This is a genomic window from Micromonospora sp. CNZ286, from assembly GCF_014207755.1.
Genome location: NZ_JACHIZ010000001.1, coordinates 5,939,352 through 6,383,926 on the forward strand (window position 1 = coordinate 5,939,352; position 444,575 = coordinate 6,383,926).

A 444,575-nucleotide genomic window follows, 5' to 3' on the forward strand; every position below is an offset into this window, starting at 1 on the left:
GGATGTTCGGGGGATTCAAGGTGATCGGCCGCCCCGGCGCCGGGGTACCTTCCCCGTTGCGCCGGGACGGCCGGATCGTCAAACCTGGTGCCCGCCGGCCCCCGCTGCCGATGATCGCACCGCGGCGGCCGGCGGGACCGTCACTTGGTCGGCTGGGCCTTCGAGGTGACGGTGATGGTGCCGGCGGCGATGTCCGCCTTGATCTTGTCGACCTCGGCCTTCAGGTCCGCGGGGACCTTGCTCTCGAAGTCGTGGTACGGGGCGATCGAGACGCCGGTGTTGGCCAGCGTGCCGACGAAGCCCGGGGTGGACTGGAGCTTCTCGCCACCGGCGGCCTTCACCACGGCCTCCTTGACGGCCTCGGGGATGTTCTTGACGACGGTGGTCAGGATCACCCCGCAGTCCGGGGTACTCTCGCAGCCGTCGATGTCCACCCAGACGACCGAGTACTTGCCGCCCGCGGCCTTGGCCGCGGAGGTGGTGCCGAGACCGGCGCCACCGGCGACCGGCATCACGACGTCGGCGCCCTGGGCGACCAGCGCGTCGGAGACCTTCTTGCCCTCGTCCTGCTTCTCGAACGAGTTCGCGAAGGAGCCCTTCTGGGCGGCCTTGTCCCAGCCCAGAACCTGGACGTTCTTGCTCTTGGCCTTGTTGTAGTACGCCACGCCGTCGGCGAAGCCGTCCATGAAGATGGTGACCGGCGGGATCGGCAGGCCACCGTAGGTGCCGACCTTGCCGGACTTGCTCATCCCGGCGGCCAGGTAACCGGCCTGGAACGCGGCCTGCGCGGTGTCGAACTGCATCGGGTAGACGTTCGACACACCCGGGTTGGCGTCGACGATGCCGAACTGCTGGTTCGGGTTCTTCTCAGCCGCCGCCTTGGTGGCGTCCGACATCAGGCCACCGACGGCCAGGATGAAGTCGCACTTCTGGTTGACGAACCCGGTCAGGTTGACCTCGTAGTCCGCCTCGGCCTTCGACTGGACGTTCTTGATCTCGATCTTGTCGTTCTCCTTCTGCGCCTCCTGGAGGCCCTTCCAGGCCGAGGCGTTGAAGGACTTGTCGTCGATGCCGCCGACGTCGGTCACCATGCAGGCGCTGAACTTCTTGCCACCGTCGCCGCCGGCGTTCTTGTCGTCGTCCGGAGCCTCACCACACGCGGCAGCGCCCAGCACGAGTCCACCCGCCACGATGGCGGAGGCGATCCGCATCCCACGCACAGAGCGCAAGACGTCTCCTTCCCCTTGCACACCGCGTCGTGCGCGGTGCACAGCCCTTCGCCGGCCTGCGGTGTGCCGCCGGCGTCCCACGTTACGGACGGGAGCGTACGCCCGCGCCCACCCACCGGCCGACAATCGTGCACGACTGTTGAGCGTCTGTTACCCCGGTGTAACCCTTGGGTGGGGCACGTCACTTCTCATGCCGGTAGGCGCGCGCGGTGGTGTCGCGAACGTCCGTTTTCCCGAGCTTCCCCGACTCCTGGCGAACTAACGCCAGAACACCGCGACGGCAGCGTTGACCAGCGTCAACCCGACGATCGCGAGGAAGTGGCCACGGTTGACGGTCTCCCGCTTACGGGAGAAGAAGACCATGACGAAGATGAGCAGCGCGAGCACCAACTTGGTAACAAGTTTCGCCGGGGCCGGCTCGTCCCCGTCCCGCAGCGGAGCGGACAGCCCGATGCCGGTGAGGATCTGGATGATCGCGCCCCAGAGCATGGCGGCGTTGATCCGCAGCCGGCCGGTGACGTACTGGGCGATCGCGCCACCGAGCAGCAGCGCGAAGCCGATCAGATGGACGTAGAGAAGAATCAGTCGAAGAGCTTCCACGCGGCCCATCCTCCCTCATCAACGACGCTTCGTAGTAGTCACCCCGCCGACCTGCCGTCATACCGTGACCCGCCCTCCCGCCCCCTCCCGCCCCCTCCCCCGCGATCTTGCAGTTACCGCCCCGGCATCCGGGACGAATGCCGCGCGCCACGGGCCGGAACCGCAAGATCGCGGGGGGGGGCGGGAGAGTGGGTGGGTGGGGCGAGGGCTAGCTGTAATGCCCATGAGGGTTGTTGACGGCGTGGCGGCTTGAGACGAGGCGAGACCTCCGGCGAGGTGTGAGGTGCTGACGCCCACACGGAACCGGAGGTCTCCATGGCCCACCGTAATGCCCGGCTGACCATCCACGGCCGGCGGCTGCTCATCACGCGTGTCGTTGACCAGGGTCGGCCGGTGGCCCACGTCGTGAAGGAACTGGGCTGTTCTCGGGCCACCGGCTACAAGTGGCTGCAGCGGTGGCGGGCCGAGGGCGACGCTGGTCTGCGGGATCGATCCAGCCGGGCTCACCACCAGCCACACAAGACGCCCGCCCAGTTGGAGGCGCGGGTCTGCCAACTGCGCCAGGAACGCAAACTCGGGGCTCGCCGGCTCGGACCGTTGCTCGGGATGCCGGCCTCGACGGTGCACGCCGTTCTGACGCGGCACGGTCTACACCGCCTGGCCTGGCTCGACCGGCCCACCGGTCAGCTCATCCGCCGCTACGAGCGCGACCGGCCCGGCGAGCTGATCCACGTCGACGTCAAGAAACTCGGCCGGGTTCGCGACGGCGGCGGCTGGCGCATCTTGGGCCGCGACAGCCTGGAACACCGCCGTGCCCGCACCGCCGGCCGTGTCGGCTTCGACTACGTGCACTGCGCCATCGACGACCACACCCGTCTCGCCTACGCCGAGATCCACCCCGACGAGAAGACCGACACCTGTGCCGGCTTCCTCCGCCGCGCCGCCGAGCACTTCGCCACCCACGGAATCACCCGCGTCGAACGCGTCATGACCGACAACGCATTGGCCTACCGCCGCGGCCGAGCCTGGCACCAGACCCTGACCGACCTCGGTGCCACCGCCCGCTTCACCCGCCGCTACCGACCACAGACCAACGGCAAAGCCGAACGCTTCAACCGCACCCTGTGCGACGAATGGGCCTACGCCCAACCCTTCACCAACAACCAGCAACGCGCTGACGCTCTACCCGCCTGGCTGCACACCTACAACCACCACCGCAACCACACCTCGCTCGGCGGCAAACCACCCATCAGCCGCGTCAACAACGCTGCTGGGCATTACAGCTAGCGCAGGCGCCAGACCTGGAACGTGGGGCCGTCCGCGGGGAGGGTCACCGTGTTGTCGGCGTCGGGGTGGAGGGCGGGGGCGTCGCCGTAGACGTTGTCTCCGGCTCCCACGCCGGTCAGGCGGACCGGGGTGCCGGGGGCGCGGCGGGCCAGCACCAGCACCGTCGACGAGGGCGCCTCGCGCAGGAAGACCAGGGTGTCCGCGTCCGCGTGCACCCACCGCAGGCCGCCGTGCCGCAGCGCCGGCTCGTCGCGGCGCAGCGTCAGCAACGACCGGTACGCGTCGAACGTGCGCCGGTCCCAGCTCTGGCGCCGGTGCCACGGCATCGGGGTACGCGAGCCCTCCCCGTTCGTGCCGGTCAGGCCCAGCTCGTCCCCGGCGAAGACCACAGGCGTGCCGGGCATGGTGGCGAGCAGTCCGGCCGCGACCTCCTGCCGGGCCGCGTCGCCGACCACGGTGCGGATCCGGGCCGAGTCGTGCGAGCCGAGCAGCTGCCACGAGTGCGTGTACGACCGCCAGGACACCAGCGACCGGTAGGTGTTCATGGTGGCGAGCACCGCGCCCGCGTCGCGCCGCCGTACCCCGCCCGGGGTGCCGAGGAAGTTCGGCACCGGCTCGTCGCCGTGGCGCAGCCAGGACCAGACCGGGTCGGTGAAGCCGACGTAGTTCATCGTCCCGTGCCAGCCGTCGCGGTCCAGGTCACCTGTGTGGTCGTGGCCGTGCTCGGCGAGCAGCAGCCCGTCCGGCCGGGTCTCGGCGACCACCTCGCGCAGCAGCCGCGCCACCTCGTGGGTGTACGCGTCCGCGCCGCGCCGCCCGGTCATGTTCGCCACGTCGACCCGCCAGCCGTCCAGCCCGTACGGCGGGCGCAGCCAGCGGCGCAGCAGCGAGTCCTCGGCGGTGGCGAACCGGCGGCGCAGTTCGGCGCTGCCCCAGTTCAGCTTCGGCAGCGACTTCACCCCGTTCCACGACTCGTAGTCCGAGCCGGGCAGGTCGAAGTAGTACAGCTCGCGTTCCGGAGCGTTCACGTCGGAGACGGCGGCGGTGAACCAGTCGTGGGCGTCGCCGGTGTGGTTGCTGGTGATGTCGCCGAGCAGCCGCCAGCCCCGGGCGTGCACCGCGTCGGCGAGCCGGGCCAGCGCCGCGTCGCCGCCGAGCAGCGGGTCGACGGTGTCGAAGCTCGACGCGTCGTACCTGTGGTTGGACCGCGCCGGGAAGACCGGCGTGAGGTAGACGGTGTTGACGCCGAGCCGGTCCAGGTGGTCCAGGTGCTCGGTGACGCCGTCGAGGTCGCCGCCGTAGAACTGGCGGGGCGTCTCCGGGCCGCGGCCGACGACCGGGGTGTCCCAGTCGCATGGAATCGCCCAGTCCGGCGTGGTCCGGCCGTCGGCGGCGGCCGAGCGGGCGAACCGGTCCGGGAAGATCTGGTAGATCACCGCGTCCCGCGCCCAGGCCGGCGGCGGGGCGTAGCTGACCAGCTTGAAGTCGCCGTTGTCCGGCACGTCGTGTCCGGCCAGGCCGGCGGCGTTGAGCCAGCGGGTGCCGCGTTCGCCGTCGAGCAGGAAGCGGTAGTTGCTGACCGGGTTGCGGACCTCGACGTCGGCCCGCCACCACACGTCGCCGTTCTCGGTGCGGTCGATCCGCGCCTCGGCGAAGCGCGGCTCGCCGTCACCGGTGGTGCGCACGTGTACCTGGGAGACGCCGGTTCCGGCCGGCACCCGGACGAAGACCGGCACGGTCTGCCCGAGCGCGGGCTCCTGCTCCGGGACGTAGGTTGCGGAGCCGTCGTGGTGCGGCTGAAGGGACATGGTGCTGCCTTTCGCGTCGTACCGACAGGGAGAGGGGGCGGGCACCCGCCGCGGTCGGTTCACCCGACCGCGGCGGTCCGCCCGAGAACCGCTCCGGTGTACGCCGACACGACGCCCTTGCCGCAGCGTGAGCCGAGGAGGCTCAGCCCTTGACCGCTCCGGAGGTGAGTCCGGAGACGATGTAGCGCTGGAGCAGTTGGAACACCAGCACCGTCGGGATCGCGGTGAGCAGCGTGCCCGCCGCGAACATCCCGAAGTTGTTGTTGCGCTCGCCCGCGACCAGGCCGAACATGCCGACCGCGAGGGTCTTCGACTCGGGTTCGGTGAGGAACACGTTGGCGATGATGAACTCGTTGATCGACCCGATGAACGCGAGCAGGCCGGTCACCGCCAGGATCGGCGCCACCAGCGGCAGCATGATCCGGAAGAAGACCTGCACGTGCGACGCGCCGTCCATGGTCGCCGACTCGTCCAGCTCCTTCGGCAGCGTGTCGAAGAAGCCCTTCATCAGCCAGGTGTTCGCGCCGAGCGCCCCACCCATGTAGAGCAGGAACAGGCCCCACGGGGTGTTGAACCCGATCACCGGGTAGAGGTCGGTGAGCGTGGTGAAGATCAGGAAGATCGCCACGATCGCCAGGAACTGCGGGAACATCTGGATCAGCAGCAGCGCGAGCAGGCCGACCCGGCGCCCGGCGAAGCGCATCCGGGAGAACGCGTACGCCGCGAGCGACGACAGGAAGATCGACGCGAAGCTGGCCACGCCCGCGAGCAGCAGCGAGTTGAGGAACCAGTGGCCGAACGCGGTCTTGTCGAACAGGTTCGTGAAGTTCTCCAGCGACGCCCCGGTCGGCAGCAGCTCGGTGGAGGAGAGCGTGCCGAGCGGGTTGAACGCCGCCGAGATCACGAACAGGATCGGGAAGAGGCTGAACGCCACCGCCAGCACTCCGACCAGGTGCCGCCAGCCCACCTGCGCGAACCAGCGGCCGCGCGAGCGGCGGGCCGGCCGGCGGGTGGTCGTGGGCGTCTCCGCGATGGTGGTCACGAGTACACCTCCTCCTGCTTGCGGGTCCGCCGGAAGCTGATCGCCGACACCGTCGCCACGATCGCGAAGATGAAGATCGAGACGGTGGCGGCCAGGCCGAACTCGGCGCCCTGTGCGCCGAACGCGAGCCGGTACGTGTAGGTGATCAGCAGGTCGGTGGCGCCGTTGGTCGGGTTGTCCGGCGCGAACGGGCCGCCCTCGGTGGTGAACAGGATCGCGTTGACGTTGTTGAAGTTGTACGCGAACGACGCGATCAGCAGCGGCGACAGCGCCACCAGCAGCAGCGGCAGGGTGACCGCCCGGAACGACTGCCAGGGCGACGCGCCGTCGACCGAGGTCGCCTCGGTCAGCTCCCGCGGAATGGCCTGCAAGGCGCCGGTGGCCACCAGGAACATGTACGGGTAGCCGAGCCAGAGCTGCACCAGCAGCACCGCGATCCGGGCCGACCAGTTGCCTCCGAACCAGTCGACGTCCAGCCCGAACAGGTTGTTGAGCAGGCCGAAGTCGGTGTTGAACATGTCCCGCCAGATCAGCAGCATGGCGAACGACGGCATGGCGTACGGCAGGATCAGCACCATCCGGTACAGGTTGGTGCCGCGCATCCGGGGTGAGTGCAGCGCGAGCGCGATGGCCATGCCGAGCAGGAACGTCAGCCCGGTGGAGCCGATCGCGAACGCGAAGTTCCAGGCGAGCGTGCCGAAGAACGGGCCGGAGATGTTCGGGTTGGTGAGCACGGTGCTGAAGTTCTTCAGCCCGACGTCGACCTTCCAGCCCTGGGCGAGGCGCTCGCCGTCGGCGGCGACGAAGGAGCCGGACTTCTCGTCGGCGGTCCACGTCCTGCCGGTCTCGCTGTCCTTGACGCAGTCGCATCCGGCGTCGTACGCCCGGATGGCCTTGCCCTCGTACGCCCGGGTCAGGCCGTTGGAGCGGATGGCGCCCTCGTCGGTGGGCACGATGAGCGCGGTGACGGCGTCGCTGCGGTTGCTGGCCTGCCCGATGTTCAGCAGGGTGTAGCCGTCCGCCGCGGTGATCTTGCCGCTGAGGCTGCTCACCTCGACGTCGGCGGCGTCGAGCTTGCGCAGCCCGTCCGCGTCGCCGGCGAAGACGTCCTTGGTCTTCGGGTCGCTGAGCAGGAAGGTCAGGGCGCCGGTCGCCGGGTCGCCCTTGGTGGCGATGGTGAGGTTGTACTCGGTCGAGCCGGGCACCTGCTTCACCGAGGCGGTCTGCACGGCGACGATCGCGTCGTCCTTGCTGCCGCGGTGGCCGTCGCCGAAGTTCGTGAACGCGGTGCTCGCGGTGTAGAGCACCGGGAAGACCTGGAACGCGATCAGGAAGAGCGTGCCGGGGACCAGGTACTTGGCCGGGATGTGCCGGCGGCTCAGGTAGAGGTAGAACAGGCCGGCGGTGGTGACCGCCAGGACGCCCAGCGCGAGCCAGTGCTCGGCCTCGATGAGCGGGAAGGCCGCCCAGATCGCGATCCCGGCCACCAGGCCGAGCAGGACCACCTTGACGACGAGGCCGGTCGCGGTGATCGGCGCGTGTTGCCGCGCGGTACGGGACGTGCGCGGGAGCCCACGGCGTACGGGCTCCCGGCCCGGGGCCTGCGGTGCAGACCCCGGGCCGGACAGCGGCGCGCTCATTACTTGATCTGACCCTGGATGGTCTTGCCGGCGGCCGTGATCGTCTTGGCCGGGTCGGCGCCACCGATGATGGCGGCCTCCGCCTTGCCGAACGGGTCCCAGATCGCGGCCATGGCCGGGATCGCCGGGAGCACCTGGCCGTTCTTGCCGGCCTCGGAGAACTTGGCCAGGTCCGGGTCCTCGCCCTTGACCTGGTCGAAGGCGGCGGTCAGCGCCGGCGGGCGCGGCTCGGCCTTGTACAGCGCGACGGCCAGCTCGGGCTTGGTCACGTAGTTGGTGACGAACTCCTGGGCCAGGGCCTTGTTCTTGCCCTTGGCGGCCACGTAGAACGCCTGGACGCCCACGAACGGCTGGGCCTCCTTGCCACCGGCGAAGCCGGGGACCGGGGAGATGTCGTACGCGATGTTGGCCTTCTTGGCGTCGGCCACGGCCCACGGGCCGGAGACCAGGAACGCGCACTTCTTGCCGGTGAAGGTGGCGATGGAGTTCTCGCCGGTGATGGAGCGCTTCAGCGCACCCTCGCCCTTCTCACCCAGCTTGGCGATCTTCTGGAAGGCAGCGATCGACTCCGGCTTGCCCACGCCCAGGTCCTTCGGGTCGTAGTCGCCGTTCGCCGCGGTGCCGAACAGGTAGCCGCCGCCCGAGGTGTAGAGCGGGTAGATGTGGTAGGCGTCGCCGTTCTGGCCGGACTGCAGGCACAGGATCTCGCTGGCCTTCTTCTCCGCCTTGAGCTTCTTGCCGGCGGCGACCAGGTCCTCGATCGTCTTCGGCGCCTCGGGGGCCAGCTCGGTGTTGCGGATCAGCGCGACGTTCTCGGTGGCGTAGGGCACGCCGTAGAGCTGGCCGTTGAACGTGACGGCCTTGATGGCGGTCTCGTTGAAGCCGGACTTCTGCTCGGCCGGGAGCTGCACCGGGTCGATGGCGCCGTTCTGGACCAGGTTGCCGATCCAGTCGTGCGCGCCGACCACGACGTCCGGGCCGCTGCCCTGCTGCGAGGCGGTGACGAAGTTGGTCTGCAGGTCCTTGGAGACGGCCTGGACCTCGACGGTCACGCCGTTCTCCTTGCCGAACTCCTCGGCGAACGGCTTGAGGGCGGCCGTGCGCTTGTCGTCGGCCCAGATGACCAGCTTGCCGCCGGTCGCCTTGGCGGACTCGCCGGCGGCCGGCTTGTCGTCGCTGCCGCTGTCACCACAGCCGGAGGCGGCGAGCGCCAGGCCGAGGACGGCGACCACACCCGCGGTACGGATGCGCATCGGTACTCCTGTCGTCATGGCGGCCCGCCGGGGGAAGGGCGGCCCGCCAGTGGAAACCTCTGAAAGTTCTTGCTGACCGGCGCCGGGGTGCTGCGCCGCTGCTCTCGCATGTTGCGGGGACGTTAGCAAGAGGTTGCAGAGAATGGAAGGGCTTGCAGAAGTGTACGCAAGACTTTGCCGTTGGGCTAAAGTGCCGCACATGCGCGCTCGACTGTCCGACATCGCCCAACAGGCTGAAGTCAGCGAGGCCACGGTGTCGCGGGTGCTCAACGACCGCCCCGGTGTGGCCCCCGAGACCCGGCAGGCCGTCCTCACCGCCCTCGATGTGCTCGGCTACGAACGACCGGCCCGGCTGCGCAAGCGCAGCGCCGGGCTGGTCGGCCTGGTCGTGCCGGAGCTGGACAACCCGATCTTCCCGGCGTTCGCCCAGATCATCGAGTCCGCGCTCGCCCCCACCGGCTACACGCCGGTGCTCTGCACGCAGACGCCTGGTGGCGTCCGCGAGGACGAGTACGTGGAGATGCTGCTCGACCGGCAGGTCTCCGGCATCGTCTTCGTCTCCGGCCTGCACGCCGACACCGCCGCGGACCACGACCGCTACCGCACGCTGCTGGCCCGGCCGCTGCCGATCGTCATGATCAACGGGTACGCCCCCGGCATCCCCGCGCCGTTCGTCTCCTGCGACGACCGCGAGTCGGCGGAACTCGCCGTCGCCCACCTGGTCGCGCTCGGGCACCGCCGGATCGGCCTGATCACCGGCCCGGACCGGTTCGTGCCGGTGCAGCGCAAGGTCGCCGGCTACAAGGCCGCGATGGGGCGCCTGACCGACATCAGCGAGGACGAGCTGGCCGAGCTGACGGAGCTGTCGCTGTTCGGCGTGGAGGGCGGCGAGGCGGCCGCGGGCCGGCTCATCGAGCGCGGCGCGACCGGGCTGGTCTGCGGCTCGGACCTGATGGCGCTCGGCGCGATCCGGGCCGCCCGCCAGCGCGGGCTGTCGGTGCCGGGCGACATCTCCGTGGTCGGGTACGACGACTCCCCGCTGATGGCGTTCACCGACCCGCCGCTGACCACCGTGCGCCAGCCGGTCGCCGCCATGGCCGTGGCCGCGGTGCGGGCCCTGGTCGACGAGATCAACGGCCACCCCTCCCCGAACTCGGAGTACCTGTTCCGGCCCGAGCTGGTGGTACGCGGCTCCACAGCGGTGGCCCGCCCCGCCGACCCTCCGAAGCGCCAGCGCTCCGCCACCCCCACCCCGTCCCTCCCCATCCCCGCCTGACCCCACCCGCCCTTGAGCGGGGGCGATCATGAGGTTGGCGGGGACAAATCGGGCGACGAAGGCCGTCACCTCATGATCGACGGGAGTCGGCGGGCGGTGAGGGTGGGTTGGTGTCCCGGGATTCGGGAGAGGGTGCCGGAGTAGCGGCGGGTGATGGCCGTCATTTCTTGCGCAAGGAATGCTTGACTCTTGCAGTGCGATGGCGGCATTCTGCTCAGACACCCTGCGCCGCACCAGAAGCCGCCACAGAACGGGATCGACACCGATGACCTCCGTCCCCAGCACCACCCCACGCACCGCCGACGACGACTGGTGGCGGTCCGCGGTCGTCTACCAGGTGTACGTCCGCAGCTTCGCTGATGCGAACGCCGATGGTGTGGGTGACCTCCAGGGCATCCGGCAGCGCCTGCCGTACCTGCGCGACCTCGGCGTGGACGCGCTCTGGCTGACGCCGTTCTACACCTCGCCGCAGGTCGACGCCGGCTACGACGTGGCCGACTACCGCGACGTCGACCCGCTGTTCGGCAACCTGACCGACTTCGACGAGATGATCACCGACGCGCACGCGCTCGGCCTGCGGATCATCGTGGACATGGTGCCGAACCACACCTCCAGCGCGCACCCGTGGTTCGCCGCCGCGCTGGCCGCCGGACCGGGTTCGCCGGAGCGTGAGCGCTACCTGTTCGCCGACGGCAAGGGCGAGCAGGGCGAGCTGCCGCCGAACGACTGGGAGAGCATCTTCGGCGGTCCGGCGTGGACGCGCGTGGTCGACGGCCAGTGGTACCTGCACCTGTTCGACCCGGCCCAGCCCGACCTGAACTGGCGCCACCCGGAGGTGCGGGCCGAGTTCGAGGACGTGCTGCGCTTCTGGCTGGACCGTGGCGTGGACGGCTTCCGGATCGACGTGGCGCACGGGATGATCAAGGCCGAGGGCCTGCCGGACGTGGGCTTCAACTCGATGACCACCGGCCAGCGCCAGTCCGAGCTGCTGGGCAAGGGCCGGCTGCCGTACTTCGACCAGGACGAGGTGCACGACATCTACCGCGCCTGGCGGCCGATCCTGGACAGCTACCCGGGCGGCCGGATGGCGGTCGCCGAGGCGTGGGCCGAGACGCCGCAGCGGCTGGCCCGCTACATCGGCCCGGACGAGCTGCACCAGGCGTTCAGCTTCGACTTCCTCGACGCCACCTGGTCGGCCGACTCGTTCCGCAAGGTGATCGACACGGCGCTGGCCGAGTCCACGATCGTGGGCGCGCCGACCACCTGGGTGCTCTCCAACCACGACCGGCAGCGGCACGTCACCCGGTACGGCGACGGCGAGGTCGGTCTGCGCCGTGCCCGTGCCGCCGCGCTGCTGATGTTCGCGCTGCCCGGCTGCGCGTACGTCTACCAGGGCGAGGAACTGGGCCTGCCGGAGGTGCTCGACCTTCCCGACGAGCTGCGTCAGGACCCGGCGTTCCGGCGCACCGGGGAGAGCCGGGACGGCTGCCGCGTGCCGATCCCGTGGGGCGGCGAGCTGCCCCCGTACGGCTTCGGGCCGGACGGCAGCGAGCTGAGCTGGCTGCCGGCGCCGGCGACCTGGCGGTCGCTGTCGGTGGCCGCCCAGACCGGGGTGCCCGGCTCGACGCTGGAGCTGTACCGGACCGCGCTGCGCACCCGGCACGAGCACCCGGCGCTGGCCGGCCTGGACGCCATCACCTGGCTGGAGACCGAGCCCGGCGTCCTGGCGTTCCGCCGCACCGCCGGGGACTCCGAGGTGACCTGCGTGGTGAACATCAGCGGCGCCGAGGTGACTGTGAGCGGCTACGGCCGCCCGCTCGTCGCCAGCGCCGAACTCACCGAGCGGGGCGACGGACACGTCCTGCCGGTGGACGCGGCTGCGTGGTTCGAACGGCGCTGAGCCGGGTAACCCGCCAACGACCTGGCCGTCCGTTGTGCCCCGCGCCGACGGGCGGCTGGGCTGCCGACCCCTTGTGGTGGGGGGTGAGGTGGCCCCGGCCCCTCGGGAGTCCGCTCCCGGGGGGCCGGCGTCCATCGGGGAGCGCGCGCGTCCTCAGCCGCCCTTGGCGGTGAGCAGCGCGGCGATCCGGGCGAACCCGGCCCGGATCTCCTCCCGGTCGGGCGCCTCCGCCGGCTCGGGCTCCGGCTCGCGTTCGGCGGCCCGTTCCAGTTCCTCGTCGATGACGTCCTCGAAGTCGCCGTAGAGGTCCGCCTGGTCGATCTCGGCCGCCTCGTCCTCGGCGGCGATCTGCGCGGCCGCGATCTCGCCGCGGATCTCCTCCGGTGTGAGCGCCGGCAGCAGCGGCTCCACCACCGCCATCAACTGCTCGTCGGCCACCACCGCCTCGGCCAGCGCCAGCGCGTGCGGTCGCTCGTACGGGCCGCAGACCACCGGCTCCCAGTCGTCCTCGGCACCGAGCGGGCCGAACGTGATGATCCACGGCAGACTCCGGATCGGGGAGTCGTCCGGCAGGTCCAGTGTCACGAGTGCGCCCACCGGCCCATCATGGTCGCCGCACATCGGCCCGGGGAACGCATTCATCGGACTCTCCCCGCTTCGGGGACCACGCTCAGCCACGCGTACCGGCGTCCAGCGCCGCACGGACCAGCGCGACCGCCCGCTCCGGCGCGACACCCAGGCGCCGCGCCTCGGCGGCGTACTCGGCGGCGGCCCGGTGCAGCCGGTCGGTGGCGTCGTCCCGGCCGGGGGCCACCACCGTGCCGTGCCGGCCGCGCGTCTCCACCAGCCCGGCGCCCTCCAGTTCCCGGTACGCCCGCGCCACGGTGTTCACCGCCAGCCCCAGGTCGGCGGCGAGCTGCCGCACGGCCGGAAGCCGGGTGCCCACCGGCAGCCGCCCGTCGCCGATGCGCGCGGCGAACTGCGCCCGCACCTGCTCGTACGGCGGCACCGCCGACTCGGCGTCGATCCGGATCCGCGCGCTCATCCCGCTCCCCCCGGTGTCCCCGGTTCCGTCTCCTCGTCGAGCACGTCCGCCTCCACGTCCACCTCCCGGGCACCGCCCTCGGCCAGGTCCACCACCCGGCCGTACCGGCTGGTGGCGGCGAGCGCGGCGCCGAAGAGCACCAGCTGGTTGAGCAGGTAGAGGTAGAGCAGCAGGCCCACGGCGGTGGCGACCACCGTGTACGCGGGGTTCCGCTCGGTGCGTACCACGTAGTAACGCCCCACGGTGTTCAGCAGGGTGATACCGACGGCGATGGTCAGGATCGCCGGGCGCAGCCGGCGCCGGCTCATCCGCAGCCGGGGCACTGCGAGCAGCAGCGCGGCGGCGAGCACGGCGTTGACGAGCACGCTCAGCAGCGCGCTGATCGTGGTCAGGCCCACCGAGCCGGTGCTGCGCAGCAGGAAGCGCAGCAGCGACTCCAGCGCGTCCACGGCGGCGACCGAGACGAACAGCAGCACGAAGACCGCCACCAGCACGCCCAGGTCGACAAGCCGCCGCACCACGAGGTTGCCGGGCTGCTGGTTGAAGCCGTACATCAGCCGCTGCGAGGAGCGGATCGCCTCCACCCAGCCGATGCCGGTGAAGACCAGGATGACCAGGCCGACCACGCCGACGGTGCTGCTGCTCTCGGCGATCTGCACCGGGTCGAGGAAGGGCAGGTTCTCCTCCAGGAAGTGGGCCGCGCCGCGGCTGACCTCCTCGTTGTCGCGCAGCACCGCGCCGAAGATCCAGTACGCGACGAGCGCGAGCGCGAACACGGCGAAGAAGCCGTAGTACGCGATGGCGGCGGCGAGCCGCCCGGCGAGCAGGTCGGCGTAGAGCGTCCCGGCCCGCCAGACGTGGTCGAAGACCGACGAGCGGCCCCGGGCCGCGTCGATGCGGCGCCCCACCGCCGCCTCGATCCGGCCGAAGACGTTCACCCCGTCATCCTCGCCGATCTCCGCCCGTGGCGGAGGGGCCCCGGCCGGTCGGATGTTCAGCTCCGGCCGCCGAGCCGGAAGTCGCGGCGGGGCTGCCACCGGGTCGCCCCGCTGTGCGAGAACAGCGTGAACGCGTCCACCTGGAACAACGCGGAGAAGTCGGCCAGGTCCTCGTACGCCCTGTCGAGCACCTCGGGCGGCACGTCCTGCGCCACAGTGACGTGCGGGTGGTACGGGAAGCGCAGCTCGCGCCGCAGCTCGGGGGCCGAGTTGATCGCGGCCGCCAGCAGTTCGCACTCGCTGATCCCGGCCGCCACCGCCACGAACACCACCTGGGTGACCGGGCGGAACGTGCCGGTGCCGCGCAGGTGCAGCGTGAACGGCAGGTGCGCGGCGGCGACCCGGTCCAGGTGCTCCTCGACGGCGGGCAGCGCGCGTACCGGAATCTCGGTGGGCCCGAGGAGGGTGACGTGCGCGGGGACGGCGAGCGGGTCGCCGGCCTCGACCCGGCGGCGGGTGAGCAGCCCGCCCCAGGGCTCGGGGACGTCGACCGCGATCCCGATCTGGATCGTGTCCGCGCCGCCCGGCGCCGTGTCACTGCCCGCCACGTCGCGCGCCACCCCTCCGGCCACCGGCTGCGTCACCCGTTCCCGCCCGTCCGGGCCGTTACTCGAACCGCACCGGCGGGAAGAAGCCGACCCGCTCGTACGCGTCCCGCAGCGTCCCGGCGGCCACCGACCGGGCCTTCTCCGCGCCCCGCGCCAGCAGCTTGTCGAGCTGGGCCGGGTCGTTCAGGTAGGCGTTCGTGCGTTCCTGGATCGGCGTGACGAACTCCCGCACCACCTCGGCGAGGTCCTTCTTCAGGTCGCCGTAGCCCTTGCCGTCGTACGCGGCGACCAGGTCGTCGACGGACCGGCCGGACAGCGCGGAGTAGATCGTCAGCAGGTTGGTGATGCCCGGCTTGCCCTCGGCGTCGAAGACGATCTCGCGGCCGGTGTCGGTGACCGCCGAGCGGATCTTCTTGGCCGACCGGGCCGGGTCCTCCAGCAGGTCGATGATGCCGGCCGGCGAGGACGACGACTTCGACATCTTGGCCGTCGGGTCCTGGAGGTCGGTGATCTTCGCGGTGTCCTTCACGATGTGTGGGGAGGGCACTGTGAAGGTGCGTCCGAACAGCGAGTTGAACCGCTGCGCCAGGTCGCGGGAGAGCTCCAGGTGCTGCCGCTGGTCCTCGCCGACCGGCACCGCGTTCGCCTGGTAGAGCAGGATGTCCGCGGCCTGGAGGATCGGGTACGTGAACAGGCCGACGCTGGCCCGCTCGCTGCCCTGCTTCTGCGACTTGTCCTTGAACTGGGTCATCCGGCCGGCCTCGCCGAAGCCGGTGATGCAGCCGAGCACCCAGGCCAGCTGCGAGTGCTCGGGCACCTGCGACTGCACGAACAGCGTGCTGCGCTCCGGGTCCAGGCCGAGCGCGAACAGCTGCGCGGCGGCGAGCCGGCTGCGGCGCTTGAGCACCAACGGGTCGTGCCCCGCGGTGATCGCGTGCAGGTCGACGACGCAGTAGTAGGCGTCGTGGCTGTCCTGCAACGCCACCCAGTGCCGCAGCGCGCCCAGGTAGTTGCCGAGGTGGAACGAGTCGGCCGTCGGCTGGATGCCGGAGAAGACGCGCGGGCGGGCGGGTACGTCGGACATGGCGGCAATTCTGTCAGCAAGCCCCGGCGTCCGTCATGACGGGCCGGTGGATCGGGCGGGTACGGGCGGAAGCGGACCGTTCACCTCACGCCGGGGCTCGGGCAGCCGCGCGGCGGAGACCGCCAGGCGGGACACCCGCCGGCCGTCGAGCGTGAGCACCCGCAGCAGCCAGCCCGCCGGATCGGCGGGGACCGATCCGGTGGCCGGGTCGACCGCCACCGGCACCTCGTCGCCCGCCACGGGCAGCCGGCCCAGAGCGGCCATCACGTACCCGCCCACCGTCTCGTACGGCCCGGCGGGCAGCGGCACCCCGGTGCGCTCGGCGAAGTCGGTCAGGTTGAGCCGGCCGTCGACGACCGCGGGCAGACCGGCGGGTTCCGGTTCGAGCGGGCCGTGCTCGTCGTCGCGGATCTCCCCGACCAGTTCCTCGACCAGGTCCTCGCAGGTGACGATGCCGGCGGTGCCGCCGTACTCGTCGACGACGACGGCCAGGTGGTGGCCCTCCCGGCGCATCTCGGTGAGCGCCGCCAGCACGCGCTTGCTGTCCGGCAGGCGCTTCACCTCCCGGATCAGGTCGCCGACCAGGAGCAGCCGGTCCGCGTCCGGGCGCAGCAGCACGTCCCGCAGGTGCACCAGGCCGACCACGTCGTCGTGGGTGCCGTCGACCACCGGGTAGCGGGTGTGCGGCTCGGCCCGGACCAGCCGCTGGGCCTGCGCCAGCGGGAGCGCCGCGCTGAGGAAGACCACCTCGGTGCGGGGCACCATCACCTCGCGGACGAGCCGGGCGCCGGCCACCAGCACCTCGTCGATGATCCGCCGCTCGTCCGGGTCGAGCAGCGTGTTCGCCGCGACCAGGTCACGCAGCTCGGCCTCGCTGATCCGTTCCCGCCCGGCGGTGGGGCTGGCCCCGAGCAGGGCGGTGACCAGGCGGGTGGCGCCGTCGGCGCCGCGCACCACGAGACGGGCCACGGTGCGGGCCAGCGGGCCGGGTTCGCGTCGGGGCCGCCCCGACAGTCGCCGCCGGGGCCCGGGACCACCACCCTCCCGCATGAGAAGGATGGTAGACAGCGGCCACCGTACGCTCGGCCCAATGTGCGGATCTGTTCAATCATGAAGGATTATGATGGAATAGAGGCGGACTCAACTCGACAGCCGCGACACAGCCCTCGGCCGTAGGGTGATCGCGGGACGGCCGCCGCGGGACGCGGCCCAGGCAGGAGGACCGACGTGAAACTGCTCGTCACCGGCGGCGCCGGCTACATCGGCAGCGTGGTGACCCGGATGCTGCTCGACCACGGCCACCAGGTGACCGTGCTGGACGACCTGCGCACCGGTCACCGGGAGGCCCTCGCCCCCGACGCCACCCACGTCGAGCTGCCGGTGCACGAGGTCGCCCGGGTGCTCACCCCCGACGCCGGGTTCGACGGCGTGCTGCACTTCGCCGCCCTCATCGCCGCCGGCGAGTCGATGATCCGCCCCGAGCTGTACTGGCACACCAACACGGTCGGCTCGATCGCGCTCATCGACGCGGTCCGCGCCGCCCGGGTGCCCCGGATGGTCTTCTCCTCCACCGCCGCCGTCTACGGCAACCCCACCGAGCTGCCCATCCCGGAGACCGCCGTCAAGGCGCCCACCAGCACCTACGGCGCCACCAAGCTGGCCGTCGACATGGCGCTCACCTCCGAGGCGATCGCGCACGACCTGGCCGCCGTCTCGCTGCGCTACTTCAACGTCGCCGGGGCGTACCTGCGCGACGGGCTGGCCATCGGCGAGCGGCACGACCCGGAGACGCACCTCATCCCGATCGCGCTCGACGTGGCCGCCGGACGGCGGGAGAAGCTCCAGCTCTTCGGCGACGACTACCCCACAGTCGACGGCACCTGCGTCCGCGACTACATCCACGTCGAAGACCTGGCCCGCGCCCACCTGCTCGCGCTGGACGCGGCCACCCCGGGCCGGCACCGCATCTACAACCTCGGCAACGGCAACGGCTTCACCAACCGGCAGGTGGTCGACGTGGTCCGCGAGGTCACCGGGCACCCGGTGCCGGTCGAGGTGGCCCCCCGCCGCGAGGGCGACCCGGCCGAGCTGGTCGCATCCTCCGCGCTGGCCCGCGACGAGCTGGGCTGGACGCCGGCCAAGCCCACCCTGCACGACATGGTCGGCGACGCCTGGGCGTTCTACCGGGCGCACGTCGCGGGACAGCCCTCATGAATGTCGCCGACCGCGCCACGGCCGGCTTCCGGCAGCGGTACGGCACCGAACCGGCGGGCCGCTGGGCGGCTCCCGGCCGGGTCAACCTGATCGGCGAGCACACCGACTACAACGACGGCTTCGTGCTGCCCTTCGCGCTGCCGCTGCGTACCGTGGTCGCCGCCGCGCCCGCCCTCGACGGACGCTGTACCGTCTGGTCGGAGCTGGATGGCGAACCGGTCGAGTTCGGCGCGGCGGAGGCCGACGAGCCCGGCCGGGTCGACGGCTGGGCCGCCTACGTGGCCGGGGTGGTGTGGGCGCTGCGCGCCGACGGCCACGACGTGCCGGGCGCGCGGCTCGCCGTCGCCTCCGACGTGCCGGTCGGCTCCGGGCTCTCCTCGTCGGCGGCGATCGAGTCGGCGGTGCTGGCCGCGCTGGTCGACCTCGGCGGGCTCGACCTGCCCGCCGGGCGGTGGCCGCGGCTCGCCCAGCGGGCCGAGAACGATTACGTCGGCGCACCCACCGGGATCATGGACCAGTCCGCGGTGATCCGCGGCCGGGCCGGGCACGCGCTGTTCCTCGACTGCCGCACCGAGGAGGTCGAGCAGATCCCGTTCGACCTGGACGGCGCCGGGCTGGCCGTGCTGGTGATCGACAGCCGGGCGCCGCACCGGCACGCGGACGGCGAGTACGCCGCTCGGCGCAAGAGCTGCGAGCAGGCCGCCGCGACGCTCGGGGTGACAGCGCTGCGCGACGTCGACGTGACCGGCCTCGACGCCGCGCTCGCACGCCTCGACGACGACGAGACCCGCCGCCGGGTCCGGCACGTGGTGACCGAGAACCAGCGGGTGCTCGACACCGTCGCGCTGCTGCGCGCCGGCCGGGTCCGCGACACCGGTCCGCTGCTGACCGCCTCGCACGCCTCCATGCGCGACGACTTCGAGATCACCGTGCCGGAGATCGACACCGCGGTCGAGGCGGCACTGTCCGCCGGGGCGTACGGCGCGCGGATGACCGGCGGCGGCTTCGGCGGCTGCGTGCTCGCCCTGGTCGACGCCGACGCCGCCGACGCGGTGGCGGCCGCCGTGACCGAGGCGTACGCGGAGCGCGGCTTCACCGCCCCCGGCACGCTCACGGTGCTCCCGGCCGGTGGCGTCACCCGCCTGGGCTGAGGTGTAAGGAAGGGCCCCTTATTAACGCCTGCGGTAGAGGAAGGGCCCCTTGTTAACAGCGCACTGTTAACAAGGGGCCCTTCCTTGCAACCCAGGGTCAGCCGGCCTCGACGATCATGCCGGCGCCGACCGTACGGTTCGTCGACTCGTCGATGATCACGAAGCCGCCGGTGGTGCGGTTACGGCGGTACTCGTCGGCCAGCAGCGGAACCGTGGTGCGCAGCCGGACCCGGCCGATCTCGTTGAGCTTCAGCTCACCGGCCGTCTCGTCGCGGTGCAGCGAGTTGATGTCCAGCCGGTAGTGCAGCCCGCGCACGATCGCCCGCGCCGAACGGGTCGTGTGCTTGATCGCGTACTTGCCGCCGACCTGCAACGGCCGCGTCTCGTCCATCCAGCAGATCATCGCCTCGATGTCCTGCACGGCCATCGGGGCGTTGTTCGGCCGGCAGATCATGTCGCCGCGGGAGATGTCCAACTCGTCGGTCAGCCGGACCGTCACCGACATCGGCGGGAACGCCTCGTCCACCGGGCCGTCCGCGGTCTCCACCGCGGCGATCCGGCTGGTGAAGCCCGACGGCAGCACCATGACCTCGTCGCCCGGCTTGAGCACGCCGGAGGCCACCTGACCGGCGTAACCCCGGTAGTCGGTGACGGTGGTGGACTGCGGCCGGATCACGTACTGCACCGGGAACCGCACGTCGACCAGGTTGCGGTCCGACGCGATGTGCACCCGCTCCAGGTGGTGCAGCAGCGACGGGCCCTCGTACCAGGGCATGTTCTCCGAGCGGGTGACGATGTTGTCGCCCTGCAGCGCAGACACCGGCACCACAGTCAGGTCCGGCACGTCGAGCTTCGCGGCGAACGCGGTGAACTCGTCCGCGATCCGCTCGTAGACCTCCTGCGACCAGTCCACCAGGTCCATCTTGTTCACGCACAGGACCAGGTGCGGCACCCGCAGCAGCGAGCAGAGGAACGCGTGCCGGCGGGACTGCTCCACCAGGCCCTTGCGCGCGTCCACCAGGATCAGCGCCAGGTCGGCGGTGGAGGCACCGGTGACCATGTTCCGGGTGTACTGGATGTGCCCCGGGGTGTCGGCGATGATGAACTTCCGCCGCGGCGTGGCGAAGTAGCGGTACGCCACGTCGATGGTGATGCCCTGCTCCCGCTCGGCGCGCAGGCCGTCGGTGAGCAGCGCCAGGTTCGTGTACTCGTCGCCCCGGGCCGCGCTGACCGCCTCGACGGCGGCGAGCTGGTCACTGAACAGCGACTTGGTGTCGTAGAGCAGACGGCCGATCAGCGTCGACTTGCCGTCGTCGACGCTGCCCGCGGTGGCGAACCGCAGCAGGTCCATCGGCCGCGCGGTCTCGCTCTCGGCCGGGGCCAGGGTCTCGACGCTCATCAGAAGTAGCCCTCTCGCTTGCGGTCCTCCATGGCGGCCTCGCTGACCCGGTCGTCGCCGCGGGTCGCGCCGCGCTCGGTGATCCGCGTGGCGGCCACCTCCTCGATCACCTTCTCCACCGTGTCGGCGTCCGAGCGGACCGCCGCGGTGCAGGAGGCGTCACCCACGGTCCGGTACCGCACCTGGGCCTTGAACGGCTGCTCACCGGCGCGCGCCCGGAAGAACTCGTTCACCGCGTAGAGCATGCCGTCGCGCTCGATCACCTCGCGCTCGTGCGCGTAGTAGATCGACGGCAGCGGGATCCGCTCCCGCTCGATGTAGTGCCAGACGTCCAGCTCGGTCCAGTTCGACAGCGGGAACACCCGGATCGACTCGCCCGGGTGGTGCCGGCCGTTGTAGAGCGCCCACAGCTCCGGACGCTGGTTCTTCGGATCCCACTGGCCGAACTCGTCGCGGAAGCTGAACACCCGCTCCTTGGCCCGCGCCTTCTCCTCGTCGCGCCGGGCGCCGCCGAACAGCGCGTCGAAGCGGTGCTTCTCCACCGCCTCCAGCAGCACCGGCGTCTGGATCCGGTTGCGCATGCCGTCGGCCGACTCGCGGACCAGGCCCTTGTTCAGCGCCTCCGGCACGCTCGCCACGATGAGCTGCAGGCCCAGCTCGGCCACCCGCTGATCGCGGTAGTCGAGCACCTCGGGGAAGTTGTGCCCGGTGTCCACGTGCATCACCGGGAAGGGGATGTTGGCCGGCGCGAACGCCTTCTGGGCCAACCGGAGCATCACGATCGAGTCCTTGCCGCCGGAGAACAGCAGCACCGGCCGTTCCATCTCGGCGACGACCTCGCGCATCACGAAGATGCTCTCCGCCTCGAGCGCGTCGAGGTGCGACACCTGGTACGCGGCGGGGGACGTCATGACACGAACTCGATTCGCACGGATCCGTACATCGGATTCCAGACCTTTCAGGTCGGACTCGTGAAGAAGAACGCTCAGGTTACCCGGAATGCCGCTGCAACGCTGCAAGCAACCGACTCGCGAGATCCTTGCGGCAGACCAGCAGATCCGGTAGGCGCGGGTCGGCCCCGTTGTATTTCAGCGCAGAACCGTCGATCCGGGAAGCATGCAGACCGGTGGCCGTCGCCACAGCGACCGGAGCGGCCGAATCCCACTCGTACTGACCGCCCGCGTGGATGTACGCGTCGACCTCACCCGTGACCACGGCGGCGATCTTCGCGCCCGCCGAGCCCATCGGAACCAGATGAGCGCCGACGTCCTCTGCCAGGTCGGTCAGGAAAACCGGCGGACGGCTACGGCTGGCCGCCAAGCGGATGACCCGCGCGCCGCCCCCGGTGGCCGCCTCCACTGTCATCGGCGGGTACGCCGGCGGGTGGTCCGTGCCGAGCACCCGGTGCTGGGCCGGCAGCGCCACCGCGCCCGCCACCAGACCGTGCGGCCGCGACGCGTTACGCGACCAGAGCGCCACGTGCACCGCCCAGTCCGCGCGCCCCTCCTCCGCGTACTCCCGGGTGCCGTCCAGCGGGTCGACGATCCAGACCCGGTCCGCGGTCAGGCGCGACAGCGCCGCGTCTGTCACCTCCGCCGTCCAGGCCAGCCGCGAGCCCTCGTCCTCCTCCGACAGCACCGCGTCCGCCGGCCGCCACTTCGCCAGCTCGGTGCGGATCAGATCGTGCGAGACCTTGTCGCCGGCCGACCGGAGCGCGCCCGCGTCGGCGAAGCCCATCTCCGCGCGCAGGGCCGTCAGCGCCTGACCGGCCCGGGACGCCAGCCACCGGGCGAACCCGCCGTCGATCATCGGAGGACTGCCCATGCTGCTCCCGTCACCCGCCTTCGCTCCCGTCGCCCGAGGCTACCGGCCGGGCTCCGCCCCGCCGCTCAACCCCCGTGGTACAGGTTCTGCGTCGGCTCCACGCCCTTCAGAACCACGGACTCCACCACGTCCGCCGCGCGGTCCACCAGGAACTCCAGCTCCTTGCGCTCCGACGAAGAGAAATCCGAGAGTACGTAGTCAGCCGGGTCCTGCCGGCCCGGCGGCCGGCCGATGCCGAACCGCACCCGCACGTAGTCCTTGGTGCCGAGCGACTTCGACATCGAGCGCAGGCCGTTGTGCCCGCCCTCGCCGCCGCCGCACTTCACCCGCACCTGCCCGTACGGGATGTCCAGCTCGTCGTGCACCGCGATCACGTGCGCCGGCGGGATCTTGTGGAACTGCGCCAGCCCGGCCACCGGACCGCCGGAGAGGTTCATGTACGTCAACGGCTTCAGCAGCACCAGCTTCGGACCGCCGAACCCCAGCCGCCCCTCCGCAGCCTCGGCCATCGCACGCTTGTGCCGCCCGAACTTCGCGCCCACCCGGGCCGCCAGCAGGTCGGCCACCATGAAGCCGACGTTGTGCCGGTTGCCCGCGTACTCCCGGCCGGGGTTGCCCAGGCCGACCACCAGCCACGGTCCCGCCTCGTCCATCACCCGACGCCCCTTCCCGCTCGCTCGCCCGACCAGCCGTCCCGATACGCCGACAGGCGCCCCCGGGAACCGGGGACGCCTGTCGCACAGCCTTGCGGACCGGTCAGGCCTCGGTCTTCGCCTCGGCCGGGGCCTCCTCGCCCTCGGCGGCCGGAGCGCCCTCGGCACCCTCGGCGGTCTCCTCGCCGACCTCGGCCTCGGCCTCCTCGGTGGCCTCCTCGACCTCGGGGAGGGTGGCCTCGAGCTGCTCGGCGGTCGGAGCGGCGGTCACCGAGGCGACAGCGGTCTCCTCGTCGGTGGCCAGCTCGACGCCGGCCGGCAGCTCGACGTCGGCGGCGGTGATCGTGGTGCCCGGCTCGGCGCCCTCGATCGACGCCTCCAGGTGGTCCGGCACCTTGGTCGCGTCGGCGGTCACCGACAGCGTGTCGTGGTCGTGCACGATCAGGGTGTCCTTCGCGGCCTCACCGGTCAGCTGGACCGGGACCTCGACGGTGACCTTCTCGCCACGGCGGACCAGCAGCAGGTCCACGTGCTCGAAGGTGTCCTTGATCGGGTCACGCTGGATCGCCTTCGGCAGCGCCAGCACCTGGGTGCCGTCGCTGACCTCGATCGCGAAGAGCTGGTTCGCGCCGCCCTTACGGATCGCGGCGGCGAACTCCCGCGCCGGAAGCGCGATGTGCTTGGGCTTCTCGCCGTGGCCGTACAGCACGGCGGGCACCTTGCCGGCCCGGCGGGTACGACGGGCACCACCCTTGCCGAACTCGGTACGGGGCTCGGCGCTGATCTTTACCTCGGACACGGGGAAACTCCTGATGCTTCGCTGCGGCGGCTTGTCGTCTGGCGGTGCTGGGGCGAGGGGCTCGCTGGGGCTAGGGTCATGAACGACCGCCCGGAGCACCGCGTCGATGACGGCGCCTCCGTGCGGTGCTTGTCAGCAGCCCGCCGGGCACCCTCGCCGTGGCAACCGCACCAGTCTACCCGAGGGAATTCCCGGCTCTCCGGCAGTCCCCCATATCACCGGCGGGGCGGTTCCGCAGGGCATCGGCCCGGTCGCCGGAGACTCCCCGGCGACCGGACCGGCGCGCTCAGCTCAGGCCACCGAACAGGGTGGTCACCGACCCGTCGTCGAAGACCTCCCGGATCGCCCGCGCCAGCAGCGGGGCGATCGACAGCACGGTCAGCTTGTCCAGCTGCTTCTCCGACGGCAGCGGCAGCGTGTTCGTCACGACGACCTCGCTGATCGGGCTGTTCTTCAGCCGCTCCGTCGCCGGGTCGGACAGCAGCGCGTGGGTCGAGGCGACCACGATCTCCGCCGCGCCCTGCTCCTTGAGGATGTCCGCCGCCTTGGTGATCGTGCCACCGGTGTCGATCATGTCGTCCACGATCAGGCACACCCGGCCCTCGACCTCACCGACCACCCGGTTCGCCACCACCTGGTTCGGCTTGAGCGGATCGCGGGTCTTGTGGATGAACGCCAGCGGGCAGCCGCCCAGCCGGTCGGTCCAGCGCTCGGCCACGCGCACCCGGCCCGAGTCCGGCGCGACCACAGTCATCGGCCGGCCCGCGTACTTGTGCTCCACGTACTCGGCCAGCACGTCCATCGCGAACAGGTGGTCCACCGGGCCGTCGAAGAAGCCCTGGATCTGCGCGGTGTGCAGGTCCACGGTCAGGATCCGGTTCGCGCCGGCGGTCTTCAGCAGATCGGCGATCAGGCGTGCCGAGATCGGCTCCCGGCCGCGGTGCTTCTTGTCCTGCCGCGAGTACGGGTAGAACGGCAGCACCACTGTGATCCGCTTGGCCGAGCCGCGCTTCAGCGCGTCGACCATGATCAGGGTCTCCATGACCCAGGTGTTCACGCCGTGCGTCACGGACTGCACCACGAAGGCGTCCGAACCACGGACCGAGTCCTTGTACCGTACGAAGATCTCGCCGTTGGCGAAGTCGTACGCGTCGGCCGGCGTCGGCGCGACGCCGAGCACCTCACCGATCTCCTTGGCCAGCTCCGGAAAACCCCTCCCGGAGAAGAGCATCAGGCTCTTGCGGTTTTCGGCGACGATGCTGCCCATGGGCCCGTCTGCTCCCGTATGTCGGTGGTACCCGGCGGCGGTGGGGCCGGGGACTGTTCGGTTGCAGTATGCCCCCGGTTCAGCGATCCACCCACGGCCCGGCGATCGCCGTGGAGTCAGTCACCTTCGCTTGCGGCGCCGCCCGTGTCCGACGCACCCTCACCGGCCCGCCGCGCCGCCTCCGCGGCATCCGTACCGGACCGCTTGCGCAGCACCCAGCCCTCCACGTTGCGCTGCTGACCGCGCGCCACCGCCATCGCGCCCGGCGGCACGTCCCCGGTGATCACCGAACCCGCAGCGGTGTACGCGCCGTCGCCGACCCGCACCGGCGCCACGAACATGTTGTCCGCTCCGGTACGGGCGTGACTGCCGATGGTCGTGTGGTGCTTGCGTACCCCGTCGTAGTTGACGAAGACGGTCGCCGCGCCGATGTTGCTGTGCTCGCCGATCGTCGCGTCGCCCACGTACGACAGGTGCGGCACCTTCGACCCGTCACCGATCGACGCCTTCTTGGTCTCCACGAACGTGCCGACCTTCGCCTTGCGGCCCAGCCGCGACTCCGGCCGCAGGTACGCATACGGGCCGACGCTCGCCTGCGGGCCCACCTCGGCGCCGAGCGCGTGGCTGCGCACGATGCTCGCGCCAGCGCCCACCACCGTGTCGACGAGCGTGGTGTCCGGGCCGACGAGCGCGCCCTCGCCGACCGTCGTGGCGCCCTGGAGCTGGGTGTTCTGGTCGATCACCGCGTCCCGCTCGACGGTCACGGTCACGTCGATCCAGGTGGTGTGCGGGTCGAGGATGCTGACCCCGGTCCGCATCCAGCCCTCGTTCACCCGGTCCCGCAGCAGCCGGCGCAGCGCGGCCAGCTCGACCCGGTCGTTGCAGCCGAGCGTCTCCACGTGGTCGGCGGCGCAGTGCACAGCCACCGGCTCCCCCGCGTCGCGCAGCAGCGCGAAGACGTCGGTCAGGTACTCCTCGCCCTGGTCGTTGTCGGTGGAGAGCTTGCCCAGCGCCTCCCGCAGCCGGGCCGCGTCGAACGCGTAGATGCCCGCGTTGATCTCCCGCAGCGCGCGCTGCTGGGGCGTGGCGTCGCGCTCCTCGACGATCTGCTCCAGCTGACCCTGCACGTCCCGCACGATCCGGCCCAGGCCGGTCGGGTCGGGCACCTCGGCGGCGAGCACGGTCGCCGCGGCGGCGGCGTCCTCGTGCGCCTCGACGAGCGCCTGGACCGTCTCCGGCCGCAGCAGCGGCACATCCCCGTTGATCACCACGACGGTGCCGGTGGCGTCCGGCACCGCGTCCAGCGCGATGCGGACCGCGTGCCCGGTGCCGAGCTGGCGCTCCTGGAGCACGGGCGTGGCGCCGGGGGCGACCTCGGACAGGTGCTCCCGGACCTGGTCGGCGCCGTGGCCGACCACGACCACGGTGCGGTCCGCGCCCAGCGGACCGGCCGCGGCGAGGACGTGACCGAGCAGGGTACGGCCGAGCAGCGGGTGCAGCACCTTGGGCAGGGACGACTTCATCCGCTTGCCCTCACCGGCGGCGAGCACGACAACGGTGCGGAGGTGGGGCTGGGACACGACGTGGCTCCCGTCGGGACGGCGACAGTCTCGCGGTCATGCTAACCAGACCAGCTGGCAGGTTGCCGCGTACCCCAAGAAGGGCGCCTATACCTGGAACTGCTCGGCCGCCAGGATTCGAACCTGAAACACAAGAACCAAAATCTTGGGTGTTGCCAGTTACACCACGGCCGAAGGGACGCAGACAGCTTAGCGGGTGTCGTCCACCTCGGGAGGTCTCGGATCGGGGGCAGAGGCCGCGACCATGCCCTCGACCACGCCGCTCATCCACAGGTACAGGTCGCGCGACCGCGGCACTCTCACGACGAGACATCCCCGGTAATCCGCCCCGACATTGGTTCGCGTGGTCCGGGGATGGTGTCTCTTCAACGTCGGCCGCTGGAAGCACCCGAAGTCCACGCCCAGCTCAGCCGCCCACCATCGACCGGCTGCCTCGGCGTCGGCGTTCTCGTGGATGGCCACGCGATATCTCAGCGCATGACGGCTGCGCCCTGTCGTCTCGACGAAGCGGACGAACAGTTCCACCAGGCGGATGTCGCTGTTGGTGAACGTCAGGTCGTATCGGGGGTTGCCCGGTTTACTCTTCGTGCCCTCGCACAGGTAGAGCACAGCGCCGACGAGTAGCAGTTCCCGCGACGCGAGCATCCCGACCCACTCGGCCGCCCGCCTCTGCGCCTCGCACTCGGCCGCCTCGCGCAGCGTTCGCTTCTCCGCCCAACTGAGCGCACGCCGCTCGCCGGCCACACGACGGCGTTGCGCCGCGGCCTCGGAGGAGACGTCGAGCGGGATGTGCCCCACCCAGCGATAGGCGGTCGACTTGGCGACGCCGAGCCGATCCGCGATCTCATCGACGGTGCAGCCCTCGTCGCGAAGCCGGTGCGCCGCGCCCGTCAGCGCCGCACGCCGGCCGCGGCCACCGGTGGAGTCCGACTGGTCACTCATCCCGCGCCTGCTCCACCGCGTGCCCGACTCCGGCCATCACGCCCTCGATGCGCCAGTAGAGCCGCCGGCTGCGAGGAACGGTGATCACCAGGCAGCCGTGGTAGTCCGCGCCGTTGTTCCGCCGCATCGTCGCCGGGTTGTGCCGTTTGAGGGTCGCCCGGCCGAACCGCTCCGGCGGAAGGGCCAGCCGTTCCACCCACCAGCGTTCCACCGCCGCGACATCGGCGGACTCGTGGATCAGGAGCCGATAGGCAGGCACGTCGCGTCCGATCCCACAGCAGGCCAGGAACGCGAGGAACAGGGCGAGCAGCCCGGGATCACTGTTGACGAACTCCAACCGGCCCTGGGGCCGCCAGGGCTTGGACTTGGCTCCCTCGCACCAGTAGATCGCCGCGCCCAGCATCAGCAGATCCCGCTCACCGAGACCGCCGACCACATCGGCGGCGCGCGCGTGCTCCGCGACCTGGGCGGCGTCCCGCGCCTCCCGGTACGCGCTCCAGCGTGCCTCCGTCATCGCCTTCGAGTGCTCGCGGCGCCGCTCCGCGGCCGCGTCGTCCGGGTCCAGCGGCAGGTGGCGCACCCACTGGTACGCGGTCGACTTCGCCACCCCGAGCTGCGCCGCGATCTGGTTGACCGACCGGCCCGCCGCGCGCAGCCGCAGGGCCTCGGCACGGGTGTCGTCCCGGGCTCGCGGCCGGCGGGTCCACTCCGGCGGCGGGACGCCGCGCAGCAGCGCGTACACCCGGTCGCGGCCGATGCCCAGGCGGGCCCGGATCTCGGCGACGGAGAGCTGCTCGTCTACGCGCAGGCGCCGCGCCTCGGCGGCGAGGGGGTCGGTCACCGGAGCATATTAGAACACCCGTACGACAGCAGCCGGTCTGACCAAGAGCGTCGCGCCTGGCAGGATGGACGGGTGACCGACGTATCCGGCAGCGACCGCGCCCGGCGGCGGCCCGTGCCGGCGGCGAAGCCCTCCCGGGTGCGGATGTCCGCGACGCAGCGGCGCGAGCAGTTGATCTCGATCGCCCGGCAGATCTTCGCCGAGAAGGGCTTCGACGCGACCTCGATCGAGGAGGTGGCGGCGCGCGCCAAGGTCTCCAAGCCGGTGGTCTACGAGCACTTCGGCGGCAAGGAGGGGCTCTACGCGGTGGTGGTGGACCGGGAGGTCCGCGCCCTGCTTGACCGGATCACCACGGCGTTGACAGCGGGCAACCCGCGGGAGCTGCTGGAGCAGGCCGCGCTGACGCTGCTGACCTACATCGAGGAGGAGACCAGCGGGTTCCGGGTGCTGGTCCGGGAGTCGCCGCTGATGTCGGCGACAGGCAACTTCAGCAGCGTGATGAACGACGTGGCGCACCAGGTGGAGCACATCCTGGCGGGCGAGTTCTCCATCCGGGGGTACGACCCGAAGCTGGCGGAGCTCTACTCCCAGGCGCTGGTGGGCATGGTGGCGCTGACCGGCCGCTGGTGGCTGGAGGTACGCAAGCCGCGCAAGGAGACGGTGGCGGCGCACCTGGTGAACCTGGCCTGGAACGGGTTGTCGCACCTGGAGTCGAAACCCGGGCCGATCCCCCGGGGCTGACGCCACGTCGGCGCAACAGCCGCTTCAGCGCTCACCGATGGGGTGGTAGCGGCGCTGCCGCTCCTCCTCGGCGTGCTCGGCGGTGCCGACCTTGTCGTAGAGGCCGGTGGCGAGCAGGACCAGCCCGAACAGCAGCGACACGATGACTGTCGACATCGAGAAGTTCAGGAAGTTCGCCGGGGTCTGGAGCACCGACATCATCAGGATGCCGGTGACCAGGAAGACCACGCCGGCGGTGAGGTTCATGTAGTGGCCGAGGTTGTCGCGGCGGGACGCCCCGATCAGCAGGACCGCGCCGAAGACCACGGAGACCAGCGAGAAGGCCAGGTTGGTACGCAGGCCGAGCGCCCAGTCGCTGTCCCGGCCGAACAGTCCTTCGCCCCAGGTCTGGAAGACGCCGAAGACGCCGAAGACCAGGATGTAGAGGCCGATGAGCCCGGACAGCACCCGGTAGAGCGGCCGCGCGGGGTGGTTCACCGGGAAGTGCGCCATGATGCCCTCCAGCCGTGTGACTGATTCGGGGCAATTGTCACCTGCGTTGTCCGGTCGCGTCCGGAAAACACCGAAGGCCCGGCGCAGCGCGCCGGGCCTTCGGTGAGAGACGGGATCAGAGCACCAGGCGGGCCTTCTGCCAGGCCTCGTGCTCGTCGTCGGAGCCGACCTTGCCGTACATGCCGACCATCAGGAGCACCAGCGCCAGGGTCAGGACCACGACGTCGGTCATGATCGAGAAGTTGAAGATGTTGGCGTCGGTCTGCAGGAACGCCAGCGCGGCCAGGCCGATCACCATCAGCGTGTAGGCCAGCCACTGGTTGATCGCCACGTCGAGGTTGCGGCCGATCGCCGTGCCGACCAGGATCACGACGCCGACCAGCACCGACAGCAGCGAGAACGCCATGTTGGTGCCCTGGCCGAGGATCTTGGTGTCGTCCTGGGCGAGGAAGTCGTTGCCGGCGCTGGCGATGATGCCGAGGCCGCCGAAGACGACGAAGTACAGACCAACGAGCCCGCCGATCGCCCGGTAGATCGGCCGCGCGGGGTGGTTGACGGGGGTGTGGGCCATCTCTGCGTCTCCAAAAGACCGTTCGGACGAGGGTTCCACAGGTGATTGTCCCGTACGCCGGTCAGTGACGCCGCACACCCCCCACCCCGGGCGGCAGGTCAGCCGCCCGGGAGCTCCTCGGCGAGGGACAGCCAGGTCTCCTCGGTGCGGTCCCGCTCGGCCCGTACCTCCTTGAGCTGGGCGTCCAGCTCGGCGACCCGGGCGTAGTCGGTGGCGTTCGCGGCGAGCTGCTCGTGCAGGCCCGCCTCCTTCTGTTCGAGCTTGGCGATCTGCCGTTCCAGCCGGTTGAGTTCCTTCTTCGCGACGCGTACCTCGGCCGCTGACATGCCCTCGCGCGCCGACGCCGCCGTGGCCGGGGTGAGATCGGCGGGTGCCGGGCCGCCGGCCGCGGCGGCGCGCGCGAGGTACTCGTCGACGCCGCCGGGCAGGTGCACCAGCCGGCCGTCGCCGAACATGCCGTACGCGACGTCGGTGACCCGCTCGATCAGGTAGCGGTCGTGGCTGGCTACCACGATGCTGCCGGGCCACGAGTCGAGCAGGTCCTCCAGCGCGGCGAGCGTGTCGGTGTCCAGGTCGTTCGTGGGCTCGTCGAGCAGGAGCACGTTCGGCTCCCCGGCGAGCAGCCGCAGCATCTGCAGGCGGCGGCGCTCGCCGCCGGACAGGTCGCTCACCGGGGTCCAGAGCCGCTTGTCGTCGAAGCCGAAGATCTCGGCGAGCTGGGCGGCGCTGATCTCCCGGTCGCCGAACTGCACACGCCGGGCCACCTCCTCGACGGCTTCCAGCACGCGCAGGTGGCCGGGGAGTTCGGCGAGTTCCTGGGACAGGAACGCGGGCCGGACGGTCTGCCCGGCGGCGAAGCGCCCGCCGTCGGGGCCGGTCACCCCGGCGAGCATCCGCAGCAGGGTGGTCTTGCCGGCGCCGTTGCGGCCGAGGATCGCGACCCGGTCGCCGGGCCCGACCTGCCAGGTGGTGTCGTGCAGGATCTCCTTCGGGCCGGCGTGCAGCCGGACGTGTTCGAGGTCGTACACCTGCTTGCCGAGCCGGGCGGTGGCGAGCCGCTGCAGCGACATGGTGTCGCGGGGTTCCGGCACGTCGGCGATGAGCGCGTTCGCCGCGTCGATGCGGAACTTGGGCTTCGAGGTGCGTGCGGGGGCGCCCCGGCGCAGCCAGGCGATCTCCTTGCGGAGCAGATTCTGGCGGCGGGCCTCGGTGGCGGCGGCGACGCGTTGCCGCTCGACGCGGGCCAGCGTCCATGCGGCGAAGCCGCCCTCGTACGCCCGGACGGTCTGGTCGGCGACCTCCCAGGTGGTGGTGCAGACGGCGTCGAGGAACCAGCGGTCGTGGGTGACCACGACGAGCGCGCCCTTGCGGGTGACGAGGTGCCGGGCCAGCCAGTCGACGCCGCCGACGTCGAGGTGGTTGGTGGGCTCGTCGAGGACGAGCAGGTCGGCGTCGCGGACCAGCAGCGCGGCGAGTGCGACGCGGCGGCGTTCCCCGCCGGACATCGGGCCGACCGGCGTGTCCAGGCCGAGGTGGGGCATGCCGAGGCCGTCGAGGATGGCGCGGACACCCGCGTCGCCGGCCCACTCGTGCTCGGCGCCCATGCTCTCGCCGAGCCAGGCGGTGCCGAGCACCACGTCCCGCACGGTCAGTTCGGGGGCGAGGTCCAGGCGCTGCGGCAGCCAGGCCACCCGCAGGTCGCGGCGGTGGGTGACGCGGCCGTCGTCGGGTTCCTCGGTGCGGGTGAGCAGGCGCAGCAGCGTCGACTTGCCGGCGCCGTTGAGGCCGACCACACCGACCCGGTCGGCGTCGTCGAGGCCGAGCGAGACGTCGGTGAGCAGCGGCCCCGCGGCGCCGTACCCCTTGGACACCCGGTCCAGGTTGACGATGTTGGCCACTGACCCACCCTTCACGACTCAGGCGTCCCGGGGGCCCGGGACGCCTGAGTCAAGGGTACGGGTCGTCAGACCACGCGGGCGCCGGCGACCGGACCGTGCGCGACGCGGGCCTCCCGGCACACCCCGGCGGCGGTGATCTCGGCGGCGATCCGGACGGCGTCGGCCTCGCCGGTGGCGAGGAAGACGCAGGTGGGTCCGGAGCCGGAGACGATGCCGGCGAGCGCCCCCGCGGCCTCGCCGGCCTTGAGCGTCTCGGCCAGCGAGGGGCGCATGGTCAGCGCGGCGTCCTGGAGGTCGTTGCCGAGCGTGGCGGCGAGCACCCGCGGATCGCGCTGGCGCAGCGCGGCGAGCAGCGCGTCGGTGCTGCCCAGCGGCGTGCCGGCGGCTCCGGCGTCACGCAGCCGGTCCAGTTCTCGGTACGCGGCCGGGGTGGACAGGCCGGCGTCGGCGATCGCCACCACCCAGTGCCAGGAGGTGGGGCGGGCCAGCACCGGGCTGACCGCCTCGCCGCGGCCGGTGCCGAGCGCGGTGCCGCCGTGGATGAGGAACGGCACGTCCGAGCCGAGGTCGGCGGCGATGCCGGCGAGTTCGTCGCGGGACAGCCCGGTGCCCCAGAGCGTGTCGCAGGCGACGAGCGCGGCGGCGGCGTCGGCGCTGCCACCGGCCAGCCCGCCGGCGAGCGGGATCTGCTTGCGCAGGTGCAGCCGGGCGTGCGGGGCGACGCCCGCGTAACCGGCCAGCGCGTGCGCGGCGCGCAGCGCCAGGTTGGTGTCGTCCAGCGCCAGCTCGCCGGCGCCCTCGCCCTCCATGGTGAGGGTGAGCGTGTCGCCGCGACGGGCGGTCAGCTCGTCGTAGATCGAGATCGCGTGGTAGACGGTGTTCAGCTCGTGGTAGCCGTCACGCCGCAGCGGTCCGACCCCGAGATGCAGGTTGACCTTGGCGGGCACCCGCACCTTGACCGGGCCGCTGGCCCCGCGCCGCTGCCCGTCCTCGTCCCCCGGTCGCCATGCCTCGGTCACCGGGTGGACTCCACCGGACGTGGGCGGATGTCGAACGGCTTCGGCACTGTCAGCTCCTCGGCGAGGGGTCGGGCAACGGCGCCAGCCTACTGCTCGCCGCCGGGGGCGTCCGGGGCCGACGCGGCGATGGCGGCGAACTGCTCGACGGTGAGCGATTCGCCCCGCGCGGACGGGTCCACGCCGGCGGCGGTGAGCGCGGCGGCGGCCCGGTCCGCGCCACCGGCCCAGCCGGCCAGGGCGGCGCGCAGCGTCTTGCGGCGCTGGGCGAACGCGGCGTCGACGACGGCGAAGACGGCCTTCCGGGGTACGTCCGGCCGGGGCGGCTCACGCCGGGTGAACGCGACCAGGCCGGAGTCGACGTTCGGCACCGGCCAGAACACGTTCGGCGGGACCTTGCCGGCTGCGCGGGAGCGGGCGTACCAGGCGAGTTTGACCGACGGGATGCCGTACACCTTGGAGCCGGGACCGGCGACGAGCCGGTCGGCGACCTCCTTCTGCACCATCACCAGGCCGTGGCGCAGTGTGGGCAGCTCGGCGAGCAGGTGCAGCACGACCGGCACGGCGACGTTGTAGGGCAGGTTCGCCACCAGCGCTGTGGGCGCCGGGCCGGCCAGGTCGTCGGCGGTGACCCGCAGCGCGTCGGCCGGATGGACGGTGAGCCGCTCGGCGGCCGTCCCGGCGAAGCGGGCGGCGGTCTCCGGCAGCGCGGCGGCGAGCGCCGGGTCGAGTTCCACAGCGTGCACGTGCGCGGCGACGGGGAGCAGGGCGAGCGTGAGCGAGCCGAGCCCGGGGCCGACCTCCAGCGCTACGTCGTCGGGGGTCAGCCCGGCGGTGGTGACGATCCGGCGCACGGTGTTGGGGTCGTGCACGAAGTTCTGGCCGAGTTTCTTGGTCGGCGTGACGCCGAGGCGCGCGGCGAGTTCCCGGATCTCCGCCGGGCCGAGGAGTCCGGTCACGCCCCGTAGCGTAAGCGCCCCCGCCCGCGGGGAAGGAAGGGCCCCTTCTTAACGCCTCGCGATATGGAGGGGCCCCTTCTTAACGCCACGGACCGAACGCGCTCAACGCCACGGGCCGAACGCTCGCTCACCGTTCGAGGAGAGGGCGGCGCAGAGGGCGTCCACGTCGGTGCCGGTGGTTTCGGCGAGGAAACGGACCGTGAGCGGGATCAGGTACGACGCGTTGGGCCGTCCCCGGTACGGCATCGGGGTCAGGTAGGGCGCGTCGGTCTCCACGAGCATCTGCGCGGGCGGGGTGACGGCTGCGGCCTCGCGCAGCGCGGCGGCGCTGCCGAACGTGACGGTGCCGGCGAAGCTGAGCAGGAAGCCGCGCCGGACGCACTCGCGGGCGAAGTCGGCGTCGCCGGAGAAGCAGTGCATGACCACGGTTTCCGGGGCGCCCTCGTCGTCGACGATGCGCAGCACGTCGGCGTGCGCGTCCCGGTCGTGGATGACGAGCGCCTTGCCGTGCCGCTTGGCGATGGCGATGTGCGCCCGGAAGCTCTCCTCCTGCGCGGCCCGCCCGTCGTCGCCGGTACGGAAGAAGTCCATCCCGGTCTCGCCGACGCCCCGGACCCGGTCCCGGCCGGCGAGGGTCTCGATCTCGCGCAGCGCCTCGTCCAGGTCGGCCAGCCGGGGCGCCTCGTTCGGGTGCAGCGCGACGGTGGCGAGCACCGGGGCGTACCGGTCGGCGACGTCGGCGCTCCACCGGGACGAGTCGACGTCCACCCCGACCTGGACGAGCCGGTCCACGCCGGCCCGGGCGGCGACGTCGATCGCGGCGGCCACCGGGTCGTCGCCGGTGGTGCCGCCGGGAGGCGTGCCGAACTCGCCGACGGTGATGTCGAGGTGGGTGTGGCTGTCCGGCACGGGTACGGGCAGCGGCTCGGGGGCGGGCGGGAACTCCCCGGCCCGGCGGGCGGCGCGCTGCTTGCGGGTCTCGGTCTGCTCGGTCATCGCGGCCAGCATCACACACCCGCCCGGGGCGGCGTTCCCGGACCGCCACCGGCTGTTCACATGCCTCACATCTGGCGGGCTTAGCGTCCTGGAGTGACAGTCACCGACCAGGCCGGCGGGCCCGCCTCCGACCGGGCCGGGTTGCGCGTGACGTACGGCGGCCGGGTGCATCCGGCGGAGGAGATCGCCCGGGGCGCGGCGTACGAGTTGTTCAGCGCCGACGAGGCGCCCGGTTTCGAGTGGTGTCCCCGGCCCGGCAACGGCTATCCGTGGCGCCGGTTCGTGCACGCGACCGAGGTGGACGCGGTGCACGGGGGCGCCGGTTCGGCCGACGACACGGACGCGCCGCTGCTGATGCCGGTGCACCGGGACCGGGGCTGGGCGTACGTACACCAGCTCAGCCAGCAGCCGGGCGCGGCGGCGGATCCGACGCTCGCCGCGGTGCGGGCGTCGGCGGTGATCCGGCCGGGTACCCGGATGGTGAAGGTGCTCTCCGCCCGGCAGCTCGCCGGGTACGTGCGGGGCGTGCTGCCGCACGGCTTCTGCTACCGGGAGCACGACGTCGCGCACCTGCGGACACCGGCCGGGATGGCGGTGCTGCGGGGCGACTCCGAGGGCGGCGACGTGGCGTACGCGGTGCGCTGGCGGGCCGCCGACCCGGCCGACTACGACGTGCCCGTGGGCCCGGCGCACCGGGGGCTCATGGCGTTGCCGCCCCGGGACCGGCTCGGGCCGCCGGTGCTGGGTACCGGGTTCGTGCCGAGCAGCGCGCAGCTCGTACCGGAGTTCGTCACCCGGGAGTTCGCCGACCTGCCGATGCCGGCGAACGCCACCCTGCTCGCCTACCCGGCCGACGGGGTGGAGGTGGTCCTCTACACCTACCAGGCGGAGCAGCGGGGCTGGCTGCGCCTGGCTGGCCCGCAGTGGCGGCACCTGCTCGCCGCGGTGCCGGGTCTCTCCGCCGACCAGGAGTACGTGCCGACCGGTGAGGCGCCGCGCTCCACCCGGCTGGTCGGCGCGTACGCGGGGTCGGAGTACGAGGCGGTGGCCGACCAGCCGGGCGGGTTCCGGGTGCTGGCGATGACCCGGGCGGCCCGGTACCCGGTGGACGCGGCGGCCCGGCGGGTGCGCACGGCGGCCTGGCGCGGGGTGCCGTGCCTGGTGCTGCGGGAGGAGGGCGGCTGGCTGCGGTTGCGGCTGCGCCGCCCGGATCCGGACGGGGTGGCCGCGACCGGCGCGCAGTGTCTGGAACGCGGCGTGTACGAGGTCTGGGCGCCCGGCGCCGAGCTGGCCGACGACCGGGTGGTGGACCTGCCCTATCCGGCCCGACACGAATAGACGAGGGCAGGTTGGGAAGGCGTGGGGTGTCCGAGAAACCCGCGCGAGGGGGAATCCCGACATGCCTTTCGTCACCGTCGGTACGGAGAACTCCGCACCCATCGACCTGTACTACGAGGATCACGGTTCCGGTCAGCCGATCGTGCTGATCCACGGTTTCCCGTTCAACGGGGCGACCTGGGAGAAGGTGAGCGGTCCGCTGCTGGACGCCGGATACCGGGTGATCACGTACGACAGGCGTGGATTCGGCAACTCCGCGCAGCCGGCCATGGGCTACGACTACGACACGTTCTCCGCCGACCTCGACGTGCTGATGACCGAACTGGACCTGCGGAACGCGATCCTGGTCGGGCACTCCATGGGCACCGGTGAGGTGACCCGCTATCTGGGCGCGTACGGGTCGGACCGGGTGGACCGGGCGGTCCTGATGGCCCCGTTGGCGCCGTACCTGCTCAAGGCGCCCGACGACCCGGAGGGCGTCGACAAGAGCATGTTCGACGGGTTCCAGAAGGCGATCATCCAGGACCGGTTCGCCTACCTGACCCAGTTCTGCGACGCGTTCTTCAACGCCAGCGAGAACCGGGGGACGCTGGTCAGCGACGAGGCGTACCACGCGCACTGGCAGATCGGCGCGCAGGCGTCGGCCAAGGGCACCCACGACTCGGTGGACGCCTGGCAGACCGACTTCCGCGGTGACCTGCCGAACATCAACGTGCCGGTGCTGATCATCCAGGGCGACAAGGACAACGTGCTGCCGTACCCGGTGACGGGCCAGCGGCTGGTGAACATGCTGTCCGACGCCAAGCTGGTCACGCTGAAGGGTGCGCCGCACGGCACGCCGTGGACCCATCCCACCGAGGTCAACAAGGCCATCATGGAGTTCATCGGCAAGCCGAGCATGGCCCGCGCCTGACCGGCGCGCACGACCGCGGCCCGGGGAGAGATCCCCGGGCCGCGGTTCGCGCGCGTGTTCAGCCGGCCAGGCGGGCCAGCTCCTCCTCGACGATGGACGGGTCGAGCTTGCGGAACACCGGCTTCGGCGCCGCGAGCGGCCGGCCCACTTCCAGGGGTACGGACTCCCAGCGCGCCCCGACCGTGTAGTCACCGGTCAGCACCGGGTACGACGGCCCGCCGTCGAGGTCGTCGACCTCCTCGATGACGGGCATCGGCGCGTGCACGCCGGTGCCGCCGAGCAGCTCGTGGATCTTCTGGGCGGAGTGCGGCAGGAACGGGGTGAGCAGCGTGTTGGCGTCGCTGACCACCTGGAGCGCGACGTGCAGGACGGTGCCCATGCGGGGCTTCTCGTCCTCGCCCTTGAGCTTCCAGGGCGCCTGCTCGGAGAGGTACTTGTTGGCCTCGGCGACGACCTTCATGGCCTCGCCGATGGCCTGCTTCTGCCGGTGCCGGGCGATCAGGTCGCCGACGGTGGCGAAGCCGGCCTTCGCGATGTCCAGCAGCGCCTGGTCGGCCTCGGTGAGCCCGGCCGGGTCGACCGGCGGGATCGCGCCGAAGTTCTTCGCCGCCATGGACACGGACCGGTTGACCAGGTTGCCCCAGCCGGCGACCAGTTCGTCGTTGTTGCGGCGCAGGAACTCGGCCCAGGTGAAGTCGGTGTCGTTGCTCTCCGGGCCGGCCACCGCGATGAAGTACCGCAGCGCGTCGGCGTCGTAGCGCTCCAGGAAGTCCCGGACGTAGATGACCACCTTGCGGGAGGAGGAGAACTTCCGGCCCTCCATGGTCAGGTACTCGCTGGAGACGACCTCGGTGGGCAGGTTGAGCCGGCCCAGCTCGCCCGGTTCGCCGTCGCGGGCGCCCTCACCGGAGTAGCCGCCGAGCAGCGCCGGCCAGATCACCGAGTGGAAGACGATGTTGTCCTTGCCCATGAAGTAGTAGGAGCGGGCGTCCTTCCCCTCCCCGTCCGCCGACCACCACTTGCGCCAGGCCTCCGGGTCGCCGGTGCGCCGGGCCCACTCGATGGACGCGGACAGGTAGCCGATGACCGCGTCGAACCAGACGTAGATCCGCTTGTCCGGGCGGTCACGCCAGTCGTCGAGCGGGATCGGCACGCCCCACTCCAGGTCGCGGGTGATGGCCCGGGGCTGGAGGTCGTCGAGCAGGTTGCGGGAGAACCGCAGTACGTTCGGGCGCCAGCCGTCGCGGGTGTCCAGCCACTGCCGCAACGCGTCGGCCAGGGCGGGCAGGTCGAGGAAGAAGTGCTCGGTCTCGACGAACTCCGGGGTCTCCCCGTTGATCTTCGACTTGGGGTCGATCAGGTCGATCGGGTCGAGCTGGTTGCCGCAGTTGTCGCACTGGTCGCCGCGCGCGCTGTCGTAGCCGCAGATCGGGCAGGTGCCCTCGATGTAGCGGTCGGGCAGCGTCCGGCCGGTGGACGGGGAGATCGCCCCGATGGTGACCTTCGGGACGATGTAGCCGTTGCGGTGCAGCCCGGTGAACAGCTCCTGCACCACCGCGTAGTGGTTGCGCGTGGTGGTGCGGGTGAACAGGTCGTACGACAGGCCCAGCGCCCGCAGGTCCTCGGCGATCACCCGGTTGTAGCGGTCGGCCAGCTCGCGCGGGGTGACCCCCTCGGCGTCGGCCTGCACCTGGATCGGGGTGCCGTGTTCGTCGGTGCCGGAGACCATGAGCACGTCGTGACCGGCCATCCGCATGTACCGGGAGAAGACGTCGGAGGGAACGCCGAATCCGGATACGTGGCCGATGTGGCGCGGGCCGTTGGCGTAGGGCCAGGCGACCGCGGCGAGAACGTGACTCATGAGCAGCAAGCCTAGTGATTGCCGTGGGCGTGCCGCGAACCAATGGGGTGCGCGCTCCGACCGTACGTCCGATTTGTCGCCGACACGCGGCGTGAGCTGCCCGACAAGCCAGACGTACCGGTGTGAAATGAACATCGTGACCAGCAGACCAGCGGCGCCCGAGCCGTCGGCGGCCGCCACGCGGCGGGCGGCGCGGCCCACGCCGCCCGGCGGGCCCGTCGCTCCCCAGCCACGGCTCGACCCGGCGGACCCGCCGGTGGAGGTGGAGCCGACCACCGGAGCGCCGGTGGACGCGGTGCCGAGCCGGGTGCCGGTACGCCAGCCGCGCTGGCAGCGCGAGGCCGCCCCGTCCGGCGGCTGGGCGCCGATCGAGGAGGTGCACTGGGACGGCACGCCGCTGCGCGACGAGCCGCGCCCACGTCCGGGCCGGCCCCCGGCGCGACGGGAACGCGCCCGCCCGGCCGCGCCGCCGAGCCCGCCCGCCGGGCTGGCCGTGCTGCTGACGCTGAGCCTGCTCGCCGCGTTCTTCGCCTGGGTGAGCGCCGGGCCGTTCTGGCTGGCGGTGGGGCACTCGACCGGCGGCACCGTGATGATCACCGAGTGCGCGGGCGGCGGGCTCACCCAGCGCTGCCGGGGCATCTTCTCCGCCGACGGCGACCGGTTCCAGGCCCACGGGGTACGGGTCAGCGGCGTACCGGCCGGGCGCACCGACACCGGCAGCTCGCTGCGGGCGCGGATGACCGGGCCGGACGGGTCCACCGCCTACGCGGACACCGGCGTCGGAAGGCACCTGCGCTGGCTGCTGGGACTGGCCCTGGTGGCCGGCTGCGCCGCCGGGATCGCCAGGTGGACCGGGGCGACCCGGCTCGCGGACGAACGGCAGCGGCGCTGGGCGGTCGGCCTGGCGCTGGCCGGGCCGGCGTTGATCACCGTCGGCTTCCTGGCCGCCGCCTGGTGAGGTGAGGCGTTAAGAGGGGGCCCTTCCTCTACCGCAGGCGTTAAGAAGGGGCCCTTCCTTTCAGCTGTGCACGACGGCGTACACCTCGCGCCGCCGCAGCCCGTACGCGGTGGCGACCTCGGTGATCGCGTCCCGGCGGGACAGCCCGGCCGCCTCGCGCTCGGCCACCGCCGCGCGCAACGTCTCGTCGTCCGGCCGGACCGCGGGCGTGGCCGGTGCGCCCGCAACGACGAGCGTGATCTCGCCCCGCGGATCGCCCTCGGCGGCCCACTCGGCCAGTTCGCCGAGCGGCCGGCGGACGACCTCCTCGTAGGTCTTGGTCAACTCGCGGCAGAGCGCGGCGGGCCGGTCCCTGCCGAACGCCTCGGCCAGGTCGGCGAGCGCACCGGCGATGCGGTGCGGCGCCTCGAAGAACACCAGCGTGCGGTCCTCGGCGGCGAGCGCGCGCAGCCGGGAGCGGCGGGCGCCGGGGGTACGCGGCAGGAAGCCCTCGAAGCAGAACCTGTCGCAGGGCAGCCCGGACAGTGCCAGCGCGGTGGTCACCGCGCTCGGCCCGGGCGCGGCGGTGACCGGCACACCGGCGTCCAGTGCGGCCCGGACCAGCCGGTAGCCGGGATCGGAGACGCTCGGCATGCCGCCGTCGGTGACCAGCGCGACCGTGTAGCCGGCGGTGAGCACCTCGGCCAGCTCGGGGGTACGCCGCTCCTCGTTGCCCTCGAAGTACGAGACGATCCGGCCGGGCACAGTCACGTCCAGGTCGCGGGCCAGCCGGGTGAGCCGCCGGGTGTCCTCGGCGGCGACCACGTCGGCGGCGGCCAGCACCTCGCGGAACCGGGCGGACGCGTCGGCCGGGTTGCCGAGCGGCGCGCCGAGCAACACGAGCCGCCCTACCTCGGACATTTCCCCCACGGCGTGCGCTCCCTCATCGACGGTCGTACCAATTTCGGAGACGAGAGACGCCACCGGGCACCCTCGCAGCCTACGATCGCCGGGTGACGAGTGCGTCGACAGCACAGAGCGCGAACCCGGACCCTTCCACCACCGACCGGGGCGACGGCGCCGGGCGCGGGCTTCCCGCCGCCGTGCGGCGCCGGCTCGCCACCGTCGATGATCGCATCGGTCGAGGTCAGGCGTGGCTGGCGACAGCGGTGGTGGTGGGCGTCGCGGCGATCCTGCGCTTCGTGGGGCTCAGTTTCCCGCCCGGGAAGATCTTCGACGAGACCTACTACGCCAAGGACGCGTACGGGCTGATCGACCGCGGCTTCGAGTGGAACTACAAGGACAACGGCCCCTCGTACGTGGTGCATCCACCGCTGGGCAAGTGGATGATCGGCATCGGCGAGTGGGCCTTCGGCTACCAGGACGCGGACAGCGGCGTCTCGGTGCCGGGCCACCTGATCACCACCTCGCCGGAGTTCGGCTGGCGGTTCGGAGCGGCGGTGGCGGGCACGCTGTCGGTGCTGCTGCTGGTCCGTATCGGGCGGCGGATGTTCCGCTCCACGGTGCTCGGCTGCGCGGCCGGCCTGCTGCTCGCGCTCGACGGCTACCACCTGGTGCTGTCCCGCACGGCCATCCTCGACATCTTCCTGCTGCTGTTCGTGCTCGCCGCGTTCGGCGCGCTCGTGCTCGACCGGGACGCCCGGAGGCGGCGCTGGGCGCGGGCGCTGGAGGGCGGGCTCGACCCGACACAGCCGGGCCGGGCCGGCCGTCCGTCGTCGGGCTGGCGGGACTGGCCGTGGTGGCGGCTGGCAGCAGGTGTGCTGCTCGGCTGCGCCTGCTCGGTGAAGTGGAGCGCGCTCTACTTCGTACCGGCGTTCGCGTTGCTGGTGCTGCTCTGGGAGGTGGGCGTCCGCCGCTCGTCCGGGGTACGCCGGCCGTGGCGCGACGCCGTGCTCGACGAACTGCCGTGGCTGCTCGCCGCGGGCGTGCTGATGCTCGTGACCTACGTGGCGACCTGGTCGGGCTGGCTGCTCGGCCAGGACGGCTACTACCGCCTGGCGGAGCGCTACCCGAACAACCCGGAGCTGAGCGACACCCCGATCATCGGCGCGCTGATCAACCTGTGGGAGTACCACAAGGCGGCGTACGGCTTCCACACCCAGCTCGACGACCCGCACAAGTACCAGTCCTGGCCCTGGCAGTGGCTGCTGCTCGGCCGCCCGGTGGCGTTCCACTGGTCCGGGGACGGCAGTTGCGGCGCACCGAGCTGCGCCTCGGAGGTGCTGCTGCTGGGTACGCCGCTGCTGTGGTGGTCGTTCCTGCCGGCGCTGGCCGCGACCGCCTGGCTCGGGCTGGCCCGGCGTGACTGGCGGGCGGGCGCGATCCTGCTCAGCGCCGCCGCCGGCCTGCTGCCCTGGTTCTGGTTCGCCCTCGACGGCCGGACGATGTTCTCCTTCTACGCCGCGCCGGCGGTGCCGTTCCTGGTGCTCGCGGTGGTCTACGTGCTCGGCGCGATCGCCACCCCCGCGCCGGTGTCGAACACGGCCGCGCCACCGGACCCGCAACAGGTCCACGACCGCCGGCTGGTGGGCGGGATCATCGCGGGCGCGTACGTGTTGCTCGTGGCGCTCTGTTTCGCCTACTTCTACCCGATCTTCGTGGGCCGGGTGCTGCCGTACGCGGACTGGTCGGCGCGGATGTGGCTGGACGGCCGCTGGATCTGACGCGGGGCGCCGGGCACTGCGCGGCGCCGGGGCACAAAGAAGCGCGCCCCGATCGCCTGCCACGGGGGAAGCGGGCGATTGGGGCGCGCAAGACAGAGCTTAACCACACTCCGGCAACGGCACAACGGGTGCGGGCCGGTCAGATTTCCGACGAGTGCACCACCGGCCGAAAGGTTTACATGGTGCAGCTAACGGTGGGTGGCCGAGCGCGACCGTGACGGCCCCGGCGGACGCCGGAGACGGGCCTCCGGCGGGCACCTCCGACCCGGATGATCTTCCAAAGTGGATCTCACTACACTTCGCCCGGTGATCAACAAGAGACGATCGACGGCCGTCCTCATCGGACTGCTGGCGGCGGCCGCGCTGATCGGGCCGAGCCCCGCCGGGGCCGACGACGAGACCACCGAGCCCGTCGCCGAACCACCCAAGGTCGAGCTGGTCCTCGACGTCAGCGGATCGATGCGGGCCCGCGACATCGACGGGCGCAGCCGGATCTCCGTCGCCCAGCAGGCGTTCAACGAGGTGGTCGACGCCCTGCCGGACGAGACACAGCTCGGCATCCGGGTGCTCGGCGCCACCTACCGGGGCAAGGACAAGAAGCAGGGCTGCCTGGACACCCAGCAGATCGTGCCCGTCGGCCCGGTGGACCGTACCCAGGCCAAGGCCGCCGTGGCCGGGCTGCGGCCGACCGGTTTCACACCGGTCGGGCTGGCCCTGCGCTCCGCCGCGCAGGACCTGGGAACCGGCAGCACCGCCCGCCGGATCGTGCTGATCACCGACGGTGAGGACACCTGCGCGCCGCCCGACCCGTGCGAGGTGGCCCGCGAGCTGGCCGCCCAGGGCACCCGCCTGGTGGTCGACACGCTCGGCCTGGCGCCGGACGAGAAGGTACGCAAGCAGTTGCTCTGCATCGCCGGCGCGACCGGGGGCACCTACACCGCCGCGCAGAGCGCCGACGAGCTGACCGGCCGGATCAAGCAGCTCGTCGACCGCGCCCGGGACACGTACACCGCCGCTCCGGCTGTGGTCGGCGGCGGCACGGCGTGCGAGGGCGCGCCGCTGCTCGCCCCCGGCGTCTACAGCGACCGGGAGGCGTTCTCCGAGCACCGCTGGTACCGGGTGCCGGTGCGTCCCGGGCAGGAACTGCGCGCCTCGGTGAGCGTCGCGCTGGACCGGCCGGTCAACCCGGACTACGGCGTGCTGCTGCGCGCCACCGCGCCGGACGGGCGGGAACTGGTCCGGGGCGTCGACGCCGGCAGCGGGCGTACCGACGTGGTCTCCGCCGGGCTGCGCTGGTCGGCCGCCGAAGAGGAGGAGGACGGGCCGAGCCCGGAGCCGAGCGCCGGCGCGGAGCAGCCCGTACGGACCGTCTGCCTGGTGGTCAGCAACTCGTTCGCGGCCAAGCCCGGCACCCAGGCCCGGCCCGGCATGCCGGTGGAGCTGACAGTCGACGTGGTGGCCGCCTCCCCCGCGCCGGACGGGCCGGATCTGGGCCGCGGCTGGGTGCTGCTGCTCCTGCTCGCGCTCGCCGGACTGCTCACCGGGCTGGTCGCCGGACTGCTCACCCGCTGGTGGGTGCACACGTGGAGGGTGAACTGAGCATGCGTACGCTGATCCGCTCCGCGGCGGCGATCACCGCCGCCGGACTCGCCCTCACCCCGGCGGCGGCCCTGGCCGCGCCCAGCCCGTCACCGGGCGCGACCACGGTGACCAAGGCCGGCACCTCGTTCCTCACCGCCACCACAGTCACCGCCGGCCAGCCGGTGCAGGTGGGCGCGTCGACAGGCGACCACCTGTACTGGTCGTTCCGCGCCGACGCCGGGCAGGTGCACGAGGTCACCGCCACCGTCACGTTCCCGAAGCCACGCAGCGGCGCGTCCACCTGGACCGTCGACGTCTTCGACGGGCTGCGCCGCCGGCAGGCGTGCACAGCGGGCGCGCAGACCCCGACCGCCGGCGCGTCGGCGACGAGCGTCGCGCTGGGCTGCACGCTGCGCCGGGTACGGCCGTGGGCCGAACCCTGGTCGGGCGACCCGCTGCCCGGCACCTACTACATCCGGCTCTCCGTCACCGATCTGCCGGAACCCGACCTCGGTCTGCCGATCGACGTGGAGATGCTCGTCGGCGCGACCGACGAGGGCGGCGCGTCCGGCGACGACGGCGAACTGGCCGCGCCGCTGGTGCCGAACACCAGGGCCGGCACCGTGCTCAGCGCCGAGCCGACGCCCGAGCCGGTGGCCGACGAGGAGACCGACCTGACCGGGTGGCTCCCCGAGGCCGGATCGCGCTGGGTGTGGACCACTGTGGGCGGCGTGCTCGCCGCCGTGGCCGGCGTGGTCGGCTTCGGGCTCACCCGGCGGCCGCGCCGCCCCTGAGGACCGCAGCCGGTGGCCGCCGCGAACCCGACGCGGCGGCCACCGGACGCGCTCATGCCTCGGCGATACGCGGGCCGCGCGGCACCCAGCCGATGAACCGGTCCTGGAGCGCGGTGACCGGCACGGAGCGCAGATCCTGCGTCGCCGCGGCGAGGCAGGACCCGAGATAGACGCTCAACGACGCCCGGTCCACCTGGTACTCGCGCAGCAGGTGATGACGTTTCGTGGCGCAGGGCCAGTCGTCACCGCACGAGCCGCAGGTCCAGTCGGGGGTCACCGGCACGTGCTCGCCGCCGGTACTTCCCGAAACCTCCGCGCCAGGCGTCATCGGCCGCTCCTTCCGAGTCAGGAATGGTGGTGATGGACCGGTTGCCTCCCCGCAACATTCCTTCAGCGCAGCGGCACGCCCAAGCGTTACGGTACGTTCACCGCGTGTCCCCGTCATCCACCTCTCGTGCGTGATCTGCTTCCGGCCGAGGTCGCCGTCGCGGTGGCCACCCCCGCCGACTGGGCCGGTGACCTGCTCCCGGCCGAGCTGGCCGCCCTGGGTGAGCGCGCGGTGCCCGGCCGCCGCCGTGACTTCACCGCCGGGCGCGTCTGCGCCCGCCGGGCGCTCGGCGCGCTCGGCCTGCCCGCCACGCCGGTACCGGCCGGCGCCGACCGGGCCCCGATCTGGCCGCCCGGCGTGGTCGGCGCGATCACCCACACCCGCGACTACTGCGCGGCGGCCGCCGCCCGCGCCGCCGACGTGCGCGCCGTCGGTATCGACGCCGAGCGCTACCGGCCGCTCTCTGCCGGGGTACGGCGGAAGGTGTGCCGCCCCGACGAGGAGGCGGACCTGGCCCGGCTGCCGGTCGGCACGCCCTGGCCGACGGTGCTGTTCAGCGCGAAGGAGACCGTCTACAAGGTCTGGCACCCGCTGGTCGGGACGTGGCTGGGTTTCGCCGACGCGCGCGTCGTGCTCGACCCGGAGGCGGGCACCTTCCACGCGGTGATCGCGCCGGCCCGGATCGCCGCCGCCCCGGTGCCCGATCCGCCGTCAGCGGTGACCGGACGGTTCGCCGTGGACGACGACCTGGTCCGCACCGCGGCCGTCCTGCCACATCGATGAGGCCCTGTCGGGCGGGTTGTGCCCGGCTTGTACCGTCGTTCCGACTGAAAATTCCGAAGGCGCCCAAGGAGTACGGTGAGCCACCCTCAGCCTCCGTCCGGGTCACCGGACCCGAACCAGCAGCCGCAGGAACCGCCGACGCAGGCGTTCCCCACCGCCCCGATGCCGCCGGTGCCGGGCAGCCCGTACGCGCCGCCGCCCGCTCCGACCTCGGGCGCGCCCTATCCGCCGCCCTCGGACGCGCCGCAGCCGCCCGTCTCGGGCGCGCCGTACCCGCCGCCGGGCAGCGAGTACCAGCCGCCGGGTGCCGCGTACCCGCCGCCGGGCGGTGCGTACCCGCCGCCGGGGTCCGAGTACCAGCCGCCGGGTGCGGCGTACCAGCCCCCGGGCGGCGAGTACCAGCAGCCGGGTGGCTACCCGCCCCCGGGTGGTTACCCGCCGCCGGGTGGTGGCGCGTACCCGCCGCCGCCCGGAGCGCCCTTCGGACCGCCGGCGAAGAAGTCGAACAAGAACGTCTGGATCACTGTCGGCATCATCGCGGTGATCCTGCTGCTGCTGTGCTGCGGTGGCGGCATCTTCGCCATCTACAGCGGCGCGAAGAAGACCCAGGAGGCGATCGACTCGCTGCCCACCCCGGGCGTCACCTACGGCCAGCCCACAGGTGACACCCCGACGGGCGCTCCCACCGGCACGCCGCAGCCGGGCAACACCGACGACAAGACGTTCAACATGCCGGCCGGCGACAAGCTGGTCGTCAACGACGACCGGGGCACCATCGAGATCACCGTCGGCAACTTCCGGACCAGGAACGCCGCCTGCAGCGAGGTCATGCCCGGCCCGAAGAACGGCATGTTCCTGATCGCCGACGTGACCGCCGAGATCACCAAGGGCACCGGCTCGATCAACCCGTTCTACTTCACCTGGGTCGCTGCGGACGGCACCGAGGAGAGCGGCATCGGCGGCGCCTTCTCGGGTTGCGGCAAGCTGATGACCTCGGGCAACAACCTGCCCGAGGGTTCCAAGCGCAGCGGCCAGCTCATCTTCGACGTGAAGGACCAGAACGGCGTCGTGGAATACAAGCACCGCTTCCGTTCCGCCGGGTCCTGGAAGCCCTGACCCGAACGAAACCCCGCACGGGGGCCGGTCCACTACGGACCGGCCCCCGTGTCCGTTCGGACGGCGCCAGAAGCCGAACGGACATTTCCATGTGCACGAGCCGGCCCTCGGTCGCCAGGCTCGGAGCATGGCTAACGAGACGACGATCCCGCTGCTGCCGTGCCGCTCCCTGGACGATGTGGCGCCCTTCTACCAGGCCCTCGGCTTCGAGATCACGTACCGGCAGGAGCGCCCGAACCCGTACCTGACACTGCGGCGGGAGGATCTCCATCTGCACTTCTTCGGGATGCCGCAGTTCGATCCCGCCGACTCGTACGGCTCCTGCCTGGTGGTGGTGGACGACCTGGTCGACATCCACCGGGCCTTCACCGACGGCCTGCGTGCCACGTACGGCAAGGTGCTCGTCTCCGGCGTGCCCCGGATGACCCGGCCCCGGCCCCGCCGCAACCAGGAGGGCCACTTCGGGTTCAGCATCGTCGACCCCGGCGGCAACTGGATCCGGTTCGTCGGCCGGAGCGATACCGCGGAGACCGACGACAGGGGCGGGCTGGCCCGTACGCTGCAGAACGCGGTGGTGCAGGCGGACTCTCGCGGCAATCCCCAGCAGGCCGCGCGGATCCTCGACGGCGCGCTTGCCCGCCCGGATGCCGCCGACGACCCGGCCGTCCAGGTGGAGGCGCTGGTCTACCGGGCGGAGCTGGCGCTGCAACTCGACGAGCCGGAGTCCGCGCGGGAGCTGGTGCGGCAGGCCCGCTCGATCCCGCTGGACGACGGATCGCGCGACGCGCTGGCCGACACGCTGCGGCACGCCGAGGACCTGATCACCGCACTGCCGCCCGCATGACCGCACGGCGGGCGGGCGCCCGGCCGGTGGCGGCGGTTTGCCGGCCGGGTCAGCGGGGACGCGCCTCGGCAGGCGGCGAGGGCCGCCACGCGACGATCCGGGGAGGCGGCAATGAGCGTCGAGCGCGCGAAGAACGACCTGGAGGACCTGGCCGGTCCGGCCCGGGCGCGGCTCGGTGACCTGAACCAGGACGAACACGCCGAAGCGGACCGGGTACGCGAACAGGATGAGATCCGGGGCAAGCGCCCCGGCGAGCACATCCAGGCGGACGCCCGCGACGCCGACGACGACTTCTCCGCCTGACCCCGTCCTGCCGGAGATCCGAGGTCGGGCCGCGCCGCACGCGCGGCGGGCGTGCGCTGTCGGGGTTGGCTCCTATCCTGGGACGATGGTTCTCACCGACGTCACCGGGTCCTGGGCAGGCACCAACGGCTTCCGGCTGATGCCCGCCGATCCGCTCGCCGAGTCGCCGGCCGCGCTCACAGTCGCCACCGCGGCCGGCGGGCACCTGACCACCGTGTCGTACTCGTGGGTACATCCCGACGACGGCCCGCAGGACGGCCTGCTGGTGGTCGGCGCCGGCGACCGGCCGGGCTCGCTCGTCGCCTGGTGGGGCGACTCGTGGCACCAGCAGCCGACCCCGATGACGCTCACCGGTGCGGCGGGCGGGGCGGCGGTCGAGCTGACCGCCGAGTACGGCGGCGGCTGGGGGTGGCGGATCGTCCTCGACACCGCCGACCCGGCCCTCCTGCGGCTACGGATGGAGAACGTCGTCCCCGCCGACCAGGCCGGGCCCGGCACACCGGCCGGGCCCTACCCGGCGATGGTCACCGACGTGCGCCGCGCCTGACCGTCGCGGGCATCCGCGACGCGGCGACGCCGCGGTCAGGCGTCGAGGATCTCCCGCAGCCGGCGCGCGAACGCCTCCGGCTGCCCGGCGTGGCCCATCCCCTCGCCGAGGAACCCGCCGTGGTGGCTCGGGAAGACCGCGGCCTGTCCGCCGAGCAGCTCGGCGGTGGCCACCGACGTCCGCGCGGTGAGGGTGTCCGCCGACTCCTCGCCCACCGCCACCACGACCCGGGTGGGCGCGGCGCGCAGCGCGTCGGCGTCCGGCCGGAAGACGGTGACCGCCGCGGACCGGTCGGAGAGCAACGGGTCGTCGCGGCTGCCGTCGTCCTCGGCCGGCATTCCGAACGCGGCGGGATCGGGCGCGGGCTGCGCGAAGTAGTCGTCTGTGAACTCGCCGCGCCACGACGTCATGGCGATGAACGCCGCCATGCCGGCACCCCAGCCGTTCTTCCGGTACGCCTCCTGGCAGGCGGCCATGGCCCGGCCGGCCGCCTCGGCGTCGGGGAGCAGCGTGACCAGCGGCGGCTCGTGCGCCACGAGCGTGGTCACCACGTCCGGGTAGGCGGCCACCAGCGCGAGCGCGGTCACCGCGCCGCCGCTGCTGGCGAACATGTCAACCGGGCCCACGCCGAGGGCGTCGACGATGTCGCGGACGTCCCGGGCCTGCACCTCGGGCAGCGAGTCGTTCCGGCCGTCCTTGCGGACGCTCCGGCCGAGCCCGCGCGGGTCGTACGTGATGACTGTGCGGTCCGGGAAGTACGACGCGAGCGTGGTGAAGCCGTCGGCGCACATCGGCTGGCCGATCATGAACAAGGGGCGGAGCCCGGCCTCGGCCGCCTCGGGGGCGTGGACGTCGTAGACCAGGTCGACCTCGGGCGTCTGGAGAGTGAGCGTCTTCATGCCTCTGTCGACCGGCGCCGACCTCGGAAATCATCGGTCCGGCGGAAACTCGTGCCGGGCACGGCTCGCGGCGGTGTCGACGCCCACCGCCGCGAGCCGTGCCGTAGCGGTCAGCTCACCGTGCCGGTGACGGTGCTGCCGGACTTGGTCACGTAGTAGGTCAGCTTCGTGCCGCTCCAGAAGTGGAACGTCAGCGTGACCCGCTGGCCGTCGTTGACTTCGGCGAAGAACTCCGGCTTCAGCGCGATCGTGTTGCCGGTGTAGTTCGGCGCGAACGTCACGTCGAACTCCTTGTACGAGGTCCAGTTGTGCGGTCCGGCGTTGCTGCCGTCGGCGTACTTCGCCTCCATCGTGGCGAGCTGGTCGCCGCGGAACTGCGCCGGGAGCGTGAACGCGGCGGTGGTTCCTGTCGCGTTGGAGAGCACCGGCGGGTCGTACGTGATGATGCTGATCCGCCACGGCACACCGGCGGAGAAGCGGGCCGTCAGGTTGGCGTTCACCCCGTACGCGCGGGAGCCGACCAGCCGGGTCAGCGCCGACGCGGTGAGCGTCAGGGTGCTGCCGGAGACCGTGTAGTCGGTACCGTTCACCAGGTCGGTGGTGCCCTGGCGCAGCCCCTGGAACGTGGTGCCGTTCAGGTTGAGCGTCAGGCTCTTGGCGGTGATCGTGCCGGTGCGCGGCACGTACACCTGGTCGCTGGACGCGGTGCCGGAGCGGGTCGTCCAGCTCGACTTGATCTGCGCGAACAGCTCGGGGTCCTTCCACACGAACGACGTCCGGTCGAAGTGCTGGCCGTTGTCCCAGAGCTGGGTGGTCAGCTTGCGGCTGCGCGCGTAGTGGCCGAGGAACTCGAAGAACTTCAGCTTCTCGCCCTGCTCGATGGTGCCGGTGTGCCGGTCGAAGCCGAGCAGCCCGTACTCACCGATGATCACCGGGATGTTGCGGGTGACGAAGGCGTTGTAGACGCGGTCGAACTGGTCGGTCAGATCCTGCTGGACCGTCGCGTCGAACCGGGTGCCGCCGGCGACGTTCACGCTGAACGGCCAGTACCCGTAGAAGTGCACGGTGGCGATCAGGTTCGGGTCGTTGAGCGTGTTGAACGTGCTGACCAGCTCGTCCACCCGGGCCTGCTCGGCGGAGGTGTGCAGGGTCGGCAGGACCAGCAGCCGGGTGGCGTTGCCGCCGCCGGACTGACGGACGATGCGGTGGAACGAGGTGTTCAGCTCGTTGAGCAGCGTGGCGTTCTGGGCGTCGCCGGAGCTGCCGGTGAACTGCGGCTCGTTGACGCTCTCGAAGGTCAGCTTCGGCGAGGAGTCCTTGAACGCGGCGGCGATCTGGGTCCAGAGCGCGTTGTAGCGGTTCAGCACGCCTGTGCGGTCGGTGGGCATCGTGTTGATCCACTGCCACGAGTCGTGGTGGATGTTGAGCACCACGTAGAAGCCGTCGGCGAGCGCCCAGCCGACCACCTCGCGTACCCGGTTCAGCCAGGCCGCGTCGATGGTGTAGTTCGGCGCGGCGCCGTGGTGGTTGCTCCAGGTCACCGGGATGCGGATGCTGTTGAAGCCCTGCGCCCGGACGTTGTCGAGCAGCGCCTCGGTGACCCGCGGGTTGCCCCACGCGGTCTCGTCCGCGCCGACCGCGTCGAAGGAGTTGCCGAGGTTCCAGCCGGGCTGCATGGCGGCGACGGCGGCCATCGCGTTGCCTGCGGGCGGCGGGGTCGTGGGCGGTGGCGTGGTGGGCGGCGGGGTGGTCGGGGGCGGGGTGGTCGGCGGTGGCGTGGTGCTCGGCGGCGGAGTGGTTCCGCCGACGCCGCCGGTGCAGGCCACACCGTTGAGCGAGAACGCGGTGGGCGCGGTGTTCGCGCCGGACCAGGAGCCGTTGAAGCCGAACGAGACGCTGCCGTTCGTGGCGATGGCGCCGTTGTAGCCGACGTTCGTGGCGGTGACGTCGGCGCCGGAGGAGGTGACCGTGGCGCTCCACGCCTGGGTGACCCGCTGGCCGGACGGGAACGTCCAGCGCAGGTTCCAGCCGCTTATCGGGTCACCGAGGTTGGTCACGTCGACGTTCGCGGTGAAGCCGCCGGGCCACTGGCTGGCGGTCGTGTAGGTGACGCGGCAGCCGGCCGCCGCCTGGGCGTTCGTCGCCATCACGGCGGTGCCTGTCACGAGTGCCGCGGCGGTCGCGGCGACCAGGCCGACCCGCAATCGGGCGGTACGGGGAGAGCGGAACATGGTGGTTCCTTCGTGGTGGGGTGGGGCGCGTGGACGGGGAAGGCGGGGCGCGCACCCGCCCAGCGCGAGAGTAAGTTTGGAATCCAAACATTGTCAATCGGCAGACGTGGATACGGGAGTACATGAGGCGGTCGGCAGCGCCTCGACAGTGAGGTGCGCCGACAGCGCGCCCAGGAAGTCCGGCGCGTCGAAGATCCGCCCGGCCGACGCGACACCGGTCGCCCGCGTCCGCCCGGTCAGGATCCGGTGGACCGCCTCGACCGCGAGCGGCGCGCTGATCGCGTAGATGTCCTGCCCGTGGGCCACCACCCGCCGGCGGACGTCGCCCGACCGCACCACCACGTCGACGGTGAACGTCTGCGCCGACCGGCCACGCTCGTCCACAGCGGCCGGCGCCTCCCCGGCTGCCAGGCCCCCCGCCGCGTTCACGGTCATGTACGTGCACACCTCCGGGATGTCCAGGTGACTCGGCACGGTCACCACGTCGGCCATGGTGAACTCGCCCAGCACCGGCCGCACACCCAGCGGTGCCGGGAACTCCCAGTCCCGCCGGGGCAGGTCGCCGTCGGCGTACACCAGGCGCCCGTCGGTGAAGCGGACCCGCCGGCCGTCGCGGCGCTCGCGCGAGACGACGCCGGAGGCGACCGTCCCGGCCGTCGGGTGCCAGCTGCTCAGCCCGTACGCGACGTGCGCCTCGTCGGCCGCCGCCCAGTCCCCCGTCGCGGCGGTGACCAGCAGGTCGCCGAGCCCGCCGAAGAACGCCATGGCGGGCACCACCGCGACTCCGGCGGCCTCGGCACGCTCGGCGTAGTGGGCGAACGTGTCCCGGTTCGCCTCGATCTCGGCCGCCACGTCGACGTAGGGGATTCCGGCCCGCAACGCGGCCTCGATCAACGGGCCGGCGGTCGAGGCGAACGGCCCGGCGCAGTTGACCACCGCCGCCGCCCCGGCCAGCGCCCGGTCCAGCGAGCCCGGGTCGTCGACCGACGCCACCCGCTGCGCCACCCCCGGGAAAGCGGCCGCGAGCTTCCCGGCGTCGCGTCCCACCGGCAGCGGCTCGTAGCCCCGCTCGCGCAGCTCCGCCACCACGAACCGTCCGGTGTGCCCGTACGCCCCGAACACCGCCACCTGCATGACGTTCCCCCTCGAAGATCGACTGGAATGATCCTCGCCGGAATCCGAGAGCCGGGACAGTGGCGCAAACGCCAATGCCCGTACAGTTTCGGACATGACCCTGATCGCGCTCGCCGCCACCGACGGGATGCTGCACTTCGAGCTGGCGGCGGCGTGCGAGATCTTCGTGCGCGACCCGACCGGCCTGGCCGATCCCTGGTACGACCTGGTGGTCTGCGGTCCCGGCCCGGTCGGCGTCGGCCGGTTCGCGGTCACACCCGACCACGGGCTGGACCACCTCGCCCGCGCCCACACGGTGATCGTCCCGGCGATCGAGGACACCGACGCCGAGCCGCCGTCCGACCTGGTCGACGCGGTCCGCGCCGCGCACGAGGCGGGCGCCCGGATCGTCTCGTTCTGCACCGGCGCGTTCGTGCTCGCCGCCGCCGGCATCCTCGACGGGCTGCGCGCCACCACCCACTGGGCGCACACCGACGCGCTCGCCGCCCGCTACCCGCGCGTCCAGGTCGACCCGGACGTGCTCTACGTGGACAACGGCGACGTACTCGCCTCCGCCGGCAAGGCCGCCGCGATCGACCTGTGCCTGCACCTGATCCGCCGCGACCACGGCTCGACAGTCGCCAACGCCGTCGCCCGCCGCCTGGTGGTGCCGCCGCACCGCGCGGGCGGCCAGGCCCAGTACGTCACCACCCCGGTCCCGGCCCGCGAGGACCACCCGCTCGCCGCGCTGCTCCCCTGGGCGATGGCGCGGCTGGACCGCCCGCTGACGGTCGCCGACCTCGCCCGCCAGGCCGCCATGAGCACCCGCAACCTGGTCCGGCACTTCACCGCCGCGACCGGCGCCACCCCGTCGCAGTGGCTGGCCACGCAGCGCATCCGGCGGGCGCAGGAGCTGCTGGAGAACACCGACGACGGCATCGACGCCGTCGCCGAGGCATCAGGCATGGGTACGGCGACGACGCTGCGCCGCCACTTCCAGCGCACCGTCGGCGTACCCCCGGACACCTACCGCCGGACGTTCCGCCGCGGCTGACCGGGTTGCCCGGCGGTTGTAGCGTCGGCCACCCGACCACCGGGAGCAGACCATGGCTGAGCAGGTACGGGTGCCCGAGGACGGCGCCGGCGGCAGCGAGTTCATCGAGGCCCGCGCCTTCCGGCACGGCGGCTATGGTCGATTCGACCACCAGCCGATCGTCGCTGCGCTCGTGGCACGCATCCGCGCCCTCTCCGGCGGCTTCGTGCCGCCGAAGGGGACGGTCGCCTGACACTCGGCACGGGGGAAGATGTGTTCGACGTGATCGTGGTCGGCGGTGGGCCGACCGGCATGATGCTGGCGAGCGAGTTGCGCCTTCAGGGCGTCGGCGTGCTCGTCCTGGAACGCGACGCCGAGCCGCCGCCGTACGTGCGCTCGCTCGGCCTGCACGTCCGCAGCATCGAGGTGATGGACCAGCGCGGGCTGCTGGAGCGGTTCCTCGAACAGGGCGGCACGCATCCGATCCGGGGGTTCTTCGCCGGCATCGACAAGCCCGCGCCCGCCGACCTGGACACCGCACACCCGTACGTCCTCGGCATCCCGCAGACGCTCACCGACCGGCTGCTCGCCGACCACGCCGCCGAGGTCGGCGCCGAGATCCGGCGCGGCAGTGCGGTGACCGGGCTGGAGCAGGACGACGACGGCGTGACAGTCCACCTCGACGACGCGAGCGCGTCACCGCTGCGGGCGCGGTCCGCCGTCGGCTGCGACGGCGGGCGCAGCACCGTCCGCAAGCTGCTCGGCGTCGGCTTTCCCGGCGAGCCGTCGACGATCGACACGCTGCTCGGCGAGATGGAGGTGACCGCGTCCGCGGACGAGATCACCGCGATCATGACCGAGGTACGCCGCACCGAGAAACGGTTCGGGCTCGGGCCGTCCGGCAGGCCCGGCGTGTTCCGGGTGGTCGTACCGGCGGCCGACGTGGCCTCGGCGCCGCCGACGCTCGATGACTTCAAGCGGCAACTTCACGCGTACGCGGGCACCGACTTCGGCGTGCACTCCCCCCGCTGGCTGTCGAGGTTCGGCGACGCGACCCGCCTGGCCGAGCACTACCGGGTCGGGCGGGTGTTCCTGGCCGGCGACGCCGCGCACGTCCACCCGCCGCTGGGCGGGCAGGGGCTCAACCTGGGCATCCAGGACGCGTTCAACCTGGGCTGGAAGCTGGCGGCGACGGTGAACGGCTGGGCGCCGGACGGCCTGCTGGACACCTACGAGACCGAGCGGCGCCCGGTCGCCGCCGACGTGCTGACGAACACCCGCGCGCAGATGCTGCTGACCACGAACGAGCCCGGACCGCAGGCCGTGCGTCAGATGCTGGCGCAGCTCATGGACTTCGACGAGGTCAACCGCTTCCTGATCGAGAAGGTCACAGCGATCAGCGTCCGGTACGACGTCGGCGAGGGGCATGCGCTGCTCGGGCGGCGGCTGCGCGACGTACCGCTGCGGGAGGGACGCCTGTACGAGCTGATGCGTACCGGCGGCGGGTTGTTGCTCGACGGGACCGGAAAGCTGTCGGTGGACGCCTGGGCCGACCGGGTCGGGCTCGTCGTCGGCACCGGCGACGAGCTGGACGTGCCGGCGGTGTTGCTGCGGCCGGACGGGCACGTGGTCTGGGTGGGTGACGATCAGCAGACGCTGGAGGATGCGCTGACCAGGTGGTTCGGTGGCGCGACGAGGTGAGCTGCCGCCGACCGCCCGAGGGCGTTCAGGGTCCGGTCGTCTGGTAGCTGCGGAGCGCGGCTTCGGCGAGCCGGGGGAGGTGATCGTCGCCGCCGGGCTCGTTGCCCTGCTCATGAACGACCACCAGGGTGGCGCCGATCCGGACGAGGATGCTGTCCCATTCCAGCGTGATCGATCCGGAAGTCGTGCTGGCGTCGACGCGCATGCTCTCGTCGCCCAGTCGCGGCCCCGGTACCACCGCGAAACGGTAGCTGTCTCCGTCCTGGCCCGGTGACGCGACGGCAGGGCATCGGCCGATGAACGTCCGCAGGTCCGCCATCGCCTCTCGGGCGCCGTCGTCGGCGTACGTCCTGAGCACTTCGCTCGCCACCCACGGGTAATCGGGGCCCTCGCCAGAGCTGACGGTGGCGGCGGCCATCGCCGACGGAGCACCGGTCAGCCGGTTGGCCGACAACAGCGGAATCATGTCCGCACAGGGCACCTCGGGGCCGGGGCGCTGCCGGCCCGCATCCGGAGCCATGACCGTCGCGATGTCCTCAGTGAAACCTGGTGGTAGCGCGTCCGTGGTCACCAGCCGCGCCGACAGTGCCGCGGAGTAGCCGGCGCCGCCGGTCGCCGGAATCGCGGACGGCTTCCGGGCGGTGGCCGTGCCGGTCGCCTGGGCCGTGGAGGGGACAGCTTCGCCCGCCGAACGATCCGCTGGATCAGCAGTCGAGGGTCCGCACGCGGCCACCAGGCAGACCGCGCCCGCCGCGCCCAGCCTCCGCAGCACCGTCCTGAGCACCGGGCAGACTCCATCTGTCGTACGGACGCGTCAGGCTACCAACGGACGTGACTCCGATCGGCCGCCCGGCTGCGGGCCGGGTGCCGGACGGACCCGGGCACATCCGAGCGCTGCGAGAGATCGTCAACTCCCCTACGCTGCGCCGCGTGACGATTCTGATGATCTACAACGGTGACACGGCACCAGACGCTCCCGGCACGCGTACCGGCGGTGTTCCGCTCGTGCCTGCGGGCTTCGACTGGCCGGTGTGCGACGAGTGCGACGGACCGATGCAGTTCCTGGCCCAGGTCCGACTCGACGACATCGACGCGGACGACGCCGCGCTCTTGTCGATCTTCATGTGCCAGAACGATCCGGGCCTGTGCGACGAGTGGGATGCGACAGCCGGCGGCAACCGCGCGTTCGTCTTCCCTTCCGGGGCGCTGGCTCCGTCTGCCGTGCCCCCGGGCGACACCGTCCTGGCGGCCGAGACGTCCGCCGTCACGTACGTGCCGATGCACGACTCCGACGGCTACGACGAGGCGCGCGAACGCTGGCGCAGTGAGTCCGGCCGACCGCTGCGAGACGTCCTCGGGCAACTCGGCGGACTGCCGGCGTGGCTCCAGTTCGACCAGACGCCCACCTGTCCCGCCTGCGCCCTGCCCATGTCGTTCGTCGTCCAGCTCGAGGAAGGCCACGATCACCGCACCGGCTTCAACTTCGGTGGCGGTGGCTGCGGGTACGGATTCCGCTGCCGGCCATGCTCGACGGCCGCGTTCCTGTGGCAACAGTGACCTGCTTTTCAGAGCGAGATCACTGCCGACGGTGACTGGTGGTCGGCCACCGTCTACTTCCACGAGCCGTCGCCGTAACGCATCCGGCCGGCCGCTCGACCGCGTCGCCGCCGACGGGCGGCAGCCTTCCCGTAGTCCGGCCACGAGTGGGCCAACACTCGTCGGGGTGTAGGCAGGCGGGATGGCGGGTACGTCGCGCCCTACCCCTTACCCCTGCTCAGGAGGACGCTATGACCGTCGTACTCGCCGTTGTCTGCAAAGACGGGGTGGTGATCGGCGCCGACTCCCAGATCACCGAGAGCGACCGCGGTCTGAGCTTCCCCGCACAGAAGCTGCACCCGCTGGGCGACTGCGCCGCCTGGGGCGGCAGCGGTGCGCGAGGGGTACTCAACGACCTGCGCCCCCTCCTCCAGGACTCGGCCACCGCCATCCTCGAAGCACCCGACATCGGCGACGAGTTGCAGGAGCGCGTCCTGCCCGTCTTCAAGAAGCACTACGAGAACTACATCCCGGACGTACCAGGCGAGGGCGCCGGCGGCGGGGTGTCGGCGTACCTGCTCGCGGCCGGCTTCAGCCAGGGCGGCCCGTGGATCGTGGAGATCAACCCCAACGGGCTGATCGGCCGCTACGAGGACGTGGGCTTCCACGCCATCGGCTCCGGCGCGCCGATGGCCCAGCAGGCCGGCGCGCTGCTGTCCCACTTCCGGATGACCACGCGCACCGTCGAGTACGGCGTGGTGGGCGTGGTACGGGTGCTGGAGGCGCTGGAGCGGACCTCGCCGTCGGTCGGCGGGCCGTTCAGCGTCGCGTGCATCCGCGAGGAGGGCGCCCACCACCTCGACGAGAAGGAGATCGCCAAGGCGCTGAAGGACGCCGAGCGCTGGCGCGATCTCGAACAGAAGGCGCTCGACGGCCTGTTCGACTGACGCCGGCGCGTGCGAGCAAACCGTCATCCGCGCGGAGGAGCCCGGACAACACGGGCTCCTCCGGTCAATGCGGTGTCGTCAGGCAGGGATCGCGGTGAGGTACCAGAGCTGCCCGGTCACGTTCTGGCACTTGTCGGTGAACGCCGCACCCTTCAGGACGGACGTCGGCGCGAATCGGTTACCTTCCAGGCATTCGCCTTCCTTCTCCCGGAACTTCGTCTGCAGCCGGAAGAGGTTGTCTCCGGCCTTGACCAGCTTCCACTGCTGTCCGGTGACCTCGCGGCACGTGTCCAGGAACGCGGCGCCGCCGAGGACCTTCCCGGCGATCTGGTTGCCTTCGAGGCACTTCTGCTCGCCGAGGAACTTCGTCCGCAGCGTGTAGTAGCCGTCGGGGCGCTTGGTGAGACTCCAGTCCTGCCCGTCAACGTCCTTGCAGGTGTTCTGGAAGGCGGCGCCGGCGAGGGTTGAGTTGCCGTCGACGCGGTTGCCTTCCAGGCACTCGTTCTCACCGCGGAACACGGTATTGAGCTTGTAGTATCCCCCCGCCGAGGCTGGGGCCTGGGCCGCCGGCTGCGCCGCGACATCCACCGTCTTCACGGCAGCGGCGTCTGAACCGTCCACCGGCTTCTCGTTGATGGACGTGTCGACCGCCACCGCGGGCGCGGACGCGGCGGCGGATGCAGAGGCGGATGCCACGCTCGTCGGCGTGGCCGACTCGGACGCAGACGGGCTTGACTCACTGGCCTGCTCGCATCCCGCCGCGGCCATGGCCAGAACCGCCAAGACCACCACAGACTTTCGCATGTTTTTCACTGTCGTTCCCATCAAAGACGATTTTCGATACAATCAGCACGCCTGCAATTGCCGCAATTCATCTGGCCAATCACACGGAACGCTGGTGCCGCAACGGTACGGGTGCTCCTGGCAGCCACAACAGGTCGAGCGGGTGGCAAAATCGCGCCTGTTCGGGGCGGCCCGACTGGTGTGTCGGCTCATTGTGGGGCGCTGGCCGACGACGCCCGGATCCCCCGGTCGGCCGGAACTCTAAACGCGATTAACAATAAGGAAGTCAGGAGTGCCGATCGAATCCCGGGGGCCATCGCCGACAAACTGGATATCCCAAGCATCGGCAACAAGTCACAACATTTTCTTGAATGGCGAAGACTTCCGGTTGTCGCCGTCTCGGACGCTAATGCTCGGCAACAAACGCCCTCATGAACACCGCAAAGGGCGAGCGGCGACGCCGCCGAGCAGGTGGCCCAACCGACCTGGAAGACGGCTCGAGACGGCGCCGGTCACCCGACATCCGGCGCGCTGTTCGCCTGCTGGTCGGTGGCGGGACACAGCAGGTTTCGGGTCCTTCACCCTCGCGGTCGCCCTTGACCCGCCCGACTACTGTCGCAGCGGCTGTTCCTGTCGTCTCGGCGTTGACCACTCGGACGTCTATCTCAACAGCTTCATGAGTGTGTCAGGGACTCGTGACGGGTCTTCTCGTAGGTGTCGGGGCTGACGTTACCCCGACGGCCGTGCCGGCGCCGTGGGCCGCAGAAGCCTTCGACGGATGAGAAGACGACCGTTTCCAGTTCGTGCCGTGACGGCCAGGCGCGGGTGTGGACCAGTTCGGTCGTGAGGGTGGCGAAGACCGTCTCGGCCATGGCGTGTCGCGCCACCGCGGGGTGAGCGCCCACCTCACGATGCGCCCAAGCCACTTGCTGCAGAAGATCAGAAAAAGGCCGTCCCCCACCACGGGAGACGGCCTTTGAACTGGGTGGAGCTGAGGGGATTTGAACCCCTGACCCCCTCGATGCGAACGAGGTGCGCTACCGGTCTGCGCCACAGCCCCTCCGCCGGCGAACCAGCGTCGGTCCCACCCGGCTTTCACCGGGCGGGCCGACGACAAGGCTAACAGGTCGCGCCCCCACGACGCGAACCGCCCCGCCGCCCCGTAGATCTTGGAAGGAAAAGGCCCTCGGAGGGGCCGAAACCTTCCAAGATCGCCACCAGCAAAGCGCCGGCACGAGGTCAGGCGCCTCGGCCGGACTGGTAGGGGCGTCCGCGCAGGCCGCCCGCCCGCCGGTAGGACACCGAGCCGCCGCTTGCCGCCGGTGGCAGGTCCGCGGGACGGTCCAGCCCCATCGCCGTACGCCGGACCGCCTCGCGCTGGGCGGCCAGCCGGCGCTGCGCCTCCCGTCGGGCCGCCGCGCGCCGGGCCTGCTCGCGGCGCACCTCGGCCTGGCGGGCGGCCAGCCAGGCCGCCTCGCGGGCGTCCGCGCGCCGCCGTCGGCGCTCGGCCAGGGCACGCTGCCGCAGGTGTACGACGTACGCGACGAGCAGCGCGCCGGTGACCGAGACGCTGATCCAGAACCCGGGTCCGACGAGCACCACGCCGCCCAATTCGACCAGGTTGAGCAGCAGCAGCGCGGCCAGCACCCGGCGCCGGCGGTAGATCGCCGGGGTGTGCCGTCGCCGGGGCGGGTGCCGTCGGCGGGACTGGGCCGGCACCGCGGAGACGGGCCGGAGCCGCCCGGAGCGCCGGCGCAGTGGCGGTGCGGAGACCGGACGGGCAAGACTGCCCGTGTCGGAGTCTTCACTGAGGGTCACGACGAGGGAGCGCGGCGGGTGCAGCGGTCGCCGCCCGGGCACGGTGCGCCGTCGACGCCGGCGCTGGAGCACCCGCGCCGTCGACTGCGCCCGCTCCGCCACCAGCCGCTCGGTGGCGTCGTACCGGCGGACCAGCGCCGGAGCGAGGGCGAGCAGACCGGCGGCGGCGAGGACGGCGAGGAGCACCGACGTGGGCACCCTCACCCCTCCCGTCACCAAAGTTCTCCGGCGAGCGCCGCCGCCGCAACTTCTTCCGTCTACCGTCGTTTACGGCGCACTTCGTGCGGGCGGGCAGCGCTTGCCACAGCTTGCAGTTACTTGAGGTTACGGGCCGCCGACCCGGTTCACAGTGCGCCGCGCCGGGCGTTCGCCTCAGCGGCGGTTGTCACGTACGCGGTGCCACCGCGCCAGCAAGCCGCCCTCGGCTACTACTTCCTCGCCCGTCATCGCGTATCCGATGTGGTCCCGCCACGCGCCGTCGATGTGCATGTAGCGCACGTGATAGGCCTCCTCGCGGAAGCCGAGTTTCTCCACCACCCGCCGGGAGGGCATGTTCTCCGGCCGGATGTTCACCTCGATCCGGTGCAGACCGCCCGGTCCGAACGCGTGGTCCACGGCGAGCGCCACAGCGGTCGGGATCACGCCGCGACCGGCCACCCTGGAGTCCACCCAGTAGCCCACGTACCCGGAGCAGAACGCCCGCCGCACGATGCTGCCCACGTTCACGTGGCCGACCAGCCGCTCCTGCCCGTTCTCGCGGAGGCAGACGGCGAACGGCATGCCCTCACCGGTACGCGCGGACTTGCGCTGGTCGGCGTGCACCAGGCGGAACGCGGCGGGCGAGTTCGTCTCGTACCAGCCGCCGGGCACATGGGACTCCCACGGCGCCAGCCACTCGCGGTTCGCGCGCCGGATCTCCGACCAGGCGGCGGCGTCCGAACGCCGGTACGGCCGCAGTACCACCGGACCATCCACCAGCACCGCCGGCCACCCCGGCGCCCGCCGGAACCTCACCGAGCCGGCCCTTCGCTCGCGACTGCGGGGCTCGCAAGCTCACTCCTCGCGCTCACCGAGCTTGCCTTTCGCTCACGACTGCGGGGCTCGCAAGCTCACTCCTCGCGCTCACCGGCGCCGGTCCAGCAGGAGCACGTCCACCGTAGACCCGGCAGCCGCAGTGGTGACCCGCTCGCCGAGCACCAGCAGGCCGTTGGCCTCGGCCAGGCCGGAGAGCGTGTACGGGCCACCGGCGAGCGGCTGCACGGTGTACCCGCCGCCGCGCCGCTCGGCCACGTGCGCGGGCCGGAACTCGCGCAGCCCCACCGGGGACGAGACCGTCTCCAGCAGGTGCGCGCGGACGCTCGGCCGGAACACCGGCTCGGCCCCGGCCAGCAGCTGGATGGCCGGGCGGGCCAGCACCTCGAAGCCGATCAGCGCCGCGCCGGGCTCACCGGGAAGACACACCACCGGCACCTCCTCGGCGCCGACCGTACCGAACCCGAGAGCCGTTCCGGGATAGAGGGCCACCTCTGTGAAGGCGACCGGCCCGGCGCGCCCGCCGTCGCGGCGGGACAGGATGCGGCGGACCATGTCGCCGGGACCGGTGCCGGTGCCGCCGGTGGTGATGATCAGGTCGGCGCGCAGCGTCTGGTCCTCCAGCAGGCCGCGCAGCGCCTCCGGGTCGTCGTCGCAGATCCCCACCCGGTACGCGAGCGCGCCCGCCTCCGCCGCCGCCGCGGTCAGCGCGTGCGAGTTGGTGTCCACCACCTGGCCGGGCTGGCTGCCCCGGCCCACGTCCACCAGCTCGTCGCCGGTGGCCACGATGACCACGCGCGGGCTGGGCCGCACCACCACGTGCCCGATGCCGGTGGCGGCGAACACCGCGACCAGGGCCGGTGAGACGTACGCCCCGGCGCGGGCGAGCAGCGTGCCGGCGACGAGTTCATCCCCGGCGCGGCGCAGGCCGTACCCCCGTTTGGGGGCGCGGAAGATCTCGACGGCGGCCATGCCCTGGTCGGTCCACTCCACCGGGACGACCACGTCCGCGCCGATCGGCAGCGGCGCGCCCGCCGCGACCGAGAAGCAGGCGCCGGGGGTGAGCCGTACCGGTCGCCAGCTCGCCGCGCCCAGGTCACCCACCACGTTGAGGCGGATGCTGCGGCCGCCGGGCATACCGGAGGGGGCCGGGACGTAGCCCGGCCCCCGACTCCCACCGGAGATGTCCTCCCAGCGTGCGGCGTACCCGTCCACCGCCGCCTGGTCGAAGGCGGGGTACGAGTGCGGGGCGACCACGTCCTCGGCGAGCACGTTGCCGTACGCCTGGGTCAGGTCGAGGTCGAGTGGAGGCAGCGCGCGTAACCTGCGCAGCACACTGCCCAGGTAGTCGGCGAGCGGCGTCAACTCGTTCGCGGCCGCCTCGGCGTCGGCCGTCGCTGTCATGTATCGGCACCGCCGGACGCGTCGCGGATGCCGTTGAGGACCGCGGCGGTGACCGTCTCGTCGCCGTTGTTGACGAACTCGGTCAGCCACTTGCGGAACTCGGCGCCCAGGTCCTCCCGCTCGGCGGCGATCTGTACCACGGTCTGGAGGTAGCCGAGCGGCATGCCGGTGTCGTAGCGGGTGCCCCGGTAGACGATGGCGTGCACCGGCACCCCCTCGGTACGCAGCAGCTCCATCGCGTCGGTCAGCTGGATCTCGCCGCCGCTGCCCGGTCGGGTACGCCGGATCGCGTCGAAGATCTTCCCGGGGAGCACGTACCGGCCGAGGACGGCGAGGTTGCTGGGGGCGTCCTCCGGGCTGGGCTTCTCCACCATGCCGGTGACCTTGACGACCTCGGCGATGTCGGAGTATTCCGACTCGGCCGGCTCGACCGACGCGATGCCGTAGCGGCTGGTCTCGGCCGGGTCGACCTCGAAGAACGCGAGCACCACGCCGCCGGTGCGGGCCTGGAGTTCCAGCATGGCCGGCAGCAGCGGCTCGGAGGGCTTGACGAACTCGTCGCCGAGCAGCACCGCGAAGGGCGCGTCGCCGACGTGCGACTCGGCGTACCCGACAGCGTGACCGAGGCCGAGCTGTTCCGGCTGGCGGACCGTGTAGATCGCGGCGAGTTCCTCGGTGCGCTTGACCTCGGCCAGCAGCTCGGGCTTCTTGGCGAGCCGTTCCTCCAGGTCCGGCCGGCGGTCGAAGTGGTCCACCATCGAGGTCTTGCCGCGACCGGTGATCAGCAGGATGTCGTCGATGCCGGCCTGGGCGGCCTCCTCGACGATGTACTGCAGCACCGGCCGGTCGACGACCGGCAGCAGTTCCTTGGGAACCGCCTTGGTGGCCGGCAGGAACCGGGTGGCCAGGCCGGCGGCCGGGATCACGGCCTTGACCGCGCGGGAGCGACCGGGGGCCGCTGAGGGGTTCGCTGAGTGCTCCGACATGTCGCGAGACTATCGGCCACGGCTCTGCCGCGGCGGGTGAGGACCGGAAGACGCGCCGCCCTGGACGGTGCCCGCCGGGTCCGCCGCGCCGGCCCGGGGCAGCCCGTCCGGCGGGCTGACACCGGCGGCCACCACCGGGATCTCCTGGGTGGGGACCGGATCGGGTGCCGGGGCGAGCCGGTAGCCGTCGCGTCCGGCGGCCTTCGCCGCGTACAACGCGTCGTCGGCGGCGTCGAGCACCTGCTGGCCGCCGGCCGCGTGGTCCGGGTAGACGGCGATGCCGATGGAGACGGTCACCGGCACCCGCACCGGCTCGTCGCCGTTCCCGTCGACCGCCACCGGCTGGTCGCGTACCACAGCGCCGAGCCGCTCGGCGACGATCGTGGCGCCCCGGGCGTCGGTCTCCGGCAGCAGCACCACGAACTCCTCGCCGCCCTGCCGGAACGCCAGGTCCACCTCGCGGATCACGCCGCGTACCCGGCGGGCGAACTCGACCAGCACGGCGTCCCCGGCGGCGTGCCCCCAGGTGTCGTTGACGTTCTTGAAGCGGTCCAGGTCGAGCGCGAGGACGCTGAGCATCCGGCCGAACCGGTTCGCCCGCTCCACCTCGCGGCGGATCGACTCGCGCAGGTAGCGGTAGTTCCACAGCCCGGTCAGCGGGTCGGTGAGGGAGAGCCGTTGCGCCTCCTCGTGCACCCGGACGTTCTCCACGGCGACCGCGGCGTGCCCGGCGAACGTCCGCAGCGTCACCACGTCGTCGTCGTGGAACTCGTGCCCGCCGAGCCGGTCGTAGAGCACGAGCACGCCGAGCGCCGCGCAGGCCGAGCCGGGCGGGTCGCCGTCGGCGGGCGGATGGCCGGGCCGGTCCGGGCCGCGCGGTTCGGCACCGCCGGGGGTGGCGAACGGCACCGCCACGTACGTCTCGCAGGACGGCTCCCCGGTCGGCGTGTCCGGCGGCGCCCACCGTCCGCGCAGCGGTTCGCCGGTGGCGGCCACCGCGCCGAGCACCCCGGCGCCGACCGGCACCCGCAGCGTCGCCGGGTCGGCCGGGTCGCCAGTCGGCCGGCGTCCGGTCAGACCTTCCACGCACCGGCCGACGAGTACGCCGTCGCCGTCGACCAGCAGCACCGCGCCGGCCCGGGCGCCGGTGGCGGCGATCGCGCTGTCCAGGATCACCCGCAGGATGCGTTGCAGGTCGTGCGTGCTGGCGAGCGTGTCGCCGAGCACTGCGAGGTGGTTGCGGAGCTGGTCACGGCTGCTGGTCAGCGCCGTCACGTAGGTGCCGGTCTCCCGGGTCATCCGGTTGAACGCGCTGGCCAGCCGTCCGATCTCGTCGCGGCTGCGCACCGGCACCCGGGCGCTCAGGTCGCCGCGCGCCACCCGGTCCACCGCGCCGGCCAGCTCACCGAGCGGCCGGGTGGTCACCCGGGCCAGTCGCCAGGCCGCGAGCACTGCGAGCAGGGCGGCGAGCGCGACCGCGGCGATCAGCGCCCCGTACAGGCCGGGCGCGCGCTCCCCCGGCACCGACAGCACCAGCGGCAGCGGCTGACCGGGAGACGGGCCGACCCGGCGCACGTACCGGCCGTCGCCGGTCCCGGTCACCCGGTTCCCGTCCGCCTTGCCGGCGGCGGCCAGCACCGCTGCGCGTACCCCCTGGTCCTCGGTCGTGTGGGTGATGCCGCCGGGGTCGTCGAGGAGGGTGATCCCGACGCCGGTCACGGCGGCGAGCCGCGCCACGAAGGCCCGGTCGACGGGCTGGGCGGCGGCGACCGCGCCCAGGTCGGTGCCGGCCGGGTCGCGGAGCCGGACCTGGGCGGCCAGCGCGGCGACACCGGTGGCGGGCGCGCCGGCGCAGTCCTGCCAGCGCCCGGCCGGCCCGCCGGGCGTGGTGTAGGTGGTGCGGCCGGCGGCGTCGGCGATCAGCACGGCGGCGGCCAGGCCCCGGGCGACCACCTGGTCGGCCGCGCGCGACCGGACGACCGGGTCGCCGACCAGCGCGACCGCGTCGGCCGCCGCGCGGAGTTGCTGGCAGAGTGCGTCGATCGAGGTACGGACACCGGCCGCGGCCAGGCCCAGCCGCTCGGTGGCGCGGCTGTGGTCGACCGCGCTGAGCGTCGCCCCGACGAAGAACGCGCCGAGCAGGACGGGGCCGAGGACCACCGCGAGGAAAGCCGCCGTCAACCGCCCGCGTAGCGTCAATCTTCCCCCCGGAAGTTCCGCTCCCTTGGTGCGATGCTGACACAGAGCGACCATTAGGCAAGCGTTGCGTCAGGAGTGTTGCGTGCCGGAATTTTCGGATGAAGCGCACGATGCGAAGCGGGAGATGCGCATCGCGCTACTCGCCGCGCGCCGGTCGCTGTCCGCGGCCGACCGCGCGGTGGCGGCGGCCGCCGTCCAGGCCGAGCTGGTGACGTTGGTACGACGGCTGCGGCCGGCCAGGATGAGCGCGTACGTGCCGGTCGCCTCGGAGCCCGGCGGGGACGACCTGCCGGACGTGCTGCGGGCCGCGCTGCCGCCCGACGCCGAGTTGCTGCTGCCGGTGCTGCGCGAGGACCTGGACCTGGACTGGGCCCCGTACACCGGCCCGGAGTCGTTGCGCGCCGCCGGCCGGGGCCTGCGCGAGCCGACCGCACCGCCCCGGGGGCGTGCCGCGGTGGCCGGAGCCGCCCTGGTCGTGGTGCCGGCGGTCGCGGTGGACCGCCGCGGCATCCGGCTGGGCCGGGGCGGCGGCTCGTACGACCGCGCGCTGGCCCGGGTGCCCGCCACAGTGCCGACAGTGGCGCTGCTGCACGACGGCGAGCTGGTCGCGGCGGTGCCCGCCCTGCCGCACGACCGCCCGGTGCACTGTGTGATCACTCCGGCGGACGGGCTGGTGGCGGTCCCGGGTGTGGGCCCGGGCGCTTCCGCTGGACGAACCCGGGGGTCATGACGCACCATTGGCACTCGAAGTCCACGAGTGCCAGAAGGCCGTGCCGAAGATCCGGAGGAGAACGTGCCCACGTACCAGTACGCCTGCACCGCGTGCGGCCACCAGCTCGAGGCGGTGCAGTCCTTCTCGGACGAGCCGCTGACCGAGTGCCCGGCGTGTGAGGGGCGGCTGCGAAAGCTCTTCAACTCGGTAGGCATCGTGTTCAAGGGCTCCGGCTTCTACCGTACGGACTCCCGTCCGTCCGGCTCCGACAACGGCGCCTCGACGACGAGCAAGCCGGCCAAGTCCGAGTCGTCCTCGTCGTCGTCGGACTCCTCGTCCTCGTCGTCCTCCTCGTCCGGGTCGTCTTCCTCATCCGGTTCGTCTTCTTCGTCCGGATCCGGGTCGACGGCGAGCAAGGCACCGGCGGCGTCCAGCTCGTCCTGACCCGCTGCTCGCACGCGACACGTGGCCGTTCCCGCTCGGGGGCGGCCACGTTCCGTTCGCGGCGGATGCTCGCCGGCTCGGGGAGGTTGCTGCTCGGCCGGTGGCGGATGCTCGCCACCTCGGCGAGGTTGCTGCTCGGCCGGCGGCGGAAGCTCGCCACCTCGGGAAGTTGCTGCTCGGCCGGCGGCGGAAGCTCGCCACCTCGGCGAGATTGCTGCTCGGCCGGCGGCGGATGCTCGCCACCTCGGCGAGGCTGCTGCATCCGCCAGCCCGGAAGCAGCAACCTCCCCGAGCTGGCGGTCCCAGCCGTACCGGACGTCCGCTGGTGACGGCGGGCCTCCCCCGGGGGAACGGTTTTCCACAGGGCGGCGGGTTATCCACAGGGGCGGGCGATGGGGCGGCGCGCGCCGGGAGGCCGGGCCTAGCCTGCGGGTCGGACGGTTGACCGGCGGCGGGAGGCAGCGGTGGCGGATGGCGAGGCGACGTTGCGTCCGGTCCGCTGGCGCGGGCTGCCCCGGCGCCGGACGCTGCTGCGGGTGACGCTCGTCGCGGTGCTGCTCGGCCTGGCCGCTGCGGTGCTCCGGACGCCGCCGTCCTGCCCACCACCCCGCGTCCTGCCGGCCGCCTCGGCGACGGCGTCGCCGTCCGGCGGCACCCCCGCCCTGCCGGCCGGTGCGGTCGGCGTGCCGATCCGGCTGGCCGAGCCGGCCGCGCTCGCGGTGCTGCGCCCGGGTGCCCGCGTCGACCTGCTCGTCGTGCCGGCCGGCGGTTCGCCCGACCCGACGCTGCTAGCTCCGCGCGCGCTGGTGCTCGACGTGGTCGGCGCCACCGGGGCGGTCGACGGCTCCTCTGCGCTCTACCTGGCGCTGCCGCCGGAGCAGGCCCGGCGGGCGGTCGGGTTGCCGGAGGGCAGCCGCTTCGCCGTGGTGGTACGCGGCTGACGCGATCAGCCCCAGTGCGGGGGGCGTTCGGCGAGCAGCCAGTCGTCGTTGCCGCCGGGGCGCTCGCCCCAGCCCCGGTCGGTGTCGTCGCTGGTCTGCTCGGGCAGCACCACGAAGTCGTCGCTGAGGTCGACCACGCGGTCGTCGTCGTCGCGCGGTGTCCGGATGGCGGGGTCGGTCACGAGCAGCAACGATACCGCCGAACAGGGCGCCGGCTCGATCCCCGGGACCGGCCGGATCGTCCCGAGCCCGGCCGTACCGGGCCGGGAGCCGTCGGAACGCCACACACCGGCGCGACGGGCCGGGGTGGCGGGGATCGACGCGTCGGGCGGCCGACCGGCCCGGGGCGTTGGTAGCGTCGGACGGCGTGACGACGCCGAGCGGTGGCAGCCCCGACGACGAGACCTGGCGACGCCCGGACCAACCGGCACCCGCCGGGGAGAACGCCCCCGGGGCGGTCCCCCGGGACGGCGCGGACAGCGCGGACGCCCACCCGGCCGGTCCCGGATCTCGGCCGGGTGACGCCGGCGGAGACCGTGAACCGGACCGCACCGCCGAACCGGCCGGGACCGCCAGCCCGTGGTCACGCGAGGCGGCCACCGACAGCCCGTGGGCCCGGCCGGAGGCGGCGGGCGGCTGGACGGTGGCCGGCGGCGCGTGGCCGGGGTCGCCCGGTGGTGGCCCGCTTCCCTCGGGGTACGCGGGACCGCCGCCGAGCACGCCTCCGCCGCCCGGCTGGCGGCCACCGGTACACGTGCAGCCGTCACCGCCCCGACGGCTCCCGCCGCAGGACATGGCCGCGATGGACCAGGCGGAGCAGCGCGCGCAGCGGCTCACCTACGGCATCGGGGCAGCCGTCGCAGTGGTGCTGGTGCTGCTCACCTGCCTGCTCTGCTCGCGGGTGCTGTTCTGAGCCGTACCGGTCAGACGACGCCGTCCCAGACCATCTTGGCGCCGCTGTCCCCGGTCAGGTAGACGTACACGATCGCGAAGACCGCGAGCACCGCCACCACGACGGTGAGCACGATCGGGAGCCAGCGGGGCAGGTTCCGGCCCGCGACGAGGCGGCTCGTCGACAGCACGAGCAGCAGCGCCACGACGCCGAGCCCGAGCGCGAACCAGAACAGCGTGTCGCCGTACTCGGCGTGCTCGTGGATCTGCTGGAGCCGGTCCGGCGGGTAGCCCTTCGCGCGCAGGGCCTCCTCCAGCTCCTCGCCGGACTCGGTCGCCACCCAGGCGACGATCGGGGTGGCCACGGCGAGCGCCGCGACCGCCCAGCCGAGGCGGGGCCGCCAGCGGGGCAGCACCCCGTACGCGACGGCGAGCAGTGCCAGCAGCGGCACCAGCACCACCGCCGCGTGGATGACGAGCACGTGGACGGGCAGACCGTTGATTTCCCTGAACACCGACACCTCCGGCGAGTGGGTGGTTTGGCGCGCTCAGCGTACGGCGTGACACCGTCTTCTTCGATACACGCGGGCGCGGCGGTGCCGGTTCACCTGTGGCCCCGGCCACGGGTGAACAACGCTCGCTTGTCGGCCCGCCTGAGCCGTGCTGTCATGGATCCATGTCCACAGGTGAGGAGCTGCTCCGGTCGAAGGGCCTACGGGTCACCCGGCCGCGTCTCGCCGTGCTGGACGTGCTCTCCGCCGGCGGTCACCTGGAGGTCGACGAGATCACCAGGCGGGTCCGCCGGCGGATCGACTCGGTCTCCACCCAGGCCGTCTACGACGTCCTCGGCGCCCTGTCCCGGGCCGGGCTGTCCCGCCGGATCGAGCCGGCCGGCAGTCCCGCGCGGTACGAGGCCCGGGTCGGCGACAACCACCACCACGTGGTGTGCCGGGGCTGCGGGGAGATCGCCGACGTGGACTGCGCGGTCGGCAGCGCCCCCTGCCTGGACCCGAACGTGGCGCACGGCTTCGAGCTGGACGAGGCGGAAGTGACCTTCTGGGGCCTCTGCCCTACCTGCCAGTCCCGCCGCTCCGCCGACGACTGACCGCCGCACCGACGACCGCCGCACGTCGACTGACCGCCGCACCGACGACCACCGCACGTCGACTGGCCGCCGCACCGAGGACGGCCGACGACGGCGCGTGGCACTCTTGATCGGTGGACACCGAAGACCTCGGCCTCTTCGGTCCGGGATCGGTCACGTGGAAGGTGCACGAGGAACCGATCCTGATCGTCGCCGGCCTGCGCTCGCTCTACCTCCAGGCGCTGCACCCCCGCGCGATGGCCGGCGTCGCCCAGAACAGCAACTACCGCACCGACGCCTGGGGGCGGCTCGTCCGCACGGCGACGTACGTGGGAACGACGATCTACGGCACCACCGCCGAGGCGGAGGCGGCCGGGCGACGGCTGCGTACGCGGCACGCCCGGATGCGCGCCACCGACCCGTTCACCGGTGAGGAGTTCCGCGTCGACGATCCGGAGCTGCTGCGCTGGGTGCACGTCACCGAGGTCGAGTCGTTCGTGAGCACCGCCCGGCGGTCCGGGCTGGCGCTCACCGACGACGAGGTGGACGGCTACTACACCGAGCAGCGCCGGTCGGCGGCCCTGGTCGGGCTGGACCCGGACGACGTGCCGGGTACCGCCGCCGAGGTGGCCGACTACTACCGGGACGTACGCCCGCAGTTGCGGATGACCCGGGAGGCGGCCGAGACCGCGGTGTTCCTGACCGCGCCGCCGATCCCGTGGAAGCTCAGCCTGCCGGCGCGGGTCGGCCTGAACCTGGGTCCGCCGCGCTGGGCGTACTTCGGGATCGCCGCCACCGCGCTGGGGATGCTGCCGCCGTGGGCGTTGCGGCTCTACGGCGGGCTGGGCCTGCCCACCACCGCTCTGTCGGCGGACCTGAGCGCGCGGGCGCTGCGGCTGGCGCTGGCCGCGGTGCCCCGGCGCTACCGGGAGGGCCCGTTGCAGCAGGCCGCCAAGGAACGCGCCGCCCGCCTGACCGCGGCCTGACGGCGTCGCGCACTCACTCGGGGTCGGCGAAACGCTCGACTGCGGACTAGGGCTCCTTGCCCGGGGTCTGCGCGCCGGTCGGGCACGTACGCCGGTAGTCGCACCAGCCGCACCGCGGGCCCGGCTCGGTGGGGAACGCCGCGTCGGGGTCGGCGCCGTCGGCCACCGCGCGCTCGGCGGCCATGATGTCGCGGGCGGTGTCCTCGGCGCGGGTGAGCTGCCGGTTCAGGGACTCCGGCGTGTGCTCGTACGCGGCGACGGTGCCGGTCGGCAGGTGGTGCAGCTCGACCCGGCGGCACGGCTTGCGGAACACCCGCTCGGCCGCGTACGCGTAGAGCGCGAGCGCCTGCGAGCCGCGCGCGTCGTCGGCGTCGAGCCCGGTGCGGCCGGTCTTGTAGTCGACGATGACCAGCTCGGGCCGCCCGTCCGGGCCGGGACGCGAGTCGATCCGGTCGGTGCGGCCATTGAACGCGAGCACCGCGGTCTTGACCGCGACCACCCGTTCCACGCCGAGCGGCTCGTCGGCCGGGTCGAGGCCCGCCACGTAGCTCTCCAGCCAGGTCAGCGCCCGCCGGAAGGCGTCGCGCTCCTGCTCGTCGTCGCGGTAGCCCTCGCGGACCCAGGTGCCCTTGAGCAGCGTGCCGAGCACCTCGGGGCGGCGGCGGTCGGGGGCCAGCGCGTACCAGTTCTTCAGCGCGGTGTGGACGCTCGCGCCGAGCGAGTTGTGCGCCCACGGCGGGCCCTTGGGCGGCGCGGGCCGGTCCACGTAGGCGTAGCGGTAGCGGCGGGGACAGTCCGCGTACGCGCCGAGCTTGCTCGGTGTGCAGACGAACAGGCGTTCCGGCATGCCCTCGAAGCCGAGCTGCTCGGACTGCTCGGCGCGGGGTCGGGGAGCCTTGGAGCCGCTGGCTGCTGACTGTCGTCGCACGCGGAGAATCCTGCCATCCGCATACGACAGCGGACGGACCCGCTCAGGCGTTGTTGAGGTACTGGGTCACGAACGCGGCGATCGCGTCGGCGATGAGCTGCACCGCGATGGCGGCCAGCAGCAGACCGGCGATCCGGGTCAGCACCTCGATTCCGCCGGGGCGCAGCACCTTGACGATCCCGCCGGAGAAGCGCAGCACCACCCAGACGGTGACCATCACCGCGACGATGGCGAGCCCGATGGCGAGGTAGTCGACGGCGCCGCCGGCCTGCTGCACGAACAGCATGGTCGCCACGATGGCGCCCGGCCCGGCCAGCAGCGGGGTGCCGAGCGGCACCAGCGCGATGTTGGAGGTGACCTGGTTGCTCGGGTCGTCCGCCTTGCCGGTCAGCAACTCCAGCGCGACCAGGATCAGCAGCAGGCCGCCCGCCGCCTGGAGGGCGGGCAGGTCGACGTGCAGGTACGCCAGGATCGTCTGCCCCGCCACCGCGAAGATCACGATGACCCCGAGCGCCAGCGCCACGGCCTGCCAGGCGGCCCGGTTCCGGTCGCGCGCGGGCAGCGGCCCGGTCAGCGCGAGGAAGATGGGCATCATTCCGGGCGGGTCGACGATCACCAGCAGGGTCACGAAGACCTCGCCGAAGAGCTTGAGATCCACGCGGACACGGTAGCCGTGCCGTCGGATCGCTTCAGCTCGAAGCGACAGGGGTCACCCCGCGGGCCTGCGCGACGATCCGCTCGTACGCCTCGGGGTCGGTGGTGTGCGCGCCGAGCCGGACCGTCTTGTGCGTGCCGTGGAAGTCGGACGAGCCGGTGACCAGCAGTCCCAGGTCGGCGGCGAGCCCGCGGACGTGCGAGCGCTCGACCGGGTCGTGGTCCTCGTGGTCGGCCTCCAGCCCGGCCAGGCCGGCCGCCGCCAGGTCCGCGATCAGCTCGTCCGGCACGATCCGGCCGCGCCTGCTGGCCCTCGGGTGGGCGAAGACGGGCACGCCACCGGCCGCCCGCACCAGCGCCACCGCCTGGAACACCTCGATGTCGTCCTTCGGCAGCCGGTATCGCTCGCCGAGCCAGTCCGGCCCGAACGCCTCGGTGGTGGTGGTGACCAGACCGGCCCGGATCAGCGCCTGCGCGATGTGCGGGCGGCCTACGGTGCCGCCGCCCGCGCCGACCAGGATCTCCGTCCAGCTCACCGGGATGCCGTCGGCCTGGAGCAGCCGGACGATGCGCTCGCCGCGTTCCTCGCGGGCCCGGCGGACCCGGGCCAGTTCCGCGGCCAGGTGCGGCTCGGCCGGGTCGAACAGGTACGCGAGGAGGTGCAGCGGGATCGCCGGTTCGGCGCCGAACCACCGGCAGGAGATCTCCGCGCCGCGGATCAGGGTGAGTCCGGGCGGCAGGGCGGCGACGGCGGGCGCCCAGCCGGCGGTGGTGTCGTGGTCGGTGAGTGCCACCACGTCGAGCCCGGCGTCGGCGGCGGCCCGGACCAGTTCGGCGGGCGTCAGGGTGCCGTCGCTGGCGGTGGAGTGGGTGTGCAGGTCGATGCGGGCGGGGACGCTCACCCGCCCGACGCTACGCCCCGTCCGGCACCGTGGGGACGTCGGCCACCACCACCGGGCGGTCCTCCGGCGCCAGCCCTTCGACCTTCGCGGCCGTGGGCCGGTCACCGGCCAGCACCCGCTCGGGCTTGACCCGGACCAGCCCGCCGCTCGCGTCCACGTGCAGCGCCACGCCGCCCCGGGTCCAGGCCACGCCGCCGGCCAGCACCGGGCCGGCCGGGTGGGTGACCGGGCTGGCCGGGTCGGCCAGGTCCACCAGGAGGGCGGTGCGCGACGTGCCGTTCGCGAGCAGCCACCGGCCGTCGAAGGAGACGGCGCCGAGTCCGTCGGTGGCCAGCTTCAGGCCGCATCCGGTACGCACCGGGGCGAGGTCGCGGGCCGGGTCGAGCAGGGCCAGGCAGAGCTGCTGATCCCGGCCGGCGGCGACCAGGCCGACCACCCGGCCGTCGGGCCGGGTGCCGTAGACGGTGCGGACGGCCGGGTTCACCGGGCCCGGCTGTCCGCCCAGCGCGCGGTCCCAGACGCTCATCCCGCCGTCGCCGGGCTGCCGGATCAGCACGGTGTCGCCGGCGAAGCCGACCGGCACGGCGCCCTCCGGCGCGGCGATCCGGACCGGCGCGATGAGCTGGCCGGCGACCACACCGGCGGCGATCACGTCCGTGCCGTCCCGCCAGGCGACCTGGCGGCCGTCCGGGGAGATCGCCACCGCGTCCGCGGCGGCGAGCATGACCTGCGGCGCGGCGCCACCGACCGGCGCCCACCAGAGGGTACGGCCGGCGACGGTGGCCGCCGAGGTGAGCAGCCAGCCCTCCTGCTCGTGGATCCGCTGCGCCCGTTCGACGCCGCTCACACCGGTCAGCTGCCGCCGTTCACCGCCGCTGGTGTCCAGCCGGTCACCGACGAGCAGGTCGAGTTCGGCGCGGACCGGCCCGAAGCGGGTGACCGAGGACGGCCCGGAGGGCGACGGGGACGGGAAGAGGACGGGCGGGTCGCCGAGCACCACTGTGGGCGTGCCGCCGTCGCCGCCCGGTGCGCTGAACTGGGCCACCCCGGTGGTGACGACAACGGTGGCGACCCCGGCCAGGGCCAGGCCGGTGAGCGTGCGCCGCCGGCCCGTGCGCCGCGCCCGGCGCAGGATCTCCCCGGCCGGGTCGGCGGGCAGCGGGCGGGACGTCGCGACGCGGCGGGTCAGGGTCTCCCGCAGCGCCCGCTCCAGCTCGTCGTCGCTCACGGGGAATGGACGCTCCGGGCTGCCCGTCCGGTTGTCACAGTGGTGCCGGGTGCCGCTCATCGGCTCTTCGCCGGGATCGGGACGGCGGGGCGGACCGGAGTCGCGGGTGGGAGCGGTCGGGGCACCCGGGCGGCGGGCCGTCGCGCCGGGGCACGGGTCGGCTCGGCGCCCCGGGCCGGCGGGACGGACCGGCCGGCTGCGGCGGGCGAGGCAGGCGGGGTCGCGGCGGGCGCGTCGGCCGGCGTGGGCAGGCTCAGGGCCGCCTCGGAGCCGAGCCGGCGGCGCAGCGTGTTCAGCGCACGGGAGGTCTGGCTCTTCACAGTGCCCGGGGAGATCTCCAGCAGCGCGGCTGTCTGCGCCTCGGACATGTCCTCGTAGAAGCGCAGCACCAGCACGGCGCGCTGCCGGGCCGGCAGCGCCTGGAGGTGCCGCCAGAGCGCGTCCCGGTCGAGTTGCTGCTCGATCTCGTCGACGCCGGCGCGCTCCGGCAGCACCTCGGTGGGGCGCTCGCCGTGCCAGCGGCGCCGCCACCAGCTGGTGGACGTGTTGACCATGACCCGGCGGGCGTACGGCTCGATGGCGTCGATACCGCCGAGCCGCTTCCAGGCGAGGTAGGTCTTGGTCAGCGCGGTCTGGAGCAGATCCTCGGCGGTGGCCCAGTCACCGGCGAGCAGGTACGCGGTGCGCAGCAGTGCGCCGGACCGGGCCGCGACGAACTCGCGGAACTCCTCCTCCAGCGGATCTCTGCTCACCACCACACTCATCTCCCCCCGTCCTGCCTGGCAGAATGCCACGGCCTGCCCGGTCGGGTCGATGGCGGAAGGTGTGCAGTTCATCCGATGTTCGGACGAAAAGTTTCAGGCTCCGTCGTCGGCCTTGGCCTCGTCGGCTTCCTTGCCCAGCCGCGCCTCGACCGCCTGCGGCTCGTACATCTCCTCGACCACGCGCAGGTAGAGCTCGTTCGGGTTGGGCAGGTTCTTGATCACTCGGAGTGCCTGTTCCTGACCGGCGGACTCCAGCACGAACGTGCCGTAGTTGAGGGCGCGGCCGGTCGGGCTCTGCTCGTACTTCATGTCGGTGACCCGGGTGAGCGGCATCATCGCGACCTGCCGGGTGATGATCCCGTTGACCACCATCACCCGCTTGTTGGTCAGGATGAACCGGTCGTACCACCAGTCGGCGACCTTCCAGGCCACCCAGCCCATCACGGCGAACCAGAGCAGCACGGCGACGGTGGTCAACGCGCCGACGTCCCGCCCGGCGAGGAAGCCGGAGAGGTAGCCGAGCACGAACGTGGCCGCCACGCCGACGATGATCGGGGTGGTGAGGTGGATCCAGTGCCGCTTCCACTCGCCCCGGTAGCGCTCGGTGGGGAAGAGGTAACGCGCCACGAGCGAGCTGGGCTCGTCCTCCAGCGGCAGCACCCGGCGGGGTGCCATGCCGGAGGCGTCGGACCGCAGCCCGGCCAGCTCGTCCTCGGAGATCGGCTGGTCCGGGAAGCCGTCCGGGTCACGCGTCCAGGCCCGGCCGGACCGCCCCTCACCGGTGTAGGCGCTGCCGTAACCGGCGTCGTCCGCGTCCGCGTACGGGCCGGGGCCGTAACCGGCCGGGTCGTCCGGGTCGATCCGGGGGATCGGCTCGGTGTCGCGCTCCCGGCGTGCCCGGTCGGGGTCGTCCGGGTCGAAGGGTGGACCGGAGGGGCTTCCCATGGGCGGCTAGGCGACGAGGTTGGTGAAGAAGTCGCCGAAGCCCTGCGCGATGTCCATGATGCCGCCGCCGAGAGACTTGAAGACGTCGGCGGCGGAGTTGGGCCGGTACGCAACAAAGAAGATCAAGAATGCGATGCCGGCCCAGGTGAGGACCTTCTTGACCATAGCGGGCCATCCTCTCGCGCGGCGCCGGGTCCGTTTACCGCAGCGGCACCCAGAGTATCAGCATGGTGTCTTACCGTGAATATCTGCGTCCGCTCTCCGACTAGCCGTGGCGAGCCGGTCAGGCCCGCCCGTGCAGGTACGGAGATGGTGCGCCGTACACGAGTTCGGGCGGTGTCCACTCGGTGAGGTCGTGCAGCACGACTTCTTCCGCGAGGAGGTGACCCGCACTCGCCGGCCAGGCTATCGCATGGAGCCACATTCCCCGAGCCTCGCCGGCGTACGCGCTTCGATCCGTTTCGGAGCGGACGAGCCACAGTGGAGTCGGATGGCCGCCCACCCGGATCTTCGCGTGCGGCAGGCGCTCGGGATGACCAGGGCCGGGATCGGTGAGCGCCTCCTCCACCTGTGGGCCGGGGTCGGGTCCGGGCAGTCCCGCGAAGCGGGAACCGAGACCGACGCCGGGTTCCTCGGCGACGAAGATCAGGTCGGCCGGGCCACCGTCCAGGGGGGCCGGACCGGCGCAGGCGACGAGCGTGGCCCGTACGCCCGCGCGGTCGTCGCCCGCCCACGCCACGCCGGTGAGCGTCCAGCCCGGCGGGAGCGGCCACGGGCACCACAGCGGCATCCGGAGCCGGCCTGCCGGGTCGGGGTCGGCGGCCATCCGCTCCACCACGCTGGCCATGATCTCGGCACTGATGTGCTCCGGCACGTGCAGCGGCGCGACCGGGCCGCAGCGCACGCACCGGTGCTCGGCGTGCATCAGATCCGGCTCGCGCACCGGGCCCGCGCACTTCGGACAACTCACCGCGACAGTCACACCCTCACCGTCACCCCGGACCCGCGAGGCGTCAAGCGGGGCGGGCCGACGAACGTGGGATTTCCGTCCGGCGGTGGACCCACGCGGCGTTCAGTCCGGCGGCGGCCCGGCGTACGACCGGATCCAGGCGTGCATGGCGATGCCGCTGGCCACGCCCGCGTTGATGGACCGGGTCGAGCCGTACTGGGCGATCGAGAACAGCGCGTCGCACGCCGACCGGGCCACCGCCGACAGACCGGGCCCTTCCTGGCCGAACAGGAGCACGCAGCGGCGCGGCAGCACCGCGGTCTCCATCGGCCGGGAGCCGGGCAGGTTGTCGATCCCGACCACCGGCAACCGCTCGTCGCGCGCCCACGCGACGAACTCCTCGATCGTCGGGTGGTGCCGGACGTGCTGATAGCGGTCGGTCACCATGGCGCCCCGCCGGTTCCACCGCCGCCGCCCGACGATGTGCACCTCGGCGGCGAGGAAGGCGTTGGCGTTGCGGACCACGGTGCCGATGTTGAAGTCGTGCTGCCAGTTCTCGATCGCCACGTGGAAGTCGTGCCGGCGCCGGTCCAGGTCGGCCACCACCGCCTCGCGCCGCCAGTAGCGGTAGCGGTCCACCACGTTGCGCCGGTCCCCGGCGGTGAGCAGCTCCGGGTCGTAGCGCGGGTCCTCCGGCGGGTCACCGGGCCACGGCCCCACACCCACGTCGAGCTGGTCGTCGGTCACGGTTGCCGAGGGTACGGCCCGGCGGCGTCCCCGGTCAGCGCAGGTCGAGCGCGCCGCCCAGCCGGTCGAGGAAGCGTGTGTCGGCGGGGCTCGACGCGGTCTGCCCGGCCCGGCACACCCGGGCGGCGACCGACTCCACCCACTGCCGGTACGCCGCCGAGTCGGCCGGGTCGGCACGGCGGCGCAGCACCCGTACCGCGGCCCGGGCGGCGGCCAGCAGGTCGACCAGGTCGGTGAGGCGCTCGTCCCGCTCGGTGGTCCCGTCGTGGCGGGCGTAGATGGCGGCCACCACGGCGCGGACGAGATCGCTGTCGAAGGCCCGGCCGGCGGCCACCGCGTCCAGGCCGGCCAGACCGGCGGCGACGCCGCGCGGCGGGCGCCCGGGTCCGGGTGAGGCGGCGGCGACGAGGACGCGGCCCGGCAGGTCGGTCAGCAGGTCCCACTCCGCCGCCGAGTAGGCGGCGGTGGTGAGCGGTGCGGCACGGCGACCGGCGGAAGGCGGCTCTCCGGCTACGGAGTGGCTCATGGGAACCTCCAGCCCGAGCATATGCCCCCGGACGAGGTCCGGGCCCCGTCCCCGCCGAACGGAGAACGAGGCCCGGTGGCCGGACGGACGCGAGGTCAGCGCGGCTCGGGGAAGCTGGGACGCTCCGGGTCGACGCCGTCCGGGACGGCGGCGGCCGCGTACTCCTTCTTGGGGACCATGACCTTGCGGCGGAACACACAGACGAGCGTGCCGTCCTGGTTGTAGCCGCGGGTCTCGACCGCGACCACGCCGCGGTCGGGCTTCGAGGCCGACTCCCGCTTGTCCAGCACCGTCGTCTCGCCGTAGATGGTGTCGCCGTGGAACGTCGGTGCGACGTGCCGCAGCGACTCGATCTCCAGGTTGGCGATCGCCTTGCCGCTGACGTCCGGCACGGACATGCCCAGCAGCAGCGAGTAGATGTAGTTGCCGACCACCACGTTGCGCTTGAACTGCGAGGCGGACTCGGCGTAGTGCGCGTCCATGTGCAGCGGGTGGTGGTTCATGGTGAGCAGGCAGAAGAGGTGGTCGTCGTACTCGGTGACCGTCTTGCCCGGCCAGTGCCGGTAGACCGCGCCGACCTCGAACTCCTCGTAGTAGCGGCCGAACTGCATCCTTGTCCCCTTCACGGGCGGCGATGGAGTTCGGCACAGCATGCCTTATCGCTTGTTAAGGCGAGGGGCGGGGCGCTCGCCCGGCGGAAATGTCACACCGGGGGCCACCGAGGTCCGGACGCAATGAGCGGCGGGGCCCTCCCCGGCACCCGCCGCCCACGCTCTGATGCGAAGAATTCTGCCGTACGACCACCCGTCGCCGACAGAGACGGAGGTCACATTTACCTTTTCGTAACACTACTCAAAGTAACCGACACGAGGTCGATAAGCGATCTCCGCAGGCCGGATAGATGCTCGTCAAGCCCGAAGTTACCGAGACGTAGCGGAAACTGAGAGTGATCTCCTTGGAAACGCTCCCATCACGTCCCGTCACGCAAGTGCGGCGTGCATTTGCGTTCCGCACGAACGGAGCCAACAGATGGTGTTCGATGTGCTCAGGGTCACCGTCCCGGCGCTCAGCGTTTCGTCACCCCCGCGGCGGGAATTCGGACGGACTGACCCTGGTTCCACCGGACGTACGACAATCCGCGGTGATCGGAGAGAGCAAATGGCAACGGTTGAGCTGACCACGGCCAACTTTGACGAGGTGACCGGGCGCGACGGGATCGTCCTGCTCGACTTCTGGGCGGACTGGTGCGGCCCGTGCAAGCGCTTCGCCCCGGTCTACGAGCGCTCCTCGGAGAAGCACCCGGACATCGCCTTCGGCAAGGTCGACACCGAGGCGCAGCAGGAGCTGGCGGCGAAGTTCAACATCAGCTCCATCCCGACGATCATGGCGATCCGTGACGGTGTGATCGTCTTCGCCCAGCCGGGCGCGCTGCCGGAGTCGGCGCTGGAGAACCTCATCGAGCAGGTCCAGGCGCTGGACATGGACGACGTCCGCAAGAAGCTGGCCGAGCACAACCACTGACGTTCCACACGCCGCCGGCCGGTGCCCCGCTTCGGGCGCCGGCCGGCGGCGTTTCCGTACCGCGGCGGACTCGCTTGCACTTTGTTCGAACACGTGTTCGAATGAACTCCATGCGCTGGGACAACCTCTCCGCTCCCCCGGACGAGGGGACTCCCGATCGGGCGGCGCCGGCGGCTCCACCCCTGCCGCTGGCGCTGCCCGGCGCCGTCGCCCGCACGTTCGACACCCCGGGCTTCGCCGGCATGACCTTCTACGAGGTCCACGCCAAGTCGATCATCAACCGGGTGCCCGGCCAGTCACGCGTGCCGTTCGAGTGGACGATCAACCCCTACCGGGGCTGCTCGCACGCCTGCGTCTACTGCCTGGGCGGCGACACACCGATCCTGATGGCCGACGGCCGCACCAGGGCGATCAGCGAGCTGGAGCCCGGCGACCGCATCTACGGCACCCGGCGGCGCGGCGCCTACCGCCACTACGTCGTCACCACGGTGCTCGACAAGTGGTCAACGGTGAAGCGGGCCTACCGGATCACACTGGCCGACGGCACCACGCTCGTCGCCAGCGGCGACCACCGGTTCCTCACCGAACGCGGCTGGAAGCACGTCACCGGGACCATGCGCGGCGGCGGACGCCGTCCGCACCTGACCACCCGTAACCGCCTGCTCGGCACCGGCGGGTTCGTGGTGGCGCCGAAGCGCTCGGCCGACTACCGCCGCGGCTACCTGCACGCCCTGGTCCGCGACGACGGCCACTCCGGTCACCGGCGCGACACCCGGTTCCGGCTGGCCACCGCCGAGGCGGAGGCGCTCGACCGGGCCGAGCGCTACCTGACCGACGCGGGCGTCACCGTCGAGCGGGCCACCGTCGTCCGGGTCGGCCGCCGGGCGACGACCACTGTGGTACGCACTTCCGGCCCGGCCGACGTCGTCACCGGGCTGTTCGAGCCGATCGACGAGACGACTGACGACTGGGCGCTGGGCTACCTGGCCGGCATGTTCGACGCCGCCGGCACCTGCCACCGGGGCGTGTTCCGGATCAGCGTCGCCGACGACGAGAGCCGGGACCGCGCGGCCGGCGCGCTGGACCGGTTCGGCTTCCGGTGGGCGCTCGACGTGCCCGGCGCACCGGGAGCGGCGCGTCAGCTCCGGCTGACCGGCGGGCTGCCGGAGCGGCTGCGCTTCTTCCACCTCACCGACCCGGCCGTCACGGCCCGGCGCTCGATCGAGGGCATGGCGCTCAAGTGCGCGGCGCGACTCCAGGTGACAGCCGTCGAGGATCTCGGCCTGGAGCTTCCCCTGTGGGACATCACCACCGGCACCGGCGACTTCATCGCCAACGGCGTGGTCAGCCACAACTGCTTCGCCCGCAACACCCACACCTACCTCGACCTGGACCCGGGCGCCGACTTCGACCGCAAGGTGATCGTCAAGGTCAACGCCGGTGAGCTGGTCCGCCGCGAACTGGCCGCGCCTCGCTGGCGCGGCGCGCACGTCGCCATGGGCACCAACGTGGACTGTTACCAGCGGGCCGAGGGCCGCTACGGCCTGATGCCGCCGATCATCGAGGCGCTGCGGGACTTCGCGAACCCGTTCTCCATCCTGACGAAGGGCACGCTGCTGCTGCGCGACCTGCCCCTGTTGCGCCAGGCGGCCGAGGTGACACGGGTCGGGCTGTCGTACTCGGTGGGGTTCGTCGACGAGGCGCTCTGGCGGGCGGCCGAGCCTGGTACGCCGAGCCCGCGCCGCCGCCTCGACGCGGTCCGCACCCTCACCGACGCCGGTTTCTCCGTCGGCGTGCTGATGGCGCCGATCCTGCCCGGCCTCAGCGACGACGAGGAGTCCATCGACGCCACTGTCGCGGCAGTCGCCGCCTCCGGGGCGGCGAGCGTGACGCCGCTGCCGCTGCACCTGCGGCCCGGTGCCCGGGAGTGGTACGCCCGCTGGCTGGCCCGGGAGTTCCCCCACCTGGTGCCCCGCTACCGGCAGCTCTACCAGGCCGGCTCGTACGCGCCGCAGGCGTACCAGCGGGAGGTGACAGCGCGGGTGCGGATGGCGGCACGCCGACACGGGCTGAACCGCGGCGAGACCGGCGACAACAGACGGCTGCCCGAGACCCCGCCGCCCGCACCGGCCGCCGAACAGCTCTCCCTGCTCTAGCGACCGGGGGAAACCCGCACCGGCGGGGCTAGTCTCGGGGAATGCGTTCCGCTCAGCAGATCCTCGCCGACTCCGCCGTGATCGCCGTCGTGGGCGCCTCCCGTGATCCGGGCAAGGCCGCGCACCGCGTACCGCTGGAGATGCAGCGGCACGGGTGGCGGATCATCCCGGTCAACCCGACTGTGGACGAGCTGTTCGGCGAGAAGGCGTACCCGACGCTCGCCGACATCCCGCACCCGGTCGACCTGGTCGACGTGTTCCGCCCGGCCCGCGACGCGGTCGACGTGGTGCGGCAGGCGGTGGCGATCGGCGCCCCGGCGGTGTGGTTGCAGCTCGGGATCTTCTCGGACGAGGCGCGCCGGATCGCCGAGGAGGCCGGCCTCGACTACGTCGAGGACAAGTGCCTCATCGTCGAGCGGGCCGCCGCCGGCCTGACCCGTCGCGACTGACGGCTCCGGGCGGGGGTTCGGGCCCGAAGATCAGGTCGAGCTGGGCGTCGAGCGCGGCCAACGCGGTCTCCGGGGGGTAGTGACCGCCGAGCACGTAGATGCCGAGACCCTCCATCACCGCGAGCAGCCCGACCGCGGCCCGTTCCGGGTCCACCCGGCCGTCCGCGACGAACGGTGAGCCGGTGGCGATCTGCCCGGCCACGAAGGCCAGCAGCGCGGCCGTCTCGTCGTGCAGCGCGGCGGCCACGGCCGGCCGGACGGCGGTGTACGCGAGGAACGCCAGGGCCACCCGCCCGTCCGCCCGCCGGTCCTCGTCCAGCGGCAGCAGCTCGGCCAGCATGGCCCGCAGCAGCGCCCGGGGCGCCGGAGTCGCGCCGAGCGGCTCGACCGCCTTCCGGACCCGGGCCTCGTTGCGCTCGCGCACCACGGCGAGCGCGAAGACCATCATCTCGTCCCGGGTGCGGAAGTAGTGCTGCACCATCCCGGTGCTGACCTCGGCGGCGGCGGCCACGTGGCGCAGGCTGACCGCCTCCAGGCCCTGTTCGGCAGCGACCCGCATCAGCGCGTCGGCGATCAGCGCGCGACGCTCCCGGTGGTCGACCCGCTTCGGCATGCCCCCATGGTTTCACAATACGACTGCATTGACACCCCGCCGACACGCGTTTTACATTGCAGTTGTATTGAAAAAGAGGGGGTGCGGTCATGGGACGGGCGATCCGGCTGGCGCGGCGTGCGGTGGCGTACGAGTGGGGCATGTGGCGCAGCCTCACCCGGTGGATCCTGCGCCGCCCGTATCCGGTCGCCCCGGGCGCGGGGACGTACGCCTACGTCGGCGGCGTGCAGCCGATCCTGCTGGCCTTCATCGCCCTGTCCACGATCGAGATCCCGATCCTCGACGTGATCCTGCGGCACACGGTCGACCAGCCGACAGTGCGGCACGCGGCGATCGCGCTCGGCGTCTGGGGTGTGCTGTGGATGATCGGGCTGCTGGCCGCCCTCCGGATCCATCCGCACGTCGTCGACGACGCCGGCCTGCGGGTGCGCAACGGCACCTCGGTCGACGTCACGATCCCGTGGAGCGCGGTCGCCCGGGTGGCGGTCCGCCGCCGGTCGCTGCCGTCCAGCCGGGCCGTCCAGTACGACGCGGACGACCCGGCGGTGCTCAACCTCGGCGTCGGCAGCCAGACGGCGGTCGACGTGGTGCTGCGCGAGCCGCTGTCGGTACGGCTGCCGAAGGGGCCGAGCGAGCCGGTACGGGAGATCCGGCTGTACGCTGACGACCCGACGGCGCTGGCCGAGCACGCGCGGCGGCACCTGCCCGCCGCCGAGCAGGCAGCGCGCCGGCCCGAGCGGTGAGCCGGGCCCCTACTGCTTGTACTGCTTGAGCAGACCGCGCGAGATGATCGTCTTCTGGATCTCCGAGGTGCCCTCGCCGATCAGCAGGAACGGCGCCTCGCGCATCAGGCGCTCGATCTCGTACTCCTTGGAGTAGCCGTAGCCGCCGTGGATCCGGAACGCCTCCTGGACCACCTCGGCGCAGTACTCGGACGCGAGCAGCTTCGCCATGCCCGCCTCGACGTCGTTGCGCTGGCCGGCGTCCTTGAGCCGGGCCGCGTTGACCATGAGCGCGTGCGCGGCCTCGATCTTCGTACCCATCTCGGCGAGCTTGAACGCGACGGCCTGGTGCCTGGCGAGCGGCTGGCCGAAGGTGTGGCGCTGCTGGGCGTACGCGACCGCCAGCTCGAACGCCCGGATCGAGATGCCGCAGGCGCGGGCCGCGACGTTGACGCGGCCGACCTCGATGCCGTCCATCATCTGGTAGAAGCCGCGGCCGACCTTCTCCTCGCCGCCGAGCACGGCGGAGGCGGGCACCGTGACGCCGTCGAGCACCATCTCGGTGGTCTCGACGCCCTTGTAGCCCATCTTGTCGATCTTGCCGGGGATGGTGAGGCCGGGCGCGGTCTCGCCGAAGCCGGGCTCCTTCTCCAGCAGGAAGGTGCTCATGTTGCCGTAGACCGAGTCGGCCCCGGTGTCGGTCTTGACCAGGGTGGCCACCACCGACGAGTACGCCCCGTTGGTCAGCCACATCTTCTGGCCGTTGAGGACGTAGTTGTCGCCGTCGCGGACGGCCTTCGACTTGATCGCCGAGACGTCCGAGCCGCACTCGGGCTCCGACATCGAGAACGCGCCCCGCACCTCGCCGGTGGCCATCCGGGGCAGCAGCCGGGCCTTCTGGTCGGCCGAGCCGTGCTGCGAGATCAGGTACGCCACGATGAAGTGGGTGTTGACGATGCCGGAGATCGACATCCAGCCCCGGGACAGCTCCTCGACCACGAGCGCGTAGGTCAGCAGGGACTCGCCCAGGCCGCCGTACTCCTCGTCGATGGTGAGGCCGAACAGCCCCATCTCGCGCATCCCGTCGAGGATGTCGCTCGGGTACTCGTCGGCGTGCTCCAGCCGCTGCGCGTGCGGGATGATCTCCTTGTCGGCGAACTCCCGGACGGTTTCCAGGATCGACCGCTGCACGTCGGTCAGTCCGGGTGTCTGGGCGAGTCGGGCCATCTCAGCCTCCGGGGTCGGCGCCTTACTCATGGGTAACTGAACGCTCGGTCAGTATCGGTCCCGCGACCGGCCGCGCCAAGGTGACCAGTCCACACAACCGCTGTGAAAAGGTTCACCGCTGCGGGTAGCGTCCGCAAGAGAAAGGGCCGTCGACCTGGGGAAAGGGGCGCCCGTGACCGACGAGCAGCCACCGTCGCCGTACGAGCCGCCGTCGCACGGCCAGCCGTACGGGCAGCCGCAGTACGGCCAGCAGCACCCGCAGTGGGGCCAGCAACCGCCGTACGCACCGCAGCCGCCCTACGGCCAGTACGGCCCGCCCGGCCAGGGGCCGGGACCAGGCCCCCGTGGCACGAACGTGCTCGCCATCCTGTCGCTCGTCTTCGCGTTCGTCTTCGCGCCCGCCGGCATCGTCTGCGGCCACCTGGCCAAGCGGCAGATCCGGCAGACCGGCGAGGACGGCGACCAGCTCGCCAACTGGGGACTGATCCTCAGCTACATCTTCACCGCGATCGGCCTGCTGGTCTGCTGCGGCTGGATCGGGCTGGCGATCTGGGCCAACTCCGACAACGGCACCTACTGACAGTCAGCGGAACTGCGCCTCCCGGACGCTGTTGCCGCCGTCGACCACGAGCATCTGCCCGGTGATGTACGACGCGGCCGGTGAGCAGAGGAACGCGATGGCCGCGGCCACCTCGTCCGGCGTGCCGGGACGCCCGACCGGCGTACCCAGGCCCTGCTTGATCTCGGCCATGGTGGACGCCGCGGTGTGGATGATTCCGGGCGCCACCGCGTTCACCGTCACCCCGTCGGCGATCATCTCCATCGCCAGCGCCCGGGTCAGCCCGACCACACCGGCCTTGGCCGCCGCGTAGGCCGCCTCGGTGGGCAGCGCGTTGACCGGCCCGGCGGTGGCGGCCAGGTTGACGATCCGGCCCCAGCCCCGCTCGGCCATGCCGCCGATGAACGCACGGCTGCACAGGAATGCGGTGGTCAGGTTGCGGTCGATCTCGCCGCGCCACTCGTCGTACGTCAGCTGGGCCACCGGCCGCAGCACCTCCGGGCTGGCCCGGCTCGCCAGGCCCGCGTTGTTCACCAGCACCTCGACGTCGCCGAGCTGCTCGGCCACCGCGTCGGCGAGCGCGCCCACCTCCGACTCGTCGGTGAGGTCGGCGACGAAACCGGTGACGCCCAGCTCGCCCGCGCGTTCGTGGATGCGCCTCGTGGTGGACACGATCGCCACCCGGGCGCCCAGGTCGGACAGCCGGCGCGCGGTCGCGTACCCGATGCCGTCCGGACTGCCCGCGCCGGTCACCAGCGCGACCCGGCCGTCCAGGCGCATGGTGGCCGGTTCCGGCAGCGGCGCCGGCCGTTCGGAGTCGGCGGCGCCGACCGGCTCGCCGGCGCGCGGGCGCCGCACCGACCCCGGCCGGCTCATGTCCCGTCGCGACCGACCCCCACGCGCGTCAAGTGCCATGCCGAGGATCCTGCCCCGTGCCGACCCCACGGGCAACGCGGTGGCCGGAAAGGGGACGTCCGTGTCGCGCGCAAGGTGGCTACCCTGAGCGCGACCACGTACCTGGAGATGATCAGATGACCTATCCCCCACCGTCCGGTGGCTGGCAGGACCCCTCGGCGGCCGGGCCGCAGTCGAGCCCACCGGCCGACCCGATGCTGCCGATGGCCGGCAATCCCATCCCGGCCCAGCCCACCTCGGCGGACCCGTACGCGTCCGCCGACCCGTACGCCGGCATGAAGTCCGCCGACCCGTACGCGGCGGCCGGTTACCCGCCGGGCGCCTATCCGCAGCCGGGCGCGTACCCGCCCCCGGGTGGTTATCCCGGATACGGGTACCCCTCCGGACCGAAGCAGAACGGCCTGGCCATCGCCGCGATGGTCATTTCGATCGTCGGCGCGCTCGGCCTCTGCGGTTACGGCCTCGGCGGCTACATCGGCGTGGTGGGCGCGATCCTCGGCCACGTGTCCCGTAAGCAGATCAGGGAACGCGGCGAGGGCGGCGAGGGCTTCGCCACCGCAGGCATCATCGTCGGCTGGATCGCCACCGTGCTGGCCGTGCTGGCCACCGCCGCCATCGTGATCTTCATTGTCTGGGCGGCCAACCAGGACTCGTCCGGCTACGACAGCACGACCTACTGAACTCGGCGGGCCGCCCCGCGAACTCGGGGCGGCCCGGGCCGGTCACTCCGAGGGCGGGGTGAACGAGGAGGTACGGGACATGCCGGCGGCGCGGCCCTTCGCGGCGATCACCAGCGCCATCTTGCGGGACGCTTCGTCGATCATCTCGTCGCCGAGCATCACCGCGCCGAGCTTCCCGCCCGCCTCCGAGGTGTAGTAGTCGTACGCGTCGAGGATCAGCTCGGCGTGGTCGTAGTCGGCCTGCGCCGGGGAGTAGACCTCGTTCGCGGCGTCGATCTGGCCGGGGTGCAGCACCCACTTGCCGTCGAAGCCCAGCGCCGCCGAGCGCTTCGCCACCTCGCGGAACGCGTCCACGTCCCGGATCTGCAGGAACGGGCCGTCGATGGCCTGCTTGTCGTGCATCCGCGCGGCCATCAGGATGCGCATGAGGATGTAGTGGTACGGGTCGCCCGGGTAGTCCGGGATCAGCGCGCCGACCACCAGCGACTTCATGTTGATCGAGGCCATGAAGTCGGCCGGGCCGAAGATGATCGTCTCGACCCGGGGCGAGGCGCCGGCGATGGCGTCCACGTTCACCAGCCCGGCCGCGTTCTCGATCTGCGCCTCGATGCCGATCCGGCCCACCTCCAGGCCGAGCGTCTTCTCGATCTGGGTGAGCAGCAGGTCCAGCCAGTGCACCTGCTCGGCGTTCTGCACCTTCGGCAGCATGATGCAGTCCAGGTTCGCCCCGGCGCCCTCTACCACCTCGATGACGTCCCGGTAGGTCCACGGCGTGGTCAGGTCGTTGACCCGGACCACGCGGGTCTTGCCCGCCCAGTCGCCCTCGTTCAGCGCGGCCACGATGTTCTTGCGCGCGTCCGGCTTGGCCAGCGGGGCGACCGCGTCCTCCAGGTCCAGGAAGACCTGGTCGGCGGGGAGGCCCTGGGCCTTGCCGAGCATTTTGACGCTGGAGCCGGGTACCGCCAGGCAGGATCGGCGGGGACGACCGACAGCGGTCATGGATGCGCTCCTTCCAGCGTCCGGCGCGAGTGCCGGCGCAGCGGTGGATTTCGAGAACTTAACGATCCCAAAGGGCGTGGTGACGCCACGGTAACCTCGTGCCGTGACCGGGGTGAATGGACCTGTGGAAGATCTCACTGAGCGTCGGATCGTGGTGCTGACCGGGGCCAGCTCCGGCATCGGGCTGGCCGCCGCGGAGGAACTGGCGCGCCGCGGTGACCAGGTGGTGCTGGTCGGCCGCGACCCGGCCCGGCTGCGCGCCGCGGGCGAACGGGTCCGCGAGTGCTGCGGCGAGCAGCCGGAGCTGTTCCGCGCCGACTTCGCGGTGCTCGACGACGTACGCGGGCTCGCCGAGCGGTTGCGCGAGCGGTACGACCGGATCGACGTGCTCGCCAACAACGCCGGCGCGATCGTGCTGGAACCGATCACCACGGTCGACGGGTTCGAGCTGAGCATGCAGGCCAACCACCTCGCCCCGTTCCTGCTCAGCAACCTGCTGCGGGACCGGATCGGGCGGATGGTGGTCACCGGATCGGACGCGCACCGCAGCGGTGTGCTGGACCCGGACGACCTCAACTCCGCGTTGCGCTCCTACCGGCCGTTCCGCGCGTACGGCACCAGCAAGCAGGCGAACATCCTGTTCACCGCCGAGGCGGCGCGACGCTGGCCGGAGGTGCCGGCGCACGTGTTCCACCCCGGCGTGGTGCGTACCCGCTTCGGCAACGAGAGCCGGATCGTGGCGCTCGGCATGCGGCTGCTGCCGTTCCGCAGCCCGGAGAAGGGCGCGGAGACGCTCGTCTGGCTCGCCTGCCAGGATCCGGCCCGGCTGATCGACGGCGGCTACTACGCCGACCGCAAGCCGCACCGGCCCCGGCCCAAGGCCGCCGACCCGGCGCTGGCCGCCCGGCTCTGGACGGCCAGCGCGAAGGCGCTCGGGCTGGACGCCTGACGGAACCGAGAGGAACACATGACCACGGAGCAAGCGGTCCTGCTGGTCGCGCTCGTCGACCTGAGCGCCGACGTGAACGCCGGGCGGCGGTACGAGGACGCGGTGCTGGCGCTGCTCGACCGGCACGGCGGCGAGTTGGAACGGCGGCTGCGCACCGGGGACGGGGAGACCGAGGTGCACGTCATCCGGTTCGCCGCCCGCGCCGGGCTCGACGCGTTCCTGGTCGACCCGGAGCGCGTCGCGCTGCGCGCCGAGCTGGGCGACGCGGCCCCCGCCACCCGGGTGCTGGAGGTCCACGACGTCTGAGGTCACGACACGTGCACCGGGACGCTCGTGACCACCACGCCGGGCAGCGCGCGCAACGCGACCCGTAGCCGCTGCTCGGCGCGGCTGTGCAGCAGCCGGTACCGCCGCCGGCGCAGCACCACCTCCGGCACGATCACGGTGAGCGTCAGGTCCGGGCTCGCGGCGTGCAACGCCTCCAGGTAGTGCGCCAGCGGCCCGATCACCGACCGGTACGGCGACACGATCGTCTCCAGCCGCAGGTGGTCGCCCCAGGCCCGCCACTGTTCCCGGAACCGGTCTGCCTCGGCCTCCTCGGGAGCGAGGTGCACCGCGAGCGTCGGCCGCCCGAGTGACGTCGCGTACGCCAGCGCGCGCAGCGAGGCCCGGTTCAGCCGGGCCACCGGCACGACCACCAGGTGGCGTACCTGCTGGGGCAGTTCGTCGCCCTCGGCGGGCGGCGCGGACGGCGGCGGATGCAGAGCCAGCGCGTGGTGCAGCCGGGCGTAGTGCCTGTGGATCCGGCGGAACAGCAGCACGAGCAGCGGCACGGCGAGCACCACCACCCAGGCGCCCTCGGTGAACTTGGCGACCGCCGCGGTCAGCAGCACCAGCCCGGACAGCGCCGCCCCGGCCGCGTTGACGGCGAGCCGGCGGCGCCATCCCGGCCCCCGGTGGCGCCGCCAGTGCACCACCATCCCGGTCTGGGACAGCGTGAAGGCGAGGAACACGCCCACCGCGTACAGCGGGATCAGCCGCTCGGTGTGCCCGCCGAACGCGACGAACACCGCCGCTGCGGTCAGCGCCAGCGCCACCAGCCCGTTGCTGAACGCCAGCCGGTCACCCATGTGCAGGAACCGGCGCGGCGCGTGCCCGTCGCGGGCCATGAAGAACAGCAGCCGGGGGAAGTCGTTGAACGCCGTGTTCGCGGCGAGCAGCAGGATCAGCGCGGTGGTGGCCTGGAGGATCGCGTACCCGGGCCCGCTCGGGAACGTCACCCGGCCGAGTTGGGACAGCAGCGTCTCGTCCGCCCGGGGCACCAGGCCGTCGAGGTGGATCAGCCCGACCAGGCCGGCGAACAGCGTGACGAGCATGGCGACCATCCAGCCGAGCGTGGTGCGGGCGTTGCGCCACTCGGTCGGGCGGAACGCGGGCACCGCGTTGGAGACCGCCTCGATGCCGGTCATCGACACCGCGCCGGAGGAGAACGCCCGCAGCACCAGCAGCAGGCCCAGGCCCTCGGCGGCGGGCACCGACGGCGGCGGCACCGGTGCGAAACCCCGCGCCGCGGCCTTCGCGTAACCCACAGCCAGCACCGCGAGCAGCACCACCACGAACGCGTACGTGGGCAGCACGAAGATGTTCCCCGCGGTGCGTACGCCGCGCAGGTTGCCGGCGAGCAGCACCGCGATCACCAGCACCCCGAGCGGCACCGCCCACGAGCTGAGCCCGGGTAGCGCCGAGGTGACCGCGTGCACCCCGGCCGCCACCGACACGGACACGGTCAGCACGTAGTCGAGCATCAGCCCGGCCGCGGCGGCGAGTCCCGGCGTGCGCCCGAGGTTGTCCCCCGCGACGATGTAGGAGCCGGCGCCGTGCGGATAGGCCGGGATGGTCTGGCGGTAGGAGAGGCCGACGGCGACCATCAGCACCACGAGCACGGCGGCGAGCGGCAGGGCCAGCCCGAGCGCGGCGCTCCCGGCCAGCACCAGCACGGCGAGCATCGCCTCCGGCCCGTACGCCACGGAGCTGAGCAGGTCCGACGAGAGCACCGGCAGCGCGACGAGTTTGCGCATCCGCTCGTAAAGCACCGACGCGCTGGACAGCGGCGGCCCGAGCAGGGCCCGGCGGACCCGGGCGGCGGTCCGGCCGGCCCGGTCACCGGGCAGGTCGGCCGCACCGGTGGCGACCAGTTCGTCCGGCTGCGCCACCGTGAACATGTCGATCGGCGCCAGCCGGCCGAACCGGGTGGGCGCCGGGTGCCGGTCGTGCCGCCCGAGCGTCGGGTCGACCGGCAGGTCGTCGGCGCGGCGCGGGCCGCGCCAGCGCTCACCGATCCGGCCGAGCGCCGCCCGTTCCTCGTCGCCGAGCGGCGGGAACTCGGCCGAGGGCGTGACGACGGTGCCCGCCTCCGCCGCGTCGTCCCGGTCCGCCCCCACCCTGAGCACTTTCGTGCAAACCGGACGGCCCGGTGGCCGGAACGGCGCGACTTCGCCCCGACCGGCTCAGTCGCCGAGCGGCGTCGGGTCGGCGGGGGCCGCGACCGGCGCGACGCGACGGCCGGCGCGCGCCGCCGAGCACCACCACCGCAACGCCGGCCAGCAGCAGCGCCAGGCCCGGCAGGGCCAGCGGCCGGGGCAACTGCCCCAGCCACACCCAGCCGATCAGCGCCGCGCCGGGCGCCTCCAGCAGGATCAGCACGCTGACTGTGGTCGCGGAGACCCGGTGCAGGGCGTAGTTGAACATCGAGTGGCCGAGCAGCTGGGCGCCCGCCACCAGGCCGAGGATCGCCAGCCAGGTCGGGCCGTCGAAGCCGTGCAGGCGTACGCCGCCGACCAGGCACACCACGAGCAGGATCGCCGCGCAGACGCCGTAGCAGACGGTGGTGTAGGTGGTGGTGCTGATGCTGGCCCGGGCCCGCTCGCCGAACGCGGTGTAGACGGCCGCGAACAGTCCGCCGACCACCGCGAGCAGGTCGCCGGCGAACGCCCGGCCGGAGACGCCGAAGTCGGCGCCGGTGGCGAGCACCGCGCCGAGCACCGCCACCGCGATTCCGGCCCACACCGCCGTCGGCAGCCGCCGCCCCTGCCCGCGGGCGATCAGCCCCTGCCACACCGGCTGCGTCGCCCCGAGCGCGGTCGCGGCCGCCACCGAGGTGAGCTGCGCGCTCGGCATCCAGGTGGCGAAGTGGGCGGCGAGGGCGACCCCGGAGAGTACGCAGTAGAGCCCCTCGCGCCGGCCCGGCCCGACTGTCAGCGCCCGGAGTTCGGCGCGCCTCCTGGTCAACGCGACAGGGCCCAGGACCGCCACCGACAACGCGGTACGCCAGAACGCCACTGCCAGCGCCGACGCGGCGGCGAACGCCACGAGCGGCGCCGAGGACGAGACCGAGGCGACGGCCAGGGCGAGCGCGCCCACCGTCAGCGCGTCGAGCGGCGGGCGATGCGGAACGGTCGGCACGAACGGTAATCCTCACACGGACACCCGACCGACACGGAAAGTCAGCACTCCGTTACGATCATGCGCGTCCCGGCGATCCCCCCTCGACGTCCGGAGGCGTTCCCTCATGCCCGGATTCCAGGCGGTGCTGTTCGACTTCTTCGGCACCCTGACCCATGGCGTGCGGCGCGGAGCCGCCCACCGCGCCACCGCCGACATGCTCGGCTGCTCCACCGAGGCCCTGGTGGAGGTGCTGGACAGCAGCTTCTACGAACGGGCCAGCGGCTCCTTCGGGAACGCCGAGTCGACGATGCGCTGGGTGTGCGCCCGGCTCGGCGTCCACCCGTCCGACGCGACCGTGCGCGCCGCCGTCGCCACCCGGCACCGGGCAGTACGCGCGGACACCCGGCTACGCGCCGAGGCGGTGCCGGTGCTGGCCGCGTTGCGCCACCGGGGCGTCCGTACCGGGCTGGTCAGCGACTGCACGCACGAACTACCGGCGTTCCTGCCGCAGCTCGCCGTCGCGCCGCTGCTCGACGCCCAGGTCTTCTCGGTACGCCTCGGACGCTGCAAGCCGGACCCGGCGCTCTACCTGGCCGCGTGTTACCGGCTCGGCCAGGCCCCGGCCGACTGCCTCTACGTCGGGGACGGCGACAGCCAGGAACTGACCGGCGCGGAGCGGGCGGGGCTGAGCGCCGCCCGGTTGGCGGCACCGGATCTTGCCGACCACGTGGTCCTCAACGCCGACCACGGTTTCGACGGGCCGTCGCTGACCTCACTGAGGGGCGTGCTCGACCTGCTCGACCCGGTCCCCGTCGCCTGACCCGGCCCGCCGACGGTTCGCACGGTCAGCGGCGGCGGACGCGGTGCAGGCGGAACGGCTTGCGGACGGCCCGTACCACAGGGGTCGGTCGGGGCTGCTCGCTCAGCGAGCCGGCCGGCAGGTCGGCGCCGGACACCGCGGTGCCGGCGGGCGCGAGCCGGTTCAGCGCGCACCCCTGTGCCGCCCACCGCTCCACCAACTCGGCGGCGGAGCCGGAAGCGTTGAGCCGCTTCGCCGCGACCAGCGGCGCGACGGTGTCCCACTCCTCGGTGCCCGGTTGCAGCCGGGTCACCCGCGCCGGCCAGCTGACGATCCGCCCGCCGTGGTCGCCGCGCAGCGTCACGTCGGCCGTGTCGCTGTCGGCCAGCCCGGGTGCGGCCTGCTCGCCGGGACCGGTGACCACCAGCAGGGTGCCCTCCAGCGGCAGGCACCACAGCGCGTACGCCGGGCCGCCGGCGGTGCTCACCCAGCAGACCGCGGCCTTCTTCACCGCCTCGTCCATGAGCGGCGGCGTCACCCGCTCGTCCACCTCGTCACTCACCCCGCCATCCTGCCCCATCCACCGCCCACCCCACCCCGGAGAGAGCCACGGGCGGGGCGGTCAGCCGATGAACGGGGGGACGGTGATCTCGCCTCGGGCCACCGGCATGACCTGGCCGGAGACGGTGGCGCCCACCGCCAGCCCGCCGGACGCGGTCACCGTGCAGGCGAGCGTCGACGGACGGTTGATCTCGATGCCCTGCCGGACGGTGTACTCCGCGCGGCCCTCGCCGGGCAGCAGGCCGCTGGCGACCAGCCACACGCCCAGTCCCAGGGCGGCCGAGCCGGTCGCCGGGTCCTCCGGTACGCCGAGCCCCGGCACGAAGACCCGGGCGTGTGCGGTTTGCGAACCGGGCTCCCAGGAGAAGAGGCTGACGTGCTCCACTCCGTACCGCTGCGCCGCCGTCGTGTTCAACCGTGCCCGGGCCACCGCGTCCGGGCGTACCGGAAGATAGGGGAATTCGAGGCCGCACCCGGCGACCCGCGGTGGCGGGCCGACGTGGTCGGGGCCGGTGAGGCCGACCATCTCCAGCAGCGGCTCCGGGTCGAGTTCCGGGCCGAGCGTGGGCGTGCCGCCGGTGAGCGTCGCGCCGGTGGCTGTCACCTCGATCGGCAGGACGCCGGCGCCGCACTCCTGGGTGACCCGGCCCGCGCCGAAGACGCCACGCCGGCTCGCGGTCACCGCGGCGCCGACGCTCGGGTGCCCGGCGAAGGGCAGCTCGTCGGCCGGGGTGAAGATCCGGGCCCGGTAGGTGGCGCCCACCTGCGTCGGCGGCAGCACGAAGACCGTCTCGGACAGGTTGAACTCCAGCGCGAGCGCCTGCATCTGCTCGGTGGCCAGCCCTTCCGCGCCGAACACCACGGCCAGCGGGTTGCCGGCGAACGGGCGGTCGGTGAAGACGTCCACGATCTCGTAGCCCAAGGTCGACATGTTGTTAGAGAGTAGGCCCTTAGGCTGGTGCCCGTGAGCACGCCGAACCGGGTCTACCTCGCTCGACTCGCCGGAGTCGCCGTTTTCGACCCGAACGGCGACCAGGTCGGCCGCGTCCGCGACGCGGTGGCCCGGATGCGGGCGACCCAGCGACCGCCGGAGGTGGTCGGTCTGGTCGCCGAGATGCCGATGCGGCGGCGCATCTTCCTGTCCATCAACCGGATCACCTCCATCGACACAGACGCGGTGGTGCTCGGCAGCGGCACGCTCAACCTGCGCCGGTTCGAGAAGCGCCCGAACGAACTGCTGGTGCTCCAGGAACTGCTGGACCGCCGGGTCCAGCTCGACAGCGGGCAGGCCGGCTCGGTGGTGGACGTGGCGATGGAGTCCAGCCGCGGCGGCGAGTGGGCGCTGAGCCGCGTCGCCGTGCGCGAGCACACCGGCCGGCTCACCCGCCGCGGCCACCTCCACCAGGTCGACTGGGACCGGGTCCGCGGGCTGGGCGCAGTCGGCGACAACCGGGGTACGGCGAACCTGCTCGCCGTCCTGGAGGACATGCGCCCGGCCGACCTGGCGAACGCCCTCCAGGATCTGCCCGACGCCCGGCGCAACGAGGTGGCCGCCGCGCTCGACGACGAACGCCTGGCCGACGTGCTGAGCGAGCTGCCCGAGCGCGACCAGGTGGAGATCCTGGCCGCGCTGGACCGCCAGCGCGCCGCCGACGTGCTGGAGGAGATGGAGCCGGACGACGCGGCCGACCTGCTCAACGAGCTGCCCCCGCCGGAGCAGGACGTGCTGCTGGACCTCATGGAGCCGGACGAGGCCGACCCGGTACGCCAGCTGCTGCGCTACGCCTCCGGCACTGCCGGCAGCGTGATGACCTCGGAGCCGGTGATCCTGCCGCCGGACGCCACGGTGGCCGAGGCGCTGGCCCGGATCCGGGAGGCGCAGCTGTCCCCCGCGGTGGCGGCCCAGGTCTTCGTGGCCCGTGCCCCGCTGACCACGCCGACCGGCCGCTACCTGGGTATGGTGCACTTCCAGCGGTTGCTCCGCGAACCGCCGGCCGACCTGCTCGGCGGCATCGTGGTGAACGACATCGACCCGCTGCGCACGTCGACCCCGCTGCCCGAGATCACCCGCCGGATGGCCACGTACGACATGGTCGGCATGCCGGTGGTGGACCGGAACAACCGGCTGGTCGGCGCGGTGACAGTGGACGACGTGCTGGACCACTCCCTGCCGCGGGACTGGCGGGACCGGGACGCGGCCCCCACCTCGTCCGCCACCGACGACGGCACCCTGGACGGCGACGATGAGTGACCAGCGACGCGGCGACCGGCTCGACCAGCCGCGCGCCCCGCGGAGCCTGCACCTGCCGCGGATCGACGCGGAGACGTTCGGCCGCTGGGCCGAGGGCATCGCCCGGGGCATGGGTACGGCGAACTTCCTCGTCTACATGACGCTGATCCTGGTGGCCTGGTTCCTGTGGAACACGCTGGCGCCGGCGAGTCTGCGCTTCGACCCGTACACCTTCACGTTCTTGACCTTGATCCTCTCCCTGCAGGCGTCGTACGCGGCGCCGTTGATCCTGCTCGCGCAGAACCGGCAGGCGGACCGGGACCGGATCGCGATGGACGAGGACCGGCGGCGGGCCACGCTCCAGAAGGCCGACACGGAGTACCTGGCCCGGGAGATCGCCGCGCTGCGAATCGCGATGGGTGACGTGGCGACCCGGGACTTCCTGCGCTCGGAGCTGACCCGGCTGGGTGAGGAGCTGGACGAGGCGGCCGAGCGGCGGCGCAGGCGGGAGCGGCGGCAGCAGGAGCGGGAGGGCCGGCGGACGGGCGGCGGCGAGCCGCCGGACGAGCCCCGGGACGAGCTGGACAGCGACTACGCGCGGGACGGCCGGCGCGACGGCTGAGCGGTCATCGAATCGCTCACACCGCCCCCGCCAGCGGCGGGGGCCGATGACCCGCGACGTAGCATTGCGGGCATGTCAGCACCCGTCAGCACCGTCTCCGACGCGATCCAGGCCGCCCTGGCCACCGTCAACGACCCGGAGATCCGCCGGCCGATCACCGAACTCGGCATGGTCCAGTCCGCCGAGCGTGGTGAGGACGGCGTGGTCCGGGTGGAGCTGCTGCTCACCGTGGCCGGCTGCCCGCTGAAGGACAAGCTGCGCAGTGACATCACCGCCGCCGTCGGCGCGGTACCGGGCGTGAGCGGTGTCGAGATCATCTTCGGTGTGATGAGCCCGGAGCAGCGTCAGGAGCTCCAGTCGAAGCTGCGCGGTGGCGGTGCCACCGCCGAGCCGGTGATCCCGTTCGCCCAGCCGGGCTCGCGGACCCGCGTCTACGCGGTCGCCAGCGGCAAGGGCGGTGTCGGCAAGTCCAGCGTCACAGTCAACCTGGCCGCCGCGCTGGCCTCGCGAGGCCTGTCGGTGGGCGTGGTGGACGCGGACATCTACGGCCACTCGGTGCCCCGGATGCTCGGCGCCGACGGCGCGCCGACCCGCGTCGAGGACATGATCATGCCGCCGCAGTCGCACGGCGTGAAGGTCATCTCGATCGGCATGTTCACCCCCGGCAACGCCGCTGTGGTCTGGCGCGGGCCGATGCTGCACCGGGCGCTTCAGCAGTTCCTCGCCGACGTCTACTGGGGTGACCTGGACGTCCTCCTGCTCGACCTGCCGCCGGGCACCGGCGACATCGCGATCTCGGTGGCCCAGTTGCTGCCGAACGCGGAGATCCTGGTCGTCACCACGCCGCAGGCTGCGGCCGCCGAGGTGGCCGAGCGGGCCGGTGCGATCTCGCTGCAGACCCACCAGCGGGTGGTCGGCGTGATCGAGAACATGTCCTGGCTGGAGATGCCGGACGGCTCCCGGATGGAGGTCTTCGGGGCCGGTGGCGGCGCGGCGGTGGCCGAGTCGCTGACCCGCACGATCGGCGCGCAGGTGCCGGTGCTGGGGCAGATCCCGCTGGACACCCGGGTACGTGAGGGCGGCGACGCCGGTCAGCCGATCGTGCTGGCGCAGCCGGACGCCCCTGCCGCGAAGGCGCTGTTCGAGGTCGCCGACCGCTTGGCCGTCCGCCGCGAGTCCCTGCTCGGCAAGCCCCTGGGCCTCAAGCCGGCCGGCCGCTGACCCTCACCCACCGCTCCCTTCCCACCGCCCCTTCCCGCCGCACGCGGGAGGGGGCGCGGTCAGGTGGCGTCGTCGTAGGACGGGCGGGGGGCCGGGGGCGCGGGGGTCGGGGTGCTGGTCGCGACCCTCGGGGTACGCAGGTCGGCGGCCTTTGCCACGTCCTTCAGCTCGTCGTGCACGCCTGTGACGTCCGAGCGCAGGTTGTCGTACATGCTCTGGAGCGGCTTGCGGATCGCCTGCTCGTCGTCCTCGCTGAGCAGGTGCTTGCGGATGAACGCCTTGGGGTGCAGATCCTCCAGCTGGATGTCCGTACCCAGCTCGCGGCTCAGGTCACCGGTCGCGTTGCGCGCCATGTTGCGCAGGTTGCGGACCATCCGGAGGCCGTCGTTGATCACGTTGGGCAGCCGATCGCCGAAGATCAACAGCGCCAGGAGCAGCAGGACGCCGATCTCCCACCAGTTCAGGTTCTCGAACACCGCGGCCTCCTCGTCCGTGTGAGGGCAAGACTACGCACGTCAGGTGACCATCGGGGAGGGGGTGACGGGTCCTCACTTCGCATCCGCGGCGAGCGTCACCGACGCGTTCTGCCGCGACGACCCGCGCCGGTACTCGACTGTCACCACGGAACCGGGCGCGTACTTGCGCACGAGGGCCACCAGGTCGGTCGGATCGGTCATCGGATGGCCGTCCAGCCGGAGCACCACGTCCCCGGTACGCAGTCCGGCCGCCGCCGCCGGGCCGGCCGGCTCGACCGCGTTGAGGCGTACGCCGCCGCCGGTGGCGCCGGTGCCGCCGACCTGGGCGCCGATCACCGTACGCCGGGCCTTGCCGGTGCCGATGATGTCCTCGGTGATCCGCTTCGCCTGGTTGATCGGGATGGCGAAGGCGAGGCCGATGTTGCCGGCCTCCTGCCCGTCGGCCACCAGCGACTTGATCGTCGAGTTCACGCCGACCACCCGCCCGGCGCCGTCCACCAGCGGGCCGCCGGAGTTGCCGTGGTTGACGGCGGCGTCGGTCTGGATCGCCGCGTAGTAGCGGGTCGGCCCGCCCGGCTCGCCGGCCTGCATCGTCCGGTCCAGCGCGCTCACGATGCCGGCGGTGACGGTGTTGGCGAGCGACAACGGCGACCCGATGGCGAGCACCGGGTCACCGACGGCGAGCGCGTCGGAGTCGCCGAACTGCACCGGGGTCAGCCCACTGCGCGAGACCTTGATCACGGCGAGGTCCGACTCCGGATCCTGCCCGACCACGGTGCCGGCGGCGGTGCTGCCGTCGTTGAACACGACAGTGGCCTTGCCGGGGCCGTCGGCGACCACGTGGTCGTTGGTGACGATGTGACCCTCGCTGGTCACCACGAAGCCGGAGCCCTCGCTGGTGCCGCCGAGGCTGACCACCCGGATCGTGACCACGCTGGGCAGGACCCGCTCGGCCACCCCGGCCAGCGACTCGGGCTTGCGCTGGGCCAGCGCCGGGGCCTGCCCGGTCTGCGCACCGATCGTCGGCACGTCACCGCCGCGCAGGAAGGCGTACGTGAGGGCGCTGCCGAGAGAACCGGCCAGCAGCGCCGTGACCAGGGAGATCAGCACCACCTGGCGCAGCCCCGGCCGGGTCGGCAGGTCCGGGTCGGTGACCGGCTCCGGCTCCCCCGCACCGGACGCCGGGGCCGCCGGGATCACCACGGCGGCGGGCGCGTACGGATCCCGCCACGGGTCGGCCAGCGCGTCGGACCACCACGGCGACGTCGCCTGACCCGGGGCGTCCTGCGGCGGTCGTCCGGACGCCGGCCCACCCGGTGCCGGCGATCCGCCGGGCCGCCGCCAGTCCCAGCCGTCGGTCACGTCGGTGCCTCCCACTCCGTCCCGCTGGCCCCGCGCCGACGGCCGGCGGAGCCGGACGACAGTGACGCGCGGGACGCATCCAGGATTACACGGATGACGCGAACGGAGTCAGGGGTTGCCGTCCGTGAGCACTCCGCGGCGGACTCGCGGCTGCGCCGGTACCGGCCCGCCTCTACGCTCACAGTGCATACCGCCCCTCGCACCAGTCCGCCCCTCGGAGGTGTCCCATCGCCACGGTCGCCGGTCACGGCAGTTCGACGGCCCAGGCGCTCCACTTCGCCGAGTCTTTCGTCACCGAGGATCTCGTGCTGCGCACGGCCCGCGCCCTCGCCCACGAGGTGGGGGTGGAGGCGGTCACGCCCGGGTCGGGTGCCGCCCTGCGGCTGCTCGCCGCCGCCGGCAACGCCCGGGCCGTGGTGGAGATCGGCACCGGCACCGGGGTGAGCGGCGTGTGGCTGCTGCGCGGCATGCGCCCCGACGGCGTGCTCACCACGATCGACGTCGAGGTCGAATACCAGCGCATCGCCCGGCGGCTGTTCCAGGAGGCGGGCTTCCCGTCGGGGCGTACCCGGATCATCACCGGCCGGGCGCTCGACGTGCTGCCGCGGCTCGCGGACGGTGCCTACGACCTGGTCTTCGTGGACGCGGTGGCGACCGGCTTCGCCGCGTACGTGGACGCGGCGCTGCGGCTGCTGCGCCCCGGCGGCGTGCTCGCGCTCAACGGCGCGCTGGCGGCCGGCCGGATCGGCGACCCGGCCGCGCGGGACGTCGAGACGGTCACCGTACGGGAGACGATCAAGGCGATCCGCGAGTCGGAGCACTGGGTGCCCGCGCTGCTGCCGGTCGGCCACGGTCTGCTCGCCGCCGTCAAGGCCTGACCAGGCTGATCAGGCGTGCCCTGCACGCCTGGTCAGCCCAGCGTCGCCAGCCAGCGCAGCAGCCCACGCACACCCCAGCCGGTGGCGCCCTTGACCAGTTCGCCGTGCGTGTCGTCGGACCACGACGGCGCGGACATGTCCAGGTGCGCCCACCGGTCCCGCAGGTCGCCGGTGAACTCCCGCAGGAACAGCGCGGCGACCACCGAACCGGCGCCCTGCGCCGGGGAGCTGTGCAGGTCGGCGATCTCGCTGGCCAGGTACTCCACGTAGTCGTCGGCCAGCGGCATCCGCCAGGCCCGCTCGCCGGCCGCGGTGATCGCGTCGAGCAGGCCGGCCGCGAGCGCGTCGTTCTCGCTGTAGAGCGCGGCGTGCCGCTTGCCCAGGGCGACGGCGTTCGCGCCGGTCAGCGTCGCCAGGTCGATCAGCAGGTCGGGCTTCAGCTCGCGGACCGCGTACGCCAGCGCGTCGGCGAGCACCAGCCGGCCCTCGGCGTCGGAGTTGGTGCTCTCGCTCGTCAGCCCGCCGTAGTGCCGGATCACGTCGCCGGGGCGGAACGCCGAGCCGCTGACCATGTTCTCGGCGAGCGGGGCGAGCGTGGTGACCCGGACCGGCAGGCGCAGTTCGGCGGCGCCGAGCGTCGCGGCGATCACGGCGGCGGCACCGGCCATGTCCTTGCGCATGAGCTTCATGGCTGGCACCGGCTTGATCGAGATGCCGCCGGTGTCGAACGTGATGCCCTTGCCGACGAGCACCACGTGGGTACGCGCGCCGTCGGGCCGCCAGTCCAGCTCCACCAGGCGCGGGCCGCTCGCTGAGCCGCCGCCGACGGCGAGGAGACCGCCGAAGCCCTCGGCCGCCAGCTCCTCCGGGCCGCGTACCCGCAGGTGCAGGCCGGGGCGCCCGGACGCGGCCTCGGCCACCTGCGCGGCGAACCACTCCGGGTTCTTGGTGGACGAGGGCATGTTGGTCAGGTCCCGGGCGAGCCGGGTCGTCTCGGCGGTGGCCCGGGCGGCGTCGAGCGTGCCGGCAAGAGCGTCCGGGTCGTCGACGAGCACCGACACCTCGGCCAGGGCGGGACGCTTGCCGGCCTGGGTGAGACGGAATCGGTACGAGCCGAGCAGCAGCCCTTCGGCGAGGCCACGCAGCGCCGCCGTCGCCTCGCCGGGAAGCGCGATGGTGATCTGCGTCTCATCCTTCGCCGCGCGGGCCAGCGCCGCTCCGGCGGTGCGCCAGTCGCGCTCGGCGCCCTCGCCGACGCCCAGAAGCCACAGCCGCGCCGGTGAGCCACCGGGACGCAGGTGCTCGCGTACCTCGCCGGCCGCGCCGGTGAGCCGGGTGGCGGGCAGGACGGCTGCGGCCTCGGCAGGGACGTCGTCGCCGAGCGGCACGGCGGTCGGGACCAGGCGGGCCGTGGAGGCCGGCGAGACCGTGGGGTCCGGCGAGGCCAGGGAGTCCGGGGAGTCCGGCCCTCCGGGACGGACGGGCAGGACGAGAGCGTCGGGCCCTGCGGGCCCACTCACCAGACGAATGACCAGCACGCTGGACCGTACCTCCGAAATGGGTTGAACGGGCACATTCCCCCACGCAGCCGTCGAGGAAAGACCCTGAGCCACCGGGCATGCCGGTGGCTCAGGGTAGGACGAACCGCCCGCACGGCGGACGCCGTGCGGGACACTCCTCGAATCAGCCCGCGGCCGCCTTCAGCGCGTCACCGAGCGCGGTGGCCTCGTCGGGAGTCATCTCGACGACGAGCCGGCCACCACCCTCCAGCGGGACTCGCATGACGATGCCCCGGCCCTCCTTGGTGACTTCCAGCGGACCGTCGCCCGTCCGCGGCTTCATCGCCGCCATGTTGTCTCCCCTCAGACCTACACCAGGGTCGGTGAGTTGCCCCACAGCCACTTCGCCATCGCCATCCGCAACCATCGCGGAAGGCTCGACCAACGATTTTCCCTGATGAACACCGCCGGACCCAAACCGAAGCAGCATTGATGTAACAGCATCTAGCTTATCTTGGATAGGCCTGTCACAATGTGCGGTCATGCAGGCACGGTCGGCACTCTTCGACCTGTACGGCGACCACCTCCGGGCCCGGGGTGGCCGCGCACCGGTTGCCGCCCTGGTCAAGCTGCTCGCCCCGCTCGGGATCGCCCCGCCGGCGGTACGCACCGCGGTCTCCCGGATGGTCCGTCAGGGCTGGCTGGAACCGCTCCGTCTGGCGTCCGGACCGGGATATTCGATCACCCCGAAGGCGGCACGTCGACTCGACGAGGCGGCGTCCCGGATCTACCGGACCGGACGGCACAGCTGGGACGGACGGTTCGATCTCCTGGTGCTCACCGCGCCCTCGTCCCGCCGGGACCGGCAGCGGCTCGCCGCGAACCTCGCCTTCCTCGGCTACGGCACGCTCGACGACTGCACCTGGGTGGCCACCCGCCCGGGTGAGGACGTCGACCTGCTGCTCGACGAGGCGGGCGTGCGCTACGAGCGGTTCACCGCAGCGCACGCGGCCGGCACCCCCGGCGCGATGGGCGTGGTCCGCCGCGCCTGGGACCTGGCCGAGATCGGGCGGGCGTACGAGCGGTTCGTCGCCGAGCAGAAGCCGCTGCTCTCCGGCGTCACCGTGCGCAGCAGCGACGAGGACGCGTACGCGGCCCGATTCCGGCTCGTGCACGCATGGCGTACGTTCCTGTTCCGGGATCCGCAACTGCCCCCGGCACTGCTGCCCGAGCGCTGGCCGGGCACCAGCGCGGCCAGCTTCTTCGACCGGCACGCGGCCCGGCTCCGGCCGGCCGCCGACCGGTACGTCGAGCAGTGCCTCGACACCGGCAACCGCCTCGCCCGACAGAAGGGTCGTTAGAACGTGACCGAGCCGCTGCTCGTCGACCGCACCGACGCCGTCGTCACCCTGACGCTGAACCGCCCGACGGCGATGAACTCGCTCGACGTGGCGCTCAAGGAGGCGCTCCGGGACACGCTGGCCGAGCTGGAGACCGACCGGTCCTGCCGGGCGGTCGTGCTCGCCGGCGCGGGCGGCTCGTTCAGCGCCGGGCAGGACCTGCGCGAGCACGTACGGACGCTGGAGACCTCGGACGCCGACCCGCTGGCCACGGTCCGGGCGCACTACAACCCGATCGCCGCCCGGCTGGCCAACCTGCCCAAGCCGGTGGTCGCCGCGGTGCGCGGGATGGCCGCCGGGGCCGGCGCCTCGCTGGCGTTCCTGGCCGACTTCCGCATCGGCGGCCCGAAGACCCGGTTCCTGATGGCGTTCGCCGGGGTGGGCCTCGCCGCCGACACCGGCGCCTCCTGGACGCTGCCCCGCCTGGTCGGTCACGCCAAGGCCGTCGAGCTGCTGATGCTCGCCGAGCCGGTCGGCGCCGAGGACGCCTGCCGGCTGGGCCTGCTGACCAAGCTGGTGGACGACGACGAGCAGGTGCTCCCGACCGCGCAGGAACTGGCCGCCCGGCTCGCCGCCGGCCCGACCGTCGCGTACGGGGCGATCAAGCGTCAGCTCTCCATCGCCGACGCGGGCACGCTCGCCGACGCGCTGGCCGCCGAGGCGCAGGCCCAGGCGATCTGCGGCGCCACCGCCGACCACCGGGCCGCCACGACGGCGTTCGTCGCCAAGCAGAAGCCGGTCTTCGAGGGACGCTGACCGCCCCGGTCGGCCCCGGAGGTCAGTCGTCCTCTTCCGGATCCTGGTTGGCCTCGACGCCGAGCACGAATGCCTGCATGGCCAGCTCGTCGCCGTACGGCGAGACGAACGCCGGCAGTTCCCGCGGGCCCAGCTCCTGCACGTAGGACCAGAAGATCCGCACCGCCTCGGCGCGCGACGCGGCCTCGATCGGCAGGTCCAGGCTGACCAGCCAGGTGCTGCGGGCGGGCGGCGGGCCGAGCCGGTCGGCCAACGACCGCCAGCGGGCCGGGTCGAGCGCCACGACCGGTCCGTCCGGCGCCGGGCCGTCGACCGGCACCGGCTCGTCGAGCACCCGCCGGGTGTACGTGACCACGAGCGACCCGGCCACCGCGTCGGACTGCGGATCGTCCGGGTCCTCCCGGGTCTCGGACGATGCGAGCGCGACCCGGCCGAGCGCGACCAGGCGCAGCGGCTCGTCGACGAGCACTGCCACCCGGTCACCGGGCCGGGGGCGGGCCGCCTCGGACAGCCCGGTCAGCTCCAGCGCGTCGTGGTGCACGAGCCGCTCGGCCTCGAAGCGCTCGGCGGGCAGCAGCACCGCCCAGGCTCCGGTCGTGGTCGCACCGTCTGTCGTCCCGCTCGTACGCGGCTCGGTGTCGGTCATGCCCCAATCCCATCACGCCGGAGGTGGCGCGCTCCGTCACACCCCGGCCCGGTCACCGCTCACGTGGCAGTCGGCCAGGTGGTCGTCGACCATGCCGGTGGCCTGCATCAGCGCGTAGGCGGTCGTGGGGCCGACGAACCGGAAGCCCCGCTTCTTGAGCGCCTTGGCCATCGCGACGGACTGCGGGCTGGTGGCCGGCACCTCGGCGAAGGACCGGGGACGCGCGGCCCGGGGCGGGGGCGCGAAGGACCAGAGCAGCGCGGAGAGGCCCTCGGGCAGCTCCGACGCGGCCCGGGCGTTCGCGATCGCCGCCTCGATCTTGGCCCGGTTGCGGACGATCCCCGCGTCGGCCATCAGCCGGGTCACGTCGGCCTCGCCGTAGCGGGCCACCGACTCGATCCGGAAGCCGGCGAAGGCGTCCCGGAACGCCTGCCGCTTGCGCAGGATGGTCAGCCAGGACAGGCCGGACTGGAACGCCTCCAGCGTCAGCCGCTCGTAGAGCGCGTCGTCGCCGCGCAGCGGCCGGCCCCACTCGTCGTCGTGGTAGACGGCGTAGTCGGGGGTGCTCGCCCCCCACGCGCAGCGCGGCAGCCCGTCGGCGCCGGTCACCAGGTCAGTCACGGCGTCCACGATAGGCCGGGCCACCGACAGCCCCGCCGCGCCAACGACCGCCCGTCAGGGCAGGCGGCCCTGCTCGACCAGCCGGGCGAACTTCTTCAGCGCCTGGGTGAGGCTGAACTTCGAGCCGGGCCAGAGCACCGGCCACGCCACCCGGCCGGCCGCCCCGCCCGGCAGGTGGAACCACTCGTGCCAGACCACCTGCGTGCGGTCGCGGTCCATCGGGGTGCAGCGCAGCACGCCGGGGCCGCGCAGCAGTTTGCCGCAGTGCACCACGCCGACCTCGTACGGCGCGTCGACCCGGACCACACGCATCTTGTCGCGGAGCACGGCCGGACCGAGCGCGGTGACCGCCTCGACCAGGCTCCCCTCGCCGCCGTCGCCCTCGACCACCCGGACCCGGGTCAGCGGGATCCAGTCCGACTGCCGCTCCCACGCGGTGAGCGCGGCGAACACCCGGTCGGCCGGGGCCTCGACGATCACCGTGGCGGTGACCTCGGCGGCGCCCCGGCGGGACGCCTCGGTGAAGTCGTCGGCCGGCCGGCCGGCGCCGGTCACGCCGACTCCGAGCGGACGACCGAACCGCGCTCCCGGTCGTCGTCGGCCGGGCCGGCCGCGATCCCGTTCGCCGGGGAGACGGTGTCCTCGGTCGCCGCGGCGGCGGGGGCCTCCGCCACGCCCGCCTCGGCCGGGGCGCGTCCGGCCCGGCCGTCGGCGTCGGTGCGGCCCGGCTGCCCGTCGGTGTCGGTCCGGGCCGGCGGCTCGGGCGCGGACAGGTCGATCACCACCGGCTCGGGGGTGGACGGGTCGGGTGCCTGCTCGGTCTCGGGACGGGTCGCGGCGGCCTCCTCGCGCGCCCGGCGCAGCGCGTCGGCGTCCTCGGTACGCCCGTCCCGCAGGGCCGCGTTCTCCGCCTCCAGGACGCCGATCAGCTCGGTCTTGTAGCCGATGTCGTACGCCGCCCGGCGCAGCGCCGCGTCGACCTGGCTCATCCGGTAGCCGCGCAGCGCCGTGTCGAAGCGGACGTCGGACACGTCCGACTCGTCGAGCGGACGGCTGCCAGGCAGGGGCACGGCCCGCCCGTCCGGCTCGGCCGGCGTGAGGCCCGGATCCTTGCCGGAGACGAGCACCGTCACCCCGAACACCACAGCCGCGACGGTCAGCGCGACGACCAAGAGGAGCAGAACCTCACCCATGCACAGATCGTGGCATGCGGGCCGGGATCGGGCGAGCCCTCCGGGACGTCCGGTCGGTAAATGCGTCCGGCGCACGGGACCGGCACGGGCGGCGCGGGCGGGACCGGATAGCGTCGGACCGGCCGGTGCGGTCCGGCGGCGAGGAGGCGGGCATGACCGGGGCGTTGCGGCTGGGCGGACGGGCGTTCGGCCCCGGTGAGCTGGTGGTGATGGCGATCGTCAACCGCACCCCGGACTCGTTCTTCGACCGCGGCGCCACCTTCGCCCAGGACAGCGCGCTGCGCGCGGTGGAACGCGCGGTGGACGAGGGCGCCGAGATCATCGACATCGGCGGGGTGAAGGCCGGGCCGGGCGACGAGGTGGACGTGGCCGAGGAGATCCGCCGGACGGTGGACACCATCGCGGCGGTCCGGTCCGCCTTCCCCGACGTGGTCGTCTCCATCGACACCTGGCGTGCCGAGGTGGCCGTGGAGGCGGTGGCGGCCGGCGCGGACCTGCTCAACGACACCTGGTCGGGGGCGGACCCGGCGCTGGCCCGGGTCGCCGCGGCGACCGGCGCCGGGCTGGTCTGCTCGCACGCGGGAGGGCTCGCCCCGCGTACCCGGCCGCACCGGGCCGCCTTCGACGACGTGGTGGCCGACGTGGTCGGCACAGTGACCGGGCTGGCCGAGCGCGCGGTCGGGCTGGGTGTGCGCCGGGACGGCATCCTGATCGACCCGGCGCACGACTTCGGCAAGAACACCCGGCACTCGCTGGAGATCACCAGGCGGCTGGCAGAGCTGACCGACACCGGCTGGCCGCTGCTGGTGGCCCTGTCGAACAAGGACTTCATCGGCGAGACGCTCGACCTGCCGGTGCCCGAGCGGCTGGAGGGGACGCTCGCCGCCACGGCGGTCTCGGCCTGGCTCGGCGCCCGGGTGTTCCGCGCCCACCAGGTCCGCGAGACCCGCCGGGTGCTGGACATGGTGGCGTCGATCCGGGGCGACCGGCCGCCGGCGGTGACCCGCCGCGGGCTGGCCTGACGGGCCGGTCCGGGCGCGTCAGGTCCAGCGCAGGACGCCGCGCCGCCACGCGTAGAGGATGCCGAGCGCGACGATCGCCACGAAGACGCCCATCTCCACGACTGTGGTGGCGCCGAAGCCGGGCCGGTCGAAGACCAGGGCCCACGGGAACAGGAACACCGCCTCGACCGCGAAGAGCACGTAGAGATACGCGTAGACGTAGTACCGGATCTGCATCTGGGCCCAGTCGCCGCCGACCGGGTCGAGACCGCACTCGTACGTGGCCCGCTTGCCCCACGGCTCGGCCGGTCGGCTCGGACGTAACACCCGGTTCGCCGAGAACGCCGTCACGAAGAAGAGCACGGCGGCGAGCAGCAGCAGACCGAGCGTGGCGTACGAGCCGAGATATCCGGTCACGACCGGAGCGTACCGGTCCCGTCCAGATGTCCCGGACACGTTACGAATTCGTTTCCTCGCAGGACTAGTGCTTGATGGCAAGTATCACCGAATAATGGGATCTCATTGATCGTCCCGGAGGACAGATGGCCCGCCCCCGCGTTGCGCCCGTTCGGCGGGTCGCGCTCCGCCGTACCCTCGCGCTCCTGGTGCCCGCGCTCGTCGCGGCGCTGGTGGCGGTGGCGCCGGCCGGGGCCGACGCCCACCCGGGGCCGGCCGCCGCGCTCCGGCTGATCGAGCCGGTGGAGCCGGGCGGCGAGCCCGGCGGTGAGCCCGGCGGCGAGCCGACCGAGCCCGCGCCCACCGGCGAGCCGACGGCCACGGCGACGGCCCCGCCGCCCACCGAGCCGCCGCCGCCGGCCACCACGCCCCCGGCGCCGGTCACCACCTCGCCGGCCCCGCCGACGAGCGCGCCCGCCGAGCCGGCGCCGACCACCGCCGCGCCGGCCACCACGGCACCGGCACCTCCGCCGGTCGTGCCGCCGGTCAAGACCCCGCCGCCACCGCCGGCGCAGCCGGCCGGCGGGCCCCTGGGGGTACGCGTGAACACCGACGACGTGGTCCTCCCGCCGGCCTACTGGAACGCCGACGCCACGGTGGCCACGCTGCGGGTGACGGTGACCAACACCGGCGGGCGAGCGGAGCGGATCAGCCTGGGCTACACGCTGCCGCCCGGCCTGACCGACGCGGGCACCCCGGGCTGCGAGCCCTCCGGCGGCGGCAACCACCGCTGCGTCGGGTGGGACGCGGAGCCGGGCGCCCGGTTCAGCGCGACCATCCGGGTCCGGGTCGACGGCGACGCCTGGCGGACCATGCCGCTGGCCGGGTCGGTCCAGGTCACCGCCGTCGCGCCCGGTGTGACCGGCGCGGCGTACGACGACGAGGGCTTCGCGGTGCTGTTCCCGCCCGGGCCGCCGGTGCCCGGCATCTCGCTGCGCGCCGACGAGGTGCTGTTCGACATCAGCGGCGCGCCCAGCACGCTCACCGTCCGGCTGGGCAACACCGGCAAGGTCGACGCGGCGGGCCGGATCGAGGTGCTCCTGCCCGAAGGGGTGACAGTGGCCGGCACCGAGAGCGGCTGCGCCCCGGTGTCGGCCGACCGGACCCGCTGCGAACTGGGCACGCTGGCGGCCGGGCGGACCACGACTGTACGGCTGACGCTGGCGGCCTCGGCGGAGGCGCAGCGACGGGCGCCCCTGTCCGGCGCGGTGATCGGCCGGCTCGACCCGCGTAGCGGGCGCGACCGGCAGGTGCAGATGAGCTTCCGGATCAGCGCGGCGGCGGCGGACGCCGTCCCGCCCGGCGGGGCGCCGGCCCCGACCGGCTCGCAGGGCGTGCTCGTCGCCGCCGGCGAACGGGACGGCGACGACACCTCGGTCCGGGGGACCGTCGTCGCGTTGATCGCCGTGTCCGGTCTCCTGGTCGTGCTCGCACTGACTCTGGCGACCCGTTCGCTGCGCCGCCGCAGTGACATCACCGTGCCGGAGCGTCCGATCACCGACCGGTGATCATGGATATGTGGTGATCTGGGTTACGGGCCCAGGTACTAAACGCTGCAAAGCAGGGCATACAGCGGCCCGATCCAGTCCCATACGTCGGACCTCGACCAAGGTGGCCCTAACGTGGCGACGTAGGCTCTGACGTGAGAATCGGAGCGGGCCGGGCCGGCGAGGGCGACGGCGCTCAGTTAAGCGAGGTGCGGGTGTGACCAAGCAGATCCGTCAGCTGGACCGGGTGGTCATCCGGTTCGCCGGTGACTCCGGCGACGGCATGCAGCTCACCGGCGACCGGTTCACCTCGGAGACGGCGCAACTGGGCAACGACATCTCCACGTTGCCCAACTTCCCCGCCGAGATCCGCGCTCCCGCCGGGACTCTGCCCGGCGTGTCGAGCTTCCAGGTGCACTTCGCCGACTACGACATCCTGACCCCGGGTGACGCGCCGAACGTGCTGGTGGCGATGAACCCGGCCGCGCTGAAGGCCAACCTGGCCGACCTGCCGCGCGGGGCCGACATCATCGTCAACACCGACGAGTTCACCCGGCGCAACCTGGCGAAGGTCGGCTACGCGGCCAGCCCGCTCGACGACGACTCGCTCGCCGGGTACGCGGTGCACCCGGTGGCGCTCACCTCGATGACGATCGGCGCGCTGGCCGAGCACGACGTGTCCAAGAAGGACGCCGAGCGGGCCAAGAACATGTTCGCGCTCGGGCTGCTGAGCTGGATGTACTCCCGCCCGTACGAGTCCACGCTGCGCTTCCTGGAGCGCAAGTTCGCGGCCCGCCCCGAGCTGGTGGCGGCGAACGTGGCCGCGTTCCGGGCCGGCTGGAACTTCGGCGAGACCACCGAGGACTTCTCCGTCCGGTACGAGGTCAAGCCGGCCAAGATGCTGCCGGGCACGTACCGGAACATCACCGGCAACGCGGCGCTGTCGCTGGGCCTGGTGGCCGCCGGGGTGCGCTCCGGGCTGCCGGTGTTCCTCGGCGCGTACCCGATCACGCCGGCCTCGGACATCCTGCACGAGCTGAGCAAGCACAAGAAGTTCGGCGTGGTCACCATGCAGGCCGAGGACGAGATCGCCGCGGTCGGTGCGGCGCTCGGCGCGTCGTACGGCGGCTCACTCGGCGTGACCACCACGAGCGGTCCGGGTGTGGCGCTCAAGAGCGAGACGATCTCCCTGGCGGTGGCGCTGGAACTGCCGCTGGTCATCGTCGACGTGCAGCGGGCCGGGCCGTCCACCGGCATGCCCACCAAGACCGAGCAGGCCGACCTGAACATGGCCCTGTACGGCCGGCACGGCGAGGCGCCGGTCGCGGTGATCGCGCCGAAGTCGCCGTCGGACTGCTTCCACGCGGCGCTGGAGGCGGCCCGGATCGCGCTGACCTACCGCACCCCGGTGATCCTGCTGTCGGACAACTACGTCGCCAACGGCTCCGAGCCGTGGCTGCTGCCCGACGTGGAGTCGCTGCCCGACCTGCGGGTCGAGTTCGCCACCGAGCCCAACGGCGAGGACGGCACCACGTTCCTGCCGTACCTGCGGGATCCGCAGACGCTGGCCCGCCCGTGGGCGGTACCCGGCACGGCCGGTCTGGAGCACCGGATCGGCGGCCTGGAGAAGGCCGACAAGACCGGCGACATCTCGTACGACCCGGCGAACCACGACTTCATGGTGCGGACCCGGGCGGCCCGCATCGAGACCATCCCGGTGCCGGACGTCGAGGTGGAGGACCCGGACGGCGACGCCCGGGTGCTGGTGCTGGGCTGGGGCTCGACGTACGGGCCGATCGGCGCCGCCTGCCGTGGCCTGCGCCAGCGCGGGCTCTCGGTGGCCCAGGCCCACCTGCGGCACCTGGCCCCGATGCCGGCGAACCTCGGCGAGGTGCTGGGCCGCTACGACAAGGTGGTCGTACCGGAGATGAACCTCGGCCAGCTCGCCCACGTGATCCGGGCGAAGTACCTGGTCGACGCGATCGGCTACAACCAGGTCCGCGGCCTGCCGTTCACGGCCGCCGAGCTGGAGACGATGCTGGAAGAGGTCCTGAAGAATGCCTGAGCCCGTCGCCCTCAAGCTCACCGCCAAGGACTTCAAGTCCGACCAGGAGGTGCGCTGGTGCCCCGGTTGCGGTGACTACGCCATCCTGGCGGCCGTACAGGGCTTCATGCCGGAGCTGAACATCCCCCGGGAGAACATCGTCTTCGTCTCGGGCATCGGCTGCTCGTCGCGCTTCCCGTACTACATGAACACGTACGGGATGCACTCGATCCACGGCCGCGCCCCGGCGATCGCCACCGGCCTGTCGGTGTCCCGGCCGGACCTGTCGGTCTGGGTGGTCACCGGTGACGGCGACGCGCTCTCCATCGGCGGCAACCACCTGATCCACGCGCTGCGCCGCAACGTGAACCTCAAGATCCTGCTGTTCAACAACCGGATCTACGGGCTGACCAAGGGCCAGTACTCGCCCACCTCCGAGGTCGGCAAGATCACCAAGTCGACGCCGGTCGGCTCGGCGGACGCCCCGTTCAACCCGCTGTCCCTGGCGCTCGGCGCCGAGGCGACGTTCGTGGCCCGGACGATCGACTCGGACCGCAAGCACCTCCAGTCGGTGCTGCGGGCCGCCGCCCAGCACGAGGGTTCGGCGTTCGTGGAGATCTACCAGAACTGCAACATCTTCAACGACGGCGCGTTCGACCCGCTGAAGGAGCCGGCCACCCGGGACGACTTCCTGATCCGGCTGGAGCACGGGCAGCCGATCACGTTCGGCAAGGACGGGCAGTTCTGCGTCGTCCACCCGCCCGGTGGCTTCGGGCTGGAGGTCCGGGAGACCGCGAACACCCCGGCCGAGGAGATCGTCGTGCACGACGCGGGCGTGGCCGACCCCGCGTACGCGTTCGCGCTGTCCCGCCTGCCCGGCCTGGACCTGAGCAACACCCCGATCGGGGTGTTCCGGTCGGTGGACCGTCCCTCCTACGACAGCGTGGTGCAGGAGCAGGTCGCGGCCGCCAAGGCCACCGTCGACCAGACTCCGGAGCAGCAGCTCTCCGCGCTGCTCGGCAGCGGCGACACCTGGACGATCCTCTGATCCGCCGCTGACCCGTCACGCCGAAGGGCGGGCCGTTCCCCCGCGGAACGGCCCGCCCTTCACGTGTGACGCGGCCCGGTCAGGCGGCCGCCGAGGCGGGCACCCACAGCTCGTCGACGGCCCGCTCGGCCGCGGCGAGGCTCTGCTCGAACAGCGGGATCAGCTCGGCCATCGCCGGGTTGACCGGGGCCAGGGTCAGCTCGGCGCAGATGAACCGCGGCTCCAGGCCGGTCAGGGACAGGCCGTGCGGCAGCCACGGCTCGGCGTGGTCCCAGCCCTCCCGCGGGGTGCCCGCGCCGTACCCGCCGCCGCGGCTGACCAGGACGACGAACTGGCGGTCGCCGAGCAGCCCGGCGTTCGTGACCGGGTCGTACGCGATGCCGGGGGCGATCAGGTGGTCGACCCAGGACTTCACGCTGCTGGGCGGGCCGTAGTTGTAGAGCGGGAGCCCGAGCAGGACCGTGTCGGCCCGCTTCACCTCGGCCACGACCTCCTCGGTCAGCCGCCAGGACGCCTGCTGCTCGGGCGTGTGCTGATCCGGCGGCACCATGCGCGCGAGGCCGCTCGCCGTGTCGAGGTGCGGAAGCGGGTTCTGACCCAGGTCGCGGTAGGTGACGGTGCCGTCCGGATGGGCGGCGCGCCACGCGGCGGCGGCGCGGGCGGTGAGCCGCCGGCTGACCGAACGCTCCCCGGTGATGCTCGAGTCGATGTGCAACAGGTGAGCCATTTCTTCCTCCTCCATCGATCGTTCGTGTAGGACCAACTATTTATAGCAGGTCGATGTTCCCCGGGCCGCGTAAACTGGGTCACATGTCCGCCGCACCGGTCGAGGAGTCCGAGCGCCGCTCCGGGCCTTTGCTCGACCACCTGGCCCGGCGGATGCGGCTGCGCTCGGAGTCGGTGCTCGCCCCGCTGGGCCTGCGCCCCCGCCACCTGGTGGCGCTCACCGTGCTGCGCGACGCCGGCGGAATCAGCCAGCAGGCGCTCGCCGGCACGCTCCAGATCGACAGCACGAACGTGGTCGGCCTGCTCAACGACCTGGAGGCGGACGGCCTGGCCGAGCGCCGCCGCTCCCCGGAGGACCGCCGCCGGCACGAGGTACGCCTCACCGAGGCGGGCACGAAGCGACTGCGCGAGGCGGAGTGCGCGCTCGCCGGGGCGGAGGAGGAGGTCCTCGGCGCGCTGGCTCCGGGCGAGCGGGACCTGCTCTACGACCTGCTGCGACGGGCCACCCAGGGCCGGTCGTCGACCTGCGGCGAAGTGATCGCGGAGGGCGGCCCGGGCGCCTGCTGACCGCTGGCGCTCCAGCGGGGCGAGGGTCAGATCGCGGTGGTGGCCTGCGGCCGGTCGTCCCGGACGTGGACGAGCATGTCACCGGTCTCGATCACCGCGCCGGCGCGGTCGTTGAGCGTGACCACCTTGCCCCGGCGGACCAGCGCGATGACCAGCGACTCCAGCTCACGCGGGGAGCGCCCCACCTCGTCGCGCTCGGCCGACCGCATCGCCAGCGCCATGCCCTGACCCGGGGTGAGCAGGTCCTCCACGACGTCGATCAGGGGCGGGGCCGAGGTGGACAGGCCGAGCAGCCGCCCGGCCGTGGCCGACGAGACGATCACGTGGTGCGCGCCGCTCTGCTTGAGCAGCGGCGCGTTCTCCGCCTCCCGGACCGCCGCGATGATGCGTACCTGACCGGCGGTGAGCTGCCGGACCGTGAGCGCCACCAGCACCGACGCGTCGTCGCTGTCCGTCGCGATGATGACCGACTTCGCGGTACGCACGTGCGCCTGCTCCAGCACCGACGAGCGGGTCGCCGAACCCTCGATCGTCACCAGCCCGTTGGAGGTGGCCTGCCGCAGCGCCGGCCCGCTCCGCTCGACCACCACGATCTTGGACTTGTCCGTGCCGTTCTCCAGCAGGGCGGAGACCGCGCTGCGGCCCTTGGTGCCGTAGCCGCAGATGATGACGTGGTCCTTCACGGTTCTCCTCCACCGCGACAGGCGACGGCCGGTGCGGTACTGCTCGGTCAGGACTTCCAGGGTGGTGCCGACCAGGATGATCAGGAACAGCACCCGGGCGGGGGTGATGAACAGGACGTTCGCCAGCCGCGCCGACGAACTGACCGGGGTGATGTCGCCGTACCCGGTGGTGGAGAGCGAGACCACCACGTAGTAGAAGCAGTCGAGCAGGCTCAGGCCGCTCTCGTCCACGTCGCGGTAGCCGTCGCGGTCGAGCCAGACCACCGCCACCGTGGCGAAGACCAGGCCGAGGGCGGCGAGCAGGCGCAGACTCAGCGCGCTCAGCGGCCCCCGCCGTTGCGCGGGAAAATGGATCACCGTCGGCCCTGCTCCGCCACCGTCGCCTGCACGCCCACAAGATAACGGGTACGTGGGGATTCGGCCCGCCGGGTGCCGAACGGAACGGCCGGGGCGCTTCCGGGGGCGTGGACGGGGCATGATGGGGACGTCCGGGACGGCGACCGCGAGGAGGCCGGCATGTCGTTGCTGCGACGCGTGATCGGCGGGGTGCTCCGGCGCATCCGCCTGCGCCAGGGCCGCACGCTGCGCGAGGTGGCCCTGGCCGCCGGCGTCTCCCTGCCCTACCTCTCCGAGGTCGAACGCGGCCGCAAGGAGGCCTCCTCCGAGGTGCTGGCCGCGATCTGCCGCGCGCTCGGCATCCACCTCGCCGACCTGCTCGAAGAGGCCCGCGACGAGCTGCGCCGGGAGCGTCCGGCCCCGGTCGGCCCCGGGGTCACGGCGGCCCGCTTCGACCGGGTGCCGACCGCCCGCACCGGGCCGCAGCTGCGGGTCGGCCCGCCGCGGCTGTCCGTCACGCGCCGCCCGGCCGTGTCGCCCCGCCCACCAGTGACCCGCCGGCCCGCCGTCTCGCTCCGGCCGCACGTCGGCCGCCGCCCGGTCACCGCCACGCCGCTGCTGGGCGGCGCGCTGCGGCCCTTCGGCCTGGTGCCGGCGCCGCTCGGTGCGCCCCTCGACGCCGCCACGCCGATCGGGTTCGCCGGCGGCATCCGGATCTGGCCGGCTCCCTCCGCCCCGGCCGTCCGCCCCCGTCCGCGTACCTCCGTCACTGTCGCCCGGCGGCGAGCCCGCGCGGGCCGGCGGCGGCCGGTCGCCGCGTAGCTTCTGCCCAGGGCGAATCTGCCGCCGGCAGAAAGCCTGGGCCGCACGGGTGCGCCCGGCGGACGCTGGAGACCGCCGGGTTCCCGGGCGGTCCCCCGCCCACCGGCGTACGGAGGTGGGCGGCGATGGGTGGCATCTGGATGCTCGACGAGGGGCAGCCGGCGTTCGGCGACCGGGTCTTCGAGCGGCTGCTGAAGGAGCGGATCATCTTCCTCGGCACCGAGGTCACCGACGCGTCGGCCAACCAGATCTGCGCGCAGATCCTGCTCCTCGCGGCCGAGGACGCGGAGCGCGACATCTTCCTCTACATCAACTCGCCGGGTGGTTCGGTCAGCGCCGGCATGGCCGTCTACGACACCATGCGGTACGTCAAGAACGACGTGGCGACGCTGGCGCTCGGGATGGCCGGCTCGATGGGCCAGTTCCTGCTCTGCGCCGGGGCGCCGGGCAAGCGGTTCGCGCTGCCGCACTCGCGGATCATGATGCACCAGCCGTCCGGCGGGATGGGCGGCACCGCCGCGGACATCACCATCCAGGCCGAGAACATGCTGCACGTGAAGCGCACCATGCAGGAGCTGATCGCCCAGCACAGCGGGCGGACGCTGGAGGAGATCCAGCGCGACTGGGACCGCGACCGCTGGTTCACCGCCGAGCAGGCCCGCGAGTACGGCCTCGTCGACCAGGTGCTCACCCGCGTCGACCAGCTCGCGGCGTGAGCGGGCGCGGCCCGGCCGGTCCCGCACCGGCCGGGCCGCCCTCGCGGTCAGGGGTAGGTGACCACCGTGCTGGTGCCGTACGACCCGACGACCGGCGTGCCGATCTCGTTGATCGTGCGCTCGATGCCGCCGCTGCCGTCCAGGAACACGGTGATCGCGTCGTGGAACCGCACCCCGGCCCGGCGCGGCGCCTCGATCCCCCGGTCGCAGCGGATGTCCACGCCCTGGTTGAAGTACGAGTACACGCCCAGTCCCCACGCCTCGTGCGTGCGGACGTGGTCGGCCACCTTGTACGACGCCCAGCCGTTGCCGGTCGGGCTGCGCCAGGCCGCCTGGCTCGGCGGGTCGTAGGGCAGTTCGCTCTGGTAGAACACGGTCCGGCCGCGCTCGCCGTTCCAGATCGTCTGCCAGCGCTGGTAGTGCTCGACGAACAGCCCGTACGCGGTCACGTCGTCGCCGTTGACGATCACGCCGGTGGCAGCGGTGTTCACGGTCCAGCCGATCGTGCCGGCCCGGCCGTGGTCGCCGCGCCAGGCCCAGATGTTGTCGATGAGCGTGTGCCGGCTGTGCACCACCAGACTCGTCACCGCCCGCCCGGCGTACGGGCCGCCGATGCGGAAGAAGACGTCCTGCAGCGAGATCGGGTTCGTGGCGTGCGACCGGTGGCAGTGCCGCGTGCCGACCTCGACCAGCACCGGCGACTCGACCGGCCCGGCGTCCACGAGCACCCCGGCGATGCGGACCCCGTCCACGTCCTCGATCCGCAGCGCCGCGTCCCCGCGGTCCGGCACCAGGCTCGGCATGCCGAGGCCGAGCACGACGGTGTCCGGGCGGCGTACCCGCAGGGCCCGGTCCAGGTGGTAGATGCCGGGGGTGAGCAGCAGGTGCCGGCCCCGGGCCAGTTCGGCGTTGATGCGCTTGGCCGAGTCGGTGGGCCGGGCCAGGAAGAACGCGGACAGCGGCAGCGACGGCACGGGCGCGCCGCCGGTGGCCCAGGTGGTGCCGGCGGTGTCGCGGCGCAGGCGCGGTACGGCGACCCGCCAGGCCCCGCGGGCGTCGACGAACAGGTACGGCTTCTCCCGGGTGACCGGGCTGGTCGGCAGCGTGGTGTACGGCGGGTCGGGGAAGCCCTGCGCGGGCGCGCCGATGACGCCGGAGAAGACCTGGTTCCACACGCCGTTGGTCCACTCGCCGCCGAGTTCGCTGTCCCGGGTGAGCCACTGCTGCTGGGAACCGTTGATGGTGATGCCGTCCACCTTGGAGTCGGCGATGTAGCCGCCGCTGGAGTAACCGCCGTTGCCGGGTTCCAGCCACAGCACGCCCTTGACGTGCACCCGGCGCATCGGTGACGCCTGCGAGACGGCCCATTGGTTCGACCAGTCGGTCGGGGTGACAGCGAGGTTCTCCGCCGAGCGCCAGAAGTTGGTGAGCGCGGAGATGCCGGCGGGCGAGTTCGGGTCCGGCTGCCCGACCACCCGGACCGCGCCGTGGATCTCCACGTCGTCCGGATGGGCGCCGAGACCGGCCACAGTCGTGTAGTAGCCGAGCCGGGCGTCCACCTCGTAGCGGCCGGGCTTGAACAGCACGGCGTACCTGTCGAAGCCCATCTCGTTGCGTTCCTGGGCGGTGAACAGCCGGTCCAGCGTGGACTGGATCTCCTCGACCGGCGTGCTGGGGTCGTACACGAAGACGTTCGGGCCGAAGTCGGGCTCGCGACCGGGGCGCGCGGCCGGCGATGCGGCCGGGGACGCAGCCGCGGCGCCGGCCGGGAGGCCGAGAGCGGTGAGCGAGGCCGCGGAGGCGGTGAGCGTGAGGAAACGGCGGCGGGAGGGGTCGGGTGATCGCATCTGCCTGCCTGTTCGGTGATGGGACGGGAGAGCGCTCTCTCGGCTGTTCCTACCTCATCACCGTCGATACCGCCAGAGCCCGCCGGTTCCGGAACCGGCGGGCTCTGCTGCGGGCTGCGCTCAGGCGCGCTCGGCGCGCTGCTGCACCAGGTCGTCGACGAGCTTCTCGACGTAGTCGGCGGTCTCCTCCCAGCGGGTGACCGCGACGCAGCGGATGCCCATCGCCTTGACCGGGTAGTCGTTGCCACCCACGTCCAGGCGGTCACCCACGAAGAGCACGTTGTCGATCTTCAGGTCCAGGTGTTCCAGCAGCTTCCGCATGCCGTACGCCTTGTCCACGCCCTTGCGGGTGACGTCGATCGAGGTCGAGCCGCCGCCACGCACCTCCAGGTCGGGCAGCTTCGCCGCGACCGCGTCCCGCAGCCGCCGCTTCTTGTCGCCGTCCGGATCCCAGCCGTACTTCTCGGCCGGCGGGGCGGACTGCCCCAGCGCGGAGAACGTGATCTGGCTGCCCCGGTCCTCGATGATGTCGCCCCAGGTCTTCGCCTCCCACAAGCCCAGCGCCTGCGCCGACTCGGTCAGCGCGGCGACGACACGGGCCTTGTCGGCCTCGGTCAGATCCTCCGCGTAGACCTGCCGCCAGTCCCCGTCGGACCAGCGGTAGTAGCGGGTGCCGCAGGTCGGCATCAGGTGCAGCCGGTCGCGCTGCTCCTCGGTGAGGTCGAGGTGGGCGAGCACCTGCGACTGGAACTGCTCGAACCGGCCACCGGAGATGACCAGCACGTCCACCTCGGTGAGCAGGTGGCCGAGCAACTCCGCCATCCGACGATCGATCTGGGACTTGGAAATCGCCAGGGTGTCGTCGAGATCGAACGCCACCACTCGAAGATCGTTCACGAATACCTCATGTCGTCGCGGACAGGCCAGGACCTGCCAGGGTACCGACGGGTCCTGGCACCGGCCTGAGGGCCCGGCGGGTGACACGTCCCCTCGACGGAGCGTAACCCGGCAGGTCTCCGGGCAGCCCCGCTTCCCGCTCCCGGCGTCAGCGCTCCCCCGTTGACGGGATCGTCGGCCGTCGACAGCGTTCGGCTGATACTTACCTTCATCGACGGAGGGGTGCCGGCCGCCGCCGCGCCCGCCGACGACATGTCCACGCCGGCGGGTTCGTCCACCTTTCCGCTGGCCGACCCGGACACCCTGCCGGCGAAGGACGGCTCCTACGTCACGTACGGCACCACAGTCGGCGCCGGGACCGGCGCGCGCTGCGGCGCGACCGGCAGGCTGTACGTACTGGTCCTCACCCAGGGCTCCGGCAACAGCGTCGGCATGGTCGACTGTGCCTCGCACGACGCCCTGCCGTCCGGCCCGGGCGCCTGGGCCGTGGCGTGGCACTGGTGGAACGGCTCCACCCGCTTCTCGATGACCGGCGTCCTGACCCGCCCCTCCACCAGCTTCCTCGTCTCGTAGCCGGCGCGCCGCGGGTCGGGCCCGCGGCCCGGCGCGCCTGACGACACCGCTGCTCACCATGCGCTTTTGCGTGGTCACGCTGGGTTGAACTGCTTCACGGAAAATTGCATTTGGCAAGAGATGGCACCGAAATTTTCTCGATGCGATGCATCTGCTTGTCAGGTACCCGACAGTGAATTGCCCACTCTTGTGCTAGCTGTCGGCCGGGAGGATGCTCGAACGGTCGAACGGCACTGCGTCGCCTCACACAGAGGGCGGCGCCCGGCTGCCACCGGACGCCGCATTCGACTCCACCGCTGCAACGGAAGGAGTCACGTTGACTGTAATCCCTCACGGGTCAGACTTCGAGACACCAGAGGACGAGGACGAAACCGTTGCCGAGCCGACCGACCGGCACCGGCTCATCCTGGCGTACATCAAGACGCTCAGTCCGATCATCGCCGCCGTCGTCGCCTGCATCGGGACGCTGGTGGCAGCGCTGGTCCGCTGACCCGCCGGCCCCGCGCTCCGGCTCCGGCCGGACGCGGGGCCGTCCCGCACTGAAAGCTCTGGCACACTGCGGCGATGCCGACGTTTGATCGACTCTTCGCCGAACATGTCGGCACCGGCCTGGCCCGCCAGATGGCGCTGGCCGACCTGCTCGGCGAGCGCGACTGGCAGCTCGACGTGCCCGACGGCATCGCGACGTTCGGGACCGACCTGCGGTACCGCGTCCAGCTCCTCGGCACCGAGAGCCACGACAACGGCACCTGGCTGTGGGCCTGGGCCAACGAGGCCAGCAACCTCCCGCCGGCGCTACTGCATCTGGCCGGCTGGCTTCGCGAGTACGGGAACCGCCAAGGGGTCGCCGAACTCACCGAACCCACGTTCCCGCTCCAGCGCGCCGACGGACACCGCCTCGCCCTGCTGGCGTCCGGCCTGACCGGCCGCTGCTACTACCGCGGGCCGTACGACCGCGGCGCCGTCTTCTTCCACCTCGACGACGCCCCACCGCAGATCACCGCGCCGGTCCGGCCCGAGCGGGCGCTGACCGTCCTGACGCAGGTCCTTCAGTCCTTCCCGGTGGAGCACCGCGTCGCCGTCGAGTCGTTCCTGCACCAGCAGGGGTGGCGGCTGGATCGGGCGCCGATGTCGGTGACGGCGCAGGATCGGGGCGGGTCGGTCCTGCGTGTCGAGTTCGACGCGATGGGTCGGGTCAGCAACCTGTCGGGAACGGTCAGCCCGTAGGCGGAATGTGGTGCCCCCGGCAGGATTCGAACCTGCGACACACGGTTTAGGAAACCGATGCTCTATCCCCTGAGCTACGGGGGCGCGAGGGCACAGTCTAGCGACCTGGGGGTTCACCTGGGGTGGCAGGGAGTGGCCCACGTCCACCCACGTTCCCCGGACCGCCGTTGTCGCAGCCAGGACCACACGCCGAGCACACGAACCCCGGTTTGCGACCGTCGGTCGCTCCGCGCGACCCACGTTGGCACCGGTTCACCCCGGTTGGCATCCGCTGGAGAGCACACACCGCGCACATCATCGAAGATCATGTGGGGCTACCCGCTCCCCCGGCTGGGCGCCGCCTCCCACGGGGGATCACGGCCAGATCGCGATCAGCCGCGCGGCGGCCGGGTCGTCGTTGTCCCGAGTCAGGTCCGCCGGGTCGAAGAAGACGACACCGACGTCACCCAGGGACGACGGGTCGAAGCCGCGTCGTTCGTCAGCGGGTCACCCGCGCTCGGCTGGCTCATGGAGTGATGAGGTCGTTTATGCCGTAGTGGCTCCACCAGGTAGGCCGGTGTTTGCGGATTTCGCCCCCGGTGCGGGTCAGCAGGAGCCAGTTGCCGTTCTGGACCAGCGCCGCGTCCTCCTGCCGGGCGGCCAACACCCGGGCCACGGCCTTCATCATGTTTGGGATCCCCTTGTCGACCAGGTCGTCTGCCCGCATGGAGAAGTCGATGTCGACGTACGTCTCCGGCTCCCACTCCCAGCGGGCACCGTCGTCGCCCTCGGCATCAAAGTGGCCTTGGTTCCCCGAGTAGACGCTCAGCGCGTACCCGCGCGTCTCGTAGTGGCGAGCACTGAACAGCCGCCGGTTGGTGGCGCTCGGTCTCGGCCTCTCGGCGGGTTCCGCCGCCACGAGGTCAACCACGTGTTCCGGAGGGAGGTCACCCGCCAGGGTCAACCTGAACTCGACAGCCACCCTGACGCCTCTCCTCAGCCTCGACAAAAGATCTGCATGGTCGCGCTCACTCAGCGTTACCGTTCTGAGTTCCTTCGCGGTTACGCGCGATGCTGCTGCAGACGACGCCTCTCACAGTGGCGAGCCAGAACACGCCCTCGCCGAATCGATTTATTGGCGCGTCAGAGGTGGAAAATTCTGTCGTAATCTTCGTCGTACCACCCGTCGGTGTTGTGCTTCTGAAGGGTGCCCGCGACGCGCGTCAGCATCAGCACGTCGCCGTTCAGGGTTAGGGCCGCGTCCTCGGCCCTGCCGGCGAGGATCCTGGCCACGGTCGCCAGCATGTGGGGCTTGCCCTTCTCGACCAGGGTGTCCTTGCGCATGTAGAAGCTGACGTCGACGTAGGTCTCCGGCTCCCATTGCCACAGGGAACCCCCGTCATCCTCGGCGCAGTAGTAGCCGTGCCTGCCGCCGGTGATGTCCACGACGTACCCGTGCTCGTCGTTCAGGTCGGCGCTGAGCCTCCGGCCGCCGGACGCCGTTACCGTCTCGACCGCTTCGGGAGCAGCCAGCTCCGCCACCTGCTCGAGTGGGATGTCGCCCGCCAGCGTCAGCCGGTACTCGACAGCCATCTGCACCCCTTCATCGGTCTCGCCGGATGATCTGAATGATCGCACCGTCGCGCGTTACCGCCGCCAGTTCATTCAGCCCTGTGATGGGCCAGTCGTGGAACTGCTTGTGCAGGGCGGCGAGGTCTCCTCGCCAGTCGTGGAGGTTCAACATCACGCGTTGGGTTTGCTCCGTGTCAACCTTCCTGGACACCGCGCTCCAGACGGCGCGGGCCGGCACAGGAGGAGTAGGCGCGTAGCAGTCGAAGACATGCCCCTCGATGAGGAAGTCGGGGGCCTTCTCCGGCCTCCCAGAATCCCCGGTCTCGCATCGAGCGCCCGAAACGCAGGTCAGCGCAGACGGACATAGATAGAGCAGCGGGTTAGGAGTCTCCATGTGACTCCGGTTGATCTTGGCGTGCAGGGCGGATCGGCCGGCGGGACCTGGTCGTGTCGACGGAGACCGGTTTGGTTCAGGCTGCGGCGCGCACCGTGGGTGCAGGTCGGGTGAAGGTCTTGCGGTCGCGGATAGGCGGCCAAAGGCAGTCGACGCGTCGTCGGGCGAGGGCGAGTATGGCTTGGCGGTGGTTCTTTCCTTCGGCTCGTTTCTTCTCGTAGTAGGCGCGGGAGATGGGGCATTCTCTGGCGGCGATGAACGCGGCCATCCACAGGATGTGCCGCAGTCTTCGGTGGTATCGGCGGGCAGGCCGATGGTTCCCGGAAACAGTGCCGGAGTCGCGGGAAACCGGCGCCAGGCCGGCATGAGCCGCGAGTTTGGTGGGGCTGTCGTACTCGGGCATGCCAGCGGTGTGCACCAGCAGTTCCGCGGTGAGCAGGGGCCCCATGCTGGGCAGGCTCCCGATGATCGGCGCCAGTGGATGCTGGTCGAGTTGCTCGGCGATGAGGTCGTCGAGAGCGGCGATGCGCTGCTCCAGGGCGAGGATCTCGGTGGCCATCTGCCCGACCACCACGGCGGCGGCGCGCGCCCGGGCAGGTTCACGGTCTGCTGCCGGGCAGCAGCCACCATCGCCTCGGCCACCTGGACGGCCTTCTTGACGTGGCCGCGCCGCAGCAGGGCGGTGATCCGATCGTCATCCGGGCCGGCAGAGTCGCCACCGTGCTACCCACACCCACCGCCCTCCCGGTCACGATGGGGGACTTCCGCCCGCCGGTGGTCGTGGAGGAGGCACTGGAGCCCGGCAATCACGTCCTGCTCCACACCGACGGCGTCACCGACGCCCGATCCAGCCGGGGTGAGCCGTTCGGCGTCGACCGGCTGACCGACTTCACCCTTCGGGCGCTGGCCGACAATCGTCCCCTGCCCGAGACCGCACGCCGGCTCGTGCACGCCATCCTCGCCGGGCAGGACGACACCCTCACCGACGACGCCACCCTGATCATGCTCCGCTGGAACGGCCCCGCACACTGACGACCCCGACGCAACGGCAACATGGTCGAGGCGCCCCACGCCATCCTGCCGCCGTCACCGGCCGCGCCTCCGACACGATGTGCGAGACAGCCCCGGCGGCGGAGTGGCGCGGGCAGCGTATTCGGGTTGTACGCCGTACCTGTCCACCGCGACGATGGTTACTCCGTGGCGAGTTGACCTTCGGAGGACACGTGGGAGTGCTGGACGACAAGGACCCAACCGGCGCTGCACGGCTGAAGGAATGGGCCGACGGCCTGCGCGAGCTCCCGCCGGGCACGCCACCTACCTTTGAGTGCCAGCGGATGATCCACCCCGGGATGGTGCCCGCAAACGGGGACGGGCTGCTCGCCACGGAGGGCCAGGGCCTGCTGGAGGTTCCGGGTGAGCACATCCAGTCGGTGACAATCCTGCACTACATGCGCGCGGGTTCGCCGTCGGAGCAGTTCGACACGGTCGGCCGGGACGCGATGATCGGCGCCCTGCTGACCCTGGTGACCGACCGTCGCTGCCAGGTCGTTCCCGAGGTCATGGCCAGGGTCGAGGGGCAGGAGCATGCCTTCGCGCTGCCCCTGGCCGGGGCGGTGGACACCCATCTCGGTGCGCCCATGCCCGACTGGCCGCAGGTCGACGCGGCGTTCCGCGACGCGGTAGCCCGACTCACCAGCCTCGGCGACGACGACATGCGGGCCCTCAGCGCGGCGATCCACATGCACTACTGCGCCTCGCTGCTGACCACCCGTGATCTGGTCGGGGCGTATGCGCTGATGGTCGGGGGCATCGAGTGCCTTGCGCAGCAATTCGGCAGTCCCCCGACCGAGTGGGCCGACTGGGACGAGTCGGCGAGTTGGGAGAAGTTCATCGCCCGCCAGGACTTCACCCAGGCCCAGGCCGCAGCCCTGCGTGGCCGCCTGATGAAGGACAAGCACATCAAGCTCGCCGAGACCTTCGCAACGTACGCCATGACGCGGCTGCCGGCCGGCTTCTGGCGAGAGCCGGTGCGCTCCTACATCTGGGGTGTGGACGCGATGAGCGCCCGACCGCGGGAGGGCTCCTGGTCTGATCCGCAGCCGCGTGGCACCGTGTTCGCCGACGATCCGGCGGTCCTGAAGGCGGCGTTCAAGACCGCGTACAAGCTCCGGTCCCAGTTCCTGCACGCGGGCAAGCGGGCGATCTCGTTCGCCGGTGACGTGTTCGCGACCGCTGTGGCCGCGGACCGTCCCGCTGGTGAGAGTCCACGTCTGAGCGCCGCCCAGCTGCGCGCCGTCCTGCGGAGCCTGATCCTGCAGGAGTTGAACGACCGTGGCAGGACCGATCCGCGGGGCTTGGACGAAATCACGGTCGTTACGGACTCGACGCCACCGTCCTGAGCTGACCGCCCCAAATGTCCGGTCGTCGGGTCGAGACTGCCCCGTGAACCGTGGCAGGCGGATACCACGCGCTCACTGCCAGCAGCGCCAAGGCGCGCCGGCGATGAGCGGGTCCGAGAATGTCGGACGCGAGGTAGACCATCGGGTTAGCGGCCAACGCGTCGCGGCGAGACGTGTGGTGAGAAGGGCGGGATGGTCGGCGAGAACGGGCGGGATGACAAGCCGTGGCGGTGCTGGGTCGACGACATCATCGACTCGGATCCGAGCATCCTCGACGAGATCCAGCAGTGGTGGGACACGACCTCGCCGGTGCCGATGGTCGGCAGCCGGCACCACACCGTCCCGCGCCGCTATCTCGAGCGCTTCTCCGCGTCAGGTCAAATCCGTGTCCGCGACCGAGTCACAGGACGGGCGAGCCTGCGCAACATCAAGGACGTTGGCGCGATCCGCGACTTCTACACCTTCATAAACCTCGACGGTGAGCGCGACGGTCGGCTCGAACGGATCCTCGGCGTGATCGAGGACGGGGCGACCGCGGTCATCGACCGCATTCTCGACCCCTTTCGGACACCGCGACCGCTCACGCCGGAGGAATCACTGCACCTGAGCATCTTCATCGGCTTCCAGCTGCTGCGCACGCCCCGGCACCGTCGCGAGGTCGAGTTGATGGGCGACTACCTCATTCGCTCGTCGCGGCCGGACATCCGCGGGATCACCGAGGTGCGGGTGGTTCCGGACCCGAATCTGCACCTCGACTACCTGGCCAAAAACGCCCCCAAAGTCGCCCAGACGTTCTTCGGCCGCCCGGCGACGCTCATCACGATCGACCAACCGCTGTTCATCACCTGCGACGAGCCGGTAATCCTGCGTACTCGTGGCGACGTCAGTCACGTCCAGCACCTGCCGAACTGCGCGAAGCCCCAACGTCGGCGGAAGAAGGCCGCGCGCAAGCCCAGCAGAAGCCGGGCGCGCGACGCTGACACGGTCCACGTGTATCCCAGCCGACCCGGTGTGGCCCAAGCGCACGAGGTAGCCCTGCCGCTGACGCCAAGAGCGTTGCTCGTCATCGGTCCGCACGGCGTCGTCGACGTGGCACCCCACCGCCGCCTGCGCGGTGAAGCGGCCGTCGCCCTCGCGAACGACGTGAACTCCCGGCTCCTCGCCCACGCCTACCAATGGGTCGCTGCTCACCCCGCCCATACCACGTTCACCGACATGGAGCTTCCCGAACCCGGGCCCATCGTCCACGCCTGCGACGGCGGCACCACCTTCGCCCGGGAGCTGCAACAGCCACCCGCACCTCGACAACCCGAGTTGTTAGGCCGCCGCGGTCGTTGAGGAGGGCGACGATGTGCGTGTCGTTCTCAGACGGGCAGGCGAACGTCGCTCCACGGTCTTTCCAGCGCCTAGCTGATCTTCGGCAGGCGACCACAGCACCACCGCTGTGCGACTGGCCACCGCAGGAAGAAAAAGGAAAAGCCGCAGGTCACCTGCGTGCGGCTACGCGCGGAGCGTCGGGTTAGGAAACCGATGCTCTATCCCCTGAGCTACGAGGGCGCGCGGACACAGTCCAGCGACCTGGGGGTTCACCTGGGGTGGCAGGGAGTGGCAGGCGTTCACCCACTTCCCCGGACCCCTGTTCGCCCAGCCCACGACCACACGCCGAGCACACGACCACACGCCGAGCACACGAACCCCTGTTTGCGACCGGCGGTCGGCCGGGATGACCCCCGCTGGCACCGGTTCGCCCGGGCCGTCACGGCGAAGATCCGGCTACGCGATCTCGTCCAAGATCCACGAGACACGGCAGTACACCTAGCTGCGGGCGTCGTAGCGGGCGCGGGCGGCCTCGACCTCGACGAGGTGGGTGGTCGCCCACGCCTCCAGTGCGGCGACCAGCTCCAGCAGGCTGCGGCCGAGGTCGGTGAGCGCGTAGTCCACCCGGGGCGGCACACTCGCGTGCACGGTGCGAGTGACGATGCCGTCCCGCTCCAGGCCGCGCAGGGTCTGGGTGAGCATCTTCTGGCTGATCCCGTCGATCCGCTCGGCCAGCTCGCCGTAGCGCTTGTCGCCGGCGGCGAGGGTGAGCACGACCAGCACGCTCCAGCGGTCACCGATCCGGTCGAGGACCTTCCGGCTGCCGCAGTTCCGGTTGAACGGGTCGGCCTGCATGTTGTCACTCTCTTTCAGTGCGTACCGAACTCGAAGGTGCCCACTCTCCAACAGGAAGTAATGACACGTTGTTCCCGTTGGCGTGGGAAGACAGTTGATACGCAACCAACAGGAGTGCTCATGTCCATCGTCGTCACCGGCGCCACCGGTCCCCTCGGTCACCTGATCGTCGAAGCGCTGCTCGACCGGGGCGTACCCGCCGACCAGATCGTGGCGCTCGGCCGGAACGTCGACCGGCTCGCCGGCCTCGCCGCGCTGGGAGTGGTCACCCAGCGGGCCGACTACGACGACCCCGCGTCGCTCCAGGCGGCCTTCGCGGGCGCCGAGAAGCTGATGTTCGTCTCCGGCAGCGAGGTCGGCAAGCGGATCGTGCAGCACGGCAACGTGGTCACCGCCGCCAAGGAGGCCGGGATCGGGCTGGTCGCCTACACCAGCATCGCGCACGCCGACACCTCCAGCCTCGTGCTCGCCGCCGAGCACAAGGCGACCGAGCAGCTGATCCGCGACTCCGGCCTGCCGCACGTGTTCCTGCGCAACAGCTGGTACCTGGAGAACTACACGGGCCAGCTTCCCACGTACCTCCAGCACGGGGTGGCGGGCGCGGCGGGTGACGGGCGGGTGAGCGCCGCCACCCGCGCGGACTACGCCGAGGCCGCCGCCACGGTGCTCACCGCAGCGGGCCAGGCCGGAAAGGTGTACGAGCTGGGCGGTGTGCCCTTCACGCTGACCGAACTGGCCGCCGAGATCTCCCGGCAGACCGGTCGCACGATCTCCTACCTCGACCTGCCCGTGGACAAGTACACCGAACTGCTGGTCGCGGCCGGCCTGCCCGAGGGGTACGCGGCAGTGCTCGCCGACGGCGACCGGGGCCTCGCCCAGGGCGAGCTGGAGGTCGGCGACGACCTGGCCGGCCTGCTCGGCCGCACCCCCACAACGCTCGCCGAGGCGATCCGCGCCGCACTCTGACGCCCGGCCCTGGCCGCCGCCCCTCGCTGCGGGTAGGCGGTCAGGCCGGGCTCGGCCCGCTGCTTCACCAGGTTGTCGACGAGGGCCTCCACGTCGTCGGCCATGACTTTTGCGATGGCGTGGTTAGCGCATGAAACGCCGAACGGCGGCCCGCTGAACCAGTCGGGCCGCCGTTCAGAGAATGTGGATCAGAGCGGGCGGATGTTCTCCGCCTGCGGGCCCTTCTGGCCCTGGGTGATGTCGAACTCCACCTTCTGGTTCTCGTCGAGGCTGCGGAAGCCGCTCGCCGAGATCGCGGAGAAGTGGGCGAAGACGTCGGCGCCGCCGCCGTCCGGGCTGATGAAGCCGAAGCCCTTGTCGGCGTTGAACCACTTCACGGTACCTGTAGTCATGTCTGCTCCTTCGCAGGCTGTTAGAGACCGCACTGTGCGGACCCTTACGCCGCCGCGTTGATCACCCGCGTCGAAACGACACGAAAAACGAAAAGCGCCTGGATGGGTTTCAGATGCCCCATCAGGCGCCGGAAAACGTCTACGGAAATCAAAACTGCAACTCGGCTACCGTAGCACACCATCCGTCGATCCGATGGCGATGAGTGGATCCGGCCACTGAGCGTGCTTCCCTGCGCAGGCGCGCCCGGATCCACGCCGCGCTCGGCGACCCGGCGCGCCTGACGATCGTGGATGCGCTCACCCTGGGTGGCGCCGTTCCCCTCGACGAAATGCGCGACCTCCTCACCGTCCTCGACCCAACACCGCGACCGGTACCGACCGCGCCGATCTGCTTGACCGGCTTGCCACGTTCCACACCCGCCGCCACTGCCCTACGCGACCAACTCGCCACGGCCGAGGGCTTCGCCAACACCCGCCGCACCGAACTCGACGGTCATGGCCGTGGCGCACCAGCGCGTGATGGGTGGAGCGCCCGCGTACTCTGACCGCTCGGGCAGCCCCGCGTGGGCGGGGGCGAAGGTCGGTGGGTATGAGCGAGCGGGACGCACTGCGAGGTCTGCTGTGGCAGTCGCACCACGCCCGGCCTGAGGACCTGCCGGGGATGGCACGGCGGGCCGCCCGGCAGCTCGGCGCCGACGACATGATCCTCTATGTGGTCGACCACGAGCAGCGTCAGCTGCTTGCGCTGCCCGGTCCGGACGCACCGCGTCGAGTCTCGCTGGCCATCGAGGGAACCCTGGCCGGCCGGGCGTTCAGCATGTTGCGCCCGTTCGGCGGCCCGGTGGACGACGGTGCGCGGTTGTGGTTGCCGCTGCTCAACGGTCTGGAGCGCGTGGGCGTCGCGGAGGTGGTCGCCGCAGCTGCCGTGCCTGACTCCGCGGTGGCCGCGTTCGAGGCGGTGGCCTCCCTGCTCGCCGAGCTGGTGATCACCCGATCGCACCACAGCGACACGATCGAGTCGGTCCGCCGCCGCGAGCCGATGCGCCTGCCCGCCGAGATGCTGCGCGCCCAACTTCCGCCGCTCACCTTCTCCACCGGCGGCGTGATCATCAGTGGGATCCTGGAGCCCTGCTACGACGTGGGTGGCGACGCCTTCGACTATGCGGTCAACGGCGACATCGCCCACCTCGCCCTGTTCGACGCCGTCGGGCACGGCTCCGGTGGCGGGATGCGCGCCGTGATGCTCGCCAGCCTGGCCCTGGCCGCGTACCGCAATGCCCGTCGGGCCGGGTTCGACCTGGTCGAGACCTACCATCACATCGACACCGCGGCGCGTGACCACGACCGGCGCGGACTGATCACCGGCGTGCTGGCCGAACTCGACCAGCGCACCGGCCGGCTGCGGGTCATCTCCGCCGGACACCCGGGCGGGCTGGTGCTCCGTCGCGGCAGGGTCGCCGCCGTCCTGCCCACGCCCACCGCCCTGCCGGTGGCCCTGGGCGACCGGCGTCCTCCGATGGTGGTCGAGGAAGCCCTCGAACCCGGCGACGACGTGCTCTTCTACACCGACGGCATCATCGAGGCCCGCTCGGCCGACGGGGAACGGTTCGGCACCGAGCGGCTGGTCGACTTCACCGTCCGAGCACTGGCCGACGGGCTGCCGCTACCAGAGACAGCGCGGCGTCTCGTTCACGCGATCCTCGCCTACCAGGATGACCGGCTGCAGGACGACGCCACCGTACTCATGGTCCGCTTCCGTGAGCCCACGGCAGGCAGGGCCTGACCGCCCCGCAGTCCCAGCGTCGCAACGGCTGTTCCGCCGCCCGCCGCGAGATTCCCCGCCTCGCGCACTCAGACCGCGGTGGGTGGCGGATCTGCCACCCGGCCGAACAGCTGCATGATGCCGGTCAGGTCGAGGATCCGGCGGACCTGCCCGGTGGCGTTGAGCAGGGTGAGATCCACTCCCCGGTCGACCGCGTGGTGGTGCGCTCCGACCAGGATGCTGAGTACGGTCGAATCGATGAAGGTCAACCCTGCCAGGTCGATCTCCACCGTCCCGGCCTGGGCGACCGTCTCGTGCAGCAGGTCATCGAGCCGATCGGCGCCCGACATGTCGATCTCACCGGACAGCGCCAGGACACGACGATCAGCACCGACGTCGACATGCCAGTGCCAGGTCTGCTCCGTGGCCACTGTCACCCTTCCTCGTGCACGGTCGATCGGGGGCGCAGCTGCGCTGTCACCGAGGCGGTCGTTCCCTGTCCGGAGTTGTCGATCATCAGTCCTTCGGTGAGCTGCTGTGCCAGCCACAGTCCCCGGTGGCCGACCTCCCCGGGCGACGGCAGGGCGACGGCAATCTCACCCAGCCCGGGCCCGTTGTCACTGACCTGGCAGGTCAGCAGGTCGTGGTGCTGCCACAGACGCACCTCGCCGCTGCCCCCGCCGTGGCGCACCACGTTGGTGACCAACTCGTGCACCGCCAATACGAAGTCCTCCAGCCCGTGGCCGACCAGACCCGCCGAACGGGCTGCCGCGGCGACCGCGTGACGCAGCGCCGTAACCCGCGCAGCGGTGATCTCTTCCGACAACAACGCCACGTCGCCGGCGCCGCGAGCGGTGCTCCACCCGGCACCCACGTCGTCCGTTCCGCCGCTGCCCATGATCGGACGCTACACGCAGCCGATCCGCCGCGCCCGGGCACGCCGGCCAGGCGTAAGACGGCGACCCCTCGGACCGCCGGTCACGCACAGCATTGCGGTCGCCGGCCGGATGTGAAGAGGTGCGACGAGCGGGGCTGACCGTCCGAGGCGGGAACCCGGGCGTTCGCCTGGTGGGCCGGCCGGCTCATCGCCCGCCGACGACCTCGCACGAAGGGTGGGCTGGTCAGTCCTGTCGCCGCAGCCCCCGCTACTGCTTCTCGTTCTGCCGGAGGGCTTCCTCGAGTTGGTCTTCCAGAATGATGATCCGGCACGCGGCCTCCAGGGCGGTGCCGTCGTCGACCATTTCCCGGGCCCGGGCAGCCAGGCGCAGCTGGTAGCGGGAGTAGCGGCGGTGCCCGCCGCTGGAGCGCTGCGGATTGATCAATTTTGTCTCGTCCAGGCGACGCAGGAAGTCCTGAGTGGTGCCGAGCATCTCCGCGGCCTGCCCGATGGTGTAGGCCGGGTAGTTCTCATCGCCGAACATGTCTTCGGGGTTTTGCCCCATGTCACCTCCACGTCGAGGGCCCCGGCGCACAAGCGCCGGGGCCCAGGGTTACGGGTCAGAACACCATCTACCGACCGGAACGTCGGCTTGTCGTATCCGCACCAGCCGTCATTGACGGCTTCGGGTGCGAGGATCGCATATGCGTGACCGGAGACCACCTCTCGTTCGATGGAAACTGCGGTGTCCGCCCGGCCTGACATGACGACCGACGGCGGGCGATCCAACGGTGTAAGGCCCTCCCTTTCCTCTGCGTACACGTTTCCCTTGCTGTCGTACGGTCCGCCGGCGCCGGAGCCCACGCGACTTCACAGCCCCGACACGTGCAGCGAACATCAGCCGGAGCCCTGAAAGAACCTTGGCCCCGCCTGCACCCCGGCGTGTGTCACGCCGGAACTGACGTGCTCTTACTGCCTCTCAAGAGGAACGGTGAAGCATGTTCCTCTCCTATCCGCCCGTCGTGTCCTCACGGCCGGACGGCCCGTCTGCGTCTTGACGGATCTTTCCTCTCGACTCGAAGAAGAGTATGCCGTACCGCAGAAGATGTCTAGTCTTTCCAACCCAGATTTCCTGGTCGACGGTCATCAGGATGACTGGCCCGCCGAGCAAGCAGGGCGCGCGCCATGGCGACACGACCCGACGCCGATGCCACCTACCGGCGATGAAGACCGCCGCGCGGTCGACGACGTACCAGAGTCGGCCGCGTTGGTCGCGTTCACCGCCCAAGACGCAGCCCTCCGGAGGCCCTCGCCGGCGGGTACGCGCTCGTCGCGGACCTGCGCGCGGCAGGCGGCCGGCATCCGGCCGACGAACGGCTCCGCGGCTGGTCGCGGAACCGCAGGCGACCAGTGACCGCTTCGCCGAGCTGTGGGAGTCCGGCGCCGTCGGCCGGCACGAGGCCGCCCGCAAGACAATCGATCATCCGTACGTGGGTCCGCTGACCCTGGACTGCGACGCGCTCACCCGTGGCGGGCAGCGACCTGCGCATCATGATCTACACGGCCGAGCCGGCACCGAGGATGCCGACCGCCTGGCCCTGCTCACTGTCGTCGGCACCCAGGCGCTCGCCGGTGGAGACCAGCTCGGTGTGGATCGCGGTGACACCACACCAGCCGGAGCCGACGTCCGGCGGCCCGGAGAGGTCTCCGGGCCGCCGGACGGTGGGCTACTTGATGCCGGTCAGGGCGGCCAGGGCGTTGGCGGTCCGGAAGTACGGGTTACGGCCCAGGTCGCCGACGGCGGTGATGGTGGAAGGCATCCGTGAGGAGGAGTGGTTCACGCCTCCTCGTCGCCGCCCTCGTCGTCGCCGAAGGAGTCGAAGACCTCGTCGGCGACCATGCCGCCGGCGAAGCCGAGAGCGGCGCCGCCGACCACGCCCGCGGCGACCGCGCCCATGCCGGGACCACCGTGACGCTCCTGGTGGTGCTCCTCCTTGTAGTGCCCGCCGGGGTGGCCGTACGCGGCGTGCCCGTAGCCGGGCGCGCCGTAGCCCTGGGCGGGCGGGGCGTAGCCGTGGCCGGTGTGCAGGCTCTGGTAGCCGTCGAGGGCCTGGCGGACCCAGGTGTCGACCTGCGCGGCCCAGTCGACGCGGTCGGCGTCGGCGTGCGCGGCGTGGTAGCGGCCGTACGAGTCGTGGCCGCCGGTGAACAGGCCACCGCGCTTGTCGAACTCCAGCACCACGTCGACGCCGTGCTCGTTCGCGACGAAGGTCAGCTCGACCTCGTTGACGCCGTGGGCGTACTGCGCGGCGGCGTAGTACTCGATCTCCTGGTAGAACGGCAGGCTCTGGTGCAGCCCGGAGATGTGCCCGCGTTCCAGGTCGGCGCCCTTGAACCCGAAGCCGAGCCGGCCGAACGCCTCGAGGATGCGTTCCTGCACCGGCAGCGGGTGCACGTACACCGGGTCCAGGTCGCCCTTGTCGATCGCGCCACGGATCGCCACCTCGGTGCGCAGGCCCATGGTCATACCGTGCAGATGCTGCCCGTACAGGTCGGTCACCGGGGTCTCCCACGGCATCGCCACCTGGAACGGCAGCGACAACTGCTGACCCTCGCGCAGGTGCAGACCACCCGCGACCTGTACGCGGTGGAACTCGACGAGGGCGTCGTACTCCTCCTCCGCGCCGTCGATCTCCACCCGGGTGACCAGCCCGACGGTGATGTGGTCGATCTCCACGTCGTGACTGCCGCCGGTCAGGTTCACCTGCCCGGCCAGCATCAGTCCCGGGCGGGTGCTCGGATTGGACAGGACCGTATCGACGTTGGGGCCGCCCACCCCGAACGCGCCCAGCATCTTCTTGAACACCACGAACCTCTCCCTCGACGACCGCCGTACGCGCGACACGAGGACCGTGAAACTTTCACGTGAAACCCTTGTGCCACAACGAGATCAACGGCGTCCATAATGGAAGCCGTCGAGCGGGGAAGCTACCAACGCCACCTGAGAAGTAGCTGAGTGAATCCAGGCGGTTACCCTCCGACACCGGGGTGTAGTGCCGCGACGGCTCGCATGGCGACGTCGACGGAGGCCTGAAGGTCCTCGCGGCTCGCGCCGGCGTGGATCCGCCACGCGTACCAGAACCGCGAGGAGCTGGCCCGCAACCTGAGGCGGGCACGGCGGTTCGTGAATCCGTTGCGGACAGCAGCGGCGAAGTGAGAGGCCCGGCGCGGAGAACGATCCTCCGCGCCGGGCCCCGGGGTCGGTTCCGGTCAGGCGGCGCAGGTGGCGGTGGCGCCCTGGCCGGTGCCGGTGCCCTGGAAGCCGAAGTTGGTGGTCTGGCCGGCGCCGACCTGCCCGTTGTAGCCCACGTTCGTGAACCGGACGGTACCGCTGGTGCCGCTGGCCTGGGCGTTCCAGGTGCCGGTGATCGCGGCGCCGCCGGGCAGCGCGACGGTCACGGTCCAGCCGTTGATGGCCGCGGAGCCCGCAGTGACGTTCACGCTCGCGGTGAAGCCGCCGTTCCACTGGTTGATCGCGACCGCCGCGGAGCAGCCGTTACCGGCCGGCGGCGGGGTGGTCGGCGGCGCCGTGGTGGGCGGCGCGGTCGTCGGCGGAGCCGTGGTCGGCGGCGCGGTCGTCGGCGGAGCCGTGGTCGGCGGCGCGGTCGTCGGCGGGTTGGTCGTCGGCGGCGCGGTGGTGGGCGGGTTGGGCGCGCCGTTGGCCAGGCTGAAGGCCAGGTCCGGCTGGAACGAACCGGCCGTGTAGCGGCAGCCGTCCGCCTCACCCGGCGGCTTCACCCAGAGGTACGCGTCGATGTTGGCGTCGCCGGTGTTCGTCGTCGGGTACTGCCCGATGCGCCGGTCGGTGTTGTCGTCGGCGCACCAGTCCCCGGCGGCTCCCCCGTTGCGGCTGGTGTCGATGACCTGCCGCTTGCCGGAGATGCCCATGCCGTTGAGCGCGGAGATGACGGCCCGGCCGAAGTTCGCCTCACTGGAGGTGGGGTTGAAGTTCGACACGTTGGTGAAGAAGCCGTCGGCGTACTGCACGCCGGCCGCGCGGAGCCGGTTGGCAGTGTCGTTGGCGCTGTTCCAGGTCGAGTGGCCGCCGTCGAGGTACACCTTGGCGTTGGGGTTGGCCGACTTGATGGTCTGGGTCGCCGTGGTGAGCGCCTGGTTGCGGGCGTTCAGCTCGCCGGTGCTCAGGCAGGTCTGGAGCGCGAGCGAGTCGGTCTCCAGGATGATCAGGACGGTCTGGTTGCCGAGTCCGCGAGCGAAGTTGGACACCCAGGTCTGGTACTGGTTGAGGTCCGGCGCCCCGCCGGCGCTGGCGCCGCCGCAGTCCCGGTTGGTGATCTCGTACACCGACAGCACCGGGATCTGCTGTGCCGCGTTGGCGGCGCCGATGAAGCTGGAAACCTCGGACTGGATGGTCGACGGGTTGAAGTTGGCGTACCAGCGCGCCTGCGGCTGGCTGGCGATCTTGTCGCGGATGACGGCGGCGCGCGAGTCGCCGGGGTTGGCGGCGACCCAGCGAACGACCGCCGAGGACGGGTCGCGGTAGAGCGATCCGGACACCGTGCCGGCGGATGCGCCACCGACGGCGAAACCGACGCCGGCCGCGGCGAGGCCCGCGACGGCGGCCACGCTGATGGCCGCTGATCTGCGGCGGGACGAGAGGATAGCCACGTCGTGTTTCCTCCTGATCACATAGACGTATCTAAGTTCATGGGAGCGTTCCCACGACGGTAACGGAGGCGGGCGTCGATGCCAAGATGTGAACGTCGGCCACTGCCCCGTAATCTGGCGACGGTCGACGAAGCGGGCGTGGGAGGAAGACCAGGCATGACGGCGCTACCAGGCCAGCATCTGCCCACGGCGGATCCGTCGGTCACCGGGCGGCCCGCGGACGAGGATCTGCGGACGCTGTTCGGCAAGTCCATCGCCGTCTTCGCGGCGCTCGCCGGGCCGACACACGTGGTGGAGGCGGCGAACCCGGCGTTCTTCACCGCCATCGGCGAGGAACGCGCCCGCACCGGGGTCGCGCTCGCCGAGCTGATGCCGGAACTGGACGGCCAGGGCTTCATCGCCCTGCTGGACGAGGTCTACCGCACGGGCGAGTCCTACACCGGCCACGACGCCCGGATCATGCTCGGCACCGGGTCGCAGGCGCGGGAGGCGTTCTTCGACTTCACCTACGAGGCGCGCCGCGACGCCGACGGCACGGTGACCGGGATCCGCGTGATCGGGGTGGAGACCACGCAGGTCAAGCACGCGCAACGGCTGATGGCCGAACACCGCGCGATGCTGGAGCAGATCGCCCGGCAGGCGCCGCTGGCCGAGGTGCTCGACGGGATGGCCCGCTGCATCGAGAACCTCGCGCCGCAGGAGGTGCTCGTCTCCGTCCTGCTCGCCGACGCCGACGGCCTGCACCTGCGCCACGGCGCCGCGCCCAGCCTGCCCGACTTCTACAACCAGGCCATCGACGGGATCGCCACCGGCGAGGGTGTCGGCTCGTGCGGCACCGCCGCGCACCGGCGCGAGCCGGTCATCGTCACCGACATCGCCACCGACCCGTTCTGGGCCGACTTCCGCGACCTGGCCGAGCGGGCCGGGCTCGCCGCCTGCTGGTCCACGCCGATCCTCGCCCGCGACGGCAGCCTGCTCGGCACCTTCGCCATGTACCACCGCACCCCGCGCGTCCCGCGCGACGCCGACCTGGCGCTCGCCCGGGTCTTCACCGGCACCGCCGCCCTGGCCATCGAACGCCACCACATCGAACAGGCGAAGGCCGAAGCGGACGCCCGCGCCCGGGCCGCCCACGACGAGCTGGCACGGGTGGTGCGGGCGGAACGGGAACTACGGGCCGAGGCGGAACAGCGTGCCGCCGCGGCGGCGGAACTCACCGCCCGGCTGCGCGCCGCCGCAGCCGCGCAGGCCGCCACTCCCCGCCCCGAACGGTGTCAGCTCGGCGGCGGCGACGGCTGCACGGCACCCGCCGAGATCAAGATCGCTGACTCGTGGGGTGACTCGGCGTGGGGCTGCCCGCTCCACGTCGAGGAGGCAATCATCAACGTGCGTTCGGTCTTCATCGCCAACGAGGAACTCGGCGGCCTGGCCGCCTACCTGAACCGCTGACCACTCGACCGCGCCCGGCGACACCATCAAGGGGACCGGTGCGCACGGCCGGGGCCGTCACGCCCGGCTGACGGCCTAGCGCCCGTCGGGCGCGCCGGCCGGCTCGCGAGCGGGTTGCGCCGCGGCGAACGGGCTCCGCAGACGGGTCATGGATTCGGCGCTGACGTCCGCGATCGGACTGCGCTCGTCGTCGGTGGCTCCGACCCCCTCCACACGGAAGGGGTTCAGGGCGAACGTGTTGTCGGGCACGAAGTGCTCCAAGGGAATCTGCACGGCAGCGCTCGACTCAGTCGTCGCGGCTGGGAAACCGTGGGAGAAGCAGGGGGTGGCGATCAGTCATCGGTACCCCGCGTCGTCAGCCTAGCGCGCATCGGCCGGGCGGGCGCGCCACGGCCGGAATCGGCGACGGGCTCAGAGCTGGACGACGTGGCCCACCCGGGGTGGCGTACGGCCCGCGAGGACCTCGAGCCACGCGTCCCGCAGCGCCTCCGGACCGGCGCCGACCCGCACGTCGAGCCATCCGCTCACCACCCGGGAGAACCGCTGCCAGGCGTCGGCGAACCGCTCGTCGAGCCCGTCGCGACCCCAGTCCTGGCTCCGCTTGCGGATGCGCACCGGCGCGAAGAAGACCTCCCCGGCGGCACCCGCGTTGGGCGTCTGCTGGGTGAGTCCGACTGCGATGTCCCGGACCAGCAGGTCGCCGAGGTGCGCGCGCAGGGCGGCGCGGGTGGCGGGTGAACCGGACAGGTCGAGATAGACGGTCGGTACGGCGTCGAGCACGCCGATCTCGTCGTAGGAGAGGACCTCGTCGTAGCACCCCAGCGACCTGGTGAAGGCGAGGTTGCCCCGCGAGGTGAGCCCGATCAGGCGCGGGCCGCGGCCGTGCAGTTCGAACGCGGTGGCGTACGCCGTCTTGCTCGACGCGGACGACAGCACCAGCGACCGCGCGCCGTAGGCGTCCTCGTCGATCACCTGGTCGGCGAGCATGAACGAGGTGAAGAACAGCGGCCGGAACAGGATCAGCAGGTCCTCCTGCTCCGCCCGGTAGGCGGGGTCGCCGGTGGTCGACCGGTAGGAGTTGTACGGCGAGGGCAGGCCGGCCCGGTGCGCGCTGGCGTCGCGGAACCCGGACGCGTCCACCCGGTCCGGGCGTACCACCAGGTGGCCGGCAGGCGGCAGGTAGCCGTAGACCCGGTGTCCCGGCTCGACGCCGGACACTGTGGACGCGACCACCTCGGCGAAGCCCCACAGCGGTGGGAGGCCCCACCGGTCGTCGAGTCCTCGGGGCTGCGGCGGGAAGAACTCCCAGTAGCGCATCGCCTCACCGAGCACCGCATACGTCACGTTGTTGGCGGTCAGGCCGACGCGGTCCACGCGCAGAAGCGCCTCCCCGTCGACGAGGTCGGGCACAGCGCCGTCGACGAGTGTGGTGCGAACGAGGTCGTCACGGGCCACAGCGAACGTCCACGAGTCAGCCATGGCCTGACGCTAGGCAGCCGGGAAACCGGAGACAAGTGCACTGGGAGTGCAAAATCCCACTCGACCGCATCGTTGCGCGCGGCCGGTTCAGAGGTAACGAACACCCGTCAGCTCCGCCGCCGCAGCCCAGAGGCGCTCACCCACGGCCGGGTCGGCGGCCTGCCGGTTCAGCCGCGCCTTGGCCACCGGACCCCAGGTCTCGAAGAGCCGGGACGGGCCGAAGAACTGGCTGCCGCGTACCTCCGGGTCGGTCGCCGCCCGCAACTGCGGCAGGGCGCCCTGCTCGACCGGCTGGGTGGCGAGCAGGCCCAGCCGCCCGATCATTCGTCCCAGCCGGCCCCGGTGTTCCCAGGCCCGCGGCGTGAGGTTGCTGCGGGTGAGACCGGGATGCGCCAGCGCGCTGACGATCGGCAATCCGGCCGCGCGCACGCGACGGTCCAGCTCGACGCCGAAGACGGTGGTGGCGAGCTTCGAGCGGCCGTACGCGGCGGAGGCCCGGTAGTCGCGCTCGGACATCAGGTCCCCGAAGTCGAGCCGCGCGTTGCGGTGGGTGAGCGAGCTGAGGCTCACCACCCGCGCCGCCCGTGCCCCGGCGAGGGCGTCCAGCAGCAGGCCGGTCAGCGCATACGGGCCCAGCATGTTGGTGGCGAACTGGAGCTCGAAGCCGTCGGCGGAGGTACGGCGCGGGCCGAGCAGCACCACACCGGCGTTGTTCACCAGCAGGTCGATCGTCGGGTGGTCGGCGGTCAGCTTCGCGGCGAACGCGCGTACCGATTCGAGGCGGGCCAGGTCCAGCTCGCGTACCTCGGTGTCGCCGCCGATGCGGCCGGCGGCCTGCCGGCCGGCGGCGGTGTTCCGCACGGCCAGCACGACGTGGGCGCCGCGGCGGGCCAGTTCGGTGGCGGTGACCAGGCCGAGGCCCGAGTTCGCTCCGGTCACGACGGCGACCCGGCCGCGCTGGTCGGGGATGCGGTCGGCGGTCCATCCGGTCATCTGCTGCTCCTCGGGTACGGCGGTTCGTGTCGAGCGATGACGCTAGGAGCGTTCCGGCCCGGCTCGGTCGTTCACGGTTGCCTAGGTCCGCGGGACCTACCCTGGGCGGGCGGCGTCGCGGCAGACTGGCGGCATGAGCAGCCCGCATCCGTACGCACGCGAGCTGGGCGCCTTCCTGCGCGCCCGGCGCGGCCGACTGCGCCCGCGCGACGTCGGCCTGGAGCCGGGCGGCCGGCGCAAGGTGACCGGCCTGCGGCGGGAGGAACTGGCCCTGCTGGCCGGGCTGAGCACCGACTACTACCAGCGGATGGAGCAGGGCCGGGAGGTACGCCCCTCGGACGACGTCCTGGACGCGCTCGCCGGCGCCCTCGGCTTGGACGACACCGAACGCCGGCACCTGTTCACGCTGGCCCGGGCCGCCCGGCGGCCGGTGCCCGCCCGCGTCGACCGGGAGCCGGAGCGGGTGCCGGACGGCACCCGGCGGCTGCTGCGGGTGATGGACACGCCGGCTGTCGTCCTCGGCCGGCATCTGGACCTGCTCGACTGGAACCCGATGGCGCAGGCGCTGCTCGGCGACCCGGCGGACCATCCGCCCGGCCGGCTCAACATGCTCCTGCTGCTGTTCGACGACGCGCTGACCGGGGGACGGAGCTGCCCGGACTGGGAGCGGCAGGCGCTCGACTACATCGGCATGCTCCGCGCCGCCGTCGCCGACGACCCGACCCATCCCCGCGCCACCGCGATCGTCGGCGAGCTGAGCATCCGCAGCGCGGAGTTCCGGCGGCTGTGGGCACGGCACGACGTCCGCGCCTCGGTGAGCGGCACGAAGACGTTCCGGGTACCAGGACTGGGCGACATCGTCCTGGACTGGGACACCTATCCGCTGCCGGGCAGTCCCGGCCCGGTCATGCTCGTCTTCACCGCCGAGCCGGGCAGCCCGGACGCGGATCGGCTGCGGCTCCTGGCGTCATGGCGCGCGACCCGCCCGGCGTCCGCCGACGGCCGACCTTGATCAGCGGAACGCCGGTCACCGTCCCCGGTTGAGGCCGACGATCGCGCCGTTGAGCGCGGTGGCGAAGAGGGTCCACGCGACGTACGGGGCGAGCGCCGCCCCGGCGGGACGGTCGGTGCGCGCCGCGCGGCGCAGCAGCACCAGGTTGGACGCGTTGAGCGCGGCGATCTCGGCCAGCGCGGCGCCGGGCCTGCGGGCGCCGAAGAACAGGGCGGTCCAGCCGGCGTTGAGCGCCAGGTTGAGCGCGTAGCCGCGGGCGAACGCGGCGCGCTCGGGCCCCTCGGAGCGGTCCAGCGCCCGCGCACCGGCGACCGCGATCAGCCCGTACAGCGGGGTCCAGACCAGGGGGGACGCGGCCGACGGCGGCTGCCAGGCGGGCTTGCGCAGACGGCGGTACCAGCGCGACGAGGTGCCGGTGGAGGTGGCGGCGGCGCCCGCGGCGGCGGTCGCGGTGACTGCTGCCGCGGTCTTGACCAGGGTCGGTACTCGCATACCGCTCAGCTACCCGGCCAGCCGCGAATCAACCCGACGCACAGATCCTTCACCGGAGCATGCGGAACTCGTAGACAACTTTCATGCCCTTCGATAGCCTCGCCATTCAGTGATGCTTGTCGATAGGAGGCCCCATGCGACGGCTCGTGCTCTCCTTCACGCTGGCGGCGATCGGCGCCTGGGCCGTGGTGCCGGCCCCGGCCTCGGCCGCGCCCCGCCCGGCACCCGCGCCCGTCACCGACGCGGTGACCGCGAAACTCCTCGGCCAGGCCGACGCCGCGACCCGGGCCGCCGGGCCGCAGCGGACCCGGGTCACCGTCACCCGGGCGAGCGGCGGATGGGCCTTCGGCACCGCGGTGCTGCTGGCGGACCGGTCCCGGGACGCGCACCCCACCGGGTCGGTCTTCCTCGCGCGGGCCGACGGCAAGGGCTGGACCGTCGCCTTCGACGGCGAGGCGTCGTTCGGTGACCTGGCCGCCGCGTCACCGCTGGTGAACACGGACGAGAAGGCGGTGTTCACCACGCCAGTCGCACCGATGTACGCGGGGAGCGACTTCCGGACCGGCATGGCGCTGCCGTTCGCGGTCGGGCAGACGTGGACGCTCACCGGCGGGCCGCACGGCTGGGGCGGCGGCGCGCCGTGGAGTTCCGTCGACCTCGCCGGCGGCGACCAGGTGGTCCGGGCCGCGCGGGCCGGAACCGCGTACACGATGTGCACCGGGTGGATCCGGGTCATCCACGACCGGGGCTACTCGACCGACTACTACCACCTGTGGAGCAGCATCTCGGTGAACGGCGCCGCCGTCGGGCAGGGCGCGTACCTCGGCTACACCGGCACCGACGTCACCTGCGGCGGCTCCGCCACCGGCCGGCACGTGCACTTCGGGCTGAGGCAGAACTCGGTCTACGTCCCGATCGCCGGGCACGGCATCGGCAAGTGGGACTTCGTCAACGGCGCCGGCGAGTACCAGGGTGGCGCCCGGCACGGATCCGCCTTCGCGGGCGTGGGCGGCGCCGTCTACAACTACGGCGCGCTCGGCTTCAACCAGGGGGTCGTCGACGCCAACGGCGGCGGCACGCTGACCCGGCGCTCCGGTCCCGGAACCGGGTACGGCGTCCTCGGATCGCTCGCGGACGGCGCCACGGTCACCGTCTCCTGCTCCGCCAACGGCACCTCGCACACCGGCCGGTACGGCACCACCGCGTTGTGGGACCGGCTCAGCGACGGCAGCTGGGTGTCCGACGCCTACCTGTCCACCGGCGTCAACGGGCCGATAAACGGCTGGTGCTGACCCCGGACTCCCGTCGTCCGGCGCGCGCCGGTGCCGAGCACGGCGCCGGCGCGCGCGGCGTATGACACAGACGGGATGCCCACATCCATTGCAATCCATCGATGAACGTCCATAAGCTCCTGCCACCTCGAGTGCGGCCTGGCCGGGCGGCACACAGTCGATGTCGGGAGGGACCATGGTCCGTTGGCGTAGATTTGTCGGCCGGATGGCGGCCGTGTTGGCAGTGGTCACCGCGGGAGCGGTCGCCGTGACCGCGCCGGCCACGGCGGCCCCGGCCGGGGACATGACGCCGTACGTCGTCGGCGGCACCCGGGCCGCGCAGGGCGAGTTCCCGTTCATGGTCCGGCTCTCGATGGGCTGCGGCGGAGCGCTCTACAGCCCGCGACTGGTCCTCACCGCCGCGCACTGCGTCGGCCGCACCGGCGCCAACACCAGCATCACCGCCACCCTGGGCGTGGTGGACCTCCAGTCCTCCAGCCGGATCCAGGTCCGCTCCAACTACGTCTACCGCGCCCCCGGTTACAACGGCAACGGCGACGACTGGGCGCTGATCCGGCTCGCCTCCCCGGTCACCTCGCTCGCCACGCTCAAGATCGCGACCAGCACGGCGTACGACAACGGCACCTTCACGGTGGCCGGCTGGGGCGCCGCGCGGGAGGGCGGCGCACAGCAGCGCTACCTGCTCAAGGCCAGCGTGCCGTTCGTCGACGACACCACCTGCAACCGCTACTACGGCGGTGACGTCATTCCCGGCGAGGAGATCTGCGCCGGGTACGCCAGCGGCGGTGTCGACACCTGCCAGGGTGACTCGGGTGGCCCGATGTTCCGCCGGGACGCCGCCAACGCCTGGATTCAGGTGGGCATCGTGAGCTGGGGCAACGGCTGCGCCCGCCCCAACTACCCCGGCGTCTACACCCAGGTCAGCACGTTCGCCTCGGCGATCCAGTCCGCCGCCGCGAGTCTGGGCGGCTGACAGCGCGGGGCGCGGTGGCCCGGTCGCGGCGCAGCGGCCGGGTCACCGCCACGTCCGTACGGCCGGGCCGCGGCACCGTCGCCTGTGCACGTGGATGAGGGTGACTGCTACCTTCCGGACGCATGGACGACTCCCCTCGCTGGTACCGCCCCGCCCCCGACGCGCTGCTCCTGGTCGGCAGCGCCACCGCGCTGCTCGGCTACCTGATCCCCTGGTTCCGCGCCAGCCGCCTCCATCAGTGGTCGTACTCGGGCTGGACCTACCTGGAGGCCGAGGGCGGTTGGACCTGGCTGGTCGTGGTGTCCCTGGTGATCGCCGTCCTCGCCGGTCTCTGGGCCGGGCGGAGCGTGGCGTGCGCCAAGCTCGCGGTCGGCGCAGCGGTGGCCGGGATGTTCCTCGCCGGTGCGGTGGTCGCGGTGAGCCTGGGCGCGCTGCCGGAGCGCGACAGCATCAACTGGGTCGGTGAGCTGCCCTTCGGGATGGGGATGCCGCTCATGGCCGTCGGATTCGGGGCCGTCGTCGCCGGGGCGCTGGGCGTCGTACGCCGCCCGGTGCAGGAGTGACGCGACGTCACGCCGCCGGCAGGTCCACCACCCGGTTGGCCCAGCGGGCCATCAGCGCCGGGTCGTGGGTGATGACCAGGACCCCGGCTCCCTGCCGGCGCTGGTAGTCGGTGACGACGGCGGCGACGTGCGCCTGGGTGGAGGCGTCGAGCATCGCGGTCGCCTCGTCGCAGAGCAGGTAGTCCGGCCGATGCACCAGGGCGCGGGCCAGGCAGGCGCGTTGCAGTTGCCCGTCGCTCACCGCGTGCGGTCGGCGGGTCAGCAGGTCGGCGGTGAGGCCGACCAGGTCGGCCAGTTCCGCCGTACGGGCGGCCGCCTGCTCGCGTGATGTGCCGGTGGCGCATAGCGGCTCGGCGATGATGTCGGCGAGGCTGAGCCGCGGGTCGGTGGCGGCGCGCGGGCTCTGGAACAGGATCGCGACGCGGGTGCGCAGGTGCGCCGGCAGGCGGTGGCGGACGCCGCCGAGCGGTTGACCGTCGATCGTGACGTGACCGCCGTCCGGGGCGTGCAGCAGGGCGAGGACGCGGGCCAGAGTGGACTTGCCGCTGCCCGAGGGGCCGCGCAGTCCGACCGTCTCGCCCGGGGCGACGTGCAGGTCGACCCGGTCGAGGACGCGCTGCCCCCCGTACGCGACGCAGACCTGGTGCGCGGCGAGCCCGGCGGCCGGCGCGGCGCCCGGGGCGGCGGCGTCGGTGGCGCCGGGAACCGTGAGCGTCATGCCGGTACCTCCTCGCGCAGCGGGTGGTGGCAGGCGACCCGGCCCTCGCCGTCGGCGGCGAGGCGGGGCAGGGCGTCGCAGGTGTCGGTGGCGCGGGCGCAGCGCGGGGCGAAGGCGCAGCCGCCGGGCAGGTCGGTGAGCGCAGGCGGGTGGCCGGGTACCGGAACGAAGGCGCGGTCGGGCAGCGCGTCGAGCAGACCGGCGGTGTACGGGTGGGCCGGGTCGTCGAACAGCGCCTCGGTGGGGCGGTGTTCGACGATGCGGCTGGCGTACATCACGGCGACGGTGTCCGCGACGCGGCGCGCGGCGGTCAGGTCGTGCGTGATGAGCAGGACGGCGGCGCCGGTGTCGCAGCGGCGGCGCAGCAGGTCCAGCGTGTGGTCGACGAGCGGCCGGTCGAGGCCGGTGGTGGGTTCGTCGGCGAGCAGCACCGGCGGGTCGGGCGCGAGGGCGAGCGCGGTGGCGAGCCGCTGGGCCATGCCGCCGGACAGCTCGTGCGGGTACCGGTTCAGGTCGGCCGGGTCGAGACCGACGTCGGCGGCGATCCGGTCGGCGGCGGCCGGCGCGTCGCGGCGGCTGTGTCCGTGGGCGCGCAGCGTCTCCTCCAGCAGCTTCCGCCCGGTACGCACCGGGGTGAGCGCGGTGGCGGGGCTCTGCGGGACGAGGCCCACGCCCCGGCCGCGTACGTGCCGGGCGAGGTGCCGCTCCCCCGCGCCGATCAGGTCGGCCTCCTCGCGTCCCGGCGCGTGCAGGCGGGCCTGCCCGGTGACGGTGGCGTTGCGCGGCAGCAGGCCGAGCAGGGCGTGCGCGAGGACGGACTTGCCGCACCCGGACTCACCGACCACTGCGAGCAGCTCGCCGGGCCGCAGCGTGAGGCTCAGGTCGGTGACGGCGTGCACGACCGCGTCGCGCAGCCGGAAACGGACGGTCAGCCCGTCGACGGTCAGCAGCGCCGGGGCGGTCACAGGTGCAGCTCCGCTCGTACGCGCGGGTCGAGGCGGTCACGCCAGCGGCCGGTGAGCACGGCGAGCGCCAGCGTGGCCGCCACCAGCAGGAGGCCGGGGACGATGCTGGCCCACCAGGCGCCGGTGAGCAGTGACCGCTGCCCGTCGTTGATCATGTTGCCGATCGAGGCCAGGTGCGGCGGCAGGCCGAGGCCGAGGAACGACAGCGCGGTCTCGTGCCAGACGGCGTGCGGCACCATGAGCGTGGTCGCCAGCGCCAGGCGCGGCAGCACGTGCGGCAGCAGGTGCCGGGTGAGCACCCGGACGCGCCCCGCGCCGCCGGAGATCGCGGCGTCCACGAACGGCCGGTTGCGCAGGCTGAGCAGCTCGGAGCGGACGATCCGGGCGGTGGACAGCCAGTGCGTCAGCGCGATGGACGCGATCACCGCGCCGAGGCTGGGACGCAGCATCGCCACGATGAAGATGCCCAGCAGCAGGTGCGGCAGCGCGGCGACGGTGTCCACGACGCGCATGAGCGCCCGGTCGACCCAGCCGCCGACGCTGCCGGCGACGGCGCCGACCAGGCCGCCGATGACCGCCGCGACGAGCGCGGCGACCGCGCCGACGAGCAGCGAGACGCGCAGGCCGTAGAGGCTGCGCAGAGCCACGTCGCGGCCGAGGTCGTCGGTGCCGGCCAGGTTCTCCGGCGAGGGCGCGAGCCGGGTACGGGAGAGGTCGACGGCGCTCTGGTCGAGCGGCCACAGGACCGGGGCGAGAAGCGCGGCGGCGACGACACCGGCGAGCACGATGACGGCGACGGTCGTGCCGACGCCGCCGGGGAGGCGCAGGCGCCGGACGCGCGCAGGGAGGGCGAGGTCAGTCATCGAGGCGTACCCGGGGGTCGGCGGCGGCGTAGGCGAGGTCGGTGACCAGGTTCGCGGTCAGCACCACGACGGTGGTGGCCAGCGTCGTGGCCGCGAGCAGCGGGAAGTCGGCACCCAGCGCGGCCTCGACGGTGACCGCGCCGAGGCCGGGCAGGGAGAACACGGTCTCCACCAGGACCGCGCCGCCGACGAGTTCGGGCAGGTGCGTGCCGACCAGGGTGAGGAACGGCAGCAGCGCGGTCCGCAGCGCGTGTCCGAACAGGACGACCCGGCCGGGGAGCCCTCGGGCGCGGGCGGCCAGGACGTGGTCGTCGCGCAGGCTCTCGGCGACCGCGTCGCGGACGAACAGCACGAACCACGGCGCCTGGGAGATCGCCAGCACCGTCACGGGGAGCACCAGGTGCCGGGCCACGTCGGCCGGGTCGGTGCTCGTGGCGGTGATGTCGGTGAGCCCGCCGGCGGGCAGCCAGCCGAGGCTGAGGGCGAACACGGCGATCGCCGCGAGGCCGATCCAGAACACCGGCATGGACTGCACGGCGTACGCGACGGCGCGCAGCGCCCTGTCGAACCAGCCACCCCTGCGGTACGCGGCCAGCGTGCCCAGCAGCACGCTCGCCACCAGCACCAGGGCCAGCGCGGTGGCGACGAGCAGCAGCGTCCAGCCGGCCCGGGCCGCGAGCACCGAGGTGACCGGCTCGTGCCGGCTCGTCGACCAGCCCAGGTCGCCGCGCAGCAGGTTGCCGATCCAGCGGGCGTACTGCACCGGCAGCGGATCGTCGACGCCCCAGTTGGCGCGGATCTGCGCCAGGTTCTCCTCGCTCGTGGTGAACGCCGCCGCGCCCGCGTACTGCTGGGCCGGGTCGATCGGGGAGGCGGCGCCCAGGGCGAACATGCCCATGCTGGTGGCGGCCAGCACCGGTACCGCCACCAGCAGCCGCCGGCGGACCACGACGCCCGCCCCGGCCGGCCGCCGCCGGCCGGTCACGGCTGCCGTCACGACTTCTTCGTCCAGGTGTGCACGTTCCACCAGATGCTGTTGGCGACGTCGTGCTCATGCGGCTCGACCCGCGGCGTCACCCCGGTCACGGCGTCCTTCAGCACGTAGGTGTGCCGGAGATAGGTGAGGAACACCCACGGCACGTCGGCGGCGAGCTGCTTCTGGAACGTGGCGTACGCGGCCTTACGGGCGGCCGGGTCGGCGTTGTCCCGGCCCTCCTGCAACGCGGCGTCGGTGACAGCCGAGCGGTACGAACCGGGGTTGAAGAAGCCCTGCCCGGCGAAGGCCGAGCTGAACAGCTTGTACGAGACGAAGTCCGGGTCGTACGGCGTGCCGTAGCCCATCATCAGCGCGTCGTCACCCATCCGCGGGGTGATCGCGTCCCAGGTCAGGCCCTCCGGCGTGACAGTGATCCCGACCTTCTTCGCGTCGGCGGTGACGGCCAGGGCCAGTTCCTTGCGCAGGCTGTCGGTGGCCGGGTACATGAGCGCGAACGCGGCCGGCCGCCCGTCCTTCACCCGGATGCCGTCCGGGCCGGGCTTCCACCCGGCGGCGTCCAGCGCGGCGGTCGCCGCGGCGGTGTCGGCGGCGGGCCTGCCGGCGATCGACGGCTCGGCGTATTCCGACGTGGGCGGCACCGGGCCGAACGCGGGTTCGCCCGCGCCGCCGAGCACGCCTGTCACCATGGCCTGCCGGTCCACCGCGACGTTCAGCGCCTTCCGGATCGCGAGGTCGCCGGTGACCGGGTTGCCCATCGGCAGCATGACGCCTCGGTAGTCGGCGGTCGGCACCTTCTGCACCCGGTAGCCGTCCCGGCCCTCGAACCCGGACGCGAGCTTCGGTGCCAGCTCCGCCGCGTCGAACTCGCCGGCCCGCATCCGCTGGGCCCGGACGTTGTCGTCGGCGACGAACGCCACCACCACGCCGGAGTTCGCCGGCTTGCCACCCCAGTACGTCTCGTTGGCCGCGAGCACGAGCCGGTCACCGGGTGTCCAGGAGGTGAACCGGTACGGGCCGGTGCCGACCGGCTTACGGTTGAACGCGGCCTTGTTGACGTCCTGCCCGGCGAACGCCTTCGCCGGGACGATCCCCAGCGCCAGCCGTTGCAGGAACGGCGCGTACGCGTACTTGAGGGTGAACACGACCGTCGCCGGGTCGGGCGCGGTGACGGAGGCGAGCATGTCCAGATCGGACCGCAGCGTGGAGTCGACTCCCGGGTCGAGCACCGCCTGGTAGGTGAACACCACGTCCTGGGCGGTCAGCGGGCTGCCGTCGTGGAACAGCACGCCCTCGCGCAGCTTCGCGGTGACTGTCTTCCCCTCCGCCGAGACGGCAGGCAGTTCACGGGCCAGGGCGGGCACCAGCTCGTTGCGGGCGTCCCGGGCGACCAGCCCGTCGAAGATCAGCGATGCGCCGTCGACGCCGTAGTTGAGCACCGGGTTGAGCGTGTCCGGCTCGCCGGCGGTGGCGACCACGAGCGTGTCCGCGCCCTTCGGGCCGCCTGTCGACGCCGTGGGCGACGAGCAACCGGCGGCGGCGAGCAGGGCGGCGGCGAGCACCGCGGCCACGCGTACGGGCTTGGGTCTGATCGCCACGGCAACCCCTCGAACACTCGTCTGCGGGTGGCTGCGGGCGGGCGCTCCGGCGAGGATCGATCATCGCGTGCCGGAGCGCCCGCTACCGCCACTATTCGGTAGTTGCCAACTATATGCAATAACCTCTGGTCGATGACGGCGACCCGCCGCCCCCGGTGTCGCTCGCCAGGCGGACGTCCGGCGCGCTGAATATGCTCGGGGGATGAAGGACAGCGAGCAGGCGGTGCTGGCCGGGATGTTGCAGTCGGCCGAGGACGCCGCCCCGGTGCAGGCGGTCGAGGCCGTCACCGGCGTCATCGCCACGGCGCTGAACGCGCGCGGCGTCTCGCTGCTGATCGCCGACCTCAGCGGCCGTGCGCTGGTCCGGCTGACGCACCAGCCGGCCGGCGGCGGTACCGGCCGGCGTCACGGCGAGGAGGACGCCGAGGTCCTCCCCTTCGACGGCGGGCCCTACGAGCAGGCGCTCCGTCAGCAGGCCCCGGTGGTCGTCCCCGGCGACGGCGCCTGGACCGTGCTGGCGCCGGTCACCGACCGCGGTGAGGCGATCGGCCTGCTGGAGATCGACCTGCCCGACGACCCGGACGGCGACGTGGTGAACTGGGTCGCCCGTACCGCGCACGCGCTGGCGTTCGTGGTCATCGCCAACCGCAGGCACACCGACCTGTTCGAGTGGGGACAGCGCACCACCCCGTTCAGCCTCTCCGCCGAGATCCAGCGTCGCCTGCTGCCCGCCTCGTTCACCTGCGAGGCCGGCGCCTTCGCTCTCTCCGGCTGGCTGGAACCCGCCGCGAGCGTCGGCGGCGACACCTTCGACTACAGCCTGGCCCGGGACCTGCTGCACCTCAGCGTCACCGACGCGATGGGCCACGGCGTGGCGAGCGCGCTCACCGCCACCCTCGGCGTGGGCAGCCTGCGCAACAGCCGCCGCCGTGGCGCCGGCCTGGTCGCCCAGGCCGAGGAGGCCAACCGGGCCGTCGCGGAGAACGCGAACGTACGCGGCGCGTACGTCACCGCCGTGCTGGGCCGCATCGACCTGACCACGGGACGCTGCGAACTGGTGAACGCCGGGCACGTCCCACCGATACTGGTCCGGGACGGCCGGGTCGTACCGGTGGACCTGCCGGGGAACTTCCCGTTCGGGATGTTCCCCGGCGAGAGCTACCGCAGCGGGGAGCTGCCACTGCTACCCGGCGACCGGCTGGTGGTGGTCACCGACGGCATGCGCGACCGCAACGCCGCCGACCTCGACCTGCCCGCCGCCCTGCTCCGCCTCTCCCACCTGCATCCCCGCGAGGCGGTCCGGGCGCTGTCCGACGCGGTGCTGGAGATCGCCGGGCCGGCGCTGACCGACGACGCCACGCTGCTCGTCGTCGACTGGTACGGCGACCACGGGCCGCGGCGCAGCACCGCCGGTGCCGACACCGCCCGCGTCAGCCCGGACGAGGAGCGCTCAGCGCACCGCGGCCGGTGAGCCGTCCTCGGCGTCACGCACCGTGCCGAAGAGCGGGATGACGCGGTCCACCGAGGTGATCGAGAAGACGTTGCGGATCGACTGGCGGACGACGGCCAGACCGAGCCAGCCGTCGCGCTCCCGCAGGTTCTTGTAGACGAGCACGAGCGCACCCAGGCCGCTGGAGTCCACGAATCCGACCTGGGTCAGGTCGACGACCACCGTCCGGGCGCCGGTCTCCACCACCTCGAGCAACCGGTCACGCAACGTCGGTGCGCTGGCCATGTCCAGGTCGCCGGCGACCTCGATCACCGGGCCGACACGCCCCTGCCTGGTCGTCACCGAGAACTCCACCACTCCCCCTCCACCGCACACCCGTCGCTACCCGACACCGTGCCAGAAATCCGCCCTGATCGCCTCCCGTAGGTGCGCGGCGGTTCAGCGGCCTACCCGCGAAGTGGTGGAGGACACCTCAGTGCGCGCCACCGCGTATCCGCTCTGCGGCAGCCCCGCCGCGGGCGCGCCTGAACTACCCTCGCCGCCGTGGACACTGTGGAGATCGATGCGCCCGTCGTCGGCGTGACCGTCTACCCGGACCGCGCCCGGGTCACCCGCCGCGGCGGCGTCCGGCTGGCCGCGGGCGACCACCGGGTACGCGTCGCCCCGCTCCCGCTGGGCCTGCGCCGGGACTCGATCCGGGTGGGTGGCCGGGGCGCGGTGACCGTACTCGGGGTGGACGTGACCGCGTGGCGGCAACCCCGCAGCACCGACGCCCAGGTGGTCGAGCTGGAACGGCGGCGGCGGGAACTGGCGGACGAGCTGGCCGAGGTCGGTGACACCGACGCGGTCGAGGAACAGCGCGGCGAGTTCCTCACCCGGCTCGCCGAGCGGGCCGGTGGCACGTACGCCCGGGCGCTGGCCGCGGGCGACGCGGCCCCGGCCGACGTCGCGGCCTTCACCGACTCGGTGTCCGGTCAGCTCACCGAGTCGCGGGCCCGGCGGCGCGGGCTGGCCCGGCGGCGCACCGAGCTGGCCGAGGAGCTGGCCGCCGTCGACCGGGAACTGGACGCGGCGCGCGGCAAGCGGGAGCCGGACCGGCTGGCCGCCGAGGTGTCCGTCTCGGTGGACGCCGACGACACCGAGGTGGAGCTGGAGCTGACATATCTGGTGGACGGCGCCCGCTGGACGCCCTCCTACGACCTGCGGCTGGTCGAGGACACCATGACTGTCACCTGGTTCGGGCTGGTCAGCCAGGGCACCGGGGAGGACTGGCCGGAGTGCGAACTCCAGCTCTCCACGGCCCGTCCGGCGGCGGCGAGCGGCGTACCCGAATTGTCGCCCTGGTATCTCGACCGGCTCCGGCCGGAGCCGCCGATGGCCGTGTCGGCCGCGTCGTTCGGCGGCGTGGTGCCGCCCCCGGCGCCCGGCGCGGCACCGGCGGGCCGTCCCCGCGCGGCACGGGCCGCGGCGCCGGCGGTGCGGGAGAGCGTCGCCGAGGTGGAGCAGGGCGTGACGGCGGCTACCTACCGTCCCGCGCGGCCGGTGGCGGTGCCCGCGGACGGCAGCGCGCACCGGGTGACGATCGCGGTGCTGGAGCTGCCGGCCCGGCTGGACCACGTGAGCGTGCCGGTGCGTGCCGCCGAGGCGCACCTGCGGGCCACGGTCCGCAACACGTCGGACCACACGCTGCTGCCCGGCCCGGCGTCGGTCTTCCACGGCGCCGATTTCGTGGCGGCGACGCGGCTGAAGACGTGGGCGCCGGGCGAGGAGACCGAGCTGGCGCTCGGGGTGGACGACCGGCTGCGGGTGGAGCGGAAGCTGTCCCGGCGCACCGAGAGCAAGGCCACGCTCGGGTCGACGCGGCGGCGGGAGGTGGAGTACCGGATCACTGTGGCGAACCACACGCCCCGGCCGGCCACTGTGGAGGTCCAGGATCAGCTGCCGGTGTCCCGGGACGAGGCGGTGGTGGTACGCGAGACCGCGCTGACGCCGCCGCCGGCCGAGCGTACGGAGCTGGGTGAGCTGACCTGGCGGCTGTCACTGGCGCCGGGTGAGAGCGGCGAGATCGCCCTCGGCTTCCGGGTGGAGCTGGCCAAGGGCGTCGAGCTGACCGGCTGGCGGGAGTAGCCGGCACACACGTTAAGAAGGGCCCCTTCTCATGCGCGATGCGTTAAGAAGGGGCCCTTCCTTCGGTCCTCAGATGCGGCGGCGGCCGTAGAGGCCGGCGAAGACGGCGACGCCGATGGCGGCGAAGCCGACCTGGAGCGCCAGCTCGATCCAGTCGATGCCGGGGGTGTCGTCGACGCCGAACGCGCCGGCCACCAGCGTGCCGACGAACGCGGCGACCACACCGATGAGCAGGGTCAGCCAGATCGGGATGTTCTGCTTGCCCGGCACCACCAGGCGCCCGAGCGCGCCGATGACGAGGCCGATGATGAGCGCGGTGAAGAAGCCCGTGATCTCCACGAGAGGCGTCCCTTCCCTCAGATGTGTTGGCGTCTGGCTGGTTGCCCCGATCAACCAGCCGGCCAAACCCGGGAGCCGCGTTCGTCACGGAACTGTCATGACCGTCCCTGATCAGTGGTCCGAGGGCTGGCGGCGGCGCGGCGCGCCGGGCGGCTCCTCCCTGTCGATGCGCAGTTCCCGCTCCAACTCGGCGATCACCATCCGCAGGTCGTCCAGTCGCTGGCTGATCGCGATCCGGTCCACCTCGTCCGGTATCCCGTCCCCGTCGGAGTCGTAGTCGGAGGCCAGCCCTTCGGTCATCTCCAGCCGGCGCGCCTCCTCCATCGAGTTGACGATGACGGCGATGAGGATGTTCAGCAGGAGGTTGACCGCGATCATCACGAAGCTGACGTAGTAGAGCAGCGTCCACGGCGACACCTCCAGGCCCTGTTCCAGCAGGTCCGGCAGCGTCTCCAGGGACAGCAGCACGAACAGCGTGACGAGCGAGCGGCCGATGTCGCCGTACTGCTCGGGGTAGCGGTCGCCGAAGATCAGCCAGCCCGCCATGCCGTACACGTAGAGCGTGACGGCGGCGAGCGCGAGGAAACCCGCGACGCCTGGGAGGCTGCGCCACAGCGCCGCGACGATGGTCCGCAGGCCGGGTGAGAAGCGCACGAGGCGCAGCACCCGGGCGACCCGGATGAACCGCAGCACAGCCGAGTCGCCGTGCAGGCCCGGGACGAATATGGCTGCTGTCACCAGCAGGTCGAAGACGTTCCAGCCGTGCCGGAAGAAGTCCTGCGGGCGGCGGCCGTACGCGAGCACCCGGATGGTGATCTCCACGACGAAGACCGCCCGGAACATCCACTCCGTCCACCGCAGCACCGGCCCGGCGGCCCCGAGGTTCGGGTACGTCTCGATGCCCAGCACCACGCCGTTGGCCATGATGAGCACCACGATGGCCACCTCGAACGGCCGGGACGCGACGATCCGTGCACAGTGGCCGGCCAGCCCGCGCTTTCCGTCACTGGTCCGGCGCCCGCCGCGCGGTGCCGGAACCGTGTCCCCGATCAGCGTTCCCCTCCGGGGCGCCGGAGCCGGACCACGCGCGAGCAACGGGGGGTAGCCACCCGGACACTCTAGTGGATCACCACGGGCGGGCGGCCCGGGCCGAGGTGCGCAGGGCCCGGATCACAGCCAGCCGCGGCGTTTGAACAGCAGGTAGAGCGCGCCGCAGACGGCGAGCATCAGGGTGACCGCGAACAGGTAGCCGTACCGCCAGTCCAGCTCCGGCATGTGGGTGAAGTTCATCCCGTAGACGGTGCCGATCAGGGTGGGTGCGAACAGGATGGCCGCCCACGCGGAGACCCGTTTGATCTCCTCGTTCTGCTCGAAGCTGGCAGCGGTCAGGCTGCGCATCTCCTCGTTCTGCGCCTGCGACACCAGTGTGGCGTTGACTGTGAGGATGTTCTGGAGCAGGTGCCGGAACCCGTCCACCCGCTCCACCACCTGGGTCAGGTGGTCGGCCACGTCGCGCAGCCGGCGGCGTAGTTCCTCGTCCGTGCCGTACCTGTCGAAGCCGTGCGTGAGCGCGTCGACCACCTTCAGCAGCGGCCGGGCGGCCCGCTGGAACTGGATCACCTCGCGGCTCAGCTCGTAGATGCGGCGGCTGGCGTTCGGGTCGCCGCCGAACACCTCGGTCTCGATCTCGTCGATGTCGTTCTCCAGCCCGGCCACCACCGGCGCGTAGCCGTCCACCACCCGGTCGAGCACGGCGTAGAGCACCGCCTCCGGGCCGAGCGCGAGCACCTCGGGTTCGGCCTCCAGCCGCCGCCGTACCCCGGCCAGGTCCGGCGTGCCGCCGTGCCGCACGGTGATCACGAAACCGGGACCGAGGAACAGGTGCAGCTCGGCGAACTCGACCGCCTCCCGGGCGTCCAGGTAGCGGGCGGCGCGCAGCACCACGAACAGGGTGTCGCCGTAGCGTTCCAGCTTGGGGCGCTGGTGGGCGTTGATCGCGTCCTCGACGGCCAGGTCGGGGAGCTGGAACTCGGCGGCGAGCGAGGCGACCTCCTCCCGGCCCGGGCGGCGCAGCCCGATCCAGGCCATCGCGTCGTCGAGGTGTTGCAGGCAGCGGAACGTGTCGGCGAGGGTGACCGGCGACGCCCGGCGTACGCCGCCGACGTAGACGCCGCTGTCGACCAGCCCGTCGGGTCGCTCCGGCTCGGCCGCGCCCGCGTCGATGGCGTGCTCGTCCAGGCGGCGGCCGAACCCCTCCGAGGACCGGTTGTCCGCCATGCCCCTCCCCCGCTGCTCGGCCGGGTCGCCGAGTCCCCCGCCCGCGCTCGCGCAAACGTCAGGGGCGGTAGCGGTAGCCCATGCCCGGTTCGGTGATCAGGTGGCGGGGCCGGGCCGGGTCGTCCTCCAGCTTGCGGCGCAACTGGGCCATGTACTGCCGCAGGTAGTTCGTCTCGTGGTGGTACTCCGGCCCCCACACGTCGTGCAGCAACTGGCGCTGGCTGACCAGCTTGCCCGGGTTGCGCAGCAGCTTCTCCAGCATGGCCCACTGGGTGGGGGTGAGCTTGACCTCGACGCCGTCGTCCCGGGTGACGGTCCGGTCGGCCAGGTCGACGGTGTTGCGGCCGATCCGCAGCGCGGGCACGGCGGGCGTGGCCGGGGCGAGCCGCCGGGTCACCGCGCGGATGCGGGCCAGCAGCTCGTCCACCCCGAACGGCTTGGTCACGTAGTCGTCGGCGCCCGCGTCGAGCGCGGCCACCTTGTCCTCGCTGCCGGCCCGTCCGGACAGCACGATGATCGGCACGGCGGTCCAGCCGCGCAGGCCCCGGATGACGTCGGTGCCGTCCAGGTCGGGCAGGCCGAGGTCGAGCACCACCAGGTCCGGCGGGTGCCCGGCGGCGGCCTTGAGCGCGGCGGCGCCGCTGTCCGCCACCTCGACGTCGTAGCCCCGGGCGCGCAGGTTGATCCGCAGCGCGCGCAGGATCTGCGGCTCGTCGTCGACGACCAGGATCCGGGTCATTCCTGCGGCTCCTCCGGCTGGGTGGCGGCCGGCAGCCGCAGCACCATGGTGAGACCGCCACCGGGCGTGGTCTCCGGGGTGATGCTGCCACCCATCGCCTCGGCGAGTCCCCGGGACAGCGCCAGCCCCAGGCCCACCCCGGTCTGGTTGTCCCGGTCGCCGAGGCGCTGGAACGGCAGGAAGACGTGCTCCCACTGGTCCTCCGGGATGCCCGGGCCGGTGTCGATCACCCGCAGCTCGACCTGTCCGGCGTGCGCGCTGCCGGTGATCGCCGGCGGCCGGCCGGGCGGGCTGTGCCGCAGTGCGTTCGCCACGATGTTGACCAGCACCCGCTCCAGCAGGCCCGGGTCGGCGAGCGCCGCCGGCAGGTCGGCCGGGATGTCGGTGGTCACCTCGGCCGCCGCCGGGCCCAGTTCGTCAAGCGCCAGGGGTACGGCGTCCTCCAGCCCGATCGCGGTGGCGCTCACTCCCAGCGCGCCGGCCTGCAACCGGCTCATGTCGAGCAGGTTCGCCACCAGCCGGCCCAGCCGGTCCAGCGACTCGTCGGCGGTGGCGAGCAGTTCCTCCCGGTCGTCCGCGTCGAACTCGACGTCGTGGCTGCGCAGGCTGCTCACCGCCGCCTTGGCCGACGCCAGCGGCGTACGCAGATCGTGGCTGACCGCCGCGAGCAGCGCGGTCCGCATCCGGTCGGCGGCGGCGAGCGGACGGGCGGTGGCGGCCTCCTCGGCCAGCCGTTCCTGGCGCAGCGCGACGGCGGCCTGCGCGGCGAACGCCTCGACCACCCGCCGGTCGGCCGCCTCCAGCCGCCGGCCGGCGAGCACCACGCTGAGCCGGTCGTCGACCGGCACCACCGTCTCGCCCGCGCCCGGGCTGCCGGGCGGCCGCTCGCCGACGCTCGCCACCACCCGCCAGGCGTCCGCCCCCCGGGCGCGCGCCGGGCGTCCGCCGGCCTCGTCGCTCAGCTCCAGCACGCTCACCGCGCGCAGCCCGAACGTCTCCCGCAGCCGGTCCAGCAGCGCGGGCAGCGGCCGCTCGCCGCGCAGCACGCTGCCCGCCACGGTGGCCAGGGTCTGCGCGTCGGCGGAGGCCCGGGCCGCCTCCCGGGTACGCCGGGCCGCCACGTCGACCACCCAGCTCACCGCGATGGCGACGCCGACGAACACGCCCAGGGCGAGCAGGTTGTCCGCCTCGGCGATGGTGAGCGTCCGGTACGGCGGGGTGAAGAACCAGTTGAGCAGCAGCGAACCGCCGAGCGCGGCGACCAGCGCGGGCCACAGCCCGCCGACGAGCGCCACGCCCACCACACCGGCGAGGAACAGCAGGATGTCGTTCGTCAGGGTGAGGTCGGGCAGCGTCCGCAGCACGAGCGTGAGCAGCGGCATGCCGAGCACCGCGAGCGCGTACCCGATCAGTCGCCGGCGTCGGGACAGCGCGGCGGGCACCGACGTGCCCCGGCGCCCGCGCCCCGCCTCCGGGTGGGTGACCAGGTGCACGTCGATCGGGCCGGACAGCGCGGTGGTGGTCACCCCGACGCCCCGGGAGAACACCTGCGCGAACCGGCCCCGGCGGCTCGCGCCGAGCACGAGCTGGGTGGCGTTGACGCCCCGGGCGAAGTCCAGCAGCGCCGCCGGGATGTCGGTGCCGAGCACCTGGTGGTACGTGCCGCCGAGGCTCTCCACCAGCACCCGCTGCCGGGCGAGCTGGGCCGGGTCGGCGCCGGCGAGCCCGTCGCTGCGGGCCACGTGCACGGCGAGCAGGTCGGCGCCCTTGCTGCGGGCGGCGATCCGGGCCGCCCGGCGGATCAGCGTCTCGCCCTCGGGGCCGCCGGTCAGCGCGACCACCACCCGTTCCCGCGCCTCCCAGGTGTCGGAGATGCCCTGCTGGGCGCGGTACGCGTCGAGCTGCTCGTCGACCTTGTCGGCCAGCCAGAGCAGCGCCAGTTCGCGCAGCGCGGTGAGGTTGCCGACCCGGAAGTAGTTGCCGAGCGCGGCGTCGATCTTGTCGGGCCGGTAGATGTTGCCGTGCGCCATCCGGCGGCGCAGCGCCTCCGGCGTCATGTCCACCAGCTCGACCTGCTCGGCGGCCCGGACCACCTGGTCCGGCACGGTCTCCCGCTGGGTGGTGCCGGTGATCTGCGCGACCACGTCGTTCAGCGACTCCAGGTGCTGCACGTTGACAGTGGAAAGCACGCTGATCCCGGCGTCGAGCAGCTCCTGCACGTCCTGCCAGCGCTTCTCGTGGCGGGAGCCGGGCACGTTCGTGTGGGCCAGCTCGTCCACCACGACGACCTCGGGCCGCCGGGCCAGCACCGCGTCCAGGTCCATCTCGGTGAACTCGACACCCCGGTACGTCATCGACCGGCGCGGCACCACCTCCAGGTCGCCGATCATCTCGGCGGTGTGCCGGCGGCCGTGCGTCTCGACCAGGCCGATCACCACGTCGGTGCCGCGCTCGGCCCGGCGCTGGGCCTCCTCGAGCACGGCGTACGTCTTCCCGACGCCCGGAGCGGCACCGAGATAGATCCGCAGTTCACCCCTGCCCACGCCCCCATCCTCCCCGAGTGGAAGGAAGGGCCCCCTGTTAACGCCTCGCGAGGTGAAGGGGGCCCTTCTTAACACTTCCGTCAGCGCGCCGGGAACGCCTCGTCCAGCGCCAGGTTGAGTTCCAGCACGTTCACACCGGGCTCGCCCATGAAGCCCAGCGCCCGGCCGGTGGTGTGCTCGGCGACCAGCCGCCGTACCGCCGCCGGGTCCGCGCCGCGCTCCCGCGCCACCCGGGCCACCTGGATCCGGGCGTACGCCGGGGAGATGTGCGGGTCGAGGCCGCTGCCGCTGGCGGTGACCGCGTCGGCCGGTACGGCCGGGCGCGCCGGGGCGTCCCCGCGTACCGGGGTGACGATGCCGCCCTCGGCCACGTAGTCGTGGCCGGGCTGCGCCGCCTCCACCGGCACGCCCTGCCAGGTGGCGACGAACGGCGTCGCGGGCGCGGCCTGGTTGACGCTCACCACGCGGGTGACCCGGCCGGTGAGGCCGTCGGCGCGGAACACGGCGAGCACCGCGCCCACCCCGTCCGGCGTGCAGTACGGACGCTGCCCGTCCACGCCGTCGAGTTCCCCGACCGCCTTGCTGCGGGCGCAGACCTGGGTGAGCAGGCTCTGCGCCGACGTCTCCTCGTCGCCGGTGAGCGTGTCCACCACGCTCTCCGGGCCGAGGTTGCCCGCCGCGGTGGCGGTCGGGTCGTAGCCGTCCCCGGCGGCCGACGGGCGGGACTGGAAGTAGCGCGGGACCGGGTTGCCGTCCGCGTCGATGAACGACTGGCCGATCAGCGAGCTGCCGACGGTCCGGCCGCCGACGGTGAGCAGTGAACCGTCGGCCTTGCCGTCGAGGCCTGGGAGCCGGCCGACGGCGACCAGGGCGAGCGGGTAGACCAGGCCGAGCAGCACGGTGAAGACGAGCACCGCGCGCAGGGCGGCCAGGTGCTGGGAGAGCCAACTGGGAAGGCGCATCACGAGATCCCCGGGACGAACTGGACGAGCAGGTCGATGAGCTTGATGCCGACGAACGGCACCACGATGCCGCCGAGGCCGTAGAGCCACAGGTTGCGGCGCAGCAGCGTCGAGGCGCTGGCCGGGCGGTAGCGCACGCCGCGCAGGGCCAGCGGGATCAACGCCACGATGACCATCGCGTTGAAGACGACGGCGGAGAGGATCGCCGACTCTGGGCTGGCCAGGCGCATGATGTTGAGCCGGTCCAGCGACGGGTAGATGCCGGCGAACATGGCCGGGATGATCGCGAAGTACTTCGCGATGTCGTTGGCGATGCTGAACGTCGTCAGCGCACCCCGGGTGATCAGCAACTGCTTGCCGATCTCCACGATCTCGATCAGCTTGGTCGGGTCGGAGTCGAGGTCGACCATGTTGCCGGCCTCCTTCGCGGCCGACGTGCCGGTGTTCATGGCGACGCCGACGTCCGCCTGGGCCAGCGCGGGCGCGTCGTTGGTGCCGTCGCCGGTCATGGCGACGAGCCGGCCGCCCTCCTGCTCCTTCTTGATCAGCGCGAGCTTGTCCTCCGGCGTGGCCTCGGCGAGGAAGTCGTCCACGCCCGCCTCGTCGGCGATGGCCTTCGCGGTACGCGGGTTGTCACCGGTGATCATCACGGTGCGGATGCCCATCCGGCGCATCTCGTCGAAGCGCTCCCGCATCCCGGCCTTCACCACGTCCTTGAGGTGGATGACGCCGAGCGCCCGGGCCGGTTCCCCGGCCACGTGCTCGGCCACCACGAGCGGCGTGCCGCCGGTGCCGCTGATCCCGTCGACCAGTTCACCGACCTGTTCGGTCGGGTGGCCGCCGTTGTCGCGTACCCACTTCATCACCGCGGCGGCCGCGCCCTTGCGGACGTGCCGGACGCCCCCGTCGGCGTCGAGGTCGACGCCGCTCATCCGGGTCTGCGCGGTGAACGGCACGAACGTGGCGTGCGGGATGAGACCGGGCTCGCGCTCGCGCAGCCCGTACTCGTTCTTCGCGAGCACCACCACCGAGCGGCCCTCGGGGGTCTCGTCGGCCAGGCTGGACAGCTGCGCCGCGTCGGCGAGCGTGGCCGCGTCCACGCCGGTCACCGGCAGGAACTCGGCGGCCTGCCGGTTGCCGAGCGTGATCGTGCCGGTCTTGTCCAGCAGCAGCGTGTTGACGTCGCCCGCCGCCTCGACCGCCCGGCCGCTCATCGCCAGCACGTTGCGCTGCACGAGCCGGTCCATGCCGGCGATGCCGATCGCGGACAGCAGCGCGCCGATCGTGGTCGGGATGAGACAGACCAGCAGGGACACGAGGACGACGCCGGTGACGCCGGAGTCGGTGATCGCCGCGGTGTCGGGCGCGGCGGCCTGGTAACCCTTGGCGAAGATCGCCATGGGCTGGAGCGTGACGACGGCGAGCAGGAAGATGATCGTCAGCGCGGCCAGCAGGATGTTCAACGCGATCTCGTTCGGCGTCTTCTGCCGGTTGGCGCCCTCGACCAGCGCGATCATCCGCTCGATGAAGCTCTCGCCCGGCTTCTGGGTGATCCGGACGACGATCCGGTCGGAGAGGACCCGGGTGCCGCCGGTGACCGCGCTGCGGTCGCCGCCGGACTCCCGGATCACCGGGGCGGACTCGCCGGTGATCGCCGACTCGTCGACGCTGGCGATTCCCTCCACCACGTCGCCGTCACCGGGGATGACCTGCCCGGCCTCGACCAGGACGACGTCACCCTGCCGCAGTTGCGGGGCGGGCACCGCCTCGTCCCGGTACGCGTTCGCGGCGGCACCGGGCGTCCAGCCGACCAGGCGGGTGGCGATGGTGTCCTGCTTGGCCCGGCGCAGCGTGTCAGCCTGCGCCTTGCCGCGTCCCTCGGCGACCGCCTCGGCCAGGTTCGCGAAGATCACGGTCAGCCAGAGCCAGACGGTGATCGCGACCGCGAAGACCGACGGGTCGGCGACCGCGAGCACAGTGGTGAACAGCGCGCCGATCTCCACGATCAGCATCACCGGGTTGCGCCACAGGGTGCGCGGGTCGAGCTTGCGCAGCGCGTCCGGCAACGACCGGAGCAACTGGCGAGGGTCGAGCAGTCCGCCGCCGACCCGGTCCCGGCGGCCCGGCGTGCCCGGAGCCGGCGCGTCGGCAGTCTGCACAGGCGCGGTCATGTCCTTGTCTCTCATGGTTGTCACAGCCCTTCGGCCAGCGGGCCGAGCGCGAGTGCGGGAAGGAAGGTGAGCGCGACGAGGACGACTGTGACGCCGACGACCATGCCGACGAACAGCGGCCGGTGGGTCGGCAGGGTGCCCTCGGAGGCGGGTGTGGGTTGCTGGCGGGCCAGCGAGCCGGCCAGCGCGAGCACGAAGATGATCGGCAGGAACCGGCCGAGCAGCATGCAGAGCCCGAGCGCGGTGTTCCACCACTGTGTGTTCACGGTGATGCCGGCGAACGCGGAGCCGTTGTTGTTGCTGGCCGAGGTGAACGCGTAGAGCACTTCGGACAGTCCGTGCGGCCCGACGTTCAGCGCCGTCGAGGCGTTGCCGGTGGCGAACGCGGCGGCGGTGCCGGTGAGCACCAGGGCCGGGGTGATCAGGAAGTACATCGAGGCGAACTTGATCTCGCGCGAGCCGATCTTCTTGCCCAGGTACTCCGGGGTGCGCCCGACCATCAGCCCGGCCACGAACACCGTGATCACCGCGAGGATCAGCAGCCCGTACAGGCCGGCGCCGACCCCACCGGGAGCGACCTCGCCGAGCATCATGTTGCCCAGCGTCATCATGCCGCCCAGCGCGGTGTACGAGTCGTGGAACGAGTTGACGGCGCCGGTCGAGGTGAGCGTGGTGGCCGCCGCGAACGTGGCCGAGTTCGACACGTCGAAGCGCACCTCCTTGCCCTCCAGCGCCGCGCCGACCGCCTGCGGCACCGTGCCGTCGCCGGTCAGCTCGAAGACGTTCGTCAGCGTGATGCCGGCGAGCGCCAGGATCGCCATGACGGCGACGATCGCGTAGCCCTGCCGCTTCTGCCCCACCATCCGGCCGAAGACCCGGGGCAGGCTGAACGGGATCACCAGGATCAGGAAGATCTCCAGCCAGTTCGTCCACGCGGTCGGGTTCTCGAACGGTTGGGCGCTGTTGACGTTGTAGAAGCCGCCGCCGTTGGTGCCCAGCTCCTTGATGACCTCCTGGCTCGCCACCGGCCCGCCGGTGACGGTCTGGGTGCCGCCGGTCAGCGTGGTCACGTCGGTGCCGCCGGACAGGTTCTGCACCACGCCGCCGAGCATCAGCGCGAGCGCGCCGAGCACCGCGATCGGCAGCAGGATCCGCAGCGTGACCCGGGTCAGGTCGACCCAGAAGTTGCCCAGCTCGCCGGTGCGGCTGCGGGCGAAGCCCCGGACCAGCGCCACCGCCACGGCGATGCCGACGGCGGCCGAGACGAAGTTCTGCACCGCCAGGCCGGCCATCTGCACCAGGTGGCCCATCGTCGACTCGCCCGAGTACCACTGCCAGTTCGTGTTGGTCACGAACGACACAGCGGTGTTCCAGGCGCCGTGCGGCACCACCGGGTCGAGTCCCAGCGAGAGCCACAGGTGGTTCTGCAGGCGCTGGAACGCGTACAGGAACAGCAGGGAGACGGCCGAGAAGGCCAGCACCGAGCGGGCGTACACGCCCCAGGTCTGCTCGGCGGCCGGATTGACCCCGACCAGGCGGTAGATCCCCCGCTCGACCCGGGACGACCGGGTTCCGGCGACCACGCGGTGCATGTAGTCGCCGAACGGCCGGTGCACGGCGACGAGCGCCACCACCAGGGACAGGACGAAGAGCACGCTGGCTGTCGTCATGCTCATCAGAAGCGCTCCGGGAACAGCAGGGCGGCGACCAGGAACACGCCCAGGCCGATCGCCAGCACCAGGCCGACGGCGTTGACGGCGTTCACAGCTTCTCCACGCCCCTCACCACGAGGGCGAGAGCCGCGAACAGCCCCACCGTCAGCAACACGAACAGCACGTCAGACACGGCTGATCTCTCCTAGCGGAAGATGTCCTCGCGACCGCCTCCCGGCCGCGCCGGGCAATCACAGCGCCGTATCCGCCGGACGGACAGGGGTCTTGACGCGACCATCACGCGCGGCCGCGGTTTCTTGACGCGCTTTTCACGCCGCCTCCGCGGCCGGTGATCCGGGTCACCGGACGGGCCTCGACGCCGATCGACCGGAGGTGCCGGTAGCCGGCGCCGAGCACCGCGGCGAACCCGATCGGCACGGCCCGGGACCAGGCGTCACCCGGGCCGGTCAGCTCGCCGTAGCGGTGCGCGAGGAACCCGACGAAGACCGCCGCACCCAGCGCGGCCACCGCCGCGACCGCGCGCAGGTCGGCCATCGCGAGCGGCGAGGCGCGGACCTCAGCGGGCGGCGGCGCGGGAGACGAGCGCCTCGGCCACCTCGCGCAGCTTGCGGTTGGAGTCCTGGGAGAGCTTGGCGAGCAGCGTGAACGCCTCCTCGGCCGAGCAGCGCCGCTGGCCCATGATGATGCCCTTGGCCTGCTCGATCACCGCCCGGCTGCGCATCGCCTCCTGCATCTGCCGGGCCAGCGTCGCGGTGCTCTCGTAGAGGTGCGCGTTGGCGAGCGCCACCGCCGCGTACGCCGCGAACTCCTCCGCCAGCTCGATCGACGACTTGTCGAACGCGCGCGGCACGCCGCCGTGGATGTTCAGTGCCCCGGTGACCGCCTCCTGGATCGGCAACCCGATCGACAGCGAGCTCTGGACTCCCGCCGCCCGGGCCCGTGCGGCCCAGCCCGGCCAGCGCGGCTCGTCGGCCAGATCGGGCAGGCAGATGCTCACCGCGCTCATCGAGGCGTCCAGGCAGGGGCCGTCGTCGTGCGCGTACTGCCACTCGTCGAGGCTGCGGGCCAGGTCGCTGGTGTAGGCGATGGCCCGGTTCGCGCCCGCCTGCACCAGGGAGACGGACACGTGCGCGCTGCCCGGGACCGCCCGGTTCGCCAGTTCGGCGACACGTGCCAGGACGTCGTCGAGCGCCACCTCGTCGAGCCGGATCCGGCTCAGCTCCGCGAGGGCGTCGGCGGGTTCCATGCTGGCGGATTCCATCCTCGTGTCCTGTCCTGGCGGGGTCATCGGCGTCTGTCGTTCCGCTGACGGTACCCGGCACGGGCGGGTCCGAACGCCTCCCACGCTGCGATGTCCACCCGGTCGACGTATCGTCGGGTACGGGTCAAGACATGTGCCCTCCCTGCTCGCGGCGTGCTCGCCGCGGGCTTCCTCAATCGGTGAGGTCGGAGGTGACATGTCGGACGAACGGCCGGTCTTCGGCTGTCATGACGTCCCCACGGCGTCCGGGGCGTTCCGCCGGGACGAGCCGATCATGTGGCTGAGCTGCGACGCAGGCGTGGACATGACATGGATCTCGGTGGCCGGCGAGGTGGACCTCAGCAACGCGCACCTGCTCACAGAACTCGTGGAGACCGCCGTCGCGGCGTCCGCCCCGCTCGTGGTGATCGACCTGTCGGAGGTCAGCTTCTTCGGCGCGTACGGCACGAGCGCGCTGGTGCTGGCGCAGCGGATGCTCACCCGGCACGGGCGGCGGCTGGTCCTGCACCGGCCCTCCCCGGTGGTCCGGCGCGTCCTCGGCGTCACCGGCACGCTCACCGCGTTCGAGGTCGTCGATCGGCCCGCGTTGCCGGCCGCCGGCGACGGGTCGGCACGTCCCGTCGTACCCACCCGCTCCGGGTCGTAGAGTTGTCCCGGTAGTCGACGTCCCGTCGGGGGCGTCACGAACGAGCGTCAAGAAGCGGCGCAGGTCCCGATCCATGCCGGAATCGGGATGCTGGTCCGTCACCACGGGCCGATCCCCGTCACCAGCCGTCCCGGCCTACCGGGCCGACGGCGTCGCTTCGCACAAGGACGTCACAGCTCATGCCGCAGGCCCACCCCGACCTCGCCGCTGCCTTGATCAGACTCGGCCGGATCAAGTACGACGAAGTCGACCTCGACGTGGTGTTGTCGACCATCGCCCAGGTCGCCAAGGACACCCTGCCCGGTACCGCCGAGGTGTCGGTCACCCTGGTGCAGGGCACGGAGGCGCACACCGCCGCGTACACCGGTGAGCTGGCGCTGACGCTCGACGAGTGGCAGTACGCGCAGGGCCGCGGCCCGTGCCTGGACGCCGCCACCACCGGCACCGCCATGCTGGTGCCGGACATGGCGGCGGAGAGCCGCTGGCCGGAGTGGGCGGCCCGGGCGCACGCGGCGGGCGCGGCCAGTTCGCTGTCGATCGGCCTGCCCATCCAGGAGGCGATGGTCGGCGCGCTGAACATCTACGGCGCATCGCCCGGCGTCCTGGACCGCCAGGTCGAGCTGGCGCAGACGCTGGCCGGGTACGCCGCCATCGCGCTCGCCAACGTCCACCTCTACGAGAGCACGGCGACGCTGGCGCAGCAGATGCAGGAGGCGATGCAGAGCCGGGCCGTGATCGAGCAGGCGAAGGGCATCATCATGGGGCAGCGGCGCTGCTCGGCCGACGAGGCGTTCGCCATCCTGGCCCGGGTGTCCCAGGACTCCAACCGCAAGCTGCGTGAGGTCGCCGAGTCACTCGTCGATCGCGCGGTGCACGGGCCTCGTGACTGAGCGTGAGGTCAGCGCGGCATCTCGCGCCAGCCGGAACCGCTCGCGCGCCACGCCCCGGCCAGGATCGTCGCCGAGCCGCGGCTCGGGCACTGCTGGATCCGGGACCGGCCGCTCGCCCCGCCGATCTGCGCCTGGACCTGCCACTGGCTTCCGTCGGTACGGATGTAGACGTCGCGCCGTCCGCGAGGGTTGCTGACGCCGTTCCACCAGTGTTCCTCGACCACCATGCGGTGACCGTACCTCAGGAGACCCGGACCGGCCCAGACCGGAATTCCGTTGCTCCGCGTGACCGGGCGGCGCACCCTCCACGAATGACCTCACCGGACCTGCCGCGCCAGTTCACCATTCGCGAAGGCGAGCTGCGCATCCTCAACCCGTTCGACGACGTCAAGCTGGCCACGCTGGGCCGGGCGATCCGGCTGCGGCCCGGCGACGAGCTGCTCGACCTGTGCAGCGGAAAGGGCGAATTGCTCTGCACCTGGGCCCGTGACCACGGGATCACCGGCACCGGGGTCGACATCAGCACCGCCTTCACCGCCGCCGCCCGGCAGCGCGCCGCCGAACTCGGCATGGCCGGCCGGGTACGTTTCGTGCACGGCGACGCCGCGGCGTACACCCCGGAGCGGCCGGTCGACGTGGCCGCCTGCGTCGGCGCGACCTGGATCGGCGGCGGGGTGCCCGGGACGCTGGAACTGCTCGACCGGGCGCTGCGGCCGGGCGGCATGGCGATCGTCGGCGAGCCCTACTGGCGGCGTGACCCGCCCGACGACGAGGCAGTCACCGGCTCGCACGCCCGGTCCCGCGCCGAGTTCAAGGATCTGCCCGGCCTGGTCGAGTCGTTCGGAGAGTGCGGCTGGGACCTGGTCGAGATGGTCCTCGCCGACCAGGACAGCTGGGACCGGTACACCGCCTCGCACTGGCTGAACCTGCGCCGCTGGCTGGACGCCAATCCGGACGACGAACTGGCCCCGGAGCTGCGGCGGGAGCTGACCGAGGACCCGGTGCGGTACGTCCGTTTCCAGCGCGAGTATCTGGGGTGGGGCGTGTTCGCACTGCTGCGGCGCTGACCTGCTTAGCGAACGGCTACGCAGGGTAAAGACAGATCATGGGACAGTTGCGCACCTCGCCGCCGCCGCCGCAGGCCACAGAGCTGGAGCAGTGGGTGCTGGACAGTCCCGAGGATCTGCGCGGCCTGCGCGCCTCCCTACGCGACGCGCTGAACCGGCACGGCCTGGTGCAGGGTGCGGACCTCGACGAGGTGCCGCACCTGGTCGTGCTGGTCGCCACCGAGCTGGCCAGCAACGCGCTGCGGCACGGTCGCCCGCCCACCATCATCACGCTGCTCGCCACCGACGACCGGTTCCTGCTCGACGTGGCCGACCACGACGTCAGTTCGGTGCCGGAGCTGACCGACATCCACCCGATGGACTCGGGCGGGCGAGGGCTGTTCCTGGCCCAGTCGGTCTCGCTCGACGTCGGCTGGTACGGCACCGAGAAGACCAAGAACATCTGGGCCTCGTTCTCCCGGTGACGACCCGGCCGACCGGCCGCTCAGCGGTCCCCGGCCGGGATCGGGTCGTCGTACTGGCCGGACGGCCCGGCCAGCGGTTCGCCGCCCACCAGCGGCCACGGGTTCGGGGTGCAGCCGTGCAGGCCGAGCGTCTGCTGCACCATGACCGGCGCCGGGCCGCCGGCCCGGGGGCAGCGCTCGTGCCCGCGGCCCAGCCGGTGGCCGACCTCGTGGTTGAGCAGGTACTGCCGGTAGCGAGAGAGATCGGTCACGTGCGGCACCCCGTACACCCAGCGGGCCACGTTGATCACCACCTGGTCGCCGTTGCGGCAGGACGTGTAGCGGTCGCTCGGGTCGCCGCAGAGCCGCCCCCGGGTGACAGGCGTGGTGAGCAGCACTGTGAAGTCGGCCGGGTCGTCGCGGCCCACCCGTTGCAGCCGCCACCGGCCGTCGCCGGTCCAGCCGCGCCGGTCGGCGAGGGTGGCGGCGACGTCCCGGGCGAACCGCTCCACGTCCACGTTGCGGATGCCGTCCTCCACCGCGACCCGGTAGCGCAGCAGCTCACCGGAGCGGCCGGCGACCGCGCCGACCGTGTCGGCGGTGCGGAACGTGCCGTCACCCCGGGCCGGGTAGCCGATGCCGGGCGCCACCCGGCCGGCCGCCGGGACCGGCGTCGGCGTGGCGCGGGCGCCCGCTGGGGGCGCGCTCGGTGCCGCCGCCGGCACGGTCCCGCGCACCTCGATGCGGTCCAGCAGGTCCGGGTGCCGCGCGGCGTACCCGCCGGCGGCGAGCACGGCCCCGACCAGGACCACCGCCAGGAACCGCCCTGATCGCGATCTCCGCCGCCGGTGCAGCCCCCGCTCGTGCCCGCCCACGTCGATCTCCGTCCGTCGCGCCGCCCCGCTCCGGGCAGGAGTACGGACGCCGGGCCCGGACGGTTGAACGGGCGGGCCGGGTACCGTCGGTGCCGGGGTGGGCGACCTGCCGCCTGTCGGAGTCCAGGGAGAGCCACCCGTGTCACCAGCCGAGCGACTGCTCGACGCCGCCGTCGCGACCGCGCGCGGCACCGACGTACGCGAAGCCGAGCGAGCCCTCGACGGGCTCGTCGTGGCCGACGGCGCGGCGGTGGACGCGGCGCTGCTCGCCCGGCTCACGCGCGACGTGGGCCGGCTCTGGCCGCGGGGCTGGCAGCCCGCCGACCTGGACCGGCTCGCCACCCGGCGGCTCACGCCGCGCGGCGCCCGGCTGCTGCGCGACGTCATGGCCGCGCAGCGGCGCACCCTGCCCGCGCCGGTACCGGCCTGGTTCGACGACCAGCTCACCGACACGGGCGCCCGCTGGGACGACGACGCGGGCTGGCTGGACCGGCGCGCCGACGGGGACCGGATCACCGCGCTGCGGGACGCGGTCGACGCGGCCGTCCTGGTGGCGGGGCTTCCGCCGGTCGCGGCGCTCCGGCCGCCGCCCGGCTCGGCCGGTACCGCCCTGGCCGCCGCGACACCGAGCGGTTCCCGGATGCTCGACCGGGTACGCGCACTGCTGGCGAAGGCCGAGTCGACCGGCTACCCGGCCGAGGCGGAGGCGTTCACCGCGAAGGCGCAGGAGCTGATGGCCCGGCACAGCATCGACGCGGCGCTGCTCGACGCCGGGGCCGAGCGGTCCGGCGGCCCGGGCGGCGTGCGGATCGGCGTCGACGCCCCGTACGCGGCCGCGAAGGCACTGCTGATCCAGGAGGTGGCGGCGGCGAACCGGTGCGAGTCGGTCTGGTCCGACGACCTGGGCTTCGCCACAGTGCTCGGTTTCCCGGCCGACCTGGCGGCTGTCGAGCTGCTGCACACCTCGCTGCTCGTGCAGGCCACCGCCGCGATGCTGCGCGGCCGGGGCGAGCGCGGCAGGGCCGGCGGGCGGCGCACCAAGGGCTACGACGAGTCGTTCCTCAACGCGTTCGCGCTGCGCATCGGCGACCGGCTGCGGGAGGCGAGCGCGGCGGCGGCCGAGGAACTCGACGACGACCGGCTGCTGCCGGTGCTCGCGGCCCGCTCGGATGCCGTCCGGGAACGCGTCGACCAGCTCTTTCCGGGCACCACCCGGCACCGCCTCCAGGTGCGTGACGAGCAGGGCTGGGTCTCCGGCACCAGCGCCGCCGACCGGGCCTCGCTCGACCCGGGCCGCCCGGCACGCCGTCCGCTGCGCGGGGGCCGCTGACCTCTCCCGGGGGATGATGTCGGATCGGGCGGACCGGCTCCGACCCGTCTGCGAGGCGCCACCGCCGGTGGCCCGCACCCGAGGAGTGCACCGTGAAGTACATGCTGCTGATCTGGAACCGGCCCGGCTTCGTGGAGGAGCTGTCCGAGGCGGAACGCACAGCCGTCTTCGGTGAGGTCGACGAGATCATGAAGGAGCTGACCGAGTCCGGCGAGCTGGTCGGCGGCGAGGCGCTCGCTCACCCCTCGCAGACCCGTACGGCCCGTCCGGCCGCCGGTGGCGGCGTCGAGGTCACCGACGGGCCGTTCATGGAGAGCAAGGAGCAGTTCGCCGGCTACCTGACTGTCGACTGCGAGACCCCGGAGCGGGCCGCCGAGATCGCCGCGCGCTGGCCTGACGTACGGCACGGTTTCGGCGTACTGGAGGTGCGCGCGGTGATGGAACAGGCCGGGACGGAGATGTGACAGCAACTGTGGTCGAGGACCTGCTGCGTACGCTCGCGCCGCAGGTCCTCGGCGTGCTCGTCCGCCGCCACGGCCAGTTCTACGCCTGCGAGGACGCCGTGCAGGAGGCGCTGCTCGCCGCCGCCGTGCAGTGGCCGGAACAGGGCTTGCCGGACCGTCCCCGCTCCTGGCTGGTCACAGTCGCCACCCGGCGGCTCACCGACGAGTGGCGCAGCGAGCACGCCCGCCGGGAACGCGAGGTGGCGGTGGCGGTCCGGCAGCCCGCGTACGCGACTGTCGCCCCGCCCGCCGACGAGGATCCGCCCAGCGGGGACGACACGCTGCGGCTGCTGCTCCTCTGCTGCCATCCGGCGTTGCCGGTCAGCGGGCAGGTGGCGCTCACGCTGCGTGCCGTGGGCGGGTTGAGCACCGCCGAGATCGCCCGCGCGTACCTGGTGCCGGAGGCGACGATGAGCCAGCGGATCCGCAGGGCGAAGCAGCGGATCGAGGCGTCCGGCGCGCGTTTCACGCTGCCGTCCCCGGCGGACCGGGACGAACGGCTCGCTGCCGTGCTGCGGGTGCTCTACCTGGTCTTCAACGAGGGTTACACCGCGTCCAGCGGCGAGGCGCTGCACCGGGCCGAGCTGACCGGAGAGGCGATCCGGCTGACCCGGGAGCTGCGCCGGCTGCTCCCGGACGACGGCGAGGTGGCCGGGTTGCTGGCGCTGATGCTGCTCACCGACGCGCACCGGGCCGCCCGTACCGGGCCGGACGGTGAGCTGGTGCCGCTGGCGGAGCAGGACCGCAGCCGATGGGACCGGGACGCCGTCGCGGAGGGGGTGGCGCTGGTGACCGAGGCGCTCACCTGGTCGGCGCCGGGACCGTACCAGGTGCAGGCGGCCATCGCCGCGGTCCACGCGGAGGCGCCCGCCGCCGAGGACACCGACTGGCGGCAGATCGTCGCGCTCTACCGGGTGCTCGCGCGGGTCGCGCCGAACCCGATGGTCACGCTCAACCAGGCCGTCGCCGTGGCCATGGTGGACGGCCCGCGTGCCGGGCTGTCGCTGCTGGCCACGCTCGACGCCGACGACCGGACCGCGGGCCACCACCGGCTCGCCGCCGTCCGCGCGCATCTGCTCGACATGGCCGGTGACCGTACGGAGGCCCGGGCCGCGTACCTGGCAGCCGCACGGGCCACCACGAGCCTGCCGGAGCGGCGTTATCTGGAGGTACGCGCCGCGCGCCTGGCCGGCGACAGCGGAGACCGGCCGGGCTGACCGGCGCGGATCAGAACAACCGTCCCCGGTACGGATGCGGCCGGCCCCACCGCTCCTCCCACTGGAGCAGTTCCGCCTGCCATCGCGGCAGGTCGGGCCGGTATTCGCGGATCAGTTCGCGATTCTCCGGGCGGCCGGCCAGGAACCGCCAGTAGGACTCGACCGCCTCGCGGGTCTCGTCCAGCGAGTAGCGGCCCCGCTCGTCCGCGACCCACTCGTTGACGAACTCGACGCCGGTGGGGGCGAAACTGACCTCGTACTTGTCGCTGTCCCACCCCTCGTCGAGCGGACGGCCGTTCGCCACGTCGTCGATCATCTGCAGGGCGTCCAGGCAGGCCGAGTAGGAGACGGAGACGTCGGTGATCAGCCACGCGCCGAGAGCCCGATAGCGCTGATCGGTCACGTTGAACAGCGGGAGCCGGTACTCATCGACGGAGAAACTGATGAACGCCAACGGAAGTCCTCTGGATCATGGGATGACGACCGGCCATCCGTGGGTGAAGCCGCCCGAGCCATTGTAGAAACCCTCGATCACCAAGCCCTTGTGAGTGCCACGCCACATGCTGGTGCCGGGCACCGGCTTCGCATTCTGGAAGGCGCCGGTGATGGCGTTGTCGACCTGGGCCGGCGTCCAGTCGTCGGGGAAGAACGAGCTTTCCCCGCCGTTGCCCTTCTTCGGCTTCCAGGCCCCGTGCGGCGGGTTCAGCGTCGGATCGAAGAACTCCGGTTTGGCGGTGTAGGCCCCGGTCTTGGGATCCTTGACGACACTGCCGGGCTGAAGCCGGCGACCGGGGAAGTCCTCACCGCCGGGCCGGTAGTGGTAGCCCGACCCCTTGGGCATGCCCGGCTTCACGTGGCCGCCCATCACGTGCTCGGTGAAGTGCGGGTTCATCCGGTCGGGCCGGTTACGCGTCTTCGTCCGCTTGAGAAAGCGCAAGGCGGCGCGCATCAACCGGCCGCCTGCTCTACCCCCGCCCATGTCACCTCACCCGTCGACGAGTTTCCAGAGGGCTTCCTGGACGAGGTTGCCGACGATGGTCCGGGCCAGCGCATGGAAGATCGGTATCTCCAGCAGCGAGGCACCGAAGGTGACAGCCGCGGTGGCGATCGCCTGGGCGATCTGGATGGCCAGGACGACCAGTTGCACGATGACGGCGACCTTGAGGGCGAGCACGATCGCGCCGCAGATGATCAGGCCGGTCCCGGTCAGGACGGCGGCGGTGACACCGTCGCGCAGGCTGTCGGCCGGGCTGTCCTCCTTGTTCCACCAGCTCTGGAACGCGGTGATGTCCTGGCCGGTGTGCTGGGTCCAGACCGTCGCGGCGCCGGTGTTCGCCTCGGTGACCACGCCGGAGAGGGTGCCGGAGAACCCGATCCAGGCGTTGCCCATCTCGAAGAGTTTGGTCTCGTCCGCCTCGGGCCAGGTGTAGCCGAGGACGCCGAGCAGCGACCGCAGCTCGCCGGGTAGCTCCATGCCCATGCTCAGCCTCCCAGCTTCCGCCGCAGGCCGTCGAGGTTGCGGGTGATGGCCGCCTCGGTCTCGGCGTAGCGGACGGCCATCCTGCCGAGGTCGGCGCCGGCGGCGGCGATCTCGTCGAGCGCGCTGTCGAAGCACTCGAACGCGAACGCGGAGACCTCGTCGTGGGCGGCGCCGATCAGTGAGCCGATGTCGTCGGCCCCCCAGGGACGGCCGAAGCCGGCCAGCTCGGCCCGGAAGGCGGTCAACGCCGCACCGAACCGGGTGGCGACGCCGTCCAGCGCCGACCCGGAGGCACCCAGCCGCTCCGGATCGACCTCGACCGGCATCAGCGCCCGTCCTGGCGGGCGAGCCGGTCCTGGGCCTGCATCAGAGCGTCGGTGAACATGGTGAACTGGCGCCCCGCGTCGGCCTGGATGCGGCGCAGTTGCTCACCGAGCGAGCCCAGGTCGACCTCGCCGGGGGCGGTGGCGGCCTGCTCCCGCAGGTCGGCGAGCGCGGCGTTGACCGCAGCTTCGATCTCCTCGGCGAGGGCCTCGCTGGCCATCCGCATCACACGGGGGTCGAGCGTCAGCCCGGTGACCTGTCCGGGTGGGCCGGCGGTGACCCGGATCAGGCCGTCTGCGGCCTCACCGACGCCTTCCGGCGGTGCCACCTGCTCGCCCGCATCGGTCTGCCGCTGGAGCGCGGCCATGGTTTCGGACAGCACCCGGCCGAAGCCGGACGGGTCGGCGGGATCGGCCATCGAGGAGCTCCTCCGCATTCGAGGTCGCCTCGCATCCTATGCACCGGAGCCGATCCCGGTGGTCCCGCCGGATCGATGTGGACGGTGGCATCCGCCACTCGGGATCGTCACCGTCCGTACACAGCACTCCGGGTCGGCCCGCGGGCCGACCCGGTGGTGTGTGTGCGTCGCGTACTCAGCTCTTGAAGGCGTCCTTGATCTTCTCGCCGGCCTGCTTGAGCTTGGCGCCCGCCTGGTCGTTGCGGCCCTCGGCCTCGAGGCGCTCGTTGTCGGTCGCCCGGCCGACGCCCTCCTTGACCTTGCCCGCGGTGTCCTGGGAAGCGTTGTCGATCTTGTCGTCCAGACCCATGATGACCTCCACTGATGCGGTTGCCTGACGACAACTGGTTACCCCGTCGGCCGTCGGCTCAATCCCCTCACCCGATCGGGCGGAAGCTCCGCAGCCGCAGGCTGTTGCCCACCACGAACACCGACGAGAACGCCATGGCCGCCCCGGCGAGCATCGGGTTGAGCAGTCCGGCCGCCGCCAGCGGCAGCGCCGCGACGTTGTAGGCGAACGCCCAGAACAGGTTGCCCTTGATGATCGCCAGCGTCCGCCGGGAGAGCCGGATGGCGTCCGCGGCGGCCATCAGGTCGCCCCGGACCAGCGTCAGGTCGGCCGCCTCGATGGCCGCGTCCGTGCCGGTGCCCATGGCCAGCCCGAGATCGGCCCGGGCCAGCGCGGCGGCGTCGTTCACCCCGTCGCCGACCATGGCGACCACGCGGCCCTCCCGCTGGAGCCGCTCGACCACGTCGACCTTGTCGGCGGGCAGCACCTCCGCGATCACCTCGTCGATGCCGACCTCGGCCGCCACCGCCTTCGCCACAGTGGTGTTGTCGCCGGTGAGCAGCACCGGCTTCAGGCCCAGCTCACGCAGCCGCGCGACAGCAGCCCGGCTGGTCGGCTTCACCGCGTCGGCCACCGCGAGCACGCCCCGGGCCCGCCCGTCCCAGCCGGCCAGGATCGCCGTCCGCCCGGCGGCCTCCGCGCCGGTCGCGGCCCGCTCGACCTCCTCGGGTACGTCGAGACCCCGCTCCCGCAGCAGCCGGGCCCGGCCGACCACCACGGTCCGGCCGTCGACGGTGCCGGTCACGCCCAGCCCTTCGGCGTTGGCGAACTCGCCGACCGGAGGCAGCGGTCCGGCCTCGGCCGCGGCCTCGGCGACGGCCCGCGCGATCGGGTGCTCGGAGGCGGCCTCCAGCGCGCCGGCCACCCGGAGCAGTTCGTCGGCGTCCTCGCCGTCGGCGGGCAGCACCTCGGCCAGCGCCATCCGGCCGGTGGTGACGGTGCCGGTCTTGTCCAGCACCACTGTGTCGACCCGGCGGGTGGACTCCAGCACCTCCGGCCCCTTGATCAGCACGCCGAGCTGCGCGCCGCGCCCGGTGCCGACGAGCAGCGCGGTCGGGGTGGCCAGGCCGAGCGCGCACGGGCAGGCGATGATCAGGACGGCCACCGCGGCGGTGAACGCGGCGGTCGGCCCGGAGCCGGTGCCGAGCCACCAGCCGAGCGTGCCGGCGGCCAGCGCGATCACGATCGGCACGAAGACGCCGGAGATCCGGTCGGCGAGCCGCTGCACCGCCGCCTTGCCGGTCTGTGCCTGCTCCACGAGTCGCGCCATCTGGGCGAGCTGGGTGTCCCCGCCGACCCGGGTGGCACGGACCACCAGCCGGCCGCCCGCGTTCACCGTGGCACCGACCACGGCGTCGCCCTGGCCCACCTCGACCGGCACCGACTCGCCGGTGAGCATGCTGGCGTCGACTGCGGACGTACCCTCCTCGACCACACCGTCCGTGGCGATCTTCTCGCCGGGCCGGACCACGAACCGGTCCCCGACCGCGAGCCGGCCGACCGGGATCCGGGTCTCCTGCCCGTCGCGCAGCACCGCCACGTCCTTGGCGCCGAGTTCGAGCAGGGCGCGCAGCGCCGACCCGGCGGTGCGCTTGGAGCGCGCCTCGAAGTACCGCCCGGCCAGGATGAACACGGTCACCCCGGCGGCGGCCTCCAGGTAGATGTTGCCGGCACCGTCGCCGCGGGTGATGTCGAGGCTGAACGGGTGCTTCATCCCGGGCATGCCGGCGTCGCCGAGGAACAGCGCCCAGAGCGACCAGCCGAACGCGGCCAGCGTGCCGAGCGAGACGAGCGTGTCCATGGTCGCCGCGCCGTGCCGCAGGTTGATCAGCGCGGCGCGGTGGAACGGCAGCCCGCCCCAGACCACCACCGGGGCGGCCAGGGTGAGCGAGGCCCACTGCCAGTAGTCGAACTGCCAGGCCGGAACCATGGCGAGCACGATCACCGGCAGGGTGAGCACGGCGGAGACCCAGAGCCGGGTACGCGCGGTGCGCAGTTCGTCCACCGGCTCCCCGGCCGCTGCCGCCTCCGCCTGCTCGGGCGGCGGCGGCACCACAGCGGTGTAGCCGGTCTTCTCGACGGTGGCGATCAGGTCGGCCGGCGCGATGTCGTCGGCGTACCGGACGGTGGCCTTCTCGGTGGCGTAGTTCACAGTCGCCTCGACGCCGTCCATCCGGTTGAGCTTCTTCTCGATCCGGGCGGCGCAGGACGCGCAGGTCATCCCGCCGATCGCCAGTTCGATCAGGTTCGGCGCGGTGGGCAGCGCCTTTCCCGTGGCAGTCATCGCGGCACCTCCGGCGCTCAACTGTGCCCGTGACCCGGGGTGCCGTGTCCGGCGTCCGGGGTCGGTGCGGTGGTGGGGGCCGGCGCGGTGGGCACCGGCGCGGTCCGGTCGCCGGCCAGGACGGTGAACTCGGCGGTGTGCACCGCGTCGCCGTGCCGGAAGTCCAGGTAGAGACGGTACGCCCCGGCCGAGGGCACCTCGGCGGCGAACGTGATCGCCGGACCGGCAGGTGTCCGCCCGTCGCCGGGCGTGCCCTCCGGGTGCACGTGCAGGTACGCCAGGTCGCCCTGCCGCAGCGCCACCAGGTGCCCGTACGCACCGAGGTAGGGCGCGAGGTCGGTGACCGGCCGCCCGTCACGGCTGACGGAGAGCGTGAGCCGGCTGGTGCGGCCCGGCTCCGGCGTGCCGGTCAGGGTGACCGTGTAGCCGTCGACGGTGGTGCTGGTCGCCGGCGCCGGCAGCGGCCGGGCGGTCAGCTCGCCGGGGACCGTGACGTCCAGGCCGAGCGTCAGCGGCTCGCCGCCTTCGGGGGTGAAGTCGGCGAACGCCCGCCAGACGCCGGGGCCGCCGAGCGGTGAGGGCACCCGCCAGGTGCCGTCGCCGGCCATCTCCGGGTGGACGTGCCGGAACCCGGAGAGGTCCCGGCGGGCGACGATCAGGTGCATGCGCTTGTCGTGGGCCACCTCGAAGCGGGTGACCGGCGCGCCGTCCGGGCCGGTGATCCGGAAGGCGAACTGCCCGGCCGGGGCGCCGGCGGGCTGGAACGTGTAGCCGCGCTCGGAGACGAGCAGCCCGCCGGGCAGGTGCGCGGAGGCGCCGCCCGCCTGGCTCTCGTCACCGTGGCCGGTGTCGCCGGCCCCGTGGTCGCTGTCGGTGTCGTCGTGTCGGGTCTCGGCGGCCGGGGCGACGGGATCGGCCAGGTTGCCGATCCCGTACGCCGCGCCGAACACCGCCACGAGGCCGAGCGCGAAGCCGCTGAGCTTCGTCGCCGTGTTCATGGTGTCTCCTCGGTTGTCGCGGGTCCGCCGGACCCGTCACGCACCGACGAGGTCGTAACCGGCCTCGTCGACCGCCGCGCGGACCGCGTCCACGTCCAGCGGGTTCTGACTGGTGACGGTGACCCGGCCGCCGGCCAGGTCGACCTGGACGTCGGTGACGCCCGGAAGTGCGCTCAGCTCGGTGCTCACCGAGTTGACGCAGTGCCCGCAGGTCATGCCGTTCACCTGGTAGGTGGTCTCCATCTCGCCCTCCGATCTGATACCCCCCAGGGGTACGTCCCGAACGTTAGCATACCCCCGAGGGGTACGCTATCCTCGGTTTCATGACCGCGCCGTCCAGCCCGACCCGGGGCTACACCGCCAGCAAGGACCAACTCCTCGCCCGGCTCCGCCGGATCGAGGGCCAGGTCCGTGGCATCGAGAAGATGGTCGAGGACGACCGTTACTGCATCGACGTGCTGACCCAGATCTCGGCCATCCAGGCGGCGCTGGACAAGGTCGGCCTGGGCCTGCTCGACGGCCACGCCCGGCACTGCATGCACGAGGGCGCCGCCGAGGGCCGGGCCGACGAGATGGCGACCGAGATGATGGCCGCCGTCGGGCGCCTGATGAAGCGCGGCTGAGCGGGGACCTCCGGCCCTCGGGACCAGGGCACATCGACCCGTGCCGACGCGCCCGGGCGGACGTACCGTCGAAGTGGCGGGCAGGCCGGACCGGCGGACCCGCGGCGACGGACGGAGGGCGGCCCGATGATGTGGCAGAGCCCGATGATGGGCTGGATGTGGATCTGGTCTCTGCTGGTGCTCGGGGTGCTGGCGGGGCTCGTCTGGGCGGCCGTGCGGTGGACCGACCCGCAGTACCTGGGCCCGACGACGGCCCGGCGCATCCTGGACGAGCGGTACGCCCGCGGCGAGATCGACGAGGACGAGTACCGGCGGCGCCGGGCGGGCCTGGCCTGACCCGAGCGGGGCGCGCGTCACCGGTCGCGCCGCCCGGGAGCGGCCGGCCGGGCTGCCTACCATGGCCGGGCGACGACCCGGACGTGGTCGACACGTCCGCGCCGGCCGGTGACCAGACCGGTCCGGCGGACCAGGCGTCGCCGCGACCGTTGGGAGAGACGCCATGGGTGCCGACCACACCCGCCCCGCACCCGCCGCGCCGCCGGGCGTACGACGGCTGCTCGTCGCCGTGGTGGTGCCGCTGTTCGCGCTCACAGTGATCGCGGCGCTGGTGCTCTGGCCCGGGCAGGACCGGGAGCCGGTCGGCGGCGCTGACGTCCCCCGCTACCACGGCACCGTGACCCGGGTGGTCACCGAGCCCTGCCCACCGACCCCGGAGGCCCCGGAGGGCGGGGGTGGCCCCTGCGGCACGGTGACGGTCACCGCCGAGCAGGGCCCGGACGCGGGCCGGCAGGTCGAGACGCCGATCCCGGCCGGGCCGGGCGCACCCCGGGTCGCGGTCGGCGACGAGGTCGTCCTGGTCGAGCTGACCGACCCGGCCGACCCGGCGGTGAAGTCCTACAACATCGCCGAGCACCAGCGCGGCACGCCGCTGATCTGGCTGATGGTGCTGTTCGCCGCCGCGATCGTGGCGTTCGGCCGGTGGCGCGGGCTCGCCGCGCTCGGCGGCCTGGTGGCCAGCTTCGCCATCCTCCTCGGCTTCGTGCTGCCGGGCATCGGCGCCGGCCAGCCGCCGCTGCTGGTCGCGATCGTGGGCGCCGCGTTGATCATGTTCGTGGTGCTCTACCTGACCCACGGGATCACCGCGCAGACGTCGGTCGCGGTGCTCGGCACGCTCGGCAGCCTGGTGGTCACCGGCGTGCTCGGCCTGCTCGCCACGTCCGCCACCCACCTGACCGGCTTCGGCAGCGAGGACGCCACCACGCTGTCCATGTTCCAGGGCGACGTGGACCTGCACGGGCTGCTGCTGGCCGGCATCATCATCGGCTCGCTGGGCGTGCTGGACGACGTCACAGTCACCCAGGCGGCCACCGTCACCGAACTGGCGCACGCCAACCCCGGACTGTCCCGGCGGCAGCTCTACCGGGCGGCGACCCGGGTCGGCCGGGCCCACATCGCATCCACCGTCAACACCATCGTGCTGGCGTACGCGGGCGCCTCGCTGCCGCTGCTGCTCCTCCTGGTTGCCGACTCCCGCCCGGTGAGTGAGATCCTCACCAGCGAGTTCCTCGCCCAGGAGATCGTCCGCAGCGCGGTGGCGACGCTCGGCCTGATCGCCGCCGTACCGCTGACGACCGGACTGGCCGCGATCGTGACCACCGCCGGGCGGCGCTCGCGCGGCGCGGAGCCGGCGCCACCCGCGGCCCGGCCGCCGGCCGGACGCGACGACGCGCTGGAGGCCCTGGGCGGCGGGAAGAGTACGGAGGCCGCATGGTGACACTCCGCAGCGTGACCATCGATTTCAAACGCGACGCTGGTCACGGTGCGCCACGGCGAAATCTCGCTAATGGTCGGCTTCCGGACGTAGATCCTCAGGAGTGCTGTCAGGTAACCTCGCTGCCGGTCACCGCCGAAGGCGCGCACCGGCGCCAGCGGTGCCGCCGCCCAATCGCCTGCGGGCGAACCGGGGAACCAGGTACATGGGGTGAATCCGCGACAGCGGTAGGGGCCACTTCCGTCCCGAACCCGTCAGCTAACCCGGTCGGCGGCCGACGGAAGGGAACACTGTGACGGCACCCCTGCGCCGCTGGCTGACACCCGTGGTGGCCGTGCTGGCCTCGCTGGCCGTGCTGGCCGGGCCGACCCCGGCGACCGCGGCCCCCACCGCGGCGGCCCCCGGCAACCCCTCGGGACACGAGGAGGACGGCGAACCGCCGCTCATCACCGAGGCGATCGACGCCGCCAACCGGGCCTTCCTCCAGGCCAAGGCGAAGCTCGCCAAGTCCCAGGACCGCCAGCGGCGGCTGGCGGCCGAGGTGAAGACGGCACAGGCCGAGCTCGAAGCGCTCAGCCCGCAGGTCAACCAGCTCGCTGCCCAGTCCTACCGGACCGGCCGGATGGGCGCGATGGCGATGCTGCTGGAGAGCAACTCACCCGACTCGTTCGTCCGCCGGGTCAACGCCCTGGACGAGCTGAACCTCCTCAACGCGCAGCGCCTGGCAGCCATCAACGCGGTCAAGACCCGCGCCGAGCAGGCCAAGATCGCGCTCGACGCCGAGGTGCGCGAGCAGGAGAAGCAGAAGAACGCGATGGAGCGCGAGAAGGTGCAGGCCGAGCGCGCGCTGAAGCTCGTCGGCGGTCTCGGCTTCACCGGCGGCCTGGTCTCCGCCACCTCACCGGTCGCCAAGATCGGCCCCGGCCGCACCGCCGACGGCGGGTGGAAGGCGGAGTCGTGCAGCGAGGACGACCCGACCACCTCGGGCTGCGTCACGCCGCGCACGCTGCACGCGTACAAGGAGGTCCGGCGCGCGGGCTTCAAGCGCTTCGTGGGCTGCTACCGGCCCGGCGGGCCGTGGGAGCACCCCAAGGGCAAGGCGTGCGACTGGTCGCTCCAGAACAGCGGCTTCGCGCCCTGGCACAACAACGACACCCGCCGGTACGGCAACGAGGTGGCCGCCTTCCTCATCCGCAACGCCGACCGGCTGGGCATCTACTACGTCATCTGGAACCGGCAGATCTGGTTCCCGGCCACCGGCTGGAGTTCGTACAGCGGACCCTCGAACCACACCGACCACGTCCACATGTCGATGCTCTGACCCGGACACCACGAAAAGGGGCCGCCCTCGGGCGGCCCCTTTTCTCGTCCGTACGGGTCAGCTCGCCAGCGCCGGGTCGGCGGGCGCGGCCGGGGCGGGCAGCGGGGCCGGGGCCTGCGCCACGGTCCGCACCTCGCCACCGGCGAGCCGGTACGACATGCCCACCACCGTGCACCGCCCGGCGGCCACCCGCTCGGCCAGCACGGCGGACCGGGCCAGCAGCGTCTCCACGGTCTGCGCGATGTGGACGTCGATGATGCCGTCGAGGTCCTCGACCCCCTGGCGGGCGGCGCGCAGCAGGCTCGGCGAGACCGCGTCCACCACAGCGCCCAGGTGCCCGGCCGGGGCGGCGCCGGTCCGGACCCCCTCCCGGGCGGCCTGGACCGCGCCGCAGGAGTCGTGCCCGAGCACCACCACGAGCGGGGTGCCGAGCACGGTGACGGCGTACTCGACGCTGCCGAGCACCTCCGGCCCGGCGGTGTGCCCGGCGGTACGTACCACGAAGAGGTCACCGAGACCGCGGTCGAAGATGATCTCGGCGGCGAGCCGCGAGTCGGAGCAGCCGACGATCACCGCGAACGGGTGCTGGCCGTCGGCCACAGCCGCCCGGTGCCCGGCGTCCTGATTCGGATGCTGCGGGGCGCCCGTGACGAACCGGTGATTACCGGCACGCAGTTCGGTCAGTGCCTGCTCCGGGGTGCTCGGCGTCATGTCCCTCACCTCGTCTACCTGGGGAACCACCAGGCCGAACGGCCTCGCGACCCACGGTCACACGCACCTGGGGGCACGTCAAGATTCGTGATACGCATTTCATACTTTCCCGTCGGCGCCCCGCCCCGGACCGCGCCGATTCGGCAGGTGGCGGACGTGGCCATAGCATGACCACCATGGCGACCACACCAGTTGAGGACGGGAGCCGCCGTAACTGGACCTTCCTCACCAACCACGGCCACGTGCTGCTGGCGATCGCGCGCAACCCCACCGCCCGGCTGCGGGACGTGGCCGACGAGGTGGGCGTGACCGAGCGGGCGGCCCAGGCCATCGTCGCCGACCTGGAGGCCGGGGGCTACCTGCGTCGTACGCGGGTGGGACGGCGCAACGAGTACACGATCAACCCGAAGGGCCGCTTCCGGCACCCGGCCGAGGCCGACCAGCAGGTCGGCGCGCTACTGGCCCTGTTCGCCGCCGAGTCGGCCGGGGACGCTGCCGCCGACAGGTGACCCGGGCCGGCACCACGTGTGCCCGCGCGGGCGGGCGAGGCGGGTAATCTCACCGCGTGCGCGACAGCTTGCGGCCGGGCGCGACCACGGGACGCGTCCGGGCCGGACACCGGATCAGGTCCGTCCTCTCCGGAGCGGCGGTGACCGCCCTGCTCGGCGGCGCGCTGGCGGTGCCCGCGCCCGCGCAGGCCGCCCCGAAGTGCGGCCCGGCCGGCGGCCCCGCGCCCACCGAGGTGCCGTGGGCGCTGAGCCGCCTCGACCCGGCCGCCGCGTGGCGGATCGGCAAGGGCGCGGGGGTCACCGTCGCGGTGATCGACTCCGGGGTCTCGCCCGCCCATCCCCTGCTGCGCGGGCGGGTGCTGCCGGGTGAGGACTTCAACCAGCTCGTCCGCCTCAAGGGGCAGTGCGACCTGGTCGGCCACGGCACCATGGTCGCGGGCATCATCGCCGGCCGGGAGGGCACCGGCTCGCCCTACACCGGCATTGCCCCGGAGGCGAAGATCCTGCCGCTGCGGGTGCTGGCCGAGAACAAGGAGAACTTCGACCCGGACGTGCCGGCCGAGATCGGCAAGGCGATCCGCTGGGCTGTCGACCACGACGCCGACGTGATCAACCTGTCCCTGGTCACGCTCGACGACCCGGCGCTGAAGTCCGCGGTGCAGTACGCGCTCGGCAAGGACGTGGTAGTCGTCGCCTCCGCCGGCAACCGGCAGGAGAACCGGGAGGACCGGCCGGCCTATCCGGCGGCGTACGACGGTGTCGTCGCCGTCGCCGGGATCGACGAGCAGGGCGGGCACGTCGGCAGCTCGGTCAGCGGGGACTATGTGGACATCGCCGGCCCCGGCCTGAACATCGTCGGGCCCGCTCCGCAGGGATCGGGCTACCGGGCCGAGCCGCAGGGCGGGACGAGCTTCGCCACCGCGTACGTCTCCGGGGTGGCCGCGCTGGTGCGGGCCGCACACCCGGACATCAGTGCCGACGAGGTCGCCTACCGGCTGACCCGTACCGCCGACAACCCGCCCGACGGGCACAACGCCGAGGTCGGCTTCGGGATGGTCAACCCGTACCGGGCGGTCACCAGCCTGCTGGGCACCCGGGAGGACCCGCCGCTGGGCGCGATGCCGCCACCGGCGCCGCCGGCCGACCCGCTGGCCTGGCAGCGCACCGTCGCGATCTGGGTCGCTGTCGTCGGCGCGCTGCTGGCCGGCGTCCTGCTGACGTTGCGCCCCATCCTGGTACGCGGACGGCGGCGCGGGTGGCGTCCCGGCCGCCGCGACGTCCCGCAGGACGCCTGACAACACACGACGGCTCCGCCCGGCACGAGCCGGAGCGGAGCCGCTGTGGACCGGTCGGGGGTCAGTTGCCCCAGACCTTGGAGTTGCTCATCTCCGTGGTCATGTAGTTCTCGCGCGCGATGCCCACGGCACCGCCGATCTCGTTCAGGACCTTGTTGATGTCCCGCACGGCGGCATCCCACTGGGCCTGGTGCTGCTGGTAGGCGGCCCGGTCCTGGCCCTCCCACTCGAGCTTGGTCAGCATCGCCCGCAGCGTGTCGAGCTTCTCGTCGATGGTCCGCGAGATGGCCTGCATCTGCTGGTTGCTGCTCTCCAGAACAGCGTAATCAACCTTGATGCTCATCGATTCCTCCTCTGCCTGTCTTCGCGGATCACGGGTTGAGAGCAGCGTGGAACTTGTCCAGCATCTGCTGCTGCTCTTCGTCGTTGACCTGGTGCGTGGTGCCGGACTTGTCGAGCAGGTCCGCGATGTTGTCCATCGCGGTCAGCAGCTTCGTAGTGTCCTCGTTCCAGCGAGTCATCAGGCTCTGGAAGCCCGTGGACGCCTGGCCCTTCCAGGCCATCGCCAGGTCGTCGACCACGTTCCACAGCTTCTTGAGCTCGCCGTCGACGTCGCTGCGCGTGGACCGCACGTCACTCGCGGCGGTGTGCAGAGTCGCTGCACTGACCTCGAACGCCATGCTTCACACCCTTCCGTCATCTTGTGGCGGCGGTTCCGCCGCGCCCTCCCCCGCGGCAAGGCGTACACACCCCACCGACGGACACTTCATCCGAACCGTAGCGGACGATGTCCAACCCGCGCAGCCCTGCTGTCCCATGGTCGTATTCCGACATCCCACTGTCGACAGACGCGATACGCGGCCCTCAGTACGAGGTGGACGGTCGAGGCCGAGGTCACGACCGCTCGCGCGAGGATTTGACGATCGTCGACACGCCGAAGACCAGCACCGCGACCAGCAGCACCACCACGGCCCACAGCATCGGCTTCTCGAAAGCGCGCTGGAACGACAGCACCAGCAGTGCCGCGCAGGTGCTCAGTGACACCACCTCGGCGGCCCGCCGCAGCCGCGCCGAGCGGGTCAGCGCGGCGAACAGCATCAGGACCACGAAGACCGGGATGGTCAGCAGGACGTACAGCAACAACGAGAAGAGCAGGGTTTCCATGCGTCGCTCCCGTCACCCGTAGAACTTGGCGTCCCGCACCCAGTCGATCTTGATGTCCTTGATGTCCGGGTCCGAGCCGGTCGGCGCCCAGCCGGGGCGGGAGTCCGCAGTGAAGGTGAACCGGTTGTCGGTGTGGAAGGCGGCCAGCAGCGCGTGCAGCAGCGCGCTGATCTCACCGAAGACCAGGACCAGGACGGCGGCGGTGGCGGTCAGACCGACGATGCCGATGGCCTGCGCCAGCGCGGTGGTGGCGGGGAAGAACTGGAGCGCGATCGAGGCGATCACCGCGACCAGGATCGGCATGAGCGCCTGGGCCAGGCCGGAGATCGCGTCGTTGTACGCGTCCCGGGCCGCGGTGAGCGTGTCCCGGTTGGCGGCGAACGCCTCGGCCAACGAGTTGATCTCCGCCCCGAGCTTGCGGAGGAACAGGTCGAACGCGTCCCGGTCGTCGAAGTCCCACTCCGCCGCGTCCGGCGGAACCGCCGCCATGGCCGCGCCGAACTGGTCCGCGCCGAGCAGGCGGGCCGCCTCGTCCCACTTCTTGATCGACTCGTTGACCTGCTGGTTGTCGAACGACTCCAGGTAGAGGATCGCGCCGATCAACGCCGCCGAGGCGACGATCCAGACCAGGTTGCCCTTGGCGACGGCCGCCGCCGACCGGACCGGAGCCGTGGTCTCGGCGACCGTCACGGTGCCGGTCACCGTCCCCGAGGCGTTGGCGATGAGGATCTCCGGCGGCATCAGGCGTCCTTCCCGTGGCGGGCCCGGCCGGTCACTTGACCACCCAGGGCTGATCCGACCTCTCCCAGTTCTTCGCGCTCTGTTCGAGCTGCGCGGCGGCCTTGCGCAGATGCTCCACGCCGGTGCGGACGTTGTCCAGGTGCCCGTCCACAGCCGCGTTGTGCCGCTCGACCGCGCCGGTGCCGAACCAGCTCAGCGCGCCGCTGGGCAGCTTCACCTCGCCCAGCAACGTCTCGACGTTGCGGAGGTATTGGATCGGGCCGTCCGGGGCGTCGAGCATCCGGCCCGCCTTCCGGATCGCGTCGACGTCGACAGTGTTCGGCATCGTCGGCCTTCCTCTCGCTCAGCGCCGCAGGTTGCGGGTCGGGTCGGACACGTCCACCCCGAACTGACGGAACCAGTCCTCCGGGGTCAGCGTGCCGTCCTGCGCACGGCGGACCATCTCGGAGTCGCCGAGCATCTCGCTCAGCATCTCGCGCTGCCGCTCCTCGAAGGCCGCGTAGGCCGCGTCGATCGCCGCCTGCATCGCCTCGGACAGGGAGAAGCTGTCCAGCCGCATCGCCCGCGCGTTCAGCTCGATGCCGCCGACCTTCATGCCGCCGTCGACAGTCACCCGCACCAGCCCGTCCGGGCTCTCCCCGCTCACCCGCAGCTCGGCGCGCTGCCGCTGGAGATCGGCCAGCCGGCGCTGCTGTTCCTGCGCCTGCCGCAGCAGGCCCTCCATGGCCGCACCGAAACCCGACGGGCTGCTCACGTGCGCGCCCCTCTCCACTCGCGACGATCGATCGGGCCGACGCTACCGGACCGGGGCGCCCGGCGTCCGTCCCGTCAGGCCGGCTCCGTCCACGCGGTCTGGATCAGCTGCTGGCCGTCGCGGCGACGGACGAGCGTGCCCCGGCCCGGCGGCTGCGGCGTCGGCCGCAGGTTGCCGAAGACCGCACCCTCCTCCCGGCTGCCGGACATCAGCAGGCCGGGCGAGTCCAGCTCGCGCAGCCGTTGCAGCACCGGCTCGTACAGCGCACGGGCCACACCGCCGACCCGGCGCGTGATGATCAGGTGCAGGCCGATGTCCCGCGCCTGCGGCAGCAGCTCGTGCAGCGCGCTCAGCGGGTTGCTGCCACCGGAGGCGACCAGGTCGTAGTCGTCCACCAGGATGTACAGGTCCGGACCCTTCCACCAGCTCCGGTCACGCAGCTGGGCGGTGGTCACGTCCGGGCCGGGCAGCCGGTTCTGCAACGCGCTGCGGATCGAGCCGAGGCCCTGGCTGAACACCTGGTTCGACGGCGCGTAGTCGAGCAGGTGGTCACCCTCGACCGCGCCCAGCAGACCACGCCGGTAGTCGGCGATGACCAGCCGCGCCTGGGCCGGGGTGTACCGCTCGGCGATCCCCCGGGCGATCAGCCGCAGCAGGTTCGTCTTGCCGCACTCGGCGTCGCCGAACACGGTCAGGTGCGGCTCGCCCGCCAGGTCCAGGTAGACCGGGGCGAGCGCCGACTCGTTGACGCCGATCGGGATGCCCGGGGCGGACCGGTCGACCACCTTCGCCAGCTCGGTGACCGCCAGCTTGCGCGGCAGCAGCCGGACCTTCGGCGCCGGCTGTCCCGGCCAGTTCGCCGCGACGTGACCGGCGAGCGCCACCGACGCCTCGGTCAGGTCCTCGATGCCGCGCTTGCCGTCGATCCGGGAGATCGCGGTCAGGAAGTGCAGCTTGTCCCGGGTCAGACCGCGACCGGGCGCGCCCACCGGCACGTTCTGCGCGGCCCGCCTGTCGATCTCCGACTCCGACGGGTCACCGAGCCGCAGCTCCAGCTTGGTGCCGAGCAGGTCCCGCATGTTGATCCGGATCTCCGCCCAGCGCACCGCCGTGATCACCACGTGGACGCCGAAGCCGAGGCCCCGGTTCGCCAGGTTGGTGATCGTCTGCTCCAGCTCCTCGTACTCCTGGCGCAGCGTGTTCCAGCCGTCCACGACGAGGAAGACGTCACCGAACGGGTCGTCGGCGAACTCACCGGCCGCCCGGCGGCGCCGGTAGCTCGCCACCGAGTCGATGCCGTGCTGGGTGAACCGGTTCTCCCGCTCGTCGATCACGGCGACCACCTCGGCCACCGTCCGCCGGACCGCCTCGACGTCCCGCCGGCCCGCCACACCCGAGGTGTGCGGCAGCCCGTCCAGGCTGCGCAACGCGCCACCGCCGAAGTCGAGGCAGAAGAACTGCACCTCGCGCGGCGTGTGGGTGAGCGCCAGCGAGGCCAGCATCGAGCGCAGCATGGTGCTCTTGCCGCTCAGCGACGCCCCGACGATCACCACGTTGCCGCCGGCCCCGGCCAGGTCGACCATCATCGGGTCGCGGCGCTGCTCGTACGGGCGGTCCACGATGCCGACCGGCACGGCGAGCCGGCCGCGGCCCGGCCAGTCGGCGGTGGTCAGGCCGTACGTCGGGTGCACGCTCAGCTTGGGCAGCAGCTCGGCCAGCCCGGACGGCTCGGCCAGGGGCGGCAGCCACACCTGGTGCGCCGGCTTGCCGCGGCCCTTGAGCTGGTCGATCAGCACGTCCAGCATCGCCACGGCCTTGCCGTCGCCGCTCTGCTCCGGCTCCGGGGCGGCCTCCGCCGGGCTCGGCGCCGCCGGCACCGGCACGTAGTCGATGCCGTACGGGACGATCCGGCGTTGCACCTGCGCCCGGGTGGAGCGCTGCACCTGCCCCGGCGCCCGGTACGGGCCGGACACGTACGCGGCGCGGAACCGCAGCATGGTCGCGGTGTCGGTCTTCAGGTAGCCGTGACCGGGCGCGCTGGGCAGCTCGTACGCGTCCGGCACGCCGAGCACGATCCGGCTCTCCACAGCCGAGAACGTGCGCAGACCGATCCGGTACGACAGGTGCGTGTCCAGGCCGCGCAGCTTGCCCTCCTCCAGCCGCTGCGAGGCGAGCAGCAGGTGCACGCCGAGCGACCGGCCGAGGCGGCCGATCATCACGAACAGGTCGATGAAGTCCGGCTTGGCGGCGAGCAGCTCGGAGAACTCGTCACAGATGATCAGCAGGCTGGGCATCGGCTCCAGCGGCTCACCGGCGGCCCGCGCCTTCTCGTAGTCGTACCGCGAGACGTAGTTGCCCGCCGCCCGCAGCACCTCCTGCCGGCGGTTCATCTCACCGGCCAGCGCGTCCCGCATGCGGTCCACCAGCGGCAGCTCGTCGGAGAGGTTGGTGATCACCGCGCTGGTGTGCGGCAACGCGTCCAGCGACGCGAAGGTGGCGCCGCCCTTGAAGTCGACGAGGACGAAGTTCAGTTCCTCCGACGAGTGCGTCACCGCGAGCGCCGCGACCACCGTCCGCAGCAGCTCGCTCTTGCCGGAACCGGTCGCGCCGATGACCAGGCCGTGCGGGCCCATGCCCTCGTGCGCGGACTCCTTGAAGTCCAGCTCCACCACGTTGCCGTCCGGTCCCAGGCCGAGCGGGATGCGCAGCCGGTCGCGGTGGCTGCGCGGACGCCAGGTCTGCCGGGTGTCCACCGTGGCCGCGTCGCCGACGCCGAGCAGGTCGGGCAGCTCCATGCTGCGGGCCAGCGGCTCCTCGGTGCTCGCGCCCTGCTGCTGGGAGAGCCGGAACGGGGCGATCTGCCGGGCCAGCCCCTCGGCCGCGCTCAGGGAGAGCCGGTCCGGGCGGCCGAGCCGCGACGTGGCGGTGCCGCGGACCAGGTCGAGGCCGGTGCCGTCCCCGGCGTCCAGGCAGAGCAGCCAGCGCCCGGCGTCACGCGGGACCGCGCCGGACAGGTCGAACACGGTCGTGCCGAGCAGGCCCGGCCCGGTCAGCGCGCAGGTCGCCGAGACCTCGCCGCCGTCGAGCACCACCACCACGTGCGGCGCGGTGGTCAGCGGCTTCGCCTCGGGCGAGAACCGGGGCCGCCCGCCCAGGTCCTGGGCCAGCGCGGTCTCCGCCTCGTCCAGCGCGGCGAACACCATCCGGCGCGCGCCGGCCGCGTCCGTACGCCCCGGGTGCTGGGCGTGCGGCAGCCACTTCACCCAGTCCCAGGCCGCCTGCCGGTCCGGCGCGGCGACCACGACCACCAGGAGGTCCTCCGGGGCGTGGAACGTGACGAGCTGGCCCAGCGCGGCCCGGGTCAGGTCGAGCACCGGCTCCCGGTCGCCGCGCAGCGCGATCCGGCTGAACGCGCGCAGCGACAGCGCGGTCGGCAGGTCCGGCACGCTGGAGTGGGCCCGGACGAACCGGCGCAGCGCGATCGCGCTCATCGGTTCCAGGTCCTCCACCGGCTTGGTCTCCGGCGGCACGATCTCCACCGCCAGCCGCTGCGGGCCGAGCGCGATCCGTACCTCGCCGAAGTCGTCCTCGGTGATCCGCCGCTCCCAGAGCCGGCGCGAGGCGGCGATCGACCAGAGCGCGTCCGGCTCCGGGTGCCGCCAGGTCATCGCGGCGCGCTGCTGCTCGGCCGCCCTCCGGGTGCGCTTGCGCATCTGCGCGAGGTAGCGCATGTAGTCGCGCCGCTGGGCGTTCAGCTCGGCCTTGTCGTTGCCGCCGTTGCCGAGCGTGCCGATCGCCATGCCCAACATGGACACACCGAACAGGCCACCGGCGACGTACGTCATCATGCCGCCGCCCCGGCCGGCGTAGAGGAACGCCATCGCGCCGACGCCGCAGAGCATCGGCAGGATCATCAGCACCTGACCCATGCCCTTGGCCTGCGGCTCCGGCAGCTCGGGCGGGGACTCCAGCAGCACCTCGCCGCGCGGCAGCGCGGGCCCCGGTTGACGCGGAAGTCGGCGGAACACCACCGTACTCACGGCTCTCCCCTCCCCAGAAGCGGCCCTGATCGTGGTCTGCCACCGCCGGTGAGCGTCGGGTGGGCAACCTGTGCGACCGCCATCGTAGGTAATCTCCCGGTGGCGTCGTGGACCCGTGGGGGCGGCGCCGACGGCCCAGCGGATCGTATGCGAGCACGAGGAGGCCACTGTGGCGACGAAGACGGCGACCGGTGGGCTGAGCCGGATCACCATCGTGGCGCCGCGTACCAGGATGGATCTGGCGCTGCCGTCCGACGTGCCGCTCGCCGACCTGCTGCCCACGCTGCTGCGGTACGCGGGCGAGGACCTGGCCGACGAGGGCGTGCGGCACGGCGGCTGGGCCCTGTCCCGGCTCGGTGGTCAGCCGTTCGACGGCGGCCGGACCGCCGCGCAGCTCGGCGTCCGCGACGGCGAGGTGCTCTACTTCAACCCGCGTGCCGCGACCGCCCCCGAGATCGTCTTCGACGACGTGGTGGACGCGGTCGCCACCTCCACCACCCAGCGGGCGGGCGCCTGGCAGGTCGGCACCACACGGGTGTTCGCGGTCCTGCTGGCCGCCTCGGCGCTCGCCGCGGGCGCGGTGGCGACGCTGCTCACCGGCCCACCGCAGCTACCCGGCGCGGCGGCCGCGTTCGTGGTCGCGGTGGCGCTGCTGGTCGGCGCCGCGGTGCTGTCCCGCGCCGCCGGCGACAGCCGCACCGGCGCGGTGCTGGCCCTGGTCGGGATCGGGTACGCGGGCGTCGGCGGCCTGCTGGTGCTCGCCGGTGAGCGGACGCTCGGCGAGCTGGCCGGTCCGCACGTCCTGCTCGCCGGCACCGCTGTGGTGGTCTTCGGCGCGATCGCCGCGCTCGCCGTCGGCGACCGCCTGCCGCTCTTCCTCGGCGCGGTGGGCGTGGGCACGGCGGTCGGCCTCGGCGCGGTGCTCAGCCTGGCCTTCGACATCGGCGCGGCGGCGTCTGCGGCGGTGGTGTCGACAGTCGCGTTCGGCGCGCTGCCCGCCCTGCCGATGCTCGCCTACCGCCTGGCCCGGCTGCCGGTGCCGTCCATCCCCACCGGCCCGGACGACCTCAAGACCGACACCGAGTCGGTGGACGGGCCGTCGGTGCTGCGCAACAGCGAGCGCGCCGACGCGTTCCTCACCGGTCTGCTCTGGACCGTCTCGCTGCTGGTGCTCGGCGGCGAGGTGGTGCTGGCCGAGAACGGCCGGCTCCCGGCGGTCCTGCTCTGCCTGGTGCTGGCGCTGCTGTCGCTGCTGCGGGCACGCCCGTTCCTCAGCCGCGCCCAGCGCACGCCGGTGCTGCTGTCCGGCACCGTCGGCCTGGGGCTGGTCGCCGCCGCGACGTTCGCCGCCGGCTCGCTGGCGGTACGCCTCGGGCTGATCCTGGGCGGCCTGGCCGTGCTGGCCGTGATCAGCCTGGTCTACGGCCTGACCGTGGCCGGCAAGCGGATCTCCCCGGTCTGGGGCCGGACCCTGGACATCGTCGAGATCCTGCTCATCATCGCGCTGGTGCCGCTGGCCGTCTGGGTCTGCGGCGCGTACGGCTGGATCGTCAACCTTCGACCGTGACGGTCCCCATCGCGGTGCCGACCGGCGCGGTGGCGTAGACGCCGGGGCCGTGCTGGCCGTCCAGCGGGCGGGCCGGCACGCCCGCGCGCCGCGCCATCTCGCGGACCGCCTTCACCAGCGCCTCGGCGTGCCCGTCCATGGCTGCCACCCGCAGCAGCGGCGGCACCCGCCGGCCGCCCGGGAGCACCACGGCGGCGACCGTGTGCGAGGGCGCGGAGGTGGCGGTGACCGCGTCGACCAGCGCGCCGAGTGAGCCGTTTGGGCGTACCCGCAGGGCCAGGCAGCGCTGCGTCCAGCCGCCCCCGCGCAGGCTGGTCCACGTCTCCACCGGGGACTCCGGTGCCAGGTCGAGCCCGGCCCCGGACACCACCGCCGCGTGCAGCTCGTTCCGGTCGAGCACCCGGTGACCGAGGCCGGCGGCGTTGAGCGCCTTGCCGAGCCGGCCCACCCCGGCCGCCACCGTGCGGTGCACGCCGCGCAGGCCGCCGCCCCGGCTCACCGCCTCGGCCCGCGCGTCGGACACCGACAGGCGCAGCGCCACCCACACGGTCCGGTACGCGGACGGCGGCGCGCCGGGCGCCGGGTACCAGACCAGGGTGTGCGAGACGACCTGGGTCTGGGTGACCGGGCCGGAGAAGTCGGCGAGCACCGCGAGCGCGCGGTCCACCACCGCCGCCTCGATCGAGCCGGCGGGCGCGCCGGGCCGGCCGGTCAGCGCCAGCGCGGCGAACCAGCCCCGGTCGTCCTGCCCGATGCCGAGCCGGGTGCCGCGCTCGGTCAGCTCCACCACTGTCAGCTCCGGGGCGAGCGCGGCCAGCCTCGGGTCACCACCGGGCGCCGCGCCCCGGGCGCGGTCGCGGCGCCGGCGCAGCCGGCGGCGGAGCATCAGATCCTCGTACCACCAGCGGCCGCCCCGGCGCGCGAACGCCGCGGCCACCGCCAGCAGCGCCAGGACGGCGACCACCGCGAGCAGCCACGCCGGGCCGGCGGTGGCGAACCAGACCGCGAGCGCCGCGCACTCCACCACCACGAGCTGCCCGACCACGACCGGGCCGAGGCGTCCCCGGCGGCGCTTGTCGGCCGGGGTGACCGGCCGGTCCGGCGGTACGGCGGGAGTGGTGGCGGTACGACCGGGTGGCGCCTGGAGCTGCGTCATCGGTGTGCGTCCCTTCTGGACATCCTGGGCATCCGCCGGGCGGGTGCGGTCGTTCGGTCGGCGGACGGGGTCCGGCGCACCCCCGACGGCCCCTTATCGTAGGGAAGCCCGCGGCGCTGTTCGGACCTGTCGCCGCGGACCCACCCCCGCCGGAGGTTAGTCATGCGGACCCGCCGCGATCAGGTGCAGGCGTACCGCTTCGTCACCCGCCGCATCGTCTCGGCGCTGCTCTCCGGTGATCCGGAGACAAACGACCTGCCGATGCGCCGCCTCGGCATGGCGGTGTTCGGCAGCGTCATCGCGGCCGCAGTGGTGCTCGGCGGCGTGGGCGCGTACGGCCAGCTCACCAGCAACTCCGCGCCGCTGGAGCCGAACACGCTGGTGATCGAGCGGGAGACCGGCGCGACGTACTACTTCGGCGAGGACAAGGTGCTGCGCCCGACGCTCAACTACGCCTCGGCGCGGCTGATCGTCAACGACGCCGCGGCGCAGCCGCGCACCATGTCCCAGGCGTCGATCAAGGACCGTCCACGCGGGCGGCTGGTCGGCATCGTCGGCGCCCCGGACGACCTGCCGGATCGCAAATCGCTGGTCGGGCTCCCCTGGTCGGTGTGCGACGTGCCGGATCCGAACGACCCGCAGCGCTCCACCACCCACCTGGTGATCGACCGCGCGCTGCCCGGCGGCACGGCGCTCACCGACCGGGCCGTGGTGGTGCGGACCGGCGACGCGCGTTACCTGCTCACCGGTGGTTCCCGGCTGCGGGTGGCCGGCGACGAGCAGGCGCTGGTGGCGTTGAAGATGGCCGGCGCGACGAACCTGACCGTCGGGCAGCAACTGCTGAACGCGGTGCCGGCCGGGCCGGTGCTGCGCAAGCCGGCGATCGCCGGGGACGGCGGCGCGAGCGGGCTCACAGTGGCCGACCGGCCGGCCCGGATCGGCCAGGTCTACCAGGCCGCCGGCCAGTACTACGTGCTCACCCGGCAGGGCCTGGCGACAGTCCGCGAGGTCACCGCGCTGCTGCTGCTCGGCGGGGGTGGCGAGGTGACGCAGATCACTCCGGATGAAGCGGGCCGGCTCCTCACCGACCAGCGCCTCGACGCGGACGGCCTGCCTGCCCGGCTGCCGACGCTGCACGAGGTCCGTCCGGGACGGACGGTGCTCTGCGCCACCTACCGGCCCGGCCCGGCCGGTCAGCCGCCGACCACCACGCTGGAGGTCTTCGACTCCCCGCCGGCCGAGCTGACCTCGGCGACCGCGATGCCCGCGCGGCAGGGCGCCCGGGACGCGGTACGCACCGCCGAGAGCGTGCTGCTGCCCGGTGGCAAGGGCGTACTGGTGCAGGCCACGGCCGGGGAGAGCGGCAAGGCGGCGGCCGGTTCGACTGTCTACCTGATCACCGCGCAGGGCATCCGCTATCCGCTCGGCACCGCCGGGGGCGACGCGAAGAGCGCGCTCGGGTACGGCGACGTGACGCCGCTCGCCGTACCCGCCTCGCTGCTGGCGCTGGTGCCGACCGGACCGACGCTGTCCCGCGAGGATGCGATGACCTACTTCGATGCGTCGACGCCTCCGGGGGCCACCGCGACACCGTCGGCCGGTGGCGCGGAGGCGCAGGTCCAGGGCGGTTGACAGGCCCTGCGGCGATCCGAAGTGGAGGATCTCCGTCACGGGTCGCCCGGGTTGGCTCGCTTCGACTAACCTGAGTACGGCGAACGGTTATCGACGATGACTACGGGGATGCAGCCATGACGGGGCGCACGACAGTAGACGTACTGTCCTTGGAGGACTTTCACCAGCGGCTCGAGCGGCGTCTGCACGAGGCGGAGTCGGTGTTGCGCAAGCTCAACACCCAGATGCAGTGCCGCCCGCCGGCCCTCGGCACGTTCACCGACGCGACCGACAACGCACGTCGCTACTCCGAGACCCACCAGAGCTACGTCAACCACGTCGACCGGCTGCGCCGTGCGATCCTGGCCGCCCGCGAGGCGACCCACAAGATCATGACGAACTACAAGACCGCCGAGGCCCGCAACGCCGCCGCCGCGGCCGACATCGCCGCCGCCCTCTCCGGGCTGAACGAGGCGATGAAGCAGCCGAAGGAGGACCCGCGTGTCTGAGTACACCCGGCGCTACGAGCACGTCAGTCACGAGGAGCTCTACCAGGGCGTCAACGCCGGCGACCCGAAGCAGATCGAGGCGCTCAGCGCCCAGTGGACCTCCCTCAAGGGCACGCTCGACGATCTCGGCCGCGACCTGACCGCCGACCTGGAGGCGCTGGCGAAGACCTGGACCGGCGACGCCGCGCGGGAGTTCCACCGCCGGCTGGACATGGTCGTCCGCTACTCCGGCAACCTCGCCGAGGGCATGACGGGTATCCGACAGGGCCTCGACATGATGTCCAGCGAGCTGCGGGCCGCGCAGTCCAAGGCGGAGAGCCCGGAGAAGACCGACGACAACGACAAGCTGCTCTCCGGCGCCGGCAAGGGCTTCCTGATCGGCGGCGCACCCGGCGCGGTGATCGGCGGGATCGTCGGCCACCAGCAGGACAAGGCCGAGCAGGAGAAGGCGCACCAGCGGATGGTGCAGGTCGTGGCCAAGCTCGCCGAGGGCTACGACTTCTCGGCGTACGGCCGGATCGTCGTACCGGACCCGCCGGAGACCGAGATGCCCGGCCACACCGGCAACGGTGACCCGACGCTGCAGAACGGCCCGTCGGTGAAGACGCCGTCGTCCGGCCCGAGCCTGGGCAGCTTCGGCCCGGGCGCCAACGCCACCGCCACCACGTCGGGCGTGCACCACACGGCCCCGACGGGCGGCACGCCGGGCGAGGGCACACCGGGTCCGGGCACTCCGGGCGGCCAGCCGGGCGCGGGCGCTCCGGGTTCGGTGCCGACCGGCGGCACCGTCGATCCGACCGGCACCTCGCTGGCCGGCGCCGCGCCGCTGACCAGCACCGCGGGCGGTCCGACGATCGGCGGCGGCCCGGGCTTCGGTCCCGGCGGCGCCGGACCGACGACGATGAGCGCCGGCGGACCGGGTGGCGGGCTCTACGGCGCCCCCGGTGTGCTGAGCACCGGCTCGCTCGCGGGCACCGGCGCCAACTCGGCGTCCTCGGCCCGCTTCGGCGGCATGTCCGGCGCGGAGAACCGCTCGGCGGCCGGCACGGGCCGGCTCACCTCCGGCCGTGGCCTCGTGGTCGACGCCGGGAGCAAGTCCGCCGAGCGCACCGGCGGCGCCACCGGGCGGCCCGCGATGGCCGGCCGCAGCGGCGTGCTGGGTGGGCGCGGCGGCCACGGCGACGACGAGTCCGACGGCCGGCTGACCTGGCTCACCGAGGACGAGATGGTCTGGGGCGACGGAGACGCCGCTCCGCCGCCGGTGCTCGGCGGCAACTGACCCCGGCATCCACTGGACGGCGCGGCACCTCGGCAGGGGCGCCGCGCCGTCGCACGTCCGGCCCGCGTGGGTCTCCGTCCACACCGACCCGTGGGGTGGCTCACGTAAACCGCAAGATCCTTGAGCTGCGGGATCGTCCGTCGACCGATAGGTTGAACAGGTGCTGCCCGTAGCGTTCGCCTCGTCCACCTGGACGGCGACGCTGCGCCGGATCGCCCGCACGGCTGTGGCCGGCCTGGTGCTGATCGCCGGCCTCCAGGGCATCACCGCCGCACCCGCCCACGCCGCCGCGGCCTCGCACGCCACAGTCGCCTCGCACGCCGTCGCCTCGCACGTCGCGGCGATCGAGCACGTCGCGGCGATCGAGCACGTCGCGACGCGGCAGGCGGTCACGGCCGGCGCCGCGGAACTCACGGCGGCCGACGCCACGACCGCCGCCCTGCGGACCACCGGCCCCGGCACCCGCCCGGCCGGCACCGAAGGCCTTTCCGCCGACTCCGCCGGGCGCGTTCCCGGCGTCGAGGTCGTCGCCGCCGCCGACCCAGGCCGGGCGCACATCGCCCGTCGCGGTCCGCCGCGCGCCTGACCGGGCAACCCTTCCGGTACGCCCCGGCGCGGTCCCACGGGCCGCACGCCTCGCGCCCTGCCGCGCGTCCCGTCGCGTCCGAGTCACGACGCGCACCCGCCCGGATGTCCGGGCCACAACCGTCGATCGTCCTACGTTCCACCCACGAGGTGCTGGTAATGCAGACCGTCTTCTCCTCCGTCCTGCCCGACATGCCCGCGGCCGCCGTGATCTGGCTGGTCCTGCTCGCCGTGGCCGCGACAGTGGTCGCCGCGCTGATCGTCCGCCCGTCCCGGTTCCGTTCGGAGCTGGTCGACCGGATCAGTGACGCCGCCCGCCCGAGCAGCATCGAACGCGCCGAGCGCGCCCGCGTACGGGACCAGGAGCGGATCCGCTACGCCGACGAGGTGGCAGTGGCCGCCTCCCGTGCGACGGCGACCGCCGAGCGGAGCCGCGCCGAGTGGCTGACCGCCCAGGAGGAGGCCGAGGCTGCCTGGCAGGCGTACCAGGCGGCCGAGGAGGACGTCCGGCGCCTGACCGCCGCCGCGGCGCTGCCGCTGCCCCGGACCGCCCGGACCCCGGCCGAGTACGCGGACCGGGAGCGCTGGCTGCACCGGGCCGCGATGGACGCCCAGTGGCGCGACGAGATCACGGTGCGGCAGCTCAGCGACATCCTCGGCGGCAACGGCTGGGATCCGAGCCGGCACCCGGTGGAGCAGGAACTGCTGCTGCGCCGGCTGGTCCGGGACAACATGGCGGCACGGCACCGGGCCGCCGCGCAGCGGGAGCAGGCCGCCTGGCAGACCGCCGAGTTGGCCGCGGCGGCGGCGCAGAGCCTGCGCGACGAGGCGTTCGCGGCGCTGCACCCGGTCGCCGAGCCGCAGACGGAACTCTCCATCGTCGGGTTCGCCGGGCCCGAGGCCACCCGGGAACTGCCGACCGGAACGGCGAGCCCCGAGGTCACCCGCGAACTGCCGCCGGTGGCTCGCGGCCGGGCGGCCGTCGCGGCCTGAAAACCCGTCGCCCGGCAGCGGCCCGACAGGCCGTCGTCCGGCAGCGGCCCGACGGGTCGTCGCCCGGCAGCGGCCCGACAGGCCGTCGTCCGGTGCGGGTGCCGAAGGCGAGCGCCCCCGCGGCGGGGACGACCGCCGCGCGTGGCGGGCTCGGCTCGGCTAGCGTGGTGGCGTGTCCCGTGAAGCCTGGGTGCTGGTCGTCCTCGCCGCCGTCCTCGCGGCGGCCATGCTGGCCGGGGCGGTGCTGCTCGCCATCCGGGTGGTCCGCACCCGCCGCATGCTCGGCGCGCTCGGCGCCGGTGGCAAGGTCGCGTTCTACGGCGCGCTGATCTACACGATCCTGCCGGTGGACCTGCTTCCCGACCCGATCTACCTGGACGACATGGGCGTGCTGGCCGGCGCACTGTTCTACCTGGGCCGGCTGGTCGCCAAGCACCGCGCCGAGCAGCGGGCCGCCGGGGAATCCCCGGTGGCGACGTTGCCGCCCGGCGCGGCGCCCCGCCGCTGAGACGTCACCGGCACGGAACGAGGAGACGACATGGCGGCACGGCATCGGTTGGATCCGAGCGACGAACGGGTGGCCCGCTTCTTCGCGGATCGGCACCTCGCCACGCTCACCACACCGCGTGCCGACGGCACCCCGCACGTCGTACCCGTGGGGGTGACCTTCGACCCCGCGGCCGGGCTGGCCCGGGTGATCACCTCAGCCGGGTCGGCCAAGGCCCGGCACGTCGCGGCGGGCGGGCCGGACGGCGTCCCGGTCGCGGTGTGCCAGGTCGACGGCCGCTGGTGGCTGACCGTGGAGGGCCGGGCGGTGCTGCGCCGCGACCCGGAGTCGGTGGCCGAGGCCGAGCGCCGGTACGCCGAGCGCTATCGCACGCCGCGTCCGAATCCGGAGCGGGTGGTCATCGAGATCGCGGTGACAGGGCTGCTGGGAAGCCTGCCCGGCTGAGGCGTCTGTCCGGTTCCGCGGTGGCCCCGGTCACGCCCGGAAATGGGCTGCCGAGGCAGAGCGGTTGAACTCTCCGTACGCCGAGCGCCACTCCTGGTGCCGCGTCTCCCGCACGGAGCCGTCGACCCCCGAATGGAGCCTCGACCATGAACCCGATCATCCGTAAGTGTGTGCTGTCCGTCGCCGGTCTGGCCGCGGCCGGCGGTGCCGTCGCCGGTCCGGCCGCCGCCGCCCACGCCGCCCCGGTCAAGGGCAAGGGTGACCGCGCCGCCGACTACGAGTACCAGGCGCAGCCGAACTTCTTCTACTGCGGTCCCGCCTCGACCCGGATCGCGCTGTCGGCCGAGGGCAAGGACGTGAGCCAGGACGAGCTGGCCGCCAAGCTCGGTACCACCGAGAACGGCACCGACTCGGCCATCGACATCACCCGGGTCCTGAACGAGTACACAGGTGGCAAGTACCGGACCACCGAGATCCGCGACGACGTGGCCACCCGGGAGCAGGTCGACCGCCTGCGCGCGGACATCCGTACCGCTGTGGACGACGACCGGCCCGTGGTGGCGAACATCCTGGGCGGCGCCCGGGACGTCGACGGGGTGGAGCACAGCTACCCCGGCCACTACGTGACAGTCGTGCGGTACGAGGGCGACGGCGACCGGGTGCTGATCGCGGACCCGGCCCGGCCGGACGTGCCGACGTACTGGATGGACGTGACCGAGCTGGCCAACTGGATCGCCGGCCGCGGTTACAGCTCCTGACGGACGGGCCGGTCTCCCCTGTGGAGGCCGGCCCGACACGACGGCGGCCACGCTCCCCACCCGGGGGCGTGGCCGCCGTCGTGTCCGAAGCGGGTGTACGTCAGCGACCGGTGTCGCCTTCGCCGGTGCGCTGCTGCGCCATGTCGACGCCCTTGTCGATCTGGTTGTCGTACTTGCCGCCGGTGCGCTTGTCCGCAGCGTCACCCGCCTTCTCGATGCCCTGGTCGACCTGCTTGTCGTGCTTGTCCGCGAAGTCCTTGGCCTTGTCCATGAAGTCGCTCATGTCGGATCTCCCTTCGATACGTTGAATGCCTTCCCTAAGGCCGGGGGCACAAACGCCGGGTGGGCGGTTGCGGCCTTGGTGTCGGATCGGCTCGCGTCGGGTACCAACGGCCTCGATCGAGGAGGGCGACGTGGACGACGACGCTGGTATACCCGGGCGGGCACCGACCGCCGGACCGCGGCAGACCTGGGCCGGACTGCCCTGGCCGGTACGGACGGCGGTCACCTGGAGCGCCTGCCTGCTGGTGGTGACGGCCGGGCTGTGGCTGCTGGGGCAGATCGCCGTGCTGCTCGCGCCGCTTGCGGTGGCGCTGGCCGGCACGCTCTTCCTCGCCGCGCTGCTCGACCCGGTCCTGGTACGGCTGCGCCGGCTGCGGGTGCCGGCCGGGCTCGCCGCGCTGCTGAGCATCCTGCTGCTGCTCGGCATCCTGGGCGGTGCCGGCGTCCTGGTCTGGAACCTCACGGCGAGCCAGTTCGGCGAGCTGAGCCAGCAGCTCGACGAGGGGTTGCAGCGCACCCGCGACTTCGTCACGTCCAGCCTGCCGGTCACCGACCAGCAGCTCGACCGGCTCGTGGAGCAGATCCGGCAGGGCCTGAGCAGCGGTGCGCCCGACCCGGTCGCCGGGGCACGCAAGGTCGCTGAGGTCGCGGGCGCGGTGCTGCTCGCCCTGGTGCTGCTGTTCTTCCTGCTCAAGGACGGCCGCTCGATGTGGCGCTGGGTGCTGCGCCGGCTGACCGGCCCGCGCCGGGAGCTGACCGCCGAGGCGGGACGGGCGGGCTGGCGGACGCTCGGCGCGTACAGCCGGGGCACGATGATCATCGCGGCCATCGACGCCATCGGCATCGGGCTGGCCCTGGTCGTGTTGCGTGTCCCGCTGGCCCTGCCGCTCGCCCTGATCACGTTCCTCGGCGGGTTCGTACCCATCATCGGCGCCACGGTGGCCGGTGCGGTGGCGGTACTCGTCGCGCTCGCCGCGAACGGCCCCACCACCGCGCTGCTGACGCTGGCCGCGGTGATCGCCGTGCAGCAGATCGAGGGCAACCTGCTGGAACCACTGGTCATGCGGCGGCAGGTGCAGCTGCACCCGGCGGTCATCCTGGTCGTGGTCACCGCCGGCACGCTGGTGGCCGGGGTCGCCGGGGCGTTCGTGTCGGTGCCGATCGCGGCGGTGCTGTGGCGGGTGCTGGACACCGTGCAGCGGCACCGCGCCGCCGAGCGGAGCGGCTCCGACGTTCCCGTACCGACCGCCGACCCGGGCCGCGCCGCCGAGGCAGCGGGCTGATTCCGCCGCCGGTCAGGCGGGGTGCGGCTGGCGCAGGTGCGTGGTGAACCACGTACCTGCCTGGTCGGCCACCTGCTCCAGCGTGCCGGGCTCCTCGAACAGGTGCGTGGCGCCGGGCACGATCCGCAGCTCGGCGACCTCGCCCAGCGCGTCCCGGGCCTGCTCGTTGAGTGCGATCACCTGCTCGTCCAGGCCGCCGACGAGCAGGAGCGTCGGTGCGCGTACCGCAGTCAGTGAGCTGCCGGCCAGATCGGGCCGGCCGCCGCGGGAGACCACAGCGCCCACCCGGTCCGGCCGGGCCGCGGCGGCGACCAGCGCGGCGGCGGCGCCGGTGCTGGCGCCGAACAGCCCGATCGGGAGCCTCCCCAGCTCCGGGTCGGAGCCCATCCAGTCGACGATCCCGGCGAGGCGCTCGGCCAGCATGCCGATGTCGAAGCGCAGCTCGGCGGTGATCTCGTCCCGGGCCTCCTCGTCGGCGGTCAGCAGGTCGACGAGCATCGTGCCGAGCCCGCGCTCGTTGAGTGCACGCCCGACGGCCATGTTGCGCGGGCTGTGCCGCGAGCTGCCGCTCCCGTGCGCGAACAGCACCACCCCACCGGCTCCCGCCGGCACCACCACGTCCCCGACGAGCCCGCCGTCCACCACAGGCACCGAAACCTCACGCATTCCCCTCACCGCCCCTCCCGCTCTCTCCCCCTCCCCCCACGCATACCCCCCACCCCGACGATCATGAAGTTGACGGCCCAGAAAGCGCTCCCCCACCCCGCCAACTTCATGATCAATCCCACCGGGGAAGGCCCCGGGGCAGATCTTGGTACGGAACGGCCCCTGAAGGGGCCATTTCGTACCAAGATCCACGAGGGCGGCACCCCAACCCCGCACCCCGCCCCAGACAGGGTTGATCATGAAGTTGGCGGCGGATTCCGAGATCGAAAACGCCGCCAACTTCATGATCGACGGGGACAGCGGGGACGCCCGGGGGACAGCCCGGGGGGGAAAGCGCACGCGTGCGGGTTGCGTTGACGTCGGCGGCAAGGTTTAGCGTCAACCTGGCAGTGAGGGACGGGGGCGGCGGATGCGGATCGGGGAGCTGGCGCAGCGGGCCGGTACGAGCACCCGCACCCTGCGCTACTACGAGGCCCACGGCCTGGTCCGGCCGAACCGGTCCGCCAACGGGTACCGGGTCTACGACGAGGCGGAACTACGCGTCGTCCGTGAGATCCGCTCCCTGCTGGCGATCGGCTTCGGCCTGGACGACATCCGCCCGTTCGTCGCCTGCCTGCGCGCCGGAAACGACTCCGGTGACGTCTGCCCCGATTCGGTGGCGGTGCTGCGGCGCAAGCTCGCCGAGGTGGACGACTACCTCGACCGGCTGGGCGACGTCCGCCGCCGGCTGCACGACCAGCTCGCCCACGCGATCGCCCAACGGGAGGAAACATGCCTCAGGACACGGGGACCGGTCGGCTGAACCCGGTCACCGACGACACCTTCGCGGCCACAGTGCTGGCCGCCGACCGGCCGGTGGTGGTGGACTTCTGGGCCGAGTGGTGCCCGCCGTGCCGGGTGGTGTCGAAGCACCTGGCCGAGCTGGCCGAGGAGTTCGGCGACGCGCTGCGCTTCGTCACCCTGAACACCGACGAGAACCCGGCCACCGCGCGCGCCCACCGGATCATGTCCGCGCCGACCATGCTGGTGTTCCGGGGCGGTGAGGTGGTCGGCTCGATCGTCGGCTCCCGCCCCAAGGACCACCTGCGGCGCAGCTTCGCCCAGCACGTGGACGGTTGAGCCCTCGCCTGGACGGCTGAGCCCTCGCCTGGACGGTTGAGCCGCCGCCGGGCGGGAACGCGCCGGGTGACCACGGACCCCGACCGATCGCGAGGATCGTCATGGCGAAACAGGACAGGTCCCGGGAACAGGAACTCACCGACCAGGAACGCCGCAAGCAGGAGCTGAAGCGCTCACCGGACTGGGCCGACCGCGCCTCGACGGCGCGGACGTCCGACGATCCGCGGGCCACGGCGCCGCGCGACGCCGGTGGGCGTCCGTCCAACGGCCGCCAGTTCTGAGGTACGCGTACCGAGCGGTCCCGCCCTTCGTGGCGGGGCCGCTCACTCCATGCGTTCGGGCAGGTGCATCAGCGGCGCGCGGCCCTGCGGCTGCTCCGGTTGCGGCCCCCTCGGGTGTGTCGGCGGCACCGCCACGGTGACCGGCTGCGCGGAGGTGACCTGCAGCGGCTCGCCGTGGTGCCGCAGCTCCACGACGGTGTCCGGGCCGCCGTTGCGCAGCGAGTACGTCGTCTGGTGCGGCCGGACGTCGACCCGCAGCCGCATCCCGTGCCACTGGAGCGAGAACTCCAGGCGGCTGAGGCGGCTGGAGAGCCGGGGCGCGAAGGAGAGCATCCCGTCGTGGTCCCGCAGCCCGCCGAATCCGGCGACGAGCGCGATCCAGGCGCCTGCGAGTGATGCCATGTGCACGCCGTCGCGGGTGTTCTCGTTGAGGTCGTGCAGGTCCATCAGCGCGGCCTCGCGCAGGTAGCGGTGGGCCAGTTCGAGGTAGCCGACCTCGGCCGCCAGCACCGCCTGGGTGCAGGCGCTCAGCGACGAGTCGCGTACGGTGCGCCGCTCGTAGTAGACGAAGTTGCGCAGTTTCTCGGCGGCGCTGAACGCGTCGCCCCGCCAGTGCATGGCGAGCACCAGGTCGGCCTGCTTGACGACCTGCTTGCGATAGAGGTCGAAGTACGGGTAGTGCAGCAGCAGCGGGTACTTCTCCGGCGGCGTGTGCTCGAAGTCCCACTCCTGGAAGCGGGTGAACCCCTCCACCTGCTCGTGCACCTCGGTCTCCGCGTCGTACGGGACGTGCATGTCGTTCGCGGCGTCCCGCCAGGCGGCGGCCTCCTCCTCGGTGACGCCGAGGTCGAGCGCCTGGTCCCGGTAGCGCATCGCGCAGTCCGCGGCGGTACGCAGGTTCCGCTGAGCCATCAGGTTGGTGTAGACGTTGTCGTTCTTCACCGCCGTGTACTCGTCCGGGCCGGTCACGCCGTCGATGTGGAGCCGTCCGGCGCGGTCGTGGTGGCCGAGCGAACGCCACAGCCGGGCGGTCTCGATCAGCAGTTCCAGCCCGATCTCCCGCTCCAGCGCCTCGTCGCCGGTGACCAGCACGTAGCGGCGCAGCGCGTCGGCGACGTCGGCGGCGATGTGGAACGCGGCGGTGCCGGCGGGCCAGTACGCCGACGACTCAGGCCCTTCGATGGTGCGCCACGGGAAGGCGGCGCCTTCGAGGTTCAGCGTGCGGGCGCGTTCCTGCGCCTGGGCCAGCGTGTCGTACCGCCACTGCAACGCGTCCCGCACCGCGCCGGGCTGCGTGTACGTGAGCACCGGCAGCACGAACATCTCGGTGTCCCAGAACGCGTGGCCGTCGTACCCCGGGCCGGTGAGGCCCTTGGCCGAGATCGGCCGTCGTTCCGCGCGGGCGCCGGCCTGGAGGACGTGGAAGAGGCCGAACCGGACGGCCTGCTGCACCTCGGGGTCGCCTTCGACGCGCACGTCGGCGGCGTCCCAGAACGCGTCCAGGTATTCGCGCTGGGCCCGGCGCAGCCCGTCCCAGCCGTCGAGCCGGGCCGCGGCGAGCGCCGCGCCGACCTGGTCGCGCAGCGCCGGGAGGGAGCGGCGGCTGGACCAGCCGTACGTGAGGTACTTGACCACCCGCAGCGTCTGGCCGGGCTTGAGCACGCAGCCGATGGTGGTGCGGACCCAGTCCTCGTACCCCTCGCTCTCGATCGTGGTGCGTTCGGGCCCGTCCACGTCGTGGCCCATCGCGGCGGCGACCCGCAGGCCGCTGACCTTGGTGCGGTGGATGAGCTGGCCGCCGTCGTCGGTGGTCAGCTCCTCCTCGGCCTGCAACGGCGACTCCAGGACGGCGGCGACCCGGGGGTCGCGGCTCTGCGGCGGCAGCGACTCGTTGGCGACCAGCTCGGACTGGAGAATCAGCCGCAGCGGCCCGTCGACCGGCTCGACCTCGTAGTGGATGGCCGCCACCGAGCGCTGGGTGAACGACACGAGCCGGGTGGTACGGACCTTGACCTCGCGGCCGGCCGGGGAGCGCCAGTGCAGTTCCCGCTGGAGCGTGCCGGCGCGCATGTCGAGGACCCGCTCGTGGGCGAGCAGTTCGCCGTAGCGCACGTCGAGCGGCTCGTCGTCCACGAGCAGCCGGATCAGCTTGCCGTTCGTGACGTTGACGATGGTCTGCCCGGATTCGGGGAATCCGAAGCCGGCTTCCGCGTAGGGCAGCGGGCGCAGCTCGTAGAACGAGTTCAGGTAGGTGCCGGGCAGCCCGTGCGGCTCGCCCTCGTCGAGGTTGCCGCGCAGCCCGATGTGTCCGTTGGACAGCGCGAACACCGACTCGGACTGGGCCAGCACGTCCATGTCGAGCTGCATCTCCCGGACGTGCCAGGGCTCGACCGGGTACGCCCGTTCCCGGATCACGCGGCCGGCTCCGGGGCGAGCAGGTCGGCGAGGTCGGTGACCACCACGTCGGCGCCGTGCGCCAGCAGCTCGTCGGCCTGGCCGACCCGGTCGACGCCCACCACGTACCCGAATCCGCCGGCCCGCCCGGCGGCGACACCGGCGAGGGCGTCCTCGAAGACGGCGGCCTGCGCGGGTTCGACGCCGAGCAGCCGCGCGCCTTCCAGGAACGTGTCCGGGGCCGGTTTGCCGCGTAGCCCGTTCGCGCGGGCGACCACGCCGTCCACCCGTGCCTCCAGCCAGCGGTCCAGTCCGGCGGCGTGCACCACGGCGGCGCAGTTGGCGCTGGCCGAGACGACAGCGCGGCGCAGTCCGGCCGTGGTGGCCGCCTCCAGGTAGCGCACCGAGCCCTCGTACACCTCGACGCCGTCGTGCTCGATCCGCTGGAGCAGGACGACGTTCTTGCGGTTGCCGAGGCCGTTGACGGTGTCCGCCTCGGGCGGGTCGTCCGGCGATCCCTCGGGCAGCGTGATGCCGCGCGAGGCCAGGAATGTGCGCACCCCGTCGGCGCGCGGTCTGCCGTCCACGTACCGGTTGTAGTCCGGTCCGCTGTCGAACGGGTGGAACGGCTCGCCGGTTTCGGCCGACCGGCGTCGCAGGTACGCGTCGAACGTCTCCGCCCAGGCGGCGTTGTGCACCTTGGCGGTCTGCGTCAGCACACCGTCCAGATCGAAGAGACAAGCGTTCACGTGCGCGGGGAGGCCCAGCATCGCTTGAATCTATCCAGCCCTCGCCCCGGGCAAACCCCGTTCGGGGCTCAGCGGTTCGGGCGGAGCGTCCAGATCACTGTGAGCGAGGAGGTGAGCGTGCCGTCCTCGGTGTGGACCTCCACCTCGACCGGGAACTCCGGCCGCCGCCCGGCGTCCAGCTCCGCAAGCACCTCGGCGGGTACGCCGCCGAGCCGCGCGGTCGCCAGCACCGGCCCCACCGCCACCTTGAGGTAGCGGATGGTCGCGGTCACGGCCAGGGGTACGGCCCGGTCGAGCGCCTGCCCGAACGCGGCCAGAACAACCGCGCCCGAGGCGGTCTCCCCCAGCGTGAACATGGCTCCGGCGTGCGGGCCGCCCACGTGGTTGTGGTGCGCCGGGTCGTCGGGGAGCCGGACCACGGCCCGGACCCCGCCCTCGGCCTCGGGCGCCACCTCGACGAACTCGATTCCGAGCGTGCGGGCGAACGGCACGGCGTCGAGGAGACCGGCCGCCACCTGGCGAGAGTCGATGCTCATGCCCGAACGCTACTCGCCAGTAACAACACCGGCAAGGCCGATCCCTGGTCAGCCCGCGCTCAGGTCGGTACGGCGGACGATCCACCAGACGACGAGGAGTGCCAGCGCGGTCAGGCCCAGATAGCCGCCGGCGACGATCAGGTGGAACTCGGGGATCCGGCTGCCCGGCTGGTACTGGAGGTGCTGCTGCAGGTTGTGCTCGACGAAGCAGGCGAGCGTCCGGCCGGTGCCGTTGTCGGGCGGGCAGAGGCGTTGCAGCTCGACCCCGGTGAGCTCACGCCCGGAGGCGTCGAACGCGCCGGACGGCCCGTCGATCCCGTAGTCGATCATGCCGCCCTTGACGACCAGGGCGTTGTCGCGCAGCACACCCACGCCCGGCCCGCCGATGACGCGGTGCGCGGTCAGCGGCTCCATCAGCGTGGGGTAGCGCCACCGGACGAGATAGGTCAGGCCGACGAAGCCGACGATCACGCCGAACACGGCCGGGAGCGTGCGCTTGATCGCGGCGCCGAGCGCGACACCGACCGCGAACCAGCAGAGGCTGATCACCGCCGGAAGCATCGCGGTGTTGAGGAACGGCCCGTACTCGAACAGGCTCACCGGTGCGACCCGGGCCTGGAGTCGCTCCAGGTGGTCGCTGACACCGGCGACGGCCGAGGTCACCGCCGCCACGAACAGGCCGAGCAGGGCCAGCCGGGTCCAGAGCCACCGCTGCGGGGAGACGTCCTGGCTCCAGGCCAGCAGCAGGGTGCGCTGCTCGTGTTCCCTGGTCAGCACCGGGACGCCGACGAACACACCGATCAGCAGCGGCATCCACTGCACCACCTGCGACAGCACGGCCAGCGTCAGGACCAGGCCGGATGAGCCACCGAGCCGCCGGCCCTGCGGCGACTCCTCCGCGCAGAACGTCTCGTGACACTGGTGCCACAGGCTCGTCAGCTCCACCGACAGGTAGGTCATCCAGCCCACCAGGACCGCGGCCAGGACCAGCGTGCCGATCACCGTCCAGCGGTGCTGACGCCAGGTCAGCCAGAGCAGACCGCGTACGCCCCCGGCGTACCCGGGGTCGCTCCGGCGGTTCGTGGGTGCGGACAGCTGGCCGACCGGGCTCATGCGGCTGCCTCCCGCTCGTGCGGCGCGGCGGCCGACGCTCTGAGGTGGGTCAGGATCAGCTCGTCCAGGGTGATGGGCTGGGCGGTCCAGCCGGGTGCCACGACGGCGTGGGCCGCCGGTGTCGCCGGCCGCCGGAGGACGAAGGTGGACTGGCGGCCGGTGTGCTGGGCCTGGACGACCGTGCCCGGCCCGGGTGGCTGGTCGGCGCGGGGCCCGGTCAGCCGGACGTGGCTGTCGAGGAGTTCCTCGACGTCGCCGGCGAGGACGGGCCGACCGGCGTCGAGCAGCAGCAGGTGGTCACCGACGCCGCTCAGCTCGGCGACGATGTGGGTCGACAGCATGACAGTCATGTCGTCGTCGGCGACCTCCGCCAGCAGCTCGCCTGTCACCTCGACGCGGGCCAGCGGATCCAGGTTCGCGAGGGGTTCGTCCAGCAGCAGCACCGCCGGGCGGGAGCCGAGCGCGACCGCCAGCGCGACCTGCGCCCGCTGCCCGCCGGACAGCTTGCCGCAGCGGCGGTCCAGCGGGACGGCGAAGCGGTCGAGCCACGACAGCGCACGCCGCTGGTCCCACACACGGTTCGTCGAGCGGCCGAAGCGGAGCATGTCCGACACGGTGAAGTCGCGGTAGAGCGGCTTGTCCTGGGCCAGGATCGCCACCCGGCTGCCACCGTCGGCGGACCCGCCCCGCACCACCTGCCGGCCGTGCACCGACACCGTGCCGCCGGTGGCCGCCAGGGTGCCGGCGATGATGCTCAGCAGCGTCGACTTGCCCGCGCCGTTCGCGCCGACCAGCGCGACGACGCGGTTGGCGGGCAGCGCGAACGAGCACTCCCGGAGCGCCCACACGGCGCCGTAGCGCCGGCTCAGGTCACGCGCCTCGACGGCGACCGGCTCGCCGCTCACGCCGCGCCCTCCGCGTTGTCTCTCCTCGCGGGTGCCGCGTTCGCCGCGATCACCGAGGCGAGCAGCGCCTGGACGTCCTCGTCCTCCAGACCGGCCTCCCGGGCCTGGCCGAGCCACCGGGCCAGGCTGCCGCGCAGGCGGGCCATGACGTGGGGATCGGCGTGCCCGAGCGTCCCGCTGACGAACGTGCCCGCGCCCTGCCTCGCCTCCACCAGGCCGGACAGCTCCAGCTCCCGGTAGGCCTTGAGCACAGTGGTCGGGTTGACGGTGCACGCGGTCACCACGCTGCGCACGGTGGGGAGCTGGTCCCCGGGCCGCAGCGTCCCGATCCGCAGCGCCTCACGGACCTGCCGCACGAGCTGGGCGTACGCGGGGACGCTGCTGGACCGGTCGACATGAAAGTTGATCACCCTGGTGACCCTCCGTCGGATTGTTATGGTTAAGTAGAACACCAGTTAAGCGACATGGCAACGACCGGACGGCGTTTCGGAGGCTGCCGACTCCGGGTAGCGAGTGGCCATGAACCGCGATCTCGCGCGCGGGCTGACGGTGGCGTGGGCGCTGCCGGAGTTCCGCGACGGGCTGCGTCACCTCGTCGACCTCGACGAGGTGACGGTGCTGCTGGCCGCGCTGTCCCTTCCGGACCGCGACCGCGAGGTCGAGCGCAGCGCGCTGGGCCTGCTGCGGTCCGGGCTCGACAGCACCGAGGTCCGGGAGGCGGTGTTGCTGCTGCTGGAGCGGGACACCGTACGCCGGCCGCTCGTCGCCGCGGCGGTGGAGCCGCTCGCCGACCGGCCCGGCCTGGTCACCGCCGTCACGTCCGCGACCGAGGACCCCGGGGTACGCCACGAGGTACGGGCGATGCTGGACAGCGCCGGCGTACGCGAGCTGATCTGGCGGGCGGTCGACGATCAGGTGAGCGACAACCGGTTCGGGCTGATCCGCCGGGCGGCGGTGCTGTTCGTCAGGCACCCCAGCGCACGGCGCCTGGGGTGGGCGCTCCGCCGGCACGGCGTGCTCCGCGAACTGCGCCACAGGGCGTGACCCCTGATCTGCGGTTGCCCGGTCGTGTCACCTCCGAGACCTTCGGGCTCTACTGTGCCGGCTCCTGCTGAGGTCGCTCGGCCGTCACTCGTATCCCATCGCGGGGATGATCTCGCCCAGTTCCCGCTCGACGTACGCGCGGGTGCCGGCGTCGAACTGGTCGTCGCGGTGCGCGAGCTTGTCCGCCTGGAACGTCGACGCGGTGACGGCGTCCTCGACGCCGAGCCGCTCGAACAGGGCGCGTCGCTGCCCGGGCCAGTCGGCCGCCAGGTCCTCCGCCTTCACCTCGACGTATCGCCGGCTCGTCAGGTCGGCCGCGTTCCTCCAGGCCAGCCACCTGTCGTAGACCGGCAGCAGGTAGGCCAGCACACCGTCGACTGTGGACGGCGCCCACGGCTGGGCCAGGTGGGAGGCGAGAACCGAGATCGGGTGACGCTTGATGTGCACGATCGTCGCCTCGGTCACCAGTTCCCAGAGGAAGTCCAGGTAGAAGAGGTTGAACGGCGTCTTCTCGCACCAGGTCGGCTTGCCCGCGTCGGCCGCCGCCCCGCCGAACAGGGTGTCGACCAGGCCCCGCAGGACGCCGATCAGTTCGCTCCGGTCACGGAAGTACCTCGGGACGACCCGCCGTCGGCTGGCCGGCCCGAACGGCCCGGAGGGCCGGTCGCCGTCGCCGAAGCCCTCCGCGGGCGCGGGCTCCTCGAAGGCGTGCACGATCACCTGCGGCCAGAGCCGGTGTACGGCGTCCCGATAGCGCCGCTCGCCAACCAGCTCGGGCACTGTCTTGCCACGGTCGTCACGCCGGCCGGGCACGCGTACGGTGAGGAAGTCGCTCAGCCGGTGCAGCGCGTCCTCACCGACGATGGGGTCGTACCGGTCGGTGAGCGCGTCGGCCAGGTCCCGCAGGCCGCCCGGTTCGACGAGGAACTTGGTCTCCATCGGGATCCGGTGGATCAGCGGATGCTGGCCGATGACGTCGGCGATCCGCGACGTGCCCGAACGGCCCGTACCCGCGACGAAGACCGGTGAGGGGGACGACATGGACGGCAGTCAAACTCCCGGCCCGGCGCAGGGGCAATCCAATTATCCCCGCCGCGATCAGCTGATCGCCCTCCTGGCCGACGCGGTCGGGTCCGTCACAGTGGCGCACCCGACGCGGGTCGCCGTCGACGGGCCGCCCGCAGCCGGAAAGACCACGCTCGCCGTCGAGCTGGCCGCCGTCCTGCGCGCCCGCGGCCGGTACGTCATCCGGGCGACAGTCGACGACTTCCTCTTCCCCCGGCATCGGCGCTACCGACGGGGTGAGTTCTCGGCGCAGGGCTGCTACGTCGACACCCACGACCACGGGACGCTGAAGCGGGTGCTGCTCGATCCGCTCGGCCCGGGCGGCGACCGGCGCTTCCGGCACACGGTCTACGACCACGCCACCGACGCGGTGCTGTCCCCGCCGCTCACCACCGCTCCCGCCGACGCCGTGCTGGTGTTCGACGGCGTCTTCCTCCTGCGCCCGGAACTGCTCGACCGGTGGGAGCTGCGGGTGCTCGTGTCGGCCGCGCCGGACCGTACCGTGGAGCGTGCGGTGGTCCGGGAGAGCCCGGTGTCGTCCCGGGCCGACGTCGAACGGCGCTGGCGGGAGCGTTACCTTCCCGCCCAGCGGCTCTACTTCGCCACGGCCCGCCCGGCCGAGCACGCCCACGTCGTCGTGCACAACGACGATCCCCGGCAGCCGATCTGGGAGACCCGGACACACCCGGATGGCAGGCTGGCGACCATGGACAGGAATCGGGTGGCCGCCTGGATCGCGGCGTACGAGCAGGCGTGGCGCACACCGGGAACGGCGGCGCTCGGCACGATGTTCACCTCCGACGCGAGCTACCGGCAGGGGCCGTACCGGGATCCGGTCGTCGGCCTGCCCGCCATCACCCGCATGTGGGACAGCGAGCGCGACGGACCCGACGAGGTCTTCGAGATGACATCGGAGATCGTTGCGGTCGACGGCGACACCGCTGTGGCACGGGTGCAGGTCCGGTACGGCGACCCCGTCCACCAGGAGTGGCGCGATCTCTGGATCATGCGGTTCGCCGGGGACGGCAGGTGCCTGTCGTTCGAGGAGTGGCCGTTCGCGCCGGAGAAGCGGGCCGCCGCCGGGTGAGAGACGGGCCGTCTAGTCGGCGCATATCTCCCCGAGAACGCGTTGCGCCTCGGCCGATTCCTCCGCGTCCTCGGGGTCGTCGACGGTGCGGGAGTACGTGGACAGCGTCTTCCAGAGCGCCCAGCCACGTCCGCGCGCCCAGGTCGCGTCGTCCACCGACAGCCGCTCGCGGAATGCCGCCCGGCCCTCGACGCTCAGCAACGTCCAGGCGATCGCCAGGTCGCAGGCCGGGTCACCGACGCCGCATGTCCCGAAGTCGATGACGGCCGCCAGCCGGCCGTGCGCGAGCAGCAGGTTTCCCGAGGCGATGTCGCCGTGGAACCAGCGGTCCACCCCGTCCCAGCGGGCGCCGACCGCCCGCGCCCAGATCTCGCGTACCAGCGCGGCATCGACGCGGCCGTCCAGCGCCAGGAGCGCATGCTCGACCTTCTTGTCGTACGTGCGCAGCGTGCCGCCCCGGAACCAGTTGTGGACGCCCGGCTGCGGACCACCGGCGGCGTCGACGTCCTGCAGGGCCGAGAGGAATCCGGCCAGGTCGAGGGCGAACCGCACCGGGTCGGCGATCCGGTCCACGGCCGCGGTCTCGCCGTCGAGCCAGCGGTAGATCGACCACGGATACGGGTAGCCCGCACCCGGCTCGCCCTTCGCCAGCGGCGCGGGGATGGGCAGTGGCAGCCGATCGGCGAGGGCCGGGAGCCACAGGTGTTCCTTGTCGACGGCCAGGGCGTACTCGGCAGCGCTGGGCAGGCGCACCAGCAGCTCGGGGCCGAGGTGGAAGGTCCAGTTGTCCCAGCCGCCCTTGGCGACCGGTTCGATCCGGAGGTCGGCCAGGTGCGGGAACTGGTCGGCGACCAGGCGACGCACCTGCTCCACGCCGACGGCGGTGCGTCGTGGCGGGGGACCGAGATCCGGTACGTCACTCACGCCCGTTTGGTGTACGCGACGAACGCCGCCCAGCTCGACGGCGTGAACGTCAGCGCCGGCCCCTGCCGGTCCTTGCTGTCCCGCACCCCCACCACACCGGGCAGGTTGTCCGCCACCTCGACGCAGTCGCCGGAGTTGCCGCTGCTGCGGGTGCTCTTGCGCCAGGTCGCGCCGGTCAACTCCATCGTTTCGCCGCCTCCGTGATCGCCGCCAGAGTCGCCCCGTGCGGCATAGCTTCCGCGCGCACCGACTCCCAGGTTTGCCGAAGTGATTTTACGTCCGCGTGCCGCTCCACAATCGTGCCGTGCAACTGGTTGTCCAGGTAGCCCACGTCGTCACCGTCAGCGGGGGTCGCGAGCACGAAAGCACCGTTGAGCCCTGGATAGGCACCGACCGTTTCCGGCACCAGGTGCAGGTGCACGCGAGGCCGCCGACCCACCTCGACCAGATGCGCCAGCTGCTCCCGCATCACCTTGGGGCCGCCGACGGCGCGAGTGAGCACCGAATGGTCGAGCACTGCCACGAACTGCGGCGGAGCCGGGCGGTCCAGCACCACCTGCCGCGCCATCCGTGCGGCCACCTGCTGCTCCATAGCATCACCGACAAGTGGGCTAGCGCCCTCGTGCAGCGCGCGGGCGTACTCCTCGGTCTGCAACAGGCCGGGCACCACCAGCGGTTGGAAGCTACGCAGTGAGGCAGCTTCCTGCTCGATGCTCACCCACTCGCGGAACCACGGCATCAGCGCCTCCTGCATCAGCGCGTCCCGGATCCGCACCAGCAGGCCGCCGCCGTTCAGCACCTCGTCGCAGCGCTCGGTGAACTCGGCGCGCGGCGCCCGGCGGCACTGCTCGACGGCCGCCACCAGCGACGCCGAATAGCTCACCCGCTCGCCCAGCGCCTCCTGGGTCAGCCCGGCATCGGTACGTAACCGGCGCAGCTCACCGGCGAACAGTTCCCACAACGGCACACGGATCATCTGCACACCTCTGCACGCGGCTGCACACGGAAATCGGCCGGTCGGACGGCCAGGAAGGTGGGGGTGGAACGCCTTCCGACCCTAGCGGCGCGGTGACGAGACTGTCACGCAGTGGAGCCGAATTCGTCCGGTTCCCGCTACCGAGAGGAGTTGCGCCGTGCGACTGCGCTGGTTCCGCTGCCGGGGTGCGTCGGCACCGACACTGCCCCACCGGGTACGGGGCGACAACCTGCCGGAGTGGATGCGGCAGCCGACGCGTCCACTGCCGACGATGGGCCCCGGCCGGGTCGGCAACCTCACCCCGGCCCAGCAGTGGCGGGCGAACGGCGGTCGCTGGTCCGTACCGGAGCAGCGCGGGAACGGCGGCGGCCATCGGTCCGCCCCGGAGCAGCGCCCGGGAGACGGCCACCACGAGGAGCGCCGGTGATCAGCCACCAGCTCGGGCAGCCGCCGGACGGGCCCAGGCCGGATCGCCCCCGGCCGTACCCGTTGCACGCCACCCCGCACACGCCGCTGCGTCCGATGTGGTGTTGCCGGGCCTGCGGCCAGCCGTGGCCGTGCCCGATGGCCCGCCTGCTGCTGCGCAGCGAGTACGAGGACAACCGGATCGGGCTGTCCATCTACCTGTGCGGGCTGCTGTACGAGGCCACGCGCGACCTCTACCGGCTGAACCCGAACGACGCGCCGGCCCCGGCCGACATGTTCGCCCGCTTCGTCGGCTGGGGCCCGTACCGCCGTCACCGGCCCGTCCCACCGGGCGGCGACTGTTAATAAGGGGCCCTTCCTCTACCGGAGGCGTTAATAGGGTGCCCCTCCTTTCACCGCCAGCCGACGTCGATGCGGTCGCCTCGCTCGTCGAAGAAGTGCAGCGCGTCCATCCGTACCTGCACGGCGAGCGGGTGCCCGGGCGACACCTGCGGGTACGGCGCGAGCCGTACCGCCAGTTCCGCCGGACGACGGTGGTGGCGGCCCGGGTCGGGCAGCACGCTCGTGCGGTTGCCGCCGCCCCCGCCAGCCTCCGGGGCCGGGGCCGACGACTCCGTCGCGCGGCCGGTGAGCCGCTGCATCACCTGGTTGAACCGGCGCAGGCCGCGCTGGCCCGGTGCGGCCTGCTCGACCGGCGTGCCCATCTCGTCGACGACGATCGCGGTGGCGCCGATGTCGAGGAAGGCGAGCGACTCGTGGCCGTGGTGCTCCAGGTAGCGGATACGCCCGTGCAGCACGTCACCGGCGGTGTCCGGGGCGACCGGGGTGAGCGCCTCGGCGCGCATGCCGACCACGATCCGCTCACCGTGGTAGTGCGCCACCGCACGGCTGCGGATGTCGTCCCAGGGCAGGTAGAGCGACTGCTCACCGAGGTTCAGCGCGACGTACCGGTCGAGGTGGACGTAGACCGACGCCTCCAGCAGGTTCATCCGGGGGCTGCCCAGGAACGCGGCGACGTAGAGCGTCGCGGGACGGCCGTACACCTGGGTGGGGGTGCCCACGTCCTGGAGCACGCCCTTGCGCATGATGGCGACGCGGTCGGCCATGGTGAGCGCCTCGGCCTGGTCGTGGGTGACGTAGATGGTGGTGACGCCCAGCTCGCGGGTGAGGCCGGAGATCTCCGCCCGCAGCTCGGCGCGCAACCCGCTGTCCAGGTTGGAGAGTGGCTCGTCCATGAGGAACAGGCCGGGCCGGCGCACTATCGCCCGCCCCATGGCGACCCGCTGCCGCTGGCCGCCGGAGAGCTGGCTGGGCTTGCGCCCGAGCACGTCGCCGATGCCGAGCGCGCTCGCCACGTCCTGGATCCGCTCGCCGCGCGGGCCGGGCTCGACGCCGCTCAGGCGCAGCGGGAAGCCGATGTTGTCGCCGACCGTCATGTGCGGATAGAGCGCGAAGTCCTGGAAGACCATGGCGATCTTCCGGTCGCGCGGTGGCAGGTCGTTCGCCAGCTCACCACCGAGCATGATGGCGCCGGAGGACGGATCCTCCAGTCCGGCCACCATGCGCAGCACTGTCGATTTCCCGCAGCCCGACGGGCCGAGCAGCACCATGAACTCGCCGTCGTTGACGTCCAGATTGATGGTGTCGACCGCGACTGTTCCGTCCGGGAACACCTTGGTGACATCCTTGAGCGCGACGGTCGCCACCGCCACCTCCCCAGCTACTCGCCCCAAACCCGGGAATGACTGTGACCAGGATCATCTGATTCGCACATCGGGTAAACGTGCCATGTTCAGCTCGTGACAGTCCTATTAACCGGTATTCGCCGGGCTCCGCAGTTAAGTGACCTGCCGGTAACCACTTTTACGGCGTTTCGCCGAGGAACACGCGGCGCACCACGCGCTCGGCGGCGTGCCCGTCGTCGAGCGCGCAGAACCGCGACCGGAACGCCGTCCGGGCCCGCTCGGCCGCCTCGTCGTCGACCGCGCCGGAACGGAACACGTCGAGCAGGCCGGGGAAGTCCAGCGCCACCGCGCCCGGCGGCTCGGCCAGGAGGTCGAAGTAGACGCCCCGGGCGACCCGGTAGGCGTCCCAGTCCGGCGCGTAGACCACTATCGGCCGGTCCAGCACCGCGTAGTCGAACATCGCCGAGGAATAGTCGGTGACCAGCACGTCCGCCGCCAGGTAGAGGTCCTCCACCCGGTCGTACGCGCTCACGTCCAGCACGCCGTCCGCGGCCGGTCCCCGGGGGTGCCGCTCCCGGTCGTGGAAGTAGTGGCTGCGCATCAGCAGCCGGCCCCGGGGCCCGAGCACGTCGAGCATCCGGTCCGGGTCGAACGGCGGCCGCCACCCGGGCAGGTGCTCCCGGTGCGTCGGCGCGTAGAGCACCACGTACTCGTCGGGTGCGATGCCCAGCGCGGCGCGGACCTGGCCGCGGTCCTCAGCGGTGGCCAGCGCCAGCCGGTCGTTTCGTGGGTAGCCGACCTCCAGCGTGGTGTAGTCCGCCGGGTACGCCCGCTCCCACATCTGGGTGGAGAAGCTGTTCGAGGTGATGCTGTAGTCCCAGCGGTCGACGCGGCGCAGCAGGCCGGCGAAGTTCATCCCCATCGCGCCCACCGGGTAGCGCTGCTGGTCCAGGCCCATCACCTTCACGGGCGTGCCGTGGTGGGTCTGCACGTGCACCGAGCCGGGGCGCTTGCGGACGAAGTCCGGGAAGTTGACGTTGTTGACGAGCCAGCGGGCGCGGGCCAGCACGCGGTGGTACTCGCGGCTGCCGGCCACCACGTACTCGACGCCCGGCGGCAACGTGGCCACCCGGTCGCGGCGGACGATCCACACGCCGCGCACCTGCGGCGCGAGCCGTCGGGCCGCCTCGTAGATCGCCGCCGGATTGCACGAGTAGCCCCGGTACCAGTAGGCCGCGTACACGGCGAGCGTCGGGTCGATCGGCCGGTGCAGCTCGGCCCGGTAGTACTCGCCCAGTGCCAGGTCACGGGCCCGCCGGGCGGTACGCCGCACCACCGGCGTCACTCGCCGCCGCGCCCGCCGCGCGGTACGCCGGGCCGTCTCCCCCGCCTGGTGCGCCTCGCGCAACGCGCTGAACGTCCGCCAGCGCCCGGCCGCCACCAGCCGGTGCTTGAGCCCTTCCGGGCCGGGCGGGACCGGGTAGCCCTCGGGCGGCAGGAACCGCACGTAGTCGGCGTGCATCTGGGCGAAGAACGGTGCCCGCAGCTCGGGCGCGATCCGGGCGCCGTTGCCGAGCACCGTGAGGTAGTGCCAGATCATCCGCTCGAAGACGGCCGGTCGCAGCCCGGTCACGTGCCAGCGGTCCATCAGCCCGAACACGCGGTGCCACTGGGCGAAGACCTCGAAGTGCCGGTCCCCCCGGGTCTTCGTGATCGCGCCGGTGCGGCGCTGCCGGTAGTTCAGGCAGATCCGGTCGAGTACGCCGATCCGCCCGGCCGCCATCAGCGCCGGATAGCTGAACGACACGTCCTCGTACCAGCCCGGCTCGAAGCGCAGCCCGCGTTCGAGCAGGAACTCCCGGCGTACCACCCGGTTCCACGCGGTGTGCAGCAGCTTCAGCGTCTCCGGCCGGTCCCGCAGCGTGAACGTCGTCGCGCCGGGCGGGTCGGGGAACACGTCCCGCATCGCGCTGCGGGTGCCGATGTTGTTCCAGTGCGCCCGGACGTGATCGACGATCAGCACGTCCGGCGCGGTGTCGCGGAGCCGGTCCGCGACGTGCGGCAGGCAGCCGGGCACCAGCCAGTCGTCCCCGTCGACGAACCACACGTACTCGCCGACGGCCCGGTCCAGCCCGATGTTGCGGGCCGGACCGAGCCCGACGTTCTCGGCGAGGCGTACCGGGCGGACCCGGGGGTCGCGCAGCGCGTACTCGGCCAGGATCTCGCCGCTGTCGTCCGGCGAGGCGTCGTCGACACCGATCACCTCGATGTCGCCGAACGGCTGGCCGAGGATCGAGTCGAGACATTCCCGCAGGTAGCCCTGCACCTTGAAGGCCGGCACGACGAAGCTGATCAAGGTCACCCCGGCCCGCCCTCCGTCAGCCCGGCGAGCGCACACCCCCACGGGCGCGGGCCGGCAGGACCACCCAGGCGAGGACCACGCTCGCGACAAAAACCACGAGAAGGTACGCACCGATTGTAGCTAGAGCGATACTCGCATATCCGGCGATCAGCCCGATTGCCAGCAGCAGCGAACGCCCCGGCCAGCCCAGCGTGGCCGCGTGCAGCGGCGGCGCCGACTGCCGCTTCTCCAGCCGCGCGGTCAGGTCGTAGTGCAGCAGCGTGAGCACCAGGACGTACCCGAAGATCAGCCAGGCCGAGGCCCGGCCCGCCACCCCGACCGCGATGGCGAACAGGTACTCGGCGGCCCGCAACGCGGCCGGCACCAGCCAGTCCAGCGACCCGTCGTGCGGCGCCCGCGACGCCTGCGCGGCCCCCAGCAGCAGCACCAGCGCGAGCACCGGCACGAAGACCGGCAGGTCCCCGCCGCCGTGCACCGCCAGCAGCGCCCACACCAGCGTCCCCGCCGCGCCGAGCGCGCCGAGCACCGCCAGCAGCAGCGGCCGTCGCGCGGTCGGCAGCGTCCGCACCAGCAGGCCGTCGTCACGGTGCAGACCCGCGTCCACAGTGGTCAGCACCGGCACCCGCATCCACCGCGCCCGCAAGGTCCGCAACCCCCCGGTGTACGCGAACGCCAGCGTCCCCCAGACCAGCACCGCGACCAGCGCCACCAGCGGCCCGAACAGCGCGGCGGCGATCGCGATGAGCGCCCACCGTTCACCGATCGGGAACACCACTGTGCGCTTCAGCCAGTACGACACCGATCCGGTGTCCGCCTGCACCCGCGTCGACGCGGCGTTCAGCTTCCCGCCGATGCCGCCCGCGTCCGCGGTCACCACCTTCGGCCGCCGGGCCGCCTCGTCGTGCAACGCGCCGTACCACGTGTCCGTCATGTGCCGCACTGTCTGCAACGTCATCGCGGCGAGCGCCAGCGCCCAGCCGTACCGGAACCCGGCGTGCGTGGCGCCGAAGCCGAGACCGGCGTAGACCACGTACTCCTTGAACCGGTCGGCCATCGTGTCCAGCCAGCCGCCCCAGGCGCTGAAGTGCCGGGTGTAGCGGGCGAGCTGCCCGTCCACGCAGTCGAGCACGAAACCCAGGTAGAGCAGGACCGCGCCGGCCACCAGCGCGGGCCGCCCACCGGCGCCGAACAGCACCGCCGCGGCCACCGCGAACGCCACCGAGACCATGGTGACCCCGGTCGGGTCGATCCCGATCCGGGCCGCCGCCTTCGTGACGTACGGGGACCAGGTGCTGACGAAGAACGTGGTGAAGAAGTCGTCCCGCTCCTTCACCGACAGCTTCAACTCGGCGCGGTCCTCGTCGACGGCGGCCACCGCCGACTCGGCCGCCACCCGCTGCGCCTCGTCGCCGACCCGGTGCGCCACGAGCAGACGTACCCGATGGGCGAAGATCAGCGTGCCGCGGGCGGCGAGGTCGGCCACGAGCCGGTCCACCGCGCCCAGCGGCCCACCGCCCGCGGCGCGGCGGGCTGCCTCGGCGAGCGCCGGCAGGTCCGCCGCGCCCACCCGCAGCGCGCCGCCGAACACGCCGCTCGCCTCGGCGGCGCCGACCTCGACCACCTGCCCGCGCTCCTCACGCACAGTGGCCTGACCGGGAGCGGGCGGATCGGTGAGCACCAGCGCCACCGTCGGCCCCACCGGGCTGGTCGCGAGATGCTTGAGTACGGCGGTGTGCGCCACCAGGTCAGCGCCGCTGACCAGCACCGGGCCGGACGCGGCGGCCACCAGATCGGCCAGCTCGGTCAGGTCGGCGGCGATGCGCACGTCGTCCGCCCCGGCCCGCCGCCACTGCGCGGCCAGCCGTTCGGTGAGGTGGCCCGCCGCCGGTTCGGCGGCGAGCACGATCGCGAGCGTCACCGCTTCGCCGCGTCGGCGTAGGCGGCCAGCGCCTCGTCAATCGTCCCGTCGACGATCAGCCGTCCGGCGTCGAGGTAGAGCCCCCGACGGCAGAACCGGGTGAGGTCCTTGTCGTTGTGTGACACCAGCACCAGCGTGCGCCCTTCCGCGAGAAGTCGCTCGATGGTCGCATAGCACTTCGCGCGGAACTCCGCGTCCCCGACCGCTGTCACCTCGTCCACAAGCAGCACCGGGTGCGGCAGGTGCGCGATCACCGCGAAACCCAGCCGCACCTTCATCCCCGACGAGTAGTGCCGCACCGACGTGTCGATGGCGCGTTCCACCTGCTCACCGGCGAACGAGACGATCTCGTCGAAGTGCTCCCGCAGGTACGCCGACGACAGCCCGTGCAGCCCGCCCACCAGGTAGAGGTTCTCCCGGCCGGTCAGGTCGCCGGAGAACCCGGCGGACAGTTCGAGCAGCGGCGCCACCCGGCCGTGCACCCGGATCGAGCCCTCGTCCGGGATGAGCACACCGGCGATCAGCCGCAGAAGCGTGCTCTTGCCGGTGCCGTTGCGGCCCACCACGCCCACCGTCTCGCCCGGCTCGACCCGGAACGACAGGTCACGCAGCGGCCAGAACCGGCCCGCGTCCGGGTCGCGGGCGCCCCGGTGCACGATCAGCTCCCGCAGCCGTAGCTGACGGCGCCGGTTGCGGACGAACCGGATGCCGAGCCCGTCCGCCTCGATGATCGGGGCCATTCAGAGTTCCTTCAGCACTGCCGGTTCGAGGCGGTGGAACGCCCACCAGCCCAGCGCCAGCATCAGCACGCTGCCGGTCACCGTGATCGTGAGCAGGCGGGCATCAGGGAACTCGTCCGGATACCAGACCGCGTGGTGCAGCTGGAAGATCCCGACCAGCGGGTTCAGCTCGTACCCGATCTTGAGCCAGCCCGGCATGCCCGACTCCCGCACCAGGTCGAGCGGGTAGATGATCGGCGTCGCGTAGAACAGCAGCCGGATGACCAGCCGCATCGTGCGTTCGATGTCGCGCATCAGCACGTTGCCCGCCGACAGCAGCAGCGCCAGGCCCACCAGCAGCACGAACTGCACCGCCACCGCCAGCGGCAGCGCGAGCAGGCTCCAGCCGGGGCGGATCTTCCCCTGGCTCGCGTAGATCGCCGCGACGGCGGCCAGGATCGGCAACCCGGCCAGGTACTCGGCGAACCGTCCGGCGACCCGCCCGATCGGGAAGATCGGCCGGGGCAGGTTCATCGTGGTGATCAGCCGCGACTGCCCGGTGAGCGCGTTCGCGGCCTCGGTCAGCGCCGAACTCGCCCACATCCAGGCGAAGATCCCGGTGATCAGGAAAAGCGGGTACGACCCGGCCGCCTCGCCCAGGTGCCGCCGGGTCGCGCCGGAATAGAGCACGCCGAAGACGAACCAGTAGATCAGGCCCATGCCGAGCGGCTCGATCAACGACCAGAAGTAGCCCAGCACCGACTGCTGGTACTTCACCGCGAGATCCCGGCGGACCAGGATGCGCAGCGAGGTGCGGGCGGACCAGAGCGCCGCGACGCCTGACGTCACAGCGTCATGGTCGCTTTGTCAGTCGCGCTCCCGGGCCGGGTGCGGGCCGGGGTCACCCCAACGAGGTCAGCACTCGATCACGTTGACGGCGAGGCCGCCCCGCGCGGTCTCCTTGTACTTGACCTTCATGTCCGCGCCGGTCTCCCGCATGGTCTTGATGACCTTGTCCAGCGACACGTGGTGCACCCCGTCGCCGCGCAACGCCAGCCGGGCCGCGGTGATCGCCTTGATGCTCGCCACCGCGTTGCGCTCGATGCACGGAATCTGCACCAGGCCACCCACCGGATCGCAGGTCAGCCCCAGGTTGTGCTCCATGCCGATCTCGGCGGCGTTCTCCACCTGCTCCGGCGTACCGCCCAGCGCCTCGGCCAGCCCGGCCGCGGCCATCGAGCACGCCGAACCCACCTCACCCTGACAGCCCACCTCGGCCCCGGAGATCGACGCGTTCTCCTTGAACAACACACCGATCGCGCCCGCCGCCAGCAGGAACCGGACCACGCCCTCCTCGGAGGCACCCGGCACGAACCGGGTGTAGTAGTGCAGCACAGCCGGGATGATCCCGGCGGCACCATTAGTCGGCGCGGTGACCACCCGCCCGCCGGCCGCGTTCTCCTCGTTGACCGCCAGCGCGAACAACGTCACCCAGTCCATCGCGCGCAGCGGATCCTGGCTGCCGGTCTCCGCCTCCAGGCTGCGCCGCATCTCCGCCGCGCGCCGCCGGACCTTCAACCCACCCGGGAGTACGCCGTCACGGGTGCAGCCGTTCTCCACGCACTCGCGCATCACCCGCCAGATCTCCAGCAGCCCGGCGCGCACGTCCGCCTCGCTGCGCCAGGACACCTCGTTGGCGAGCATCACCTCACTGATCGACAGCCCGGTCTCCGAGGTGACGGTCAGCAGCTCCGCGCCGGTGAGGAAGGGGTGCTTCACCCGGGTGGTGTCCGCCTTGATCCGGTCCGCCCCGGCCGCCGCCTCGTCCACCACGAACCCGCCACCGACCGAGTAGTACGTGCGCGTCCGCACCTCGCCCCCGGCCGCGTCGTACGCCGCGAACGTCATCCCGTTCGGGTGATACGGCAACGACCGCCGACGATGCAGCACCAGATCCGTGTCCGGATCGAAGTCGACCCCCTGACTGCCGAACAGGTCGAGCCGCCGCTGCGTGCGGATCCGTTCCACCCGCGGGCCGACCGAGTCCGTGTCGACGGTCTCCGGGACCTCACCCTCCAGCCCCAGCAGCACCGCCCGGTCACTGCCGTGCCCGTGGCCGGTCGCGCCGAGCGAGCCGAACAGCTCCGCCCGTACCCGCGCCACATCCGCTAGCATCCCGTCGGCCTTCAGACCCGCCACGAACGTACGGGCGGCCCGCATCGGCCCGACGGTGTGCGAGCTGGACGGCCCGATACCGACGCTGAAAAGATCGAAAACACTGATCATTTGCTGCTTTCCTCGCCGTCGTCCCCGTTGTGCGGATCCGAGCCGGTGCGTGGGTGCCGCGCCCGCCGGGCGGGTAGACGGCCGGCGCCCGGGGTGGGGGCGCCCGACCGGCGAGCCTACCTCGCCCCCGTGAATACCCGCCCCCACTCCGCCACATACCCGACCCGGCGCACACGCCCACCCCTCCCCGTTCCACTCCCGCCGTCGCCCACCCGCTCCCTCCCGCCCGCTCAGGCCCGCGCCCGCCCCGCCCGCCCTCGCGCTACTGCCGCCGACTCCCGCCCCGCTCCTCCCCGTCGATCTTGGAGTTATGGCGCCCAGGATGCCCGATTAACGCCATTCGCGAGGTGCCACAACTCCAAGATCGACGCGCCGTGGCCTGCCCCCGGGGAGATCTTGGTACCGAATGGCCCTCATAGGGGCACTTTCCTACCAAGATCTCCACTGATCCCAGTCGACGGAACATCCGTCCCGCGAGGCGGAAAGTGCTCGACGCAGCACCCCTCGCCGAGCAGGGCTCCCGCCCCACGCCACCCCACCACTCCCGCGATCTTGCAGTTGCGGCCCTGAACAACTGCGCGAATCGGGCACAACGGGGGCCGCAACTGCAAGATCGCGAGGGTTGCGCGGGGCAGCGCGAGGGCTGCGCGGGGTGGCACGACGGCGGCACGGGGCAGCGCGAGGGCGGCGCGAGGGTGAGGCGAGGAGCGGGGGCGTTGGTGAGGAAGCGCCGGGGTAAGCACCTACGGGTGCCCGGGTCGCCGATCCTCCTCGGGGCTGAGGGCGCGGCGCGTACCCCTTTCTACCGTGGAATCAGCGCGGCGGATCGCCGCAGAAGTGGGAGACGACGATGAGTCGCAAACTGGTCCGGCCCCGCCAGGGGCGCATGATCGCCGGTGTCTGCGCCGGCCTGGGGCAGCGGTTCGGCATGTCGGCCGGCATGGTCCGGCTGCTGTTCCTGCTGTCGCTGCTGCTGCCCGGCACGCAGGTGATCGTCTACCTGATCCTGTGGATCCTGATGCCGAACGAGGACCGCTACCTCGCCACCCGCTGACGCGACACGAGCCGGGACGCCGGCACACACGCGACGCGCCCGCCCCGGATCATCGGGGCGGGCGCGTGGCGTCAGAGCGGTCAGGGAGCGGTGTACGTGACCGTCACCTTCTCGTACCCGAGGGAGCGCAGCAGCCCTTCGAGCATCTTGCGGGTGTTCTCCTGGGCCCGGGCGGTGAGCCCGCTGTCCCGGGCGGCAGCGGTGATGCGGTCCTCGGCGAGCTTGTAGACCTGCTGCTGCCGGTTCGGGTCGCCCGCGACCAGGTCGTTGAGCCGGTTGATCAGGCCGCGCTGCTCGGCGAACACGTAGCTCTTGTCCATGTCCAGGTCGGTCTCGCCGAGCTGCGGCGCGGGCAGCTTGATCTCGGCGGACTTGCCGTCCTCGGAGACCACCACGGCACCGTCGGCGATCTTCCCGAAGTCGACGTACGCCTCGACCCGGCCCGCCCCGACGAACAGCGTGCGCTCGTTGAGCAGGAAGTCGGGCACGTTGCGCCTGTCGTTCTGCACGTCGACCACGACCTGGAAGTTGCCCTCGGCGGCGACGTAGCGGCTCAGGTCACGGATCGACTTGAGCAGCGGCGGCTGGCTGCGGTCGGTCTGCTCCTTGGCGAACGGGTTGCGGAAGTCGGGCAGCAGACCGGTGGCCTGCACGCCGAGCAGCACCACGACCGCCAGCGCCGCCGCGCCGAGCACACAGAGCAGGCCGCGCGCCGGGCCGCCGCCCGACGCCGGGGCACCGGGGGCGTACTCGCGGTCGTGGTCGGGCGAGCCCTCCGCCCGGTCGCGAAGGGACTCGCTGGTGGGGTAGTCCGGGAACTCCCGGGTGGGCTCGTTGATGTCACCGTCGCGGGCCATCGCCCTCACCGTCCTCGTCCGACTCTTCCTCGTCCGACACATCGATCCTCAGCCGACACATCGACTGACAATGACGGTACGGCCACCGTGCGACAGTCGCTCGCCGAGCGCCCCGATCGGGTGAAACCGCAGGTCAGGCGAACGCGGACAGGCCGGTGAGCCGCTGGCCGATGACGAGCTGGTGGATCTCGGAGGTGCCCTCGTAGGTGAGCACGCTCTCCAGGTTGTTGGCGTGCCGCATCACCGGGTACTCCCCCGAGACGCCGTTGGCGCCGAGGATCGTGCGGCACTGCCGGGCGATGGCGAGCGCCTCGCGGACGTTGTTCAGCTTGCCCACGCTCACCTGGTCGGGCCGCAGCGTCCCCGCGTCGGCGAGGCGGCCCAGGTGCAGCGCGAGCAGCATGCCCTTGTTCCACTCCACCGCCATGTCGGCGAGCTTGGCCTGGGTGAGCTGGAATCCGGCGAGCGGGCGGCCGAACTGGGTGCGCGTGGTCGCGTACTCCAGTGCGGTTTCCAGGCAGTCGCGGGCCGCGCCGAGCGCGCCCCAGACGATGCCGTGCCGGGCCTCGGTCAAGCATCCCAGCGGCGCTTTGAGCCCGATCGCCTCGGGCAGTCGCGCATCGGCCGGCAGCCGGACGTCGTCGAGGGCGATCTCGCCGGTCAGGGACGCGCGCAGCGACATCTTGTGCCGGATCTCGCGCGCCGTCACCCCCGGCGTGTCCATGGGTACGGCGAAGCCGCGCACCCCGTCGTCGGTACGCGCCCAGATCACGCCCACGTCCGCGATCGGCGCGTTGGTGATCCACAGTTTGCTGCCGTTGAGGATCCAGTCGTCGCCGTCGCGGCGGGCGCGGGTGGCCATCGAGGCGGGGTCGGAGCCGTGGTCGGGTTCGGTGAGCCCGAAGCAGCCGATCGCCTCGCCGGCCGCCATGGCGGGCAGCCAGCGCTGCTTCTGCTCCTCGCTGCCGTAGCGCCAGATGGCGTACATGGCGAGCGATCCCTGCACCGACACCAGCGAGCGGACGCCGGAGTCGCCGGCCTCCAGTTCCAGGCAGGCCAGCCCGTACGCGACGGCCGAGGAGCCGGCGCAGCCGTACCCGGTCAGGTGCATGCCGAGCAGGCCGAGCTTGCCGAACTCGCGGGCCAGTTCCCGGGCCGGCACCTGGCCGTCCTCGTACCAGCCGGCGACGTGCGGGCGTACCCGATCGGTCACGAGCCGGCGCACGACGGCGCGGATCTGCCGCTCCTCGTCGCTGAGCGACGCATCGATGTCGAGCAGGTCGAGAGGAGTCATGGCGTCACCTTAACCAAGACTCAGGGAGGCGTCACTCGCCCTGGTCACCGAGCACGAGCACCCGTGCGTGGATCTGGTTGCGCTGCTGGAGCGCCGCGCGCAGCGCCCGGTGCAGGCCGTCCTCCAGGTAGAGGCCGCCGTTCCACTGGACGACGTGCGGGAAGAGGTCGCCGTAGAAGGTGGAGTCCTCCGCGAGCAGCTTGTCCAGCGCGAGTTCGCGCTTGGTGGTGATGAGCTGGTCAAGCCGCAGCGGGCGCGGCGGAATCTCGGCCCACTGCTTCAGCGTGAGGTTGTGCTCCGGGTAGGGACGCCCGTCCCGGACCGCCCTGAAGATCACGGCGTGCTCTCCTCCCCAGGCCAGGCTGACAATGTGGATGTCAGCCTAACCGCTCAGGTCCACCGTCCCCGCCGCACCACATCCTGCACCGGACGACGCCCTCGGCGCAGCGACGGTGACCGGTGGTCGACAGCTCGGTAACCTACTGTGATCGCACCGATCGGGTGCAGTTCCGGCGGTACCCCGAACGCGTCCCGGTACGCCCCGATGCGCTGCGGCGGGATGCCGAAGAAGCAGGCGCCCAGCCCTTCGTCGACGGCGGTGAGCAGCATCAGCAGCGCCGCGAAGCCGGTGTCCACGTACCAGTAGGGCACCGGCCAGCGGTCCTCGGCGCGGTCCGACCAGCCCTTGTCCGCCTCGGCGTAGCGGTCCAGGTAGGCGTCGCGGTTGGCGTGCGGCACCACGATCAGCGGAGCCCGGCGCATCCCGGCCAGCCAGCGTTCCCGGCCGCCGCCACCAGGCGTGGTCGCGGCCCAGAACCGTTCCCGGTCCTCGGGTTCCTCCAGCACCAGGAAGCCCCAGCCCTGCGAGAACCCGGCCGACGGGGCCCGGACGGCGTGGTCGAGCAGCCGGTCCACCACCTCCGGCGGCACCGGCCTGTCGGGGTCGTAGTTGCGCACCATCCGGCGGCGCCGGACGACGTCGGCGAACTCCACGCTCAGACCTCCGGGCGGACGCCCCAGGCGCCCCGCCAGGTCTGCCCCGGCTCCAGCATGATCAGGTCCTTCCCGGAGCGGAACGCGTCGGGCGGGCACGTCATCGGCTCCACCGCCACGGACCGGCGGTGCCGTTCCCCGCCGAGCGTGTCGCCGGTGAACACCTGCCACCAGCCGAACTCGCGGTCCGCCCAGATCCGCAGCCCGGACGAGCCGTCCGGCGCGCTCAGCACCACCGCCGAGCCGCCGTCGGCGTCCCGCTCGACGTCACCGAACGCGGTGTCGAGCACCAGGTCGCCGATCGGGCGCGGGCTGGTGAAGTCGAACTCGGAGCCGGTCACCTCGGCGGCGGCGACCGGCAGCAGGCGGCTGTCCACCAGCACCCGCCGCCGGGCCGGTACGTGCAACCGCAACTCGTCCACGCCGACCTTCGGCAGTTGCAGGTAGGGGTGCACGGAGAAGCCGAACGGCGCGGGCTCGTCGGAGACGTTCGTCGCCTCGTGCTCGGCCCGCAGGCCGTCCGGGCCGACGCTCCACCGGGCCCGCAGCCGCAGTGCCCACGGGTAGCCGGGGCTCGGCGGCAGGTCGTAGCCGATGGTCACGCTGCCCGCCGACTGCTCGATCGGCTGCCACCGCACCCAGTTCACCAGGCCGTGCAGGGCGTTGTGCCGCTCCGGTTCGGTGAGGTCGAGCTGAAACGACCGTTCCCCGACCGTGTAGACGCCGTCCCGGACGCGGTTCGGCCACGGCGCCAGCACCTGCCCGGCCGAGCCGGGGCAGACCTCGTCCTCTGCGTACCCGTCGAGGTGGTCCACGCCGTCGTAGCGGTAGGCCCGCAGGCCGCCGCCCACCTCGACCACGACGGCCTCGTGGCCGTCGGCCGCGATGGTCCACTGTGTACCGGACGGAGGCTGCACGTCGATCCCCATGTCGGCGACCCTACCGTCAGTGCCGGTCCTCGGCGGGAGTGGTCGAGCGATAGCGCAGCAGCGCCGGGAACGCCACCACCAGCAGCACCGCGAGTACGGCGGCGGCCAGGCCGCCACCGACCATGGCGAAGCCGGTGCCGAAACCGGCGGCCATCGCACCGGCCCGCAGGTCGCCCAGACGCGGGCCACCGGCCACCACGACCGTGTTCACGCCCTGGAGGCGGCCACGCATCCGGTCCGGCGCGTAGACCAGCAGCATCGACTGGCGCAGCGTGGCGCTTACCAGGTCGGCGGCGCCGGCGACGCCCAGCAGCACCACCGCCACCCACAGCTGCCCGGCCAGCCCGGCGAGCGCGATGGCCACGCCCCAGCCGACCACCGCCACTGTGAGCGCGAGGCCCTGCCGTCGTACCCGGCCGATCCACCCCGAGGTCAGGCCGCCCAGCATCGCGCCGATGGCGATGGAGCTGTAGAGCCAGCCCACCGCCGAGGCACCGCCGAAGCGTTCCTGCGCCAGCTCCGGGAACAGCGCCCGCGGCATGGCCAGGATCATCGCGATCAGGTCGATGGCGAAGGAGAGCAGCAGCACCCGCGTGGTCGCCAGGTAGCGGAAGCCGTCGACGATGCTGGCGAACCCGGCCTTGCGGACACCGCCGTCCGGGTCCGGCGCGGGCGGCATCGCGGGCAGCCGCAGCGTGGCCCAGAGCGACGCGGTGAACAGCAGCGCGTCCGCCGCGTACGCGATGGGCAGCGCCACCCCGACCTGCCAGGCGGCGAAGATCAGACCGGCGGCGAGCGGGCCGAAGACGGCGGCGGCGGTGAACGTGGTGAAGTTCAGCGTGGTGGCCGCAGGGACCAGCTCCGCGGGCACCAGCCGGGGCAGGATCGCGCTGCGGGCCGGCGAGGTGATCGCGAAGGCGGTCGACTGGAGGCCGACGAGCAGCAGGAGCAGCAGCGGGCTGCGCGCACCGGCCAGCGACTGCACCAGAAGCCCGAGCGTCGAGACCCAGAGCACGCAGCCGCCGACGAGCAGCACACGGCGGCGGTCCCGGGCGTCGGCGACCGCGCCGCCCCACAACCCGAAGATCAGCAGCGGTACGAAGCCCGCGATGCCGAGCAGACCGACCCAGAGCGAGCCGCCGGTCAGGTCGAACATCTCCACCGGCACCGCCACGGCGGTGAACTGGAACCCGAACATGGCGATCGCGTTGCCGGTCCAGACCCGCCGGTACGCGGGCACGCGCAGCGGACGCAGGTCGATCGCCCAGCGGCGCGCGCCCCGCCGCCGGGCCTGCGTGACGTCGGTCACGGCGCGAGCCGCTCGACGACGAAGAACCCGTCCCCGGTACGCCGGAAGCGCAGCCGGTCGTGCAGCCGGCTGGCCCGGCCCTGCCAGAACTCGACAGTCTCCGGACGGACCCGGAACCCGCCCCAGTACGGCGGCGCGGGGATCGGGTCCACGTCGGCGAACCGCTCGGCCGCCGCCCGGTACGCCGCGTCGAGCGCGGTCCGGTCCGGCACCACCGCCGACTGGGCGCTGGCCCACGCCCCGAGCTGCGAGCCGCGCGGCCGAGTGGCGAAGTACGCCTCGGTCTCGGCCCGGTCCACCTGCTCGACCCGGCCGGTCACGATCACCTGCCGCTGCATCGGGAACCAGGGGAACACCAGGCTGGCCCACGGGTTCCCGATCACCTCGGCGCCCTTGCGCGAGCCGTGGTTGGTGTAGAAGACGAAGCCCTCCGGGCCGTATCCCTTGAGCAGCACGGTGCGCCCGCTGGGCCGGCCCCGGTCGTCGGCCGTGCCGAGCACCATCGCGTTCGGCTCGGGCAGCTGATGGGCCACCGCGTCGGCGAACCAGCGGGCGAACTGGGTGTGCCAGTCCGGCGCCAGGTCCGTCTCGGTCAGGCCCAGGCCGGCCGCGTACTCGTTACGCATGCCGGCCGGGGCGGGTGTGTCGCCTGTCACTGTGGTAGTCCCTCTCCCGGGCGTGCCGGCGTCCCCCGACGCTGGCCAGGCCCCGGTACCCAGTCTTCTCCTCCCCGAACGGGCGTCCACCGGCGGGGATGTCGCGTGGCGCACAGTGGCTGTGGGTCGCGCAGCGCGTTACCCACCGGGCAAGATGTCACGAACCACATCCCTGAAGGGTCGCCTGAGCTGCGGGGCTCGATCAGCCCGCCCGGGCGCGCCGAGCCGAAGCCAGGAGACGACATGTCCGATTTCAAACCGGGCCTGGAGGGCGTCGTAGCCTTCGAGACCGAGATCGCCGAACCCGACCGCGCGGGGGGATCACTGCGCTACCGGGGCGTGGACATCGAGGACCTGATCGGCCAGGTCTCGTTCGGCAACGTCTGGGCACTGCTGGTGGACGGCCGGTTCGGCCCGGGCCTGCCGCCGGCCGAGCCGTTCCCGGTGCCGGTTCACTCCGGTGACATCCGCGTCGACGTGCAGTCCGCGGTCGCCATGCTGGCCCCGTACTGGGGGCTCAACCAGCTTCTCGACATCTCCGACGAGCAGGCCCGCGAGGACCTGGCCCGGGTGTCGGTCACCGCGCTGTCCTTCGTCGCCCAGTCGGCGCGCGGCCTGGGCCTGCCGGCCGTGCCGCAGAAGGAGATCGACAAGGCGGAGACCATCGTCGAGCGGTTCATGAAGCGCTGGCGCGGTGAGCCCGACCCGCGGCACGTCAAGGCCGTCGACGCGTACTTCATCTCGGCCGCCGAGCACGGCCTGAACGCCTCCACCTTCACCGCCCGGATCGTCGCCTCCACCGGCGCGGACGCCGCGGCCTGCATCTCCTCCGGCATCGGCGCGCTCTCCGGCCCGCTGCACGGCGGCGCCCCGTCCCGGGTGCTCAGCATGCTGGAGGCGGTCGAGCGCAGTGGCGACGCCGACGGGTACGTCAAGGGCGTCCTGGACCGGGGCGAGCGCCTGATGGGCTTCGGCCACCGGGTCTACCGGGCCGAGGACCCGCGCGCCCGTGTGCTGCGGCGTACCGCCAAGGAGCTGGGCGCGCCCCGCTTCGAGGTCGCCGAGGCGCTGGAGAAGGCCGCGCTGGCCGAGCTGCAGGCCCGCCGCCCGGACCGCGTCCTCGCCACCAACGTCGAGTTCTGGTCCGCGGTGGTGCTGGACTTCGCCGAGGTGCCGGCGCACATGTTCACCTCGATGTTCACCTGCGCCCGGATGGGCGGCTGGTCGGCGCACATCCTGGAGCAGAAGAAGCTCCAGCGGCTGGTCCGGCCGTCGGCCACGTACGTCGGCCACGGCCCGCGCAAGCCGCAGCAGGTCGAGGGCTGGGACGCCATCCCGCACGGCGTCTGACGTGTAAGGAAGGGGCCCCGCTTAACGCCTCCGGTAGAGGCGGGGCCCCTTCTTAACGCCCGCCTCCGTGCCCACGAGGCGCTGCGCCGCTGTGGCGCACGACTCAGCGCCGACAGTGGGACCAGCCGCCGGTCCGGGCCGCCCGGGTGGGAGGATGAAGGCCGGCAGCGCTGCCGGCCGGGTTCGGACCCCGGCCGCCTCGTGCGCCCGGCGCACGCCCGGCCATCGGTCCGCGCCCGCACCAAGGGCCCGTCCCGCCCACGCGGAAGGATCAAGACAACCGTGGCTGACGCACCGACCATCCGGATTCCCGACGAGATCAGGCCCGCCGACGGACGATTCGGCTGCGGCCCGTCCAAGGTCCGTCCGGCCGCGGTCTCCGCCCTCTCCGACGTCGCCACCAGCTACCTGGGCACGTCGCACCGGCAGAAGACGGTCCGCGACCAGGTGTCCCGGCTGCGCCGCGGCCTGGCCGAGTTCTTCTCCCTGCCCGAGGGGTACGAGGTGGTGCTCGGCAACGGCGGCACCACCGCGTTCTGGGAGGTCGCCACGTTCGGCCTGATCCGCGACCGGGCCCAGTTCGCCAGCTTCGGCGAGTTCGGCGCCAAGTTCGCCAAGTCGGTCAAGGACGCGCCGTTCCTCGGTGAGCCGACCGTGCGCAAGTCCGACGCGGGCAGCGCCCCGTCGCTCGTGGCCGAGGCCGGCGTGGACGTCTACGCCACCCCGCACAACGAGACCTCCACCGGCGTCGCGGTGCCGATCAGCCGGGTCGCGGGCGCCGACGAGGGCTCGCTGCTGCTGGTCGACGCCACCTCCGGCGCGGGCGGGCTGGACGTTGATGTCGCCCAGACCGACGTCTACTACTTCGCGCCGCAGAAGTGCTTCGGCTCCGACGGCGGGCTCTGGCTGGCCCTGATGTCGCCGGCCGCGCTGGCCCGGGCCACCGAGGTCAAGGAGTCGGGCCGGTACATCCCGGCCTTCCTCGACCTGGTCACCGCGATCGACAACTCGCGGCTGGAGCAGACGTACAACACCCCGGCGCTGGCGACCATCTTCCTGGCCGCGGAGCAGACCGACTGGATGAACTCCCAGGGCGGGCTGGCCTGGGCGGCCAAGCGCACCGCCGAGAGCGCCGGCATCGTGTACGGCTGGGCCGAGCGCTCGTCGTTCGCCACGCCGTTCGTGTCGGACCCGGCGCTGCGGTCCAACGTGGTCGCCACCATCGACTTCGCCGACGAGGTGGACGCCACGGCGATCGCCAAGGCGCTGCGCGCCAACGGCATCGTCGACACCGAGCCGTACCGCAAGCTGGGCCGCAACCAGCTGCGGGTGGCGCTGTTCCCGGCCGTCGAGCCGGCCGACGTCGAGGCGCTCACCGCGTCCATCGACTACGTGGTGGAGCGACTCTGATCACGTCGTGACGGTGCGTGGCCGTCGGGGCCCCGGCGGCCACCCACCGTGATCGTTACCGCAGCTCAGTCACGACATGCCGGGGTGTCGCAGTCCCCATCGGCGGGTAGATGAGCGTACGGTGGTGCGAGACGCCCGGGTGGCCGGCTCCCGTGGCGTGACGGCCAGCGAAGCGGGACGGAGGCAAGCCCATGCGCCCAGTACGCTTCGTCGCCCTCTCCGAGGACGGCCAGGCCCTGGTGCTCGCCGACGAGGTGGGGCGCCTGCTGGCGCTGCCCATCGACGAGCGGATCGCGTCGGCGCTGCACGCCGAGCCGGGCGCCCCGCCGCTCGCTGTGGTGCCGAGCGCCACCGACCCGACGCCGTCGCTGTCCCCACGCGACATCCAGGCCCGGATCCGGTCCGGCGAGTCCGCGGAGGACGTCGCCCGCATCGCCGGCGTACCAGTCGACCGGGTGCTGCGTTACGCCGGTCCGGTGCTCCAGGAGCGGGCCATGCTCGCCCAGCACGCCCGCCGCACCCGGCTCAAGGGCGCGGAGAAGCCGACCCCGCTGGCCGAGGTCGTCAACGGCCGGCTGGCCCAGCACGGCATCGACACCGAGAAGATCTCGTGGGACGCCTACCGCCGCGACGACGGCACCTGGCGGATCATCGCGACCTGGCCGTCCGGCAAGGCCACCGCCCAGGCGGTGTGGGACCTGGACAAGACCCGGCAGAACGTCGCGCCGCACGACGACATGGCGCAGTACCTGTGCGCCGAGCGGCCCACGCCGATCCTCGGCCAGGAGCCGGCGCCGGAGCGGGGCGGTCACGCGCTGCCCGGTCCGTCGCGTGGCGAGCCGAGCCGGGGTGGGCACGGCCTGCCGGCTGCCTCCGAGCACGCCCGTCCGGGGCGTGACCCGATCCGCGCCGGCCGGGACGCGCTGCTCGCCTCGCTGGACCGGCCGCTCGGCGGCACGTCCGGGCGTGGTCTCGACACCCGCTCCCCGGCTGCGCTGGCCGGGCAGGAGGCGCCCCGTCAGCGGGCCGTCGCCGGTGGTGCCGCCGCGCTGCTCGGTGGTGGGCAGGGTTCGGCCTTCGACGACGACTCGGACGCGCCGAAGGAGATCCCGGCCGTACCCTCGCTGGCCGTGCTGCGGCCCCGCCGCACCGGCCCCGCGGCGGCGACCGGCGGTGCGGCAGCCGAGTCCACCGATGCCGGTGGCAAGCCGCGCAAGCGGTTGCCGAGCTGGGACGACGTGCTGTTCGGCACCGGCCCGGCGGCCCGCGAATCATCCTGATCCACCGCTCCACCCTGGCTCGTTGAGAGGGCACTCTAAGTGCCGGCGTGCCAGGGTGGAGTCATGGAGTACACGAACCTGGGACGCACCGGTCTGTCCGTGAGCCGACTCTGCCTCGGCACGATGAACTTCGGTCCGCAGACCGACGAGCCGGACAGTTTCGCCATCATGGACCGGGCGCTCGAACACGGGATCAACTTCTTCGACACCGCGAACGTCTACGGCTGGAAGCTCGGTGAGGGCGTCACCGAGCAGATCGTCGGCCGCTGGTTCGCGCAGGGCGGCGGGCGCCGCGACAAGGTCGTCCTCGCCACCAAGGTGTACGGCAAGATGGGCGAGTGGCCCAACGAGCAGGGCCTGAGCGCCCGGCACATCATCCGGGCCTGCGAGGACTCGCTGCGTCGGCTCCAGACCGACACGATCGACCTCTACCAGATGCACCACATCTCCCGGACCACGCCGTGGGAGGAGATCTGGCAGGCGATGGAGACGCTCGTCGCCCAGGGCAAGGTGCTCTACGTCGGATCGTCCAACTTCGCCGGCTGGCACATCGCGCAGGCGCAGGCCGCGGCCGGCAAGCGCAACTTCCTCGGGCTCGTCTCCGAGCAGTGCATCTACAACCTGCTGACCCGGTACGTCGAACTGGAGGTCGTCCCGGCCGCGCAGCACTACGGGCTGGGCATCATCCCCTGGTCGCCGCTGCACGGCGGGCTGCTCTCCGGCATCATCCGCAAGATGGCCGAGGGCAGCGCGGCGCGCGGCACCACCGGCCGCTCGGCCGACGCGCTGGCCGAGCACCGGAACACCATCGAGGCGTACGAGAAGCTCTGCGCCGACCTGGGCCACGACCCGGCGGATGTGGCGCTGGCGTGGCTGCTGTCCCGGCCGGGGGTGACCGCCCCGATCGTCGGTCCGCGCACCATGGACCAGCTCGACCGCAACCTGGGCGCCCTCGACGTCCAGCTGGACGAGTCGACGCTGACCCGCCTCGACGAGCTGTTCCCGCCGGTCGGCAACGGCGGTCCCGGCCCCGAGGCCTGGGCCTGGTAGGAAAGGAAGGGCCCCTTCTTAACGCCTCCGGTAGAGGAGGGGCCCCTTTTTAACGCCCCGCCCGAATCAAGCCCCCGCCGCCAGCGCCCACGCGGCGACGGGGGTGTAGCGCGGCGTACGGCCCAGGTGGCTGCGGATCAGGAGCACCTCGCCGGCCGTCCACTGCGGCCCGGCGTAGTCGTGCAGCGTGTGCACGTCCGAGCGGACGTCGGCCTCGGGCACCCGGTCGCCGGGGCGGGCGATGGTCAGGTGCGCCCGGAACGGTTTGTCGTCACACGGCAGCCCGGCCTCGCGCAGCCCGTCGCGAATCGACAGGGCGAGCGCGTCGAGCACCTCGACGTCGCCGCGCACGTCGACCCAGAGCACTGTGGACCGGCCCTCACCGAAACAGCCGCCACCGGCCAGGCACAGCCGCGGGGAGCGAGCCGTCCGGGCGGCCGAGGCGAGCGCGTGCTTCACGTCGGCCAGCCGGTCGTCCGGCACCTCGCCGAGGAAGGCGAGCGTGAGGTGCAGATTCGCCGGGTCGGCGAGGCGGGCGTGGCGGGCGGCCGCGACCCGCAGGCCCTTCATCCGGGCGGTCAGGTCCGCGACGACCACGGCAGGTGGATAGATCGCCGCGAAGAGACGCACCCGGTCAGCGGTGCCGCTGGTGGTGCGCGGCGCGCGCGGCCGGCAGGGTCAGCCCGGCGGCGTGCAGCAGCCCTTCGACGCGTACCCGTTCGATCTCCCGGTCGACGCCGTCCAGCTCGGCCAGGTGTTCGGCGATGCCGAGCGCGTGGCAGGCGGCGCGCAGCCGTTCGTCGTACGCCTCGATGACCGCGCCGTGCCACACCACGCTGCGGTCGGCGGCGGCGAGCCGGTGGCCGCCGAGACGGCGCAGGTCGGTGGCGAGTTGTTCCAGCGGACGGCGGCCGTCCTTGTCGAACTCGGTGAGGTCGATGTCGCGGGTCAGCGCCTCGGCCTCGATGGCCCGGTCGAGCCGCGCGATGGTACGGCGTTCCCGGCGCTGCTCCCGCCACTCAGCCCATCCGCAGGCGACCCGATCGATGATCTCGTCGGCGCAGAACAGCAACGCGAACAGGGCAGGCAGGCAGCAGACGGCGAGGATCGCCAGCGCCAGCAGCAGTCCCTGCCCCACTTCCACACATCGACGCTAAGCCCTGCCGCACCGGCCCGCCACCCGTTTGGGTAATCGGGCCGGTACGACCGGCTATCAGGGCTACTTGGCGCCGGGCGAAACCACGTAGAAGCGGGGCATCGGCAGCACCCGCATCCGCAGCCGGGCGCCGGAGCGGCGCAGCTGCCAGGTGAGCGCCAGCAGCGCGGCGGTCAGCGAGATCAGGCCACCGGCCCAGATGCTCGCGCCCGCGCCGTACGTCTCGGCGACCCAGCCGATCAGCGGCGCGCCGACCGGGTTGGTGCCCAGGAACACCAGCACCCACAGCGCCATCACCCGTCCCCGGAAGGACGCGTCGACACCGAGCTGTACACGCTGGTTGGCGGCCTGGGCAAAGTAGATCATGAAGAACCCGGCGGGCAGCAGCAGCGTCACGACCATCCAGTACGCCGGGGCGAGCCCGACGAGCGTGCCGAAGACCGCGCAGCCGATCGCGGCGCCGAGCACGAGCCAGACCGAGGGCCGGCTGCGCCGTCCGGTGCCGGCCAGCGCCCCGACCAGCGCGCCGGCCGCGAGGGCGGTGCTGAACAGGCCGAACGAGGCGGCACCGGTGTTGAACACGGTCTTCGCGAGCGCGGCGAGGGTGAGCTGGAAGTTGAACAGGCTCATCCCGATCACCGACATGAGGACCATCGGCAGCAGGATGTCCGGGCGGCGTGCCACGTACCGGAGGCCGTCGACCACCCGGGCCTGGTCCCGCTCGCCGACCGGCGGCAGGTCCTTGCGGTGCAGCTCGTCGGTACGCATCCGGACCACGTTGACCAGCGGGGCGATCGAGCTGAGCGCGGTGACCAGGAAGACCGGGCCGACGTCGACGACGGCGATGGCCAGGCCGGCGACGGCCGGGCCGACGATCCGGGCGGAGTTGAACACTGCTGCGTTGAGCGAGAGCGCGTTCGGCAGCAGCGGCATGCCGACCAGCTCGGAGACGAACGCCTGGCGGACCGGCGTCTCGACCGCGTTGGCGACGCCGAGCAGGGCGGCGAACGTGAAGACGTGCCAGAGCTGCACCAGGCCGGTGAGGACCAGGATGCTCATGGCGAGCGACAGCACGGTCCAGAAGGCGTTGGCGACGAAGAGCAGCATCCGCTTGTCGTAGCGGTCGGCGAGCCGGCCGGACAGCAGCGTGAGCAGGAGTACGGGGGTGAACTGCAACGCGGTGACCACGCCGAGCGCGGTCGCGGAGTTGTCGCTGAGCTCGAGGACGAGCCAGTCCTGGGCGATGAACATCATCCAGACGCCGATCAGTTTGATCAGCTGCCCGGTGGCGAAGAGTCGATAGTTGCGGACTCGTAGGGACTGGAACATCGTGCTCAGCTTGGCCTGCACTCTAGGTGCGCCTCCTCGCGTCGGTACGCTTCATCCACAGCTGACGAAGCGAACCGCGGGCGGCGGTGTCAGGCGCGAGCGATGCCCTGGAGGATGTCCGCTGCTCGCCGTAGCGTCTCGCGTTCGTCCTCGGTCAGCGCGGCCAGCCGGGTGGCCAGCCACTCGTTGCGGGCCCGCTCGAACTGGTCGAGTACGGCCCTTCCCCCTTCGGTCGCCGCCAGGATGACCTGCCGTCCGTCGGTCGGATGGGGGGTGCGCTGCACGAGGCCGCGCTCCTCCAACTTCGCGACGATCTTCGTCATCGTGGGCGGCTGCACCCGTTCGACATCAGCCAGTTCCCGTGGCGTGAGGGCGCCCGCCAGATTGAGGCTGGTGAGCGCCGACAGCTGGGTGACCGTGAGGTCGCCGACCGGCCGGGCTTGTCGTACCCGCCGGTTGAGCCGGGTGATCGCATCTCGCAGCTGAGGAGCCAGCTGCGCCGGTGGCACGCGTTTCGCCGTCACCGTCCGCTCCGTCACACTAGTTAGCCTAACTAATGAGCCTGGCTAACGACATGCGTTATGACCAGGCTCACCAGCGTCAGAGCAGCACGGACTCGACCGGCCCGCGCAGGAAGTACACGATGAACAGCACGGCGACCCCGTACAGGAGCGGGTGGACCTCCCGGGCCTTACCCTTGGCCACCTTCAGCAGCACGAAGCTGATCACGCCGGCCCCGATGCCGTTCGAGATCGAATAGGTGAACGGCATCAGCGCGATGGTGAGGAACGCCGGGATGGCGATCTCGTAGTCGGTCCAGTCGATCGTGCGGACCGCCGTCATCATCAGGAAGCCGACCACCACCAGCGCCGTCGACGCGGCCTCGAACGGCACGATCAGCGACAGCGGCGCGAGGAACATCGCGAGCAGGAACAACGCGCCGGTGACCAGGTTGGCCACGCCCGTCCGGGCACCCTCCGCAACACCTGCGGCGCTCTCGATGTACGACGTGTTGCTGGACACCGAGGCCGCGCCACCCGCGGCGGCGGCGATCGAGTCGACCAGCAGGATCTCCTTGGCCTTCGGCGGGGTGCCCGTCTCGTCGAGCATGTCCCCTTCCTGGCCGATCGCGACCATCGTGCCCATGGTGTCGAAGAAGTCCGTGATCAGCAGCGTGAAGATGAACATCAGCGGCACCAGCCAGCCGACCCGGCTCCACGAGTTCAGCACGTTGAACTGGCCCAGCAGCGACAGGTCGGGCAGGTCCACGATCTGTTTGGGCAGCTCGGGCACGTTCAGCGCCCAGCCCTTCGGGTTCGGCTTGCCATCGACGAAGGACGGGCCGACGTTGGCGATCGCCTCGACCACGATGGCCAGCACGGTGGAGGCCAGGATGCCGATCAGGATCGCGCCGCGGACCCGGCGTACCACCAGGACCAGCGTGATCAGCAGGCCGACCACGAAGACGAGCATCGGCCAGCTGACGATCTTGCCGTTGATGCCCAGCCCGACCGGCACCGTGGAGTTCGCGGCGTCCGGCACGCGCCGCACGAAGCCGGCGTCGACCAGGCCGATGATGGTCAGGAACAGACCGATGCCGACGCCGATCGCGGTCTTGAGCTGCGTGGGCACCGAGCGGAACACCGCGGTACGCAGTCCGGTGAGCACCAGGATGCCGATCAGCACACCCTCGATGACCACCAGGCCCATCGCGTCCGCCCAGGTCATCTGGGGCGCGATCTCATAGGCGACGAGCGCGTTCACGCCCAGGCCGGCCGCGAGCGCGATCGGGAACCGGGCCACCACGCCCATCAGGATGGTCATCAGGCCGGCGACCAGCGCGGTCGCCGCGGCGAGCGCCGGGATGGCCAGCGAACGGCCGTCGCCGTCCTTACCGCTGCCCAGGATCAGCGGGTTCAACACCACGATGTACGCCATCGTGAAGAACGTGGCGAAGCCGCCTCGCAACTCCCGGCTCAGCGTCGACCCGCGCGCCGAGATCAGGAAGTAGCGGTCGAAGGCGTTTCGTGGATGCGCGGGATCGGGCGGTGTGCCGTGATCCGGCGGCGGGGCAATGGACATGGTTCCTCATCTAGGTCATCGGCCGGGTTTTGTCGCGCGCATCGTCCCAGATCACCTGGCAGGCAGGGAAGAACGATCACGTAGGCTGGGCCGGTGTCACAGGAGCAACAGCCGCGGCCGGAGCCGCTCGACCCGCCGATGGTGCCGTTCGCCGTCGCCGGGCTGATCGCCTGGGCGGTGGCCGGCCTGGTGCTGCTGATCTTCTTCCGGGACTGGCTCACCGAATCCGGGCGTCAGAACTGGCTCTGGACCTGTCTGGCCGGTTTCCTGTGGGGCTTTCCCGGCTTGGCGGTGATGATGCGGCACGACGCCAACCGGCGTCGCCGACGCGCTGCCGACGCGCAGCGAGCGCGCTGACCCGTCAGGGGTGGCCGTACGGCTCCGCCGGCTCGGCCGCCTCCACCGAGCCCGGGGCCCGGCTGACGGTCATGGCCTCGACCGCGCTGTCGTCGTAGACGGTGGGCAGCTCGTCCACGGACGTCTCGGCCGCTTCGATCATCGTCTCCGAGTGCGCGCCGCAACCGTGGTCGGCGCTCACCACCCGGCCGTCGTCAGGGGCGTAGAAGTTGCCGCAGGCACCGAACGCCAGGCGCAGCGCACCGGCGAGCGGCAGGTAGAACCCGCAGGTGCCGCAGCGTGCGGCGGCCGGCGCGGCAGCCGAGATCGCGGCGTCCGGGCCGTGGTCCCCGTCGTACCACCGCTGGGCGGCCTCGGCGCGGCCCTCCCGGGACAGCACCCGGGCCCGGCCCAGGCCCAGCTCCCAGGCGGTCTCCTCCACTGCGGGGTCGTCGGAGAGCAGGTAGCCGGGGGCGAGCCGCTCGTCGTCGGCCGGGGTGGGCAGCAGGTCGCCCGGACCCAGGTCGCCCGGCTTGAGCCGCTCCTGCCAGGGCAGCCAGCCCGGAGCGAGAAGCGCGTCCGGGCCGGGCAGCAGCACCGTCTCGCAGATGGTGACGTGCCGGCTGCGCGGCACCCGGGTCACAGTGACGGCCCAGCGCCAGCCGCGGTAACCGGCCATCCGGCATTCGAAGTAGTGGGTGACGACCCGGTCGCCCTCGGCGACCGCCTGGAGATGATCGCCGATGTCGGTGGGCTCCACCTCGGTGATCGCGTCGCGGGCCACCTCGACGGCGGCGGCGCAGACCTGGTCGAGCCGGGGAGCGCGGGCGGAGGCGGGCCTGGTCACCTGACCATTGTTCCCCATGCCCGTCCACGGGCGACAGGCACTCCCCGGAGTCATTCTCTCCGGGTGATGCGGCACACGCGGAGCGGATGGGCGAGGATGGGACGCATGGCGCTGTCCTCCCGCTCCGGCCGCTCCTTTCTCGGGCGGACCGTCGGCACCGGCATCCGCGCCACCCGGCTGCTGCTGCGGGGCTCGCTGCACGGCGGACGCTGGATGACCCGGCGTGCCGGCACGGCCCGGGCCCGCAGCGCCGGCAACGAGGTGGGCATGGTCCGCCTGTTCGACCTGCACGCGCTCTCCTGCGCCGGTGACACGCTCATCGCGATCGGCCTGGCCGGGACGATCTTCTTCGACGTGCCGCTGGGCGAGGCGCGCAACAAGGTGGCCCTCTACCTGCTGGTGACCATGGTCCCGTTCGCCATGCTCGCCCCGGTGGTCGGCCCGCTGCTCGACCACTTCCGCCACGGCCGGCGGTACGCGTTGGCCACCACCATGCTGGGCCGGGCGTTCCTGGCCTGGTTGATCTCCGACTACATCGGCGGCTTCGGGCTCTACCCGGCGGCGTTCGGCGTGCTCGCGCTCTCCCGGGCGTACGGGGTGGCCCGCTCGGCGGCGGTCCCCCGGCTGCTCCCGGAAGGGTTGGGGCTGTCCCAGGTCGGGGCGCGCGCGAGCGTCTACGGCACTGTGGCCGGCGCACTCGTCGCACCGATCGGCCTGGCCGCGTTCTGGTTCGGGCCGCAGTGGCCGCTGCGGGTCGCCTCGGTGATCTTCCTGATCGGCATGGTGATCTCGCTCCGGCTGCCGCCGAAGGCCGACTCCGAGCCGCCGGAGCGGATGCCGCACCCGCTGCGCGCGCTGCGCCGCCGCGACGGCGAGCGCCCGCTGGGCCGGGGTCGCCCCAGTGGCCGGCTGGTGATCGCCACGCTGATCGGCGCGGCGGCGCTACGCGGGCTCTACGGCTTCCTGCTGCTGTTCCTGGCCTTCGCGATCAAGGCCGGTGACCTGACCACCGACTTCTTCGGCCGCGACCTCGGCGCCCAGGGCGCGCTGGGCCTGGTCGGCGGCGCGCTGGCGGTCGGCACGTTCCTGGCCACCGCGCTCGGCACCCGTCTGCGCATCCACCGGCCGACAGCGCTCCAGTCCAGCGGCACGATCGTGGTGGCCGGTGTGGCCGTGCTCGCCGCGCTGAAGTTCTCGCTGCCCATGGTGGCGCTGCTCTGCCTGGTCGCGGCGATGATGAGCGGGATCGCCAAGCTGGCGGTGGACGCCTCGATCCAGGAACGCATCCCGGAGCGGCTGCGCGCCAGCTCGTTCGCGCACTCGGAGACCGCGCTGATGCTCGCGTTCGTGGCCGGGGGCGGGCTCGGGCTGGTGCCGTTCACCGGCCTGATCGGGGTGACCGTCGCCGCCGCGGTGGCCGCGCTGGTGGCCGTACGCGGCGTGCTCGTCGCCGGCAAGCTGCGCGGTGAGCACCTGGCCGGCCGGCCGCTCGGCGACGAGGAACTGGCGGCGGAGCAGGCGACCCGCGCCGAGAAACCGGCCACCACCTCGTTCGACGACCCGGCGCCCACGTCACCGGCGCCCCAGCGCTCCGGCCCACCGCCGGACGACGACGGGCTGGCCCCGCCCGGCTTCCACATCTACCGGCCGTCCTCCTCGGTGGGCGGGCCGGGCGGCGTCGAGGACACCGAGCGGCGCGACCCCCGGGGGCCGGTGGCGTGACCGGTCTGCTCGTGGTCACGGCCGTGCCGGCCGAGGCCGAGGCGATCCGTGCCGGCCTCACCGCACCGGCAGCGCCGAACGGGACGGCAGCGCCCGACGGGACTGCACCGCCGGACGCGACTGCACCGCCGGACGTGACGGTGCTGCCGGTCGGGGTCGGTCCGGCCGTCGCCGGGGCCGCCACGGCACGGCTGCTGGCGCTGGCCGAGGCGGCCGGGCGGCCGTACCGGGCGGTGGTCAGCGCCGGCATCGCCGGAGGGTTCGTCGGCCGGGTCGCGGTGGGCGGCACTGTGCTCGCCGACCGCAGCGTCGCCGCCGACCTCGGCGCCGAGTCGCCCGCCGGGTTCATCCCGGTCGAGGACCTGGGCATGCCTCCCGAACTGCTGGGCGGCGGCCGGATCGTGCTCGCCGATCCGGGCCTGCTGGCCCGTCTGCGCGCCGCGCTGCCCGCAGCCACCGTCGGCACCGTGCTCACCGTCAGCACGGTGACCGGCACCGCCGCGAGCACGGCGGCCCTCGCCGAACGGCACCCGGACGCGGTGGCCGAGGCGATGGAGGGGTACGGCGTGGCGGTCGCCGCCGCCCAGGCCGGTGTGCCCTTCGCCGAGCTGCGGACGGTCTCCAACCCGATCGGACCGCGTGACCGGAGCGCGTGGCGGATGCGGGAGGCGTTCGCCGCGCTCACCGCCGCGGCGGCCGCCCTTCAGTGATCCATCCACCTGTGGACAACCCTGTGGATAAGTCGCCGGGCTGGGGACGGCGGGCTCAGATCGTGATGACGACCTTGGCGCGCGCGTGCTCGGTTTCGAGGTAGCGGACGGCCTCGGGCACCTCGCGCAGCGGATGCGTCCGGTCGACCACAGGCGTGAGCCGGCCCGCCTCGGCGTGCTCGCGCAGCACGTCGAGGTGCGCCCGGCCGGGTGACGTGGCGAGGACGACGACGCGCTGCCTGACGACCGGCGCGAGCAGCCGTCCGCGCGCCAGCAGCCCGATCGGGCCGAGCAGGCTGCCGCCCCGGTAGACGCCGCCACCGGAGAGCACGAGCGTCCCGTCCGGCGTGAGCGCCCGCCGCAACGCGGTCAGGGAGCGGTTGCCGACCAGGTCGAACACCACGTCGTGGCGGCGCCCGTCGCGGGTGAAGTCGTCGCGGGTGTAGTCGACCACGTGGTCGGCGCCCAGGGAACGGACCAGCGCGACGTTGCGGGTGCGGCACACGCCTGTCACAGTCGCGCCGAGTGCCTTCGCCAACTGGACGGCGAGCGTCCCGACGCCGCCGGAGGCTCCGTTGATCAGGACGCGGTGGCCGGGCCGGACCTGCCCGGCGTCGCGCAGGCCCTGGAGCGCGGTGACCCCCGCCAGCGGCAGTGCCGCCGCCTGCGCCGCCGTCAGGTTCGCCGGCCGCGGCGCGACCAGGTGCTCGGGCACGCACACGTACTCGGCGAACGCGCCGTCGGCCTCGCCGAGGTCGCCGAAGACGGCGTCGCCGGGGCGTACCTGCCGCACCTGGGCGCCGACGGCCTCGACCCGGCCGGCGAAGTCGCGGCCACGGATACGGGCGCGGGGCCGCGCGAGGCCGAGCGCCAGCCGCGACAGCCGGGGGTCGCCGCGCATGACGTGCCAGTCGTACGCGTTCAGCGCGGCGGCCTCGACCCGGACGAGGACGTCGCCGGGGCCGGGCGCGGGCGTCTCGACGTCGGCGAGCACGAGTGTCTCCGGGGGGCCGTACCGCTCCTGGACGATCGCCTTCATGTCGCCACTCCCTCCCAGGTGTACGGCGTACACCATGATGGGACAAGGCTAGGTGTACGCCGTACACCAGTCAAGACGGTTACTGTGTCAACGGCCTTCGGGAGGACTGGGGACGACATGGCGGAGCAGACGGAGACGGTGCGCCGGACACCCCTGACCAGGGATCGCGTCCTGCGTACCGCAGTCGTGCTCGCCGACCGGACCGGCATCGAGTCGCTGAGCATGCGCAACCTCGCGCAGGACCTGGGCGTCGTGCCGATGGCCCTCTACAAGCACGTGGCGAACAAGGACGAACTGCTCGACGGCATGATCGACATCGTCGTCGCGGAGATCGACCCGCCGGCACCCGGCGACTGGAAGCAGTCGATCCGCCGGCGCATCCTGTCGGCGCGGCAGATGCTGCTCCGCCACCCGTGGGCGTCGCTGGCGATCGAGTCCCGGACCACGCCCACGCCGGCCGTCCTCGCGTACCTCGACTCGACAGTGGGCGCGCTGCGGGCGGGCGGGTTCTCCACCGACCTGGCCCACCACGTCATGCACGCGCTGGGCAGCCGGGTGCTGGGCTTCAGCCAGGAGCTGTTCGACACCTCCCGGCAGGCGGGCCGGTCCGGCGCGACGAGCGCCGACCCGCCGGCGGACCTGCCGCCGGAGGCGGCCGCCCGGTTCCCGCACCTCGCGGCCATCGCCACCGCCGCGTCCCACGACGACGACTCGGTGGTCGGGCCGGGCTGCGACGACCAGTTCGAGTTCGAATTCGCGCTGGACCTGCTGCTCGACGGCATCGAGCGGCTGCACCGGACCGGCTGGACGTCACACCGGACGGGGTGACGGGCCGCCCGGCCACCGGGGTTACGGTGGGACCGTGGCGCTCTCCCTGGCGATCTCCCCCTGCCCCAACGACACGTTCGTCTTCGACGCCCTGGTGCACAGCCGGGTGCCGGGCGCGCCGGCGGTCGAGGTGACCTACGCGGACGTCGACGTCACGAACACCGCCGCCGAGCGGGGCGCGTTCGACCTGGTGAAGGTCAGCTACGCGGCGCTGCCCTGGCTGCTCGACGACTACCACCTGCTGCCCTGCGGCGGCGCGCTGGGCCGGGGCTGCGGCCCGCTGGTGCTGACCCGTGGCGACCGGACCGACCTGTCCGGCGCGACGGTGGCGGTGCCCGGCGAGCGGACCACCGCGTACCTGCTGTTCCGCCTCTGGGCGGCCGACCAGGCACCGGCGCGCATCGAGGTGGTGCCGTTCCACGAGATCATGCCGGGCGTGGCCGCCGGCCGGTACGACGCGGGCCTGGTCATCCACGAGGCGCGCTTCACCTACCCGCGGCACGGGCTGACCGCCCTGGTCGACCTGGGCGAGTGGTGGGAGGGCGACACCGGGCTGCCGATCCCGCTCGGCGCGATCCTGGCCCGCCGGGGCGCCGTCGACCCGGTCGAGGCCGCCGCCTGGATCCGCGAGTCGGTACGCCAGGCGTGGGCCGACCCGGAGGCCAGCCGCGAGTACGTCCTTACGCACGCGCAGGAGATGGAGCCCGACGTGGTGGACCGGCACATCGGCCTCTACGTCAACGAGTTCACCGCCGACCTGGGAGAGGCCGGCTTCGCCGCCGTGGAGGCGCTGCTGGGCCGGGCCGCCGACGCCGGGCTCGTCCCTCAGACCTCCAGCTCGCGCGCCACCGCGTGGACCAGCTGAGCGATCTTCTGCGCGGTCTTCCGATCCGGGAAGCGACCCCGGCGCAGGTCCGGCTGGACCTTCGCCTCCAGCACCTTGATCATGTCTTCGACCAGGCCGTGGAGTTCCTCGGCCGGCCGGCGGCGCAGCTCCGCCACGGACGGCGGCGCCTCCAGCAGCTTGACCCCCATCGCCTGGGCGCCCCGCCGGCTGTCGACCACGCTGAAATCGACCCGCTGGCCACCCTTCAGGTCGGCGACACCCGCCGGTAGCGCGCCCTTCGGCAGGAACACGTCGCCACCCTCGTCACTGGTGACGAACCCGTACCCCTTGGCGGCGTCGTACCACTTCACTCGACCCGTCGGCACCTGTTGAACCCCGCTCCACTCGAACCGTCTACCCCTCCAAGGCTAGCCCGATGATCCGGTCCAGCGCCCTCGGGAATTCGACGAGATCATCAAGCACCAGGTACGCCCCGGCCTCGGTCAGTTCGTCGGCCGAGCACGGGCCGGTCGCCACTGCCACGCCCGGGATTCCCGCGGCTCGCGCGGCGGCCATGTCGGCCACGTGGTCGCCCACGTAGAGCGTCGCGCCGTGCTCGCGCAACGCGACCGCCTTCTGCTCGGCGAACACGTCCCCGGCCAGCTCGTCCACCGGTAGCCCGAGGTGGTCCAGGTGCAGCTTCGCCAGCCGGCCCATCTTCGCGGTCACCACCATCGTCCGCCCGCCGCGCGCCTGCACCGCGCGCAGCGCGGCCTCCGCACCCGGCATCGGCACGGTCGGCGTGATCGCGTACGCCGGATACAGCTCCCGGTAGAGCGTCACCGCCTCCTCGACGCGCTCCGGCGGGAACCAGTGCGCCAGCTCGGTACGCAGCGGCGGGCCCAGCCGGGAGACGGCCAGTTCCCCGTCCACGTGCACGCCCGTGCGCGCGGTGAGCGCCCGGAACGCGGCGGCGATCCCGGGCCGGGAGTCGACCAGGGTCATGTCGAGGTCGAAGCCGACCATCAGCGGAGACATGCCGAGAACCTACCCAGCGGGCTAGCGTGGTACGACGATGACCACCTCACTCGCCGACCACCTGCGGGCCCTCCCCGACGAGTCGCTTGCCGCCCTGCTCCAGCTGCGGCCGGACCTCGTCGTGCCGGTGCCGGCCGACGTGTCCGCCCTCGCCCTGCGCGCCCAGTCCCGGGTCTCCGTGGCCCGGGCGCTCGACGGGCTGGACCAGTTCGCCCTCCAGATCCTCGACGCCGCCCGGCTCACCCGCGGCCACGAGGGCGCCACCTCCACCGACCAGATCCTCGCCATGGCCACCGCCGGGCCGCAGCCGCCCGCCCCGACAGCGGTCCGCGCCGCCGTCGACCGGCTCCGGGCCCGGTTCCTGCTGTACGGCCCCGAGCACGACCTGTGCGTGGCCGGCGGCATCGACGAGGTGTCCCCGTACCCGGCGGGGCTGGGCCGGCCGGCGGCGGAGCTGGACCCGCGCGCGGCGGCGCTCTGCGCGGACCCGGCGAAACTGCGGCGGACGCTGCTGTCCGCGCCGCCCTCGGCCCGCGCGGTCCTGGACCGGCTCGCCGCCGGGCCGCCGGTCGGGACCGTGGCCCCCGGTGCGCTGGAGGCCCCCGCCACCGGCGCCGAGGACGTGCTCCCGCCCGACCTGGTGAACGGCGGCGCGCCGACCGGCTCGCCGATCCGCTGGCTGGTCGAGCACCGGCTCCTGGTCCGGATGTCCGGCGGCCGCAACGGCACCGTCGAGCTGCCCCGCGAGGTGGGGCTGGTGCTGCGCCGCGACGCCGGTCCGCTCGGCCCGCTGCGCACCAGCCCGCCGGTGGTGTCCGGCCCGCCGCGCGAGGTGAAGTCCGTCGACTCGGCCGGCGCCGGGCAGACCATGGAGGTGGTCCGGCACACCGAGGCGATGCTGGAGGCGCTGACCGCCGAACCGGCACCGGTCCTGCGCTCCGGCGGCGTCGGCGTACGCGACCTGCGGCGGCTCGCCCGTGGCCTCGGGCTGGACGAGCCGACCACCGCGCTGCTGTTCGAGGTGGCGTACGCGGCCGGGCTGACCGGCGAGATGGAGCTGACCGGCGCGGCCACCACCCGGTACGGCGGCGACCAGCAGATCCTGCCCACCGGCGGATACGAGGTGTGGCGCGCGGTGTCGCTGGCCCAGCGCTGGGAGCAGCTCGCCCGCGCCTGGATGTCGATGTCCCGCCAGGCCGGCCTGATCGGGCAGCGCGACGACCGGGACCGGCCCATCTCGGTGCTCTCCGCCGAGGCGGAACGAGCAGGGGCGCCGGCCGCCCGGCGTGCGGTGCTCGCCGTGCTGGCCGACCTGCCACCCGGCACCGCCCCGACCACCGACGAGGTGCTGGAACTGCTGGACTGGCGCGCGCCGCGGCGGGCCCGGGGGCGGGAGACGGCGCACCGGGAGGTGCTCGCCGAGGCCGCCACGCTGGGCGTGACCGGGCTCAATGCGCTCACCTCGTACGGGCGGCTGCTGCTCGCCGAGCTGACCGAGGCCGACGAGCGCGGTGACGACCCGCTCGGGCTGCGCTCCGACGCCGAGTCGGGCGACGCGTCGACGACGGTACGGGCGCTGGACGGGCTGCTGCCCGCCCCGGTCGACCACGTGCTGGTGCAGGCCGACCTGACAGTGGTGGTGCCCGGCCCGCCCGACCCGGCGCTCGCCGCCGAACTGGACGTGGTGGCCGAGCACGAGTCGGCGGGCGGAGCCAGCGTGCACCGGGTCACCACGGCGAGCATCAGGCGGGCGCTCGACGCCGGCTACACCGCCGACGACCTGCACGCGCTGTTCCGCCGCCGCTCGCGTACCCCGGTGCCGCAGGGCCTGACCTATCTGGTCGACGACGCGGCCCGCAAGCACGGCGGGCTGCGCGTCGGGTCGGCCGGCGCGTACGTGCGCAGCGACGACGAGACGCTGCTCAGCGAGGTGCAGGCGGACCGGCGACTGGAGCCGCTGGCGTTCCGCCGGCTCGCGCCCACGGTGCTGGTCACCCCGTACCAGGTCAACCGGATGCTCACCGCGCTGCGCGACGCCGGGTACGCCCCGGTGCCGGAGGACGCCAGCGGAGCGACTGTGCTGGCGCGGCCGAAGACCCGGCGGGCGCCGGCGCGTACCGCGATCGGCCGTGCGGTCGACCCGCTCGCCACGCCGAAGCTGCCGATGCCCCGCCTGCTCGGCGTGGTGGAGCAGATCCGCCGGGGCGAGGCGGCGGCCCGGGCGGCGCGGCGGGCCCCGGCGGTGGTCCGCGGCGCCCCGGCGGCCGGCGGTCCCGCGCCCGTGTCCGGGCACGGCGACGCGCTGGCGGTGCTCCAGCAGGCGGTACGGGACAAGGCGCTGGTCTGGGTCGGCTACGTCGACGCGCACGGGGCGACCGCGTCCCGGCTGGTCCGGCCGGTGTCGATCGGCGCCGGCTACCTGCGCGCCGAGGACGACCGGACGGAGATGCTGCACACGTTCGCGCTGCACCGGATCACTGCGGCGGTGCTGGAGGAGTGAGCTACTCCCCGTTGCGGCGCAGCGTGCCGATCACCGACACGGCCAGCAGCAACGCGAACGCGGCACCGGCCGACTCGCCCACCGAGTCGACGAAGCCCTGCTGCTGCACCAGCAGCCCGAACAGGAACCAGCCGAACACCCCCGCCGCGGCGGCCGCGTAGGCGAGCACGACCGCCGTGGGCACCTCCTGCTGCCGCGTCCGTTCGTCCTCGGGAAGCACGTCCTGGTCAACGGTCATGGCAGTCCCTCCCCGTCCCGGCATGGACCCGGCTTCCAGGGTTACACCAACCGGACCGCGCGGACAGGGGTTAAAACCCTGATCCGGGCGGTCCGGTCACGGGTGGGACGAGTTCCGGGCCGGTTCAGGTGCCGGGCGGCGCGCTCAGGTGCCGGGGCGGCGGCCGATCACGACCACGCGGGTGCCGACCGAGCCCAGCTCCCACAGGCGTACCGCGTCACGGTGCAGCAGGTTGACGCAGCCGTGCGAGCCGATCGCGCCGTTGTGCAGGTAGGTGGTGGTCTCGTGGAAGCCGATCCCGCCGTTGAACTGCTGCCAGTACGGCAGCCACACCTCGTACGGGTTGGACCACTCGCGCGGGTTCTTCCGGCCCACCGAGTACGTGCCGGCCGGGGTGGCGTAGCCGGACATGCCGGTGCGGGTGACTGTCGGGCCCATCACCACAGTGCCGCCGCGCATCGCCCAGACCGTCTGCCGGGTCAGGTCGACGCAGAAGGTGAGCCGGGAACCGGCCCTGCACCGCGCGGTGTCCGTGGCGGCGAGCCGCTTCGCCACGTCGTAGGTGGTGGGGCCGGCGCGACCGGAGGACGGGCTGATCCCGTACCGGATCTGGAACTTCTTGATCGCCGCGCAGTCGGCGGCGGACTGCTCGCCGTCCACGGTCAGCGTCCCGAAGCCGCCCAGCCTGGTCAGGTACGTCTCCACGGCCCGCTGGTGCTCCCCCTGCGGGCACCCGGCGGACGCGCTCGGCTTCGGCTTGGGCTTCGTCGTCCTCGTCGCCTCCGGCGACCGGGAGGGTTTCGGCGAGGCCGTCCGGCTCGGCTGCGCCGACGGGGACGTGACCGGCTGATCCGGCGTGGGCGACGCGCTCGCCCCCGATGCTCCCTCCGTCAGCCCGACCGGGCCGGGGGTGCTCCCCCCGGCGCCTTCCGCCTGCGGATCGAGCGCACAGGCGCCGACACCGACCAGCACGACCACCGCCAGGGCGGTGACCCGGGCGAGAAACCGGACACGCTGCATGGGCCCTCCCTGGACAGTTGTCCCGCTTGCTAGACGTGTGGGACGAGTATGACGTTGCCTGTCCAGCGAGACTTTTTTGCGGCGCCCTCCGGCGTGCAACACTGGATGGTCGGCCTGCGGCAGGTCAGCCGGGGTGCGGACGGGATGCCGGGCGACCGGGTTCCGGGCGACGAGTTTCCGGGCAGCGGGTTCCGGGCGATGCGAGAGGACGCTGGCGTGAGCGGTGGACCACTGATCGTGCAGTCGGACAAGACGCTGCTGCTGGAGGTGGATCACCCCGACGCGCAGGCGTGCCGGATGGCGATCGCGCCGTTCGCCGAGCTGGAACGCTCCCCCGAGCACGTGCACACCTACCGGCTCACGCCGCTTGGCCTGTGGAACGCCCGGGCCGCCGGCCACGACGCCGAGGGCGTGGTCGACTCGCTGATCAAGTATTCGCGCTACCCGGTGCCGCACGGACTGCTCGTCGACGTGGCCGAGACGATGGACCGGTACGGCCGGCTCCAGCTCGCCAACGACCCGGTGCACGGCCTGGTGCTGCGCGCGCTCGACCGGGTGGTGCTGATCGAGGTCGCCAAGAGCAAGAAGCTCGCCGGCATGCTCGGCGCCAAGCTCGACGACGACACCGTCGCGGTGCACCCGTCCGAGCGGGGGCGGCTCAAGCAGGCGCTGCTCAAGCTGGGCTGGCCGGCCGAGGACCTCGCCGGGTACGTGAACGGCGAGGCGCACCCGATCGAGCTGGCCGAGTCCGGCAAGGACGGCGGCAAGCCGTGGACGCTGCGGTCGTACCAGCGGGAGGCGGTCGAGGCGTTCTGGGCCGGCGGGTCCGGCGTGGTGGTGCTGCCCTGCGGCGCCGGCAAGACGCTCGTCGGGGCGGCGGCGATGGCCGAGGCGAAGGCGACCACGCTGATCCTGGTCACCAACACGGTGGCGGGACGGCAGTGGAAGCGGGAGCTGATCGCCCGCACGTCGCTGACCGAGGAGGAGATCGGCGAGTACTCGGGCGAGCGCAAGGAGATCCGCCCGGTCACCATCGCCACGTACCAGGTGCTCACCTCACGGCGCGGCGGCGCGTTCACCCACCTGGACCTGTTCGGCGCCCGCGACTGGGGCCTGGTCGTCTACGACGAGGTGCACCTGCTGCCCGCGCCGATCTTCCGCTTCACGGCGGACCTCCAGGCCCGTCGCCGGCTCGGCCTCACCGCGACTCTGGTACGCGAGGACGGCCGCGAGGGCGACGTGTTCAGCCTGATCGGCCCGAAGCGGTACGACGCGCCGTGGAAGGACATCGAGCAGCAGGGCTGGATCGCCCCGGCGGAGTGCACCGAGGTACGGGTGACGCTCACCGACGCCGAGCGGCTGGCGTACGCGACGGCGGAGGCCGAGGAGCGCTACCGGATGGCGGCGACCGCCCGCACGAAGCTGCCCGTGGTGCGGGCCCTGGTGGACCGGCACCCGTCCGAGCAGGTCCTCGTCATCGGTGGGTTCCTCGACCAGCTGCACCAGCTCGGCGAATACCTGGACGCGCCGATCGTGCAGGGCTCCACCACGAACAAGGAGCGCGAGCGGCTGTTCGACGCGTTCCGCTCCGGCGAGATCCGCACCCTGGTCATCTCCAAGGTCGGGAACTTCTCCATCGACCTGCCGGAGGCGGCGGTGGCGATCCAGGTGTCAGGCACGTTCGGCTCCCGGCAGGAGGAGGCGCAACGGCTGGGCCGGGTGCTGCGCCCGAAGGCCGACGGCCGGCAGGCGCACTTCTACACGGTGGTCTCCCGGGACACCATCGACACCGAGTACGCCGCGCACCGGCAGCGGTTCCTGGCCGAGCAGGGGTACGCGTACACCATCGTGGACGCCGACGACGTGCTCGGGCCGTCGCTGCCCACAGTCGACTGAGCGACCGGTGGGCCGCCCCTTCCGGGCGGCCCACCGTCACGACCGGGTCAGGAGTAGTTGACCAGGAAGTAGTAGCTCGTCGTGTCGGTCCACACCCCGTCGGCGGTCCGGCCGCGCACCCGCATGGTGTACGAGCCGGCCGAGGTCGGGGTGAAGGTCGCCGTGGCGACTCCGGCGGCGTTCGCGGCCACTGTCACCGGCTGCCCGTCGTCGACCGTGTACTCGAACTCGGTCACACCCGGGCTGCCCTGCGTGAAGGTGAACTCACCGGCCACCCCCACACCGCCGGACCACTGACCGGCCGGGTAGGTGCCCGACGCGACGAGCGGCGCCGTGCCGACCAGGAACGGGTAGTCGGTCTGCGGCGTCTGGTCGCCCGAGGCGGTACGGCCCCGCACCGAGATGAGGTTCGCGCCGTTGCGGTCCATCGTCACGGTGATGTCCGTGACAAACGCATCAGGCTTCTTCGGCACGCTCTGCCAGGCGCCGCCGTTGAGCTGGTACTCGAAGGTCGTCACCTCGCTGATCTCGGTGTACACCCCGAACGTGCCGACCGACCCGACCCCGCCACGCGGGCTGTACTCGTCGTACGCGCTGCTGACGTTGACCCGCGGCTCACGGACCCGGAAGTAGTACCGGCGCTCCGGGCTGACCGTGCCGTCGGCCGTCCGGCTGGTGACCGTCAGCAGCGTGTAGCCGGAGTGCGTCGGCGTGATCTCGATGGTCGCCCGGCCGTCCGCGCCGGCGGCAACCACCTGCTCCTCGCCGCTGTACTCCAGGACGTAGCGGTACTCCGTCACGCCGGGACGGCCGGGGTTGAAGGTGAACCGGCCGGTCTGGCCGGGCTGACCCGCCGAGTCGTTCTCCGGGTAGTCGCTCGACGTCACCACAGGCGCGTCGCTGACCTCGAAGGTGTACGTCCGCGTCGGCGAGAAGGAGCCGTCCAGGAACCGGGTACGCACCGTCAGCGTGTTGCTGCCGGAGCGGTCCGGCGTGAGCATCACCCGGGTCCAGCTGGAATCCGTGTCCACGACCTGCTCGGGCCCGTCGTTGAGGCGGTAGACGTAGGCGTCGACGTCGGGCATCACGGTGTCGAACTGGAACTCACCCGGCATGCCGACACCGCCCCAGGCGCCGTACTCGTAGTAGGTGCTGGAGTAGACGGACGGCTTGGTGTCGATGACGTTGAACTGGTGCTCCTGCGTCTCCGAGACCGTGCCGTCGGCGCTGACGCTCCGCACGGTCAGCGCGTACCAGCCCGGCTCGGTGGGCGTCCAGTGCAGCACCGCGGTGCCGTCCGCGGCCGCGTCGACGCGCAGCAGATTGCCGTCACCGAACGAGTACTCGTACGCCACGACAGCGGTCCGGCCGGGCCGGAACGTGAAGCTGCCGGGCCGGTCCACCACGCCGTCGTGCTCGGGGAAGGAGAAGTCGGCCGACTCCACGGTCGGCAGGTCGCGGACCGACACGTTCTCGGTGTACCCGCCGACGAACTCGCTGCCGACGTAGCTGCGTACCTCGACCTTGACGAGGCCCGCCTCGGCGAACGTCACCGGGATCTCGGTCGGGCCGTCGGGGTTCACCGGCACCCTGGTCTCACCGCCGGCACCGATCCGGTAGCCGAACTCGGTGACCCCCTCCACATTCGTCGACACGGCCAGCTTGCTGGGCAGCCCGATGCCGGCCATCGTCACCTGCACCTCCGGCGCGGTCGACTTCACCCAGAACTCGTAGCGGACCGTCTCGGACGAGTTCGACGCGCTGTCCACACTGCGCACGCTCAGCGAGTCGGAGAACGAAGTCGGGGTGTATTCGAGGGTCACGTCCGCACCGGGCGCGGGCGCGGGGATGTAGTTGTACGCGTCGCCGAAGCGCCCCCAGTAGTAGCCGACCACGTCCGGCGAGCCGTTGGCCTTGAACGTGAACGTCCCCGGCACTCCCGCCCCGCCGTGCGGCAGGCCGTCGTTCGGGTACTTCTCCGAGGTCACCACGGGGGCGGCGGGTCGCTGCGCGTCCACCTTGACGTAGCACGGCTCGGCCCACGGCGAGAAGTCGTGATCGTCGTAGGCGCGGGCGGTCCAGGCCACCACGGTCCCGTGCGGGTACTGCGACATGTCCCAGTCGAGCTTCGAGAGGGCGCCGCCGTAGCTGTAGCCGAACTGCTCGGCGCGCTGGTCCTCGTGGCCGACCGGCCATGCCGCGAACTGCCCCCGGTAGTTGGCGTCGTTGCTGTCCGCGTCCGCGCCCTTGACCATCAGGCCGTGGTTGCGCGGCCCCACCGGCTGCGGCTCGGTCTTGGTCCCGCAGGCCCAGGCCGGGAAGTCGATCCCGATCTGCCCGACCGTCGGCGCGTGGTTCGCCTCGCTGTTGATCACCGGGAACGGGCGGAGCTTACGGCCGTGGGAGAGCTTGCCCTCGGAGCCGTGCGGCACCCGGATCTCGACGGTGAGCGTCTGCTTGCCCTGATCCGCGAGCTTCTGGAGGGCGGGCATGATGTCCCACGCCAGATAGCCGGGGCAGGCCGCCTCCCCGCCGGCCTGCACCGTGCCGAGCAGCTCGCGACGACGCGGGCTCGACGCCCAGCTCGTGGTCGCGGTGATCGGGTCGGTACGCCACAGCTCGACCGGCTGGGCGGTCGCGCAGTCCGCCGCGGAGCGCTCCGCGACGACCAGGTCCGCCTTGTGGACGACGGTTCCGCGGAAACGCGAGATGTCGAAGGTGAAGTAGGACCGGGACTTGTGCTTCGTGCCGGTCGCGTCCGTCCAGGCGCCGACCGGCGCGTCCCCGTCCGTGTTGACGAACGACTTCCTCGGCTGTTGCGAATCCGTGTAGGCCCAGCCGGACTTGCCGGTGGTCCGGTGCTCGTAGGCCTGCGCCGGAGCAGTGTCGACACTGATCAGGCCGGCACCGAGCACAGTGCCCAGTGACGCGGCGAGCATTCTTCGTGCGCGCACGACGATGCCCCTCCCCCCGTTGGACAACGGCGTGCATCGCCGTCGAGTCGCATGAGGGTATCGAGAAGGGACGACATCTGAGTACGCCGATTCGGGTGGGCTCCGGTCGACCGGGCGGACCGCGTCGTCACGCCCCGCCCGGTCTCGCGGTCAGCCTCGTCCGCCGGCGCGGAACGCGACCCAGGCGTCGCTCATCCGGTCGGCCTGGCCCGGGGTGAACATGTTCATGCAGGAGTCCTGCGTGTAGTCCATGAAGTTGTGGATCGGGTCGAGGCCCGGCGCGGTGCAGGTGTCCGCCCCGATCGGGCAGTTGAACTGCGGCGCCGCCTCACGCGGGGTGTCGGCCACGAAGTCGCCGGACGCGGAGCAGCCGTGCGCGAACGTGTGCTCCAGCATCAGCCAGTGCCCGACCTCGTGCGTGAGCGTGTCACCGAGCGCGTACTTGCCGGCCGTGCCGCCCGGCATCGACTCGTCGAGCATCACCACGCCGTCGATGTAGTCGCGGCCGTTGTTGTAGCCCTTCGGGAAGTACGCCCAGCCGAGCAGCCCGTCACCGATGTTCGCCGCGTAGACGTTCAGCGTGCGGGAGTCGCCGGTGTAGAGCGCCTTCTTCATGTCCCGCTCGCTCTTGCCCGGCACCACCGTGTACCAGGAGCTGTTGACGGTCCACGTGGTGTCCACGAGCGAGAAGCGGAACGGCGTGTCCGACGCGTCGGCCGCGGTACGACCCGCGAACGAGTCGTTCAGCACAGTCATCTGCGCCGAGATGAGCGTGTTCCAACGGGCCTTCTCGGCCGCGCTCAGCTCGTGGTCCGAGATCATGTGGAAGATCGTCGGCACTGTGACGCTGCCGTTCGCCAGGCGCGGCGAGTCCTTGATGACGCCGTACGCCTTGGCCTCGTTCGTCGAGTAGAGCTCGGGCTCCTTGACGGTGGCGCCCTCGCGTACCCGGGCGGCGCTGTGGTTGTCGGCGCCCGGCTCGCACTCGGCGACCGCGGGAGAGGCGGCCACGGGTGCGGTCGTGGCGGAGGCTCCTCCGGCGGTCAGGAAGGTGGCGGCGGCAGCGACGAGCACTGCCAGGTGGATCGTCGGTTTCCTGTGCATCGTTGCACCTTTCGAGAGGCATGAAAGGAGTACCGACGCGGGGTTGTCAAAGCTGCGGATCGATGACGTCGTCGTTCCGCCATGAGACCACGTCACCGGGCGTCCGCAACAGCCCCCGGCGGCTCGGTCGATGTCACGGCGTCGGCGATGGCGCGCGCCACGCACTCGTAGTCGCGCACCAGCGGCCCGACCAGCTTGGGGTCCGGCTCGAACGCGGCGACCAGTCCGCGTACCAGATCTCTGAGCCGGTCGTCCGGGCCGAGCCGCCGCCCCCGGTGCCGGCGGGCGACGCTGCGCCACCGGCGCAGACCGACGTCGGCTAGCCGTTCGTGGAGTTCGGGCGCGGGCACCGGGCAGCCGTTCGCCCACAGGTCGGCGAGGGCCCGCAGAATCGCCTCCCGCGTCGGGTCAGCCATGCAGATAGCGGGCGCGGCGGCCGAAGTCGCGGAAGCCGAGCCGCCGGTACAGCCCGGCGGCCGGGTTGTCGTCGTTGACGCAGAGCCACGCGGCGTCCGCGCCCGCGTCGGCGAGGCCGCGCAGCACGCGCGCCACCAGGTACGCGCCGACCCGCCGCCCGCGCCACCCGGGTACCACGCCAACCTGGTCGATCCAGTTGTCGAGCACGGTCACGAAGCCGGCCGGCCCACCGTCCGGGCCGCGTGCGAGCAGCGTCAGCTCCGGGCGGAAGTCCTCGTCGTCACGCAGGTCGCCCAGCCACTCGGCGGCCTCCGGCTCGACGAATCCGGGCCGGTCGGCGAACGACGCGCGGTAGGTGGCGAACAACTCCCGCCCCAGCGTCGCAGGCTCCACAGTCACGCCGTCCGGCGCGGCGACCTCGGGCAGCGCGTCGAGGTCGTGCCGCAGCACCCACTCCAGGAACGTCCGCGTGTAACCACGCGCCGCGAACAACTCCTCCGCGCCAGCGGTCCACGTCTCCGTGGTGACCAGCAGGCCCGCACCTTCCGCCTGGTTCTCCGCCCGGTCCAGCAGCGCGCCGCCGAGCCCGCGCCCGCGCCACGCCGGGTGCACGAGGCCGGTGGCGGTGGCGGGCGTCCGTCCGGTGCCGACCCCGACGGCCGCGACCAGGTCGTCGCCGGACCAGGCGCCGTGGGTACGCGTCTGGAGCAGCCGCGCCCGCGCCAACGGGGTACGCCCGAACAGCGGCAACCCGCCGTCAGTGGCGAGGCACGCCTGCGCCAGGCCGGTCAACGCGGGCAGGTCGTCCTCGCCGAACTCCCGCCAGACCAACGCATCCGTCCCGTCCACGCCCGCTCCCGCCACCCCGCCCGACCCCCACGGTCCAGCACACCGACGCAGTAGGCCCCACCCCTCCCCCCGAGGTCAACCACTTTCCCCACCCACCCCGACCCTCCGGGCCACCCACCTTGAGACAGACGCCCCACGGACTGGGATCGTTCGAGATCTCGGAAGCACCCTCCGCGATCTTGGAGTTGTGGCACCTCACGAATACCGCTAATCCGACCATCTGGGCGCCACAGCTCCAGGACCGACGGAAGCGCCCCCACCACCCCGTTGATCATGCAGTTGCCGCCCTGACAAAAGTCGCAACCCGGGCATCAGGAGGGCCGAAACCGCAAGATCGACGAGAGCGAGGGCGGTAGGCGCGGCGCGGGCGGGGAGGGAGGGCGGGGCTAGGGGGTGGGGGTGGCGTGGATCAGGACCGTGGCGCCTGCCGAGAGGGGGGCCAGCAGCCACTTCAGGGGCTGCTCGTCCTCGGTCGGGTCGATCACGAGGCGATCACCTTGGTGCAGGTTCATCTGGGTGGCGATCTCGGCGGCCAGGCGGCGCCACGCGCCGAAGCTGGTGCCGTCCGGCGTGGCCGGGTCGGACGGGTCGACGGCGGTGTAGTCCGGCGGGTCGGTCGGGTGCCGCAGCACCTCGGCCGACCAGTCCAGCCAGCCCGGCGGCACCTCGGCCAGCTGCCCCGGCCCGGTGCCCACCAGGTAGCGGTGCGTCCCCTCGGGCACGTCCTCCAGCCAGTCGTCGAGGCGTTCCGGGGTCACGAACACCGCGTCGTAGGGCCGGTCCGCGCCGGGTTCGAGCACCGGCAGCCCGGCCAGCGCGCGGGGACGGAACGACACGGTCAGTCCGATCGACCAGGCGCCGATCAGCACCGCCGCGGTACGCCAGTGCGGCGGCAGCAGCACCGCCACCCGGTCACCGGGGCGCAGCCCGCACCCGTCGCGCAGCAGCCCGGCACTACGGGCCGCCCACCGGCCCAACTGCGGCCCGGTCAGCTCGGTTCGCTCGCCGGTGGCGTCGTCGAGGTAGGTCAGCAGTGGCTCGTCGGTCGCGACGGCGGCGGGTGCGCGGGTGGCCATCGGATGTACTCCTCCCTGGCGGTCAGCTCACCCTAGCCGGGCGAACCGGTCGACCAGGAGGGCCAACCGCCGCTCGTGTTCGTCCCGCCGCAGACGGCCGCCGCGCATCAGCGTGACCTGGCCGTGCAGCGCGCTCCAGAACGTCTCGGTGAACGTCTCCAGGTCGTCGTCGCCGGTGAACGGGCGCAGCGTCTCGGCCAGTTCGGCGAAGGCCCGGACCAGCTCGACGGGTGTGTCCTGGCTGGCGAAGGAGAGGGCGACGGGGAGGGTGAAGATCGCGTCGTAGAGCGCGGGCCGGCGTTCGGCGAACGCGGCGTACGCCGTGGCGATGCCGGCCACCGCGGCCCGCGGGTCGGTGGCGGCGGCCCGGGCGGCGGCGAGTTCGACTGCCAGTTCGGCGCAGCCCTCCAGGGCGACGGCCGCCATGATGGCGTCCTTGCCCTTGAAGTGGCTGTAGAGGACGGGCTGGCTGTACTCGATCTCGGCGGCGAGGCGGCGGGTGGTGACCGCGTCCCAGCCCTCCGACTCGGCGAGGTCCCGGGCGGCGGTGATGATCGCCCGTTCGCGTTCCGCCCGCTCCCGCTCCCGGCGCGCCTGAATCGACATGACCGGCACTCTAGCACCGCTAGCCAATCTATCGGCGCTCTGCTAGCTTCGCTCTCATCCCTAGCAGCGCTAGAATCTTGGAGTCGGCATGCTCACCCCCGTCGCCTACGGGCTCGCCATCGTCCTCAGCCTCTTCATCGTCCTGATCGGCGCGCGCTTCCTCCTCGTTCCCCGAGCCGCCGCCGCCGGCTACGGCGTCCCGGCCGCGGAGGGCACGGGAGATCCCGCGTACCTCACGATCAAAGGGCTGCGTGACCTCACCTACGGCCTGGTCGGCCTCGCCCTGATCGCCTTCACCAGCGCCGACGCCGTCGCCTGGTTCATGCTGGTCGTCGCACTCGCCCCGCTGGGCGACACCCTCATCGTGCTGCGGCACGGCGGCTCCCGGGCGACCGCCTTCGGCATCCACTTCGCCACCGCCATGGTCGTCCTCCTCGACGCCGCGCTGCTGTTCGCGCTCTAGCCGGGCCCACCGGTCCGCGACCGTCGACTTTGGTCGCGGGTCCGGTCGTCCGACGGCCGTATCGAGGGGCCGGGTGGCTGCGGGACCGTGCGGGCATGACGACCGAACCCCCGCGCCGGCGGCTGGTGCCGGCGATCGCGCTGCTGCTCCTCGCCCCGTGGACCGCCGAGTGCTCCTGGGGCGGCTTCACCCTCACCGGCATGCCGTTCGTGGTGCTGGTGCTCGCCCCGATGTACGGCGGGGCCGCGCTGCTGATCCGCGAGACGGCCCGGCGGTTCGGGCTCGGCTGGCCGGGGATCGCGCTGCTCGCTGCCGCGTTCGGCGTGATCCAGGCCGGCCTGGTCGACCAGTCGTTGTTCAATCCGGGGTTCCTGGACGACACCGAGTTCGCCGACACCCGGGCCGCGGCGGAGGCCACGCTGGTGCCCGGTCTCGGGTTCAGCGCGAGGCAGGCAGTCGACTACGTGGGCAACCATGTGGTGCTGACCGTCTGCGCGCCGATCGCGCTCGTCGAGTCGTACCTCGGTGCGGGCAGTCGGGCGCGGCCCTGGCTGGGCCGACCGGGGCTGACCGCGGCGGCGCTGCTCTGGCTCGGCGGCAGCCTGCTGGTGTTCGCCGACGACGGTGGCCGCAAGAACTTCCTGGCCTCGCCGGTCCAGTTGGCGGTCGCCACCGGCGTGGCACTGGCCCTCATCACCGCCGCCCTGCTCCGCCACCGGCACGCCGGGCCACCGCCCGACGCGCCGACGCCCGCCGGGCCGACGCCCGCAGGCCGACCGCAAACCGAAGCCGGCCCGCCCCGGCCGCTCCGGCCCGCGCTGGTCGTGGCGGCGGCGTACGTGGGTTCCACGATCGCCCCGGGATGGCCGGGAGTGGTGCTCGCCCTCGCACTCGCCGGGATCGCCGCCGCCCTGCTGACGCGCTGGTCCCGGCGACCCGGCTGGGGGCAGCGGCACGTGCTCGCCACCGGTACGGCAGGCCTGGTCGTCGCCGCGGCGCTCGCGTACACCGTGCCGACCTATGCCCCGGCGAGCCCGACGGCGGCGCTGGTGGGTGACGTGGCGATCAGCGTGATCGTGCTGCTGCTGGTGGGCGGCGCGTGGTGGCGGGTCACGGCAGTTCGGGACCGCCGTCGAGCAGCGGCGCCAGCAGGTCGCCCTGCTTCTCCACCCGCTTGCGCACCTCACCAGCGGTGTACGGCCGCGTCGACGGCCGCTTCCCCGCCGCCCCGGCCTCCACCTCGTCCCAGGTCAGCGGCGTGGACACCGAGGGCACCGGCTGGGCCCGCAGCGAGTACGGCGCCACTGTCGTCTTCGCCGCGTTGTTCTGACTCCAGTCGATGAAGACCTTGCCGGGGCGCAGGTTCTTCGCCATCTTCGACACGATCAGCTTCGGGTGCTCCTGCTCCAGCTCCTGCGCGATGCGCTTGGCGTAGTCGGAGACGATCTCGGCGTCCTGCGTACCGGCGATCGGGCAGCAGAGCTGCATGCCCTTCTTCCCCGACGTCTTCGGGTACGCCTCGACGCCGTCGTCGGCCAGCCGGTCGCGCATCAGCAGCGCCACCCGGCAGCACTGCTTGAGCGCGGCCGGGGCGCCCGGGTCCAGGTCGACCACCATCATGTCCGGGTGGGCGCCGATCTTCCACTGCGGAGTGTGCAGCTCCAGCGCGGCCAGGTTGGCCAGCCACACGAGTGTGGGCAGCTCGTCGCAGACCACGTAGTCGATGGTCTCCCGCCCCTTCGTCGACCCGGGGGCGGGCAGGTTCTCGGTACGTACCCAACCGGGGGTCGCGGCGGGTGCGTTCTTCTCGAAGAACGAGCCGCCGTCGACGCCGTTGGGGAACCGGATCCGGGTCAGCGCGCGGTCGTGCAGGTGCGGCAGCAGCACCGGGGCGACCCGGGTGTAGTAGTCGATCACCTCGCCCTTGGTGAAGCCGGCCTTCGGGAACAGCACCTTGTCCAGGTTGGACAACTCCAGCGAGCGCCCCTCGACCTCGACCTTGAACCGGTCAGACGGCATCGTCGACCTCCTCGGGCGGCTTGTCCGGGCGCAGGCGCAGGATGCGCGGGAAGCGCAGCCGGCCGTCCGGCGTGCGCTGGCCGTACTTGACCTCCACCACGATCCGGGGAGTTACCCAGATCGCGCCCCGGGCATCCTCGCGCGGCACACCGGCGGCGAACGGCGAGTCGGTGGCGCGCAGCGGTTCCAGCTCGCGCAGCAGTTCCCGTTCGATCGCCGCGCCGATCCCGCCGCCGACCCGCCCCCGGTAGATCAGCCGACCGTCCGGGCCGGGCACGCCGACCAGCAGGCCGCCGACGCGCCGCGCGCCGGGCCGCCAGCCGCCGACCACGAAGTCGGCGGTGACCTCCAGCTTGACCTTCACCCAGTCCGGCGAGCGCACGCCGGGCCGGTAGAGCGAGTCGACCCGTTTGGCCATCACCCCCTCCAGCCCGTGCTCGCCGGCCGCCGCGTAGGTGGCCGGGCCGTCGCCGAAGACCGGCGGCACCGCCCACCGGGCGGCGCCGAGCCCGAGCGACTCCAGCGCCGCCCGCCGCTCCCGCCAGGGCCGGGCGGTCAGGTCGACGCCGTCGAGCCGCAACACGTCGAAGATCATGTACGTGACGGGTACCGTCGCCGCCAGCCGCGCCGCCTTGGCCGGGTTGCGCACGTGCATCCGCTCGGCGAGCGCGGTGAACGAGGGCTGCCCGTCGGTGAAGAGGACCACCTCGCCGTCGAGCAGCGCGTCGTCGACCTGCTCGGCCAGGTTGAGCAGTTCCGGGTACGCGGTGGTGATCTCGACGCCGGAGCGGGCGTAGAAGTGCCTGTCGCCGCGGGAGATGTCGGCGAGCGCGCGTACGCCGTCCCACTTGAACTCGTACGACCAGGCGGCGCCGGCCGGGAGCTGCCCGGTCGTCGCGAGCATCGGCTTCAACGGCGCGCCGGGCACCTCCTGACTGTAGTTGCGCACGGAAGCGCGTGCGTCCCGTTCGATCGTTTGCGATTCTGGTTGTCAACCGGGGAGAGGAGCGCGGGGATGCGGGCGATCTGGAAAGGAGCGGTGTCGTTCGGCCTGGTGTCGATCGGGGTGAAGGTCTACTCGGCCACCGAGGAGAAGGACATCCGTTTCCACCAGGTGCACCGTGAGGACGGCGGCCGGATCCGCTACAAGCGCACCTGCTCGGTCTGCGGCGAGGAGGTCACCTACGACGACATCGCCAAGGGATACGACATCGGCGGCGGCGAGATGGTCATCCTCACCGACGAGGACTTCGCCGACCTGCCGTTGAGCACGTCGCACGCGATCGACGTGCTGGAGTTCGTACCGGCCGAGCAGGTCGACCCGATCCTCTACAACAAGGCGTACTTCCTGGAGCCGGAGGGCTCGGCGACGAAGCCGTACGTGCTGCTGCGCGACGCGCTGTCCGACTCGGAGCGGGTGGCGATCGTCAAGGTGGCGCTGCGCCAGCGCGAGCAGCTGGCCACGCTGCGGGTCCGTGAGGGCGTGCTGCTGCTCAACACGATGCTGTGGCCGGACGAGATCCGCCGGCCGGACTTCGGTTTCCTGGACGAGGATCTGAAGGTACGCCCGCCGGAGCTGGCGATGGCCAGTTCGCTGATCGACTCGATGGCCGGGGAGTTCGAGCCGGACGCGTTCACCGACGACTACCGGGCGGCGTTGCAGGAGGTCATCGACGCGAAGGTCGAGGGCCGCGAGGTGGTGCAGCCGGAGGAGGAAGAGGCCGCGCCGGCCGCCGCGGTGGACCTGATGGCGGCGCTGAAGGCGTCGGTCGAGCGGGCCCGGGCGGCCCGGGGCGAGGCGCCGTCCGGTGGCGGCGCCGAGCCGACGCCGATCTCGTCGGCCCGCTCGGCGAAGAAGGCCGCGAAGAAGGCGCCGGCGAAGAAGGCCGAACCTGCGAAGAAGACCACTGCCAAGAAGGCGCCCGCGAAGAAGACGGCGGCGAAGAAGGCCGAACCGGCCAAGAAGACCGCCGCCAAGAAGGCGCCCGCGAAGAAGAAGACCGCCTGACGCGTACGGCGATCGCCCCGCCCCCGGTGGCGGGCGGGGCTCCGCCGTTCAGCCGCGGCCGAGCTTCTCGGTGGGGGTGACGCGGACGATGACGCGCTCCTCGCCGGGGCGGCGCCAGGGGTAGGTGTCCTGGCCGAGGTACTTCTTCGCCATCCGGTCGATGTGCTCGTCGGCGCCTTCGGTGACGAACTCGACGGTGCCCTTGATCCAGAGCGTGCGGAAGTCGTCGGCCTTGTCCGCCACCGACACCGCGACCACCGGGTTGCGGGACATGTTCAGGTACTTCTGCCGGCCCTTGGCCGTGTTGAACACGATGTGCTCGCCGTCGGTGTCTACCCAAACCGGGGTGACATGCGGGGTGCCGTCGGCCTCGATCGTCGCCACGTGCGCGAGCTGCGGCTCGCCGAGCAGGGCCAGGTCTTCTTCGCTGAGGATCGCCATGGTCGGAACGTACCCCGTGCGGTGCCCCCGTATCGGGCATCGTGTCCGGATCGTGGCGGCCGTATGGGCACGCTGGGGCTCCGGGCGGGTACCGTGTGCGCTGGCCTCGGCGGCGGCCCGCCGGGGGCGCACCCACCCACCCTGCAGGGAGTCGACGTGAGCGAGCGTGTGGAGAACCGGTCGGCGGGCCAGGCCCCGGCCACCAAGGCACAGCGGCGGCTGGCCGCCCAGCTGGCCGAGAAGAAGGCAGCCGAGGCGCGTCGCCGCCGGCAGTCGATCCTCGGCGCGGCGGTCGGCGTGCTCGCGGTGGTGGCCCTGGTCGGCGGTCTGGTCTGGCTGAACAGCGGGGACGACGACAAGACGTCCACCGCCGGCTCCTCGGCCAGCCCCACCGCGCCGGCCGAGCCCACCGCGGCGCCCGCTCCGGAGCTGCCCGCCGGTTTCGACCCGGCGCTGAAGACCAAGCCGACAGTGCAGGCCGGTACCGGCGAGCTGAAGAAGCTCACCGTCACCACCCTGGTCAAGGGCACCGGCCCGGCGGTGAAGGCCGGGCAGAACATCACCACGAACTACGTGGGCGTGTTCTACAAGGACGGCAAGCAGTTCGACGCGTCCTGGGACAGCGGCCAGCCGGCCACCTTCCAGATCGGCGTGGGCCAGGTCATCAAGGGCTGGGACCAGGGCCTGGTCGGCGTGCCGGTGGGCAGCCGGGTCCAGCTGGACCTCCCGGCCGAGCTGGCGTACGGCAACGACGCCGCGGGCGGCCGTCCGGCCGGGCCGCTGCGCTTCGTCGTCGACGTGCTGGCTGCGCAGTAGATCACTCCGGGCTTCCGTCCGGTCACCCAGCGGCAGTAGGTTCATGGTCACCACGGGCGGCACGTTCGCCCGTGGTGATCTGCCCACCGACGCGGAGGTGCACGTGGCGGCGCTGGACGAGTCCGGGGTGACCCGGCAGATGTGGACGCTCTACGAGCCGGTCCACGCGGTGACCTACTTCCACCCCCGGGCCCGGGCCGCGTTCGAGGCGGTCGGGCTGCGGGGCTACTGGCGCGGCTACTTCGCCGGCCGGGCCGCGCCGCTCGGGCCGGTCGACGCGCCGACCGTCACGGCCTCCTTCTTCAGCTTCGCGCCGGCCATGGTGGCTCGCGCGCTGCCCTCGGTGTGGCGCCTGGCCACCCCGGAGGAGACGCTGCGGGCCCGGCTCACCGGTGGCGTGCAGGCGCTCGCCGAGTTCACCTACGAGCTGCCCGAGTCGCACCTGGTCGAGGCCGCCGACCTGCTGGAGGAGGCGGCCGGCCGGGTGGACGTCGCGGGCCGGGTGCTCGGCGCGGTCAACGCCGCGCTGCCCCGGGGCGAGTACCCGCTGGCCCGGCTCTGGCAGGCCGCCACCACGCTGCGCGAGCACCGCGGCGACGGCCACGTGGCGGCGCTGGTGACGACCGGGCTGGAACCGGCCGAGGTGGTGGCCTGGCGGTGCCGGGTCGACCAGTCCCGCGAGTTCCACCAGCCGGCCCGGGGCTGGACCGACGAGCAGTGGACCGCCGCCGAGCAGCGCCTGGTGGACAAGGGCTGGCTGACCGCCGACCTGAACCCCACGCCGTACGCCACGGAGACGTTCCGCGTGGTCGAGGAGGCCACCGACCGGGCCGCCGCTGGTCCGTGGCGGGCGCTGGGCGCGGAGCGTACCGGCCGGCTGCGGGAGCTGCTGGAGCCGATCGCGACGCGCTGCCGCACGATCATCCCGGCCAAGGCCCCGATCGGCCTTCCGGCTCAGCGTTCGGCCGGAGCGGCGCTGCCACGGTGAGTCCGGCCGCCGGCTGGGGCAGGATGGTCGGCGTGGTGGACGCGGTGCTCTTCGACCTGGACGGCGTGATCGTGGACTCCGAGCCGGTGTGGGAGGAGGTCCGGCGGGCGTACGTGGCCGAGCACGGCGGCGTCTGGCAGCCGGACACCCAGCGCCGGCTGATGGGCATGAGCACCGCCGAGTGGGCCGAATACCTGAGCGGTGAGCTGGGCGTCGACAGGTCGGCCGAGCAGGTCGCCACCGAGGTGGTGACCGAGATGGCCCGGCGGTACGCGCAGCACGTACCGCTGATCGACGGCGCCGACGCGGTCGTGCGCCGCATCGCCGCGCGGTGGCCGCTGGGGCTGGCCAGTTCCTCACCGACCCGGCTGATCGCGGCGGCGCTGGACGCGACGGGCCTGGCCGGCGCGTTCGGCGCGACGCTGTCGACCGAGGAGACCGCCCGGGGCAAGCCCGCGCCCGACGTGTGGCTCGCGGTGGCGCAGCGGCTGGGCGTCGACCCGGCCCGGTGCGTGGCTGTGGAGGACTCGTCGAACGGGGTCCGCTCGGCGGCCGCCGCCGGGTGCCGCGTGGTGGCGGTGCCGCACGCGTCGTACCCGCTCGACCCGGACGCCGAGGCGCTCGCGGCCGTGCTGCTCCCCTCGATCGGCGCGCTCACGCCCGAGGTGGTGGCGGGGATCGACTGAACCACCCACCCGCCGCCGCCACCCGGCCTACGGTCGGTGACATGAGGGCTGTGGTGTACGAGGGGCCGCACGAGGTGGCCGTCAACGAGGTCGACGACCCCCGGATCGAGGATCCGAACGACGTGGTCGTCCAGGTCACGACGACCGCGATCTGCGGTTCGGACCTGCACATGTACGAGGGACGGACGGCCGCCGAGCCGGGCATCGTGTTCGGCCACGAGAACATGGGCGTGATCGTCGAGACCGGGCCGGGCGTGACGAGCCTGCGCGTGGGCGACCGGGTCTCGATGCCGTTCAACGTGGCGTGCGGGTTCTGCCGCAACTGCCGGGAGCAGCGCACCGGTTTCTGCCTGACGGTGAACCCGGGCTTCGCCGGCGGCGCGTACGGCTACGTGTCGATGGGGCCGTACCGGGGTGGGCAGGCCGAGTACCTGCGGGTGCCGTTCGCCGACTTCAACTGCCTGAAGCTGCCGCCGGGCACCGAACACGAGAACGACTACGCGATGCTCGCCGACATCTTCCCGACCGGCTACCACGGTGTGGCGATGACCGGGCTGCGGCCGGGCGAGAACCTGACAGTGATGGGCGGCGGGCCGGTCGGGCTGATGGCCGCGTACTCGGCGGTGCTGATCGGGGCGTCCGAGGTGTTCGTGGTGGACCGGGTGCCGGACCGGCTGCGGCTGGCCGAGTCGATCGGCGCCACAGCGATCGACTTCAGCGCGGGCGACCCGGTCGAGCAGATCCGGGACCGGACCGACGGGGTGGGGACCGATCACGGCGTGGACGCGGTGGGATACCAGGCGTCCGCGCCCAGCGGCGAGGAGCAGCCGGCGCTGGTGCTGAACACGCTCGTGGAGGTGGTGCGCGCGACCGGGGCGATCGGCGTGGTCGGGCTCTACCTCTCGGCGGACCCGGGCGCCCCGGACGAGCACTCCGCCCGGGGTGAGTTGCTGTTCAAGGTGGGCAAGCTGTTCGAGAAGGGCCTGCGGATCGGCACCGGGCAGGCGAACGTGAAGACGTACAACGCGTATCTGCGGAACCTGATCACGGCGGGGCGGGCGACGCCGAGCTTCGTGGTGAGCAAGGAACTGCCGCTGGACGCGGCGCCGGAGGCGTACCAGCGCTTCGACCGCCGCGAACCGGGCTACTCGAAGGTCGTGCTCAAGCCGGCCGCCTGACGAGCCGTCGTACGGTGGCCGGGTGCGCCCGGGCCGAATGTTCGGGCGGCTGCCGGGTAGCGCACCCGGGAGGACGGCGGAGGGACGGCGATGAAGGCGATCGTGTACGAGCGCAGCGGGGACACCTCGGTGCTCCAGGTGGTCGAGCGGCCGGTGCCGGAACCCGGACCGGGCGAGGTGCTGGTCCGGATGGCCGTGTCGGGGGTGAACCCGACCGACTGGAAGGCCCGCCAGGCATGGCCGCTGCCGGCCGGCTGGCAGATCCCGCACCAGGACGGCGCCGGGGTGGTCGAGGCGGTCGGCGAGGGCGTGGACCGGACGCTCATCGGTGAGCGGGTCTGGGTGTGGGAGGCGGCCTGGCAGCGGCCGTGGGGCACCGCCGCCGAGTACACGCTGGTCCCGGTCCGGCACGCGGTGCCGCTCGGTCCGGCCTCGTTCGACCTGGGCGCGGCGCTCGGCATCCCGTTCATGACCGCGCACCGCTGCCTGACCGCCGGCGAGTTCATGCCGGACAAGCTGCACGCCGGCGCGTTGAGCGACCACGTGGTGCTGGTGCAGGGCGGCGCGGGGGCGGTGGGCAACGCGGCGATCCAGCTCGCCCGGTGGGCCGACGCGTGCGTGATCACCACGGTGAGCAGCCCGGAGAAGGCGCAGCTCGCGGCGGCGGCGGGTGCCAGCTTCGTGATCAACTATCGTGAGCAGGACGTGGTCGAGGAGGTCCGCAAGGTCGCGCCCGACGGGGTCCACACGATCGTGGAGGTGTCCGCCGCCCGCAACGCCGCCGCCGACGTACGGATGCTGCGCACCGGCGGGGCGGTCTGCGTGTACGCCGACGACGGCGGTGGCGAGGTGACGTTGCCGATCCGGCCGCTGATGGGCCCGAACGCCCGCTGGCAGTTCGTGCTGATCTACACCGCGCCGAAGGTGGCGAAGGCGCAGGCGGTCACGGACATCGCGGCGGCGGTGGCGCAGGGCGCGATCCGGGTCGGTGAGGAGGCCGGGCTGCCGCTGCACCGGTATCCGCTGGCGGAGGCCGCCGCCGCACAGCAGGCGGTGCAGGACAGCGTGGTGGGAAAGGTGCTGGTGAGCACCGCCGACGAGTAGACGACCGGATTTCCCCGACAGCCGGACAGACGCGAACAAGTTTCGCAACAATGACGGTGCGGGTCACCCCGTAACGGACGGGCGGCCCCGGCGCGGTGCGAACGCCGGGGCCGCCCTCTGGGAGGAATGTCCGTTGGGAACGCGTTCCTACCCGTGTAGGCGACGGTACGCCGCGAAACGTTACGACGCGGTCAGTTCCCGCACGTCGAGCCCGCCGTCGGCGTACCGCGAGCGCACCACCTTCTTGTCGAACTTGCCGACGCTCGTCTTCGGCACCGCGTCGATGAACGCCCAGCGCTCCGGCAACTGCCAGCGGGCCACCGAGCTGGCGAGGAAGTCCCGCAGTTCCTCCGCGGTCACCGAGGCGCCCTCGCGGACCACCACAGTGGCCAGCGGCCGCTCGTCCCACCGCTCGTCCGGTACGCCCACCACGCACGCCTCCAGCACCGCCGGATGCGCCATCAGGGCGTTCTCCAGCTCGACCGAGGAGATCCACTCCCCGCCCGACTTGATCACGTCCTTGGCGCGGTCGGTGAGTGTGATGTAGCCGTCCGGCGAGAGCGTGCCGACGTCACCGGTCCGCAGCCAGCCGTCCCGGAACTTCTCCTCCTCCGGGGCGTCGTCGCCGATGTACCGCGCGGTCACCCACGGCCCGCGTACCTCCAGCTCGCCCACGGACGTCCCGTCGGCGGGCAGCGGCTCGCCGGCCGGCCCGACGATCCGCGCGGTCACACCCGCCGGGACGCGCCCCTGCGTGTAGCGGTAGCGCCAGGCGTCGTCGCCGGTGGCGCCGGCCGGCGCCCGGGAGACCGAGCCCAGCGGCGACATCTCGGTCATGCCCCAGGCGTGGATGACGTCGATGCCGTACCGGTCGTGGAACGCGTGCATCAGCGCCGGAGGGCAGGCCGATCCGCCGACGATGACCTCCTTCAGCGAGGAGAGATCCACCTCGTGCGCGTCCAGGTAGGCCAGCAGGTCGGTCCAGATGGTCGGCACCGCCCCGGCGAGCGTGGGGCGCTCGGCGGCGATCATCGCGGCGATCGGCTCGGCCTGGAGGAACCGGTCCGGCATGATCAGCGAGGCGCCGGAGAGGAACGCCGCGTACGGCAGGCCCCACGACATCGCGTGGAACATCGGCACGATCGCCAGTTCCCTGTCGTTCGGGCCGAGCCCGAAGCCCTCCGGCATGCAGACCTGGAGCGAGTGCAGGTAGATCGAGCGGTGCGAGTAGGCGACGCCCTTGGGGTTGCCGGTGGTCCCGGAGGTGTAGCAGAGGGCGGCGGCGTCACGCTCGTCCACCTCCGGCCAGTCGAAGTGGTCCGGGCGGCCGGCCAGCAGCGCGTCCCAGTGGTGCACTGTGATCCGGTCACCGGCCGCGGCCAGCAGCGGCGCCGGGTCACCGCCGCCCACCACCACCACGTGCGCCACGGTGGTCATCTCGCCGATCACCCGGGCGAGAAGCGGGATGAGCGTGCTGTCGACGAGCACCACCCGGTCCTGCGCGTGGTTGGCGATGTAGGCGACCTGGTCGGGGAAGAGGCGGATGTTGAGCGTGTGCAGCACCGCGCCCATGCTCGGGACGGCGAAGTAGGCCACCAGGTGCTCGTTGTTGTTCCACATGAACGTGCCGACCCGCTCGTCGCCGGTCACCCCGCACTCGTCGCGCAGCGCGTGGGCCAGCCGGGCGGCGGCGCGGCCGACCTCCGCGTACGTCATCCGGCGGGGTTCGGCGCCGGTCCAGGTGACCACCTCCGCCGCGCCGTGCACGGTGGAGCCGTGTTCGAGGATCCGGGCGACCTGGAGAGGGGCATCCATCATCGTGCTACGCATGGGTAACAACGTAGTGGCGGCGGTCACATCTGCGGAACCCCCCGGAATCGCCGAGGTGATCACGGATGATGCGTAGATTGTCCGGGTGAGCATCTCGTGGGCCGACTCGTACGTGGGGCAGCTCCGCGCCCTGGCCGGTGACCGCACCCTGATGTTCGTCGGCGCCCGCGCCGTGGTGCGCGACAACGCCGCCCGGGTGCTGCTGATCCAGCGTTCCGACAACGGCCAGTGGGCCCTGCCGGCCGGCGCCATGGAACTCGGCGAGTCGATCGCCGACTGCGCGGTCCGGGAGGTCCGGGAGGAGACCGGGCTGCGGGCGCTGCGGGTCAGCGCGTTCGCGCTCTACACCGGCCCGGACCGCACCCACACCAACATGTACGGCCACACGTACCAGGTCTTCACCACGGCGTTCCGGGTCGACGAGTGGGACGGCGAGCTGGCCCGGTTCACCGACGAGACCACCGACTCGGGCTTCTTCCGCCCGGCGGACTTCCCGCACCCGCTGTCGTCGAGCGTGCACGAGACGCTCGCCGACCTCGACGTGTTCGAGCAGACCAACCGGCTGATCCTCAAGTAGCCGCCGGTCACAGCATCGTCTGCGACTTCGCCTCCATGTCGGCGGCGGCCTCGTCCTTCGACTCCTTCGTCAGCGGCTTGCCGCCGGGCGCGGGCGCCTTCCCGCCGAGCGGGTCGGCGCCGCCGGTGGCACCCTGCGGGCCGGTGCCGCGCAACTGAAGGTTCGGCATGGCCAGCGTGACCAGCACGGCGATCACGGCGATCAGCCCGGTGGTCAGGAAGACCAGGTGCAGCGACTCGACGAACGCGGCCTGGACGGCGGCGCGTACCGGGGCGGGCAGCGCGAGGATCGCCGCCGGGTCGTTGATCGAGAAGTCCCCGCCGGCCGTCACCGCGGCCCGCTGGTCCGGCGGGAGCTGCGCCAGCGCACCGGGCAGCCGCGCGGACATCTCGGCGGTGAGCCGGGACGACAGCACCGCGCCGAGGATGGCCACGCCGAACGATCCGCCGAGCGACCGGAAGAACGTCGCAGACGAGGTGCCCGCGCCCAGGTCGCGCACGCTCACCGCGTTCTGCACGGCCAGGATCAGCGACTGCATGCACAGGCCCAGCCCGACGCCGATCACCACCATGTAGCCGAACGCGAGCCAGAGCGAGGTGGCCACCTGAAGCTGCTGGAAGAGCAGCATGCCGACCACCAGCACGGCCGCGCCCGCCACCGGGAACCACTTGTACCTGCCGATCCGGCTCATCGCCCGGCCGGTCAGCACCGAGGTGACGATGACGCCGGCCATCATCGGCAGCATCAGCAGACCGCTGCGGGTCGGCGAGGCGCCCTTGACGATCTGGAGGTAGAGCGGGATGAAGATGATCGACCCGAACATCACCAGACCGAGCACGAAACCCGCGCCGTTGGCGAGCGCGAACGTGGCGCTGCGGAACAGCCGCAGCGGCAGGATCGGCTCCTTGGTCCGGGCCTCCTGGACGACGAACAGCACGCCCAGCACCGCGCCCGCGGCGAACAGCCCGACGATCACGCCGGAGCCCCAGGCGTACTCGGCGCCGCCCCAGCTCAGCGCCAGCAGCAGGCAGCTCACGCCGGCCACCAGCAGCGCCGCGCCGATCCAGTCGACTGTGTGCTCGCGCCGCTCGAACGGCACCAGCCGCATCACGTGCCAGCAGACCACGATGGCGAGGATCGCCAGCGGCACGTTGATGTAGAAGATCCACCGCCAGTTGTTCTCCGCGAAGTAGCCGCCGACCAGCGGTCCGGCCACCGACGACACACCGAACACGGCGCCGAACAACCCCTGGTAGCGGCCGCGCTCCCGGGGCGACACCACGTCCGAGATGATGGTGAACGCCAGCGTCATCAGGCCACCGGCGCCCAGGCCCTGCACGCCCCGCGTGACGATCAGCTGGGTCATGTCCTGCGACAGCCCGGCCAGCAGCGAGCCGAGCAGGAACATCCCGATCGAGAACAGGAAGACCGGCCGGCGTCCGTACAGGTCGGCCATCTTGCCGTACAGCGGCGTCGAGGCGGTCGAGGCCAGCAGGTACGCGGTGACCACCCACGAGTAGTGGTTGATGCCGCCCAGCTCACCCACGATCGTCGGCAGCGCGGTGCCGACGATCGTCTGATCCAGCGCCGCCAGCAGCATGCCGGTCATCAGGCCGAACATCAGCAGGCGGATCTGGCGGGCGGGCAACGCGGGACGGGCGGCCTGGGCGGTCATCCCGCTTCCTATCCCACCGGGGGCGGATCATGCCCCCGGTGGGCGTACGAGTTTCATCGGGCGGCGTGCCGCCCCTCGGCGAACTCCTCGACGATCTTGGCGCAGAACGCCGGCAGGTCGTCCGGCTTGCGGCTGCTGACCAGCCCGTTGTCGGTGACGACCTCCTGGTCGACCCACTTGGCGCCGGCATTGGTGAGGTCGGTGCGCAGGCTCGGCCAGGAGGTGATGGTGCGGCCCCGCACCACGTCCGCCTCGACGAGCGTCCACGGGCCGTGGCAGATCACGCCGACCGGCTTGCCCGCGTCGAAGAACGCCTTGACGAACCGGACCGCCTCCGGGTCCGTCCGCAGGAAGTCGGGGTTCGCCACGCCACCGGGCAGGACCAGGCCGTCGTACGCCCCGGCGTCCGCCTCCTCGGTGGTGACGTCGACCTGGTACTGCTTGCCGTGGTCGAGGTGGTTGAAGGCCTGGATCGTGCCGGACTCGATGGAGACCAGCTCGACCTGGGCGCCGGCGTTCTCCACCGCCTCCCGGGGCTTGGTGTACTCGACCTCCTCGACGCCGTCGGCGGCCAGGAAGGCGATGCGCTTGCCCTGAAGTGTCGCTGCCATGCTGTTCTCTCCTCTCCGGGGTACGTCTGAGACGGTTCCCCCGCCCGATGCCGCGAAACCGGACGCATCGGGTGGCCCGCGTCGCACCAAGGTTTGGCCCGACGGCCCGGGGGGATCCGCAGAGGCATGGCAGGAGCAGCAGCGGAAGAGCGCCGGCTGGCCACCGTCGTGGCGAGCTGGCAGCAGCGTCCCGTGCTGGTCGTCGGGGACGCCATGCTGGACGAGTGGCGGTTCGCCGAGTCGGAGCGGCTCTGCCGCGAGGCGCCCGCGCCGGTCCTCACCCTGCGGCGGCGGATCTCCGCTGCGGGGGGCGCCGCCAACACGGCGGTGAACGTGGCGGCGCTCGGCGGCCGGGCCGCGCTGGTCGCCCCGGTCGGCGCCGACGTAGCCGGCGACGAGCTGCACGACTGCCTGGACCGGGCAGCGGTCTGGGACCGCACGGTGAGCCAGCCCGGCCGGCCCACCCCGGTCAAGCGGCGGATGCTCGCCGGCAACCAGATCCTGCTCCGCGAGGACTCCGGCGGTCCGGAGGACGGGCTGGACGCCGACGGCGTGGCCCGCCTGCTGACCGCGCTGCACTGCGCCACCGAGGAGCTGCGGGCGGTGGCCGCCGGGCAGCCGCTCACGCTTGTGGTCTGCGACTACGGCCTGGGCGCGCTGCCGTCGGCGGTACGCGCCTGGCTGGTCGCCAACCGCGACCGGTACGGCACCGTGGCGCTCGACGCGCACGACCTGGCCGACTGGCGCGGGCTGAACCCGACAGTGGTGACGCCGAGCTTCGCCGAGGCGACCCGGCTGCTGGCCCGCGCCGCCGCCGGGTTCGCGCACGCCGAGCGGGGCGCCGTCCCCAGCGGTGACGTGCACCTGAACCACCCGGCGGAGGCCGACGGCCCGTCCGAGCTGATGGTGGGCGCCGCGCCCGGCGGGTCCGGTGAGCGCGTACCCGGCAGCCCGCACCCGACCTCCGGTACGCCCGCAGCCGAGGTCCCCGCCGGCCCGACCGGCGAACCGGTGCCGGGCGAGGAGCGGGTGGCGCTGACCGGCGACGGGCTGAGCGTCACCGGGACCGGCGTGACTGTGAGCGCGGCGGCCGGCGCCGGCGTGGACCGGGCCGTGCTGGCCGAGTCACGCCTGCCCGAGCTGCGCGAGCACACCGGCGCCGACGTGGTGGCGGTGACCCTGGACACCGAGGGCGCGGTGGTCGGCGGCGCCGAGGGCGAGCCCCGGCGCAGCCACAGCACCCCGGTTCCGGCCAGTCACGCGGTGGGTGCCGGGGACGCGTACCTGGCGGCCATGACGCTGGCGCTCGCCGCCGACGCGGGCCTGCCCACCGCCGCCCAGCTCGCCCAGCTCGCCGCCACCATCACTGTGGCCGACACCGGCACCTGCGTGTGCCGCCGGCAGGACCTGCTGGCCGCGCTCGGCACCGGCGCGGACGAGGGCGGGCATCCGGCGCTGGTCGGCGCCGACGAGCTGGCCGCCCTGGTGGACGAGCACCGGCAGGCCGGGCGGTCGGTGGTGTTCACGAACGGCTGCTTCGACGTGCTGCACCCGGGGCACGTCCGCTACCTGACCCAGGCCCGCGCGCTCGGCGACCTGCTCATCGTGGCGGTCAACTCGGACGGCAGCGTACGGCGACTCAAGGGCCCGGATCGGCCGGTCAACCCGGTCGAGGACCGGATCGCCCTGCTGGCGGCGCTGGCCTGCGTCGACCACGTGGTGGTCTTCGAGGAGGACTCGCCGGCCCGGCTGATCGAGGCGGTCCGGCCCGACGTCTACGTCAAGGGCGGCGACTACCCGCCGGAGATGGTGCCGGAGGCGCCGCTGGTACGGCGGCTGGGCGGGCAGGTGCGCACGCTCGGGTACGTACCGGACCGCTCCACCTCGGCGATCATCGACCGGATCCGCGCCCACCCGGTCGGCGACACGGTCGGCGAGGGCAGGCCGGCGTGACCCGTCCGCTCGACCCGGGCACGCCCGGACGGTTCCGGCACCACCGGCGGCTCGACGTGCTGATCCCCACCCGCAACCGGCCCGCCGAGCTGGCGGTCACGCTGTCCGGGCTGGCCGCTCAGGAGGGCGTACCCGGGTTCGGGGTGGTGGTCAGCGACCAGTCCGACGGCGATCCCGCGTACGCCCACCCGGCCGCCGCCACGATGGTGCGGGCGCTGCGGCACCGGGGGCATCCGGTGCTGCTGACCCGGCGGCTGCCCCGTCGCGGCCTGGCCGAGCACCGGTCGTACCTGCTGGCCCAGTCGGCGGCCGACGCGGTGCTCTGCCTCGACGACGACGTGTGGCTGGAGCCGGGCGCGCTGTCCCGCCTGGTCACCGCGCTCGACGAGTTGGGCTGCGGGTTCGTCGGCAACGCGGTGCACGGCCTCTCCTACGCCGACGACGTCCGCCCGGAGACGCACCAGCACTACGAGGAGTGGACCGGGCCACCGGTGCCGGAACGCATCCAGCCCGGCACGCCGGAGTGGCACCGGGCGTCCATCCACCCGGCGGCGAACCTGCTGCACGTCACCGAGAAGCTCGACCTGGCGGCGGACGAGTGGCGGGCGTACAAGATCTCCTGGATCGGCGGGTGCGTACTCTACGACCGGGCCAAGCTCGTCGAGGCCGGCGGCTTCGACTTCTGGGAGCGGCTGCCCGAGCGGCACCAGGGCGAGGACGTCGCCGCGCAGCTCGCGGTGCTGGAGCGCCACGGCGGCGCCGGGGTGCTGCCCAGCGGGGCCTATCACCTGGAGTCGCCGACCACAGTCACCGAACGCGACGTGGAGGCGTGGGAGGTCGTGCTCAGCGAGTCGCCCGCGGAGGTGTGAGCAGCTCGCGGGCCGCCTCGACCACCTCGGCGACTGGTACGTCGGCCACGAACGACACCCGGTGCGGGCACTCGCCGTCGCCCGGCCGGTGCGGGTAGATCCCGGGTGTGCAGTCGACGCCGCAGACCGGGCAGTGGGTGGTCCAGGCGGCGATCGGGCGGTGCCGCCCGCGCAACGGCGACGCCCCGTTGATCAGGTTGCCGACCCAGAAGACACCCACTGTCGGCGCTCCCACGGCGGCGGCCAGGTGCAGCGGGCCGGTGTCGTTGGAGACCACGAGCGCGCAGTCCGCGTACGCGGCGGCGAGCGCGCCCAGGCTGAGCGTGCCGACCTGGGGACGCACCGGCACCCCGGCCGCCGCCACCACCGCGTCGACCGTCTCCTGCTCGGCCGGGGTGCCGGTGACCAGCACCTCGTACCCGTCTCCGGTCAGCTCGCGGGCGACCTCGGCGAAGCGTTCCGGCGGCCAGCGTCGCCGCGTGTCGGTGGCGCCCGGGTGCAGCGCGACCCGCGGCCGGGTGGGTTCGCCGAGCACGGCGGCGGCCTCCGCCCGGTCGGCGGCGGTGACCGCGAGCGACGGGGTGATCGTGGTGGCGGGCGCGCCGACCAGGGCGACCACCTCCAGGTAGCGGATCACCTCGTGCTGGTAGTAGACGTAGCGCAGCCACCGGTCCAGCGGCGGCGCGCCCTCGGCCCGCAGGCCGGCGGTGACCCGGGCGCCCAGCCCGGCCACGAACGGGTTCGAGTTGCCGCCGCCGCCGTGCACCTGCAACGCCAGGTCGAACCGTTCGGCGCGGGCGGCGGCCAGGAACGCCGGGACGTCACCCGGCGACTCGCCGGGCCCCGGGTCGCGGATGCCGGGCGCCGCCGGCACCACCAGCACCCGGTCCACCGGGCCGGGCCGGTCGCGCCAGAGCGCCGCGTGCCACGGCGCGCCGAGCAGCACGATCTCGGCCGACGGGTACGCGGACCGCAGCGCGTCCAGCGCGGGCAGCACGAAGATGAAGTCACCGAGCGCGTTGGCGCGCAGCACGGCGATCCGTTCGACGTCAGGGACGCGCTCGCCCACCGGCCCGAGCGCCGACGGCTCCAGGTCGCGGCGCGGCGAGCGGGAGTCAGGCGGGCTGGTCACGCGGCCCCTACGGCCTGTCGATCTCGTCGAGCGCGGTGTCCGGGTGGTGCAGCTCCCGATCCGCGGCCGGGTCGGCGGGCATCGGCGTACGGTCGGCGCCCGGTCGCGGGCCGGTCCGGCCGACGGTGATGGTGCGCGGCGCGGGCCGGGTCGCCCGGGGCAGGCGGACCCGGAGCAGGCCGTGGTCCATCACCGCGTCGATCCGGTCCGGGTCCACGCGGGACGGCAGGTCCACGCGGTACTCGAAGCCCCGGGTGGTGAAACCGCCCGGGATGCCGTGGTCGGCGTTCACCTCGGCCTCCGACCGGGCGCGTACGCACAGCTCCCGGTCGTCCAGCTCGACGGCGACCTCCTCCGGCGCCACGCCGGGAAGCCGGACGACTACCTCCCAGCCGTCGGCCGTCTCGGCCAGATCCACGTCCTGGCTGCCGGAGCGTCCGCCGACCAGCCGGCTCAGCTCGGAGCGCAGCGACTGGAGTTCGCCCATCGGATCCCAGCCCTGCTGGCGACCACGCCAGCCCCGTCCGCTGCCCTGTTCCGTCATCGCGCGTCTCCGATCCGCTGTGTCGCCGAGGAGGGTCGCAGCGAGCTGGGCGCGTTGAGATCGTGCTCCGGGTCGACGCCGACACCGAGCCGGTCCACCAGTTCGCCGCCGAGCCACGCGCTCACGCCGAGGATCGCCAGGGCGACCACCTCGATGGCGACGAGCGCGCCCCCGGCCGCCCGGGAGTCGGCGTTGAGCCGGACCGCCCAGACCGCGGCGAACAGCAGGATGACCGCCACGTTGGCGGCGGCGTGGGTGACACCGACCCGCTTGGCGCGGGTGCCGGCCGGCAGGGCGAGCAGGTCGAACGCCCCCGCCGCCGCGGCCAGCAGGCCGCCGATCAGACCGACGGTGATGTTCCAGTACGCGACCTCGGCCAGGAAGCCGGGCCCGCCCACGGTGTCCACCACGTCGAAGATCACCGCGGTCACGAAGAGCGCCACCGGGAACATCACGAGCATCGGATGCACGGGATGGCCGAGCACCTTGAGTCGGCTCTCCATCTCGGCCTCCATCCGTCGCGTCCGGACGCACGCTGCGAACCGGTCCCTACCCGCCGGCTCCGGGGGCAAACCCGGCACTCGACGCGCTCTCCTAGGCTGACAGTGGCGGATCACGGCCCGTCGCGGGCCGGAACCGTCGTCGAGGTCAACGGACGGGGGAGGAAGACGTGACGACCCGGGAGATCACCAGCGAGGCCGAACTACGCGAGCTGATCGGCACACCGATGCCGCGAGCGGCCGCCAAGGACCGCCGTACGCTGCACGAACGCGACCGGGAGTGGCTCGCCGCCTCGCCGTTCTGCCTGATCGCCACCGCCGGCGCGGACGGCACCTGCGACGTCTCCCCCAAGGGTGACCCGCCCGGTTTCGCGCTGGTGCTCGACGACACCACGATCGCGATCCCGGAGCGGCCCGGCAACCGGCGGGCCGACGGCTACCGCAACGTCCTGGCCAACCCGCACGTCGGGTTGATCTTCCTGATCCCCGGCCGCACCGACACGCTGCGGATCAACGGCCGGGCCCGGCTGATCTCCGACGCGCCGTGGTTCGCCGACATGGAGGTGAAGGGCCACCGGCCGCTGCTCGCCGTCGAGGTCGCGATCGAGCAGATCTTCTACCACTGCGCGAAGGCGTTCCTGCGCTCCGAGCTGTGGCAGCCGGAGACCTGGCAACCGGACGTGCTGCCGACGCGGGCCCGGCTGATCAAGGAGGTGGAGGCCCCGGCGGAGAGCCTGGCCGACCTGGAACGCCACTACGGCCCGGCCTACCTGGAGACGCTCTACCGCTGACCCCGTCGCCGGCGGCCGGCACCGAGCGTTGCGCTTGCGTCAGCGCCCGGCGTTGCGCTTGCGTTTGCCCCGGCCGGTGTAGCCGCGACCGTCTCCGACCGGCGTCGGCGCCGCCCGGCGCGGCCGGTCGCGGCGCGCCGCGTCGTGGCTCGCCCGGCCGGCGCGGTCGCCTGGTCGGGCGCGCCGGATGCGGGACAGCGTCAGCACCACCCCGGCGCCCAGGGCGAACAGCCCGACCACGCCGAGTACGCCCTGCACCCGCCCGCGATGCCCGCTGAGCTGCCCGAAGTCGGTGACGAAGTCGTTCGGGTCCGCCGGGTTGACCCAGATCGGCACCTCGGTGCCCGCGGCCCGGCACACCTCGAAGCAGGGCACCTCCTGCGAGTGCGTCCGGCCGTCGACCGCGTAACTGAAGTACATGGTGCGCGACGAGGAACTCCGGTTGCCACCGCTCTCCGTCACCTGGTCGACCACCGTCGCCTGTGCGGGCGTACCCCGCTCGCGCAGCGTCACCCCCCAGTCGTCGAGCGCCATCTGGGTGTGGAACGGCAGCCAGAGCAGGGCGCCACCGGCGACCGCCAGCAGCACGTACACGAGGCTGAGCCAGAGCGGCCGACGCATGATCACGCCGCCATCGTGGCCGGGCGCCGCAACCCCGGCGACCTACCCGGCCGGGGTGAAGCGCGCGGGCACGCCGACGTCGGACAGGGCACGGGCGAGGTGCGGCGCGGTCGTCTTCACGTACGCCGCGCCGATGTGCGAGCCACCCCGGTAGATGAGCACGTTGCCGAACACCACAGGGCACCTGTCGGTCGGGCAGACGGCGTCGAACAGGTCGATCATCTTGACCTTCGGCGCGCCCGCGACCGCCTGCCGCTGCATCCGGTAGGCCGGGTCCTGGTCGTGCTTCTCCCTGTCGAACGCGCAGGCGGACAGGCGCTTGCGGTTCTTGTCGGCGCACGCCACCGCCGCGCCCGGATGCGGGTTGTTGGCGAGGACGACGACCTTGGTCCCCACCGAGTCGAGCTTCTTCCACGAGGCCCGTACGCCGGACACCATCGCCGCGACGGTGGCGCGCTCACCCCCGCTGTCCAGGGCCGTCGACGCCGACTGCGAGGTGACCACGTAGTCGGGGCGCTCCTGCACCAGGCGGTCCAGCAGCGCACGGTTCCACTCGATGCAGTCGGTGTACGGCTTGCCGGACCCGTCGCCCTTGAGCACCTGGGCGCTGGTGAAGGCGCATCCCGCCTTCGCCATGATCAGCAGCTTCCAGTCGTTCTGGGCGGCGAGCACCTGGAACGCGGGCAGCCACTGGTCCATCTTCGAGTCGCCGACGAGCGCGACGGTGGTGGACCCGTTCGGAACGCCGTACGTGCAGGACAGCACCTCGGCGCCCTCGACCTGCTGGAAACACTTGTCCCGGTTGGTGTCCGGCACGTCCATGAAGCCCTGCCGGATCTGCAGCGGGTCCGGCGTGATCGCGTCGAACCGCTCCGGGACCGGGCCGATCGGCGCCGTGCCGGGCGCTGTCGACAGCAGCGCCGCGCCCGGGGCGTACCGGCCCTTGGTCGTGGTCGCGGCGGCGGCCCACGCGCCCATCAGCACCAGGACCAGACCGGCGCAGATGCCGGCGAGCGTGAAGTTGCCGCCCAGGCTCAACGCCAGACGCGGCGACGTGGAGATCTTCCGCGAGTACCGCAGCGGGTTCTCGACCAGCCGGAAGGTGAGCCAGGCCGGGATCACCGAGGCGAGCGCCACCACCAGGCCCTCGGTCACCGACAGGTCACCGAAGTGCGCGGCGGCCACCACGAGCATCGGCCAGTGCCACAGGTACAGCGAGTACGACAGGTCACCGATCCACTGGAACGGACGCATGCCGAGCACCAGCACCGGCCCTCGGGAGCCGGCCGCGGCACCGGCCGCGATCACCGCCGCCGCGCCGAGCGTGGGCAGCGCCGCCGCGTACCCCGGCCATGCGGTCTTCCCGCTGACCAGCAGCGCCGCCGCCACGATCGCGGCGAGGCCGAGCCACCCGAGGACGACAGCCACCGACCGGGGCATCCGCGCGGCGCGGACCGCCAGCAGCGCGACCGCCGCGCCGACCGCGAGCTCCCACAGCCGCGTGGTGGAGACGAAGAACGCGCGCTCGGGCGAGTTCGCCGTCTCGACGATCGACCAGACGAACGACGGCACCGCCAGCACCGCGAGACCGACCCACAGGACCGGCCGTACGTTCGCCCGCCGGAGCCTGCGCGCGGCGAGGATGGCCAGCACGATCAGCAGCGGCCAGAGGAGGTAGAACTGCTCCTCCACGGCGAGCGACCAGAAGTGCTGGACCGGCGACGGCGCGACGTCCTCGGCCAGGTAGTCGACCGCGCGGTCGGCGAACCGCCAGTTGACGACGTAGGTCGCCGCGGCGGCGATGTCGCCGCCGATGACCTGCCACTCACCCCGGGGTACGAACAGCCGGACCGCGACGGCGGTGGCCGCCAGCACCACAGTGGCCGCGGGCAGGATCCGCTTGGCCCGGCGCGCGTAGAAACCGGTGAGCGAGACCCGTCCGCTGCGCTCGATCTCCGAGATGAGCTGCCCGGTGATGAGGAAGCCGGAGATCACGAAGAAGACGTCGACGCCGACGAAGCCACCGGGGATGAACGGCAACCCGGCGTGGTAGAGCAGCACCAGCCCCACGGCGACAGCCCGGAGCCCGGCGACGTCGGCCCGGAACCGGCTCGGCGGCGCCTCCCTGCCCGGCTCGCGTCCGGTCGCCGTGCCGGCCGGTTCCTCGGCGGGCGAACCTTCCCGATCGGCAACTTTCGTCAACGGCGGGGAAGTCATCGCGATCCTCAAACTCTGCGGGCTGGGGGCGAGGGAACGATAGCGGCTGGTCACTCGGCGGGACAATCGCGCCGCGTCACCACCTCACCGGCGCGTGACCTCGAACCCGGATGCGGTTGAATCGGCTGCGTGGCGAAGACCCTGACGATCACCACCCGCAACGCGAGCTTCCAGCAGTGGCAGGCGCTGCTGACCAACCGCACCAAGCGGCAGCGTTCCGGGGAGTTCCTGGTCCAGGGGGTGCGCCCGATCACGGTGGCCCTGGAACAGGGCTGGGAGATCCGTGCCCTCCTCCACCCGGACCGGCAGCCCCTGTCCCGCTGGTGCCGCGACCTGCTCGACCGCGCCGGCGCCAGGCGGGTGGCCCTCGCGCCGGAGCTGATGCGGGAACTGAGCGGCAAGGAGGAGGAGTCACCCGAACTGCTCGCAGTCGTGGCGCAGCCCGCTGACGACCTGGCCCGCATCCCGGTCGGGCCGGCCATGCTCGTGGTGGTCTTCGACCGCCCCAAGACCCCGGGCAACATCGGCACGCTGATCCGCTCCGCTGACGCCTTCGGCGCCTCCGGCGTGATCATCACGGGCCACGCCGCCGACCCGTACGACCCGAAGGCGGTCCGGGCCACCACCGGGTCGCTGTTCGCCCTACCCGTGGTGCGCGTCCCCAGTCACCGCGACGTCCTGGACTGGGTCGCCGCGGTGCGCGCGGACGGCCTTCCGCAGGTCCAGATCATCGGTACGGACGAGCACGGGGACGTGGACGTCGCCGAGCACGACCTGACCGGCCCCACTCTCCTGCTCATCGGCAACGAGACGCACGGGCTCAGCAAGGGCTGGCAGGAGGCCAGCGACCGGATGGTGCGCATCCCGATCGTGGGGGCGGCGAGTTCCCTGAACGCGGCGGCGGCCGGGACCGTGGCGCTGTACGAGGCGGCCCGGCAGCGCGCCGAGCGCCGGTAGCGGTTGCGCCGCCACCGGACGCCCGACGCTCCCCTGTCCGTCGGCGTTCTCCCCTACCCGGACGGGCGGGTGGACGCCCGCCCCGCGACCGCCTGCCGGTGGGCCGCACTGCCCTCCCGATAGAACAGGTAGCCGCCGTGGTGCAGGACGTCGCCGTCGAACCGGCCGTCGGCGGTGAACCCGCTGTCGTCCCGGTAGTCGATGTGCTCGCCGGTCACCTCGTACCGGCCGGTGTAGGCGCTCGCCCGGTCGCCGCGCGCCTCGTCGTACCGGCCGTCGGGCAACAACTCCTGCCGGATGTGGCCGTCGGCGGTGACCCACATCCCGACGTACGGATGAAGGGCCTCGGAGACCGAGGGCCGCGCCGGCGTCGCGGACGGGGCGGCCTGCGGTACGGGCGGTGTCTCCGTGCCGCAGGCGGTGAGCGCCGCCGTCAGGAGGACGGTGGCGGCCTTGCGGTGGCTGGTGCCGGACATCTGTGTGGATTCCATGAGTCCACGGTGCGAAGTACGGCCGGTCGCAACCAGGGTGCGTCACACCCCGGCTGAGCCTCCTGGCGGCCGACCGCCCGCGGTTATGTTGGGGTGGTGGACGGCAGCAATCCGCTCGGCGAGTTCCTGCGCGCCCGGCGTGAGACGACCAGCCCGGCGGAGGCCGGCATCGTCTCCTCGGGCCGGCGCCGGACGCCAGGTCTGCGGCGCGAGGAGGTCGCCCAACTGTCCGGGGTCAGCGCCGACTACTACGCCCGCCTGGAGCAGGGGCGGGAACAGCACCCGTCGGAACAGATGCTGAACGCCCTGGCCCGCACCCTCGGACTCGACACCGAGGAGGCGGCGCACCTGCACCTGCTGGCCAGGAGCGGCCGCAAGCCCGCCCGCAGGGGTACGCGGGAGACCGTCCGGCCGAGCCTGCTGCGCCTGATGGACGGCTGGCTGCACACACCCGCGCTGATCGTCGACCGCAGGATGGACGTGCTGGCCGCCAACCGGCTCGGACGCGCCCTGTTCGCCAAGCTGTTCGAGGCCGATGAGCCCAACCTCGTCCGGTTCGTCTTCCTCGACTCGGCGGCCCGTTCCTTCCATCCCCACTGGGACCGGGTCGCGCAGTCCAGCCTGGGCGCGCTGCGGGCCGCCGCAGCCGACATGCTCGACGACGCGCGGCTCACCGAACTGGTCGGGGAACTCTCGCTGAAGAGTCCGGAGTTCCGCCGGCTGTGGGCCCGCCACGACGTACGGGGAAAGACGCACGAGGCGAAGCTGTTCCACCATCACGACGTCGGCGAGCTGACCCTCACGTACGACTCCTTGACCGTCGCCGGGGCGACGGGCCAGCAGCTGGTCGTCTACCAGGCCGAGCCCGGCAGCCGGTCGGCGCAGGCGCTGGCGCTGCTGGGCACGGTGGCCGCCGACCTGCCCGCTCCGGGCAGAAGAACTCGGGCGGCCTCGTAACGGCGTCTACAGCCGACACGCTAGCGATGATCCCGACTGTTCTCCTGATGGGATTTCCCAGCGACGCTAGGACGATCATCCGATGCGACAGGAGCATCCGCAGCGCGTACCCGACCGCACCGACCGGCCCGGTGTCGAGGGCAGGTGGGCGGTCGCCCGCTGGCGGCGCGCCCTTGCGGTTCTCGCGCCGCTGGTCGCAGCGGTGCTCGGCGCCGCGATGGCCACGCAGTGGGAGGTCGGCGGCGGCCGAGCCGTCAGCTCTCTCCCCGCTCCGGCGCGATGGATGGCCGAGAACCTGCCGTTGTTCGACGGTGGGGAGCCGGCCTGGATCTGGCGTGGTCCCTTCTTCGTGTCGATGCTGCTGACGCTGCCGCTCGTCTGGACGGTGACGGGCCACGCCACCGCGACGCCTCGGCGCCTCACGAGATACGGGCTCCTCGCCGCGGCCATCGCGATCGGCCTGGAATACAACAGCCCCGGATACGGGTGGATGTTCGACCTCGTGGCCCTGCTGACGGCGCTGGCGGGCACCGTCTGGTGCGGGCTGCAGGGGCTGCGTCGCGGTGTGCTGCCACGCCGCGTCGCGTGGGCGCTCATCGCGGCACTGCCGTTGACGCCACCGGCCGGCTTCCTCACGTTCTGGTACCTGCCGCCTGGCCTGACCATGGGCGTACTGCTGGCCTGGGCGGCTGCCGCCGGCTGGCCCGGCCGGTCGAAGCAGCCGCGGCGCGGACGATTTACGGACCGGCACCCGTCGGCGGAGGGGCGATCGCCCTCGGGAAACGGCGAAGCCCAGGTCGATGACCTGGGCTTCTGTACCGAGCCGCCTGACGGAATCGAACCGTCGACCTACGCATTACGAGTGCGTCGCTCTAGCCGACTGAGCTAAGGCGGCAACGACCGCCAAGTGTACGGCACGCCCGACCGGAAGCCGAACCGGATCCCCCGACTCCGAAGCCGGACACCCGACCACATCCGCCCCGGTACGGGAGAGACTTCGCGCCCGGTCCGGACTACCCTGCGGCGGGTGACCGACGAACCGCCGCGACCACCGGCTCCCGAGGCGCGTCCCGGCGAGCGTGCCACCCGCCGCCCCCGCAGCATCGACCCCCGGGAGCTGGGTTTCACCCCCCGCCGGCCGGTGCCCTGGCTCGCGCCGCTGCTCCTGATCAGCACCGGCCTGCGTACGTTGCTGGCCATGCTGTTCGGGGCGTACCTGGACAAGCGCGAGTTGCAGAACGCGTTCAGCGACGGCACGTTCCGGCAGGTCGGGCCGGACGGTGGGCTCTGGCTCGACTACGTGGCCGACCTGGGTGACGGCTTCGACGCCACGTACTCGGTGGCGTACCTGCTCGCCCAGCCGGAGCTGACAGTGGACGGGCACACCCTTCCCCGCGCACAGACGCTGGTAATGGGCGGCGACCAGGTCTATCCCGCGGCGGGCTACGAGGCGTACGAGGACCGGTGCAAGGGTCCGTACCAGGCGGCGCTGCCTGTTGCCCCGCCGGAGCAGCCGAAGCTGTTCGCAGTGCCCGGCAACCACGACTGGTACGACGGCCTGACCGCGTTCCTGCGCCTGTTCGTGCGTACCCGGGACCGGCACTTCGCCGGCTGGGGCACCGGCCAGTCCCGCTCGTACTTCGCCGTCGAGCTGCCGGCCGGCTGGTGGCTGCTCGGCCTCGACGACCAGTCCGGCTCGTACCTGGACGACCCGCAGCTCACCTACTTCGACGAGGTGGCCCGCAAGCTCACCCCGGAATCCAAGGTGATCCTGGCGGTGCCGGCGCCGACGTGGGTCAAGGCCGTCGACCACCCCAACGCGTACGACTCGATCGACTACTTCATCCGTACCCTCGTCGCGCCGACCGGGGCGCAGGTACGGGTGCTGGTCTCCGGCGACCTGCACCACTACGCCCGCTATGCCGGGACGGACCGGCAGCTCATCACGTGCGGCGGCGGCGGCGCCTACCTCTACCCCACGCACCGGCTGCCGGAGAAGCTGGAGGTGCCGCCGCGTGACACGCTGACCCGGCGGGCCAGCAACACCCGGGAGTACGACCTGGCTGCGCGCTATCCGGACAAGGCGCGCTCCCGCCGGTACGGCTGGGGGATCTTCGCCCGGCTGCCGTTCCGCAACCCGGGCTTCACGACGCTGCTCGGCACGCTGCACACGCTGCTGATGCTGGCCATGGCCGGGGTGGCGGTGCAGCAGGTGGGCACCACCGAGCAGCGGCTGTTCAGCGTGCCGCTGGCGATCATGCTGGTGGTGGCGATGATGGGCGCGGTGTTCTTCGCCAAGCCGCCCACGGCGGGCGGGAAACGGCACGCCCGGCACTGGATCCTCGGGGTGGCGCACGGGCTGGCCCAGGTGGCGCTCGCCGCCGGCGGCACGTGGGTCTGGTTGCAGCTGCCGTTCTACGACTGGCCGTGGCCGCTGCCGGCGGTCGCCGCGGTGGTGCTCTACGGGCCGCTGAGCGGGCTGGTCGCCAGCCAGCTCGTGGCGCTCTACCTGCTGGTGGCGGGCGCGTTCGGGGTCAACCTGAACGAGTTGTTCGCGGCGCAGGGCATCGAGGACTCGAAGGCGTTCCTGCGGTTCCGGATCGACCCGGACGGCACGCTGACGATCTACCCGATCGCCGTGGACAAGGTGTCGCACGACTGGCAGCTGAACCCCGACCAGTCCCCCACCGCCTCCTGGCTGACCCCGAAGACCCCGCTGACCCCCCGCCTGGCCGAACCCCCCATCGTCATCCGCTGACCCCGGCCCCCACCCCGTCGATCATGAAGTTAACGGCGAATTCGATCACCATTTCGACCGCTAACTTCATGATCAACGGGGAAACGGTGGGGAGGGGGACGGTCAGGGCTGGGGGTAGTGCTGGTCGTGGGCCTGCCTCGGGCCGCACACCGACGCGCGGGAGCACATCGAGCGGGAGCCGTCGGCGTCCAGCCGGACCGTGACCGCGTCGCGCGGAACACTGTGGCCGACCACCTTGCCCTCGCCCTGCGGAGTGGACACCCGGCTGCCGACCGCCGGGGCCGACTCCTGGAACTTCTGGTACAGCGGGTGCTCGTACTTCAGGCAGCACATCAGCCGCCCGCACGCCCCGGAGATGCGCAGCGGGTTGAGCGGCAGGTCCTGGTCCTTCGCCATCCGGATGGTCACCGGCTCGAAGTCGGTGAGGAACGTGGCGCAGCACAGGTCGCGCCCGCAGGAACCGATGCCGCCCTGCACCCGGGCGGAGTCGCGGGCGGACAGCTGCCGCAGCTCGACTCGGCAGTGCAGCGTGGCGCCCAGGTCGCGGACCAGCGAGCGGAAGTCGACGCGGTGCGGCGCGGTGAAGTAGATGGTGGTGCGGTCACTGCCGTTCTCCGGCGTGGCCAGGACGTGGTCCACGGCGACCACCTTCATCGGCAGGCCGTGTTCGCGGATCAGCCGCTTGGCGGCGACCTTCGCCTCGGCCTTGCGCCGGCGCAGCATCTCGTCGCGGCGCAGGTCGTCGTCGCCGGCGATCCCTGCGAGCTTCGGGAAGCTGTCGGTGTCCTCGCTGACCCACTGCGCGGCCCACACGCACTCGGCCACCTCGGGCCCCTCCTCGGTGGGCACCAGCACCCGGTCGCCCACCTGCGGGCGCAGCTCGCCCGGGTCGAGGTAGTAGAGGCGCCCGTACCGGTTGAAGCTGACCGCGCAGAGCATGCCCATACGCCACACCCTACGCGGATCGACGACCGCCGCACGGCGCACCTGTCGCCGCCCGGTCACCCACCGCAGCGATCATCGACCTCGACCCGGCCGAACCGGCCCCATCGCCTCGCCCGGACGGCTGAATCTCCGGCGGGCCCCTGACAAACACCGCCCGGGCGCGTTGAGTGAAGGCATACCTGCGGGGGGTGCAGGGGAAGGCCACGGCGCCGCCGCCGTCACCCGGCCACGGCCGGTCCGGTGCGCGGCGCCGTGGACCGTCAGTAGCCGATCCGGGTGGTGCCGCCGTAGCGCGGAGCGGTGGTGGCGCGGTCCCGCCACGGCGTCTCGGCCAGGCTCGGCCCCCACTGGCGCAGCAGCGTCTCCGCGCCGTCGTAGGCCACCCCGAGCACACCCAGGACCCTCGTCGCGATCTCGGCCGCCGCCGACGCCCCGGCCCGTCCGGCCTCGGCGCCGGGCCGCGTCGCCGCGTGCACCGCGACCGCCTCGGCCGAGCCCAGCACCTCGGCCAGCGCCCGGGCCAGCGCCGCCCGGCTGCCCTCCACCCAGCCGGCCAGCGCGTCGGCGTAGCCCGCTGTCGACTCCAGCCGCCCGACCAGGCTGTCCGGCCCCTCGTCCAGGTGCCGCATCAGGGCGGCACGTGCCTCGTCGTACGCCGACGCGGCAGCGCCGGACCAGGCGACCTGGTCGGCCAGCAGCGCGCAGGTGTCGTCGTACCCCCGGACGAGCCGGCGCACCGCGTGGCCGGCGCCGGTCAGCGGCGCGGGATGCAGGTCGAGGAACTCGCGCACGGCCGCGCCGGGAAGCACCTGCATGCGGCGCAGCAGCGGCCAGAGCCGGTGCCCCTCGGGCGCGCCGGCGGCCAGCAGCGTGTCGACGCGGCCGAGCAGGTCGAGCCCCGGCTCGGCGAGGCGGTCGAGCGCGTCCATCAGGCCTCCCGGGCCAGCCGCCGGGCGACCGCGTCGTCGGCGGCGGCGTAACGGTCGGCGGCGCTGCGCAGCGCCGCCGCTGCGGCGGCCAGCCGGACGGCGGCGGCCTGCGCCTCGCGCGCCCGGTCGGCAGTGGCCACTGTCCACTGGCGGTGCAGCGCACGGCCCACCTCACCGGGGCGGCCGGCGGCGTGCGCGCCGAACGCGGGATGCGGCGGGTCGGTGGCGGTCACCGTGCGGGACAGGGTGGCGAGGGTCGCGCCGGCCTCGTCGAGACGGGCGGCCAGGGCACGCAGCGTCTCCATGTCAGGCCCCCGCCAGCGGCCGGTACGCCGCGAAGGTCTCGTTGTGCAGCTTCTCCCGCGCCCACTGCGCCGCGTCGGCGGCGGCGGTGACGGCGGCCTGCACCGAACCGGCCACGTCGCGCGGGCTGCGGTGGTGCAGCGGGCCGAGGAAACGCACGTCGGTGATGCGCCCGCCGGCGGTCACCACCACCTCGACGAGCCCGTCGGGTGAGCGGACGGTGACCTCGACCGTCGCGACCGCCTGGTCGAACTCGGCCTGCAGGTTCTCGATCCGGCGGTAGCGCCGCACCGCCTCCTCGATCCAGGCCTCGTCGATCTCGCCCCGCGGCATCGGCGGACTCCTCCCGGCCGGTCGGCCCGACCCTCACTGAGCGTGCCGCCTCGGTCACCGCGGCATCACCGGACCGTACCGCACGCCAATCGCGCGTGTCGATGCCCTGTGGACAGTGCGGAAAGTGCCCGGCTCAGCCGCGCCAGAGGGCCAGCATCATCGCCTCCACCGCGATCCGCGGCTTGACGTTGGCCTCGATCGCCGCGCGGCACTCCAGCACCGCCTCCAGGCGGCGCAGCGAGCCCTCGGCGTCCCACTTCTGCGCGCCCGCACCGGCGAGCGACGCCGTGTCGGTGTGCACCGGGGCGACCGGCGCCCGCCACGCCATGGTGAGCGCGTCCCGGTAGAACCCGGCCAGGTCGACCAGGGCGCGGTCGAGCGCGTCCCGCTGGGCACGGGTGGCACGCGACTTCTGCCGCTTCTCCAGATCCTTGAGCTGACCGGCCGCGCCGCGCATGGCGCCGGCCGCGCCCCGGCCGGTGCCGCCCGCGCCGAGCGCGGTCTGCAACGCCGTACGCTCCGCCTCGTCGATCTCCGCGACGGACGCGGCGGCCTCCGCCTCGGCGGCCTCGATGAGCGCCGAGGCCGCGTCGAACGCCGCGCCCACGCCGGTCAGCCGACGCGGTACGGCCAGCACCGCGTCACGCCGCTGCCGGGCCTCCGGGTCGCGGGCCAGCCGCCGGGCCCGGCCCACGTGCCCCTGCGCCGCCGCGGCGGCCCACTCGGCCACGTCCGGCGCGACGCCGTCGCGGCGGACCAGCACCTCGGCCACCGCTGCCGGCGGCGGCTGCCGCAGGGGTACGACGCGGCAGCGCGACCGGATGGTCACGGAGATGTCGTCCGGGTGGGTGGACGGGGCGCAGAGCAGGAAGACGGTACGCGGCGGCGGCTCCTCGATCGCCTTGAGCAGCGCGTTGCCGGCGGCCTCGGTGAGCCGGTCGGCGTCCTCGATGATCACGATCTGCCACCGGCCGCCGGACGGCGCGCTGGCCGCCCGCAGCACCAGCGCGCGCATCTCGCCGACGCCGATGGACAGGCCCTCGGGCACCACGAGGCGGACGTCCGCGTGGGTGCCGGCGAGCGTGGTGTGGCACCCGGGGCAGGTGCCGCACCCGGTGCCGTGCACGCACTCCAGCGCGGCGGCGAACGCGCGGGCGGCCACCGAGCGGCCCGATCCGGGCGGCCCGGTGAAGATCCAGGCGTGGGTCATGCCGCCGCCCAGGTCGGCCGGCGCAGCCGGGCCCGGGTCGCCGTCGTGCTCCTCGGCGAGCGCGTCGAGGTCGTCGTGCCCGCCCGCGGGGGACGTCACCGGCGCGCGCAGCAGGGCGGCGGCCGAGGCGGCGGCCCGCCGCAGCATGGCCACCGCCTCGTCCTGCCCGACCAGATCGCCGAAGACGTCGGTCATCGTCGGGGTTGCTCCATCGTCACCAGCTCCGCGTCGGATAACTCGGGCTGGACCGAGGTGTCCGGGCCCTGCGCCGGACGGGGGTGCACGATGCCGGCCGGATCGGTGAGCAGCTCGCCCACCCGGCGGGCGACCGCGTCGGCGGTCTCGTCGATCGGGCGGGACGCGTCGAGCACCAGGTATCGCTTCGGGTCACCGGCGGCGAGGTCGAGGAAGGCGTACCGGACCCGCTCGTGGAACGTCAGCGACTCGGCCTCCAGCCGGTCGGTGCCCTCGTTGCGGTCCTCGACCCGGCTCAGGCCGGTCCGCGGCTCGACGTCGAGCAGCACCACCAGGTCGGGCTTGAGGCCGCCGGTGGCCCAGGAGGAGAGCCAGGAGACCTCGTCCACCGGCAGCGTCCGGCCGGCGCCCTGGTAGGCGAGCGACGAGTCGACGTACCGGTCGCTGATCACCACAGCGCCGCGCACGAGCGCCGGGCGGACGACGGTGGCCACGTGGTGCGCCCGGTCGGCGGCGTAGAGCAGCGCCTCGGCGCGCGGCGACGGCGCCTCGCCGGGGTTGGTGCCGAGCACCAGGGAGCGGATCCGCTCGCCGACCGGTGTGGCGCCCGGCTCGCGGGTGACCACCACGTCGCGGCCCTGCGCGCGCAGCCGCTCGGCCAGCTCGGCGAGCTGGGTGGACTTGCCGGCGCCCTCGCCGCCCTCGAAGACCACGAACAGGCCGCTGGAGACGAACGGCTCGGCCGGCATCAGCGGGCGGCCCCGGATCGATCCCCAGAGGTCGGCGAGGACCGGTACGCCCTTCTTGTCGTCCATCTGCCCGAACGCGCTGATGCCGGCGATGATGCCGGCCGCGCCGGCGGCGAGCAGCAGCAAGCGGGTGGAGGAGATGGAGATGCCCAGGTCGGCGATGGTGAGCTGGCGGGAGCCGCCGACGCCGACCAGGAGGCTGCTGAGCGCGATGGCCAGGATCAGCACCAGCCGGGTGCCGATCTGCACCACCGCGAACACCCGGCCGCGCACCTCGTCGGCCACCTCGCCGCCGAGCAGCGTGGTGCCGGCCAGGAACGCCATGCCGGCGCCCGCGCCGACCAGGATCGCGCCGAGGATGGCCATGGACAGGTGGATGGCGAAGGCGAGCACCAGCACCGAGGCGCTGGCGAGCACGATGCTCATGCCGAACCAGCGGCGGCGGGACATGTCCCGCACGATCATCGGCCCGAGCCCGATGCCGAGCGCCAGACCGACGAAGATCGCGCCGAAGAGCAGCGAGAACGCGGCGTCACCGGCGCCGAGCGAGTTGGCGAAGAACTTGCCCGTGCCGACCACGATCCCGCCGCCGGCGAACGCGCCGAAGATGCCCAGCACCAGGCCGCGGACGAGCGGGGTCTGGCCGATGTATTTCCAGCCCTCGGAGAACTGCCGGAACATGCTCTGCTCGGTGCGCTCCGCCTCGCCGCGCTGGGCCTCGCTGATCTCCTTGATCCCGAACGCCACCACGAGCGCGGTGGCCAGCCGGGAGAAGGCGTTGAACCAGAGCGCGAGCTGGGCCGGTTCGGCCCAGTTCGGCAGGTCGCCGCCGAACGCGCCGGGCAGGCCGCGGGTCAGCACGGCCAGGGCGACGGCCGCCGCGACCGGCGTCAGGCCGTACGTGGTGATCAGCGTGAGCTGGTTCGCCGCCTCCAGCCGGGTACGCGGGATGAGGTTGGGGACCGCCGCCTCCTTGGCCGGGATCCACAGCAGGGTGATCGACTCGATCAGGAACGTGGCGATCAGCGCCCAGCCGACCACCAGCCCGCCCGCGGCGCCGGTGAGCGCGTACAGCGGGATCGAGGCGAACAGCACGAAGCGCAGCAGGTCGCAGATGACCATGGTCCACCGGCGGTCGAACCGGTCGGCGAGCACGCCCGCCACCGGGCCGAGCACCAGCGCCGGGAGCAGCCGGATCGCGGTCACGCCACCGAACGCGGCGCCCTGGGCGGTGCTGCCGGAGACCTGGGAGGCGGCGAACAGCGCGGTGGCGAGCAGGCCGAGCCAGTCGCCGAAGGAGGCGGCGCTGAGCACGATCCACAGCCTGCGGAACGGCCGGATGCGCAGCACCGACCGGATGGCGGCGACGCCCGAGTGGTCGGCGGCTGTCCCGGACGACACGCCGGGCGACTCGCCGTTGTTCTGGCTTTCGATGGCCGTACCTCCACGTGCCGGCCCAGGTCTGGGCATCCCCGGTGGAACACTCTAGTCGCGCAGGAGGGGTCGTCCCCCGCGACATTCACCTGCTCGCCGAGCCTAGGCCGCCGGGACCACCGCCCGCAGCCCGGACAGACGCGAGGGTATTTCGCATTGCCGTCCAGACAGTTAGCGTGCAGACGTGGCCATCGACCGTGACAAACTTCGCGATCGTCTCGACCGGGCGACCGCTCACCTCGACCCGCCGTACGCGGTGGTCGACCTCACCGCGTTCGACGCCAACGCCGAGGCGCTCGTCGGCCGGTCCGGCGGCAAGCCGCTGCGCGTGGCGAGCAAGTCGGTACGCGTCCGCGAGCTGCTGACCCGGGCGCTCAAGCGGCCCGGCTGGCACGGCGTGATGGCCTTCACGCTGCCCGAGGCGCTGTGGCTGGTCCGCTCCGGGGTCAGCGACGACGTGCTCGTGGCGTACCCGACGGCCCACCGGGGCGGCCTCGCCGACCTGGCCGCCGACCCGGCGCTCGCCGACGCGGTGACGCTGATGGTCGACGACACCGCACAGCTCGACCTGATCGACCGGGTGTGCCCGCCCGCGGGCCGCCCCGCGCTGCGGATCTGCCTCGACCTGGACGCCTCCTGGCGCCCGCTGGGAGGCCGGGTGCACGTCGGCGTGCGCCGCTCCCCGGTACACAGCGCGACGGCGGCCGGCGCGCTCGCCGCCGCCGTCGCCGGCCGGCCGGGCTTCCGGCTGGTCGGCCTGATGTCGTACGAGGCACAGATCGCCGGCCTCGGCGACGCGCCACCCGGACAGGCGATGCTCGGCTCGGCGATCCGGGTCGCGCAGCGCGGGTCGTACCGGGAACTGCTGGCCCGCCGCTCGGCCGCGGTCGATGCGGTACGCGAGCACGCCGACCTGGAGTTCGTCAACGGCGGCGGCACCGGCAGCGTGGCCGCCACCAGCGCGGACCCCGCCGTCACCGAGGTCACCGCGGGCTCCGGCCTGTACGGGCCGACGCTGTTCGACGCGTACCGTGCCTGGCGGCCGGCCCCGGCGGCGTTCTTCGCCTGCGCGGTGGTCCGCCGCCCGGCGCCCGGGCTGGCGACGGTGCTCGGCGGCGGCTGGATCGCCTCCGGCCCGGCGGCGGACAGCCGGCTGCCGCGGCCGTGGCTGCCGGACGGGTTGAAGCTGCTCGGCGCGGAGGGCGCCGGCGAGGTGCAGACCCCGCTGGCCGGAAAGGCCGCCGACGGCCTGCGCGTCGGCGACCGGGTGTGGTTCCGCCACGCCAAGGCGGGCGAGCTGTGCGAGCACGTCAACGAGGTGCACCTGGTCGAGGGGGACGCGGTGGTCGCCACCGTGCCGACCTACCGGGGCGAGGGGCACGCCTTCCTCTGAGCCGCCCCGCGGCTCTGCCCCACCGCGTGACGACGGCGGGCCCCGGCGCACTCTCAGAACCCGCCGTTCAACGTGCCGCTCAACCCTGGTGGACGACCTCCGTGGGGGCGTTCACCTGCCGGTGCAGGTACTCCCGGATGAGCGCCTTCGCCTCGACCAGCACCCGCTCGTCGCCGTCGGTGCGGCGACGGAAGGCCAGCTTGATCAGGGCATCAGCGGCCTCCACCGCGACCTCCAGGTGGAACCGCAGGTCGGGCACCCCGGCCAGGCCGAAACGCTCGGTGAGTACGCGGGCGAGCTGCTCCGCGATGACTCCGTTGTTGTCCCGCTGGTCGTCCAGCAGGTGCAGGTCGACCACGTCGCCGAAGTGCAGGGTACGGAAGCCGGGAACGGTGCGGTGCATCGAGATGTACTCGTCGATCGCCGCGTCGACGCCGTCCCACCAGTGGGTCAGGTCGTCCGAGGAGAACCGCTCGTCGAGCCGCTGGAGGTAGGACTCCATGGTGCGCAGGGTCAGCGCCTGCACGATCGCCCGTTTGTCCGGAAAGAACTGGTAGACCGACCCGATCGCCACCTCGGCACGCTCGGCGAGCAGGGTCGTGGTCAGCCCTTCGTACCCCACCTCGTCGACGAGCTCGGCGCAGGCGTCCAGCATCCGCTGGACCCGCGCGACACTTCGACCCTGCACCGGTACCCGACGCAGCGGCCCGGTCGTGGCGGCTGGTGTGGACACTCGGCGCCACCCCCCTTCGACGGATGAACATATCTGCACGTCACGAGTCTGTGACTACCGGTACAACGAGCCGGGCTCGATTGCGGTATTTACCAGGCACAACGTTCCTGATATGAATTCAGTTCATATTCATGTCGAGGAGTGGCCGCGATGACCGGTACCACCGCCACCTGGTCCAACTGGGCCGGCAACCAGCACAGCACCGCGCTCCTCACCGTGCGCCCGCACAGCGTCTCCGACGTGGCCGAGGCGGTGCGCCAGGCCGCCGCGGCGGGCCGGACCGTCCGGGCCACCGGCAGCGGCCACTCCTTCACCGCCACCGCCGTCGCCGACGGGCACCGGATCGACCTCGCCGCGCTGGAGACGGACGTCACAGTCGATGTGGCGCGCCGCCTGGTCACCGTACCGGCCGGGATGACGTTGCACACGCTCAACGAACTGCTCGCCGGGCACGGCCTCGCCATGCCGAACCTGGGCGACATCGACGCCCAGACCATCGCCGGTGCGCTGTCGACAGGCACCCACGGCACCGGGGCGAAACTGGGCTGCCTGTCCACCTTCGTGGCCGGGCTGACGCTCGTCACCGGCACCGGCGAGGTGCTGCGCTGCTCGGCCGAGGAGAACCGCGACGTCTTCGACGCCGCCCGGGTCGGGCTCGGCGCGGTCGGCGTGCTGGTCGAGGTCACGCTGCGCTGCGTGGACGCCTTCGTGCTGCGCGCGCACGAACGCCCGGCCCCGCTCGCCGAGGTACTCGACGACCTGCCCGGCCTGTACGACGCGCACGACCACGCCGAGTTCTACTGGTTCCCCTACACCGACCGGGTGCAGGTCAAGACAAACGACCGGGTACCCGCCGACGACCGGCCGCTGCCCCGCTGGCGCGGCTGGCTGGACGACGAGTTCCTCTCCAACACCGTCTTCGCCGGCGCCTGCCGCCTCGGCCGCGCCGTACCCGCCCTCGCACCCCGGATCAGCGCCGTCTCCGCCCGCGCGCTCACCGAACGCACCTACACCGGCCGCTCCGACCGGGTGTTCTGCACACCGCGCCGGGTCCGCTTCGTGGAGATGGAGTACGGCCTGCCACGCGAGGCGCTGCCCACCGCGCTGGCCGAGCTGCGCCGGATCGTGGACCGGCTGCCGTTCAAGGTGCTGTTCCCGGTCGAGGTGCGGTTCACGGCTGCCGACGACATCTGGCTGTCCCACTCGTACGGGCGGGACTCGGCGTACATCGCCGTGCACCAGTACGTGGGCATGCCGTACGAGCCGTACTTCCGCGCGTTCGAGCAGGTGGCGACCGAGTTGGGCGGTCGGCCGCACTGGGGCAAGCTGCACTGGCGCACCGCCGAGTCCCTCGCGAGCGCCTACCCGAGATTCGCCGACTTCCAGTCCGTCCGCGCCCGCCTCGACCCCCACAACCTTTTCCAGAACCCCTACCTGACGCAGGTCCTGGGCGCTTGAGGATCTTGGAAGGAAAGGGCCCTTATCGGGGCCGTTTTCTTCCAAGATCTCGGCTGGCGGTCACCCCGGCCAGCCGGCCGCCCGCAGGGCGGCGCGGAGTTGGGCGATCACCTCTTCGGGACGGGCGCGCAGGACCCAGGCGGGGAACCGGAGAACACGGTCGCCCTCGACCCACAGGTCGTTCTGCCGCCGCATGTCCGCCCAGGCGTGTGCCGGATCGAGATGCTGCCCGCCGTCCACCTCGACGTGCACCCGCCACTGCTCGAAGTACGCGTCGAGGTAGCGCCGCCGGCCGGCGGAGTCCCGGCGGACCACCTGACGGCTCGGTTCGGGCAGGCCGGCACGGCGGACGAGACCGAGCAGGTCGAGTTCGCCCAGGGAGTGCGCACCCCCGGCCGCATCCGTGGCGGTGGACAGGATCAGCCGTCGTCGGCGGACCCGGGGCATCCGCTCCACCACCTCGTGCACGTCGTCGCCACCCACCAGACGCTGCTGGAAGGCAGCCGCGACGATCGCACGGGCCCTGGTGTCGGTCGGTGCCCACTGCGCGGCGTCGACGATCGACCGGGCCGCCGCCGTCCGGGGCGGCGCCGCGACCGGCACCACGTCGGAATCGGGCAGGTGGGTCGTCCGGTGCGCCAGCACACCGGCCGGCAGCGGTGATCGACGGGTCGTGGCTGGCAGAAGCAGGTGGACCACCCGTTCCGGGAAGCCACGCAGCCCGCCCGCCTGAGCCGCAGTCATGCCGCCCAGCAGCGCGGTGGGCCCGGCCGCCAGCACCGCGATCCACCGGAGTTGCGCGGGACCGACCGGGCCGTTGTGCGCGACGAGAACCGCGCGATGCGCCTGTCGCCACCGGCCGGTCGTCACCCGGTGGCGGATCGCCCTACGCGTGAGATGCGCTCGTGCCTGCTGAAGGCTGAGCACGTCCTCCTGCCGGAAGAGCAGCCAGGTCAGTTCGTCCGCGTCATCCGACGGCAGCGCCCGCTGCATCCCCGCCCAGGAGTTCCCCACCCACCCACGGTGCCCCCGACGCGGCCCTTCCGCCGCCCCTGTGGACAACCACCAGATCTTGGAAGGAAACGGCCTCCATGAGGGCCTTTTCCTTCCAAGATCACTCGTTCGGGGTTGAGGTCGCCTTCTTGGGGGCGGCCTTCTTCGCGGGGGCCTTCTTGGCGGCCGTGGTCTTCTTCGCCGCCGTCGTCTTCTTCGCCGGAGCGGCCTTCTTCGCTGCCTTCTTCTTCGGCGCCGGGCCCTTCGCGCGCTTCTCCGCCAGCATCTCCGACGCCTGCTCCAGCGTCAGCTCCTCCGGCGTCTGCCCGCGCCGCAGCGACGCGTTGAACTCGCCGTCGGTCACGTACGGTCCGAAGCGCCCGTCCTTGATCACCAGCGGCTTCTCGGTGAGCGGGTCGTTGCCCATCTCCCGCAGCGGCGGCGCGGCTGCCCGGCGCTGACGCGTCTTCGGGGCGGCGAGCAACGCCAGCGCCTCGTCCAGCGTGACTGTGAACATCTTGTCTTCCGAGTCCAGCGAGCGGAACTCGTCACCGCGCTTGACGTACGGGCCGTAGCGGCCGTTGTTGGCGAACACCTCGACGCCGTCCGGGGCCACGCCGATCAGCCGGGGCAGGCGCAGCAGCTGCAACGCCTGCTCCAAGGTCAGGCTGTCCGGCGTCTGCGAGCGCAGCAGCGAGGACTTGCGCTCGCCGCTGGCCACGTACGGGCCGAACCGGCCGGACTTGAGCACGATCGGCTCGCCGGTCGACGGGTCGTCGCCGAGCTTGCGCTCACCGCCGCCGCCGAGGAACAGCTCGTGCACCTTCTCCGGGGTCAGCTCGTCGGGGGCCAGTCCCTCCGGGATCGGCGCCCGGTCGCCCTGCGAGCCGCCCTCCTCGCCCTCACCCTCACCCGAGGCCGGGGCCGGGGCCGGGCCCGAAACCGCGCCGGGCAGCGCCCGCTGGAGGTACGGCCCGTACCGGCCGACCCGGACGACGACCTCGCGGCCCTCGTCGTCGGTGAACAGCGGGATGGAGTTGACGCTGCGCGCGTCGATCTCGCTGAGGTTCTCGGTGACCAGCTTCTTCAGGCCACCGGCGTGCGCGATGGCCTGGTCGCCGGTGCCGTTGGTGCTGCCGAAGTAGAAGGAGGTGAGGAAGTCGACGGCGGCGTGGTCACCACCGGCGATCTCGTCCAGCTCGTTCTCCATGCTGGCGGTGAAGTCGTAGTCGATCAGGCGCGGGTAGTGCCGCTCCATCAGCCCGATCACCGCGAACGCCAGGAACGACGGGATCATGGCCTGGCCGCGCTTCACCACGTACCCGCGGTCCTGGATCGTCTGCATGATCGACGCGTACGTGGAGGGCCGGCCGATGCCCAGCTCTTCGAGGGCCTTGACCAGCGACGCCTCGGTGTAGCGGGCGGGCGGCTGGGTGTGGTGGCCCTGCGCGGCCAGCTCGTCGGCGGTCAGCGGCTGGTCCTTGACCAGCGTGGGCAGCCGCCGCTCGGCGTCCTCGGCCTCGGCGTTCTCGTCGTCGCTGGACTCGACGTACGCGCGCAGGAAGCCCGGGTCGGTGATGGTCTTGCCGGTCGCGCCGAAGTCGGCCTCCTCCTGGGCGGAGGAGACGGCGCGGATGCGCACCGACACGCTGGAGCCGACCGCGTCGGTCATCTGCGAGGCGATGGTGCGCCGCCAGATCAGCTCGTAGAGCTTGAACTCCTCGGCGGACAGCTCCTTGGCCACCTCGCCCGGGGTGCGGAAGTTGTCGCCGGCGGGGCGGATCGCCTCGTGCGCCTCCTGGGCGTTCTTCACCTTGCCGGTGTAGCGGCGCGGCTCCGGCGGCACGCTGCGCTCGCCGTACAGCTCGACGATCTGCCGGCGGGCCGCCGTGATGGCCGTCTCGGACAGGTTCACCGAGTCGGTACGCATGTAGGTGATGTAGCCGTTCTCGTACAGGCGCTGCGCGGTGCGCATCGTCTGCTGCGACGAGAACCGCATCTTGCGGGCCGCCTCCTGCTGGAGCGTGGAGGTGATGAACGGCGCGTACGGGCGGCGGCGGTAGGGCTTCTCCTCGACCCGGGTGACGGTGAACGGCTGGTCGGCCAGGCGGGCCGCCAGCCCTCGGGCCCCGCCCTCGTCGAGGTGGACGACACCCGCACCGGCGCGAACGCGACCCGTGGTCGGCTCGAAGTCCTTGCCGGTGGCGATCCGGTCACCGTTGAGCGCGACGAGCGTGGCGTTGAACGTCCGCGGGCCCTCGCCCGGCTTCGCCACGGCGAGCGTGGCCAGGATGTCCCAGTACTCGGCGGTGCGGAACGCCATCCGCTGGCGCTCCCGCTCGACCACGATGCGCGTCGCCACCGACTGCACCCGGCCCGCCGACAGCTTCGGCATGACCTTCTTCCACAGCACCGGCGAGACCTCGTAGCCGTAGAGGCGGTCGAGGATGCGCCGCGCCTCCTGGGCGTCGACCAGGTCGCGGTCGATCTCCCGGGGGTTCGCCACGGCGGCCTGGATGGCCGGCTTGGTGATCTCGTGGAAGACCATCCGCTTGACCGGCACCTTGGGCTTGAGCGTCTCCACCAGGTGCCAGGCGATGGCCTCGCCCTCGCGGTCCTCATCCGTCGCCAGGAAGATCTCGTCGACCTCCTTGGCCAGCTTCACCAGCTTGCTGATCTGCTGCTTACGGTCGGGCGAGACCACGTAGAGGGCGTGGAAGCCGTTGTCGACGTCGACGCCGAGGCGCGCCCAGGGCTCACCCTTGTACTTCGCCGGGACGTCGGCGGCGTTGCGGGGCAGGTCCCGGACGTGGCCGAAGCTGGCCTCCACGACGTACCCCGGGCCGAGGTAGCCCGAGATCGTCTTGGCCTTCGCCGGTGACTCGACGATGACCAGACGGGTGGTTCCAGCGTTGCTCGGCACGTCTCTCCCCGACCTCACTCCTACGCCATGCCCGCTTCGGGCCGTGTTGCGCCACCCGGACCACAGGCGGTCCGGATGTCCAACGTAACGCGCCGTCCGCGTTCCGGGTTTCGTGGGCGGCAAACGGGCCGCCCTCCCGGCGACCGCCGGCCGCACCCTGCCGGACGGCGTCACGGTACACCGTGGGTAGGGCGACAGGCGGGTCACTGTGACGATCGCGTACCCCCGGCGGAGCCCTCCCCGGGTGTCCGGCTTCGGACAGCGGCGGTCAGCCCCGAGAGCCCGGCCAGTCCGCCACCGGCGCCGTCGCCGGCCGTTCCCCCACCAGCTCGGCGAGCCGCGACATCCGCCGTCCGCCGATCCGGAACGCGGGCCCGCCCTCGTCCGGCTCCACGAACGCGGCCGGCAGACCCACCGCCGCCAGCGCGGCGCGGACCACCGGCCAGGACTGCTCGTCGGCCGGTCCGAGCCGCAGCCGGAATCCGGCCGGCTCGGCCGTGCCGGCGGCGGCCGCCCAGAGCCGCAGCCGCCGCCCGTCCAGGTGGAAGCGGGCCGGTGGCCGCTTCACCGCGCCGCGCAGCCAGGCCCGCGCGAGCGGCGCCAGCATGCTCGTGTACGCGGTGCGCACCCGGTGCCGCCCGTCCTCGGTCGGCTCCCAGCTCGCCGGCACACCCCGGGCGCCCAGCTCGGCCACCAGCACGTGCACCCGCCAGGCGGCGTCGACCACCACGGAGATCCGGGCCGTGCCGCCCATCCGCCCCACCTCACCCGGCCCGGCGAGCAGGCCGGCGAGGTCCGCCAGCGCGGGATCGGCCGCCTCGGTGGAGAACAGCGAGGGCTGGCGGGCCGGTTTCGGGGTGGGAGGGGTCAGCGACACTCCGGGACCTCGTCGAAGGCCTCTTTCAGCTCGGTCGAGTTGAGTTTGCTGGTGTCCAGCGCGCTCGCGTCGTACTCCTTGTTGAGCGTGCCCACGGCGGCGCGCACGCCGTCGTAGAACGGACCGGCCTGGGCGGTGTCGAGCCGGTCGATGGCGGACCGGGCCCGGCCGTACGCGTCACGCATCTTGCTCAGCGACCCGAGGAACCCGGCGGACACCTCGGCGCCGCGTTCGGCCTCGGGCACGCCCGCCTCCTCGACCTTGCGCCGGGCCGTCTCGCTGGCCTGCTCGGCACCGGCGAAGAGCCGGACCAGGTTCTCCTTGGCCTGCGCCGGCGTGGTCTGCGCGGTCATCTGCTGCTGCGTGCTGCTGGTCAGTTTGGAGATCTCCGCGCGCCACGGGGTGAGCGCCTGGCACACCGACGCGGCCCAGACCCGGGGGTTGGGACCGCCGCCGCATCCGGCGACCACGAGGACCAGCGTGGCCAGGACCACCGTGAGCTTTCCGGCGGTTGCCGCCCGGCGCGTACGCATGCGATGCAGCGTACGACCTCCGGGCGGAACCGCCACCGGTCAGGTTTGCCGGGCACGGGGTTCCCGGCCGGCCGGGGCCGGCCGGGAACCGTCGCGTGCGATCAGGCGTTCACCGTCTCCGGACGCTGGTCCGGGGTGCCGGCCCCGCTGTCCTCGTCGGTCATCGCCACACCCTTGCGCTTGCTGAACACCACTGCGGCCGCGATGATCAGCGCGGCCACCACGGCGATCGTGATGCGCAGCGCCGGGTTCTTGTCGTCGCCCACGCTCCAGGCCACCACGGCCGGGGCGATCAGCAGCGAGACCAGGTTCATCACCTTGATCAGCGGGTTGATCGCCGGGCCGGCGGTGTCCTTGAACGGGTCACCGACGGTGTCGCCGATGACTGTGGCGGAGTGCGCGTCGGAGCCCTTGCCGCCGTACGCGCCGTCCTCCACCAGCTTCTTGGCGTTGTCCCAGGCGCCACCGGAGTTGGCCAGGAACACCGCCATCAGCGTGCCCGCGCCGATCGCGCCGGCCAGGTACGCGGCCAGCGCGCCCGGGCCGAGGCCGAAGCCGACAGCGATCGGGGCCAGGATGGCCAGCAGGCCGGGGGTCATCAGCTCGCGCTGCGCGTCCCGGGTGCAGATGTCCACGACCTTGCCGTACTCGGGCCGCTGGGTGCGGTCCATGATGCCGGGCAGCTCGCGGAACTGGCGGCGTACCTCCATCACCACGGCGCCGGCCGAGCGGGAGACCGCGTTGATGGCCAGGCCGGAGAAGAGGAAGACCACCGCCGCGCCGATGATCAGGCCGACCAGGTTGCGCGGGTTGGACACGTTGAGCGAGTTGAGGATCTCGGTCCCGACGTCGCCTACGCCCGCGTCCTCGTACGCCGAGCGAAGCGTGTCGGTGTACGAGCCGAACAGCGCGGTGGCGGCCAGCACCGCCGTGGCGATCGCGATGCCCTTGGTGATCGCCTTGGTGGTGTTGCCGACGGCGTCCAGCTCGGTGAGCGTCCGCGCGCCGTGCTCGTCGATGTCGCCGGACATCTCGGCCACGCCCTGCGCGTTGTCGGAGATCGGGCCGAACGTGTCCATCGCGACGATGACGCCGACGGTGGTGAGCAGGCCGGTGCCGGCCAGCGCGACCGCGAACAGGGACAGCGTGATCGAGCTGCCGCCGAGCAGGAACGCGCCGAAGACGCCGGCGCCGATCAGCAGCGCCGAGTAGACGGCCGACTCCAGGCCGACGCTGATGCCGGCGAGGATGACGGTGGCCGGGCCGGTCTGCGAGCTCTTGCCGATGTCCTGCACCGGGCGCCGGTTGGTCTCGGTGAAGTAGCCGGTCAGCGCCTGGATCGCGGCGGCCAGCACGATACCGATCACGACCGCGCCGATGGCGACCAGCCGCGGGTTGCGGTCGACGTCGGTCAGCCCGCCCTCCAGCTCGGCGAACGTGGCCGGCAGGTACGCGAACGCGGCGATCGCGACGAGCACCGCGGCGATCAGCGCGGACAGGTAGAAGGCCCGGTTGATCGCGGTCAGGCCGTTGCGGTCGCTGGCGCGCAGCCGGGTGATGAAGACGCCGACGATCGCGACCAGCACGCCGATGGTGGAGATGATCAGCGGGAAGACCAGGCCGGTCTCGCCGAACGCGGCCCGGCCGAGGATCAGCGCCGCGACGAGCGTGACCGCGTACGACTCGAACAGGTCGGCGGCCATGCCGGCGCAGTCGCCGACGTTGTCGCCCACGTTGTCGGCGATGGTGGCGGCGTTGCGCGGGTCGTCCTCCGGGATGCCCTGCTCGACCTTGCCGACCAGGTCGGCGCCGACGTCGGCGGCCTTGGTGAAGATGCCGCCGCCGACCCGCATGAACATGGCGAGCAGCGCGGCGCCGAAGCCGAAGCCCTCCAGCACGGTCGGGGCGTCACCCCGGAAGATCAGCACGACCAGCGCCGCACCGAACAGGCCGAGGCCGACGGTGAGGAAGCCGACCACGCCGCCGGTGCGGAAGGCGATCTTCATGGCGGCCTCGCGGCCACCTTCCCGCTCCCGCGCGGCCGCCGCCACCCGCAGGTTGGCGCGGGTGGCCAGCCACATGCCGGCGCCGCCGATGAACGCGCTGAACAGCGCACCCACCACGAAGAACGCCGAGCGGCCGGCCTTCACGAGCGTTTCGTTGCCGTCGGTGTCGTGCACCGGCAGCAGGAAGAGCAGCACGACGGCGATCACCACGAAGATCGCCAGCGTGCGGAACTGCCGCAGCAGGTACGCCGACGCGCCCTCCTGCACCGCGCCGGAGATCTCCTGCATGTTGGTGGTTCCCTTACCGGCCGCCAGGACCGCCCTGGTGAGGGCGGCCGCGAAGACGAGCGCCACCAGCGCGATGACCGCGGCGATGACGACGTACGTCACGTTGGCTCCGGTAAGGGACAGTGCGCCGCCGTCGGCGGCCAAGGTCCCGGACATCTATGTCCTCCTGTACCGAACAACTCGCGCCGACCTGTGGAGACGCACGGGCCGACGCCTGGATGCGGACTCGCAAGCGCGCGCCGACCCACTCCGGCGGACCAGCGATGAACTCCCGTTCCCGCTGGCTACGGGACGGGATCACTTGCTGACAACCCGCGTACTGTAGCCCTCTGGCGTGGCGGAGGTCACACCGAGGGGGCACCGTGTCTCGATGATCTTCGTAACTGTGTTATGCGAAGAAATCTGATATATGGCGCGGCCAATACGACGAGGCCGCGCTCCCCCTTCGGGGAGCGCGGCCTGCGTGTGCGTTTCGGGTCAGGCGCGGCCGGCCGGCCAGGACATCCGTACCTCGGTGCCGACGCCGTCGTCGACCGGACGGACCTGGAGATCCTCCACGAAACCGGCGAGCAGCGCGAAGCCCACCCCGGTGGTGAGCGCGTCCTCGCTGAGCGACTCCTTGGCCAGCTCGTCCGGGCCGAGCGCGGCCAGGCCGAGGCCCGCCTCGATCGGGGCCCGGTCCACCACCCGGACCGTGTAGCCGCCGCCGTCGGACATCTCCACGTACACCGGGTCGGCCAGGCCGTACTGCCGGTGCAGCGCGACCGCCCGGGTGCACGCCTCACCGATGGCCAGGCGCACCTCGTCCAGCAGGTCCTCGCGTACGCCGGCCCGCCGGGCCACCGCGACGCCGACCAGGCGGGCGGTGCGCACGTGCACCGGGGCCGGAGAGAAGGACAGCTTGACGGTCGCCATCACGCGCCGGTGGAGTCGGCGGCGATGGCCGCGTCGACCGTCGGATGCAGCGGGAAGACCTGGTCCAGGGCGGTGATCCGGAAGATCTTGAGCAGCGGCTCCTTGTCGCAGACCAGCGCGAAGGAGCCACCGGCCGAGCGCAGCCGCTTGAGCGCGCCCACGAGCACACCCAGACCGGTCGAGTCGAGGAAGTCCACCCGGCCGAGGTCGACCACCACGTGGCGGGCCCCGCCGTCGATCAGCTCCAGGAGCCGTTCCCGCAGGCGGGGGGCGGTGTAGACATCCACCTCACCACCGACCTCGAGCACCGTGTGCTCCCCCACGGCGCGGGTCGCCAGCGACAGCTCCATCGGTCCCTCCTCGGTAAACTCTCCTGGGCATCTAACCATCTCCCCGTGCGGCCCCCTCGGTCACCGGCCACGCCCTCCCCATACCCCCACCCTGCGGTTCCCAATTCCGAACACCAGTGCGAGAGTGCAGGACGTGACCGACCACAGCCCCGGCCCGCGGCGTGCGCCGGGCGAGCTGCTGCGCCGGCTGCGGCTGCGTCACCCCACCGACCCGGTCACCCACGTCGAACGCGTCCCGGCCCGCGCCGGCGAGCCCGTCGGGTGGCCCGGCTGGGCACCGGAGGAACTGCGGGCGGCGTTCGCGCGGCGCGGCGTCACCGCCCCGTGGCGGCACCAGGCCGAGGCCGCCGAGCTGGCGTACGCGGGCCGGCACGTGGTGGTCGCCACCGGCACGGCGTCCGGCAAGTCCCTGGCGTACCAGCTTCCCGCGCTGAGCACGCTGCTCGCCGACCCGCGCGCCACGGTCCTCTACCTGGCGCCGACCAAGGCGCTCGCCGCCGACCAGCTCCGCGCCGTCGCCGGTCTCGAACTCGACGGGGTACGCCCCGCCACCTACGACGGGGACACTCCGCGCGCCGAGCGGGAGTGGATCCGCCGGCACTCCCGGTTCGTGCTGACCAACCCGGACATGCTGCACCACGGCATCCTGCCCGGGCACGCCCACTGGTCCGGGTTCCTGCGCCGCCTCGCGTACGTGGTGGTCGACGAGTGCCACACCTACCGGGGCGTCTTCGGCTCACACGTCGCGCACGTACTGCGGCGGTTACGGCGGCAGTGCGCGCGCTTCGGGCGTACCCCCGTCTTTCTGCTGGCCTCCGCAACCTCGGGTGACCCGGCGACGGCGGCCGGGCGGCTCACCGGCCTGCCGGTCACCGCCGTCACCGAGGACACGTCGCCGCGCGGCGGGGTGACGTTCGCGCTCTGGGAGCCGCCGCTGCTGCCGCCCACCGAGTCGTCCGTCGACGCCGACCTCGTCCAGGTCCGGCGCTCCGCGCTGCGGGAGACCGCCGACCTGCTCGCCGACAGCGTGGTCGAGGGGGTACGCACGCTCGCGTTCGTGCGGTCCCGCCGGGGCGCCGAGGTGGTCGCCGCGAACGCCCGGCGGTCGCTCGACGAGGCGGTACCCGGGCTCGGCGACCGGGTGGCCGCCTACCGGGCCGGCTACCTGCGCGAGGAGCGCCGCGAGCTGGAACGGGCGCTGCTGCACGGCGACCTGCTCGGCCTCGCCTCCACCAACGCGCTCGAACTCGGCGTCGACCTGGTCGGGCTGGACGCGGTACTGATCTGCGGCTGGCCCGGCACCCGCGCGTCGCTGTGGCAGCAGGCCGGGCGGGCCGGGCGCTCCGGCGACGAGGCGCTCGCCGTGCTGGTGGCCCGGGACGACCCGCTCGACACCTACCTGGTGCACCACCCGGAGGCGCTGTTCGGGCGACCGGTCGAGGCGACGGTACTCGACCCGGCCAACCCGTACGTGCTCGCGCCGCAGCTCGCCTGCGCCGCCCACGAGTCCCCGCTCACCCCGGCCGACCTGGACCTGTTCGGGGAGGGCGCGAAGGAGGCGGTGGACTCGCTGGTCGAGGCGGGGGCGCTGCGGCAGCGACCCACCGGCTGGTACTGGCGGCACCGGGAACGCCCCGAGGTCGACCTGCGCGGCGAGGGCGGCGCACCGGTGTGCGTGGTGGAGGAGTCCACCGGCCGGCTGCTCGGCACCGTCGACGGCGGGTCGGCGCACTTCCTGCTGCACACCGGCGCGGTCTACCTGCACCAGGGCGTCTCGTACGTGGTCGACTCGCTCGACCTGGCCGACGGGTGCGCGCTCGTGCACGCCGAGGAGCCGGACTGGTCCACCCACGCCCGCGACGTGACCTCCCTGTCGGTGGTGTCGGTCCGCTCGTACGTGGACGCCGGACCGGTCGGCCTGTTCCTCGGCGAGGTGGACGTGACCAGCCAGGTGGTGTCGTACCAGCGGCGGCGCATCGCCACCGGCGAGGTGATCGACACCCGCCCGCTGGACCTGCCCGCGCGGGAGCTGCGCACCGTCGCGGTGTGGTTCACGCTCTCCCCCGAGTCGCTGACCGCCGCCGGCGTCGAGGCGGCTGACGTGCCGGGCGCGCTGCACGCCGCCGAGCACGCCGCCATCGGCCTGCTGCCGCTGATGGCGACGTGCGACAGGTGGGACATCGGCGGGCTGTCCACCGCCCTGCACCCGGACACCGAGGCGCCGACCGTCTTCGTCTACGACGGCCACCCCGGCGGGGCGGGTTTCGCCGAGCGGGCGTACGGCACCGCCGCCGCCTGGCTGCGCGCCACCCGGGACGCGATCGCCGAGTGCGGGTGCGAGACAGGGTGCCCGTCCTGCGTCCAGTCCCCGAAGTGCGGCAACGGCAACAATCCGCTGGCCAAGGCGGAGGCGGTGAAGGTCCTCGACGTGGTGCTGACCAACCTCGCCACGGCCGGCGGCGAGGCGGCGGTGGCCGGCCCGGAGGCGGGTGCTGGCCCGGACTCGGGCGGCCCGGAGGCGGTGGTCGGCCCGGACGCGGTGGCCGGCCCGGACGCGGTGGCCGGCCCGGACTCGGGCGGCCCGGACTCGGGCACCGGCCCGGACTCGGGCGGCCCGGAGCGCGGCGAGGTGTTGCCCCGGCAGGACGACCGGGCGGCCCGCCCAGCTCAGGCGGCCGGTGCCCCACCCGCCTGACCGCACCGGGCCGGTTGGGGCTGCCCGCCGCCACTTCGGGGAGGTTGCGGTATCGACAGGTGCTGGACCCCGCCACTTCCCCGAACTGGTGTCGATCAAGCTGGGCCGTGCGGCTCCGCGGGTGCCCAGGTGTCTGGTTGGTGGGACGGGTGCATGAGGGTAGGGCCGTCGGGGCATTGATGCATGGGAGCGCTTCCATGCATCATTTCTGGTAGCGCGCAGGTGACCCGAGACCCGTCCCGCCGGAGGTGCCGCCGTGGCCGACACGATCGCCGAGACCGTCGAGCTGCTCTACACCATCGACCAGGAAAACCTCACGCCCGACCAGCAGATAGCGCTGGGCACCGCGATGGCCACGCTCGCCCAGGCGGAACGGCTGGAGCAGATCAACGAGCGTCTGCGCGGCATCCATCAGGTGCTGAACAGCTGGGCGATGAAGGCCACGGTCGACGGCGGCCGCTGACCTTGCGTCCCGCCTCCACTTCCGGCGCGCGGTCGCGCAGTCCCGGCCCGCGCCGGTCACGGCAACGGCGCCATGCTTCGCCTCATGCCACCGTGCGGCTCCTGCGTGCGGGCCCGTCCGTCCAGGCAGCGGTGGGTGCGCTCGGGCGAGCGGTCGTCGGCCCGCTGTGCAAGACTCCGGCGACCCCTCGAAGGAGAGCCCATGTCGCCCGACAACCTGCAGGCCCAGCACCGGTTCATCATCCGTCAGCGACTCCGGATGATGGTCAACCAGTACGAGGTGCACTCGGTCGCGCCCGACGGCTCCGAGGGTGGGCTGCTCGCGTTCGCGCAGCAGAAGCGGCTCGCCTTCAAGGAGCAGGTGACCATCTACACCGACGACTCCAAGCAGTACCCCCTTCTCGGCTTCAAGGCCCGTCAGCGGCTCGACCTCGGCGCCACCTACGACGTGACCGATCACGCGGGCAACCCCATCGGGCTGTTCCGCAAGGACTTCGCCCAGTCGCTGCTGCGCTCGACGTGGCACGTCGAGCAGCCCGGCCTGCCGCCCGCCACCGGGCAGGAGCGCAGCCTGCCGGTGGCCCTGCTGCGCCGGTTCGTCGACTCGCTCTCCTGGCTGCCGTACCACTTCGACTTCATGGCCGGCGGCCAGCCGGTGTTCTCGGTCGACCGGAAGTGGGGTCTGCGGGACCGGTACAACGTGGAGATCCAGCACCCGCAGATCGACCGTCGGCTGGTGATCGCCATGGCGGTCGGACTGGACGCCCTCCAGTCCCGCTGACCTGCGGCACTCGGGCCCGGCCCGGCTCTCGGTTCCGGCACTGGCGTCCGCCCGTCAGGACCGGGCCGGCCCGGCCCGGGACGTCGCGACGGCGTCCCGGGCCAGCCCCGGCAGCGGGGCGACGCGTACCCGCGCCGTGACGATCAGGTCCAGTCCGTCAGCCCGGCATCCGGTCATCCGGCCGCCGTTGGCCGAGACCAGGTCGGCGGCGCGAGCGCACGCGACGCCGGCTCCGTCGAGCACCTGCACGGCACCGGCCAGCGCACCGAAGTCCGCCGCGTTGCGGGCCTGATGCCGGGCGCACCGGGCCGCCCCGACCGCGGCGCCGAACACCCCGACCAGCACGAACACCATTCCGATCGCGAGCAGGCACACGGTCGCGCCGCCCCGGTCGGTCGAGGACGTCCTCACACCAGGCTTCCCACGCTCCCCTCTCCCCGCAGGCCCGCCCACCCGGGATCTGCTCGCCCCGCGCCTGCTCGGGTCGGCCCGGCCTCCCACGACGACCTGGCGGAAGGACGAGTCGGCCCAGGCACCGCCGGCTCTCACGGCACCGGCCCCGGCGCTCCGGGTTCCACTGCGGCCACCGCCTCCGCCGACACGACCAGCCGGGGCAGCCGCGTACCGAACGTCCGGACCGGTGCCCGGACCGTCGCCGTGACCCGATCGCCTGTCACAGTCACCGACACCTCGGCGCCGTCCGGGGCGTACCGGGTTGCGGCAACCGTGCCGGGCTCGCCCCGGGCCGCCGCGAGCGCCGCCTCCCGGGCCGCGTCGACACACGCGACCCGGGTACCCACAGCGTTCACCGCGGTCAGACCGGCGACGAGGAGCAGCATGAGCGCCGGCAGGCCGGCCGCCAACTCGGCGGTGAAGGAACCCCGCTCGCACGCGACCCACGAGCGCCACCGGCGCCGCACCTCCCCGGCCCGGGTGCCGACGGCGTCCCGGGTCGAGCCGGGCTCGGTCGACACGTCGAGTGGGACTGCTGGTTCGTGGAGCCACCCACCACCACGGCCGGCCCGCCGGCGCCCGATCACTTCAGGGCCCGGTCGATGACGGCGGTCAGCGCGGACTGCACGTTGCCGGAGGTGAGCACCTTCAGCAGGATCCCGGCGAAGGCGACCGCGGCGAGGGTGCCCACCGCGTACTCGGCGGTGTTCATACCGGCGTCACCCCGCAGGCGGGTGAGGAGCTTGCGCATGTCGTACGTCCCTTCTCGATGGTTCACAGCACGTCGCCGAGCACGGCGACGATCACCGGCACCAGACCGGCGAGAATGAAGGCGGGCAGGAAGCACAGCCCGAGCGGCAGCACGATGAGCACGCCCGCGCGGCGGGCCGCCGCCTCGGCCGAGGTCGACCGTTCGGCGCGCAGGTCGTCGGCCAGCCGGGTCAGCGCGCGAGCCAGTGCGGCGCCGCTGTTCGACGAGCGGACCGCCGCCGCGACCACGGGTTCGGCCCCGGTGACGCCTTCCAGGTGCGCCCAGGCCTCGCCGGGGCTGCCTCCGAGCCGTAGCGTCCGGCCGACCCGGCCGAGCCGGTCCGCGAGTGGCCCGCCGAGCGCCTCGGCGACGGCGAGCACCGAGCGGTCGACCGGCGCGCCCGCCCGCAGCGCGGCCGCCAGCAGGTCCGCGGCGAGCGGCAGGTCGGCGGTCTCCCGCAGCCGCCGTTCCCGGGCGGCGCGCGGCTCGATCCGGCGTAGCAGACGGTCGGCGGCGGCACCGGCCAACAGCCCGAGGAACACGCCCGTGACACCGCCGACCACCACCGCCACCGCGATTCCGGCCAGCGCTGCGCCGAGGCGTACCCGATCCGGCCACCACGCCGGGCGAGTGGGCGGCGGCGTCGGAGCGAGCCGGCGCAGCCGCCGTGCCGGGCGGACGACCGGACCGGCGACGACCAGGAGCGACGCGGCGCCGCCGAGACACACGGCGGCCAGTACCTGCCGTGACATCAGGCGGCCCGCCCGGGCGTGACGCCGAGTCGCTCGGCCCAGAGCAACCCGCCGACCTGCAACACGACTGCCGCCACCGCACTGCCGGCACCCACCGGCGTGTGCAGGAGCACCGCCACCGGGTCCACCCCGATGCCGTAGCCGAGACCTATGCCGCCGAGCGGCAGCGCGGCGAGCAGCCACGCGGTCGCCCGAGCCCCGGCGGCCTGGGCGGCGGCAGCGGCAAGGCCCCGGTCGGCGGCGCGGGCGTCGGCCTCGATCCGTTCCAGCAGATCGGCCAGCGGCGCACCCGTCTGGTCGGCCAGCCTCCCGGCGGCCCGGGCCAGCCGCGCGACGCGTCCCGGGCCGTCGTCGACACCGCCGTCGACGGGTAGCCCGGCCCGCAGGTCGGCGGCGACGGCGGCGAGGCGGTCGAGATCGCGGCGGTGCGCGAGGGTGGCTGTCCGGTGGGTACGTCGGCGCAGCACCGCCCGGGCCGCGAGCACGCCGTAGGTGGCGAGCACCAGGGCGGCCACCGGACCGCCGAGCAGTGCCCCGGTCACGGCCCCGCACAGCGCCGCCACTGGCAGCACGCGTCCGGCGGAGAGCGGCGGCGCAGGAGCCGACGCCGGAGAGGGTGTCACCGGAGCCGGCACGAGGCCCGTCCATCGCCGTACCTGATGCCCGACACCGGGTCGACGCCGTTCCCGGCCCCGGCCGGGAGGCCGTGCGGACGCCTTCGGCCCGGCGTCGAGCGGACGTCGTCGCAGGTCCGGGAATGCTGGACGTGCGCCCTTCACCCGCTCGACCGGGATGTCCGCACTGCCCAGGACCGCCAGCCGCCGGGCGCGAGCGGCCCGTACCGGCCAGGCGACGGCGACCGCCGCAGCCACCAGGAGCAGGACCGCCGGCCAGAGGTGGCCGGTCACGACGGTTCTGCCGGACCGGGCCACGCCGCCTGGAGGATCGGCGGTACCGGCGCTCCCCGCTCCCGCAGCAGGCCGGCGAGCAGCAGGGCCGCCGGGGCAAGACCCCGGCCGCGCGCCCAGGCCGGAACCACCGTCACCACCCGGTCGGGCCCGTCGGGCAGCAGCAGGCCGATGGAGTCGAGGACGCGCCCCTCGCCAGTACGGCGGAGCTGGAGGACGACCTGCAACGCGGCGGCGACCTGGGCGTGCAACGCGAGCCGGGGCAGGCCGCCGAGCATCCCGAGCGCCTCCAGCCGGGCCGGAACGTCGGCCGGGGCGTTCGCGTGCAGCGTTCCCGCCCCGCCGTCGTGGCCGGTGTTCAACGCGGCGAGCAGGTCGACCACCTCGGCGCCCCGGCACTCGCCCACTACCAGCCGGTCCGGCCGCATCCGCAGCGCCTGCCGGACCAGGTCGCCGAGCCCGACGGCTCCGGCGCCCTCGACGTTCGCCGTCCGGGCCTGCAACCCGATCACGTGCGGGTGCACCGGGCGCAGCTCGGCGGCGTCCTCCACCAGCACGATCCGCTCGGTGCCAGGTACCAGCCCGAGCAGCGTGTTGAGCAGCGTCGTCTTGCCGGATCCCGTGCCGCCGCTGACCAGGTACGCGAGGCGGGCCTCCACGAGTGCGGCGAGCAGCGGGGCGATCGGCCGGGGCACCGTGCCCCTCTCGACGAGTTCGTCGAGGGTGAACGGCCGCTGCCGGAAGGTACGCAACGACAGGTAGGGCCCGTCGGTCGCCACCGGAGGCAGCACCGCGTGCAGCCGGGTGCCGTCGGGCAGGCGCGCGTCGGCGTACGGGGAGGCGTCGTCGAGCCGGCGACCGGCCGCCGAGGTGAGGCGCTGCGCCAACCGGCGTACGTCGTCGAGCGTGCCCAGCGGCACGGCGACCTGCCGTAGCCCTCGTCCCCTGTCGACCCAGACCCGCACCCCGTTCACCAGCACGTCGGTGACCTGCGGGTCGGCGAGCAGCGGTGCCAGTGGACCGGCGCCGACCAGGTCGTCGTGCACCCGGTCGGCGATCCGCAGCAGCGTGGTGTCGCCGAGCACCGCCGTCGCCGGTTCGGCGCGTACCGCCGAGACGATCGCCGCGGGCGTGACCGGGGTGGCCTCGGCGGCGAACCGGTGCCGGACCCGGGCGGCCAGCTCCCCCGGGTCGGCCGGCGCGGTCATGCCGCACCCGCAGCCGACGACCCGATCAGCTCGTCCACGATCCGCTGGCACAGCGCGGCGAGCGGCCCCTTCCCGCTCGCGCCCGGCGCCTCGCCCCGCTCCAGCCCACGGCACAGCCCCGGCTCGGGTCGCAGCGTGCCGGCGAGCGGCAGCCCCAGCGCCCGGGACACCTCGGCCGCGCGCAGCCGGCCGGGCGCCGGACCGCGCACGATGACCGACAGGTCGACGCAGTGCGGCGCGGCGACGGCGGCGACCCGGGCCGCGGCGGCCGCCGCCCGCAGCTCGGCCGGTACGACGAGCAGCGCCCGGTCGGCGGCCTGGAGCGCGACCACAGCCGCGTCGTCGAGGTGCCGGGGCAGGTCGAGTACGACCAGGTCCCGCCCGCGTCGGCCGGCGTCGACTGTGGCGGCCATCGCCTCGGCCGGCAGGTGCCGCAGGTCGCCCCGGTCCCAGGAGAGCACCACCAGGTCGCCCCGGCTGGGCAACGCGCGGATCAGCGACGGCGGGTCGACCCGCCCGTCCGTGCCGGCCAACTCCGGCCAGCGCAACCCGTCGAGCTGCTCCCAGCCGAGCACCAGATCGAGACCGCCGCCGAGCGGGTCGGCGTCGACGAGCAGCGTGCGGAGCCGGGACCGGGCCGCGCTGACGGCGAGCCCACCTGCAAGCACGCTGGCTCCGGCGCCGCCCCGGCCGCCGAGCACAGCCACCACCCGGCCCTGACCCGGGCCCGCCGGACCGGCCACGCACTCGGCGAACCGGTCGACCAGCCAGGGCTCGGCCGCCGGCAGCGTCGCGACGTGCTCCGCACCGATGAGTTCGGCCAACTCCGTACCCGGATCGAGCTCTCCGGAGCGACCGACCAGGACCGTGCGGGCGCGGCGGGGAAGGCGCGCCCGCAGGCAGGCCGCCGCCTGGTCGGCGCCGATGAGCACCAGCGGCGCCGGGGCCCAGCGGGCCCGGGCGGCGGCCGGGTCGGCTGCCAGCTCGACCTCGGTGCCGCCGGCCGCCGCGAGTCGCAACAGCTCGTCGAGAAGGTCGCCGTCGGAGGTGACGAGCAGGGGCAGGCGACGGTACGGCGGGAGCGGGGTACGGGGCGGCATGGCGGCCTCCATCGGTCGGACTCGGACGTGCCGCGGTGCAGCCTGCCCGGCCGAGGGATGCGGGACCGGTGCCCTGTGGACAACGGAGGGCGTTGTGGACAGACCTCGGTGGCCCGCTTGATCTGCTATGTGCCGGAGACGGAGGCAACGAGTGGCCCGTCGGCCATTGACGACAGGGATGATCAGTAGCGGATAATCGGGGCCCCTCGCCGCTCGATGAACGGCACCGGCTTGCGGAATCGAGGCCATGACCGATTCGCCGCACCCCCTCACGCCCCCCTCGGTACGACCCCACTCGCGGTCCGCCCCAACGGCCGGCGGCGAGGTCTGGCTCCGCGATCCGTCGCCGACGCTGCTCGCCGCCATCGCCATCGGGCTCGTGGTCGTGGTGCTGGCGAGCATCGTCAGCGTCTTCGCCACGCCGCGTCGCCCCGACCTCCCGCCGCCGCTCGAGGGCCAGGCGATCCTGGCGTCCCCGACGAGGGCGGGGTCGGTGACGGAGACGCCCGCCGAGTCCTACGCGCCGCCGTCGGTGTCGTTCTCCAGCCGCGCCGTCGCGCCCAGCCGCACCGCCGCACCGACCCGCCGCCCGACCCCGAGCAGCCGGCCGACCTCGCCGAAGCCGTCGATCCCCCGGTCGAAGCCGCCGGTGGTCGGCCCGGGGGAACTGGCGCCACTACCGGCCTCGCGTGAGTCGCGGCTGCGCTCGCACGGCGGTGGCCCGTCGACCTTCATCGACTTCGTCAACAGCCACGGGTCGACAGTCGTGGTCCACTGGATCAACTACGACGGCCGTCGACAGCAGTACGCGGTGCTGCGGCCCGGGCAGTCCTACCGGCAGCAGACGTACGTCGGTCATCCGTGGGTCGTGGCCGACGAGCGGGGCCGAGGCTTGGTGTGCTTCGAGCCGGACCGGCAGACGCTGCGCGCGGTGATCCGGTAACTCCCTTGCCCGGCCCGGCCGGCGGCTGCGACGCTCCGCCGGGTGATCGACAAGCCGGACATCGACGAGCGGCTGCTGGCGGCCGAGGTCGCCGCCGCCTGGTCGGTGGACGTCGTCGACCTGGCGTTCATGCCGGTCGGCCTCGACGGGCACGCTTGGGCGTACCGGGTGGAGACGTCCGACGGCGGGCGCTGCTTCCTGAAGGTACGCCGCGGCGACTTCACCCCGGCCGCCGTCGTGCTGCCCGGCTTCCTCCGGACGCAGGGCCTCCGGCAGGTGGTCGCGCCGCTGGACCTTCGCCTCGATGGCGGGGTTGCACGTCGGTTCGGGGATTATCGGCTACTGCTCTACCCGTTCCAGGACGGCGACAGCCTGTGGGGCCGCGGTCTCACCGACCGCCAGTGGACCGAGTACGGCGATTTCCTGGGCCGGCTGCACCGGGTCACGCCGAGCGCTGAGGTAGCAGCCGTCCTGCCGGTCGAGACGTACCGATCGAGCGCGGGCGACCGACTGCGGACCCTCGGCGGGCAGGCCGCTGCGAGCGAGGTCCTGGGCGCCTTCTGGGAGCGGTACGGTGCCGCGCTGCGCCGGTTGGCGGAGACTGTCGACGACCTGGCGTCGCGGGTGACGCCGGGACAGCACGTCATCTGCCACGCCGACATCCATCCGGGCAATCTCATCGCCGACGGCGACGGGACGCTGCACGTCGTGGACTGGGACGCGCCGATCCTCGCGCCGCGCGAGCGGGACCTGATGTTCGTCCACAGCGCCGACTTCGGCGACCACCCGATCGACGCGCACCGGGCTGAACTCTTCCGCGAAGGCTACGGGGCGCTGGAGCCGGACCCGGTCCTGCTGAGTTACTACCGCGGCGAACGGCATCTCGACGATGTCGCCGCGTTTCTGGGCAGCATCCTCGGTCCCGAGGCGAGTGCGGAGTCCCGGGCCAACGATCTGCACTGGCTCATCCGCATCGCCGAGGCGGTCGCCGACCCCGGCTACGCGCCCTGAGTTGACGCGGAACGCTCGTCCCGCAAAGGGACGACCCCCGTCGGGGGGAGACGGGGGTCGTCTTTGGTTCGGCTCCGGGGGGGGTCGAGCCGAACCGACTCAGCGGTCACGGGGGGTGCAACCGCCGAGGCCCATCGGCGCCGGGTCTGCGAACTCCCGCCGCGAGGACAAGCATGCCGCAGTCGACCCTTATACGTCGAGTGTTGTTCACTCCACGCAAAGCTAAATTCATCGATAGCTGCCTGTGACCGCCGTCACTCCACCGGGTGCTCATCGGCTTTCGCGACCCGGGCGGACGCCTCCGCGACTTCCGTCGGGCTAGACTTTCGCGCCGTGGGCCGCAGCGCCGCTTTCTTCGATCTCGACAAGACCGTCATCGCCAAGTCGAGCGCCCTGGCGTTCGGTCGGCCGTTCTACCGGGACGGGCTGATCACCCGGCGTGACGTGGTCAAGTCGGCGTACGCGCAGTTGATGTTCCGGCTGGGCGGCACCGACGAGCAGACCATGGCCCGCACCCGGGACTACCTGGCCACGCTCTGCAAGGGCTGGCCGGTGGAACAGGTCCGCCAGATCGTCGCGGAGACACTGCACGAACTGATCAACCCCTACGTGTACGCCGAAGCGGCCGCCCTCATCGAGGAGCACCAGGCCGCCGGGCGGGACGTGGTGCTGGTCTCCGCGTCGGGCGACGAGATGGTCCGGCCGATCGGCGAGCTGCTCGGGATCACCGACGTGATCGCCACCCGGATGGGCGTGGTCGACGGCCGGTACAGCGGCGAGGTCGAGTTCTACGCGGCCGGTCCGAGCAAGGTCGAGGCGGTCAGCGAACTGGCTCTTGAGCGGGACTACGACCTGGCCGACTCGTACGCGTACTCCGACTCGTACTCCGATCGGCCGCTGCTGGAGTGCGTGGGGCATCCGACGGTGGTCAACCCGGACCGGGCGCTGCGCAAGCTGGCGGTGGAGAACGCGTGGCCGGTGCTGGAGTTCCGGCACCCGATCCCGCTGGGCCGTCGGCTGCGCGAGCGACCGGCGGTGCCGGTCGCGGCGGCGGCGCTCGGCGTGGGCGTCGGCGTGGCCATCGGCATCGCCTGGTACGGCCGGCACCGGCGCACCCGCGCTGCGGCACCCACCGCCTGACACCCCGCGCGCGTCAGGACGCGGCGAGGATCTCGTCGCCGATCAGCGTGATCTGGTCGGCGCCGACCTCCACCGCGCTCATGTAGTGCCGCAGCCAGGAGCGCAGGCCGTCGGGCGTGCCGGTGGCGAACGCGCCGGCCGCGCCCACGTACTCCGGTTCGCGCTCGCGGTGCCCGACGTCCACCGCGACCAGCCCGCGGGGGTCGAACCCGGTGGAGATCAGCACCAGCCGGGCGGCGGCGCGGGCCACCACCCCGGACGGGCCCGGGAACGGGCGCAGGTTCAGCAGCTCGCCGTGTACGACGGCGGCCAGCACCAGCGGTGGCACCTTGGTGCCGCCGGCGACGAGGGCGGCCAGGCCGTCGAGGCGGGCCGCGACCACCGGGTCGGCGACCGGGCGGCCCAGTTCCTCCTCGGTCACCACGTCGCGGGCGGCGAGCACGTGCAGCCGGGCCATCACCTGCCGGGGAGCCTTGGGCCAGAGGTCGCTCAGCCCGGGCAGTGCCCCGGCGACCCGGAGCGCGCCCTGGAGCACCGGGTCGGTGACGGTGCCGGCGCGTACCTCCTCGCGGTCGTGGACGCGGCCCTCCAGCGCGGCGCTGGCCACTGCCGAGCGGAGGCTGACTTCGGCGGCGACCTGGCCGCCCTGGCGGCGCAGCGCGCGGTGCCGGTGGGCCAGGTCGACCCGCTCGCGGGCCTGCTCGACGGCGGTGGCGACGTCGGCGAGCGCGAGCAGCGGGGCGAGCGGATCGGTGGTCACCCCGTCACGCTAGCGACCGCCGGGCTCCTCCCAAGCCGGGGGTTGTTAATAAGGGGCCCTTCCTCTACCGGAGGCGTTAAGAAGGGGCCCTTCCTTACACCTCGGCGCGAGGGAAGGGCCACTGGGCGCGCGGTGAGGGGCCGGGCGGTCGCGAGCGGGGTACGGCGGGACTAACCTTCCCCGGAGTAGGAGACGCAGGTCACGCGACGAAGGAGTCACCGCATGAGCGAGGCATTGGCCAACTTGCTGAACGAGACGCGCCAGTTCCCGCCGCCGGCTGAACTCGCCGCGAACGCCAACGTGACCGCCGAGGCGTACGAGGAGGCGGCCGGGGACCGGCTGGCCTTCTGGGAGCGCCAGGCCGGCCGGCTGGCCTGGGCCCAGCCGTGGGAGCAGGTGCTCGACTGGTCGAACGCCCCGTTCGCGAAGTGGTTCACCGGGGGCAGGCTCAACGTGGCGTACAACTGCCTGGACCGGCACGTCGAGGCGGGCCTCGGCGACAAGGTGGCGATCCACTGGGAGGGCGAGCCGGGCGACACCCGTACCGTCACCTACGCCGACCTGCACAAGCTCACCTGTCAGGCGGCGAACGCGCTGACCGAGCTGGGCGTGACCGCCGGTGACCGGGTGGCGATCTACCTGCCGATGATCCCGGAGGCGGCGGTGGCGATGCTCGCCTGCGCCCGGATCGGCGCCACGCACAGCGTGGTGTTCGGTGGCTTCTCCGCCGACGCGCTGACCAACCGGATCCAGGACGCCAGCGCCAAGGTGGTGATCACCGCGGACGGCGGCTTCCGCCGGGGCAAGCCGTCGGCGCTCAAGCCGACGGTGGACGAGGCGGTGGCGAACTGCCCGTCGGTCGAGCACGTGCTGGTGGTCCGGCGTACCGGTGAGGAGGTCGCCTGGTCGGCGAAGGACCACTGGTGGCACGAGACGGTGGAGACGGCGTCGCCGGAGCACGAGGCGCAGGCGTTCGACGCCGAGCACCCGCTGTTCATCCTCTACACCAGCGGCACGACCGCCCGCCCGAAGGGCATCCTGCACACCACCGGCGGCTACCTGACCCAGACGTCGTACACCACGCACGCGGTGTTCGACCTGAAGCCGGAGACGGACGTCTACTGGTGCACGGCCGACATCGGCTGGGTGACCGGGCACTCCTACATCGTGTACGGCCCGCTCTCCAACGGCGCCACCCAGGTCATGTACGAGGGCACGCCGGACACCCCGCACAAGGGCCGGTTCTGGGAGGTCGTCGACAAGTACAAGGTGACCATCCTGTACACCGCGCCGACGCTGATCCGCACCATGATGAAGTGGGGCGAGGACATCCCGGCCGGGTACGACCTGTCGTCGCTGCGCCTGCTCGGCAGCGTCGGGGAGCCGATCAACCCGGAGGCGTGGATCTGGTACCGGCAGCACGTCGGCCGCGGCGAGCTGCCGGTGGTGGACACCTGGTGGCAGACCGAGACCGGCGCCATCATGATCTCGCCGCTGCCCGGCGTGACCGAGGCGAAGCCCGGCTCGGCGATGAGCCCGCTGCCCGGCATCGTCGCCGACGTGGTCGACGACCAGGGCCAGTCGGTGCCGAACGGCGGCGGCGGATACCTCGTGCTGAAGGAGCCGTGGCCGTCGATGCTGCGGACGATCTGGGGCGACGACAACCGGTTCCTGGAGACGTACTGGTCCCGGTTCGGCGCCGGTGCGAACACCGGGGACGAGTGGGTCTACTTCGCCGGTGACGGCGCGAAGAAGGACGACGACGGGCACATCTGGCTGCTCGGCCGGGTGGACGACGTGATGCTGGTGTCCGGCCACAACATCTCCACCACGGAGGTGGAGTCGGCGCTGGTCAGCCACCCGTCGGTGGCGGAGGCGGCGGTGGTGGGCGCGACCGACCCGACCACCGGCCAGGCGATCGTCGCGTTCGCCATCCCGCGCGGCAGCGCGGAGATCTCCGGTGACGCGGGCGAACAGCTCATCGCCGAGCTGCGCAACCACGTGGCGAAGACGCTCGGCCCGATCGCCAAACCGCGGCAGATCATGCTGGTGCCGGAGCTGCCGAAGACCCGCTCCGGGAAGATCATGCGCCGGCTGCTGCGGGACGTGGCGGAGAACCGGTCGCTCGGCGACGTGACCACGCTCCAGGACTCCTCGGTCATGGAATTGATCTCGTCGGGGATGAGCGGCGGGAAGTCCGACGAGGACTGACGTCGACCGACGACGAGGGGGCGGGCCGCCGGACGGTCCGCCCCCTCGTCGCATCCGGGATCCGCGCCGGTCGATCGGGGGATCCGGGACTGACCTGATCGGCCAGAGGGCCTGATCAACTCTGTCGATGTCGCTCGTCGTCGGTTACGTTCAGCCAACCGGCGGATTTCGACGAGCGTCACTGAGACGGCCGGTCCCCACCATTCCCTACGAACGGAGTGGCATGCTCCCCATGTCGCAGCACAGGGCACGGCGACGCTTACTCGTCGCACTGCCCGCCATCGCGCTCGCGGCCACGTCGCTGACCGTGACGGGCAGCGCGGCGGCCCAGCCGGCCCGCTCCGCACCGGTCACGATCGGGGCGGACGAGCACTACATCAACTACGCCGAGCCCGAGGTCCAGCCGGACACCGGCGGCAAGGAGGTCAAGGGCCGCGACGGCGTCTTCTCCTCGCCGGCGGACGAGGCCCGCGCCTACGACCGCAAGTACGCCGGGGGCAACCCGATCGCGGCCCGCGAGCTGGCCAAGCTGGAGGCCAAGTCCATCCGGACCGGCCACAGCCCTCGGAAGATCAAGAAGGCCAAGAGCACGCAGACCGCCAAGCTGCTGACGCTGCTCGTCGAGTTCAACGACAAGGCCAACGACGACTTCACCGACGTGATGGTCCCGAAGACGGTGTTCGAGGACCGCACCTGCGTTCCCGGCACCGTGCAGAACGGGCCGCGGCACAACACGATCCCGAACCCGGCCACGCTGCCGCACAAGGACAACAACTCGATGTGGGTGCCGGACTTCTCTCCGGCCCACTACGACAAGATGCTGTACAGCAAGAAGGGCATCACCGAGCGGGTCCGCAAGGACCTGAAGGGGCCGGACGGCAAGCCGGGCATCAGCCTCGCCGGGCGGACCATGCACAACATGTACCTGGAGATGTCCAAGGGCGCTTACACCGTGGACGGGCAGGCCAGCCCGTGGATCACGGTGCCGCACTCGGAGGGCTGGTACGCCGCCTCGCGCTGCTTCCAGGACGAGAACGGCAACTGGGTCGCCGGGCGTGAGCAGTCGATGAACGGCCACCCGGACAACCCGCAGGGCGCCGGCCGGCTCGCCACCGACGCGATCGACGCGCTGGCCGCGGCCGACCCGAACTTCCCCTGGGCCGACTACGACATCGAGGACCAGAGCGACCGCGACGGCGACGGCAACTACCACGAGCCGGACGGCGTGATCGACCATCTCGTGCTGGTGCACGCCAACCAGGGCAAGTCCCGCGGCGGCGGCGACGTCGGCATCTACTCGGTCTGGGCGCACTCGTCGACCGTGACCGGTGGCTACACGATTCCGGGCACCAACCTGAAGGTGTCGAACTACATCGTGCAGCCGGAGGACGCCGGCGTCGGCGTCTTCGCCCACGAGTTCGGGCACGACCTGGGCCTGCCGGACCTCTACGACACCTCCGGCAACGCCGACTCCGACGTGGACTTCTGGGACCTGATGGCGTCCGGCTCGCACTCCGGCGAGATCTTCCAGGCGCTGCCCACCCACATGGGCCTCTGGGACAAGTGGGTGCTCGGCTGGGCCGAGCCGAAGACGTTCGGCCCGGGTGACCGGTCCAAGCTGGTCAAGCTCGGGCAGACGTCACGTACGCCGGTCGGCACCGAGGACGGCATCAAGATCGACCTGCCGGACAAGGTGATCTCGCTGGCCACGCCGCACAGCGGCTCGAACATGTGGTACTCCGGCGCCGACCAGAACTGGGCCGACGTCAAGCTCAGCCGCACGGTGACCGTCCCGAACGCCGCTGATGCGAAGTTCTGGATGTGGAACAACTACGTCATCGAGGCGGACTGGGACTTCGGCTTCGTCGAGGTCTCCACCGACGGCGGTGCCACCTGGAGCGAGCAGAAGGTGTACGCCGAGGGCGGCGCGCTGGTCTCCACCAACGACGGCTACGCCGACCCGAACGGCCGCATGGTCGACTTCGGCAACAAGAAGTACGGCCTGACCGGCAGCACGAACGGGTGGCGGCACGACTACGTCGACCTGTCGTCGTACGCCGGGCAGACCGTGCAGGTGCGGCTGCGCTACGCCACCGACGAGGCGTTCGTGGAGCGCGGCTGGTTCGCCGACGACTTCTCGGTGACCGGCGGCGGCGCCACCACCTGGAGCGACGACGTGGAGAGCGGCGCGGCGGGCTGGACCCAGACCGGTGGCACCTTCACCGACACCAGCGGCGCGGGTTGGTACATCGACTCGGGCACCCAGGTGAAGTCGCACTACTACCTGGCCGAGTGGCGTAACTTCGACGGCTTCGACAAGGGCCTGAAGTACACCTACGACACCGTCTACTCGCACGAGGCGTGGAAGGTCGACCGGATCGCGTACAACGCGCCGGGCATGCTGGTCTGGTACCGGGACACCCAGCTCGGCGACGTCAACCACGTCACCGCGCAGATGACCGCGCTGCCCAGCTACGGCGCCAAGGGCGGTCTGCTGATCGTCGACTCGCACAACGACCCGCTGCGCCGCAAGGGCGTCGCGGCCGAGAAGGACCCGTCGGTGCTGAAGAACCTGCCCAGCCGGCCGCAGTCCTCCAACGCCGCGTTCGGCCTGAAGCCGACGTACCCGTTCAAGGAGTGCCTGGAGGCGGCGGACGAGCCGTACAGCGAGTACTGCACGAAGTTCGGCCCGCAGGCTCCGGTGCGCGGCTTCACCGACGCCAAGGGCTGGTACCCGGGCATCGAGATCCGTGACGGCGCCGCGTACGCGCGGGACAACGACGCCTCGGTGGTCGTCCCGTCGCGGGGCAACCAGCAGTACACGACCCGGGTGGTGAACCCGGACGGCACCCCGGCGACGGACTACTACGGTTCGACGCTGGGTGGCGGGGCGATCGTGCTCGGCACCGGCAACCCGGGTGACGCGGGCGTCCAGTACGGCGTCTCGATCATCATCAAGCGGGCCGCCAAGGACAACTCGTACGCCACTGTGTACGTGGTTCCGCCGCGGAGCTGAACCGCACGTTCAAACCGGAACCGGAATGACCGAAAAATGAGCTGACAGGCTCGATGGGGGAAGGGTCGGGAGCGCTCGCGCTCCCGACCCTTCCGCGTTACCGCTTAATCCATGACTGTCACTGCAATCCATAATCCAGGCATCGCTGCTGGTCAACGGCTCGGTGACAGGCCGGCGTGTGACGGTGAAAAGCATCCCCAACAAAAAGTTGCTACAAATCGACGCACACATCTTCCCACCAGTCGCAGCAGTGTCTATGTTCACCCTTGGTCCCACTAGTGGGACGTTCCACCGGCCCGTACCCCCAGTTGGGCCGGTTCCCTCACACCGGAGGTACCACGTGCGCAAAGTCGCAGTGGGTCTGCTCGGGCTTTCGCTGACCGCGACGGGACTGGTGGCAGGCACGTCCGCCAGCGCCGCGCCGACGCCGAAGTTGCCGGCCGCCGCCCCGTCGGTGGCCGAGCCTGCGCAGGCTGAGCACGACCTGCCCAACCCGCTCGAGGAGAAGCGGCGCGCGCTGCGCCAGGAGGGCCTCAGCGAGGTCCTGTCCGGCAGGGCGAAGGCCCAGAAGATCAACGGCAGCACGGTCGTCAAGGTCGGCGAGCGGGCTGCCGAAGGTGCCGCGGCGGGCAGGTCCGCCAAGAGCACCAAGGCCGGCAAGGGTCCGACCAAGGACCAGTACGTCGAACTCTCCCGCGAGCGGACCGACAAGATCTTCGTCATCCTCGCGGAGTTCGGCGACGAGCGGCACCCGAACTACCCGGACCAGGACACCGACCCGGACACCCCGGGCCCGTCCCGGTTCGACGGTCCGCGCGTCAACCAGATCCCGGAGCCCAACCGGGCGGTGGACAACTCCACCGTGTGGCAGGCCGACTACAGCGCCGACCACTTCCGGAAGCTGTACTTCGGCACCGCCCCCGGTGACGAGTCGGTGAAGCAGTACTACGAGGCCCAGTCCTCGGGTCGGTACAGCGTCGACGGCGAGGTCACCAACTGGGTGCGGGTGCGGTACAACGAGGCCCGCTACGGCCGTTCCGACGGCTACCCGTGCGCCTCGAACGTCTGCACCAACACCTGGGCGCTGGTCCGCGACGCCGCCAACCAGTGGGTCGCCGACCAGAAGGCGCAGGGCCGCTCCGACGCGGAGATCGCCGCGGACGTCAAGGCGATGGACGAGTGGGACCGGTACGACTTCGACGGCGACGGCAACTTCAACGAGCCGGACGGCTACATCGACCACTTCCAGATCGTCCACGCCGGCGGCGACCAGGCCGACGGTGACCCGTACCAGGGTGAGGACGCCATCTGGAGCCACCGGTGGTACGCCTTCGCCAGCGACCAGGGCAACACCGGCCCGGAGAACTTCCCGGCCGGCGGCACCCAGATCGGCAACACCGGCGTCTGGATCGGTGACTACACGATCCAGCCGGAGAACGGTGGCCGGAGCGTCTTCTACCACGAGTACGGCCACGACCTCGGTCTGCCGGACGACTACAACGTGGTCAGCGGCGGGGACAACAACAACGAGCACTGGACCCTGATGGCCCAGAGCCGGCTCGGCGCCAAGAACGACGGCGGCATCGGCGAGCGCGGTGGCGACCTCGGCGCCTGGAACAAGCTCCAGCTCGGCTGGCTCGACTACGAGGTCGTCGTGGCCGGGCAGAAGCGCACCCTGGAGCTGGGCCCGCAGGAGTACAACTCCAACAAGGCCCAGGCCGCCGTGGTGGTGCTGCCGCAGCGGGAGTACACGTTCCAGAACGGCAAGCCGTTCGAGGGTACGAAGCAGTTCTTCTCGGGCAACGACGACGACCTGAACAACACGATGACGCGCACTGTCGACCTCACCGGGAAGACCAGCGCCGCGCTGTCGATGAAGGGTCGCTACAGCATCGAGGCGGACTACGACTACCTGTTCTTCGAGGCGTCCACCGACGGTGGCCAGACCTGGACCTCGCTGGCCGGTACGGCCAACGGCACCCCGCTGAAGGAGATCTCCCCCGGGCGCTACGCCCTGGACGGCTCCAGCAACGACCAGTGGGTCGACGTCAACATCCCGATGGACGCGGTCGCCGGCAACGTCGTGCAGTTCCGGCTCCGCTACCAGACGGACGGCGGTGTCTCCGAGGGCGGCTTCTACGGTGACGCGATCACCGTGACCGCCGACGGCCAGACGGTGCTCACCGACGGCGCCGAGGCCGGTGCGAACGGCTGGACCCTCAGCGGCTTCAGCATCGTCGAGGAGACCTACACCCGTAAGTTCGACAACTACTACATCGCCGGCAACCGGTCGTACGTCTCGTACGACAAGTACCTCAAGACCGGCCCGTACTTCTTCGGCTACGCGAACACCCGCCCGGACTACGTGGACCACTACGCGTACCAGGAGGGTCTGCTGATCTCCTACTGGAACCTCCGGTTCGCGGACAACGACACGTTCGCGCACCCGGGTGAGGGTCGGAACATGATCATCGACGCGCACCCGCGGCCGATCTACAACCTGACCGGGCAGCCCTGGCGGGCCCGCGTCCAGGTCTACGACGCGCCGTTCAGCCTGAAGAAGGCCGACTCGTTCACGCTGCACCTCAACAGCCAGCCGCAGTACATCCGCGGCCAGGCGGCGCAGCCGCTGTTCGACGACACCAAGCAGTACTGGTACCCGGAGCTGCCGAACCACGGCGTCAAGCTCCCGGCCACCGGCACCAAGATCAAGGTTCTGGAGCAGAACGGCACCTCGGTGAAGGTCCGCTTCTCCTGATCCACTGATCGACGCACCACGCGATGCCCGGGCGGTTCACCCGCCCGGGCATCGCCCTTTCCGGGGAACCCGGCGTACCCCACCCGCGTCCCATCCGTTCGACACCCGCACCACGCTGCCGGCCGCTCCGCGATGGCGCTGATCGCCGGCGCGGCCGAGACGGAGGATCCGTGTCCGACGACCACCAGCCGGCCGCGAGCGGCCCCGCCTCACCCGCCGGCCGCCCCACGCCGCTGTCCGCCACCGACCTGCCGACGCTGCGCCGGCCCGCCGGCCCGCCGAAGAGACCGACCGACAACCGGCCCACGGGCGTCATCGCCGGCTGGATCACCCGGGGCGGTCCCGGGCCGTGCTACGGGCTGATGGACGAGAACGGCACGGAGTACGCGGTGTACGGCCCGAACGCCGGCGAGCTGCGCAAGGGCGACCTGGTCACGCTGCGGCTCACCGCGCGGGACCGCTCCGTCGACTGCGGACCCGGCATCCCGATGCGGATCATCGAGGAGTGACAGGCGGTATCGATGCCCTCACGCACCCGGTGGACGGCCGGGGATGCGGTTCCGGGTGACCGCCCGGAGAAATCCCTGATCCTGGTCACCTGCGGGGCCGGTGGGTGACCGGCGGCCCTAGGCTGTGCCCCATGACCGACCAGCGCGGCGGACCCGTCGACGAGTCCTGCGTCCTGCCCGAAGGGCCGTGGACGCACCGGTTCGTCGGCGCCAACGGCAGCCGGTTCCACGTCGTCGAGGCGGGCACCGGCCCGATGGTGCTCTTCCTGCACGGCTTCCCCGAATACTGGTACGCCTGGCGCGAGATGCTGCCGGCGGTCGCCGACGCGGGCTTCCGCGCGGTCGCTGTCGACCTGCGCGGTTACGGTGCGAGCGACAAGCCACCCCGGGGGTACGACGGCTACACGCTCGCCGCCGACGTCGCCGGCCTGATCCGGGCACTCGGTGAGCGGTCGGCCACCGTGGTCGGCACCGGCGCGGGCGGGCTCATCGGCTGGACCGCCGCCTCCTTCCACCCGACCCTGGTCCGGCGGCTCGTGGTGCTCGGCGCGCCGCATCCGCTGCGGCTGCGGGCGGCCATCTTCGCCGACCCGCGCGGCCAGTTCACCTCGGCCACCGCGACGCTGAAGTTCCAGCTCCCCCGCTACGAGCACGTACTGGCCCGCGACGGTGCCGCCGAGGTGGAGGAGATCCTGCGCCGGTGGGGTGGCCCGCGCTGGGTGTCCGGCCCGGACTTCGCCGACTACGCCCACTGCTGCCGGGTGGCGATGCAGATCCCGCAGGCCGCGTTCTGCGCGATGGAGGGCTACCGCTGGGCGTTCCGCTCCGTGCTGCGGCTGCACGGCTACCGCTTCGTGAAGCTGATGCAGAAGCCGCTGGTCACGCCGACCCTGCAACTGCACGGCGCGCTCGACCGGGCCTCGCTCCCCCGTACCGCCCAGGGCTCCGGCCGCTACGTCACCGCCCCGTACGAGTGGCGGCTGCTCGACGACGTGGGCCACTTCCCGCACGTGGAGGCCCGGGACGTGGTGCTCGGCGAGATCCTGCGCTGGGCGAAGTCCTGACTCAGACCCGCTGCTCGCCCAGGTCGGCCACCTCGGCCGCCGGCGCCCAGCCCTGATAGACGCCGAAGTCGAACGCCTCCAGCCCCATCGCCTCGGCCACCGGCCAGCGCCCGCCGGTGTACTCCAGCCGCAGCCAGCCCTCGTGCTCGGCCAGCACGATGAACGGCTGGCCCTGCCAGGTGCAGGTGGTCCGCACGTACGCCAGATCGTCGACCTCGGCGGCCGGCACCACCCGGACGTACCGGCCGGGGCGCACCTCGGTGAATCCCTCGTCCGGGCCGGGCTGGTACAGACGGATGTCGTCGCCGTCGGGGCTGGCCTGGTACTCCCGCCCCCGCCAGCGGGCCACGTAGCCGTCCCGGCTCACGCCTCGCCCGCCTTCCGCCACAGCAGCTCGTCGGTGTCCAGGACCGCGACCAGCCTGCTGTCACCGTCCGCGCCGACCCGCCACAGCTCGGCGCCGTGGGGGAGCCGGGCGCTGTCCACCTTGAACTCGGCGATCACGTCGCTGCTCTCCCCCGGCGCGAAGCCGTTGCCGCGGAACGGGGACCGCTCGATCACCCAGCCCTCCATCGCCCGCATCGCCGCCTCGTTCGGGCCGCCGTACGGGATCCGGTAGAGGCTCGGCCGGTAGGCGGGCCAGCGCAGCAGGTAGATCTCGTCGTCGTCCGGGGAGAACGGCGAACCGGGGTGGCCGAGGCCGAGCGCGCGGTACAGCTCCGCCGGGGTACGCAGGTGTGCCAGTTCCCCGGCCCGGTGCACGAATCCGGAGACCCGGTCGTAGCCACGCTCCAGGTAGTACGCGAGCTGGCTCGCCGCGATCGCCTTCTGCATGGTCACCGGCCGGTCCGCAGTGGTCGTGGGCGCCTCCGGACGCTGCCGCTCCGCCGACTGCGGCGCGGCGGCCGGCTCCGGGTCGTCGCCGAGGCCCACCTCGGCCGCCCAGTTGGCGAGCGCGAGGACCTGCTCCCCCGGGTACGTCGCGCCGACCGGGCTGCCCGGGTTGACCCGGAACGACCACGCCACGTCCGGCCACCTGCGGATGAGCTGGACGAACTTGACCCGTACCGTCTCGATCCGGCCCTCGGTGTGCTCGGCCAGGCGTTCCGGCGAGGTGTAGACCGAGACGCACCTCCCGCCGTCGACCTGGTCGGCGTGCCAGACGAAGCCGGGGTCACCCGGCCGGCTGCCGGTGGCCGAGTCGGGCGCGACCGGCAGCAGCACCCGGGCCAGCAGCAGGGTGGTGAGGAAGCCGTCGGTGCTGCCGCTGCCCGCGGCGGCCAGCAGGTCCTCCTCGACGTCGTTCGCCGGTACGAACTCGGCGGCCGATCCGTCGCCTGACGGCTGATCGTCAGTCGTTTCGGAGGCCGCGGGCCCCGCCGTGTCCGGCGCCTGCGTGGACAGCGCCACGGTCGGCTCACCGGGCGCGAACAGCGACGTGGTGACCGGTTCGTCGCCGGTCGCCGGCTCGAAGAGGGACACGGTCGGCTGTTCCGCCGGCACGGGGTCGGACAGCGACGCGGTCGGCTCGGCCGGCGGGCTGGTCAGTGGCGCAGTGGGGTCGTCCGGCGCGGGGTCCGACAGCGACGTCGTCGACTCGGACGGCACCGGATCGAACAACGACACGGTCGGCTCCGCCGGTGCCCGGTCGAACAGCGGGGCGGTCTGCTCGGTCGGGGCCGGATCGAACAGCGAGACCGTCGGCTCGGCCCCATCCGGACCGGCCAGCGGCGCGGTCGACTCGGTCGAAACCCGATCGAACAGCGAGACCGTCGGCTCGGCCGACGACGCCGACGACGACGCGAACAGCGGCGCGGTGGCCTCGCCTGCCGGGGGCGGCGGCTCGAACAGCGACGTCGTGGGCTCGGACTCCGACGCGAGCGACACGGTCGGCTCGTCGGGTGGCGTACTCCGGTCCGTCGCGGCGGTGGCCCCGGTACGGGCCGGCGTCGGCTCGGTGAGGTTCACCGTGTCGTCTGCGACCGGCGGGTCCACGGAGAGCGGCATCGTCGGGTCGGTGGTTCCGGCCCAGGGCGTGGCCGCGCCCTCGGCCGGTTCCGCGCGTACCGGACCGGCCGGCTGCGCGGACCAGAGCGGCGCGGGCTCGGTCAGGTCGCGGGCCTCGATGACGGTGCCCTCGATGACGATGGGTGTGAAGTCGCGGCGCGGCGCGGGCGGCGCGGAGACCGGTTCGGCGATCGACGGAGGCAGTTCCTCCGCCGGCTCGTCGATCGTCTCCCACCGCGTGGTCTCGTCCTCGGTGCCGCCCGGCGCGGCCCTCCATCCGTCAGCAGTGGCCGGTCCGGCGTGGGCTGCCACGGCCGGTCCGGCGTGCGTCGCCGCAGCCGTTCCGGCGTCTGCCGGTCCGGCGTGACGGCGGGGCAGCGCCTCGGTGGCGTCCTCGGGCGGGCGGGTCGGCCGGAACGCCTGCGTCGCCTCGTCCGGCCGGGGCACTGGCGGCTCGTCCGGCCGCGCCGCGAACGCGTGGGTCGGACCCTCGCGTACCGGCTCGTTCAGCGGCCGTCGGCGCGGGAACGGCTGCCCGCCGGCGAACCGGGTCGGTGGGGTGGCCCGGTCGCCGGCCCGGCGCGACGGGTCCAGCGGCGACGGGCGCCGGGCCGAGCGGCCACCGGACGAGGGCTCGAAGAAGGAGCGGGCCGGCGGCGGAGCGGAGGCGGCCGGCGGCTCGTCGGCGGGTGCAGCCGGGGCGGCGGCGAAGGGGTCCGGCTCGTCCGGGCGACGGCGCAGGTCGGTGAGCCAGCCGTCGAGGGCGTCCGTATCCGCCTCGGCGCCGGAAGTGGTCCGGCTCGGGACGTCGCTGTCCGCCGCTCGGCGGCGCGGCGGCACGGTGGGCAGTCGCCGTCCCAGGACCGAGGCGGCCCGCATCGGCACCGTGGCCGGCTCGTCGGTCTCCATCAGCCGCTCGTCCCGGCCCGGCGCACCAGCACCAGCACCAGCAAGGGGTGGCACGGCCGGAGGCGGCACCGCGGGTGGCGGCACGACCGGAGGCGGAGCAGCGGCCGGCGGGACGACGGCAGGGGGCACCCGAGCAGGGGTGACGGCGGCCGGCGGGACGGGAACGGCGGGCGGGCGGGGCGCGGCCTCGGGCACCGTGTTCCGGGCTCCCCGGGTGGCGTTCTCCACTCGTTCCAGCCGGGCCCGGGCGCCCATCGTGCGTCCGGGCAGCCGGACGTCGCCCCGGGAGAGCTGAGCCACGTACCAGGCGGGCAGGTAGCCCTCGATCGGCAGCCCGGGGTTGACCGCCAGCCACCACTCGGGGTTCGGCCAGCCGGCCGCCAGGTCCGGGTAGGGGACGCGGCGGGTGGGGCCCGCGTTCTCCCCCAGGCTCGCACGCAGCGCGGCGACGGAGGTGAAGGCCAGCACGTGGGTGCGCCCCCCGGAGGTCCAGGTGCCCCACCCGGCGGTCGGTCCGTTCGCGACCGGAAGCAAGAGATCGACGCGGGTCAGCGCACGGAAGTACTGCTGCTGGTCCTGCGCGCGCAGCGCGTCCCGCATCGCCACCTCGGCCTCGGTGGCCGGCTCCCATCCGGTCACGGCCACCTCTCCTTCCGCGAACAGGCCACAGGCATCGCATACAACCTACAAGGTGGCAGCAAGATCAGGACTTCTGGCCATCGACGGTCGGCCCCGACGTGAGTGAGCCGCTAACATCCCGTTCCGGAGCCGACACGTTACGGAGGTCGTCGATGTCTCGGCCAGTCGCGTACCCCGTCGTGGCCGCCCTGGCGACGCTCCTCGTCGCCGGGGTTCCGGCCGCTCCGGCGACGGCTCGCGCACCCGCCGGCTGCGCCTCGCCGCCCGCGCCGGCCCGCCCGGTGGCGGACCAGCCGTGGCCGCAGCAGCGGTACGCCCCGGAACGGCTCACCCCCCTCGCAACGGGGGCCGGGGTCGTGGTCGCGGTCGTCGACTCGGGAGTGGACCGGTCCCACCCGCAGCTGGCCGGTCGCGTCCTCGACGGCGCCGACTTCCTCGATCGGAGCGGGGACGGCACCCGGGACTGCGCCGGGCACGGCACCGGGGTGGCGAGCATCATCGCCGCCGCGCCGCAGCCCGGCGTCGCGTTCCGCGGCCTCGCGCCGGACGCACGCATCCTGCCGGTACGGGTGAGCGAGCAGCAGGTGGTCGACGGGCGGGAGTCGGGGCGTACCGTCGACGCGGCCGGGTTCGCCCGGGCCATCCGCTGGGCCGTGGACCACGACGCCGACGTGCTCAACCTCTCGGTCGTGCTGTACGCGGACGACCCGGCCGTACGCGCCGCCGTCGCCTACGCGGTGCGGCGGGACGTGGTGGTGGTGGCCGCCGCCGGCAACCTGCACGACAACGGGGATCCCCGGCCCTACCCGGCGGCGTACGACGGGGTGCTCGGCGTCGGCGCGATCGGGCGGGACGGGACACGCTCGGCGTTCTCCCAGACCGGCTCGTACGTGGACGTGGTCGCCCCTGGTAGCGAGGTGCTGATGGCGGCGCCCAGGTCGGGCCACCAGCGGGCGGAGGGGACCAGCTACGCCACTCCGTTCGTGGCGGGTACTGCCGCGTTGCTGCGCCAGTACCGGCCCCGGCTGAGCGCGGCCGAGGTGGCCGGCCTGATCGTGGCCGCCGCCGACCCGGCGCCCGGGCGGGACGCGGGCTACGGCGCGGGGGTGCTCAACCCGTACCGGGCGGTGACCGAGTCGGCCGGCGCGACCGATTCCCGCACCCGGCCGGGGGCGGCGCTTCCCGCCGAGCGGCCCGATCCGGCCGCACTGGCCCGCCAGTCCCGCCGGGACACGGCCCGGGACCGGGCGCTGCTGGCCGCCGCCGTCGCGGGCGGGGCGGTGGCACTGGTGGCGGCGCTCGCCCTGGTGCTGCCGCGCGGCGCACGCAGGCGCTGGCGGGCGGCGGACCCGGCAGTTCCGAGCTGATCGCCGGCCACGCGCGAAGCCGCGCGGCCCGGGTCACCTGCCCGGGCCGCGCGGCGTCGGTTCACTGGAACAGGTTGGCGTTGCGCTTCTCGGTGTCGAGGTAGTCGGTCGCGGAGTCCTCGACGGCGAGCTTGATGTCACGCAGCATCGCCTGGAGGTCCTGCGAGGCGGCCCGCCACCGGGACTGCCGCACCTCGTACGCCTCGCGGGCCTCGCCGTTCCAGCTCGCCACCAGTGGGGCGGCGTCGCGTTCGAGCTGACCGAGCTGACTCTCCAGCGTGGACAGCGCCCGTTGGATGTCGGCGCCCGCCTGTTGCAGGGCGGCGAAGTTGACGACCAGCACACCGTGCTCCATGGATTCGATCCTTCCGGTTGTCAGAGCGGCAGCTGGATGCCGCGGTTGGTGCCCGCCACCCGGCCGGCGGCCTCGGTGTCGGCGACGTCGTAGTGGCGGCCGGCGCTGCGGATCGCGGTCGCGGTCTCGCGCAGCGCCCGCTGAAGGGCTGCCTGGTCCTGCGCCCACTGCTGCTTGACCTGCGCGAACGATCGCCCACCGGCACCCCGCCAGGCCTGCTGCAACACCTCCAGCTCGGCCATCAGGCCGCTGAGCATGGTCTGGAGCGACTGGTCGACCTGCTCGAACTTCGCGGCGGTCTGCTGCATCACCGCGGCTTCTGCCTGGGTCTGGGACATCCCGGACGTCACCTCGTCTCCTCGGTCGTGGCTGGCCACCGTGTGACCACCGTGGACTCGTCGGCGGGGGTCCGGGGCCGGTGGAGGGGGAAGCCCGGTGGCGGCGGACACGCAACTCGACGATTTCGTCGCTGACGGTAGCCGCCCGACTCCGGTTCTGCTACCCCCTCGGGCTCCCCTGTGGACAACCCGCCCACTACGATGAGCCACGGCAGCGTCACGCGGAGACCCGGCGAGGAGGTGCGGTGACCGCGAGCACGTCCGAGCGGCCCGCGTCCGTCCCGGTCCGCACGTCACAGTGGACGAGTCGTCCGACCGCTCGCCTGCGCGCCGGCCAGATCGTGGCCACCCAGGTCGCGGCGGCGGTGCTGGTCGCAGCCGCCGGGCGGGGTGTCGTGCCGACGGCCGTCGCGCTGCTGTCGGCGGCCCTGCTGCTGCCGGCCGCGTGGGTCCGGGTGCGCGGCCGCTGGCTGCACGAGTGGCTCGTCACCGCTGCCGCGTACGTGACGCGGCGGCGCGCCCTGCCACCGGCGGCCGATCCGGCGGCGCTGCTGGGGCTGCTCCGGCCGGGCTCGGTGGTCGGCGCGACCGAGGCGTCCGGCGGGGCGGCCGTGCTGCACGACGCCGCCGGGCTGACCGCCCTCCTGGAGCTGGGCGACCCGGACGACCTGCTCGGCGACCACGCGCACGAGCTGCCCACGCCGTTCGACCTGCTTCCCCCGGCCGGTCCGGACGCCCCCGCGATCCGGCTGCAACTGGTGTTCTCCTCGTCGCCCGCACCGGTGCCCGCGGTTGCCGGCGGTCCGGCCGGGACGTCGTACCGCCAGCTCACCGACGGGCGGGTGGCCGCGCGGGCACGGGTGGTGCTGGTCGTCCAGGTGCTGCGCGCAGACGGCTGGCCGGACGAGGACCTGTTGCGGGCACTGTCCGGCACCCTGCGGCGACTCGTCCGCCGGCTCGGCCCGCTCACCGCCCGGCCGCTGGGCGGCGACGCGGCGCTGCGGGTGATCGCCGAACTTGCCCACCACGAACCCGGCGCCCCGGTACGGGAGACCTGGCCGCTGCTCACTGTCGGTGGCTTGACGCAGGCCACCTGGCGACTGCGCCGGTGGCCGGATCCGCGTGGCGAGGCGGCCCGAGGGCTGGTGGGCCGCCTGCTCGCACTGCCCGCGACCGCCACCACAGTCGCGCTCACAGCCGGTCCGCGCACCGGCACCGCGCCGGTCCCGGCCGAGCTGGCGGTACGGGTGGCGGCCGGGAGCGCGGCCGGGCTGTCGACGGCGGAACGCACGCTGCGCCGGATCGCCGGTGACGTCGGCGGCGAGTTGCGCCGGCTCGACGGTGAGCACCTCGCCGGGCTGGCCGCCACGCTGCCGTTGGCGGTGACCGGCGGTGCCGCGTCCCCGGCCGGGTCGCCTCCGCCCGCGCTGGACCTGCCCTCGGCCACCGCCGGCCTGATGGTGGGCGCGAACCGGCACGGCGCCGCACTCACCGTCCGCCTGTTCCGCCCGGCCACGACCCGGGTGCTGCTCGTGGGCGGCGTGCCCGCGGCGCAACTGCTCGTGCTGCGGGCGCTGGCGCTCGGCGCGCGCGTGGTGGTGCAGACCGGCCGCCCCCGCTTCTGGGAGCCGTTCGTGCGGGGTGTCGGGACGGTCGGCGGCGGCGTACCGCTGCTCCCGCCGGGCCGTCCGGCCGGTGGCGCGCCCGGCTCGCCGCTGCACCCGCTGCTGGTGGTGGTGGACGCCGGCCCGGTGCCGCCGGAGGCCGGACCGGCAGCCGCCTGGCAGTCGGTGCTGGTGGTCCGCGACGAGCTGACCTCGGCCGACACGCCCGCGCTGGCCCGCGCCGACCTGGCGATCCTCCAGCCGCTCGACCCGGACGAGGCCGCGCTGGCGGGCGCGGCGCTGGGCCTGGGCGGTTCCGCCGAGTGGCTCACCCGGATCCGCGACGACATGGTGGCTGTGGTCAACCGGCGGGCCCTGCGCTGGGCGCTGCTCTCGCCCACACCTGTCGAGTCGCAACTGGTCGGTCGCCCGGCCCGGCACTGACGAGCCGCACCGCCGCGTACCAGGTCGAGCCTTCCCCTGGTGGTACGGCCGTGGCACGATCCCGGCCATGGATTTCCTGAAGGGTCTTCTGATTCGCGTGGGTTCGACGGCGGTGGCGTTCTGGCTCGCCACCCTGCTCATCCCGGGCATCTCGCTCGACTCCGACTCGGCCACCGAGACGGTGATCACGCTGGTGCTCGTCGCGGTCATCTTCGGTGTGGTGAACGCGGTGCTCCAGCCGATCATCAAGACCGTGGGGTGCGGCTTCTACCTGCTGACCCTCGGCCTGATCGCGCTCGTGGTGAACGGCCTGCTCTTCCTGCTCACCAGCTGGATCGCCGGTGAGGCCGGACTGCCCTTCCACGTGGACGGGTTCTGGCCGGAGGCGGTGCTGGGCGCGCTCTTCGTCGGCATCGTCACCTGGATCCTCGGCGCCGTCCTCGACCGCGACTGACACCGGACCCGGCCGGCCGCCTTCGCGGCCGGCCGGGACCACCAGGCCAGCAGCAGGGAATTGGCTGGCGAGGGCCCCGGCCGGGGGTACTAGCCTCGGCCGGGTGTTCACCCTGACCCGCGCGGACGGCTACGTGATCAGCACCGACCCGGATCGGATCGACCTGGACCGGGTGCACGTCTGGCTCTCCACCGACGCGTACTGGGCGCTGGGGCGGGAGCGGGAGACGGTGGCGCGCGCGTTCACCGGCTCGATCGGCTTCGGCGTCTACCGGCCGGGTGACGGACGGCAGGTCGCTGTCGCCCGGGTGGTCACCGACGGGGCCACGTTCGCCTGGCTGTGCGACGTGTACGTGGACCCGGCCGAGCGGGGTAGCGGGCTGGGCACCTGGCTGGCCGGCGCGGTCCGCGACCACCTGAACGAGCTGGGCGTACGCCGGATCCTGCTGGCCACGCTCGACGCGCACGGGGTCTACGCGAAGATCGGCTTCAAGCCGGTCGCAGCGGATCGGTGGATGGAGCTGGATCAGCGGGTGACGCCGGTCACCGATAAGGACCAAGATAAGGATCCACCACTTACGGTGGAGCGGTGAACCAGCTCCGGCTCGGCTACCTGTACGGCGTCGGCGCGTACCTGATCTGGGGTTTCTTCCCGATCTACCTGAAGCTGCTGCGCCCGGCCGGGCCGGTGGAGATCCTCGCGCACCGGATCCTCTGGTCGGTGGCGTTCGTGGCGTTGCTGCTGGCCGCCACGCGGCACGCCGGCTTCCTGCGCAAGCTGGCCCGGCGACCCCGGGCGCTCGCCGGCATCGGGCTCGCCGCCGCGCTGATCGCGGTCAACTGGGGCACGTACATCTACGGCGTGAACTCCGACCGGGTGGTGGAGACGGCGCTCGGTTACTTCATCAACCCGCTGGTGTCGGTGCTGTTCGGCGTCCTGGTGCTGCGGGAACGGCTGCGCCGCGCCCAGTGGGCGGCGCTCGGCGTGGGTGCGCTCGCGGTCGCGGTGCTCACCGTCGACTACGGCCGCCTGCCCTGGCTGGCGCTCACCCTGGCGTTCAGCTTCGCCGGGTACGGGCTGGTCAAGAAGCAGCTCGCGCTGCCCGCCACGGAAGGGCTGTTCGTCGAGTCGGCGGTGCTGGCGCTGCCCGCACTGGCGTACCTGGGGTGGCTGTCGGCGCGCGGCGACTCGACGTTCGGGCACATCTCGGCCGGGCACACCGCACTGCTGGTGCTGGCCGGGGCCGCCACCGCGATCCCGCTGCTGCTGTTCGCCGGGGCGGCGAACCGGCTGCCGCTGTCCACTGTCGGCATGCTGCAGTACCTCGCGCCGATCCTCCAGCTCGGCTGCGGCGTGCTGATCTTCCACGAGCCGATGCCGCCGGCCCGGCTGGCCGGTTTCGCCCTGGTCTGGCTCGCCCTGGTGGTCTTCACCGCCGACGCCCTGCGCCACTCCCACCGCACCCGCCAGGCCGCCCGCATCCCGACCGCCCCCACCCCCACCCCCACCCCCACCCCCACCCCGTCCCGCTGATCTTGCACTTACCGCCCCGGCGAAAGGGGCGAACCACCCGCACCGAGGGCCACAAGTGCAAGATCAACGGGGAGAGCGGGCGGGCAGGGTCAGCGCAGGTCGTAGGCCAGGACGGGGGCGTTTGTTCCTCGGAGCAGCTCCAGGCGGACCAGCTCGCCCTTGGTGAAGCGGGTGACGCCGGAGAAGCGCAGGTCGTCACCGGGGGCGGCGAGCCACGAGCCGATCTGCTCCGTCGCGCCGTCCGGGCCGTGCGCCACCAGCCGGAACGTGTACGCCTCCCGGTGCCCGGCCCGCCTGTCGTACCCGCAGTGCATGGTGACCTCGGTGCCCCACGGCGTCTCGGTCAGCCCCACCTCGGCGTGCACCGGCACCGTCCCGGCCACCGGCCGCATCGAGGCCAGCGCCACCGGCGGCTTCGACGGCTCGGCCGGCGACTGCACGAGTCCCACCCCGACGCCCGCCAGCACCGCGAGCGCGGCGGCGGCGAGCGCTGTCAGCGCGTACCGTCGGCGGGAGCGGGACCGCTCGCGGCGCTTGCGCTCGCGCGCGGCGTCGAGCAGCGCGGGCACCCGCGACGTCTCCGGCCCGACCTCCAGGAACTGCTCCAGCCCGGCCGGGTCGAGCCGCCCCAGCAGGCCGGGCAGCACGGCGATCTCGGCCACCGCCTCCCGGCACTGCGCGCACCCGGCCAGGTGCCGCTCGTAGGCGACCCGGTCCGCCGGGGCGAGGGCACCGAGCACGTACGCCCCGTCGTCGTGCGCGAACTCGCAGCGTGTCACCCGGTCACCCCCATCTCGGCCAGCGCCAACCGTAGTGAGCGCAGCGCGTAGTGGGTACGCGACTTCACCGTCCCCGGCGGTACGCCCAGCCGTGCCGCCGCCTCCGCCACCGAACGTCCCTGGTAGAAGCACTCGACGAGCACCTCCCGGTGGGTCGGGCTGAGCCGGTTGAGCGCCTCGGCCACGGTCCACGCCTCCACCGCGCGCTCCGTCTCGTCGACCGTCTCGGCGGTCTCGGGCAGTTCGTCCGTGTAGACCTCGCCGACGCGGGCCGAGCGCCGCCGCCAGGCGTCGATCGCCAGGTTCCGCGCGGTGGTGAACAGCCAGGCGCGTACCGAGCCGCGTCGCGGGTCCAACGACTCGGGGTGCCGCCAGGCGCGCAGGAGCGTCTCCTGCACCAGGTCCTCGGCCCGGGGCCGATCGCCGTTGACCAGCCGCAGGGCGTGCGCGTACAACGCGTCGGCATGCTCGTCGTGCAGCGCGCGCAGCAGTTGGGCGTCGTGGTCGCTGATGGCGGTACCTCGCTTCCGGCGGCGGGGAAACCGGCGATGCGTTCGCCCTTCCATACGTGCCGTGACGCCGAACGGTTCATCCGCAGGTCAACGCGGAGCTGTTCACGTCCGGTTCAGGTCCGGGCCGATCCCCGCTCACCGTGCCCTGGCAGCGTCCGGCGGGTGAGCGCCCGGGCCGTCTCGCCCGCGCGCCTTCCGACGTTGAGATCAGGAGGCTCCACCTCATGAGCGACCGGCCTCGCCTGCTTCCGCTGCTGGGTGGCACCCGCCACGGCAGCCGTGACGCGATGACCTGTCTGTACCGGTGCGGCAACGCGTGTGACCACCCGGTGCCGAACCCGACCGACAACCCGTACTTCGGCGACGTGGTCGACACCGAGATCTCCCGGCGCGGCGTGGTCCGGGCCGGCGCGGTCGGCGCGCTGGTGCTCGGCTTCGGCGGCGCCGCCGCGGGCGCGCTCGCCGGCGCCGCGCCGGCCGCCGCCGCACCCGCCGCCCCGCCCGTGCCCGGCGGCGGCGAGGTCTCGCCCGCCGGCGCGGGCCGCCCTGGTAGCGGCGCGTTGACGTTCAAGCCGATCCCGCCGAACAAGCTCGACACCCTCGTGGTCCCCAACGGGTACGACCACTCCGTGGTGATCCGCTGGGGTGACGAGGTCGTGCCCGGCGCGCCCGCGTTCAGCCTCGGCCGGCAGACCGCCGCCGCCCAGTCCAAGCAGTTCGGCTACAACAACGACTTCGTCGGGGTGCTCCCGATCGACCGTCGGCGCGCGCTGCTCGTGGTGAACCACGAGTACACCAACGAGGACCTCATGTTCCCCGGCTTCACCAGCCAGGACGCGCTCACAGTGGAGCAGTTGCGGGTGGCGATGGCCGCGCACGGCATGTCCGTGGTGGAGCTGGAGCGGGTGGAGAACACCGGGCAGTGGCAGCCGGTACGGCGTGGCCGGCGGGAGTACAACCGCCGGGTCACGGCGCTGGCGACGAAGTTCGAGCTGACCGGCCCGGCCGCCGGCTCGTCGTGGCTGCGTACCGCCGCCGACCCGAAGGGCCGGACGGTGATCGGCACGCTCAACAACTGCGCCGGTGGCGTCACCCCGTGGGGCACGGTGCTCTCCGGCGAGGAGAACTTCAACCAGTACTTCGTCGGCGGAGACGGCGCGCCGGAGGAGCAGAAGCCGAAGCTGGCCCGGTACGGCATCCCGACCGACGTGCGCCACCCGAGCGGCAGCCGCAAGTGGGAGCGGGCGGACGAGCGCTTCGACCTGGCCAAGCACCCCAACGAGGCGAACCGGTTCGGCTGGATCGTCGAGATCGACCCGTTCGACCCGCAGGCCAAGCCGCGCAAGCACACCGCGCTGGGCCGGTTCAAGCACGAGGGCGCGAACGTCATCGTGGCGCGCAACGGCCGGGTGGTCGCGTACATGGGCGACGACGAGCGCTTCGACTACCTCTACAAGTTCGTCTCGGACAAGAAGTTCATGCCGGGGAAGTCCTCGGTGGCGCGGCGGCACAACCTGACGCTGCTGGAGTCGGGCACGCTCTACGTCGCGAAGATCGAGGGCGACAGCCCGGCCGCCGAGATCGACGGTTCCGGCAAGCTCCCGGCCGACGGTGGGTTCGGCGGCCGGGGCCGCTGGATCAAGCTGGTCAGCGGCAACCGCTCGTACGTCGACGGCATGACCGCCGCGGACGTGCTCACCTTCACCCGGCTGGCCGGGGACAAGGTCGGCGCCACCAAGATGGACCGGCCCGAGGACGTCGAGCCGAGCCTGCTCACCGGCAAGGTCTACGTGGCGCTGACGAACAACAGCGACCGCGGCAAGGCCGGCAAGGCGCCCGCCGACGAGGCGAACCCGCGCAACAGCAACAAGCACGGGCAGATCCTGGAGCTGGTCGAGGACCGCGGCGACAACACCGCCGAGACCTTCGCCTGGTCGCTGCCGATCGTCTGCGGCGACCCGGCCGACGCCTCGACCTACTTCGCGGGGTACGACAAGACGAAGGTCTCCCCGATCTCCTGCCCGGACAACGTCGCCTTCGACGCCACCGGCAACCTGTGGATCTCGACCGACGGCAACGCGCTGGGCAGCAACGACGGCCTGTTCGCCACCGCCGTCGAGGGTCCGGAGCGGGGCCACCTGAAGCAGTTCCTCACCGTGCCGCTCGGCGCGGAGACCTGCGGCCCGTTCATCACCGGCGACAACCGTTCGGTCTTCGTGGCCGTGCAGCACCCCGGCGAGGTCTCCGGCGCGTCGGTGGAGAACCCCGCCTCCACCTGGCCGGACGGCGACTTCGCCAAGCCCGGCGTGGTGGTCACCTGGCGCCTCGACGGCGGCCCGGTCGGTAGCTGACCCACCCCGGGGGCGGTCCGGCGCTGGACCGCCCCGCGAGGGGCCGCCGACCCACCAGGTCGGCGGCCCCTCGTCAGTTCTCGGAAGCGGTCCCGGCGGGGATCGGCGCGCGGCGAGTCAGTTCTCGGAGGCGATGCCGTCGGCGATGGCGCGCGCGGCGGTGAGGAGCTTGGCGCGGACCACCCGGGCCGATGTCATCATCTCGCCGGCCGGCAGCGCGCACGCCAGCACCACCCGGCGCTCGATGTCCTTGTCCGGGCTGACGAGCACCGCGGCGCACGCCACGCCCTGCCGGAACTGCCCCAGCTCCAGCTGCATGCCGCGCCGGTCACCGGCGGCCAGGTCCGCCTCGAACGCCTCGACAGTGGTGAGGGTGGCGGTGGTGAACGGGCGCATGCCGTACTCGCGCAGGTAGCGGAAGCGCTGTTCGGTGGTGAGCGTGGCGAGCAGGCTCTTGCCCAGCGCGGTGGCGTGCGCGCCCTCGTCGAAGCCCGGCACCAGGTCTTCCATGTAGGGCGAGCGCGGCCCCTCGGCGGACGCGGTCACCGCCACCTGCCCGCCGACGAAACGGCCGAGGTAGTGGCTCCAGCCGGTGTCCGACGCCGCGCGGCGCAGCGCCTCACCCACCGCCGGCGGCCCCCGGAACGCGGTGACCAGCTCGCGGTAGCGGTCGGCCACCTCCAACCCCACGATGTACGTCCCGTCCTCGCGCCGGATCACGTAGCCCTCGTACGCGAGCGTGCGCACCAGGTGGTAGGTGGTGGCGACGGTCAGCTCGCAGCGCCGGGCGATCTGCTTCACGGTGAGCCCTCTCGGCGCACGGCCGACCGACTCGAGCACTCGAAGCGCGCGAGACACGCTACGGATCAGGTCCGAAGGTTCCGCCAAGGGGTCGCGCACAACCACCTCCGCCGCCGGGGACTTACACCATATGAAAAACCGGCCGAGTGCGAAATGCCTGTTCGGATGGAGGATGCCAGAAGACCGGACACAGACCGTGTGTCGACGGACACGATGAGCAGCCAAAACGTCCGGGCGTAAGGTGTGCTCGCGATGACTGAAACAGTTTCGCGAGTCGCCCCTCCGGCGTCCCGCCACGCCGTCACGGTCGGCGCGGGCGCCACCCTCACCACGATCGTGTGCGTCCTGCCCGTCTTCCTGGTCGGTGGGCTCGCCGTCCAGCTCGCTGACGAACTCCGCTTCAGCCCGGCCGGGCTGGGCCTGGCCGTCTCGATCTACTTCGGCGTGAGCGCGCTCGCCTCGGTGCCCTCCGGCGCCCTGGTCGAGCGCTTCGGCTCGGCCCCGGTCGCCCGGGCCGCCATCCTGCTCTCCGCCGCCTCGCTGCTCGCAGTGGCCGGGCTGGCCCGGTCGTACCCGATCCTGGTGGCGCTGCTGGCGCTCAGCGCCGCCGCCAACGCCCTCGGGCAGCTCGCCAGCAACGCCGCGCTGGCCGAGCACGTACCCGCCCACCGGCAGGGCCTCTCGTTCGGCGTGAAGCAGGCTGCCGTACCGGCCGCCACGCTGCTGGCCGGCCTGGCGGTACCCACTGTCGCGCTCACCGCCGGCTGGCGCTGGGCCTTCGTGGCCGCAGCGGTGGCCGCGCTCGCCGTGCTGCCGGCCGTACCCCGGGCCGGACGGGACCGGCGGGCCCGGACCGCCTCCGGTCGCGGTCCCGGCGGCACCGGCCCGCTCGTGGTGATCGGGCTGGCCGCGACGCTCGCGGCAGCCGCGGCGAACGCCCTCGGCACGTTCCTGGTCGACTCGGCTGCGGCGCGAGGGCTCTCCCCCGGCCTGGCCGGCCTGACGCTGACCCTGGGCAGCGTGGTGTGCGTGCTCGCCCGGGTGGGCGTCGGCTGGCTGGCCGACCGGCGCACCAGCGGGCACGTCGGGCTGATCGCCGGGATGCTGCTGACCGGCTCGGTCGGCCTCATCCTGCTCGCGGTGGCCGGATCGGCGCCGCTGGTAGCGGGCGTGGTGCTCGGCTTCGGTCTGGGCTGGGCCTGGCCGGGGCTGATGAACTTCGCCGTGGTCCGGCTCCACCCGCAGGCCCCGGCCGCCGCCACCTCGATCACCCAGACCGGGGTGTACGCGGGCGGCTGCCTGGGTCCGCTCGGCCTGGGCGCGCTGGCCGGCGCGGCGGGCTACCCGGCGATGTGGCTGACTGCTGCCGCGGCGATGCTCCTGGCCGCCCTCCTGATGCTGCTGGGCGCCCGCCTCCTACGCCCCACCCCCACTCCCATCCCCACCCCCACCCTCCCCTGACCGTCCGCGTCGCCCCCGAGCCCCGTCGCGTCGATCATGAAGTTAGCGGCGCGACACGCCGTACGGGCGGCCGTCAACTTCATGATCGACGAGAGCCCGGACGGGCGGCGACAGGCCGAGGGGGTGAGGGCGGCCGGGGGGTCAGCTGGTGCGGTCGGCGATGTAGTCGCAGAGGGACTCCAGCGCGCGACGCGCCGGCCCCTCGGGCAGCGGAGCCAGCCGGGCGCGTGCGTCCTCGGCGTAGCTACGCACCGTCTCCCGGGCGCGCTTGAGCGCCGGCGACTCCCGCAGCAGGCCCAGCGCCTCGGCGTGCAGCGCGTCGTCCACCAGCGGGCCGGTGGCCAGGATCTCGCGCAGCCGTACGCTCGCCGCGTCCGCGTCGTCGGAGGCCATCGCGTAGAGCACCGGCAGGGTGGGTACGCCCTCGCGCAGGTCGGTGCCGGGCGTCTTGCCGGACTGGACCGACTCGCTGGCGATGTCCAGCAGGTCGTCGGAGAGCTGGAACGCGACGCCGATGATCTCGCCGTACTCGGCCAGGGCCTCGACGTGCTCGGGTGCCGCGCCGCCGAACATGCCGCCGAAGCGGGCCGAGGTGGCGATGAGTGAACCGGTCTTCTCGGCGATCACGTGCAGGTAGTGCGCGACCGGGTCGGTGTCGCGCGGGCCGACCGTCTCGGCGATCTGGCCGTGCACCAGCCGGGCGAACGTGCGCGCCTGGAGGCGTACCGCCTCGGGGCCGAGGTCGGCGGCGATGTCCGCGGCCCGGGCGAAGAGGTAGTCGCCGACCAGGATGGCCACCGAGTTGGTCCAGCGGGAGTTGGCGCTCGGGGCGCCGCGACGCACGGCGGCCTCGTCCATCACGTCGTCGTGGTAGAGCGTCGCCAGGTGGGTGAGTTCCATCACCACGGCAGCGGGGACGACCTGGTCGGTATCCGGGTCGCCGAACTGGGCGCCCAGCGCCACCAGCAGCGGCCGGAACCGCTTGCCGCCGGCCTCGACCAGGTGCCGGGACGCCTCGGTCACCAGCGGATCGGCGCTCGCCACGCTCGCCCGCAGGCTCGTCTCGACCCGGTCGAGCACGCCCAGCACGGAGGCTTCGACGCGCGGGTCGGCGAGATGCAGGCCGAGCGCGCCGAACTGACCTGAACGCTCGCCAGCCGGGTTCGCCACGTCCTCAACCATGCCACACCCGTTCGACCTGCTCGTCGACGGGGATACGGGCCGGGGGCCGGTACGCCACGGCGTACCGGCCCCCGGTGGGATCACCTCTGTCATCTGACGAATTCGGCGGCACCGGTCGTCAGGTCGAGCAGCGGGCCGGGCACCACGCCGAGGACCAGCGTGGCGAGCACGCCGATGACCAGGGCGGCCGAGGTGAGCGCACCGGGCACGGTCACCGTCGGGGTGGACTCGCCCGGCTCGGACAGCCACATCATGACGACGACCCGCAGGTACGGGAACGCCAGCACCATGCTGGTCAGCACGCCGGCGATCACCAGCCACGCCTGGTTCGCCTCCAGGGCCGGGCCGAAGACCGCGAACTTGCTGGTGAAGCCGCTGGTCAGCGGAATACCGGCGAAGGCCAGCAGGATGAACGTGAAGATCGCCGCGAAGAACGGCGAGCGGCGGCCCAGCCCGGCCCAGCGGGACAGGTGGGTGGCCTCCCCGTCGGCGTCGCGCACCAGCGTCACCACGGCGAACGCGGCGAGCACCGAGAAGCCGTACGCGGCCAGGTAGAACATGGTGCCGGAGAGCCCTTCGCGGCTCGGTGCCAGCACACCGACGAGCAGGTAACCGGCGTTCGCGATCGACGAGTACGCCAGCAGGCGCTTGATGTCGGTCTGGGTGACCGCCAGCACCGCGCCGACCAGCATGGTCAGCACCGCGATCGCGCCGAGCACCGGGGTGAAGTCCCAGGAGGCCCCGGCGAACGCGACGTGGAAGACGCGCAGCAGCGCCCCGAACGCGGCGACCTTGGTGCAGGCCGCCATGAAGCCGGTGACCGGGGTCGGCGCGCCCTGGTAGACGTCCGGCGTCCAGACGTGGAACGGCGCGGCGGCGGCCTTGAACAGCAGGCCGATGGCGAGCAGCGCCATGCCGGCGAACAGCAGCACCGGGCTGGACGGGGAGTCGGTGACCGCGGCGTGCACGGTGGCGAAGTCGACGCCGGCCGTACGGCCCGGGATGCCGGAGGTGAAGCCGTAGATGAGGGCCACACCGAACAGGAAGAACGCCGAGGCGTACGCGCCGAGCATGAAGTACTTCAGCGCCGCCTCCTGGCTCAGCAGACGCCGGCGGCGGGCCAGCGCGCAGAGCAGGTAGAGCGGGAGCGAGAAGACCTCCAGCGCGACGAACATGGTCAGCAGGTCGTTCGCCGCCACGAAGATCAGCATGCCGCCGATCGCGAACGACATCAGCGGGTAGACCTCGGTGGCGCCACCGACGCCCTCGGCCTGCCGCCGGTCCTCCGCCGACTCGGCGGTGACAGCGGCGTGCGCCACGAAGGCGCCGCCCCGCTCCACGGTGCGCTCACCGACGAGCAGCAGGGCCATCACCGCGAGCACCAGGATCGCGCCCTGGAGGAACAGCGTCGGGCCGTCGATCGCGATGGCGCCGCCGATGGTGATCAGCCGGTCGTCGGCGTTGAGAATCACCATGACGATCGCGGCGAGCATCGCCACCAGGGCGAGCCCGAGTTGCACCGCGTTGCGCAGACGACGCGGCACGAACGCCTCGACCAGGACCCCGAGCAGCGCCGCACCCAGCATGATCAGGATGGGAGCGAGCGCCGCGTAGTCGATCGACGGCAGCCTCAGTTCACTCACTTCGCGGCCTCCTGGACGCTGCCGACCTCAGGGGCGGGGTCGGACTTGCCGACGTCCTGCATGGTCGCCTGGACGGCGGGGTTGATGACGTCGGTGACCGGCTTCGGATAGAAGCCGAGCAGCACGATCAGCGCGATCAGCGGCGCGACGACCACCTTCTCGCGCAGGGTGAGGTCACGGCGCATGCCCTCGACCTCGGTCAGCGCCGGGTTCAGCGTGCCCTGCGTGGTGCGCTGCACCATCCACAGCACGTACGCCGCCGCCAGGATGATGCCGAGCGTGGCGATCACCGCGACCGGCTTGTTGACGGTGAACGTGCCGATCAGCACCAGGAACTCGGAGACGAACGGCGCGGTACCCGGCAGCGCCAGTGAGGCGAGACCGGCGAAGAAGAGCACACCGGCCAGCACCGGCACCAGCTTGCCCGCGCCGCCGAAGTCGCTGATCAGCGCCGAGCCGCGCCGGGCGATCAGCATGCCGACCACGAGGAACAGCAGGCCGGTGGCCAGGCCGTGGTTGAGCATGTAGAGCACCGCGCCGGTGCCGGCCTGGGTGGTGAACGCGAAGATGCCGACGCCGATGAACCCGAAGTGCGCGATCGAGGTGTACGACACCAGGCGCTTCAGATCGTTCTGACCGACCGCCAGCAGCGCGGCGTAGATGATGCCGATGACACCGAGTGCCAGGGCCCACGGTGCGAACCAGCGCGACGCCTCCGGGAACAGCGGGAGGCAGTAGCGCAGGATGCCGAACGTGCCGACCTTGTCCAGCACGCCGACAAGCAGCGCGGCGGCGCCGGCCGGTGCCGCGCCACCGGCGTCCGGCAGCCAGGTGTGGAACGGGAAGAACGGCGCCTTGATCGCGAAGGCGACGAAGAAGCCCAGGAACAGCCAGCGGGCCGTGTCGGTGGCGAACTCCGCCTGGCTCAGCGCCTGCCAGTCGAAGGTCTTCCCGCCGACCACCCAGAGGCCGATCACCGCGGCCAGCATGAACAGACCGCCGACCAGCGAGTAGAGGAAGAACTTCACCGCCGCGTACTGCCGCTGGTGGCCGCCGTAGCTGCCGATCAGGAAGTACATCGGCACCAGCATGACCTCGAAGAACACGTAGAACAGGAAGACGTCGGCGGCGGCGAAGACGCCGATCATCGTGCATTCGAGGACGAGCAGCAGCGCGAAGTACGCGGGCACCGAGCGCTTCGACGCCTCGGCGTCGTGCCAGGACGCCAGGATCACCAGCGGCACCAGGATCGCGATCAGCATCAGCATGACCAGCGCGATGCCGTCCACCTCGAAGGTGAAGTTCACGCCCCAGTTCGGGATCCACGGGTACGACTCGCGGAACTGGAACCGGTCACCGCCGGCGGAGAAGGCGAACCACATCACCACCGAGAGCACCAGCACCAGCAGCGACCAGCCGAACGCCACCAGCTTGGCCAGGTCCGGACGGCTGCGGGGCAGCAGTGCCACCACCAGGGCGCCGACCAGCGGCGCCACGGTCAGCACCGAGAGGAACGGGAAGTTGGACATTATTCGGCCTTACCTCCGTCGTGACTGCGTGGCCCGCCGGCGGGGGCGGCCGCGTTGAGGTCGATCACGCCAGCCACCCCGCCTGCACCGCCAGGAACGCCGCCACCACGAGCAGCGCGCCGGTCAGGATCGAGGTCGCGTACGACCGCACGAAGCCGGTCTGGAGCCGCCGGAGCCGGCCCGAGCCCCCGCCCACGGCGGCGGCCAGGCCGTTGACCAGCCCGTCGACGCCCCGGTTGTCGAGGAACACCAGCGCCCGGGTGAGGAAGATGCCCGGCTTCTCGAAGACCGCCTCGTTGAAGGCGTCCGTGTAGAGGTTCCGGCGGGCGGCGGTGACCACCACGCCGGCCGGCTGCGGCTCGGTGGCCGTGCCGGAGCGGAACAGGAACCAGGCCAGCCCGGCGCCCAGCACGGTGAGCAGCAGCGACAGCGCGGTGAGCAGCCAGTGCGCCAGCACCGGCGCGTGCTCCCCGCTCTCGGCGGCGAGCCCGTTGGTGGCGGTGAGCCAGTCCGGCACGGAGGTGGCGAGCAGGAAGCCCGCGCCGACCGAGCCGACCGCCAGCAGGATCAGCGGGACGGTCATCAGCTTCGGCGACTCGTGCGGGTGCTCGATGTCCTCGGTCCAGCGCTTCGGGCCGTGGAACGTGAGCACGAACAGCCGCGTCATGTAGAACGCGGTGAGCCCGGCGCCGAGCAGCGCGGCCATGCCGAACAGCCAGGCCGTCCAGCCCTCCCGCTCGAACGCGGCCACGATGATCGGCTCCTTGGAGAAGTAGCCGGAGAACGGGAACATGCCGATGATGGCGAGCCAGCCCATCATGAACGTCAGCCAGGTGACCTTCATGTACTTGGACAGCCCGCCGAAGCGGCGGATGTCCACCTGGTCGTTCATGCCGTGCATGACCGAGCCGGCGCCGAGGAACATGTTGGCCTTGAAGAAGCCGTGCGCCAGCAGGTGCACGATGGCGAGCGCGTACGCGCCGCCGCCGAGACCGACGCCGAGGAACATGTAGCCGATCTGGCTCACGGTCGACCAGGCCAGCACGCGCTTGATGTCGTCCTTGGCCGCGCCGATGATGCAGCCCATCAGCAGCGTGAGCGCGCCGACGCTGACCACCACGAGCTGGAGCGTCTCGTTGGCCGAGAAGATCGCGTTGGAGCGCGCGATCAGGTAGACGCCCGCGGTGACCATGGTGGCCGCGTGGATGAGCGCGGACACCGGGGTCGGGCCCTCCATCGCGTCCGGCAACCACGCCTGGAGCGGGAACTGACCGGACTTGCCGGCCGCGCCGAGCAGCAGCAGCAGGCCGAGCACCAGCACGGTGGTCGAGGTCATCGAGCCGACCCCGTTGAACACCTCGTCGTACTGGGTGGTGCCGAGCACGGCGAACATGATGAAGATGCCGATGGCCAGGCCGGCGTCGCCGACCCGGTTCATCAGGAACGCCTTCTTGCCGGCGGTGGCCGCGCTGGGCCGGCCGTACCAGAAGGAGATCAGCAGGTACGACGCCAGGCCGACGCCCTCCCAGCCGAAGTAGAGCATCACGTAGTTGTTGCCGAGCACCAGCAGGAGCATGGCGGCGACGAACAGGTTGAAGTACGCGAAGAACAGCCGCCGGCCCGCGTCGTGCGCCATGTACTCCACGGCGTAGAGGTGGATCAGGAAGCCCACCCCGGTGATCAGCAGGACGAAGACCGCGGCCAGCGGGTCGAAGAGCAGACCGAAGTCCACCTTCAGGTTGCCGACCGCCATGAAGTCCCAGAGGCTCAGCTCGACCTGCTTGTTCTCCAGCCCGCGCAACTGGAAGAAGTAGGTGAGCCCGAGCACGAAGGCGGCGCCGATGGCGCCCACTCCCAGCCAGTGGCCCCAGCGGTCGGCCCGCTTGCCGAGCAGCAGCAGGATCGCCGCGCTGACCAGCGGGATCGCCACCAGCAGCCAGACACTGCCCAGCATCCCGTCCGCCGTGGCGAAGGTGACGGCTTCGGCTGGCTCAGACTGGGCGATCGTCAGAATCTGTTCCACCACGAGCCCCTCAGTACTTCAGCAGGTTGGCGTCGTCGACGCTGGCCGAGCGCCGGGTCCGGAAGATCGCCATGATGATCGCGAGCCCGACCACGACCTCGGCCGCCGCCACCACCATCACGAAGAACGCCATGATCTGGCCGTTCAGGTCGCCGTTGATCCGGCTGAACGTGACCAGGGTCAGGTTGGCCGCGTTGAGCATCAGCTCGATGCACATGAACAGCACGATCGCGTTGCGCCGGACCAGCACGCCCACGGCGCCGATGGTGAACAGCACCGCCGCGAGGATGAGGTAGTAGTCCGGGGTCACCGTGCCAGCCTTTCGTTCGCGACTGCGGGGCTCCGCTTCGCTGCACTCCTCGCGCTCACCGATCAGTCCCCTTCGGTGCGGTCTCCTCGGCCGTCAACTCGCGCACCGGCATGATCTCCGGGATGCTGCGGTCGGTCAGCCGGCCGTCGGGCAGACGGGCCGGGGTGGCCACCGAGGAGGACGTGGCGTAGACGCCCGGGCCGGGCTTCGGTCCGGGGTAGTTGCCGGGGCGGAACCGCGCCTTCATGGTGGCGATCTGGTCCATCCGGTCCGCCTTGCGCCGCTCCACGTGCGCCAGCACCATCGCGCCGACGGCGGCGGTGATCAGCAGCGCCGAGGTCAGCTCGAAGGCGAAGACGTACTTGGTGAACAGCAGCCGGGCGATGCCCTGGACGTTGCCCTCGCCGTTCGCCTCGTCGAGCCCGACCGGCTGGACGCCGTCGAGCGCGCGGTAGAGGCCGGTGCCCACCAGGCCGGCGAAGCCGAGCCCGAGGACCACTGCGGCGACCCGCTGGCCGCGCAGCGTCTCGATGAGCGAGTCGGACGCGTCCCGGCCGACGAGCATCAGCACGAACAGGAACAGCATCATGATCGCGCCGGTGTAGACGATGATCTGCACCATGCCGATGAACGGCCCGGCCTGGAGCACGTAGAACACGCCCAGGCAGAGCATGGTCAGCACCAGCCAGAGCGCGGAGTGGACCGCGTTGCGGGCCCACACCATGCCGATCGCCCCGAGCAGGGCCAGCGGCGCGAGGATCCAGAAGGTGACCTCCTCACCCCCGGACACCTGGCCGGCGGCGGCGAGCACCGTAGCCGAGGTCATGCCTTGCCTCCCTTGCCCGCCGCGGCGGCGGACCGCTGCTCGGCCTGCTCGGCGCCGGGGAAGGTCACGCCGGGGTGCTCCTCCACCTGGTACCGGCCGGGGCCCATCGGCGAGCGCTCGGCGCCGGCCGAGGTGCCCGGGTTGGTGAGCGCGCCGACGTAGTAGTCCTTCTCGCTGTCGCCCAGCCGCATCGGGTGCGGCGGCTGCTCCATGCCTTCGAGCAGCGGCGCGAGCAGCTGCTCCTTGGTGAAGATCAGGTCCTGCCGGTTGTCCCGGGCCAGCTCGTACTCGTTGCTCATGGTGAGCGAACGGGTCGGGCAGGCCTCGATGCAGAGCCCGCAGAAGATGCACCGGGCGTAGTTGATCTGGTAGGTGCTGGCGTACCGCTCACCAGGAGAGAAGCGCTGCTCCTCGGTGTTGTCGCCACCCTCCACGTAGATCGCGTCGGCCGGGCAGGCCCAGGCGCACAGCTCGCAGCCGATGCACTTCTCCAGCCCGTCCGGGTGCCGGTTGAGGATGTGCCGCCCGTGGTAGCGCGGCGCCGAGACCGGCGGCTTGAACGGGTAGTCGGTGGTGACGACCTTCTTGAACATGTGCGAGAAGGTGACACCGAAGCCCTTGAACGTTCCGGTGATCGCGCCCACGTCACACCTCCCTGGAGTCCGGGCCGGCGACCACGTTGGCCGGCTCCCGCTCGGCGAGCACGCGCTTCGTACGCGGGCTCGGCGGAACCTGAAGATCCATCGGCGGCAGCGGGAAGCTGCCGTACGGCCGGGTGTCCGCCTGCTCCTGGAGCGACGGCTTCGGCTCCTTCTTCCGCGACGGCCAGAAGAGCGTGGCCAGCAGCAGCACGCCCGCGCCGACGGCGGTGACGAGCAGCCGGTCCCGGGTCTGCCAGTCCTCGATCGAGCGCAGCCCGGCGAGCACCATGATCCAGACCAGGTTCAGCGGCAGCAGCACCTTCCAGCCGAACCGCATGAACTGGTCGTACCGGAGCCGGGGCAGCGTGCCGCGCAGCCAGACGAAGACGAACACCAGCATGATGACCTTGCCGAAGAACCACAGCATCGGCCACCAGCCCTCGTTGGCGCCCGACCAGATCGTGATCGGCCACGGCGCGTGCCAGCCGCCGAGGAACAGCGTCACGGTGAACGCCGACATGGTCACCATCGCGACGTACTCGCTGAGCATGAACAGCGCGAACTTGAGCGAGCTGTACTCGGTCTGGAAACCGGCCACCAGCTCCGACTCCGCCTCGGGCAGGTCGAACGGCGCCCGGTTCGTCTCACCGACGATGGCGATGAAGAACATGATGAAGCTGGGCAGCAGCAGGATCGCGTACCAGCCGGGCGCGGCGAGGTCGAAGCCGCCGATGCTCAGCCGGGTGCCGTCACCCTGCGCGGCGACGATCCCGCTCGTCGACATGGTGCCCGCGGTCATGAACACCGCGACCACGCTCAGGCCCATGGTGACCTCGTACGAGACCAGCTGGGCCGCCGAGCGGAGGCCGCCGAGCAGCGGGTAGGTGGAGCCGCTGGCCCAGCCGCCGAGCACGATGCCGTACACGGCGAGCGAGGAGAAGGCCAGCACCACCAGCACCGCCACCGACACGTCGGTGACCTGGAGCGGCGTCCGGTGCCCGAAGATGCTCACCATCGGCCCGAACGGGATCACCGACAGCGCGGTGACCGCGCAGACCACCGAGATCACCGGGGCGAAGAAGTAGACGACCTTGTCGGCCTTGCGCGGGAGGATGTCCTCCTTGAAGGCCAGCTTCACGCCGTCGGCGAGCGTCTGGAGCAGACCGAACGGACCGGCCTGGTTGGGGCCGGGCCGCACCGCCATGCGGCCCACGACCCGGCGCTCGAACCAGACGCCGAGCAGCGTGGCCGCCACGGCGACGACGAACGCGAACAGGATCTTGCCGAGGACCAGCCACCACGGGTCCTTGCCGAAGTCGGCAAGCGTCGGGTCCTGCGCCGCGAGGATGACGGGGTTCACTGCACCCACCTTTCGTTCCCGACTGCGGAGACGCTCACCACGTCGCCGGACGTCGCGCCGAGGCCGCGCCGCACGGTGGAGCCGGGTGAGTTGGTCGGCAGCCAGACGACGCCGTCGGGCATCTCGGTGATCGCCGCCGGCAGCGTGATCGCGCCGCGGTCGGTGCCCACCGTGACCGGGTCGCCGTCGGCCACACCCAGCGCCTCGGCGGTGCCCTTGCCGAGCCGGACCACCGGCGGGCGGGCGGTGCCGGCGAGGTGCTCGTCGCCGTCGGTGAGGCTGCCCAGGTCGATCAGCTGGTGCCAGGTGGCGAGCACCGCCTCGCCCGGTCCGGGCTGCCGCACCGCGGCCGGCTCGACCGAGGGCGCCGACGGCCGCTCGACCCGGGTGCGCGGCAGCGCGCCCAGCTCGCGCCGGATGCTCGGCACGTCACCGGTGCCGAGCCGCACGTCGAGCTGCGCGGCGAGCGCGTCGAGGATGCGGGCGTCGGTCATCGCGCCGGTGTCCAGCACCTTCTCGAACGTGCGCAGCCGGCCCTCCCAGTCCAGGAAGCTGCCGGCCTTCTCGACCACCGGCGCGACCGGCAGGACCACGTCGGCGCGGCGGGACACCGCGCTCATCCGCAGTTCCAGGCTGACCAGGAACGGCACCGCGTCCAGTGCGGACTCGGCCAGGCGCGGGTCGGCCAGGTCGGCCGGGTCGACGCCGGCCACCACCAGGGCGCCGATCTGTCCGTTCGCGGCGGCGGTGAGGATGCCGTCGGTGTCGCGGCCGGCCTGGCTGGGGATCACCCCGGCCGGGATGTCCCACGCCTCGCCCAGCTCCGCGCGCGCGGCCGGCTCGGTGACGACCCGGCCGCCGGGGAGCAGGTTGGGCAGGCAGCCCGCGTCGACAGCGCCGCGGTCACCCGCGCGCCGCGGCACCCAGACCAGCCGGGCACCGGTACGCCGGGCGACGTCCGCCGCCGCCGACAGCCCGCCCGGCACCTCGGCCAGGCGCTCGCCGACGATGAGGATCGCGCCGGGCTGACCCAGCGCCTCGGCCACCGTGGCGTGCTCGGCCAGCACGCCGGCCTCCTCGCCGGGCACCACCCGGGCCAGCTTCGCACCGAGCTTCTCCAGGCCGCGCGTGGCGAACGGCGCGAGCGCGTACACGGTGAGCTTCTTCTTCAGGTACGCCTTGCGCAGCCGCAGGAAGAGGATCGGGCACTCCTCCTCCGGCTCCAGGCCGACGAGCACCACAGCGGGCGCGTTCTCCACGTCCGTGTAGGTCACGTCGGTGACCCCGGCGACGCTGCTGGCCAGGAAGTCGGCCTCCTCGCGGGAGACCGGGCGGGCCCGGAAGTCGATGTCGTTGGTGTGCAGCGCGATGCGGGCGAACTTCGCGTACGCGTAGGCGTCCTCGACCGTCAGCCGGCCGCCGGTCAGCACCGCCGTGCCGGTCGCGCCGTCGCGGGCCGCGCGCAGCCCCTCGGCGGCCCGGGTCAGCGCCTCGCTCCAGGACGCCTCGCGCAGCTCACCGGTCTTCTCGTCGCGCACCATCGGCGTGCTGATCCGGTCGAACGCGCGGGTGTACTGGAAGCCCCAGCGGCCCTTGTCGCAGTTCCACTCCTCGTTCACCGCCGGGTCGTCGCCGGCCAGCCGGCGCAGCACCTTGCCGCGCCGCCAGTCGGTGCGCTGCGCGCAGCCGGCCGAGCAGTGCTCGCAGACACTGGGCGTGGAGACCAGGTCGAACGGGCGGGCCCGGAACCGGTACTGGGTGCCGGTCAGCGCGCCCACCGGGCAGATCTGCACGGTGTTGCCGGAGAAGTACGAGTTGAACGGGACGTCACCGGCGTCGCCGTCCTCGCCGTACTCCTCGTCCCGGTAGATGTTGATCTCCTCGTGCGAGGAGCGTCCCATCAGGTCGATGAACTTGTCGCCGGCGATCTCCTCGGAGAACCGGGTGCACCGCTGGCAGAGCACGCAGCGCTCGCGGTCGAGCAGCACCTGGGTGCTGATCGGCAGCGGCTTCGGGTACTCCCGCTTGTGCTCGTGGAACCGCGAGTCCGTCCGGCCGGTGGACATCGCCTGGTTCTGCAGCGGGCACTCGCCGCCCTTGTCGCACATCGGGCAGTCCAGGGGGTGGTTGAGGAGCAGCAGCTCCATCACCCCCTCCTGGGCCTTCTTGGCGACCGGGGAGGTGAGCTGCGTCCGCACCACCATGCCGTCGGCGACGGTCTGGGTGCAGGAGGCGACCGGCTTGCGCTGGCCCTCCACCTCCACCAGGCACTGCCGGCAGGCGCCGGCCGGGGCCAGCAGCGGGTGGTCGCAGAAGCGCGGGATCTCGGTGCCGAGCTGCTCGGCGACGCGGATCAGCAGCGCGCCCTTGGGCGCGGTGACCTCGACGCCGTCGATGGTCAGCGTGACGGTCTCGGTCTGCTTGGCTACGTCGGTCATCAGTGCGCCCCTACCAGGGTCTTCTCCGACAGCTTCGGAGCGGTACGTCCCTCGATGTAGTCGAGGTAGTCCTGCTTGAAGTACTTCAGCGACGAGGTCACCGAGCTGGTCGCGCCGTCACCGAGACCGCAGAACGAGCGGCCGAGGATGTTGTCGCAGGTGTCGAGCAGGGTGTCCAGGTCCTCGTGGGTGCCCTGGCCGGCCAGGATGCGCCGGTAGACCCGGACCATCCAGTAGTTGCCCTCCCGGCACGGGGTGCACTTGCCGCACGACTCGTGGTGGTAGAACTCCAGCCACCGGTAGGTCGCGTACACCGGGCAGTCCTGGTCGGAGAAGATCTGCGTGGCAGTGGTGCCCAGGATCGAGCCGGCCGCCGCCACCCCCTCGAAGTCCAGCGGCACGTCCAGGTGCTCGGCGGTCAGCAGCGGCGTCGACGAGCCACCCGGGGTCCAGAACTTCAGGTTGTGCCCGGGCTTCATGCCGCCGGCCAGCTCGATCAGCTCGCGCAGCGTGATGCCCATCGAGCACTCGTACTGGCCGGGGTCGGCGATCCGGCCGGACAGCGAGTAGATCATCGGGCCGGACGACTTCTCCGTGCCCATCGTCTTCCACCAGTCCGCGCCACCGAGCACGATGTACGGCACGCTGGCGATGGTGCCGACGTTGTTGACCACGGTCGGGCTGGCGTACAGGCCGTGGGTCGCCGGGAACGGCGGGCGCAGCCGGGGCTGGCCGCGGAAGCCCTCCAGCGAGTCCAGCAGCGCGGTCTCCTCACCGCAGATGTACGCCCCGGCGCCGGAGTGCACCACCAGGTCCAGGTCGAAGCCCGAGCCGAGGACGTTCCGGCCGAGATAACCCTTGGCGTACGCCTCGTCGACGGCGCTGCGCAGCCGCCGGGCGGCGTGCACCGCCTCACCGCGGATGTAGATGTACGCCCGGTTGGCCCGGATCGCGTACGAGGCGATGATGACACCCTCGACGAGCGAGTGCGGGTCGTGGGTCATCAGCGGCAGGTCCTTGCAGGTGCCCGGCTCGCCCTCGTCGGCGTTCACCACCAGGTAGTGCGGCTTGCCGTCGCCCTGCGGGATGAACCCCCACTTGAGACCGGTCGGGAAGCCCGCGCCGCCTCGCCCGCGCAGTCCGGAGTCCTTGATCAGCTGGATCAGGTCGTCCGGGTGCGCCTTGAGCGCCTTGCGCAGGGCGGCGTAGCCGTCCAGCTTCTCGTAGGTGCCGAGCCGCCACGCGTCCGGCGAGAGCCAGCGCTTGGTGAGCACCGGCGTGAGCTTGGCCAGCGTCTCCGGCCGAGGAGTGGTCACTTCCGGACCCCCGTTCCGCTCGCGTCCGCCGGGTCGGCGCCGTCCGCGCCCGTACCGGATTCCGCTTCCTTGAGGTTGCGCTCCTGCGCGCCGGCCGCGTCGCCGGCGGGCTTGCCGTCGCCGGCCGGCGGGTTCGCCGCCACGCCGGCCGCCTCCGCCGCCCGCGCGTCGCGCGGTGCCGGGGCCGGGCCGTCCACCGGGACCTTGGTGCCGGGCGCGTCCGGCACCGGGGTGCTCGCGTCCGGCTGCCGGGTCTCGGCGGTACGCACCTGCGGCGACTTGTCGTCCGGCGCCTTCACGTCCGGCGCGGTGCTGCCGGTGGCCGCCTCCGGCTCGGCCGGCTCGGGCGCGGGGGCCGGCTTGGCGGCCTCGGCCTTCGCCTTCGCCTCGGCGGCGGCCCGGTCGGCCTCGGCCTTGCTGCGGATCGGGGTCTTCGGGTCGAAGCCCGGCACCGAGACGCCGTGCTGCTCGGCCAGGCGCAGGCCGCGCAGGCTCGGCTCGCCCGGCCCGCCGTCGGCCACCGCGCCGTCGCGCTCGTCGGCGAAACCGGCGAGCTGGACCGCCATCTCCTTGAGCGTGCAGAGCCGCGCCCCGCGGGTCGGCATCGGCCGGCCGCCGGCGCGCAGCTCCTCGACCACGTCGAGCGCGGCCTGCGGCTCCACGTTGTCGAAGAAGTCGTAGTTGACTGTCATCACCGGGCCGTAGTCGCACGCCGCCAGGCACTCGGCGTGCTCCAGGGTGATCTTCCCGTCGGCGGTGGTCTCCTCGTGCCCGACGCCGAGGTGCTCGGCCAGGGTGTCGTAGACCTTCTGCCCGCCGAGCACGTCGCACATGGTGTTGGTGCAGACGCTCACCAGGTAGTCACCGGTGGGCTTGCGCTTGTACATGGTGTAGAAGGTGGCGACGGCGCCGACCTGGGCCTTGTTGAGCCCGAGCACCTCGGCGCAGAACTCGACACCGGCCGGGGAGACGTAGCCCTCCTCGGACTGGACCAGGTGCAGCAGCGGCAGCAGCGCCGAGCGGGACCGGTCCGCCGGGTACCGGGCGATGATCTCCCGCGCCCGGGTGCGAGTCGTTTCGGAAAAGCTCATCGGTCACAACCACCCATCACGGGGTCCAGCGAGGCGCCGCCGGCGATCACGTCGGCGATCAGGCCGCCCTCGGCCATCGCCGGGAGGGCCTGGAGGTTGACGAAGCTCGGCTCCCGGTAGTGCACCCGGTAGGGCCGGGTGCCGCCGTCGGACACCGCGTGCACGCCCAGCTCGCCACGGGGCGACTCGATGCCGACGTACACCTGGCCCGGCGGAACCCGGAAGCCCTCGGTGACGAGCTTGAAGTGGTGGATCAGCGACTCCATCGACTGACCCATGATCTTGGCGACGTGCTCCAGCGAGTTGCCCATGCCGTCCACGCCGATGGCGAGCTGCGCCGGCCAGGCGATCTTCTTGTCGGACACCATCACCGGGCCGGGCTTCAGACGATCCAGCGCCTGCTCGATCAGCTTCAGCGACTCGCGGATCTCCGCCACCCGGACCAGGTAGCGGCCCCACACGTCACCGTCGGTGTGGGTCGGCACGTCGAACTCGTACGTCTCGTATCCGCAGTACGGCATGGTCTTGCGCAGGTCCCAGGCGAGGCCCGCGGACCGCAGCACCGGGCCGGTGACGCCGAGCGCCATGCAGGCGGTCACGTCGAGCACCGCGACGTGCTGCGTACGCTCCAGCCAGATCGGCTGGCCGGACAGCAGGTTCTCGTACTCCTTGAGCCGCTTCGGCATCAGCTGGAGAAAGTCGCGGATCTTGCGGATCGCGTCGTCCGGCACGTCCTGCGCCACACCGCCCGGCCGCACGTACGCGTGGTTCATCCGCAGGCCGGTGATGGTCTCGAAGATGTCGAGGACGTACTCCCGCTCGCGGAAGCCGTACAGCATCATGTTGATCGCGCCCAGCTCCATGGCGGTGGTCGCCAGCCAGACCAGGTGCGACGAGACCCGGTTGAGCTCCATCATCAGCACACGGATGGTGGTGGCCCGCTCGGTGACGTCGTCGGTGATGCCGAGCAGCTTCTCCACCGCGAGCGCGTACGCCGTCTCGTTGAACAGCGGCGAGAGGTAGTCCATCCGGGTCACGAACGTCGAACCCTGGACCCAGTTGCGGTACTCCAGGTTCTTCTCGATGCCGGTGTGCAGGTAGCCGATGACCGAGCGGGCCTCACGGACCGTCTCGCCCTCCAGCTCCAGGACCAGCCGGAGCACGCCGTGGGTGGACGGGTGCTGCGGACCCATGTTGACGACGATCCGCTCGTCGTTGATCGGGTCCGTGCCGGAGACGACCTCGTCCCAGTCCCCGCCGGTGACGGTGAAGACCTTGCCCTCGGTCGTCTCGCGCTCGGTCGCGTAGTTCGACGTGGTCATTGGTACGACCTCCTACGGTCCGGCGGGGGGATCTCCGCACCCTTGTACTCGACGGGGACGCCGCCCAGCGGGTAGTCCTTGCGCTGCGGGTGCCCCTCCCAGTCGTCCGGCATGAGGATCCGGGTCAGGGCGGGGTGGCCGTCGAAGACCACGCCGAACATGTCGTACGTCTCCCGCTCCTGCCAGTCGGCGGTCGGGTAGACGGCGGTGACGCTCGGGACGTGCGGCTCCTCGACGGAGACCGCCACCTCCAGCCGGACGCTGCGGCGGTAGGTCATCGAGGTCAGGTGGTAGACCACGTGCAGACGGCGCTCCTGCGCGCCCAGGTAGTCCACACCGGACACCGACGAGAGCAGCTCGAAGCGCAGCGCGAGGTCGTCGCGCATCACCTGGCAGACCTCGGCGATCCGCTCCGGGCGGACGTGCAGGGTCAGCTCGCCCCGGTCGACCACGACCTTCTCGATCGCGTCGCCGAAGTCCGGGTACGCCTCTTCCAGCGCGTCCCGCACCTCGTCGAAGTAGCTCCCGTACGGCCGGGCCGCCTCCTCGATGGGCTTGCGCGGGCGGACCAGGCCGCCGTAGCCGGAGACGTCGCCGGTGCCCTGGTTGCCGAACATGCCCCGGCCGGCCGGGCTGGCCGGCGGGTACTCCGCCGGGGCGGTCGAGCTGGCACCGACCGGGGTGGTGGGTACCGGCACCCCGCCGTCGTTGTTCTTGTCGTTGCTCATTTCGGGCCCCTATGCGACGCCTGAAGGTGGTTCTGCGCCTTCATCCAGTTCTCGATCCGCAGCTGCTCCTCACGCCCCTCGCGGACCGCCTTCGTCCACTCGGCACGCCGGGCCTTGTCGCTGCGGTACGACGAGGGCATCGAGCCGTACGGCACCACCGGCACGTCGCCGCGCGCCTGGCGGGCCTCCAGCATCTTGCGGCCGTTCGGGCCCAGCGGCTCGTGCATGATCTTCTCGCGCAGCTTGAGCACCGCGTCGATGAGCATCTCCGGCCGGGGCGGGCAGCCGGGGAGGTACATGTCGACCGGTACGACGTGGTCGACGCCCTGCACGATGGCGTAGTTGTTGAACATGCCGCCGCTGCTGGCGCAGACACCCATCGAGATGACCCAGCGGGGCTCGGCCATCTGGTCGTAGATCTGGCGCAGGACCGGGGCCATCTTCTGGCTCACCCGGCCGGCCACGATCATCAGGTCCGCCTGGCGGGGCGAGGCGCGGAAGACCTCCATGCCCCAGCGGCCCATGTCGTAGTGCGGACCGCCTGCCGCCATCATCTCGATGGCGCAGCAGGCCAGACCGAACGTGGCGCCCCAGACCGAGGTCTTCCGCGTCCAGTTGACCAGCTTCTCGACGCTGGTGAGCAGGACGCCGGAGGGGAGCTTCTCCTCGATGCCCATCTGCTACCTCCTCAGTCCCAGTCCAGGCCGCCGCGACGCCAGACATAGGCGTACGCGACGAAGACCGCGACGATGAACAGGACCATCTCCACGAAGCCGAAGATCGGCAGGGCGTCGAAGGAGACCGCCCAGGGGTAGAGGAAGATGATCTCGATGTCGAAGACGATGAAGAGCATCGCCGTCAGGTAGAACTTGATCGGGAACCGGCCACCGCCGACCGGCTGCGGGCTCGGCTCGATGCCACACTCGTACGCCTCGAGCTTGGCCTTGTTCAGACGCCGCGGGCCGGCGAGTCGGGCAGCGGCCACGGAGAACAGCGCGAACGCCGCAGCGAGGGCGAACAGCCCGATGATGGGTGCGTAAGGAGAGAGCGTCATCGTTGTCCCCTGCTCGTCCTTCCCTGACCTCGGTGGTTGGCCAAAATCACACTATTCACGTCCCTCACGACCTCGGTCGGCGGGGGTCGATCTCTGTCCGGCCCGTGGACGTTCCGCCTCGGGCCGGTCGTCTTCTACACGGCCGGAGCCACCTTCGTCATCGCGTTGATGACCCGGTCCATCGCGTCCCCGCCGCGCGGGTCGGTCAGGTTGGCCAGCAGCTTGAGCACGAAACGCATGAGCATCGGGTGCGGCATGCCGTGCTTGGTCGCCATCCGCATGATCTCGGGGCGGCCGATGAGCTTCACGAAGACGCCGCCGAGGCGGTAGTAGCCGCCGAAGCGGGTCTTCAGCTCCTGCGGGTACGCCATCAGCGCCCGCTCCCGCTCCGCGCCGGCCGGGCGGGCGAGCGCCTGCACCACGACCTCCGCGGCCATCTCGCCCGACTCCATCGCGTACGCGATGCCCTCGCCGTTGAACGGGTTGACCATGCCGCCGGAGTCACCGACGAGCAACACGCCGCGGGTGTAGTGCGGCACGCGGTTGAAGCCCATCGGCAGCGCGGCGCCGAGGATCGGACCCTCCGCGTTGGACTCGTCGGTCATCCCCCAGTCCTCGGGGGTGTTCGCGAGCCAGTCGGTGAGCAGCTTGCGGTAGTTTGTCTTGCCGAACGCCGAGGAGGAGTTCAGCACGCCCAGGCCGACGTTCACCCGGCCGTCGCCGAGGCCGAAGATCCAGCCGTAGCCGGGCAGCAGCGCGTCGCTGCCCTTGGCCCGCAGCTCCAGCCAGGACTCCAGGTAGTCGTCGTCGTGCTTGGCGGGCGAGCGGTAGTAGCGGCGGACGGCCACGCCGATCGGGCGGTCCTCCCGCTTGGCGAGCCCGAGGGCGAGCGGGAAGCGGCCGGAGACGCCGTCGGCGGCGACCACGAGCGGCGCGTGGAACGTGGCGGGTTCCTTGTCCGGGCCGACCTCGGCCTGCACGCCGATCACCCGGTCGTCGGCGCCGAGCACCGGCCCGAGGACGTTGACGCTGGTCTGGAGCTTCGCCCCGGCGGCGACCGCACGCTGGGCGAGCAGGTCGTCGAAGTCGAGCCGGGTGCGCACCAGGCCGTAGTTGGGGAAGCTGGCCAGGTCGGGCCAGTCCAGTTCCAGGCGTATGCCGCCGCCGATCACCCGCAGGCCCTTGTTGTGCAGCCAGCCCGCCTCGGGCGAGGTGTCCACGCCCATCCGGATCAGCTGCCGTACGGCGCGGGGCGTGAGCCCGTCGCCGCAGACCTTCTCCCGGGGAAACTCCGTCTTCTCCAGCAGCAGCACGCGTACGCCGTGCCGCGCCAGGTGGTACGCCGTGGCCGATCCTCCGGGACCGGCGCCCACGACGATGACGTCGGCGTCGTTCTCCACCGCGGTCATCCGCGCCTCCTCCCGCATGCTCGTGAAATGCTTCACAAGCCGATCCGGTTGGAGTCTATGACCGGCGTTACACCAGTACGCGCTGAGGGGGGCCTAACTTCGCGGAAACGCGCCGGTAAGAGCGTCGAGACCGGTCAGGGGCGCGCCTGCGCGGCCGGTCCGAGCCCGGCGTCGAGGCGGATGGCCTCGGGCAGGTGGTCGCGCAACGCGCCACCGGCGGCCCGGTCCAGCGCGGCCAGCACCTCGGCGACGACCTGCCGGACATCGGCGGGATCCGCGCCGGCCAGCTCGCGGAGCTGCGCGATCAGCTCGGCGGCATCGTCGTCGGTGGCGGCCTGGTCTGGTCCCGTCATGGGGGCGAGCCTACGGGACAAAGTAGACCAAAATCGGATATTCACGAAATGACCAGCGTTCGCTGGCCGGGCGGTCAGTTTCGGACTGCCCGGTGCAGCGCCACGACGCCGCCGGTCAGGTTGCGCCACGCCACCCGGCCCCAGCCGGCCGCGCCGATCCGCGCGGCCAGCGCCGCCTGGTCCGGCCAGGCCCGGATCGACTCCGCCAGGTAGACGTAGGCGTCCGGGTTGCTCGACACCGCGCGGGCCACCGCCGGCAACGAACGCATCAGGTACGACAGGTAGACGGTGCGGAACGCCGGGTTCACCGGAGTGCTGAACTCGCAGACCACGAGCCGCCCGCCCGGCCGGGTCACCCGGGCCAGCTCGGCCAGCGCCGCGTCGGTGTCGTTGACGTTGCGCAGCGCGAAGGAGATGGTCACCGCGTCGAAGCTGGCGTCGGCGAACGGCAGCCGAAGCGCATCCCCGGCCAGCAGCGGCACCGACGGACGGGTGCGCTTGCCGGCGTGCAGCATGCCCAGCGACAGGTCCGCACCCACCGCGTACGCCCCGGAGTGGGCCAGTTCCTCGGTCGACACGCCGGTGCCGGCACCCACGTCCAGCACCCGCTCGCCCGGCCGCAGCCCGAGCGCCGCCCGGGTGGCCCGCCGCCACGACCGGTCCTGGCCGAACGACAGGACGGTGTTCGTCAGGTCGTAGCGGGCCGCGACACCGTCGAACATCGCGGCGACCTCGTGCGGCTGCTTGTCCAGGCTGGCGCGCTGGCCCTGCGGGGTACGGCTCACCCCTCCACTCTGCCAGCCGCGTCGCCCCCGCCTCCCTCCGGGTACGCGACCAGGGCGGGGTGGTCACCCACCCCGCCCTGGTCGCGTATCGGTTCCCCGGTCAGTCGCCGGTGCGCTCCTCGCCCGGAGCGACAAGGACCACCTTGCGGCGGCGGGACAGCATCATCAGCGCCGCGCCGGCGGCGAGCACGGCCGCGCCGACGCCGCCGATCAGGCCGACCTGCATACCGGTCACCGGCAGGCCACCGTCGCCGCTACCGCCACCCGCGCCACCACCGGCGGTCGGGGTCGGCACCGCCGTCGCGTCGCCGGTCGGCGTCGGCTGGGCGGTCGGCGTCGAGGTCGGCTGGGTGGTCGGCGTCGGGCTCGGGGTCGACGGGCTCTGGTCGACGAAGACGTCGAACACCGCGCTGTTGTCACCGTCGTCGGTCTCGGCGAACGCGCGCCGCTGCGCCGAGCTGGCGACCCGCGGCTCCTCCTCGGGCGCACCCGAGGCCGCGTCCAGGCCCTCGGCCCAGAGGATGCCGGGCCGGAGCAGCTTCTCGGTCACGTCCGCGCCGACAGTCACCCGGACGTCGGCGGTGTAGTACTGGCCGGGCTTGAGCACCGCGCCCAGGTCCTCGCAGTACGCGTTGAGGAAACCACCCAGGTTCTGCTCGACGCAGCCGTCGGGCAGCTTCGCGAAGGTGACACCGGCCGGCAGCGCGATCCCGTACTTGATGCCGGTGGCGCGCTTGCTGCCGTCGTTGAACACGGCCCAGTCCAGCGGCGCGGTCCCGCCCGGCCGGACCGGGCGCAGGCCGGACTCGTCGGCGTCGTCGCCGTCCACGCGCACGTCGGCGTACACGTCCTGGACCCAGGTCGTGAGGTCGTAGCCCGGCTCGGTGACGGTGATGTCGTGGTCGATCGTGTCCAGCACTCCGGCGCCGTTCGCCGCGCTGATCGAGACCGTGAGCGTGCCGGCCGCGCCCTTGCCGCCGGTGGAGAACAGCGGGAGACCGAAGTCCTCAGTGGTGCCGGCGGGCAGGTCACCGAGCAGGCAGGAGAAGGTGGTGCCACGGATGTCGCAGCCGGCCGGGACCAGCACGCCGACCTTGGCGGTCTTGAGGCCCTTCGTCTCGACGGTGACCCGGACGTCCTTCGCGTCGACGGTCCCCAGGGTGTTGTTCACCTGGAACTTGAACGGCTTGGCCTTCGCCTCGCTGACGCCCTTGGCGAGCTGGTAGCTGAGCGGGATGAGCTGGAGGTCGGCCTTGTCGGCGGCCTGTGCCGGGCCGGCGGCGGCGCCGAGACCGGCGGTGGAGAGCAGGGCCACGACGCCGGCGCGGGCCAGCGTGGACCGGTAGCGGAAGGTCATTGTTCCCCCGGGGGTAGGGACACGTGATCACGTACCGAACGAACGGACGGTACCGGAGCGACGCCTCGTCACGCCACCGCGCAGCGGTGGGAATTCCCATCGATCCCGGCAGACAGCAGGGGCGGGATGGTCACCCATCCCGCCCCTGCCGCGGTGCGTTATGTGAACGGCCCTCATGGGCCGATGGAGGACGACGGTCCGACGGACGCCGCCAGCGTAATGGCGTCGTCGGCTCACCGGGCCGTGCTCACCCGGGTCGCCGCCGACCTGTTACCTGCCTGCTCGCGGCCCGGATCGGTGGTGTCGCGCGGGCAGGCTAGCCGCCGGTGATCACGCAGGTGAAGACCCCCGGCCGAAGCTTCACCGGAAACGGGCGGAGCTCCGGCCGCACGACGGACACCGACCGGCCGAACGGCGGAACGGCGGAACCGGGTCAGTTGACCTCGACCAGCGGCAGCGACTTCCCGGCACCGCCGCCGGGCAGGGCGATCGACGAGAAGTGCGAGACGACGCGGTCGTCGCTCGGGTCGTCGGCGGGCGTGTGGTGCACCGCGAGCCGGTTGTAGAGCGTGTCCCGCTGGGCCGGGATCCGGTCGGCCGACCGGATCATGCCGATCAGCTCGTGCAGGTTGGACCGGTGCCGGGCGCCGGCCGAGGAGATGACGTTCTCCTCCAGCATGATCGAGCCGAGATCGTCCACGCCCATGTGCAACGCGAGCTGCCCGACGTCCTTGCCGGTGGTCAGCCAGGACGCCTGGAGGTGCGGCACCGTCTCGAAGAACAGGCGGGCCACCGCGACCAGGCGCAGATATTCCAGCGTGGTCGCCTGGGTGCGGCCCTTCAGGTGGTTGTTCTCCGGCTGGTACGTCCACGGGATGAAGGCCCGGAAACCACCGGTACGGTCCTGCACGTCGCGGATCATCCGCAGGTGCTCGATGCGCTCGGCGTTCGTCTCGCCGGTGCCCATCATCATGGTGGCCGTCGACTCCAGGCCCTGCCGGTGCGCCAGCTCCATGACCTCCAGCCAGCGCGCGCCGGACTCCTTCAGCGGCGCGATCGCCTTACGCGGCCGGTCCGGCAGCATCTCGGCGCCGGCGCCGGCGATCGAGTCCAGGCCGGCGGTCTTGATCCGGGCGATGGCCTCGTCCAGGCTCACGCCGGAGACCTTCGCCATGTGCAGGATCTCGCTCGGGCCGATCGAGTGGATGGCGAGCTGCGGGTACGCCTTCTTGACGGAGGAGAACAACTCCTCGTAGTACTCGACGCCGTAGTCCGGGTGGTGCCCGCCCTGGAGCATGACCTGGGTGGCGCCCAGCTCGACCGCCTCGCCGCAGCGGCGCAGGATCTCCTCGGTCGGGTGGGTCCACCCCTCCTTGTGCTTGGGTGCCCGGTAGAACGCGCAGAACTTGCACGCCGTCACGCAGACGTTCGTGTAGTTGATGTTGCGGTCGATCAGGTACGTGACGATGTTGTCCGGGTAGCGGCGCCGCCGTACCGCGTCGGCCGCCTCGCCCAGCGCGTGGAAGGGCGCGTCGGTGTAGAGCAGCAGCGCCTCCTCGGGCGTGATCCGCCCGCCGTCCGCGCCGCGTTGCAGGATGTCGTCGATCTCCCGGTTCGCCGTCACATCCCCGAGCGTACGTCGCGGGCCCGACGGCGGGAAACGCCACTCCTCACCCGGTGACGAGAGACCCACCCGGTCAGGGCATGCCCGGACTGGCCACTGGCAGCCCGATCGCCTTGGCCGCCTCCAGCAGCCGCTCGTCGTACGTGACGAACGCGACGAACTCGGCCGCCGCCTGCCGGGCCAGGATCTCGGCGGTGGCGAGGTGAACGGCGTCCAGGCTGCGCAGCATCGGCTCCGGATACGCGCCCGCTGTCGCCCGGACCGTGGCGTCGATCTCGACCCGGTAGAGACGTCCCAGCACCGAGGGCACACCCACCAGCGCCTGTGGAGCGGCGCGACGCAACGCCCGTGGCACCTCCACCTCGACCAGGGCCGACGACACCAAGGCGGTGCCGGCGCGCTCGTTCAGCCAGCCGAGCAGATCCGCCGTCTCCGCCTCCCGCCGCAGCATCTTGATGACCGCCGCCGAGTCGAGGTAGATCACCAGCGCTCCTCGTCGCGCGCCTCGACCAGCGCGGCCGCCGCGTCCACCGTGGGATCCCCGAGCACCGGCGGCATCGGGACCGGGCCGGTCGTGGTCGGGGCCGTGGCCCGGCCCTCGGCCACCAACCGGCCGAGAAGCGCGTCACCGGCCAGCACCGGGACGAGGCGGGCGATCGGCTCACCCCGATCGGTCACCTCGACCGTCTCACCGGCGCGCACCCGCGCCAGCACCCGGCTGGTGTGCTGATTCAGCTCCCGGACGGCGATCTGCTCCATGAGGCAAGTGTAGGACGTAACGTTCTACGCGTCACGGACGGCGGTCGACTCGAAACGCCACTGCGGGAAGCGGAGCGCTGGCGCCGCCCGCCTACGCTCTCGGCGTGCCAGTCGTATCGCCGCCGCCCACCCCCGTACGCGTGGCCGGCGCCCGCTCCGCCCTCTGGTCCCTCACCATGACCGCCGTGCTCGTCGGCTTCGGCCTCGCCGTGATCGCGGTCAGCGCGGTGGTCGCCCACCTCACCGTGGGACTGCCGATCGCGGTGCCGATCTCCGTCGCTCTGGTCGGGTGCCTCGCCTTCGCGGTCGGCCTGCGCCTGCTGCACCGGGGCTGGTGGCTGACCCTGCTGTCGGTGCTGCCTGCGCTGTTCGTGCTGGTGGGCACCGTGCAGCTCGCCCCGGAGTCGGTGCTTCGGGAGCGTGGCGTCGCCCAGCAGGTGACCATCACCGACGTGCAGACCGTCGGCAAGCGGCACGAGTTCGTCCTCCAGGGCGGCACCGGCCGGCTCGACGAGCCGCTGGTCTACCGGGGCAGTTCCCCCGGCTACCGGGTCGGCCAGCGACTGACAGTGCTCGTCGACCCGCGGGGCGAGGTGGAACTGGCCGACGCGCAGGACGTGGACCCGGCCGGTAAGCGGGGCATGCTCGTGCTCGGCGCGGCGGGATGGACCCTGCTCGCGCTGGTCGGCGGGTGGCGCGGGCACGTCAGCCGGGCCCGTGGCCGCGCCGCCACGGCACCGCCCGTGGTGTTCTGACCGGCGGCGCCGCTAGGCGTCGTAGTCGACAGTGAGTTCGTCGGTGACCGGGCTGGACTGGCAGGTCAGCACGTAACCGGCTGCCACCTCGTCGGGCTCCAGCGCGTAGTTGCGCGCCATCGTCACCTCACCGGACGTCACCTTGGCCCGGCAGGTCGAGCACACCCCGCCCTTGCAGGCGTACGGCAACTCGCCGCGCACCCGCAGGGCCGCGTCGAGCACCCGCTCGTCCCGGCCCATCGTGAAACTGGACGAGCGTCCGTCCAGCAGGATCGTCACCTCGGTGCCGGTCCCGGGCCGGTCGGTCTCGCGCCGCACCGGCTCCGGCGGAGCGTCGACGTGGAACAGCTCGGTGTGCACCGCCGCGTCCGGCACGCCGCGACCCGCGAGCACCGCCTTGGCGTCCACCACCATGCCGTACGGGCCGCAGAGGAACCACTCCTCGATCTCGTCACCGGGTACGACGGTGTCGAGCAGCCGGGTCAGCCGGTCGGCGTCGATCCGCCCGGACAGCAGCGCCGACTCGCCCATCTCCCGGGACAGCACGTGCACCAGGTGCAGCCGGGTCGGGTAGCGGTCCTTCAGGTCGGCCAGTTCCTCGGCGAACATCACCGAGTTCGCCGTGCGGTTGCCGTACACGAGCGTGAACGTGCTGCGCGGCTCGGTCGCCAGCGCGGTCGCGGCCAGCCCGAGGACCGGGGTGATGCCGGAACCGGCGACCACCGCGCCGTACCGGCGGGCCCGGTCCGGGGTGAACGCGGAGGTGAAGTGGCCCAGCGGCGGCAGCACCTCGACGGTGTCGCCGCCGCGCAGCGCGCCGCAGGCGTACGCGGAGAACGCCCCACCCGGAACCTCACGCACCCCGACCCGCAACCGGCCGTGCCGGGCCAGCTCGTCGGGGGTGGAGCAGATCGAGTACGACCGCCGCACCTCCTCGCCGTCGCCGTCGGCCGGGCGGCGGACGGTGAGGTGCTGCCCGGCGGAGAACGCGAAGGTCTCGCGCAGCTCCTCCGGTACCGCGAACGTGATCGACACCGAGTCGTCGGTGAGCCGGTCCACGGAGGCGACGGGCAGCGGATGGAAGACCGGCCGGCGGCGCACCGGCCGGGTGATGGTGACAGTCACAGCGCCTTCAGGTGGTCGAAGGGTTCGGAACAGGAGCGGCAGCGCCACAGCGCCTTGCACGCGGTGGAGCCGAAGCGGCTGATCTGGGTGGTCTCCGGCGACCCGCAGCGCGGACAGCGTACGGCGAGGGTCAGCGGCACCACCGTGTCGTCGCCGCGCGGCGCGGGCGGGGCGATGCCGGCGGCGGCGAGCTTGGCCCGGCCGGCCTCGGAGATCCAGTCGGTGCTCCACGCCGGGTGGTAGACGGTGCGGACCTCGGCGTCCGGGTGCCCGGCGGCGGCCAGCGCCCGGCGGATGTCCTCCCGGATCACGTCCATGGCCGGGCAGCCGGTGTAGGTGGGGGTGATGGTGACGACGACCCGGCCGGTGTCCGGTTCCTCGTCGACAGCGCGCAGGATGCCCAGCTCGTCGATGGTGATGACGCGGATCTCCGGGTCCACCACCGCCGCCGCGGCCGCCCTGGCGTCGGTCACCAGCGCCACCCTCCGTTCGCGACTGCGGGGCTCCGCTCCGCTGCACTCCTCGCGCTCACCAGCTCGCTCCGGGGTGGGCGCGGTGCAGCACCTGCATCTCGGCGAGCAGGTAGGAGAGGTGCTCGGTGTGCAGGCCGTCCCGGCCGCCACCGGGCGCCCAGCCCGTCTCCGGCCGGATCAGCGTGGCCTCGTCCAGCACGGCGGACACGGTGGCGTCGAAGTCGGCCCGAAGGGTGGACGGGTCGACCGGCGCCGCCGGGTCCGGGGCGAACAGCTCGTGGACGTACGGCCACACCTGGTCGACCGCGTCCTGCATGCGCCGGTGCGACTCCTCGGTGCCGTCGCCGAGCCGCTTCACCCACAGCGAGGCGTGGTCCAGGTGGTACGCCGACTCCTTGCGCGCCTTCGCCCCGACCGCGGCCAGCCGCTCGTCAGCGCAGCCGGCCAGCGCCGTGTAGAGCGGCGACTGGTACGCGGCCAGGAAGAACAGCTTCGCCATGGTCACACCGAAGTCGCCGTTCGGCAGCTCGACCAGCAGGCAGTTGCGGAACTCGCGGTCGTCGCGCAGGTAGGCCAGGTCGTCCTCGTCGCGGCCCGCGCCCTCCAGCTCGCCCGCGTACGTGAGCAGCAGCCGCGCCGCGCCGAGCTGGTCCAGGGCGATGTTGGCGAGGGCGATGTCCTCCTCCATCTCGGGCGCGCGGGAGGTCCACTCACCGAGGCGCTGCGCAGCGATGAGCGCGTCGTCGCCGACGGCCAGCGTGAAGTCGAACAGGCTCATAGGTGCGCAGCCCCTTCGGGGACCTCGTAGAACGTCGGGTGGCGGTAGACCTTGTCGGCGGCCGGGTCGAAGAACGCGTCCTTCTCGTCCGGGCTGGACGCGGTGATCGCGCTCGCCGGCACCACCCAGATGGAGACGCCCTCCTGGCGGCGGGTGTAGAGATCCCGGGCGTTGCGCAGGGCCAGCTCGGCGTCGGGGGCGTGCAGGCTGCCGACGTGCGTGTGGGACAGGCCACGGCGGGCCCGCACGAAGACCTCCCACAGGGGAGAGGACGCGCTGCTCATGCCGCTACCGCCTTTCGTTCCGCCCGCTTCGCGGCGTACGCCGCGGCGGCCTCCCGTACCCACGCGCCGTCGGCGTGCGCCTTGCGCCGGTGCGCCATGCGCTCCCGGTTGCACGGCCCGTTGCCCTTGATCACCCGCATCAGCTCGTCGTAGTCGGGCTGGGTGTAGTCGTACGCCTGCCGCTCGTCGTTCCAGCGCAGGTCCGGGTCAGGGAGGGTGAGGCCGAGCACCTCCGCCTGGCCGACGCACATGTCGACGAAGCGCTGGCGCAGCTCGTCGTTGGAGAAACGCTTGATCTTCCAGGCCATGGACTGGGCGCTGTGCGTCGAGTCGCCGTCCGGCGGGCCGAACATGGCCAGTGACGGGTACCACCAGCGGTCCACCGCGTCCTGGGCCATCGCCTTCTGCGCCGGGGTGCCGTGCGCCAGCGTGTGCAGGATCTCGTAACCCTGCCGCTGGTGGAACGACTCCTCCTTGCAGACCCGGATCATCGCCCGGGCGTACGGGCCGTAGGAGCAGCGGCACAGCGGCACCTGGTTGACGATCGCCGCGCCGTCCACGAGCCAGCCGATCGCACCCACGTCGGCCCAGGTCAGGGTCGGGTAGTTGAAGATCGAGCTGTACTTCTGCCGGCCGTCGAGCAGCAGATCCACCAGCTCGTCGCGGCTGATCCCGAGCGTCTCGGCGGCCGCGTAGAGGTAGAGGCCGTGACCGGCCTCGTCCTGCACCTTGGCCAGCAGGATCGCCTTGCGCTTGAGCGAGGGCGCCCGGCTGATCCAGTTGCCCTCCGGCTGCATACCGATGATCTCGGAGTGGGCGTGCTGGGCGATCTGCCGGATCAGCGTCCTGCGGTACGCCTCGGGCATCCAGTCGCGGGGTTCGATCTTCTGGTCCGCGTTGATGACGTCGGCGAAGTACGCCTCGACGTCCTCGTCCGGGGCCGGACCACCGCGCCGGGCGCGCGCCGCCGCCTCGCGCAGCGCCGCCTCCGCCGCCTCCACCTCGCCGAGCAGGCCGCCGCCCGGAGCGTCCTCCGGCGGGGCGAAGTCGTTGCCATACATGCAGCCAGTGTTACAGCTCGCCACGAATGACACCAGAGGGTGTAACAGGTTTCGAGGGCCACCTCGCGTCACCGGACGTGCGCACGCCGCCATCGGCCCTGGTGGCTGTGATGTCGATCACTGCGAATCGCAGAAATCCCCCAAGAGCGGCAAAGCAGCTCAATATCCCGCCCACCCGGCAAAGTCACGGGTGTCGAGACCTGGCATCCGCGCTGTCCGGAAGTAGACTTCCGACCGGCAAACCGTTCGGCTTCATGATCGTCACCGTTCAGGCCACCGTCCCCCGGCCTAGTGGCGACCGGGCCGAACCCATGCGGAAGCGCCGGTCCCCCCGGCCAGACATCTGGAGCTCACCACTCATGCGACCTCGCGTGACCTTGGTGCTCGCCATCGTGGCGGTCCTCATCGGCGGCGTCATGCTGGTGCCGGCCGCGTACGCGAAGCTCTCCGGCGGAGACGGCGCGGGCGGCCTCGGCGGCGGCGAGCAGGTCCCGGCGCCGGCACCGACCGCGCCGGCGCCCCCGACGCTCGCCGACGCCCCGGTGTCGGTGAACTTCAAGGGTGAGTTCTTCTCCTGGGCCCTGATGGACCGCGAGACCGGCACTGTCACCGGCGCGAAGAACATGAACCAGACCAGCTCCACCGAGTCGATGCTCAAGGCCTGGATCATCGCGGACTACCTTCGCCAGCTCGGCGACAAGCAGCCGAGCGCCGGGCTCAAGAAGGCGGCGATCCTGGCGATCCGGGACAGCGACGACGACGGCGCGAACGCGGTGTACCGGGCGGCGGGCGGTTCCTACAAGCCCCAGCCGGGCGGCCGGCCCGACCCGGTCATCGCGCGGGCGATCCAGATCTGCGGCCTGACCGACACCAGGCCCGGCAGCGTGCCCGACTACAAGGGCTGGTGGAGCTTCACCGAGATGTCCCCCCGGGACGCGGCCCGCCTCGGCGACTGCATCGCCGACGGCCGCGCCGCCGGCCCCAAGTGGACCAAGTGGCTGCTCAGCGAGATGACCAAGGTGGCCGGCAGCGTCAGCAAGCAGGGCGCGCGGTCCGGCGGCGGCCGGTGGGGCATCATCGACGGCCTGCCGGCGACGATCAAGTCGCAGGGCCCGGTGCACATGAAGAACGGCTGGACGCAGCTCGCCTACGACGGCAACTGGCACGTCAGCTGCCTGGCGTTCACCGACAAGTGGAGTCTCTCCGTGATGATGCGGTACCCGGGCAGCTCCGGTCTGCCGTACGGTGCGAAGATGTGCGCCGCCGTCGCCACCCAGCTCGTGGCGCCGCAGCCCGGCGCCGCGCTCAAGGTGCCGCAACAGCCGGTCGGGAAGCTCTGATGGCCGGTGCCCGGCGTCGGCCCGGCAGCTACCGGCGCCCGCTCGCGTTCAGCGCCCTGGCTGCGGCCCTCGTCGGCCTGCTCGGCCTCTCCCTGCGTGTGATCCCCGGCTCCCCGCTGGAGGCCACCGCGAACTCGCATCCCGAGCCGACGAGCGAACGGTCCACGCAGCAGTCCGTCGACCGCAACGCGCCGCGTGTCGCCCCCTCACCGTCGATCGCCCCGCTGCCGTTCCAGGCGAAGAACCTGGACAGCCTCAAGATCAAGGGCTGGTACGCCTGGTCCGTCCTGGACAAGCGCACCGGGAAGATCATCGGCTCGGCGAACATGGGCGAGACGAGCACCACCGCGTCCCTGATCAAGTCCTGGGTGGTGGCCGACTACCTGCGCCTGAGCGCCGCGGAAGGCCGGACGCCGAGCGACGCGAAGCTGGCCGACGCCACGAAGATCATCCGGGACAGCGACAACACCCGGGCGCAGGAGTTCTACGAGAACGTCGGCGGCTCGGACTCGATCGAGCGGCTGATCTCGATCTGCAGGCTGACCGACAGCGAGGTCGCCTCCGACGGCGGCTGGAGCCGCACCGAGCTGTCCCCTCGGGACACCGCGCGCCTCGGTCTCTGCATCGACGACGGTCGGGCGGCCGGGCCGAAGTGGACCAAGTGGCTGCTCAACGAGATGCGCCAGGTACGCGCCCCCGGCGACTTCGGCATCCGCAAGGCGTTCCCGGCGGCCCAGCAGAAGAAGATCGCCATCAAGAACGGGTGGATCGACCGGGACAAGGAAGAGGAGTACCACGTCAACTGCCTGGCCATCGGCGACACCTGGACGATGGGCGTGATGCTGCGCACCCCGTTCGGCGTCGAAGGCGGCTGGGAGTACGGCATGGACGCCTGCGAACGGATCACCAAGGCGCTGCTGCGCCCCGCGACCTGACCCAGGCACGCCCGGCCTGACTCCGCGCGGCCGGCCCTCGCGCGGCCCGCGCGGCCATCCCTCTCGGTCAGCCCTGGAAGAACTCCGGGCCGCCGGCCGGCAGCGCCGGCACCTCCCCGTGCGCGGCCGCCCGGCGGGCGAACTCGCGCAGCCCGGCCACCTGCCGCTCGCCCAGCGAGAAGTCGAGCGCCCGGAAGTACGTGGCGAGCGTGGCCGCGTCGAACGTCTCCCAGCGGGCCGCCGCCTCCGCCACCTGGTCCAGCTCGGCCAGGCACAGGTCGCGCGAGCGCAGGAACGCCTCGTGCACCTCCTTGACCAGGCCCGGGTGGGCGGCGGCGAACTCGCGGCGTACCGCCCAGACGGCGAACACCATCGGCAGGCCGGTCCAGTCGTGCCACGCCTGCCCCAGGTCGGTCACCTCGAGACCCTTGGCCGGCGCCTCGTAGAGCGCGCGCAGCGCCACGTCGCCGATGAGCACTCCGGCGTCGGCCTCCAGCAGCATCTGGGTCAGGTCCGGCGGGCAGCGGAAGTACTCCGGGCGCACGCCGTGCCGCTCGGCGAGCAGCAACTGGGCCAGCAGCACCCCGGTACGCGAGGTGGAGCCGAGCGCCACCCGGGCGCCGTCCAGCTCGCCCAGCGGGCGGGTGGACACCACGTTCACCGAGAGCACCGGCCCGTCGCTGCCGACCGCCAGGTCGGGCAGGAGCAGCAGGTCGTCGGCGTGCTTGAGGAACTCCACCAGCGTGATCGGGCCGATGTCCAGGTCACCGGCGACCAGGTCGGCGCTTAGCCGGTCCGGCGAGTCCTTGTGCAGGTCGACGTCGATCAGCGCGCCGGACCGCATCAGCCCCCAGTAGATGGGCAGGCAGTTGAGGAACTGGATGTGCCCCACCCGGGGGCGGGCGATGCGGTCGGCCATGACCCGACCGTATCGCCGTGGCTTCCGCCGCGCCGCCGGGGGATCCGATCGAGTGGTGAACTCCGCACCCGGCGGGAAGGAAGGGCCCCTTGTTAACGCCTCCGGTAGAGGAAGGGCCCCTTCTTAACACCAGCGGTCAGACGGACTTCGCCACCACGGAGACGGCGGCAGGCGTGGCCGTACGGGCGGCGGCGCGCTCGGCGCGTACCGCGCGGCGAACCGGCCCGAGCAGCGCCACCACGACCAGCAGGCCGGCCACGCCGCAGCCGGCGATCAGGACGCGCGGGCCGGCCACCTCCAGCAGCAGGCCCCCGACCAGGTAGCCGCCCATCGCCGCCCCCTGCGCCGCCGCTCCGAAGACCGCGAACGCCCGACCCCGGGACGCCTCGGGCACCCGCCGGGCCAGCAGCAACTGGTCGAAGACGTTGTTGCCACCGTTTGCCACGCCGCCCGCCAGCCAGATGGGCACGAGCAGCCAGGCCGAGGGCACCGCGGCCGAGACGAGCACCGCCAGGCAGCAGCCGCCGAGCAGCACCAGCCCGGCCCCGAGCAGCGCGCCGTCGTCGGCGAGCCGGCGGGCGACCCGGGCGAACAGCCACGCGCCGAGCACGATGCCGAGCGTCCAGGAGCCGGTGACCAGGCCGTACACGGTGGTGCTGCTGCCGAGCGTCTCCCGGATGAAGAAGACCTCGATCACGTTCACCGCGCCGACCGCGCCAATCACGGCGGCCACGCTGCCGACCATCACCGTCAGCAGCGGGTCGCGGCGCAGCCGCCACGCGGGCGCGACCGCCGCGGCGACCGCGGCCGGCGTCCGGCGCCCTCCCCTGCGGGTACGGATGAGCAGCCCGGCCGCCACCAGCGCGAGGTAGCTGAACGCGTCGACGAGCAGCGGCACCCGGGTGCCGAACTGCCCGACGAGCAGCCCGGCCAGCGCCGGACCGGCGAGCGCGCCGAGCGTCCCGGCGGTCTGGTTGAGCGCGCCCGCCCGGGGCAGGTCCTCGGGCCGGACCATCACCGGCACCAGCGCGGCGATCGCCGGCTGGGTGACCGCGAGCCCGGTCGCGAGCAGCGCCACGAGTGCGATCACCAGCACCGGATCCCGCGCGTACGCGAGGGCCAGGCAGACCGCGGCCTGCGCGAGACCGGCGGCGACGAGCAGCAGCCGGCTGTCCACCCGGTCGGCGAGCCGGCCGGTCAGCGGCGCGAGCACCACGAGCGGCAACGTCGCGGCGAGCAGCAGCCCGGAGACGGCGAGTCCGCCGGCGCCGGCGGACTGGAGGGCGAGCGTGAGCGTGGCCGCGGCGAGGAAGTCCCCGCAACTGGAGATGCCGCGCGCGGTGGCCGCGAGCCAGACGTCCGGCCAGCGCGACTCGTCAGTTGTGAAGGACATACTTCGAAAGTAATCCTTCACAAATGACGCGCGCAACCCCCTCAGTCGACGGGCATCGCCCGGTACTGCGTCGCCACCGGCCGGACCCCGGCCGGCGGATCGGTCCGGGTCCGCCGCCGGTACGGCTCCATCAGCGCCTGGATCGCCTGGTTCAGCTCGGTCAGCTCCTCGGCGGTCATGAGCAGCATGCTGTCGCTGAACCAGGTCGCCGCGTACCACTCCGGCGACTCGTCCGGCGCGCGGCGCAACCAGTCCCGGACCCGCTGGGCGTCGCGGACCATGTGCGCCTCGACCAGGGCCGCCTCGGCGGCACGCGCCTCCGGGTCGGCGTCCGGCCCCACCTCGACGTGGTACGACGGATTCACCGCCTGCCAGAGCCGCTCCCGGGCGTCACCCCGCCCGGGTGCCTGCTGGACCAGCCCGAACTTCGCCAGCTCGCGCAGGTGATAGCTGGTGGCGCTCGGCGAGAGGCCGGCGATCTCGGCGCATTCGGTGGCCGTCGCACCGCCCTCCAGCGTGCCGAGATGTTCCATGATCGCCATGCGGGCCGGGTGAGCGAGTGCCCGCATCACCTGCGGATCACTGATCGTCACCCGGCTCCGGCCGGGAAGCGCCTCGGTCATGCCTCAATGATCCCGCGTCGGCGGACGCCGGGATCCAGCGGTGGAACCATCGGATTCAGGCGACCTTGAGCTGCTCGTCGCCGAAGTCGGCGATCAACTTGAGGGTGCCGCCGAGCGCACCGATGTAGCGCGCGAGCACCTCCTGGGTCGCGACGTTGCCCGCCTCGATCTGCGAGACCCGGGCGACCGAGACACCCATCCTCGACGCCACCTGCTCCTGCGTCATCTCCCGCCGCTTGCGCAGCTCGGCGAGCCGCCACCCACGCGCCTGATCGAGCATCTCCCCGACCTCGGCCTCGAACGCGCGCGGGCCGCCGGCAGTGTCGATCGCCCGGTCCAGGTGGGTGGTGTCACGCCAGCGCTTGACGCCGCTCATCGGTTCTCCTCCTGCCGTTCCTTCAGGTACGTGTCGTACAGCTGCTCCGCCTCCGGTATGGCTTCGCGGTACCACCGTGTCCACTGCCCGGACTTGTCGCCGGCGACCAGCAGCACCGCTGAGCGCCATGGATCGAAGACGAACAGGATCCTGATCTCGGTGCGCCCCGCCGACGGCGGTCGCAGCTCCTTGAGGTTGCTCAGACGCGAGGCGGTGATGCTGTCGACGAGAGGTCGCCCCTCGGCGGGCCCGTTGCGTTCCAGCACCAGGATGGCCTGGTTGACGAGGCGATGGGAGTCGCGGTCGAGGACGTAGAGCTGATCGAGGAACTCCTCCACCTGCCCTGTCATCAGGATCTCCCACTCCATCCCCCACCTCCGGACTTAATAATATTATTAAGGTGGAGGCCGGGTCGAGCGAAACGCCAGCCATCCCGAAAATCGTTGGCGTGACCGGCCGGTGCTCCCGTAGCGTGGAGGACCGCCCGACGGCCGCGGTGAGCATGCACCGCAGCGGACGTCCCCGCGCCGGGAGCAGGCCAACCGCCCCGGACACGCGAGCGAGCCTCAGTTGAGCCATCGGAGTTCATCGTGCCCGCAACCGACCTTGACGCCACACCGAGCCTCGACGCCGAACTGGCCGCCGAGCGTGCCCACCTCGACGCCTCCCGCGCCGCGCTGACCCGGATGCGGGAACGCGCCGAGGCGCTCTTCTCCACCGGCGACAAGGTGGCCGGAGACTCGTACACAGCCGAGCAACTCGGCCGGCACATGGCCCGGCGGGTCAAGGAGCTGGCCGACGACCCGACCACCCCGCTGTTCTTCGGCCGCCTGGACTTCGGCGGCGACGACCCGGACCACGCCGGGCGGGAGTACCACGTCGGGCGGCGGCACGTCACCGACGAGCTGGGCGAACCGCTGGTGCTGGACTGGCGGGCCCCGGTCTCCCGGTCCTTCTACCGGGCGAGCGCGCGCGACCCGCAGGGTGTCGCCGTACGCCGCCGGTTCGGGTTCAGCGCCGGGACGCTGACCAGCTTCGAGGACGAGCACCTGGACCGGGGCGAGGAACTCGGCACCGCCAGCCGCATCCTCACCGCCGAGATCGAGCGCCCCCGCGTCGGCCCGATGCGCGACATCGTCGCCACCATCCAGCCGGAGCAGGACGAGCTGGTCCGGGCCGATCTGACCGACTCGATCTGCGTGCAGGGTGCTCCCGGCACCGGGAAGACGGCGGTCGGGCTGCACCGCGCCGCGTACCTGCTCTATCTGCACCGGGAACGGCTGCGCCGCTCGGGCGTGCTGATCGTCGGGCCGAACCGGGCGTTCCTGTCGTACATCGCGGCGGTGCTGCCCGCGCTCGGTGAGGTCGAGGTCGAGCAGGCCACAGTGGAGGACCTGGTCGCGCGGGTGCCGGTCCGCGCGGTCGACGACCCGGCCGCCGCCGCGCTCAAGCACGACGTCCGGATGGCCGAGGTGCTGCGCCGGGCCGTCGAGGCCCACATCGGTACGCCGACCGAGCCGATCATGGTGTCGGACGGCTCGTACCGGTGGCGGATCGGGCTGGACCCGCTGCACCGGCTGGTCACCGAGACCCGCGGGGAAGGGCTGCCCTACGCCACCGGCCGGGAGCGGGTCCGGGCGCGGGTGGTGGGGCTGCTGCAACGCCAGGCGGAGGCGCGCCGGGCGGAGTCACCGAGCGACGCCTGGCTGCGCCGGATGAGCCGGATCAAGCCGGTCACCGACCTGCTCGACGCGGTCTGGCCGGCGCTCACCCCGGACGGGCTGGTGCACCGGCTGCGCACCGACGCCGACGCGCTCGCCGCCGCCGCGGACGGTCTGCTCACGCCCGAGGAGCAGGAGCTGTTCCGCTCCGGCAAGATCAGCCGCACCGCGAAGGCGACCCGGTGGACCGCCGCCGACGCGGTACTCATCGACGAGGTGGCCGGGCTGCTGGAACGGCCCGCCGGCTTCGGGCACGTGGTGGTCGACGAGGCGCAGGACCTCTCCCCGATGCAGTGCCGGGCCATCGCCCGGCGCAGCGAGCACGGCTCGATCACGCTGCTCGGCGACCTGGCCCAGGGCACCGCGCCGTGGGCGGCCACCGACTGGCGGGACTCCCTGGCCCACCTGGGCAAGCCGGACGCGGCAGTGGTGCCGCTGAGCGTGGGCTTCCGGGTGCCCGCCGCCGTGGTGGCGTTCGCGAACCGGCTGCTGCCGGCGCTCGCCGTCGACGTACCCCCGGCCCGGTCGCTGCGCAACGACGGCGCGCTCGATGTGCGTACCGCCGAGGACCTGACGGCCGCGACGGTGGCCGAGGTGCGGGCGGCGCTCGCGCACGACGGCTCGGTCGGTGTGATCGCGGCGGACGACGCGGTCGACCGGCTCCGCGCGGCGCTCGCCGACGCGGGCGTCGAGACCGCTACGGCCGACGACGTCGAGGCCGCGGCGCGCGTCACTGTGGTCCCGGCGACGCTGGTCAAGGGCCTGGAGTACGACCACGTGGTGGTCGTCGAGCCGGCTGCGATCGTGGCCGCCGAGCCGCGTGGGCTGCACCGCCTCTACGTGGTGCTGACCCGGGCGGTCTCCCGCCTGGCCGTGCTGCACCGCGAGCCGCTGCCCGCGCCGCTGACCGCCTGACGAGGAGGCCCGGCCGCGCGGACGTGGACGGCCCGGCCGCCCGGACGTGGCCGGCCGACCGCGGTCCTGGACGGCCCGGCCGCCGTCGCGGCGAGTGGGTCCGGTCAGGCGGACAGCGCGGCGGCGACCTCGCGCAGCGGACGGCCGGACTCGGCGATCGGCACGGTGAACGACAACCAGGAGCCGTCGGTGAAGTCGATCCGCAGCCGCTTCGGGTTGAGCCGGTGCCAGCCCACCCGCGCGGAGGCGATCTCGCCGCGCGCGGCCGACCACGCCACGGCGGTCTCGGTCAGAGCGCGTTCCTCGGCCTCGCGCCCGGCGAGCAGCTTGACCCCGCCGGTGCGGCAGACCAGCAAACGCCGCTCGGTGACCGCGAGCAGCGTCTCCCGGACCTGGAGGTCGGGCCGGGGCGGGCGGAGCGCGCGATGTAGGCGGGAGGCGGCGGTGCCGGGGGCGCCGCGTCCGGCGATCCCCCAGCCGATCGCGTCGACCAGGCGGTCGCCGCGGTCCCAGGTGGCCAGTGGCAGCAGCACGTTGAGCAGCACCGAGCCGATCGTCCGCCGGCTCGGCTCGGCAGTGGACTCCGGCTCGAGCGGCGGCGCCGGAGCGAGCCCCTGGCCGACGTCGGCCTTGGCGTGGGCCAGGACACGCTCGCCCGGCTCGACGAGCATGCCGATCCGGTCGCGGTATCTGGTCTCGTCCATCGGCTCAGTATCGGTCGTGGCCGTAGCCGTCGTCGGCGGGGCGCTCCGCACCCGGCGCGTTGCCCATCACCTCGCCGACGATCTCGCGTACGCGGGCGGCGGCGGCCTCCTGCGCCCGGTTCGCCGCCGAGGTGATCTCCTCGGCGAGCGTATACGAGTCGAAGCGCATGGCCCGCGCGTTGATGTCGGTGGAGAGGATCTTGCCGTCGGCCGCGGCCACGACAGTGACCAGGCCGGAGTCGCTCACCCCCTCGGCGCTGCTCTGCTCCAGCTCGGCCATCCGCGCGCCGAGTTCGCGCTGCCACCCGTCCAGGTTGCGGGCCAGCGCCTCGATCCGGTCCAGGGCCGGGAACGTCATTGCTGCCTCTCAGTTCACGATCGAGTCGAACACGTTCTGCACGCCGTTGGTGTACGGGCCGAGATCCTCGCGGTACGTGCCGTCCACCAGGTAATTGCGGTCCTTGCGCCCGTCGGAGACGTCGTGCAGGCCCATCCCGGTGTCGAGCAGGGCACCACCGATGCCCGGGATGTTCACCGGGGACGCCTGATTGATGGCGAACTTGCCGGGGAAGAGGATCGCAGCGCGTTTGATCTTGAACGCGAACGCCTCCCTGGTGTAGCCGGACTTGTTCCACGCCCGGTACGCCTTCTTGGCCTGCCGCAGCTCCAGCACCACCCGGCGGTAGCGCATGAGAAGCTCGGCGACCTTCTCCAGCTTGGTGACCAGCTTGGTGAGGATCTCCGCGAACCGGGCCACGATCTTGACCATGCGGCCGACGGTGGTGGCCAGCCGGGCCAGCACGCGCACCACAGTGGCCGCCAGTGTCACACCGGCGCTCAACACGGCCGCCACGGCGGCGATGATGACCTCGGTCAGGAACCAGAGCAGGAACTCCAGAATCAGCTCGACCAGCAGGTTGAAGGCGTCCACAGCGGCGTTCGCCGCATCGACCAGCACCTCCTTGGTGCCGTCCAGGCCTTTCGCCAGCTCCTCGATCGCCTCCTCGACCGACTCCATCGAGGCGTGGAACTTGTCCGCCGCGTCGCCGTCCCAGGCTCCGCGCAGCCGGGCCCGGTCGGCGACCTGGTCCCCGGCGATCCGCCGGACCGCCTCCCCGGTGGTCAGCGCGAGCTGGGCCGCCCGCATCAGATCGTCCGGCTCACCGGCGACCAGTTCCAGGAGCTGCTCGAACGGCCACAGCACCGCGTTCGACAGCGGCTTGAACGGGTCGGGCGTGCCCGACACGATCTGCTCGAAGTAGGTCTTGTTGCGCTGCAGCGCCTCGGTGCTCATCCCGCCCCCTCAGACGCCCGGCTTGAACATGTCGGTGTTCGCCACATCCGTGCCGGTGTAGGCCTCTGCGGTGTCGTCGAGCCCTTCGGCGATGTCGGCCATCACCTCGGCGCCGTCCGCCAGCCCTTCCAGGCACGCCTCGAACTGCTGCTCGTACGCGGCGGCGAGGCTGAACGACGCGGGCATCACGCCGAAGGAGTGCCGGGCCACGTGGCCGTCTCGGAACGCCCGCTCCAGCTCACGGAACCGGCCGGCCCGGTCCCGGGAGGCGGCGGCGAACGACCTCAGCGCCTCCGGCTGGACGTCGAGATTCCTGCTCGGACTGGTCACGGACCCTCCCCAGTGTCCGGTCGGAACTTCCACCGTCGTCGACGGCGCCACCAGACTAGGGGATGCGAGCACCCGGTCAGGGGACAGCGCGGCTGGCGGGCGCACGGTAGACAGGGGAGGCACAGCCCTTCCGCCCGAGGAGATCGCCGATGATCCTGGCCCAGGCCGAACAGGTCAGCCGCCGCTACGGCGACGTGCTGGCGCTGGACCGGGTCGACCTGACCGTCCGGGCCGGCGAGCTGGTCGGCCTGCTCGGGCCGAACGGCGCCGGCAAGAGCACGCTGATCAACCTGCTGGTCGGGCTGCGCCGCCCCACCGCCGGCCGGGTCGAGCTGTGCGGCGGCGACCCGCGCGACCCGGCGAGCCGGCGGCAGCTCGGGGTCACCCCGCAGGAGACCGGCCTGCCCGGCACGCTGCGGGTCGGCGAGGTGGTCGACTTCGTCTCCGCGCACTTCCCCGACCCGGTGCCGCGGGGCGAGCTGCTCGACCGGTTCGGCCTCGCCGACCAGGTCCGCCGGCAGACCGGCGGCCTCTCCGGCGGGCAGCGTCGCCGGCTCGCCGTGGCGCTGGCGTTCGTCGGCCGTCCCCGGCTGGTGGTGCTCGACGAGCCGACCACCGGCCTCGACGTGGAGGCGCGGCACGCGCTCTGGGACGCGATCCGCGGCTTCCACGCCGACGGTGGCACCGTGCTGCTGAGCAGCCACTACCTGGAGGAGGTGGAGGCGCTCGCGCAGCGGGTGGTGGTGATCGGCCACGGGCGGGTGCTCGCCGACGACTCGGTGGCGGCGATCCGCGGGATCGTCGGCGTACGCCGGGTCAGCCTGGTCGCCGACGACCTGCCGGCTCTGCCGGGCGTGGTCACCACCGAACGCGCCGACGGGCGGGTGCACCTGCTCACCACCGACGCCGACCAGCTCGTCCGCGACCTGGTCACCTCCGGGGTGCCGTTCCACGATCTGGAGGTCCGGCCCACCTCGCTGGAGGAGGCGTTCCTCGCCATCACGGCCGACGACCGGCCCGCGCCCACCCCTGCCTAGGAGACCGCCGTGCCGCTCGCCCTGATCCACGCCCGCTACCACCTGTTGGAGATCATCCGGGTGCCGGTGGCGGTGGTGGGCAGCGCGTTCTTCCCCGCCGCCTCAATGCTCTTCTTCGTGGTGCCGTTCGCCGGCGACGACCCGGTCGGCGCCACCTACGCCACCGCCGCCATGGTGACCTTCGCGGTGATGACCGCCAACATCTTCCAGTACGGCGTAGGCGTCTCCGAGGACCGCGACCAGCCCTGGAACCCGTACACCCGGACCCTGCCGACCGGACCGGCGCCGCGGCTGGCCGGGCGGATCCTGGCCGGGGTGGTCCTGACCTACGTCTCGATGATCCCGGTGGTGGTGATCGCGGCGGTCGCCACCGACGCCCGGGTCAGCGCGGTGCAGTTCCTGCTCGGCCTGGGCGCGGTCGCCGTGGTCTCGGTGCCGTTCACGCTGCTCGGCCTGGCGATCGGCTACTCGCTGCCGAGCAAGGCCGCGATCGTGGTGGCGCAGGTGATCTTCTTCCCGCTCGCGTTCGGCGGTGGCCTGCTCTCCGGGCCGGACGACGCGCCCGGCTTCATCAAGGCGATCGCGCCCTACCTGCCAACCCGGGGCGCCGTGGAACTGATCTGGGCGGCGGTCACCGACTTCCGGCCGGACACCCGGGCGCTGGTGATGCTCGTGGTCTGGGTGCTGGTGCTCGCCGCGCTCGCCGGGTGGGCGTACCGGCGGGACGAGGGACGCCGCTTCAGCTGACCTTTTGTCCGGTTCCGGCCCGGTGGCCGACCCGGCGGTGCCACGATGCCGACAGGGCGGGCGAGCGGGCCGCCCCCGGCGAGAGGGGTCACCGTGAACGGCGTCGAGCCCGGCACGCCCTGCTGGACGGACCTGGCCACGCCCGGTCTGGACGACGCCCGACGGTTCTACCCCGAGCTGTTCGGCTGGACCGGAGAGATCTCCCCCGAACCGGAAGCCGGCGGCTACACCGTCTTCCGCAAGGACGGCAAGGCGGTCGCCGGGGCCGGGCCACCCGGTACGCCGGACCAGGTGCCGGTCTGGTCCACGTACGTGGCGACCGACGACGCCGACCTGGTCGCGACCCGGGTGGAGGCGGCCGGCGGGCAGGTGGTCGTATCCCCGTTCGACGTCGCGCAGCAGGGCCGCATGGCGGTGCTCGCCGACCCGGCCGGCGCGGTGTTCAGCGTGTGGCAGCCGATGGCGATGCGCGGGGCCGAGCTGTACAACGCGCCGGGCGCGATGTGCTGGAACGAGCTGGTCACGCCCGACCCGGAGGGTGCGAAGGAGTTCTACGCGCTGGTCTTCGGCTGGCATCCGGAGGAGCGCCCGGCCGGACCGGTCGCGTACACCGGGTGGCGCTGCGGCGCCCGGATCGTCGCCGGGATGCTGCCCCGGGCCGAGCCGATGCCGACGGACCTGCCCGCGTACTGGGCGGTGTACTTCGCGGTGGAGGACGCCGACGCCACCGCCGCCCGGGCCGCCGAGCTGGGCGGCACCATCCTCGTCCCGCCGCGCGACAACCCGGCCGGACGCAGCGCCGCCCTGCGCGACCCCGACGGCGCCCTCTTCTCCGTCTCCACCCTGCGCTGACCCACCCCCGCGCCCGCACCGCCCCCGTCCCGCCCGCGCCCGCCCGGTACTGCTGTCGATCTTGCAGTTACGGCCCTCGCGATGCGGCATACACACCTTTTGCCGGGGCCTGAAGTGCAAGATCAACGGCGCGGGAGGGTGGGGTGGGGGTCAGGTGGGGCGGACGGGGACCACCAAGGGGCCGTGGTCGCCGGGGATGACGCGGATGTGGGCGCGGTAGTGGCGGGCCAGCAACTCCTCGGTGAGCACCTCCTCGGGCGGCCCAACGGCAGCCACCCGGCCGTCGGCGAGCAGGACCAGGCGGTCGGCGTACTCGCCGGCGATGGAGAGGTCGTGCATGGTGGCGAGCACTGTGAGCCCGTGTGCGCGGCGGAGCTGGTCGACGAGTTCCAGCACCTCCTGCTGGTGCCCGATGTCCAGCGCGCTCGTCGGCTCGTCGAGCAGCAGCAGGGTGGCGCCCTGGGCCAGCGCCCGGGCCAGGAAGACGCGCTGCCGCTCGCCGCCGGAGAGGGTGGCCAGCTCGCGGTGGGCGAACGGACCCAGGTCGAGCCGGTCCAGCACCTCGTGCACGGCGGCCAGGTCGGCGGCGGACTCGCGGCCCAGCGGCGGGATGTACGGGGTGCGCCCGAGCAGCGCGTAGTCGAACACCGACATGCCGATCGGCACGACCGGGGACTGCGCCACCGTGGCCACGATCCGGGCACGGTCGCGGCGGCGGAGCGCGCCGATCGGCGTACCGAAGAGGGCCACCTCGCCCGGGCCGGTGAGCAGGCCGCCGACGGCGCGCAACAGCGTCGACTTGCCGGCGCCGTTGGGTCCGATCACTGTGACCCACTCGCCCGCCGTGACTGTGAGGTCGACGCCGGCCAGGACCGGCGTGCCGCCGAGGGCGACGCGCAGGTCGTGGACGCGCACCGCGGGGGCGTTCACATCGCCACCCGGCGGGCGGTACGCAGGACCAGTACGAAGAACGGGCCGCCGAGCAGCGCGGTGACCACGCCGATCGGGATCTCGGCGGGTGCGGCGGCGGTCCGGGCGACCACGTCGGTCAGGGCGAGGAACGCGCCGCCGAACAGCATCGACAGCGGCAGGATCACCCGGTGGCTGGAACCGGCGAGCAGCCGCATGGTGTGCGGCACGATGATGCCGACGAAGCCGATCAGCCCGGACGCGGACACGGCGGCGGCGGTGCCGAGCGACGCGGCGGCGATCAGCAGGTAGCGGGAGCGCTGCGGGTGCAGGCCGAGTCCGGCGGCCTCGTCGTCGCCGACGGAGAGCACGTCCAGTTCACGCCGGTGCAGCAGCACCACCACGGAGGTGAGCACGAAGTACGGCAGGACCAGCCACACGTCGTGCCAGCCGGCGGTGGCCAGCCGTCCGAGCAGCCAGGAGTAGACCTGCTGGATGTTGTCGGAGTGCTGTTGCAGCAGGTACGTCTGCCCGGCGGCGAAGAACGCCGACACCGCCACCCCGGCCAGGATCAGCGTGGCCGGGGACCGGTCCCGGCCACCGGCGGCGCCGAGCAGGTACGTCAGCACGACCGCGCCGAGCGACCCGACGAACGCGGCCAGCGGAATGGTGATCGGCAGCCCGGTCAGCGCCCCGCCCGCACCGGCGCCGAGCACGATCGCCGCGGTGACCGCGAATCCGGCTCCGGCCGCCACGCCGAGCAGGTACGGGTCGGCCAGCGGGTTGCGGAAGACGCCCTGGTAGCAGCCGCCGGCCAGGGCGAGGAGCGCGCCGACGAGCAGGCCGAGCACGACCCGGGGCAGCCGCAGCTCGGTGATGATCGCGACTTCCCGCTCGGTGAGCCCGCTGTCCAGGTGCACCCCGGGCAGCAGGTTGAGCAGTTCGGCCGCGACGCTGCCGGGCGGCAGGCTGACCGGGCCGAGCGAGACGCCCGCGACCAGCGCGACGAGCACCGCCACGACACCGGCGAACAGCCAGCGCTTGCGCAGCCCGGCGGGCCGGATCGGGGCACCGGCCGCGCCGCGCGCCCCACGCCGCCCCGGCCGGGACAGCAGCCGGGCACCCGGCCGGGGCGCGTCGGGCGTCCCGGCCGGGTTCGGGGCGGATTCCGCCTGTCGTAGGGCCACGGTCAGGCCGGGACCTTGGCGGTGGCGTCGACGATCACCTTGAGCAGTTCGACCACGCGCGGGCCCCAGCGCGAGGCGATGTCGTCGTCCAGCTCCACGATCTGGTTGTTCTTCACGGCGGTGATGCCGGACCAACCGCTGCGCGCCTTCACCGTGTCGGCGCTCTGCTTGCAGCACTTGGTGTCGGAGAGGAAGACGAAGTCGGGGTTCGCCTTGACGATGACCTCCTGGGAGAGCTGCGGGTAGCCGCCGTTCTTCCCGTCGGCGTCGGACGCGTCGGCGATGTTCTCCAGGCCGGCGAGCGCGTAGATGGTGCCGATGAAGGTCTTGCTGGTCGCGCTGTACAGCTCCGGGCCCAGCTCGTGGTAGTAGGTCGGCTTCTCCGTACGCTTCGGCAGGTCCTTGGTCAGCGCGGTGATGTCGTCCTTCATCTTCTGCACCACGGCGTCCGCCTCGGACCGGTGGCCGGTGAGCGTACCCAGGTCGGTGAGCTGCCGGTACGTGTCGTCGAGCGTGGCCGCGGCGGGGATCTGCAGGACCGGGATCTTCAGCGCGACGAGCTGGTCGGCGATCTTGTTGAGGTTGTCCGAGATCACCACGAGGTCGGGGTTGCGGGAGGCGACCGCCTCGGCGTTCGGCTGGTAGCCGGACAGGTCGGTGCGGGGCGCCTCGGCCGGGTAGTTCGACTGGTCGTCGACGGCGGTGACCTGCTTGCCTGCGCCGATGGCGAACAGCATCTCGGTGGACGTCGGCGAGAGCGAGACGATCTTCTCGGGCCGCTTCTCCAGCGTCAGCTTGCCGACTGTGGCCGGGAACGCGCCGCCGGAGCCGCCGGCGGCGGGGGTGTCGGTCGAGGTCTTCTCGGCGCAGCCGCCGAGGAGCAGCACGCCGGCCGCGAGGGCGGTGGCGAAGAGCCGGGGGGTACGTCGGGACATGGGGCCTCCTGTCGGTCGAGGAGTGTGGTGCTTCGCCGACAGGGGGAAAGGCCCGTCCGCGAGGCGCCCTTCCTCGAGAGCGCGTGTCGCGACCGGGCCTCAGGCGACCTGGCTCGTCCCACGTCCGTCGGCGCCGGCGGAAGGCCGGCGCCGCGCGTACGGGGCATCACAGTTGCGGGACAGCGCCGGTTTCACACCGGCTTCGCTGTGGCACGGTCGGTGCCACCGTAGCGCACGACCAGCGGAGATCGTCCGGACGGGCGGGGTGGGCGGGAACCCCGGCGGGGGTGGAACCGGGGTTCCCGCCCGGTGGTGAGGTCAGCAGTACTGGCTCTGCTTGCCGATCGCCCGGTACGGGCAGTCGGCGTACTCGGACAGGATCAGCACGGCCTCCCGGTTGCGTGAGGTCTGCGCCGGGATCACCTCGTCCGGCGGGTAGAAGCCGCCGCCGGAGGCCGAGCCGGGGTACATCTCGAAGGTGTACGCCCAGATCTTGTGGGCGCCCCACATCCAGTCGATGCTGGTGCCGTCGGCGATGTAGAGGTCGCTCGACTGTTCCGGGGTGTAGTTGTTCGTCGCCGCCATCTGCCGCCCGATGGTGGCGAAGGTGTTGTACTGGTCGGTGTTCATCCCGGTGGCGGTGTTGCTGTACGTGTATCCGTACGGCCAGAGCACCAGCTGCGAGTAGGTGTGGAAGTCGATGTTCGCCTTGATCTGCTGCACCCCGCCGACGACCCGGCTGTTGACGAAGTTGCGCAGCGCCGCGGTCTCCGGGGCGGAGAAGGCGGACGGGCCCCGGTAGGTGTCCGACGACTTCGTGCCGGACGAGCCGCCGCAGCAGCCCCACTGGTAGGCCCAGTTGCGGTTCAGGTCGGTGCCGATGGCTGTCGAACCGCTGTTGGGCTGCCGGTTCTTGCGCCAGGAGCGGTAGGAGCCGGTGGCGATGTCGTACTCGCTGCCGTCCGGGTTGACTGTGGGGACGATCCAGATCTCCCGGGAGTTGACGATGCTGCTGATCCGGGAGTCGCTGCCGTAGTTGTCGGTGAAGAGGTTGAGCAGGTAGATCGCCATCTCGACGGTCAGGTGCTCACGGGCGTGCTGCTGGGCGTTGAACAGGATCTCCGGCTCGGCCTCGTCGGTGGCGACGTTGTCGGAGATCTTCACCGCCATCAGGTCCCGGCCCTGGTACGACGTGCCGATGCTCAGCTTGCGGGCGATGGTCGGGTGGTCGGCGACCACCTTGTTCACCACGGCGGTCAGCTCGGCGTAGTCGTGGTAGTTCGAGTCGGCGGGCGGGAACGCGTTGGCGGTCATGCCCCCGTCGGCGTGGTTGTGCTCCGGCACGACGTCCTTCTCGAGCCGGAATCCGAGCCGGGTGATCGCGTTCGCCTCGGCCTTGGTCGCCGTGACGTGCAGCACGCCGTGCTCGGAGTAGTCGATCGCGGCACCGGTGGAGGCGACCGCGGTGCGGTCGGCCGCCGTACGCGGGCCGAGCACCCGGTAGGCGATGGTGGCCGGCTCACCGGAGCCTTCCGGTGCGGGCCGGGCGACGGCGGGCGCGGCGGCCGCGGTGACGATGGTCAGGCCGATGACGGCGGCGAGCGCCAGCCGGCGGCGGAGCGGAGAGGAGCGGAAGGCCATGGACAACCTCCTGGGGGTACGGGAGATCCCGTTGTCCGCACACTCCACCAGGAGACACATGGTCATATCAATATCTGTCTTTGCCTTGGGTCATCCCGACCTGATCGTCACTTCGGCAATGATTTTCTCCGCCTGAACATCTGGCGAAACTTCCCGCCAAGCGCGACAGTGAACGGCAACGATGCCGTCTCCCTGTGGAGCTGCCATGTTCGGACGACCCATGCGCGCGGCCGCCCTCGCCGGCCTCACCGCGCTCACCCTCCTCGCCACCAGCGCACCGGTCCAGGCACAAGCCCCGCGACCGGGCGTCACGCACGACGAACAGATCACCTTTCAGGAGTTCTCCCGCTTCCCCGACTGGCGTAGCGGCTCCCACCAGGGCACCCGCGCCGTACCGGGGCGCCACCCGGCGCTGACCATCGGCCGCCCGGCGGGCACCACCGAGTTCACCGACGAGCACACCGGCACGACCCGCACCTGGGAGTACGCCACCTGGACCTCGCCCGAGCGGCGGATCGGCTTCGACGCCACCGAGATGGTCGCGTCGTGGAACGCCGCCACCCCGGCCGGCACCTGGATCCAGGTCGAGCTGCACGGCACGTACAACACCGGGGCACAGACCCCGTGGTACGTCATGGGCCGCTGGGCCTCCGGCGACCAGGACATCAAGCGCTCCACGCTGGACGGCCAGGGCGACCCGTGGTCGAGCATCTGGACCGACACGTTCTCGGTCGACGACGCCGACGCGGGGGTGCTGCTGCGCTCGTACCAGTTGCGGCTGACGCTCTACCGCGCGCCCGGCCAGGCCGCCGCGCCGCAGGTCCGGATGGTCGGCGCGATGGCGTCGAACGTGCCGGACCGGTTCACCGTCACCCCGAGCCGGGGCGGCATCGCCTGGGGCACCGAGCTGGCCGTGCCGCGCTACTCGCAGAACATCCACATCGGCGAGTACCCCGAGTACGACGGCGGCGGCGAGGCGTGGTGCTCGCCCACCTCGACGGAGATGGTGGTCGAGTACTGGGGCCGCAAGCCCTCGGCCGAGGACACCTCGTGGGTCGACCCCTCCTACCCCGACCCGACCGTCGACCACGCCGCCCGGATGACCTACGACTACGAGTACGAGGGTGCCGGCAACTGGCCGTTCAACACCGCGTACGCGTCGAGCTTCCCCGGCCTGGAGGCGCGGGTCACCCGGCTGCACTCGCTCGACGAGGCGGAACGGTTCATCAAGGCGGGCATCCCGGTGGTGACCTCGCAGTCGTTCCTCGCCAGCGAGCTGGACGGGGCCAACTACGGCACCTCCGGGCACCTGTTCGTGATCGTCGGCTTCACCGCCGACGGCGACGTGATCGTCAACGACCCGGCGTCCTCGTCGAACGACGCGGTCCGCAACGTCTACAAGCGGGAGCAGTTCGAGCAGATCTGGCTGCGTACCAAGCGCTACCGGGCCAACGGCACGGTGGCCTCCGGCTCCGGCGGCATCGCGTACCTGATCAAGCCGGCCAACCGGCCGTGGCCGGTCGTCCCGGGCTCGACCAACTGGTGAACGGCCCGGCCGGCCGGTGAACGGTTCGGCTGACCGGTGAAGGGCCCGGTGCCGTGTCCGGCGCCGGGCCCCTCGTTCGTCCGCTCAGCCGTCGCGGCGTTCGGCGTCCGGCTCGGCGCCCGGCTCGTCCTCACCGGCGAGCGCGGTGCGCAGCCGGTCCTTCTCCGCGCGCCGCCGCTCCGACGCCTCCGCCATCTCGCCGGCCATCTCGTCCCGCCAGTTGCGCAGCAGGAAGAACGACAGCGCGGCGGAGGAGATCAGCGCCACCATCAGCCGCAGGAACATGTTCATCTCGACGAACCAGAGGGCTGCCAGCACGGCGACGAACAGCCCGACCCGGCCCAGCGTGTACTTGACCGCCGCGCTCATTCCCGCATTCCCACTCTCTCCGTGCCTCAGCCCGTACGCCGGGCCAGCCAGTGCACGCCATGAAACCAGATGACGGCGTAGACCACGGTGAACACCGCCGCAGCCAACGCGCCGGTGAACAGCGCGGGCAGCCCGGAGGCCAGGCCCGCGGCCAGCAGACCGGCGACGATGCCGAGCCCGAGACCGGCCAGCGCGGCCACCACCCGGGCGGCGCCGAACTCCCAGGCCCGGAACTCGTCCCAGAACAACCAGAGCGGCAGGATCACCGCGAGCCAGCCGTTCGTACCCCCGAAGCCGCTGTCGCCGACCGTGGCGAACGCGAACTCGAAGACCAGCAGCGCCAGCACCCCGATGACCAGGCCGGCCAGGCTCACCCCGAGCAGGTCACCGAGGGTGAGGATGCGGCCTTCGGCGTCGCGCCGGGGGAAGCCGCGCTGCTGTTCCTCGTCGCTCATCGCCAGGTCAGGCCCAGACCTGCTGCGGCTCGGACCGGCGCTCCGCCAGCGACGGCGGCCCGTCGTACTCGCGGACGATCTCGTAGCGGGTGTTCCGCTCGACCGGACGGAAGCCGGCGTCCCAGATCATGTGCAGCAGGTCGTCGCGGTGCATGGTGTTCGGCGTGCCGTACGAGTCGGCGTCATGGGTGATCTTGTATTCGACCACCGAGCCGTCCAGGTCGTCGACGCCGAAGTTCAGCGAGAGCTGCGCGACCGACAGCCCGTGCATGACCCAGAAGCACTTGACGTGCGGCACGTTGTCGAACAGCAGCCGGGAGACCGCGAACGTCTTGAGCGACTCGGCCGGCGAGGCCATCGTGGTCCGGGCCTGGATCCGGTTGCGGATCTTGCCGTCCGCCGAGTCGACGAAGTCGTGCTGGTAGCGCAGCGGGATGAAGACCTGGAAACCGCCGGTCTCGTCCTGCAGCTCACGCAGCCGCAGCACGTGGTCGACCCGGTGCCGGGGCTCCTCGATGTGGCCGTAGAGCATGGTCGACGGCGTCTTCATGCCCTTCGAGTGGGCCAGCCGGTGAATGCGCGACCAGTCCTCCCAGTGGCAGTTGTGGTCGACGATGTGCTGCCGGACCTCCCAGTCGAAGATCTCCGCGCCACCGCCGGTGAGCGACTCCAGGCCGGCGTCCATCAGCTCGTCGAGGATCGCGTCGGCGGTGAGCCCGCTGATCTTCTCGAACCACTGCACCTCGGTGGCGGTGAACGCCTTGAGGTTGACCTTCGGCAGCGCGGCCTTCAGCTCGCGCAGCACCTTCGGGTAGTAGCGCCAGGGCAGCGTCGGGTGCAGGCCGTTGACGATGTGCAGCTCGGTGAGCTGCTCGTCCTCCATCTCCTTGGCCTTGCGGACGGCCTCGTCGATGCGCATCGTGTAGGCGTCCTTCTCGCCCGGCTTGCGCTGGAACGAGCAGTACGCGCACGACGCGGAGCAGACGTTCGTCAGGTTCAGGTGCCGGTTGACGTTGAACATCACCCGGTCGCCGTTGAGCTCGGTACGCCTGTGGTGGGCCAGCCGGCCCAGCCAGGTCAGGTCGTCGCTGGCGTAGAGGGCGATGCCGTCCTCGCGGGTCAGCCGCTCCCCCGCGTACACCTTCGCCTCGAGTTCGCGCTTGAGTCCGGCGTCCATCCGAAAGCCACGTCCTTCCACCTGGGTTCCCGATCGAGCGTACGTCGCGGGTCCGACCGGCCGCCGACGTGGTCGCGCCGGTTCACCGGCCGTCACGCTCCGCACATCGACATCGTCGCAACCGTGAGGTAAGACAGGGTGGGGCGGAACACACACCAGGGCCGTCCTGTCCCGACACGCCCCATTCACGCGTGACGGACCCCAGACCGGACGGGGAGCGGTATGGCTCACAGCACCAAGGCCCGACGGCGACGAGGACGGCAGCCAGTGATCTCACCGATCCTGCGCCCGGCGCTCTGGTCCGCCCTTCTGGGGGCGGTCGCGGCCGCGGCGCTCGCCACACCCGCCTGGGCCGACCCGCTGCCCGACGTCGTACCCGACACCGGCTCCCGGCCCCAGGTCACCGGCCCCCTGCAACTGCCCGGCTCGTCCGGCACCGTCCGCGGCGTACCCGGCACCGTTCCCGGCGTACCGGGCGCCGTTCCCGGCCTCCCCGGCACCGTCCCGGGCCTGCCCGGCGTCACCACCCCGGGCGGCACTGCGGGCCTGCCGGGCACCACCGGCGTGACCAACCCGGCCGACGGCCCGCTGATCGCCCAGATCAACCAGCTCGACGCCCGGGTCACCCTCCTCGGCGAGGAACTGCTCCGGATCAAGACCGAGCGGGACGCCGCACAGACCGAGCTGACCCAGTCCGCCGCCCGGCTCAAGGAGGCCCAGGACGCGCTCACCCGCGCCCAGGACAACGCCAAGAGCGCCGCCGCCGACGCCGTGAAGGCCGACGCGGCGCTGCCGCCCGGTGAGTTCGGCGCCAGCCTGCGCGACTTCGCCAACCTCCAGCGCATCACCCGCGGCGACAAGGCCGAGGGCGCCACCACGTCGGTGACCGGCGAACTCCTCCGGGCCACCAGCGCCGAAGAGGCCGCCCGGAAGGCACACGAGTCGGCCCAGCGCCGGGCCACCGAGCAGACCACCGCGTTCACCCGCGCCGAGGCCGACCTGCGCAAGCAGGAAACCGCGCTCGTCGCGCTGCGCAAGGAGAACGCGGCCAAGCTCCTGGAGATCGAGCGCCTGGCGGACGCCGCCGAGCAGCGGCTCGGCACCTCGTACGTGGTCGATCAGAGCATCGACGGCCTGGTGGCGGACCCGCGGGCGCTCGCCGCCGTGCGCTACGCCCTCGCCCAGCTCGGTGACCCCTACCTGTGGGCCGCCGAGGGCCCGGACCGGTTCGACTGCTCCGGCCTGATGCTCGCCTCCTACCAGGCGGCCGGCTACCGGGGCCTGCCCCGCGTCGCCAAGGACCAGTACTTCGCGACCCGTTCCCGCACCGTCTCGCCGAACGCCCTGCTCCCCGGCGACCTGCTGTTCTTCGCCTCCAGCAGCAGCTGGACCAGCGTCCACCACGTCGCCATGTACATCGGCAACGGCAAGATGGTGGAGGCGCCGCGGACCGGCGACGTCGTCAAGATCTCGGTGGTCCGCTGGTCCCGGCTCTACGCCGCGACCCGGGTGATCGGCGCCGTACCCGCCCCGGCCACCCCGGTCCCGCCGCCGACCGTGCCGGCCACGCCGAAGCCGTCGACCACGCCCAAGCCGACGCCCACCACGCCCAAGCCGTCGACCACGCCCAAGCCGACGCCGACCACGCCGAAGCCCACCACGCCGACGCCGAAGCCGACGACGTCCAGCCCGGCGCCGAGCACGCCGCCGCCGAGCCCGACGGACTCGCCCGACCCGACGCCGAGCCAGAGCGCGAGCGCCGAGCCGGAGACCAGCAGCGCCGCGCCGAGCAGCAGCAGCGCCGCGCCGTCGAGCAGCACGTCCGGCAGCGGCTCCGCCAGCCCGAGCAGCAGCACCGACTGACCCAACCGCCGCTCCGGCTGTGCTCCCGGGCCGGAATGTGGCACGGTGAGATCCAGGCACTTCCGGTCGGCGCCACGGCCGGAGGCGAGCGTGGGTGCGGAGGGGCGAGATGGGCGAGCAGGACGTTCCGGCGGAGAAGGTCCACCCGGGACCGACGCCCGACCCCGCCGACCCGGCCGGCGACGACGACCACGGTTCGGCCCCACCCGGGCCGGTAGCCGTCGCGCGGGCGCGGGTGTCGGTCGCGGGCTCGGCCGTGCCGCCGCCCGCCGGTGACGAGCAGCCGCTGCCGCAGGCCGGTCCAACCACGTACCGGGCGGCCACCCCGGCGGACACCCCACCGCCGCTGGACCGGCGCCTCCCCGGCGCCACCGTGCCGCCGTCCAGTTGGTCCGCCTTCGCCGTGGGCGAACGCCAGGCGACGTCCCAGCCCGCCGCCGCGGAGGCCGACGGCGACGCCTCCCCGGGTACGCCCGGCAGTGCTCCGGCCGCCATCCCGGCACCCCGCGTCTCCGGTTCCGCACGCGTGCCCACGCCGCCCGTCGCAACCGCGGACGCGGCAGCACCGGCCGACGCCGCACCGGACCGCGACACCGCACCGGCCGAGCAGGCGGACGGGACCGCCGTCGGGCCGCAGGACGACTCCCCGTCCTCGGCAGCCGGTTCGGCCGAGTCTCCGCCGAACGCGGCGCCGGCCTCCGCAGCCGGCCGCCCGGCCCCGCTCACCGGCTCTTCCACACCCGCTGAGCAGGCCGGATCCGCACCCGCGCGGGCCAGCGCATCGGTACCCGGCCTGCGCCGTGTCTCCGCCGAGGAGGTCGCCGCCTCCGTGGTGGCCGCGCCGCCCGCCGCCGCCACCGTCTACCGGGCCGGTCCGGTGAACCCGGAACCGCCGGAGCCGGTCCAGCCGCCGGAGCCCGCGCAGCCCCCGGCGCCGAACGGCCCCGAGCCCGAGCCGGCGCCGACCCCTGTGCCCGGTCCGACGCCACCGTCGCCCGCGCCGCCGGTACCCGAGCCGGAACCACCGCTCCGGCCCACGCCACCCCTGCCCACGCCGCCCGCACCCGCCCCGCCGACGCCGACGCCCGGACCGGTGCCACCGATCCCCGGGCCGCCGGTACCGCCGCCGGGTCCGCCCGTACCCCCGCCCCCGCCCCCGCCGGGTCCGATGCCCGCGCCGCCGTTCCCGCCGCCACCGGCGATGACCGGCGGGCCGGGCCCACTGCCCGCGCCGCTGTTCCCCGCCCCGGCGCCCGGCCCGTCGTTCCCGCCCGCGCGGGCCGCCGTGCCGGGCCCGCCGGCCACGCCCGGCACGCCGGACGGTGCGCTGCCGTCGTGGGCCGCCGCACCCGTGTCGGCACCGCCGCCGCCAGTGGTGCCGGCCCCGGCGCTGCCGACCTGGCCGCCGCCGGCCACGCCCGCCCGCGACGTCGACACGACCCGTCCGGTACGCCCCCAGCCCGCCGGCCCGGATCTCGCCGGCACCGCGTACGGCGGGACCGACGGGCCCGGGTTCGCCACCGTGTCGTTCCCGCAGGGCAACCCTCTGGAGAACTCCGGATCGCTGACCGGGCACATCCTGGCCCAGGGCTGGTCCGAGGAGAGCCCGGCGGCCCGGGGCGGCAACACCAAGGTGATCATCGTGCTGGCCGTCGCGCTGACCATGCTCATCGCGATCAGCCTGCTCGTGGTCTTCCTGGCCAACGACGCATTGAGCAGCCTGACCGGGACCATGCTCATCGAGTGACAGGGGTGAGCCCGCCCACTACGGCTTCGCGTTGCCGTGGCGGAGTCGGCGATGCGCCGTACACTTGTCTCCGATCACTGACCCGGCGCGCCCCGACTGCGCGCCCATGGGCGATCTTGCGGGCGATTCGGCGGCGTGACAGGCCGCGGCGGGCCATCGCGAAGATGCGCCCCGCTCGAGAGGTATTTCTTGACCACGTTCGCTGAATCCAGCACGTCCCCGTCCGTCGACCCGACGCCCGACACCGTCGACTTCGCCTCGCTCGGCCTGCCCCGGCAGGTCGTCGAGGTGCTCGCCCGGCAGGGCATCACCACCCCGTTCGAGATCCAGCGGGCCACGCTGCCCGACTCGCTCGCGGGTCGCGACGTCCTCGGCCGGGGCCAGACCGGCTCGGGCAAGACGCTCGCCTTCGGCCTGCCGGTGATCGCCCGGCTCGCCGACCGCAACCGGGCCCGGCCGCTGCACCCGCGCGCCCTGGTCCTGGTCCCCACCCGTGAACTGGCCATGCAGGTCAACGACGCGCTCATGCCGCTCGGCAAGGCGGTCGGCGTGTTCCTGAAGACCGCCGTCGGCGGTGTGCCGTACGACCGGCAGATCGACGCGCTGCGCCGCGGCGTGGAGATCGTCGTGGCCACCCCGGGACGGCTCGGCGACCTGATCGAGCGCGGCGTGTGCCGCCTCGACGACGTCGAGATCACCGTGCTGGACGAGGCCGACCAGATGGCGGACATGGGCTTCCTGCCCGAGGTCACCCAGCTGCTGGCGAAGACTCCGGCGGACGCGCAGCGACTGCTGTTCTCGGCCACTCTGGACAACGACGTCGACACGCTCGTCAAGCGGTTCATGACCGACCCGGTCACCCACTCGACCGCGCCGGCCACCGCCGCCGTGTCCACCATGGATCACCACCTGCTGCTGATCCCGCCGCACGACAAGTTCGCCGTCGCCGCGTCCATCGCCGCCCGTGAGGGCCGCACCATGCTGTTCGCCCGTACGCAGCTCGGCGTGGACCGGCTGGTCGAGCAGCTCGCGGCCGTCGGTGTGCGGGCCGGTGGGCTGCACGGCGGCAAGACGCAGCGCATGCGTACCAAGACGCTCGCCGAGTTCCGCGAGGGCCGCACGCCCGTGCTGGTCGCGACCGACGTGGCGGCCCGCGGCATCCACGTCGACGGCGTCTCGCTGGTGCTGCACGTGGACCCGCCGAAGGACCCCAAGGACTACCTGCACCGGGCCGGCCGCACGGCCCGGGCCGGCGAGTCGGGCGCGGTGGCGACGCTCGTGCTGCCCAAGCAGCGCCGCACCACCCTGGCCATGATGGAGAAGGCGGGCGTCGAGCCGGCCGAGACCCGGGTCCGGGCGGGCGACGAGGCGCTGGCCGAGCTGACCGGCGCACGCGAGCCCAGCGGCGTACCGGTGCGGGACGAGCCGGAGCCGCGACGCGGCGGCGGCTCGCGCCGCTTCGGCGACCGCGACGGCCGGGGCTTCGACCGTGGCGGGCGGGGCTTCTCCGACCGTGGTGGACGCGACTTCTCCGACCGTGGTGAGCGCCGGTTCGGCGACCGTGACGGTCGTGGCGAGCGCCGCTTCGGCGACCGGCCCGCGGGCGAGCGGTCGAGCGACCGGTTCGCGGACCGCGGTGGTGACCGCCGGTTCGGCGACCGGCCGGCGGGCGAGCGCTACTCGGGCGAGCGGTCCGGCGGCGAGCGCCGCTTCGGACGGCCGGAGCGTCGCGACGACCGGAGCTTCGGCGACCGGCGGTCCGACGGCCGGAGCTTCGGCGAGCAGCGGTCCGACGACCGCGGCCAGCGCGGTGACGACCGGCGCTTCGGCGAGCGGTCCGAGCAGCCGTACGGGGACCGGCAGCGGCCGGCGACCGGACGCGGGTACGACCGCGACGAGCGGCGGTACGACGACCGGCCGAGCGGCTCGCGCGGCTTCGGCGACCGGCGCCAGGACGACCGCCCGCACGCCGAGCGGCGTTTCGGTGACCGGGGCGACGCGCGTCCGGCCGAGCGCCGGGCCGGCGGCTTCCGGGCCGAGGGGCGGGGCCGGGACGACAGGCGCGGCTTCGGCGGGCGCCCGCCGGCACGTACCCACTGATCTGAGCGCACCCACCGCCGCCGCCGAGCACCCGCTCGGCGGCGGCGTTCGCGCATCCGCTGCCGCCGACGGCCGGGTCGCGTAACGTCCGGTCCATGCCGAAGTCGCTCTTCTGGGCCCGGACCGACACCGCCGGCTCCGAGCACGTCGTGCTCGACGACGGTCAGGGGCTGACCGCGCAGGGTGTGGCGCTCGCCGTGGATCCGATCCCGTACACGTGCCGGTACCGCCTGACTGTCGGGCCGGACTGGTCGACGAACCGGCTGGAGGTCGAGTCCGAGGGCGCGGGCTGGTCGCGGAGCGTACGCCTGGAGCGGGGCCGGGACGGGTGGCGCGTGCGTACCGGCGAGGAGGGTGACCTGGACGCGGCGCTGAGCGCGGCGGGCCACCCACCGGCGGGCCTGCCTGGTACCGACGACCCGGGTCGGCTGGCCGAGGCGCTCGACGTGGATCTGGGCGGTTCCCCGTTGACGAACACGCTGCCGATCCGCCGGATCGGGCTGGGGCGGCTGCCCGCCGACCCGGCCACGGCCGTGAATGTGGCGTGGGTGCTGCTGCCCGGCCTGGCCGTGGTGCCCGCCGAGCAGGTCTACACCTCGCTGGGTCCGGGCCGGGTCCGGTACGCGAGCGGCACGTTCACCGCCGACCTGGAGGTCGACCCGGACGGCTTCGTGGTGCGTTACCCGGGGCTGGCCGAGCGGGTCGACCCGCGCTGACCGGCCGGGGTCGGGCTCAGGCAGCCGGCCAGGTGGCGTCGGTCAGGAACCGGTCGATGGTGGCGAGGTGCGGGGCGAGGTCGAGGCCCTGGGCGGCCACCCACTCGTCGGAGTAGTAGGTGTCGACGTACCGGTCGCCCGGATCGCAGATCAGCGTGACCACCGAGCCGGTACGTCCGGCGGCGCGCATCTGCGCGATCAGCCCGAACGCGCCCCACAGGTTGGTGCCGGTGGAGCCGCCCACGCGGCGGCCGAGCACCGCCGAGCCGGCCCGCATCGCGGCGAGCGACGCGGCGTCCGGCACCTGCACCATCCGGTCCACCACGCTGGGCAGGAAGGACGCCTCGACCGTGGGCCGCCCGATGCCCTCGATCCGGGATCCGCGGTCGGTGCGTACCGACCAGTCACCGGCCTGCCAGGCGGGGTAGAACGCGGAGTTCTCCGGGTCCACCACGCAGAGCTTGGTGGGCAGCCGGCGATACCGGGCGTAGCGGCCGATGGTGGCGCTGGTGCCGCCGGTGCCGGCGCCGACCACGATCCAGGCGGGCACCGGGTGCCGTTCCAGCGCGAGCTGGGCGTAGATCGACTCGGCGATGTTGTTGTTGCCCCGCCAGTCGGTGGCCCGCTCGGCGTACGTGAACTGGTCCATGAACCGGCCGCCGCTGTCCTCGGCGAGCCAGCGCGCCTCCACCACGACCTTCGACGGGTCGTCCACCAGGTGGCAGCGTCCGCCCTGGAACTCGATCTGGGCGATCTTCTCCGGCGACGTGGAGGCGGGCATGACAGCGATGAACGGCAGCCCGAGCATCCGGGCGAAGTACGCCTCGGAGACAGCCGTCGAGCCTGATGACGCCTCGACGATCGTGGTGTCCGGGCCGATCCAGCCGTTGCAGAGCCCGTAGAGGAACAGCGAGCGGGCCAGCCGGTGCTTCAGCGAGCCGGTGGGGTGCACCGACTCGTCCTTGAGGTAAAGGTCGATCCCCCACTCGCGGGGCAGCGGGAAGGGCAGCAGGTGGGTGTCGGCGGAGCGGTTGGCGTCCGCCTCGACCGTGGCGATGGCCTCGGTCACCCAGCGCCGGCTGGCCTCGTCGCACCGGTCGAGATGAGTCACGTCGGCAACGTTACAAGCGAGGTGGGCTCGGGTTCTCCCGGACCCGGCGGGCCTGCCGCCGCTGACCGGCCCGCCCGGTGGCCCGGATCACCGGCGTGAGGGCCAGGGCGAGCCGGGGGAAGGCGTCCAGGAGTCGTCGCCAACGCGGCAGGCTGACCACCGGCCGGGGCCGCCGGGCCAGCCGGACGGCCCGCGCGGCCACCCGCTCCGGCGTGAGCAGCGAGCCGGTGAAGGACGCCAGCGCTCCCGGGTCGTCCAGCTTGTCGTGCAGCATCGGCGTCCAGATCCCGTCCGGGCACAGGCACGACACGTGTACGCCCCGGACGCCCGCCATCCGCAGGTCGCTCAGAGTGCCGAGGCTGAACGCGAGCAGGGCGTGCTTGCTGGCCGCGTACACCGTCTCGCCGGGCGCGGCGATCAGCCCGGCCAGCGAGACGACGTTGAGCACGTGGCCGCGGCCCTGTTCGCGCATCACCTCGACGGCGGCGAGCGTTCCGTTGATCGCGCCGAGCGCGTTGACCTCGACCACCGCGCGGCGGGTCGGGGCGTCGTGTCCCCACGACGGGCCGGTCACCAGGATGCCCGCGTTGTTCACCCAGAGCCCGAGGCCGCCGGGCGCGGCCGCCGCCTCGGCGGCGACCTCCGCGCAGGCGGACTCGTCGCGTACGTCGAGCGGGCGGGACCAGCCACCCAGCGGCGCGGCGGCAGCCGCCACGGCCCCGGCGTCCACGTCGGTGAGCAGCACGTTCCACCCGTCGGCGTGCAGCGCGGCGGCGATGGCCCGCCCCAGCCCGCCGGCCGCACCTGTGACCACGGCGGCACCCCGCACCGAGCTCGTCATCGGCGCACGGTAACCGCAACCCCCGGCCCGGGGCCAGAAGCGTCAGGCGGTGGGCGGTTCCAGCGGCTGCGGGCGGTTCTCCCACTTGGTCGACAGGGCGATGCTGGTACGGGTGGACGCCACACCCGCCGTCCGGTTCAGCCGGACGATCAGCTGCTCCAGCTCGGCGATCGTGCCGACTCGCGCCTTGAGCAGGAAGGACTCGACGCCGGCCATGAAGTAGCAGGACTCGATCTCGGGGATGCGGCGGAACGCCTCCAGCACCTCGTCGGTGTCGGCGTCGGAGTCCTCGATGATGCCGATGAGCGCGGTGACGCCGAGCCCGATCGACTCCGGCTCGACCTCGGCCCGGTACGCCCGGATCACGCCGCTGGACTCCAGCTTGCCGACCCGCTCGTGCACGGCCGGGGCGGAGAGGCCGACCTGACGGGCCAGCTCGGCGTACGACAGACGGGCGTTGCCTCGCAACAACTCCACGAGGCTCAGGTCGATCGTGTCCACGGAGAGTGACCCTATCCGTTCGGCGACCACGGAACACTGTCGGTACCCGTGGATCAACCCTTCACAAACGTACGATCACGGGGGTTCTCCGCCTGTACCATTTCCTAACCTTCCCAGTGTGTGCGTTTTTCGCGTTTGGCGGACACGTCCGGTAGCCGGTGCTGTAATTGCCATACGTCCCTCATGACGGCTCTGGGCTCGCACCGGCCGGGGGCAGTGTGTTCAGCCGGGGGCTTCGTCGACGCGAGGAGGGGGCTGTGGACACTGGAGATCGCCTGCTGACACCGGGTGAGGTCGCTGCGCTGTTTCGGGTGGACCCGAAGACCGTGACCAGATGGGCAGCGGCCGGCCGGATCGGCAGTATCCGGACTCCAGGAGGGCACCGCCGGTTTCGGGAATCCGAGGTGCGGGCCCTGCTCGAGGGGGAGGGCATGCTGGACGAGGCGGAGGACATGGGCAAGGCCCGCAACATGGGCCCGACCGCTTCCACCGGCCCCGGACCGGCGAACGCCGGCATGTACTGAACGTACGGGGCGCGGTCCGGCCGAGGGCCGCGCCCCGTACGTCGGCAACCGGGACCGTCAGTCCGGGTCCGCCTCCCGGCGGCCGGCTGCCAGCTCGCCGGACCACCGCCGGAACAGCGTGTGCTCGACACCGAGCGCGTCGAGCACCTTCCCGGCCACGAAGTCCACGAGCTGCCCGGCGGACGCCGCCGCCCCGGCGCCGTAGAAGCCCGGACTGGCCGGCAGCACCACCGCGCCGGCGTCGTGCAGCGCGATGAGATGTTCCAGGTGACTGCGGGTCACCGGCGTCTCCCGGGGCACCACGACCACCGGGCGGCGCTCCTTGAGGTTCACCTCGGCGGCGCGCTGGAGCAGATCCTTGGAGAGCCCGATGGCGATGCCGGCGCACGCGGCGGTGCTGGCGGGCACCACCGCCATGCCGCGTACCGGGTAGGAGCCGCTGCTCGGGCCGGCGGCCAGGTCACCGGCGGGCCAGTGCCGCAGGTCCGCGCCGGTGAGGTCGCGGTCGAGCCAGGCGGCCAGGTCCTCGGCCCAGTGCGCGTCCCGGAAGGGCCGGCCGGTCTCGTCCAGCACCGTCAGCCGGGCCGCCCGGGAGACGATCAGGTCCACCGCCTGGCCGGCGTCGAGCAGGCCCCGGACGACAGCCGCCGCGTACGGCGTCCCGGACGCCCCGGAGACACCCACCACCCATGGTTCGCGCATGCCTCAAGCGTGCCTGGTCGCCGCGGACGGCGGGCGGCGACCCCCTTTCGGCCGCCCCGCCCGGGATGTCCAGAGGGTTCACGGAACGTCCCGCGGCATGAAATTCTTCGATCGGCGATCCACTTCCACGGAGGGGCCGGTGATGACGGCGGCGGTGCTGCGGGCGCTCCGCTCCGACTGCCCCATCCCGCCCCGCCTCTCCCCGTACGCCGACGACGTGCAGGCCTGGCTGGTGGCGCAGGTCGACCGGCTCGGTCTGCCGGCTGACCCGGCCACCCGGCAACGGCTGGCGCGGGCCGGCTTCGCCCGGTACGCCGGGCGCCTCTATCCGGACGCCACCGAGCCCGACCTGCGCGTGCTGACCACACTGTTCACCTGGTTCTTCCTCGTCGACGACGCCTGCGACGGGCGGGACGGCCTCACCCCGGCGCAGATCCGCGCGTTGCGTGACGGCGCGCTCGCCCTGCTGCGCGAGGGCCCGCGTGCCCGCCACCCGGGCTTCTCCGGCCCGCTGCGCCGGCTGCTGGTGCAGGCGTGGCGCGAGCCCCGCCGCCGGATGCCGGCCCGGTGGCGGCTGCGCTTCGCCGACGCGGTCGCCGACCACCTCGACGGGGTCCACCGGGAGGCCACCGCCACCACGTCCGGCCGCCCACCGGGCGTCGCCGAGTACGTACGGCTGCGCCGGGCCACGTCGGCGGCGTACGTGTCGTACCCGCTGATCGAGTTCGCGTCCGGGCGTCCGCTGCCCGACGCGGTCTACCACCATCCGGCACTGCGGCGGCTCGCCGGCCTCGCCAACGACCTGCTGTCCTGGTTCAACGACATCGCCTCGCTGGAGCGCGACCGGGCCACCGGCGGCGGGCACAACCTGGTGCTGGCGACGGCGGCCGAGCGGGGCGTGCCGCTGCCGGCGGCGGTCGACCTGGTCGCGGGGCACTGGCGGGCCGAGATGGACCGGTTCGCAGCGCTCCTGGCGGTGGCGCCGTCGTTCGGCCCGACGCTCGACGACGCCGTCGCCACCCATCTCGACGGGCTGGCCGCCGCCGTGCGCGGCACGGTCGACTGGACGCTGGAGAGCGCCCGCTACCCGGTCGCCGCGGCGTCCTGACCCGATGCCCGGCGTTGCCGTCTACGGCCGCAGGCCGAGCCGGATCACCAGGTCGAGCAGCGCGAGGACGAACAACGCGATGCCGACGAAGCCGTTGGCGGTGAAGAACGCCCGGTTGACCTTGCTCAGGTCGGTGGGGCTGACCACCATGTGCTGGTAGGCGAAGGCGACAGCGGTGAGCGCCAGCCCGATCCACCACAGCCAGCCGAAGCCGACCCAGGCGCCGAACCAGATGAACAGCGCGAACGTCACCACGTGCGCGACCGTGGAGGCGTGCAGCGCGAAGCGCCGGCCGTACCGGGCGGGGACGCTGTGCACGCCGATCTCCCGGTCGATCTCCGAGTCCTGGCAGGCGTAGATCAGGTCGAAGCCGCCGATCCACAGGCCGACGGCGGCGCCGAGCAGCCAGGCCGGGCCGGAGCCGTCGAGCGTGCCGGTGACCGCCAGCCAGGCGCCGACCGGCCCGACCGCCTGGGCCACCCCGAGGATGGCGTGCGGCCAGTTCGTGAACCGCTTGGCGTACGGGTAGACCACGAGCGGCACCACGGCGAGCGGCGCGAGCACCAGGCAGAGCGGGTTGAGCAGGGCGGCGGCGGCCAGGAACACCACGAGCGCGACGGCCGCCCCGGTCCAGGCCGTCCGCACGCTCACCGCGCCGGTGACCAGTTCCCGGTTCGCCGTACGCGGGTTCCGCGCGTCGATCCGCCGGTCGAGGATCCGGTTCGCGGCCATCGCGAACGTCCGCGCGCCGACCATCGCCACGGTGATCAGCAGCAGGTCTCCCCAGCGCACCCGGCCGCCGTTGAGCTGCATCGCGGTCAGCGCCGACAGGTACGCGAACGGCAACGCGAAGACCGAGTGCTCGATGGCGACGAGCTTGAGGAAGGACGAGACCCGGCCGGGTCGTTCCTGTACTGCCGCCGTCATCAGATCCCGTATTCCTTCCAGCGCTTGTCGACGAGCGAGACCACCTCGGGCGACATGCGCATCTCCTCCGGCCAGCCCCGGCTGTAGCCCTCCTCGGGCAGCTTGCGGGTCGCGTCGATGCCCGCCTTGCCACCCCAGAACTGCTGGTAAGAGGCGTGGTCCAGGTGGTCCACCGGTCCCTCGGTGACCATCAGATCGCGGGCGTAGTCGACGTTGCCGAAGGCGCGGAACGCGACCTCGTTGTAGTCGTGCACGTCGCAGTCCTCGTCGACGATCACGATCAGCTTGGTCAGCGACATCATGTGCGCGCCCCAGATCGCGTTCATGACCTTCTGCGCGTGCTTCGGGTAGCGCTTGCGGATCGACACGATCGCGCAGTTGTGGAAGACACCGGCGGCGGGCAGGTCGTAGTCGACGATGTCCGGGATCAGGAAGCGCAGCAGCGGCGCGAAGATCCGCTCGGTGGCCTTGCCGAGGCCGTGGTCCTCCTGGGGCGGCTGGGACGTGACGATCGAGTGGTAGACCGGGTCGCGCTGCATGGTCATGCACTCGATGTGCATCACCGGGAACGGCTCGACCGGCGTGTAGAAGCCGGTGTGGTCGCCGAACGGCCCCTCGGGCAGGCGCTCGCCCGGCTCGATGTAGCCCTCCAGCACGATCTGCGCGTGCGCCGGCACCTGCAACGGGACGGTCAGGCAGTCCACCATCTCGACCCGCTCACCGGCGAGGAACCCGGCGAACAGGTACTCGTCGATGTCGGCCGGCAGCGGCGCGCTGGCCGAGTACGCCACCACCGGGTCCGCGCCGATCGCGATCGCCACCGGCAGCCGCTGGCCGAGCCGCTCGGCGACCGCGTGGTGCGCGGTGGAGTTCTTGTGGATCTGCCAGTGCATGCCGATGGTGTTGTGCGAGTGCTGCTGGAGCCGGTAGAGCCCGAGGTTGCGCTTGCCGGTCTCCGGGTGCTTGGTGTGGGTCAGCCCGAAGTTGTGGAAGATCCCGCCGTCACCGGGCCACACCTGCAACCCGGGCAGCCGGTTCAGGTCGACGTCGTCGCCGCGGTAGACCACCTGCTGGCAGGGCGCGGTCTTGACCTTCTTCGGCGGCATCGACTTGAGCTGCATGACCTTGCCCAGGCCGCCCATCATCCCGGAGAAGCCCTGCGGCAGCTCCGGCTTGAGCATGTCGCCGATGCGCTCGCCGATCTCGTCGAGGTGCTCCACCCCGAGAGCCATCGCCATCCGCTTCTCGGTGCCGAACAGGTTGATCGCCACCGGCATCTCACCCCGGGTGGGGCGCTCGAACAGCAGCGCGGGCCCGCCGGCCCGGACGGTGCGGGTGACGATCTCGCTGATCTCCAGCGTGGGGTCGACCGGCGCGCTCACCCGCCGCAGCTCGCCCGCACGCTCCAAGGCCGCGAGGAAATCCTTCAGATCGGTGTACGGGAAGCGAGCCGCCATACCGCCCATCCTCCCGTACCCTCCTGCGGAGGTAAGGACGGGCCCCCTTTTAACGCCTCCGGTAGAGGAGGGGCCCCTTCTTAACACCCGCAGCTCAGGCGGCGGGCTGCCAGGCGTACGCGGCCAGCGGTTCGTCGAGCGGCGCCTCGGTGAGCCGGTTGGCGAACGTGGAGATCGTGTACGTGCCGACGCCGAGCACCACGTCCAGCGCGTGCCGGGCCTGCCATCCGGCGGCGAGCAGCGCGTCCAGGTCGGCGTCGGGGACCGCGCCCCGGTGGTCGAGCACGGCGACTGTGAACCGGCGCAGCGCCTCCAGCCGCGGGTCGGGCAGCGTCGTACCGGTCCGCAGCGCCTCGATCAGCTCGGGCGCGGCGCCGTGCCGGACCAGCGTCGCGGTGTGCATGGCCACGCAGAGGTGGCAGCCGTTGCGGGTGGCGACCGTCAGCACGACCACCTCCCGTGCGACCGGGTCCAGGTCGGTGGCCTCGAACGCGGCGTTGGCGGCGAGGAAGCCCTTGAGCAGTTCGGGCGAGCCGGCCATCAGGCTCACGGCGGCGGGCAGGTGACCCAGCGAGCGACGTACTCCGGCCATGACCGGGCGGGCGGCGGCGGGCGCGGTGTCCGGCTCGTACGCGGTGAAGCGGGACATGACAGGGCCCCTCTCGTAAGATGGTCAACGTGGTTGACGGAATAGTAAACGTGGTTGTCGAACATGGCAACGCCTGACCGCCCCGGCTTCGCGCTACCGCTGCTCCTGCTCGCCGGTTTCCGTACGCTCGTCGACGACCTGCACGCCGAGCTGGCCCGCCAGGGGCACCCCGAGCTGCGCCCGGCACACGGCTTCGTCCTCCAGGCCGTCGGCCCGGCCGGCACCACCGCCTCCGACCTCGGGCAACGCCTCGGCGTCTCCAAGCAGGCAGCGGGCAAGACTGTGGACCGGCTGGTCGCGCTCGGCTACCTGGAACGCGTGGACGACCCCGCCGACGCCCGCCGCAAGCTGGTCCGGATGACAGCGAAGGGCCGCGACGGCCTGCACCGCTCGGCTGTGGTCTTCGACGAGTTACGCGACCGCTGGGCGGCCACACTCGGCGCGGACCGGGTCGCCGCCATCGAGGACGACCTGCGCCGGATGGTCCCCGCCGACGTGTTCCGCCTCGACATCCCCGGCTGGTTCAGCGGATGAGCGCCCGCTCAGTGCCCGTAGAGAAGTGCCGGGTCGACCAGGACCACATCCGCCCGACCGGCCGCGGCGTCGACGAGGTCGTCCTCGAAGCCGTGGCCGCCCGCCAGCAGCAGCCGTGCCCCGGCCGCGTCGAAGCCGGGTCGCCGTCGCACCAGCAGGGCCCGGATCCGTTCCAGCCGCTGGAGGTCGGCCCGGCCCAGCCGGCGACCCCACTTGACCTCACCGATCGCCAACAACGGGCGAGGGCCGTCGCCAGGTGGCGGCTCGCCCACCGCGACCAGGTCGAGTTCGTGACGCGTCCGGGTGTCCGGGTCGGTCAGCGTCGCCGCGCTCACCTCGGCGACGTGCCCGCCGAGAAGCTCGGGTTCGGCGAAGCGGAGCGACCACTGCCGCACGATCTCCTCGAACCTGGGTCCGAGCACCGCGCTGGCGTAGCGGCGCTGTGAGCGACGCCAGACGTCGGCTCCGCGCCGCTGCTCCAGAGCCGTCCACGCCGGACGCATCACGGCCTGGTAGAAGGTGATCAACGGCTCGGTGATCCGGTAGCTGCTGCGACCGCTGCGCAGCGGGTCGGGCTCGCGCAGCAGCAGTCCGGCGTCCTCCAGCACGGTCAGCGGGTGCTGGAGGTCGGTGGCCTTCCGCCCGATGTAGCCGGCGATGCCGCCCCGGCTGGCGTTCCCCTCCGCGACGGCGGCGAGGACCGAGTGGTACAGCGCCGTGTCCCGCAGGTCCGGGTCCTCGGCCAGCAGGTACCGGGCCTCACGGAACAGCGGCCGGGCCGGGTTCAGGACCGTCCGCACGATCCACGCGTCGAAGTCGTCCGGCCCGGCCGGGGTGTCGTCCTGGACGTACTCCCGGCGGTACGCGGGGGTGCCGCCGACGACGGAGAAGACGCGCACCGCCAGCAGCGGGTCGTCGATCTGCCAGAAGGCCGCCGCGGCGCGGAAGTCCAGTGGCTGCACCGGCAGCTCCAGGCCGGCCCGCCCGCGCAGCGGCGCCGACCCGGCGAGCAGTCCTCCCATGAAGGACAGCGCCGAGCCGCACAACAACAACCGCGCCCGGGACCCGGTCCGCTCCGGACGCCCGGGCGTCAGCGCATGCTGGATGATCGACGGCAGGTCACGGGCCGCACGCACCAGGTACGGGAACTCGTCGAGGACGACAGTGACGGGGCGTTCCCGTCCCAGCGCGAGCAGCGCGTCGACCGCAGCACCCCAGTCCGGCAGGTGGACGGGGCCGGGTGATCCGGAGTACGCGCCCAGCGCCTCACCCAACCGGCGCAGCGATTCCGTCGACGTCGCCTCGGTCGCGCCGAAGTAGAAGCCCTCGCTCGCCTGCGCCAGTTGGTACAGCAGCAGGGTCTTGCCCTGCCTCCGGCGGCCGCTGACCACGCCGAGCGTCGCGCCGGGCCGGTCGTCGGCCACGAACCGGGCCAGCTCGGCCCACTCGACGTCCCGGTCGAAGATCTCTGCGGGCTTTCCCAACAGCGGCATGCCGACACCACACTTCTTATAACTACAGTTCTAAGAAGTGTAGTCCTACATTCTGCGTCACTGACAGCTTCGCCGACGGCGGTTCATCATCGGCGGATGGACGACGCATACGTGGTGGGTGACCCCGACGGCCTCAGCCCGCTTCAGGCCGAGATCCGCGACGCGGTGGCCCGCGAGCTGCACGCCCAGTTCGCGCTGCGGGCGGACCGCCTCGAACTGGCCGACCTGCCGGAGGTGGCCTACCAGGTCACGCGCCGGGTGGACGAGGTGCTGAGCGCGCGCCCGGTCACTACACCCCGGCGTACGAGTGCAGACCGGTGAAGAAGAAGTTCACGCCGAACAGGTTCATCATCACGGTCAGGAAGCCCACGATGGAGATCCAGGTGGCCACGTTGCGCTTCACGCTCGGCGTGGCCCGTGCGTGCAGGTAGCCCGCGTACACCACCCAGGAGATGAACGCCCAGGTCTCCTTGGGATCCCAGCCCCAGGCGCGACCCCAGGCCGCCTCGGCCCAGATCGCACCCGCGATCACCGCGAAGGTGAAGATCGGGAACGAGAAGGCGTGCAGCATGAAGGTCAGCCGCTCCAGCCCGGCCGCCTCCGGGAGGCGGCGGGCCAGGGTGTACGGGAAGCTGCGCCGCCCCTGCTCCCAGCCGGACCGCATCAGGTACGCGGCGGCGGGCACCACGCCCAGCAGGAAGATGCCCGAGGCGAAGATGATCGTCGAGACGTGGATGATGAACCACCACGACTGCAGCGCGGGCATCAGCGGCTCGATCGGCACGTAGAGCTTCAGCTCGGCGAACGCCAGCAGCAGCACCATGACCAGCGTCAGGAACAGCCCGAGCCGGCGCAGCCACGGCTGCTTCCAGAGCACCACGAGCCAGGCCGCCACACCGATCCAGGTGCCGGTCAGCACGAACTCGTACATGTTGCCCCAGGGCATCCGGTCGGCGGCGAGGCCCCGGGTGACCACGGCGCCCAGGTGCACGGCGGCGGCGAGCACTGTGAGCCAGGCGGCGATCCGGCCGGCCAGCACGGCCCGCGCGCCGGTACGCTCCGGGCGCGGCGGCGTCGCCGCGACGGCCGGCTCGTCGACCGTGCCGCCGGCTCCGCCGACGCCCGCGCCGACCAGCTCCCGCGCCGGCGCGGCCGCGGACACCTTCCGCGCGTTGCCCAGCGCGAACTCCACCGCGTGGCTGATCATCGCGATCAGGTACGCCAGGATCGCGAACGCGACCAGCTGGTCGGAGAGTGCGGACATCAGTCGTCTCCTTCTCGCGCCCGCCGCGCGTCCGGCGCGTCGCCGCTCACCGCGGCGACGAGCTGCGCGAACTCGTCGGCGAACCCAGGGTGCTCGGTGCGCGGCAGCCCACCGGCCTCCACCAAACTACTACCGCTCGTCGGAGATCCGCCCTCGGGGGGCGAAACCCGGAACCAGACCCGGCGCCGCCGGGCGAACAGCGAGCCCATCAGGCCCAGCAGCAGCGTGCCGCTCGCCACCAGCAGCAACGTCTGCCCGGGCGCATGCCGGACCGCGAGCGTGATGTACGGCTTGGTGCCGACGAACTCCAGCGTGCTGCCGTCGTCCAGGGTCCACTTCTCGCCCGGCCGCAGCAGCTTGGTGCCGATATCCTTGAGCTTGCCGTCGTCGATCTGCCGCCGGTCCAGTGCGTAGACCGAGCCGGGGATGCCGGCGTCCAGCCCGAGGTTGCCCCGGTACGCGGTCAGGTTCACCGCCGGGTTCCGCTCGGCCGGGTACTGCGACGAGACGTACGGCGCGCTCTCCGGCGCGGTCGGCAGGTAGAGCCCGTCGAAGGCGATCTGCTGGTCCGGGGCACGCGCGCCGGTCTTCGGGTCGACGTTGGCGTCCGGGAAGATCGCCACGCCCTCCTCGGTCGCGTTGGAGTCACCGGTACGCAGGAACGGCGCCTCGCTGGTCTGGCTGCGGCCGTACTTGTCGGTGTACTTCAGCAGCGGCGCGTAGCCGTTGCCGAGCAGGTAGACGTTCGCCGAGCCGAGCCGCAGCGGCGAGTTGACCGAGAACCCGGCGGTCCGTTCCGCGCCGCCCGGCTCGTCCACGGTCACCGTGGCCCAGTAGCGGGACGCCAGCCCGGACGGCAGGTAGTCGGCCTCGAACTTCTCCAGCGTCAGGCAGAACGGCGGCAGGTCGGAGCTGTCCACGCGCGGGCCGAGCGACGCCTCGGCGTACTGCTGGCGGGTGTTGCAGAAGGCGTTGTCCTCGCCCGCCACCAGGATGCGGTTGCCGTGCCATCCGTACCAGGAACCGAGCGCCACCCCGAGCAGGACGGCGACCAGCGACACGTGGAAGAGCAGGTTGCCGGTCTCCTTGAGGTAGCCCTTCTCGGCGGAGACCTCGTCGCCGCGCACGGTGACCCGCCACCGGCGGCGGCGCAGCACCGCCGCGATCGCCTCGGGGTCGGCGGCGGCCGGGGCCTCCAGCACCGCGTGCTGGGGCAGCCGGTCGAACCGCTTCGGCGCGGCCGGCGGCTTCATCCGCAGCGCGCGGACGTGGTCGCGGGCGCGGGGCAGGATGCAGCCGATCAGCGAGGTGAACAGCAGCAGGTAGATCGCGGAGAACCAGACCGAGCCGAAGACCTCGAACGCGCCGATCTGGTTCAGCCGGGGCGCGAGGTCGGGGTGGTCGACGAACCACTGGTTGACGCGTTCCGGGTTGACGCCGCGCTGGGGCAGCACCGAGCCGGGGATGGCCGCGACGGCGAGCAGGAACAGCAGGATCAGCGCCGTACGCATGCTGGTGAGCTGCCGCCACGAGTTGCGCAGCAGGGCCAGCACCGGGTTCACCCGCCGCCGGGGCGCCTGCGCGGGTGGGGTCGACGGCCTGTCGTCAACGGTCGTCATCAGATGCTCACCTCGCCCACGCCCACGTTCGTCTGCAACCAGATCACCACGTTCACCCAGCCGCCGGTGATCAGCGCCAGGCCGATCGCGATCAGCAGCGCGCCGCCGATCCGGGTGACCCACCGGCTGTTGCGCCGGACGGCGCGGAACACCCCGAGCAGGCGCTGGAAGCCCAGCCCGAAGACGACGAACGGTATCCCCAACCCGAGGCAGTACGCCACGGCGAGCACCACCGCCCGGTCGGTCCCGCCCTCGGTGGCCGCCATGCCGAGCACCGCGCCGAGCGTCGGGCCGGTGCAGGGCAGCCAGCTGAGCGCGAAGACCGCGCCGAGCACCGGCGCGCCGAGCAGCCCGGCGGAGGGCAGCCAGCGGATGCGGAACTCCCGCTGCATGCCGGGGATCACCCCGAGGTAGCCGAGGCCGAGCACCACCACGAGCACGCCGATGACGATCTCCAGCGTGCGCTCGTACCGGAAGAAGAGCTTGCCGACGCCGGAGAAGAGGATCGCGGTGGCGACGAACACGACGGTGAAGCCCGCGATGAACAGCAGCGTGCCGGCGAGCACCCGGCCCTTGACGGCGGCGGTGGTCCGTTGCGGTGCCGCCCGCTCGGCGACGCTCACGCCGCCCGAGCCGCCCGAGCCGCCCGCGCTGCCCGCGCTGCTGCCGGCGGCGGCGCCGGTGTTAAGAAGGGGCCCTTCCTCTACCGGAGGCGTTAAAAGGGGGCCCTTCCTTGCACCCTCCAGGTCGGAGCCGGCCAAGCCGGTCACGTACGACAGGTAGCCGGGCATGAGCGGGAGCACGCACGGGGACAGGAAGCTGACCAGTCCGGCCAGCGCCGCCGCGCCGACCGCGAGCAGCAGCGGGCCGGACTCGGCGAGCTGGCGGAACGTCTCGCCCATCAGCGGGCGCCGTTCGGCGGCGGCGACTCGGCGGCGATGTCCTCGACGATCGGCCGCAGCTCGTCGCGGGTGACGGCCCGGCGGATCACCACGGCGATCCGGCCCTCGCGGTCGAGCACGACCGTGGCCGGGGTGGTGTTCGGCGGGATGTCGAAGTTCAGCGCCTGGCGGCTGGCCGGGTCGAAGATGCTCGGGTACGTGACCCGGCCCTCCTCGAAGGCGATCGCCTTGTCCTTGCTGTCCTGCACGTTGATGCCGAGGAACGTCACGCCGGAGCCCTTGGTGGCCTGGTAGGTGGCCTCCAGGTCGTCCGCCTCGGCGCGGCAGGGCGCACACCAGGAGCCCCAGAAGTTGACCACGACGACCTGCCCGCGGTCGCGGGAGATGTCGTAGCTGCCGCCGGTGAGCAGCTCACCGCTCACCTTCGGCGTCTTGGAGCGCTGGTCCGGGGCGCAGGTGACTGTGGAACCGTCGGCCGCGCACCGGCTCTCCTGGCTGCCGGAGGAACAGCCGACCAGCACCGTACCGGCGGTGACGGCGGCGAGCAGGGCGGCGGCGAGCCTCCGGGTGAGCATCAGGCCCCCTTGGCCGTCCGGGCGGTCGGCGAGATCGAGACGAGGTGGGCCGCCGGCTCGGAGTACCCGATACCGACGATCTTGGCGCCGTCGAAGTGGAACGAGGTGAGGCTGGCCAGGCCGCACTGGCGGCGGCGCGGATCGTGCCAGAGGCGCTTGCGCTCGACGTGCCGGCGCAGCGTCCAGATCGGGAGCTGGTGCGACACGAGCACCGCCTCCCGCCCCTCGGCGGCGACCCGGGCGGCGTGCAGCGCGGCGAACATGCGCTCGGCGATGGCCCGGTACGCCTCGCCCCAGGACGGGGTCACCGGGTCGCGCAGCACCCACCAGTTGCGCGGGTCGCGGAACGAGCCGTCACCGGGCGAGACCTTCTTGCCCTCGAACCAGTTCGCGCTCTCGATCAGGCGCTCGTCGACGCCGACGGAGAGACCGAACTGCGCCGCGATCGGCTCGGCGGTCTGCTGGGCGCGCTCCAGCGGGCTGGCCACCACGTGCACCACGGTCCGGTCGGCGAGCGCCTGCGCCGCCGCCTTGGCCATCTGCACGCCCAGCTCGGAGAGGCGGAACCCGGGCAGGCGGCCGTAGAGGATGCCGTCCGGGTTGTGCACCTCGCCGTGCCGCAGCACGTGCACCACAGTCTCCGCCACTGGTTACCCCCCGTGTCCCGCCGCTGCCGCCGCCCGCGCCGCCACCGGCAGGGCGGCGGCGATCTGCTCCCACGCGGCGTCGTCGATCGCGGTCGAGACGAACCACGACTCGAACGCGCTCGGCGGCAGGTAGACGCCACCGGCGAGCATCGCGTGGAAGAACGCCTTGAACGCCGGCACCACCTGGGTGCGGGCGCTGTCGTAGTCGTGCACGTCCGCGTCGGTGAAGAAGACCGAGAACATGTTGCCCGCGGTGGAGAGGCGGTGCGGCACGCCCGCCGCGGACAGCGCCTCGGTGGTCAGCTTGCCCAGCCCGGCGGCGGTCTCGTCGAGCCGCCGGTAGAGCGCGTCGTCGGCCAGCCGCAGCGTGGCCAGCCCGGCCGCGCAGGCCAGCGGGTTGCCGGAGAGCGTGCCGGCCTGGTAGACCGGGCCGGCCGGGGCGAGTTTCGCCATGATCTCCGCGCGCCCGCCGAACGCCGCGGCGGGCAGGCCGCCACCCATGACCTTCCCGTACGTCCACAGGTCCGCGTCCGAGGGGTCGAGGCCGTGCCATCCGGCGCGGGACACCCGGAACCCGGTCATCACCTCGTCGACGATGAGCAGCGCGCCGTTGGCGTGGGCGATCCGGGCCAGCTCGGAGTTGAAACCGTCGCGGGGCGCGATCACGCCCATGTTGCCGGCGGCGGCCTCGGTGATGATCGCGGCGATGTGCTGCCCCTCGGCGGCGAACGCCTCCTCGACCGCGCGCAGGTCGTTGTACGGCAGCACGATGGTGTCGCCGGCCGCCGCGCCGGTCACGCCGGGCGAGTCGGGCAGGCCGAAGGTGGCCACGCCGGAGCCGGCGGCGGCGAGCAGCGAATCGGAGTGGCCGTGGTAGCAGCCGGAGAACTTGATGATCTTGGCGCGGCCGGTGAAGCCGCGGGCCAGCCGGATCGCCGACATGGTCGCCTCGGTGCCGGAGTTGACGAGGCGCACCTGCTCCACCGGCGTCCGCGCGATGATCTCCTCGGCCAGGTCGACCTCACCCGGCGTCGGCGTGCCGAAGCTGGTGCCGAGCGGCGCCGCCTCGCGCAGCGCCTCCACCACTGCCGGGTGCGCGTGACCGAGGATCAGCGGACCCCAGGAGCAGACCAGGTCGACGTAACGCCGACCGTCGGCGTCGAAGAGCCACGGACCCTCCCCCCGGACCATGAAGCGCGGGGTGCCGCCGACGGCACGGAACGCGCGCACGGGAGAGTTGACCCCGCCGGGCACGACGGCCTTGGCGCGGTCGAACAGGGCCTCGGAGGCCGGGGCGTCGGCCGGGTAACGGCCGGATCCGGCGGAAAAGGTCTCGGTCACGATGGGGCCATTGTGTCAGCGCCGGAGCGCTGCCTGGCAGGCACCCCGCAACGGGGGTTACCAGGCTCACCCGCCGCTCACCCGCCTGAGCGGCGCGGCGGACCGACGGCGATCCGCTCGACAGGCCCGTCGGTCGAGATCGCGATAGGCTGACCGGGTGGATCGTGCCGAACTGTCCATCACCGTACACCGGACGGGTGACGAAGCCGTGCTTCGCCTGGCCGGTGAGATCGACATGCTCACGGCCGCCCAGCTCTCGACAGTGGTGAACGAGGTGCTGGCGGATCCGCCCCCGCGCATCGTGCTCGACCTGGCCGGGGTCACGTTCTGCGACTCGCAGGGCCTCGGCACGCTCGTGGTGCTCAGCCGCAAGGCCAGCCACACCCAGTGCCTGCTGATGCTCACCAACGTCGGCGACTTCCTGATCCGCGTCCTGGACATCACCGGCCTCCGCAGCGCCCTGATGATCCGCAACGAAGCCACCCCGTAGCCCTCACCTCCGCCCTCCCCCGCGATCTTGCACTTGCGGCCCCCCGTGCGGGTGATTCGCCCGTTTTGCCGGGGCCACAAGTGCAAGATCAACGCGGATCAGAGGACGGGGAGGTCGCGGCGGCGGAACGTCAGCAGGCCTGCTGTGGCCAGGGTCACCGCCAGGGCCGTCAGCACGTAGAGCGGGGTGGGGGTCCACGCGTCGCGCAGCACCTGCGGGGTGTGCGTGAACGGGGACACGTCCAGCAGCCACTGGTCCAGCTCCAGCACGGCGCCGAGCTGCCCGAGCAGCACGCAGACCGCCAGCACCACCCACGCGGCGGACGCGAGCCGGGGCAGCAGGCCGTAGAGCAGCACGGCGAGCCCGGCCAGCACCCACGCCGCAGGCACCTGGGCCAGGCCCGCGGCGAGCATCCGGCCCAGCTGGCGGGGCACGTCACCGGTGCTCAGCCCGTACGTCAGGCCGGTGGCCAGACCGGTCACTCCGAGCACCACGACCGGGCCGAGCAGCGCGAACGCCACGTGCGAGAGCAGCCAGGTCGAGCGCCGCGTCCCGGTGGCGAGCACCGGCTCGGCGTGCCCGGCGGCCTCCTCGGCCCGCATCCGCAGCGCGGCCTGGATGCCGTACCCGGCTGCTGCGAGCCCGGCCAGGCTCAGCGTGACCCCCAGGTACGCGTCGGCCATCCCGGACGCGCCGCCGAGCCGGGCCACGATCTCCTCCATCCGCGGACTCCCCTCGACCGACCGGCCGGCCGCCTCGGCCGCGCCACCGAGGATCAGCCCGAGCAGGCCGAACCCGACCGACCACCAGAGGATCTGCCCCCGGTGCAGCCGCCAGGCCAGCCCGAACGGACCGGACAACGCGCCGCCCGCGCCGGCCGGGCCGAGCCGGGGCGGCAGCACGCCCGCGCCCAGGTCGCGGCGGACCGAGATCGGGTACGCGAGCACGGCGAGCAGCACGGTGGCGGCCAGTGGCAGCAGCAGCACCCACCACCGCTCCCCCTCGTACGGGCGGACGCGGGCGGCCCAGCCCAGCGGGGACAGCCAGCTCGGCCAGTCGTTGCCGGCGGTGTCCCCGGCCAGGCGCAGCCCGAACGCGGCGCCGAGACCGGCGAGGCCGATGCCCCGCGCCCCGCCCGCGGTCTCGGTGAGCTGGGCGGCCAGCCCGCCGAGCGTGGCGAAGACGGCGCCGGTCAGCACGGTGACCAGTCCGTATGCGACCGAGCCGCCGACCGGCAGCCCGGTCGAGACGAGCCCGGCGGCGGTGAGCAGCCCGAGCACCAGGTCGGCGCCGTACGTGACGAGCAGCGCGGCGGTCAGCCCGGCGTGCCGCCCGAGCACGCTGCCGCCGAGCAGTTCCCGTCGCCCGGCTTCCTCCTCGGTGCGGGTGTGCCGGATGACCGTGAGCAGGCTCGCCAGCGCGACGATGAGCAGCAGGAAGCCGCTGCGCTGGGCGGTGAGCGCGCCGACGCTGTCGCCGTACGCCGGGCCGAGCAGCGCGACGATCGACGGGTTGCGGGCGGTGCCCTCCAGGTACGCGGCCCGCTCGGCGGCGGTGGGGAACAGCTCGAAGAAGCTGGCCGCGTACGTGATCGGCAGCACCGCGAGCACGAGCACCCACAGCGGCAGCAGGAGGCGGTCCCGGCGCAGGATCAGCCGGACCAGGTGACGCGTGCCGGTGAGCGCGCTCATGACCGGTCCGCCGTCTCGGAGGGCGCCGCGTCGGAAGAGGGCGCCGCGTCGGAGGCGGGCGCCGCCTCGGACGGCGTCGTCTCGTAGTGCCGCAGGAACAGTTCCTCAAGCGTGGGCGGCGTGCTGACCAGGCTGCGTACCCCCAGCTCGGTGAGCCGGCGCAGCGCGGCGTCGAGCGACGCGGTGTCCACGTCGAAGCGGACCCGCTGCCCGTCCACCCGCAGGTCGTGCACGCCCGGCAGGTCGGCCAGGCCGTCCAGCGGCGCGGTGACCTCGGCGTCGATCGCGGTGCGGTGCAGGTGGCGCAGGTCCCCGAGCGTGCCTGACTCCACCGCCCGGCCGGCCCGGATGATCGTCACCCGGTCGCAGAGCGCCTCCACCTCGGCCAGGATGTGGCTGGACAGCAGCACGGTCCGCCCGTCCTGCCGGGCGCGGCGGACCCAGTGCTGGAAGACCTCCTCCATCAGCGGGTCGAGCCCGGAGGTCGGCTCGTCGAGGATGAGCAGTTCGACGTCGGAGGCGAGCGCGGCGACCAGACCGACCTTCTGCCGGTTGCCCTTGGAGTAGGTGCGGCCCTTCTTGCGCGGGTCCAGCTCGAACGATTCCAGCAGCTCGGCGCGGCGTTCCGGGTCGAGCCCGCCGCGCAGCCGGCCGAGCAGGTCGATCACCTCGCCGCCGCTGAGGCCGGGCCAGAGCGTGACGTCGCCGGGTACGTACGCGAGGCGCCGGTGCAGCGCCACCGCGTCCCGCCACGGGTCGCCGCCCAGCAGTCGGACGGCCCCCGCGTCCGCCCGCAGCAGGCCGAGCAGCACCCGGATGGTGGTCGACTTGCCGGAGCCGTTCGGGCCCAGGAAGCCGTGCACCTCTCCGGTGCGAACGGTCAGGTCGAGCCCGTCGAGGGCCCGGGTGCGGCCGAAGGTCTTCACCAGGCCGGACACATCGATTGCCGTTTCCATACTTCAGAAGCTACGCTCGTTTCACAAAGTTGTGAAGACTGTAGGGTCACGGGGTGAGTGTCGAGGAGCCGACCATGAACGTGCCGCCCCAGCACGACGAGGAAGAGGTCCACCTCTTCGTCGAGCGGATGGCGATGGCCTTCGCCGACGTGGGCTTCCCCCGGATGGCCGCCCGGGTCCTGTTCACAGTGATGAGCGCCGACGACCCGCTCACCGCGGGCGAGATCGCCGAGCGGCTCGGCGTCAGCGCGGCGGCGGTGAGCGGCGCGGTGCGCTACCTGACCCAGTTCGCCATGCTGGTCCGCGAGCCGGTCAAGGGCTCCCGGCGCGACCGCTACCGGATGCCCGACAACCCGTGGTACGAGGCGACCATCACCAAGACCACGCTCTACAAGAACTTCATCGACATCGCCGCCGGCGGGGTCGACGCACTGCACGGCCGGAGCACACCGGCCGGTGAGCGGGTCGCCGAGATGCGCGACTTCTTCCTCTTCGTACAGGAGGAGCTGGAATCGCTCGGCGACCGCTGGCGGGCCCGGCGGGCCGCGACCGGGCACGGCGGCCCGGCCGGCGGCTGAACCGTCAGCGGATGTTGCCCCAGCGCGCCTGCTCCAGCAGCTCCACCGCGCGTTCCCGGGTGGACGGGTCGTCGTCGGCGCGCAGCAGCGCCGTCGCCTCGTCGACCGCGTCGGTCAGGTGCCGCCACTGCAGATCCCGTTCCCGCACCAGATCCGACTGGGCGGCGAGCTGCCGCGTCTTCACCCACAGGTCGACGAAGACCGTCACCTTGGCCCGCAGCACCCACGGGTCGAACGGCTTGGTCAGGTAGTCGACCGCGCCGGCCGCGTAGCCGCGCAGCGCGAGCTGGGCGTCCTTGTCCGCGGCGGTCAGGAAGATGATCGGTACGTGCCGGGTGCGCTCGCGCCGCTTGATGTGGGTGGCGGTCTCGAACCCGTCCATGTCCGGCATCTGGGCGTCCAGCAGGATCACCGCGAAGTCGTCCACCAGGAGCTGCTTGAGCGCCGCCTCGCCGCTCTCCACCGCGACCGACTGCACCGGGAGACCCTGGAGGATCGCCTCCAGTGCCATCAGGTTCTCCCGCCGGTCGTCCACCAGCAGGGCCTTGGCCGTCTGCGTCACGCGTTCTCCTCGCCTCGGCTCCGGCTGATCCAGGACGCCATCAGTTCGATCAGCTCGTCCAGGTCCACCGGCTTGGTGATGTAGTCGCTGCCGCCGGCGCCGAGCGCCGACTCCCGGTCGCCGGGCATCGCCTTCGCGGTCAGGAAGACGATCGGCAGGTCCGCGAACCGGTGGTTGCGGCGGATCTGCGCTGTCGTCTCGTACCCGTCCTGGTCCGGCATCATGGCGTCCATCAGGACGATGTCCACCTCCGGGTGCTCGGCGAGCTGGCGGACACCGTCCGCCCCGTTGTCCGAGTACAACACGGTCATCCCGTGCAGTTCCAACGCGGACGTCAGCGCGAACACGTTCCGCACGTCGTCGTCGATGATCAGCACGGTCACGCCGTCCAGACGCCGGGTGGCGGGCGTCTCCTGCGGCTGCGGCAGCTCCATCGGCATGAGCAGCGACGACGGCAGGCCCGCGCGGCTCGGCGACGGTGGCGCCGGCGCCACCACCGCGTCCGGCGCCAGCACATCGGGTACGAAGAGAGTGAACGTCGAACCCTGACCGGGCGCGGACGAGACGGTGATCGTGCCGCCGAGCAGGCGGGCCAGGTCACGGCTGATGGACAGGCCCAGCCCGGTGCCGCCGTAGCGGCGGCTGGTGGTGCCGTCCGCCTGCTGGAACGCCTCGAAGATCAGCGACAGCTTGTCGTCGGAGATCCCGATGCCGGTGTCTATCACGGTGAACGCGATCACCCGCTGCGCGTTCGTCAGCGCCGGTACGTCGAAGACGGCGTTCTCGGCCGCCGGGCCGATCCGCAGCGTCACCGCGCCGTTGTCGGTGAACTTCACCGCGTTGGACAGCAGGTTGCGCAGGATCTGCTGCAACCGCTGGGCGTCGGTGACCAGCGCGGGCGGCAGGTCACGGCTGACCCGTACCTGGAAGTCCAGGCCCTTCTCCTCGGCCTGCGGCGCGAACGCCTGCTCGACGTAGCCGCGGATCTCGGCGAACTGGATCTCGGTGGGCTCCACGTCCATCCGGCCCGCCTCGATCTTGGACAGGTCGAGGATGTCGTCGATCAGCGACAGCAGGTCCGACCCGGCGCCGTGGATGGTCCGGGCGAACTCGATCTGCTTCGCGCTGAGGTTGCGCTCCGGGTTCTCGGCCAGCAGCCGGGCCAGCAGGAGCAGCGAGTTCAGCGGCGTACGCAGCTCGTGGCTCATGTTCGCCAGGAACTCCGACTTGTACGCCGACGCGCGGGTGAGCTGCTGTGCCTTCTCCTCCAGGCCGAGCCGGGCCAGTTCGATCTCCCGGTTCTGCGTCTCGATGTTGGCCTTCTGCTCGGACAGCAGCTTCGCCTTGTCCTCCAGCTCGGCGTTGGTGCGCTGCAACTCGGCCGACTGGTCCTGCATCTCGTGCGCCAGCCGCTGCGACTGCGCCAGCAGTTCCTCCGTACGCCGGTTGGCCTGGATGGTGTTGACAGCGACGCCGATGGTGAGCACCAGCCGCTCCAGGAACGCCAGGTGCAGCTCGGAGAACGTGGCCACACCGGCGAACTCGATCACGCCGAGCAGTTCGCCCTCGAACTGGACCGGCAGCACCACCAGGTCGGCCGGGGGCGTGTCGGCCAGCCCGGACCGTACGACGAGGCGCCCGTCCGGCTGCGCCTTGACCCGGATCGTCCGGCGCGACAGGGCGGCCTGCCCGACCAGCCCCTCACCCGGGCCGAACGTGACGTCGTGGCCGCGTGCCACGTACCCGTAGGAGGCGGTGAGCCGCAGCCGCATGCTGCCCTCGGAGCTGTCCGCCAGGAAGAACGCGCCGAGCTGCGCGTCCACCAGCGGGGTCACCTCCTGCATGATCATCCGGCAGACCTCGCCCAGGTCGCGCTGTCCCTGGAGCAGACCACCGATCCGGGCCAGGTTCGAGTCCAGCCAGCCCTGCTCGGCGTTCTTCTTGGTCGTCTCCCGGAGGGTGACGATCATCTGGTTGATGTTGTCCTTCAGCTCGGCGACCTCGCCCTGCGCCTTCACGTTGATCCGCTGGGTCAGGTCACCACGGGTCACCGACGTGGAGACCTGCGCGATCGCGCGCAACTGCGTGGTCAGAGTGGAGGCGAGCTGGTTGACGTTCTCGGTGAGGTCGCGCCACGTACCGGAGACGCCCTTGACCTGGGCCTGACCACCCAGCTTGCCCTCGGTACCCACCTCACGGGCCACCCTCGTGACCTCGTCGGCGAACGAGGAGAGCTGGTCGACCATCGTGTTGACGGTGTTCTTCAGCTCCAGGATCTCGCCCTGCGCGTCCACGGTGATCTTCTGGCCCAGGTCGCCGTTCGCCACGGCGGTGGTGACCGAGGCGATGTTCCGCACCTGGCTGGTCAGGTTCGACGCCATCGAGTTCACGTTGTCGGTCAGGTCCCGCCACGTACCCGAGACGCCCTTGACCTGGGCCTGACCACCCAGCTTGCCCTCGGTACCCACCTCACGCGCCACCCTCGTGACCTCGTCGGCGAACGACGAGAGCTGGTCCACCATCGTGTTGACAGTGGACTTCAGCTCCAGGATCTCGCCCTGCGCGTCCACTGTGATCTTCTGCGACAGGTCACCCTTGGCCACGGCTGTCGACACCTGGGCGATGTTGCGCACCTGCGCGGTCAGGTTCGACGCCATCGAGTTCACGTTGTCGGTCAGGTCGCGCCAGGTGCCGGCGACGCCGCGTACCTGGGCCTGGCCGCCGAGCTTGCCCTCGGTGCCCACCTCGCGGGCCACCCGCGTGACCTCGTCGGCGAACGACGAGAGCTGGTCCACCATCGTGTTGACAGTCGACTTCAGCTCCAGGATCTCGCCCCGGGCGTCCACAGTGATCTTCTGCGACAGGTCGCCCTTCGCCACGGCGGTGGTGACCGAGGCGATGTTCCGCACCTGGCTGGTCAGGTTCGACGCCATCGAGTTCACGTTGTCGGTCAGGTCCCGCCACGTACCCGAGACGCCCTTGACCTGGGCCTGACCACCCAGCTTGCCCTCGGTACCCACCTCACGGGCCACCCGGGTCACCTCGTCGGCGAACGAGGAGAGCTGGTCCACCATCGTGTTGACGGTGTTCTTCAGCTCCAGGATCTCGCCCTGCGCGTCCACTGTGATCTTCTGACCCAGGTCGCCCTTGGCCACCGCGGTGGAGACCTGGGAGATGTTGCGGACCTGGCTGGTCAGGTTGCCGGCGAGCTGGTTGACGTTCTCGGTGAGGTCACGCCACGTGCCGGAGACGCCGCGCACCTGCGCCTGGCCGCCCAGCTTGCCCTCGATGCCCACCTCACGCGCCACGCGCGTCACCTCGTCGGCGAACGAGGAGAGCTGGTCCACCATCGTGTTCACGGTGTCCTTCAGCTCCAGGATCTCGCCCTGGGCGGCCACCGTGATCTTCTGCGACAGGTCGCCCTTCGCCACCGCCGTCGACACCTGGGCGATGTTGCGCACCTGCGCGGTCAGGTTCGACGCCATCGAGTTGACGTTGTCGGTCAGGTCCTTCCACGTGCCGGCCACGCCCGGCACCTCGGCCTGGCCGCCCAGCTTGCCCTCGGTGCCCACCTCGCGGGCCACCCGGGTCACCTGCTCGGCGAACAGCCGCAGCGTGTCGGTGAGCGAGTTCATGGTGTCGGCCAGCTCGGCCACCTCGCCGCGCGCGCCGACCGTGATCTTCTGCGACAGGTCGCCCTTCGCCACAGCCGTCGCCACCTGGGAGATCGACCGCACCTGCCCGGTGAGGTTCGACGCCATGGTGTTCACCGAGTCGGTGAGGTCCTTCCAGGTGCCCGCCACCCCGCGCACGTCGGCCTGGCCGCCCAGCTTGCCCTCGGTGCCCACCTCACGCGCCACGCGCGTCACCTCGTCGGCGAACGACGAGAGCTGGTCCACCATCGTGTTCACGGTCCGGCCGATGCGCAGGTACTCACCGCGCAGCGGGCGACCGTCGATCTCCAGCGCCATGTGCTGGGACAGGTCGCCGTCGGCCACCGCCACGATGACCCGGGCGATCTCGGTGGTCGGCCGGCCCAGGTCGTCGATGAGCGAGTTGACCGCGCGCTGCCCCTCCGCCCAGGAGCCGTCCAGGCCCTCGTCGTCCAGGCGCTCGGTCAGCCGGCCGTCGCGGCCGACGATCCGGCTGATCCGCCGCAGGTCCAGATGCTGCCGCTCCTGCAACGACACCACGTCGTTGAAGGCGTCGGCGACCTCACCGGGCAGCCCCGCCCGCCGGGGCAGGCGCACCCGGAGATCGCCGCGTCCCACCCTGCGCAACGCCTCGACCAGTTCGCCGAGGAGCACCTCGTGGTCGGACGCGGACGGGTCAGCGGTCACCGACTGATTCACCGTGGCCATCGATCCTCGCTCCGCTCGGGCTCGTGCCGTCACACGGGCCATCCCATCATTGTGCCGCGCGATCCGTCGAGGTCACCGCGTGTGATCGCGCGTCACGTGCGGTATCGACCCGGGTGGCGGGTTCGGCCTGATGCTTGGCACCCGGGGTGGGCGCGGTGGAGGATACGAAGGTGTCAGCGGAGGCAGGGCCTGCTAGCGGCGGCGCGGACGAGCGCGTCCGCCGGGTCCGCCTCCCCGCCGACCGCCGCACCCCGGCGGCGGCCCGCGCGCTGGTCCGCACCATGCTGCTCGAAGCGCGGCTGCCCGAACTGCTGAACGAGGCGCTGCTGCTCACCACCGAGCTGACCACCAACGCCGTCGAACACGCGCGTACCGAACTGGACATCGAGGTCGACACCGACCGCAACGGCCTCACCGTGACAGTCACCGACTTCGCCTCCGGCCCGGTCGACGAGCTGATCGTGGGCGTGCGCAACACCACGTCCGACATCACCGAGGTCGCCGCCCGAGGGCGCGGCCTGCTGCTCGTCGACCACTTCTCCAGCCGGTGGGGCACCACGTACCTGCCCACCGGCAAGGGCGTCTGGTTCCGCCTGGACCGGCCCGGCCCCGGCGGTTCCGCCCGGCCGTCGGCCGGCCCACTGCGCGTCGCCGAACCGGAAGGAAACGGCGACGGTACGCCGAGCGCCGCGGCGATGAGTGAGCTGATGCAGCTCACCCCTGACGCGTACGCCGACGAGCCGCTGCCCGAGTTCGCCACCGGACTGCTGACCCGGGTCGCCGAGATGGTGGGCGCCGCCGGTGGCACGGTCCGGCTGGACCGGGGCGACGGACTCGGCACCCAGGTCTTCGCCCGGTACGGCCGGCCGGCGCGCGAGGGCAACGAGCTGCTGCGCGTCCCACTCGCCGTGCACCGGCCGTACTCCGGTGAGCTGGAGCTGGACGCGGCGCCCTCGGCGTACGCCCGGCCGCTCGCCGTACTGGCCGCCGAACGGCTGTCGCTGCACCTGGAGAACGACCGGCTGCGCCGCGCCGACGTACGCCGCTCCACCTGGCTGACGTTCCTGGCCGAGGCCAGTGAACTGCTCGCCCAGTCGCTCGACGTCGAGCTGACCATGGCGCTCATCCCGCAGCTCGTGGTGCCCCGGCTCGGCCAGTGGTGCGCCGTGCACACCACCGACGAGTGGGGCCGCCTGCGGCTCGCCGCGTCGAGCCACGCCGACGAGGCGATGCTGCCGCAGCTGCACCGGATCCTCCAGGAGACCGGCCAGGACTCGATCCAGTCCCGGCTGCGCGAGGCGTCCCGCAACGCCGCCCAGGTGCCGCTCGGCGGGCCGATGGAGGGCTTCGCCGTACCGCTCATCGCCCGCGGCCAGCGGCTCGGCACCCTCGCCGTGGGCCGGCACCAGCGGCACCGGCACGACCCGGACGAGGTCTCGGTGCTGGAGGACGTGGCCCGCCGCGCCGCCCTCGCCATCGAGAACGCCCGCATCCACGCCGAGCGCCGCCGGGTCGCCCAGACGCTCCAGCAGTCGCTGCTGCCGCCGGTGCTCCCGGTGGTCGAGGGCATCGGCTTCGCCGCCGAGTACGTCCCGACCGGCGACGACGCGGAGGTCGGCGGCGACTTCTACGACGTGCTCCCGCTGCCGGACGGCCGCTGGCTCGTGGTGGTCGGCGACGTGTCAGGCAAGGGCGTGCAGGCCGCCGCCGTGACCGGCCTGGTCCGCGACGTGATCCGGGTGCTCGTCGGCGACGGCAAACCGCTGCCCGAGGTGCTCGGCCGGCTCAACGAGACGCTCGTGGAACGCGGCGGCGGGCGTTACTGCACGCTGGCGCTGGCGGCTGTCGCACCCGGCGACGGCGACCAGCTCGACGTCTCGCTGCACCTGGCCGGCCACGACCGCCCGGTGCTGCTGCACGGCGGTGGAGGGGCGACGTTCGTCGGCGCCGGCGGTACGGCGCTGGGCCTGCTCGACACGATCACCACGCCGACCGCCGAGCTGACACTCAAGCCCGGCGACGCGCTGATCTTCTACACCGACGGGGTCACCGAGCGGCGGCGCGGACGGGAGCTGTTCGGCACCGACCGGCTGCGCGAGTCGGCGGCGCCGCTGGCCGGGTACTCGGCCGACGTGGTGGCCGCCCGGCTGCGCGCCGCCACCATCGCCTTCTCGGTGGAGCCCCCACGCGACGACATCGCCATCCTGGTCCTCCGAAACGACACCCCCTAGCCCGCTCGCCCCGCCCGCCCCGCGTCCGCTCCGGGTTCGGCGTCGGCGTCGGCGTCCGCCTCGACGATCATGAACTTAGCCGCTCATTTCGCCCGATTCCTCCCCGCCAACTTCATGGTCAACGAGCGCTCCCTCCTGCGCGGACGCCTCAGCCGTCGTTCGCGGCGCTCAGCTCGCCGTCGTGACCGTTGAGCCCGCCCCGTCGCGGCTGTTGAGCCCGCCCGTCGTGGCGCTCGCTCCCCGGCGCAGCCCTCCAGCCCTCCCCGTCTCGCCCTCAACTCCTCCCCTCGTGACGCCTCCGCCCGCCCCGTCGGCGGTGATCAAGGAGTTTGTGGCTCAGGAGGGCGCGAAATCTGACACAAACTCCTTGATCACCGAGTGAGGGTGGGCCGGGCGAGGGCCGGCGGGGACAGGGCCGGGCCAGGCGGGGCAGGTGGGTCAGAGGCCGCCGGGGAGGCGGCCGGGGGCCAGGCGATGGTGCGGATCCAGGTGGGCCTTGGCGCTGCGCAGTCTCGGCAACGTGGGCAGCTCGCCCCAGAGGTCCACGGCACGGCGTACCGCCGCGGGCGCGGCCACCACCACGCACCGACCCCGTCGGGCGATCAGCACGCTGCGAACCGCGGTGAGGATCGAGGCGACCCGCTCGGGCGGCAGCGCGCCGGACAGGGCGGCGTGGACGGTGCCCGAGCCGGCCGAGCCGCGTACCGGCACCGGGCCGCCGGTGGCGTCGCGCAACGCGTAGACGGCTGCGTGCAGGTCGTTGATGGGCACCTCGATGCGCAGCGCCGTGTCGCCGGGCGCGAACGGGTAACGCCCCCACCATTCCGGTGCGTGGTGGCTGACGATCGCCTCGGCGCCGAGGACGGCGGTGAGCCGCTCGGCCCGCTCGGTCACGTCGGCCGGGCCGCCCTCCAGCAGCACCACGAGGCTGCCCGCCGCGGGTCGTCCGGTCACGGCGGGATGGTCGGGGCGGTTGACCACCGACGGGTGCGTCGGCGGAATGCGGCGCCGGGGCAGCGGCACCGGCACCGGCAGGTCCAGTTCGACGGCGGCCGGATCGACGCCCGCGGCCAGGACGGCCCGGACCAGGTCGTGCACCTCCAGTGGCGTCCACACCGGGCGGGACACCCAGAGCCGGCCGGCCGGGATGGCGTGCACCCGCATGGTGGCCGAGACCAGCACGCCGAGCCCGCCCTGCGAGCCGCAGAGCAGCCGGGCCACGTCCAGCCCGGGCACCTCGCCCCGGCCGAGTATCGCGTCCCCGCCGCCGCGACCCGGATCGCCGCCGGCACCGCCCGCCGGACCGCGTCCACTCGCCCGGCCACCGCCGCTGCCAGGGGTGGCCCGGCCGAGCGCCTCCGTCCCGGACTCGCCGACGCTCACCAACTCGCCGTCGGCGTCCAGATAGCGCACCCCGACGAGCTGGGCGCACGGGCTGCCGTGCCGGTGACGCAGCGGACCGGACTCGTCGGCGGCGAGCACCCCGCCGAGCGTCGCGCCCGGCGAGGGCGCGTCGACCGGCAGCCGCCGGTTGGTGCGCGCGAGCGTGGCCTGGACGGCGCGCAGCGGCGTACCGGCACCGATCTCGGCCACCGCCGCGTCGCGCGGCTCGTGCCAGACCCCGGCGAGGCGGCCGGTGTCGAGCATGATGTCCACCTGCGCCGGCGCGGCCCCCCAGTCGATCTTCGTCCCGGCGCCGCGCGGCACCACTGTCAGGTCGTGCGCCGCGGCCAGCCGCAACACCTCCGCCGCGGCGTGCGGGCCGCCCGGCACGGCCACCCATCGGGCGGTACGGCCGGCCACCTCGTCGGCCGGGCCGGCGAAGCGGGCGAACGGGGTGCCGCAGATCGCGGCCAGCTTCCGGGTGATGTCGAGGGCTTCGAGTCGGTCGGTGGAACGTGCCGCATCCGCCATGGCGGTTATCGTACACATGTTCGAAAGACCTGGCGGCGAGTCGCCGGATTCGGTCGGCGGGCGAGCCCGGTGGCGGCCCGCCGACCGGTAACGTGGCGCCGTGACCGAAACCCCACCGCCCGTCGCCAAGCGCGTCCCGACCGAGCGCCTTCATCACGGTGACACAGTCCTCGACGAGTACGCCTGGCTCGCCGCCAAGGACGACCCGGACACGATCGCGTATCTGGACGCCGAGAACGCGTACACCGAGGCGCGCACCGCCCACCTGGCCGGCCTGCGCGCGGAGCTGTTCGAGGAGACGCGCCGGCGCACCCAGGAGACCGACCTGTCGGTGCCGACCCGCAAGGACGGCTACTGGTACTACACCCGCACGGTCGAGGGCCAGCAGTACGGTGTGCACTGCCGGCGCGCGGTCCTGCCGGGCGAGACGGCGCCCCCGGTCAGCGCGGACGGCGCCCCGCTCGACGGCGAGGAGGTGCTGCTCGACGGCAACCAGCTCGCCGAGGGGCACGACTTCTTCTCGCTCGGCGCGTTCGACGTCAGCCCGGACGGGCGCTGGCTGGCCTACTCCACCGACTTCTCCGGCGACGAGCGCTTCACGCTGCGGATCAAGGATCTGACCACCGGCGAGTCGCTGCCGGACGAGGTACCGGACACGTTCTACGGCACGGCCTGGTCCAGCGACGCGTCCACGCTGTTCTACGTGACTGTGGACGAGGCGTGGCGGCCGAACCGGGTCTGGCGGCACACCGTCGGCACGGCGTCCACCGAGGACGTGGTGGTCTACCAGGAGGACGACGAGCGGTTCTGGGTCGGCGTCGAGCTGACCCGCTCCGAGCGTTTCGTGGTCATCGACATCCACAGCAAGATCACCAGCGAGGTGTGGGTGATCCCGGCGTCCAACCCGACCGGCGAGCCCGCCGTCGTGGCCCCGCGGCGTCAGGGCATCGAGTACGCGGTGGAGCACCACGGCCACCGCTTCCTGATCCTGCACAACGACGGCGCGGAGGACTTCGCGCTGGCGTACACCTCGGCGGACTCGCCGGGCGAGTGGGAGCCGCTGATCCCGCACACCCCTGGCACCCGGCTGGAGGCGGTCGACGCGTTCGAGAACCACCTCGTGGTGTCGCTGCGCACCAACGGCCTGACCGGCCTGCGGGTGCTGCCGGTGGGCACCGACGACAGCTGGGACATCGACTTCCCCGAGCCGATCTACAGCGTCGGGCTGGACGCCAACCCCGAGTACCGCACGAGCGAGGTGCGGCTGCGCTACACCTCGCTCGTCACCCCCGACTCGGTCTACGACTACGACCTGGTCACCCGGGAGCTGACGCTGCGCCGGCAGAAGCCGGTCCGCCCCGGGCCGGACGGGCGGGCGTACGACCCGGCCGACTACGAGCAGCACCGGGACTGGGCGCTCGCCGACGACGGCACCCGCGTACCGATCTCGCTCGTCTGCCGCCGCGACACCCCGCGCGACGGCTCGGCGCCCGCCGTCATCTACGGCTACGGGTCGTACGAGGCGAGCATGGACCCGTGGTTCTCGATCGCCCGGCTGAGCCTGCTCGACCGCGGCGTGATCTTCGCGGTGGCGCACATCCGGGGCGGCGGTGAGCTGGGCCGGCGCTGGTACGACGAGGGCAAGCTGCTGGCCAAGAAGAACACCTTCACCGACTTCGTGGCCTGCGCCCGGCACCTCGTGAAGGCGGGCTGGACGGCGAGCGACCGGCTGGTCGCCCGGGGCGCCTCGGCCGGCGGCCTGCTGATGGGCGCGGTGGCGAACCTCGCCCCGGACGCGTTCACCGGCATCGTCGCGCAGGTGCCGTTCGTGGACGCGCTCACCTCGATCCTCGACCCGTCGCTGCCGCTGACTGTCACCGAGTGGGAGGAGTGGGGCAACCCGCTCGACGACCCCGAGGTCTACGCGTACATGAAGTCGTACACGCCGTACGAGAACGTGGCCACCGTCGAATACCCGGCCATCCTGGCGGTGACCAGCCTCAACGACACGCGCGTGCTCTACCACGAGCCGGCCAAGTGGATCGCCCGGCTGCGGTCGCTCGCGCCGGCCGGCGACTACCTGCTCAAGACCGAGATGGGCGCGGGCCACGGCGGCCCGAGCGGCCGGTACGACTCCTGGCGCGAGGAGGCGTTCGTCAACGCCTGGATCCTCGACCGCGTCGGCCGCGCCTGAGGTGTAAGGAAGGGCCCCTTATTAACAGACGTCTGTTAATAAGGGGCCCTTCCTTACACGGGGGCCTGCTCGGCCGCTGACCGCTCAGCCCGCGCGCAGTTCCTCCACCGACGTCGCGGTGCGCAGGAACAGCAGGCCGGCTACGACCGTGCACAGCACCGCCGCCAGCCCGCCCGCCGCGAGCCAGGCCAGCTGATCCCACGGTACGTCCGGCGGAACTGTCGTCTTCGGCACCCATTCGGTACGGGTGTACCGCGCCGCGGTGGCCGGATCGCCGCACAGTTCCGAGCCGGCGTCGCAGATCGTCCGCGTGAAGCCGCCGTTGCTCGGTGCCGGCATGACGCCCCGGACCAGCAGGTAGCCGACCGTCAACGCGAGCCCGATCGCGGGTACGGCGGGGGCGAGCGCGGCCCAGAGCAGCGACCGGCCGATGGTGGCCCGTGGCACGCCGGTCGCCACCTGCGCCGCGTACGCCCGTCGCCGGCTGGTGATCCCCTCGACCACCGCCACGAGCAGCCCACCGCCGGCGATCGCCATCGCCACCAGGACCGCGAGGTCGACCAGGTCCATCGCGCCGAGGTAGAAGCCCGGGTCGGCCATTCCGGAGCCGGTGCGGCGGGTCACCTCGGCCTCGGCCTGGAAGTCGGCACGCAGCCCTGCGGCACCGGCGCCGAAGATCAGCGCGGCCAGCAACGCGGCGAAGGTGCGGCTGCCGGCCCACGGGTCGGCGGCCAGCCGGCGGGCGGCGAGCAGGGCGGCCGGGCCGCGTCCGTGCCGGTGCAGCAGCCGGCCGGTCCGGTACGAGATCCAGCCGGTGCCCGACACCACGCCGATCATCGCGGTCAGCCCGCCGACGACGAGCAATGTCGGCACCAGCCAGTCGGGGGCCACGGCGCCACGCCGTTCGTACCAGAGCAGGAGCGGGCGGATCGCGGCGAACATCGCCAGCGCGGCGAGGATGAGCACGCCCGGCCACGGCCAGGGCGCCCGGGTGCGGACCTTGCGTACGACGCCGAACGGGGTGGTGGCGACCCGCCGCAGCAGCAACGCGCTCACCAGCGCGGCGACCAGCGGCAGGCCGAGCACGACGGCTGCCACCGCCACCGGGGCCGGGTGCACGTCGGTGGGCAGCGGCAGCCGCCCGTCCGCGTCGGGCCGGTGCAGCAGCCGGTGCCCGGCCAGGAAGACGGCCAGGCCGACGAGGGTGCCGAGCAGGCTCGCCACGCCGGTCTCGGCGACCGCGACCCGGGTGACCTGCCCGGGGGTGGCACCGGCCAGCCGGAACGCGGCCAGCCGCCGGTCCCGGCCCGGCGCGCCGAGGCGGGCGCACTGCCCGGCCAGCCCCAGGACCGGTACGCAGAGCAGCAGCAACGCGAACGCCACGCCGGGGCGCAGACCGGGTTCCCGCAGCAGGGCGTTGGTGTACTGGTCGGAGTTGAGCCCTTCGTCGCCGGACGGCTTCACCACCGACAGCACGGTCAGCGCGGCCAGCCCGGCCAGCGTCGCGAGCGCGGCGCTCACCGCCGTGAGCACCACCCGTGCGATGTCGGTGCGGGTGCCCGCCAGCACGAGACGCAGCAGCGTCCCCGGCCTCACCGCGACCCGCCCGGCAGCGCCGGGTCGAGCCCGAGCCCGGTGTGGTCGACCATGCCGTCGCGCAGGCTGACCTCCCGGTCCGCGTACGCGGCGATGCGCGGCTCGTGCGTCACCAGCACGACTGTGGTGCGCTGCTCGCGGGCCAGCCGGACCAGTTGGGTGAGCACCTGCTCGCCGGCCAGCGTGTCGAGCGCGCCGGTCGGCTCGTCGGCGAAGATCACCCGTGGTTCGGTGACGAGCGCCCGGGACAGCGCGCAGCGTTGCTGCTGCCCGCCGGACATCTCACCGGGCCGGGCGTCGGCGACGTCGGCCACGCCGAGCCGGTCCAGCCAGGAGAGCGCCGCCGTCCGCGCCGCTCGCCGCCCCGTGCCGGCGAGCAACAGCGGGAGCGCGACGTTCTCCGCGGCGGTCAGCTCGGCGACGAGCTGACCGAACTGGAACAGCACCCCGAATTCGGTACGGCGCAGCCGCGAGCGGGCCGCCTCCGACCACGTGTCGATCCGTTCTCCGCGCCAGGTGACCTGACCGGCGTCGGGGCGCAGGATGCCGGCGAGACAGTGCAGCAGCGTGGACTTGCCGCAGCCGCTCGGGCCGGTGACCGCGACGATCTCGCCTTCGGCCACGTCGAGCGTCACACCGCGCAGCGCGGGGTTGTGACCGTAGGCGCGGACCACTCCGCGCGCTTGCAGGAACGTCACGTGCGCACCTCCCGGTGCCAGTCGGCGACCCGGTCGAGGGTGGTGTGCAGCCACCGGAGATCGGCGTCGAGGTGGGCGATGGCGAAGTCGGCGGCGACCACCTCGTCGAGGCGGGCGCCGGGGGCCGTCTTCAGCGCGGTCAGTTCGCGCAGGCGTTGCGTGTGCGCCTGCCGCTGCGCGATCAGGTAGACGCGGGCCTGGTCGACGTCGGCCACCAGGAGCGCGACCACCACCTTGGCGAAGAGCGTGCTGGCCACGTACGGCATCGGCGGCTCGACGGTGGCGAGCCAGTGGTCCAGCGCCGCCCGCCCGTCCTCGGTGAGCGCGTACGAGGTGCGGTCCGGTCCGCTCTCGCGGGTCTGCCCGGCCGTGGCCACGAGGCCGTCGCGGCACAGGCGGGCCAGTGTCGCGTAGACCTGCCCGAAGGCGAGCGGCCGGGCGCGGGGCAGCCGCTCGTCGTGCGCGCGCTTCAGCTCGTAGCCGTGGCGCGGGCCGGCGGCGAGCAGCCCGAGCAGGACGTGCGACGTGGACACGGCCCTACTATTCGCTGAGCGAATAGTGGTGTCAAGAACGGCCCGCGCGGCGCACCACGCGGGCCGTTCGGTTCAGCGGGTCCAGGCCGGGTCGCGCCCGGCCCGGCCGAGCAGCGCGTCCATGCTGTCCGGTGCCGCGCCGGTGGGCACCGGCGGGCCGAACGCGCCCATCTTCTGCCCCGTGTCGCCCATCCGGTCCATGAACTCGTGTCCCGCGGCCACCACTGCCGGGTCCACGGTCAGCTCCTGGCCGGTGGCCCGCGCCAGGTCCCATCCGTGGACGGTGAGGTCGATCAGGGCCATCATGCCGACCGTCTCCTGCGGCAGTCCCATGCCGGGGGAGACCCCCTCCTGTGTGGCCGGGTCGGACCACGCCTCGGTCAGCCGGGCCGCCTCGGTCGCGAACCGGTCCCGCCAGCCGTCGGTCAGGTGGTCGGTCTTGCCGGACCAGTCGACCTCCTCCCGGCGGGCCAGCGCCTGGAAGTTGACCACCACGTCGAACAGGTGGCCCAGCAGGTCGCGCACTGTGTAGTCCGGGCAGGGGGTGGGCAGGACGAGCTGGTCGTCGGAGATGCCGCGCACCACAGCGGCCGTACCCGGCGCCGCGACGGCGAGCAGTTCACTGGTCTTGGTATTCATCGGGCCAGCGTATGAGGACGGCGTCGATCGGCCCCACTTCTCAGGACCAGGGGATCAGCGGCGACGGACCGCTACCACAGCGACGTCGTCGTGGATCTCCGGCGGCGCCAGCTCGACGAGCAGCCGCCGGCAGAAATCGTCCAGGTCGTCGTCCACCCGGGTGGCGGCCACGCCGAGCGCCGCCATGCCGTCGTCGATCGTGGCGTCCCGCCGTTCGATCAGCCCGTCGGTGTAGAGCACGAGCGTGGCCCCGGCGGGCAGCACGAACTCCAGGTCCGGCGGGCGCGGCGCGCGTACGCCGAGCAGGGGCGCCGACTGCGTCACGAACTCGACCCTCCCGTCCCGGCTGAGCAACGCCGGCAGGTGCCCGGCGCTGGCCAGCCGGACCACCCCGGTCGGCGGGTGGAGCAGCAGCACGCAGATGGTGGCCAGCTCGGTCGGCAGCAGGTTGCGCATCAGCTCGTTGACCCGGTCCAGGATCACGCCCGGCTGGTGCCCCTCGACCGCGTACGCCCGTACCGCGTGCCGCAGCTCGGCCATCACCGTGGCGGCGTGCAGCGAGTGCCCGGCCACGTCACCGATCGCCACCAGCAGGTGGCCGTCGAGCATCACCAGCTCGTAGAAGTCGCCGCCCACCTCGGTCTGCGCGCTCGCCGGCTCGTACCGAACGGCCAGGTCCAGGCCGACGACGTCGGGCAGCCGCTGCGGCAGCAGGCTGCGCTGCAACGTCACAGCGATCCGGTGCTCCTCGTCGAAGGACCGCTGCGCCTCGACCGCCGAGGCGACCGCCTGGGCGAGCTGCACCAGCACCGGCGTGCGTACGGTCTGGGTGGCGGTCGGCACCACCACGTAGAGCGGGGCCCGGTCCTCGCGCAGCCGGGAGGCGGCGACGGTCACGGTGTCGCCGTCGGGCCAGCCGGCCAGCGCCCAGTTGGCCGGCTCGTCGACGCGTACCCGGGTGCCGATCGGCACTCCGGTGTCGTCCACCACCCACGGCACGATGGTGGCCGGTGTGTGCGGGTCGGCCGCCACGCCCGCCAGGCAGTCCCCGTCGAACGTCTCGGCGACCACCGCCGCCGGGGCATTGAAGATCCGCGCCGCGCCGCTCGCGGCGGCCTCCAGCAGCCGGACGAAGTTCGGCGTCGCGTGCATCTCCACAGTGGCGTCGGCGAGCGCGGCGAGCCGTTCGGCGAGCTGCTCGGCCCGCCGCCGGGCCTGGTAGTAGCGCAGCACCGCGTGGGCGGTGGCGACCAGTTCCTCCGGCTCGATCGGCTCGGCCAGGTAGGCGTCCGCGCCCCGGGTGAGACCCTGCGCCCGGTCGACCACGTCGACCGCGTGCGCGGAGACGTGGATGACCGGGATCGACGGGTGCGCCTCCTTGATCCGCTCGCACACCTCGAAGCCGCTCATGTCCGGCAGACGGACGTCGAGCACCACGAGGTCGATGTGTTCCCGGTCCACCCGCTCCAGCGCCGCCGTGCCGTTCTCGGCCTCGACGGTGACGAAGCCGGCCCGGGTCAGCCAGTTGACCAGCAGGTATCGCTTGGGGCCGCTGTCGTCGACCACAAGCACGGTCACCGGCCCGCCGTCCACCGTCACGCTCCGCCCGCGGGGAGGACCACTGTGAACGTGCTGCCCCGGCCGGGTTCGCTGGTCAGCTCCAGCGTCCCGCCGAGCAGCGTGATCAGCCGGCGCGCGTACGGCAGGCCGAGCCCGGTGCCACCGACCCGGGTCGTGCCGGGCACCTGGTAGAACTCCTCGAAGACCCGTTCGTGCAGCTCCGGCGGGATGCCCACGCCGGTGTCGGTGACCGACAGCGTCCACTGGCCGCCGCGGCGCTCGGCGCGCAGGCGTACCTCGCCGCGTTCGGTGAACTTCAGTCCGTTGTGCAGCAGGTTGCGCAGCACCTGGGCGAGCAGCACCTCGTCCGAGCGCACAGTGGCCGGGGCCGGCGGTTCCTCGACCACCAGCTCCACCTCGGGGCGCGCGGCGAGCGCCCGCAGCGTGCCGCGCAACTGCCCGAACACGGCGCGCAGATCGACGTCGGACCAGTCCGGCTCGATCCGGCCCGACTCCGCCTTGGCCAGGTCGAGCAGCTCGTTGACCAGCCCCAGCAGGTCGCCCGCCGAGGAGCGGATCAGCCCCACCTGACGGGCCTGCTCGCCGGTGAGCGGGTCGGAGGCGGAGTCGGCGAGCAGCCGGGCCAGGCCGATGATCGCGGTGACCGGGGCGCGCAGCTCGTGGCTGACGTTCGCCAGGAACCGGCTCTTCGACTCGCTCGCGGCCCGCAGCTGGGCGGACTTCTCGTCCAGTTCGGCGTAGAGCGCCACCACACCGCGGTTGGTCTCCTCCAGCTCCTCGGTGAGCTGGTTGTAGAGCGCCATCACTCCGTGGTTGGTCTCCTGGAGTTCGGAGTTCAGCACCGCCAGCTCGTCGCGCTGGCTGCGTACCTCGTCGAGGGCGGCGATGAGCTGCGCGTTCTGGGCGGCCAACTCGTCCAGCGCGGAACCCGGCGCGCGCTCGGCCAGCTCGGCGCGGAGCTCGGCGGCGCGCTCGGCCGTCAGCTCCTCGGCGTGGTCGGGCACTCGTCGGGACATCCTCACGACGGTATCGCCCTCGACGGCCACCACCCGCAACGTGTCCACCAGACGCGCGACGGCGCCGGACTGCGGCTCGTACCGTCCACCGGGGAGCGGACGCAGCGGCGACAGGTCCACCTGGAGGACCCGGCGGCCGACCGCGTCCCGGTCGAGGGCGAACGTCACGTCCGCGCCGTCGGCCCCGTGCAACAGTTCCCGGGCCACCTCGCTGAGCGCGGTGGCGATCCGTACCTGGTCCTGATGTTCCAGCCCGACCGCCGCGGCCACCTCCCGGCCACGCTGCCGGACCAGGAAGATGTCCTGCTCCACCCGGAGCGCGAGGTGCAGGAGGGGCTCGGTCATGCCGCCCCCCGGGCCACCAGGACGCAGGCGTCGTCACGGCGGACACCGGCGTCGCGCAGCAGGGTCGCGGCGGCCAGCAGCGGGTTGCGGCCGGCGAGCCCGGGATAGTCGTCCAGATCCCAGCGGTCCACCACTCCGTCACTGTGCATGACCAGGGTGGCGTCGCGCGAGAAGGGGTAGTCGTACCCGCGGATCGCCGGACGCTGGTGCCCGGCGATGCCCGGCAGCGAGACCAGCCCGCGCCGCCGCTCGCCCGGCGCGACGATCATCGCGGCGATGTTGCCCAGCCCGGCGTAGCGGAGCACTCCGGCGGCCGGATCCGGTTCGGCCACCGCGAGCGCGGCGCCCCGGGTGTGCGAGATGGCGGCGTGCAGGTGCCGCACCACGACGTCCGGCGGCCCGTCCGGCGCCGAACGGAACGCGGACACGGCGGCACCTGTGGCGGCGGCGGCGAGCGGCCCGTGGCCCAGCCCGTCGGAGACCAGCACCTGCCGCCGGCCGCCGACCTGACGCACCGCGTACCCGTCGCCGCTCGTCTGCTCGCCGGTGATCGGCCGGGCCAGCCCGCCCGCCCAGTCCGGCTCCGGCGGTGCGGCGTCCCAGACCTGGACGACCAGGACCGTGCCCCGCCCCGGCGACGAGTAGCCGTCGAACCGGCTCGACTGCCGGGTGATCGCGCCGAGCCCGATGCCGAGCGTGCCGGCGGTGGAGTGGCCGTCGGCGGAGGAGAGCGTGAGGTCGGCCATGCCGGGGCCGGAGTCGATCGCGACCAGCTCCACACCGGCCCGCCCGCCCCGGCGCGCCGGACGCATCAGGAGCGTGCCCTCGCGGGCGTGCTTGACCAGGTTGCTGGTGATCTCGGCGGTGACGATGGCCAGGTCCGCGACGCGCGCCGCGCTCAGTTCGAGCTGCCGGCCGAGACGCTCGGCCGCCCGGCGTACGCTGCCGGCGGTCGCGCCGGTGTCGACCCGGAACCAGATGCCGTGGTCGGGCACCACGTCGGCGATCATCGCGACCACTTGGTGACGGTGATCCGCGTCCCCTCGCCGACAGCCGTCCGGATGTCGAAGTCGTCGACGAGCCGGCGGGCGCCGCTCAGTCCCAGGCCCAGCCCGCCGCCGGTGGTGTAGCCGTCGGTGAGCGCCAGGTCGAGGTCGGGGATGCCCGGGCCCTCGTCGGCGAAGACGATCCGCACGCCGCGCCGGCGGCCGTCGGACACGGTGCTCACCTCGGCGCTGCCCCCGCCACCGTAGATCAGCGTGTTGCGGGCCAGCTCGCTGGCGGCGGTGACGAGCTTCGTCTGGTCCACCAGGGAGAGGCGGACCGCGACGGCTGTGGTACGCGCCAACTGCCGGACCCGCACCACGTCCTCGTCGCTGCGGATCGCCTGGGTCGCCGGCACACCCAGGTCGACGCCCGTGGTCATGCCGTCGCCGTCGTCTCGGTGTCCTCGTCGTCGGCCGCCTCGTCCCACTCGTCGGCGCGGCTGGCCGCGATCAGCTCCATGCCGCGCTCGACGTTCAGCGCGGTACGGATGCCGTTGAGCGACAGCCCCAGTTCGACGAGCGTGATGGCGACGGCCGGGCGCATGCCGACCACCACCGTCTCGGCGTCCAGCACTTTCGAGATGGACGCGATGGTGGACAGCATCCGGCCGACGAAGGAGTCGACGATGTCCAGCGCCGTGATGTCGATGATCACGCCGTGGCAGCCGGTGGCGACGATCCGCTCGGCCAGGTCCTCCTGCAACTGGACCGCCGTCTGGTCGGACATGTCGACCTGGATGGAGACCAGCAGGATGTCGCCGATCTTGAGGATCGGCACCCGTTCCATCAGGACTCCCGGCGCGGGCGGCGAGCGGTGGTCTCGACCCCGGTCAGGCGCAGCACGTGGCGCAGCGCGTCGGCGAGGCTCGCCTTGGTGGCGATGTCACCGAACTCGATACCGAGGGCCACGATCGTCTGGGCGATCTGCGGGCGGATGCCGGAGATGATGCAGTCGGCGCCCATCAGCCGGGCGGCCACCACGGTCTTGAGGATGTGCTGCGCGACCTGCGTGTCCACCGCCGGCACGCCGGTGATGTCGATGATCGCGTACGGCGAGCCGGTGTCGACGAGCGTCTGCAGCAGCCGCTCCATCACCACCTGGGCGCGGGCCGAGTCCAGCGTCCCGACCAGCGGGACGGCGACCACGCCCTCCCAGAGCTTCACCACCGGGGTGGACAGCTCCAGCAGCTGCTCCGCCTGATCGGCGATCAGGCTCTCGCGGGCCCGGACGAACGTCTCGAACGTGAACAGGCCCATCTGGTCGACGAGCGCGGAGAAGGCGACGAAGTCGCGCAGGGTCTCGTCGCCCTTCTCATCCTCCATCAGCTCCAGCAGGGCGTCCTTGCACGCGAACACGCTGATCGCTGTCTCGGTGGCGGAGAATCCCTGGCGGGCCCGGTTGGTGGACAGCTCGGACAGCACCGCCCGCAGCTCACCGCCGTGCTCGTCGGCCAGGTCGGAGACGCCCTGCCGGCCGGCGTCGATCAGCGCGCGCTGCAACTCCTGCACCTGGCGAGCCAGCTCGGCCCGGCTCAGGCGGCCGCGCAGCGAACTGCCGACGATCTCCGTCCAGCGGTTGGTCAACCGGTCCGCGTGCTGACTGAGCAGGTGGGCGAGCCGACCACCCTGTTCGGCGCTCAACGCCATGGTGACCTCCCTGATTTGGACGGGCGGACTCTATCACCGGAGGCCGGGGCGCTACTTGTCACGGAGCAAAGAATGATCGACCGCACCCGTGACCGCTCCCGTTCTGCGCGGCGCGCCCATCGTGGGATACCGTTTCCCCCGAACACAGGAGGTCGACGAATGTCCTTGACGGTGCACACGGAACAGCGCGGCGACGTGGTCGTCGTGTCGGTCGCGGGCGAGCTCGACATGGCCACGGCACCGCAGCTCCAGGACCAGATCACGGATCTGCTGGACAAGGGGCGCAGCCGCCTCGTCTTCGACCTGGCCGAGGTGTCGTTCTGCGACTCCACCGGCCTGTCGGTGTTCGTCCGGGCGAAGAACAACTGCGACGAGGCGGGCGGCGTGGTCCGGCTGGCCGCCCCGCAGCGCGGCGTGCTGCGCATCCTCGAGGTCAGCGGCCTGGTCGAGGTGCTGCACACGTACCCGACGGTCGAGCAGGCCGTCGCGGGCGATCCCACCCCGGCCTCCTCCTGACCGATCCCGCTCAGCGCTCGTCCTCGATGTAGCGGGGACGGGCGATCACCATGCCCGCCGCCGTCTGCACGGCCAGCGCCACCAGCAGGAAGCCGATCGGGGCGGTCCAGCCGCCTGTCGCCTCGTAGAGGATGCCCACCAGCAGCGGCCCGAGCGCCGCGATCACGTACCCGGTGCTCTGCGCGAACGCGGACAGCGCCACGGTGCCCTCGGCGGTCCGGGCGCGCAGCCCGATCGTGGTCAGGATGAGCGGGAACGCGCCCTGGCCGAGCGCCAGCAGCAACACCCACAGCGGCGCCAGGCCGTGCGGGGCGAGCGCCAGACCGGCGTACGCGGCGGCGGAGAACACGGTCAGCGACAGCACCAGCGGGCGGAGCGTGGCCAGCCGTCCGGCGAGCGCCGGCATCATCAGCGCCACCGGCACGCCCAGCGCGGTCACCCCGGCGAGCAGCAGCCCGGCCGTCTCCGGCCGGTATCCGGCGTCCCGGAAGAGCTGGGCCAGCCAGCCCATGATCGCGTACCCGCTGAGCGACTGCGCCCCGAAGTAGACCGCCATGGCCCAGCCGAGCCGGGTCCGCCCCGGCTGCACGCGGGCCGA

The 444,575-nt window shown here is 72.6% G+C and carries 441 protein-coding genes, 4 tRNA genes, 7 pseudogenes and 2 riboswitches (2 of these 454 cut by a window edge); of the genes and pseudogenes, 164 read left to right on the forward strand and 288 right to left on the reverse strand.

The genetic code is table 11. The features are described from left to right. The 3 genes from FHX31_RS26310 to FHX31_RS26320 form a co-directional block, all read right to left on the reverse strand. On the reverse strand, positions 1-19 hold the start of the coding sequence (locus tag FHX31_RS26310; protein ID WP_013283978.1) for an ABC transporter ATP-binding protein. It extends 1,637 nt beyond the left edge of the window; the window shows 19 of its 1,656 coding nt (coding positions 1-19); it begins with the start codon at positions 17-19; its stop codon lies off the left edge, out of view. Positions 20-140: 121 nt separating this feature from the next. Further along, the gene (locus tag FHX31_RS26315; protein WP_030270517.1) at positions 141-1,211 is read right to left on the reverse strand and encodes a BMP family lipoprotein; all 1,071 of its coding nucleotides are present in this window, start codon (positions 1,209-1,211) and stop codon (positions 141-143) included. 276 nt (positions 1,212-1,487) lie between these two features. Beyond that, the gene (locus tag FHX31_RS26320) at positions 1,488-1,829 is read right to left on the reverse strand and encodes a hypothetical protein (protein WP_013283976.1); all 342 of its coding nucleotides are present in this window, start codon (positions 1,827-1,829) and stop codon (positions 1,488-1,490) included. Positions 1,830-2,144: 315 nt separating this feature from the next. Between FHX31_RS26320 and FHX31_RS26325 the strand changes: the two genes are divergently transcribed. Next, positions 2,145-3,116, forward strand: coding sequence for an IS481 family transposase (locus FHX31_RS26325; protein ID WP_184975786.1), 972 nt, complete (start codon positions 2,145-2,147; stop codon positions 3,114-3,116). Here the strand turns inward: FHX31_RS26325 and FHX31_RS26330 are convergent. The 4 genes from FHX31_RS26330 to FHX31_RS26345 form a co-directional block, all read right to left on the reverse strand. Continuing rightward, entirely contained in the window at positions 3,113-4,924 is a 1,812-nt protein-coding gene (locus tag FHX31_RS26330; RefSeq protein WP_184977370.1) for a glycoside hydrolase family 13 protein, read from the reverse strand. The two genes, FHX31_RS26325 and FHX31_RS26330, sit on opposite strands and share 4 nt — an antisense overlap. A 142-nt stretch (positions 4,925-5,066) precedes the next feature. Beyond that, a complete protein-coding gene (locus FHX31_RS26335) occupies positions 5,067-5,966 on the reverse strand; it encodes a sugar ABC transporter permease (RefSeq protein ID WP_013283974.1) in 900 nt (299 codons plus the stop codon). Further along, the gene (locus tag FHX31_RS26340) at positions 5,963-7,606 is read right to left on the reverse strand and encodes an ABC transporter permease subunit (protein ID WP_013283973.1); all 1,644 of its coding nucleotides are present in this window, start codon (positions 7,604-7,606) and stop codon (positions 5,963-5,965) included. Before FHX31_RS26340 ends, FHX31_RS26335 begins: the two co-directional genes overlap by 4 nt. Continuing rightward, positions 7,606-8,859, reverse strand: coding sequence for a sugar ABC transporter substrate-binding protein (locus FHX31_RS26345; protein WP_047894583.1), 1,254 nt, complete (start codon positions 8,857-8,859; stop codon positions 7,606-7,608). The genes FHX31_RS26340 and FHX31_RS26345 overlap by 1 nt, the downstream gene beginning before the upstream one ends. A gap of 199 nt (positions 8,860-9,058) precedes the next feature. Between FHX31_RS26345 and FHX31_RS26350 the strand changes: the two genes are divergently transcribed. Together FHX31_RS26350 and FHX31_RS26355 are read left to right on the forward strand one after the other, a co-directional pair. After that, entirely contained in the window at positions 9,059-10,135 is a 1,077-nt protein-coding gene (locus tag FHX31_RS26350) for a LacI family DNA-binding transcriptional regulator (RefSeq protein WP_013473959.1), read from the forward strand. Between the two features lie 265 nt (positions 10,136-10,400). After that, on the forward strand, positions 10,401-12,035 hold the full coding sequence (locus FHX31_RS26355) for a glycoside hydrolase family 13 protein (RefSeq protein WP_184977371.1): 1,635 nt from the start codon (positions 10,401-10,403) through the stop codon (positions 12,033-12,035). A gap of 153 nt (positions 12,036-12,188) precedes the next feature. Here the strand turns inward: FHX31_RS26355 and FHX31_RS26360 are convergent, their stop codons facing one another. From FHX31_RS26360 to FHX31_RS26385, 6 genes are all read right to left on the reverse strand, one after another. Further along, complete coding sequence (locus FHX31_RS26360; protein WP_184977372.1) at positions 12,189-12,632, reverse strand: hypothetical protein; 444 nt, start codon at positions 12,630-12,632, stop codon at positions 12,189-12,191. A gap of 73 nt (positions 12,633-12,705) precedes the next feature. After that, positions 12,706-13,080 carry a GntR family transcriptional regulator gene (locus FHX31_RS26365; protein ID WP_013283968.1) on the reverse strand — a complete coding sequence of 125 codons (375 nt, stop codon included), beginning with the start codon at positions 13,078-13,080 and terminating at the stop codon, positions 12,706-12,708. Next, positions 13,077-14,018: a YhjD/YihY/BrkB family envelope integrity protein gene (locus FHX31_RS26370; RefSeq protein WP_013283967.1), complete on the reverse strand. Its 942-nt coding sequence runs from the start codon at positions 14,016-14,018 to the stop codon at positions 13,077-13,079. The genes FHX31_RS26365 and FHX31_RS26370 overlap by 4 nt, the downstream gene beginning before the upstream one ends. 56 nt (positions 14,019-14,074) lie before the next feature. Continuing rightward, positions 14,075-14,662: a 2'-5' RNA ligase family protein gene (locus FHX31_RS26375; protein ID WP_013283966.1), complete on the reverse strand. Its 588-nt coding sequence runs from the start codon at positions 14,660-14,662 to the stop codon at positions 14,075-14,077. 22 nt (positions 14,663-14,684) lie between these two features. Then, the gene (gene trpS / locus FHX31_RS26380) at positions 14,685-15,710 is read right to left on the reverse strand and encodes a tryptophan--tRNA ligase (RefSeq protein ID WP_013283965.1); all 1,026 of its coding nucleotides are present in this window, start codon (positions 15,708-15,710) and stop codon (positions 14,685-14,687) included. A gap of 33 nt (positions 15,711-15,743) precedes the next feature. Beyond that, complete coding sequence (locus FHX31_RS26385) at positions 15,744-16,760, reverse strand: hemolysin family protein (protein WP_184977373.1); 1,017 nt, start codon at positions 16,758-16,760, stop codon at positions 15,744-15,746. A 177-nt stretch (positions 16,761-16,937) separates the two neighbouring features. Between FHX31_RS26385 and galE the strand changes: the two genes are divergently transcribed. Beyond that, on the forward strand, positions 16,938-17,924 hold the full coding sequence (gene galE, locus FHX31_RS26390) for a UDP-glucose 4-epimerase GalE (protein WP_184977374.1): 987 nt from the start codon (positions 16,938-16,940) through the stop codon (positions 17,922-17,924). Further along, positions 17,921-19,075 carry a galactokinase gene (gene galK / locus FHX31_RS26395; protein WP_184977375.1) on the forward strand — a complete coding sequence of 385 codons (1,155 nt, stop codon included), beginning with the start codon at positions 17,921-17,923 and terminating at the stop codon, positions 19,073-19,075. The genes galE and galK overlap by 4 nt, the downstream gene beginning before the upstream one ends. 97 nt (positions 19,076-19,172) lie before the next feature. Here the strand turns inward: galK and FHX31_RS26400 are convergent, their stop codons facing one another. From FHX31_RS26400 to FHX31_RS26445, 10 genes and pseudogenes are all read right to left on the reverse strand, one after another. Then, entirely contained in the window at positions 19,173-20,474 is a 1,302-nt protein-coding gene (locus FHX31_RS26400) for a sulfate adenylyltransferase subunit 1 (RefSeq protein ID WP_013283961.1), read from the reverse strand. After that, positions 20,474-21,385 carry a sulfate adenylyltransferase subunit CysD gene (gene cysD, locus FHX31_RS26405; protein ID WP_013283960.1) on the reverse strand — a complete coding sequence of 304 codons (912 nt, stop codon included), beginning with the start codon at positions 21,383-21,385 and terminating at the stop codon, positions 20,474-20,476. Before cysD ends, FHX31_RS26400 begins: the two co-directional genes overlap by 1 nt. A gap of 79 nt (positions 21,386-21,464) precedes the next feature. Next, positions 21,465-22,298, reverse strand: a complete 834-nt coding sequence (locus FHX31_RS26410; RefSeq protein ID WP_013283959.1) for an inositol monophosphatase family protein — start codon at positions 22,296-22,298, stop codon at positions 21,465-21,467. Positions 22,299-22,363: 65 nt separating this feature from the next. Continuing rightward, positions 22,364-22,954, reverse strand: coding sequence for an aminoacyl-tRNA hydrolase (gene pth / locus FHX31_RS26415; RefSeq protein ID WP_041798792.1), 591 nt, complete (start codon positions 22,952-22,954; stop codon positions 22,364-22,366). Between the two features lie 100 nt (positions 22,955-23,054). After that, positions 23,055-23,750, reverse strand: coding sequence for a 50S ribosomal protein L25/general stress protein Ctc (locus tag FHX31_RS26420; RefSeq protein ID WP_013283957.1), 696 nt, complete (start codon positions 23,748-23,750; stop codon positions 23,055-23,057). Between the two features lie 286 nt (positions 23,751-24,036). Continuing rightward, positions 24,037-25,017, reverse strand: a complete 981-nt coding sequence (locus tag FHX31_RS26425) for a ribose-phosphate diphosphokinase (RefSeq protein WP_013283956.1) — start codon at positions 25,015-25,017, stop codon at positions 24,037-24,039. Positions 25,018-25,073: 56 nt separating this feature from the next. Next, a pseudogene (glmU, locus tag FHX31_RS26430) lies at positions 25,074-26,597 on the reverse strand (bifunctional UDP-N-acetylglucosamine diphosphorylase/glucosamine-1-phosphate N-acetyltransferase GlmU); the annotation flags it as partial. Positions 26,598-26,699: 102 nt separating this feature from the next. Beyond that, positions 26,700-26,771: transfer RNA gene (locus tag FHX31_RS26435), tRNA-Gln, on the reverse strand. Between the two features lie 15 nt (positions 26,772-26,786). Further along, complete coding sequence (locus tag FHX31_RS26440; RefSeq protein ID WP_184977376.1) at positions 26,787-27,539, reverse strand: resolvase; 753 nt, start codon at positions 27,537-27,539, stop codon at positions 26,787-26,789. Next, positions 27,532-28,380: a helix-turn-helix domain-containing protein gene (locus FHX31_RS26445; RefSeq protein WP_184977377.1), complete on the reverse strand. Its 849-nt coding sequence runs from the start codon at positions 28,378-28,380 to the stop codon at positions 27,532-27,534. The genes FHX31_RS26440 and FHX31_RS26445 overlap by 8 nt, the downstream gene beginning before the upstream one ends. 72 nt (positions 28,381-28,452) lie before the next feature. Between FHX31_RS26445 and FHX31_RS26450 the strand changes: the two genes are divergently transcribed. Further along, a complete protein-coding gene (locus FHX31_RS26450) occupies positions 28,453-29,121 on the forward strand; it encodes a TetR/AcrR family transcriptional regulator (RefSeq protein ID WP_013473950.1) in 669 nt (222 codons plus the stop codon). Between the two features lie 24 nt (positions 29,122-29,145). Here the strand turns inward: FHX31_RS26450 and FHX31_RS26455 are convergent, their stop codons facing one another. From FHX31_RS26455 to FHX31_RS26480, 6 genes are all read right to left on the reverse strand, one after another. Beyond that, a complete protein-coding gene (locus tag FHX31_RS26455; protein WP_013283951.1) occupies positions 29,146-29,613 on the reverse strand; it encodes a DUF4383 domain-containing protein in 468 nt (155 codons plus the stop codon). A 115-nt stretch (positions 29,614-29,728) separates the two neighbouring features. After that, on the reverse strand, positions 29,729-30,184 hold the full coding sequence (locus tag FHX31_RS26460; RefSeq protein WP_184977378.1) for a DUF4383 domain-containing protein: 456 nt from the start codon (positions 30,182-30,184) through the stop codon (positions 29,729-29,731). A gap of 98 nt (positions 30,185-30,282) precedes the next feature. After that, entirely contained in the window at positions 30,283-32,082 is a 1,800-nt protein-coding gene (locus tag FHX31_RS26465) for an ABC-F family ATP-binding cassette domain-containing protein (protein ID WP_071096867.1), read from the reverse strand. A 65-nt stretch (positions 32,083-32,147) separates the two neighbouring features. After that, positions 32,148-33,101 (reverse strand): 4-(cytidine 5'-diphospho)-2-C-methyl-D-erythritol kinase, encoded by a 954-nt coding sequence (locus FHX31_RS26470; protein WP_013283948.1) that lies wholly within the window; start codon positions 33,099-33,101, stop codon positions 32,148-32,150. A gap of 86 nt (positions 33,102-33,187) precedes the next feature. After that, entirely contained in the window at positions 33,188-34,057 is an 870-nt protein-coding gene (gene rsmA, locus FHX31_RS26475; RefSeq protein ID WP_013283947.1) for a 16S rRNA (adenine(1518)-N(6)/adenine(1519)-N(6))-dimethyltransferase RsmA, read from the reverse strand. A gap of 102 nt (positions 34,058-34,159) precedes the next feature. Continuing rightward, positions 34,160-35,065 (reverse strand): TatD family hydrolase, encoded by a 906-nt coding sequence (locus FHX31_RS26480; RefSeq protein WP_091330237.1) that lies wholly within the window; start codon positions 35,063-35,065, stop codon positions 34,160-34,162. An 81-nt stretch (positions 35,066-35,146) separates the two neighbouring features. On the opposite strand from FHX31_RS26480, the gene FHX31_RS26485 reads away from it, so the two are divergent. Both FHX31_RS26485 and FHX31_RS26490 read left to right on the forward strand, forming a co-directional pair. Continuing rightward, on the forward strand, positions 35,147-36,391 hold the full coding sequence (locus tag FHX31_RS26485; RefSeq protein WP_184977379.1) for a hypothetical protein: 1,245 nt from the start codon (positions 35,147-35,149) through the stop codon (positions 36,389-36,391). A 61-nt stretch (positions 36,392-36,452) separates the two neighbouring features. Continuing rightward, complete coding sequence (locus FHX31_RS26490; RefSeq protein ID WP_013473944.1) at positions 36,453-37,304, forward strand: alpha/beta fold hydrolase; 852 nt, start codon at positions 36,453-36,455, stop codon at positions 37,302-37,304. Positions 37,305-37,362: 58 nt separating this feature from the next. Here FHX31_RS26490 and metG read toward each other — a convergent pair whose 3' ends face one another. Further along, positions 37,363-39,165 (reverse strand): methionine--tRNA ligase, encoded by a 1,803-nt coding sequence (metG, locus tag FHX31_RS26495; RefSeq protein ID WP_013473943.1) that lies wholly within the window; start codon positions 39,163-39,165, stop codon positions 37,363-37,365. Positions 39,166-39,292: 127 nt separating this feature from the next. Between metG and FHX31_RS26500 the strand changes: the two genes are divergently transcribed. Beyond that, positions 39,293-40,123, forward strand: coding sequence for a hypothetical protein (locus FHX31_RS26500; protein WP_221488154.1), 831 nt, complete (start codon positions 39,293-39,295; stop codon positions 40,121-40,123). 60 nt (positions 40,124-40,183) lie between these two features. Here FHX31_RS26500 and rsmI read toward each other — a convergent pair whose 3' ends face one another. After that, complete coding sequence (rsmI, locus tag FHX31_RS26505) at positions 40,184-41,023, reverse strand: 16S rRNA (cytidine(1402)-2'-O)-methyltransferase (protein ID WP_221488155.1); 840 nt, start codon at positions 41,021-41,023, stop codon at positions 40,184-40,186. Positions 41,024-41,115: 92 nt separating this feature from the next. On the opposite strand from rsmI, the gene FHX31_RS26510 reads away from it, so the two are divergent. The 3 genes from FHX31_RS26510 (at position 41,116) to FHX31_RS26520 (ending at position 45,161) form a co-directional block, all read left to right on the forward strand. Beyond that, positions 41,116-42,786 carry a dolichyl-phosphate-mannose--protein mannosyltransferase gene (locus FHX31_RS26510; RefSeq protein WP_184977380.1) on the forward strand — a complete coding sequence of 557 codons (1,671 nt, stop codon included), beginning with the start codon at positions 41,116-41,118 and terminating at the stop codon, positions 42,784-42,786. A 306-nt stretch (positions 42,787-43,092) separates the two neighbouring features. Beyond that, positions 43,093-44,385, forward strand: a complete 1,293-nt coding sequence (locus FHX31_RS26515) for a VWA domain-containing protein (RefSeq protein WP_047890732.1) — start codon at positions 43,093-43,095, stop codon at positions 44,383-44,385. Between the two features lie 2 nt (positions 44,386-44,387). Continuing rightward, positions 44,388-45,161 (forward strand): hypothetical protein, encoded by a 774-nt coding sequence (locus FHX31_RS26520; protein WP_013283938.1) that lies wholly within the window; start codon positions 44,388-44,390, stop codon positions 45,159-45,161. Positions 45,162-45,213: 52 nt separating this feature from the next. Here the strand turns inward: FHX31_RS26520 and FHX31_RS26525 are convergent, their stop codons facing one another. Beyond that, complete coding sequence (locus FHX31_RS26525) at positions 45,214-45,489, reverse strand: hypothetical protein (protein WP_013283937.1); 276 nt, start codon at positions 45,487-45,489, stop codon at positions 45,214-45,216. Positions 45,490-45,615: 126 nt separating this feature from the next. On the opposite strand from FHX31_RS26525, the gene FHX31_RS26530 reads away from it, so the two are divergent. From FHX31_RS26530 to FHX31_RS26550, 5 genes are all read left to right on the forward strand, one after another. Next, positions 45,616-46,272 (forward strand): 4'-phosphopantetheinyl transferase superfamily protein, encoded by a 657-nt coding sequence (locus FHX31_RS26530; protein ID WP_184977381.1) that lies wholly within the window; start codon positions 45,616-45,618, stop codon positions 46,270-46,272. 75 nt (positions 46,273-46,347) lie between these two features. Continuing rightward, positions 46,348-47,388 carry a hypothetical protein gene (locus tag FHX31_RS26535; protein WP_184977382.1) on the forward strand — a complete coding sequence of 347 codons (1,041 nt, stop codon included), beginning with the start codon at positions 46,348-46,350 and terminating at the stop codon, positions 47,386-47,388. Between the two features lie 127 nt (positions 47,389-47,515). Continuing rightward, positions 47,516-48,232 (forward strand): VOC family protein, encoded by a 717-nt coding sequence (locus FHX31_RS26540; protein WP_071096884.1) that lies wholly within the window; start codon positions 47,516-47,518, stop codon positions 48,230-48,232. A 111-nt stretch (positions 48,233-48,343) separates the two neighbouring features. Then, the gene (locus tag FHX31_RS26545) at positions 48,344-48,535 is read left to right on the forward strand and encodes a hypothetical protein (protein WP_013283933.1); all 192 of its coding nucleotides are present in this window, start codon (positions 48,344-48,346) and stop codon (positions 48,533-48,535) included. Between the two features lie 85 nt (positions 48,536-48,620). Next, positions 48,621-49,082 (forward strand): hypothetical protein, encoded by a 462-nt coding sequence (locus FHX31_RS26550; protein WP_184977383.1) that lies wholly within the window; start codon positions 48,621-48,623, stop codon positions 49,080-49,082. Between the two features lie 35 nt (positions 49,083-49,117). Here FHX31_RS26550 and FHX31_RS26555 read toward each other — a convergent pair whose 3' ends face one another. From FHX31_RS26555 to FHX31_RS26565, 3 genes are all read right to left on the reverse strand, one after another. Continuing rightward, complete coding sequence (locus FHX31_RS26555; protein WP_184977384.1) at positions 49,118-49,981, reverse strand: alpha/beta fold hydrolase; 864 nt, start codon at positions 49,979-49,981, stop codon at positions 49,118-49,120. 110 nt (positions 49,982-50,091) lie between these two features. After that, positions 50,092-52,212 (reverse strand): cellulase family glycosylhydrolase, encoded by a 2,121-nt coding sequence (locus tag FHX31_RS26560; RefSeq protein ID WP_184977385.1) that lies wholly within the window; start codon positions 52,210-52,212, stop codon positions 50,092-50,094. Between the two features lie 93 nt (positions 52,213-52,305). Beyond that, positions 52,306-53,346 (reverse strand): saccharopine dehydrogenase family protein, encoded by a 1,041-nt coding sequence (locus tag FHX31_RS26565; protein WP_184977386.1) that lies wholly within the window; start codon positions 53,344-53,346, stop codon positions 52,306-52,308. 94 nt (positions 53,347-53,440) lie between these two features. Here FHX31_RS26565 and FHX31_RS26570 point away from each other — a divergent pair, with 94 nt between their 5' ends. The 3 genes from FHX31_RS26570 to rox are packed head-to-tail and all read left to right on the forward strand — an operon-like array spanning position 53,441 to position 56,059. After that, positions 53,441-54,379: a helix-turn-helix domain-containing protein gene (locus FHX31_RS26570; RefSeq protein WP_184977387.1), complete on the forward strand. Its 939-nt coding sequence runs from the start codon at positions 53,441-53,443 to the stop codon at positions 54,377-54,379. Between the two features lie 52 nt (positions 54,380-54,431). Then, on the forward strand, positions 54,432-54,611 hold the full coding sequence (locus FHX31_RS26575; protein ID WP_184977388.1) for a hypothetical protein: 180 nt from the start codon (positions 54,432-54,434) through the stop codon (positions 54,609-54,611). Between the two features lie 20 nt (positions 54,612-54,631). Next, a complete protein-coding gene (gene rox / locus FHX31_RS26580) occupies positions 54,632-56,059 on the forward strand; it encodes a rifampin monooxygenase (RefSeq protein ID WP_184977389.1) in 1,428 nt (475 codons plus the stop codon). A gap of 25 nt (positions 56,060-56,084) precedes the next feature. Here rox and FHX31_RS26585 read toward each other — a convergent pair whose 3' ends face one another. Further along, positions 56,085-56,843, reverse strand: coding sequence for a hypothetical protein (locus tag FHX31_RS26585; RefSeq protein ID WP_184977390.1), 759 nt, complete (start codon positions 56,841-56,843; stop codon positions 56,085-56,087). Positions 56,844-56,989: 146 nt separating this feature from the next. Between FHX31_RS26585 and FHX31_RS26590 the strand changes: the two genes are divergently transcribed. Both FHX31_RS26590 and FHX31_RS26595 read left to right on the forward strand, forming a co-directional pair. After that, complete coding sequence (locus FHX31_RS26590; protein WP_082171183.1) at positions 56,990-57,616, forward strand: DUF1963 domain-containing protein; 627 nt, start codon at positions 56,990-56,992, stop codon at positions 57,614-57,616. Positions 57,617-57,846: 230 nt separating this feature from the next. Next, positions 57,847-58,542, forward strand: coding sequence for a 20S proteasome subunit A/B (locus FHX31_RS26595; protein ID WP_013283920.1), 696 nt, complete (start codon positions 57,847-57,849; stop codon positions 58,540-58,542). Between the two features lie 78 nt (positions 58,543-58,620). Here FHX31_RS26595 and FHX31_RS26600 read toward each other — a convergent pair whose 3' ends face one another. The 7 genes from FHX31_RS26600 to FHX31_RS26630 form a co-directional block, all read right to left on the reverse strand. Continuing rightward, positions 58,621-59,367: an RICIN domain-containing protein gene (locus tag FHX31_RS26600; RefSeq protein ID WP_184977391.1), complete on the reverse strand. Its 747-nt coding sequence runs from the start codon at positions 59,365-59,367 to the stop codon at positions 58,621-58,623. A 944-nt stretch (positions 59,368-60,311) separates the two neighbouring features. Further along, positions 60,312-60,385, reverse strand: a tRNA-Ala gene (locus tag FHX31_RS26605). A 179-nt stretch (positions 60,386-60,564) separates the two neighbouring features. Beyond that, on the reverse strand, positions 60,565-61,347 hold the full coding sequence (gene sepX / locus FHX31_RS26610) for a divisome protein SepX/GlpR (protein ID WP_176739738.1): 783 nt from the start codon (positions 61,345-61,347) through the stop codon (positions 60,565-60,567). A 168-nt stretch (positions 61,348-61,515) separates the two neighbouring features. Next, positions 61,516-62,157, reverse strand: a complete 642-nt coding sequence (locus FHX31_RS26615) for a GNAT family N-acetyltransferase (RefSeq protein ID WP_013283916.1) — start codon at positions 62,155-62,157, stop codon at positions 61,516-61,518. Positions 62,158-62,265: 108 nt separating this feature from the next. Beyond that, complete coding sequence (locus FHX31_RS26620) at positions 62,266-63,579, reverse strand: molybdopterin molybdotransferase MoeA (RefSeq protein WP_013473918.1); 1,314 nt, start codon at positions 63,577-63,579, stop codon at positions 62,266-62,268. Further along, positions 63,576-64,565, reverse strand: coding sequence for a UTP--glucose-1-phosphate uridylyltransferase (locus tag FHX31_RS26625; protein ID WP_013283914.1), 990 nt, complete (start codon positions 64,563-64,565; stop codon positions 63,576-63,578). Before FHX31_RS26625 ends, FHX31_RS26620 begins: the two co-directional genes overlap by 4 nt. Before the next feature lie 9 nt (positions 64,566-64,574). After that, positions 64,575-66,764, reverse strand: coding sequence for a GGDEF domain-containing protein (locus tag FHX31_RS26630; RefSeq protein ID WP_049794804.1), 2,190 nt, complete (start codon positions 66,762-66,764; stop codon positions 64,575-64,577). A gap of 82 nt (positions 66,765-66,846) precedes the next feature. Between FHX31_RS26630 and FHX31_RS26635 the strand changes: the two genes are divergently transcribed. Further along, on the forward strand, positions 66,847-67,494 hold the full coding sequence (locus tag FHX31_RS26635; protein WP_013473916.1) for a 5-formyltetrahydrofolate cyclo-ligase: 648 nt from the start codon (positions 66,847-66,849) through the stop codon (positions 67,492-67,494). 218 nt (positions 67,495-67,712) lie between these two features. On the opposite strand, the gene FHX31_RS32875 is transcribed toward FHX31_RS26635, so the two are convergent. Continuing rightward, a complete protein-coding gene (locus FHX31_RS32875) occupies positions 67,713-67,934 on the reverse strand; it encodes a hypothetical protein (RefSeq protein ID WP_041784115.1) in 222 nt (73 codons plus the stop codon). A gap of 450 nt (positions 67,935-68,384) precedes the next feature. Here FHX31_RS32875 and FHX31_RS26645 point away from each other — a divergent pair, with 450 nt between their 5' ends. Further along, positions 68,385-68,861: a hypothetical protein gene (locus FHX31_RS26645; protein ID WP_013283910.1), complete on the forward strand. Its 477-nt coding sequence runs from the start codon at positions 68,385-68,387 to the stop codon at positions 68,859-68,861. Between the two features lie 5 nt (positions 68,862-68,866). Here FHX31_RS26645 and FHX31_RS26650 read toward each other — a convergent pair whose 3' ends face one another. Next, on the reverse strand, positions 68,867-69,043 hold the full coding sequence (locus FHX31_RS26650; protein ID WP_174361685.1) for a hypothetical protein: 177 nt from the start codon (positions 69,041-69,043) through the stop codon (positions 68,867-68,869). A gap of 185 nt (positions 69,044-69,228) precedes the next feature. Here FHX31_RS26650 and FHX31_RS26655 point away from each other — a divergent pair, with 185 nt between their 5' ends. Continuing rightward, entirely contained in the window at positions 69,229-69,774 is a 546-nt protein-coding gene (locus FHX31_RS26655) for a hypothetical protein (RefSeq protein WP_091330257.1), read from the forward strand. Between the two features lie 10 nt (positions 69,775-69,784). Here the strand turns inward: FHX31_RS26655 and FHX31_RS26660 are convergent, their stop codons facing one another. Continuing rightward, complete coding sequence (locus tag FHX31_RS26660) at positions 69,785-70,267, reverse strand: DUF2231 domain-containing protein (protein WP_013473913.1); 483 nt, start codon at positions 70,265-70,267, stop codon at positions 69,785-69,787. Positions 70,268-70,428: 161 nt separating this feature from the next. Here FHX31_RS26660 and FHX31_RS26665 point away from each other — a divergent pair, with 161 nt between their 5' ends. Beyond that, positions 70,429-70,857, forward strand: a complete 429-nt coding sequence (locus FHX31_RS26665; protein WP_091330258.1) for a Fur family transcriptional regulator — start codon at positions 70,429-70,431, stop codon at positions 70,855-70,857. Between the two features lie 113 nt (positions 70,858-70,970). After that, entirely contained in the window at positions 70,971-71,822 is an 852-nt protein-coding gene (locus FHX31_RS26670; protein ID WP_091330259.1) for an oxygenase MpaB family protein, read from the forward strand. Between the two features lie 46 nt (positions 71,823-71,868). Here the strand turns inward: FHX31_RS26670 and FHX31_RS26675 are convergent, their stop codons facing one another. From FHX31_RS26675 to FHX31_RS26725, 11 genes are all read right to left on the reverse strand, one after another. Then, positions 71,869-72,669, reverse strand: coding sequence for a RecB family exonuclease (locus FHX31_RS26675; RefSeq protein WP_221489435.1), 801 nt, complete (start codon positions 72,667-72,669; stop codon positions 71,869-71,871). A gap of 124 nt (positions 72,670-72,793) precedes the next feature. Next, a complete protein-coding gene (locus FHX31_RS26680) occupies positions 72,794-73,408 on the reverse strand; it encodes a MarC family protein (RefSeq protein WP_013283903.1) in 615 nt (204 codons plus the stop codon). 31 nt (positions 73,409-73,439) lie between these two features. Further along, positions 73,440-74,306 (reverse strand): PHP domain-containing protein, encoded by an 867-nt coding sequence (locus FHX31_RS26685; RefSeq protein WP_184977393.1) that lies wholly within the window; start codon positions 74,304-74,306, stop codon positions 73,440-73,442. A gap of 10 nt (positions 74,307-74,316) precedes the next feature. Then, positions 74,317-75,534: a hypothetical protein gene (locus tag FHX31_RS26690; protein ID WP_486481706.1), complete on the reverse strand. Its 1,218-nt coding sequence runs from the start codon at positions 75,532-75,534 to the stop codon at positions 74,317-74,319. 56 nt (positions 75,535-75,590) lie between these two features. After that, a complete protein-coding gene (locus tag FHX31_RS26695; RefSeq protein WP_184977395.1) occupies positions 75,591-76,298 on the reverse strand; it encodes a SigE family RNA polymerase sigma factor in 708 nt (235 codons plus the stop codon). A 93-nt stretch (positions 76,299-76,391) separates the two neighbouring features. Continuing rightward, positions 76,392-77,243 (reverse strand): PH domain-containing protein, encoded by an 852-nt coding sequence (locus tag FHX31_RS26700; protein ID WP_013473907.1) that lies wholly within the window; start codon positions 77,241-77,243, stop codon positions 76,392-76,394. 6 nt (positions 77,244-77,249) lie between these two features. Further along, complete coding sequence (locus FHX31_RS26705; protein ID WP_013283898.1) at positions 77,250-77,408, reverse strand: hypothetical protein; 159 nt, start codon at positions 77,406-77,408, stop codon at positions 77,250-77,252. A 118-nt stretch (positions 77,409-77,526) separates the two neighbouring features. Next, complete coding sequence (locus tag FHX31_RS26710; protein WP_316250298.1) at positions 77,527-78,225, reverse strand: DUF6758 family protein; 699 nt, start codon at positions 78,223-78,225, stop codon at positions 77,527-77,529. 90 nt (positions 78,226-78,315) lie between these two features. Then, a complete protein-coding gene (locus tag FHX31_RS26715) occupies positions 78,316-78,939 on the reverse strand; it encodes a TrmH family RNA methyltransferase (RefSeq protein WP_013473905.1) in 624 nt (207 codons plus the stop codon). 34 nt (positions 78,940-78,973) lie between these two features. After that, positions 78,974-79,465, reverse strand: coding sequence for a hypothetical protein (locus FHX31_RS26720; protein WP_013473904.1), 492 nt, complete (start codon positions 79,463-79,465; stop codon positions 78,974-78,976). A gap of 95 nt (positions 79,466-79,560) precedes the next feature. Then, entirely contained in the window at positions 79,561-80,076 is a 516-nt protein-coding gene (locus FHX31_RS26725; protein ID WP_013283894.1) for a MaoC family dehydratase, read from the reverse strand. Positions 80,077-80,623: 547 nt separating this feature from the next. Here FHX31_RS26725 and trxA (FHX31_RS26730) point away from each other — a divergent pair. From trxA (FHX31_RS26730) to FHX31_RS26740, 3 genes are all read left to right on the forward strand, one after another. After that, positions 80,624-80,986 (forward strand): thioredoxin, encoded by a 363-nt coding sequence (gene trxA / locus FHX31_RS26730; protein WP_013283893.1) that lies wholly within the window; start codon positions 80,624-80,626, stop codon positions 80,984-80,986. 110 nt (positions 80,987-81,096) lie between these two features. After that, positions 81,097-83,142, forward strand: a complete 2,046-nt coding sequence (locus FHX31_RS26735; RefSeq protein WP_184977861.1) for an intein-containing Rv2578c family radical SAM protein — start codon at positions 81,097-81,099, stop codon at positions 83,140-83,142. A 41-nt stretch (positions 83,143-83,183) separates the two neighbouring features. Continuing rightward, positions 83,184-83,591 carry a CoA-binding protein gene (locus FHX31_RS26740; RefSeq protein WP_013473902.1) on the forward strand — a complete coding sequence of 136 codons (408 nt, stop codon included), beginning with the start codon at positions 83,184-83,186 and terminating at the stop codon, positions 83,589-83,591. On the opposite strand, the gene FHX31_RS26745 is transcribed toward FHX31_RS26740, so the two are convergent. Continuing rightward, entirely contained in the window at positions 83,548-84,204 is a 657-nt protein-coding gene (locus FHX31_RS26745; RefSeq protein ID WP_013473901.1) for a TetR/AcrR family transcriptional regulator, read from the reverse strand. The genes FHX31_RS26740 and FHX31_RS26745 overlap by 44 nt on opposite strands. Positions 84,205-84,293: 89 nt before the next feature. Between FHX31_RS26745 and FHX31_RS26750 the strand changes: the two genes are divergently transcribed. Further along, entirely contained in the window at positions 84,294-84,947 is a 654-nt protein-coding gene (locus tag FHX31_RS26750; protein ID WP_013283886.1) for a PH domain-containing protein, read from the forward strand. 9 nt (positions 84,948-84,956) lie between these two features. Here FHX31_RS26750 and FHX31_RS26755 read toward each other — a convergent pair whose 3' ends face one another. Further along, positions 84,957-86,153, reverse strand: a complete 1,197-nt coding sequence (locus FHX31_RS26755) for an acyl-CoA dehydrogenase family protein (protein WP_013283885.1) — start codon at positions 86,151-86,153, stop codon at positions 84,957-84,959. 172 nt (positions 86,154-86,325) lie between these two features. Between FHX31_RS26755 and FHX31_RS26760 the strand changes: the two genes are divergently transcribed. Continuing rightward, positions 86,326-86,733 (forward strand): DUF4190 domain-containing protein, encoded by a 408-nt coding sequence (locus FHX31_RS26760; RefSeq protein WP_013283884.1) that lies wholly within the window; start codon positions 86,326-86,328, stop codon positions 86,731-86,733. A gap of 3 nt (positions 86,734-86,736) precedes the next feature. Here FHX31_RS26760 and FHX31_RS26765 read toward each other — a convergent pair whose 3' ends face one another. Beyond that, positions 86,737-87,627: an SDR family NAD(P)-dependent oxidoreductase gene (locus FHX31_RS26765; RefSeq protein WP_184977396.1), complete on the reverse strand. Its 891-nt coding sequence runs from the start codon at positions 87,625-87,627 to the stop codon at positions 86,737-86,739. A gap of 116 nt (positions 87,628-87,743) precedes the next feature. On the opposite strand from FHX31_RS26765, the gene FHX31_RS26770 reads away from it, so the two are divergent. Then, positions 87,744-88,307 (forward strand): DUF4190 domain-containing protein, encoded by a 564-nt coding sequence (locus FHX31_RS26770; RefSeq protein WP_184977397.1) that lies wholly within the window; start codon positions 87,744-87,746, stop codon positions 88,305-88,307. Between the two features lie 42 nt (positions 88,308-88,349). Here the strand turns inward: FHX31_RS26770 and FHX31_RS26775 are convergent, their stop codons facing one another. Then, positions 88,350-89,306, reverse strand: coding sequence for an HpcH/HpaI aldolase/citrate lyase family protein (locus tag FHX31_RS26775; RefSeq protein WP_013283881.1), 957 nt, complete (start codon positions 89,304-89,306; stop codon positions 88,350-88,352). A gap of 124 nt (positions 89,307-89,430) precedes the next feature. On the opposite strand from FHX31_RS26775, the gene FHX31_RS26780 reads away from it, so the two are divergent. Together FHX31_RS26780 and FHX31_RS26785 are read left to right on the forward strand one after the other, a co-directional pair. Beyond that, a complete protein-coding gene (locus FHX31_RS26780) occupies positions 89,431-90,255 on the forward strand; it encodes an SDR family NAD(P)-dependent oxidoreductase (RefSeq protein ID WP_162881502.1) in 825 nt (274 codons plus the stop codon). Between the two features lie 18 nt (positions 90,256-90,273). Beyond that, positions 90,274-90,561, forward strand: a complete 288-nt coding sequence (locus tag FHX31_RS26785; RefSeq protein WP_184977398.1) for a hypothetical protein — start codon at positions 90,274-90,276, stop codon at positions 90,559-90,561. A 2-nt stretch (positions 90,562-90,563) separates the two neighbouring features. Here the strand turns inward: FHX31_RS26785 and FHX31_RS26790 are convergent, their stop codons facing one another. After that, positions 90,564-92,696: an APC family permease gene (locus FHX31_RS26790; RefSeq protein ID WP_236619361.1), complete on the reverse strand. Its 2,133-nt coding sequence runs from the start codon at positions 92,694-92,696 to the stop codon at positions 90,564-90,566. Between the two features lie 124 nt (positions 92,697-92,820). After that, positions 92,821-93,717, reverse strand: a pseudogene (locus FHX31_RS26795) (DMT family transporter); the annotation flags it as partial. A 106-nt stretch (positions 93,718-93,823) separates the two neighbouring features. On the opposite strand from FHX31_RS26795, the gene FHX31_RS26800 reads away from it, so the two are divergent. Next, positions 93,824-94,519 (forward strand): HAD family hydrolase, encoded by a 696-nt coding sequence (locus FHX31_RS26800; RefSeq protein WP_030273651.1) that lies wholly within the window; start codon positions 93,824-93,826, stop codon positions 94,517-94,519. Between the two features lie 25 nt (positions 94,520-94,544). On the opposite strand, the gene FHX31_RS26805 is transcribed toward FHX31_RS26800, so the two are convergent. Next, the gene (locus tag FHX31_RS26805; RefSeq protein ID WP_184977399.1) at positions 94,545-95,078 is read right to left on the reverse strand and encodes a hypothetical protein; all 534 of its coding nucleotides are present in this window, start codon (positions 95,076-95,078) and stop codon (positions 94,545-94,547) included. Between the two features lie 42 nt (positions 95,079-95,120). Then, entirely contained in the window at positions 95,121-95,990 is an 870-nt protein-coding gene (locus FHX31_RS26810; protein ID WP_013473895.1) for a PhzF family phenazine biosynthesis protein, read from the reverse strand. A 33-nt stretch (positions 95,991-96,023) separates the two neighbouring features. On the opposite strand from FHX31_RS26810, the gene FHX31_RS26815 reads away from it, so the two are divergent. The 3 genes from FHX31_RS26815 (at position 96,024) to FHX31_RS26825 (ending at position 99,132) form a co-directional block, all read left to right on the forward strand. Then, entirely contained in the window at positions 96,024-97,310 is a 1,287-nt protein-coding gene (locus FHX31_RS26815) for a magnesium transporter MgtE N-terminal domain-containing protein (RefSeq protein ID WP_013283873.1), read from the forward strand. Continuing rightward, positions 97,303-97,911 (forward strand): DUF1003 domain-containing protein, encoded by a 609-nt coding sequence (locus tag FHX31_RS26820; RefSeq protein WP_184977400.1) that lies wholly within the window; start codon positions 97,303-97,305, stop codon positions 97,909-97,911. Before FHX31_RS26815 ends, FHX31_RS26820 begins: the two co-directional genes overlap by 8 nt. Before the next feature lie 72 nt (positions 97,912-97,983). After that, positions 97,984-99,132 carry an Mrp/NBP35 family ATP-binding protein gene (locus FHX31_RS26825; protein WP_013473894.1) on the forward strand — a complete coding sequence of 383 codons (1,149 nt, stop codon included), beginning with the start codon at positions 97,984-97,986 and terminating at the stop codon, positions 99,130-99,132. A 59-nt stretch (positions 99,133-99,191) separates the two neighbouring features. Here the strand turns inward: FHX31_RS26825 and FHX31_RS26830 are convergent, their stop codons facing one another. Together FHX31_RS26830 and FHX31_RS26835 are read right to left on the reverse strand one after the other, a co-directional pair. Beyond that, complete coding sequence (locus FHX31_RS26830; protein ID WP_013283870.1) at positions 99,192-99,608, reverse strand: twin-arginine translocase TatA/TatE family subunit; 417 nt, start codon at positions 99,606-99,608, stop codon at positions 99,192-99,194. Positions 99,609-99,680: 72 nt separating this feature from the next. Further along, a complete protein-coding gene (locus tag FHX31_RS26835) occupies positions 99,681-100,985 on the reverse strand; it encodes a S1C family serine protease (protein ID WP_176739741.1) in 1,305 nt (434 codons plus the stop codon). 212 nt (positions 100,986-101,197) lie between these two features. On the opposite strand from FHX31_RS26835, the gene FHX31_RS26840 reads away from it, so the two are divergent. After that, complete coding sequence (locus FHX31_RS26840; RefSeq protein ID WP_151015856.1) at positions 101,198-101,848, forward strand: O-methyltransferase; 651 nt, start codon at positions 101,198-101,200, stop codon at positions 101,846-101,848. Between the two features lie 32 nt (positions 101,849-101,880). Here the strand turns inward: FHX31_RS26840 and FHX31_RS26845 are convergent, their stop codons facing one another. Continuing rightward, complete coding sequence (locus FHX31_RS26845) at positions 101,881-103,386, reverse strand: leucyl aminopeptidase family protein (protein WP_184977401.1); 1,506 nt, start codon at positions 103,384-103,386, stop codon at positions 101,881-101,883. 145 nt (positions 103,387-103,531) lie between these two features. Then, on the reverse strand, positions 103,532-103,699 hold the full coding sequence (locus tag FHX31_RS26850) for a DUF3117 domain-containing protein (RefSeq protein WP_013283866.1): 168 nt from the start codon (positions 103,697-103,699) through the stop codon (positions 103,532-103,534). A gap of 190 nt (positions 103,700-103,889) precedes the next feature. Between FHX31_RS26850 and FHX31_RS26855 the strand changes: the two genes are divergently transcribed. Beyond that, positions 103,890-104,708: a PaaX family transcriptional regulator gene (locus tag FHX31_RS26855; RefSeq protein WP_013283865.1), complete on the forward strand. Its 819-nt coding sequence runs from the start codon at positions 103,890-103,892 to the stop codon at positions 104,706-104,708. Positions 104,709-104,711: 3 nt separating this feature from the next. Next, positions 104,712-105,503, forward strand: coding sequence for an enoyl-CoA hydratase/isomerase family protein (locus FHX31_RS26860; RefSeq protein WP_114919398.1), 792 nt, complete (start codon positions 104,712-104,714; stop codon positions 105,501-105,503). A gap of 22 nt (positions 105,504-105,525) precedes the next feature. Here the strand turns inward: FHX31_RS26860 and FHX31_RS26865 are convergent, their stop codons facing one another. The 4 genes from FHX31_RS26865 to FHX31_RS26880 are packed head-to-tail and all read right to left on the reverse strand — an operon-like array spanning position 105,526 to position 107,963. Continuing rightward, entirely contained in the window at positions 105,526-106,149 is a 624-nt protein-coding gene (locus FHX31_RS26865) for a hypothetical protein (RefSeq protein ID WP_013283863.1), read from the reverse strand. 36 nt (positions 106,150-106,185) lie between these two features. Further along, complete coding sequence (locus FHX31_RS26870) at positions 106,186-106,770, reverse strand: DNA-3-methyladenine glycosylase I (RefSeq protein WP_162881501.1); 585 nt, start codon at positions 106,768-106,770, stop codon at positions 106,186-106,188. A 54-nt stretch (positions 106,771-106,824) separates the two neighbouring features. Continuing rightward, on the reverse strand, positions 106,825-107,325 hold the full coding sequence (locus tag FHX31_RS26875) for an SRPBCC family protein (protein ID WP_184977402.1): 501 nt from the start codon (positions 107,323-107,325) through the stop codon (positions 106,825-106,827). Next, the gene (locus tag FHX31_RS26880) at positions 107,322-107,963 is read right to left on the reverse strand and encodes a DivIVA domain-containing protein (RefSeq protein ID WP_013283860.1); all 642 of its coding nucleotides are present in this window, start codon (positions 107,961-107,963) and stop codon (positions 107,322-107,324) included. Before FHX31_RS26880 ends, FHX31_RS26875 begins: the two co-directional genes overlap by 4 nt. A gap of 152 nt (positions 107,964-108,115) precedes the next feature. Between FHX31_RS26880 and folP the strand changes: the two genes are divergently transcribed. Beyond that, complete coding sequence (folP, locus tag FHX31_RS26885) at positions 108,116-108,985, forward strand: dihydropteroate synthase (protein ID WP_013283859.1); 870 nt, start codon at positions 108,116-108,118, stop codon at positions 108,983-108,985. 18 nt (positions 108,986-109,003) lie between these two features. On the opposite strand, the gene FHX31_RS26890 is transcribed toward folP, so the two are convergent. Further along, positions 109,004-109,381 carry an NADH-quinone oxidoreductase subunit A gene (locus FHX31_RS26890; RefSeq protein ID WP_013473888.1) on the reverse strand — a complete coding sequence of 126 codons (378 nt, stop codon included), beginning with the start codon at positions 109,379-109,381 and terminating at the stop codon, positions 109,004-109,006. Between the two features lie 125 nt (positions 109,382-109,506). Here FHX31_RS26890 and FHX31_RS26895 point away from each other — a divergent pair, with 125 nt between their 5' ends. From FHX31_RS26895 to FHX31_RS26905, 3 genes are all read left to right on the forward strand, one after another. Further along, the gene (locus FHX31_RS26895) at positions 109,507-110,928 is read left to right on the forward strand and encodes a hypothetical protein (RefSeq protein WP_184977403.1); all 1,422 of its coding nucleotides are present in this window, start codon (positions 109,507-109,509) and stop codon (positions 110,926-110,928) included. Positions 110,929-111,124: 196 nt separating this feature from the next. After that, a complete protein-coding gene (locus FHX31_RS26900; RefSeq protein ID WP_013283856.1) occupies positions 111,125-112,972 on the forward strand; it encodes a 2-oxoacid:acceptor oxidoreductase subunit alpha in 1,848 nt (615 codons plus the stop codon). Further along, a complete protein-coding gene (locus FHX31_RS26905) occupies positions 112,965-113,999 on the forward strand; it encodes a 2-oxoacid:ferredoxin oxidoreductase subunit beta (protein ID WP_013473885.1) in 1,035 nt (344 codons plus the stop codon). Before FHX31_RS26900 ends, FHX31_RS26905 begins: the two co-directional genes overlap by 8 nt. A 79-nt stretch (positions 114,000-114,078) precedes the next feature. Here the strand turns inward: FHX31_RS26905 and FHX31_RS26910 are convergent, their stop codons facing one another. Beyond that, positions 114,079-114,726, reverse strand: coding sequence for an FMN-dependent NADH-azoreductase (locus FHX31_RS26910; RefSeq protein ID WP_047891366.1), 648 nt, complete (start codon positions 114,724-114,726; stop codon positions 114,079-114,081). A gap of 83 nt (positions 114,727-114,809) precedes the next feature. Between FHX31_RS26910 and FHX31_RS26915 the strand changes: the two genes are divergently transcribed. Continuing rightward, the gene (locus FHX31_RS26915) at positions 114,810-115,292 is read left to right on the forward strand and encodes a MarR family winged helix-turn-helix transcriptional regulator (RefSeq protein WP_174361689.1); all 483 of its coding nucleotides are present in this window, start codon (positions 114,810-114,812) and stop codon (positions 115,290-115,292) included. 26 nt (positions 115,293-115,318) lie between these two features. Here FHX31_RS26915 and FHX31_RS26920 read toward each other — a convergent pair whose 3' ends face one another. Continuing rightward, complete coding sequence (locus tag FHX31_RS26920; protein ID WP_013473883.1) at positions 115,319-116,332, reverse strand: potassium channel family protein; 1,014 nt, start codon at positions 116,330-116,332, stop codon at positions 115,319-115,321. A gap of 159 nt (positions 116,333-116,491) precedes the next feature. Here FHX31_RS26920 and FHX31_RS26925 point away from each other — a divergent pair, with 159 nt between their 5' ends. After that, on the forward strand, positions 116,492-117,133 hold the full coding sequence (locus tag FHX31_RS26925; RefSeq protein ID WP_184977404.1) for a helix-turn-helix domain-containing protein: 642 nt from the start codon (positions 116,492-116,494) through the stop codon (positions 117,131-117,133). A gap of 125 nt (positions 117,134-117,258) precedes the next feature. Then, complete coding sequence (locus tag FHX31_RS26930) at positions 117,259-117,849, forward strand: ATP-dependent Clp protease proteolytic subunit (protein ID WP_184977405.1); 591 nt, start codon at positions 117,259-117,261, stop codon at positions 117,847-117,849. A gap of 47 nt (positions 117,850-117,896) precedes the next feature. On the opposite strand, the gene FHX31_RS26935 is transcribed toward FHX31_RS26930, so the two are convergent. After that, positions 117,897-119,696, reverse strand: coding sequence for an adenylyl cyclase (locus tag FHX31_RS26935; RefSeq protein WP_184977406.1), 1,800 nt, complete (start codon positions 119,694-119,696; stop codon positions 117,897-117,899). Between the two features lie 120 nt (positions 119,697-119,816). After that, complete coding sequence (locus FHX31_RS26940; protein WP_030273674.1) at positions 119,817-120,593, reverse strand: HAD-IIB family hydrolase; 777 nt, start codon at positions 120,591-120,593, stop codon at positions 119,817-119,819. 162 nt (positions 120,594-120,755) lie between these two features. Between FHX31_RS26940 and FHX31_RS26945 the strand changes: the two genes are divergently transcribed. From FHX31_RS26945 to FHX31_RS26955, 3 genes are all read left to right on the forward strand, one after another. Continuing rightward, entirely contained in the window at positions 120,756-121,166 is a 411-nt protein-coding gene (locus FHX31_RS26945; protein WP_221488158.1) for a hypothetical protein, read from the forward strand. A gap of 316 nt (positions 121,167-121,482) precedes the next feature. Then, positions 121,483-121,656, forward strand: a complete 174-nt coding sequence (locus tag FHX31_RS26950) for a hypothetical protein (protein ID WP_013283846.1) — start codon at positions 121,483-121,485, stop codon at positions 121,654-121,656. 74 nt (positions 121,657-121,730) lie between these two features. Then, positions 121,731-122,393: a DUF6882 domain-containing protein gene (locus FHX31_RS26955; protein WP_091330277.1), complete on the forward strand. Its 663-nt coding sequence runs from the start codon at positions 121,731-121,733 to the stop codon at positions 122,391-122,393. 8 nt (positions 122,394-122,401) lie between these two features. Here FHX31_RS26955 and FHX31_RS26960 read toward each other — a convergent pair. The 5 genes and pseudogenes from FHX31_RS26960 to FHX31_RS26980 all read right to left on the reverse strand — a co-directional run. Then, positions 122,402-122,477: transfer RNA gene (locus FHX31_RS26960), tRNA-Arg, on the reverse strand. 421 nt (positions 122,478-122,898) lie between these two features. Then, positions 122,899-123,354 carry a SitI3 family protein gene (locus FHX31_RS26965; protein WP_091330278.1) on the reverse strand — a complete coding sequence of 152 codons (456 nt, stop codon included), beginning with the start codon at positions 123,352-123,354 and terminating at the stop codon, positions 122,899-122,901. Positions 123,355-123,515: 161 nt separating this feature from the next. Then, entirely contained in the window at positions 123,516-123,965 is a 450-nt protein-coding gene (locus FHX31_RS26970) for a SitI3 family protein (RefSeq protein ID WP_091332025.1), read from the reverse strand. Between the two features lie 10 nt (positions 123,966-123,975). Then, positions 123,976-124,278, reverse strand: a pseudogene (locus FHX31_RS26975) (CdiA C-terminal domain-containing protein); the annotation flags it as partial. 136 nt (positions 124,279-124,414) lie between these two features. Then, a pseudogene (locus FHX31_RS26980) lies at positions 124,415-125,031 on the reverse strand (transposase); the annotation flags it as partial. A gap of 27 nt (positions 125,032-125,058) precedes the next feature. Between FHX31_RS26980 and FHX31_RS26985 the strand changes: the two are divergent. The 3 genes from FHX31_RS26985 to FHX31_RS26995 all read left to right on the forward strand — a co-directional run bounded on the left by FHX31_RS26985 (position 125,059) and on the right by FHX31_RS26995 (position 128,075). Next, on the forward strand, positions 125,059-125,370 hold the full coding sequence (locus FHX31_RS26985; RefSeq protein ID WP_435586285.1) for a SpoIIE family protein phosphatase: 312 nt from the start codon (positions 125,059-125,061) through the stop codon (positions 125,368-125,370). 197 nt (positions 125,371-125,567) lie between these two features. Beyond that, complete coding sequence (locus tag FHX31_RS26990) at positions 125,568-126,737, forward strand: hypothetical protein (protein ID WP_184977407.1); 1,170 nt, start codon at positions 125,568-125,570, stop codon at positions 126,735-126,737. A gap of 192 nt (positions 126,738-126,929) precedes the next feature. Next, positions 126,930-128,075, forward strand: a complete 1,146-nt coding sequence (locus FHX31_RS26995) for a DUF4238 domain-containing protein (protein ID WP_091330280.1) — start codon at positions 126,930-126,932, stop codon at positions 128,073-128,075. Positions 128,076-128,552: 477 nt separating this feature from the next. On the opposite strand, the gene FHX31_RS27000 is transcribed toward FHX31_RS26995, so the two are convergent. Continuing rightward, entirely contained in the window at positions 128,553-128,909 is a 357-nt protein-coding gene (locus FHX31_RS27000; RefSeq protein WP_091330281.1) for a winged helix-turn-helix transcriptional regulator, read from the reverse strand. 120 nt (positions 128,910-129,029) lie between these two features. On the opposite strand from FHX31_RS27000, the gene FHX31_RS27005 reads away from it, so the two are divergent. Continuing rightward, a complete protein-coding gene (locus FHX31_RS27005) occupies positions 129,030-129,875 on the forward strand; it encodes an SDR family oxidoreductase (protein WP_091330282.1) in 846 nt (281 codons plus the stop codon). Positions 129,876-130,063: 188 nt separating this feature from the next. On the opposite strand, the gene FHX31_RS27010 is transcribed toward FHX31_RS27005, so the two are convergent. Then, the gene (locus FHX31_RS27010) at positions 130,064-130,267 is read right to left on the reverse strand and encodes a cold-shock protein (protein WP_007074326.1); all 204 of its coding nucleotides are present in this window, start codon (positions 130,265-130,267) and stop codon (positions 130,064-130,066) included. 203 nt (positions 130,268-130,470) lie between these two features. Here FHX31_RS27010 and FHX31_RS32880 point away from each other — a divergent pair, with 203 nt between their 5' ends. Together FHX31_RS32880 and FHX31_RS27020 are read left to right on the forward strand one after the other, a co-directional pair. Beyond that, positions 130,471-130,812 carry a hypothetical protein gene (locus FHX31_RS32880; RefSeq protein ID WP_091330283.1) on the forward strand — a complete coding sequence of 114 codons (342 nt, stop codon included), beginning with the start codon at positions 130,471-130,473 and terminating at the stop codon, positions 130,810-130,812. 44 nt (positions 130,813-130,856) lie between these two features. Then, positions 130,857-132,050, forward strand: coding sequence for a PP2C family protein-serine/threonine phosphatase (locus FHX31_RS27020; protein WP_184977408.1), 1,194 nt, complete (start codon positions 130,857-130,859; stop codon positions 132,048-132,050). Between the two features lie 68 nt (positions 132,051-132,118). On the opposite strand, the gene FHX31_RS27025 is transcribed toward FHX31_RS27020, so the two are convergent. The 3 genes from FHX31_RS27025 to FHX31_RS27035 form a co-directional block, all read right to left on the reverse strand. Beyond that, the gene (locus FHX31_RS27025; protein ID WP_235437409.1) at positions 132,119-132,466 is read right to left on the reverse strand and encodes an STAS domain-containing protein; all 348 of its coding nucleotides are present in this window, start codon (positions 132,464-132,466) and stop codon (positions 132,119-132,121) included. Continuing rightward, entirely contained in the window at positions 132,463-132,927 is a 465-nt protein-coding gene (locus FHX31_RS27030) for an ATP-binding protein (RefSeq protein ID WP_091330284.1), read from the reverse strand. The genes FHX31_RS27025 and FHX31_RS27030 overlap by 4 nt, the downstream gene beginning before the upstream one ends. 247 nt (positions 132,928-133,174) lie before the next feature. Further along, on the reverse strand, positions 133,175-133,471 hold the full coding sequence (locus FHX31_RS27035) for a helix-turn-helix domain-containing protein (protein WP_013283829.1): 297 nt from the start codon (positions 133,469-133,471) through the stop codon (positions 133,175-133,177). 658 nt (positions 133,472-134,129) lie between these two features. Here FHX31_RS27035 and FHX31_RS32885 point away from each other — a divergent pair. Continuing rightward, positions 134,130-134,498, forward strand: a pseudogene (locus FHX31_RS32885) (MmyB family transcriptional regulator); the annotation flags it as partial. A gap of 245 nt (positions 134,499-134,743) precedes the next feature. Here FHX31_RS32885 and FHX31_RS27045 read toward each other — a convergent pair. Together FHX31_RS27045 and FHX31_RS27050 are read right to left on the reverse strand one after the other, a co-directional pair. Beyond that, complete coding sequence (locus tag FHX31_RS27045; protein WP_184977410.1) at positions 134,744-135,775, reverse strand: sporulation protein; 1,032 nt, start codon at positions 135,773-135,775, stop codon at positions 134,744-134,746. A 401-nt stretch (positions 135,776-136,176) separates the two neighbouring features. Further along, the gene (locus tag FHX31_RS27050) at positions 136,177-137,592 is read right to left on the reverse strand and encodes a glycoside hydrolase family 6 protein (RefSeq protein ID WP_184977411.1); all 1,416 of its coding nucleotides are present in this window, start codon (positions 137,590-137,592) and stop codon (positions 136,177-136,179) included. A 156-nt stretch (positions 137,593-137,748) separates the two neighbouring features. Here FHX31_RS27050 and FHX31_RS27055 point away from each other — a divergent pair, with 156 nt between their 5' ends. Further along, positions 137,749-139,041 carry a GAF domain-containing protein gene (locus tag FHX31_RS27055; RefSeq protein ID WP_047891460.1) on the forward strand — a complete coding sequence of 431 codons (1,293 nt, stop codon included), beginning with the start codon at positions 137,749-137,751 and terminating at the stop codon, positions 139,039-139,041. Between the two features lie 75 nt (positions 139,042-139,116). Here the strand turns inward: FHX31_RS27055 and FHX31_RS27060 are convergent, their stop codons facing one another. The 3 genes from FHX31_RS27060 to FHX31_RS27070 form a co-directional block, all read right to left on the reverse strand. Next, a complete protein-coding gene (locus FHX31_RS27060; RefSeq protein WP_013283824.1) occupies positions 139,117-139,314 on the reverse strand; it encodes a hypothetical protein in 198 nt (65 codons plus the stop codon). 138 nt (positions 139,315-139,452) lie between these two features. After that, positions 139,453-140,520, reverse strand: coding sequence for a DUF2855 family protein (locus FHX31_RS27065; protein WP_184977412.1), 1,068 nt, complete (start codon positions 140,518-140,520; stop codon positions 139,453-139,455). Between the two features lie 87 nt (positions 140,521-140,607). Continuing rightward, entirely contained in the window at positions 140,608-141,513 is a 906-nt protein-coding gene (locus FHX31_RS27070) for an oxidoreductase (protein WP_184977413.1), read from the reverse strand. 133 nt (positions 141,514-141,646) lie between these two features. On the opposite strand from FHX31_RS27070, the gene FHX31_RS27075 reads away from it, so the two are divergent. Further along, positions 141,647-142,525, forward strand: coding sequence for a helix-turn-helix transcriptional regulator (locus FHX31_RS27075; protein WP_047891462.1), 879 nt, complete (start codon positions 141,647-141,649; stop codon positions 142,523-142,525). A 15-nt stretch (positions 142,526-142,540) separates the two neighbouring features. On the opposite strand, the gene FHX31_RS27080 is transcribed toward FHX31_RS27075, so the two are convergent. Continuing rightward, positions 142,541-143,017 carry a TspO/MBR family protein gene (locus FHX31_RS27080; protein WP_184977414.1) on the reverse strand — a complete coding sequence of 159 codons (477 nt, stop codon included), beginning with the start codon at positions 143,015-143,017 and terminating at the stop codon, positions 142,541-142,543. A gap of 134 nt (positions 143,018-143,151) precedes the next feature. On the opposite strand from FHX31_RS27080, the gene FHX31_RS27085 reads away from it, so the two are divergent. The 3 genes from FHX31_RS27085 (at position 143,152) to FHX31_RS27095 (ending at position 145,845) form a co-directional block, all read left to right on the forward strand. Beyond that, positions 143,152-144,309, forward strand: coding sequence for a peptidoglycan DD-metalloendopeptidase family protein (locus FHX31_RS27085; RefSeq protein ID WP_184977415.1), 1,158 nt, complete (start codon positions 143,152-143,154; stop codon positions 144,307-144,309). A gap of 175 nt (positions 144,310-144,484) precedes the next feature. Continuing rightward, entirely contained in the window at positions 144,485-145,282 is a 798-nt protein-coding gene (locus FHX31_RS27090) for a S1 family peptidase (RefSeq protein WP_114919374.1), read from the forward strand. 122 nt (positions 145,283-145,404) lie between these two features. Next, positions 145,405-145,845 (forward strand): hypothetical protein, encoded by a 441-nt coding sequence (locus tag FHX31_RS27095; protein ID WP_047891465.1) that lies wholly within the window; start codon positions 145,405-145,407, stop codon positions 145,843-145,845. A 7-nt stretch (positions 145,846-145,852) separates the two neighbouring features. Here the strand turns inward: FHX31_RS27095 and FHX31_RS27100 are convergent, their stop codons facing one another. Genes FHX31_RS27100 through FHX31_RS27120 form a run of 5 tightly spaced genes read right to left on the reverse strand, consistent with a single transcriptional unit; the run spans position 145,853 to position 150,983 of the window. After that, the gene (locus FHX31_RS27100; RefSeq protein WP_184977416.1) at positions 145,853-146,563 is read right to left on the reverse strand and encodes an ABC transporter ATP-binding protein; all 711 of its coding nucleotides are present in this window, start codon (positions 146,561-146,563) and stop codon (positions 145,853-145,855) included. Continuing rightward, complete coding sequence (locus FHX31_RS27105; RefSeq protein ID WP_184977417.1) at positions 146,560-147,528, reverse strand: ABC transporter ATP-binding protein; 969 nt, start codon at positions 147,526-147,528, stop codon at positions 146,560-146,562. The genes FHX31_RS27100 and FHX31_RS27105 overlap by 4 nt, the downstream gene beginning before the upstream one ends. After that, positions 147,525-148,391 carry an ABC transporter permease gene (locus tag FHX31_RS27110; RefSeq protein WP_114919370.1) on the reverse strand — a complete coding sequence of 289 codons (867 nt, stop codon included), beginning with the start codon at positions 148,389-148,391 and terminating at the stop codon, positions 147,525-147,527. Before FHX31_RS27110 ends, FHX31_RS27105 begins: the two co-directional genes overlap by 4 nt. After that, positions 148,384-149,388 carry an ABC transporter permease gene (locus FHX31_RS27115; protein ID WP_184977418.1) on the reverse strand — a complete coding sequence of 335 codons (1,005 nt, stop codon included), beginning with the start codon at positions 149,386-149,388 and terminating at the stop codon, positions 148,384-148,386. Before FHX31_RS27115 ends, FHX31_RS27110 begins: the two co-directional genes overlap by 8 nt. Next, complete coding sequence (locus tag FHX31_RS27120) at positions 149,385-150,983, reverse strand: ABC transporter substrate-binding protein (RefSeq protein WP_184977419.1); 1,599 nt, start codon at positions 150,981-150,983, stop codon at positions 149,385-149,387. Before FHX31_RS27120 ends, FHX31_RS27115 begins: the two co-directional genes overlap by 4 nt. A 202-nt stretch (positions 150,984-151,185) precedes the next feature. On the opposite strand from FHX31_RS27120, the gene FHX31_RS27125 reads away from it, so the two are divergent. After that, a complete protein-coding gene (locus FHX31_RS27125) occupies positions 151,186-152,454 on the forward strand; it encodes a PP2C family protein-serine/threonine phosphatase (protein ID WP_184977420.1) in 1,269 nt (422 codons plus the stop codon). On the opposite strand, the gene FHX31_RS27130 is transcribed toward FHX31_RS27125, so the two are convergent. Beyond that, complete coding sequence (locus FHX31_RS27130; RefSeq protein ID WP_230651205.1) at positions 152,434-152,775, reverse strand: STAS domain-containing protein; 342 nt, start codon at positions 152,773-152,775, stop codon at positions 152,434-152,436. The two genes, FHX31_RS27125 and FHX31_RS27130, sit on opposite strands and share 21 nt — an antisense overlap. Positions 152,776-152,976: 201 nt before the next feature. Between FHX31_RS27130 and FHX31_RS27135 the strand changes: the two genes are divergently transcribed. Next, positions 152,977-154,560, forward strand: a complete 1,584-nt coding sequence (locus tag FHX31_RS27135; protein WP_184977421.1) for a mucoidy inhibitor MuiA family protein — start codon at positions 152,977-152,979, stop codon at positions 154,558-154,560. A gap of 69 nt (positions 154,561-154,629) precedes the next feature. On the opposite strand, the gene FHX31_RS27140 is transcribed toward FHX31_RS27135, so the two are convergent. From FHX31_RS27140 to FHX31_RS27190, 11 genes are all read right to left on the reverse strand, one after another. Beyond that, positions 154,630-154,899, reverse strand: a complete 270-nt coding sequence (locus FHX31_RS27140; protein WP_184977422.1) for a GlsB/YeaQ/YmgE family stress response membrane protein — start codon at positions 154,897-154,899, stop codon at positions 154,630-154,632. Positions 154,900-155,010: 111 nt separating this feature from the next. After that, positions 155,011-155,994, reverse strand: a complete 984-nt coding sequence (locus FHX31_RS27145; protein WP_013473800.1) for an ion transporter — start codon at positions 155,992-155,994, stop codon at positions 155,011-155,013. 75 nt (positions 155,995-156,069) lie between these two features. After that, positions 156,070-157,176 (reverse strand): magnesium and cobalt transport protein CorA, encoded by a 1,107-nt coding sequence (locus tag FHX31_RS27150; RefSeq protein WP_013283806.1) that lies wholly within the window; start codon positions 157,174-157,176, stop codon positions 156,070-156,072. A gap of 58 nt (positions 157,177-157,234) precedes the next feature. Then, positions 157,235-157,915 carry a response regulator gene (locus tag FHX31_RS27155; protein WP_013473798.1) on the reverse strand — a complete coding sequence of 227 codons (681 nt, stop codon included), beginning with the start codon at positions 157,913-157,915 and terminating at the stop codon, positions 157,235-157,237. Beyond that, positions 157,912-160,458 (reverse strand): DUF4118 domain-containing protein, encoded by a 2,547-nt coding sequence (locus tag FHX31_RS27160; protein ID WP_184977423.1) that lies wholly within the window; start codon positions 160,456-160,458, stop codon positions 157,912-157,914. The genes FHX31_RS27155 and FHX31_RS27160 overlap by 4 nt, the downstream gene beginning before the upstream one ends. An 80-nt stretch (positions 160,459-160,538) precedes the next feature. Beyond that, entirely contained in the window at positions 160,539-161,420 is an 882-nt protein-coding gene (locus tag FHX31_RS27165; protein ID WP_184977424.1) for a potassium-transporting ATPase subunit C, read from the reverse strand. Further along, positions 161,420-163,591: a potassium-transporting ATPase subunit KdpB gene (gene kdpB, locus FHX31_RS27170; protein WP_013473795.1), complete on the reverse strand. Its 2,172-nt coding sequence runs from the start codon at positions 163,589-163,591 to the stop codon at positions 161,420-161,422. The genes FHX31_RS27165 and kdpB overlap by 1 nt, the downstream gene beginning before the upstream one ends. A gap of 20 nt (positions 163,592-163,611) precedes the next feature. Then, positions 163,612-165,267 carry a potassium-transporting ATPase subunit KdpA gene (gene kdpA, locus FHX31_RS27175; protein ID WP_184977425.1) on the reverse strand — a complete coding sequence of 552 codons (1,656 nt, stop codon included), beginning with the start codon at positions 165,265-165,267 and terminating at the stop codon, positions 163,612-163,614. After that, positions 165,267-165,356, reverse strand: coding sequence for a K(+)-transporting ATPase subunit F (kdpF, locus tag FHX31_RS27180; RefSeq protein ID WP_036311210.1), 90 nt, complete (start codon positions 165,354-165,356; stop codon positions 165,267-165,269). The genes kdpA and kdpF overlap by 1 nt, the downstream gene beginning before the upstream one ends. Before the next feature lie 184 nt (positions 165,357-165,540). Next, positions 165,541-165,798 carry a hypothetical protein gene (locus FHX31_RS27185; RefSeq protein ID WP_013283800.1) on the reverse strand — a complete coding sequence of 86 codons (258 nt, stop codon included), beginning with the start codon at positions 165,796-165,798 and terminating at the stop codon, positions 165,541-165,543. 22 nt (positions 165,799-165,820) lie between these two features. Next, a complete protein-coding gene (locus tag FHX31_RS27190; protein ID WP_030272867.1) occupies positions 165,821-166,525 on the reverse strand; it encodes a GAF and ANTAR domain-containing protein in 705 nt (234 codons plus the stop codon). Positions 166,526-166,721: 196 nt separating this feature from the next. Here FHX31_RS27190 and FHX31_RS27195 point away from each other — a divergent pair, with 196 nt between their 5' ends. Then, a complete protein-coding gene (locus FHX31_RS27195) occupies positions 166,722-167,171 on the forward strand; it encodes an STAS domain-containing protein (RefSeq protein ID WP_184977426.1) in 450 nt (149 codons plus the stop codon). 179 nt (positions 167,172-167,350) lie between these two features. Beyond that, positions 167,351-168,061: a GAF and ANTAR domain-containing protein gene (locus tag FHX31_RS27200; RefSeq protein WP_013283797.1), complete on the forward strand. Its 711-nt coding sequence runs from the start codon at positions 167,351-167,353 to the stop codon at positions 168,059-168,061. Between the two features lie 8 nt (positions 168,062-168,069). Here the strand turns inward: FHX31_RS27200 and FHX31_RS27205 are convergent, their stop codons facing one another. Continuing rightward, complete coding sequence (locus tag FHX31_RS27205) at positions 168,070-168,288, reverse strand: hypothetical protein (protein WP_013283796.1); 219 nt, start codon at positions 168,286-168,288, stop codon at positions 168,070-168,072. 84 nt (positions 168,289-168,372) lie between these two features. On the opposite strand from FHX31_RS27205, the gene FHX31_RS27210 reads away from it, so the two are divergent. Both FHX31_RS27210 and FHX31_RS27215 read left to right on the forward strand, forming a co-directional pair. After that, the gene (locus tag FHX31_RS27210) at positions 168,373-169,128 is read left to right on the forward strand and encodes an SAM-dependent methyltransferase (RefSeq protein ID WP_184977427.1); all 756 of its coding nucleotides are present in this window, start codon (positions 168,373-168,375) and stop codon (positions 169,126-169,128) included. A gap of 38 nt (positions 169,129-169,166) precedes the next feature. Further along, positions 169,167-169,592, forward strand: coding sequence for an ATP-binding protein (locus tag FHX31_RS27215; protein WP_184977428.1), 426 nt, complete (start codon positions 169,167-169,169; stop codon positions 169,590-169,592). Between the two features lie 20 nt (positions 169,593-169,612). Here FHX31_RS27215 and FHX31_RS27220 read toward each other — a convergent pair whose 3' ends face one another. Continuing rightward, on the reverse strand, positions 169,613-170,446 hold the full coding sequence (locus FHX31_RS27220; protein WP_184977429.1) for a DUF3152 domain-containing protein: 834 nt from the start codon (positions 170,444-170,446) through the stop codon (positions 169,613-169,615). Positions 170,447-170,585: 139 nt separating this feature from the next. On the opposite strand from FHX31_RS27220, the gene FHX31_RS27225 reads away from it, so the two are divergent. The 3 genes from FHX31_RS27225 (at position 170,586) to FHX31_RS27235 (ending at position 173,496) form a co-directional block, all read left to right on the forward strand. After that, entirely contained in the window at positions 170,586-171,776 is a 1,191-nt protein-coding gene (locus FHX31_RS27225) for a DUF2786 domain-containing protein (protein WP_184977430.1), read from the forward strand. Between the two features lie 101 nt (positions 171,777-171,877). Beyond that, a complete protein-coding gene (locus tag FHX31_RS27230; protein WP_221489463.1) occupies positions 171,878-172,240 on the forward strand; it encodes a YciI family protein in 363 nt (120 codons plus the stop codon). After that, on the forward strand, positions 172,237-173,496 hold the full coding sequence (locus FHX31_RS27235) for an RNA polymerase sigma factor (RefSeq protein WP_013283790.1): 1,260 nt from the start codon (positions 172,237-172,239) through the stop codon (positions 173,494-173,496). The genes FHX31_RS27230 and FHX31_RS27235 overlap by 4 nt, the downstream gene beginning before the upstream one ends. Before the next feature lie 10 nt (positions 173,497-173,506). Here FHX31_RS27235 and FHX31_RS27240 read toward each other — a convergent pair whose 3' ends face one another. The 9 genes from FHX31_RS27240 to FHX31_RS27280 all read right to left on the reverse strand — a co-directional run bounded on the left by FHX31_RS27240 (position 173,507) and on the right by FHX31_RS27280 (position 179,631). Next, positions 173,507-173,950 carry a hypothetical protein gene (locus tag FHX31_RS27240; protein ID WP_013283789.1) on the reverse strand — a complete coding sequence of 148 codons (444 nt, stop codon included), beginning with the start codon at positions 173,948-173,950 and terminating at the stop codon, positions 173,507-173,509. A 15-nt stretch (positions 173,951-173,965) separates the two neighbouring features. Continuing rightward, positions 173,966-174,445 (reverse strand): EndoU domain-containing protein, encoded by a 480-nt coding sequence (locus FHX31_RS27245; RefSeq protein ID WP_013283788.1) that lies wholly within the window; start codon positions 174,443-174,445, stop codon positions 173,966-173,968. A 36-nt stretch (positions 174,446-174,481) separates the two neighbouring features. Further along, the gene (locus FHX31_RS27250) at positions 174,482-174,976 is read right to left on the reverse strand and encodes a WXG100-like domain-containing protein (protein WP_013283787.1); all 495 of its coding nucleotides are present in this window, start codon (positions 174,974-174,976) and stop codon (positions 174,482-174,484) included. A gap of 2 nt (positions 174,977-174,978) precedes the next feature. Next, positions 174,979-175,302: a hypothetical protein gene (locus FHX31_RS27255; RefSeq protein WP_013473788.1), complete on the reverse strand. Its 324-nt coding sequence runs from the start codon at positions 175,300-175,302 to the stop codon at positions 174,979-174,981. Beyond that, positions 175,302-175,718 carry a YbaB/EbfC family nucleoid-associated protein gene (locus FHX31_RS27260; protein WP_013473787.1) on the reverse strand — a complete coding sequence of 139 codons (417 nt, stop codon included), beginning with the start codon at positions 175,716-175,718 and terminating at the stop codon, positions 175,302-175,304. The genes FHX31_RS27255 and FHX31_RS27260 overlap by 1 nt, the downstream gene beginning before the upstream one ends. 175 nt (positions 175,719-175,893) lie before the next feature. Next, entirely contained in the window at positions 175,894-176,067 is a 174-nt protein-coding gene (locus FHX31_RS27265) for a CsbD family protein (RefSeq protein WP_013283784.1), read from the reverse strand. 67 nt (positions 176,068-176,134) lie between these two features. Beyond that, the gene (locus tag FHX31_RS27270; RefSeq protein ID WP_013283783.1) at positions 176,135-178,390 is read right to left on the reverse strand and encodes a heavy metal translocating P-type ATPase; all 2,256 of its coding nucleotides are present in this window, start codon (positions 178,388-178,390) and stop codon (positions 176,135-176,137) included. Between the two features lie 17 nt (positions 178,391-178,407). Then, positions 178,408-179,388, reverse strand: a complete 981-nt coding sequence (locus tag FHX31_RS27275; protein WP_184977431.1) for a hypothetical protein — start codon at positions 179,386-179,388, stop codon at positions 178,408-178,410. 36 nt (positions 179,389-179,424) lie between these two features. Continuing rightward, positions 179,425-179,631 (reverse strand): heavy-metal-associated domain-containing protein, encoded by a 207-nt coding sequence (locus tag FHX31_RS27280; RefSeq protein WP_013473785.1) that lies wholly within the window; start codon positions 179,629-179,631, stop codon positions 179,425-179,427. Between the two features lie 80 nt (positions 179,632-179,711). Between FHX31_RS27280 and FHX31_RS27285 the strand changes: the two genes are divergently transcribed. From FHX31_RS27285 to FHX31_RS27300, 4 genes are all read left to right on the forward strand, one after another. Continuing rightward, entirely contained in the window at positions 179,712-180,011 is a 300-nt protein-coding gene (locus FHX31_RS27285; RefSeq protein WP_013283780.1) for a metal-sensitive transcriptional regulator, read from the forward strand. Between the two features lie 126 nt (positions 180,012-180,137). Further along, a complete protein-coding gene (locus tag FHX31_RS27290; RefSeq protein WP_184977432.1) occupies positions 180,138-180,347 on the forward strand; it encodes an SHOCT domain-containing protein in 210 nt (69 codons plus the stop codon). A gap of 163 nt (positions 180,348-180,510) precedes the next feature. Beyond that, positions 180,511-181,785, forward strand: a complete 1,275-nt coding sequence (locus FHX31_RS27295; protein WP_013283778.1) for a YibE/F family protein — start codon at positions 180,511-180,513, stop codon at positions 181,783-181,785. 154 nt (positions 181,786-181,939) lie between these two features. Continuing rightward, positions 181,940-182,070: riboswitch (cyclic di-AMP (ydaO/yuaA leader) on the forward strand. Between the two features lie 4 nt (positions 182,071-182,074). Further along, the gene (locus FHX31_RS27300) at positions 182,075-183,103 is read left to right on the forward strand and encodes a coiled-coil domain-containing protein (RefSeq protein WP_013283777.1); all 1,029 of its coding nucleotides are present in this window, start codon (positions 182,075-182,077) and stop codon (positions 183,101-183,103) included. Between the two features lie 57 nt (positions 183,104-183,160). Here the strand turns inward: FHX31_RS27300 and FHX31_RS27305 are convergent, their stop codons facing one another. Then, complete coding sequence (locus tag FHX31_RS27305; RefSeq protein WP_184977433.1) at positions 183,161-183,814, reverse strand: carbonic anhydrase; 654 nt, start codon at positions 183,812-183,814, stop codon at positions 183,161-183,163. Between the two features lie 167 nt (positions 183,815-183,981). Here FHX31_RS27305 and FHX31_RS27310 point away from each other — a divergent pair, with 167 nt between their 5' ends. Further along, positions 183,982-184,323: a helix-turn-helix transcriptional regulator gene (locus FHX31_RS27310; protein ID WP_013473783.1), complete on the forward strand. Its 342-nt coding sequence runs from the start codon at positions 183,982-183,984 to the stop codon at positions 184,321-184,323. Between the two features lie 56 nt (positions 184,324-184,379). Next, positions 184,380-185,618 carry a type VII secretion-associated serine protease mycosin gene (gene mycP / locus FHX31_RS27315; protein WP_225319582.1) on the forward strand — a complete coding sequence of 413 codons (1,239 nt, stop codon included), beginning with the start codon at positions 184,380-184,382 and terminating at the stop codon, positions 185,616-185,618. Positions 185,619-185,679: 61 nt separating this feature from the next. Here mycP (FHX31_RS27315) and FHX31_RS27320 read toward each other — a convergent pair whose 3' ends face one another. The 7 genes from FHX31_RS27320 to eccCa all read right to left on the reverse strand — a co-directional run bounded on the left by FHX31_RS27320 (position 185,680) and on the right by eccCa (position 192,317). Continuing rightward, positions 185,680-185,961 carry a WXG100 family type VII secretion target gene (locus FHX31_RS27320; protein WP_013283773.1) on the reverse strand — a complete coding sequence of 94 codons (282 nt, stop codon included), beginning with the start codon at positions 185,959-185,961 and terminating at the stop codon, positions 185,680-185,682. 28 nt (positions 185,962-185,989) lie between these two features. Beyond that, entirely contained in the window at positions 185,990-186,298 is a 309-nt protein-coding gene (locus FHX31_RS27325) for a WXG100 family type VII secretion target (protein WP_013283772.1), read from the reverse strand. Between the two features lie 214 nt (positions 186,299-186,512). Then, a complete protein-coding gene (locus FHX31_RS27330) occupies positions 186,513-186,782 on the reverse strand; it encodes a hypothetical protein (protein WP_013283771.1) in 270 nt (89 codons plus the stop codon). A gap of 12 nt (positions 186,783-186,794) precedes the next feature. Continuing rightward, positions 186,795-187,523, reverse strand: a complete 729-nt coding sequence (locus tag FHX31_RS27335; protein WP_013283770.1) for a hypothetical protein — start codon at positions 187,521-187,523, stop codon at positions 186,795-186,797. 31 nt (positions 187,524-187,554) lie between these two features. Next, positions 187,555-187,848 carry a hypothetical protein gene (locus FHX31_RS27340; protein ID WP_013283769.1) on the reverse strand — a complete coding sequence of 98 codons (294 nt, stop codon included), beginning with the start codon at positions 187,846-187,848 and terminating at the stop codon, positions 187,555-187,557. A gap of 18 nt (positions 187,849-187,866) precedes the next feature. Next, the gene (locus FHX31_RS27345) at positions 187,867-188,277 is read right to left on the reverse strand and encodes a YbaB/EbfC family nucleoid-associated protein (RefSeq protein WP_184977434.1); all 411 of its coding nucleotides are present in this window, start codon (positions 188,275-188,277) and stop codon (positions 187,867-187,869) included. A 74-nt stretch (positions 188,278-188,351) separates the two neighbouring features. Then, complete coding sequence (gene eccCa, locus FHX31_RS27350) at positions 188,352-192,317, reverse strand: type VII secretion protein EccCa (protein WP_184977435.1); 3,966 nt, start codon at positions 192,315-192,317, stop codon at positions 188,352-188,354. Between the two features lie 169 nt (positions 192,318-192,486). On the opposite strand from eccCa, the gene eccD reads away from it, so the two are divergent. Continuing rightward, positions 192,487-193,884 (forward strand): type VII secretion integral membrane protein EccD, encoded by a 1,398-nt coding sequence (gene eccD, locus FHX31_RS27355; protein ID WP_114919351.1) that lies wholly within the window; start codon positions 192,487-192,489, stop codon positions 193,882-193,884. On the opposite strand, the gene FHX31_RS27360 is transcribed toward eccD, so the two are convergent. Next, positions 193,868-195,040, reverse strand: coding sequence for a type VII secretion protein EccE (locus FHX31_RS27360; protein WP_013473779.1), 1,173 nt, complete (start codon positions 195,038-195,040; stop codon positions 193,868-193,870). The two genes, eccD and FHX31_RS27360, sit on opposite strands and share 17 nt — an antisense overlap. A 162-nt stretch (positions 195,041-195,202) precedes the next feature. On the opposite strand from FHX31_RS27360, the gene eccB reads away from it, so the two are divergent. The 8 genes from eccB (at position 195,203) to FHX31_RS27400 (ending at position 201,727) form a co-directional block, all read left to right on the forward strand. After that, the gene (eccB, locus tag FHX31_RS27365) at positions 195,203-196,672 is read left to right on the forward strand and encodes a type VII secretion protein EccB (RefSeq protein WP_013283764.1); all 1,470 of its coding nucleotides are present in this window, start codon (positions 195,203-195,205) and stop codon (positions 196,670-196,672) included. 149 nt (positions 196,673-196,821) lie between these two features. After that, positions 196,822-197,160 carry a hypothetical protein gene (locus FHX31_RS27370; protein WP_230651192.1) on the forward strand — a complete coding sequence of 113 codons (339 nt, stop codon included), beginning with the start codon at positions 196,822-196,824 and terminating at the stop codon, positions 197,158-197,160. Then, complete coding sequence (locus FHX31_RS27375) at positions 197,153-198,439, forward strand: WXG100 family type VII secretion target (protein ID WP_184977436.1); 1,287 nt, start codon at positions 197,153-197,155, stop codon at positions 198,437-198,439. Before FHX31_RS27370 ends, FHX31_RS27375 begins: the two co-directional genes overlap by 8 nt. 160 nt (positions 198,440-198,599) lie before the next feature. Next, positions 198,600-199,025 (forward strand): hypothetical protein, encoded by a 426-nt coding sequence (locus FHX31_RS27380; RefSeq protein ID WP_184977437.1) that lies wholly within the window; start codon positions 198,600-198,602, stop codon positions 199,023-199,025. Between the two features lie 158 nt (positions 199,026-199,183). After that, the gene (locus FHX31_RS27385) at positions 199,184-200,017 is read left to right on the forward strand and encodes a hypothetical protein (protein ID WP_013283760.1); all 834 of its coding nucleotides are present in this window, start codon (positions 199,184-199,186) and stop codon (positions 200,015-200,017) included. A 172-nt stretch (positions 200,018-200,189) separates the two neighbouring features. Continuing rightward, the gene (locus tag FHX31_RS27390; protein ID WP_013283759.1) at positions 200,190-200,525 is read left to right on the forward strand and encodes a YkvA family protein; all 336 of its coding nucleotides are present in this window, start codon (positions 200,190-200,192) and stop codon (positions 200,523-200,525) included. Positions 200,526-200,555: 30 nt separating this feature from the next. Continuing rightward, positions 200,556-200,969, forward strand: coding sequence for a pyridoxamine 5'-phosphate oxidase family protein (locus tag FHX31_RS27395; protein ID WP_013473776.1), 414 nt, complete (start codon positions 200,556-200,558; stop codon positions 200,967-200,969). Between the two features lie 146 nt (positions 200,970-201,115). Continuing rightward, positions 201,116-201,727, forward strand: coding sequence for a C39 family peptidase (locus FHX31_RS27400; protein WP_013473775.1), 612 nt, complete (start codon positions 201,116-201,118; stop codon positions 201,725-201,727). 100 nt (positions 201,728-201,827) lie between these two features. On the opposite strand, the gene FHX31_RS27405 is transcribed toward FHX31_RS27400, so the two are convergent. After that, positions 201,828-202,010: an antitoxin gene (locus FHX31_RS27405; RefSeq protein ID WP_013283756.1), complete on the reverse strand. Its 183-nt coding sequence runs from the start codon at positions 202,008-202,010 to the stop codon at positions 201,828-201,830. A gap of 130 nt (positions 202,011-202,140) precedes the next feature. Between FHX31_RS27405 and FHX31_RS27410 the strand changes: the two genes are divergently transcribed. Then, positions 202,141-203,292: an AI-2E family transporter gene (locus FHX31_RS27410; protein ID WP_091330316.1), complete on the forward strand. Its 1,152-nt coding sequence runs from the start codon at positions 202,141-202,143 to the stop codon at positions 203,290-203,292. Positions 203,293-203,304: 12 nt separating this feature from the next. Here the strand turns inward: FHX31_RS27410 and FHX31_RS27415 are convergent, their stop codons facing one another. Continuing rightward, complete coding sequence (locus tag FHX31_RS27415; protein ID WP_041784073.1) at positions 203,305-203,958, reverse strand: dienelactone hydrolase family protein; 654 nt, start codon at positions 203,956-203,958, stop codon at positions 203,305-203,307. 409 nt (positions 203,959-204,367) lie between these two features. On the opposite strand from FHX31_RS27415, the gene FHX31_RS27420 reads away from it, so the two are divergent. The 3 genes from FHX31_RS27420 to FHX31_RS27430 all read left to right on the forward strand — a co-directional run bounded on the left by FHX31_RS27420 (position 204,368) and on the right by FHX31_RS27430 (position 205,358). Continuing rightward, positions 204,368-204,760, forward strand: a complete 393-nt coding sequence (locus FHX31_RS27420; RefSeq protein ID WP_047893855.1) for a MerR family transcriptional regulator — start codon at positions 204,368-204,370, stop codon at positions 204,758-204,760. Beyond that, positions 204,730-205,077 carry a thioredoxin gene (gene trxA, locus FHX31_RS27425; protein ID WP_013283751.1) on the forward strand — a complete coding sequence of 116 codons (348 nt, stop codon included), beginning with the start codon at positions 204,730-204,732 and terminating at the stop codon, positions 205,075-205,077. Before FHX31_RS27420 ends, trxA (FHX31_RS27425) begins: the two co-directional genes overlap by 31 nt. A 101-nt stretch (positions 205,078-205,178) precedes the next feature. Further along, positions 205,179-205,358 (forward strand): hypothetical protein, encoded by a 180-nt coding sequence (locus FHX31_RS27430; RefSeq protein ID WP_013283750.1) that lies wholly within the window; start codon positions 205,179-205,181, stop codon positions 205,356-205,358. A gap of 42 nt (positions 205,359-205,400) precedes the next feature. Here FHX31_RS27430 and FHX31_RS27435 read toward each other — a convergent pair whose 3' ends face one another. The 6 genes from FHX31_RS27435 to FHX31_RS27460 are packed head-to-tail and all read right to left on the reverse strand — an operon-like array spanning position 205,401 to position 211,465. Further along, positions 205,401-207,773, reverse strand: a complete 2,373-nt coding sequence (locus tag FHX31_RS27435; RefSeq protein WP_184977438.1) for a glycoside hydrolase family 65 protein — start codon at positions 207,771-207,773, stop codon at positions 205,401-205,403. Then, positions 207,770-208,522, reverse strand: a complete 753-nt coding sequence (locus FHX31_RS27440; RefSeq protein ID WP_184977439.1) for an HAD family hydrolase — start codon at positions 208,520-208,522, stop codon at positions 207,770-207,772. The genes FHX31_RS27435 and FHX31_RS27440 overlap by 4 nt, the downstream gene beginning before the upstream one ends. Before the next feature lie 47 nt (positions 208,523-208,569). Beyond that, entirely contained in the window at positions 208,570-209,037 is a 468-nt protein-coding gene (locus FHX31_RS27445) for a DUF4442 domain-containing protein (RefSeq protein WP_184977440.1), read from the reverse strand. 48 nt (positions 209,038-209,085) lie between these two features. Beyond that, positions 209,086-210,150 carry an ABC transporter permease gene (locus FHX31_RS27450; protein ID WP_013473769.1) on the reverse strand — a complete coding sequence of 355 codons (1,065 nt, stop codon included), beginning with the start codon at positions 210,148-210,150 and terminating at the stop codon, positions 209,086-209,088. Then, positions 210,147-211,055, reverse strand: a complete 909-nt coding sequence (locus tag FHX31_RS27455) for an ABC transporter ATP-binding protein (protein ID WP_013283745.1) — start codon at positions 211,053-211,055, stop codon at positions 210,147-210,149. Before FHX31_RS27455 ends, FHX31_RS27450 begins: the two co-directional genes overlap by 4 nt. After that, positions 211,052-211,465, reverse strand: a complete 414-nt coding sequence (locus FHX31_RS27460) for a GntR family transcriptional regulator (protein ID WP_013283744.1) — start codon at positions 211,463-211,465, stop codon at positions 211,052-211,054. The genes FHX31_RS27455 and FHX31_RS27460 overlap by 4 nt, the downstream gene beginning before the upstream one ends. 109 nt (positions 211,466-211,574) lie before the next feature. Between FHX31_RS27460 and FHX31_RS27465 the strand changes: the two genes are divergently transcribed. After that, positions 211,575-212,099, forward strand: coding sequence for a hypothetical protein (locus tag FHX31_RS27465; RefSeq protein WP_091330318.1), 525 nt, complete (start codon positions 211,575-211,577; stop codon positions 212,097-212,099). A gap of 84 nt (positions 212,100-212,183) precedes the next feature. Here the strand turns inward: FHX31_RS27465 and FHX31_RS27470 are convergent, their stop codons facing one another. Then, on the reverse strand, positions 212,184-213,140 hold the full coding sequence (locus FHX31_RS27470; RefSeq protein WP_091330319.1) for a sulfotransferase family protein: 957 nt from the start codon (positions 213,138-213,140) through the stop codon (positions 212,184-212,186). Here FHX31_RS27470 and FHX31_RS32890 point away from each other — a divergent pair. Together FHX31_RS32890 and FHX31_RS32895 are read left to right on the forward strand one after the other, a co-directional pair. Continuing rightward, positions 213,139-213,843: pseudogene (locus tag FHX31_RS32890) on the forward strand (nucleoside/nucleotide kinase family protein); the annotation flags it as partial. The gene FHX31_RS27470 and the pseudogene FHX31_RS32890 overlap by 2 nt on opposite strands. A 27-nt stretch (positions 213,844-213,870) precedes the next feature. Further along, positions 213,871-214,251, forward strand: a complete 381-nt coding sequence (locus FHX31_RS32895; RefSeq protein WP_170215089.1) for a YybH family protein — start codon at positions 213,871-213,873, stop codon at positions 214,249-214,251. Between the two features lie 12 nt (positions 214,252-214,263). Here FHX31_RS32895 and FHX31_RS27480 read toward each other — a convergent pair whose 3' ends face one another. From FHX31_RS27480 to FHX31_RS27490, 3 genes are read right to left on the reverse strand one after another with little or no spacing between them, the layout of a single operon-like run. Then, positions 214,264-215,175 carry an aminoglycoside phosphotransferase family protein gene (locus FHX31_RS27480; RefSeq protein WP_123109953.1) on the reverse strand — a complete coding sequence of 304 codons (912 nt, stop codon included), beginning with the start codon at positions 215,173-215,175 and terminating at the stop codon, positions 214,264-214,266. Beyond that, a complete protein-coding gene (locus FHX31_RS27485) occupies positions 215,172-215,360 on the reverse strand; it encodes a DUF397 domain-containing protein (protein ID WP_091330321.1) in 189 nt (62 codons plus the stop codon). The genes FHX31_RS27480 and FHX31_RS27485 overlap by 4 nt, the downstream gene beginning before the upstream one ends. Then, positions 215,351-216,151 (reverse strand): helix-turn-helix domain-containing protein, encoded by an 801-nt coding sequence (locus FHX31_RS27490; protein ID WP_091332031.1) that lies wholly within the window; start codon positions 216,149-216,151, stop codon positions 215,351-215,353. The genes FHX31_RS27485 and FHX31_RS27490 overlap by 10 nt, the downstream gene beginning before the upstream one ends. Before the next feature lie 157 nt (positions 216,152-216,308). On the opposite strand from FHX31_RS27490, the gene FHX31_RS27495 reads away from it, so the two are divergent. Together FHX31_RS27495 and FHX31_RS27500 are read left to right on the forward strand one after the other, a co-directional pair. Next, positions 216,309-216,578, forward strand: coding sequence for a hypothetical protein (locus tag FHX31_RS27495; protein WP_013473758.1), 270 nt, complete (start codon positions 216,309-216,311; stop codon positions 216,576-216,578). Then, a complete protein-coding gene (locus FHX31_RS27500; protein WP_013283736.1) occupies positions 216,575-216,922 on the forward strand; it encodes a hypothetical protein in 348 nt (115 codons plus the stop codon). Before FHX31_RS27495 ends, FHX31_RS27500 begins: the two co-directional genes overlap by 4 nt. A 47-nt stretch (positions 216,923-216,969) precedes the next feature. Here FHX31_RS27500 and FHX31_RS27505 read toward each other — a convergent pair whose 3' ends face one another. The 6 genes from FHX31_RS27505 to FHX31_RS27530 form a co-directional block, all read right to left on the reverse strand. Next, positions 216,970-218,283 (reverse strand): ABC transporter ATP-binding protein, encoded by a 1,314-nt coding sequence (locus tag FHX31_RS27505; RefSeq protein WP_013473757.1) that lies wholly within the window; start codon positions 218,281-218,283, stop codon positions 216,970-216,972. A gap of 157 nt (positions 218,284-218,440) precedes the next feature. Next, complete coding sequence (locus tag FHX31_RS27510; protein WP_030272906.1) at positions 218,441-220,624, reverse strand: bifunctional glycosyltransferase/CDP-glycerol:glycerophosphate glycerophosphotransferase; 2,184 nt, start codon at positions 220,622-220,624, stop codon at positions 218,441-218,443. Positions 220,625-220,640: 16 nt separating this feature from the next. After that, on the reverse strand, positions 220,641-222,542 hold the full coding sequence (locus tag FHX31_RS27515) for a CDP-alcohol phosphatidyltransferase family protein (RefSeq protein WP_184977442.1): 1,902 nt from the start codon (positions 222,540-222,542) through the stop codon (positions 220,641-220,643). Next, positions 222,539-223,282 carry an ABC transporter ATP-binding protein gene (locus FHX31_RS27520; protein WP_013283732.1) on the reverse strand — a complete coding sequence of 248 codons (744 nt, stop codon included), beginning with the start codon at positions 223,280-223,282 and terminating at the stop codon, positions 222,539-222,541. The genes FHX31_RS27515 and FHX31_RS27520 overlap by 4 nt, the downstream gene beginning before the upstream one ends. Beyond that, positions 223,283-224,110 carry an ABC transporter permease gene (locus FHX31_RS27525; protein ID WP_184977443.1) on the reverse strand — a complete coding sequence of 276 codons (828 nt, stop codon included), beginning with the start codon at positions 224,108-224,110 and terminating at the stop codon, positions 223,283-223,285. A 66-nt stretch (positions 224,111-224,176) separates the two neighbouring features. Next, a complete protein-coding gene (locus FHX31_RS27530; protein WP_184977444.1) occupies positions 224,177-225,547 on the reverse strand; it encodes an L-serine ammonia-lyase in 1,371 nt (456 codons plus the stop codon). A gap of 850 nt (positions 225,548-226,397) precedes the next feature. Here FHX31_RS27530 and FHX31_RS27535 point away from each other — a divergent pair. Beyond that, the gene (locus tag FHX31_RS27535) at positions 226,398-226,601 is read left to right on the forward strand and encodes a PspC domain-containing protein (protein WP_013283729.1); all 204 of its coding nucleotides are present in this window, start codon (positions 226,398-226,400) and stop codon (positions 226,599-226,601) included. 80 nt (positions 226,602-226,681) lie between these two features. Here the strand turns inward: FHX31_RS27535 and FHX31_RS27540 are convergent, their stop codons facing one another. The 7 genes from FHX31_RS27540 to pdxH form a co-directional block, all read right to left on the reverse strand. Continuing rightward, positions 226,682-227,458, reverse strand: a complete 777-nt coding sequence (locus tag FHX31_RS27540; protein ID WP_184977445.1) for a DUF4230 domain-containing protein — start codon at positions 227,456-227,458, stop codon at positions 226,682-226,684. Between the two features lie 133 nt (positions 227,459-227,591). Next, positions 227,592-228,752 (reverse strand): acyl-CoA dehydrogenase family protein, encoded by a 1,161-nt coding sequence (locus tag FHX31_RS27545; protein ID WP_123109957.1) that lies wholly within the window; start codon positions 228,750-228,752, stop codon positions 227,592-227,594. 31 nt (positions 228,753-228,783) lie between these two features. Further along, entirely contained in the window at positions 228,784-229,089 is a 306-nt protein-coding gene (locus FHX31_RS27550) for a type II toxin-antitoxin system VapB family antitoxin (protein ID WP_013283726.1), read from the reverse strand. A gap of 53 nt (positions 229,090-229,142) precedes the next feature. Beyond that, positions 229,143-229,745, reverse strand: coding sequence for a nitroreductase family protein (locus FHX31_RS27555; RefSeq protein WP_123109958.1), 603 nt, complete (start codon positions 229,743-229,745; stop codon positions 229,143-229,145). A gap of 2 nt (positions 229,746-229,747) precedes the next feature. Further along, complete coding sequence (locus FHX31_RS27560) at positions 229,748-230,674, reverse strand: aldose 1-epimerase family protein (RefSeq protein WP_184977446.1); 927 nt, start codon at positions 230,672-230,674, stop codon at positions 229,748-229,750. A gap of 16 nt (positions 230,675-230,690) precedes the next feature. After that, entirely contained in the window at positions 230,691-231,983 is a 1,293-nt protein-coding gene (locus tag FHX31_RS27565) for an MFS transporter (RefSeq protein ID WP_013473749.1), read from the reverse strand. Beyond that, entirely contained in the window at positions 231,980-232,609 is a 630-nt protein-coding gene (gene pdxH, locus FHX31_RS27570; protein WP_184977862.1) for a pyridoxamine 5'-phosphate oxidase, read from the reverse strand. Before pdxH ends, FHX31_RS27565 begins: the two co-directional genes overlap by 4 nt. A 273-nt stretch (positions 232,610-232,882) precedes the next feature. Between pdxH and FHX31_RS27575 the strand changes: the two genes are divergently transcribed. The 4 genes from FHX31_RS27575 to FHX31_RS27590 all read left to right on the forward strand — a co-directional run bounded on the left by FHX31_RS27575 (position 232,883) and on the right by FHX31_RS27590 (position 237,729). Continuing rightward, entirely contained in the window at positions 232,883-233,989 is a 1,107-nt protein-coding gene (locus FHX31_RS27575; RefSeq protein ID WP_013283721.1) for a citrate synthase 2, read from the forward strand. Between the two features lie 282 nt (positions 233,990-234,271). After that, positions 234,272-235,399: a phosphoserine transaminase gene (gene serC / locus FHX31_RS27580; RefSeq protein WP_013283720.1), complete on the forward strand. Its 1,128-nt coding sequence runs from the start codon at positions 234,272-234,274 to the stop codon at positions 235,397-235,399. A 191-nt stretch (positions 235,400-235,590) separates the two neighbouring features. Next, entirely contained in the window at positions 235,591-236,679 is a 1,089-nt protein-coding gene (sepH, locus tag FHX31_RS27585) for a septation protein SepH (RefSeq protein WP_013283719.1), read from the forward strand. 63 nt (positions 236,680-236,742) lie between these two features. Continuing rightward, on the forward strand, positions 236,743-237,729 hold the full coding sequence (locus FHX31_RS27590; RefSeq protein WP_013473747.1) for an aldo/keto reductase: 987 nt from the start codon (positions 236,743-236,745) through the stop codon (positions 237,727-237,729). Between the two features lie 66 nt (positions 237,730-237,795). On the opposite strand, the gene thpR is transcribed toward FHX31_RS27590, so the two are convergent. The 5 genes from thpR to FHX31_RS27615 all read right to left on the reverse strand — a co-directional run bounded on the left by thpR (position 237,796) and on the right by FHX31_RS27615 (position 242,296). Then, positions 237,796-238,359, reverse strand: a complete 564-nt coding sequence (thpR, locus tag FHX31_RS27595; protein WP_184977447.1) for an RNA 2',3'-cyclic phosphodiesterase — start codon at positions 238,357-238,359, stop codon at positions 237,796-237,798. 4 nt (positions 238,360-238,363) lie between these two features. Continuing rightward, a complete protein-coding gene (locus FHX31_RS27600) occupies positions 238,364-238,873 on the reverse strand; it encodes a hypothetical protein (protein ID WP_013283716.1) in 510 nt (169 codons plus the stop codon). Positions 238,874-238,948: 75 nt separating this feature from the next. After that, positions 238,949-240,235, reverse strand: coding sequence for an MFS transporter (locus FHX31_RS27605; RefSeq protein ID WP_184977448.1), 1,287 nt, complete (start codon positions 240,233-240,235; stop codon positions 238,949-238,951). A 68-nt stretch (positions 240,236-240,303) separates the two neighbouring features. Continuing rightward, positions 240,304-240,753: a MarR family winged helix-turn-helix transcriptional regulator gene (locus FHX31_RS27610; protein ID WP_030274920.1), complete on the reverse strand. Its 450-nt coding sequence runs from the start codon at positions 240,751-240,753 to the stop codon at positions 240,304-240,306. 61 nt (positions 240,754-240,814) lie between these two features. Continuing rightward, positions 240,815-242,296: an NCS2 family permease gene (locus FHX31_RS27615; RefSeq protein ID WP_030274922.1), complete on the reverse strand. Its 1,482-nt coding sequence runs from the start codon at positions 242,294-242,296 to the stop codon at positions 240,815-240,817. Between the two features lie 93 nt (positions 242,297-242,389). Here FHX31_RS27615 and FHX31_RS27620 point away from each other — a divergent pair, with 93 nt between their 5' ends. Beyond that, entirely contained in the window at positions 242,390-242,653 is a 264-nt protein-coding gene (locus tag FHX31_RS27620) for a DUF2530 domain-containing protein (RefSeq protein WP_013473744.1), read from the forward strand. A 4-nt stretch (positions 242,654-242,657) separates the two neighbouring features. Here the strand turns inward: FHX31_RS27620 and FHX31_RS27625 are convergent, their stop codons facing one another. After that, positions 242,658-243,497, reverse strand: coding sequence for a DUF3027 domain-containing protein (locus tag FHX31_RS27625; protein WP_114919332.1), 840 nt, complete (start codon positions 243,495-243,497; stop codon positions 242,658-242,660). 87 nt (positions 243,498-243,584) lie between these two features. Here FHX31_RS27625 and FHX31_RS27630 point away from each other — a divergent pair, with 87 nt between their 5' ends. Both FHX31_RS27630 and FHX31_RS27635 read left to right on the forward strand, forming a co-directional pair. Beyond that, positions 243,585-245,201 (forward strand): MFS transporter, encoded by a 1,617-nt coding sequence (locus tag FHX31_RS27630; RefSeq protein WP_013283710.1) that lies wholly within the window; start codon positions 243,585-243,587, stop codon positions 245,199-245,201. Then, on the forward strand, positions 245,198-245,911 hold the full coding sequence (locus FHX31_RS27635) for a futalosine hydrolase (protein ID WP_123109961.1): 714 nt from the start codon (positions 245,198-245,200) through the stop codon (positions 245,909-245,911). Before FHX31_RS27630 ends, FHX31_RS27635 begins: the two co-directional genes overlap by 4 nt. 55 nt (positions 245,912-245,966) lie before the next feature. On the opposite strand, the gene FHX31_RS27640 is transcribed toward FHX31_RS27635, so the two are convergent. Further along, positions 245,967-246,950, reverse strand: a complete 984-nt coding sequence (locus tag FHX31_RS27640; RefSeq protein WP_123109962.1) for an NAD(P)-dependent alcohol dehydrogenase — start codon at positions 246,948-246,950, stop codon at positions 245,967-245,969. A gap of 117 nt (positions 246,951-247,067) precedes the next feature. Between FHX31_RS27640 and FHX31_RS27645 the strand changes: the two genes are divergently transcribed. Together FHX31_RS27645 and FHX31_RS27650 are read left to right on the forward strand one after the other, a co-directional pair. Further along, a complete protein-coding gene (locus FHX31_RS27645) occupies positions 247,068-247,778 on the forward strand; it encodes a TetR/AcrR family transcriptional regulator (RefSeq protein ID WP_123109963.1) in 711 nt (236 codons plus the stop codon). Positions 247,779-247,812: 34 nt separating this feature from the next. Beyond that, positions 247,813-248,643: a 1,4-dihydroxy-6-naphtoate synthase gene (locus FHX31_RS27650; protein WP_184977449.1), complete on the forward strand. Its 831-nt coding sequence runs from the start codon at positions 247,813-247,815 to the stop codon at positions 248,641-248,643. Here FHX31_RS27650 and FHX31_RS27655 read toward each other — a convergent pair. Next, positions 248,604-248,990: a cold-shock protein gene (locus FHX31_RS27655; RefSeq protein WP_026267952.1), complete on the reverse strand. Its 387-nt coding sequence runs from the start codon at positions 248,988-248,990 to the stop codon at positions 248,604-248,606. The two genes, FHX31_RS27650 and FHX31_RS27655, sit on opposite strands and share 40 nt — an antisense overlap. Before the next feature lie 28 nt (positions 248,991-249,018). Beyond that, the gene (locus tag FHX31_RS27660; protein WP_013283704.1) at positions 249,019-249,642 is read right to left on the reverse strand and encodes an HAD family hydrolase; all 624 of its coding nucleotides are present in this window, start codon (positions 249,640-249,642) and stop codon (positions 249,019-249,021) included. A 37-nt stretch (positions 249,643-249,679) separates the two neighbouring features. Here FHX31_RS27660 and FHX31_RS27665 point away from each other — a divergent pair, with 37 nt between their 5' ends. Further along, a complete protein-coding gene (locus tag FHX31_RS27665; RefSeq protein ID WP_184977450.1) occupies positions 249,680-252,142 on the forward strand; it encodes a helicase-associated domain-containing protein in 2,463 nt (820 codons plus the stop codon). Position 252,143: 1 nt separating this feature from the next. Here the strand turns inward: FHX31_RS27665 and FHX31_RS27670 are convergent, their stop codons facing one another. Then, entirely contained in the window at positions 252,144-252,380 is a 237-nt protein-coding gene (locus FHX31_RS27670; RefSeq protein ID WP_013283702.1) for a hypothetical protein, read from the reverse strand. Positions 252,381-252,524: 144 nt separating this feature from the next. Then, on the reverse strand, positions 252,525-253,400 hold the full coding sequence (locus FHX31_RS27675) for a L,D-transpeptidase family protein (RefSeq protein WP_123109965.1): 876 nt from the start codon (positions 253,398-253,400) through the stop codon (positions 252,525-252,527). Positions 253,401-253,616: 216 nt separating this feature from the next. On the opposite strand from FHX31_RS27675, the gene FHX31_RS27680 reads away from it, so the two are divergent. Beyond that, positions 253,617-255,296, forward strand: a complete 1,680-nt coding sequence (locus tag FHX31_RS27680; RefSeq protein ID WP_123109986.1) for a DNA repair helicase XPB — start codon at positions 253,617-253,619, stop codon at positions 255,294-255,296. Between the two features lie 47 nt (positions 255,297-255,343). Here FHX31_RS27680 and FHX31_RS27685 read toward each other — a convergent pair whose 3' ends face one another. The 6 genes from FHX31_RS27685 to FHX31_RS27710 all read right to left on the reverse strand — a co-directional run bounded on the left by FHX31_RS27685 (position 255,344) and on the right by FHX31_RS27710 (position 262,302). Next, positions 255,344-258,250, reverse strand: coding sequence for an RHS repeat domain-containing protein (locus tag FHX31_RS27685; RefSeq protein ID WP_123109966.1), 2,907 nt, complete (start codon positions 258,248-258,250; stop codon positions 255,344-255,346). A 150-nt stretch (positions 258,251-258,400) separates the two neighbouring features. Then, complete coding sequence (locus tag FHX31_RS27690; RefSeq protein ID WP_091330335.1) at positions 258,401-259,354, reverse strand: zinc metalloprotease; 954 nt, start codon at positions 259,352-259,354, stop codon at positions 258,401-258,403. A gap of 92 nt (positions 259,355-259,446) precedes the next feature. Then, entirely contained in the window at positions 259,447-259,770 is a 324-nt protein-coding gene (locus FHX31_RS27695; protein WP_013283697.1) for a hypothetical protein, read from the reverse strand. Next, positions 259,763-260,620: a GNAT family N-acetyltransferase gene (locus tag FHX31_RS27700; RefSeq protein ID WP_123109967.1), complete on the reverse strand. Its 858-nt coding sequence runs from the start codon at positions 260,618-260,620 to the stop codon at positions 259,763-259,765. The genes FHX31_RS27695 and FHX31_RS27700 overlap by 8 nt, the downstream gene beginning before the upstream one ends. A 386-nt stretch (positions 260,621-261,006) precedes the next feature. Next, on the reverse strand, positions 261,007-261,696 hold the full coding sequence (locus tag FHX31_RS27705; protein WP_184977451.1) for a TIGR03089 family protein: 690 nt from the start codon (positions 261,694-261,696) through the stop codon (positions 261,007-261,009). Positions 261,697-261,723: 27 nt separating this feature from the next. After that, complete coding sequence (locus FHX31_RS27710; RefSeq protein WP_123109987.1) at positions 261,724-262,302, reverse strand: TetR/AcrR family transcriptional regulator; 579 nt, start codon at positions 262,300-262,302, stop codon at positions 261,724-261,726. Positions 262,303-262,390: 88 nt separating this feature from the next. On the opposite strand from FHX31_RS27710, the gene FHX31_RS27715 reads away from it, so the two are divergent. Then, complete coding sequence (locus FHX31_RS27715; RefSeq protein WP_123109968.1) at positions 262,391-262,765, forward strand: DUF4267 domain-containing protein; 375 nt, start codon at positions 262,391-262,393, stop codon at positions 262,763-262,765. A gap of 1,110 nt (positions 262,766-263,875) precedes the next feature. On the opposite strand, the gene ligD (FHX31_RS27725) is transcribed toward FHX31_RS27715, so the two are convergent. Further along, positions 263,876-264,784, reverse strand: coding sequence for a non-homologous end-joining DNA ligase (ligD, locus tag FHX31_RS27725; protein ID WP_184977452.1), 909 nt, complete (start codon positions 264,782-264,784; stop codon positions 263,876-263,878). Continuing rightward, positions 264,774-265,712: a non-homologous end-joining DNA ligase gene (gene ligD, locus FHX31_RS27730; protein WP_121685815.1), complete on the reverse strand. Its 939-nt coding sequence runs from the start codon at positions 265,710-265,712 to the stop codon at positions 264,774-264,776. Before ligD (FHX31_RS27730) ends, ligD (FHX31_RS27725) begins: the two co-directional genes overlap by 11 nt. 87 nt (positions 265,713-265,799) lie before the next feature. On the opposite strand from ligD (FHX31_RS27730), the gene ku reads away from it, so the two are divergent. Further along, complete coding sequence (gene ku, locus FHX31_RS27735; protein WP_123109969.1) at positions 265,800-266,792, forward strand: non-homologous end joining protein Ku; 993 nt, start codon at positions 265,800-265,802, stop codon at positions 266,790-266,792. A 48-nt stretch (positions 266,793-266,840) separates the two neighbouring features. Here the strand turns inward: ku and FHX31_RS27740 are convergent, their stop codons facing one another. Beyond that, positions 266,841-267,233, reverse strand: a complete 393-nt coding sequence (locus FHX31_RS27740; RefSeq protein WP_013283688.1) for a PPOX class F420-dependent oxidoreductase — start codon at positions 267,231-267,233, stop codon at positions 266,841-266,843. A 63-nt stretch (positions 267,234-267,296) separates the two neighbouring features. On the opposite strand from FHX31_RS27740, the gene FHX31_RS27745 reads away from it, so the two are divergent. The 5 genes from FHX31_RS27745 (at position 267,297) to FHX31_RS27765 (ending at position 272,005) form a co-directional block, all read left to right on the forward strand. Then, positions 267,297-268,049 (forward strand): FKBP-type peptidyl-prolyl cis-trans isomerase, encoded by a 753-nt coding sequence (locus FHX31_RS27745; RefSeq protein WP_013473608.1) that lies wholly within the window; start codon positions 267,297-267,299, stop codon positions 268,047-268,049. Positions 268,050-268,188: 139 nt separating this feature from the next. Continuing rightward, entirely contained in the window at positions 268,189-269,037 is an 849-nt protein-coding gene (locus FHX31_RS27750) for an SCO6745 family protein (RefSeq protein ID WP_184977864.1), read from the forward strand. Between the two features lie 23 nt (positions 269,038-269,060). Further along, entirely contained in the window at positions 269,061-269,723 is a 663-nt protein-coding gene (locus tag FHX31_RS27755; RefSeq protein ID WP_184977863.1) for an HAD family hydrolase, read from the forward strand. Between the two features lie 41 nt (positions 269,724-269,764). Next, complete coding sequence (locus tag FHX31_RS27760; protein WP_030274411.1) at positions 269,765-270,901, forward strand: glutathione-independent formaldehyde dehydrogenase; 1,137 nt, start codon at positions 269,765-269,767, stop codon at positions 270,899-270,901. Positions 270,902-270,991: 90 nt separating this feature from the next. Continuing rightward, on the forward strand, positions 270,992-272,005 hold the full coding sequence (locus tag FHX31_RS27765) for an NADPH:quinone reductase (protein WP_184977453.1): 1,014 nt from the start codon (positions 270,992-270,994) through the stop codon (positions 272,003-272,005). 180 nt (positions 272,006-272,185) lie between these two features. Here FHX31_RS27765 and FHX31_RS27770 read toward each other — a convergent pair whose 3' ends face one another. Then, positions 272,186-273,835, reverse strand: a complete 1,650-nt coding sequence (locus tag FHX31_RS27770) for a fatty acid--CoA ligase (RefSeq protein ID WP_184977454.1) — start codon at positions 273,833-273,835, stop codon at positions 272,186-272,188. 85 nt (positions 273,836-273,920) lie between these two features. Between FHX31_RS27770 and FHX31_RS27775 the strand changes: the two genes are divergently transcribed. Beyond that, entirely contained in the window at positions 273,921-274,412 is a 492-nt protein-coding gene (locus FHX31_RS27775; protein ID WP_013283681.1) for an NUDIX domain-containing protein, read from the forward strand. 7 nt (positions 274,413-274,419) lie between these two features. Here FHX31_RS27775 and FHX31_RS27780 read toward each other — a convergent pair whose 3' ends face one another. Next, positions 274,420-276,087, reverse strand: coding sequence for an MDR family MFS transporter (locus FHX31_RS27780; protein ID WP_184977455.1), 1,668 nt, complete (start codon positions 276,085-276,087; stop codon positions 274,420-274,422). A 53-nt stretch (positions 276,088-276,140) separates the two neighbouring features. After that, positions 276,141-276,698: a type 1 glutamine amidotransferase domain-containing protein gene (locus tag FHX31_RS27785; RefSeq protein ID WP_013283679.1), complete on the reverse strand. Its 558-nt coding sequence runs from the start codon at positions 276,696-276,698 to the stop codon at positions 276,141-276,143. A 126-nt stretch (positions 276,699-276,824) separates the two neighbouring features. On the opposite strand from FHX31_RS27785, the gene rfaE2 reads away from it, so the two are divergent. Together rfaE2 and FHX31_RS27795 are read left to right on the forward strand one after the other, a co-directional pair. After that, complete coding sequence (gene rfaE2, locus FHX31_RS27790; RefSeq protein WP_071097029.1) at positions 276,825-278,651, forward strand: D-glycero-beta-D-manno-heptose 1-phosphate adenylyltransferase; 1,827 nt, start codon at positions 276,825-276,827, stop codon at positions 278,649-278,651. Continuing rightward, positions 278,648-279,520 (forward strand): glycosyltransferase family 2 protein, encoded by an 873-nt coding sequence (locus FHX31_RS27795; protein ID WP_013283677.1) that lies wholly within the window; start codon positions 278,648-278,650, stop codon positions 279,518-279,520. The genes rfaE2 and FHX31_RS27795 overlap by 4 nt, the downstream gene beginning before the upstream one ends. On the opposite strand, the gene FHX31_RS27800 is transcribed toward FHX31_RS27795, so the two are convergent. From FHX31_RS27800 to FHX31_RS27810, 3 genes are read right to left on the reverse strand one after another with little or no spacing between them, the layout of a single operon-like run. Further along, complete coding sequence (locus FHX31_RS27800) at positions 279,495-280,652, reverse strand: glycosyltransferase family 9 protein (protein ID WP_013473602.1); 1,158 nt, start codon at positions 280,650-280,652, stop codon at positions 279,495-279,497. The two genes, FHX31_RS27795 and FHX31_RS27800, sit on opposite strands and share 26 nt — an antisense overlap. A 7-nt stretch (positions 280,653-280,659) precedes the next feature. Next, positions 280,660-281,196, reverse strand: a complete 537-nt coding sequence (locus FHX31_RS27805) for an Hsp20/alpha crystallin family protein (protein ID WP_030274419.1) — start codon at positions 281,194-281,196, stop codon at positions 280,660-280,662. Beyond that, on the reverse strand, positions 281,193-281,699 hold the full coding sequence (locus FHX31_RS27810; protein ID WP_013473600.1) for a DUF2231 domain-containing protein: 507 nt from the start codon (positions 281,697-281,699) through the stop codon (positions 281,193-281,195). The genes FHX31_RS27805 and FHX31_RS27810 overlap by 4 nt, the downstream gene beginning before the upstream one ends. A gap of 167 nt (positions 281,700-281,866) precedes the next feature. Here FHX31_RS27810 and FHX31_RS27815 point away from each other — a divergent pair, with 167 nt between their 5' ends. Continuing rightward, complete coding sequence (locus tag FHX31_RS27815) at positions 281,867-282,487, forward strand: pyridoxamine 5'-phosphate oxidase family protein (RefSeq protein ID WP_013473599.1); 621 nt, start codon at positions 281,867-281,869, stop codon at positions 282,485-282,487. Positions 282,488-282,526: 39 nt separating this feature from the next. On the opposite strand, the gene FHX31_RS27820 is transcribed toward FHX31_RS27815, so the two are convergent. After that, positions 282,527-283,108, reverse strand: a complete 582-nt coding sequence (locus FHX31_RS27820; RefSeq protein ID WP_091332042.1) for a DUF3592 domain-containing protein — start codon at positions 283,106-283,108, stop codon at positions 282,527-282,529. Positions 283,109-283,150: 42 nt separating this feature from the next. Then, positions 283,151-285,325: an acyltransferase family protein gene (locus FHX31_RS27825; protein WP_184977456.1), complete on the reverse strand. Its 2,175-nt coding sequence runs from the start codon at positions 285,323-285,325 to the stop codon at positions 283,151-283,153. Positions 285,326-285,454: 129 nt separating this feature from the next. Here FHX31_RS27825 and FHX31_RS27830 point away from each other — a divergent pair, with 129 nt between their 5' ends. After that, a complete protein-coding gene (locus FHX31_RS27830) occupies positions 285,455-286,282 on the forward strand; it encodes a TrmH family RNA methyltransferase (RefSeq protein WP_184977457.1) in 828 nt (275 codons plus the stop codon). Between the two features lie 53 nt (positions 286,283-286,335). Here FHX31_RS27830 and FHX31_RS27835 read toward each other — a convergent pair whose 3' ends face one another. Next, positions 286,336-286,773 carry an Atu4866 domain-containing protein gene (locus FHX31_RS27835; RefSeq protein ID WP_235437530.1) on the reverse strand — a complete coding sequence of 146 codons (438 nt, stop codon included), beginning with the start codon at positions 286,771-286,773 and terminating at the stop codon, positions 286,336-286,338. A gap of 96 nt (positions 286,774-286,869) precedes the next feature. Here FHX31_RS27835 and FHX31_RS27840 point away from each other — a divergent pair, with 96 nt between their 5' ends. After that, positions 286,870-287,730, forward strand: a complete 861-nt coding sequence (locus FHX31_RS27840; RefSeq protein ID WP_184977458.1) for a helix-turn-helix transcriptional regulator — start codon at positions 286,870-286,872, stop codon at positions 287,728-287,730. Positions 287,731-288,551: 821 nt separating this feature from the next. On the opposite strand, the gene FHX31_RS27845 is transcribed toward FHX31_RS27840, so the two are convergent. Continuing rightward, a tRNA-Thr gene (locus FHX31_RS27845) sits at positions 288,552-288,625 on the reverse strand. 132 nt (positions 288,626-288,757) lie between these two features. Between FHX31_RS27845 and FHX31_RS27850 the strand changes: the two genes are divergently transcribed. Continuing rightward, complete coding sequence (locus tag FHX31_RS27850; RefSeq protein WP_184977459.1) at positions 288,758-290,488, forward strand: metallophosphoesterase family protein; 1,731 nt, start codon at positions 288,758-288,760, stop codon at positions 290,486-290,488. 102 nt (positions 290,489-290,590) lie between these two features. On the opposite strand, the gene FHX31_RS27855 is transcribed toward FHX31_RS27850, so the two are convergent. From FHX31_RS27855 to tmk, 6 genes are all read right to left on the reverse strand, one after another. After that, positions 290,591-291,433 (reverse strand): PSP1 domain-containing protein, encoded by an 843-nt coding sequence (locus FHX31_RS27855; protein WP_184977460.1) that lies wholly within the window; start codon positions 291,431-291,433, stop codon positions 290,591-290,593. Between the two features lie 260 nt (positions 291,434-291,693). After that, a complete protein-coding gene (locus FHX31_RS27860; RefSeq protein WP_013473592.1) occupies positions 291,694-292,362 on the reverse strand; it encodes a hypothetical protein in 669 nt (222 codons plus the stop codon). Continuing rightward, on the reverse strand, positions 292,362-292,667 hold the full coding sequence (locus FHX31_RS27865; RefSeq protein ID WP_013283662.1) for a hypothetical protein: 306 nt from the start codon (positions 292,665-292,667) through the stop codon (positions 292,362-292,364). Before FHX31_RS27865 ends, FHX31_RS27860 begins: the two co-directional genes overlap by 1 nt. Position 292,668: 1 nt before the next feature. Then, positions 292,669-292,998, reverse strand: a complete 330-nt coding sequence (locus FHX31_RS27870; protein WP_013473591.1) for a YbaB/EbfC family nucleoid-associated protein — start codon at positions 292,996-292,998, stop codon at positions 292,669-292,671. 133 nt (positions 292,999-293,131) lie between these two features. Continuing rightward, positions 293,132-294,403 carry a DNA polymerase III subunit delta' gene (locus FHX31_RS27875; protein ID WP_184977461.1) on the reverse strand — a complete coding sequence of 424 codons (1,272 nt, stop codon included), beginning with the start codon at positions 294,401-294,403 and terminating at the stop codon, positions 293,132-293,134. Beyond that, entirely contained in the window at positions 294,400-296,622 is a 2,223-nt protein-coding gene (gene tmk / locus FHX31_RS27880; protein ID WP_435090825.1) for a dTMP kinase, read from the reverse strand. The genes FHX31_RS27875 and tmk overlap by 4 nt, the downstream gene beginning before the upstream one ends. A gap of 148 nt (positions 296,623-296,770) precedes the next feature. Here tmk and FHX31_RS27885 point away from each other — a divergent pair, with 148 nt between their 5' ends. Beyond that, positions 296,771-297,979 (forward strand): amino acid deaminase/aldolase, encoded by a 1,209-nt coding sequence (locus tag FHX31_RS27885; RefSeq protein WP_184977462.1) that lies wholly within the window; start codon positions 296,771-296,773, stop codon positions 297,977-297,979. 79 nt (positions 297,980-298,058) lie between these two features. Here FHX31_RS27885 and FHX31_RS27890 read toward each other — a convergent pair whose 3' ends face one another. Beyond that, positions 298,059-298,634, reverse strand: a complete 576-nt coding sequence (locus FHX31_RS27890) for a TetR/AcrR family transcriptional regulator (protein ID WP_114919313.1) — start codon at positions 298,632-298,634, stop codon at positions 298,059-298,061. Between the two features lie 219 nt (positions 298,635-298,853). Here FHX31_RS27890 and FHX31_RS27895 point away from each other — a divergent pair, with 219 nt between their 5' ends. After that, positions 298,854-300,170 (forward strand): D-arabinono-1,4-lactone oxidase, encoded by a 1,317-nt coding sequence (locus tag FHX31_RS27895; protein ID WP_184977463.1) that lies wholly within the window; start codon positions 298,854-298,856, stop codon positions 300,168-300,170. Between the two features lie 60 nt (positions 300,171-300,230). On the opposite strand, the gene FHX31_RS27900 is transcribed toward FHX31_RS27895, so the two are convergent. The 7 genes from FHX31_RS27900 to FHX31_RS27930 form a co-directional block, all read right to left on the reverse strand. After that, a complete protein-coding gene (locus FHX31_RS27900; RefSeq protein WP_240638183.1) occupies positions 300,231-301,184 on the reverse strand; it encodes a DUF559 domain-containing protein in 954 nt (317 codons plus the stop codon). 100 nt (positions 301,185-301,284) lie between these two features. Then, positions 301,285-304,086 (reverse strand): type I DNA topoisomerase, encoded by a 2,802-nt coding sequence (gene topA / locus FHX31_RS27905; protein WP_184977464.1) that lies wholly within the window; start codon positions 304,084-304,086, stop codon positions 301,285-301,287. 268 nt (positions 304,087-304,354) lie between these two features. Beyond that, positions 304,355-304,963, reverse strand: a complete 609-nt coding sequence (locus tag FHX31_RS27910; protein WP_013473583.1) for a hypothetical protein — start codon at positions 304,961-304,963, stop codon at positions 304,355-304,357. Then, positions 304,954-305,496 carry a hypothetical protein gene (locus FHX31_RS27915; RefSeq protein WP_013473582.1) on the reverse strand — a complete coding sequence of 181 codons (543 nt, stop codon included), beginning with the start codon at positions 305,494-305,496 and terminating at the stop codon, positions 304,954-304,956. Before FHX31_RS27915 ends, FHX31_RS27910 begins: the two co-directional genes overlap by 10 nt. Before the next feature lie 101 nt (positions 305,497-305,597). Further along, positions 305,598-307,946 (reverse strand): sodium-translocating pyrophosphatase, encoded by a 2,349-nt coding sequence (locus FHX31_RS27920; RefSeq protein ID WP_013283651.1) that lies wholly within the window; start codon positions 307,944-307,946, stop codon positions 305,598-305,600. Between the two features lie 321 nt (positions 307,947-308,267). Continuing rightward, positions 308,268-308,705, reverse strand: a complete 438-nt coding sequence (locus FHX31_RS27925) for an ATP-binding protein (protein WP_013283650.1) — start codon at positions 308,703-308,705, stop codon at positions 308,268-308,270. Then, a complete protein-coding gene (locus FHX31_RS27930) occupies positions 308,705-309,055 on the reverse strand; it encodes an STAS domain-containing protein (protein ID WP_013283649.1) in 351 nt (116 codons plus the stop codon). Before FHX31_RS27930 ends, FHX31_RS27925 begins: the two co-directional genes overlap by 1 nt. A 91-nt stretch (positions 309,056-309,146) precedes the next feature. Between FHX31_RS27930 and FHX31_RS27935 the strand changes: the two genes are divergently transcribed. The 3 genes from FHX31_RS27935 (at position 309,147) to FHX31_RS27945 (ending at position 312,993) form a co-directional block, all read left to right on the forward strand. Next, positions 309,147-311,750: a DEAD/DEAH box helicase gene (locus tag FHX31_RS27935; protein ID WP_221489501.1), complete on the forward strand. Its 2,604-nt coding sequence runs from the start codon at positions 309,147-309,149 to the stop codon at positions 311,748-311,750. Between the two features lie 256 nt (positions 311,751-312,006). Continuing rightward, positions 312,007-312,213 (forward strand): hypothetical protein, encoded by a 207-nt coding sequence (locus FHX31_RS27940; protein WP_013283647.1) that lies wholly within the window; start codon positions 312,007-312,009, stop codon positions 312,211-312,213. 201 nt (positions 312,214-312,414) lie between these two features. Next, positions 312,415-312,993 (forward strand): LURP-one-related family protein, encoded by a 579-nt coding sequence (locus tag FHX31_RS27945; protein ID WP_013283646.1) that lies wholly within the window; start codon positions 312,415-312,417, stop codon positions 312,991-312,993. Between the two features lie 54 nt (positions 312,994-313,047). Here the strand turns inward: FHX31_RS27945 and FHX31_RS27950 are convergent, their stop codons facing one another. The 7 genes from FHX31_RS27950 to ssd all read right to left on the reverse strand — a co-directional run bounded on the left by FHX31_RS27950 (position 313,048) and on the right by ssd (position 318,165). Then, positions 313,048-313,494 carry an Rv3654c family TadE-like protein gene (locus tag FHX31_RS27950; protein WP_369752215.1) on the reverse strand — a complete coding sequence of 149 codons (447 nt, stop codon included), beginning with the start codon at positions 313,492-313,494 and terminating at the stop codon, positions 313,048-313,050. 44 nt (positions 313,495-313,538) lie between these two features. Continuing rightward, positions 313,539-313,967, reverse strand: coding sequence for a TadE family type IV pilus minor pilin (locus FHX31_RS27955; protein WP_013473579.1), 429 nt, complete (start codon positions 313,965-313,967; stop codon positions 313,539-313,541). Positions 313,968-314,029: 62 nt separating this feature from the next. Then, entirely contained in the window at positions 314,030-314,197 is a 168-nt protein-coding gene (locus FHX31_RS27960) for a DUF4244 domain-containing protein (protein WP_013283643.1), read from the reverse strand. A gap of 23 nt (positions 314,198-314,220) precedes the next feature. After that, positions 314,221-314,949: a type II secretion system F family protein gene (locus FHX31_RS27965; RefSeq protein WP_013473578.1), complete on the reverse strand. Its 729-nt coding sequence runs from the start codon at positions 314,947-314,949 to the stop codon at positions 314,221-314,223. Continuing rightward, complete coding sequence (locus FHX31_RS27970) at positions 314,949-315,857, reverse strand: hypothetical protein (RefSeq protein ID WP_041784399.1); 909 nt, start codon at positions 315,855-315,857, stop codon at positions 314,949-314,951. The genes FHX31_RS27965 and FHX31_RS27970 overlap by 1 nt, the downstream gene beginning before the upstream one ends. After that, on the reverse strand, positions 315,854-317,065 hold the full coding sequence (locus FHX31_RS27975; protein ID WP_013473577.1) for a TadA family conjugal transfer-associated ATPase: 1,212 nt from the start codon (positions 317,063-317,065) through the stop codon (positions 315,854-315,856). Before FHX31_RS27975 ends, FHX31_RS27970 begins: the two co-directional genes overlap by 4 nt. Further along, positions 317,062-318,165 (reverse strand): septum site-determining protein Ssd, encoded by a 1,104-nt coding sequence (gene ssd, locus FHX31_RS27980; RefSeq protein ID WP_184977466.1) that lies wholly within the window; start codon positions 318,163-318,165, stop codon positions 317,062-317,064. The genes FHX31_RS27975 and ssd overlap by 4 nt, the downstream gene beginning before the upstream one ends. A gap of 247 nt (positions 318,166-318,412) precedes the next feature. Between ssd and FHX31_RS27985 the strand changes: the two genes are divergently transcribed. From FHX31_RS27985 to FHX31_RS27995, 3 genes are all read left to right on the forward strand, one after another. After that, complete coding sequence (locus FHX31_RS27985) at positions 318,413-319,108, forward strand: VHL beta domain-containing protein (protein WP_184977467.1); 696 nt, start codon at positions 318,413-318,415, stop codon at positions 319,106-319,108. Positions 319,109-319,150: 42 nt separating this feature from the next. Next, a complete protein-coding gene (locus FHX31_RS27990) occupies positions 319,151-320,119 on the forward strand; it encodes a phosphotransferase enzyme family protein (RefSeq protein ID WP_184977468.1) in 969 nt (322 codons plus the stop codon). Between the two features lie 333 nt (positions 320,120-320,452). Continuing rightward, positions 320,453-321,259 (forward strand): HAD family hydrolase, encoded by an 807-nt coding sequence (locus tag FHX31_RS27995; RefSeq protein WP_013283636.1) that lies wholly within the window; start codon positions 320,453-320,455, stop codon positions 321,257-321,259. Between the two features lie 13 nt (positions 321,260-321,272). Here the strand turns inward: FHX31_RS27995 and FHX31_RS28000 are convergent, their stop codons facing one another. After that, positions 321,273-322,019, reverse strand: a complete 747-nt coding sequence (locus tag FHX31_RS28000; RefSeq protein WP_013283635.1) for a Fic family protein — start codon at positions 322,017-322,019, stop codon at positions 321,273-321,275. Positions 322,020-322,241: 222 nt separating this feature from the next. Between FHX31_RS28000 and acs the strand changes: the two genes are divergently transcribed. The 5 genes from acs (at position 322,242) to FHX31_RS28025 (ending at position 331,577) form a co-directional block, all read left to right on the forward strand. Next, the gene (gene acs / locus FHX31_RS28005; protein WP_013473573.1) at positions 322,242-324,230 is read left to right on the forward strand and encodes an acetate--CoA ligase; all 1,989 of its coding nucleotides are present in this window, start codon (positions 322,242-322,244) and stop codon (positions 324,228-324,230) included. 232 nt (positions 324,231-324,462) lie between these two features. After that, on the forward strand, positions 324,463-327,246 hold the full coding sequence (locus FHX31_RS28010; RefSeq protein ID WP_225319751.1) for an immune inhibitor A domain-containing protein: 2,784 nt from the start codon (positions 324,463-324,465) through the stop codon (positions 327,244-327,246). A 355-nt stretch (positions 327,247-327,601) separates the two neighbouring features. Next, positions 327,602-330,004, forward strand: a complete 2,403-nt coding sequence (locus tag FHX31_RS28015) for an immune inhibitor A domain-containing protein (protein ID WP_030274498.1) — start codon at positions 327,602-327,604, stop codon at positions 330,002-330,004. 170 nt (positions 330,005-330,174) lie between these two features. Then, positions 330,175-330,513 carry a hypothetical protein gene (locus FHX31_RS28020; RefSeq protein WP_184977469.1) on the forward strand — a complete coding sequence of 113 codons (339 nt, stop codon included), beginning with the start codon at positions 330,175-330,177 and terminating at the stop codon, positions 330,511-330,513. A gap of 131 nt (positions 330,514-330,644) precedes the next feature. Then, positions 330,645-331,577 (forward strand): alpha/beta fold hydrolase, encoded by a 933-nt coding sequence (locus FHX31_RS28025; RefSeq protein ID WP_013283630.1) that lies wholly within the window; start codon positions 330,645-330,647, stop codon positions 331,575-331,577. 1 nt (position 331,578) lies between these two features. On the opposite strand, the gene FHX31_RS28030 is transcribed toward FHX31_RS28025, so the two are convergent. Together FHX31_RS28030 and FHX31_RS28035 are read right to left on the reverse strand one after the other, a co-directional pair. Beyond that, positions 331,579-331,944 carry a hypothetical protein gene (locus FHX31_RS28030; protein ID WP_013283629.1) on the reverse strand — a complete coding sequence of 122 codons (366 nt, stop codon included), beginning with the start codon at positions 331,942-331,944 and terminating at the stop codon, positions 331,579-331,581. After that, entirely contained in the window at positions 331,941-335,132 is a 3,192-nt protein-coding gene (locus FHX31_RS28035) for an SseB family protein (RefSeq protein ID WP_184977470.1), read from the reverse strand. Before FHX31_RS28035 ends, FHX31_RS28030 begins: the two co-directional genes overlap by 4 nt. 152 nt (positions 335,133-335,284) lie before the next feature. Between FHX31_RS28035 and mycP (FHX31_RS28040) the strand changes: the two genes are divergently transcribed. Next, positions 335,285-336,499, forward strand: coding sequence for a type VII secretion-associated serine protease mycosin (gene mycP / locus FHX31_RS28040; protein WP_047894596.1), 1,215 nt, complete (start codon positions 335,285-335,287; stop codon positions 336,497-336,499). A 61-nt stretch (positions 336,500-336,560) separates the two neighbouring features. Here the strand turns inward: mycP (FHX31_RS28040) and FHX31_RS28045 are convergent, their stop codons facing one another. Together FHX31_RS28045 and FHX31_RS28050 are read right to left on the reverse strand one after the other, a co-directional pair. Beyond that, on the reverse strand, positions 336,561-336,854 hold the full coding sequence (locus FHX31_RS28045) for a WXG100 family type VII secretion target (RefSeq protein WP_013473567.1): 294 nt from the start codon (positions 336,852-336,854) through the stop codon (positions 336,561-336,563). A gap of 20 nt (positions 336,855-336,874) precedes the next feature. Then, entirely contained in the window at positions 336,875-337,192 is a 318-nt protein-coding gene (locus FHX31_RS28050) for a WXG100 family type VII secretion target (protein WP_041784049.1), read from the reverse strand. 245 nt (positions 337,193-337,437) lie between these two features. Between FHX31_RS28050 and eccE the strand changes: the two genes are divergently transcribed. The 4 genes from eccE (at position 337,438) to rarD (ending at position 341,227) form a co-directional block, all read left to right on the forward strand. Next, positions 337,438-339,240, forward strand: a complete 1,803-nt coding sequence (eccE, locus tag FHX31_RS28055; RefSeq protein ID WP_013473565.1) for a type VII secretion protein EccE — start codon at positions 337,438-337,440, stop codon at positions 339,238-339,240. 67 nt (positions 339,241-339,307) lie between these two features. Beyond that, positions 339,308-339,694: a phage holin family protein gene (locus FHX31_RS28060; protein ID WP_013283623.1), complete on the forward strand. Its 387-nt coding sequence runs from the start codon at positions 339,308-339,310 to the stop codon at positions 339,692-339,694. Between the two features lie 103 nt (positions 339,695-339,797). Continuing rightward, on the forward strand, positions 339,798-340,286 hold the full coding sequence (locus FHX31_RS28065) for a GNAT family N-acetyltransferase (RefSeq protein ID WP_047894597.1): 489 nt from the start codon (positions 339,798-339,800) through the stop codon (positions 340,284-340,286). Next, complete coding sequence (gene rarD / locus FHX31_RS28070) at positions 340,283-341,227, forward strand: EamA family transporter RarD (RefSeq protein WP_184977471.1); 945 nt, start codon at positions 340,283-340,285, stop codon at positions 341,225-341,227. Before FHX31_RS28065 ends, rarD begins: the two co-directional genes overlap by 4 nt. A gap of 89 nt (positions 341,228-341,316) precedes the next feature. Here the strand turns inward: rarD and FHX31_RS28075 are convergent, their stop codons facing one another. Continuing rightward, complete coding sequence (locus FHX31_RS28075) at positions 341,317-342,006, reverse strand: anti-sigma factor family protein (protein WP_013473563.1); 690 nt, start codon at positions 342,004-342,006, stop codon at positions 341,317-341,319. Beyond that, positions 342,003-342,572: a sigma-70 family RNA polymerase sigma factor gene (locus FHX31_RS28080; protein WP_013283619.1), complete on the reverse strand. Its 570-nt coding sequence runs from the start codon at positions 342,570-342,572 to the stop codon at positions 342,003-342,005. The genes FHX31_RS28075 and FHX31_RS28080 overlap by 4 nt, the downstream gene beginning before the upstream one ends. 170 nt (positions 342,573-342,742) lie before the next feature. Between FHX31_RS28080 and FHX31_RS28085 the strand changes: the two genes are divergently transcribed. Beyond that, positions 342,743-344,869, forward strand: coding sequence for a PhoX family protein (locus tag FHX31_RS28085; RefSeq protein ID WP_013473562.1), 2,127 nt, complete (start codon positions 342,743-342,745; stop codon positions 344,867-344,869). 117 nt (positions 344,870-344,986) lie between these two features. Here FHX31_RS28085 and FHX31_RS28090 read toward each other — a convergent pair whose 3' ends face one another. Beyond that, entirely contained in the window at positions 344,987-345,769 is a 783-nt protein-coding gene (locus FHX31_RS28090; RefSeq protein WP_013283617.1) for an IclR family transcriptional regulator, read from the reverse strand. Positions 345,770-345,922: 153 nt separating this feature from the next. Between FHX31_RS28090 and FHX31_RS28095 the strand changes: the two genes are divergently transcribed. Beyond that, the gene (locus FHX31_RS28095; RefSeq protein ID WP_184977472.1) at positions 345,923-347,131 is read left to right on the forward strand and encodes an MFS transporter; all 1,209 of its coding nucleotides are present in this window, start codon (positions 345,923-345,925) and stop codon (positions 347,129-347,131) included. Between the two features lie 141 nt (positions 347,132-347,272). On the opposite strand, the gene FHX31_RS28100 is transcribed toward FHX31_RS28095, so the two are convergent. From FHX31_RS28100 to FHX31_RS28205, 22 genes are all read right to left on the reverse strand, one after another. After that, positions 347,273-348,313, reverse strand: coding sequence for a polyprenyl synthetase family protein (locus FHX31_RS28100; RefSeq protein WP_013473560.1), 1,041 nt, complete (start codon positions 348,311-348,313; stop codon positions 347,273-347,275). An 89-nt stretch (positions 348,314-348,402) separates the two neighbouring features. Continuing rightward, complete coding sequence (nuoN, locus tag FHX31_RS28105) at positions 348,403-349,956, reverse strand: NADH-quinone oxidoreductase subunit NuoN (RefSeq protein ID WP_013283614.1); 1,554 nt, start codon at positions 349,954-349,956, stop codon at positions 348,403-348,405. Then, positions 349,953-351,485 (reverse strand): NADH-quinone oxidoreductase subunit M, encoded by a 1,533-nt coding sequence (locus FHX31_RS28110; protein ID WP_013473559.1) that lies wholly within the window; start codon positions 351,483-351,485, stop codon positions 349,953-349,955. The genes nuoN and FHX31_RS28110 overlap by 4 nt, the downstream gene beginning before the upstream one ends. A gap of 64 nt (positions 351,486-351,549) precedes the next feature. Next, positions 351,550-353,511, reverse strand: a complete 1,962-nt coding sequence (nuoL, locus tag FHX31_RS28115) for an NADH-quinone oxidoreductase subunit L (protein ID WP_013283612.1) — start codon at positions 353,509-353,511, stop codon at positions 351,550-351,552. Between the two features lie 7 nt (positions 353,512-353,518). Further along, positions 353,519-353,818 carry an NADH-quinone oxidoreductase subunit NuoK gene (nuoK, locus tag FHX31_RS28120; protein WP_013283611.1) on the reverse strand — a complete coding sequence of 100 codons (300 nt, stop codon included), beginning with the start codon at positions 353,816-353,818 and terminating at the stop codon, positions 353,519-353,521. A gap of 55 nt (positions 353,819-353,873) precedes the next feature. Beyond that, positions 353,874-354,644 carry an NADH-quinone oxidoreductase subunit J gene (locus FHX31_RS28125; RefSeq protein WP_013283610.1) on the reverse strand — a complete coding sequence of 257 codons (771 nt, stop codon included), beginning with the start codon at positions 354,642-354,644 and terminating at the stop codon, positions 353,874-353,876. Beyond that, positions 354,641-355,288, reverse strand: coding sequence for an NADH-quinone oxidoreductase subunit NuoI (gene nuoI, locus FHX31_RS28130; RefSeq protein WP_013283609.1), 648 nt, complete (start codon positions 355,286-355,288; stop codon positions 354,641-354,643). The genes FHX31_RS28125 and nuoI overlap by 4 nt, the downstream gene beginning before the upstream one ends. Position 355,289: 1 nt before the next feature. Then, positions 355,290-356,645 (reverse strand): NADH-quinone oxidoreductase subunit NuoH, encoded by a 1,356-nt coding sequence (gene nuoH / locus FHX31_RS28135; RefSeq protein WP_013283608.1) that lies wholly within the window; start codon positions 356,643-356,645, stop codon positions 355,290-355,292. Beyond that, positions 356,642-359,083 (reverse strand): NADH-quinone oxidoreductase subunit G, encoded by a 2,442-nt coding sequence (locus tag FHX31_RS28140; RefSeq protein ID WP_091330388.1) that lies wholly within the window; start codon positions 359,081-359,083, stop codon positions 356,642-356,644. The genes nuoH and FHX31_RS28140 overlap by 4 nt, the downstream gene beginning before the upstream one ends. Continuing rightward, positions 359,083-360,399 (reverse strand): NADH-quinone oxidoreductase subunit NuoF, encoded by a 1,317-nt coding sequence (nuoF, locus tag FHX31_RS28145; protein WP_013473557.1) that lies wholly within the window; start codon positions 360,397-360,399, stop codon positions 359,083-359,085. The genes FHX31_RS28140 and nuoF overlap by 1 nt, the downstream gene beginning before the upstream one ends. Further along, on the reverse strand, positions 360,396-361,490 hold the full coding sequence (gene nuoE / locus FHX31_RS28150) for an NADH-quinone oxidoreductase subunit NuoE (protein ID WP_013283605.1): 1,095 nt from the start codon (positions 361,488-361,490) through the stop codon (positions 360,396-360,398). The genes nuoF and nuoE overlap by 4 nt, the downstream gene beginning before the upstream one ends. Next, a complete protein-coding gene (locus FHX31_RS28155; RefSeq protein WP_013473556.1) occupies positions 361,487-362,812 on the reverse strand; it encodes an NADH-quinone oxidoreductase subunit D in 1,326 nt (441 codons plus the stop codon). The genes nuoE and FHX31_RS28155 overlap by 4 nt, the downstream gene beginning before the upstream one ends. Next, on the reverse strand, positions 362,809-363,540 hold the full coding sequence (locus tag FHX31_RS28160) for an NADH-quinone oxidoreductase subunit C (protein WP_013473555.1): 732 nt from the start codon (positions 363,538-363,540) through the stop codon (positions 362,809-362,811). Before FHX31_RS28160 ends, FHX31_RS28155 begins: the two co-directional genes overlap by 4 nt. Continuing rightward, positions 363,537-364,217 carry a NuoB/complex I 20 kDa subunit family protein gene (locus FHX31_RS28165; RefSeq protein WP_013283602.1) on the reverse strand — a complete coding sequence of 227 codons (681 nt, stop codon included), beginning with the start codon at positions 364,215-364,217 and terminating at the stop codon, positions 363,537-363,539. The genes FHX31_RS28160 and FHX31_RS28165 overlap by 4 nt, the downstream gene beginning before the upstream one ends. Positions 364,218-364,228: 11 nt before the next feature. Next, entirely contained in the window at positions 364,229-364,594 is a 366-nt protein-coding gene (locus FHX31_RS28170) for an NADH-quinone oxidoreductase subunit A (protein WP_013283601.1), read from the reverse strand. A 134-nt stretch (positions 364,595-364,728) separates the two neighbouring features. Further along, positions 364,729-366,003 (reverse strand): geranylgeranyl reductase family protein, encoded by a 1,275-nt coding sequence (locus FHX31_RS28175; RefSeq protein ID WP_184977473.1) that lies wholly within the window; start codon positions 366,001-366,003, stop codon positions 364,729-364,731. A 134-nt stretch (positions 366,004-366,137) separates the two neighbouring features. After that, positions 366,138-366,356, reverse strand: a complete 219-nt coding sequence (locus FHX31_RS28180) for a hypothetical protein (RefSeq protein ID WP_030273586.1) — start codon at positions 366,354-366,356, stop codon at positions 366,138-366,140. Between the two features lie 74 nt (positions 366,357-366,430). Continuing rightward, positions 366,431-367,141, reverse strand: a complete 711-nt coding sequence (locus FHX31_RS28185; protein WP_013283598.1) for a demethylmenaquinone methyltransferase — start codon at positions 367,139-367,141, stop codon at positions 366,431-366,433. 100 nt (positions 367,142-367,241) lie between these two features. Further along, on the reverse strand, positions 367,242-368,498 hold the full coding sequence (locus FHX31_RS28190; protein WP_013473552.1) for a COG1361 family protein: 1,257 nt from the start codon (positions 368,496-368,498) through the stop codon (positions 367,242-367,244). A gap of 433 nt (positions 368,499-368,931) precedes the next feature. Next, positions 368,932-370,122 (reverse strand): cyclic dehypoxanthinyl futalosine synthase, encoded by a 1,191-nt coding sequence (mqnC, locus tag FHX31_RS28195; RefSeq protein WP_013283595.1) that lies wholly within the window; start codon positions 370,120-370,122, stop codon positions 368,932-368,934. Positions 370,123-370,195: 73 nt separating this feature from the next. Then, complete coding sequence (locus FHX31_RS28200; protein ID WP_013473551.1) at positions 370,196-370,606, reverse strand: type II toxin-antitoxin system VapC family toxin; 411 nt, start codon at positions 370,604-370,606, stop codon at positions 370,196-370,198. Then, a complete protein-coding gene (locus tag FHX31_RS28205) occupies positions 370,603-370,881 on the reverse strand; it encodes a type II toxin-antitoxin system Phd/YefM family antitoxin (protein WP_013283593.1) in 279 nt (92 codons plus the stop codon). Before FHX31_RS28205 ends, FHX31_RS28200 begins: the two co-directional genes overlap by 4 nt. A gap of 104 nt (positions 370,882-370,985) precedes the next feature. Here FHX31_RS28205 and FHX31_RS28210 point away from each other — a divergent pair, with 104 nt between their 5' ends. After that, positions 370,986-371,636 carry a hypothetical protein gene (locus FHX31_RS28210; protein ID WP_240638500.1) on the forward strand — a complete coding sequence of 217 codons (651 nt, stop codon included), beginning with the start codon at positions 370,986-370,988 and terminating at the stop codon, positions 371,634-371,636. Positions 371,637-371,648: 12 nt separating this feature from the next. Here FHX31_RS28210 and paaE read toward each other — a convergent pair whose 3' ends face one another. Genes paaE through paaA form a run of 5 tightly spaced genes read right to left on the reverse strand, consistent with a single transcriptional unit; the run spans position 371,649 to position 375,357 of the window. Further along, positions 371,649-372,761, reverse strand: a complete 1,113-nt coding sequence (gene paaE, locus FHX31_RS28215) for a 1,2-phenylacetyl-CoA epoxidase subunit PaaE (protein WP_114919291.1) — start codon at positions 372,759-372,761, stop codon at positions 371,649-371,651. After that, positions 372,758-373,234, reverse strand: coding sequence for a 1,2-phenylacetyl-CoA epoxidase subunit PaaD (gene paaD, locus FHX31_RS28220; RefSeq protein ID WP_013283590.1), 477 nt, complete (start codon positions 373,232-373,234; stop codon positions 372,758-372,760). Before paaD ends, paaE begins: the two co-directional genes overlap by 4 nt. A 55-nt stretch (positions 373,235-373,289) precedes the next feature. Further along, positions 373,290-374,012 (reverse strand): 1,2-phenylacetyl-CoA epoxidase subunit PaaC, encoded by a 723-nt coding sequence (gene paaC, locus FHX31_RS28225; RefSeq protein WP_013283589.1) that lies wholly within the window; start codon positions 374,010-374,012, stop codon positions 373,290-373,292. Next, entirely contained in the window at positions 374,009-374,296 is a 288-nt protein-coding gene (paaB, locus tag FHX31_RS28230) for a 1,2-phenylacetyl-CoA epoxidase subunit PaaB (RefSeq protein WP_184977474.1), read from the reverse strand. The genes paaC and paaB overlap by 4 nt, the downstream gene beginning before the upstream one ends. Further along, positions 374,293-375,357: a 1,2-phenylacetyl-CoA epoxidase subunit PaaA gene (paaA, locus tag FHX31_RS28235; protein ID WP_013283587.1), complete on the reverse strand. Its 1,065-nt coding sequence runs from the start codon at positions 375,355-375,357 to the stop codon at positions 374,293-374,295. Before paaA ends, paaB begins: the two co-directional genes overlap by 4 nt. A 359-nt stretch (positions 375,358-375,716) precedes the next feature. On the opposite strand from paaA, the gene FHX31_RS28240 reads away from it, so the two are divergent. Continuing rightward, the gene (locus tag FHX31_RS28240; RefSeq protein WP_013473547.1) at positions 375,717-376,697 is read left to right on the forward strand and encodes a serine hydrolase; all 981 of its coding nucleotides are present in this window, start codon (positions 375,717-375,719) and stop codon (positions 376,695-376,697) included. After that, positions 376,697-377,632 (forward strand): hypothetical protein, encoded by a 936-nt coding sequence (locus FHX31_RS28245; RefSeq protein ID WP_013283585.1) that lies wholly within the window; start codon positions 376,697-376,699, stop codon positions 377,630-377,632. The genes FHX31_RS28240 and FHX31_RS28245 overlap by 1 nt, the downstream gene beginning before the upstream one ends. Before the next feature lie 67 nt (positions 377,633-377,699). Here the strand turns inward: FHX31_RS28245 and FHX31_RS28250 are convergent, their stop codons facing one another. From FHX31_RS28250 to FHX31_RS28270, 5 genes are all read right to left on the reverse strand, one after another. After that, positions 377,700-378,551: a menaquinone biosynthetic enzyme MqnA/MqnD family protein gene (locus tag FHX31_RS28250; RefSeq protein WP_013283584.1), complete on the reverse strand. Its 852-nt coding sequence runs from the start codon at positions 378,549-378,551 to the stop codon at positions 377,700-377,702. Positions 378,552-378,687: 136 nt separating this feature from the next. Continuing rightward, complete coding sequence (locus FHX31_RS28255) at positions 378,688-379,944, reverse strand: MFS transporter (protein WP_013473546.1); 1,257 nt, start codon at positions 379,942-379,944, stop codon at positions 378,688-378,690. Between the two features lie 41 nt (positions 379,945-379,985). Then, on the reverse strand, positions 379,986-380,567 hold the full coding sequence (locus tag FHX31_RS28260) for an ArsR/SmtB family transcription factor (protein ID WP_013473545.1): 582 nt from the start codon (positions 380,565-380,567) through the stop codon (positions 379,986-379,988). Positions 380,568-380,622: 55 nt separating this feature from the next. Further along, the gene (locus tag FHX31_RS28265; protein ID WP_030273570.1) at positions 380,623-380,943 is read right to left on the reverse strand and encodes a helix-turn-helix domain-containing protein; all 321 of its coding nucleotides are present in this window, start codon (positions 380,941-380,943) and stop codon (positions 380,623-380,625) included. After that, a complete protein-coding gene (locus tag FHX31_RS28270) occupies positions 380,940-381,311 on the reverse strand; it encodes a type II toxin-antitoxin system RelE/ParE family toxin (RefSeq protein ID WP_013473543.1) in 372 nt (123 codons plus the stop codon). Before FHX31_RS28270 ends, FHX31_RS28265 begins: the two co-directional genes overlap by 4 nt. A 222-nt stretch (positions 381,312-381,533) precedes the next feature. Here FHX31_RS28270 and FHX31_RS28275 point away from each other — a divergent pair, with 222 nt between their 5' ends. Continuing rightward, positions 381,534-383,579, forward strand: a complete 2,046-nt coding sequence (locus FHX31_RS28275) for a HelD family protein (protein ID WP_013283581.1) — start codon at positions 381,534-381,536, stop codon at positions 383,577-383,579. Between the two features lie 104 nt (positions 383,580-383,683). Here FHX31_RS28275 and FHX31_RS28280 read toward each other — a convergent pair whose 3' ends face one another. From FHX31_RS28280 to FHX31_RS28295, 4 genes are read right to left on the reverse strand one after another with little or no spacing between them, the layout of a single operon-like run. Beyond that, complete coding sequence (locus tag FHX31_RS28280; protein ID WP_184977475.1) at positions 383,684-384,283, reverse strand: hypothetical protein; 600 nt, start codon at positions 384,281-384,283, stop codon at positions 383,684-383,686. A gap of 4 nt (positions 384,284-384,287) precedes the next feature. Beyond that, on the reverse strand, positions 384,288-384,641 hold the full coding sequence (locus FHX31_RS28285) for a YbaB/EbfC family nucleoid-associated protein (protein WP_013283579.1): 354 nt from the start codon (positions 384,639-384,641) through the stop codon (positions 384,288-384,290). Between the two features lie 9 nt (positions 384,642-384,650). After that, positions 384,651-385,577, reverse strand: a complete 927-nt coding sequence (locus FHX31_RS28290; protein ID WP_013283578.1) for a WXG100 family type VII secretion target — start codon at positions 385,575-385,577, stop codon at positions 384,651-384,653. Positions 385,578-385,586: 9 nt separating this feature from the next. After that, complete coding sequence (locus tag FHX31_RS28295; RefSeq protein WP_013283577.1) at positions 385,587-385,907, reverse strand: type VII secretion target; 321 nt, start codon at positions 385,905-385,907, stop codon at positions 385,587-385,589. A gap of 149 nt (positions 385,908-386,056) precedes the next feature. Here FHX31_RS28295 and FHX31_RS28300 point away from each other — a divergent pair, with 149 nt between their 5' ends. The 3 genes from FHX31_RS28300 to FHX31_RS28310 are packed head-to-tail and all read left to right on the forward strand — an operon-like array spanning position 386,057 to position 388,543. After that, a complete protein-coding gene (locus FHX31_RS28300) occupies positions 386,057-386,944 on the forward strand; it encodes an ABC transporter ATP-binding protein (protein WP_013283576.1) in 888 nt (295 codons plus the stop codon). A 9-nt stretch (positions 386,945-386,953) separates the two neighbouring features. Further along, entirely contained in the window at positions 386,954-387,691 is a 738-nt protein-coding gene (locus tag FHX31_RS28305; protein WP_013283575.1) for an ABC transporter permease, read from the forward strand. A 45-nt stretch (positions 387,692-387,736) separates the two neighbouring features. Further along, a complete protein-coding gene (locus FHX31_RS28310; protein ID WP_221488161.1) occupies positions 387,737-388,543 on the forward strand; it encodes a VOC family protein in 807 nt (268 codons plus the stop codon). 150 nt (positions 388,544-388,693) lie between these two features. On the opposite strand, the gene FHX31_RS28315 is transcribed toward FHX31_RS28310, so the two are convergent. The 4 genes and pseudogenes from FHX31_RS28315 to FHX31_RS28330 form a co-directional block, all read right to left on the reverse strand. Then, complete coding sequence (locus FHX31_RS28315) at positions 388,694-389,473, reverse strand: ABC transporter ATP-binding protein (RefSeq protein WP_184977476.1); 780 nt, start codon at positions 389,471-389,473, stop codon at positions 388,694-388,696. After that, positions 389,470-390,564 carry a FecCD family ABC transporter permease gene (locus FHX31_RS28320; protein WP_369752213.1) on the reverse strand — a complete coding sequence of 365 codons (1,095 nt, stop codon included), beginning with the start codon at positions 390,562-390,564 and terminating at the stop codon, positions 389,470-389,472. The genes FHX31_RS28315 and FHX31_RS28320 overlap by 4 nt, the downstream gene beginning before the upstream one ends. A gap of 77 nt (positions 390,565-390,641) precedes the next feature. Beyond that, positions 390,642-391,574 (reverse strand): ABC transporter substrate-binding protein, encoded by a 933-nt coding sequence (locus FHX31_RS28325; protein WP_013473539.1) that lies wholly within the window; start codon positions 391,572-391,574, stop codon positions 390,642-390,644. A 107-nt stretch (positions 391,575-391,681) separates the two neighbouring features. Next, positions 391,682-391,775: riboswitch (cobalamin riboswitch) on the reverse strand. Between the two features lie 120 nt (positions 391,776-391,895). Then, positions 391,896-393,215: pseudogene (locus tag FHX31_RS28330) on the reverse strand (M14 family metallopeptidase); the annotation flags it as partial. A gap of 205 nt (positions 393,216-393,420) precedes the next feature. Here FHX31_RS28330 and FHX31_RS28335 point away from each other — a divergent pair. Next, on the forward strand, positions 393,421-394,761 hold the full coding sequence (locus FHX31_RS28335) for a C39 family peptidase (protein WP_145822959.1): 1,341 nt from the start codon (positions 393,421-393,423) through the stop codon (positions 394,759-394,761). An 84-nt stretch (positions 394,762-394,845) separates the two neighbouring features. Here FHX31_RS28335 and FHX31_RS28340 read toward each other — a convergent pair whose 3' ends face one another. From FHX31_RS28340 to mqnE, 3 genes are read right to left on the reverse strand one after another with little or no spacing between them, the layout of a single operon-like run. Then, positions 394,846-395,130, reverse strand: a complete 285-nt coding sequence (locus tag FHX31_RS28340) for a DUF4229 domain-containing protein (RefSeq protein ID WP_145822958.1) — start codon at positions 395,128-395,130, stop codon at positions 394,846-394,848. 26 nt (positions 395,131-395,156) lie between these two features. Continuing rightward, positions 395,157-395,585, reverse strand: a complete 429-nt coding sequence (locus tag FHX31_RS28345; RefSeq protein ID WP_030273557.1) for a hypothetical protein — start codon at positions 395,583-395,585, stop codon at positions 395,157-395,159. 7 nt (positions 395,586-395,592) lie between these two features. Then, positions 395,593-396,762, reverse strand: a complete 1,170-nt coding sequence (gene mqnE, locus FHX31_RS28350; protein ID WP_013283566.1) for an aminofutalosine synthase MqnE — start codon at positions 396,760-396,762, stop codon at positions 395,593-395,595. Positions 396,763-396,984: 222 nt separating this feature from the next. On the opposite strand from mqnE, the gene FHX31_RS28355 reads away from it, so the two are divergent. The 4 genes from FHX31_RS28355 to FHX31_RS28370 all read left to right on the forward strand — a co-directional run bounded on the left by FHX31_RS28355 (position 396,985) and on the right by FHX31_RS28370 (position 403,188). After that, on the forward strand, positions 396,985-398,625 hold the full coding sequence (locus tag FHX31_RS28355) for a C40 family peptidase (RefSeq protein WP_047894513.1): 1,641 nt from the start codon (positions 396,985-396,987) through the stop codon (positions 398,623-398,625). 109 nt (positions 398,626-398,734) lie between these two features. Then, positions 398,735-400,372, forward strand: coding sequence for a hypothetical protein (locus tag FHX31_RS28360; RefSeq protein ID WP_184977478.1), 1,638 nt, complete (start codon positions 398,735-398,737; stop codon positions 400,370-400,372). A 189-nt stretch (positions 400,373-400,561) separates the two neighbouring features. Then, positions 400,562-402,472, forward strand: coding sequence for a DEAD/DEAH box helicase (locus tag FHX31_RS28365; RefSeq protein WP_184977479.1), 1,911 nt, complete (start codon positions 400,562-400,564; stop codon positions 402,470-402,472). A 95-nt stretch (positions 402,473-402,567) separates the two neighbouring features. Next, a complete protein-coding gene (locus FHX31_RS28370; protein ID WP_184977480.1) occupies positions 402,568-403,188 on the forward strand; it encodes a putative glycolipid-binding domain-containing protein in 621 nt (206 codons plus the stop codon). 16 nt (positions 403,189-403,204) lie between these two features. On the opposite strand, the gene cds1 is transcribed toward FHX31_RS28370, so the two are convergent. The 3 genes from cds1 to FHX31_RS28385 are packed head-to-tail and all read right to left on the reverse strand — an operon-like array spanning position 403,205 to position 405,641. Beyond that, positions 403,205-404,299 (reverse strand): L-cysteine desulfhydrase Cds1, encoded by a 1,095-nt coding sequence (gene cds1, locus FHX31_RS28375; RefSeq protein ID WP_013473531.1) that lies wholly within the window; start codon positions 404,297-404,299, stop codon positions 403,205-403,207. A 10-nt stretch (positions 404,300-404,309) separates the two neighbouring features. Then, positions 404,310-405,140, reverse strand: coding sequence for an SDR family oxidoreductase (locus FHX31_RS28380; RefSeq protein ID WP_184977481.1), 831 nt, complete (start codon positions 405,138-405,140; stop codon positions 404,310-404,312). Positions 405,141-405,182: 42 nt separating this feature from the next. Further along, positions 405,183-405,641 carry an Lrp/AsnC family transcriptional regulator gene (locus tag FHX31_RS28385; protein WP_013283556.1) on the reverse strand — a complete coding sequence of 153 codons (459 nt, stop codon included), beginning with the start codon at positions 405,639-405,641 and terminating at the stop codon, positions 405,183-405,185. 257 nt (positions 405,642-405,898) lie between these two features. On the opposite strand from FHX31_RS28385, the gene FHX31_RS28390 reads away from it, so the two are divergent. Further along, complete coding sequence (locus FHX31_RS28390) at positions 405,899-406,165, forward strand: BldC family transcriptional regulator (protein ID WP_013473529.1); 267 nt, start codon at positions 405,899-405,901, stop codon at positions 406,163-406,165. A 57-nt stretch (positions 406,166-406,222) separates the two neighbouring features. Here the strand turns inward: FHX31_RS28390 and FHX31_RS28395 are convergent, their stop codons facing one another. Continuing rightward, entirely contained in the window at positions 406,223-406,867 is a 645-nt protein-coding gene (locus FHX31_RS28395) for a UbiX family flavin prenyltransferase (RefSeq protein ID WP_047891631.1), read from the reverse strand. Positions 406,868-407,009: 142 nt separating this feature from the next. Here FHX31_RS28395 and FHX31_RS28400 point away from each other — a divergent pair, with 142 nt between their 5' ends. Continuing rightward, positions 407,010-407,975, forward strand: a complete 966-nt coding sequence (locus FHX31_RS28400; RefSeq protein ID WP_184977866.1) for a terpene synthase family protein — start codon at positions 407,010-407,012, stop codon at positions 407,973-407,975. 21 nt (positions 407,976-407,996) lie between these two features. On the opposite strand, the gene mqnP is transcribed toward FHX31_RS28400, so the two are convergent. The 3 genes from mqnP to FHX31_RS28415 all read right to left on the reverse strand — a co-directional run bounded on the left by mqnP (position 407,997) and on the right by FHX31_RS28415 (position 411,008). Then, positions 407,997-408,902, reverse strand: coding sequence for a menaquinone biosynthesis prenyltransferase MqnP (mqnP, locus tag FHX31_RS28405; RefSeq protein WP_013283552.1), 906 nt, complete (start codon positions 408,900-408,902; stop codon positions 407,997-407,999). Next, positions 408,902-410,359 carry a menaquinone biosynthesis decarboxylase gene (locus FHX31_RS28410; RefSeq protein WP_030273542.1) on the reverse strand — a complete coding sequence of 486 codons (1,458 nt, stop codon included), beginning with the start codon at positions 410,357-410,359 and terminating at the stop codon, positions 408,902-408,904. Before FHX31_RS28410 ends, mqnP begins: the two co-directional genes overlap by 1 nt. Before the next feature lie 94 nt (positions 410,360-410,453). Beyond that, positions 410,454-411,008, reverse strand: a complete 555-nt coding sequence (locus FHX31_RS28415; protein ID WP_151013749.1) for a carboxymuconolactone decarboxylase family protein — start codon at positions 411,006-411,008, stop codon at positions 410,454-410,456. A 63-nt stretch (positions 411,009-411,071) separates the two neighbouring features. Between FHX31_RS28415 and FHX31_RS28420 the strand changes: the two genes are divergently transcribed. After that, positions 411,072-411,542 (forward strand): MarR family winged helix-turn-helix transcriptional regulator, encoded by a 471-nt coding sequence (locus FHX31_RS28420; protein WP_114919282.1) that lies wholly within the window; start codon positions 411,072-411,074, stop codon positions 411,540-411,542. Positions 411,543-411,550: 8 nt separating this feature from the next. Here FHX31_RS28420 and FHX31_RS28425 read toward each other — a convergent pair whose 3' ends face one another. Then, positions 411,551-413,035: an ATP-binding protein gene (locus FHX31_RS28425; RefSeq protein ID WP_184977482.1), complete on the reverse strand. Its 1,485-nt coding sequence runs from the start codon at positions 413,033-413,035 to the stop codon at positions 411,551-411,553. Between the two features lie 96 nt (positions 413,036-413,131). Between FHX31_RS28425 and FHX31_RS28430 the strand changes: the two genes are divergently transcribed. Next, positions 413,132-413,356 carry a hypothetical protein gene (locus tag FHX31_RS28430; protein ID WP_013283547.1) on the forward strand — a complete coding sequence of 75 codons (225 nt, stop codon included), beginning with the start codon at positions 413,132-413,134 and terminating at the stop codon, positions 413,354-413,356. Here FHX31_RS28430 and ccsB read toward each other — a convergent pair. From ccsB to hemL, 6 genes are read right to left on the reverse strand one after another with little or no spacing between them, the layout of a single operon-like run. Then, complete coding sequence (ccsB, locus tag FHX31_RS28435; RefSeq protein WP_184977483.1) at positions 413,325-414,299, reverse strand: c-type cytochrome biogenesis protein CcsB; 975 nt, start codon at positions 414,297-414,299, stop codon at positions 413,325-413,327. The two genes, FHX31_RS28430 and ccsB, sit on opposite strands and share 32 nt — an antisense overlap. Further along, positions 414,299-415,918, reverse strand: coding sequence for a cytochrome c biogenesis protein ResB (gene resB / locus FHX31_RS28440; protein WP_184977484.1), 1,620 nt, complete (start codon positions 415,916-415,918; stop codon positions 414,299-414,301). Before resB ends, ccsB begins: the two co-directional genes overlap by 1 nt. Continuing rightward, a complete protein-coding gene (locus FHX31_RS28445; protein WP_184977485.1) occupies positions 415,918-416,820 on the reverse strand; it encodes a cytochrome c biogenesis CcdA family protein in 903 nt (300 codons plus the stop codon). Before FHX31_RS28445 ends, resB begins: the two co-directional genes overlap by 1 nt. Further along, positions 416,820-417,395 (reverse strand): TlpA family protein disulfide reductase, encoded by a 576-nt coding sequence (locus FHX31_RS28450; protein ID WP_047891622.1) that lies wholly within the window; start codon positions 417,393-417,395, stop codon positions 416,820-416,822. The genes FHX31_RS28445 and FHX31_RS28450 overlap by 1 nt, the downstream gene beginning before the upstream one ends. Next, positions 417,395-418,042 (reverse strand): histidine phosphatase family protein, encoded by a 648-nt coding sequence (locus FHX31_RS28455; protein ID WP_013283542.1) that lies wholly within the window; start codon positions 418,040-418,042, stop codon positions 417,395-417,397. The genes FHX31_RS28450 and FHX31_RS28455 overlap by 1 nt, the downstream gene beginning before the upstream one ends. A gap of 3 nt (positions 418,043-418,045) precedes the next feature. Further along, a complete protein-coding gene (gene hemL, locus FHX31_RS28460) occupies positions 418,046-419,383 on the reverse strand; it encodes a glutamate-1-semialdehyde 2,1-aminomutase (protein ID WP_184977486.1) in 1,338 nt (445 codons plus the stop codon). A 157-nt stretch (positions 419,384-419,540) separates the two neighbouring features. Here hemL and FHX31_RS28465 point away from each other — a divergent pair, with 157 nt between their 5' ends. Continuing rightward, positions 419,541-419,873 (forward strand): STAS domain-containing protein, encoded by a 333-nt coding sequence (locus FHX31_RS28465; protein ID WP_013283540.1) that lies wholly within the window; start codon positions 419,541-419,543, stop codon positions 419,871-419,873. A gap of 98 nt (positions 419,874-419,971) precedes the next feature. Here FHX31_RS28465 and FHX31_RS28470 read toward each other — a convergent pair whose 3' ends face one another. Further along, positions 419,972-421,564: an ABC transporter permease gene (locus tag FHX31_RS28470; protein ID WP_071097139.1), complete on the reverse strand. Its 1,593-nt coding sequence runs from the start codon at positions 421,562-421,564 to the stop codon at positions 419,972-419,974. Continuing rightward, positions 421,561-422,520: an ABC transporter ATP-binding protein gene (locus tag FHX31_RS28475; protein WP_030273529.1), complete on the reverse strand. Its 960-nt coding sequence runs from the start codon at positions 422,518-422,520 to the stop codon at positions 421,561-421,563. Before FHX31_RS28475 ends, FHX31_RS28470 begins: the two co-directional genes overlap by 4 nt. Before the next feature lie 53 nt (positions 422,521-422,573). On the opposite strand from FHX31_RS28475, the gene FHX31_RS28480 reads away from it, so the two are divergent. Beyond that, positions 422,574-423,098 (forward strand): GbsR/MarR family transcriptional regulator, encoded by a 525-nt coding sequence (locus tag FHX31_RS28480; RefSeq protein WP_225319687.1) that lies wholly within the window; start codon positions 422,574-422,576, stop codon positions 423,096-423,098. A gap of 4 nt (positions 423,099-423,102) precedes the next feature. Here FHX31_RS28480 and FHX31_RS28485 read toward each other — a convergent pair whose 3' ends face one another. Then, the gene (locus FHX31_RS28485) at positions 423,103-423,660 is read right to left on the reverse strand and encodes a response regulator (protein ID WP_184977487.1); all 558 of its coding nucleotides are present in this window, start codon (positions 423,658-423,660) and stop codon (positions 423,103-423,105) included. Then, positions 423,657-428,021 carry a HAMP domain-containing protein gene (locus FHX31_RS28490; protein ID WP_184977488.1) on the reverse strand — a complete coding sequence of 1,455 codons (4,365 nt, stop codon included), beginning with the start codon at positions 428,019-428,021 and terminating at the stop codon, positions 423,657-423,659. The genes FHX31_RS28485 and FHX31_RS28490 overlap by 4 nt, the downstream gene beginning before the upstream one ends. A 170-nt stretch (positions 428,022-428,191) precedes the next feature. Here FHX31_RS28490 and FHX31_RS28495 point away from each other — a divergent pair, with 170 nt between their 5' ends. Beyond that, positions 428,192-430,252, forward strand: a complete 2,061-nt coding sequence (locus FHX31_RS28495; RefSeq protein WP_030273524.1) for a SpoIIE family protein phosphatase — start codon at positions 428,192-428,194, stop codon at positions 430,250-430,252. A 438-nt stretch (positions 430,253-430,690) separates the two neighbouring features. On the opposite strand, the gene FHX31_RS28500 is transcribed toward FHX31_RS28495, so the two are convergent. Beyond that, positions 430,691-432,166, reverse strand: a complete 1,476-nt coding sequence (locus FHX31_RS28500; protein WP_486481707.1) for an FAD-binding oxidoreductase — start codon at positions 432,164-432,166, stop codon at positions 430,691-430,693. Between the two features lie 100 nt (positions 432,167-432,266). Here FHX31_RS28500 and FHX31_RS28505 point away from each other — a divergent pair, with 100 nt between their 5' ends. After that, the gene (locus FHX31_RS28505; protein WP_184977490.1) at positions 432,267-434,360 is read left to right on the forward strand and encodes a S9 family peptidase; all 2,094 of its coding nucleotides are present in this window, start codon (positions 432,267-432,269) and stop codon (positions 434,358-434,360) included. A gap of 84 nt (positions 434,361-434,444) precedes the next feature. Here FHX31_RS28505 and FHX31_RS28510 read toward each other — a convergent pair whose 3' ends face one another. The 10 genes from FHX31_RS28510 to FHX31_RS28555 form a co-directional block, all read right to left on the reverse strand. Then, a complete protein-coding gene (locus FHX31_RS28510) occupies positions 434,445-435,956 on the reverse strand; it encodes an FtsX-like permease family protein (protein ID WP_184977491.1) in 1,512 nt (503 codons plus the stop codon). Beyond that, positions 435,953-436,654, reverse strand: coding sequence for an ABC transporter ATP-binding protein (locus FHX31_RS28515; protein WP_013283530.1), 702 nt, complete (start codon positions 436,652-436,654; stop codon positions 435,953-435,955). The genes FHX31_RS28510 and FHX31_RS28515 overlap by 4 nt, the downstream gene beginning before the upstream one ends. Further along, positions 436,651-437,187: a PadR family transcriptional regulator gene (locus tag FHX31_RS28520; RefSeq protein ID WP_013473508.1), complete on the reverse strand. Its 537-nt coding sequence runs from the start codon at positions 437,185-437,187 to the stop codon at positions 436,651-436,653. Before FHX31_RS28520 ends, FHX31_RS28515 begins: the two co-directional genes overlap by 4 nt. Positions 437,188-437,259: 72 nt before the next feature. Continuing rightward, the gene (locus FHX31_RS28525) at positions 437,260-437,826 is read right to left on the reverse strand and encodes a TIGR03086 family metal-binding protein (protein WP_047893440.1); all 567 of its coding nucleotides are present in this window, start codon (positions 437,824-437,826) and stop codon (positions 437,260-437,262) included. Positions 437,827-437,880: 54 nt separating this feature from the next. Beyond that, positions 437,881-439,419 carry a SpoIIE family protein phosphatase gene (locus FHX31_RS28530; protein ID WP_091330416.1) on the reverse strand — a complete coding sequence of 513 codons (1,539 nt, stop codon included), beginning with the start codon at positions 439,417-439,419 and terminating at the stop codon, positions 437,881-437,883. 2 nt (positions 439,420-439,421) lie between these two features. Beyond that, positions 439,422-440,768 (reverse strand): sensor histidine kinase, encoded by a 1,347-nt coding sequence (locus tag FHX31_RS28535; RefSeq protein ID WP_013283526.1) that lies wholly within the window; start codon positions 440,766-440,768, stop codon positions 439,422-439,424. Next, positions 440,765-441,778: a SpoIIE family protein phosphatase gene (locus FHX31_RS28540; RefSeq protein WP_013283525.1), complete on the reverse strand. Its 1,014-nt coding sequence runs from the start codon at positions 441,776-441,778 to the stop codon at positions 440,765-440,767. The genes FHX31_RS28535 and FHX31_RS28540 overlap by 4 nt, the downstream gene beginning before the upstream one ends. Then, positions 441,775-442,194 (reverse strand): ATP-binding protein, encoded by a 420-nt coding sequence (locus tag FHX31_RS28545; protein WP_013283524.1) that lies wholly within the window; start codon positions 442,192-442,194, stop codon positions 441,775-441,777. Before FHX31_RS28545 ends, FHX31_RS28540 begins: the two co-directional genes overlap by 4 nt. Then, positions 442,191-442,601, reverse strand: coding sequence for an STAS domain-containing protein (locus FHX31_RS28550; protein ID WP_013283523.1), 411 nt, complete (start codon positions 442,599-442,601; stop codon positions 442,191-442,193). The genes FHX31_RS28545 and FHX31_RS28550 overlap by 4 nt, the downstream gene beginning before the upstream one ends. Continuing rightward, positions 442,601-443,461 carry an STAS domain-containing protein gene (locus FHX31_RS28555; RefSeq protein ID WP_047893439.1) on the reverse strand — a complete coding sequence of 287 codons (861 nt, stop codon included), beginning with the start codon at positions 443,459-443,461 and terminating at the stop codon, positions 442,601-442,603. The genes FHX31_RS28550 and FHX31_RS28555 overlap by 1 nt, the downstream gene beginning before the upstream one ends. 159 nt (positions 443,462-443,620) lie before the next feature. Here FHX31_RS28555 and FHX31_RS28560 point away from each other — a divergent pair, with 159 nt between their 5' ends. Further along, a complete protein-coding gene (locus tag FHX31_RS28560) occupies positions 443,621-443,977 on the forward strand; it encodes an STAS domain-containing protein (protein WP_018789120.1) in 357 nt (118 codons plus the stop codon). A 10-nt stretch (positions 443,978-443,987) separates the two neighbouring features. Here the strand turns inward: FHX31_RS28560 and FHX31_RS28565 are convergent, their stop codons facing one another. Next, a protein-coding gene (locus tag FHX31_RS28565; protein ID WP_486481708.1) for an MFS transporter crosses the window boundary here: on the reverse strand, positions 443,988-444,575 show its 3' portion. Its footprint extends 681 nt past the window's final position; the window shows 588 of its 1,269 coding nt (coding positions 682-1,269); the start codon falls outside the window, past its right edge — the gene reads right to left on this strand; it ends in the stop codon at positions 443,988-443,990.

Excerpts from the sequence above, each read along its gene's own strand:
- FHX31_RS26315 (WP_030270517.1), bottom strand. The coding sequence starts at position 1,211 with ATGCGGATCGCCTCCGCCATCGTGGCGGGTGGACTCGTGCTGGGCGCT.
- FHX31_RS26325 (WP_184975786.1), top strand. The coding sequence starts at position 2,145 with ATGGCCCACCGTAATGCCCGGCTGACCATCCACGGCCGGCGGCTGCTC.
- FHX31_RS26330 (WP_184977370.1), bottom strand. The coding sequence starts at position 4,924 with ATGTCCCTTCAGCCGCACCACGACGGCTCCGCAACCTACGTCCCGGAG.
- FHX31_RS26340 (WP_013283973.1), bottom strand. The coding sequence starts at position 7,606 with ATGAGCGCGCCGCTGTCCGGCCCGGGGTCTGCACCGCAGGCCCCGGGC.
- FHX31_RS26345 (WP_047894583.1), bottom strand. The coding sequence starts at position 8,859 with ATGCGCATCCGTACCGCGGGTGTGGTCGCCGTCCTCGGCCTGGCGCTC.
- FHX31_RS26350 (WP_013473959.1), top strand. The coding sequence starts at position 9,059 with ATGCGCGCTCGACTGTCCGACATCGCCCAACAGGCTGAAGTCAGCGAG.
- FHX31_RS26355 (WP_184977371.1), top strand. The coding sequence starts at position 10,401 with ATGACCTCCGTCCCCAGCACCACCCCACGCACCGCCGACGACGACTGG.
- FHX31_RS26365 (WP_013283968.1), bottom strand. The coding sequence starts at position 13,080 with ATGAGCGCGCGGATCCGGATCGACGCCGAGTCGGCGGTGCCGCCGTAC.
- trpS (WP_013283965.1), bottom strand. The coding sequence starts at position 15,710 with ATGTCCGACGTACCCGCCCGCCCGCGCGTCTTCTCCGGCATCCAGCCG.
- FHX31_RS26385 (WP_184977373.1), bottom strand. The coding sequence starts at position 16,760 with ATGCGGGAGGGTGGTGGTCCCGGGCCCCGGCGGCGACTGTCGGGGCGG.
- galK (WP_184977375.1), top strand. The coding sequence starts at position 17,921 with ATGAATGTCGCCGACCGCGCCACGGCCGGCTTCCGGCAGCGGTACGGC.
- FHX31_RS26400 (WP_013283961.1), bottom strand. The coding sequence starts at position 20,474 with ATGAGCGTCGAGACCCTGGCCCCGGCCGAGAGCGAGACCGCGCGGCCG.
- cysD (WP_013283960.1), bottom strand. The coding sequence starts at position 21,385 with ATGACGTCCCCCGCCGCGTACCAGGTGTCGCACCTCGACGCGCTCGAG.
- FHX31_RS26410 (WP_013283959.1), bottom strand. The coding sequence starts at position 22,298 with ATGGGCAGTCCTCCGATGATCGACGGCGGGTTCGCCCGGTGGCTGGCG.
- FHX31_RS26425 (WP_013283956.1), bottom strand. The coding sequence starts at position 25,017 with ATGGGCAGCATCGTCGCCGAAAACCGCAAGAGCCTGATGCTCTTCTCC.
- FHX31_RS26440 (WP_184977376.1), bottom strand. The coding sequence starts at position 27,539 with ATGAGTGACCAGTCGGACTCCACCGGTGGCCGCGGCCGGCGTGCGGCG.
- FHX31_RS26455 (WP_013283951.1), bottom strand. The coding sequence starts at position 29,613 with ATGGCGCACTTCCCGGTGAACCACCCCGCGCGGCCGCTCTACCGGGTG.
- FHX31_RS26460 (WP_184977378.1), bottom strand. The coding sequence starts at position 30,184 with ATGGCCCACACCCCCGTCAACCACCCCGCGCGGCCGATCTACCGGGCG.
- FHX31_RS26480 (WP_091330237.1), bottom strand. The coding sequence starts at position 35,065 with ATGCTGGCCGCGATGACCGAGCAGACCGAGACCCGCAAGCAGCGCGCC.
- FHX31_RS26490 (WP_013473944.1), top strand. The coding sequence starts at position 36,453 with ATGCCTTTCGTCACCGTCGGTACGGAGAACTCCGCACCCATCGACCTG.
- metG (WP_013473943.1), bottom strand. The coding sequence starts at position 39,165 with ATGAGTCACGTTCTCGCCGCGGTCGCCTGGCCCTACGCCAACGGCCCG.
- FHX31_RS26500 (WP_221488154.1), top strand. The coding sequence starts at position 39,293 with ATGAACATCGTGACCAGCAGACCAGCGGCGCCCGAGCCGTCGGCGGCC.
- rsmI (WP_221488155.1), bottom strand. The coding sequence starts at position 41,023 with ATGTCCGAGGTAGGGCGGCTCGTGTTGCTCGGCGCGCCGCTCGGCAAC.
- FHX31_RS26520 (WP_013283938.1), top strand. The coding sequence starts at position 44,388 with ATGCGTACGCTGATCCGCTCCGCGGCGGCGATCACCGCCGCCGGACTC.
- FHX31_RS26525 (WP_013283937.1), bottom strand. The coding sequence starts at position 45,489 with ATGACGCCTGGCGCGGAGGTTTCGGGAAGTACCGGCGGCGAGCACGTG.
- FHX31_RS26540 (WP_071096884.1), top strand. The coding sequence starts at position 47,516 with ATGGCTAACGAGACGACGATCCCGCTGCTGCCGTGCCGCTCCCTGGAC.
- FHX31_RS26545 (WP_013283933.1), top strand. The coding sequence starts at position 48,344 with ATGAGCGTCGAGCGCGCGAAGAACGACCTGGAGGACCTGGCCGGTCCG.
- FHX31_RS26550 (WP_184977383.1), top strand. The coding sequence starts at position 48,621 with ATGGTTCTCACCGACGTCACCGGGTCCTGGGCAGGCACCAACGGCTTC.
- FHX31_RS26555 (WP_184977384.1), bottom strand. The coding sequence starts at position 49,981 with ATGAAGACGCTCACTCTCCAGACGCCCGAGGTCGACCTGGTCTACGAC.
- FHX31_RS26560 (WP_184977385.1), bottom strand. The coding sequence starts at position 52,212 with ATGTTCCGCTCTCCCCGTACCGCCCGATTGCGGGTCGGCCTGGTCGCC.
- FHX31_RS26565 (WP_184977386.1), bottom strand. The coding sequence starts at position 53,346 with ATGCAGGTGGCGGTGTTCGGGGCGTACGGGCACACCGGACGGTTCGTG.
- FHX31_RS26570 (WP_184977387.1), top strand. The coding sequence starts at position 53,441 with ATGACCCTGATCGCGCTCGCCGCCACCGACGGGATGCTGCACTTCGAG.
- FHX31_RS26575 (WP_184977388.1), top strand. The coding sequence starts at position 54,432 with ATGGCTGAGCAGGTACGGGTGCCCGAGGACGGCGCCGGCGGCAGCGAG.
- FHX31_RS26595 (WP_013283920.1), top strand. The coding sequence starts at position 57,847 with ATGACCGTCGTACTCGCCGTTGTCTGCAAAGACGGGGTGGTGATCGGC.
- FHX31_RS26600 (WP_184977391.1), bottom strand. The coding sequence starts at position 59,367 with ATGGGAACGACAGTGAAAAACATGCGAAAGTCTGTGGTGGTCTTGGCG.
- FHX31_RS26620 (WP_013473918.1), bottom strand. The coding sequence starts at position 63,579 with ATGACAGCGACGGCCGACGCCGAGGCGGCCGCGAACGAGTTGACGCCG.
- FHX31_RS26625 (WP_013283914.1), bottom strand. The coding sequence starts at position 64,565 with ATGTCGGAGCACTCAGCGAACCCCTCAGCGGCCCCCGGTCGCTCCCGC.
- FHX31_RS26665 (WP_091330258.1), top strand. The coding sequence starts at position 70,429 with ATGTCCACAGGTGAGGAGCTGCTCCGGTCGAAGGGCCTACGGGTCACC.
- FHX31_RS26675 (WP_221489435.1), bottom strand. The coding sequence starts at position 72,669 with ATGCCGGAACGCCTGTTCGTCTGCACACCGAGCAAGCTCGGCGCGTAC.
- FHX31_RS26695 (WP_184977395.1), bottom strand. The coding sequence starts at position 76,298 with ATGAGTGTGGTGGTGAGCAGAGATCCGCTGGAGGAGGAGTTCCGCGAG.
- FHX31_RS26700 (WP_013473907.1), bottom strand. The coding sequence starts at position 77,243 with ATGGGAAGCCCCTCCGGTCCACCCTTCGACCCGGACGACCCCGACCGG.
- FHX31_RS26705 (WP_013283898.1), bottom strand. The coding sequence starts at position 77,408 with ATGGTCAAGAAGGTCCTCACCTGGGCCGGCATCGCATTCTTGATCTTC.
- FHX31_RS26720 (WP_013473904.1), bottom strand. The coding sequence starts at position 79,465 with ATGAGCCACTCCGTAGCCGGAGAGCCGCCTTCCGCCGGTCGCCGTGCC.
- FHX31_RS26725 (WP_013283894.1), bottom strand. The coding sequence starts at position 80,076 with ATGCAGTTCGGCCGCTACTACGAGGAGTTCGAGGTCGGCGCGGTCTAC.
- trxA (WP_013283893.1), top strand. The coding sequence starts at position 80,624 with ATGGCAACGGTTGAGCTGACCACGGCCAACTTTGACGAGGTGACCGGG.
- FHX31_RS26735 (WP_184977861.1), top strand. The coding sequence starts at position 81,097 with ATGCGCTGGGACAACCTCTCCGCTCCCCCGGACGAGGGGACTCCCGAT.
- FHX31_RS26740 (WP_013473902.1), top strand. The coding sequence starts at position 83,184 with ATGCGTTCCGCTCAGCAGATCCTCGCCGACTCCGCCGTGATCGCCGTC.
- FHX31_RS26745 (WP_013473901.1), bottom strand. The coding sequence starts at position 84,204 with ATGCCGAAGCGGGTCGACCACCGGGAGCGTCGCGCGCTGATCGCCGAC.
- FHX31_RS26750 (WP_013283886.1), top strand. The coding sequence starts at position 84,294 with ATGGGACGGGCGATCCGGCTGGCGCGGCGTGCGGTGGCGTACGAGTGG.
- FHX31_RS26755 (WP_013283885.1), bottom strand. The coding sequence starts at position 86,153 with ATGGCCCGACTCGCCCAGACACCCGGACTGACCGACGTGCAGCGGTCG.
- FHX31_RS26765 (WP_184977396.1), bottom strand. The coding sequence starts at position 87,627 with ATGGCACTTGACGCGCGTGGGGGTCGGTCGCGACGGGACATGAGCCGG.
- FHX31_RS26770 (WP_184977397.1), top strand. The coding sequence starts at position 87,744 with ATGACCTATCCCCCACCGTCCGGTGGCTGGCAGGACCCCTCGGCGGCC.
- FHX31_RS26775 (WP_013283881.1), bottom strand. The coding sequence starts at position 89,306 with ATGACCGCTGTCGGTCGTCCCCGCCGATCCTGCCTGGCGGTACCCGGC.
- FHX31_RS26785 (WP_184977398.1), top strand. The coding sequence starts at position 90,274 with ATGACCACGGAGCAAGCGGTCCTGCTGGTCGCGCTCGTCGACCTGAGC.
- FHX31_RS26800 (WP_030273651.1), top strand. The coding sequence starts at position 93,824 with ATGCCCGGATTCCAGGCGGTGCTGTTCGACTTCTTCGGCACCCTGACC.
- FHX31_RS26805 (WP_184977399.1), bottom strand. The coding sequence starts at position 95,078 with ATGGGGCAGGATGGCGGGGTGAGTGACGAGGTGGACGAGCGGGTGACG.
- FHX31_RS26810 (WP_013473895.1), bottom strand. The coding sequence starts at position 95,990 with ATGTCGACCTTGGGCTACGAGATCGTGGACGTCTTCACCGACCGCCCG.
- FHX31_RS26820 (WP_184977400.1), top strand. The coding sequence starts at position 97,303 with ATGAGTGACCAGCGACGCGGCGACCGGCTCGACCAGCCGCGCGCCCCG.
- FHX31_RS26825 (WP_013473894.1), top strand. The coding sequence starts at position 97,984 with ATGTCAGCACCCGTCAGCACCGTCTCCGACGCGATCCAGGCCGCCCTG.
- FHX31_RS26850 (WP_013283866.1), bottom strand. The coding sequence starts at position 103,699 with ATGGCGGCGATGAAGCCGCGGACGGGCGACGGTCCGCTGGAAGTCACC.
- FHX31_RS26855 (WP_013283865.1), top strand. The coding sequence starts at position 103,890 with ATGCAGGCACGGTCGGCACTCTTCGACCTGTACGGCGACCACCTCCGG.
- FHX31_RS26865 (WP_013283863.1), bottom strand. The coding sequence starts at position 106,149 with ATGACCGACACCGAGCCGCGTACGAGCGGGACGACAGACGGTGCGACC.
- FHX31_RS26880 (WP_013283860.1), bottom strand. The coding sequence starts at position 107,963 with ATGGGTGAGGTTCTGCTCCTCTTGGTCGTCGCGCTGACCGTCGCGGCT.
- folP (WP_013283859.1), top strand. The coding sequence starts at position 108,116 with ATGACCGGGGCGTTGCGGCTGGGCGGACGGGCGTTCGGCCCCGGTGAG.
- FHX31_RS26895 (WP_184977403.1), top strand. The coding sequence starts at position 109,507 with ATGGCCCGCCCCCGCGTTGCGCCCGTTCGGCGGGTCGCGCTCCGCCGT.
- FHX31_RS26905 (WP_013473885.1), top strand. The coding sequence starts at position 112,965 with ATGCCTGAGCCCGTCGCCCTCAAGCTCACCGCCAAGGACTTCAAGTCC.
- FHX31_RS26910 (WP_047891366.1), bottom strand. The coding sequence starts at position 114,726 with ATGGCTCACCTGTTGCACATCGACTCGAGCATCACCGGGGAGCGTTCG.
- FHX31_RS26915 (WP_174361689.1), top strand. The coding sequence starts at position 114,810 with ATGTCCGCCGCACCGGTCGAGGAGTCCGAGCGCCGCTCCGGGCCTTTG.
- FHX31_RS26925 (WP_184977404.1), top strand. The coding sequence starts at position 116,492 with ATGTCGTTGCTGCGACGCGTGATCGGCGGGGTGCTCCGGCGCATCCGC.
- FHX31_RS26930 (WP_184977405.1), top strand. The coding sequence starts at position 117,259 with ATGGGTGGCATCTGGATGCTCGACGAGGGGCAGCCGGCGTTCGGCGAC.
- FHX31_RS26935 (WP_184977406.1), bottom strand. The coding sequence starts at position 119,696 with ATGCGATCACCCGACCCCTCCCGCCGCCGTTTCCTCACGCTCACCGCC.
- FHX31_RS26955 (WP_091330277.1), top strand. The coding sequence starts at position 121,731 with ATGCCGACGTTTGATCGACTCTTCGCCGAACATGTCGGCACCGGCCTG.
- FHX31_RS26970 (WP_091332025.1), bottom strand. The coding sequence starts at position 123,965 with ATGGCTGTCGAGTACCGGCTGACGCTGGCGGGCGACATCCCACTCGAG.
- FHX31_RS26995 (WP_091330280.1), top strand. The coding sequence starts at position 126,930 with ATGGTCGGCGAGAACGGGCGGGATGACAAGCCGTGGCGGTGCTGGGTC.
- FHX31_RS27000 (WP_091330281.1), bottom strand. The coding sequence starts at position 128,909 with ATGCAGGCCGACCCGTTCAACCGGAACTGCGGCAGCCGGAAGGTCCTC.
- FHX31_RS27005 (WP_091330282.1), top strand. The coding sequence starts at position 129,030 with ATGTCCATCGTCGTCACCGGCGCCACCGGTCCCCTCGGTCACCTGATC.
- FHX31_RS27010 (WP_007074326.1), bottom strand. The coding sequence starts at position 130,267 with ATGACTACAGGTACCGTGAAGTGGTTCAACGCCGACAAGGGCTTCGGC.
- FHX31_RS27020 (WP_184977408.1), top strand. The coding sequence starts at position 130,857 with ATGAGCGAGCGGGACGCACTGCGAGGTCTGCTGTGGCAGTCGCACCAC.
- FHX31_RS27030 (WP_091330284.1), bottom strand. The coding sequence starts at position 132,927 with ATGGGCAGCGGCGGAACGGACGACGTGGGTGCCGGGTGGAGCACCGCT.
- FHX31_RS27035 (WP_013283829.1), bottom strand. The coding sequence starts at position 133,471 with ATGGGGCAAAACCCCGAAGACATGTTCGGCGATGAGAACTACCCGGCC.
- FHX31_RS27055 (WP_047891460.1), top strand. The coding sequence starts at position 137,749 with ATGACGGCGCTACCAGGCCAGCATCTGCCCACGGCGGATCCGTCGGTC.
- FHX31_RS27065 (WP_184977412.1), bottom strand. The coding sequence starts at position 140,520 with ATGGCTGACTCGTGGACGTTCGCTGTGGCCCGTGACGACCTCGTTCGC.
- FHX31_RS27070 (WP_184977413.1), bottom strand. The coding sequence starts at position 141,513 with ATGACCGGATGGACCGCCGACCGCATCCCCGACCAGCGCGGCCGGGTC.
- FHX31_RS27075 (WP_047891462.1), top strand. The coding sequence starts at position 141,647 with ATGAGCAGCCCGCATCCGTACGCACGCGAGCTGGGCGCCTTCCTGCGC.
- FHX31_RS27080 (WP_184977414.1), bottom strand. The coding sequence starts at position 143,017 with ATGCGAGTACCGACCCTGGTCAAGACCGCGGCAGCAGTCACCGCGACC.
- FHX31_RS27085 (WP_184977415.1), top strand. The coding sequence starts at position 143,152 with ATGCGACGGCTCGTGCTCTCCTTCACGCTGGCGGCGATCGGCGCCTGG.
- FHX31_RS27090 (WP_114919374.1), top strand. The coding sequence starts at position 144,485 with ATGGTCCGTTGGCGTAGATTTGTCGGCCGGATGGCGGCCGTGTTGGCA.
- FHX31_RS27095 (WP_047891465.1), top strand. The coding sequence starts at position 145,405 with ATGGACGACTCCCCTCGCTGGTACCGCCCCGCCCCCGACGCGCTGCTC.
- FHX31_RS27100 (WP_184977416.1), bottom strand. The coding sequence starts at position 146,563 with ATGACGCTCACGGTTCCCGGCGCCACCGACGCCGCCGCCCCGGGCGCC.
- FHX31_RS27110 (WP_114919370.1), bottom strand. The coding sequence starts at position 148,391 with ATGACTGACCTCGCCCTCCCTGCGCGCGTCCGGCGCCTGCGCCTCCCC.
- FHX31_RS27125 (WP_184977420.1), top strand. The coding sequence starts at position 151,186 with ATGAAGGACAGCGAGCAGGCGGTGCTGGCCGGGATGTTGCAGTCGGCC.
- FHX31_RS27150 (WP_013283806.1), bottom strand. The coding sequence starts at position 157,176 with ATGGCGGACAACCGGTCCTCGGAGGGGTTCGGCCGCCGCCTGGACGAG.
- FHX31_RS27155 (WP_013473798.1), bottom strand. The coding sequence starts at position 157,915 with ATGACCCGGATCCTGGTCGTCGACGACGAGCCGCAGATCCTGCGCGCG.
- FHX31_RS27165 (WP_184977424.1), bottom strand. The coding sequence starts at position 161,420 with ATGCGCCTTCCCAGTTGGCTCTCCCAGCACCTGGCCGCCCTGCGCGCG.
- kdpB (WP_013473795.1), bottom strand. The coding sequence starts at position 163,591 with ATGACCGCGCCTGTGCAGACTGCCGACGCGCCGGCTCCGGGCACGCCG.
- kdpA (WP_184977425.1), bottom strand. The coding sequence starts at position 165,267 with ATGAGCATGACGACAGCCAGCGTGCTCTTCGTCCTGTCCCTGGTGGTG.
- FHX31_RS27185 (WP_013283800.1), bottom strand. The coding sequence starts at position 165,798 with ATGGCCGACCTGCGCGCGGTCGCGGCGGTGGCCGCGCTGGGTGCGGCG.
- FHX31_RS27190 (WP_030272867.1), bottom strand. The coding sequence starts at position 166,525 with ATGGAATCCGCCAGCATGGAACCCGCCGACGCCCTCGCGGAGCTGAGC.
- FHX31_RS27195 (WP_184977426.1), top strand. The coding sequence starts at position 166,722 with ATGTCGGACGAACGGCCGGTCTTCGGCTGTCATGACGTCCCCACGGCG.
- FHX31_RS27200 (WP_013283797.1), top strand. The coding sequence starts at position 167,351 with ATGCCGCAGGCCCACCCCGACCTCGCCGCTGCCTTGATCAGACTCGGC.
- FHX31_RS27205 (WP_013283796.1), bottom strand. The coding sequence starts at position 168,288 with ATGGTGGTCGAGGAACACTGGTGGAACGGCGTCAGCAACCCTCGCGGA.
- FHX31_RS27210 (WP_184977427.1), top strand. The coding sequence starts at position 168,373 with ATGACCTCACCGGACCTGCCGCGCCAGTTCACCATTCGCGAAGGCGAG.
- FHX31_RS27215 (WP_184977428.1), top strand. The coding sequence starts at position 169,167 with ATGGGACAGTTGCGCACCTCGCCGCCGCCGCCGCAGGCCACAGAGCTG.
- FHX31_RS27230 (WP_221489463.1), top strand. The coding sequence starts at position 171,878 with ATGCTGCTGATCTGGAACCGGCCCGGCTTCGTGGAGGAGCTGTCCGAG.
- FHX31_RS27245 (WP_013283788.1), bottom strand. The coding sequence starts at position 174,445 with ATGCGCGCCGCCTTGCGCTTTCTCAAGCGGACGAAGACGCGTAACCGG.
- FHX31_RS27250 (WP_013283787.1), bottom strand. The coding sequence starts at position 174,976 with ATGGGCATGGAGCTACCCGGCGAGCTGCGGTCGCTGCTCGGCGTCCTC.
- FHX31_RS27255 (WP_013473788.1), bottom strand. The coding sequence starts at position 175,302 with ATGCCGGTCGAGGTCGATCCGGAGCGGCTGGGTGCCTCCGGGTCGGCG.
- FHX31_RS27260 (WP_013473787.1), bottom strand. The coding sequence starts at position 175,718 with ATGGCCGATCCCGCCGACCCGTCCGGCTTCGGCCGGGTGCTGTCCGAA.
- FHX31_RS27265 (WP_013283784.1), bottom strand. The coding sequence starts at position 176,067 with ATGGGTCTGGACGACAAGATCGACAACGCTTCCCAGGACACCGCGGGC.
- FHX31_RS27270 (WP_013283783.1), bottom strand. The coding sequence starts at position 178,390 with ATGACTGCCACGGGAAAGGCGCTGCCCACCGCGCCGAACCTGATCGAA.
- FHX31_RS27275 (WP_184977431.1), bottom strand. The coding sequence starts at position 179,388 with ATGAACACGGCGACGAAGCTCAGCGGCTTCGCGCTCGGCCTCGTGGCG.
- FHX31_RS27280 (WP_013473785.1), bottom strand. The coding sequence starts at position 179,631 with ATGGAGACCACCTACCAGGTGAACGGCATGACCTGCGGGCACTGCGTC.
- FHX31_RS27285 (WP_013283780.1), top strand. The coding sequence starts at position 179,712 with ATGACCGCGCCGTCCAGCCCGACCCGGGGCTACACCGCCAGCAAGGAC.
- FHX31_RS27290 (WP_184977432.1), top strand. The coding sequence starts at position 180,138 with ATGATGTGGCAGAGCCCGATGATGGGCTGGATGTGGATCTGGTCTCTG.
- FHX31_RS27295 (WP_013283778.1), top strand. The coding sequence starts at position 180,511 with ATGGGTGCCGACCACACCCGCCCCGCACCCGCCGCGCCGCCGGGCGTA.
- FHX31_RS27305 (WP_184977433.1), bottom strand. The coding sequence starts at position 183,814 with ATGACGCCGAGCACCCCGGAGCAGGCACTGACCGAACTGCGTGCCGGT.
- FHX31_RS27310 (WP_013473783.1), top strand. The coding sequence starts at position 183,982 with ATGACCACCATGGCGACCACACCAGTTGAGGACGGGAGCCGCCGTAAC.
- FHX31_RS27320 (WP_013283773.1), bottom strand. The coding sequence starts at position 185,961 with ATGAGCATCAAGGTTGATTACGCTGTTCTGGAGAGCAGCAACCAGCAG.
- FHX31_RS27325 (WP_013283772.1), bottom strand. The coding sequence starts at position 186,298 with ATGGCGTTCGAGGTCAGTGCAGCGACTCTGCACACCGCCGCGAGTGAC.
- FHX31_RS27330 (WP_013283771.1), bottom strand. The coding sequence starts at position 186,782 with ATGGAAACCCTGCTCTTCTCGTTGTTGCTGTACGTCCTGCTGACCATC.
- FHX31_RS27335 (WP_013283770.1), bottom strand. The coding sequence starts at position 187,523 with ATGCCGCCGGAGATCCTCATCGCCAACGCCTCGGGGACGGTGACCGGC.
- FHX31_RS27340 (WP_013283769.1), bottom strand. The coding sequence starts at position 187,848 with ATGCCGAACACTGTCGACGTCGACGCGATCCGGAAGGCGGGCCGGATG.
- FHX31_RS27360 (WP_013473779.1), bottom strand. The coding sequence starts at position 195,040 with ATGACGCAGCTCCAGGCGCCACCCGGTCGTACCGCCACCACTCCCGCC.
- eccB (WP_013283764.1), top strand. The coding sequence starts at position 195,203 with ATGCGGACCCGCCGCGATCAGGTGCAGGCGTACCGCTTCGTCACCCGC.
- FHX31_RS27385 (WP_013283760.1), top strand. The coding sequence starts at position 199,184 with ATGCAGACCGTCTTCTCCTCCGTCCTGCCCGACATGCCCGCGGCCGCC.
- FHX31_RS27395 (WP_013473776.1), top strand. The coding sequence starts at position 200,556 with ATGGCGGCACGGCATCGGTTGGATCCGAGCGACGAACGGGTGGCCCGC.
- FHX31_RS27400 (WP_013473775.1), top strand. The coding sequence starts at position 201,116 with ATGAACCCGATCATCCGTAAGTGTGTGCTGTCCGTCGCCGGTCTGGCC.
- FHX31_RS27405 (WP_013283756.1), bottom strand. The coding sequence starts at position 202,010 with ATGAGCGACTTCATGGACAAGGCCAAGGACTTCGCGGACAAGCACGAC.
- FHX31_RS27415 (WP_041784073.1), bottom strand. The coding sequence starts at position 203,958 with ATGCGTGAGGTTTCGGTGCCTGTGGTGGACGGCGGGCTCGTCGGGGAC.
- FHX31_RS27420 (WP_047893855.1), top strand. The coding sequence starts at position 204,368 with ATGCGGATCGGGGAGCTGGCGCAGCGGGCCGGTACGAGCACCCGCACC.
- trxA (WP_013283751.1), top strand. The coding sequence starts at position 204,730 with ATGCCTCAGGACACGGGGACCGGTCGGCTGAACCCGGTCACCGACGAC.
- FHX31_RS27430 (WP_013283750.1), top strand. The coding sequence starts at position 205,179 with ATGGCGAAACAGGACAGGTCCCGGGAACAGGAACTCACCGACCAGGAA.
- FHX31_RS27440 (WP_184977439.1), bottom strand. The coding sequence starts at position 208,522 with ATGCTGGGCCTCCCCGCGCACGTGAACGCTTGTCTCTTCGATCTGGAC.
- FHX31_RS27445 (WP_184977440.1), bottom strand. The coding sequence starts at position 209,037 with ATGAGCATCGACTCTCGCCAGGTGGCGGCCGGTCTCCTCGACGCCGTG.
- FHX31_RS27450 (WP_013473769.1), bottom strand. The coding sequence starts at position 210,150 with ATGAGCCCGGTCGGCCAGCTGTCCGCACCCACGAACCGCCGGAGCGAC.
- FHX31_RS27465 (WP_091330318.1), top strand. The coding sequence starts at position 211,575 with ATGAACCGCGATCTCGCGCGCGGGCTGACGGTGGCGTGGGCGCTGCCG.
- FHX31_RS27470 (WP_091330319.1), bottom strand. The coding sequence starts at position 213,140 with ATGTCGTCCCCCTCACCGGTCTTCGTCGCGGGTACGGGCCGTTCGGGC.
- FHX31_RS32895 (WP_170215089.1), top strand. The coding sequence starts at position 213,871 with ATGGACAGGAATCGGGTGGCCGCCTGGATCGCGGCGTACGAGCAGGCG.
- FHX31_RS27485 (WP_091330321.1), bottom strand. The coding sequence starts at position 215,360 with ATGGAGTTGACCGGCGCGACCTGGCGCAAGAGCACCCGCAGCAGCGGC.
- FHX31_RS27490 (WP_091332031.1), bottom strand. The coding sequence starts at position 216,151 with ATGATCCGTGTGCCGTTGTGGGAACTGTTCGCCGGTGAGCTGCGCCGG.
- FHX31_RS27520 (WP_013283732.1), bottom strand. The coding sequence starts at position 223,282 with ATGGCCCCGATCATCGAGGCGGACGGGCTCGGCATCCGGTTCGTCCGC.
- FHX31_RS27530 (WP_184977444.1), bottom strand. The coding sequence starts at position 225,547 with ATGATCAGTGTTTTCGATCTTTTCAGCGTCGGTATCGGGCCGTCCAGC.
- FHX31_RS27535 (WP_013283729.1), top strand. The coding sequence starts at position 226,398 with ATGAGTCGCAAACTGGTCCGGCCCCGCCAGGGGCGCATGATCGCCGGT.
- FHX31_RS27540 (WP_184977445.1), bottom strand. The coding sequence starts at position 227,458 with ATGGCCCGCGACGGTGACATCAACGAGCCCACCCGGGAGTTCCCGGAC.
- FHX31_RS27545 (WP_123109957.1), bottom strand. The coding sequence starts at position 228,752 with ATGACTCCTCTCGACCTGCTCGACATCGATGCGTCGCTCAGCGACGAG.
- FHX31_RS27560 (WP_184977446.1), bottom strand. The coding sequence starts at position 230,674 with ATGGGGATCGACGTGCAGCCTCCGTCCGGTACACAGTGGACCATCGCG.
- pdxH (WP_184977862.1), bottom strand. The coding sequence starts at position 232,609 with ATGCGTAACGAGTACGCGGCCGGCCTGGGCCTGACCGAGACGGACCTG.
- FHX31_RS27575 (WP_013283721.1), top strand. The coding sequence starts at position 232,883 with ATGTCCGATTTCAAACCGGGCCTGGAGGGCGTCGTAGCCTTCGAGACC.
- sepH (WP_013283719.1), top strand. The coding sequence starts at position 235,591 with ATGCGCCCAGTACGCTTCGTCGCCCTCTCCGAGGACGGCCAGGCCCTG.
- FHX31_RS27590 (WP_013473747.1), top strand. The coding sequence starts at position 236,743 with ATGGAGTACACGAACCTGGGACGCACCGGTCTGTCCGTGAGCCGACTC.
- FHX31_RS27615 (WP_030274922.1), bottom strand. The coding sequence starts at position 242,296 with ATGTCCATTGCCCCGCCGCCGGATCACGGCACACCGCCCGATCCCGCG.
- FHX31_RS27625 (WP_114919332.1), bottom strand. The coding sequence starts at position 243,497 with ATGGGGAACAATGGTCAGGTGACCAGGCCCGCCTCCGCCCGCGCTCCC.
- FHX31_RS27630 (WP_013283710.1), top strand. The coding sequence starts at position 243,585 with ATGGCGCTGTCCTCCCGCTCCGGCCGCTCCTTTCTCGGGCGGACCGTC.
- FHX31_RS27640 (WP_123109962.1), bottom strand. The coding sequence starts at position 246,950 with ATGAAGGCGATCGTCCAGGAGCGGTACGGCCCCCCGGAGACACTCGTG.
- FHX31_RS27645 (WP_123109963.1), top strand. The coding sequence starts at position 247,068 with ATGGCGGAGCAGACGGAGACGGTGCGCCGGACACCCCTGACCAGGGAT.
- FHX31_RS27660 (WP_013283704.1), bottom strand. The coding sequence starts at position 249,642 with ATGTCTCCGCTGATGGTCGGCTTCGACCTCGACATGACCCTGGTCGAC.
- FHX31_RS27665 (WP_184977450.1), top strand. The coding sequence starts at position 249,680 with ATGACCACCTCACTCGCCGACCACCTGCGGGCCCTCCCCGACGAGTCG.
- FHX31_RS27670 (WP_013283702.1), bottom strand. The coding sequence starts at position 252,380 with ATGACCGTTGACCAGGACGTGCTTCCCGAGGACGAACGGACGCGGCAG.
- FHX31_RS27675 (WP_123109965.1), bottom strand. The coding sequence starts at position 253,400 with ATGCAGCGTGTCCGGTTTCTCGCCCGGGTCACCGCCCTGGCGGTGGTC.
- FHX31_RS27690 (WP_091330335.1), bottom strand. The coding sequence starts at position 259,354 with ATGCACAGGAAACCGACGATCCACCTGGCAGTGCTCGTCGCTGCCGCC.
- FHX31_RS27695 (WP_013283697.1), bottom strand. The coding sequence starts at position 259,770 with ATGGCTGACCCGACGCGGGAGGCGATTCTGCGGGCCCTCGCCGACCTG.
- FHX31_RS27705 (WP_184977451.1), bottom strand. The coding sequence starts at position 261,696 with ATGGCCACCCGCGCACCCGCCGCCGTCGCGACCGACGAGCCACTGCTG.
- FHX31_RS27710 (WP_123109987.1), bottom strand. The coding sequence starts at position 262,302 with ATGTCGATTCAGGCGCGCCGGGAGCGGGAGCGGGCGGAACGCGAACGG.
- FHX31_RS27715 (WP_123109968.1), top strand. The coding sequence starts at position 262,391 with ATGCTCACCCCCGTCGCCTACGGGCTCGCCATCGTCCTCAGCCTCTTC.
- ligD (WP_184977452.1), bottom strand. The coding sequence starts at position 264,784 with ATGCCGTCTGACCGGTTCAAGGTCGAGGTCGAGGGGCGCTCGCTGGAG.
- ku (WP_123109969.1), top strand. The coding sequence starts at position 265,800 with ATGCGGGCGATCTGGAAAGGAGCGGTGTCGTTCGGCCTGGTGTCGATC.
- FHX31_RS27740 (WP_013283688.1), bottom strand. The coding sequence starts at position 267,233 with ATGGCGATCCTCAGCGAAGAAGACCTGGCCCTGCTCGGCGAGCCGCAG.
- FHX31_RS27745 (WP_013473608.1), top strand. The coding sequence starts at position 267,297 with ATGGGCACGCTGGGGCTCCGGGCGGGTACCGTGTGCGCTGGCCTCGGC.
- FHX31_RS27750 (WP_184977864.1), top strand. The coding sequence starts at position 268,189 with ATGTGGACGCTCTACGAGCCGGTCCACGCGGTGACCTACTTCCACCCC.
- FHX31_RS27755 (WP_184977863.1), top strand. The coding sequence starts at position 269,061 with ATGGTCGGCGTGGTGGACGCGGTGCTCTTCGACCTGGACGGCGTGATC.
- FHX31_RS27760 (WP_030274411.1), top strand. The coding sequence starts at position 269,765 with ATGAGGGCTGTGGTGTACGAGGGGCCGCACGAGGTGGCCGTCAACGAG.
- FHX31_RS27765 (WP_184977453.1), top strand. The coding sequence starts at position 270,992 with ATGAAGGCGATCGTGTACGAGCGCAGCGGGGACACCTCGGTGCTCCAG.
- FHX31_RS27770 (WP_184977454.1), bottom strand. The coding sequence starts at position 273,835 with ATGCGTAGCACGATGATGGATGCCCCTCTCCAGGTCGCCCGGATCCTC.
- FHX31_RS27780 (WP_184977455.1), bottom strand. The coding sequence starts at position 276,087 with ATGACCGCCCAGGCCGCCCGTCCCGCGTTGCCCGCCCGCCAGATCCGC.
- FHX31_RS27785 (WP_013283679.1), bottom strand. The coding sequence starts at position 276,698 with ATGGCAGCGACACTTCAGGGCAAGCGCATCGCCTTCCTGGCCGCCGAC.
- rfaE2 (WP_071097029.1), top strand. The coding sequence starts at position 276,825 with ATGGCAGGAGCAGCAGCGGAAGAGCGCCGGCTGGCCACCGTCGTGGCG.
- FHX31_RS27805 (WP_030274419.1), bottom strand. The coding sequence starts at position 281,196 with ATGACGGAACAGGGCAGCGGACGGGGCTGGCGTGGTCGCCAGCAGGGC.
- FHX31_RS27810 (WP_013473600.1), bottom strand. The coding sequence starts at position 281,699 with ATGGAGAGCCGACTCAAGGTGCTCGGCCATCCCGTGCATCCGATGCTC.
- FHX31_RS27820 (WP_091332042.1), bottom strand. The coding sequence starts at position 283,108 with ATGCGTCGGCCGCTCTGGCTCAGCCTCGTGTACGTGCTGCTGGCGGTC.
- FHX31_RS27825 (WP_184977456.1), bottom strand. The coding sequence starts at position 285,325 with ATGACTTCCCCGCCGTTGACGAAAGTTGCCGATCGGGAAGGTTCGCCC.
- FHX31_RS27835 (WP_235437530.1), bottom strand. The coding sequence starts at position 286,773 with ATGGAATCCACACAGATGTCCGGCACCAGCCACCGCAAGGCCGCCACC.
- FHX31_RS27855 (WP_184977460.1), bottom strand. The coding sequence starts at position 291,433 with ATGGGCATGCTCTGCGCGGTCAGCTTCAACCGGTACGGGCGCCTCTAC.
- FHX31_RS27860 (WP_013473592.1), bottom strand. The coding sequence starts at position 292,362 with ATGGACGCGCTCGACCGCCTCGCCGAGCCGGGGCTCGACCTGCTCGGC.
- FHX31_RS27865 (WP_013283662.1), bottom strand. The coding sequence starts at position 292,667 with ATGGAGACGCTGCGTGCCCTGGCCGCCCGTCTCGACGAGGCCGGCGCG.
- FHX31_RS27870 (WP_013473591.1), bottom strand. The coding sequence starts at position 292,998 with ATGCCGCGGGGCGAGATCGACGAGGCCTGGATCGAGGAGGCGGTGCGG.
- FHX31_RS27875 (WP_184977461.1), bottom strand. The coding sequence starts at position 294,403 with ATGACCGACGTCTTCGGCGATCTGGTCGGGCAGGACGAGGCGGTGGCC.
- tmk (WP_435090825.1), bottom strand. The coding sequence starts at position 296,622 with ATGCCCAGACCTGGGCCGGCACGTGGAGGTACGGCCATCGAAAGCCAG.
- FHX31_RS27890 (WP_114919313.1), bottom strand. The coding sequence starts at position 298,634 with ATGCTGGACGCCTGCGCCGAGCTCGTCGACGAGGTGGGGTACGAAGGG.
- FHX31_RS27915 (WP_013473582.1), bottom strand. The coding sequence starts at position 305,496 with ATGCGTACGCGCCGGGCGGCAACCGCCGGAAAGCTCACGGTGGTCCTG.
- FHX31_RS27920 (WP_013283651.1), bottom strand. The coding sequence starts at position 307,946 with ATGTCCGGGACCTTGGCCGCCGACGGCGGCGCACTGTCCCTTACCGGA.
- FHX31_RS27925 (WP_013283650.1), bottom strand. The coding sequence starts at position 308,705 with ATGGCGACCGTCAAGCTGTCCTTCTCTCCGGCCCCGGTGCACGTGCGC.
- FHX31_RS27930 (WP_013283649.1), bottom strand. The coding sequence starts at position 309,055 with ATGGAGCTGTCGCTGGCGACCCGCGCCGTGGGGGAGCACACGGTGCTC.
- FHX31_RS27945 (WP_013283646.1), top strand. The coding sequence starts at position 312,415 with ATGTCGCCCGACAACCTGCAGGCCCAGCACCGGTTCATCATCCGTCAG.
- FHX31_RS27960 (WP_013283643.1), bottom strand. The coding sequence starts at position 314,197 with ATGCGCAAGCTCCTCACCCGCCTGCGGGGTGACGCCGGTATGAACACC.
- FHX31_RS27965 (WP_013473578.1), bottom strand. The coding sequence starts at position 314,949 with ATGTCACGGCAGGTACTGGCCGCCGTGTGTCTCGGCGGCGCCGCGTCG.
- FHX31_RS27975 (WP_013473577.1), bottom strand. The coding sequence starts at position 317,065 with ATGACCGCGCCGGCCGACCCGGGGGAGCTGGCCGCCCGGGTCCGGCAC.
- ssd (WP_184977466.1), bottom strand. The coding sequence starts at position 318,165 with ATGCCGCCCCGTACCCCGCTCCCGCCGTACCGTCGCCTGCCCCTGCTC.
- FHX31_RS27985 (WP_184977467.1), top strand. The coding sequence starts at position 318,413 with ATGACCGATTCGCCGCACCCCCTCACGCCCCCCTCGGTACGACCCCAC.
- acs (WP_013473573.1), top strand. The coding sequence starts at position 322,242 with ATGAGCGAGGCATTGGCCAACTTGCTGAACGAGACGCGCCAGTTCCCG.
- FHX31_RS28010 (WP_225319751.1), top strand. The coding sequence starts at position 324,463 with ATGTCGCAGCACAGGGCACGGCGACGCTTACTCGTCGCACTGCCCGCC.
- FHX31_RS28025 (WP_013283630.1), top strand. The coding sequence starts at position 330,645 with ATGACCGACCAGCGCGGCGGACCCGTCGACGAGTCCTGCGTCCTGCCC.
- mycP (WP_047894596.1), top strand. The coding sequence starts at position 335,285 with ATGTCTCGGCCAGTCGCGTACCCCGTCGTGGCCGCCCTGGCGACGCTC.
- FHX31_RS28045 (WP_013473567.1), bottom strand. The coding sequence starts at position 336,854 with ATGGAGCACGGTGTGCTGGTCGTCAACTTCGCCGCCCTGCAACAGGCG.
- FHX31_RS28050 (WP_041784049.1), bottom strand. The coding sequence starts at position 337,192 with ATGTCCCAGACCCAGGCAGAAGCCGCGGTGATGCAGCAGACCGCCGCG.
- FHX31_RS28060 (WP_013283623.1), top strand. The coding sequence starts at position 339,308 with ATGGATTTCCTGAAGGGTCTTCTGATTCGCGTGGGTTCGACGGCGGTG.
- FHX31_RS28080 (WP_013283619.1), bottom strand. The coding sequence starts at position 342,572 with ATGGAAGGGCGAACGCATCGCCGGTTTCCCCGCCGCCGGAAGCGAGGT.
- FHX31_RS28085 (WP_013473562.1), top strand. The coding sequence starts at position 342,743 with ATGAGCGACCGGCCTCGCCTGCTTCCGCTGCTGGGTGGCACCCGCCAC.
- FHX31_RS28095 (WP_184977472.1), top strand. The coding sequence starts at position 345,923 with ATGACTGAAACAGTTTCGCGAGTCGCCCCTCCGGCGTCCCGCCACGCC.
- FHX31_RS28100 (WP_013473560.1), bottom strand. The coding sequence starts at position 348,313 with ATGGTTGAGGACGTGGCGAACCCGGCTGGCGAGCGTTCAGGTCAGTTC.
- FHX31_RS28110 (WP_013473559.1), bottom strand. The coding sequence starts at position 351,485 with ATGTCCAACTTCCCGTTCCTCTCGGTGCTGACCGTGGCGCCGCTGGTC.
- FHX31_RS28125 (WP_013283610.1), bottom strand. The coding sequence starts at position 354,644 with ATGACCTCGGCTACGGTGCTCGCCGCCGCCGGCCAGGTGTCCGGGGGT.
- FHX31_RS28140 (WP_091330388.1), bottom strand. The coding sequence starts at position 359,083 with ATGACCGACGTAGCCAAGCAGACCGAGACCGTCACGCTGACCATCGAC.
- nuoE (WP_013283605.1), bottom strand. The coding sequence starts at position 361,490 with ATGAGCTTTTCCGAAACGACTCGCACCCGGGCGCGGGAGATCATCGCC.
- FHX31_RS28155 (WP_013473556.1), bottom strand. The coding sequence starts at position 362,812 with ATGACCACGTCGAACTACGCGACCGAGCGCGAGACGACCGAGGGCAAG.
- FHX31_RS28160 (WP_013473555.1), bottom strand. The coding sequence starts at position 363,540 with ATGAGCAACGACAAGAACAACGACGGCGGGGTGCCGGTACCCACCACC.
- FHX31_RS28165 (WP_013283602.1), bottom strand. The coding sequence starts at position 364,217 with ATGGGCATCGAGGAGAAGCTCCCCTCCGGCGTCCTGCTCACCAGCGTC.
- FHX31_RS28170 (WP_013283601.1), bottom strand. The coding sequence starts at position 364,594 with ATGACGCTCTCTCCTTACGCACCCATCATCGGGCTGTTCGCCCTCGCT.
- FHX31_RS28175 (WP_184977473.1), bottom strand. The coding sequence starts at position 366,003 with ATGACCGCGGTGGAGAACGACGCCGACGTCATCGTCGTGGGCGCCGGT.
- FHX31_RS28180 (WP_030273586.1), bottom strand. The coding sequence starts at position 366,356 with ATGACGGGACCAGACCAGGCCGCCACCGACGACGATGCCGCCGAGCTG.
- FHX31_RS28190 (WP_013473552.1), bottom strand. The coding sequence starts at position 368,498 with ATGACCTTCCGCTACCGGTCCACGCTGGCCCGCGCCGGCGTCGTGGCC.
- FHX31_RS28205 (WP_013283593.1), bottom strand. The coding sequence starts at position 370,881 with ATGGAGCAGATCGCCGTCCGGGAGCTGAATCAGCACACCAGCCGGGTG.
- paaC (WP_013283589.1), bottom strand. The coding sequence starts at position 374,012 with ATGAGCCTGTTCGACTTCACGCTGGCCGTCGGCGACGACGCGCTCATC.
- paaB (WP_184977474.1), bottom strand. The coding sequence starts at position 374,296 with ATGAGCAGCGCGTCCTCTCCCCTGTGGGAGGTCTTCGTGCGGGCCCGC.
- paaA (WP_013283587.1), bottom strand. The coding sequence starts at position 375,357 with ATGTATGGCAACGACTTCGCCCCGCCGGAGGACGCTCCGGGCGGCGGC.
- FHX31_RS28240 (WP_013473547.1), top strand. The coding sequence starts at position 375,717 with ATGCGACCTCGCGTGACCTTGGTGCTCGCCATCGTGGCGGTCCTCATC.
- FHX31_RS28245 (WP_013283585.1), top strand. The coding sequence starts at position 376,697 with ATGGCCGGTGCCCGGCGTCGGCCCGGCAGCTACCGGCGCCCGCTCGCG.
- FHX31_RS28250 (WP_013283584.1), bottom strand. The coding sequence starts at position 378,551 with ATGGCCGACCGCATCGCCCGCCCCCGGGTGGGGCACATCCAGTTCCTC.
- FHX31_RS28255 (WP_013473546.1), bottom strand. The coding sequence starts at position 379,944 with ATGTCCTTCACAACTGACGAGTCGCGCTGGCCGGACGTCTGGCTCGCG.
- FHX31_RS28260 (WP_013473545.1), bottom strand. The coding sequence starts at position 380,567 with ATGACCGAGGCGCTTCCCGGCCGGAGCCGGGTGACGATCAGTGATCCG.
- FHX31_RS28265 (WP_030273570.1), bottom strand. The coding sequence starts at position 380,943 with ATGAGCGGCGTCAAGCGCTGGCGTGACACCACCCACCTGGACCGGGCG.
- FHX31_RS28270 (WP_013473543.1), bottom strand. The coding sequence starts at position 381,311 with ATGGAGTGGGAGATCCTGATGACAGGGCAGGTGGAGGAGTTCCTCGAT.
- FHX31_RS28280 (WP_184977475.1), bottom strand. The coding sequence starts at position 384,283 with ATGGACGAGACCAGATACCGCGACCGGATCGGCATGCTCGTCGAGCCG.
- FHX31_RS28285 (WP_013283579.1), bottom strand. The coding sequence starts at position 384,641 with ATGACGTTCCCGGCCCTGGACCGGATCGAGGCGCTGGCCCGCAACCTG.
- FHX31_RS28290 (WP_013283578.1), bottom strand. The coding sequence starts at position 385,577 with ATGAGCACCGAGGCGCTGCAGCGCAACAAGACCTACTTCGAGCAGATC.
- FHX31_RS28300 (WP_013283576.1), top strand. The coding sequence starts at position 386,057 with ATGATCCTGGCCCAGGCCGAACAGGTCAGCCGCCGCTACGGCGACGTG.
- FHX31_RS28310 (WP_221488161.1), top strand. The coding sequence starts at position 387,737 with ATGCCGACAGGGCGGGCGAGCGGGCCGCCCCCGGCGAGAGGGGTCACC.
- FHX31_RS28325 (WP_013473539.1), bottom strand. The coding sequence starts at position 391,574 with ATGTCCCGACGTACCCCCCGGCTCTTCGCCACCGCCCTCGCGGCCGGC.
- FHX31_RS28335 (WP_145822959.1), top strand. The coding sequence starts at position 393,421 with ATGTTCGGACGACCCATGCGCGCGGCCGCCCTCGCCGGCCTCACCGCG.
- FHX31_RS28340 (WP_145822958.1), bottom strand. The coding sequence starts at position 395,130 with ATGAGCGCGGCGGTCAAGTACACGCTGGGCCGGGTCGGGCTGTTCGTC.
- FHX31_RS28345 (WP_030273557.1), bottom strand. The coding sequence starts at position 395,585 with ATGAGCGACGAGGAACAGCAGCGCGGCTTCCCCCGGCGCGACGCCGAA.
- mqnE (WP_013283566.1), bottom strand. The coding sequence starts at position 396,762 with ATGGACGCCGGACTCAAGCGCGAACTCGAGGCGAAGGTGTACGCGGGG.
- FHX31_RS28355 (WP_047894513.1), top strand. The coding sequence starts at position 396,985 with ATGGCTCACAGCACCAAGGCCCGACGGCGACGAGGACGGCAGCCAGTG.
- FHX31_RS28360 (WP_184977478.1), top strand. The coding sequence starts at position 398,735 with ATGGGCGAGCAGGACGTTCCGGCGGAGAAGGTCCACCCGGGACCGACG.
- FHX31_RS28370 (WP_184977480.1), top strand. The coding sequence starts at position 402,568 with ATGCCGAAGTCGCTCTTCTGGGCCCGGACCGACACCGCCGGCTCCGAG.
- FHX31_RS28380 (WP_184977481.1), bottom strand. The coding sequence starts at position 405,140 with ATGACGAGCTCGGTGCGGGGTGCCGCCGTGGTCACAGGTGCGGCCGGC.
- FHX31_RS28395 (WP_047891631.1), bottom strand. The coding sequence starts at position 406,867 with ATGCGCGAACCATGGGTGGTGGGTGTCTCCGGGGCGTCCGGGACGCCG.
- FHX31_RS28400 (WP_184977866.1), top strand. The coding sequence starts at position 407,010 with ATGACGGCGGCGGTGCTGCGGGCGCTCCGCTCCGACTGCCCCATCCCG.
- mqnP (WP_013283552.1), bottom strand. The coding sequence starts at position 408,902 with ATGACGGCGGCAGTACAGGAACGACCCGGCCGGGTCTCGTCCTTCCTC.
- FHX31_RS28410 (WP_030273542.1), bottom strand. The coding sequence starts at position 410,359 with ATGGCGGCTCGCTTCCCGTACACCGATCTGAAGGATTTCCTCGCGGCC.
- FHX31_RS28415 (WP_151013749.1), bottom strand. The coding sequence starts at position 411,008 with ATGTCCCGCTTCACCGCGTACGAGCCGGACACCGCGCCCGCCGCCGCC.
- FHX31_RS28420 (WP_114919282.1), top strand. The coding sequence starts at position 411,072 with ATGGCAACGCCTGACCGCCCCGGCTTCGCGCTACCGCTGCTCCTGCTC.
- FHX31_RS28425 (WP_184977482.1), bottom strand. The coding sequence starts at position 413,035 with ATGCCGCTGTTGGGAAAGCCCGCAGAGATCTTCGACCGGGACGTCGAG.
- FHX31_RS28430 (WP_013283547.1), top strand. The coding sequence starts at position 413,132 with ATGGACGACGCATACGTGGTGGGTGACCCCGACGGCCTCAGCCCGCTT.
- ccsB (WP_184977483.1), bottom strand. The coding sequence starts at position 414,299 with ATGTCCGCACTCTCCGACCAGCTGGTCGCGTTCGCGATCCTGGCGTAC.
- resB (WP_184977484.1), bottom strand. The coding sequence starts at position 415,918 with ATGACGACCGTTGACGACAGGCCGTCGACCCCACCCGCGCAGGCGCCC.
- FHX31_RS28445 (WP_184977485.1), bottom strand. The coding sequence starts at position 416,820 with ATGGGCGAGACGTTCCGCCAGCTCGCCGAGTCCGGCCCGCTGCTGCTC.
- FHX31_RS28450 (WP_047891622.1), bottom strand. The coding sequence starts at position 417,395 with ATGCTCACCCGGAGGCTCGCCGCCGCCCTGCTCGCCGCCGTCACCGCC.
- FHX31_RS28470 (WP_071097139.1), bottom strand. The coding sequence starts at position 421,564 with ATGAGCGCGCTCACCGGCACGCGTCACCTGGTCCGGCTGATCCTGCGC.
- FHX31_RS28475 (WP_030273529.1), bottom strand. The coding sequence starts at position 422,520 with ATGGAAACGGCAATCGATGTGTCCGGCCTGGTGAAGACCTTCGGCCGC.
- FHX31_RS28490 (WP_184977488.1), bottom strand. The coding sequence starts at position 428,021 with ATGGCCACGGTGAATCAGTCGGTGACCGCTGACCCGTCCGCGTCCGAC.
- FHX31_RS28500 (WP_486481707.1), bottom strand. The coding sequence starts at position 432,166 with ATGGCGGATGCGGCACGTTCCACCGACCGACTCGAAGCCCTCGACATC.
- FHX31_RS28525 (WP_047893440.1), bottom strand. The coding sequence starts at position 437,826 with ATGAATACCAAGACCAGTGAACTGCTCGCCGTCGCGGCGCCGGGTACG.
- FHX31_RS28535 (WP_013283526.1), bottom strand. The coding sequence starts at position 440,768 with ATGACCGAGCCCCTCCTGCACCTCGCGCTCCGGGTGGAGCAGGACATC.
- FHX31_RS28540 (WP_013283525.1), bottom strand. The coding sequence starts at position 441,778 with ATGATCGCCGACGTGGTGCCCGACCACGGCATCTGGTTCCGGGTCGAC.
- FHX31_RS28545 (WP_013283524.1), bottom strand. The coding sequence starts at position 442,194 with ATGACCACGGGCGTCGACCTGGGTGTGCCGGCGACCCAGGCGATCCGC.
- FHX31_RS28550 (WP_013283523.1), bottom strand. The coding sequence starts at position 442,601 with ATGGAACGGGTGCCGATCCTCAAGATCGGCGACATCCTGCTGGTCTCC.
- FHX31_RS28555 (WP_047893439.1), bottom strand. The coding sequence starts at position 443,461 with ATGGCGTTGAGCGCCGAACAGGGTGGTCGGCTCGCCCACCTGCTCAGT.
- FHX31_RS28560 (WP_018789120.1), top strand. The coding sequence starts at position 443,621 with ATGTCCTTGACGGTGCACACGGAACAGCGCGGCGACGTGGTCGTCGTG.